Origin of the sequence: Leptospira kirschneri serovar Cynopteri str. 3522 CT, assembly GCF_000243695.2 — a bacterium.
GTDB classification, from domain to species: domain Bacteria; phylum Spirochaetota; class Leptospiria; order Leptospirales; family Leptospiraceae; genus Leptospira; species Leptospira kirschneri.
The window spans coordinates 1-461,373 of record NZ_AHMN02000004.1; the positions used below are offsets into that span (position 1 = coordinate 1).

At 35.4% G+C, this 461,373-nt stretch carries 355 protein-coding genes, 2 tRNA genes, 24 pseudogenes and 1 riboswitch; of the genes and pseudogenes, 244 read left to right on the forward strand and 137 right to left on the reverse strand.

Annotated elements, in window-relative coordinates; all coding sequences use genetic code 11:
- Nucleotides 1-554 precede the first annotated feature (554 nt).
- Nucleotides 555-1,601: an alpha/beta hydrolase family protein gene (locus tag LEP1GSC049_RS223850; protein ID WP_016560387.1), complete on the forward strand. Its 1,047-nt coding sequence runs from the start codon at nt 555-557 to the stop codon at nt 1,599-1,601.
- A gap of 298 nt (nt 1,602-1,899) precedes the next feature.
- Complete coding sequence (locus LEP1GSC049_RS223845) at nt 1,900-3,402, forward strand: DUF342 domain-containing protein (protein WP_004759415.1); 1,503 nt, start codon at nt 1,900-1,902, stop codon at nt 3,400-3,402.
- A gap of 1,182 nt (nt 3,403-4,584) precedes the next feature.
- Here the strand turns inward: LEP1GSC049_RS223845 and mtnA are convergent.
- On the reverse strand, nt 4,585-5,679 hold the full coding sequence (gene mtnA, locus LEP1GSC049_RS223840; RefSeq protein WP_004755340.1) for an S-methyl-5-thioribose-1-phosphate isomerase: 1,095 nt from the start codon (nt 5,677-5,679) through the stop codon (nt 4,585-4,587).
- 56 nt (nt 5,680-5,735) lie between these two features.
- Between mtnA and LEP1GSC049_RS223835 the strand changes: the two genes are divergently transcribed.
- The gene (locus LEP1GSC049_RS223835) at nt 5,736-6,809 is read left to right on the forward strand and encodes a rhomboid family intramembrane serine protease (RefSeq protein WP_004777311.1); all 1,074 of its coding nucleotides are present in this window, start codon (nt 5,736-5,738) and stop codon (nt 6,807-6,809) included.
- A gap of 311 nt (nt 6,810-7,120) precedes the next feature.
- Nucleotides 7,121-7,579: an LIC11177 family protein gene (locus LEP1GSC049_RS223830; RefSeq protein WP_025177813.1), complete on the forward strand. Its 459-nt coding sequence runs from the start codon at nt 7,121-7,123 to the stop codon at nt 7,577-7,579.
- Nucleotides 7,580-7,806: 227 nt separating this feature from the next.
- Here the strand turns inward: LEP1GSC049_RS223830 and LEP1GSC049_RS223825 are convergent, their stop codons facing one another.
- On the reverse strand, nt 7,807-8,727 hold the full coding sequence (locus tag LEP1GSC049_RS223825) for an SH3 domain-containing protein (RefSeq protein WP_016560418.1): 921 nt from the start codon (nt 8,725-8,727) through the stop codon (nt 7,807-7,809).
- A 1,839-nt stretch (nt 8,728-10,566) separates the two neighbouring features.
- On the opposite strand from LEP1GSC049_RS223825, the gene LEP1GSC049_RS223820 reads away from it, so the two are divergent.
- Together LEP1GSC049_RS223820 and LEP1GSC049_RS223815 are read left to right on the forward strand one after the other, a co-directional pair.
- The gene (locus tag LEP1GSC049_RS223820; protein ID WP_025183321.1) at nt 10,567-11,100 is read left to right on the forward strand and encodes a rhodanese-like domain-containing protein; all 534 of its coding nucleotides are present in this window, start codon (nt 10,567-10,569) and stop codon (nt 11,098-11,100) included.
- Nucleotides 11,097-11,963, forward strand: coding sequence for a leucine-rich repeat domain-containing protein (locus tag LEP1GSC049_RS223815; RefSeq protein ID WP_016560475.1), 867 nt, complete (start codon nt 11,097-11,099; stop codon nt 11,961-11,963). The genes LEP1GSC049_RS223820 and LEP1GSC049_RS223815 overlap by 4 nt, the downstream gene beginning before the upstream one ends.
- Before the next feature lie 629 nt (nt 11,964-12,592).
- On the opposite strand, the gene LEP1GSC049_RS223810 is transcribed toward LEP1GSC049_RS223815, so the two are convergent.
- Nucleotides 12,593-13,585, reverse strand: a complete 993-nt coding sequence (locus LEP1GSC049_RS223810; RefSeq protein ID WP_004754013.1) for an HpcH/HpaI aldolase/citrate lyase family protein — start codon at nt 13,583-13,585, stop codon at nt 12,593-12,595.
- Between the two features lie 140 nt (nt 13,586-13,725).
- The gene (locus tag LEP1GSC049_RS223805; protein WP_004755411.1) at nt 13,726-14,661 is read right to left on the reverse strand and encodes an ornithine carbamoyltransferase; all 936 of its coding nucleotides are present in this window, start codon (nt 14,659-14,661) and stop codon (nt 13,726-13,728) included.
- Between the two features lie 802 nt (nt 14,662-15,463).
- Between LEP1GSC049_RS223805 and LEP1GSC049_RS223795 the strand changes: the two genes are divergently transcribed.
- The 3 genes from LEP1GSC049_RS223795 to LEP1GSC049_RS223785 are packed head-to-tail and all read left to right on the forward strand — an operon-like array spanning nt 15,464 to nt 17,606.
- Nucleotides 15,464-15,931, forward strand: a complete 468-nt coding sequence (locus tag LEP1GSC049_RS223795) for a hypothetical protein (RefSeq protein WP_004753837.1) — start codon at nt 15,464-15,466, stop codon at nt 15,929-15,931.
- A complete protein-coding gene (locus LEP1GSC049_RS223790) occupies nt 15,928-16,332 on the forward strand; it encodes a pyridoxamine 5'-phosphate oxidase family protein (RefSeq protein WP_001974506.1) in 405 nt (134 codons plus the stop codon). The genes LEP1GSC049_RS223795 and LEP1GSC049_RS223790 overlap by 4 nt, the downstream gene beginning before the upstream one ends.
- Nucleotides 16,333-16,334: 2 nt before the next feature.
- Nucleotides 16,335-17,606 carry an adenylate/guanylate cyclase domain-containing protein gene (locus tag LEP1GSC049_RS223785; protein WP_004755058.1) on the forward strand — a complete coding sequence of 424 codons (1,272 nt, stop codon included), beginning with the start codon at nt 16,335-16,337 and terminating at the stop codon, nt 17,604-17,606.
- 44 nt (nt 17,607-17,650) lie between these two features.
- On the opposite strand, the gene LEP1GSC049_RS2000000227255 is transcribed toward LEP1GSC049_RS223785, so the two are convergent.
- From LEP1GSC049_RS2000000227255 to LEP1GSC049_RS223770, 3 genes are all read right to left on the reverse strand, one after another.
- Nucleotides 17,651-18,447, reverse strand: a protein-coding gene (locus tag LEP1GSC049_RS2000000227255; protein ID WP_162833666.1) for an IS5 family transposase whose coding sequence is annotated in 2 segments (ribosomal slippage) — nt 17,651-18,102 and nt 18,102-18,447 — 798 coding nt in all. Because the reading frame shifts where the segments join, the coding sequence is not laid out codon by codon here.
- A gap of 722 nt (nt 18,448-19,169) precedes the next feature.
- Nucleotides 19,170-19,253 (reverse strand) — tRNA-Leu (locus LEP1GSC049_RS223775).
- A gap of 21 nt (nt 19,254-19,274) precedes the next feature.
- Nucleotides 19,275-19,679, reverse strand: coding sequence for a PaaI family thioesterase (locus LEP1GSC049_RS223770; protein ID WP_000648186.1), 405 nt, complete (start codon nt 19,677-19,679; stop codon nt 19,275-19,277).
- Between the two features lie 129 nt (nt 19,680-19,808).
- Between LEP1GSC049_RS223770 and LEP1GSC049_RS223765 the strand changes: the two genes are divergently transcribed.
- Entirely contained in the window at nt 19,809-21,944 is a 2,136-nt protein-coding gene (locus LEP1GSC049_RS223765) for a hypothetical protein (protein ID WP_004762968.1), read from the forward strand.
- Nucleotides 21,945-23,074: 1,130 nt separating this feature from the next.
- Here the strand turns inward: LEP1GSC049_RS223765 and LEP1GSC049_RS223760 are convergent.
- The 5 genes and pseudogenes from LEP1GSC049_RS223760 to LEP1GSC049_RS2000000225360 form a co-directional block, all read right to left on the reverse strand.
- The gene (locus LEP1GSC049_RS223760) at nt 23,075-24,139 is read right to left on the reverse strand and encodes a DUF5777 family beta-barrel protein (protein WP_004754833.1); all 1,065 of its coding nucleotides are present in this window, start codon (nt 24,137-24,139) and stop codon (nt 23,075-23,077) included.
- A complete protein-coding gene (locus LEP1GSC049_RS223755) occupies nt 24,136-24,708 on the reverse strand; it encodes a YceI family protein (protein ID WP_016560496.1) in 573 nt (190 codons plus the stop codon). Before LEP1GSC049_RS223755 ends, LEP1GSC049_RS223760 begins: the two co-directional genes overlap by 4 nt.
- Complete coding sequence (locus LEP1GSC049_RS223750; protein ID WP_004761477.1) at nt 24,705-25,130, reverse strand: LIC11213 family lipoprotein; 426 nt, start codon at nt 25,128-25,130, stop codon at nt 24,705-24,707. Before LEP1GSC049_RS223750 ends, LEP1GSC049_RS223755 begins: the two co-directional genes overlap by 4 nt.
- A 529-nt stretch (nt 25,131-25,659) precedes the next feature.
- A complete protein-coding gene (locus LEP1GSC049_RS2000000228980; RefSeq protein WP_004755434.1) occupies nt 25,660-25,848 on the reverse strand; it encodes a hypothetical protein in 189 nt (62 codons plus the stop codon).
- 1,385 nt (nt 25,849-27,233) lie between these two features.
- Nucleotides 27,234-27,498: pseudogene (locus LEP1GSC049_RS2000000225360) on the reverse strand (hypothetical protein).
- Between the two features lie 108 nt (nt 27,499-27,606).
- On the opposite strand from LEP1GSC049_RS2000000225360, the gene LEP1GSC049_RS223740 reads away from it, so the two are divergent.
- The 12 genes and pseudogenes from LEP1GSC049_RS223740 (at nt 27,607) to LEP1GSC049_RS223685 (ending at nt 42,385) form a co-directional block, all read left to right on the forward strand.
- On the forward strand, nt 27,607-29,280 hold the full coding sequence (locus LEP1GSC049_RS223740) for a methyl-accepting chemotaxis protein (protein WP_016560472.1): 1,674 nt from the start codon (nt 27,607-27,609) through the stop codon (nt 29,278-29,280).
- Nucleotides 29,281-29,703: 423 nt separating this feature from the next.
- Nucleotides 29,704-30,597 (forward strand): leucine-rich repeat domain-containing protein, encoded by an 894-nt coding sequence (locus tag LEP1GSC049_RS223735; RefSeq protein WP_016560444.1) that lies wholly within the window; start codon nt 29,704-29,706, stop codon nt 30,595-30,597.
- A gap of 195 nt (nt 30,598-30,792) precedes the next feature.
- Nucleotides 30,793-31,340: pseudogene (locus LEP1GSC049_RS2000000225365) on the forward strand (leucine-rich repeat domain-containing protein).
- A gap of 307 nt (nt 31,341-31,647) precedes the next feature.
- Nucleotides 31,648-31,826: riboswitch (cobalamin riboswitch) on the forward strand.
- Nucleotides 31,827-31,930: 104 nt separating this feature from the next.
- A complete protein-coding gene (locus LEP1GSC049_RS223725; protein ID WP_016560514.1) occupies nt 31,931-34,054 on the forward strand; it encodes a TonB-dependent receptor plug domain-containing protein in 2,124 nt (707 codons plus the stop codon).
- Nucleotide 34,055: 1 nt separating this feature from the next.
- Nucleotides 34,056-35,219: a YncE family protein gene (locus LEP1GSC049_RS223720; RefSeq protein ID WP_004763015.1), complete on the forward strand. Its 1,164-nt coding sequence runs from the start codon at nt 34,056-34,058 to the stop codon at nt 35,217-35,219.
- A 660-nt stretch (nt 35,220-35,879) separates the two neighbouring features.
- On the forward strand, nt 35,880-36,536 hold the full coding sequence (locus tag LEP1GSC049_RS223715) for an ankyrin repeat domain-containing protein (protein ID WP_004759355.1): 657 nt from the start codon (nt 35,880-35,882) through the stop codon (nt 36,534-36,536).
- A gap of 138 nt (nt 36,537-36,674) precedes the next feature.
- Complete coding sequence (locus LEP1GSC049_RS223710; RefSeq protein ID WP_004755290.1) at nt 36,675-37,124, forward strand: SRPBCC domain-containing protein; 450 nt, start codon at nt 36,675-36,677, stop codon at nt 37,122-37,124.
- Between the two features lie 256 nt (nt 37,125-37,380).
- Complete coding sequence (locus LEP1GSC049_RS223705) at nt 37,381-37,896, forward strand: MepB family protein (RefSeq protein WP_004754184.1); 516 nt, start codon at nt 37,381-37,383, stop codon at nt 37,894-37,896.
- 167 nt (nt 37,897-38,063) lie between these two features.
- Nucleotides 38,064-39,257 carry an LCP family protein gene (locus tag LEP1GSC049_RS223700; RefSeq protein ID WP_004761661.1) on the forward strand — a complete coding sequence of 398 codons (1,194 nt, stop codon included), beginning with the start codon at nt 38,064-38,066 and terminating at the stop codon, nt 39,255-39,257.
- A gap of 6 nt (nt 39,258-39,263) precedes the next feature.
- Nucleotides 39,264-39,635 carry a ribosome silencing factor gene (gene rsfS / locus LEP1GSC049_RS223695; RefSeq protein WP_016560478.1) on the forward strand — a complete coding sequence of 124 codons (372 nt, stop codon included), beginning with the start codon at nt 39,264-39,266 and terminating at the stop codon, nt 39,633-39,635.
- A 34-nt stretch (nt 39,636-39,669) separates the two neighbouring features.
- Nucleotides 39,670-41,202 carry an MBOAT family O-acyltransferase gene (locus LEP1GSC049_RS223690; protein ID WP_016560512.1) on the forward strand — a complete coding sequence of 511 codons (1,533 nt, stop codon included), beginning with the start codon at nt 39,670-39,672 and terminating at the stop codon, nt 41,200-41,202.
- Nucleotides 41,180-42,385, forward strand: a complete 1,206-nt coding sequence (locus LEP1GSC049_RS223685; protein WP_004759443.1) for a hypothetical protein — start codon at nt 41,180-41,182, stop codon at nt 42,383-42,385. Before LEP1GSC049_RS223690 ends, LEP1GSC049_RS223685 begins: the two co-directional genes overlap by 23 nt.
- Before the next feature lie 525 nt (nt 42,386-42,910).
- Here the strand turns inward: LEP1GSC049_RS223685 and LEP1GSC049_RS223680 are convergent.
- Nucleotides 42,911-44,911, reverse strand: coding sequence for a DUF1566 domain-containing protein (locus LEP1GSC049_RS223680; protein WP_004762938.1), 2,001 nt, complete (start codon nt 44,909-44,911; stop codon nt 42,911-42,913).
- 219 nt (nt 44,912-45,130) lie between these two features.
- Between LEP1GSC049_RS223680 and LEP1GSC049_RS223675 the strand changes: the two genes are divergently transcribed.
- Nucleotides 45,131-45,658, forward strand: coding sequence for a TlpA family protein disulfide reductase (locus LEP1GSC049_RS223675; RefSeq protein WP_004759407.1), 528 nt, complete (start codon nt 45,131-45,133; stop codon nt 45,656-45,658).
- Between the two features lie 2 nt (nt 45,659-45,660).
- On the opposite strand, the gene LEP1GSC049_RS223670 is transcribed toward LEP1GSC049_RS223675, so the two are convergent.
- The gene (locus tag LEP1GSC049_RS223670; protein ID WP_004753522.1) at nt 45,661-46,302 is read right to left on the reverse strand and encodes a DNA-3-methyladenine glycosylase family protein; all 642 of its coding nucleotides are present in this window, start codon (nt 46,300-46,302) and stop codon (nt 45,661-45,663) included.
- A 202-nt stretch (nt 46,303-46,504) separates the two neighbouring features.
- Here LEP1GSC049_RS223670 and LEP1GSC049_RS223665 point away from each other — a divergent pair, with 202 nt between their 5' ends.
- A complete protein-coding gene (locus LEP1GSC049_RS223665) occupies nt 46,505-47,722 on the forward strand; it encodes a TCR/Tet family MFS transporter (protein WP_016750914.1) in 1,218 nt (405 codons plus the stop codon).
- 99 nt (nt 47,723-47,821) lie between these two features.
- Nucleotides 47,822-48,679, forward strand: coding sequence for a pirin family protein (locus LEP1GSC049_RS223660; RefSeq protein WP_004761625.1), 858 nt, complete (start codon nt 47,822-47,824; stop codon nt 48,677-48,679).
- A 373-nt stretch (nt 48,680-49,052) separates the two neighbouring features.
- On the opposite strand, the gene LEP1GSC049_RS223655 is transcribed toward LEP1GSC049_RS223660, so the two are convergent.
- Complete coding sequence (locus LEP1GSC049_RS223655) at nt 49,053-50,366, reverse strand: phosphatidylinositol-specific phospholipase C domain-containing protein (protein ID WP_016560499.1); 1,314 nt, start codon at nt 50,364-50,366, stop codon at nt 49,053-49,055.
- 1,346 nt (nt 50,367-51,712) lie between these two features.
- Between LEP1GSC049_RS223655 and typA the strand changes: the two genes are divergently transcribed.
- Both typA and LEP1GSC049_RS223645 read left to right on the forward strand, forming a co-directional pair.
- Nucleotides 51,713-53,533 (forward strand): translational GTPase TypA, encoded by a 1,821-nt coding sequence (typA, locus tag LEP1GSC049_RS223650; RefSeq protein ID WP_004755196.1) that lies wholly within the window; start codon nt 51,713-51,715, stop codon nt 53,531-53,533.
- Between the two features lie 984 nt (nt 53,534-54,517).
- The gene (locus LEP1GSC049_RS223645) at nt 54,518-55,732 is read left to right on the forward strand and encodes an acyltransferase family protein (protein ID WP_016560433.1); all 1,215 of its coding nucleotides are present in this window, start codon (nt 54,518-54,520) and stop codon (nt 55,730-55,732) included.
- A gap of 460 nt (nt 55,733-56,192) precedes the next feature.
- Here LEP1GSC049_RS223645 and LEP1GSC049_RS223640 read toward each other — a convergent pair whose 3' ends face one another.
- From LEP1GSC049_RS223640 to LEP1GSC049_RS223635, 3 genes are all read right to left on the reverse strand, one after another.
- On the reverse strand, nt 56,193-57,113 hold the full coding sequence (locus tag LEP1GSC049_RS223640; RefSeq protein ID WP_016560480.1) for an LIC12353 family lipoprotein: 921 nt from the start codon (nt 57,111-57,113) through the stop codon (nt 56,193-56,195).
- 271 nt (nt 57,114-57,384) lie between these two features.
- Nucleotides 57,385-57,441, reverse strand: a complete 57-nt coding sequence (locus tag LEP1GSC049_RS2000000229210; protein WP_366238277.1) for a hypothetical protein — start codon at nt 57,439-57,441, stop codon at nt 57,385-57,387.
- Between the two features lie 466 nt (nt 57,442-57,907).
- The gene (locus tag LEP1GSC049_RS223635) at nt 57,908-59,296 is read right to left on the reverse strand and encodes a glycine--tRNA ligase (protein WP_004755059.1); all 1,389 of its coding nucleotides are present in this window, start codon (nt 59,294-59,296) and stop codon (nt 57,908-57,910) included.
- Between the two features lie 64 nt (nt 59,297-59,360).
- Between LEP1GSC049_RS223635 and LEP1GSC049_RS223630 the strand changes: the two genes are divergently transcribed.
- Genes LEP1GSC049_RS223630 through LEP1GSC049_RS223615 form a run of 4 tightly spaced genes read left to right on the forward strand, consistent with a single transcriptional unit; the run spans nt 59,361 to nt 63,724 of the window.
- Nucleotides 59,361-61,085: an energy transducer TonB family protein gene (locus tag LEP1GSC049_RS223630; RefSeq protein WP_016748592.1), complete on the forward strand. Its 1,725-nt coding sequence runs from the start codon at nt 59,361-59,363 to the stop codon at nt 61,083-61,085.
- Nucleotides 61,082-61,834 (forward strand): PrsW family glutamic-type intramembrane protease, encoded by a 753-nt coding sequence (locus LEP1GSC049_RS223625; protein ID WP_004754962.1) that lies wholly within the window; start codon nt 61,082-61,084, stop codon nt 61,832-61,834. The genes LEP1GSC049_RS223630 and LEP1GSC049_RS223625 overlap by 4 nt, the downstream gene beginning before the upstream one ends.
- Nucleotides 61,831-62,733 (forward strand): 50S ribosomal protein L11 methyltransferase, encoded by a 903-nt coding sequence (locus tag LEP1GSC049_RS223620; RefSeq protein ID WP_016560431.1) that lies wholly within the window; start codon nt 61,831-61,833, stop codon nt 62,731-62,733. Before LEP1GSC049_RS223625 ends, LEP1GSC049_RS223620 begins: the two co-directional genes overlap by 4 nt.
- Before the next feature lie 4 nt (nt 62,734-62,737).
- On the forward strand, nt 62,738-63,724 hold the full coding sequence (locus LEP1GSC049_RS223615; protein ID WP_004753706.1) for an adenosine kinase: 987 nt from the start codon (nt 62,738-62,740) through the stop codon (nt 63,722-63,724).
- Nucleotides 63,725-64,410: 686 nt separating this feature from the next.
- Here LEP1GSC049_RS223615 and LEP1GSC049_RS223610 read toward each other — a convergent pair.
- Genes LEP1GSC049_RS223610 through LEP1GSC049_RS223600 form a run of 3 tightly spaced genes read right to left on the reverse strand, consistent with a single transcriptional unit; the run spans nt 64,411 to nt 68,596 of the window.
- Nucleotides 64,411-64,989: an MXAN_6521/LA_1396 family lipoprotein gene (locus LEP1GSC049_RS223610; protein ID WP_004768456.1), complete on the reverse strand. Its 579-nt coding sequence runs from the start codon at nt 64,987-64,989 to the stop codon at nt 64,411-64,413.
- Between the two features lie 13 nt (nt 64,990-65,002).
- Nucleotides 65,003-67,933: an efflux RND transporter permease subunit gene (locus LEP1GSC049_RS223605; protein ID WP_004759337.1), complete on the reverse strand. Its 2,931-nt coding sequence runs from the start codon at nt 67,931-67,933 to the stop codon at nt 65,003-65,005.
- A 6-nt stretch (nt 67,934-67,939) separates the two neighbouring features.
- Complete coding sequence (locus LEP1GSC049_RS223600) at nt 67,940-68,596, reverse strand: ABC transporter substrate-binding protein (protein ID WP_016748593.1); 657 nt, start codon at nt 68,594-68,596, stop codon at nt 67,940-67,942.
- Nucleotides 68,597-70,516: 1,920 nt separating this feature from the next.
- Here LEP1GSC049_RS223600 and LEP1GSC049_RS223595 point away from each other — a divergent pair.
- A complete protein-coding gene (locus LEP1GSC049_RS223595) occupies nt 70,517-72,400 on the forward strand; it encodes a DUF1561 domain-containing protein (RefSeq protein ID WP_004776691.1) in 1,884 nt (627 codons plus the stop codon).
- 146 nt (nt 72,401-72,546) lie between these two features.
- On the opposite strand, the gene LEP1GSC049_RS2000000228625 is transcribed toward LEP1GSC049_RS223595, so the two are convergent.
- The gene (locus LEP1GSC049_RS2000000228625) at nt 72,547-72,723 is read right to left on the reverse strand and encodes a hypothetical protein (RefSeq protein ID WP_004759342.1); all 177 of its coding nucleotides are present in this window, start codon (nt 72,721-72,723) and stop codon (nt 72,547-72,549) included.
- Nucleotides 72,724-73,404: 681 nt separating this feature from the next.
- On the opposite strand from LEP1GSC049_RS2000000228625, the pseudogene LEP1GSC049_RS02000000224395 reads away from it, so the two are divergent.
- The 3 genes and pseudogenes from LEP1GSC049_RS02000000224395 to LEP1GSC049_RS223585 all read left to right on the forward strand — a co-directional run bounded on the left by LEP1GSC049_RS02000000224395 (nt 73,405) and on the right by LEP1GSC049_RS223585 (nt 78,399).
- Nucleotides 73,405-75,332: pseudogene (locus tag LEP1GSC049_RS02000000224395) on the forward strand (DUF1561 domain-containing protein).
- 1,682 nt (nt 75,333-77,014) lie between these two features.
- Nucleotides 77,015-77,215 carry an LIC12338 family lipoprotein gene (locus LEP1GSC049_RS223590; protein ID WP_004754844.1) on the forward strand — a complete coding sequence of 67 codons (201 nt, stop codon included), beginning with the start codon at nt 77,015-77,017 and terminating at the stop codon, nt 77,213-77,215.
- An 11-nt stretch (nt 77,216-77,226) separates the two neighbouring features.
- Nucleotides 77,227-78,399, forward strand: coding sequence for an LIC_12337 family protein (locus LEP1GSC049_RS223585; RefSeq protein ID WP_004759361.1), 1,173 nt, complete (start codon nt 77,227-77,229; stop codon nt 78,397-78,399).
- Between the two features lie 1,475 nt (nt 78,400-79,874).
- On the opposite strand, the gene LEP1GSC049_RS223580 is transcribed toward LEP1GSC049_RS223585, so the two are convergent.
- From LEP1GSC049_RS223580 to LEP1GSC049_RS223565, 5 genes are all read right to left on the reverse strand, one after another.
- Entirely contained in the window at nt 79,875-81,203 is a 1,329-nt protein-coding gene (locus tag LEP1GSC049_RS223580) for a sterol desaturase family protein (RefSeq protein ID WP_004758366.1), read from the reverse strand.
- 778 nt (nt 81,204-81,981) lie between these two features.
- Complete coding sequence (locus LEP1GSC049_RS0204570; protein ID WP_016748597.1) at nt 81,982-82,323, reverse strand: hypothetical protein; 342 nt, start codon at nt 82,321-82,323, stop codon at nt 81,982-81,984.
- Nucleotides 82,324-82,523: 200 nt separating this feature from the next.
- Complete coding sequence (gene glyA, locus LEP1GSC049_RS223575; RefSeq protein ID WP_004758342.1) at nt 82,524-83,771, reverse strand: serine hydroxymethyltransferase; 1,248 nt, start codon at nt 83,769-83,771, stop codon at nt 82,524-82,526.
- Between the two features lie 39 nt (nt 83,772-83,810).
- A complete protein-coding gene (locus LEP1GSC049_RS223570) occupies nt 83,811-84,809 on the reverse strand; it encodes a lipoate--protein ligase family protein (protein WP_004761613.1) in 999 nt (332 codons plus the stop codon).
- A 294-nt stretch (nt 84,810-85,103) separates the two neighbouring features.
- The gene (locus LEP1GSC049_RS223565) at nt 85,104-86,120 is read right to left on the reverse strand and encodes a hypothetical protein (RefSeq protein WP_016748598.1); all 1,017 of its coding nucleotides are present in this window, start codon (nt 86,118-86,120) and stop codon (nt 85,104-85,106) included.
- Between the two features lie 130 nt (nt 86,121-86,250).
- Here LEP1GSC049_RS223565 and LEP1GSC049_RS223560 point away from each other — a divergent pair, with 130 nt between their 5' ends.
- Together LEP1GSC049_RS223560 and LEP1GSC049_RS223555 are read left to right on the forward strand one after the other, a co-directional pair.
- Nucleotides 86,251-87,339, forward strand: coding sequence for an endonuclease/exonuclease/phosphatase family protein (locus tag LEP1GSC049_RS223560; RefSeq protein WP_004761529.1), 1,089 nt, complete (start codon nt 86,251-86,253; stop codon nt 87,337-87,339).
- A gap of 297 nt (nt 87,340-87,636) precedes the next feature.
- Nucleotides 87,637-88,095, forward strand: coding sequence for a VOC family protein (locus LEP1GSC049_RS223555; protein WP_004774567.1), 459 nt, complete (start codon nt 87,637-87,639; stop codon nt 88,093-88,095).
- 1,203 nt (nt 88,096-89,298) lie between these two features.
- On the opposite strand, the gene LEP1GSC049_RS223550 is transcribed toward LEP1GSC049_RS223555, so the two are convergent.
- From LEP1GSC049_RS223550 to LEP1GSC049_RS223530, 6 genes are read right to left on the reverse strand one after another with little or no spacing between them, the layout of a single operon-like run.
- Nucleotides 89,299-90,759: an adenylate/guanylate cyclase domain-containing protein gene (locus LEP1GSC049_RS223550; RefSeq protein ID WP_004754863.1), complete on the reverse strand. Its 1,461-nt coding sequence runs from the start codon at nt 90,757-90,759 to the stop codon at nt 89,299-89,301.
- 25 nt (nt 90,760-90,784) lie between these two features.
- On the reverse strand, nt 90,785-91,159 hold the full coding sequence (locus tag LEP1GSC049_RS223545; RefSeq protein ID WP_004753666.1) for a DUF1987 domain-containing protein: 375 nt from the start codon (nt 91,157-91,159) through the stop codon (nt 90,785-90,787).
- 2 nt (nt 91,160-91,161) lie between these two features.
- Nucleotides 91,162-91,716, reverse strand: coding sequence for a SiaB family protein kinase (locus LEP1GSC049_RS0204580; protein WP_004774553.1), 555 nt, complete (start codon nt 91,714-91,716; stop codon nt 91,162-91,164).
- A 37-nt stretch (nt 91,717-91,753) separates the two neighbouring features.
- Nucleotides 91,754-97,096 (reverse strand): AAA family ATPase, encoded by a 5,343-nt coding sequence (locus tag LEP1GSC049_RS223540; RefSeq protein WP_016560412.1) that lies wholly within the window; start codon nt 97,094-97,096, stop codon nt 91,754-91,756.
- 24 nt (nt 97,097-97,120) lie between these two features.
- Entirely contained in the window at nt 97,121-98,089 is a 969-nt protein-coding gene (locus tag LEP1GSC049_RS223535) for a ketoacyl-ACP synthase III (RefSeq protein ID WP_004763008.1), read from the reverse strand.
- Nucleotides 98,090-98,122: 33 nt separating this feature from the next.
- A complete protein-coding gene (locus LEP1GSC049_RS223530; RefSeq protein ID WP_004755214.1) occupies nt 98,123-99,904 on the reverse strand; it encodes a CoA-transferase in 1,782 nt (593 codons plus the stop codon).
- 427 nt (nt 99,905-100,331) lie between these two features.
- On the opposite strand from LEP1GSC049_RS223530, the gene LEP1GSC049_RS223525 reads away from it, so the two are divergent.
- Nucleotides 100,332-101,186: an acyl-CoA thioesterase gene (locus LEP1GSC049_RS223525; protein ID WP_004758394.1), complete on the forward strand. Its 855-nt coding sequence runs from the start codon at nt 100,332-100,334 to the stop codon at nt 101,184-101,186.
- A gap of 117 nt (nt 101,187-101,303) precedes the next feature.
- On the opposite strand, the pseudogene LEP1GSC049_RS2000000227715 reads toward LEP1GSC049_RS223525, so the two are convergent.
- Nucleotides 101,304-101,492 (reverse strand): annotated as a pseudogene (locus LEP1GSC049_RS2000000227715) (hypothetical protein).
- A gap of 54 nt (nt 101,493-101,546) precedes the next feature.
- Between LEP1GSC049_RS2000000227715 and LEP1GSC049_RS223520 the strand changes: the two are divergent.
- Nucleotides 101,547-102,305, forward strand: coding sequence for an SDR family NAD(P)-dependent oxidoreductase (locus LEP1GSC049_RS223520; protein ID WP_004755393.1), 759 nt, complete (start codon nt 101,547-101,549; stop codon nt 102,303-102,305).
- A 381-nt stretch (nt 102,306-102,686) separates the two neighbouring features.
- Nucleotides 102,687-103,496 carry a PP2C family protein-serine/threonine phosphatase gene (locus LEP1GSC049_RS223515; protein WP_016560403.1) on the forward strand — a complete coding sequence of 270 codons (810 nt, stop codon included), beginning with the start codon at nt 102,687-102,689 and terminating at the stop codon, nt 103,494-103,496.
- Here the strand turns inward: LEP1GSC049_RS223515 and LEP1GSC049_RS223510 are convergent.
- The 9 genes from LEP1GSC049_RS223510 to LEP1GSC049_RS223470 form a co-directional block, all read right to left on the reverse strand.
- The gene (locus LEP1GSC049_RS223510) at nt 103,471-103,998 is read right to left on the reverse strand and encodes a SiaB family protein kinase (protein WP_004754631.1); all 528 of its coding nucleotides are present in this window, start codon (nt 103,996-103,998) and stop codon (nt 103,471-103,473) included. The genes LEP1GSC049_RS223515 and LEP1GSC049_RS223510 overlap by 26 nt on opposite strands.
- A 10-nt stretch (nt 103,999-104,008) precedes the next feature.
- A complete protein-coding gene (locus LEP1GSC049_RS223505; protein WP_000360484.1) occupies nt 104,009-105,298 on the reverse strand; it encodes a beta-ketoacyl-[acyl-carrier-protein] synthase family protein in 1,290 nt (429 codons plus the stop codon).
- Nucleotides 105,299-106,904: 1,606 nt separating this feature from the next.
- Complete coding sequence (locus LEP1GSC049_RS223500) at nt 106,905-107,315, reverse strand: response regulator (RefSeq protein WP_004754965.1); 411 nt, start codon at nt 107,313-107,315, stop codon at nt 106,905-106,907.
- Nucleotides 107,316-107,611: 296 nt separating this feature from the next.
- On the reverse strand, nt 107,612-108,931 hold the full coding sequence (gene lenD / locus LEP1GSC049_RS223495; protein WP_004769665.1) for an endostatin-like outer membrane lipoprotein LenD: 1,320 nt from the start codon (nt 108,929-108,931) through the stop codon (nt 107,612-107,614).
- Between the two features lie 834 nt (nt 108,932-109,765).
- Entirely contained in the window at nt 109,766-110,776 is a 1,011-nt protein-coding gene (locus tag LEP1GSC049_RS223490; protein WP_004758330.1) for a lysylphosphatidylglycerol synthase transmembrane domain-containing protein, read from the reverse strand.
- Nucleotides 110,777-110,792: 16 nt separating this feature from the next.
- Nucleotides 110,793-111,143 carry a histidine triad nucleotide-binding protein gene (locus LEP1GSC049_RS223485; RefSeq protein ID WP_004753774.1) on the reverse strand — a complete coding sequence of 117 codons (351 nt, stop codon included), beginning with the start codon at nt 111,141-111,143 and terminating at the stop codon, nt 110,793-110,795.
- Nucleotides 111,140-112,036, reverse strand: coding sequence for an ROK family protein (locus LEP1GSC049_RS223480; protein WP_004758428.1), 897 nt, complete (start codon nt 112,034-112,036; stop codon nt 111,140-111,142). The genes LEP1GSC049_RS223485 and LEP1GSC049_RS223480 overlap by 4 nt, the downstream gene beginning before the upstream one ends.
- On the reverse strand, nt 112,033-112,698 hold the full coding sequence (locus tag LEP1GSC049_RS223475) for an ABC transporter ATP-binding protein (protein WP_004753839.1): 666 nt from the start codon (nt 112,696-112,698) through the stop codon (nt 112,033-112,035). Before LEP1GSC049_RS223475 ends, LEP1GSC049_RS223480 begins: the two co-directional genes overlap by 4 nt.
- Entirely contained in the window at nt 112,695-113,219 is a 525-nt protein-coding gene (locus LEP1GSC049_RS223470) for a hypothetical protein (protein ID WP_000517498.1), read from the reverse strand. The genes LEP1GSC049_RS223475 and LEP1GSC049_RS223470 overlap by 4 nt, the downstream gene beginning before the upstream one ends.
- 113 nt (nt 113,220-113,332) lie before the next feature.
- Here LEP1GSC049_RS223470 and LEP1GSC049_RS223465 point away from each other — a divergent pair, with 113 nt between their 5' ends.
- The 9 genes from LEP1GSC049_RS223465 to pssA all read left to right on the forward strand — a co-directional run bounded on the left by LEP1GSC049_RS223465 (nt 113,333) and on the right by pssA (nt 122,976).
- The gene (locus LEP1GSC049_RS223465; RefSeq protein WP_004754946.1) at nt 113,333-114,892 is read left to right on the forward strand and encodes a tetratricopeptide repeat protein; all 1,560 of its coding nucleotides are present in this window, start codon (nt 113,333-113,335) and stop codon (nt 114,890-114,892) included.
- Between the two features lie 687 nt (nt 114,893-115,579).
- On the forward strand, nt 115,580-116,188 hold the full coding sequence (locus LEP1GSC049_RS223460; protein WP_017858951.1) for a hypothetical protein: 609 nt from the start codon (nt 115,580-115,582) through the stop codon (nt 116,186-116,188).
- Entirely contained in the window at nt 116,164-117,624 is a 1,461-nt protein-coding gene (locus tag LEP1GSC049_RS223455) for a TolC family protein (RefSeq protein WP_004767562.1), read from the forward strand. The genes LEP1GSC049_RS223460 and LEP1GSC049_RS223455 overlap by 25 nt, the downstream gene beginning before the upstream one ends.
- Before the next feature lie 17 nt (nt 117,625-117,641).
- Nucleotides 117,642-118,823: an efflux RND transporter periplasmic adaptor subunit gene (locus LEP1GSC049_RS223450; protein ID WP_004754711.1), complete on the forward strand. Its 1,182-nt coding sequence runs from the start codon at nt 117,642-117,644 to the stop codon at nt 118,821-118,823.
- A 52-nt stretch (nt 118,824-118,875) separates the two neighbouring features.
- Nucleotides 118,876-119,487 carry a transcriptional repressor LexA gene (lexA, locus tag LEP1GSC049_RS223445; RefSeq protein ID WP_004754684.1) on the forward strand — a complete coding sequence of 204 codons (612 nt, stop codon included), beginning with the start codon at nt 118,876-118,878 and terminating at the stop codon, nt 119,485-119,487.
- Between the two features lie 38 nt (nt 119,488-119,525).
- Nucleotides 119,526-119,816, forward strand: a complete 291-nt coding sequence (locus tag LEP1GSC049_RS223440; RefSeq protein ID WP_004755218.1) for an LA_1448 family UV-C exposure upregulated protein — start codon at nt 119,526-119,528, stop codon at nt 119,814-119,816.
- The gene (locus LEP1GSC049_RS223435; protein ID WP_004754139.1) at nt 119,806-121,194 is read left to right on the forward strand and encodes a S41 family peptidase; all 1,389 of its coding nucleotides are present in this window, start codon (nt 119,806-119,808) and stop codon (nt 121,192-121,194) included. The genes LEP1GSC049_RS223440 and LEP1GSC049_RS223435 overlap by 11 nt, the downstream gene beginning before the upstream one ends.
- 4 nt (nt 121,195-121,198) lie before the next feature.
- Nucleotides 121,199-122,215 carry a tRNA (adenosine(37)-N6)-threonylcarbamoyltransferase complex transferase subunit TsaD gene (gene tsaD / locus LEP1GSC049_RS223430; protein WP_004755206.1) on the forward strand — a complete coding sequence of 339 codons (1,017 nt, stop codon included), beginning with the start codon at nt 121,199-121,201 and terminating at the stop codon, nt 122,213-122,215.
- On the forward strand, nt 122,212-122,976 hold the full coding sequence (pssA, locus tag LEP1GSC049_RS223425; RefSeq protein ID WP_002178779.1) for a CDP-diacylglycerol--serine O-phosphatidyltransferase: 765 nt from the start codon (nt 122,212-122,214) through the stop codon (nt 122,974-122,976). Before tsaD ends, pssA begins: the two co-directional genes overlap by 4 nt.
- A gap of 112 nt (nt 122,977-123,088) precedes the next feature.
- Here the strand turns inward: pssA and LEP1GSC049_RS223420 are convergent, their stop codons facing one another.
- Nucleotides 123,089-124,957, reverse strand: a complete 1,869-nt coding sequence (locus LEP1GSC049_RS223420) for a hypothetical protein (RefSeq protein ID WP_004763028.1) — start codon at nt 124,955-124,957, stop codon at nt 123,089-123,091.
- Complete coding sequence (locus LEP1GSC049_RS223415; protein ID WP_016560497.1) at nt 124,954-126,033, reverse strand: hypothetical protein; 1,080 nt, start codon at nt 126,031-126,033, stop codon at nt 124,954-124,956. The genes LEP1GSC049_RS223420 and LEP1GSC049_RS223415 overlap by 4 nt, the downstream gene beginning before the upstream one ends.
- 286 nt (nt 126,034-126,319) lie before the next feature.
- On the opposite strand from LEP1GSC049_RS223415, the gene LEP1GSC049_RS223410 reads away from it, so the two are divergent.
- Genes LEP1GSC049_RS223410 through LEP1GSC049_RS223390 form a run of 5 tightly spaced genes read left to right on the forward strand, consistent with a single transcriptional unit; the run spans nt 126,320 to nt 130,642 of the window.
- Nucleotides 126,320-126,544: an LIC12298 family protein gene (locus tag LEP1GSC049_RS223410; RefSeq protein ID WP_004754705.1), complete on the forward strand. Its 225-nt coding sequence runs from the start codon at nt 126,320-126,322 to the stop codon at nt 126,542-126,544.
- The gene (locus tag LEP1GSC049_RS223405; RefSeq protein WP_004754984.1) at nt 126,541-127,239 is read left to right on the forward strand and encodes a JAB domain-containing protein; all 699 of its coding nucleotides are present in this window, start codon (nt 126,541-126,543) and stop codon (nt 127,237-127,239) included. The genes LEP1GSC049_RS223410 and LEP1GSC049_RS223405 overlap by 4 nt, the downstream gene beginning before the upstream one ends.
- A complete protein-coding gene (locus tag LEP1GSC049_RS223400; protein WP_004755128.1) occupies nt 127,233-127,988 on the forward strand; it encodes an ABC transporter permease in 756 nt (251 codons plus the stop codon). Before LEP1GSC049_RS223405 ends, LEP1GSC049_RS223400 begins: the two co-directional genes overlap by 7 nt.
- Nucleotides 127,985-129,283, forward strand: a complete 1,299-nt coding sequence (locus LEP1GSC049_RS223395; protein WP_004754862.1) for an ABC transporter ATP-binding protein — start codon at nt 127,985-127,987, stop codon at nt 129,281-129,283. The genes LEP1GSC049_RS223400 and LEP1GSC049_RS223395 overlap by 4 nt, the downstream gene beginning before the upstream one ends.
- Before the next feature lie 48 nt (nt 129,284-129,331).
- A complete protein-coding gene (locus tag LEP1GSC049_RS223390) occupies nt 129,332-130,642 on the forward strand; it encodes a UDP-glucose dehydrogenase family protein (protein ID WP_016560463.1) in 1,311 nt (436 codons plus the stop codon).
- Nucleotides 130,643-131,460: 818 nt separating this feature from the next.
- Here LEP1GSC049_RS223390 and LEP1GSC049_RS223385 read toward each other — a convergent pair.
- Genes LEP1GSC049_RS223385 through LEP1GSC049_RS223375 form a run of 3 tightly spaced genes read right to left on the reverse strand, consistent with a single transcriptional unit; the run spans nt 131,461 to nt 134,527 of the window.
- Entirely contained in the window at nt 131,461-132,576 is a 1,116-nt protein-coding gene (locus LEP1GSC049_RS223385) for a 5-(carboxyamino)imidazole ribonucleotide synthase (protein ID WP_004758376.1), read from the reverse strand.
- Between the two features lie 11 nt (nt 132,577-132,587).
- The gene (purE, locus tag LEP1GSC049_RS223380) at nt 132,588-133,076 is read right to left on the reverse strand and encodes a 5-(carboxyamino)imidazole ribonucleotide mutase (RefSeq protein ID WP_004758331.1); all 489 of its coding nucleotides are present in this window, start codon (nt 133,074-133,076) and stop codon (nt 132,588-132,590) included.
- A 50-nt stretch (nt 133,077-133,126) separates the two neighbouring features.
- The gene (locus LEP1GSC049_RS223375) at nt 133,127-134,527 is read right to left on the reverse strand and encodes a UDP-N-acetylmuramoyl-tripeptide--D-alanyl-D-alanine ligase (protein ID WP_004761684.1); all 1,401 of its coding nucleotides are present in this window, start codon (nt 134,525-134,527) and stop codon (nt 133,127-133,129) included.
- Between the two features lie 232 nt (nt 134,528-134,759).
- On the opposite strand from LEP1GSC049_RS223375, the gene LEP1GSC049_RS223370 reads away from it, so the two are divergent.
- The gene (locus LEP1GSC049_RS223370; RefSeq protein WP_004753511.1) at nt 134,760-136,439 is read left to right on the forward strand and encodes an alpha-glucosidase; all 1,680 of its coding nucleotides are present in this window, start codon (nt 134,760-134,762) and stop codon (nt 136,437-136,439) included.
- Here LEP1GSC049_RS223370 and LEP1GSC049_RS2000000228150 read toward each other — a convergent pair.
- The 5 genes and pseudogenes from LEP1GSC049_RS2000000228150 to LEP1GSC049_RS223350 form a co-directional block, all read right to left on the reverse strand.
- Nucleotides 136,436-136,655 (reverse strand): annotated as a pseudogene (locus tag LEP1GSC049_RS2000000228150) (hypothetical protein). The gene LEP1GSC049_RS223370 and the pseudogene LEP1GSC049_RS2000000228150 sit on opposite strands and share 4 nt — an antisense overlap.
- Nucleotides 136,656-137,522: 867 nt before the next feature.
- The gene (locus tag LEP1GSC049_RS223365) at nt 137,523-137,861 is read right to left on the reverse strand and encodes a TRL domain-containing protein (RefSeq protein ID WP_004762933.1); all 339 of its coding nucleotides are present in this window, start codon (nt 137,859-137,861) and stop codon (nt 137,523-137,525) included.
- Between the two features lie 5 nt (nt 137,862-137,866).
- A complete protein-coding gene (locus LEP1GSC049_RS223360) occupies nt 137,867-138,190 on the reverse strand; it encodes a TRL-like family protein (RefSeq protein WP_016748607.1) in 324 nt (107 codons plus the stop codon).
- Between the two features lie 22 nt (nt 138,191-138,212).
- Nucleotides 138,213-138,656, reverse strand: a complete 444-nt coding sequence (gene lsa14, locus LEP1GSC049_RS223355; protein WP_025178473.1) for an adhesin Lsa14 — start codon at nt 138,654-138,656, stop codon at nt 138,213-138,215.
- An 871-nt stretch (nt 138,657-139,527) separates the two neighbouring features.
- Nucleotides 139,528-140,712 (reverse strand): tetratricopeptide repeat protein, encoded by a 1,185-nt coding sequence (locus tag LEP1GSC049_RS223350; RefSeq protein WP_004758346.1) that lies wholly within the window; start codon nt 140,710-140,712, stop codon nt 139,528-139,530.
- A gap of 46 nt (nt 140,713-140,758) precedes the next feature.
- Between LEP1GSC049_RS223350 and LEP1GSC049_RS223345 the strand changes: the two genes are divergently transcribed.
- Nucleotides 140,759-142,873 carry a sodium-translocating pyrophosphatase gene (locus tag LEP1GSC049_RS223345; protein WP_016748609.1) on the forward strand — a complete coding sequence of 705 codons (2,115 nt, stop codon included), beginning with the start codon at nt 140,759-140,761 and terminating at the stop codon, nt 142,871-142,873.
- 375 nt (nt 142,874-143,248) lie between these two features.
- Here LEP1GSC049_RS223345 and LEP1GSC049_RS223340 read toward each other — a convergent pair whose 3' ends face one another.
- On the reverse strand, nt 143,249-143,785 hold the full coding sequence (locus LEP1GSC049_RS223340; protein WP_000365006.1) for a DUF1564 domain-containing protein: 537 nt from the start codon (nt 143,783-143,785) through the stop codon (nt 143,249-143,251).
- 211 nt (nt 143,786-143,996) lie between these two features.
- Here LEP1GSC049_RS223340 and LEP1GSC049_RS223335 point away from each other — a divergent pair, with 211 nt between their 5' ends.
- Entirely contained in the window at nt 143,997-144,983 is a 987-nt protein-coding gene (locus LEP1GSC049_RS223335; RefSeq protein WP_016750334.1) for an APC family permease, read from the forward strand.
- A gap of 78 nt (nt 144,984-145,061) precedes the next feature.
- On the opposite strand, the gene LEP1GSC049_RS223330 is transcribed toward LEP1GSC049_RS223335, so the two are convergent.
- Both LEP1GSC049_RS223330 and LEP1GSC049_RS223325 read right to left on the reverse strand, forming a co-directional pair.
- Nucleotides 145,062-146,021: a hypothetical protein gene (locus tag LEP1GSC049_RS223330; protein WP_004755154.1), complete on the reverse strand. Its 960-nt coding sequence runs from the start codon at nt 146,019-146,021 to the stop codon at nt 145,062-145,064.
- Between the two features lie 441 nt (nt 146,022-146,462).
- Nucleotides 146,463-147,719 carry a 3-deoxy-D-manno-octulosonic acid transferase gene (locus LEP1GSC049_RS223325; RefSeq protein WP_004758360.1) on the reverse strand — a complete coding sequence of 419 codons (1,257 nt, stop codon included), beginning with the start codon at nt 147,717-147,719 and terminating at the stop codon, nt 146,463-146,465.
- A gap of 6 nt (nt 147,720-147,725) precedes the next feature.
- Here LEP1GSC049_RS223325 and LEP1GSC049_RS223320 point away from each other — a divergent pair, with 6 nt between their 5' ends.
- Complete coding sequence (locus LEP1GSC049_RS223320; RefSeq protein WP_004754815.1) at nt 147,726-148,343, forward strand: HAD family hydrolase; 618 nt, start codon at nt 147,726-147,728, stop codon at nt 148,341-148,343.
- Here the strand turns inward: LEP1GSC049_RS223320 and LEP1GSC049_RS223315 are convergent.
- Nucleotides 148,315-149,058 carry a hypothetical protein gene (locus LEP1GSC049_RS223315; RefSeq protein WP_004753718.1) on the reverse strand — a complete coding sequence of 248 codons (744 nt, stop codon included), beginning with the start codon at nt 149,056-149,058 and terminating at the stop codon, nt 148,315-148,317. The genes LEP1GSC049_RS223320 and LEP1GSC049_RS223315 overlap by 29 nt on opposite strands.
- Nucleotides 149,059-149,136: 78 nt before the next feature.
- Here LEP1GSC049_RS223315 and LEP1GSC049_RS223310 point away from each other — a divergent pair, with 78 nt between their 5' ends.
- The 3 genes from LEP1GSC049_RS223310 to proC are packed head-to-tail and all read left to right on the forward strand — an operon-like array spanning nt 149,137 to nt 151,313.
- Nucleotides 149,137-149,868, forward strand: coding sequence for a hypothetical protein (locus tag LEP1GSC049_RS223310; RefSeq protein WP_004766810.1), 732 nt, complete (start codon nt 149,137-149,139; stop codon nt 149,866-149,868).
- A 1-nt stretch (nt 149,869) separates the two neighbouring features.
- Nucleotides 149,870-150,538: a YggS family pyridoxal phosphate-dependent enzyme gene (locus tag LEP1GSC049_RS223305; protein ID WP_004755313.1), complete on the forward strand. Its 669-nt coding sequence runs from the start codon at nt 149,870-149,872 to the stop codon at nt 150,536-150,538.
- Between the two features lies 1 nt (nt 150,539).
- Nucleotides 150,540-151,313, forward strand: a complete 774-nt coding sequence (gene proC / locus LEP1GSC049_RS223300) for a pyrroline-5-carboxylate reductase (protein WP_004754569.1) — start codon at nt 150,540-150,542, stop codon at nt 151,311-151,313.
- Between the two features lie 775 nt (nt 151,314-152,088).
- Here the strand turns inward: proC and LEP1GSC049_RS223295 are convergent.
- Nucleotides 152,089-152,161 (reverse strand) — tRNA-Met (locus LEP1GSC049_RS223295).
- A gap of 194 nt (nt 152,162-152,355) precedes the next feature.
- Here LEP1GSC049_RS223295 and LEP1GSC049_RS223290 point away from each other — a divergent pair.
- From LEP1GSC049_RS223290 to LEP1GSC049_RS223240, 11 genes are all read left to right on the forward strand, one after another.
- Nucleotides 152,356-153,414, forward strand: coding sequence for a sensor domain-containing diguanylate cyclase (locus LEP1GSC049_RS223290; RefSeq protein WP_004766797.1), 1,059 nt, complete (start codon nt 152,356-152,358; stop codon nt 153,412-153,414).
- 447 nt (nt 153,415-153,861) lie between these two features.
- Nucleotides 153,862-154,092, forward strand: coding sequence for a hypothetical protein (locus LEP1GSC049_RS223285; RefSeq protein ID WP_000414477.1), 231 nt, complete (start codon nt 153,862-153,864; stop codon nt 154,090-154,092).
- Nucleotides 154,071-155,009, forward strand: coding sequence for a pepsin/retropepsin-like aspartic protease family protein (locus tag LEP1GSC049_RS223280; RefSeq protein WP_004753991.1), 939 nt, complete (start codon nt 154,071-154,073; stop codon nt 155,007-155,009). The genes LEP1GSC049_RS223285 and LEP1GSC049_RS223280 overlap by 22 nt, the downstream gene beginning before the upstream one ends.
- On the forward strand, nt 155,006-156,133 hold the full coding sequence (gene mnmA, locus LEP1GSC049_RS223275) for a tRNA 2-thiouridine(34) synthase MnmA (protein WP_004755039.1): 1,128 nt from the start codon (nt 155,006-155,008) through the stop codon (nt 156,131-156,133). The genes LEP1GSC049_RS223280 and mnmA overlap by 4 nt, the downstream gene beginning before the upstream one ends.
- A gap of 16 nt (nt 156,134-156,149) precedes the next feature.
- Nucleotides 156,150-158,432 carry an alpha-hydroxy-acid oxidizing protein gene (locus LEP1GSC049_RS223270; protein WP_004754549.1) on the forward strand — a complete coding sequence of 761 codons (2,283 nt, stop codon included), beginning with the start codon at nt 156,150-156,152 and terminating at the stop codon, nt 158,430-158,432.
- Nucleotides 158,433-158,512: 80 nt separating this feature from the next.
- Nucleotides 158,513-159,586 (forward strand): PilZ domain-containing protein, encoded by a 1,074-nt coding sequence (locus LEP1GSC049_RS223265; RefSeq protein WP_004754867.1) that lies wholly within the window; start codon nt 158,513-158,515, stop codon nt 159,584-159,586.
- An 8-nt stretch (nt 159,587-159,594) separates the two neighbouring features.
- Nucleotides 159,595-160,698 carry a pseudouridine synthase gene (locus tag LEP1GSC049_RS223260; protein WP_016560443.1) on the forward strand — a complete coding sequence of 368 codons (1,104 nt, stop codon included), beginning with the start codon at nt 159,595-159,597 and terminating at the stop codon, nt 160,696-160,698.
- Nucleotides 160,695-162,095, forward strand: a complete 1,401-nt coding sequence (gene nhaC / locus LEP1GSC049_RS223255) for a Na+/H+ antiporter NhaC (RefSeq protein ID WP_004755408.1) — start codon at nt 160,695-160,697, stop codon at nt 162,093-162,095. Before LEP1GSC049_RS223260 ends, nhaC begins: the two co-directional genes overlap by 4 nt.
- 482 nt (nt 162,096-162,577) lie before the next feature.
- Nucleotides 162,578-163,099, forward strand: coding sequence for a M23 family metallopeptidase (locus LEP1GSC049_RS223250; RefSeq protein WP_004777114.1), 522 nt, complete (start codon nt 162,578-162,580; stop codon nt 163,097-163,099).
- Between the two features lie 441 nt (nt 163,100-163,540).
- Nucleotides 163,541-164,536: an adhesin OmpL37 family surface protein gene (locus LEP1GSC049_RS223245; protein WP_004761481.1), complete on the forward strand. Its 996-nt coding sequence runs from the start codon at nt 163,541-163,543 to the stop codon at nt 164,534-164,536.
- 29 nt (nt 164,537-164,565) lie between these two features.
- Complete coding sequence (locus LEP1GSC049_RS223240) at nt 164,566-165,174, forward strand: hypothetical protein (RefSeq protein WP_004753896.1); 609 nt, start codon at nt 164,566-164,568, stop codon at nt 165,172-165,174.
- Nucleotides 165,175-165,376: 202 nt separating this feature from the next.
- On the opposite strand, the gene LEP1GSC049_RS223235 is transcribed toward LEP1GSC049_RS223240, so the two are convergent.
- Nucleotides 165,377-169,066 carry an Ig-like domain-containing protein gene (locus LEP1GSC049_RS223235; protein ID WP_025178472.1) on the reverse strand — a complete coding sequence of 1,230 codons (3,690 nt, stop codon included), beginning with the start codon at nt 169,064-169,066 and terminating at the stop codon, nt 165,377-165,379.
- 738 nt (nt 169,067-169,804) lie between these two features.
- On the opposite strand from LEP1GSC049_RS223235, the gene omp85 (LEP1GSC049_RS223230) reads away from it, so the two are divergent.
- Nucleotides 169,805-171,250 carry an Omp85 family outer membrane protein gene (omp85, locus tag LEP1GSC049_RS223230; RefSeq protein WP_004758357.1) on the forward strand — a complete coding sequence of 482 codons (1,446 nt, stop codon included), beginning with the start codon at nt 169,805-169,807 and terminating at the stop codon, nt 171,248-171,250.
- Nucleotides 171,251-171,725: 475 nt separating this feature from the next.
- On the opposite strand, the pseudogene LEP1GSC049_RS2000000225420 reads toward omp85 (LEP1GSC049_RS223230), so the two are convergent.
- Nucleotides 171,726-171,842: pseudogene (locus LEP1GSC049_RS2000000225420) on the reverse strand (IS110 family transposase); the annotation flags it as partial.
- A 314-nt stretch (nt 171,843-172,156) separates the two neighbouring features.
- Nucleotides 172,157-172,669, reverse strand: a complete 513-nt coding sequence (locus LEP1GSC049_RS223225) for a GNAT family N-acetyltransferase (RefSeq protein ID WP_004754159.1) — start codon at nt 172,667-172,669, stop codon at nt 172,157-172,159.
- 443 nt (nt 172,670-173,112) lie between these two features.
- Between LEP1GSC049_RS223225 and LEP1GSC049_RS223220 the strand changes: the two genes are divergently transcribed.
- From LEP1GSC049_RS223220 to omp85 (LEP1GSC049_RS223205), 4 genes are all read left to right on the forward strand, one after another.
- Nucleotides 173,113-173,772, forward strand: a complete 660-nt coding sequence (locus tag LEP1GSC049_RS223220; RefSeq protein ID WP_004755447.1) for a M23 family metallopeptidase — start codon at nt 173,113-173,115, stop codon at nt 173,770-173,772.
- 1,367 nt (nt 173,773-175,139) lie between these two features.
- Complete coding sequence (omp85, locus tag LEP1GSC049_RS223215; RefSeq protein ID WP_016560517.1) at nt 175,140-176,678, forward strand: Omp85 family outer membrane protein; 1,539 nt, start codon at nt 175,140-175,142, stop codon at nt 176,676-176,678.
- A gap of 7 nt (nt 176,679-176,685) precedes the next feature.
- Nucleotides 176,686-177,369, forward strand: a complete 684-nt coding sequence (lsa25, locus tag LEP1GSC049_RS223210; RefSeq protein ID WP_004754691.1) for a surface adhesin Lsa25 — start codon at nt 176,686-176,688, stop codon at nt 177,367-177,369.
- A gap of 808 nt (nt 177,370-178,177) precedes the next feature.
- Nucleotides 178,178-179,782: an Omp85 family outer membrane protein gene (gene omp85 / locus LEP1GSC049_RS223205; RefSeq protein ID WP_016560526.1), complete on the forward strand. Its 1,605-nt coding sequence runs from the start codon at nt 178,178-178,180 to the stop codon at nt 179,780-179,782.
- A gap of 455 nt (nt 179,783-180,237) precedes the next feature.
- Here omp85 (LEP1GSC049_RS223205) and nadB read toward each other — a convergent pair whose 3' ends face one another.
- The gene (nadB, locus tag LEP1GSC049_RS223200; protein ID WP_004753820.1) at nt 180,238-181,836 is read right to left on the reverse strand and encodes an L-aspartate oxidase; all 1,599 of its coding nucleotides are present in this window, start codon (nt 181,834-181,836) and stop codon (nt 180,238-180,240) included.
- Between the two features lies 1 nt (nt 181,837).
- Nucleotides 181,838-183,661 (reverse strand): S41 family peptidase, encoded by a 1,824-nt coding sequence (locus tag LEP1GSC049_RS223195; protein WP_016748617.1) that lies wholly within the window; start codon nt 183,659-183,661, stop codon nt 181,838-181,840.
- Here LEP1GSC049_RS223195 and LEP1GSC049_RS223190 point away from each other — a divergent pair.
- Nucleotides 183,603-184,622, forward strand: a complete 1,020-nt coding sequence (locus LEP1GSC049_RS223190) for a tetratricopeptide repeat protein (RefSeq protein ID WP_004755444.1) — start codon at nt 183,603-183,605, stop codon at nt 184,620-184,622. The genes LEP1GSC049_RS223195 and LEP1GSC049_RS223190 overlap by 59 nt on opposite strands.
- On the opposite strand, the gene LEP1GSC049_RS223185 is transcribed toward LEP1GSC049_RS223190, so the two are convergent.
- Nucleotides 184,594-185,346 (reverse strand): pyridoxine 5'-phosphate synthase, encoded by a 753-nt coding sequence (locus LEP1GSC049_RS223185; protein ID WP_004755130.1) that lies wholly within the window; start codon nt 185,344-185,346, stop codon nt 184,594-184,596. The two genes, LEP1GSC049_RS223190 and LEP1GSC049_RS223185, sit on opposite strands and share 29 nt — an antisense overlap.
- Nucleotides 185,347-185,715: 369 nt before the next feature.
- Between LEP1GSC049_RS223185 and LEP1GSC049_RS223180 the strand changes: the two genes are divergently transcribed.
- From LEP1GSC049_RS223180 to LEP1GSC049_RS223145, 8 genes are all read left to right on the forward strand, one after another.
- Nucleotides 185,716-186,192: a TIGR02300 family protein gene (locus tag LEP1GSC049_RS223180; protein WP_004755284.1), complete on the forward strand. Its 477-nt coding sequence runs from the start codon at nt 185,716-185,718 to the stop codon at nt 186,190-186,192.
- A gap of 9 nt (nt 186,193-186,201) precedes the next feature.
- Entirely contained in the window at nt 186,202-187,095 is an 894-nt protein-coding gene (gene miaA, locus LEP1GSC049_RS223175) for a tRNA (adenosine(37)-N6)-dimethylallyltransferase MiaA (protein ID WP_004754207.1), read from the forward strand.
- A gap of 16 nt (nt 187,096-187,111) precedes the next feature.
- Nucleotides 187,112-187,369, forward strand: coding sequence for an RNA chaperone Hfq (gene hfq, locus LEP1GSC049_RS223170; RefSeq protein ID WP_001274793.1), 258 nt, complete (start codon nt 187,112-187,114; stop codon nt 187,367-187,369).
- The gene (locus tag LEP1GSC049_RS223165) at nt 187,369-188,244 is read left to right on the forward strand and encodes a hypothetical protein (protein WP_004755001.1); all 876 of its coding nucleotides are present in this window, start codon (nt 187,369-187,371) and stop codon (nt 188,242-188,244) included. The genes hfq and LEP1GSC049_RS223165 overlap by 1 nt, the downstream gene beginning before the upstream one ends.
- Nucleotides 188,241-189,302, forward strand: coding sequence for a mannose-1-phosphate guanylyltransferase (locus LEP1GSC049_RS223160; RefSeq protein WP_004753989.1), 1,062 nt, complete (start codon nt 188,241-188,243; stop codon nt 189,300-189,302). The genes LEP1GSC049_RS223165 and LEP1GSC049_RS223160 overlap by 4 nt, the downstream gene beginning before the upstream one ends.
- A gap of 224 nt (nt 189,303-189,526) precedes the next feature.
- On the forward strand, nt 189,527-190,264 hold the full coding sequence (locus LEP1GSC049_RS223155) for a hypothetical protein (RefSeq protein WP_004754773.1): 738 nt from the start codon (nt 189,527-189,529) through the stop codon (nt 190,262-190,264).
- An 8-nt stretch (nt 190,265-190,272) separates the two neighbouring features.
- Nucleotides 190,273-190,737 carry a chemotaxis protein CheW gene (locus LEP1GSC049_RS223150; RefSeq protein WP_004754541.1) on the forward strand — a complete coding sequence of 155 codons (465 nt, stop codon included), beginning with the start codon at nt 190,273-190,275 and terminating at the stop codon, nt 190,735-190,737.
- Nucleotides 190,727-192,694, forward strand: a complete 1,968-nt coding sequence (locus LEP1GSC049_RS223145; RefSeq protein ID WP_004755456.1) for a tetratricopeptide repeat protein — start codon at nt 190,727-190,729, stop codon at nt 192,692-192,694. The genes LEP1GSC049_RS223150 and LEP1GSC049_RS223145 overlap by 11 nt, the downstream gene beginning before the upstream one ends.
- 16 nt (nt 192,695-192,710) lie before the next feature.
- Here the strand turns inward: LEP1GSC049_RS223145 and LEP1GSC049_RS223140 are convergent, their stop codons facing one another.
- The 3 genes from LEP1GSC049_RS223140 to LEP1GSC049_RS223130 all read right to left on the reverse strand — a co-directional run bounded on the left by LEP1GSC049_RS223140 (nt 192,711) and on the right by LEP1GSC049_RS223130 (nt 194,047).
- Nucleotides 192,711-193,226, reverse strand: coding sequence for an LIC_12238 family plasminogen-binding lipoprotein (locus LEP1GSC049_RS223140; RefSeq protein ID WP_004754645.1), 516 nt, complete (start codon nt 193,224-193,226; stop codon nt 192,711-192,713).
- The gene (locus LEP1GSC049_RS223135) at nt 193,223-193,414 is read right to left on the reverse strand and encodes a hypothetical protein (RefSeq protein WP_004755267.1); all 192 of its coding nucleotides are present in this window, start codon (nt 193,412-193,414) and stop codon (nt 193,223-193,225) included. Before LEP1GSC049_RS223135 ends, LEP1GSC049_RS223140 begins: the two co-directional genes overlap by 4 nt.
- 192 nt (nt 193,415-193,606) lie before the next feature.
- Nucleotides 193,607-194,047: a CBS domain-containing protein gene (locus tag LEP1GSC049_RS223130; RefSeq protein WP_002153584.1), complete on the reverse strand. Its 441-nt coding sequence runs from the start codon at nt 194,045-194,047 to the stop codon at nt 193,607-193,609.
- Between the two features lie 384 nt (nt 194,048-194,431).
- On the opposite strand from LEP1GSC049_RS223130, the gene LEP1GSC049_RS223125 reads away from it, so the two are divergent.
- The 3 genes and pseudogenes from LEP1GSC049_RS223125 to LEP1GSC049_RS2000000228630 form a co-directional block, all read left to right on the forward strand.
- Nucleotides 194,432-195,886, forward strand: coding sequence for an ATP-binding response regulator (locus LEP1GSC049_RS223125; protein ID WP_016748619.1), 1,455 nt, complete (start codon nt 194,432-194,434; stop codon nt 195,884-195,886).
- 66 nt (nt 195,887-195,952) lie between these two features.
- Nucleotides 195,953-196,104, forward strand: a pseudogene (locus LEP1GSC049_RS2000000227275) (transposase); the annotation flags it as partial.
- Nucleotides 196,102-196,225, forward strand: a pseudogene (locus tag LEP1GSC049_RS2000000228630) (AraC family transcriptional regulator); the annotation flags it as partial. The pseudogenes LEP1GSC049_RS2000000227275 and LEP1GSC049_RS2000000228630, both read left to right, overlap by 3 nt.
- A gap of 223 nt (nt 196,226-196,448) precedes the next feature.
- On the opposite strand, the gene LEP1GSC049_RS223115 reads toward LEP1GSC049_RS2000000228630, so the two are convergent.
- Entirely contained in the window at nt 196,449-197,660 is a 1,212-nt protein-coding gene (locus LEP1GSC049_RS223115; protein WP_004753536.1) for a leucine-rich repeat domain-containing protein, read from the reverse strand.
- 951 nt (nt 197,661-198,611) lie between these two features.
- On the opposite strand from LEP1GSC049_RS223115, the gene LEP1GSC049_RS223110 reads away from it, so the two are divergent.
- Nucleotides 198,612-199,667 (forward strand): class I fructose-bisphosphate aldolase, encoded by a 1,056-nt coding sequence (locus LEP1GSC049_RS223110; RefSeq protein WP_004754540.1) that lies wholly within the window; start codon nt 198,612-198,614, stop codon nt 199,665-199,667.
- Between the two features lie 1,234 nt (nt 199,668-200,901).
- Here the strand turns inward: LEP1GSC049_RS223110 and LEP1GSC049_RS223105 are convergent.
- Both LEP1GSC049_RS223105 and LEP1GSC049_RS223100 read right to left on the reverse strand, forming a co-directional pair.
- A complete protein-coding gene (locus LEP1GSC049_RS223105; RefSeq protein WP_004769738.1) occupies nt 200,902-202,476 on the reverse strand; it encodes an FAD-dependent thymidylate synthase in 1,575 nt (524 codons plus the stop codon).
- Nucleotides 202,477-202,668: 192 nt separating this feature from the next.
- Entirely contained in the window at nt 202,669-205,965 is a 3,297-nt protein-coding gene (locus LEP1GSC049_RS223100) for an efflux RND transporter permease subunit (RefSeq protein ID WP_004754156.1), read from the reverse strand.
- A gap of 337 nt (nt 205,966-206,302) precedes the next feature.
- On the opposite strand from LEP1GSC049_RS223100, the gene LEP1GSC049_RS223095 reads away from it, so the two are divergent.
- Nucleotides 206,303-206,800: a DUF4395 domain-containing protein gene (locus LEP1GSC049_RS223095; RefSeq protein WP_004753613.1), complete on the forward strand. Its 498-nt coding sequence runs from the start codon at nt 206,303-206,305 to the stop codon at nt 206,798-206,800.
- 779 nt (nt 206,801-207,579) lie between these two features.
- Here LEP1GSC049_RS223095 and LEP1GSC049_RS223090 read toward each other — a convergent pair.
- The 5 genes from LEP1GSC049_RS223090 to LEP1GSC049_RS223070 all read right to left on the reverse strand — a co-directional run bounded on the left by LEP1GSC049_RS223090 (nt 207,580) and on the right by LEP1GSC049_RS223070 (nt 213,877).
- Entirely contained in the window at nt 207,580-208,674 is a 1,095-nt protein-coding gene (locus LEP1GSC049_RS223090; RefSeq protein WP_004753551.1) for a DNA-methyltransferase, read from the reverse strand.
- Nucleotides 208,675-208,806: 132 nt separating this feature from the next.
- Complete coding sequence (locus LEP1GSC049_RS223085) at nt 208,807-211,056, reverse strand: cation:proton antiporter (RefSeq protein WP_016748625.1); 2,250 nt, start codon at nt 211,054-211,056, stop codon at nt 208,807-208,809.
- 19 nt (nt 211,057-211,075) lie between these two features.
- Nucleotides 211,076-211,912, reverse strand: a complete 837-nt coding sequence (locus LEP1GSC049_RS223080; RefSeq protein WP_016560479.1) for a penicillin-binding transpeptidase domain-containing protein — start codon at nt 211,910-211,912, stop codon at nt 211,076-211,078.
- A gap of 15 nt (nt 211,913-211,927) precedes the next feature.
- A complete protein-coding gene (locus LEP1GSC049_RS223075; RefSeq protein WP_004758324.1) occupies nt 211,928-212,449 on the reverse strand; it encodes a hypothetical protein in 522 nt (173 codons plus the stop codon).
- Between the two features lie 168 nt (nt 212,450-212,617).
- Complete coding sequence (locus LEP1GSC049_RS223070; RefSeq protein ID WP_016560435.1) at nt 212,618-213,877, reverse strand: sensor histidine kinase; 1,260 nt, start codon at nt 213,875-213,877, stop codon at nt 212,618-212,620.
- Between LEP1GSC049_RS223070 and LEP1GSC049_RS2000000225435 the strand changes: the two are divergent.
- The 5 genes and pseudogenes from LEP1GSC049_RS2000000225435 (at nt 213,876) to LEP1GSC049_RS223050 (ending at nt 218,327) form a co-directional block, all read left to right on the forward strand.
- Nucleotides 213,876-214,063 (forward strand): annotated as a pseudogene (locus LEP1GSC049_RS2000000225435) (hypothetical protein). The gene LEP1GSC049_RS223070 and the pseudogene LEP1GSC049_RS2000000225435 overlap by 2 nt on opposite strands.
- 99 nt (nt 214,064-214,162) lie before the next feature.
- Complete coding sequence (locus tag LEP1GSC049_RS223065) at nt 214,163-216,184, forward strand: right-handed parallel beta-helix repeat-containing protein (protein WP_004758413.1); 2,022 nt, start codon at nt 214,163-214,165, stop codon at nt 216,182-216,184.
- A gap of 40 nt (nt 216,185-216,224) precedes the next feature.
- Nucleotides 216,225-216,539: a PLDc N-terminal domain-containing protein gene (locus LEP1GSC049_RS223060; RefSeq protein WP_004754572.1), complete on the forward strand. Its 315-nt coding sequence runs from the start codon at nt 216,225-216,227 to the stop codon at nt 216,537-216,539.
- Nucleotides 216,526-217,557, forward strand: coding sequence for a multicopper oxidase domain-containing protein (locus LEP1GSC049_RS223055; protein WP_004754674.1), 1,032 nt, complete (start codon nt 216,526-216,528; stop codon nt 217,555-217,557). The genes LEP1GSC049_RS223060 and LEP1GSC049_RS223055 overlap by 14 nt, the downstream gene beginning before the upstream one ends.
- Nucleotides 217,558-217,739: 182 nt before the next feature.
- Nucleotides 217,740-218,327: an SCO family protein gene (locus LEP1GSC049_RS223050; RefSeq protein WP_004758295.1), complete on the forward strand. Its 588-nt coding sequence runs from the start codon at nt 217,740-217,742 to the stop codon at nt 218,325-218,327.
- A 518-nt stretch (nt 218,328-218,845) separates the two neighbouring features.
- Here LEP1GSC049_RS223050 and LEP1GSC049_RS223045 read toward each other — a convergent pair.
- The 7 genes and pseudogenes from LEP1GSC049_RS223045 to LEP1GSC049_RS02000000224410 form a co-directional block, all read right to left on the reverse strand.
- Nucleotides 218,846-219,688: an LIC13305 family lipoprotein gene (locus LEP1GSC049_RS223045; protein ID WP_016560484.1), complete on the reverse strand. Its 843-nt coding sequence runs from the start codon at nt 219,686-219,688 to the stop codon at nt 218,846-218,848.
- A gap of 671 nt (nt 219,689-220,359) precedes the next feature.
- Nucleotides 220,360-220,707, reverse strand: coding sequence for a DMT family protein (locus LEP1GSC049_RS223040; protein ID WP_004753715.1), 348 nt, complete (start codon nt 220,705-220,707; stop codon nt 220,360-220,362).
- 376 nt (nt 220,708-221,083) lie between these two features.
- Nucleotides 221,084-221,488 (reverse strand): Hsp20/alpha crystallin family protein, encoded by a 405-nt coding sequence (locus LEP1GSC049_RS223035; protein WP_004753703.1) that lies wholly within the window; start codon nt 221,486-221,488, stop codon nt 221,084-221,086.
- 20 nt (nt 221,489-221,508) lie between these two features.
- The gene (locus LEP1GSC049_RS223030) at nt 221,509-221,925 is read right to left on the reverse strand and encodes an Hsp20/alpha crystallin family protein (protein ID WP_016560384.1); all 417 of its coding nucleotides are present in this window, start codon (nt 221,923-221,925) and stop codon (nt 221,509-221,511) included.
- A gap of 946 nt (nt 221,926-222,871) precedes the next feature.
- Nucleotides 222,872-224,287, reverse strand: a complete 1,416-nt coding sequence (locus tag LEP1GSC049_RS223025) for an SBBP repeat beta-propeller lipoprotein, LipL53 family (protein WP_016560377.1) — start codon at nt 224,285-224,287, stop codon at nt 222,872-222,874.
- Between the two features lie 432 nt (nt 224,288-224,719).
- A complete protein-coding gene (locus LEP1GSC049_RS223020) occupies nt 224,720-226,141 on the reverse strand; it encodes an SBBP repeat beta-propeller lipoprotein, LipL53 family (protein WP_016560362.1) in 1,422 nt (473 codons plus the stop codon).
- 966 nt (nt 226,142-227,107) lie between these two features.
- A pseudogene (locus tag LEP1GSC049_RS02000000224410) lies at nt 227,108-227,658 on the reverse strand (imm11 family protein).
- Between the two features lie 1,147 nt (nt 227,659-228,805).
- Here LEP1GSC049_RS02000000224410 and LEP1GSC049_RS223015 point away from each other — a divergent pair.
- From LEP1GSC049_RS223015 to LEP1GSC049_RS222940, 17 genes are all read left to right on the forward strand, one after another.
- Nucleotides 228,806-229,126: a MarR family EPS-associated transcriptional regulator gene (locus LEP1GSC049_RS223015; protein WP_004753574.1), complete on the forward strand. Its 321-nt coding sequence runs from the start codon at nt 228,806-228,808 to the stop codon at nt 229,124-229,126.
- Nucleotides 229,127-229,131: 5 nt separating this feature from the next.
- A complete protein-coding gene (locus LEP1GSC049_RS223010) occupies nt 229,132-230,076 on the forward strand; it encodes a GDP-L-fucose synthase family protein (RefSeq protein ID WP_004755091.1) in 945 nt (314 codons plus the stop codon).
- A 16-nt stretch (nt 230,077-230,092) separates the two neighbouring features.
- Nucleotides 230,093-231,190 carry an NAD(P)/FAD-dependent oxidoreductase gene (locus LEP1GSC049_RS0204670; protein WP_004777161.1) on the forward strand — a complete coding sequence of 366 codons (1,098 nt, stop codon included), beginning with the start codon at nt 230,093-230,095 and terminating at the stop codon, nt 231,188-231,190.
- A gap of 31 nt (nt 231,191-231,221) precedes the next feature.
- Nucleotides 231,222-231,779 (forward strand): SIS domain-containing protein, encoded by a 558-nt coding sequence (locus LEP1GSC049_RS223005; RefSeq protein WP_004766667.1) that lies wholly within the window; start codon nt 231,222-231,224, stop codon nt 231,777-231,779.
- A gap of 6 nt (nt 231,780-231,785) precedes the next feature.
- Nucleotides 231,786-232,775 (forward strand): SDR family oxidoreductase, encoded by a 990-nt coding sequence (locus LEP1GSC049_RS223000; protein WP_004755430.1) that lies wholly within the window; start codon nt 231,786-231,788, stop codon nt 232,773-232,775.
- Nucleotides 232,756-233,559 (forward strand): nucleotidyltransferase family protein, encoded by an 804-nt coding sequence (locus tag LEP1GSC049_RS222995; protein WP_004758405.1) that lies wholly within the window; start codon nt 232,756-232,758, stop codon nt 233,557-233,559. The genes LEP1GSC049_RS223000 and LEP1GSC049_RS222995 overlap by 20 nt, the downstream gene beginning before the upstream one ends.
- On the forward strand, nt 233,556-235,085 hold the full coding sequence (locus LEP1GSC049_RS222990) for a PfkB family carbohydrate kinase (protein WP_016748627.1): 1,530 nt from the start codon (nt 233,556-233,558) through the stop codon (nt 235,083-235,085). The genes LEP1GSC049_RS222995 and LEP1GSC049_RS222990 overlap by 4 nt, the downstream gene beginning before the upstream one ends.
- A 2-nt stretch (nt 235,086-235,087) precedes the next feature.
- Entirely contained in the window at nt 235,088-236,080 is a 993-nt protein-coding gene (locus LEP1GSC049_RS222985) for an NAD-dependent epimerase/dehydratase family protein (protein WP_004755319.1), read from the forward strand.
- A gap of 6 nt (nt 236,081-236,086) precedes the next feature.
- On the forward strand, nt 236,087-237,187 hold the full coding sequence (locus tag LEP1GSC049_RS222980) for a DegT/DnrJ/EryC1/StrS family aminotransferase (RefSeq protein WP_004754883.1): 1,101 nt from the start codon (nt 236,087-236,089) through the stop codon (nt 237,185-237,187).
- Between the two features lie 8 nt (nt 237,188-237,195).
- The gene (locus tag LEP1GSC049_RS222975) at nt 237,196-238,299 is read left to right on the forward strand and encodes a DegT/DnrJ/EryC1/StrS family aminotransferase (RefSeq protein WP_016560370.1); all 1,104 of its coding nucleotides are present in this window, start codon (nt 237,196-237,198) and stop codon (nt 238,297-238,299) included.
- Nucleotides 238,300-239,934, forward strand: a complete 1,635-nt coding sequence (locus LEP1GSC049_RS222970; protein WP_004755296.1) for a phosphotransferase — start codon at nt 238,300-238,302, stop codon at nt 239,932-239,934. It begins immediately after the preceding gene.
- A 6-nt stretch (nt 239,935-239,940) separates the two neighbouring features.
- A complete protein-coding gene (locus tag LEP1GSC049_RS222965) occupies nt 239,941-240,738 on the forward strand; it encodes a transketolase (RefSeq protein WP_002740998.1) in 798 nt (265 codons plus the stop codon).
- 19 nt (nt 240,739-240,757) lie between these two features.
- Nucleotides 240,758-241,690 (forward strand): transketolase family protein, encoded by a 933-nt coding sequence (locus tag LEP1GSC049_RS222960; protein WP_004777170.1) that lies wholly within the window; start codon nt 240,758-240,760, stop codon nt 241,688-241,690.
- Between the two features lie 572 nt (nt 241,691-242,262).
- The gene (locus LEP1GSC049_RS222955; RefSeq protein WP_004754589.1) at nt 242,263-243,057 is read left to right on the forward strand and encodes a sporadic carbohydrate cluster 2OG-Fe(II) oxygenase; all 795 of its coding nucleotides are present in this window, start codon (nt 242,263-242,265) and stop codon (nt 243,055-243,057) included.
- Nucleotides 243,054-243,446: an LIC12192 family sporadic carbohydrate cluster protein gene (locus LEP1GSC049_RS222950; protein ID WP_002733551.1), complete on the forward strand. Its 393-nt coding sequence runs from the start codon at nt 243,054-243,056 to the stop codon at nt 243,444-243,446. Before LEP1GSC049_RS222955 ends, LEP1GSC049_RS222950 begins: the two co-directional genes overlap by 4 nt.
- Nucleotides 243,447-243,449: 3 nt before the next feature.
- Nucleotides 243,450-243,884 carry an NUDIX hydrolase gene (locus LEP1GSC049_RS222945; protein ID WP_004777167.1) on the forward strand — a complete coding sequence of 145 codons (435 nt, stop codon included), beginning with the start codon at nt 243,450-243,452 and terminating at the stop codon, nt 243,882-243,884.
- Between the two features lie 6 nt (nt 243,885-243,890).
- Nucleotides 243,891-244,556: a class I SAM-dependent methyltransferase gene (locus LEP1GSC049_RS222940; RefSeq protein ID WP_004777149.1), complete on the forward strand. Its 666-nt coding sequence runs from the start codon at nt 243,891-243,893 to the stop codon at nt 244,554-244,556.
- A 662-nt stretch (nt 244,557-245,218) separates the two neighbouring features.
- On the opposite strand, the gene LEP1GSC049_RS2000000227285 is transcribed toward LEP1GSC049_RS222940, so the two are convergent.
- Nucleotides 245,219-246,015 (reverse strand): IS5 family transposase gene (locus LEP1GSC049_RS2000000227285; RefSeq protein WP_162833666.1). Its coding sequence is split into 2 segments (ribosomal slippage): nt 245,219-245,670 and nt 245,670-246,015, totalling 798 coding nucleotides; the frame shifts between segments, so codons are not numbered across the junction.
- 80 nt (nt 246,016-246,095) lie between these two features.
- Between LEP1GSC049_RS2000000227285 and LEP1GSC049_RS222930 the strand changes: the two genes are divergently transcribed.
- The 10 genes and pseudogenes from LEP1GSC049_RS222930 to LEP1GSC049_RS2000000229215 all read left to right on the forward strand — a co-directional run.
- A complete protein-coding gene (locus LEP1GSC049_RS222930; protein WP_016748629.1) occupies nt 246,096-248,144 on the forward strand; it encodes a B12-binding domain-containing radical SAM protein in 2,049 nt (682 codons plus the stop codon).
- Nucleotides 248,074-249,075: an alcohol dehydrogenase catalytic domain-containing protein gene (locus LEP1GSC049_RS15530; protein ID WP_016748630.1), complete on the forward strand. Its 1,002-nt coding sequence runs from the start codon at nt 248,074-248,076 to the stop codon at nt 249,073-249,075. Before LEP1GSC049_RS222930 ends, LEP1GSC049_RS15530 begins: the two co-directional genes overlap by 71 nt.
- A gap of 178 nt (nt 249,076-249,253) precedes the next feature.
- Nucleotides 249,254-250,432, forward strand: a complete 1,179-nt coding sequence (locus tag LEP1GSC049_RS222925; protein WP_016560406.1) for a class I SAM-dependent methyltransferase — start codon at nt 249,254-249,256, stop codon at nt 250,430-250,432.
- Complete coding sequence (locus tag LEP1GSC049_RS222920) at nt 250,425-250,949, forward strand: WbuC family cupin fold metalloprotein (RefSeq protein ID WP_016560441.1); 525 nt, start codon at nt 250,425-250,427, stop codon at nt 250,947-250,949. The genes LEP1GSC049_RS222925 and LEP1GSC049_RS222920 overlap by 8 nt, the downstream gene beginning before the upstream one ends.
- A gap of 3 nt (nt 250,950-250,952) precedes the next feature.
- Complete coding sequence (locus LEP1GSC049_RS222915) at nt 250,953-252,170, forward strand: class I SAM-dependent methyltransferase (RefSeq protein ID WP_016560449.1); 1,218 nt, start codon at nt 250,953-250,955, stop codon at nt 252,168-252,170.
- 34 nt (nt 252,171-252,204) lie between these two features.
- Nucleotides 252,205-253,293: a DegT/DnrJ/EryC1/StrS aminotransferase family protein gene (locus tag LEP1GSC049_RS222910; RefSeq protein WP_016560426.1), complete on the forward strand. Its 1,089-nt coding sequence runs from the start codon at nt 252,205-252,207 to the stop codon at nt 253,291-253,293.
- Complete coding sequence (locus tag LEP1GSC049_RS222905; RefSeq protein ID WP_016560417.1) at nt 253,286-254,212, forward strand: formyltransferase family protein; 927 nt, start codon at nt 253,286-253,288, stop codon at nt 254,210-254,212. The genes LEP1GSC049_RS222910 and LEP1GSC049_RS222905 overlap by 8 nt, the downstream gene beginning before the upstream one ends.
- 183 nt (nt 254,213-254,395) lie before the next feature.
- Nucleotides 254,396-255,167 (forward strand): IS5 family transposase gene (locus LEP1GSC049_RS2000000225475; RefSeq protein ID WP_099046747.1). Its coding sequence is split into 2 segments (ribosomal slippage): nt 254,396-254,695 and nt 254,697-255,167, totalling 771 coding nucleotides; the frame shifts between segments, so codons are not numbered across the junction.
- Between the two features lie 258 nt (nt 255,168-255,425).
- Nucleotides 255,426-255,563 (forward strand): transposase, encoded by a 138-nt coding sequence (locus LEP1GSC049_RS2000000229330; RefSeq protein WP_465781521.1) that lies wholly within the window; start codon nt 255,426-255,428, stop codon nt 255,561-255,563.
- Between the two features lie 8 nt (nt 255,564-255,571).
- Nucleotides 255,572-255,825 (forward strand): annotated as a pseudogene (locus LEP1GSC049_RS2000000229215) (IS5/IS1182 family transposase); the annotation flags it as partial.
- Nucleotides 255,826-255,911: 86 nt separating this feature from the next.
- Here the strand turns inward: LEP1GSC049_RS2000000229215 and LEP1GSC049_RS222890 are convergent.
- Nucleotides 255,912-256,199, reverse strand: a pseudogene (locus LEP1GSC049_RS222890) (IS110 family transposase); the annotation flags it as partial.
- A gap of 330 nt (nt 256,200-256,529) precedes the next feature.
- Here LEP1GSC049_RS222890 and LEP1GSC049_RS2000000227290 point away from each other — a divergent pair.
- The 32 genes and pseudogenes from LEP1GSC049_RS2000000227290 to LEP1GSC049_RS2000000227295 all read left to right on the forward strand — a co-directional run.
- A pseudogene (locus LEP1GSC049_RS2000000227290) lies at nt 256,530-256,876 on the forward strand (transposase); the annotation flags it as partial.
- A gap of 123 nt (nt 256,877-256,999) precedes the next feature.
- A complete protein-coding gene (locus LEP1GSC049_RS222885) occupies nt 257,000-258,241 on the forward strand; it encodes a TIGR04372 family glycosyltransferase (protein WP_016560398.1) in 1,242 nt (413 codons plus the stop codon).
- Nucleotides 258,242-258,436: 195 nt separating this feature from the next.
- A pseudogene (locus tag LEP1GSC049_RS2000000229220) lies at nt 258,437-258,583 on the forward strand (formyltransferase family protein); the annotation flags it as partial.
- Nucleotides 258,584-259,144: 561 nt separating this feature from the next.
- Nucleotides 259,145-260,257 (forward strand): FkbM family methyltransferase, encoded by a 1,113-nt coding sequence (locus LEP1GSC049_RS15480; protein WP_244266170.1) that lies wholly within the window; start codon nt 259,145-259,147, stop codon nt 260,255-260,257.
- Between the two features lie 7 nt (nt 260,258-260,264).
- Nucleotides 260,265-262,052: an ABC transporter ATP-binding protein gene (locus LEP1GSC049_RS222880; protein ID WP_016560501.1), complete on the forward strand. Its 1,788-nt coding sequence runs from the start codon at nt 260,265-260,267 to the stop codon at nt 262,050-262,052.
- 111 nt (nt 262,053-262,163) lie between these two features.
- Entirely contained in the window at nt 262,164-263,051 is an 888-nt protein-coding gene (locus tag LEP1GSC049_RS222875) for an SDR family oxidoreductase (RefSeq protein WP_004777131.1), read from the forward strand.
- The gene (gene pseC / locus LEP1GSC049_RS222870) at nt 263,048-264,226 is read left to right on the forward strand and encodes a UDP-4-amino-4,6-dideoxy-N-acetyl-beta-L-altrosamine transaminase (RefSeq protein ID WP_004754985.1); all 1,179 of its coding nucleotides are present in this window, start codon (nt 263,048-263,050) and stop codon (nt 264,224-264,226) included. Before LEP1GSC049_RS222875 ends, pseC begins: the two co-directional genes overlap by 4 nt.
- A 1,485-nt stretch (nt 264,227-265,711) precedes the next feature.
- Nucleotides 265,712-266,605, forward strand: a complete 894-nt coding sequence (locus tag LEP1GSC049_RS222865) for an aldo/keto reductase (protein ID WP_004777134.1) — start codon at nt 265,712-265,714, stop codon at nt 266,603-266,605.
- Between the two features lie 384 nt (nt 266,606-266,989).
- Nucleotides 266,990-267,985 carry an N-acetylneuraminate synthase family protein gene (locus tag LEP1GSC049_RS222860; protein WP_004755121.1) on the forward strand — a complete coding sequence of 332 codons (996 nt, stop codon included), beginning with the start codon at nt 266,990-266,992 and terminating at the stop codon, nt 267,983-267,985.
- Nucleotides 267,986-267,992: 7 nt separating this feature from the next.
- Nucleotides 267,993-268,745 carry a cytidylyltransferase domain-containing protein gene (locus tag LEP1GSC049_RS222855; protein ID WP_000440092.1) on the forward strand — a complete coding sequence of 251 codons (753 nt, stop codon included), beginning with the start codon at nt 267,993-267,995 and terminating at the stop codon, nt 268,743-268,745.
- A 45-nt stretch (nt 268,746-268,790) separates the two neighbouring features.
- Complete coding sequence (locus LEP1GSC049_RS222850; protein WP_004753708.1) at nt 268,791-270,119, forward strand: glutamate-1-semialdehyde 2,1-aminomutase; 1,329 nt, start codon at nt 268,791-268,793, stop codon at nt 270,117-270,119.
- A gap of 2 nt (nt 270,120-270,121) precedes the next feature.
- A complete protein-coding gene (locus LEP1GSC049_RS222845) occupies nt 270,122-270,907 on the forward strand; it encodes a nitrilase-related carbon-nitrogen hydrolase (protein WP_004777157.1) in 786 nt (261 codons plus the stop codon).
- A gap of 275 nt (nt 270,908-271,182) precedes the next feature.
- A complete protein-coding gene (gene pseG / locus LEP1GSC049_RS222840) occupies nt 271,183-272,178 on the forward strand; it encodes a UDP-2,4-diacetamido-2,4,6-trideoxy-beta-L-altropyranose hydrolase (RefSeq protein ID WP_004754565.1) in 996 nt (331 codons plus the stop codon).
- The gene (locus LEP1GSC049_RS222835; RefSeq protein WP_004758378.1) at nt 272,171-272,638 is read left to right on the forward strand and encodes a GNAT family N-acetyltransferase; all 468 of its coding nucleotides are present in this window, start codon (nt 272,171-272,173) and stop codon (nt 272,636-272,638) included. Before pseG ends, LEP1GSC049_RS222835 begins: the two co-directional genes overlap by 8 nt.
- A 6-nt stretch (nt 272,639-272,644) precedes the next feature.
- The gene (pseI, locus tag LEP1GSC049_RS222830; protein WP_004754396.1) at nt 272,645-273,697 is read left to right on the forward strand and encodes a pseudaminic acid synthase; all 1,053 of its coding nucleotides are present in this window, start codon (nt 272,645-272,647) and stop codon (nt 273,695-273,697) included.
- A 116-nt stretch (nt 273,698-273,813) separates the two neighbouring features.
- Nucleotides 273,814-275,640 (forward strand): polysaccharide biosynthesis PFTS motif protein, encoded by a 1,827-nt coding sequence (locus LEP1GSC049_RS222825; RefSeq protein WP_004777126.1) that lies wholly within the window; start codon nt 273,814-273,816, stop codon nt 275,638-275,640.
- A complete protein-coding gene (locus tag LEP1GSC049_RS222820; protein ID WP_004753843.1) occupies nt 275,640-276,365 on the forward strand; it encodes a methyltransferase domain-containing protein in 726 nt (241 codons plus the stop codon). Before LEP1GSC049_RS222825 ends, LEP1GSC049_RS222820 begins: the two co-directional genes overlap by 1 nt.
- Nucleotides 276,362-277,459 carry a putative sugar O-methyltransferase gene (locus LEP1GSC049_RS222815; protein WP_016560457.1) on the forward strand — a complete coding sequence of 366 codons (1,098 nt, stop codon included), beginning with the start codon at nt 276,362-276,364 and terminating at the stop codon, nt 277,457-277,459. Before LEP1GSC049_RS222820 ends, LEP1GSC049_RS222815 begins: the two co-directional genes overlap by 4 nt.
- 67 nt (nt 277,460-277,526) lie before the next feature.
- Nucleotides 277,527-278,405 (forward strand): 3-deoxy-8-phosphooctulonate synthase, encoded by an 879-nt coding sequence (gene kdsA / locus LEP1GSC049_RS222810; RefSeq protein ID WP_004754697.1) that lies wholly within the window; start codon nt 277,527-277,529, stop codon nt 278,403-278,405.
- Nucleotides 278,389-278,808: a CBS domain-containing protein gene (locus LEP1GSC049_RS222805; protein ID WP_004755403.1), complete on the forward strand. Its 420-nt coding sequence runs from the start codon at nt 278,389-278,391 to the stop codon at nt 278,806-278,808. The genes kdsA and LEP1GSC049_RS222805 overlap by 17 nt, the downstream gene beginning before the upstream one ends.
- Nucleotide 278,809: 1 nt before the next feature.
- Nucleotides 278,810-279,740 (forward strand): annotated as a pseudogene (locus LEP1GSC049_RS2000000225495) (sugar O-methyltransferase).
- Nucleotides 279,737-280,522 carry an HpcH/HpaI aldolase family protein gene (locus tag LEP1GSC049_RS222800; protein WP_004755081.1) on the forward strand — a complete coding sequence of 262 codons (786 nt, stop codon included), beginning with the start codon at nt 279,737-279,739 and terminating at the stop codon, nt 280,520-280,522. The pseudogene LEP1GSC049_RS2000000225495 and the gene LEP1GSC049_RS222800 overlap by 4 nt, the downstream one beginning before the upstream one ends.
- A complete protein-coding gene (locus LEP1GSC049_RS222795) occupies nt 280,522-281,316 on the forward strand; it encodes an SDR family oxidoreductase (protein WP_016560493.1) in 795 nt (264 codons plus the stop codon). The genes LEP1GSC049_RS222800 and LEP1GSC049_RS222795 overlap by 1 nt, the downstream gene beginning before the upstream one ends.
- Before the next feature lie 471 nt (nt 281,317-281,787).
- Nucleotides 281,788-282,373: pseudogene (locus LEP1GSC049_RS02000000224430) on the forward strand (acyltransferase).
- A 425-nt stretch (nt 282,374-282,798) separates the two neighbouring features.
- Nucleotides 282,799-283,725, forward strand: a complete 927-nt coding sequence (locus tag LEP1GSC049_RS222790; protein ID WP_004754038.1) for a class I SAM-dependent methyltransferase — start codon at nt 282,799-282,801, stop codon at nt 283,723-283,725.
- A gap of 35 nt (nt 283,726-283,760) precedes the next feature.
- On the forward strand, nt 283,761-284,717 hold the full coding sequence (locus LEP1GSC049_RS222785; RefSeq protein WP_016560468.1) for a phytanoyl-CoA dioxygenase family protein: 957 nt from the start codon (nt 283,761-283,763) through the stop codon (nt 284,715-284,717).
- Between the two features lie 91 nt (nt 284,718-284,808).
- A complete protein-coding gene (locus tag LEP1GSC049_RS222780; RefSeq protein WP_004755437.1) occupies nt 284,809-285,552 on the forward strand; it encodes an SDR family NAD(P)-dependent oxidoreductase in 744 nt (247 codons plus the stop codon).
- Entirely contained in the window at nt 285,549-286,325 is a 777-nt protein-coding gene (locus LEP1GSC049_RS222775; RefSeq protein ID WP_016560530.1) for a cytidylyltransferase domain-containing protein, read from the forward strand. The genes LEP1GSC049_RS222780 and LEP1GSC049_RS222775 overlap by 4 nt, the downstream gene beginning before the upstream one ends.
- Before the next feature lie 322 nt (nt 286,326-286,647).
- Entirely contained in the window at nt 286,648-288,234 is a 1,587-nt protein-coding gene (locus LEP1GSC049_RS222770; RefSeq protein ID WP_016560467.1) for a hypothetical protein, read from the forward strand.
- Nucleotides 288,235-288,237: 3 nt separating this feature from the next.
- A complete protein-coding gene (locus tag LEP1GSC049_RS222765) occupies nt 288,238-288,804 on the forward strand; it encodes a KdsC family phosphatase (protein ID WP_016748641.1) in 567 nt (188 codons plus the stop codon).
- 726 nt (nt 288,805-289,530) lie between these two features.
- Nucleotides 289,531-290,475, forward strand: coding sequence for a glycosyltransferase family 2 protein (locus tag LEP1GSC049_RS222760; protein ID WP_016750158.1), 945 nt, complete (start codon nt 289,531-289,533; stop codon nt 290,473-290,475).
- 273 nt (nt 290,476-290,748) lie between these two features.
- A protein-coding gene (locus LEP1GSC049_RS2000000227295) for an IS5 family transposase (protein ID WP_162833664.1) occupies nt 290,749-291,545 on the forward strand; the annotation gives its coding sequence in 2 pieces (ribosomal slippage) (nt 290,749-291,094 and nt 291,094-291,545; 798 coding nt in all).
- Between the two features lie 281 nt (nt 291,546-291,826).
- Here LEP1GSC049_RS2000000227295 and LEP1GSC049_RS2000000229335 read toward each other — a convergent pair.
- Nucleotides 291,827-291,907 (reverse strand): annotated as a pseudogene (locus tag LEP1GSC049_RS2000000229335) (Imm7 family immunity protein); the annotation flags it as partial.
- Nucleotides 291,908-292,270: 363 nt separating this feature from the next.
- Here LEP1GSC049_RS2000000229335 and LEP1GSC049_RS222750 point away from each other — a divergent pair.
- From LEP1GSC049_RS222750 to LEP1GSC049_RS222640, 26 genes and pseudogenes are all read left to right on the forward strand, one after another.
- Entirely contained in the window at nt 292,271-292,996 is a 726-nt protein-coding gene (locus LEP1GSC049_RS222750) for a class I SAM-dependent methyltransferase (RefSeq protein ID WP_016750902.1), read from the forward strand.
- Nucleotides 292,997-293,787: 791 nt separating this feature from the next.
- Nucleotides 293,788-294,261 (forward strand): hypothetical protein, encoded by a 474-nt coding sequence (locus tag LEP1GSC049_RS2000000228635; RefSeq protein ID WP_016560456.1) that lies wholly within the window; start codon nt 293,788-293,790, stop codon nt 294,259-294,261.
- Nucleotides 294,230-295,333 carry a hypothetical protein gene (locus LEP1GSC049_RS02000000224435; protein WP_244266172.1) on the forward strand — a complete coding sequence of 368 codons (1,104 nt, stop codon included), beginning with the start codon at nt 294,230-294,232 and terminating at the stop codon, nt 295,331-295,333. Before LEP1GSC049_RS2000000228635 ends, LEP1GSC049_RS02000000224435 begins: the two co-directional genes overlap by 32 nt.
- 227 nt (nt 295,334-295,560) lie before the next feature.
- Nucleotides 295,561-295,941: pseudogene (locus LEP1GSC049_RS222745) on the forward strand (hypothetical protein); the annotation flags it as partial.
- Between the two features lie 98 nt (nt 295,942-296,039).
- A complete protein-coding gene (locus LEP1GSC049_RS222740; RefSeq protein WP_004758273.1) occupies nt 296,040-297,170 on the forward strand; it encodes a glycosyltransferase family 4 protein in 1,131 nt (376 codons plus the stop codon).
- Nucleotides 297,171-297,195: 25 nt separating this feature from the next.
- Nucleotides 297,196-298,230 (forward strand): polysaccharide biosynthesis protein, encoded by a 1,035-nt coding sequence (locus LEP1GSC049_RS222735; RefSeq protein WP_002733698.1) that lies wholly within the window; start codon nt 297,196-297,198, stop codon nt 298,228-298,230.
- A 6-nt stretch (nt 298,231-298,236) separates the two neighbouring features.
- Entirely contained in the window at nt 298,237-299,343 is a 1,107-nt protein-coding gene (wbjC, locus tag LEP1GSC049_RS222730; RefSeq protein ID WP_004754203.1) for a UDP-2-acetamido-2,6-beta-L-arabino-hexul-4-ose reductase, read from the forward strand.
- Nucleotides 299,340-300,470, forward strand: coding sequence for a non-hydrolyzing UDP-N-acetylglucosamine 2-epimerase (wecB, locus tag LEP1GSC049_RS222725; RefSeq protein WP_016560372.1), 1,131 nt, complete (start codon nt 299,340-299,342; stop codon nt 300,468-300,470). Before wbjC ends, wecB begins: the two co-directional genes overlap by 4 nt.
- 9 nt (nt 300,471-300,479) lie before the next feature.
- On the forward strand, nt 300,480-301,667 hold the full coding sequence (locus tag LEP1GSC049_RS222720) for a glycosyltransferase family 4 protein (RefSeq protein WP_004755007.1): 1,188 nt from the start codon (nt 300,480-300,482) through the stop codon (nt 301,665-301,667).
- A gap of 3 nt (nt 301,668-301,670) precedes the next feature.
- Complete coding sequence (locus LEP1GSC049_RS222715) at nt 301,671-302,936, forward strand: sugar transferase (RefSeq protein WP_004754974.1); 1,266 nt, start codon at nt 301,671-301,673, stop codon at nt 302,934-302,936.
- Between the two features lie 71 nt (nt 302,937-303,007).
- Entirely contained in the window at nt 303,008-304,252 is a 1,245-nt protein-coding gene (locus LEP1GSC049_RS02000000224440) for a DUF1229 domain-containing protein (protein ID WP_016560442.1), read from the forward strand.
- A 131-nt stretch (nt 304,253-304,383) separates the two neighbouring features.
- Nucleotides 304,384-305,733 (forward strand): flippase, encoded by a 1,350-nt coding sequence (locus LEP1GSC049_RS222710; protein ID WP_002101570.1) that lies wholly within the window; start codon nt 304,384-304,386, stop codon nt 305,731-305,733.
- Nucleotides 305,734-305,736: 3 nt separating this feature from the next.
- Nucleotides 305,737-306,678: a glycosyltransferase family A protein gene (locus tag LEP1GSC049_RS222705; protein ID WP_004761788.1), complete on the forward strand. Its 942-nt coding sequence runs from the start codon at nt 305,737-305,739 to the stop codon at nt 306,676-306,678.
- A gap of 308 nt (nt 306,679-306,986) precedes the next feature.
- A complete protein-coding gene (locus LEP1GSC049_RS222700) occupies nt 306,987-307,874 on the forward strand; it encodes a TIGR04325 family methyltransferase (RefSeq protein WP_004753496.1) in 888 nt (295 codons plus the stop codon).
- A 500-nt stretch (nt 307,875-308,374) separates the two neighbouring features.
- Nucleotides 308,375-309,397, forward strand: coding sequence for a hypothetical protein (locus LEP1GSC049_RS222695; protein WP_004763622.1), 1,023 nt, complete (start codon nt 308,375-308,377; stop codon nt 309,395-309,397).
- Nucleotides 309,398-309,664: 267 nt separating this feature from the next.
- The gene (locus LEP1GSC049_RS222690; RefSeq protein ID WP_004755098.1) at nt 309,665-310,090 is read left to right on the forward strand and encodes a sugar 3,4-ketoisomerase; all 426 of its coding nucleotides are present in this window, start codon (nt 309,665-309,667) and stop codon (nt 310,088-310,090) included.
- A 2-nt stretch (nt 310,091-310,092) separates the two neighbouring features.
- Nucleotides 310,093-311,184: a DegT/DnrJ/EryC1/StrS family aminotransferase gene (locus tag LEP1GSC049_RS222685; protein ID WP_004753906.1), complete on the forward strand. Its 1,092-nt coding sequence runs from the start codon at nt 310,093-310,095 to the stop codon at nt 311,182-311,184.
- A gap of 178 nt (nt 311,185-311,362) precedes the next feature.
- Nucleotides 311,363-312,160 carry a glycosyltransferase family 2 protein gene (locus LEP1GSC049_RS222680; protein WP_004781756.1) on the forward strand — a complete coding sequence of 266 codons (798 nt, stop codon included), beginning with the start codon at nt 311,363-311,365 and terminating at the stop codon, nt 312,158-312,160.
- Between the two features lie 396 nt (nt 312,161-312,556).
- A complete protein-coding gene (locus LEP1GSC049_RS222675) occupies nt 312,557-313,378 on the forward strand; it encodes a glycosyltransferase family A protein (protein ID WP_004763653.1) in 822 nt (273 codons plus the stop codon).
- Between the two features lie 435 nt (nt 313,379-313,813).
- Entirely contained in the window at nt 313,814-315,577 is a 1,764-nt protein-coding gene (locus tag LEP1GSC049_RS222670) for a glycosyltransferase family 2 protein (RefSeq protein ID WP_004753611.1), read from the forward strand.
- A 179-nt stretch (nt 315,578-315,756) separates the two neighbouring features.
- Entirely contained in the window at nt 315,757-316,320 is a 564-nt protein-coding gene (rfbC, locus tag LEP1GSC049_RS222665) for a dTDP-4-dehydrorhamnose 3,5-epimerase (RefSeq protein WP_004754967.1), read from the forward strand.
- Between the two features lie 3 nt (nt 316,321-316,323).
- Entirely contained in the window at nt 316,324-317,244 is a 921-nt protein-coding gene (rfbD, locus tag LEP1GSC049_RS222660; RefSeq protein WP_016560382.1) for a dTDP-4-dehydrorhamnose reductase, read from the forward strand.
- Complete coding sequence (gene rfbB / locus LEP1GSC049_RS222655) at nt 317,241-318,290, forward strand: dTDP-glucose 4,6-dehydratase (protein ID WP_004755262.1); 1,050 nt, start codon at nt 317,241-317,243, stop codon at nt 318,288-318,290. Before rfbD ends, rfbB begins: the two co-directional genes overlap by 4 nt.
- On the forward strand, nt 318,291-319,175 hold the full coding sequence (gene rfbA, locus LEP1GSC049_RS222650; RefSeq protein ID WP_004754191.1) for a glucose-1-phosphate thymidylyltransferase RfbA: 885 nt from the start codon (nt 318,291-318,293) through the stop codon (nt 319,173-319,175).
- Nucleotides 319,176-319,358: 183 nt separating this feature from the next.
- Nucleotides 319,359-320,333 carry a glycosyltransferase family 2 protein gene (locus LEP1GSC049_RS222645; protein ID WP_004755250.1) on the forward strand — a complete coding sequence of 325 codons (975 nt, stop codon included), beginning with the start codon at nt 319,359-319,361 and terminating at the stop codon, nt 320,331-320,333.
- A gap of 4 nt (nt 320,334-320,337) precedes the next feature.
- Nucleotides 320,338-321,249 (forward strand): glycosyltransferase family 2 protein, encoded by a 912-nt coding sequence (locus LEP1GSC049_RS222640; RefSeq protein WP_016560498.1) that lies wholly within the window; start codon nt 320,338-320,340, stop codon nt 321,247-321,249.
- 154 nt (nt 321,250-321,403) lie between these two features.
- On the opposite strand, the gene LEP1GSC049_RS02000000224445 is transcribed toward LEP1GSC049_RS222640, so the two are convergent.
- On the reverse strand, nt 321,404-321,634 hold the full coding sequence (locus LEP1GSC049_RS02000000224445) for a hypothetical protein (RefSeq protein ID WP_016748654.1): 231 nt from the start codon (nt 321,632-321,634) through the stop codon (nt 321,404-321,406).
- A 42-nt stretch (nt 321,635-321,676) separates the two neighbouring features.
- Here LEP1GSC049_RS02000000224445 and LEP1GSC049_RS222635 point away from each other — a divergent pair, with 42 nt between their 5' ends.
- The 20 genes and pseudogenes from LEP1GSC049_RS222635 (at nt 321,677) to LEP1GSC049_RS222550 (ending at nt 341,768) form a co-directional block, all read left to right on the forward strand.
- Entirely contained in the window at nt 321,677-322,525 is an 849-nt protein-coding gene (locus LEP1GSC049_RS222635; protein ID WP_016560351.1) for a glycosyltransferase family 2 protein, read from the forward strand.
- 40 nt (nt 322,526-322,565) lie between these two features.
- The gene (locus LEP1GSC049_RS222630) at nt 322,566-323,960 is read left to right on the forward strand and encodes a DASS family sodium-coupled anion symporter (RefSeq protein ID WP_016560515.1); all 1,395 of its coding nucleotides are present in this window, start codon (nt 322,566-322,568) and stop codon (nt 323,958-323,960) included.
- Nucleotides 323,961-325,176: 1,216 nt separating this feature from the next.
- Nucleotides 325,177-325,419 (forward strand): antitoxin, encoded by a 243-nt coding sequence (locus LEP1GSC049_RS222625; RefSeq protein ID WP_230848389.1) that lies wholly within the window; start codon nt 325,177-325,179, stop codon nt 325,417-325,419.
- 1 nt (nt 325,420) lies between these two features.
- Entirely contained in the window at nt 325,421-325,855 is a 435-nt protein-coding gene (locus LEP1GSC049_RS222620) for a TA system VapC family ribonuclease toxin (protein ID WP_004768420.1), read from the forward strand.
- 572 nt (nt 325,856-326,427) lie between these two features.
- A complete protein-coding gene (locus tag LEP1GSC049_RS222615) occupies nt 326,428-327,627 on the forward strand; it encodes a CapA family protein (RefSeq protein ID WP_004754986.1) in 1,200 nt (399 codons plus the stop codon).
- Between the two features lie 57 nt (nt 327,628-327,684).
- The gene (gene rpsF, locus LEP1GSC049_RS222610) at nt 327,685-327,960 is read left to right on the forward strand and encodes a 30S ribosomal protein S6 (RefSeq protein ID WP_001246923.1); all 276 of its coding nucleotides are present in this window, start codon (nt 327,685-327,687) and stop codon (nt 327,958-327,960) included.
- Complete coding sequence (locus tag LEP1GSC049_RS222605) at nt 327,953-328,402, forward strand: single-stranded DNA-binding protein (RefSeq protein WP_016748656.1); 450 nt, start codon at nt 327,953-327,955, stop codon at nt 328,400-328,402. Before rpsF ends, LEP1GSC049_RS222605 begins: the two co-directional genes overlap by 8 nt.
- An 11-nt stretch (nt 328,403-328,413) precedes the next feature.
- Nucleotides 328,414-328,725 carry a 30S ribosomal protein S18 gene (gene rpsR, locus LEP1GSC049_RS222600; protein ID WP_002152786.1) on the forward strand — a complete coding sequence of 104 codons (312 nt, stop codon included), beginning with the start codon at nt 328,414-328,416 and terminating at the stop codon, nt 328,723-328,725.
- Between the two features lie 9 nt (nt 328,726-328,734).
- Complete coding sequence (rplI, locus tag LEP1GSC049_RS222595) at nt 328,735-329,184, forward strand: 50S ribosomal protein L9 (protein ID WP_004754449.1); 450 nt, start codon at nt 328,735-328,737, stop codon at nt 329,182-329,184.
- Between the two features lie 17 nt (nt 329,185-329,201).
- Nucleotides 329,202-330,530 carry a replicative DNA helicase gene (dnaB, locus tag LEP1GSC049_RS222590; RefSeq protein WP_004755413.1) on the forward strand — a complete coding sequence of 443 codons (1,329 nt, stop codon included), beginning with the start codon at nt 329,202-329,204 and terminating at the stop codon, nt 330,528-330,530.
- Between the two features lie 32 nt (nt 330,531-330,562).
- The gene (gene aspS / locus LEP1GSC049_RS222585; RefSeq protein WP_004781801.1) at nt 330,563-332,368 is read left to right on the forward strand and encodes an aspartate--tRNA ligase; all 1,806 of its coding nucleotides are present in this window, start codon (nt 330,563-330,565) and stop codon (nt 332,366-332,368) included.
- Nucleotides 332,369-332,477: 109 nt separating this feature from the next.
- Nucleotides 332,478-333,358: pseudogene (locus LEP1GSC049_RS15175) on the forward strand (PhoH family protein).
- A 5-nt stretch (nt 333,359-333,363) separates the two neighbouring features.
- Nucleotides 333,364-335,778, forward strand: a complete 2,415-nt coding sequence (locus LEP1GSC049_RS222580) for an HD family phosphohydrolase (protein WP_004755409.1) — start codon at nt 333,364-333,366, stop codon at nt 335,776-335,778.
- Nucleotides 335,779-335,840: 62 nt separating this feature from the next.
- The gene (gene ybeY, locus LEP1GSC049_RS222575; RefSeq protein WP_078131313.1) at nt 335,841-336,272 is read left to right on the forward strand and encodes an rRNA maturation RNase YbeY; all 432 of its coding nucleotides are present in this window, start codon (nt 335,841-335,843) and stop codon (nt 336,270-336,272) included.
- Nucleotides 336,245-337,027, forward strand: a complete 783-nt coding sequence (gene recO, locus LEP1GSC049_RS222570; protein WP_004755255.1) for a DNA repair protein RecO — start codon at nt 336,245-336,247, stop codon at nt 337,025-337,027. The genes ybeY and recO overlap by 28 nt, the downstream gene beginning before the upstream one ends.
- Nucleotides 337,011-337,286, forward strand: a complete 276-nt coding sequence (locus LEP1GSC049_RS222565; protein WP_004758329.1) for a hypothetical protein — start codon at nt 337,011-337,013, stop codon at nt 337,284-337,286. The genes recO and LEP1GSC049_RS222565 overlap by 17 nt, the downstream gene beginning before the upstream one ends.
- Before the next feature lie 36 nt (nt 337,287-337,322).
- Nucleotides 337,323-337,670: pseudogene (locus LEP1GSC049_RS2000000228990) on the forward strand (hypothetical protein); the annotation flags it as partial.
- Between the two features lie 5 nt (nt 337,671-337,675).
- On the forward strand, nt 337,676-339,436 hold the full coding sequence (gene argS, locus LEP1GSC049_RS222560) for an arginine--tRNA ligase (protein WP_016560399.1): 1,761 nt from the start codon (nt 337,676-337,678) through the stop codon (nt 339,434-339,436).
- Entirely contained in the window at nt 339,436-340,692 is a 1,257-nt protein-coding gene (locus LEP1GSC049_RS222555; protein ID WP_004758344.1) for a nicotinamide-nucleotide amidohydrolase family protein, read from the forward strand. Before argS ends, LEP1GSC049_RS222555 begins: the two co-directional genes overlap by 1 nt.
- Nucleotides 340,689-341,768, forward strand: a complete 1,080-nt coding sequence (locus LEP1GSC049_RS222550) for a hypothetical protein (RefSeq protein WP_004768711.1) — start codon at nt 340,689-340,691, stop codon at nt 341,766-341,768. Before LEP1GSC049_RS222555 ends, LEP1GSC049_RS222550 begins: the two co-directional genes overlap by 4 nt.
- 866 nt (nt 341,769-342,634) lie before the next feature.
- On the opposite strand, the gene LEP1GSC049_RS222545 is transcribed toward LEP1GSC049_RS222550, so the two are convergent.
- From LEP1GSC049_RS222545 to tpiA, 6 genes are all read right to left on the reverse strand, one after another.
- Nucleotides 342,635-344,056, reverse strand: a complete 1,422-nt coding sequence (locus LEP1GSC049_RS222545; protein ID WP_004763724.1) for an SBBP repeat beta-propeller lipoprotein, LipL53 family — start codon at nt 344,054-344,056, stop codon at nt 342,635-342,637.
- A 373-nt stretch (nt 344,057-344,429) separates the two neighbouring features.
- Nucleotides 344,430-345,422, reverse strand: a complete 993-nt coding sequence (locus LEP1GSC049_RS222540; protein ID WP_004761464.1) for a response regulator transcription factor — start codon at nt 345,420-345,422, stop codon at nt 344,430-344,432.
- Entirely contained in the window at nt 345,422-346,555 is a 1,134-nt protein-coding gene (locus LEP1GSC049_RS222535; RefSeq protein WP_004763698.1) for an LIC_12097 family sensor histidine kinase, read from the reverse strand. The genes LEP1GSC049_RS222540 and LEP1GSC049_RS222535 overlap by 1 nt, the downstream gene beginning before the upstream one ends.
- Before the next feature lie 6 nt (nt 346,556-346,561).
- The gene (gene lenA / locus LEP1GSC049_RS222530; protein ID WP_004753788.1) at nt 346,562-347,218 is read right to left on the reverse strand and encodes an endostatin-like outer membrane lipoprotein LenA; all 657 of its coding nucleotides are present in this window, start codon (nt 347,216-347,218) and stop codon (nt 346,562-346,564) included.
- A 67-nt stretch (nt 347,219-347,285) separates the two neighbouring features.
- Nucleotides 347,286-347,621: a preprotein translocase subunit SecG gene (gene secG, locus LEP1GSC049_RS222525; RefSeq protein ID WP_004767938.1), complete on the reverse strand. Its 336-nt coding sequence runs from the start codon at nt 347,619-347,621 to the stop codon at nt 347,286-347,288.
- An 88-nt stretch (nt 347,622-347,709) separates the two neighbouring features.
- Nucleotides 347,710-348,462 (reverse strand): triose-phosphate isomerase, encoded by a 753-nt coding sequence (tpiA, locus tag LEP1GSC049_RS222520; RefSeq protein WP_004755451.1) that lies wholly within the window; start codon nt 348,460-348,462, stop codon nt 347,710-347,712.
- A 598-nt stretch (nt 348,463-349,060) separates the two neighbouring features.
- On the opposite strand from tpiA, the gene LEP1GSC049_RS222515 reads away from it, so the two are divergent.
- On the forward strand, nt 349,061-349,873 hold the full coding sequence (locus LEP1GSC049_RS222515; protein ID WP_016560356.1) for a hypothetical protein: 813 nt from the start codon (nt 349,061-349,063) through the stop codon (nt 349,871-349,873).
- Nucleotides 349,874-350,731: 858 nt separating this feature from the next.
- On the opposite strand, the gene LEP1GSC049_RS222510 is transcribed toward LEP1GSC049_RS222515, so the two are convergent.
- The 6 genes from LEP1GSC049_RS222510 to lepB all read right to left on the reverse strand — a co-directional run bounded on the left by LEP1GSC049_RS222510 (nt 350,732) and on the right by lepB (nt 356,352).
- Entirely contained in the window at nt 350,732-350,914 is a 183-nt protein-coding gene (locus LEP1GSC049_RS222510) for a hypothetical protein (protein ID WP_004754655.1), read from the reverse strand.
- Between the two features lie 197 nt (nt 350,915-351,111).
- Nucleotides 351,112-352,302, reverse strand: a complete 1,191-nt coding sequence (locus LEP1GSC049_RS222505; RefSeq protein WP_016560487.1) for a phosphoglycerate kinase — start codon at nt 352,300-352,302, stop codon at nt 351,112-351,114.
- Between the two features lie 3 nt (nt 352,303-352,305).
- A complete protein-coding gene (gene gap, locus LEP1GSC049_RS222500) occupies nt 352,306-353,313 on the reverse strand; it encodes a type I glyceraldehyde-3-phosphate dehydrogenase (protein ID WP_004755115.1) in 1,008 nt (335 codons plus the stop codon).
- Between the two features lie 420 nt (nt 353,314-353,733).
- Entirely contained in the window at nt 353,734-354,165 is a 432-nt protein-coding gene (locus LEP1GSC049_RS222495) for a response regulator (RefSeq protein WP_004755064.1), read from the reverse strand.
- Between the two features lie 4 nt (nt 354,166-354,169).
- Nucleotides 354,170-355,588, reverse strand: coding sequence for a PAS domain-containing sensor histidine kinase (locus tag LEP1GSC049_RS222490; protein WP_016748658.1), 1,419 nt, complete (start codon nt 355,586-355,588; stop codon nt 354,170-354,172).
- A gap of 203 nt (nt 355,589-355,791) precedes the next feature.
- Nucleotides 355,792-356,352: a signal peptidase I gene (gene lepB, locus LEP1GSC049_RS222485; RefSeq protein WP_004754472.1), complete on the reverse strand. Its 561-nt coding sequence runs from the start codon at nt 356,350-356,352 to the stop codon at nt 355,792-355,794.
- Nucleotides 356,353-356,462: 110 nt separating this feature from the next.
- Between lepB and LEP1GSC049_RS222480 the strand changes: the two genes are divergently transcribed.
- From LEP1GSC049_RS222480 to topA, 4 genes are all read left to right on the forward strand, one after another.
- A complete protein-coding gene (locus tag LEP1GSC049_RS222480) occupies nt 356,463-357,005 on the forward strand; it encodes a gamma carbonic anhydrase family protein (RefSeq protein ID WP_004753596.1) in 543 nt (180 codons plus the stop codon).
- A 444-nt stretch (nt 357,006-357,449) separates the two neighbouring features.
- The gene (locus LEP1GSC049_RS222475) at nt 357,450-358,523 is read left to right on the forward strand and encodes a hypothetical protein (RefSeq protein WP_004755093.1); all 1,074 of its coding nucleotides are present in this window, start codon (nt 357,450-357,452) and stop codon (nt 358,521-358,523) included.
- Nucleotides 358,524-359,331: 808 nt separating this feature from the next.
- Nucleotides 359,332-360,261 (forward strand): cysteine synthase A, encoded by a 930-nt coding sequence (gene cysK / locus LEP1GSC049_RS222470; RefSeq protein WP_004754377.1) that lies wholly within the window; start codon nt 359,332-359,334, stop codon nt 360,259-360,261.
- 1,183 nt (nt 360,262-361,444) lie between these two features.
- Nucleotides 361,445-363,274: a type I DNA topoisomerase gene (topA, locus tag LEP1GSC049_RS222465; RefSeq protein WP_016560414.1), complete on the forward strand. Its 1,830-nt coding sequence runs from the start codon at nt 361,445-361,447 to the stop codon at nt 363,272-363,274.
- 1,057 nt (nt 363,275-364,331) lie between these two features.
- Here the strand turns inward: topA and LEP1GSC049_RS222460 are convergent.
- Both LEP1GSC049_RS222460 and LEP1GSC049_RS15045 read right to left on the reverse strand, forming a co-directional pair.
- On the reverse strand, nt 364,332-365,132 hold the full coding sequence (locus LEP1GSC049_RS222460) for an ABC transporter ATP-binding protein (RefSeq protein WP_004753756.1): 801 nt from the start codon (nt 365,130-365,132) through the stop codon (nt 364,332-364,334).
- A 9-nt stretch (nt 365,133-365,141) separates the two neighbouring features.
- Nucleotides 365,142-366,622, reverse strand: a pseudogene (locus tag LEP1GSC049_RS15045) (HDOD domain-containing protein).
- Between the two features lie 113 nt (nt 366,623-366,735).
- Here LEP1GSC049_RS15045 and LEP1GSC049_RS222455 point away from each other — a divergent pair.
- Together LEP1GSC049_RS222455 and LEP1GSC049_RS0204780 are read left to right on the forward strand one after the other, a co-directional pair.
- Nucleotides 366,736-366,993 carry an LIC12077 family protein gene (locus LEP1GSC049_RS222455; RefSeq protein ID WP_004758427.1) on the forward strand — a complete coding sequence of 86 codons (258 nt, stop codon included), beginning with the start codon at nt 366,736-366,738 and terminating at the stop codon, nt 366,991-366,993.
- On the forward strand, nt 366,977-367,261 hold the full coding sequence (locus LEP1GSC049_RS0204780) for a hypothetical protein (RefSeq protein ID WP_016748659.1): 285 nt from the start codon (nt 366,977-366,979) through the stop codon (nt 367,259-367,261). Before LEP1GSC049_RS222455 ends, LEP1GSC049_RS0204780 begins: the two co-directional genes overlap by 17 nt.
- 1,747 nt (nt 367,262-369,008) lie before the next feature.
- Here LEP1GSC049_RS0204780 and LEP1GSC049_RS222450 read toward each other — a convergent pair.
- The 3 genes from LEP1GSC049_RS222450 to LEP1GSC049_RS222440 all read right to left on the reverse strand — a co-directional run bounded on the left by LEP1GSC049_RS222450 (nt 369,009) and on the right by LEP1GSC049_RS222440 (nt 370,842).
- Nucleotides 369,009-369,857 (reverse strand): hypothetical protein, encoded by an 849-nt coding sequence (locus LEP1GSC049_RS222450; RefSeq protein ID WP_004753608.1) that lies wholly within the window; start codon nt 369,855-369,857, stop codon nt 369,009-369,011.
- 89 nt (nt 369,858-369,946) lie between these two features.
- Nucleotides 369,947-370,282 (reverse strand): aspartate 1-decarboxylase, encoded by a 336-nt coding sequence (gene panD / locus LEP1GSC049_RS222445; RefSeq protein WP_016748660.1) that lies wholly within the window; start codon nt 370,280-370,282, stop codon nt 369,947-369,949.
- A gap of 26 nt (nt 370,283-370,308) precedes the next feature.
- Nucleotides 370,309-370,842: a type II toxin-antitoxin system antitoxin SocA domain-containing protein gene (locus LEP1GSC049_RS222440; RefSeq protein ID WP_004755376.1), complete on the reverse strand. Its 534-nt coding sequence runs from the start codon at nt 370,840-370,842 to the stop codon at nt 370,309-370,311.
- A gap of 18 nt (nt 370,843-370,860) precedes the next feature.
- Here LEP1GSC049_RS222440 and lipB point away from each other — a divergent pair, with 18 nt between their 5' ends.
- The 6 genes and pseudogenes from lipB to LEP1GSC049_RS02000000224450 all read left to right on the forward strand — a co-directional run bounded on the left by lipB (nt 370,861) and on the right by LEP1GSC049_RS02000000224450 (nt 380,356).
- Nucleotides 370,861-371,505, forward strand: a complete 645-nt coding sequence (gene lipB, locus LEP1GSC049_RS222435) for a lipoyl(octanoyl) transferase LipB (protein WP_004754331.1) — start codon at nt 370,861-370,863, stop codon at nt 371,503-371,505.
- Nucleotides 371,506-371,803: 298 nt separating this feature from the next.
- Nucleotides 371,804-372,958 (forward strand): LIC_12071 family protein, encoded by a 1,155-nt coding sequence (locus LEP1GSC049_RS222430; protein WP_004763630.1) that lies wholly within the window; start codon nt 371,804-371,806, stop codon nt 372,956-372,958.
- A 6-nt stretch (nt 372,959-372,964) separates the two neighbouring features.
- Nucleotides 372,965-373,900, forward strand: coding sequence for an STAS domain-containing protein (locus LEP1GSC049_RS222425; protein ID WP_016560532.1), 936 nt, complete (start codon nt 372,965-372,967; stop codon nt 373,898-373,900).
- Between the two features lie 3 nt (nt 373,901-373,903).
- On the forward strand, nt 373,904-375,499 hold the full coding sequence (murJ, locus tag LEP1GSC049_RS222420) for a murein biosynthesis integral membrane protein MurJ (RefSeq protein ID WP_004758375.1): 1,596 nt from the start codon (nt 373,904-373,906) through the stop codon (nt 375,497-375,499).
- A gap of 9 nt (nt 375,500-375,508) precedes the next feature.
- Nucleotides 375,509-375,730 carry a DUF167 domain-containing protein gene (locus tag LEP1GSC049_RS222415; protein WP_004755096.1) on the forward strand — a complete coding sequence of 74 codons (222 nt, stop codon included), beginning with the start codon at nt 375,509-375,511 and terminating at the stop codon, nt 375,728-375,730.
- 10 nt (nt 375,731-375,740) lie between these two features.
- A pseudogene (locus LEP1GSC049_RS02000000224450) lies at nt 375,741-380,356 on the forward strand (LA_1737 family protein).
- Nucleotides 380,357-380,774: 418 nt separating this feature from the next.
- Here LEP1GSC049_RS02000000224450 and LEP1GSC049_RS222410 read toward each other — a convergent pair.
- Together LEP1GSC049_RS222410 and LEP1GSC049_RS222405 are read right to left on the reverse strand one after the other, a co-directional pair.
- A complete protein-coding gene (locus tag LEP1GSC049_RS222410) occupies nt 380,775-381,773 on the reverse strand; it encodes a patatin-like phospholipase family protein (protein WP_004754090.1) in 999 nt (332 codons plus the stop codon).
- Nucleotides 381,770-382,516, reverse strand: a complete 747-nt coding sequence (locus tag LEP1GSC049_RS222405; RefSeq protein ID WP_004754896.1) for a lysophospholipid acyltransferase family protein — start codon at nt 382,514-382,516, stop codon at nt 381,770-381,772. Before LEP1GSC049_RS222405 ends, LEP1GSC049_RS222410 begins: the two co-directional genes overlap by 4 nt.
- Before the next feature lie 724 nt (nt 382,517-383,240).
- On the opposite strand from LEP1GSC049_RS222405, the gene LEP1GSC049_RS222400 reads away from it, so the two are divergent.
- Genes LEP1GSC049_RS222400 through LEP1GSC049_RS222385 form a run of 4 tightly spaced genes read left to right on the forward strand, consistent with a single transcriptional unit; the run spans nt 383,241 to nt 389,509 of the window.
- Nucleotides 383,241-384,155 carry a CheR family methyltransferase gene (locus LEP1GSC049_RS222400; protein ID WP_004753853.1) on the forward strand — a complete coding sequence of 305 codons (915 nt, stop codon included), beginning with the start codon at nt 383,241-383,243 and terminating at the stop codon, nt 384,153-384,155.
- Nucleotides 384,156-384,178: 23 nt separating this feature from the next.
- On the forward strand, nt 384,179-384,754 hold the full coding sequence (locus tag LEP1GSC049_RS222395; protein ID WP_004754535.1) for a chemotaxis protein CheB: 576 nt from the start codon (nt 384,179-384,181) through the stop codon (nt 384,752-384,754).
- An 8-nt stretch (nt 384,755-384,762) separates the two neighbouring features.
- Nucleotides 384,763-388,380, forward strand: a complete 3,618-nt coding sequence (locus tag LEP1GSC049_RS222390) for a response regulator (RefSeq protein WP_016560363.1) — start codon at nt 384,763-384,765, stop codon at nt 388,378-388,380.
- A 13-nt stretch (nt 388,381-388,393) separates the two neighbouring features.
- On the forward strand, nt 388,394-389,509 hold the full coding sequence (locus tag LEP1GSC049_RS222385; RefSeq protein ID WP_004754174.1) for a sensor histidine kinase: 1,116 nt from the start codon (nt 388,394-388,396) through the stop codon (nt 389,507-389,509).
- Nucleotides 389,510-390,159: 650 nt separating this feature from the next.
- Here LEP1GSC049_RS222385 and LEP1GSC049_RS222380 read toward each other — a convergent pair.
- From LEP1GSC049_RS222380 to LEP1GSC049_RS222370, 3 genes are all read right to left on the reverse strand, one after another.
- Nucleotides 390,160-390,393, reverse strand: coding sequence for a hypothetical protein (locus LEP1GSC049_RS222380; RefSeq protein ID WP_004758335.1), 234 nt, complete (start codon nt 390,391-390,393; stop codon nt 390,160-390,162).
- On the reverse strand, nt 390,390-390,839 hold the full coding sequence (locus LEP1GSC049_RS222375; RefSeq protein WP_004758368.1) for an SUMF1/EgtB/PvdO family nonheme iron enzyme: 450 nt from the start codon (nt 390,837-390,839) through the stop codon (nt 390,390-390,392). The genes LEP1GSC049_RS222380 and LEP1GSC049_RS222375 overlap by 4 nt, the downstream gene beginning before the upstream one ends.
- A gap of 128 nt (nt 390,840-390,967) precedes the next feature.
- Nucleotides 390,968-391,615, reverse strand: coding sequence for a TetR/AcrR family transcriptional regulator (locus LEP1GSC049_RS222370; RefSeq protein WP_004763609.1), 648 nt, complete (start codon nt 391,613-391,615; stop codon nt 390,968-390,970).
- Nucleotides 391,616-391,700: 85 nt separating this feature from the next.
- Here LEP1GSC049_RS222370 and LEP1GSC049_RS222365 point away from each other — a divergent pair, with 85 nt between their 5' ends.
- Entirely contained in the window at nt 391,701-393,284 is a 1,584-nt protein-coding gene (locus tag LEP1GSC049_RS222365) for a phytoene desaturase family protein (protein WP_016560407.1), read from the forward strand.
- A 507-nt stretch (nt 393,285-393,791) separates the two neighbouring features.
- Here LEP1GSC049_RS222365 and LEP1GSC049_RS2000000228160 read toward each other — a convergent pair.
- From LEP1GSC049_RS2000000228160 to perRA, 5 genes are all read right to left on the reverse strand, one after another.
- Nucleotides 393,792-393,947 carry a hypothetical protein gene (locus LEP1GSC049_RS2000000228160; RefSeq protein WP_162129101.1) on the reverse strand — a complete coding sequence of 52 codons (156 nt, stop codon included), beginning with the start codon at nt 393,945-393,947 and terminating at the stop codon, nt 393,792-393,794.
- A 330-nt stretch (nt 393,948-394,277) separates the two neighbouring features.
- The gene (locus tag LEP1GSC049_RS222360; protein WP_016560527.1) at nt 394,278-395,666 is read right to left on the reverse strand and encodes a PDDEXK family nuclease; all 1,389 of its coding nucleotides are present in this window, start codon (nt 395,664-395,666) and stop codon (nt 394,278-394,280) included.
- Nucleotides 395,667-396,094: 428 nt separating this feature from the next.
- The gene (locus LEP1GSC049_RS0204790) at nt 396,095-396,415 is read right to left on the reverse strand and encodes a hypothetical protein (RefSeq protein WP_016748664.1); all 321 of its coding nucleotides are present in this window, start codon (nt 396,413-396,415) and stop codon (nt 396,095-396,097) included.
- 43 nt (nt 396,416-396,458) lie between these two features.
- Nucleotides 396,459-397,322, reverse strand: a complete 864-nt coding sequence (locus LEP1GSC049_RS222355; RefSeq protein ID WP_004753587.1) for a flagellar hook-basal body protein — start codon at nt 397,320-397,322, stop codon at nt 396,459-396,461.
- Nucleotides 397,323-398,426: 1,104 nt separating this feature from the next.
- Nucleotides 398,427-398,864, reverse strand: coding sequence for a peroxide-responsive transcriptional repressor PerRA (gene perRA / locus LEP1GSC049_RS222350; RefSeq protein WP_004754607.1), 438 nt, complete (start codon nt 398,862-398,864; stop codon nt 398,427-398,429).
- 509 nt (nt 398,865-399,373) lie between these two features.
- On the opposite strand from perRA, the gene LEP1GSC049_RS222345 reads away from it, so the two are divergent.
- From LEP1GSC049_RS222345 to LEP1GSC049_RS222335, 3 genes are all read left to right on the forward strand, one after another.
- Entirely contained in the window at nt 399,374-399,922 is a 549-nt protein-coding gene (locus LEP1GSC049_RS222345; protein ID WP_016560450.1) for an ankyrin repeat domain-containing protein, read from the forward strand.
- A complete protein-coding gene (locus LEP1GSC049_RS222340) occupies nt 399,919-401,364 on the forward strand; it encodes a catalase (RefSeq protein WP_004758390.1) in 1,446 nt (481 codons plus the stop codon). Before LEP1GSC049_RS222345 ends, LEP1GSC049_RS222340 begins: the two co-directional genes overlap by 4 nt.
- 618 nt (nt 401,365-401,982) lie before the next feature.
- Nucleotides 401,983-404,208: a PAS domain-containing protein gene (locus LEP1GSC049_RS222335; protein ID WP_016560491.1), complete on the forward strand. Its 2,226-nt coding sequence runs from the start codon at nt 401,983-401,985 to the stop codon at nt 404,206-404,208.
- A 104-nt stretch (nt 404,209-404,312) separates the two neighbouring features.
- On the opposite strand, the gene LEP1GSC049_RS222330 is transcribed toward LEP1GSC049_RS222335, so the two are convergent.
- The 5 genes from LEP1GSC049_RS222330 to folD all read right to left on the reverse strand — a co-directional run bounded on the left by LEP1GSC049_RS222330 (nt 404,313) and on the right by folD (nt 409,847).
- Nucleotides 404,313-405,440, reverse strand: a complete 1,128-nt coding sequence (locus LEP1GSC049_RS222330) for an esterase/lipase family protein (RefSeq protein ID WP_004763584.1) — start codon at nt 405,438-405,440, stop codon at nt 404,313-404,315.
- A gap of 407 nt (nt 405,441-405,847) precedes the next feature.
- The gene (rlmB, locus tag LEP1GSC049_RS222325; protein WP_078131377.1) at nt 405,848-406,615 is read right to left on the reverse strand and encodes a 23S rRNA (guanosine(2251)-2'-O)-methyltransferase RlmB; all 768 of its coding nucleotides are present in this window, start codon (nt 406,613-406,615) and stop codon (nt 405,848-405,850) included.
- Nucleotides 406,600-408,015, reverse strand: a complete 1,416-nt coding sequence (gene cysS / locus LEP1GSC049_RS222320; protein WP_016560379.1) for a cysteine--tRNA ligase — start codon at nt 408,013-408,015, stop codon at nt 406,600-406,602. Before cysS ends, rlmB begins: the two co-directional genes overlap by 16 nt.
- Nucleotides 408,012-408,977, reverse strand: a complete 966-nt coding sequence (locus LEP1GSC049_RS222315) for an acetylxylan esterase (protein WP_016560350.1) — start codon at nt 408,975-408,977, stop codon at nt 408,012-408,014. Before LEP1GSC049_RS222315 ends, cysS begins: the two co-directional genes overlap by 4 nt.
- Nucleotides 408,978-408,992: 15 nt before the next feature.
- On the reverse strand, nt 408,993-409,847 hold the full coding sequence (gene folD / locus LEP1GSC049_RS222310) for a bifunctional methylenetetrahydrofolate dehydrogenase/methenyltetrahydrofolate cyclohydrolase FolD (protein ID WP_004753878.1): 855 nt from the start codon (nt 409,845-409,847) through the stop codon (nt 408,993-408,995).
- A gap of 81 nt (nt 409,848-409,928) precedes the next feature.
- Here folD and asnS point away from each other — a divergent pair, with 81 nt between their 5' ends.
- From asnS to LEP1GSC049_RS222295, 3 genes are all read left to right on the forward strand, one after another.
- The gene (gene asnS / locus LEP1GSC049_RS222305) at nt 409,929-411,236 is read left to right on the forward strand and encodes an asparagine--tRNA ligase (RefSeq protein WP_004755053.1); all 1,308 of its coding nucleotides are present in this window, start codon (nt 409,929-409,931) and stop codon (nt 411,234-411,236) included.
- A gap of 502 nt (nt 411,237-411,738) precedes the next feature.
- On the forward strand, nt 411,739-412,530 hold the full coding sequence (locus LEP1GSC049_RS222300; protein ID WP_004753561.1) for a tetratricopeptide repeat protein: 792 nt from the start codon (nt 411,739-411,741) through the stop codon (nt 412,528-412,530).
- 429 nt (nt 412,531-412,959) lie between these two features.
- Nucleotides 412,960-413,739, forward strand: coding sequence for a DUF1176 domain-containing protein (locus LEP1GSC049_RS222295; RefSeq protein WP_004767931.1), 780 nt, complete (start codon nt 412,960-412,962; stop codon nt 413,737-413,739).
- 29 nt (nt 413,740-413,768) lie between these two features.
- Here the strand turns inward: LEP1GSC049_RS222295 and LEP1GSC049_RS222290 are convergent, their stop codons facing one another.
- The 4 genes from LEP1GSC049_RS222290 to LEP1GSC049_RS222275 form a co-directional block, all read right to left on the reverse strand.
- On the reverse strand, nt 413,769-414,302 hold the full coding sequence (locus LEP1GSC049_RS222290) for a DUF1564 domain-containing protein (RefSeq protein WP_016560455.1): 534 nt from the start codon (nt 414,300-414,302) through the stop codon (nt 413,769-413,771).
- Nucleotides 414,303-414,568: 266 nt separating this feature from the next.
- On the reverse strand, nt 414,569-415,432 hold the full coding sequence (locus LEP1GSC049_RS222285; RefSeq protein ID WP_016560383.1) for a hypothetical protein: 864 nt from the start codon (nt 415,430-415,432) through the stop codon (nt 414,569-414,571).
- A 38-nt stretch (nt 415,433-415,470) separates the two neighbouring features.
- Complete coding sequence (locus tag LEP1GSC049_RS222280; RefSeq protein WP_004756025.1) at nt 415,471-417,447, reverse strand: ATP-dependent DNA helicase; 1,977 nt, start codon at nt 417,445-417,447, stop codon at nt 415,471-415,473.
- A 118-nt stretch (nt 417,448-417,565) separates the two neighbouring features.
- Complete coding sequence (locus LEP1GSC049_RS222275; protein ID WP_004758847.1) at nt 417,566-419,158, reverse strand: sodium-dependent transporter; 1,593 nt, start codon at nt 419,156-419,158, stop codon at nt 417,566-417,568.
- Nucleotides 419,159-419,595: 437 nt separating this feature from the next.
- On the opposite strand from LEP1GSC049_RS222275, the gene clpB reads away from it, so the two are divergent.
- On the forward strand, nt 419,596-422,175 hold the full coding sequence (clpB, locus tag LEP1GSC049_RS222270; RefSeq protein WP_004756056.1) for an ATP-dependent chaperone ClpB: 2,580 nt from the start codon (nt 419,596-419,598) through the stop codon (nt 422,173-422,175).
- 143 nt (nt 422,176-422,318) lie between these two features.
- Here clpB and LEP1GSC049_RS222265 read toward each other — a convergent pair whose 3' ends face one another.
- The 4 genes from LEP1GSC049_RS222265 to LEP1GSC049_RS222250 form a co-directional block, all read right to left on the reverse strand.
- Complete coding sequence (locus LEP1GSC049_RS222265) at nt 422,319-422,726, reverse strand: helix-turn-helix domain-containing protein (protein ID WP_002153214.1); 408 nt, start codon at nt 422,724-422,726, stop codon at nt 422,319-422,321.
- Nucleotides 422,727-424,082: 1,356 nt separating this feature from the next.
- Nucleotides 424,083-425,600, reverse strand: coding sequence for an LIC12015 family putative lipoprotein (locus LEP1GSC049_RS222260; protein ID WP_004755945.1), 1,518 nt, complete (start codon nt 425,598-425,600; stop codon nt 424,083-424,085).
- A gap of 19 nt (nt 425,601-425,619) precedes the next feature.
- Entirely contained in the window at nt 425,620-425,973 is a 354-nt protein-coding gene (locus LEP1GSC049_RS222255) for a hypothetical protein (protein ID WP_004755947.1), read from the reverse strand.
- Nucleotides 425,970-426,590, reverse strand: coding sequence for a hypothetical protein (locus LEP1GSC049_RS222250; RefSeq protein ID WP_004758802.1), 621 nt, complete (start codon nt 426,588-426,590; stop codon nt 425,970-425,972). The genes LEP1GSC049_RS222255 and LEP1GSC049_RS222250 overlap by 4 nt, the downstream gene beginning before the upstream one ends.
- A 44-nt stretch (nt 426,591-426,634) precedes the next feature.
- Here LEP1GSC049_RS222250 and LEP1GSC049_RS222245 point away from each other — a divergent pair, with 44 nt between their 5' ends.
- The 5 genes from LEP1GSC049_RS222245 (at nt 426,635) to LEP1GSC049_RS222225 (ending at nt 432,701) form a co-directional block, all read left to right on the forward strand.
- Nucleotides 426,635-426,988, forward strand: a complete 354-nt coding sequence (locus LEP1GSC049_RS222245) for an STAS domain-containing protein (protein WP_004756087.1) — start codon at nt 426,635-426,637, stop codon at nt 426,986-426,988.
- A 7-nt stretch (nt 426,989-426,995) separates the two neighbouring features.
- Complete coding sequence (locus tag LEP1GSC049_RS222240; RefSeq protein WP_004758851.1) at nt 426,996-427,742, forward strand: diacylglycerol/polyprenol kinase family protein; 747 nt, start codon at nt 426,996-426,998, stop codon at nt 427,740-427,742.
- Nucleotides 427,743-427,880: 138 nt separating this feature from the next.
- Complete coding sequence (gene lepA, locus LEP1GSC049_RS222235) at nt 427,881-429,686, forward strand: translation elongation factor 4 (RefSeq protein ID WP_004755918.1); 1,806 nt, start codon at nt 427,881-427,883, stop codon at nt 429,684-429,686.
- A 401-nt stretch (nt 429,687-430,087) separates the two neighbouring features.
- Nucleotides 430,088-431,104: a hypothetical protein gene (locus LEP1GSC049_RS222230; RefSeq protein WP_004756010.1), complete on the forward strand. Its 1,017-nt coding sequence runs from the start codon at nt 430,088-430,090 to the stop codon at nt 431,102-431,104.
- An 871-nt stretch (nt 431,105-431,975) separates the two neighbouring features.
- A complete protein-coding gene (locus tag LEP1GSC049_RS222225; protein ID WP_016560459.1) occupies nt 431,976-432,701 on the forward strand; it encodes an acetyltransferase in 726 nt (241 codons plus the stop codon).
- Nucleotides 432,702-432,792: 91 nt separating this feature from the next.
- On the opposite strand, the gene LEP1GSC049_RS222220 is transcribed toward LEP1GSC049_RS222225, so the two are convergent.
- The 6 genes and pseudogenes from LEP1GSC049_RS222220 to LEP1GSC049_RS222195 form a co-directional block, all read right to left on the reverse strand.
- A complete protein-coding gene (locus LEP1GSC049_RS222220) occupies nt 432,793-433,056 on the reverse strand; it encodes a hypothetical protein (protein ID WP_000395358.1) in 264 nt (87 codons plus the stop codon).
- A 500-nt stretch (nt 433,057-433,556) separates the two neighbouring features.
- Complete coding sequence (locus tag LEP1GSC049_RS222215; RefSeq protein ID WP_016560476.1) at nt 433,557-434,291, reverse strand: hypothetical protein; 735 nt, start codon at nt 434,289-434,291, stop codon at nt 433,557-433,559.
- A 59-nt stretch (nt 434,292-434,350) separates the two neighbouring features.
- Nucleotides 434,351-434,908: pseudogene (locus LEP1GSC049_RS222210) on the reverse strand (hypothetical protein).
- 423 nt (nt 434,909-435,331) lie between these two features.
- On the reverse strand, nt 435,332-436,063 hold the full coding sequence (locus LEP1GSC049_RS222205; protein WP_004756031.1) for a succinate dehydrogenase/fumarate reductase iron-sulfur subunit: 732 nt from the start codon (nt 436,061-436,063) through the stop codon (nt 435,332-435,334).
- A complete protein-coding gene (locus LEP1GSC049_RS222200; protein WP_004756088.1) occupies nt 436,063-437,976 on the reverse strand; it encodes a fumarate reductase/succinate dehydrogenase flavoprotein subunit in 1,914 nt (637 codons plus the stop codon). The genes LEP1GSC049_RS222205 and LEP1GSC049_RS222200 overlap by 1 nt, the downstream gene beginning before the upstream one ends.
- 18 nt (nt 437,977-437,994) lie before the next feature.
- On the reverse strand, nt 437,995-438,675 hold the full coding sequence (locus tag LEP1GSC049_RS222195; protein ID WP_004766294.1) for a succinate dehydrogenase cytochrome B subunit, b558 family: 681 nt from the start codon (nt 438,673-438,675) through the stop codon (nt 437,995-437,997).
- A gap of 273 nt (nt 438,676-438,948) precedes the next feature.
- Between LEP1GSC049_RS222195 and LEP1GSC049_RS222190 the strand changes: the two genes are divergently transcribed.
- The 8 genes from LEP1GSC049_RS222190 to LEP1GSC049_RS222160 all read left to right on the forward strand — a co-directional run bounded on the left by LEP1GSC049_RS222190 (nt 438,949) and on the right by LEP1GSC049_RS222160 (nt 447,532).
- Nucleotides 438,949-440,475, forward strand: coding sequence for an aldo/keto reductase (locus LEP1GSC049_RS222190; protein ID WP_004777129.1), 1,527 nt, complete (start codon nt 438,949-438,951; stop codon nt 440,473-440,475).
- Nucleotides 440,465-440,929: a DUF309 domain-containing protein gene (locus tag LEP1GSC049_RS222185; RefSeq protein WP_004756016.1), complete on the forward strand. Its 465-nt coding sequence runs from the start codon at nt 440,465-440,467 to the stop codon at nt 440,927-440,929. Before LEP1GSC049_RS222190 ends, LEP1GSC049_RS222185 begins: the two co-directional genes overlap by 11 nt.
- A gap of 243 nt (nt 440,930-441,172) precedes the next feature.
- The gene (locus LEP1GSC049_RS222180) at nt 441,173-442,051 is read left to right on the forward strand and encodes an alpha/beta fold hydrolase (protein WP_004758910.1); all 879 of its coding nucleotides are present in this window, start codon (nt 441,173-441,175) and stop codon (nt 442,049-442,051) included.
- 622 nt (nt 442,052-442,673) lie between these two features.
- Nucleotides 442,674-443,756, forward strand: a complete 1,083-nt coding sequence (locus tag LEP1GSC049_RS222175) for a YncE family protein (protein ID WP_004768628.1) — start codon at nt 442,674-442,676, stop codon at nt 443,754-443,756.
- 251 nt (nt 443,757-444,007) lie between these two features.
- Nucleotides 444,008-444,841: an LA_0442/LA_0875 N-terminal domain-containing protein gene (locus LEP1GSC049_RS0204820; protein ID WP_004774400.1), complete on the forward strand. Its 834-nt coding sequence runs from the start codon at nt 444,008-444,010 to the stop codon at nt 444,839-444,841.
- Between the two features lie 10 nt (nt 444,842-444,851).
- A complete protein-coding gene (locus tag LEP1GSC049_RS222170; RefSeq protein WP_016560390.1) occupies nt 444,852-446,180 on the forward strand; it encodes an LIC11996 family lipoprotein in 1,329 nt (442 codons plus the stop codon).
- Nucleotides 446,181-446,264: 84 nt separating this feature from the next.
- Nucleotides 446,265-446,480 carry a hypothetical protein gene (locus LEP1GSC049_RS222165; RefSeq protein ID WP_002177752.1) on the forward strand — a complete coding sequence of 72 codons (216 nt, stop codon included), beginning with the start codon at nt 446,265-446,267 and terminating at the stop codon, nt 446,478-446,480.
- A 623-nt stretch (nt 446,481-447,103) separates the two neighbouring features.
- Complete coding sequence (locus LEP1GSC049_RS222160) at nt 447,104-447,532, forward strand: PaaI family thioesterase (RefSeq protein ID WP_004755929.1); 429 nt, start codon at nt 447,104-447,106, stop codon at nt 447,530-447,532.
- A 668-nt stretch (nt 447,533-448,200) separates the two neighbouring features.
- Here the strand turns inward: LEP1GSC049_RS222160 and LEP1GSC049_RS222155 are convergent.
- On the reverse strand, nt 448,201-448,506 hold the full coding sequence (locus LEP1GSC049_RS222155) for a hypothetical protein (RefSeq protein ID WP_016748674.1): 306 nt from the start codon (nt 448,504-448,506) through the stop codon (nt 448,201-448,203).
- Nucleotides 448,507-448,665: 159 nt separating this feature from the next.
- A complete protein-coding gene (serA, locus tag LEP1GSC049_RS222150; protein ID WP_004756071.1) occupies nt 448,666-449,889 on the reverse strand; it encodes a phosphoglycerate dehydrogenase in 1,224 nt (407 codons plus the stop codon).
- A 207-nt stretch (nt 449,890-450,096) separates the two neighbouring features.
- On the opposite strand from serA, the gene LEP1GSC049_RS0204825 reads away from it, so the two are divergent.
- Entirely contained in the window at nt 450,097-450,633 is a 537-nt protein-coding gene (locus LEP1GSC049_RS0204825; RefSeq protein ID WP_020766276.1) for a hypothetical protein, read from the forward strand.
- A 439-nt stretch (nt 450,634-451,072) separates the two neighbouring features.
- Here LEP1GSC049_RS0204825 and LEP1GSC049_RS222145 read toward each other — a convergent pair whose 3' ends face one another.
- A complete protein-coding gene (locus LEP1GSC049_RS222145) occupies nt 451,073-454,594 on the reverse strand; it encodes a tetratricopeptide repeat protein (protein WP_016560395.1) in 3,522 nt (1,173 codons plus the stop codon).
- 155 nt (nt 454,595-454,749) lie between these two features.
- Here LEP1GSC049_RS222145 and LEP1GSC049_RS222140 point away from each other — a divergent pair, with 155 nt between their 5' ends.
- The 3 genes from LEP1GSC049_RS222140 to LEP1GSC049_RS222130 all read left to right on the forward strand — a co-directional run bounded on the left by LEP1GSC049_RS222140 (nt 454,750) and on the right by LEP1GSC049_RS222130 (nt 456,934).
- Nucleotides 454,750-455,658 carry an early set domain-containing protein gene (locus LEP1GSC049_RS222140; protein WP_004756002.1) on the forward strand — a complete coding sequence of 303 codons (909 nt, stop codon included), beginning with the start codon at nt 454,750-454,752 and terminating at the stop codon, nt 455,656-455,658.
- Between the two features lie 46 nt (nt 455,659-455,704).
- Complete coding sequence (locus LEP1GSC049_RS222135; protein ID WP_004755954.1) at nt 455,705-456,433, forward strand: hypothetical protein; 729 nt, start codon at nt 455,705-455,707, stop codon at nt 456,431-456,433.
- A 231-nt stretch (nt 456,434-456,664) separates the two neighbouring features.
- Complete coding sequence (locus tag LEP1GSC049_RS222130) at nt 456,665-456,934, forward strand: hypothetical protein (RefSeq protein WP_004755989.1); 270 nt, start codon at nt 456,665-456,667, stop codon at nt 456,932-456,934.
- A gap of 302 nt (nt 456,935-457,236) precedes the next feature.
- Here LEP1GSC049_RS222130 and LEP1GSC049_RS222125 read toward each other — a convergent pair whose 3' ends face one another.
- Nucleotides 457,237-458,832, reverse strand: coding sequence for a BTAD domain-containing putative transcriptional regulator (locus tag LEP1GSC049_RS222125; RefSeq protein WP_004755951.1), 1,596 nt, complete (start codon nt 458,830-458,832; stop codon nt 457,237-457,239).
- A 1,608-nt stretch (nt 458,833-460,440) separates the two neighbouring features.
- A pseudogene (locus LEP1GSC049_RS2000000228645) lies at nt 460,441-460,696 on the reverse strand (hypothetical protein).
- 47 nt (nt 460,697-460,743) lie between these two features.
- On the opposite strand from LEP1GSC049_RS2000000228645, the gene LEP1GSC049_RS222120 reads away from it, so the two are divergent.
- A complete protein-coding gene (locus tag LEP1GSC049_RS222120) occupies nt 460,744-461,019 on the forward strand; it encodes an RNA recognition motif domain-containing protein (RefSeq protein WP_002152104.1) in 276 nt (91 codons plus the stop codon).
- The last annotated feature ends 354 nt before the right edge of the window (nt 461,020-461,373 follow it).

Sequence of the window (461,373 nt, forward strand, 5' to 3'; positions counted from 1 at the left end):
ACAAATGTCCGATTGGTATTTCGTTCTAATTCCTTCCCCTTACATAAAAGATAAAGTCTATAACTTAGGTTGGTTTCAGAAACAGGATCTAAAATTTACAGACGTAAAATAAATTGGTTCAAACTATAAATTTTATATTAAGATAAATTCGACAGTTGAAAATTTGGGCGAATCCCGCCAATGGTTTGTAAAAGAAAAATTAAACGGAACAGGCGGGACCGGGCTCTTTAGCTCTGGTCAATAAATTGCATACAGGAAACATAATACAACAATCGTCTTTAGATTCAATTTATTGACCCTAAAACGCTTTAATAAAAAGCGTTTTGCTGAGTTCAAACGCGACCCTGCAGAGCGACCCAGAAAACTCAGCGAATGCCTCTCTAAGGATCGGCATTCAGGGAGTGATGCATTGAGTTTCAGGAGAGCGTTTTACTTTAGTTCATTCATCGATCCCTTTCGCGTTACGCCCTGCTCACGTTATTTAAGAAAAACTTAGAAATTCTTTTAAATACTAAAAAATTTGTAGAGATTTTTACCAAAGACTAAAATCTGCAATGCCGATGAACTTTTTCAGCACAATTCGCGGACTCCCATTTTTGATCGATTATTCCGGATTAAAAATTCCAAAACAAACACAGATAACTGAAACTAGTTTGGATTTATCCGGTTCCGTTTCTTTGAGAACTAAGATTTTAGAAAATCCAGGAAACACAAAAAAACCAGTGATTTATCTACAACACGGAATGAGTTTTAAAGGAATCGATGACGTTCGAATTTTAGCTTTGGGAAACAATTTAGCCAATCGAGGATTTAGAGTTTATCTCCCGGAACTTACGGAAGTAAAAAATCTTTTAATCCGTTCGGAAACGATTTCAAACATACGAGCCTCATTTCTTAAAATTCATTCTTTGGAAAAATGTCCGGTCTCGTATCTTTCCGCAAGTTTTTCCGCTGGAATGGGATTTGTAGCCTTGGCAGATTCCGAATGCCAAAAAGTTTTAAATTCAGTGCTTTTGATCGGAAGTTATTCTGATTTCGTAAAAACGTTACCTTTCGTATTAAAAAATTATGAAATCGAAAGTTACGCCGTAAACGTGATGATGTATAACTACATTCATTTGATTCGTTCTGAGCCCGAAGGTTTAAAAAAATATTTTTTAGAATCCGCTTTGGACAATGGACTTTCTAGAGAAGATGACGAGTTGAAAGGGCCAAAAGTTTTTTTAGATTTGAATGAAGAAGATAAGAATTTCTTAAACAGATTTTTGGAAAGTTCCGATTTTAGAAATCAATTGGCGCTTGAAATTAAATCTATTGTTCCGGAAACATTTGCGAAAGAAACTTCTCCTGCATTTTTTACGGATCGTTTTTACAGGCCTTGTTTTTTACTACACGGAGACGATGATTCGGTGATTTCCCCTCAAGAATCCAAAGATCTTAGAAACTTACTTTTGAAGAATGGAAATCAAAAGATTTACTTTTTAGAAACGAGTCTGCTTACACACGGGGATCATAGACCGTTTTATTCGGGTTTAAATGAAATTTTACCTATGGCAAAGTTTTGGGGAGAGTATTTAAATTCGGTAGATCTTCTACTTTAAATGTGGATTTTTAGCCCGTTTTTCGTCTTAGCTTAGTTAGCTCCTATTTTAGATTCTTCTCTTTTTCCAGAATGTTTTCTGTTGGAAAAGTGATAAAATTTTAAGTATAAAATAGAAATGAAGTTTGTTGTTTCTTAGGTGGGTTTCTTTTTTTAGTATAAAATTTCAGTTTTGGGACGGATATATAAGTAAAAAATAAGTTTCATTTCAACGGAACAATATATATTACATTTGAGTTTCCGATTTCTCGAGAAATAAGAATAAGATACTTAGTTTATGACTGAAAGATTGAAATACAATGAATGCGAACGAGAAGCCTATGAATACACCTACGCCAGAATCTCAAATTTCTCCCGTTTCCATTGACTCTGCGATTACAATTGTGGTGTCTCAGGATAAACTTTCCGCAATAATTACCGTCAGACCTTACAATCTCAAAGGGGAAACCTTATCCAAAGAGAAACTTTGGAGTGTTATCGAAGATTGGGGAATCCATAGGGATCGGGTTTTAAACGATGAGATTCGAAAAATTTTAAATTTATTAGAAAGAGCGGCACAGAAGGGGGATTTTACTCCTATTAAAACGGAGATTGCAAAGGGTGTGGCTCCGGTTCCAGGAGAAAACGGTTGGGTTCGTTTTTATCATCCAATGTCTAAACGAGTCAAGTTGTTGGAAGATGGTAGGGCTGATTTTAGAAATATAGATCGTTATATCAATGTGAAAGTAGGCGAAAAACTCGCCACTAAATTTGAGGGGATTCCAGGGGTTCCAGGTTTTGACGTATTTGGAAATATCATTCCGGCGCCTTCGATTAAAAAACCGAAACTTGTAGTTGGAAATCATATCGAAGAGAGAAACGTTCTAGAAGAAGGTAAAAATCTTCAGGAATATTTCGCTACGAGTAACGGAGTTATCTTTGCAACGGAAGTATCTATCACCGTATCTCCTGAATTGCAGATTGCCGGAAATGTAGGACTTTCTACAGGAAACATTCAGTTTGATGGAAACGTAATCGTTCGGGGAGACGTCGAGCCCGGTTCCATTGTAGAATGTACCGGTTCGCTTATAGTTTATGGAAATTTAGAAAGTAATCAAATCAAGGTAGGACAGGATCTAATTGTTCATGGAGGAATTAAGGGTTCGGGTGGTACTGAAATCATTTTGGTTACTGGACAAATTCAGACTAAGTTTATAGAAAACGCTTATTTGGAAACGGAAGGAGATATAATTGTAGAAGGTGCGATTTTAAATTCTACGATCGATACCTTGGGTTCCATCATTTTGAACGGACAGAATGGGAATTTGGTTTCGAGTAAAATTAGAACCAACGAAGGTATTTCAGCCGTTTCTTTAGGTTCCGGCGCGGAATTGGATGTTATTGTGGAATTGGGTTTTCATTTTAAGAACGATCGTTCTTTTCAAGAAATCAGTAGAAAGATCCAAATGGGGGAAAAAGAAATGGAAAAAATTCTCCCTAAGATCCAACAGATCAAACACATGGTTCAACGTTTTAGAGGAAATCTTCCCGAAGATAAAAAAACCGCATTTAAAATTGTATTTGAAGACTATAACAAAAAATTAAAGATTTTGAATATGCTAAAATTCAAACAAGACAGTTTGAAAAGTTCTCGTTTTAATTCGGGTGCGGTAAGGCTTGCGGTTCAAAAAGGGGCGTATCCGGGCGCCGTAATTCATTACAGAAGACAGATAGAAAAGATCACTAAGTTTCAGTCTTCTTTTATGATGGTATTTGAACCAGGTCAGGAAAAAGCGGTTATGGTCGCTCTTCAAACGAAATAGTTTTCTAATTTGGTAAATTTAAGATCAACTACTCGGAACTATAAAATAAAGTGACTAGTATTTTACACTTCAATAATGTAGATTCAGTTTAAGAAAGATTGGACAAATCCAGAGTTGCCACGGATAAAGTTATACTGCGCTTTCAACTCCAGTCAATAAATTGCATAAAAGAAACGTAATATAATATTTCGTCTTGAATTATAATATAGAACGCGATCTGTTGAGCGCCATAACCAACCTCACAAGTATTTGGATCTCAATATTAAATCTGTGGGAATTACGACAAATCCTCTGTAAAACTGAGTTCCCACCCCACAACGCGATTCATAGAGAGCGTTGTGCTTTAGTTTTCCCTATTTTTGGGTGGCAACTCAATGAATTGCTTCCCATGGGTCGCAATTCAGGTGGAGAAGTTCGGAAAATTTTTCTCTATTAGAAAAACATACTTTTTGCAAGTAAAAAGACTCATTCTTGTCGGAGCACTTGAATAATGTGCGTTTTTTATCCTAAAACGCGACCCTTAGGAAAGCGTTTTGCTGAGTTCAATTTTGATTCTAAAATCTTCTTCAACTTGTGGGGTTGGTTATGATAGAGAGCGTTTACACCTCAATCGTTTTCGCATTGGATTTATATCTAAAACGTTTAGTTAATGTGAGCAGGGCGTAAGGAACTTTTCTAAAAAAGTTGTGATCTTGATTTCTGGAATGTGGGAACTACCACAAACCACGATTTTACGAACAAATTCTAAAAGTAAAAATTCCTACATTCATTTTTTATGGAAAAATCAGATTTTTATAAAACATTCTTAAATCGAGTTCACATTATCTATTGGATAAACCTTTCTAGAATCAAAAGAATTATCGTCCAAGCCGATTAAAGAATCAAATCACCGATTGGGAACAAATAACATCGAGTATGGCGACTTTCTAAAGGTAATATTGGTTTGCCGTTTTTAATTTTAAAGTTTTTGAATGTATTTGAAAAAGGTAATTTTACAGTCAAAAAAATCCATTGTCACGGTCTATTTTTGTAAGAAAACTGTGTGTTTGGTTTTATGCTTTAAAAAAATGAAATATTATAATATAAAAATTAACCGGTATTTCTTGCGGTAAAATTCTGAAAATTTCACAGTAAAATATAAGTTTGGTTTCGCAGAAACTTTATAAAAGAGTAATATAAAAATTAGATCGATTGAAAAAACTTCTTTAGATTTTCTTCTGTAACTGGAGAAACAATTCCTTTTTCTGTAATGATACCAGTGATGAGAGAAGCCGGGGTTACGTCAAAGGATGGATTGAGAGCCTTCATTCCTTTGGGAGCGATCACACCTTCATTTAAAAGTGGTTTTCCATCCGAGTCTTTTAAAAAACTGAACGAAGTGATTTCTTCTTCCTTTCTCATTTCGATCGGAATATAACTACCGTTTGGGATTTCAAAATCCATACTTTTAGCGGTAGCGGCTACGTAAAAAGGAACTCCGTGGTGTTTGGCTACGATTGCCAAAGGATAGGTTCCGATTTTGTTGGCCGTGTCGCCATTAGAAGCGATTCTATCCGCACCGACAATGACTGCGTCTATCTTTCTAGAAGACATGACCCAACCGGCCATATTGTCCGTGATCAGAAAAGATTGAATTTTTTCTTCTTGTAATTCCCAAGCAGTAAGACGGGCTCCTTGTAAATAAGGTCTGGTTTCGTCAGCAAAAACGGTAAGAGAGTGTCCCGCGTCTCTAAGAGATCGTATAACGCCTAACGCGGTTCCGTGTCCTGCAGTAGCCAGTGCTCCTGTATTACAGTGTGTGATTATGTTTAAGGAAGAAGGTTGTTTCGGAAAAAGAGAAAGGGCGTATTTAGAAAGTCTCAGATTGTTTTCTAAATCTTCTTGAAGCATAAATAACGCCAATTCTTCTGCGCCTTTTTGTATTTCTTCCAAACTAAAAAAAGAATAGTTGGATTCCGGAAAACGGGAAGAGAATTCCTCGATGGCCAGTCTTAAATTGACCGCGGTAGGTCTGGATTCTAAAAGTTCGGAAAGTTTTAATTTGAGTTCAGAGAAAGGCGGTTTTGAAATAAGACTATTCCAATACAAAGAGATACCAAAAGCACCTGTGATTGCAATTGCGGGAGCTCCTCTAACTACCATTTCTCGGATCGCAAAGATACAGTCTTCTAAGGTTTTTGCCGTAATGTATGAAGTGGTTCCCGGAAGAACTCTTTGATCTAAAAGTATAAGTTCTTTGTTTTTCCAAAGAATTGGTTTTAGTCCTGATTCCTGCATTTTTTTCTTTCCGACTCTAAAGGTTGAGGCACGATTTTTCGATTTAAAGAATGTGATTGAAAAATCATTCTCCTTCTCCCGGAGAATGTGGAAACCCGGGGCAAATTTGCCCCGGATTAGCCTTGCTTGACTCTCTGACCACAATTCGTATTCTATCCAATATGGCAAAAAGAAAATACCGAAACGGAATATCTCTTTTCGGTTATTCCATTTTTCATCCGATCAATTTAATTTTAATTATAAACGTTCTCGTTTATATCCTTCAACTTTTTGCTGGCGGGACCGGAATTATAGAATATTATTTTGCGTTAACTCCTTTTAGAGTATTTCACGGACATTATTGGCAGATTTTTTCATACGGATTTTTACACGAGGCATACGGAATTCCGTTTATACATCTATTTTTCAATATGTACGTCTTTGTGATGTTCGGCGGTTTGATTTGTAGATATGTTTCGGCGTGGAAGTTTACGGTTGTATATCTTACTGCTGTTTTGACCGGAGGAATTACGGTATTACTCGCGCCGGTTCTAAATGAAGCATTAGGAATCCATTATCCTATGGATCTATTTCAGACCACGACGTTAGGAGCGAGCGGCGGAGTGACTGGGATACTTGTTTTATTCGGAATCTTATTTCCTGAGACGGAAGTGTTTCTCGTTTTTTTTAGAATGAAGGCGCGTTATGCGGCTTGGATTTTTGTAGGCGGTGGTTTTGTGGCTGATTTCGTTGCGGTTTATTATTTCCATTCTCCTTTTGTAGTAAGCAATTCCTGTCATTTAGGAGGAGCGATCGGTGCGACTCTTGTGGCTCCATTGATTTTAAAAAACAATTCCGGAAAGATTTTTCCTAAAAAGAAAGATTTGGAGAATACTGTATCTAAATCTACTCGTTCTGTAAGCGAAGATTTGGATTTTCAGACTCAAAAAAATCTGAAATTGTTAGACGAACTTTCCAAAAAAACTTCTTATTCCGACCAGGAAGATATACTGATTCCATTACAACAAACGAATGTAAATTTATGTCCTCCCCCCACTTTTCAACCCGAAGATACTTTTTGTCTTCGTTGTGATTGGCTTCCTAATTGTGCTTTAAGAAAATTGAAAATAAATTCAGAGAAAATCCGCTAATCGACCATTTTCAAATTCTAATTTTTTTTATTAGAGTTGTTGAAAAATTAATTCTTGATCTGTTTGTATTGGATTGAAATGGACAATTGAAGCAATTTTACGAATCTTCACTATGGAATTTTTCAACAACTTTATTCCAATGGATCCTTGATTATAAATAAACACTTAAGAGATGAGAATCTTTTTTTGAATTGGAATGAAAAATGGTTTTTTCCCTGAAAATTCGTCTTATAAAATAATAGTAATCGTGGGTGTACTTATACCTTCCGATAAGAAAATTGAAAGATGAATTTAAAGATAGGGTTTTGATCGTGACTCAAAATAAGAAAAGCGCTTTATTCGATATTTTAAAACGTGAAAAATTGGAAAAGATGATGAAGAGGAATTCCTCTTCTGAACAATCACAGGAGAATGAAAAACCTCAGACTTCTGAGAATGTTCCTGAAAAATCTTCAACGGAAAAAAAGGAATCGCAGATTTCTAAAATTTATAAAGCCATAGAAGACGTTAAGTTAGACATTCGGTACTATTTTTTACAGGACGAATACGTTGAAAAATTGGCTTCGATTTATATTAAAAACGAGGGTCCTCTAGAAAAATTAGGAATCGATCCTAAAAAATATTTAGAATATGCAAGAGATAGTTTTGATCGATACAAACAACTCGATAAAAAAATGCCTTTAGAACCTATGAATAAAAAATCCTGGGATCACGTCGAAAAAAGTTTGAACGAGTTGATTACAAAACTACTGGAAAAATTCTCTAAATAAAATTTTTACACCAAACTTCCATTAGTTAAAGCTAAACAAAAAGAGATTCGTTTTGTAGTCTAATTTTCTGCAAAAAATTTTCTTATGTCGAAAGGTTAAAGACGGTAAACTGTAAGTTTTTCTGTTCTTCTTTGGAAAACGATTAAAGATTAATATTTTAGAGAATTATAATATTCTTGAATTTCTGTTTTTGGAAAATTTAGTTTTGTTATTTGCGTATTCGATATTTAACATCCCGTATTTCGATTGGCAGCGACTGGAACTATAAAAAAGTCGTTTATCTTTTCGGATGAAATGTATAAATATTCGTTGGAAACGTTATAGTGGTCTTTTAAGTCAAAGATAAAATCTAATTCTCCGTCTCCATCAATATCCCCTGCAAAAACTAAAATAGGTTTTTCGGTTCTGTAAACGAGTGAATCAATGATCATTTCTTTTTCGTTTTTACGAAGGATTAATTGATAGTCGTTTATTCCAGAGGATTGAACCGGTTTACCTTTTGAAGTAATCCTGTAACTGTCCTTTCTAAAAGTAAAATTATAGGACTTACCAAATTCTAATTCTAACGGAACTTTTTTAGAAATAGCTGGAAAATTACCTTTTTTGAAAGTAATTCCTTTGATGAGTATGATCGGATTGTCTATTGCATTGACCTTATAACCGGTTTTTATTTTTTCATTCTCGTCTACTACCGCATCGTATTCCCTTTTTAGATCGATTGAGATTTGTTTTCTAAGATAACCTTCTTGTTGTAAGTAAATTGCAATCCAATCGGTTGGATCCGATGGAGAAAATGGTAATTCTTTTTCGTGATAAGAAATTGGATGAGCAAAAAATATCTTGGGTATACATCTTATTAAACCGCCGAAGATCCATCCTTCGGATATTTTTACCCAATTGCTTTGAACTTTACGATTTCGTATTTTAGTTTCTTCTAAAGTAGAAGACCTTTCTAAAATTTCTAAAGGAGTGGATTGTTTGATGATGTGTACTTTTTTTCCGGATAGACTTGGAGAATCTCTTACTATCACTTCTGGGTAAGAAGTAAAACAGGATTTTGTTTCTTGGGAGCCTAAGCCACTTCCTATTAAAAATAATAGGAATCCGATGGAGGAAAAATAATATTTTATGTTTAAATTGAAAGTCATTTGAAATGATACTTAACTTAGAGATAAAAGGTCGTTATGTGGAATGTGCGTAGCTAAAATTTGCAATTTTATAAAGGTTCGTTTTTTACAAAAATGGAATGTAGCGCTCATACAAAAAATTTATAGCGGCGAAAAAGTAGTGAATCTCAATGATTTGTGGAAAATTTCATACTTTCATTTGAAACTTAGAATGTTCAATCTCACAAGTAATTGACAATTAAAAAATTAAACTGTTTTTACAAATCGGATATAAAAAATATTCCTGAGGGTTTGAGTTTAGAGCGTGATCTAACAAAGGCCTATCTATGAAACACTGAGTTCTCGCCTCAATTGTTTTTACATTGATTACATCGAATTCACGTTAAAGGAATGAATCATATTTCTTTTTTGTTTCTTTCTTTGTAAATAAAGGAAGAAACAGACCAACTAAATGCGTCAGCGCTGACGCATTTAGTTTCAATCCGCTTCCTTTACGAACAAAGGAAGAAACTTGGAATTACGAAAACAAGATCAAATTTCCCACGAGTTTCAATCCGCTTCCTTTGCGAACAAAGGAAGAAACAATGGTCCCGCGGCGCATTAATTTTTCCTCAATATGTTTCAATCCGCTTCCTTTGCGAACAAAGGAAGAAACAGCGGCTCAAAAGCCCCGCAAAGATGTATAAGAAAAAGGTTAATAGCATTTTCTAGACATAATAATTGCGAATCTGTATGTGCCATACTGAATAAACGTTAAGCGAAACCATTCAATCGCCAAACGACGTGTATACGTTTGGGTGCGAAAGTCCCCTGTAAAATCGGGAGAAACGGGTTCGCAAAAGCGTTTTATTATAGAATAATCGGATTTTAAAGGTCAATAATATAACAAAAATAAACTATTCTTAAATATCTAAAGAGACGTAATATTTGGTTTTGAATCATTGTAATATAACGTGAGTTTGGCGTAAGGAACTTATGATTCTAAAAAGTTGGAATTTGAACTTTACAGATCGATTCCTTAAATGTGGGAACTCTCACAAATCAAGATATTACAAACAATTCCTAAAATTGTAGGAACTCATACTTTTATGAAAATATTTACTCAGCCGAACTCACGTAATTTGTAAAAGATTGTTTTTATCCTTCATCTTGAAAAAATGGGAGTCTTACCATCCAGCAAACAAAAACGATGAGAACTTTGATTTTAAATAACGTGAGTTCGACGTAAGAAAATTGGGGCGAATAATAAACTCAGGTGCAACGAGGGTCGTCGTCGCAGCATAATAATCGCTTTCGCATTTGTTACGCCCTGCTCACGTTAAATAGTTTCTATAAAATTAATGTATTATAGGACATAAGAAAAACGAAAAGAAAGTCCAATCAATCTTGACGAAGAATGAATTCAGAAACGGCAAATAACGTCTGCGGATGGAGAAAGGATATTGAGAGAATGGAAAGATATTAAAAACGTATTTATTATATATTTTGAAAATGTTTCTATCCAATAAAACTGAGTATCATAAAACGCTGATTAAGCGAAAAATTAGGGTATGAATCTTTTTTAGAAAAGCTAATAAATTGGGATATATACTACTCGGACGTATGAAAAGAAAATTGTAATAAGTTTGTTTCAAAAATTAGAATGCAAAATCTTTTTCAAAAAAACAACAATTTTAGATTCGGCACAATTTTGTGAGGGCTTCTATGTCTTTGTAAAAATTGCCCGGGCACCATTGTCCGGATAATAATTTAGTAGTAGGAACGTTATGATAGTCTTTATTTGAATTCATGAAAAAACAATTGACGACTAAAAAAACAGATAGATTTTAATTGTCGATGTCGGAGAAGGAAAAAGTTCTTATGAAAATACTTTGTTTGTTATTATTGAATTTCTGTTTTTGTGTAACTATAATTGCAAAGGAAAAGGGCTTGGTAAGGACAAAACGAAATTCAATTCCAAACCGGCTTATCGATTACAGAAAATTTCAAAATATAGTCAATTCTTCTGCAGAAGAAAGAGAGGTAAAACGTCTCACGGAAGAGGATTTCTTAAAAATGATTCAAGATGAGGAAGTAGTTCTTTTAGATGCTCGAAGTGAGTCTCGTTACAAGTTGAGACATATTAAAGGTGCGATCAGTCTTCCATTTACGGAATTTACGAAGGAATCTCTTTCGAAAATAATTCCCAAGATGAATTCTAAAATTCTAATATACTGTAATAATAATTTTACAGGAAGTCCGGAAGCGTTCGCCTCTAAAGCGCCTGCGGCTTCTCTTAACTTATCCACGTTCATTTCTTTGAAAGCTTATGGATATAAAAATATTTATGAACTAGGTCCGTTGTTGAGCGTTGATTCTACAAAACTTACCTTTGAAGGAACTGAAGTTCAATGATTTTTAATGATTCGAAAAATGGTAGAAATTTGCAAAAGATTGTATATATCATTTTCATTTTATTAGGTTTTTTTTGTAAACTTCCATTGAAACCAGGAGAATATACCGATTTAGAAGAAGCATTTAAAAATCCTAAGGATGTGTTGGTTTTAAGATATAGAGATAACGAAGACAATCCACTGAAAACACTTCCAAAGGAAATTGGAAACTTAAAAAATTTAAAAGAATTATCTTTAAGCACAAACGAAATTACAACTCTACCTTCTGAAATAGGAAATTTAAAAAACTTACAGGTGTTGTCTTTAAATGTAAACAGACTTGAAACAATTCCTAAAGAAATAGGAAATTTAAAAAACCTAAAAGAACTGTCAATAGGATTGAACAAACTGAAAACACTTCCCAAAGAAATTGGAAATTTAAAAAATTTAAAAGAATTATATTTAAGCAGAAATCAACTCAAAGTATTACCGCAAGAAATCTGGAACTTAAAAAAACTACAGCGTATGCATTTAAGTACAAATGAACTCACAAAACTCCCACAAGAAATTAAAAACTTGGAAGGTTTAATAGAAATTTATTTATATGATAATCAGTTTACAACACTTCCCAAAGAGATAGGCAATTTGAAAAATTTAAAAGAATTATATTTAAGCAGAAATCAACTTATATCGCTACCATCTGAAATAGGAAATTTAAAAAATTTAAAAGAATTATATTTAGAAGAAAACCAACTTACTAAGTTACCAAAACAAATCGCAGCCTTAAAAAAACTCTCAAGACTTAGTTTAGAAGGAAACCAATTTCCCTCGGAAGAAAAAGAAAGAATCAAACGTCTTTTGCCTAAGTGTAACATTTCTTTTTAAATTTGGTTTTTCGAATTTTGTGCTGAGTGGTGTTCTTAGAACAAAATTTGTAATAGAGTTGTTGAAAAATTCCATAGTGGTGATTAACAAAACTGCTTCAATTGCCGATTTGCATAAAATAGAAACAGATGGAGAATTAATTTTTCAACAACTCTAATAGTAAAAATACATTAATGAGAATTAATAAAAATCCGTAATTTTTTTTAAAACGAATAAAAATATTGAATGGATTGTTACTGTTAATTTGAACTATGAGACGATCACAGCTTAAAAACCTGGATACTTATTTTAACGTGAGTTCGATATAACTCGAAAGGGATCGATGAATGAACTAAAGCACAACGCTTTCCTCAAACTCAAGTGCAACGGCTCCCTACGGATCGCAGCATAATAATCGCTTTCGCATTTGTTACGCTCTGCTCACATTATTTTATGGTAATTGATGTTTGTAGAAGATTTTTTCTGATTTATTTACATTAAATCCACTTTGTCTTAGTGATGAATCTATAAAATAGATATTTTATAGAAATTTAATATAATGAATCCGAATTTTCTGCCTAAAACTTTTTTCAATAAAAAAGCCGCAATTACTTGCGGCTTTTGTAATTTAGAAAATTCTAAAATTAGAATTAACTGAAAAATCTTTTATTTGCTTCTTCCGGAATGGAAATTCCGGTCAATTTGGCCTTTTGCAAAATTTCCCAAAAATATCTATAAGTCGCGCGATCGTGAAGATCTCCCGCGTATTGGATCGGTCCCCATTCTGCGTTTTGTGCTTGAATTAGAATTTCCGCAGAGGTTTGAACTTCGCTATAATCCGGAGCCATTGCATCTAAAATCGCCTGAATCTGAGTCGGATAAATAGACCACATCCTCAAAAAACCAAAATCGTCATGGGCGCGTTTTGCGTCTTTATACGTTTGGTATTGATTTTTAAGATCTAAAGTTACGTTATGAGCAGGAATCACTCCGTTTGCAAGAGCCGCCGCCACTAAGTTGGCTTTTCCTCTTCTTAAAAGTTCGTGTTCAAATTGTCCGGGACTTTTCATACAAGAAGCTGGAATGGCTCCGTGGTGACCCGAAATAAAATCCATCAAACCGAAATCAAGAACTTGTAACCAAGGAAGAGCGGCGATCTTTTCCACTTCTTGAAGCGCTCCGTTGGTTTCGATCAAAACGTGAATCGGAATTTCTCTTTTGATTCCTGCTTTTTGAACTGCTTTTTGAATATAGGTGATCATTTCTTCCACCTGAGCCGCGCGGGTAGGTTTTGGAATTGTGATATACGCTATTTTTTCTCCTGCACCTGGAACGATGATATCTACGTCTTGTTTCCAGAAGGAGTTTGTATAATCATGGATTCTTACTCCACTCATTTTATGTTTGTTGAGTTCACTGTTTTGGAGTCGAACGATTAATTCCGCGTGTTCTTTTTCTTTTCCGGTTTGTGCGCCGTCTTCACAGTCCATCGTGATGTCGAAAAGACCGCCTAGTTTGTTTTGAAGTTCGAGTGCTTTTGTAATTAACTTTTCGGAACCTGCAAAGTGTTCGCAGGCAGGAATGATCGGGAAGGGCTTTTCTCCTTCGAAGAGCGCTTCTCTTGGATGAGTCAATTTAGACATGGAAAGTACCTTTAATTCTGATTTGTTTCAACTTCACATCGCTCGGATGAAAACGTGTGAGCCCGCAAGCGAAGTTGCAAAGTATTTAACTAAATACAGATTTCGGAAATGCGGGACTATGTAAATCGATTTTCAGTAGGTCAAGCTTCGAGTAGTTTTAGAATGACTGCTTTCTGAGCGTCTAAACGATTTTCCGCCTGTTGAAAAATGATAGATCTAGGACCTAGTACAACTTCTCTTGTGATTTCGTAACCCGCATGGATGGGCATATCGTGCATGACTTTCGCGTTTGTTTTTTCTAACAAAGAAGAATTGATCTGGTAGGGCATCATAAGTTCCATTCTTTGTTTCTTTTTATCCGCATAGGAAGGATCATTAAAAAATTCCATATCCAACCAAGTGTCCGTATAGACGTAGTCTGCGTTTTGAATCGCTTTTTCTAGATTCTCTTCCCAAGAGAGAGTTCCTTTGGATTTAGCTCTTTCCACGGTTTGAGAATGAATATTTTCTTTTTCTGCAATGGGTGTAACTAGTGTAAGGTGAACTCCAAGCGCCGAAGTGATTCCGATGAGAGAATTGACTACGTTGTTATGAACTCCTACATAAGTCAGCCGGATTTGATTCAGAGGAATTTCCGGTTTATCAAGTGCGATCGTCATAATATCTGCGAGAGACTGGCAAGGATGAAACATATTGTCGCAGCCGTTGATCAATGGAACCTGAGAACCGTTTTTCATCGTAAGAAGGTCCTCGTGTTTTTTAAGACGGGCCATAATGACCGAAACGTTTCTAGAAAGGTATCTTGCTTCTAAATCAATATCGGAAAGTTGAAAGTTAGACGCCATCCAATCCAGATAAATTCCGTGACCTCCCATTTCTGTCATAGCCACTTCGAAAGAAACCCTGGTTCTTGTAGAAGTTTTTTGAAATAACATAGCCAAGGATCGTCCGCTCAGATGGCCCGCGTAGTTCACTCTATTTTTTTTTACGTGAATTGCAAAGTCTAGTAAATCCAGGATTTCTGAATCCGACCAATCTTCCCAGGAAATCAGATGTTTTACGTTGTTTTCGGACATAGGATCTAATGTACAGAAAACAGAATGGAAGTTGTTTCGTAAATGAAAAAGGAATGAAAAATACAGGACTTAACCAGTTCCATTTTTAGGGTTCTTATAATGAGTAAAGATCTATTGAGTAAACCACCTAAAAATTCCCTATTGAATTTTGATCGTTTTCATCCTATTTTTTGAAGGATTAGGACTTTTTTATTTTATAAAAGTGTTTTGTGTTTGGGTAAGTGACACTTTATATGAACTTGGGTCATTTCAGATGTTTTTACTCTAAGCCGATTTGTATTGTTGAAAAGAAAGTAAAAATATAAGTCCAAGTAAACGTATTTTTTGGAAATTATAAATAGAAATGTTTCTTCTAAAAGTAAATATCTTGGTTTGAAAATTGAATTGGTGTTTCAAAAGGAATCTTATTAGATCATAAAATCGATTTTTTGAATTTTTAGTTTTTGTTTTCAATTCAAACGGAAATGGATTTTCTAAAATAGTTTTTCTTGTAAAATTAGAGCGGGGGAAATCGATTGGATTCAAATATTATAAAAAGAAATTTCTAACGGATTCTTTTTAAGAATAAAATTTTACCAAAAAAAAGTGAATTCGATTTTATCCTAATTTACGAATCTATTTTCGAGTTCAGGATGGATTTGTTTGGTCCTAAAAACGAGTGAGTATATCGAAAATTTGTAATTCAAAATTCGAATCGGTTTTTTGTTGATCGTTTGTACGATTTTAAAAAATTTCATTCCCATCTTTTTAGAACCATTGAAACGAAATCTAAATTTGTTTTTTTATCGGAGGCTTAAAAAATATGAGTTTGACCCAAGAAGAAATGGGTGATCTGGTTGGACCCTTATCGATCAGTATTGCTACAAGAGACGCTGAATTAAAACCTCATTTTGCACGTGCATTTGGGGTTCGGATCAGTGAAGATCAAAAATTTATGACGGTAATGGTTCCGAAGGTAATCTTTGAGCCTTGTTTGAAGGATATAAACGATAATAAGCTCATTGCAGTTACTGTTGCCCACATGGCGAACTTTAAAACGCGCCAATATAAAGGAATCGTGCAGGAAATTAAGGATTGTACGGAAGCGGATTACGAATTGATGAAAAGTGTTCGGGAATCAGGAGCGGAAAATAGCGCTCTTTTTTTCGGTCCCAAAGCGGGAGAAGGTTGGAATCAGTATGTCATTCGTCCGTCGGTTGCTGTTAAGTTTGAATTATCAGAACTTTTCGATCAATCACCCGGAATTAAAGCAGGAGAAAAATTGAAATGATTCCAGAAGAATTACAACCTTGTTTACAAGGTATTGTTCCAAGTATCATGGTAACTTGTTCCAAAGAAGGAATTCCGAATGCCACAATCGTAAGTCAAGTGTATCAAGTAGATTCGGATCATTTGGCAATATCGAATCAATTTTTCGGTAAAACACATAAGAATGTTACGGAAAATAAATATGCGATTATCCAAGTTTTAAACCCAGAAAATCTAGAACCTTGGCTGATTGACATTTATTATAAAAGAACGGAAACTGAAGGTGAACTTTTCGATGCAATGGAGATGCAGTTAGAAGCGATTGCGTCTATGTCCGGTATGAGTGACGTATTTAAACTCAAAGCGGCAGATATTTTCGAAATACGTTCCGTTCGGAAATTTACGGAAGCTAAGGAGTCTTAATCGTGTCCGATAATCAAGATGTTGAGGATTTTAAGAAACAATTCGTAGAGAACCAGAAAGGAATCGAGGAACTCAATCAGAAACTTCATCGAAAGACAAGAGAAGTGGAGATCATTCAGTCCATTTCGGCCGAGATTCTCAATACTCTTGATTTGGGGGAAATTTTTGAACGAATCATGAAGGTGATGGATGAAGTTTTTGGCTTCAAACACGCTATGATTCTGATGGTGGAAGAAGGCACGGAAACTCTAAGTGTAAAGGCAAGCCGTGGATACGAACAAGGTGGTGTGGGAGCCAAAGTTGAATTCGGCCAAGGTGTAATCGGTGTGGTCGCTAAAAGAAAAAAAATCATGCGTATGGTCGGAATTACGACTCAGATGCGTTATGCGGGACAGATCGGTCAATCTATGGGAAGGGAAGAAAAACAAATCGAACTTCCCGGCTTGAAAGATGCAAAAAGTCAGATTGCAATTCCATTGCTTGTCAAAGACAAATTGCTCGGAGTTTTTGCAGTGGAAAGTGCAGAGATGAACGCTTTTAAACTTTTGGACGAAGTAATTTTAAGCGTAGTGGGAAATCAAATTGCGGTAGCTATTGAAAACGCAGCGGCGTATTACACTCAACAACAATTGTCGGAAGCTTACAGCCGATTTGTACCTAAGGAACTTCTTTCTCTTCTTAGTAAAAAATCGATTTTAGAAACTCAATTGGCCGATCAAACGGAAGGTTTGATGACTGTGATGTTTTCGGACATCCGTGGTTTTACTACAATTTCCGAAAAGATGACTCCGAGTGAAAACTTTCAGTTTATCAATAATTATTTGGGAATGATTGCTCCCGTAATTAAAGAACATAACGGTTTTATTGATAAGTTTATTGGAGATGCGATTATGGCTATCTTTCCCGCTCGTGCAGAAAACGCAGTAGAAGCGGCTTTAGCAATGATGAAAGCACTGAAACAATTCAATGAACTTAGACAGAAGGAAAATCAGGATCCGATTGATATTGGTATAGGAATTCATACGGGTCATTTGATGCTCGGAATCATAGGTCACGAAAATCGTATGGAAGGTACGGTGATCGGGGATAGTGTGAATCTTGCGTCTAGAATTGAAGGTCTTACAAAACAATTCAAATGTTCGATCATTGTGAGCGAGGTTACGATTGCTTCTTTGAGAGACCCAAGTCGTTTTACGCATTCCTTTTTAGATGAAGTTACTGTAAAAGGAAAGTCTCAACCGATTAAAGTCTATAAGATCGAAAATTCGGTATAACTTAAAACGATTTTTGCGATCCGAACTAAGAGCCGGTCTCAAAACTACCTATCAAAAAAGTTAAAAGCAATGATAGAGCTTGCGAGATAAAGAGATGCAAGATAATTTTCAGATTTTCTTTCCCAACGAATTAGGATAGCCCTGAATCGATTGTGCCAACTGTTAGTTCTTTCAACGACCCATCGTCTAGGTTTTCCTTTATATTTACCAATGAGAGGCTTCTCACCTTTTTTCCGAATATGAGATTGAATGTTTCTTCTTTTGATTAAAACTTCTATATCTTTGAAATCATATCCTTTATCTAAACAAAGATGTTTTGGTTTCTTTTTTCTTCTACCGGAAAAAATCAGGATTGAATTCAACGTATCTTTTACAGCGTGTTTATCATGAACATTGGCTCCACTCAATGTTATGGCCAAAGGAATTCCATTTCCATCTGTAAGAATATGCCGTTTAACCCCCAATTTGGCACGGTCTGTAGGGTTTTTCCCAGTTAAGCTCCCCCTTTGGGAGCTTTAACCATTGCCGAATCCATCGAAGCCCAGTCCCATGCTATCTGATTCTTTACATCATAATATTTTAAAATAGATTTATAAATCTTTTTGAATACTCCTGCTCGTTCCCATTCTTGAAATCTTCTGTGACAAGTTTGGCCAGATCCAAACTCATTCGGAATGGCACGCCACTGACAGCCTGTTTTCATTCGATAGATGATACCGGCCATTACTAATCGTGTTGGTACTCGATTGCGACCTCCTTTCGGATTTACCTTTTCTTTCGGGATCAATGGGGCTATTTGTTTCCAAAGTCCATCCGGTATCTCTGAATAATATTTGTCCATTTCACAAGTAAATAATTACGATTCAAAAGTACAACCAGTTTTGAGACCGGCTCTTAGTGAAAAAATTTTGAACTTAAAAAACGAACCGATTTTAAAAGGTAAATAAATAACGATTCGGTAAAATGAATTTATAAATGGAAATTATCTTTTTCGGAATTGATTCGTTTTTTAAGTAGATAAGGTTTGGCATTCAAAAAAAGTAATAGTTCTCACATTTCTAGGATTGAACTTTGAAAATTGTAGGAGCTACTACTATAAAATACAAAAAAATCATCGTCCGTCTAATCAGATTTTTGCACAAAACCGCTGTTTTACAGTCATCGTCAAAATTTAAATCCCATTGTAAGGTGAATTTTGACTGAGAAGGAATTTTCTAAAAGTATGAGTTCCTACAATTTTAGAATTTGTTCGTAAAATCGTGATTTGTGGTAGTTCCCACATAATTTTACAAACAAACCTAAGTTTTGTGGTAGTTCTCGCAATTGAATAAGACAGATTCAATTGTTATAAACTTCTATTTTATAAATTGTGAGAGTTCCCACATTTCAAGAATCGATCTATCAAGTTCAGATTCTAACTTTTTTCAGAATCATGATCCTTACGTCGTGCTCATGTTAAATTATTTGTCCTAGGAAGAAATCATTTCTTCACTCTTTACGAGAGCTCGAAATGCTTTACCAAAACCCGCTTCGAGTCCTGTGTTTTTATGTTATTTTAAATTTTGCCGATGGTCGGACTCGAACCGACACAGAGTTGCCTCCGGTGGATTTTGAATCCACTGCGTCTACCAGTTTCACCACATCGGCGGTTTGATTACAAGGGTGATTTTAATCGTCTACTTCGATGTATTTGCCTTTGCCACGAGCTACGATTTTTCCGATTTCGTTTTCAATTTCTGCTCTGTTTTCGATCACTTTCTTGTTCTTTTTAACAAACCATCCGCGTAGATGGAGAGGTTGATTGACGAATGCAGGTTGTAGAAAACGAATGGTAAGTTCGCCCGTAGTTGTTTTAAAATTCATGGCTTCGTTGATTTTTACCATGATTTCGTCTAAGATCGTAGATATAATTCCTGGATGAATTACATCCGGTTGACCTTGAAACTTTTCCGGACAAGTGAAATCACCGTATGCGGACTGTGTATCTTCGTCAAAGGTGATTTTCAATTGAAGTCCGTCCGGATTGTCTGGACTGGATCCAAAACTTAAGTTTGCCCGAACCGAAGCTTTCATAAGTCAGGAATATACTATACATCCATGACGTCAATTACAAAAAGAAGTTCGAGTGGGTTTAAGATTACTATCTGGTTTGGTCGATTTTTAGAACAGTAGCTTCTTCTCATGACAACACTTCTCTTATTCATGTTAGGTCTTTTATCCGCTGGAGCAGGGGCCTATACTTTATTCAAAGATAAACCTGCTCCGAAAGATTCTGATCCTGGGAAATCTTCTTCAAAAACATCAAGTGGTGAACCCCACACAGATTCCAATCTTAGAAACGATAGAGGAAAAGAAATTCCTGTAGATTCCCAGAGTGTTCAGGAACAACAACCTTTATCGGAAAGAGAATCTAAGCAGGAAGATCCCCAAAAACATAAAGAAGAATTTCCAGGACTTCGTAAAAAGCCTAAATTAAATCTGAAAAACAAAGTAGATGATATCATTCGGAATAATTCTAAATTTGCAAATCATCGTCGTCCTTTAATTAATGCGGAAGCTCTCGTTGATAAAGAAAGTTACAACGGTGCATTAGAAATTTATAAAAGAACTAAAACTCGTATTCCAGATGAAGAAATTCAAAATAAGATTCAGGAGAATATTGATCAGATTCAAGACCATCTTGAAAGCGACGAGGACGAAGTCTATCGTCCTGATCACTATGACGGACCTCCGATTCCTTTAGGTGATCTGGTTCGAGCAATTAAAGACATCAGTGAATCGTTAGGCGACACTATTGCCAAAGGATTTTCGAATCCAATTTCTATTCCTCTTTCTCCTTGGGATCCGGGGGCCATTCCGGGGCCTCCTACAACACCCGAAAAATTTCCTCCTGGTCCGGTCTCTTATCAAATTGTGAGCCCAGTTTCTCCGGAAGAACATATTCCTCTTCCTAGTCCGGGAACTCCTATCAATAGAGAAAGTTTTTCTTCAGGAGGTGGGGCAGGTGGTGCGGGAACTCCCACTTCTGGTGGAGCAGGGACTTCAGGAGGCGGGGCAGGTGGTGTGGGAACTCCCACTTCTGGTGGAGCAGGGACTTCAGGAGGCGGAGCAGGTGGTGCGGGAACTCCCACTTCTGGTGGAGCAGGGACTTCAGGAGGCGGAGCAGGTGGTGCGGGAACTCCCACTTCTGGTGGAGCAGGGACTTCAGGAGGCGGGGCAGGTGGTGCGGGAACTCCCACTTCTGGTGGAGCAGGGACTTCAGGAGGTGGGGATGGTACAGATCCACAATCTTATTCTGAACCAAATGCAATGGATCTTCCGGATGATACTTTCTTTTCGGAAGAGTGGGAAAAATTTAAGGATCTTCCCTTAGTTGATCGTAGAACGGGGGAGAATCGTAGATCTGGAACAGATAGACGTGCTGGTTCTAAGCGAAAGGATCGAAGACAAGGTGAAGACCGAAGAAAAGAAGATCTTTTCAAACTTAGAGATGAATATCTCAAACAAAAAGAGGAACAAAAAAAAAGAGAGAGGGAGGAAGCGGATTTTGAGGCGGAAGAGTCGGCTGACTTTGATTGGACGGAAGCCCCCGTTCGAGATGAACTACCTCCATTTTTAGCCCCGGTTCTTCCTAAAATCGAATTAGTACCAATCCGACTTCCGGATCCTCAGGATAAAACGATACGTCCTGAAGAAGAAAAAACTTCTCAAACTCCTAGTTCCACTCCGCCGTCGGAAGAAATTCGGCTAGAGGCTCCTACAACTTCAGAGACTCCGGAAAAAGCACCTACACCATTAGAACTTCCTAAAATAGGTCTTCCTGATCCAGAATATCAGAAGACGGGAGAAACAACTCCTGAAATTCCTCATCTTGCTCCAGCTTCTACTACTGCGGACGAGGAGACACCCGAGATAGAGGTCCTAGAAGGAGGACTGGAACCTCTGGGTGAAGACGCAAAGGAAGAAACTGGAGGAGACGAATCGACAGGAGGTTCTAAAGAAGAAGAACCTAGAATGATCCACGGGATATTGGAATTAAAACCTCCCGAAGTGGATGACGCTCCGTTTCTGACTCTTACTTACGATTTTGATAAAATTCCTCATGCATTTAAACTATCTAAGAATTATAGTATTATGGAATACTCATATTACAAATATAAGCCTATGCTTGTTAAGGCGCAGGAGTTTGCGAGAAGAAAGATGCTGAAAAATGCGTTAAACTATTATCGAGTTATTAAGTCTCAGAATATTCCTCCTGAACTCAGAAAGATGATCAATAGAAACATAAAGGATATTACGGAGTTTATGGAAAAATATCTAATGGCAAAAGGAGGATGATTTTTTTTCGACAATATTTGTTAAAAAAAACTAACAAAATGCCAAGAGATTATTCTAAAATTTTAAAAGAAAATAACCCCGTCATTATTCAAAACTATAGAATAACATACTAATCTAATCGTTTAGACTTCAATAATAGAGTTGTTAAAAAATGAATTCTCCATCTGTTTTGTTGCATTACTCATAACTATATAATAAAGCACCTAATATTTTGCATAAAATCAGTGTTTTGTGATAAAATTAACAGCACTCAATTTTATAGAGATTAGTAAAATGGACAATTGAAGCAGTTTTGCAAATTTTTACTTTCAACAACTCTAATATAGATCTGTCGGAATTACGACAAATCCTCTGTAAAACTGAGTTCCCGCCCTTATTTTTGGGTGGGGGTAACTCAATGAATTGCTTCCCATGGGTCGCAATTCAGGTGGAGAAATTCGGAAGACTTTTCTCTATCAGAAAAACATGCTTTTTGCAAGTAAAAAGACTCATTCTTGTCGGAACACTTGAAAAATGTGCGTTTTTGAGCCCACAACGCGATCCGTAGAGAGCGTTGTGTTGAGTTCAATTTTGATTCTAAAATCCTATTCAACTTGTGGGGTTGGTTACTACGTAAGGAAGCAAAGACGGCTTTAGTTTCACAAAAATGTGGGATCTCACACAAAAAAGCCAACGATTTCAAGTTAGATATAATTTTTTGAGAATTTCTGCGTCTTTGTAAAGTTCCTCATTCATTTTCTGATATTATTTTTATGCGTCCGAGTAGTAAAAGTATGAGTTCCCACATTGTAGAATCGATCTGCAAAGTTTAGATCTCAGTTTTTTTTAAAAATGGATTTTATACTAAATTCAAGTTAAATTAGTTTTGGACTTGTTTGTAAAAACTAAAAAAAAATAGCAAAGGATTTCAATTTTTAACAGTTAGAATGTATAAAAATGATACTTTGAAGTATGACCAAAAGTTAGATGTGTGGTTTTACCCAACAAAAGTCATCTATTACACGTTAGGTGAAATTTGTAAGAACTGAAGCATCTTTGTAAGATTGGCCGCTAATTTTCGGAACCATTTTTATACGTTCAAACATTAACAAGTCGTGAGAGTTACGATCTATAAAGTTTTTGAGGTTTTTCTAATTCGTTTTTGAATCCTGACTTTCCAAAGAAAAATAACGGTGTATATTAAATCCCAAGGTCCATTCTTTTTTATCGTAGTCATAGTCGGCTCCACGCAATAGCTGAGTGTGAGCGATGGATCTACTGTTCGTCACGAATAGTTGAAAAACATGGCCTCCGGTTTCGAAGTCGACTCCAAAACTCATAGGAACGGACATATATTCTACTGGTTTAGAAAGTAGAATATTGTTAATAATTACGTCTAACGTTCTTCCATTCGCAATTAGTTCGTTAGCTTCTGAAGTAGAATATTCCAAACCGTTGATTTTCGTTTTTCTATCTTCTGCCGTGTAAGAATCGCCTATATAATCTCTTTTAGGAGTCAGAATTGTTCCAAACGTAAAGTCCAGACGTTTAAAAACGTGGATTCTAAAAGAAACATCCAATCCGGTTCTGTCATTGGAAAGATGTTCTTTGACAAAATTTCTATGAACAAACATAGGAGAAAGCTGGAGAGAAAACACATCACCGAACCTTCTTGAAACTAAAAACGAAGCAAGGGAACTTTGTCTGTCTGAGTAAGACAGTTCGTAAGTATTCAACCTCTTTTCTAATTGAGAATCAAAACCCGGAAAACCGGTGGAGGCTTTAAGATAAGGACCGTAGAATTTAGATTGTTCTTCCGTTTCTTGACCGAAAACTCCGAAAAAACTTATGGTCACTGGAAAATTAGAATCTTGAGTTAAAAGGCGGATTTTACCTCTTGCTTCGTATGTTTTTTGAAACGAAGTTCTAGCAATGCCGATTGTAATTCGATCGGTAAGACCGTAATCTAAAGAAAGTTGAGTATTGGCACCGTTGTCTAAACCGAAAAAATCGTAAGAAGTGGATTTTGCATTTCCGAAACGGTGATTGAATCGGAAATCCAAACCGTTTTTACCAACGTCTTCGGTGCTAGGCATATGAATCAAACTACTTCCTAAAAACGTAGATTTTCTTTGTTCTTGCGCGGATAAAGAGAAAGATAAGAGGATCAATAAAGTAAAAGAAGAGACTAAGAGCGGATTTTTTTTAAAGATCATATTTTATATTGCCATAAAACGAATGTTTCGATTTTAATTTTTTCATTCAGTTTCAAAATTACTAATTTAGGAATTTCGATTTTAAAATCGCTCAGTAAAATTTCAAAATCGGAATGGATCAAAAGATCTTTTTCTTTTTCCTCAAAGTTACCTTGAACTCTAACGTTCTTTTTTGTAATTCCGTGTAAGGTAAAATCTCCTTCAACGATCACCGTTTTAGAAGTTAGGTCCCATTTCAAAATGTTTCCTTGAAACGTAGCGTATGGAAAATTTTCTGTTTCGAGATAATTTTCGTGCATATGCTGATTCATCAATCGATTGGGAACGTTAAGATCGTTAAGATTAATTTGAAAAGAAAATTTTTTTGATTTTAGATCCGCGTTTCCTTCCGCCTTTTGTAAGGTTCCCCGGATCGTTTCCTGGGGGGCCTCGCTTAAAAAACGGATGTCTGCTTCTTTAACGATCCATTCTTCTGAAAGTTTTTTTTCGCTTTGTAACGAAGAATGGAAAACAAATTGAAAAGTCAAAAAAATTAGAAAAATAGAATATATCAATCTTCTAAAAATCAAGGGTTGGCTCCTTTCAAAATCCAACAAAAAACCGCTTTATTGATCGAGTCGTTATTGTTGATTCTCATAGAACCTGTATTGATTTTTTGAAATAAAAGGCTGTTTTTAGGATCGTTTACGGTTACACGACTACGAACCGAATTGTAGGAAGTTACGTCAAATCCAGCGTTTAGGTTACTTGGATTGTGACAAGTCGCACAAGAGCTGGTTCCCGCTTGGTTTAACGTAGAAAATGCGGGAGCAGGATTGGTACAATCGGCGCTTGTGGGTTCTTGCAAAGGTGCGGTAGAATTCAAAAGAAAAGCCATAAGTTTTAAGGAATCTTCCTTATCCGAGCTTTTTTCATCCTGACAACTCCATAAAATGGAACAAATACAAAAGATCAAAATTCCAATTGAAAACGGTTTACAAATTTCTTTCATACAATTCTCCCTTAAAAAACGAATTTACAATAGGTGTGATACCTTTATTGAATTTCAATCTTATAATGAACTTAAATTCTAAATTTTATAAAAAAAATCTTTTTAAGAAAATTGGAATATTTTACTTACAAATCGCTTGTACTGCCCGATTGTTTTTTAGAAAAGATCAGATCTATAAAATTCTTAGAAACGTCTTATGATTTTGATTGTTGAATCGTTTCGTTTCAAAACTTTCTGGAAGCGTTTCTGAAAATTTTGCTTTGAAAAAATAGAAGGAATCAATTTGAGACGGTATTGGATATAATTTTTATCAATTCATAGATCTAACATTTTTAAAGAACAGTTTATGAATTTTGAGATGAATTCCGGTTTGGAGTTTGGATAACTATATAATAAAGTACCTAATCTTTTGTATGGAATCAGTGTTTTGTGATAAAATTAATGGTACTCAATTTTATAGAGATGAGTAAAACCTCAAAAGTTCTAAGCGGATAATACTTTATAAGTTTCTAATTAAGTACTGGAGTTTTTATAAAAACTGTGCATCCAGATGGTTTGCGAACTTTTGAGAGATTCTTGATTGTTCGGAAATATATAATAAAGCACTAATGCAATATCTTGACACACCAATCCAGTGAAGTTTTGCGTAAGAAAGATTGGATGAATTCGCCGCCGCCGGACCACGCTCTTTGGCTCTGGCCAATAAAATTGAATGCATAAAATATTAGAGTTGTTGAAAAATTAATTCTCCATCTGTTTCTATTTTATGCAAATCGACAATTGAAGCAGTTTTGTTAATCGCCACTATGGAATTTTTCAACAACTCTATTATATAATAATTATATTTAGTTTTAATATAAAATTCGACCCTTAGCAGAGTGTTTTGCTTTAGTTCTTGAACGAGATTTGTAGAGAGAGTTGTGTGAGTTTAATTCTGATTTTAAAATCTTCTTCAACTTGTGTGGTTGGTTATGATAGAGAACGTTCTGCTTTAGTTTCTCTACGCTTTCGCATGGATTATCCAGAACTAACGTTAATCGACGCCTTATCACAACATTTACGGGTATTTGTTACTCGGACACACGAAAGTAATACTTTGCAAACTTGTTTTAAAATTTAGAATCTCCTTTAAAAAGGAGACAAATCTAGGATAAACGTAATTTTTAAGAATTTCTACATCTTTGCGAAAATAGATTATTCATTTTTAGTACTATTTTTAGGCGTCCGGGTAGTAATTTATAGGGATAGGTAGTAGTTTCTAATTGTTAAACTTTATTAATATTCTAATTTTTAGATAGAGTCTGATATGGCGCTCGACTAGAAAGGCGAATATCTTTTTGCTCTGAGTTCGGCATAGGATCAATCTAATTGTGAGTAATTGTTTGTTTTTTGGGATAAATATATTTTAAGTATATTTTAAAATTATAATGTAACTAATTTCTATCAAAACAAAGCAGGTTATTGAATTGGTCCGATGGTAGATTGAAAGCTTTAATTTTTGGATTTTGATAAAAAAGAACGTGGATTTTTGGAATTAAAAATGTAAAAGGTTTAGGAAAACTGTGATTGTATTTGTATACGATTTCCTTTTAAAAAATTGAAACTGATTTTTTAATACGACAATTGATTAGAATCCTTTCCTTTTGAAGAAAGCGGCGGTAAATATACTACTACTCGGACGTATAAATAGAATACTTGGGTTAGATTGTTTCAAAAATTTGAATGTTTGGGTCCTGCTCTAAAATGCCTAATCCCAAATTCGGCCGTTAATAATTGGATACTATCTTCATGTGTCCGAGTAGTAAAAATGAGAACTCTGTTACATAATTAGCAGTGATTAAATTCTATATCCATAGATTTCTGAATTCTACGTCTAAACGAGGATTTGTTTTCAAAATAGTAGACTGATTTATAATGTAAGTTTTAGATTCAGGCTTAAAAACTGCTTCAAAGTTTAGTCTCAACCTTTCTAAGAGACTGAAAAGGTAAATCAATATAAACTCTATACAATGATCTATTAGATACTATCTTTTTGTTCGATTTTGAGATTTGTCTTTTAGAGTTTTAAGAAAAGGTTCCATTTAAAAAATGTAAAAGTCTTTCTCAAAAGTTCTTTTTTATAATTTTATTAGGTTTAAGATGTGTTGTATATTTTTGAAATAAATTATAAAAAAGAAAATGAATCATTTATGAATTTTATTTCGTCATAAAAAGATGAACGTTCTTTCAGTGAGTTCAAAAATAAACCTTTGTATATGCCGGAGCTAATCCTTATGTTTAGAGTCTTTCTAAAGTTTTGAAGATTTGACATCTCTCTAACTTCAAGTTTACTTACTTTATAAATTTGTACTCTTAAAAAGAGATTCAATTTTTAAAAAACTTGACTGAGTATATATCAAGGCAACCATGAAACGCTTTAAATTCTATGAAAACTATATATATATTCATGCAGAGACTGGGAATAAGAACAAAGCTAATGCTTCTATTTGGATCGGTACTAATACCGATTGCTATCTTAGTTGCACTGGCTTTAACGAACACTAAAGATAGGATTGAGGACATCGAAACAATTTACGAGGATCGTGTAATTCCTCTGAAACAATTGAAGAAGATATCCGATCTTTATGCGATTTTTATCGTAGACTGTGTTCATAAAGTAAGAAGTGGCACTTTCACACCGGAAGAAGGAGTCGTTAACCTCGATAAGGCGACTTCAGGGATTCAGGAGGAATGGACCGCCTATATGGGAACTCGTCTAGCTCCGGAAGAAGAAGCAATTATCCGAGATTTGACTCCTCTTTTTGATGCTTCTAACGCCGCCGTAACAGAAGCCAGAGAACTGATGGTTACCAAAAACTTTCAGGAATTAGGAGCGTTTGCGGACAATCGTTTGTATCCTAGAATTGATCCAGTGACGAATAAAATCGAAGAGCTGATTCAACTTCAACTTAAGATTACGGATACGATCTACATCAGAGCGGAAAAGGAATTCACCTATAGTTGGTTTTTGTTTATTCTTCTCTCTGGTATTACTTTGACCTATATTTTTTTGATCGCTGTGTTTTACTCAATTCGATTAGTCAAAGGATTAAATACGGTAAGTAATGCAGTCAAGAACGCGGATTTTTCTCATCCTGTAGAAGTAGAGGAAGACTCAAATAAAAAGGACGAACTTTATCTTTTACATCTGGCGTTTCGTTTGTTCCAGATCAAAGTTAGAGAAATGTTGAATACGATTTTGAACTTTTCCGAAAGTATTCTGGCTGCTTCTGAACAACTTTCTAAGTCTGCGGATCATCTTTCGGCTAACGCACAATCGGAATCGGCCTCGATCGAGGAAATATCGGCGTCTGTGGAAGAGATCAGTTCCGGAATGGAATATGTAAATCGAAACGCCGAATCCCAATACGCTTTGATTTCTTCGTTTAACGGAGAAATGCGAGAGCTGGAAGGAATGATTAACAAGGTAGGGGATGCGGTAAAAAATTCTTTGGAAAAAATTTCGGATATGTATCTGAAAACGGATTCCGGTAAAAAAACGATGGGGGATCTTTCCGATAGTATGGAAAAGATCGAAAGTAGTTCTGTCGAGATGCAATCCATTACTGCGATCATCAAAGAAATATCAGAAAAAGTGAATTTACTTGCACTGAATGCTGCGATCGAAGCGGCAAGGGCGGGAGAACACGGCAGAGGTTTTGCCGTAGTAGCGAGTGAAATTACAAGGTTAGCGGAACAAACGGATTCCAGTGCGATGACAATCGAAGAACTGATTAAAACGAGCAATGCGGAAATCGAAACGGGTAGAAAGATCGTAGAAAATTCTGTTCGTGTGTATGCTGAAATTTTAAGTGGTTTGGAGCATCTGAAAGAATCTTCTAATCAAATTGTAGCTACGATGGCGCTTCAGCAAGAGAAAAAGGATAAGATTCGTTCTGGAGTGGATCAGGTGTATGAGAAGTCGGAAGATATACGCAGTTCTGTTAAAGAACAAAAAATTGCAGTTTCGGAAACTGCAAACGCGGTTTCTAATATTTCCATTACGGTTCAAAACAGCGCTGCAAATTCGGAAGAAATCGCAGGAAGTGCAATTGGTCTTTTGCAGATTGCAAAAAAACTGCAAGATACAATGAATTTTCTGAAGAGTTGAAACCCTTTCTATTTTTTAAAAATAAGTTGTGAACTGGTAACTCTGTATCTACGAATTATCAATTGTTTTTACAGAGTTATCTTTCTTTTGAGTCTTAATCTTAACTATATAATAAAGTACTTAATATTTTACATAGAATCAGCATTTTGCGATAGAATTAACGGTACTCAATTTTATAGAGGTCAGTAATCTTATAGATTGAAAAAAAATCTTAGAACCTGTTCCAAAACTGGGACGGTTCTTGCAGCATACTCTTTTTGATAAAATACAATTAGATTTTAAGACGCGTTGTTGATGAAATTAGAGGATGATCCTATTCTTTAAATTTTCAATACAGAGTTCATTTTTGAGATTTTTATCTCAGATTTCCGATCTGAAAAATTTTACTGAATGAATTTTTAGAAGATAAAACTAAGAATCAATATGAAATTAACAATAGGATCTATTCACGTCGATTCTAACTCAGACACTAAGGTATTTCTTTCCGAAAAAGATAACTCTTCTCCCATTCGAATCTGGGAACTTTCCGATTTTTTGAATTCCATTAGATTTTATGAATGTAGGTTTGTTATTACGGAAGTCGTTGTTGGTTTTGTTTCGCTTTCCAATATTAATTTTTTAGAATACCTTCCATCGGTGCAGTCACTATGGATTTTGACTTCAAATATCAAAGATTTTTCTGCTCTTAGTCTAATAACCAATCTTAAAAAATTAAGAATAGATAGGGTTTCGGCCGGATTGGGAGATGTGTTATTACATTTGCAAAATCTTGAAGAGATTTTTTTAGACCATTGGGTACAAGGTGCAGAGAATATTTTTGAACTTAAAAAACTTAAAAATGTATCTTTACGTGGATGTGTCTTTGAAAATTTGAAAGGTATGATGAATTTGAAAGACTTGAAGCATTTATGGTTACACGGAGGAAAGATAAATAGTCTTACTGGCATACCTACTAATATCGAATCATTGAGATTGACAAGGATTCCAAATATTCGGTCTTTGGATGGACTTTCGCTTTGTTCTTCTCTTTTAGATTTGAGGGTTGATTCCTGTAAAAAGATAATCTCGTTGAATGGAATCGAAAATTGTATCGCGTTAAACATTTTATCTATGATTGGATTAAAACTGGAATCTCTGGAACCGGTTCGTCATTTGAAACGTCTAGAGTATGTTGTGTTTGCAGGAGTTACCCGTATATCAAATCGTGTTGATGTATTGTATAATCTTCCTATGTTAAAAGAATTAATCGTTCCCAAACATGCCCATTTGGATTTAAGTCAGTTTCCTGAAGGTTGTAATGTAAGAGTAGTTAATTAACGTGAGTTTTACGTAATAAAATTAGGGCGAATCCGGCTTGCCACAGGCAGCCGGACCAGGCTCTTTAGCTTCGGTCAAGTTATTGTGAAACTACAGAATCAGATTCAATTTTCATAAAATACCAATAACTTGATCCTAAAACGCGACCCTTAGGAGAAGAGAGCCGTTTTACTAAGTTCTATAAAAATAGTGTAAATGTCTTCTTATGGTTCGGCATTCAGAACTTGGAACAAAAAGCGCGATCGCTTAAAGTATTGCAAAATTACTTCCTTCATTGAAAAAAATATTTCGCTGAAACAACGCGTATCCTCTTTTGTTCATTGCAATAAAATTTTGATTTGGAAAATCCGTCGCATGAACTTTTTTACAACACAGATTCGTTTTAAAAAAATCGGAATGGTTCTTTTGATTTCTATCTTTTTTTTCTTCAACGAGGTCGAAGCGCAAGAGCAAATTGTGGAAGTAAAAGCTTACACAAATTTAATAGAGGCTTCCAAAATTCTTCGGATGTTCGTATTCTGCATTTGAACGGTCAAGGATTTAAAAATCTTCCGAGACAAATCGGAAATCTACAAAATTTAACAGAGTTGAATTTAGGGAGCAATTCACTTACGACAGTTCCTAAAGAAATCGGAGAACTACGGAATTTAAAAGAGTTGGATTTGAGTTCCAATTCTCTTTCGGTCAAAGAGAAAAAGAGAATTCGAAAGTTACTTCCAAAATGTTCTATCATCTATTTCTGAATAACGACTTATTATACGAACTTTCAAAAACATTTGGAAATTACGAATTCGCCCTCGGGATGTTTACGTTAATGTAATAAACGATGATCTTTGAATGTTACAAGTTGCTGTTAAACGCGCTGTTTTTAATTCTGTTTCAAAAGTAGAATTCAAAAATGGATTTTTATCATCCTTTGAAGTATCAAAACCTGGATTCAACAAAAGCATTTTTTTATCTACAAACATGTCCGATTCATTATAGTTTTCTCGCCGAATCTTTCCTCTTTTCTCAACAGATTTCTCTTGCTTGCGAAGTCCTATTTAGAAATCTTGGAACGGAAAACTTGTTTTATCCTCTAAAGAGGAAGGGAATCCGGTTCAAATCCGGAGCTGAACCCGCAGCTGTAATCGTCGAACAAGATTTCGCAAAAAAAGCCACTGCGTAAAATGCGGGAAGGCAGCGAAATTGACGAAAGCCAGAAGACCTAACGAGTTAAAATACAAACTGATGGGACTTTCGGGAGTTAAGGTCGGGTTTGAAAAATAGGCCTACGTTTACTATATTCCCAATGGGGAATTACCGATTTTTCGATCCCTTACCCCAAATAAAAATGGGATCAAATCGATACATTCAAATTTTAAAATATTCTGTAATTCTATTTTTCCCCGTATTGGGTAAAACTTTAAACTCACAGGATCATACTTCAAACGTGGTTTCCTCTCCAAAGACGGAAACCGTTCAAGTGATTGGAAAGGTTTCAAATTCCGGTCCCCAAAATTTCCGTTCCAATCCGAGCGGGTTTCAGACTGCAATTCAATTGGACGAAACCTCTGCGCGTTATACGTCATTGCCGGAGGTATTGGAAAGAGAGGCCGGTCTTAGGGTCCGGTCTTTCGGCGGATTGGGATCCTATTCTACACTTTCTATTCGTGGTACAAATCCGAATCAGTCTAGAATCTATTTGGACGGGATTCCGCTGAACAATTCACAAGGAGGAGAAGTAAATCTCGCGGATCTTCCTTTTGATAGTTTAGAAAGTGTGGAAGTATATAGATCCGGAAACCCGATCGGTTTTTCGGGATCTGCGATCGGGGGTTCTGTCAATCTGGTAACCAAAAAGGATTCCCAAAAGCCAAAAACCAGAATCAATTTAGGGGGAGGATCATTTAACACTGGAAAGGCGAGTGTTTCTCATACTGGTAACTACAAAGGAATAGGAACCAGCTTTTTAGTGTTAGGTGAAAAGTCCGATCAGAATTTTTCCTATAAAAACGATCACGGAACAGTCGTTTTAAACACGTTAGACGATACTATTGATAGAAGAAAAAATGCGGCCTTTGAAAGAGCGGCTCTTTTTGGATCTCTAAAATACCAGATCGGAAAAACGGAACTGAAGTTCTTAAATGATTTCAACCATAGAATTCACGGACTTCCCGGGCCTGGATCCAATCAGACAGATAGGGTTCATCGAAAATACGACAGAAATACGAGTTCTTTTGCTACAGACACTAAAGGGCTGTTTGTAGATTCCTTTCGGTTGGAAACCAGAAGTTTTTATACGGCGGCTAAAGATGATCTTTACGATCCTCTTTCTGAATTTTCTAAAGGAACTCCGAATTCCAGAGCGGAAATCAGGCAAGCCGGTTTTCAAATTATACCTACCTTATACTTAACCGACTATCATCAGATCTTGAGGGGATTTATGTCTTTGGAAAAAGAATCCTTCGATCGGGAGAGGTTGACTTCTTCTAATGTAGTAGGAAGGGTGGAACCTAAAAAAGAAAGAACTTATTCCTCCTTTCGTCTGGAAGACGAAATCCGTTTTTGGAATTCGAAAATACTTTTGATACCTTCTGTGACTTGGGATCACTATAAGGATCGTTTTCCTTCCGAGGAACCCTGGTATCGAAGACAGGATCCGCTTGCGAGTGATCTAAAAAAAACTACATTCACAAATCCTAAATTAGGTTTTGTTTGGAAGGTATTCGAAAAAGAAAGTTGGGATGTTCAGTTTCAAGCAAACGCGTCCAGACAATATAGGATTCCTTCTTTTTTAGAAATGTTTGGGGAGCAAGGAAGTATCGTCGCAAATCCCAACTTAAAACCGGAACAAAGCGAAAACGGAGACGCAGGTTTTATATATAAAACGAATCATTCATTCTTAAAAACAAAAACGAGTGTTTCTTGTTTTAAAAAAGACATGAGGGATATGATCTTGTTTTTGCCAAATTCCCAGTTTACGCTCAGGCCGGAAAATGTAGATTCCGCTAAAATTAGAGGATTAGAATTTTCTCATAGAGGAGATTGGAAATACGGAATTAAATTTTTATTCAACTATACGTATCAAGAAGCTATCAATACTTCTTCTTCTCCGTATTTACATGGAAAAACACTTCCTTTGAGACCCAGACACGAATTTTCTAGCACGTTTTCCTGGAAAGGAAAGAAACTGGAAACCGGAATAGAATTATTGTATATCGGAGCCGTGTTCAGGGATAGGACCAACGAATATATCAATTATATTCCGGAAAGACAGATCTGGAATTATTTTTTCACTTGGGTACTTGACTCTGAATCGAAAGATTCTGATTTAAACGGAAATTCGAAAGAGATAACGAGAGAGGTTCTTTTAACCTTTGAAGTCAAAAATTTTACAGATAAAAGAATATCCGATCTGATTGGCTATCCTTTACCTGGAAGAAGCTGGTACACAACTTTGAGTATGAGATTTTAAGATGAGGACAAAATTTAAGGTTTTTATTTTATTCTTTTTTTTGAATGTATTTTGTAGAGACATTGAAAGGCCTTCTTTTTTAAGTCTGCTTCTGATTCAAAATTTACCTGGAAACATAGGAGTGGTTACCACGGATTTCGGAGGAGGAGGTCGGTTTAAAGTAATCAATCCAACTCTTTTTTACACTTATCCCGGATTGACTCCGATCCATTCGGATGCGGTCGCCCGATTTGGAAACGGAAAAGTATATGTATTAAATCGATTGAATCGGGATAGTATTCAGGTATTGGACCCGAATTATGGATTTATCACCACTTCGGAACTTTCGCTCGGTTCTAAAGTCAATCCTGTGGATATGGAATTTGCAAGTGCATCCAAAGCTTACGTGAGTCTTTATGGGGCCAATCAATTGATGATCGTAGATCCGACCTATATGACGATCACTGGTTTTATTGATTTAGGAAGTTATGCGGAATCTTTTTCTCTTGGAGCTTCTCCGGACGGAATTCCGGAAATGAGCGGATTAAAAATAGTGGGGGATTCTCTCTTTGTATGTTTACAAAGATTAGATCGAAACGATCCTTCCGGATACTTTCCACCGAACACGAATTCTATTTTGTTGGAACTCAATATATCTACGGATCAAGTGGTCGGAACTTATACTTTCCCAAGTTCTAATCCGGTCGGAAAACCGCAACTCGTGGAACTTTTCGGAGAATCTCATCTTATCATTGCGACTCCCGCTAGAATGGGATTTCAAAGTCAGATCGATGGAGGAGTGAGCGCGTTTCGATTATCGACTCGAACTTTTGTTTCTAGATTTTTATATTCAGAGACGATTGCAGGAGGAGATATATTATCCGTTCAGATCAAATCCGACACGATGGGTTACGTAGCGGTATTGGATTCCGGATTTACTAAAACCTTACAGGTATTCAATCCGAGTACGGGAGAAAAAATTTCCACCTTACTTACAATTCCTACAAGTTACGACGCGAGTCTTTCCAGTGTTCTATTGGCATCGGATCAAATTTTATATGTGGGGAATACACAGTTTCAACAACCGGGAGTAACTATGTTTGACACCGAAAGAGGGAATCGATTGTTGACTCCCACTCCTATTTCGGTCGATCTTCAACCCTATGATATTATAGAATTAAAATAGATTGAAAATCTAAAGTAGTATAGTTTTAAAAAAATCTATGTCTATTAATTTATAAGAGATTTTTACTCATCTCTATAAAATTAACGTGAGCAGTACGTAAAAAAATTTTAGGTCAATTTTTTCGTAAAAAATAGATGTGGGAACTCATACAATTGATTGAGGATTCAAAAGTTACATTCGATAAAATATACTTTGAGTTGGATGGAACTGAAATAGAACTATTTTAATGTGAGTTCGATATAACGCGAAAGGGATCGATGAATGAACTAAAGCACAACGCTTTCCTGAACTCAGCGTCTCGCTTCTACGGTCGCTCGACAGGTTGCGTTTTAGGATCAAGTTATTGGTATTTTATGAAAATTGAATCTGATTCTGTAGTTTCACGATAACTTGACAGAAGCTAAAGAGCCTGGTCCGGCTGCCTGTGGCAAGCCGGATTCGCCCTAATTTTATTAAGTTGAACTCACGTTATTTTATTTTTTTCTCGAAAATTAAATTTTATAAAAACAAATTCGATCCTTTTGAAAAGGACCGTCGTAGAGAGTAGAAATAAATTTTTTCCACAGTTTTTTTAACCGGGTTGAATTAAGTTGTAAGAATTCACTTGAATTTTTTCCAAAAATTGGGTCTAATCCTCTTTCAAAAAAGAAAAGGTAATCTATGCAGGAAATTTTTCAGGCGATAGCGAGCGGTCAAAAGGCGAAAGTGATCGGACTATTAAAAAGAGATCCTAACCTTTTTCAGAGTTTAACCGAAGAAGGGATCACCCCCGTTTTATTTTCTCTTTATTACGGAAAATTAGATATTTCTAAAGAGATTTACGAAATCAGTCCCAGTAGAAACCTTTTCGAAGCCGTAGCTTTAGGAGATTTAGAAGAAACAAAAAGACTGATTTCTAAATCAATAGACTTGGTCAATTCTTTATCTACGGACGGTTGGTCCGCATTACATCTTGCCTCTTACTTCGGTCATTTAGAAATTGCAAAATTCCTAATATTCTCCGGAGCGGATCTTAGTCTTACCTCAAAAAGTAAGCTGTCTTACGGAAATACTGCGTTACATTCCGCGGTGGCGACCGGAAAAAAAGAAGTCGTGGAGCTACTTTTAGAAAAAGGAGCGGACCCGAACTCACTTCAAAATCCGGGAGGAATTACACCTTTGCACATCGCCGCAAGTCGATCCGGAAGCGGGGACATTATACGGTTACTTTTAAAAAAGGGAGCGGATAAAAAGTTGATCAGTTCCGAGGAACAAACTCCGTATACAATCGCATTTGAAAAAGGGAATATGGCAGAAGCGAAATTATTAGAGGTTTGAAAGCCAACTCTGAGAGCCTAACTATAAGATCTGAAAACAATGAAAGTTTTATATAAAAATTTGATTTTAAGATCGTCGGCTTTAAGTTTATAAAAGTCTTATGGATAATAAAAGATTGTTGAATTTATGGAGTAATGTATGGAAACAATTCGTTTTTCGATTTTAATCGACGCAGACGTAAAAACCGTTTGGCATAAAATGTTTGAAGATTCGAGTTATAGAATTTGGAGCCGAGAGTTTCATGAAGGTTCCTATTACGAAGGAAGTTGGGAAAAAGGAAGTGAAATTCGTTTTTTGGGTCCGCATGATGGAAAGTTACAAGGAATGTATTCTATAATTCGGGAAAACGTACCTTATAAATTTATTTCCATAGAACATATCGGTTTTATATCCGACGGTGTGATTGATACCGAAAGCGAGGAAGTAAAAAAGTGGACTCCCGCTTTTGAAAACTATACGTTTCAAGAAGAATCTGATAGAAAAACAAAGTTGATTATAGAAATGCAAACGATCGAAGAACATAAGACCATGTTCGAAGAAATGTGGCCTAAGGCTTTAAAGTCTCTTAAAGATTTGTGTGAAAGGTAGTTTATCAACACTCTATTTTTGATGTATAAATTTATTGATTGGATTCTTGATTCTATAGTTTCCAAGTAATTTTAGAAAGCTCAAACTTAGGTTCAATAGAATCTAAATAAAATTAGAATATTCGACTGAACCTGAATGGAACACTTTGAATTTAGGTGTAAATTAATTTCTATGAAAGGTATCCTTCCTAATTAAAAGTTTACTTTATCAAAATCAAACTATCTTGAGTTTTGTACATTCGTGGTTCAGAATAAAAATGAAACTTACTAGAACGGAACTCATCGAAATTTTAGACAACTTTCAAAAAAATGTATTAAAACCTTGCGACGTTTCAGTAGAAAGTCTGTTTTTTGAAAACGAAGGTTCCGATTATGGAGCCTGTAATTTTAAATTAAAAAAATGGAAGGTCACTTTCCGTGTCGCAAAAATCACACCTAAAAAAGTAGGACAGTTTGTGACTCTATGGAAGCGGAACGTTCAAGGCCAGATCCAGCCCTACGATATTCAAGACGGGATCGATTATTTTATCATATTCATATATGATAAAAATCATACAGGACAGTTTATATTTACGAAAGATGTTTTACTTCGACAAGGAATTCTAAATGGAAATAAGGAAGGGAAGTTAGGATTTAGGGTTTATCCTTCTTGGGATGTTCCTTACAATCAGCAGGCTAAAAAAACTCAGAAGTGGCAGTTGGAATATTTTTTAGAAAATCTTAAAAAGGATTCGAACAAAGCGGATCGTGTAAAACATTTTTTAAAACTGTGATTTTATCTTTAGAATTTTGAATAAGACTTCAAAAATCAGATCGATTGAATCACAATATTTAAAAAACAAGTTCGATTTTGAATAACCAATAGAATCGATTTTTTGGAATTTATAATTTTAATCGACGTGATGATTCTTGAAACGAAAGGAGAACTAAAAATAACCGTTTGACAGACTGGTTTTGCGGATTGGAATGGAATCGGAGTGTAGGTTTGGAATCTAAAGAATCTTCAAAAAAAAAATCGGGTTGGTTGCTTTATATCGCAGCCGGAATTCTATTATTTTCAGCTCTTATTTTTTTAATCGGTAAATTCAATCGAACCGGACTGGAAGAGAAAATTGCGGCCGGTAAACCGATCTATTTTTTATTTCACGCGATGGGCGATTCCGAGGAATACGAGTTCGGTCTTTTAGCGACTCTTTTTCCGTCTAACAACCGTTGTGCGTTATACTTCATTCATCCGATCACTTCGTTTGACGACCCGGACGATTCTTTAGATCTTCTCAAGTCCGGAGCCAAATCTTCGGTCAAAAGTGCGGTCACCGATTTGATCGACACAAAACCTCATTATACGATTTCCATTTCTTCTTCTCAATGGATTCGAATCGTGGATCTTTTAGGCGGTTTAGACGTTTATACCGACAATAAAACCGTTCGTAGTTCTTCGGAGTACAATCGAGAGCCCGGGGTTTATACTATGTCCGGACAAGATGTCTACGACTACACGAGTAAGATAGATAAAAAAGAAACTTTGGATTACTTAGAAAGAATCAGTCGTCAAGAAAGTGTGGTGCTGACTCTTTACGAAACTCTTTCTCAAAAAAAAGAATTCTTAACTACACCTCTTCTGATTTTTGCACACAGTCTGATCGAATCCGATCTTTCCAAAGAAGATTTTTTAAGTCTGATCAAGTTTGTCAATTCCAGAAGAATTCAATTTGGAATTTCGGAACTTCCAGGCGAACCGATGAACGATCCTAAAACGAAGAAACTCTATCTAAAAACAGATATTACAAGAGCAAGGGTCGCTTTTCGTAAGTTTTCAAAGGATATGAATTCTGACGTTTTTACGGACGCGGAGTTTGCAAGGACAGAAGTGTTAAACGGAACTGAAGTGGCTGGACTTGCAAAAGACGTTCGTGGAATTCTTTCGGATAAAAGAATTAAAGTTCTCGCGGCGGATAATGCTTGGAAAAAAGGATTTCCTAAAACTGTGGTGATCGATCGTTCCGGTAACACAGCGATCATGGATCGTATTTCAACCGTATTAGAAAAAGTTGAAGTTCATCACGTACTCAGAAAGGATCTGGGCTTAGATGCTACAGTTGTAGTAGGCTCTGATTACGAACCTAGAAAATAAAAATTCATGAATCCTACCCATAAACAAAACCCTACTACCGAAGAAATTCTTCGGATCATACGAGATATAATGACGGATAAAAAGTGCGAAGAAATAAGCATTTTAAATCTTGAAAGTGTAAACAGTTATCTGAGTTATTTTGTCATTTGTACAGTCAACTCTGCAGTTCAAGCCAACGCGGTTGCAAGAGAAGTTAGAAAAACATTAAAAGAATATAAACTTTCGCACAAAGAAGCGGATAAAACCGGAACGTCCACAACTTCCGGTTGGACTCTTTTAGATTTCGGAGAAATTATCGTTCATATCATGACTCCGGAAAAAAGAGAATATTATAATTTAGATAGGCTCTGGCGGGACGCCAAGAGAATCGAACTCTAAAAGGAGCGCCGTTTTTTAAATCGGTCTATCAAAGATGATTTTCAACTCGGCCGTTTTTATTTATTTCTTTTTAGTCGTATTAGCTTTTTGTTATTTTTTTGCCGTTAGAAAAACTTCCAGAACAATCCAGAATTTATTTTTACTCATCGCTTCCTACGTATTTTACGGATGGTGGGATTGGATCTTTTTGGTTCTAATCATATTTGTATCCGTTTCCAATTTTTACATCGCTCTTCTGATGGAGCAAAAAGAGTCGATCAGGGGTCGCCTTTTGTTTTTGGCTATTGTGATTGATATGGGGATGTTGGGTTTTTTCAAATATTATAATTTTTTTATAGAGAATCTAAGTGCGATTTTAAAAACCTCTGTTGCGTTTTTGGGTGCACAGGATTCTACACTTTTTAGGGATGATATATTTCTTCAAATTATACTTCCGGTGGGAATCAGTTTTTTTACGTTCCAAACCCTTTCCTACGTGATCGACGTATATTTTCGTAAACTCAAAGCAGAAACCAATCTGATGGACTTTTGTCTTTTTGTCTGTTTTTTCCCGCAACTAGTCGCGGGGCCGATCGAAAGGGCGGGAGATCTTCTTCCCCAAATTAAAAAGGATAGAAAGATAGATTTAGATCTTTTTTACAAGGGTTGTCTTTTGATTCTTGTGGGTTATTATATGAAAACCTACGTGGCGGATAATCTCGCGGAACTTGCGGATTTAGTGTTGCTCGAAAGTCCCGGACTTTATAAATCCAATCCGGAACTTGCGGGAGGACATTCCGCTATTCACACGGTTCTTGCGTTATGCGCGTTTATCTTTCAGATTTATTGCGACTTTGCCGGATATTCTTATATCGCAAGGGGTTGTGCTTTTCTTTTGGGATTTCATCTGAGCGAAAATTTCATCACTCCTGAGTTCAGCGTAAATTTTAGAGAACTTTTTCGCAGGTGGCACATTACTCTCAATCGTTGGTTTACAGACTACGTCTATATACCGTTAGGCGGAAGTAAAGTCAGTAAATTTTATAATTATAGAAATCTGTTTTTAATATTCGGGCTTTCCGGAATCTGGCACGGTGCGAGTTGGAATTTTGCACTTTGGGGACTTTGTTGCGGACTTTATATCGTACTTTATATGGTTTTTAGGGAACCTTTTGAAAAGCTTAAGATTTTCGTAAAATTCAAATTTACTTTTTTAAATCGTCCCTTTTTTACGAAGGGATTTTTCTTTTGGTCTTGTTTTTTTACCATGTTCATGTTTGCCATGTCTTCTATATTTTTTAGAAGTTACGATGGAAATCACGTAAAGATATTATTTACCAACATCGTGGAGAATTTTTTCATCCTCAAAGGACCAAACGATCAAATCGGTGTTTCCAATTATCTTACCGAGATATTAAAATTAATCGGACCTCTTTTGGTATGGGACTACTTTCATTATAAAAATAATTCAGCTTTTTTTATATTCGAAAAACCTATACTAGTAAGGGTACTTACGTATTTATTTTTCTTTTATTGTATAGTTTTAAAAGGTGTGTTTGGTAAAAATGTCATTTACTTCGCTTTTTAAAAATAAGGTAGTATTGATTTTGTTGATGGTTTTGGTTTCGGTAGAAATCATCGCCAAGTTTACAGAGATCTATTTTTACGAACACACTGAAGTTTTTTTAGTTAATAACGTACGAAAAAAGATGGAGTCCGGAGTTTTGGACTACAAAGGACTTGTATTTGGCGATTCCAGAAGTATGTCTCTGATACCTTCTCGAGAATCGAAAGTTTATAATTTTAGTCTACCCGCAATGGGAGCAAGATACTACTCCTATTATTTAAAGAAGTATCTAGACGCGGGAAATCAAAAGCCGGAATTTATACTTTTCGCTTCCAGCCCTGGATTGATTTCCGGAGGTTACGGGGATCCGATCGTAGATCCAAGTCTTGTAAAATACGTTCAACCAAATATGAGTCTTTTGGAATATTTGAAAAATAGATTTTTTGCCGGTTTAACATATAATAATTTTGTAATGGATGGAGTTTCGACAAATGCGCGAAAAACTGCATCCGAAATCAATTGGAAGTTTTTCTCTCATAGGATTCTTCATTTGTTTTCCATAGGAGAAATGTTCGAACAATATAAGGGCCCTGAGTTAGTTTACGTATTGTCCGCTTCGGTTCCGAATTTATTTTCCACGTATCGTTATCGTAAAGCGCTTTTGAATGTGTTTTCTTATGAAAATTATAAAAACGCCGAAGCGACTATGAAATTAAATTGTGGATGTGAGGAATTGTACATTCCCAGTTGTATGCCTCCTGAAAGTAATTTTAGGGACAATCGATGGATTGCGGAAAAGCTAAATTTTCAAAACGGAGGATTGAATATCTCCGATCGAATCAAACCTCAACACGCGATACTTTATCAGATGAGTCGGGAAAAACTGAAAGAGGAAACTCTCGCTCCTTACGGGACGGAGCCCGTTTTTGATTTTAGCGCGTTTGAGGATTTTCTGAAATACGCAGAAACTCAAAACATAGACGTTTATTATATCGTAATGCCTTTTCCGGAGTATATCGAACCGACTGGATATTTTTCGAAATTTTGGAACGCTTTTGAACCTCTTAAAACAAAATATCCTCATTTAAAAGTATTAAAGTTTGAAAAACAGTTTATGAAACCTGAATATTATTCGGATCAGATTCATCTCAATTGTCAGGGTGCAAAAGTAGTAAACGAGATGTTTCGTAAATTAGGTTATTAATTTAATGTGAGTTGCCGTAAGAAAAAATTTCCTAAAAGTAGTAGTTCTTACAATTTTAGAATTTGTTCGTAAAATCATGATTTATGAGAGTTCCCACATCATTTTACAGACGAACCTAAGTTTTGTGTGAGTTCCCACATTAAAAGAATCGATCTGTAAAGTTCAGATTTCAACTTTTTCAGAATCATGAGTTTCTTACGTAGAATTCACCTTAATTTAAATTCATATATTAGAGTTTTATAAATTTTAATTTAAGGGTTTGAGTTTGTAATAGCTTCCGCATTTTCAGGATTTTACAGTAAAATGTGAAATTTGTGAGAGTTCCCACAAATTAAGTCTCATTTGGAGTTCATTCTATTTTTTGAAAGTTCTTGTTTTGTAAAAAAGTAATAGTTCCTACATTCAAATTTTATATGAACGATTATGGAAATGTGGGAACTACCACGTGTTGTTGAATCTAAAAAAGTGAATTGGGATTTGCAAAAAAGAACAAGTTCAAAAAGAAATTTTTTGAAGAAATTGCAATTACTTCAAACAACGAACTCCGGCGTAATTGCTAAGATGATCCCAGCGGATTTCACCTTTAAATACATCCAAGTTATAGGCGCCGTTTTCACCGATAGAGATCGTGGAAGACCAATACCTTTTGTCGGAATCGTTTTCAATCCAGGATTCTGTTTCACCACTTTCATACGAATCTTCTAATTCTTCAATGCTCGGAAGTCTAAGATCTCTGGAGCTACAAATTTGGTTTGCTTGATACCAATTATAACTACCGTTAGAATGTTCCCAAAATTTTTCTTTTTGAGTGACGGATTTTTTGATCTTTTTTCTTTCAGAATTAAAATTTTGAATATTAGAAATTTCTTTTTTAGAATCTTTTAATTGAATCGTTTCGTTTTCGAAATGGATGGTGAAAAGTTTTTTAAGTTCTCTACTTGAATTTCCAACTTGAACCGTACTTTCTAAAATTTCCTTGAGTTTAGATTTAGCGGAACCCCAAAAAAGACCTGTTTTACTTTCCCAGTCCGCTCCGAGCAGATGGCTATTTACAATCTGAGTAGGATTTTTAGTTTCTAAACCTTCATGCAAAAGTGAATTCAATTGAACTTGAAAAGAAATGGGAATTTTCAGTTTTTGGTTTACTCGTTTGATTTCTTTTTTGATTCTATCGATTTGAATCAGACTTGAAAATTCAGATTTTGCGAGAGTTGCTATTCCTTCCCGAAACGTTTCATGAATCTTATTTTGATGAGATTCTTTTTCGTCTTCCGTATCTGCCAAAGCTTCCGCAGTAAATTCTCTTTCGATAATAAGATAGATCGTTTCCAAACGATTGGATAAATGGGAACGTCCCGTTTTTTCAGAAGTTTCCGCTTTTTTTTCGATCGTTTCTCGAAACGATTGATAAGACCCGTTTGTTTTTTCCGGAAACTCTTTAAGAATATTTGAATATAGTTTAGAAGAAAGAGAAAAATCGAACTGAGAATAGGCCTTATCTGCTTCTTTTTCCTTTAAAGAGAATAGGGCAAGTTCTACTTTTTCTTTTCTTTCTTGAATACTTTGTAGAATTTGGAGTTGTCTGTATTTTTCAGGGACCTGAGAGGAATATTCCTTTAAAAGAGAATGATAATCGGAAAGACGTTTTTCTAAATCTTCCGGGTTCGAATCGAAAAGATTACGATCTAGATTGTTTATCTTTTCCTTATATTCTAAACTATAATTATTTGTGATACTCGTTTGAATTTCCCGAACAAAAGGTTCTAATTTTTTCAGAGACTCTGACGAAAGGCGTTCGTTAAACGCGTTTAAGATCCGATTGTAGATCTCGGTGGATTCTGTATATTCTTTAGAATGACTGTGTTGGACCGCCTTATTCAGTTCTTCTTTGATTTCTTCTAAAACTCCAGTTAAAATTTTATCGGAGGTTTTAAATTCCATAGAATTAAGATTAGTTCCTGGAACCGGTTTGATTTTTAAAAATGTTACGCTAAGATTTCCGTTTGTAGAAGCGGGAACCTTGTGAGGATCGAGATTGTATTGAAGGTCTAAAAGTTTTTTACCTGATTCTCCGGCGTAGTAGTCTAAAAGAAATTCTGGAAATTCCATTTGAAACGTAGACTTGATAGAGTAGTTTAGATTTTTTGAATCTCTGATCTGATTTCGTAAAGACACATAGACAAGACCGTTTTGAGAAGAGATCGTACCGGAAATTACTTCGTTAGCGTCGATCGCGTCTGCGATCTGTTTCATACAAATTTCATCCGAACAATCCATCTTCTGAAGGGTTTCCACTTGTTTTAAAAGAATCGATAGGGAATCGTCATCTACGATTGTATATTTACCTTCGAAGTTTCTAAGAATAGAATTGATAATTCCATTTCGAAACCTGTTTTCCAAACCGTAGTTTAGATTACCCTCTGTCGACAGTTTATGGATGTAAATTTTAGAATGTTTGTTTTGTGCAAAAACTCTGATAGGAAACCAGAGTAAAAAAAGAAGAAGTAAAAGATAACCGAAGCGCATCGAAATGATCCTAAACGAATATATCTCAAAACAGTTATAAAACTTCGTTTGATTCCTTTTCAGAATTTTTTAATATTCAACAATTAAGAACTGAACTCAATCGAAAAGTAAACAATTATTTGAAGTCTTAAAAATAGTATTTACAATCTTTTTGAACGAAAACGATTAGAATTTCGGAAACTAAAACCAATGTATAAATACCCAAAAAAGAAGACGTCAATGGAATTTTTCGTGAAATTCTTTTATAAGAAGTATATTTTCTTAATTTTTATTTTGCCATTAGACGCAACCTTTTCAGAACCTTTAGACAATTTTGCGTTTTATAATCTTAAGGAAGAAAGGGTCGTTCTTTCCGATTTTTTAAAAAAGTTTTCTGCAAAAGACATTTTGATACTTAATTTTACTGGTTCTCGATGTAAACCTTGTAAAGAGCAAGTTCCGATTCTTTTAGATCTTGTAAAAAAGACAAACATAGAGATGGCCGGAAGGTGGAAGTTGTTTTTTTGGATCGTATTTGTAGGAGATGATTTTCAAACCGGAAAAGAATATTCAAATTTACTAAATCTATCAAATAACGCGGAAACGATGGTGGATCCGTTATCTTCTAGTTATAAACAAGTCAAAATTGTTGGTTTGCCCACCGTTTTCATTTTGAATTCGCAACGGGAGATTCTATTAAAAACGGAAGGATATAATCAATCCGGAATGAATGACTTGAAAAAATTTTTATCTTCTTGGGGAAAGTAGGATCAAATTTTAATATTATTTTCTCGAATGTAGGAATGCCAGAGCAACATGGTGGCGATCGAGCGGAACGGTTTCCAAGATTTAGAAAGAAACAGTATTTGATCCCTAGAAGTATTTGCAGGCAAATTTTTGATTTTTTTTAGGGATTGAACCGCCGCTAAATCTCCGAGTGGAAAAATATCCGCTCGGTGCAAAGCCATAATTAGAAAAATATCCACGGTCCAATTTCCGATTCCCTTTACGGCTATCAGATCCTTACGAATTTTCTGATCCGATTTAGAGATCAAATTGCCAAGTATGAGTCGTTTGGAAAAAACGAACTCCGCAAGATCTCTTACATAACCGGTTTTTTGTCTACTGAAATAACATTCTCTTAATTCTATGTCGCTTAACAAAAGTATCTTTGGAGCGGTTACGGAGCCAATTTTATTTTTCAGTTTTACCAATGCCGCCTTTGCGGAAGCAAGAGAAACTTGTTGTTCTAATATGATGTGAACTAAGGTTTCAAAATTTGGTTTACGACTCCAAAAAGGAGGATAACCGTATTTTAGAAGAATTGAATGTAAGTCCCGATCCTTTTGGCAAAGTAGATCGCAGATGGAATGAAATTCTTTCTTTTCGAATTTTAAGATTTTATCTTTCAAATTTAATATCTTCTTTTAGAAAACACTATAGGATTTGTCCTTGCGATCACAACACGATTAAAAAGATTTTTATCTGTAGTTTTTCGGAATATATCAAAATTTTAGCAGATCTGCGTTTCGTTTTTAATTTGGCGGTTGGATGGAATTGCTCAAGGAATAATTTTTTCGTTGTCAAAAGACTTAGAGTTCATTGGGTGGAGTTATGAATCATAGACGCCCCGCAGCCTTGGGTTTTATTTTTGTAACCATTTTAATCGATGTAATCGGATTTGGAATTATCATTCCAGTTTTACCAAAGCTCATTCAGGAATTGACTCATGGAACATTGAGCGAAGCCGCGTGGTATGGCGGACTTTTGATGTTTGCGTATTCGTTTGTACAATTTGTTTGTGCTCCGTTTGTAGGCGGATTGAGTGATCGATACGGAAGAAGACCGATACTACTCGCGTCTCTTTTCGGTTTTACGTTGGATTATTTATTCTTAGCTTTTGCACCTTCCATCTTTTGGTTGTTTGTCGGAAGAGTTCTAGCGGGAATCATGGGAGCGAGTTTTACGACTGGTTATGCCTATATCGCCGATATTAGTCCTCCTGAAAAAAGGGCGCAGAATTTTGGAATTTTAGGGGCGGCGTTTGGATTTGGATTTATTATAGGGCCGGTGATCGGAGGTGTTCTAGGGCAATACGGTTCCAGAGCTCCGTTTTTAGCCGCGGCTGCGCTTACTCTTATAAATTGTTTATTTGGTTTTTTTATTTTGCCTGAGTCTTTAACTCCGGAAAATAAAAGAAAATTTGAATGGCAAAAAGCAAATCCGATCGGATCTCTTATCAGTTTGAAACGTTATCCAATGATTATAGGATTAGTAGTTGCATTTTTTCTAATGAACGTAGCGGCTCACTCGGTACAGGGAACTTGGAACTATTATACAATGGAAAAATTTCAATGGAACGAGGCGATGGTGGGTTATTCTCTAGGAGTTGTAGGTCTCGTTTATGCGATCACACAAGGCGGATTGATCAGGATCATTCTTCCGGCGTTGGGACAGAATAAAAGTATTTATCTGGGGCTGGCGCTCAGTGGATTAGGATATGCGTTATTCGCTCTTGCAACACAAAGTTGGATGATGTTTGTATTTTTAGTACCTTATTGTTTGGGAGGAATTGCAATGCCGCCTCTTCAAGGAATCATGTCTTCCCAAGTTCCGCCAAACGAACAAGGAGAATTACAAGGAGCCCTTACTAGTTTGATGAGTGTAACCGCTATCCTGGGGCCGATTTTAATGACAGGACTGTTCTCCTATTTTACCGCAAAAGGAACTCCTGTTTATTCTCCAGAGGCACCTTTATGGATGGGAACTGTATTGACGGCTGCGAGTCTTTGGATTACGGTCGGATCTCTTAGAAAACATCATTCGGAATGATCTTAAGGCTTCCGATGGTTTTTCAAAAATAAATTCTAAACTACTTTTTCTATAGGATTTAATCTTTACAAAATTATTTTAGTTTTTTATAATAAACTTATGAAAGTGATTTCGGCGGTAATCAAAGATTTAGGTGAAAATTTTCGGGTTCGAAGAATACTCCCTTCTATAGAAGCGCGCCACGTAGGCCCGTTTGTATTTGTGGACCATATGGGACCAGTCTCCATTCAAACCGGAAAAGAACTAACGGTTCGTTCACATCCTCATATCGGATTGGCTACGATCACTTATCTTTATGATGGAGTCATACTTCATCGAGATAGTATTGGAACCGAAATGAAAATTCGTCCCTATGAAGTCAATTGGATGACGGCGGGTTCTGGAATTGCACATAGTGAACGATCTCAATTGGATCTACAATATCCTATCTTAGAAGGAATACAAACTTGGGTGGCGCTTCCTAAGGAGTCGGAAGAAGTAGAGCCCGAATTTTTTCATCTAGATAAAAATGAAATTCCTGTGATCTCTGAAAAGGATTGGGAGTTGAGATTGGCCGCAGGGGAATTTTTAGGTAAACGTTCTCCCGTAAAAGTATATTCGACTCTTTTTTATGCCGACTTAGAAGTACGGGCGGGAGGAGAAGGAAAATGGAATATACCTAACGATCAAGAGTCTGCATTGTATGTGGCGCGAGGAAGTTTAGAAGTTCAAGGCCAGAAAATTCAAATGGGAAATATGGCCGTATTTGATTTAGGAGAAACGGTTTCTTTTTATTCCGAGGAAGGAAGTCGTTCGATTCTTTTGGGAGGGGTTCCATTTCCAGAACGTAGACATCTTTGGTGGAATTTTGTATCCACTTCTTTAGAAAGAATTGAAAAAGCAAAACTGGAATGGAAACAGGAACGTTTTCCGGCGGTTCCTGGCGAAACGGAAAGGATTCCTTTACCTGAATTTTAAATTAGAATATGATAATATTTTTTTAAACTTTGATTCTGTCTTTACTGATTCTTATAAAAAAGAGTGTTTAGACAAAATGGCGCCCTTCTGGGCTTAAAAACCGTGGTAGTTCCTACATCATTTTACGGACAAACCTAAGTTTTGTGAGAGTTCCCACATTTAAGAAATCGATCTACAAACTTCAGATTTCAACTTTTTTCAGAATCATGGGTTCCTTACGTTGAACTCACATTAACATAAGAATCGCTTTCACATTGGATTCTATCTAACTTATGTGAAACGGCACTTTATAATAAAGTTTTGGAGTATTATATAACTCTAAAGTATAATAAGCCGTTTTTATATGAAATAAAACGGCTTATTTTCTTTGTTTTTAAGGAGCTGAAAAATATCCCTCTAACGTAGTATCCGGACCCCAATTATCTCCATCTTTTTTGGTCAGATCGATCCAGACGGTTTGGGAATTACCGCTCGATATTAGGGCGTCTTGTAGTTTTTTATTTTCATAAGGAGTTGTGGGGGCGGCAAATTGATAACGACCCAAATTTGATTGAGAGTAAAAAAGACATGCGCTGCTACCATCTCTCCAAGGTCCTTGGCGATTGGAAGTTACGATCCAATTTCCGGTATCTCTTTCTTTACAAGCAAATTTAAGATTCATATCACAGTGATGAGTGGACCATCTTCCGTTTGCAGCGATTCGCACGCAATGTTCTTGATCTTCTCGATTGAGAGGCTGATTAGTAGCGGGATCCCAGGACCAAACTGCTTGTTTTGCAAAATCGGCGTTAAATTGATCAAATCCAAATAAGTTAACTTCACAAGAGAGCATGGATTGAATATTACTATTTGTGAATGAACCACCTCTATCGCTCGCATTTCTTGCGATCGTATCGTTGTAAACTCGAACTAAAGTACTATTATAGGTTTCTCTCGAAAAGTTACAATCCGGGTATCCTTTAAAACCGCTTGGTTGGAAAGATACAAAAGGATCTTTTCTAAAGTAAAATCCCCATGAATCTGAAACTTCCTGGTTATAGCAGTTATTGCTTGTTAAAAAAATTCGTCTATTGACTTTTACCATATCTCCCAACTTTGGTATGACACTAGGAGATTGATTGAGGCAGTTTCTCGATTGATGACGATACAACAAAGATCCCAGTTTGCTAGAAATTTTACTCATAAATTCAGAAACGTGTCCGTCAAAACGATCTTTGAAATAAAGAATCAATACCTCATTTTGATTTTCAGGTTTTTGAATCCATTGGCTGATTTCATTCAATCCAGCCTCAAGGGTAAGATCATAGGTATAACAACCAGTATGATTGTTTGGATTACTACCTCGGCAGAGAAGAAGTTCTTTATCGCCGCTTCTACCGTTTGTCCAATGAACTTCTAATTCTAGATAACGAGCGCCTAAACGAAGTTGATCTGTAATCGTATAAGTTTGATTGGATGGATTTCTTCGATAAGCACTACTATTGTAAGAATCGTGAGTTCCGAAAAAAAGAGCCCGATTTAACGGAAGATTCATACTGACTTGAACCTTTCTTTGTGCAGTAAGAGCTTTATTTTCTGGAGATCTTTCCAAGACATCGATGGGGTTTTCTCTTACTGCTCCTCTATTTGCATAGAGATTTTCTCCGAGTAAGAGAAAACTGATAAAGATCGTTAGAATTGTTTTCATTACTTTCACCTATTATAATATTTTTTTGCTTTTCTCTCAAAAAATTGATAGAGAGTTTGAATGATAAGAGTGAAAGTTTAAAACTTACTGATTTTTGACTTATAAAAATGACAAAATTGGAAATATTTTGTAGGTGTAGGAACTTACTTACTCGTTGAACGGTGAAAAGACGATTTTTTATAAAAATTAGAGTTGTTGAAAAATTCTATATTTCAGATTACTCATAACTATAAAATAAAATACCTAATATTTTACATAGAATCAGCGTTTTGTGATAGAATTAACCGGTACTCAATTTTATAGGAATCAGTAACAAAACTGCTTTAATTGACTGTTTCTATAAAATAGAAATATATGGAGAATTCATTTTTCAACAACTCTTTTCATAAAAAAGGAAAATCTTAATATTCTAATTTTTTAAATAAACTCGATAGTGTTATTTTTTATACTTTTTACTGCTGAAAATTATAGAATAAATCAACTCGAATTTACTATTACTCATAATTGTATAATAAAGTACCTAATATTTTGCATGGAATCAGTGTTTTGTGATAGAATTAACTGTACTCAATTTTATAGAGATCAGTAGAACGTATTAAAATAGTACTAAAAGTTCCGGATCGATTTTACCAAAGATGTGACGTTTTCAAAAAATTACATTTAACTCCGACTTATTGGCTTTTTGAAGGAAATTCCACATTCTATTTTTGGAAACAAATTCATAGTATTATGTTCATGTGCCAGACTGATAAAACCTATCAACTTTTCTCAACGTTTCATATAAAATCTTTGTTTGATAATTAGAGATTCATTTTATAAAGATTTCCTAAAATTAGAATTTACAGTCAAAAAACTGAATGTGGGAATCATTGTAGAATACAGTTGTCTATTGAATAGATTTCTTTAACGGCAATCGTGTTCCGTCTGAGCCATTCTGATTTTCCATTCTGTATTCTCGGCGCCCGGAAACGGCCAAAATTGTTTCCATCTAGAAACGGTTAAACGATTTTGGAATCCATAACGTGCCAAAATGGTTAACTTAAGATTGGTAAAATGAAAAATAAATAGTTCTACATTTATAATGAATAGTTAAAAAAAGATAAATTCGAAGTATAGTGTGAGTTCCCACAACGGTAAAAATCGTAAAATCAAAAAGATCAGAGATTCTATAATAGAGCTGTTGAAAAATTCCATAGTGGATGATCGGCGAAACTACTTCAATTGTCCGTTTCAACGGAACAGAAAGAAATGGAGAATTGATTTTTCAATAACTCTATGAATGTCCTTGGATTCGATGATAAAATAAGTATTTACACCAGGAGGCTTCCGAAATTTTTGGTTTTAGAATGGAAATCCGCAATATAGCAATTATCGCCCACGTAGACCACGGTAAAACCACACTTCTGGACGGAATTCTCCGACAGACCGGCGCCGTCACAGCCAAAGAGGACGGAGAAAGGATCATGGATTCCAACGATTTGGAAAAAGAGAAAGGAATCACGATCAAAGCAAAAAACACAGCAGTGATTTATAAAGGGACTAGAATCAACGTAGTGGATACTCCCGGTCACGCGGATTTTGGCGGGGAAGTAGAACGTGTTCTTGCGACTGCGGATTCTTGCTTATTACTTGTAGATGCATTTGATGGACCCATGCCTCAGACTCGTTTTGTATTAGGAAAGTCTCTTCAACTTGGACATAGACCCATTTTAGTAATCAATAAAATAGACCGTCCAGGCGCGAGACCAGAAGCGGTTGTAGATATGGCATTTGATCTATTTTCCGATTTAGGAGCCACCGACGAGCAATTAGATTTTCCGATTGTATATGCGTCCGCAAAACAAGGATGGGCGGTTCATAATCTAAGCGATTCTCCGGGTACAAATTTAGATCCTCTTTTGGACACCGTTCTTAAACACGTTCCACCCGTTCAGGCAGATATAAACGCCCCACTTCAATTTCAAGTGACTTCCTTGGATTATAACGACTATGTAGGAAGAATTGCAGTCGGAAAAATTTATGCGGGAAAGATGGCGCTCGGAATGAACGTGATCCAACTTGCTGCAAAAAAAACAGAAATGGCTCCATCAGCGGATACTGCATTATTTAGAATTACAAAATTATACAATTTTGAAGGACTCAAAAGAAATGAGGTCAATGCGGCGGAAGCAGGAGACATCGTGGCGATTGCGGGTCTTCCGGATGTGTTTATCGGAGATACAATTTGTGAACCTGGAAAACCGGCTCCCAGACCAGCGATCGAGGTAGAAGAACCGACCGTATCTATGTTTTTTATGGTAAACAATTCTCCGTTTGCCGGAAAAGAAGGAAAGTTTGTAACCACTCGAAATATTCGAGAGCGTCTGGATCGAGAACTAGAAACCAACGTAGCGATGAGACTGGAAGAAACCGAAGATAAAGATCGTTTTAAGGTTTTAGGACGGGGAGAACTTCATTTGTCGATTCTTATCGAAACGATGAGAAGAGAAGGATTTGAAATCCAAGTTTCTCGTCCCGAAGTGATTTTAAAGACAAATGAGCAAGGCCAAAAACTGGAACCGTATGAGTATTTGGTAATGGACATTCCAGATCAGTTTACGGGAACGATCATCGCGGAGCTCAATCGTAGAAAAGGAGAACTACAATTGATGGACGCACATCCGTCCGGAATGACCCGAGTAGAATTTGTAATACCTACAAGGGGAATTATAGGGTTTAGAGGATTTTTTATTTCAGAAACCAGAGGAGAAGGAGTGATGTCTTCTCGTTTTCTTAGGTTCGATGTATATAAAGGAGAGATTCCTGGTCGTAAGAACGGCGCATTGATTTCAATGGACTCAGGAGAGTCAACGGCGTATGCACTGTGGAAGATTCAAGAAAGAGGGGAATTAGTAATCGGGCCGAATACCGCTGTTTATCCCGGAATGATCATCGGAATTCATTCTCGTGATAACGATCTAGAAGTAAATCCTGTAAAGGAAAAGAAACTGAGTAATGTTCGTTCTTCCGGAGCGGATGAGGCGATACGATTGGTTCCTCCTAGAAAATTTTCTTTAGAACAAAATATAGAATTTTTAGACGATGATGAACTTTTGGAAGTCACTCCCACGAGTTTACGTCTTCGTAAAAAGTTTCTAGACGCAAACATGCGTAAACGTAACAAATAAAATAAATATTAGAATTATTGAAAATACATTCTCCATCTGTTTATTTTATGGGGATGGTCGATTGAAGTAGTTTTGTTGATTGAACTATGAAATTTTTCAATAACTCTATTTAAGATTTTTATTATTTATTTTATTTAGTAACTTTACTTTTTGTTTTATAATTCTTTCAAACGTTTTCATCAAGCTGATTCCAAAGGTTTAAAAAATGAATTTTATTAAAAATCATTTTTTAAGTTTTAGATAGAAACAAATTCATAAAACGCAAAAGCTGCCACAGATTAGATCGTTTTGGATTTTAAAAAATTGTTGTAAGTTCTTACATTTTGAAAGTTTGAGAACCGAACCGTTTCGATTTTTACTATTGCTTTCTTTTTGGAAATATTTGTTCCTTCAAAACTCTCCGACACTACTCATAACTATATATAATAAAGTACCTAATATTTTGCATGGAATCAGTGTTTGTGATAAAATTAACGATACTCAATTTTATAAAAAATCAGTAATATTTTCATTTTTGGTTTTATTTCATAAGTTCGAAAAAAAACTTTAGATCTACTTCTTTTTTAAACTTATTTTACTATTTTTAATTTATCGATTTATAAATTCATAGGCTTAGGTTAAAAAAAAGGGAACCTTTGCGATCCTTGTTTTATCTCATCATTATATTCAAAAATTAAAATGTATTTTTGTATTTAAGTCGGTAGTCGTTAAATTGGGATAAGGTGATATAGACCTTTATGATTACGATATGTTATTTTATAAGAAAGCAGAAAATACGCAAATGAAACAGATTGTAGTCTGATAGATTCATTTCTATTTGGATATTTAAAATTATTTTGTAAATTTATGGAATTGGAGTTCCGGATTAAAAAGGAACCAATTGAAACAATTCGTGAATAATTTTGTTTCTTAAGATGTTAAAGATATTAAAACAACCGATGGTTTTACGGATGAAAAAAAATCTAATTAGAGATTCAAAAGGTCATGAAAGCTTTTATTAAAGGACTTTGGCATCATCGAGACGATGAAATTCAAGCTTTAAATGGTTTACGCGCCTTTGCGATTATTTTAGTCATTTTAAATCATTATGCGTTTGCCTGGAAAAAACCAGGCACGTTTCAATCCGATTCTCTTTTTTGGTCGGGAGTAGATTTGTCTTTTGTTCTCAGCGGTTTTTTAATATCAAAAAGTCTTTTGAGTGGTTGGACTCGAAACGGAACGATCGATTTTAAAGAATTCTATTTGAAACGTTCTCTTAGAATTTTCCCTGCTTATTATGTTTTTATTACGTTTAGTTGGATTGCTTCCAAACTTACTCTTAAAATCGCTGAGGCAAAAGGACTGGAAAAAGAGGCGTATTTTCTTTCTTTTAAACTGTCCGATGCGTGGGGAGATTTTGTATTTTTAGGAAATTATTTTCCTGGAATCAATATTCATACTTGGTCCTTGTCTATAGAAGAACAGTTCTATTTGATCTTTCCGTTTTTTTGTAGTTTGATCTTATTTAAGATGTATTCAAAATACAGACAACTTTTGCTTTGGAGTTTGCTCTTAGTTCCTACGATCAATCGTGTGATCGTTTATATGACGACTCCTTTACCTTTGACTCCTCAATATTTTAACGAGATTTATTTTCCTTTTCATACTCGATTTGATTCTTTGGTGATGGGTGTGATTGTTATGGATCTTTATATGAATCAAAAGGGTTTGATAGATCGATTAAAAACGAATCATATTTTGTATTCTCTTCTTTTATTTTTATTTTTTTCTTTTTTATATATTTCGCATTGGGCAAATATGAATACGGAAAGTTTTTTTACTCATACGTTTAAGTATAATCTTTTGAATATAGGATTTGCCGGAATTTTGTTATGTGTGGTTGTTCGTTCGGAAGGTTTTTTAGGGCGTTTTTTAAGTTTAAAACTTTTTGTTCCGATCGCTAGATTGAGTTTTACTATTTATCTCTGGCATTTGGTCTTGATTGCGGTTTCTGTATCGATTTTAAAAATTCGTACGGAGCCTAGTTCTATGTTTGAACTTTTATTTCAGTTTATTTTCGTGTTGGTTCTGATGATTATTCTTTCGGTTCCTTTTTATCTTTTATTTGAATACCCGTTTCAATATTTAAGAACAAAAATTCTTCTTAAAAGAAAATATCACGAACAATTACTTTCGGTTGTTCAACCCAAGTCTTTTTGATTTTATATATAGGGATGAATAATTGAACAGCAAAAATACGATTTATAAATTTATAAACTTCACAAAGAGATTTAATCTGTGGAAACCACCACAAATATTAAATTTTCACAATAAAACTTATAAAATCAGGTCATTCCCTGAAAGAGAAATCTGGTCTATAAAAATGAATAGAGTTGTTGAAAAAATTCCATAGTGAAGATTCGTAAAATTGCTTCAATTGTCCATTCAATCCAATACAAACAGATCAAGAATTAATTTTTCAACAACTCTAATGTAGTAAATTTCTGTTTTTTACTATTCGGACATATAAAAATAGTACCGAAAATTAACGGTCGATTTTACCAAAGATGTAGAAGTCCTCAAAAAATTACACCTAACTCAGAGTTGTTGGTTTTTTGTGGTATATCTCATATTCTAATTTTTAAAACAAATACTGTATCCGATAAGAGTATTTTAAAGTTTATCTTTCCCTTTTTAATTTTTCGATTTCTCGGATGAGTTCTTCCTTATTGACGTTTGGATCAGATTTTATTTTTTGAATGAGTTCATCGGCGGCGGCTCTTTTATTGATTGCTTTTTTATCTACGTTTCCTTTTAAAATTACTGGATCTCCAACGGATACTTGAAGATTTTTCTTGCCGTCGACAGGTTCTAAAATTCCGGATTGTTGAAAAATTTCCACAATTTTGCAAGGAATTTGATCTTTTCCCACAAAGAAAATCATTCCAGGTTTGATGCTCTCCGTTTTTGAAAAGATCGAAACGACACCTTCTTTCGTTTTATAAAATACAACTCCTGCAATTTCATTATCTATGGTTACGTTTTTTTGATTTATATTTGTTGTAATTCTTCCTTGAAATGAATCTCCTATTTTAGTAAATAGAATATTCGAAAAAATTAAAGTTCTTCCGTCGGGGGAAATCTCTCCTAATACGCTGCTACTCAAAGTAACGTTTCCAACTTCTCTTACCTTGGACGCGGCTCCCATCTCGTTCGGTTTCCAAAGTTTTGGATCAGATTCTCTGGTTCCTAAATGCGGTTGATGAAATTCTTGATAAAGAGATTCCTGTAATAGAATTTCGTTTTCTCCCGTTATGACTCCACCGGTTCTGATCCTCCATTCTTCTCTGTTTTCGCTTGCAATAAAGCTAAGTCTTACGATGGTTTTTCTTTCGAAATAAAGTTCTCCGTTTGATTTTGGAAAAATACTCAACACTTCGATTTTCATTTTATCGTCTTCGGCCCATCTTTGTGTTTCGGAAGAAATATAAAAACCGGCTAAATTTGGATTTGGAGGAACCGGTTTCCCTTTGAGATTTTTTCCGCAATCGATTGACACAATAGTATATAATAAAATAAGAATGTATTTAATTTTCTTCATTATTTAAGTCTCGTGTGATAGGATTTATTTTGTTTTATTCAGAACTATGTAAAAAAGTATCAATATTTTGCTTTGAAACAGGTTTTGCAATAAAAATTTAGAGTACTCAATTTTATAGAATTTAGTAGTGAATTAAAAATAATTTTTTGACATAACGAGTATATATCTATATTAGAATGATCGAATTTTATGTTTTAGGATTGGAATAATCTTTTTAACGTGAGTTCGGCGTAAAAAAAACATGATTCTGAAAAAAATTGAAATCTGAATTTTATAGATCGATTCTGTAGGAACTACTACAATTTATAAAATAAAAGTTTATAACAATTGAATCTGTCGTATTTAAGTGTGGGAAATCTTACAAAACTTAGGTTTGTCCGTAAAATGATGTGGGAACTATTGCAAACCACGATTTTACGAATAAATTCTAAAATTGTAGGAACTCATACTTTTAGAAAAGTCTTTCTCAGTTGAACTCACGTTAAAATGGGATTTAAATTTTGATGATGTTCGTAAAACAGCGGTTTTGTGCAAAAATCGATCGGACAATGATTCTTTTTGTATTTTATAGTAGTTCCTACATTTTCAAAGAAGATCTTAAACTTTGCAGTAGTTCCCACATTTTCAAAGAAGATCTTAAACTTTGCAGTAGTTCCCACATTTTCAAAGAAGATCTTAAACTTTGCAGTAGTTCCCACATTTTCAAAGAAGATCTTGAACTTTATAGTAGTTCCTACATTTCAAAGAAGATCTCGAAGAGCTTTATAAAGAAAAATTGTAGGAACTATTACAATTTACAGCCTTTCAAAAAGCCAGCTCTTAAGTTGACTGACAGAGATTCTTTCCTGAGACATACTGTCTCTTTCTCGAACCGTGACAGTGTCATCCTTTAGAGTATCATAATCTACTGTAATACAAAAAGGGGTTCCGATTTCGTCTTGTCTACGATAACGTTTGCCGATTGCTCCTCCGTCGTCGTATTCAATGTTTCCGAGTTTGGAAAGATCTGCAAAAATTTCTCTGGATTTTTCAGGAAGTCCGTCTTTTTTCATCAGAGGAAAAACGGCTGCTTTTACCGGAGCAATTTTAGGAGAAAAACGAAGAACCGTTCTAGTCTCACCGTCCGGAAGTTTTTCTTCTTCATAAGCGTCTGTAACAACCGCGAGAAAAAGTCGATTTACGCCTAACGCAGGTTCAACGACAAAAGGAACAAATTTTTTATTTTGAACTTGATCTTGGTATTTAAGATCTTCGCCTGAAAATTTTTGGTGTTGATTTAGATCGTAGTCGGTTCTAGAAGCGATTCCCCAGAGTTCACCCCAACCGAAATTATATTTAAATTCGATGTCAGAGGTTCCTTCGCTGTAAAAAGATAATTCTTCTTTTTCGTGTTCTCTGACTCTTAGATTTTCCTTTTTGATTCCAACCTGTTCGGTAAGCCAATTCATACAATAATTTACCCAGTGAGAGAACCATTCTTTTTGTGTTCCGGGTTCACAAAAGAATTCCATTTCCATCTGTTCAAATTCTCTGGTTCTAAATACGAACTGACGTGCCATGATTTCGTTACGAAATGATTTTCCAATTTGTGCGATTCCGAAAGGAATTTTTCTTCTGGTGGTGGAGACAACGTTTTTAAAATTCAAAAAGATACCTTGAGCGGTTTCCGGCCTAAGATAAATATCTAAAGAGTCGCTCGCTCCATGAGAAGTTTTGAACATAAGGTTGAAGTCTCTCGCTTCTGTGAATGTGCCTCTTTGTCCACAATTTGGACAGGCAAAATTACTTTCTTTAATAACTTGATTCATCTTTTCAAGAGTTAGTCCAGTTGCGAACCCTTCTCCCTTTTGATCTTCGAGGAACTTGTCTGCGCGGATTCGGGTTTTACAGTTTTTACAATCGATCAAAGGATCGTTGAAGTTGGAAACGTGACCGGATGCTTCCCAAACTTTCGGATTGAGAAGAATAGAGGAATCAAGACCTACCACGTCTTCCCGAAGGTGTACAAAATATTTCCACCAAAGTTGTTTTAGATTTTGGAGAAGTTCTACGCCGTAAGGACCATAGTCAAAGGTATTGGAAAGTCCCCCATAAATTTCAGAGCCTGGATAAACAAACCCTCTTCGTTTACAAACGGATACGATTTCCTTTAATGAAGAATCGAGACTTTCTTTTTTTTCCATGAGCCCAGGATTCTGTCCAGGACTGCGGAATAAAGTATTTTAATTCTGAACCGAGAAGGATTTCTTGTTTGCCTGTGTTCCTCGCTTAGGTCCAATGGTTGATAGAGATCCGCTTCTAAGGAGATCTTGTCTGAAAAAGAAATTAGTCATCTTCGGCGTCAATTTTTTGTCTTGGAGTTCCCCTTTTCTGGGGTTGGGAATTTTTTTCCCTCTCGGTGTACTCTTTGCCTTTCCTAAAGGTAGAGAAGTTCGTTCTTCTGCCTTTGGATCATTACTCTTTCAAATTACGTGTTGGGTAGTTCTTTATCCGTTGGAAGTTTCGGCGATTTTATTTCCTACCGTAGAGGCTTTTGTACGTGCCTTCGTTATGAATTTAAGAGAATGGCTGATCGGGTTTTACGTTCTTGTAGGATTTATAATCTTAATCTCTCATTCTTATTTTCTCAAAAAACAAAGAAAACGGTCGTCGAAACTGGGTCTTAGTGTTTTGATTCCGGAAGAGAAGATAGAAAGAATTCATTATAAGATTTTAGTACTTCTTATAGCTGGATATCTAACTTCTAAACTTGTATTCCAAGACCCTTATCGATTGGAATACGGACAGATCGGAATTTTAGAAGATAGTTTTCTTTATTTCTTTTCGGTTTTAATTGCTGGGGATACTCTTTTAAGTAGAGGAAAACAATTCTTTTTATTCAGAAGACCTTGGAAACTTTTTGAAAAACAGGCTCGGATCGCACGTTATTCGGGCTTTCAAGGAAAATGGGGACTTCTGAAACAGAAAAATTCAAAGCTGAGGGATTGGATTTTTCCGGGCTGGGGGCATATTTATATCGGAAATCTTTGGAAAGGTTTTTCGATTTTATTTTTATATCTTCTTCTTTTATTATTTCTTGCCACTTCTTTTTTCTCTTGGCTTGAACCTGCAAACGGAATCCGTTTTTTAATGTCGATGGGATTAAAACCGGGAATCCGGGATCAAACTTTTTTTAAAATCACTTCGAGCGTAATTCCGATTCTAATTTTTTTAGGGGGAATAGTAGGAATTCATATCGTTTCTAGATTTTTACTTGGTAGAACTTTTCGTTCAGAACCGGACGACACAACTCCTAAAAGTACATTTATTAGTAATTTATCATATAGTATTCTGCTACATCTGATATTGATGTCTTTGATTTTGATTATACCGGTAACTCTTCAGAGAAAGAGTAAACAAAAGGAATTGGAAAAACAGAGAACTCATTTTACTCCCGAAAATTTAGAATTCTATTTTATAGATCCTAATCTTCCAAACGAAGTGGAAGGTTTAAACGGAGGAGTTGTATCCGGAACAGAAACTCCTACTCAAAAAGAAGGGGAAAAAGTTCCGGAAGATAAGCCAGCGGAAGAAGGAAGGGTCAAGGGGGAAGTCAAACAGGTTCGAGGAAAAAAATTACCGGCCACTTATTCTAATTATATTTCCGCAAAGATGAGAGGTCCCGAATCTTTTATGGAATATTGGAGAAGGGCTCCTAAAAATTATTCTTCTGTTGTCGCTTATACGGTCACTCCGGATGGAGAAGTTGTAGATGTGGATCTTGTGGAAGCCTCAGGTTATCCGGAACAAGACCAAATGACTTTAGAGTTGATTGAAAGTCTTTCTCCTCTAATGCCTCCACCCGGAACCAAAGGTTATGTTCGAGTCACGGAACTTTTTTGGAACGGGAGTATCGATCCGGATGCAATGCCAACCCCGCTTCAAAAAGAACTGGTTACTATGTATGACGGACGTTATATGGAGGAGTTATGAGTTTCGATGTTGCGTTACTCGGCTTTCTTTCCGTTCTTCCTTGGGGATTTTTTTTGATTCTACTTTTTCCTGGAAGAAATACTCCACAAAGAATTTTGCTCATTCTATTGGCGCTTTTTTTAGGTTACTTATCTACGGAGATCGTTTTAAAATTACATCCTATCTTTTGGCCGGACGTAAAACTTCCAAAAAGAAGCGGTCATATACTTACACAGACGGCGCATATCGCGTTCATTCAAGCGGGTATGATGGAGGAATTTTGCAAAGGAATTTTGATTCTTTTATCAGGGTTACTTTTTGCGTTTGATTGGAAGACTTATACGTTCAAAAAAGAAATGGTTTTGATCGGAGGATTTGTAGCCTTAGGATTTGCTGGAATTGAAAATGCGAATTATATTTTTTCTGCAAAAGAAGAGGATAGAATTTCCATGTTTGTGGGAAGGACGATACGATCTTCAAATGCGCACTTTCTAATCAATTTATGTTTTGCTTTGGCATTTGTAAAATCCAATCAAAAAGAAACCAAAGATAGACCACTCGCGTTGTTTTTGGCTTTTTTACTCGCCGTATCTCAACACGGACTTTTCAATTTTTTTGTACTTCCTCAGTCTAGATTTGGGGCTTGGCTTTCTATGGCTCTTTTTATTGGGATCTGGGTTTGGATCGTAAAAGATTTTCGTACTTTCATACTTGAAAATGAAAACTTAAATGACGCGCCAGTGGATGCGGAAATTCTGGACGAGACTTGAGATATAGAGAAATCATATTAAGTATTCCTAAAGAGATTGCGGAAGAATTTACCTCTTTTTTGGATGAAGCAGGCGTTGTAGGATATTATGAAATCCTGTTTGACAGGGAAGTTCCACGTGCTCCTGACGAAGAAATCATTTCAGACGATACTAAGTTCCGAGTCTATCTCGCAGAAGAAGATAAAGAGAACGAAACCAAAATTCTAATTTTTTTAAAAGCGAGCGCCGGAGAATCTTTATTTTTCGAATCAAGATGGATTGAAACGAAAGAATACGAAGAGGCTTATAAGGAATTTTATAAACCTTTTATCATAGGTTCTTATAGGGTGATTCCTACTTGGGAGAAAGATATTGCGTTAGGCACAACTCCGGAAGGAGTTCTTCCTTTGTTTGTCAATCCGGGACTTGCATTTGGAACCGGACATCACGAGACTACACGTCTTGTTTTGGGAAGAATGGGAGATTTAAATCTTTCCGGTAAAAAGATCGCTGACGTGGGTACCGGTTCCGGGATTTTAAGTCTTGCCGCCGCAAAGTCCGGTGCTTCTTTGATTTTAGCGGTGGACGTGGACTCGAACAGCGTGAGGTCTGCTTCTTTCAACCGGGACGAAAACGGAATTTCTTCAGAGGTTTTGGTCGTGGAAGAGGGCGGTTTCGATCATAAAAAAGTTCAAGAACAAACTTGGGATCTATTAATCTCTAATATCACGTTTGCAGTATTAAAAGCGAATATTCAAAAAATTGCATCTATTAAAACAGATCATTTTCTATTCAGCGGAGTAATCACCGAACGAAAGGAAGAGTTTTTGGAACTTCTGAAAAATACGGTGAGGGGAGAATGTGTATTCTTTAAAGAAGATACAGGCTGGGAATTGATCGAATGGAAAAGAAAAGGATAAATCGATGAAACACTATGACGTATTTGGAGTTGGAAACGCGCTCGTGGACATTTTAGTTCCGACCGAGGACGTATTTATCAAACGTTTGGGATTTGAAAAAGGTATTATGACCTTGGTAGATTCTGAAAAACAGGCTGAGGTTTTAACCGCTCTGGAAGGAAGTAAAAAGGAACTTCGTTCCGGAGGAAGTGCGGCGAACACTATGATTGCACTTGCAAATTCTGGAGGAACTGGAACCTATACCGGCAAAGTTTCTAAGGATACTTACGGAGAATTTTATAAGAAGGACATGGAGAATGCTGGAATTTTTTTCGAAGTGACTCCCGAAGATAAGGGTCATACAGGTACTTGTGTTGTATTGACTACGCCGGATGCGGAAAGAACGATGCTCACTCATTTAGGCATTTCAATTACATTACAAAAATCAGATGTAGATTTGGAAAAACTGAAATCCTCCAATATTTCTTATATCGAAGGTTATCTTTGGGACGGCCAAGGAACCAAAGAGGCTTCTCTTTTAACGATGGAAGAATCCAAAAAAAATGGCGTAAAGGTGGCTTATACTTATAGCGATCCATTTTGTGTAAATCGTTCCAGAGAAGACTTTATTCGTTTAACAAAAGAATATTTTGACATCGTTTTTTGTAACACGGAAGAGGCGAAAGCTCTTTCTCAAAGAGAAGATAAGTTGGAAGCTCTTAAGTTTATTTCTGATCTTTCTACTCTTGTGTTTATGACCGATTCTGCAAATGGAGCTTACTTTGCAGAGAATGGAAAAATTTCTCATGTAGACGGTTTTCCGGTGAAGCCGATCGATACAACGGGCGCTGGGGATTGTTTTGCGGCGGGTGTTCTTTATGGAATGACTCACGGTTTTAGTCTGGAGAAGTCTACTCGTTGGGGAAACTACGTCGCTTCTAGAATTGTACAAGAAGTTGGTCCTAGACTAGGAATTAAACTGATGGGACGCCAGGAAGAGATTTTAAAGTAACCTTTCAGTTTGACATTTTTCTAATGTAATGTAAGTCCGGCGTTGCCGGACCGCGTTTTCAGCTATAGTCAAGTTATTAGAGTTGTTGAAAAAATTCTATAGTAGATATTAGCTAACTGCTTCAATTATCTATTTTAACGTTAGTTCGATGTAAGAAAACCGGGGCGAATCCGGCTTGCCACAGGCAGCCGGCCGGGCTCTCAGCTCTGGTCAATAAATTGCATACAGGAAACATAATACAACAATCGTCTTTAGATTCAATTTATTGACCCCGCATCGATCCCTTTCGCGTTATTTAACGTTGGTTCGATGTAAGAAAATGAGAAAGAATTTTTTAAAAGTGGTAGTCCCACATCCATTTTTTCACGGTAAAACGAAATTTTAGGAAATAAATTCCTTATACCGAATTCACGTTATTTTAATACAACGAAAGCAGATGGCGAATTACTCTTTCAACAACTCTATTCTATATTTTAAAGTGTTTCTACAAAAGTGAGCTTGTTACTTGCAAAAAGTATGATTTTCTAATAAAGAAAAATCTCTCGAGTTTCTACTTAAACGCAGGAGGGTTTTTGGTATCACAGAGGATTGTAGTAATTTCGATAGGTTTATTTTCAGATTTGAACTTGTAGAAGTTTTCTTTGAGTCGCGGTAAGTTTAGAATACCTCTCTCTATGGATTCGTGGTTATCTGGCTTCTACTTCTATTTTTTCATCTTTTTCTTCTTCCGTTAAGATAGGACTATCTAATTTATCTAAAAGACTTTGAAGCAGAAAAAAATACGGATTTACCTTGGAGGCGATTTCTTTTCCGTAAAGTTGTGTATAAGTGTTGATTAGGGATTGATTTTCTTCTGTATTTTTAGAATAGGAACTTTCAGCCAATGCTTCCCATAGAACTTCACCTTTGGAACATTTTAGCATTTTGCCGAGGGCGCTTAGTTCTACTTTATCGGAGGTTTCTTTTTCACGGATTTTTAATTGAAAAATTGTCTGAACTTTTTTATCGGAACTACCACAAATTCCATTTCCGGAACGAAACGGATATATGATAAATTCCTTATGATGAGAAAGGTAATTTTCCGTAATTTTTGCGGCTAACTGTTTTTCCGAATTACCCGCCTCGCTTTCTGAGGGAACGGATACTACTATACGTTTGAACGTGTTTAGATCTTTTTCCCAAGTCGGACCAGCTTTTACGTATTTAACGGTACAATTCATAATTATAAAAATGATAGAAAAAAATAGTAAAGAATATCGTAACATTCGAATGTGATCCTTATTTCTTTTTTGGAATGGCTTTTTTGGAGGTGGCCGTTTTTTTCTTAACTGCTTTAGAATTTTCGATTGTTTCCATTTTTAAGTTTCCGGCCGCTTTTGTTTTAGACGCGAAAGGTAAGTTACCAGAAGAATTGGATTCTTCATCAAAACCTATAGGTTTTGATTCTTTTTCCTCTTCCTTTCTAGAACGATATACGATTTCAAGAACTGCTGGAACTAAAGTAAGCGCTATGATCAAGGACGAACCGATGCCGATACTCGCCACGATTCCGATTGATTTGAGCCCTTTTTGATCTGCGATTAAAAGAGAACTCCAACCTACAAGAGTGGTTAACGTAGAAGCAATGATCGCAGGGCCGACCATTGCCATGGCGCGAATTACGTCGTGGTCTTCTCTGAATCTATAGTAGATATAAATTCCGTTCTGAATTCCGTAACCTATAATTACAGGAAATACTAATACGTTCATAAAGTTCAGTTGGATTCTAAACGAAGCCATAATTCCTAAAGTGACGAAAATTCCAAGAACCAGAGGAATCAAAGAAATTAAGGCGGGGACAATTCCTCTGAAGAACAAAATCAACACGATGACTACAAGAACTAAGGTGCTAAGGAATGCAATCACACCTTCCCTTTGAACGATCTTGATAAGATTGGCAAAAAGAATTAAACTTCCTGCGGTATTAGAAATATATTTATGAGACCTTGCCTGTTCTAAACTGGAAAAAGGTCTGGTTTTTAAAATAAAAGAAATTGTACCATCTAAAAGCCCCAGACTTTTAAATTGAGAAGCAGAATACGTATTTAAGGTATTGACGATCAAACGTTTTTCGTTTTGATTCCATTTGTCTCGGATAGGATTTACGGTCATATGTCCGTTCGAATCGTAGAGTAGAGTATTTAATACCCTTCTGGATAGTTTAGGATAATGTAATTCTCCTACTGCGTCAAAAAACTTGAGAAGTTTTTGTCCGTGCCAAAGAGCTACTTTAGGATAAATGAATACAAGGTGTCCTTTTTCCTTGGAACCTTTTACTTCCGTAAATTGAGAACTGAAATAAATTGGAACTTCGGAAAGAGAATATTCTTTTACGTTGAGATATTTTTTTACTACGGGGAGATATTTTCTTTGTTCCGGTTTTAGAAAACTGGCTTTGACAGGTTTCATATCCGATTGAAGTTGTTTTAAAATTTTTAGATTTGCTCTTTGTTGTCCTTTCGGAGGAAGAAAGTTCCAAAGAGAAACCACCTGATCCACGGAGCCAGCGATTTCGTCGGGAACCGGAGTCATATAATCAAAAACGGCCTCTGATTCTTCCAAAGTGTCTACTACGATTACTTGTGGATCTGAACTAATATCGAATCTATCTCCAATCTCATCGTATAAATTGACCGAATCCAGATTATCTACCATTAGATCTCTTCCATTATAATTGAACTGAATTCCAGGGCTAAAGTTGAAAAATGAAATCATCAAAACGACTGCAATTACGACTAACGTTAAAAGTCCCGGCTTTTTGTAAAAACGATAGAGAAAAGGAGAAGTGGATTGTTCTTTAACCGAAAGAAGAAACTTACTTTTGATAGAAGGAAACAAACGAAAAAGAAGTGTAATTTGAAGGGCGGTCACTCCATACATCGAAATCGCTATGATTAAAATTCCGTATGTGGCAATGATTCCAAACTCGCTAAAACCTCTGAATTCGGAAAACGCAAGTACTACAAATGCGGAAGTAGTTGTCAGAGCAGAGATAAAGGATGCGATTCCGGTATGATAGATCGTGTCCTTGATGGAACGAAGAGTGTTTTGTTCTCTGGTAAATTCTTCTCGGAAACGATATAAAAACTGAATTCCGTAGTCGATTCCAAGTCCCATCAAAATGGAGGCGATGATACTGGTCACAGAATTTAGCTGACCGATTACGATCGTGGTGAGTCCAAAAGAGAATAAAATTCCGGAAAGAAGAGAAACGAGAAGAATGAGAATAAAAAGTGGATTTCTAAAAAAGAAAAGTAAAAGTAATGCGATACCGATAAAGGAAGTGATCGCGATCGGTTTTAAAGCCGCCATCAAAGTTTCGTAGTCGTCTAAATGAAGTCTATACGTTCCAGTATAACCGACTTGGATTCCATTTTTATCTAAGTCAAGATTGGCTACGATTTCCTTGATTTTTTTGTCTAACGCTATGTTAAATTCTATGTTGGTAAAAGAACCGGCCGGTTTGATCAAAAAGATCAACATTCCTTTGTCTGGAGAAATATTATATTCGTCGAATATATCTCTTTTTGCAAGTTTTTGATACTTGGAAAGAATGTCGTTAAAATCAGGATTGTATTCTTCGTTCGAAAGTTTGATAAAAAATGGATTAGCCCTTTCTACTTCTTCGTCGATTTTTCTTTTAACTCGTTTTCTTACTTCGACTAAGTCTTCGGTTTTTAGAAATAAAGGAAGTCTGTCCTGTAAAAAAGTTACATTGTAACGATAGGAAATGTATTGAACGAATTTTTTCTCTTTCAAAAGTTTTTCATTCAAAATATCCGAAGCCTTTTTGATCGCATTTTCTCTTTCTTTGTAATAAGAAACGTTTTGTTGTTTTATCTTTTCGGCTTCTTTCAGTTCTTTTTCGGCGACCTCTGGTTGTCCTTTTTTTCTTGCGGCAAAGGCTTTGACTAAATGATCCGTCATTCCCTTTTCGTCTTTAAATTTGATACTGAGGATGTAGAAGCCGTTTCCTCCGATCATTTCGATCACTTTTTGGGTTTTGACTACAGAAGGATTATCTCTTGGAAGAAGATCTAAGTTGTTACTATTGACTGTAAGTTTAGAAGCTTGCCAAAAAGAAAGAAGAAGTAAAACTACAAGTATGCTACAAGAACGAATCGGATTGAGTAAAATCGAATCTGTGATTCTGGAAAGGAATTGTTTCATTTCGGTTTAATTTTTTGCTTCTTTTTTGATCAGAGCGATGGTTTGTTTGATTCCGTTCTTTTTAATAGAAGGATCTATCGATTTGACTCGGTTCGTTTCGGAAGCGTATTTACCTTCGTTTAAGAAGTCAGTGACATACCAGTTTCCTTCTATCTTTGTGAGTATCCAAGAAAACGTAATTCTTTCCGAACCATTCCAAATGATAGAAGAAGCAAGAGTCGCGTTATCTCCTTTTAGAACCGGTTTTTCGTAGTTGATGTCTATTTTATCGAAATATTTATGAGCGATCGGAAAACTTCTGTGAATGATAAATTCGCTGATCGCTTCTTCAAATTCCTTACGGTCAGAATCAGAGATTTTACTCGAGGATTTTAAGAGCTGATTGCTGAATTGTTTTACGTGTATAAGGGCGATCGCTTTATCATTTTTTTTATAACGAATAAAACCGATGAGTTTTTTTACAGTGGAAACAATTTGTTCTTCATCAGAAGGAGCAGTTTCGGTTGTCGCAGGAACGTTCCCTGTTTCGGTCGAAGTAGAATTTTCCGTCGAAGTTTGCGCGATTAATGAGGAGATTAGTAAGGATAAAACGAAAAGAATAAGGATTATTTTTTTCACAATTGGTGCCTTTATAGATTGAAGTTTATGTCTTGAGGAATTCATACAATCTTTCGAATCAGTAAGTGGAAGTCAACGGAATAAAATCCCTCAAAGTAAAAGAGCAGCTTTTCTTTTAGAACAATAAGATCCATTTATTTCAATTTAAGTTAGTAGTTATCTTTGTAAGTCTTTCTAAAAACGTAGAATCAAATTCTAGGGTAGTATCGTTTTTTTGCTTATTTGTTTTTGAAACCTTTATAAATGAATTTTGAATTTGATTTTATGCGGTGGCTTATCGTTTTGATTTTATAAAGTCTATCTTTTTGAAAAGTGGAACGAGTAGTCTAACTTTAGACTGTCTTTGGAATCGCAACGACAAATTGAAGTTATACGAAGTGAAGTGCGCGCTACTATCTTGATTCGTTGTTATATAACAGAGTATCTATGAGCTTAAAAATATTTTAGAATAATCGTCTTTGAATTCCAAACAAAAAGTGTAGTTCCCACAATTTTTAAAGTTTAACTGATAAAATCCACGATTTGTGAGAGTTTCCACATTTTTAGTTTTGAAACAGACTCGGAATAAGATTATTTTTATGCGTCCGAGTAATAACACAAGTTCGATAGAATCTAATTTGCAAGAGGATTGTGAAGCGTAGGGAAACTAAAGAAGAACGTTCTCTTAAACTAAAGCCGTCTCGCTTCTGCGGGCGCTCGACAGATCGCGTTTGAAACTAAAGCAAAACGCTCTCTATGGATCGCGTTTTGTATTAAAACTAAAGAGGAATTGTCGTATTATATTTTTTTTATGTAACTGATAGGCTGTGGCTGAAATCGCGATCAGGCAAGGCCGAATTTATCCCAATTTTATTTTTCTGAATTTATATTAGAGTTATTTAAAAATTCCATAATAAGGTTTAATAAAACTGTTTCCATCGACCATTTTCATAAAACAAAGAAAGATGGAGTATTCATTTTTTAGCAACTCTATGATTGAAGTGTAAGCTATTGGATTGAGTTCTTTATTATATATTTATGAGTAATATTACTACTCGGATGCATAAATAGAATACTTGAAGTTAGATTGTTTCAAAAATCTGAATGTTTTGATCCTGCTCTAAAATGCCGTAAATCTCGGATTTGTGGTATTTTTTAGATACCACTATTTTTTCCGTAAATCCGGCCGTTGATAACTTGGTACTATTTTCATGTGTCCGAGTGGTAAATATTGAATATTCGTTTATTTGAATGCAACTAATGCAACGATTTTGTGTGAAAGTCTGATTCTATTGATCTCTATAAAACTGAGTAATTTGAGTTTTATTTCAAAACAAAATACCTGTTTATATAGCTTTCAATAAGATGATTCTTTTCGGGTTTCTGTTGAAAAACTTAGGTTTAAATGGAATCGGTTTTGAGGTTTCTATAAAATTCAAAAAGGATGAATGTCCAGTCAAGTTCCCGCTGCTTTACGATCTCTATAAAATCAATAATTCTAATTTATAAATACTTACTTTTTGTATTTTGTTTAATTGCTCTACTCGGGTAATTGATTTTTGTATATAATAGATTACTAAAGTTCTAATATGTATTTGTGGGAATTTGTATCGAATTAATTTTTTATTTGATGTCTAATCGATAGTACATAACGTGTTCATAGTTAATGATTCTTGATTTATTTTTATTAGAATATTCTAAATAATAGAAAATTTCTTATTAAGAATCAAAGAGCGATAAAAAATAAAATGACGTTGTGTGTCTTCTGTTTAATTAAGGGGATCCGACTGCTACTTGAACTATAGAGTAGAGTGATAGAGTTTTATCTCTAGAGGGAGACTTGTCTTAAAGTTTATTCTATAGAGATTAGTAGTGACACGTACTGAATAACTGGTCCGGACGGAGTTCGTTAGGAATGTCGTGTTTGTCCTATGTGTTTATAGTTACATACAACGTCTCATTTTTCAAAAGAGTGGAGGATATAAAATGGGTCGTTGGATCGTCCTAAGAATATTTTTATTAGTCTTGATTGGAATTGGTTTCGAGTATGGAATCAATCATACATCAGTAAATGCTTCATCAAAGAGTGATTACTCGATAGTTCAGAAGCCTACCGATCAACCAAAAGATAAGCCGGTCCAAGTTGTTGTGAGTGACGGAGGTAAGTTTTGTTATGGCCCTACTTTTAGCGGAGGTGAAAGTTACATCGTAATTGAACAGTGTTGGCAAATGCACGTTATGAGTGCAAGATACGACGTGTTTCAAAGGATTTCGTATAACATCAATAATACGTGGTTATGTATTACTGCACCGGAAAAAGTAGTGAGAGGGGAAGAAAATTGGGACTATGTTCATCTCAGACCTTGTACGATAAACGATCCTCTACAAAGATGGATCGTAAAAGAGAATTCCTTTTGGACTGCAGACGGACGTTATCGTTTAAAAGATACAAATTGGTACGGTTATATTTCTAGAAACTCTGGAGATAACTACAATCATACCTTAGATTCTTCCATGAATGATTGGGTTAAAACGGTAGCCACTCCTGGAAACATCAGTATCAAAACTTCCATAGCATGGGATTTGAGCAGTAGTTGGGGAAATGAACGTTATTTTGTTCGTTGGGGAGGTTCGGATAAAAATACTACACCTCTTTACTATAATCCTGAGAGTGGGCATCTTGCTCAGTATAATCCAATAAGTGGCTCACTCTATTGTATGTATTCTCAGGTAGATAGTTATAATTGGAACTGGGTGAAGTGGGTATCGTGTAGTGACGCACCTGTTAAAAGAGATAATCCAGCTTTTTGGAATGTATTTTTTGAAACAAACAAAGAAGGGACGATCACAGACTACAAAGGTAATGTGCTGAGAGTTACCACATCTGGACCCAATTGGGGAGTTGCCTATGCAGTCAAACCTTCTTATTTAGAAAAGGACACTACCAATAATCCTACTTCTTTGTTTGTTGTTGATAAAGATTTACTGGATTGGACACGTTATACGGCTTCTAATCTTGGTAAGACAGATCAGTATTGTCCAGCTGGTAATAAAGAAAGTCTTGGACGAAAAAGAGTCAAAAGGGACTTGACCTTACCTTCTGACTTTCAATTAACCAGGGAGTGGATTCAAAGGCTTTATGATATAGCTAGATCGAGTATAGCTGGTACGACTCCGATCCGTGGGGTATGTGGTGTTTGTATGCTTCATAGTTACCAAATGATAGCAGAGTTACTGCAATATCATTCTTGGGGACCTCTTACGAGGGGAGGATATTTTTTCGATACGGCCCCTAATAGGAATCCTTTTATCTCGTTTGGGCAACGTTATCCGCAATTGAACACATTGCTGACAAATGTACCCAATCAATCTACCAGGCATGGATTCGGATCTACTTTGGTCATGTTGCCTCAGTATGAATGGATGTCTTCTTACACAATCACTACTCGGTCTGGTAGATTATTACATGCTAGATCTCTAATCAATTCTCCTCCTGGAAGCATTTGGTTGGGATTATTGAGGGGAAGAGATGCGGACGGATCTACTTGGGGACATGCCGTTCCCATTCTGAGAACTTCTCAAGGGTTAGTGATAATTCCAACAAATGTGCCTACGATGTCGTTGAATACTTACATTCAAAATTTAGCACCTACTACAGATCCAAACGAGGTAATAAATAGGCTAGAAAATAGAAGTACTCTGACAGAGCTTATAACCATACAGCCGGTAAGACTTTACGATGTTTCTTTTAGTCTCACGGTTTCTAGTAGAGATTGCACTGGAGATGGGGAAGGTAGAAGGGGTTCAGGAAGATATCCAATCAGTTCATTGATAAATCAATGTTCGGGGGGTAGATGTATTCTGCAGTAAGCCAATGATAAAGAGAGAAGAATATACTCTCTCCATGTATTAACAAAAAAGCCGTTGGCGTAGATAACAATTTTATAAATAATAGATCTGCGCCAACGTTACAAGAAAACCTTTTATAAATAGAGTTGTTGAAAAAATTCCATAGCTCAGATCAACAAAATTGTTTCTATCGATCGTTTCCATGAAATAGAAACAGATGGATAAAATCGTTTTGTAAATATGAATTTTTTCACTAACTCTATTAAATTATCTAAATAACTCTTATATTCAAAAAGTAAATACACGTTAGTTTTATTTTCAGGTTTGAGAAGAATTTGAAACAATAGATCTGTTTGTTTGAGTTTTTCTGAAGTAAAACTGGATTCGGAAGTTCTAAATTTTCTAAATTAATAATTGGTGTGGTAGTGTACTTTTAAAAAATATGTCTGCTTTTTTTATTCTAAAAAGTTACTCGAATCAATTGATTGTTGAATCAAATTTCTGTATGAAATCTCTGCTTTGTGATCTCTATCAAATCAACAACTCTAATTTATAAAGACTTACTTTTAGTAATTTTTTTTTCTTTAATTCACTGCTTGAGTAGTTGAATCCTGTATATAAAAGATTACTAAAGTTCTAATGTGTTTCTATTAAACTTATGTCGAATTAATTTTTTATTTGATGTTTAATTAAGTAAGCATAACGTGTCATTAGTAAATGGTTTTTAATTTCTTTTTATTAGAATATTCTAAATAATAGAAGATTTCTTATTAAAAATCCTAAAAGAATAATAAAAGCTATAAATGACGTCGTATGCTTCCATTCAATTGAGATGATCATCCTGCCCTACTTAGGGCTATAGAGTTTTATCTCTAAAGTTAGGTTCGTCTTCAAATTGATTCTATGAAGATGACACGTGCAGAATAACTAGTTCGAACAGAATTTGTTAAGAATGTCGTGTTTGTCCTATATGTTTTATGGTTGTGTGACGACGTCTTAATTTTTCAAAAGAGTGGAGGTAAAAAATGGGTCGTTGGATCGCCCTAAAGGTAGTTTTGTTAGTCTTGATTGGAATTGGTTTTGAGTATGGGATCAATCATACATCAATAGATGCCTCATCAAAGAGTGGTTACTCGATAGCTCAAAAACCTACCGATCAGCCAAAAGATAAACCTATTAACATCGTTACGCATGATGGGAAAACGTATTGTTATTCTCCTGTTTTTACTAAAGGTGAAGGTTACGTTTGGATTGAAAAGTGTGGGGATAAGACTGCTAAAGCAAGATACGATGTGTTTCAAAGGATTTCGTATAACATCAATAATACGTGGTTATGTATTACTGCTCCAGAGACAGTAATTAAAGGAAATGCAAAATGAGATTATGTAAATCTTAGGCCTTGTGCTATCAATGATTCTTTGCAGAGATGGATCGTAAAAGATAAAGCCTTTTGGACTGCTGATGGAAAATATCGTTTGAAGAATGTGAATTGGTACGGTTATATTTCTAGAAACTCTGGAGATAACTACAATCATACCTTAGATTCTTCCATGGATGATTGGGTTAAAACAGTAGCTACTCCTGGAAACATCAGTATTCTGACTTCCATTTCTTGGAATTCAAGTTGGGGAGATGGGATTTGGGATACAAGTATGGCGCCTAGTGTTTACTTTATTCATTCCAAAGGTTCAAGTAGGAATATTACATCTCTCTATTACAATCCTGAAAGGGGACATATTGCACAGTATGATTCTTCAAGTGGTCTTCTCAGTTGTATGTATTCTAAAATGATAGATAAATATGATTGGAATTGGGTTAAATGGGGATCGTGTAGTGACGCACCTATTAAAAAAGAGAATCCAGCTTATTGGAACGTTTATTTTGTAGCAAATGCAGGAGGGATGATCACAGATTATAAGGGGAATATTTTAAGAGTTACTAAGGAAGGACCCAATTGGGGCGTTGCCTATACAGTTAAACCCGGTTATTTGGAAAAGGATACTACCAATAGTCCTACTTCTGTGTTTACTGTCGATGTAGATTTACTGAAATGGATACGTTATACTACTAGTAATCTTGGAAAGACGGATCAATATTGCCCAGCAGGCAAGAAAGAAAGTAATGCATATAAAAGAGTAAAAAGGAACTTACCATCTGATTTTCGATTAACAGGTGCTTGGATTCAAAGACTTTATGATATAGCTAGATCAGCCACGTTTCAATCTGCGAGTCCTGGTGCAATTCCGCAGAGACGTGGATCATGTGGTGTTTGTATGCTTCATAGTTTTCAAATGATAGCGGAACTAATGGAGTATCATTCTAGAGGGCCTCTTACGAGTGGAGGATACTTTTTCAACACAGCTTCTAATAGAGATCCCTTTCTTTCGTTTAGTCAACGTTATCCAGATTTGGACAGATTGTTGACAAACGTACCTGTCGATTATGCTAATAGAGGTAGAGTGCTCGCATTCGCATCTACTATGATTATGTTGCCTCAGTATGAATGGGAGTCCTCTTCTCCGCTTACTACTCGATCTGATATACAATCTCACATTAGATCGCTTATCAATTCTCCTCCTGGAAGCATTTGGTTGGGATTATTAAGAAGGCAACGTGCAAACGGATCTATTTCGGGGCATGCCGTTCCTATTTTGAGAACCTCTCAAGGGTTAGTAGTAATTCCAACAAATATGCCTACGGCATCGTTGAATACCTACATTCAAAATTTAGCACCTACTACAGATCCAAACGAGGTAATTGCTCGTATGGAAGAAGGAAGGACTTTGACATTACTTACAACCATACGGCCGGTAGGGACTTATGATGTTCCTTTTAGTCTCACGGTTTCTAGTAGAGATTGTACTGGAGATGGGACGACAGAAGGGGTTCAGGAAGATATCCAACCAGTTCATTGATAAATCAATGTTCGGGGGGAAGATGTATTCTGCAGTAAGCCAATAATGAAGAGAGAAGAATAAACTCTCTCCATGTCTTAACAAAAAGAGCCGTTGGCGTAGATAACAAAAATATAAATAATAAATCTACGTCAACGTTACAAAAAACCTTTTTCGCAAGTAAACTTTTTATAAATAGAGATGTTGAAAAAATTCCATAGTTCAGATCAACAAAATTGTTTTCATCGACCGTTTCCATGAAATAGAAACAGATGAAAAATTCATTTTTCAACAATTCTAATATAAAAAACCAATCTCTATAAAATCAAAAGATAAAAATTTTAAAAATTAAGTTTCTTCATAAAATCATAGTTAGGTGGTAAATTTCATTTTATAAATGAAAAAGATTTATAAAATAATGTAACTCGATATTCAAATAAAACTGAATCAGTTTTTGGAACTTAAAAAATATAAATTTAAACTGACCTATTTCTGAATTTAGAGTTATATAAATATGTAATGGTTTTAAATTTGGAGTATGTCAGAAGTTATTATATTAAATTTACATTATTTAGAATAATCTGATGTTTTTTAATTTATCTTTCAATTCTATTTCTTTTAGATAAAACAAGTCTATTTTAAAATTTCGGAGATAACGTCTTTTAAAATGTTACTCATTCCTATAAAATTAAGTACTTAAATATTATCACAAAATACCTTCAAGTAAGTTTGATAAATCTAATGTGCAAGAGATTGAAACGTAGGACAATACGCTTTCAAACTAAAGCTGTCTCGCTTCTTGAACTCAATGCATCGGGTCGCGTTGGAAACTAAAGCAGAATGCTTTCTATCATAACCAACCCCGCAAGTATTTGGATCTCAATATAAATCTGTTGGAATTACGACAAATCCTCTGTAAAAAGATCGCCCCCGCCCCACAACGCGATTCATAGAGAGCGTTGTGTTGAGTTTTCAACGCGATTCATAGAGAGCGTTGTGCTTTAGTTTCCCTATTTTTGGTGGCAACTCAATGAATTGCTTCCCATGGGTCGCAATTCAGGTGGGAAAATTTGAAAGATTTTTCTTTATCAGAAAAACATACTTTTTGCAAGTAAAAAGCCTCATTCTTGTCAGAACACTTGAAAAATGTGAGTTTTGGATTGCTCGAAGTAACTAAAGCGTAACTCAGTAAAACGCTCTCTACAGATCGCGTTTGAAACTAAAGACGAAATGTTGTATTACGTTTTAAAGAAAAATGATCTATTGTTTTGTAACAAATGTGGATGATTTTTAAAAGGTTTTAAATTCAAATTTATTATACAATAGAATCCTGATTGACTGTCGTTTCGGTTTAGGTAATTTTACCGGAATCTATTTTCCAAAGTAGAAATTGCGGGGATAAAACTTTTAAAAAAAACGATCTCAAAAATGAAACATTACTCGGAACCATAATAGTAAAGTTCCCAATATTTTGTATTGAAACGGTGTTTTACGATTAAAATTCACGGTGCTCAATTTTATAGGTAAAAAACTTTTTTAAGATTGTTTATAAAAAAATTTAAACTTTGTACAAACTTTCAATGAAACACTTGGAACTATAGAATAGAATGTACAAAAATCTGCGTGGAGCCAAAGGATTCGTCTCAAAATTTATGGCGATTTATTGTTATAGGTTTTAGCAAAACGAATGATCTATCGAAAGTTGAATTTGGAAAATACTCGAATTTTGAGGAAGGTATGTATGAAAGTTTTTCGTAATTTGTTTTCTGCGGGAATTCTTGCAGTTGTATTGATGAACTTTTTGTTTATCGGAGCTTGTAAGAAAAAGGAAGATGACGACGATCAGAATAACGCGATTCTTCTTTGGTTAGCGACCCGACCTTATGTGGAACAAAGTAAGACCGGTTTTTTTATTATCGTTCCGAAAGGGATCGCCGAGTGAGGGATATTCAAATGAAAAGATTACTTTTTATTTTTGCGTTAGTCGCCTTTTTAGGATTGGGACTTAGTTTTCGTACGGACAGAGTTCCTTTTTTTGTGAGAGAAGATTCTCCCAAGCCGTTTCCTGTACGTTTAGAGTTATTACAACCTTTGAAAGCGAATGCAGATAATTGGGGGTTTGTGCGCCAGTCTGCAACTTGGGCTAGAGGGAATTCTCTTTTTATGGACGAATTGATTGCTGGGATTCGAAAAAATTTTCCTGCGGGAAGTACTGCGAATATCACTTTAGCAAATCAGAATTTTAACGGACAATCTTATACTCTACGTTTGAAATTGAATTCGGGAAACGTATCGTATCAACCGAGTACCTTGGGAAGTACGGTTTCTTATACGAACTTTTTTGAACTTCGTTCCTCTTCTGATAATCAGCCGGCTCTTCAGCTTTTTTTTGATGATGATCCTAGAAGTGTTTCCGGAGATGGGGCCGTTCTTGTATATCAATTGAGTAGACTCGATCCGACTCAATGGGCGGGGGCGACTGCAATTATAGAGAGTTATGTGGTTCAGCCGGTCATCACTGGATTTTCAAATCAGGGTTTAATTCAAACCTACTCTTGGAAAGGACCTTTGGGTGCCGATGCACTTGGACAAGATGCGGACACGGGTAGGGTAATTTTAGAAGAGATGGATAATCGTACTGTGTTTTGTTTTAAATCTGTTGTAAGTTTTCATGGAACCACCGATTTAGTTCCGATCAATGCGGGAACACAAGCGCTTGGTTATGCACATAATCAAGGGCTTTGTCCGGGAGCGGGAAAAGAGTATTATAAACTTGCTTATAGCCAAAAACTTGATGGAAGTTTGAACGTGACTGCTAAAGCTGGATTGGAGCAAACCACGATTACTTCTGGACAAGCGATTACTTGTAATTCGACTGTAAGTCAATTTGTGAATTTTACTCCCGCCTATGGTCTTTTTAATTTTAACGGATTTATTTCGGAAGGGGTTGCGGCAAATGCGATTCCTTCGGACTTTATCCAAGCGACACGAGTGGATGGGTTGTATGATAGAGTTGGAACCGTAGGTAAATCCAGCGCGACTACAAGTCCTACCGCTTCTAGTTGGGATACTTTAACAAAAGCTTATATAGATTCGATTACGATTAACTTTGGAAACGTTCCTTAGTAGAATATAAATTTTGTTTTTAAAGCCTCTCATCGAGAGGCTTTTTTTAAAGAAGGAGGTTTAGGAACAATTTTTATTATTCGTACGGACGTATAAAATGATACTATAACTTGTTTTAAAACTTAGAATAGAGTTATTGAAAATTTCACAGCTAACGTGAGTTTGGCGCAAGAAAATGAGAAAGAATTTTCTAAAAGTAAAAGTTTCTACAATTTTAGAGTTTGAACTATAAAATAACGGTTTGTATTTGTAAAATTTCTTATAAAATAAATATTTTATAAACACCTTTAAAACGTAAACTGAGATTTTATTATTGAGTTTTTAATGCAGTTTTTATATTAGAGTTGTTGAAAAATTAATTCTTAATCTGTTTGTATTGGATTGAATGGACAATTGAAGCAATTTTACGAATTTTCACTATGGAATTTTTCAACAACTCTATTTAACTTTTTTACGGAAAAACTTAGTATTATAAAAAATTAATTTTTCTTTTAGTTCATTTAAAAATAAATTCTATATAATAAATTCATAAAATAACGTTAGTTCTGTATAACGCGAAGAAAGTGATCGATGCGAGAGAACTTTAGCAGAACGGCTCTTATCATAACCAACTCCACAAGTATTTGGATCTCAATATAAACCTGTCGGAATTACGACAAATCCTCTGTAAAAAGATCGGCCCCACAACGCGACCCATAGGAAAGCGTTGTGCTGAGTTTCCAACGCGACCCTGCAGAGCGACCCTTAGGGAGTGATGCATTGAGTTTCAGGAAAGCGTTGTGCTGAGTTTCCAACGCGACCCTGCAGAGCGACCCTTAGGGAGTGATGCATTGAGTTTCAGGAAAGTGTTGTGCTGAGTTTCCAACGCGACCTGCAGAGCGACCCAGGAAGCTCAGCGAATGCCTCTCTAAGGATCGGCATTCAGGGAGTGATGCATTGAGTTTCAGGAAAGCGTTGTGCTTTAGTTTCCCTATTTTTGGTGGCAACTCAATGAATTGCTTCCCATGGATCGCAATTCAGGTGGGAAAATTTGAAAGATTTTTCTTTATCAGAAAAACATACTTTTCGCAAGTAAAAAGCCTCATTCTTGTCGGAACACTTGAAAAATGTGAGTTCTTTAACGCGACCTGTCGAACGACCCATGGGGAGTGAGACGCTGAGTTTCCAGAGCGACTCAGGACGCTCCCTCTCTAAGGATCGGCATTCAGGGAACGTGCATTGAGTTTGAGAAAGCGTTTTGCTTTAGTTCAATTCTGATTCTAAAATTCTATTCAACTGTGTGGTTGGTTATGGGCTCTTATGGATCCGCGTTCTATATTGAAACTAAAGACAAAATATCGTATTAAGTTTCTTTTATGCAATTTATTGACTAGGGCTAAAGAACTCGGTCCGGCTGCCAATGGCAAGCCGGATTTGCTCAATCTTTCTTACACTACTCACGTTAAAATAAAACCTCTGTTTATTTCTCTGAAACTTTAAGCGGTTCTTCTAAGAATTTCACCTACTGGGTCGATTTCCTGAGAAAAAGCGAAATAGGTTCTATACGTAAAAAACCAAATTGTGGAAATCACACTTAGAGCGAGAGTACCTAACGTAATACTCATTTCCGCCGAAAGAGCGTAAGCGCCTCCGACTAAAACGACTAAACGGACCGGTTCTACAAAAAGAGCCCAACGTCTTTTTTCTAAGATTCCACCAATTGTCAAAAGAGAAATCAAAGAGACAAAACTAATGACACTTATATTGAACCAAGGAAGGGATTGAACTTTAACGAGCATTCCGAATGTAAGCACTACGGAAAGGATAAACCAAACGAGAGAATATAAACTTAAACCTTTAGGAAGGTCTATATCAAATTTATGGAATGTTTTTGTAGAAACTTCAGGAATCGGATACTGACCTCCGAGTTCTTTTGGTCTCCAGCCTGGAACTGCAAAAAAGACCTTAAACTTATCCGACCAGCGAGGACAATTCCAAGCGAGTTCGATCATTTCCCACCAATAGTGAAGATTAGCCCAAATCGGATTAAAACTACGCAGAGGTTTAACGGTTCCGTAAACAGGTTCTTCGGATTCAGGTTCAAAGGTTCCGAACCATTTGTCAAAAACGATCAAAGTTCCTCCATGGTTTCTATCGATATATTTGGGATTGATTCCGTGGTGAACCCTATGATGAGAAGGAGTATTAAAAATCGCTTCGAACCAACGAGGAAATTTATCGATCGCTTTAGTATGAATCCAGAATTGATAAATAAGATTGAGTTGTCCGTTTAAAAGCATCACTACCGGAGAAAAACCGATCAAAGCCAGAGGAAGATAGAAAATCCAAGTAAAAAAACCGTGAAAACTCGCCTGTCTGAGAGCGACTGTGAGATTGTATTCTTCACTTTGATGATGTACAACGTGCCCTGCCCAAAGAAAGTTGATCTCGTGACTCAAACGATGAGCCCAGTAATAGGCGAAGTCGTAACCGATAAAACAAAAAATCCAAACTGTTACTATAAGAATCCAAGCCCAAGTATAAGAGCTAAGTCCTAACATTCCATTTGGAAAAATGGAAATGGCTTCGCTTGGCCAAGAAGGAAGATTGAAAATCCTAAAATTTTGATAAATGTAAAAATAAGCTGCTAAAGTAACGGTTTTAGAAAAAACTCCCACGACCTGACTTGCGGTTCCTGCAGACAAATCGTTGATGGAATCGTTTAAACGATAGAGTTTACGTTTGTGATATGTGGAGAATCCAATTTCCAAAAAGATCAATAAAAAGAAAAACGGAATTGCGATCGTGACAAGATTGATTTCCATAGAGCCATCCCAGTAAGTTCTACTTTAAGTTTATTCTTCTAATTCGTTCGAGGTCAATTCAAAAACATTGTTTAGGAAGGATCGTTTTAATATCACGATCGTTATATGAAATACAAACATCCTAAATTAGAATGTCGTGTAACAAAGCTTAGTAGATTAACTTGAACACAGTGACTCTACATTTAGACCTGAAAATTTTCACCTAACGTGAGTAGGAAGTAAGAAAATCAGGACTCTTTAGTTTTTGTCAATACATTATATGCAGAAAACGTAATGTAATATTTCACCTTAAATTTCAATATAAAACGCGACGCTTTAGTTTGAGAGAGTTTTGCTTTAGTTTCCAGAGCATCGATCTCTTTCACGTTTATCGAACTCATGTCTTACTACTCGGGCACATGAAAATAATACTATGCTAATGTGATGAGAGTGTGAGAAAGAATTTTTTAAAAGTATGAGTTCCTACAATTTAAGAATTTATTCGTAAAATCGTGATTTTGTGGTAGTTCCCACATTTAAAGAATCGATCTATAAAGTTCAGATTTCAACTTTTTTCAGAATCTGGGTTTCTTACGTCCTGTTCACATTTATGCTATATAAAATCGAATACCGTTAAATCTTTATCGTAAAACACTGTTTCAGTGCAAAATATTGGGTATTTTATTCTATAGTTCTTGAGTAAGATTATTTCAAAATTTAGGATTGGTTTCAAAAAAATAAAAGTTCTAGATTAGATATAATTTTTTGAGAACTTCTAAGTCTTGGATAAAATCGACCGTTAATTTTTATTATCGTTTTTATATGTCCGGGTAGTAAGTCGATATTTTCTAAGATTCAATCTGTTTGTGATCGTGGCATTTGGATTATCTGTTTCAATGACTTCGCCTCGTAAAACCATCGGTGCTACCGCTTCAAGCACTATACCACGATTGTAAAACGAATCTTTAAGACCGATTCGTTTTACAAGTTCCGGTAACGTCAAAACACCTCTTGCAGTTTCAAGTTTTTGGCGAATTAGCGGCTCGAATTTTTTTCTGCGTCGATTCACTAGTCGATCCACCATCTTATGAATTACCAATTCCCAAATAAAATGAATTATTTTTATAGTGATTGGGTCCATGATGAATTTACGTTAAAATAGATTTTAATTTTTATGAGAATCGAAAAACCAAAAATCGACTGGACGCCTATTCTTTTAGGATTTTATAAAGTTCCCTTGGAATAAGCGTTTTATGGATGATCCGTGTTAGAAAGATTTTAGTTTTTAGAATCAGTTTTCATTCAAATTTACTTTAGTTCTAACGAACATAAAAAATTGAATCAATCTAAACGAAATTGATTCATAGGAAACTTTTGAGTCATTTCTTGGATGCCGCCTTTGACTTTCGTTCTATTCTTGTCATCGTTTGGATGATCTAAAAAGTCGCAGATTAAATTTCCCACGATTTCCATATCTGCAGGTTTGAGGCCTCGAGTTGTCAGTGCGGGAGTTCCTAGGCGAATTCCGGAAGCGACCGCGGGAGGATTTTTATCAAAAGGAATCGCATTTTTATTTACGGTAATTCCTACTTCGTCCAATCCGTCGGCCGCTTGTGCACCAGTAAGTCCTTTTACGGAAACGTCCAAAAGAACCAGGTGATTGTCCGTTCCACCGCTAACAACTCTGTAACCTCGTTTTACAAAAACTTCCGCTAAAGTTTTGGCGTTTGCAAGAACGGTTTCAATATATTTTTTATAGTCTGGTTGAAGGGCTTCTTGAAACGCCACTGCCTTGGCCGCGATCACATGCATCAAAGGTCCACCTTGAATTCCTGGAAAAACGCGAGAGTTTAGTACTTTCTCATTTTCTAATGTAGAAAGAATTAGCCCGCCTCTAGGACCTCTTAAGGTTTTGTGAGTGGTGGTAGTCACAAAATCAAACATACCAATCGGAGAAGGATGATAATCAGTAGCAACAAGACCCGAAATATGAGCGATGTCCGCCATTAACTTCGCGCCTACTTCTTTTGCAATCTCAGCAAACTTAGAAAAGTCGATCGTTCTCGCATAGGCGGAAGCTCCTGCAACGATTAGTTTTGGTTTATGTTCTCTTGCGAGTTTTGCAATTTCGTCGTAGTTGATAGTCTCGGTTTTGGGATCTACGCCATAGGGAATTGGTTTATAAATTTTTCCGCTTACGTTGACAGGAGAACCGTGAGTCAAATGACCTCCGTGAGCAAGATTCATTCCTAAAAAAGAATCTCCCGGTTCTAAACAGGCAAGAAAAACGGCCATGTTTGCTTGAGCGCCGGAGTGAGGTTGAACGTTTGCATATTGAGCGCCAAAAAGTTTTTTTGCTCTTTCGATGGCGAGTGTTTCCACTACGTCAGCGTTATGACAACCGTTGTAATATCTTTTGCCCGGATAACCTTCGGCGTATTTATTCGTGAGCGTGGATGTATAAGCTTCCAGAACGGCTCTGGAAACGAAATTTTCAGAGGCGATCATTTCCAGGTTATTTTCCTGTCTTTCGTCCTCTTTTTTTAATGCTGCAAATATCTCTGGGTCTGCTTTTGGAAGAAACTGCATCTGGGCCTTCTTTCTGATAGTTCCGAGTAAAAGTCCGATTTAGTCTCTGAAGATAAAATCCATCCTAGAATATTTGTTTTCGAAAAGCAGTTTTGCTTCTTGAAATACAACTTTCTGAAATCGGAGATCACTCTCTGAGCCCATTTTGGAAAGACCCAAGGATTCGGCAAATACATGAGATAGATCCTGACCAAATTTTACGGTAGAAAAATCTTCCGGAAGAGAGGTCACAAAATCGGTATGTTTTCTATTTTTTCTGTATTCCGGTTCTTCGGGTGGATGTTTGAGTAATTTGGAAACTCTTTCGATCAGAGAAGGTTTCAAAATTAAGGTTCCATGATGAACGACCGCACCTTTTTTTCGAAACTGAGCGTTTCCTGAAATTTTTTTTTCCAGACCATTTTCTAACACCGCGAGATCCGATTTTCCACGGAAAGAAGCGTCTAACGTTTGTCTTTTTAATGTTTCTAATACTAAACTTAGAAAATAATCGTAGGATTCTTTTACCTTGTAGAGTTCTGGTTTTACGTCTAAAGAAATGAAAAACGTAAAGTTCAGATTTTCTTGTGGATGATGAACTACGGTTCCGCCTCCGCTGGCCCTTCTTACGATTGCAGGAAATTCTTTTGTAAAACTGTTTTGATCTTCTATTTTAGAATCGGATTTGAAACTTTCTATTTTCGTTTTTTGATCGTTTTCGAAGATTTCCTGTTTCAAATTAGAGTGAAAATTTTTTGTCGGTTTTTGGAAAACGTTATCGTTTTGATTTTGAACTAAGTTCTGATTTTTTTCTGATTCTAAATCCTTCGACAAAATCTTTTTACTAAGTTCGGATTCTTGAAAGTGTTGAAGTATTTCCGGTAGTATTGTATCTTCCGCTTTTTCGGAAAGTCCGAGTACAATGGAAAATGAATTTTTCCAGATTCTAAGTCCCGCTCCATATCCTGAAGAAACAAGATGAAGCCCGATTGCTTCTTCGATTGCAAGGTTAAACGCCGCAGATCGGAGAGAATTTTGAACGAATGAAAAAGTACGCATCTAAACGGTTTCCATTTGCAAGTTATGGATTCTTAAGTTTTTACGCAATCGGAATGATTGTTTGGCTGTAGTTCCGACCTAAGTTTTACTATTAAATTCTTGTGATTTGTAATAGCTCCTACGTTTTTCAAATATGGCTGTAGTTCCGACCTAAGTTTTAGTATTAAATTCTTGTGATTTGTAATAGTTCCTACGTTTTTCAAATTTGAAGCTAAAGAGCCCGGTCCGGCAACGCCGGATTCACCCAAACTTTTTTACGTAAAATTTCACACTATTGAAGCGTAAACGATTGTGTTAGTTTATTATATAATTCTTTCTAAAAACAAAAATAAAAGAAAGAGTAAAAAGGAATCCTAATATAGCGACTAAACCCAAAAGAGAACGTTCTGTAGACCAGGTTCCGTTTTCTATCTTTCGATTCACTTTCTGTGTTTCCATATCAAGAATCGGCGCTCCACCAGAGACCGAAATAGAGACCTCAAATTTAGGAGAAGGATAACTTACCTTAAACGCTTTCATGTCGGAGGGCACGTCTTCCAGGATTCTTTCTTGTTTAGAAGCACCTATAAAGGAAATTTCCATATCCTGCGGTTTTGAAAAAATGGCTCTAAAACCTTCTTCTTTTTCGGTGAGCATTCTATCTTTGAACGTAACCGTGGAAAGATTACTTGCTGGAATCGTATAAGAAATTTGTAATTCAGAATTTCCAGGAAGAATTGCTCTATCCAATAATTTTCCGTTTGGCCCGTCTCGAAAGGAGAGGGGAATCGGCATTCTGGAATCCCCTTGAGTCAGTTGCCCCATCACTTCGGTCGCTTCGGATGGAACAAAAATTTCAAAAAGGTTTTGTTCATCCTGAAAACTTTTAGGGGGAATTGTATTATTAGATATTAGAAAAATCTTAAATACTCTTAGAAAGTCTCTCCCCCTGGAAATCTGCATGGCCGATCTGGTTCTTAAAAAAGATTTATCTTTGGTTTTTTCGTAGACTACTATTTCCTGAATTCCAGAGCGAAGAACAGGAACCGGAGGAACCATCTTGTTATAATTTACACCTTCGTATTTGGCTTGAAGAAGAATTGGAGTTTGATCCGGGACGGAAAGTTTTGGTATGACGAAAGAACCATTGGAAGGTCCAATTTCTTTAATTGGAATCATACCTTGTTGAAGTGCAATAACCTTAAGAGATTCTATGTTGCCTTCCTTGCCGGTTGTACCGTTTTTGATACGGATTTTAAGATCCAGTTCTTCCGAATCAGTTGGTGATTGGATTAAAAAAAGAAGGAATAAAATCTTAAAGAATGTCTTCATTTTAGGTTTTAGAACCAATTTAATTTTACCCTTTCAAAAAGAAAATCCTTTACACCCACTTTTCTTTTCCTTAGTTGTATTCTCTTTGAAATATGCATCTTCCGTTTAGAAATTTCTTAAGGAGATTCCAATGGGTTGGTTGAAAAAAATAACGGCGATATTAGGAATTCTTTTCGGAAGTCTTTTGATTTTGATTTATGTAATCACGTATCATCCGGATCAGGCGGAGCCTGCGGAGATTGTATGTAATGAGAACGCACCAATCTTAAAAGAGAATTCTAAGATCAAAGTATTGGTCTGGAATGTACAATATCTCGCCGGAAAAAAAAGGATTTTTTGGTATGATCTGCCTAAGGGAGATGGACCGGACACAGGACCTTCCAGAGAGGAAATCGAAGAAACACTTAAAAAAGTAACCGACTACGTTCGATCGGAAGATCCGGATGTGATACTTTTTCAAGAACTTCATGACGGAGCAGAAAATACGTTTCGTGAAGATCAGTTGGAAAGAATTCTTTCTAAGATCGGGTCCGCTTATGTTTGTAGAAGTGAGGCCTTTTACTGGAAATCTACTTTTGTTCCACATCCTAAAATTTTGGGAAGTGTGGGTATGAAACTGGCAACGATCAGTAAATATAAAATTTCTGATGGGATTAGACATTCTTTGCCTTTGATGCCTGCGGATCCTATCTCTACTCAGTTCAATTTGAAGAGGGCGATCCTTCAAAATGATTTACCGATTGAAGGTGGGGATAAATTTACGATATTAAATACTCATCTAGATGCGTTTTCACAAGGAACAGATACGATGCATCGGCAGGTGGAAACGATTACCGGTTTATTAAAAGAACTGGATCTTGCAGGGCATTATTGGGTTTTGGGAGGAGATTTTAATCTTCTTCCTCCTGGATTTGATCGAAAGTCCATGCATCCTAATGGAGCTTTTTTTTATTCGGATGAACAAGAAATCAAACCTCTTTTTGACAGATGGAATTCCGCCGTTCCATTCAAGATTTTGAATGGACCTGAGAAAGAAAAATATTACACATACTATCCGAATGATCCTGCGATTGGAAAGCCGGATAGAACCATCGATTATATATTTTATTCTTCTAATTTAAAACAGACAGGATATAAAGTGGATCAGAAAGATATTCTTTGGACCATTTCGGATCATTTTCCTCAGATAGGAATTTATCAAACGACTCAAACACAGTAGAATGATTTTACTAAAATCGTTTGATAAACGCGTTAGAGTTTTTGAAAAGTTAATTTTCTTTTGTTTCTTGTTCATTCAAATAAAATGGATACGCCGTTTGTTATTTGTCCCTAGTAAAATTGAGTATCCTTAAATGTTGTTGTAAAAAGTCGATTCACGTGAGTTCGGTATAACAAGAAAAGGGCTGATGCGGGAGAACTCAAGCAGAACATTTTTCTATAGATCATGTTCTAATTGCAAAACGGGGAGCGGGTAATTTTTTGGATAAAAGATCAAAAGAACTTGGAAAAAACGGATATGAGACCTTTTAAAATATTAGGAATTCAGCAGGTTGCGGTAGGCGGAGAAGACAAAAAAAAATTAGAAACGTTTTGGGTGGATATACTCGGACTTGAAAAAACAGGGACGTTTCGAAGTGAAAAAGAGAATGTTGACGAGGATATTCTCAGAATGGGTAAGGGCGCCTATGCTGTCGAAGTAGATATTATGCAGCCGATTGATGTAAATAAAAGTCCGAAAGTACACGAACCGAAACTCAATCATATAGGACTTTGGGTGGATGATATTCATAAGGCAGTGGAATGGCTGACCGTAAAAGGAGTTCGTTTTACTCCGGGTGGGATCCGTAAAGGCGCGGCAGGATACGACGTATGTTTTATTCATCCTAAAGGAAACGAAGAATTTCCGTATTCCTCTGAGGGGGTGCTCGTAGAACTTGTACAAGCCCCTGCAGATGTAATCAAGGCACTGAGCTAAAAATTTTTAACGCTGCCGAAATCGTCCGTTTGAAGTAATTCTAAGTTTCTGTTTTTGCGATTCTAAACGAATTGTCGTAATTGTTATTGTGGTTTTTGGAATATTTTAATTTTATAATATATTGATTTTTTTATAAATTTTTATAGATGAGCATTTTGTTTGGGTGGCCTGCGTGCACGAACGTCTATATTTTTTGTCTTAGACTTTGTAGAGAATCTAAAATAACGTGAGCAGGGCGTAAGAAAACCATAATTCTGAAAAAAGTTGAATCTGAACTTTGTAGATCGATTCTTTAAATGTAGGAACTACTGCGAAATTTTGTTCGGAAAAGTATGATTTAAAATCATATGAGTTCGATATAACGCGAAAGGGATCGATGAATGAACTAAAGCACAACGCTCTCTATCATGACCAACCTCACAAGTATTTAGATTTCAATATAGATCTGTCGGAATTACGACAAATCCTCTGTAAAAACTGAGTTCCCACCCTTATTTTTGGGTGGGGCAGAAGTTCGGAAGACTTTTCTCTATCAGAAAAACATACTTTTTGCAAGTAAAAAGACTCATTCTTGTCGGAACACTTGAATAATGTGCATTTTTATCCTTCTGATTCTAAAATCTTCTTTCAACTTGTGGGTAAGGTGATGGCTCTCTATGAATCGCGTTGTGGGGTCAAGTTATTGGTATTTTATGAAAATTGAATCTGATTCTAAAATTTCACAATAACTTGACCGAAGTTAAAGAGCCTGGTCCGGCTGCCTGTGGCAAGCCGGATTCGCCCTAATTTTATTACGTAGAACTCACGTTAAAATCGCAAAAAAGATAAAAAGAGACTTAATCTGTAGGAACTACCACAATTTAAAAAATAGAAGTTTATAACTGTCGTATTCAAGTGTGGGAACTCTCACAAATCCTAAAAATTCGTCTCAAAAACTTAGAATAAAATCATTTTTGAATCTTCAATAAAATGTGGTAGTTCCTACAAAAACCGCGATTTACCAATTTTTAGCATTCTTTTGTTATTAAAATTTCTATGTGAGTTCCCACAGTTTTACGAGATGAAAACGTTTCACTTCTATTGACGTTAGACAGTTTCTAAAACAAAGGCTATGGTCAAAACAAGTGGCGATTGAGACAAAATAGAAAGAAGTTTTTTAAAGATATTTTTAGAAACGAATCGAAGAAAAGTAGATTCAAAAAATCACTTTTTACTTAAAAGAAAAAAGGTTTTCATTGGGCCCTTACCCTTGACCGAAATTACACCTCTTTCTTCAAATAAAAATAAGTCTTTAAGAGATTCATAAACCGCTTCGGAGCAATGAATTTTGCCGGGTTCTCCGTGTGATTCCATTCTAGAAGCTGTGTTCACGGAATCTCCCCAAAGATCATAAACGAATTTATTCTTACCGATTACGCCAGCCACAACGTCTCCCGTATGAATACCGATTCGAATGTTAAATTCGTACTTCCAGGATTTCTGAAGATCTTTAAGCCCCTGAATCATATCAATTCCGGCTAACGCGATTTTTTCGGCGTGGTCTTCGGTTACGATCGGAATTCCGCCCGCCATCATATAACAGTCTCCTATGGTTTTAATTTTTTCGAGCTGATATTTACTGGCGATGTCATCGAAACAGGTGAAAATCTGATTTAAAATTTCTACAAGTTGATTGGGAGTAGGGATTTGTGTAGCAAGTTTGGAAAAACCTACAATGTCCGCGAATAAAACGGTGGACTTCTTAATATAGTCCGCGATTACAACTTCTCCCGCCTTGAGTCTTTCCGCAGTAGATTTAGGAAGAATGTTGAGCAAAAGACTTTCCGATTTTTGTCTTTCTTTTTCCAGACCTTTGTTTAGAATATTAATCTTTTCTAAAGAATCTTTAAGTTCTCTGTTTCTTTTGGAAAGGTTTTTATATGCGTCTGCGTTATCCACTCCTATAGCTACGTAGTTAGCCAGAGTCCTAAGGATGTTGAGTTTGTTTTCGTTAAATTCGTTTTTATTAAAACTCTGAATGGTCAGGATTCCGATAAACCTTTCTTCTACTTTTAAAGGAAGATAAACCACTGAATTTGTTTTTTCTCCAAAATGTTTTTGGATGACGGAAATATATCCAGGAAAATCCTTTTCTAGATCATTTGTGATTAGCTCTTGATTGTTATGATAACAAAAAGAAGAAGGATTGTCCTCGGTAAGAGAATCCACAGTAGGAGCGGGTGTATAACGACCTTCGATCAGACTGAACTTATATTTGATTTCGTTTTTTCCTTCTTCGATGATACCGAACGCTAAAACGTCCATAGAAAGCATCGATTTAGTATTTTCGTAAACGGAAGTCAAAATGATTTTAGGTTCCAAGCTGGCCGTTATCATCTGACCTATTTCACTCAACTGTTTTAGGTTTTGATAGGAAGAAACAAGTCTTTGATTGGAATCCTGAAGTTCCGTTTGGGTCTTGATCAAACGATTCTGGGTTGAATCTCCGATCTTCATAAGTTTAGAAGATTGTTTTAGAAGGGATTCGTATGCTTCTCCGATTTTTCTCAGTTCTTCTATAAGGTTTTCCTTATCTAGAGAATCGTTATTATCTAGGATTTCGTTGACTTCGTTTAACAATTGAAATTCATTTTCAAAAAAGGAATTGAAGTCTTTTTGTTCCATGTAATTTTCTAAAGCCACGTTATATTTAATTGTAGGACTTGAGTTCGAATGGAAGGGAAAGATCGGATGAAAATTCTTCACCGGTTTCTTGCATATCGTCGTCGTCCTCTTTATATAACCAGAGTACTCTTACCTTACCGTTTTGATCGTGGTATTTTTGAAGAGAATCCAGAATATCCATGATAACCTTAGACGAACTTGTATTGAAATAATCCAATTGGAATTTGACCTGAATTTTGGATTTAGAATTCATCGCAGCGTTCAGCCAATCGAAAACGGGTTTATAAAATGCGATCGCATTTTCAGGATAGGATTCTCCTATAATTTCAACAAAACCTTGTTCTGTATCTAAGATGACTTCTGGAGAAGTTTTTGTTTGTTGTATGTGTAATGATTCCATTCTTAATTTTCCTTTGTAAAATATGCAGAAAGCGTGAAGAACGAATGTTTATCGTCTATCGGGGATATGTTGAAAGAAAGAGGTCCGTCCGATTTTCTTGCAATGTCTATCAAACCCACTCCCGCACCCTTGCTATCCTCAGGTCTATTTGAACGTAACTGTTTTTGGTAATAAGTTTTTAACTCATCCCTAGACATAGAATTGATCTTCTCGCATTTCATTTTTAACGATTCTATTTTTTCGTTTAGTACAAGATTTCCCGCAGAAACGTTATAGCCAACTGATTTTTCATTGACCATAATGATACCTACGCCGGTTTCTCTTCCATCTTCGAGAGATTTTCTTTCCGCTGAATAGTGTAACATATTTTGAGCGAGTTCGATAAAAACCGCGAAGATTTTTTTAATTTTAGATTCAGCACTTAAGGAAGTCCGAATCATAGAACCGAACTCCGTTAGTACCTCTTGCGATAGACGACCTTTAAAGGAAACAATGAATTGATAATCGTAGGTGTCTCTATATTGTTTGAACAGATCTAGGGACTTGTTTTCCATCATTTCGTTTTATCATACTCCTATATTTTTATTCGCCTGGTTAGACTCTAAATCCGATTAAGGTTATATCGTCTCTTTGGGCTTCTCCTGCTTGGTATTCATCCAAAAAGGCCGCTAGTTGATTTTTTTGTTCGTATGCGGGCAAAGAGAGAACGTTTTGTAAACGAGCGATTAATCCTTTACTCGTAACTCTTTGTCTTTGTGGATTTGGTTGATCCATAAACCCGTCCGTCGTAAGATAGAACATGGCGGATTGTCCTTTTTCCAATTTCACTTCGTGGGTGGAATACGTTCTTGAAGCTTCTTTTTGTCTTCCACCAATAGAGTGTTTATCTCCTTTGATCTCTTCGATATGGTTACCTTTTGAGAAATAAAGAGGTCTTTTGGCTCCGGCGAATAGTACTTTGTCTTCATCAATTCGACAAAAACAAATATCCATTCCATCCGATGAATTGGCTCCTAAAGTATCTTGTTTTAAGGCTTGACGAACGTTTCTGTTTAAATGTTCTAAAACCTTTCCCGGATCTTTGATCCCCGCTTCATTTACGATTTGGTTGAGCAAAGTATTTCCTATCATTGACATTAACGCACCTGGAACTCCGTGTCCAGTACAATCGACTGCGGCAAGAAAAATTGACCCTTCTTTTTTACTGAACCAATAGAAGTCACCCGAAACGATGTCTTTAGGTCTAAATAAAACGAACTGATCTTTTAAATTTTTTGCAAGAATGTCGTCTGATGGAAGGATCGCTTGCTGAATATTTAAAGAATACGTAATACTATCCGTAATACGCTGGTTCTTAAGTTCAAGGTCCGCGTTAGCTTGAGCCAATTCTCTGGTTCTTTCTCTAACTTTCTCTTCCATATTCGAATAGAGTAATGCGTTGTCTATGGAGATCGCGGCTTGAGAAGAAAGAATGTTCATGATCTGAAGACGGTCGGAAGTAAACGCACCTTCCGAAAGGTTGTTTTCTAAATATAGAATTCCTGAAATTTCTCCTTGTTTAATAACCGGAGTGCAAAGAATCGATTTCGTTTTAAAGTTTTTAATATATTCGTCTTTATTAAACTTCTCGTCTTGGCTTGCGTTTCTTAAAACTAGATTCTCTTTGGTTCTTTCTACGTAATAGATGAGAGAAATTGGAAGATTTTTACTACTTCCGAGAGGAATTCCAGCTAATACTTCTACGTCGTCTTTGGAAATGGAACCTTCGGCTTCTACGTATAGTTTGCCTTCTTTTTTGAGAATGAGAACACCTCTTTGAGCTCCTGCATTTTCGATTACGATTTTCATCAATTTGTCTAAAAGGTTTTCCAGTTTGATTTCTCCCGAAATCGCCGTAGAACTTTTTAGAACCGATTGAAGATCCAGAGTTTGACCCGAATAAATTTCGGTCGCTGTAGAGGTTGTGCTGGAAATTGTTCTATGAGTTCGCAACAAACCAGTTCCTCTTTCTCGGATGAATTCTGGATATTTGGACTTGAGCATACTTTGTTTTAGATTGGCTCCCCAAAGACCGTAACGGTGGTAAGCTTCGTTGATAAATTCTCCCGCGATTTTTACGCTTCCTTTCGAAAGCCAGAATAGAGCCGCGTTTTCGCAGGCGAGGGCTTCGTCGTTTTGAAATTCATTTTTTCTAGCTTCTCGAATTGCTGCTTCGTAAGTTCTTGCTGCCTTCCAGTTTTTATATTCTAATCTTGCCAGTTCCGCTTCTACAAGAAGGTATTTATGATAAAAGTTTTCGGGACAACTTTCCGCCAAGATGAGCAGTTGTTTTTGATTCTCCCGAATTTTTTTAACCAATTCCTTTTTGCGATCTGGAGAAACTTTTTTATAGTTTGCGGCCAAGGCCAAAGAATACAAAAAGTTATATTCGAAAGGACCGTACTGACCTCCTAAATATAGAATCATACCATTGGTTTCTTCGGCTTCTTGAAGTGCTAGTTGGTATTCTCCATACATCAAAAGAGAACGAATCTTCATCACTTTAAAAGTGCAGATAGGCGCCAAACTTTGATGATCGTTGCACAGATCGATATATTCTTTTTCCAGATATTCCGTAGAAGAAAAATCAAGATGACTTCCGGTTTCTCCCCTTAGATTGGAAAGTATGAGTGTGGTTCCCAGGATTGTATCGATTGCAAGATTATTTTTCACTTTTCTGACGAACTTAAGTAGCTCGTTGATTTTAGGTTTTAGAATTTCCAGATTTTTTCCTTGAAATAAAACGTTGGAAGCGTCATTCATCGCGGCATAACTACCGTGTAAAAATTCTCCGGAATCTAAAGCGGATTGAACACATTTGATATTGATTTCTTCCGAAAACTTTAAGTGTTTAACAAAAGAAGAGGAATAGTTGGCGAGAATATTTGCCGCCTTGGTATATCCTCCTGAGTTTATATATTTCTCACTGAGTTTAACCGCAAGTTCGCAAAAATCATAGGCTCCTTTGTAGTCACCTTGGCCCACTAAAACCATACCGTAACAGGAATAACCGTAGGAATCGGAAAGGTTCCCGAATTTCAAAAGAAGATTTGCCATCTTCAAACAGATCACAGGAAAAAGAGCGGGCTCTTTATTGTAAGCCATCGGAATTGCACTGATCAAAAGATTGACTGCCCAGATATGGCTCGGGTCTGTCATCGTAGGAGCGTCTAACAACGATGTTATGTTTCTGTTTTTAAGATTTTTTTTGGCTTCTTCGAGTTCTTTTTTGACCACCTTATCAAAACCGGAAGTTGGAAGTTCTATACCCAGAGGTTTTAACGCTTTGATAACGGTGGGCATGGCTAGGTCGTATTTACCTTGTGCAGAATATTCAATCATCAGCAAGTTATACGCTTCTGCTTGTTCTACAGGAGTTTTTGCCTGTTTTAGAATATTCTGAATCGTTTCCTGAGATTCTTCAAAGTCTCCATTGAGATATAAAACTTCCGCGAGTTCCTTATGAACTGCATAGGAAAGATCGTATTCTTGATTCCAACAGTCCTTTTCGGATTTACAAATAGAGGACAGAAGTTCTTTTGCTTGAACACAATACAATTTGGAAGGTTTATAAGCCGCGGAAAGTTTTGCTTTTTGTGCGGCTTGAAGATTTAACTGAAGTAGTTTTCTTTTTTCGGAATTATCAACGATGAGAGTAGAACCTGTATTCAAATGGTTTACAACGTCGAAGATAGAATCTTCTAAGGTTTTTTCATTGAGGTTTTCGAGAAGAATCCTACCGATTTGAAGACGTAGGGATCGTTTTTGCTCATCGTTTAAAAGTTCATAACTCGCTTGTTGCACTCTATCGTGTTGAAAACGAAATTGAATCGACTTTGCGATTTGAAAATTCTTATCTTGATTTTTTTCGATTTCCACCATGGAATCCACAAGACGATAGTTGTCTCCTATAGGAACGATCAATTCCTCTTGCATAGTTTCCATAAGTGCTTCTGCGGTTTCCTTTAACGTGGCGCCTAAAATTTTGGCCTGGATCGCAAGATCAAAATTACTTCCAATACAAGAAGCGAGTTTCAGGGTTTCTTGGGTTCTAGGAGGAAGTTTTTTGATCCTATTGACGAGTAATTCTACAACGTTATCCGAAATATTTGTGTTTTTAATTTTTTCCAGATTCCAGACCCATCTTCCAGAGTCTGTAAGGTTTCCTTTTTGATAAGAGATGGTTTCTTCTTTGGAAAGTTGTTTTAATAATTCATTGATGAAAAAAGGATTTCCTCTCGTTTTAGAATAGACTATCTCCGCAAAACTCATGGTTTCTTCGGTCGGTCTACGTAAACTATCCGATAAAAGTTCATTTACGTTTTCCAGGCTTAAAGGTTTTAGAAGGATTTTATCTAAACGAAACCCTTCCTTTTCTAAACTGCTGATCAGAGCCGAAAAAGGATGTGTGGAATCTACTTCATTGTCTCTATATGCAAGTATTAGAAAAAGATAATTTACCGAAGCGTCTTCGATCAGGTTTTTGACGAGTTCAAGAGAGGGTGTGTCCGCCCATTGTAAATCGTCTAAAAAGATGGCGAGTGGATGATCTTGGTTCGCAAAGATCTTTATAAAATTCTGAAATACTAAATAAAAGCGGTTTGCGTTTTCCTGGGGACCCAACTCGGTAACTGGAGGTTGTTCTCCTATGATAAACTCGAGTTCCGGTAAAACGTCTGTGATCACTTTTCCGTTTGCACCTAGAGTGTCTCTGATTTTGTTTTTCCATTCTTCGATTCTTTCTGGAGATTCCGTAAGAATTTGTTCGATCAAATTGGAAAAAACTTGGATAATTGCACTAAAAGGAACATTACGATTGTATTGATCGAATTTTCCGGAAATAGAATATCCTTTTGATTCCGTAAGAGGTTTATTGATTTCTTTGACAAGAGAGGATTTACCAACTCCGGAATAACCCGCGATCAAAACGATACTAGGTCTACCAGTTTCTGTCATACGTTTGAATTCGTTTAACAACGCTTCAATGTAGCTTTCTCTACCGTAGAGTTTTTGAGGGATTTTAAATTCGTGAGAATAATCGGTGGAACCCAGCGGAAAAGCGGGGGCGTCTCCGGATTCCAACCATTTGTCTCGGATGATTTCTAAATCGTTTTTGAGTCCTTCGGAGGTCTGGTATCTTTCTTCTGCGGTTTTAGAAAGAAGTTTTAAAACAACGTGAGAAAGCGCTTCCGGAATTTCGCTTCGGATTTTACGGGGATCGACTGGGGATTTTGCAAGATGGAAGTGGACTAACTCCAAAAGGTCTTCGCTTTCAAAAGGAAGTTTTCCGGTAAGAAGTTCATAAAAAGTGACACCTAAGGAATAAAAGTCACTTCTATAATCCACGGAGCGATTCATTCTACCCGTTTGTTCAGGAGAAACGTAGTGAATACTACCTTCTAAACGGTTTGGATTGGACCAGGAACTTTCTTCTTTGGGAAGCCGTGTGGAAATTCCAAAGTCTACGATTCTTAAAACGTTTTCGTCCGGGTTGAATATGATGTTGTCCGGTTTTAGATCTTTATGTATTACCTTTTTATTATGTATTTCTCCGAGTTTTTCCGCGAGGTCGATCGCGATTTTGAAGAAGTCTTTTAGGTTTACAGGTCTTTTTTGAGAAAAATGTTTGAGGGATTGTCCGGGAACGAACTCTAAAATGAGTATAAAACCTTCCGGAATTTTTTCCATTCCGAATGCGCGAATCATTTTTTCAGAAGAAAGATGACTTAAAATTTCATATTCGTTTCTAAGGTTGACCACGGCAGGATGTAATTCGTCTAAAATTGGAATGTATTTGACTACAACCTCTGTTTTGTCCTTTGAACGGACGGCTTTGTAAACCTCCGTGGACGAATCCGTATTCATTCTATCTTTAATTTCGTAACCGTCTATTTTCATATATATTGATTTTCTTATATTCGTTTAAAGACGAAATAAGAGTCCTCCCCAGTAAAACCCGCCTCCGACTGCAGGAGTGAGGAATAAATCTCCTTTTTTGAATTTTCCTTTATAATAATATTCTGATAAAACGATAGGGATGGAAGCCGCAGAAGTGTTTCCCACTCTTTCAAAGTTCATTAGAATTTTCTCTTTTGGAAACCGAGTCCTTTTGAGAACGTCCTGCACTACCACGTCGGTTCCGGGATGAGGAACCACCCAGTCTACGTCGTCTATCGTTAGACCGTTTTTTTCCAAGAGTCTGTCCATGGCTTTAAGTGTAAGATCCGCCGCATTGGTGACTAATTCAGGATAACTTTTAACGTAACTATTGGGAGGAGGTCCGGTTACAATGATACCCGCCAGATCTCCTTCGTCTTGAAGAAAGGAATCTATGATTCCGGAATTACCGTTTTCGGTATGTTCTAAAAAAACTCCGGCAGCAGCGTCCCCTGCGGTAAATTCTCCATAACCTCCCATTCTGGTTCTGACGGAAAAACGTTCGCTTCCAATTACAAGTGCGTTCTTAAATTTACCGGATTCTAAAAAAGCACAAGCGGTTTGAACTCCGTGAACAAAACCAGTACAGGCGGTACTGACGTCAAAAGAGAGTGCATTTTTGGTTCCTGAAAGTTTAGAGGCTTGTGGGGCTAAGTCAGGAAGGTAATAACGATCGGTCCAGTTTGCTAAGATGTAAAGATCTACTTCTTCCGGTTTTTTTCCAGCGTCTTTTAAAGCCATCTCCGCCACTTTAGAAGCCATAAACATTGGAGTTTCTGATTCATTGGCCCTTCTTCTTTCGTTGACTCCAATGTTGCCTATCACCGCTTTTTCGGCTGGATGCATTTCTGGAAATTTCAAACGAGAGCGGATTTCTTCGTTGGTGACGATTTTTTCGGGAAGATAGTGACCGAATCCGGTGATTTGGATACCGCTCTGATTTTTTCCACTCATAAGGGGCCTCTAGTAAATTCGAATATCATTTTATTATGGAAGTCTTGTATATACCATAAATTGTTCTATGTAAATCTTTTCTGGATCTAATTCGCGTAAAACGGTTAGTTCCTCTGCCGTAACGGGAGGTTCGTGTTTGAGAGGAATATCCTCGTCAGGAGGAAGCCAGGAAGTATAGCGTAGAACTGCTTCTTCAGGTTCCATCTCTTCGTCGGAAGGAGGTGAGATCCAATGAGAGAATTCGAAAACGTGATCCGAGTTTGGGGTTCTTTGAAACCTTCCGAATTGACAGACCGCTTCCATAACTCTGTCTCCTACCGAGGTAATGTAGTTTACGTGTTTTACGAATCTTCCTCGGTTGGCCTTGGCGACTACAATACAATCTGCGACCGCGGCTATGTCGTTGGCTCCTCCCGAACCAACTAGAAATTTTCCTTTGGAAGTTTTAGTGGAGTTGATGTTGCCGAACCAATCCACTTCTGCTGCTCCCAACACTCCTAGGCAATGATCCGGGACTATCGTTCCTAAAATACTTGTAATGTCGGAAAGCATAGTACAGTCTTTTGCATGTAGTTGGCTAAAAAGAAAAACGTCTCCGGTATGTGGCTTCATAGAAAAAAAACCTAGTTCCGTGATAATCTTAACTTCAATCCCTTCTTTCTCTAAAAAACGGGCAGCGGTCCAAGCCGAAATATGAGCCGCACCGATACCAGCTAGAATCGTTTTATAACCATTAGATTTGACGTATTCTTGAATCGCTCTTGCAGCTAAAATGATCATTTGTTCAGAATCGTTTACGGTTTTTGGATCCTCTAATTTAGTTACTTTGTTTTCTTTGGGAATATGCTTTAGTCTTTTAAGACGAGAAATTCCTACACGTTCTAAATATTCTGCGTGACCACCCTTTAAGTTTACAAAATCTGAATACCATTTTTCTGCACGGGAAGGGGCGTTTGCGGCTTCGTTGGCTTCTATCTGAAATTCGTAATCGTCTAAATACGTAGAAAGTTCGGCAAAAGCTGGAATTCCGGGAAGGTTATAGACTCTAAGAGATTGAGGATGGGCTCCGAATTCAGCGATGGACATTGCTTTGACTCTATTTCCTGGAATCGAAACAAGCTCCGGAGGAATGGAACCTTTAGGAACGATCTTTTCCACAGTAGCGACTACACCTTGTTTGGCGGAAAGCGCTCCCCAGTAACCTTCACCGCTGGGAGGACAAAGAACTAGATTCCCTTCTTCGTCTCCAACCACAGCGTGTAAAAGTGTAAGATCCGGGTTTAAAGGGAGAATATAAACTAAATCCACTCCTTTTTTACCTCTATAATTTGAAGAATGGGAGCCGTTGATACCTTGGTGTTTTGGATCCGGAAGTAAAAAAGCCGTTTTGCCTAACTTATCTAAAATTAGATCACTACCTAAAAGAGAATTTGTGATAAAACCTGGAAGTCGCATCGCTCCGGCCATCAATCTTTGAACGATACTGAGTAGGGACCAGAGTTCTAGTTCGAACGGTTTCCCTTCCAATAAATTAGAGTATAATGAATTAGGAGCAGGTTTAGGATAATTGTCTCCCGCAAAACCGGTGATCATCTTTTTTACTACTTTAGAAATTGTAAGAGCGTGTGCGCTGGAATGAATTCCTGCCATACTAATCACAAATTCAGGATTTGAATTTTGAAAACAACGAGCGAGAGAATAGATGAGAGCATTCGGTCTGGACATGGTCGCGGAAAGGTGCAGATACATTTTAGGTTGCACCGTTTCACGGATCATCTCGTCAGGATTTTGAAAGATCTTCGTGTTTTTTTCCAATGAATTCTATACTTCCCAATCAGTGTGAAGATGATTCGTTTAAAATTTCCGATTAGGAGCGAACCTCCCATACTTCGCCTAAAAGAAAAAAGTAATATTCTATTACAAAAAAAGATATTCTTTTGTAAATCTTGAATACTTTACAGCGAATCTTTTTTTACAAATGTCGAATGGGTTTAAAACAAGTTACAACGGTAGAAAGATTTTACTTTTAAGAATTCTATAGCAAGAACTTTTTTATAAATTGCAACAAAACTCTGAATCGATTTAAGGAGAGTATTCTAAGAACCGAAATTATAATTAGGAAAGTCGTATATATTTACACTTAGTTTTGATAGAAAATTGATTTCAAAATTGTAAAGTAATAATGACTCAAATAACGTGAAGTAATTTATGTCCCTCACACGTTAGCCGATAAGTGATAACAATGACAGATATGCAGATAGAATTTCCGGGAAAGTATCATTTTTCTACGGAGTTATTCATAAGAAAAACGGATCTCGCTTTAGATATTCACGTATCTTTTGCGTCCATTTTAGATTTAGTCATGGAAGCACATCTGCAGTTCTTTCAGTATCTAGGATTTTCTGTCACGGATATTTATGGAAAAAGTATCATTTTTGCGAACGCTAGGATTTTATATCAGGGAGAATTACTCTATAAAGATCAAGTTAAGATAGACGTAGTTTTAGATAATTTAGGGGAGAAATCTTTTGATCTGACCTTTCGTCTTTCCAAAGATCAAAGGAAAGAGAAAGTAGCTCTCATAAAAATTAGGGTTTTATTTTTCGATTATTCCATCCGTAAAGTAGTGTCTGTTCCGGAAGGTTTTAGAAAAATTTTTACGGAAGAAAAAATTCCAGTTTATACTTCTTCTCAGATTGAAATGGTTCAGGAGACAAGTTCTGTTCGAAGTAAAAGTTTTGATAAACTGGAGGTTTTGCGTTTTGCACATGGTCTTACTCTTAAATTATACAGGATTGGAAATAAAGCTGAAGTGATCAAAGAACATGGCTCTCTTCTGGAACATATCCGTTCTGTTTCTATTCTTTTGCCGGTTCGAATTTCGGGAGCCTGGGGGAGTAGGATTCTTTCGGAAAAAATCAAAAACATTCTAAAAGCGAAAGTACATTTGGAAGAACTCAGATACCTTTTGATTTTACTACAGGATCTAAAAATCGATTCGATTGAAAGCGAGTTATCTGATTTAGAAATGATAGACAAACATCTGAAAAAATATCTTATCCGGGTTCGGAATGGAAAAACTAGAAAACTAAATTGAGAGCCCACCCAAAATCTTAGAATCAATCATTTTTGAATTTTCAATAAAATATGTGAGTTCCCACAAAAACTATCTGTAATTTGATTATTTAGGAGAACTTCCATAAAAAATGAATTTCTAATTTAAACGAGATGGTTCAATCGTCGATTTTCGTCCACAAATTGAATTCTGATCGAAAATGATAAAGCAGGTTTCCGAATCTAAACGTTAGATTTGTGCGAAGGTTTGCAAGTCTGTATTTAATAGGGTCTCTTTGAGTTTATGGAAATTTTTTGAAGTAGATTCTATAAAAGCTAAAATTTCAATTTTAAAGCTTTATCAGTAAGTTATAATATTAAAATATAAAATTTGGAGAATATCATGAAGGATAAAGTTGCCATTGTGACCGGAGGAAGTACTGGAATTGGAAAAGCGGTCGTAAAGGAATTTGTCTCCAAGGGTGTTAAAGTTGTTTTTTGTGGTCGTAGATTGGAAGAGGGAAAAAAATTGGAATCCGAAGTGCGTGCCGAAGGTGGAGACGTATATTTCGTAACCTGTGACGTAACTTCTGGAGAACAGGTAAAAAAGGTAGTGGATACCGCCTTGGAAAAATTTGGAAGATTGGATTTCGGAATCAACAACGCTGGGATTATGGGCCTCAACCATCCTTTACACGAATATCCGGAAGACGTTTGGGATAAAGTGGTGAACGTAAATCTCAAAGGAACTTGGTTATCGATGAAATATCAAATTCCGGAAATGATCAAAATAGGAGGAGGGGCTGTGGTAAATGTTTCTTCTATATCTGGAATCAACGGAGTTGTTGGAATCAATCCTTATGCGGCCGCAAAACATGGTGTTGTAGGACTTACAAAAAGCGCCGCACTAGAATACGCGAAAAAAAATATTCGAGTCAATGCGATTTGTCCGGGAGCTGTAAAGACTGAAATTTTAGACGAACTTTTTCATCTCGCAAAAGATCCCGTAGAAGCGGAAAGACAGTTGGTAAAATTACATCCTATTCATAGAATTGCTTCCCCTGAAGAAATTTCTAAAACCGTACTTTGGCTTTGTAGCGAAGATTCTTCTTTTATTACCGGGACCGCGATTCCTGTGGACGGTGGATATTCCGCGAAATAAAAGTTGGAAATTAAAAAACGTAATCTGTGGGAACTATCACACAAGTTTTGATGAAGAAAAAGTGCGAGTTACGAAGAAACGTAATCTGTGGGAACTACTACGTTTGCCAAAACGGTTCCAAGTGATATACTGATAAAAGTAGCTATCAATTTAGTTCTATTTGGATTGTCTAAGTGAAATTCTCATCAACCTGTAATATGATTGGAAATTTTATAGAAACGATTCTGGTTTAAGGAGTGTTATTTTTAGAACTAAATCGTACTAATTGGGTTATAGCTTATTCAAAAAAAAGAATGTACTAAAGATTTGTTCTTGAATTTCATAAATGACACATATTTATAATATAATTTTAGAAAGTATTTTAATTTTCAGTGTTTCTCCATGATTGTTAATTATTTTGGAATTACAGAAAAAGGAAATTTTCGTTCCCATAACGAGGACTCGATGTATGTATCCGGTGAAATTGTAGCCGGAACGGTTTCAGGGTCTTTTTCTTCTTCGGGAATGAGAGAGGCCCCTTTGATTCTTGCGCTTGCTGATGGAATGGGCGGACATATTTCCGGAGAAATTGCAAGTAGAATGACACTTGAAAAACTCGCCTGGACGGAAAGGGCGGTTCAACCTTTGGATGAATTATCTCGTGTAGGTTGGCAGAGTTTATTCAGCATCATCAATCACGAAATCAACGATTATGCTAAAGAAACCGGAAAGCTGGGAATGGGTGCCACGTTAGTCGGTATTTTGTTCGGAAAAAGAAAGGTTTTGGTCTTTAATATGGGAGATAGTAGGGCCTATCATTTTTCTTCCCAAGGGATTCAAAAGATAACGGTCGATCATTCTTTTGCGGGTCCGGTCAAAGAAAACCAGGTTTCCAGAAGTTACATTACTAGTTGTATTGGAGGAGGTACTACCGATCTTCAGATGGATCTTTTCGATATTACAAATTCTTTAAACGTAGGAGATCGTATTCTTCTTTGTACGGATGGATTAACGGACGTAATTAAGATAGACGATTTAGAGGAAATTTTAAAAAACTCATCCAACGCAAAAGAAGCTTGTTATCATCTTTTAGAAGAAGCAAATCTAAGAATGACTAAGGATAATACTTCCGTGATCGTAATCGAGGTTCAAGAAATTATACTTCCCAATTCCAGAACTTGGAAATTTACTCCAAACGAAAAAAAACTGTAAGAGTAAAAAAGAAATTTCCGCTTGGTGTTTTTTCAAAAGAGGAACGAAATGGAAAATCAGATTTTCTTAATATTTCCAAAAAACCAAGCCCCGCTCCTTTACTGGATTTAGGCCTTTCACCTTTAATTTTTTGTAGATATAATTCTTTTACTTCTGCTTCCGAAAGAGATAAAAAATGATCCAGTTTTTTTTCTAAAGTTGATGCAGTCTCTTCGCTAAGAAGATTTGCGGTAGAAAGTTTAAGTATATGATTTTTTTCTTTTACTAAAATTAGACCAACTCCATAATCTCCTTCTTTTTCCAAAGAGTAGTGGCTTACATTCTGGACCATTTCTATAAATACGTTTAGGATTTTGTTTTTCCCTTTTTGATTTGTAATTCTATCTTTTAGAATTTCGGTGAGGTTTCCTAAAATTTCATGAGTTACTGCACCTTGGTAATAGAGAACCGATTTTAATTTTTTCAAATAATCGTATTGTCTATACAGTTTGTCGAATTCCATCCTACTTTCCTTAAAGAAGATCTGGTGCGGTAAGACTTACGAAAGAAGATTGACTTCCGATCGCAAAGGCCATTGAAATTGCGTTTCTAAGTCGAACCTTTCTGGCACCATCCGTGATATGATCATGATCGCATTCTGGGTCCACGTCTTTTAGATTGATCGTAGGACAGAGAATTTGTTTTTCAAGCATGAGGGCCGTTGCCGCAACGTTGATAATTCCTGCCGCTCCGAAGGTATGACCAAAAATCGGTTTGATAGAACCGAGAGGAGCCCATTTATTCCGAGCAAGCCCGTTATATAAAATTTTGAGAGCCCTACTTTCTGCCATGTCGTTGTTGATCGTTGCGGTTCCATGTCCGCAGAAATAATCAATGTCTCCTAGATTGAGTCCGCTGATTTTTAAAAGTCGGTTTAAACCGTTCGCAGCTTTTTTGCCGGTAAGGTCCATTCTCATTGCGTGATCCGCTTCGTTGTAGCTGAAGGTTCCTAAAACTTCCGCATAAATTCTAGCACCTCTTGCGATGGCGTGATCCATTCTTTCCATACAAAGAACGGCGGCGCCTTCTCCTAAAATAAAACCGTCTCGATTTCGATCATAAGGTTTGATTGCGGATTTAGGATTATCTTTTTCAGAGGACATAACGGAACTTACCGGATCGGAATACATCATCATGAGAGGTTTGATCAAAGGAAATTCGTGACCTCCTGCATACATTACTTCTGCTCTTCCTTTTCGGATCGCCTGGTAGCAAAGACTGATTGCATGATGTCCTCCTACACAGGCGGCTGTGATTGTGGTTACAAAACCTTGTACGTTCGCGTAAATTGCGGTAAGATTTGTAGGATTGGAAGCCATAGAAGTAAGAACCGAATAACGATCAAAAACGTTTGGATCCTTTTCTTCGTGATAAAGTTTCCAAGCATGTTCCCACCAAGCGAGAGAAGCTCTAGAGGAAGAATCTATAAAACCTACTTTGGACGGATCAACGGAATCCTTTTCTAATTTAGCGTCCCTTCGTGCTTCTTCCATCGCGGACATAATTGCGAAAGTTTCCCGATTATAATGTTTTGAATGTTTTTCGTCTAAATCGGGTAAGAACTTTTTCCAGTCGAAGTCGTTCATTTCTGCTGCAACTTTTACAGGCATATCGTCGGTTGGAAATCTGGTAATCGTATCTATTTGGGAATTCCCTTCGGAAAGATTTTTCCAAAAAGTGTCCACGGAATACGTATTCGGAAGGATAACTCCTATTCCGGTAATAGCAACTCTTGAATTGTGATTGGTTTTTGGTTTGTCCATGCTCATCTGATTTTGCCGCTTGTCCTAAGAGTAATCAAAAACTTTGTATTTTAGAACGTTAAGTTTTATGTTTTTTTGAAATCAATAACGCATAACGCGTATTTGATTTTTTATTTCCCTTAAACCAAATCTTAATTTAATTACGGATTTACTTTTCATTCTTTTTATAAATCGTCCACCGAAAAAAATTTATGTCCGTATATTCTGTATTTTAAGAGAATCGACTTTTTACAAAAATCGAAAAAACGGTTCGCTTAAAATTCAAAGTTTATAATAAACTCCGAATTCTATTTTAGATTTGATTTAGGAAATGATTTAAATATAACATTAGACGATATAAATCAAAGCAAAAAAATAAGAAGGATCGTTTTTAGGGAACAACCTTTATATAACATCTATTACCATTCGGACATATGAAAATAATACTATCATGAACTTGTTTCAAAAGTTAGAATATACAACCTACTTTAAAAACGACCAACAATTCCAGATTAGATACAATTATTGAGAACTTCTATATTTTTATAAAATCGACAGTTAATTTGTACCATTTTTATACGTCAGAGTAGTTAAAAGTAAGAATCCAAGAATATTCTAAAATTCAATTCTTTTGTAAAATTACGTCTCTCTAGTAATAATTACTTCGGAGTAATATAATAAAATACCACAAATTTTGATCTCAAATGTCTGTTTACTGCTCGGACAGAATACTTGGGTTAGATTGTTTCAAAAATTTGAATATTTTGGTCCTGCTTTAAAATGCAGTAAATCCCGAATTTGCGGTATTTTTTAAATACTGCTATTTTTTTCGTAAGTTCGGCCGTTAATAACTTGGTACTATTTTCATGCGCCCGGGTAGTAAATATAAATATTAGGTTTTGCTATAGTTGTTACTGATCTCTATAAAATTGAGTACCATTAATTTTATCACAAAACACTGGTTTCATGCAAAATATTAGGTACTTTATTATATAGTTTATGAGTAATACGAAAACATTAGAGTTGTTGAAAAATTAATTCTTGATCTGTTTGTATTGGATTGAATGGACAATTGAAGCAATTTTACGAATTTTCACTATGGAATTTTTCAACAACTCTATTGAATACTTTATTAATTTGTTGAAAAATGAATTTTCCATCTGTTTCTATAAAAAATTGTAAGTAATAGAAAATTACTCAGGAACTATAGAATAAAATTATTTAAAATTCTATCTGATAGACTTCGAAATTTATGTATTTAATTGTATAGGAATCAAGTAGTATGATTTGTATAAACTCTGAGTTAGCTGGTCTGAACTTTGCAGATCGATTCCTAAAATGTGGAAACTACTAACAATTTTAAAATTTGTTTATAAAATCGTGGTATCCCTACTTTTATAGGTTAGAACTTTATACTATTCTAAAATTTTAAATAACGTGAATTCGGTATAATGCGAAAGGGATCGATGCGGAGTCAAGTTATTGAAATTAAAGAAGTTGAATGTATAACTATAATACACAATAACTTGACTATAGCTAAAGAGCCCGGTCCCGCCTGTTTGGTTTAATTTTTCTTTTTCAAACCATTGGCGGGATTTGCCCCGTCTAACTCACGTTAATTTAAAACTTACTTTGTATCGTAGCAGAGTTTTCGGACGACTTTTAATAATTCTTCTGAGTTCCAAGGTTTTGGAATGATCATACAAGTTCCCGCTTCTTGTTGAACCTTTTTAAAAATTCCTTCTTCAATATGTCCTGTTACTAAAATGGAAGGAATTTCTGGATATTTTTTATGTACTTGAATTAAAAACTCGTCTCCATTTGTAATCGGCATCAACCAATCGGAAACGATCAGTACTATTTTGGTTCCTTTCGAAACTAAATCGTCTATTACCTCTAAGGCTTCGGTGGCGTCTTGAGCCGTTTCAAAAATAAATTGGTGTCCGAGTTTCCTTTTTAACTCTTGCACTAAAGAAATCAAAATGATCGGTTCGTCATCCACGCAAAGAATTGCGTTCGGCTCATTTTTTAAATTCAATTTGATCTCCAACTTCTAATTCACAGTTTCCGGTACGTTTTTTCGAAGAATGAAAAATCGCACTGGGAAAAGTATTTCGCTTTGAGTTGATTCGGCCTTAACTGTTCTAAGGCGGCTCATTTTTTGGAAAATACAAGCCGATTTTAGGTATTCGCATTAATTTTTAACGGTAATAAAAGAAAACTCTCATCTCCAACCGAGTTTTATACTCGTTCGAAAGTTGAGAGTTGAATGGAAATATAGGATTAACAGAGCTATTAGAAAATCAAAATGGAAGATTTTCTAATAGAAATAATTTATTGTTCTACACAAACGATTCGGATCGGTTCGGAACTATTTGTGGTCTGATTGCACGGTCTATTGGTATAAGATAGTGCGACAGACTTTACATTAGTATTCGCACTTCCGATTCTACCTAAATAATTGGATGCGCTACTTTTCCAATTGTTACAGTTGTTTCCGGTTGCGGTAGTAAAATCAGAGTTGAGTCCAGTCCAAATAAAACCATTTCCTTCGGATTCTTCTCCGAATTCGTTAGTCATGCTGGAAAATAAACCATTTGCATCGGTGGTAAATAAGGGTGCTCCGTCGAGTCTTTTATAAGAGGTATTTGGTCTTAAAACCCAGTTAACAGGGTTAGGAGTAGCACGTCTTGTGGCTGGAGTAGAAGGAATGGTTATAGCTTGATCCACTGCCATTGCTTTGTAAGTACCTTTTCCAAGTAACTCTATCGGTTTCATTGTATCATTATTGCAGATGGAGTCCATTCCTGCAATTCCACCGTAGTTTCCATTATGACCAATTGGCGAAAGAGGAGCCAAATAAATATATTTGAAAAAGCGTAGCGGAGGTGCTAGTTGTTCCACACAATATAACTTGCCTCCAGTACTGCATGTTGCGAGTCCTGGTACAATTAGGGCAGAATTGAAAATTGCATCGGAAGTAATCGAGTTATAATTTCCGATCGTTCCAGCATTGATGTCGGCTCCGTCTGTCCAGTTATTACAATTGTAAGGTGCAGTGGTCCAATTTGGATTGAGGCCTGTCCAAGTTACGCCACCCAAATCGGTGATACTGTCAGGACGAATTTTATTTGTTAAAGGGAAGGTGAATAACTTTTTACTATTTGTAGTTCCAATCGTAGGTGTACCTGTTGTGGCTTGACTATAAACGGTATTTGCTTGTAGTACCCAGTTGATTTGGCCATCTCCTGCGTTGCCGGCAACACTGGCTCTTCGATTGATACCATCCGCCAGTAGTGCTTTGTAGGAATAGTAAGGGCTCCCTTTCAAATCTGCAGGGACCTTACGCATACACCATTCGTCTGCTCCGTAGATTCCTCCTAACCCTCCATGATGTGCCGGTGCAAGAAATATATACGTCGGGCTAGACGGTAATAAATTTTCACTATCTGTATTCGTTGCATCTGAAGGATCTTCCTCTAAAGCCAAATCGCTGTAATGAAAACCCTTTTTGTTATTCGGTTGAATTTCTTTTTTTTCCAAGAGGGACAAAAGTGTAGAAAACATATTGTCCTTTTCGTTTTGGGTTTCGCTACAAGACACAAAGAATAAAATCCCTGCGAGTAGTGCGACTAACTTGTATTTGTAATTCATCAATAAACTCCTTTTGAATTTGTAACTTTTTTCATTTCTCTTTTGGGAATAGGTTCGAAATGATTTGAAAGTAGAAAGTTAAGAGATTTGAAGATGTAAAATTTCTCCATCTTTTTTCACATATATGGAATTAAAATTTCTTATTTTATATAAAAAAATATTTAACATAAGTTAGTTGCAATATGAAAAAAATATTTCTAAAATGGAATTTTTATTTTTTATGGTAAATATTAAAGGTGAGTGACGGTAGCTGAGTTTTCGGTTAGAGATTTGATTGGAATGTAGGCAAGTAGTGCGAATGTAAAGTGTTACTTACGGGGCGAATGGTTTATCATAAAAGGAAATTAGAAAAAGCAATAATTAACAAAGTTCGATATCGAAAAAGTGAATTTATGGGTTCTTACATTTTCAGAATGGATTTATAAAACCCAGATTTGCAAAGCTCCACAGATACATATAGTATAAGATGAATCGGTAGTAATATTCCTACATTCTTTTTATGAAATATTCAGCGCTATAATTTAACTTGAATTCGACCATAATTCATTTTCTGAAAAAAGTTGGAATCTGAACTTTATAGATCGATTCCTAAAATCTGGAAACACTAACAATTTTAAAATTTGTTCGTAGTATCGTTGTTTTCACGTTTGGGCGGTACTATTCTAAAATCGGAAATAAAGTCTTTCAAAACTTTTGTTTTTTGATTTGTTAAAACGAACTGATTTCAGAATCGATTTCATAGTTTTTTGTTCTTTTTCACCATGATAAAAAACAAAGGGAATTATGACGGAAATAGATTTACCGCTTTATGTTGGTTTCTATAAATTTCTGTTTTTATTTACTACTTTCTACTTCGATCACTTCCGATTCTTTCAAAGAAAATTCGGCCTTACCAAGACCTCTTTTTCTTCTGTCCACGATCCAGTAGAGATAAAGAACAATGGCAAAAACACTCTGAAGTATAAACTGTGCTAAGTGAACCGTGGTCGCATAAAACAAACCTTCGGAAGCATTTCGATTCATCAAAACGAATGCAGACGTTACCGAAGCGTGAAACACTCCCGCGCCCGAGGGGGCGGATGGAACCATCACACCAACCGCACCAGCAAACATGATGAGTACGATACCGGCGTAATTCATCGGAATTCCGACTAGTTTCAGAAGAACTGCATAACTGAAAGCATAACCAATCAACCAAGTAAGAGCGGTTAGAAAAGATGGAAAAATGAATTTTTTAAAAACTAAAAAATTTCCTAGATCCCGAATGTAATGCGCAAGTTTATGTAGAAACCAATCTTTTTTTCCAAAAAGACCCGCGATCCAAGCGAGAATTTTAATGATCGTTTCGTTTAAAAAACGAATCGCTATTAAACCTAAAAAAATTCCTAAGATTACCAAAGAAGAAATGATAAAAAAAGAATTACTGCTTTCGTCTTTGATTTCTAAGAACATCAAAGCACAAATACCTGCGGAAAATATAAAAGAAAAATCTAATACTTTTTCGATAAAAAGTGCGGTTACTAACGTCGGATATGGAAGAGAAGATTCTTTTTTACAAAAGTATAGGCGAAAAATATCTCCTCCTCTTGCGGGAAGAAACATATTTGCACCTACTCCGATAAAGGAAGAAAGCAGAGCATAACGGAAACCGACTTGTTTTCCCATTAGTAGATACCATCTCCAAGAGAATAGAACGATCCCCCAAGCGGAAGAGATTATAAAAGGAATCAGATAGATAGGTTCCCAATGTTCCTGAATTTTAGAAAATTCACTCAGATCCAATTTAGAAAATAAAAAACCGAGCGCGAATACGCTGACTAAGCTGCCAAATAGAATTCGTTTCAATGTTAAGTTCCTTTGTTTAACCCGGAGGCCAGTGCAATTGTCGTTCTGCTAAAAGATGAAAGTGAATGTGAAATACAGTTTGTCCTCCGTTTTTTCCTGTGTTATTTACTACTCTATAGCCGTTTTCTGCAAATCCAAGATTTTTTGCAATATCACGGATTTGTAATAAAATATTTCCGAGCAGATTGGAATCTTCGTTTTCGATTTCAGAAAGAGAGGAAATATGTTTTTTAGGAATAAAAACTATGTGAACCGGGGCTTGGGGAGAAATATCATAAAAAGCTAATGTCTCTTCGTTTTCAAAAACGATTTTGGAAGGAATTTCCTTACGGACGATTTTACAAAAAATACAATTTGGATCTGTCATTCTTGATTCTCCATACAAAGCGCCGCGGCGCCTAAGGTTCCGGATACGTTTCCTCCGGGAAGGATTTGGGTATACGTTTTAAAAATTGGAAAAATCAATTCCCGGATCCTATTTTGTAGAGAATTACCGAACAAATCCCAGGAATTTACAAGTCCTCCCGTAAAAACGATTTTCTCCGGGTTGATTGTATGAATTAGATTTCTACAAAGTTGTGCAAGAGCTTCAATTCCTTCGTTTAACAAAATCAATGCGGTTTTGTCCCCCTTTCTACTTTTTTCAAAAAATTCCTCCGCAGAATTTAAAACTTCTCCTGTTTTTTCTTTGTATCGATTTAAAAATCCGCTGGCGCTAAAATAGGCTTCGGTGCAACCTCTTTGACCACAACCGCATAGGGAGCCGTTTGGAAGATACGTAACGTGTCCCGCTTCCATTCCACTTCCTTTATAACCGTTGAAAAGTTTTCCTTGATATATCCAACCACCTCCTAATCCGGTTCCTAAGGTTAGGATTATCAAATTAGGTGATCCTTTTCCTAAACCGAAATGGTATTCTCCCAGAGCGGCAAGGTTTGCGTCATTATTATAATATACTGGAATAGAAAACTTTTCTTTTAAATGAGAGACTAACGCCACATTTTTTAAAAGCGGAAGATTGGCAGACTCGATCAAAATTCCATTTTCAGAATCGATCGGTCCGGGACTTCCTATACCCACCGCCATCAAGGAGGAAGTTTTCATTTCCGATACGATGTCACAAATAGAATCTAGGAATTGTTTTTCGTTTGTTTCCACTCCGGTTTTGCGGAAAGAACTTTTTAACACGTTTCCGTTGGAATCGATGAGACTTGCTTTGATACTTCCGGCGCCTATATCGATTCCGAGAAAGGATTTCATTTTACCACCCGGGTAAATTCTCCCTCTCTCATTTCATAGATTGTTTTAGCGTCAAAGGCTAAATTCATATCATGAGTTACTAATAGAATCGTAAGACCTCTGGAGTTGAAATCGTAGAGAAGATCTCGTACTAATTCGCTGTTTTCTGGATCTAAGTCTCCCGAAGGTTCGTCCGCAAGAAGAAGTTCCGGTTCGTTGATTAGGGATCTGGCGATGGCGGTCATCTGAATCTGACCGCCAGAAAGTTTACTGGGATAACTTTTACGGATCGATTCTAAATGAAGACTACGAATCAAGTATTCGCATTTTTCTAAATATTCTTTCGGACTGAATTTACCTACAAGCAAAGCGGGAAGAAGGATATTTTCTTCCACGTCTAGATGGGGAAGAAGTTCGGAAAATTGGAAGATAAGTCCTATGTTTTTTGCTCTGAAGTTTCCAAGTTCGCCGTTACTCATATCGCTTACTTTAGTAGTATCAAAGTAAACTTCTCCGGAAGTGCTCGAAAGCATTCCAGTAATCATAGAAAGAAGTGTGGTTTTCCCGGAACCGGAAGGACCTACGATGGCAACGTAGTCGGACTGATTCATATCGAAGGAAACTCCGTTAACCGCCTTCGATTTTCCATACTCTCGAGAGAGGTTGTTGATGCGAAGAATCATTTTCCCCTCCGAATCGATCGATAAGGATCTAAAAATGTCAGAATCAAAGAAAGAATCGATCCAATTCCGGAAATGAGAAAAATACAGATGAAAAAGGCTTTTCCATAATCGAATAAACTAGAACCTTCTGCCACCCAAGGTGGAAAAAATATGGTGGTAAGAATACCTAGAAAAAATCCGGTTCCATGTAAGATCCAAAGTTCCGACACTAAAAGCCGAACCGTTCCAATTCGATTTCCTCCGACTGCCATCATAATTCCTGCATCGGAGGTTCTGAGAAGGGTTCTTGTAATCGCCATAAAGACTAATCCGGAAGAACTGAGTAATAAAACCAACTGAGGATAATTCCGGAAGAGTTCGATACTAGAAGAGTTGGAAGGGGTTCTGTCCATTCTGAGTAGAAAGATCCCGAAAATTAGAAAAAAACAAAATAGGGAAGAAAATCCAATATGAAGAATACTGATTGTAATATCCCGTTTTACAATAGAATACGCGAATCTGAAATAGGTAAGTTTTCCCATTGGTCTTTGTTTCTATAAAAATGATCGATTTTATCCTAAAATCGGATAAAGCCCGGATTTATTTCCTGGATTTTATCCATTTACCAACCGGAACCTGAAAGAAAAACAAAAAAATGATCTTCATCATTCTAGTCGCCATTGGAATCATTCTGATTGTTGCGTCTGGATCGTTTCTGATTCAGACCAAAAAAGACGCTTTTGAAAAGGCTCTGGCGCTTGCGGCGATGGGAAACTACGTAGACGCACGTGTGATCATTCGGGACATTTTAGATAATTCTCCTTCCAACGTAAGAGCTCATTACGTGATCGCAAAAATTTACGCGATGGAAGGGGATACGGTCAACGAAGCCCGCCATCTAGAAAAAATCAAAAAGATAGGAAACTACGAAAAAGGAATCAACCAGGTCGCCGTCTCTAACCGAATCGCGGATATTTACTATCAACAGGATTTATTTGAAGAAGCCCTATTTCACTATTTAGATACGATAGCGATCGATCCGGAAAATCCAGAAGCAAACGTTCGAATCGGATTTATGGCTTTGGGACAAAAAGAATTTATGATCGCGGATCGTTTCTTAGGTAAAATTTCGAATGATAAGATCAAAATTCCTTCTCTTTTTATCGGAAAAGGTGTGGTCTCTGCGATTCTTAGAAAAGGGAATCCGGTAGAATTTTTTGCAAAAGCCTACGACCTTGATTCTGCTTCTCCGGTTGGTGGTTTTTTATACGCTCTTAGTTTGACTCGGGACGGAAAATACGACGAGGCGATTCGGATCGCAAATTCCGTTGCGGATTCAATCGAAGACGACTACGTGCGTTATACGATTTTCCAGTTTTTAATGTGTTGTTTTATTCTTCAAAAGAATTTAGGAGAAGCTCTCAAACACGCAAGACTTTGTATGGAGATGGCGAGGACCAACGGTTGGAAACAAGAGATGATCGATTCCGACGTTTATTTTTCTCTTTTAGCGATAAAACTGGGAAAACTAGAAGAAGCCAGTGAATATCTCATTGAGGCTGAGTCGGAAAGAATAGACGACCAAAGAATTTTGGAACTGGCGAATTATAAATTTCAACTGGAGACTAAAAAAACCGACACAGCGAAGAACGGAAATTTTTCTTTGGACGATGAGATTGCTAGAATCTTTGGAGAACTTTTTCCAGTAGAACGTTTTTATGAACTTTCCGGACTTAAATCTTCTAAATCTTTTCATATCAAAGGAATTTTAGACGATCAAGGGAATAAGGTTCTTTCGGACGTTTCTAAAATTGGAATCGGGGTACTGGATCATTATCGCCAATTGAAAGGTGTGGATTTCAAAAATCTTTGTGTTCGAATTGTAATGGCTTTGAATTATACGGTCAGTAGAGAAGTTCCTAATAAGGAAGGTGATGGTCTCAATCTTGCCGGTTTGAACAAGGCGGATAAGGAAACTCGTTCTTTATTTAAATTTCGTAAATGGAAGGACGCGAAGATTTCGGATATATTTTTAAGAGATACGATTGCTCAGTTGAGCGAATTGAGTTTGGATAAGGCGTTTATCGTTGGAGACGCTGAGTTTACGGAAGGAGCTAAACGATTTCTTTCTGAAAATTCTTCTTTGTTGAATGTAATCAGCGGTAAGGATTTAGAAGAACTTCTGAAAAAGGCTCTTCGACAAGAAGTAAAGTGAAATAGTTAAAATCGAACTCTGTTTCGTTTTTGAATTTCATCCATACAATTACGATTTGTAAAACTTCTGCAATTTTACAAATTCAACAGTTACTACTTAGTCGTATGAAAATAATACCAGAAAATGAATGATTGATTTTACAAAAAGTTTGTTCCGAAACCTCAAAGAATTTTACTCAAGAATTCTTTAGAAATTTCTAATAAAATGCAGTAGTTCCCACAAAAATTAGATCGCACAATTTGCGAATTTTCGAGCAGTTCCAAAGTTGTTCAATTTTCATAGTAGTTTCCACATTTTCAAAATGTATCCGTAAAATTGTGATTTGTGGTAGTTCCTACAGAAATCTAATATTGATGATTTTACAGTTTTTTAAACATTCATTTTTTGTGATTCAGTTCGCAGTAGTTCCCACGGATTTAGATTCATTCTGTTTTTTTAAAATTTTTCGGTCACTAAGGTTTATATTTATAAATATGCAGAGAGTTTGAGTGGGGTAGTTCGATTCTTTTGTGAAAAAAGGAATTTTTATGCAATAGTTCCTTATAACAAATTCACGTTATTTTAAATTTTACGGTACTGGTTTTTAAATTTCAGAAATTCAAATTCATAAAAACAAAAATTTTACTTAGACTTTCAGATTGATTTCCAGAGACCGGATACGTTTCTTTGAAAAACTTGGAAATCAGAATGAATTTTCTTACAAAACAAAAACTTCCTACTAAGAAAAGTAGGATCTCCCACGTTTTATGGCTCGGTCTGATTTTGACTTTTTACTGCAGTTTTGCATTGGAAAGAGAAACATTTTTTGCCGAAACGAATTTAAAAGTGCCGGAAATTCGGGCCGGAAAGATATTTCTTGCAGGTCATACAGTAGATCACAAAAAAGATACTTCTGAAATTCTACGTTTGATCCAAACACTTGTAGAAGATACGGTTGCAAAAGATTATTCAAAACTACCGGATCAGATTTCTCCAAAAGAAGGATTATTGTTGGATCTAAAAGGGAATTGGACCCGAGAAGAAATCAAAAAGGAACTTTCGAAAAAAGGAAATTATTTCGAGACTTATTTTTTCGATCGGGAATTACTGAAAAAACAAAAGAACTCCGAAAACGTAAGAACGGTCCGGGATTTATTTTTACTTTCGGGAGGGATAGAAATAGAGTTCTATTATGAAAGTATGACAGAATGCGAATTAAAATTTAGATTTAAAGAAAACACGGAATGGGAGAAAGAACTTATCAATCCATATTTCAAAAAAGTGCAGGGAAAATGGTATCTTCACAGAATGTTTTAGTGGTTTTGGCTTTTGGTATTTTTCTCGGACTGAACCCGTTTTCTCAAATTGACTCGGAGGTGATCCCTCTTGAATTTCCGTTTACTACGGAAGAAGAAAGAAAAAAAAACGGATTGGGGGCCGAAACAACTACAGACCCCAATAAGTCTCCCAATTTACAGGAAATACAAACCCAGACACAAGACTCTGCTAATTCGGTTTCTTTTGCCGGAAAGATAGTAGACTGGGACGTAGAAAAATTAACCGAATACGCGGTCGCAAATAACCCTCTTTATCTCGCAGAAAAACAAAATATGGGAATTGAAAGAGGAAGGGTAATCACTGCTTCTCTTTATCGAAATCCTGTCATACAATATCAACAACAGTTTATAGGAATGCCCGGAGGAGGATCTTCTGGACCACAGATTTTAGGGGCCAATGGATCTCAAGGGGGGAATACAGAAGTTGCCCCCGCGCTTTATCAGGATTTGGACGTATACGGAATCATTTCGCTTAGATCTAAGGTAGCCAAAAAATCTTTCGAAGCGGTTTTAGGAGAATTCGATAACTTTGATAGACTTTTTAGACTTAGACTCAGACAAAACTACTGGGCTTATTTATTTCTTACTAATTTAGTAGATTATAATAAAGAATTTTACGAAAATTACAGTGATCTTTTGGAACTGACTAAGTTTCGAGTCGAAAAGGGGGACATTTCTCCTCTTGAATATGAAAGACTTGAATTGGAAAGAATTCAGGTGGAGAAATTTTATCGAGACGCGCTCGTTCGAAGACAATTTGTGGAAAAAGAACTCAGAATCCTTTCTGGAATTCGTGAATCGGAAGGAGTTTTCGCGTTTAAAACGGAAATGAAATTCAAATCTTTGGAAGACCTAGGACTTAAATTGAAGGATTCTTCGGTTGCGTCCGTAAACCGTCCTGACATAGCTGCACTTGAAGAAAGGGTAAAAGAGAAAAAACTAAATATAGATCTTCAAAGAAGAGAGGCCCTAGGTTATCTGCAGGTAGGAGGAGAATGGAGAATCAAAGGTAATGAACACTACGCAGGAGTTTTTGCTACGATCCCGCTTCCCTTAAACGATAGAGGACAAGGAAAGGTTTTTTCCGCAAAAGAAGAACATAGAAAATTTGAACTTGCACTCGAAGCAAAAAAAAGGGAAGTGAACGAAGAAATCGAGGCATCTAAAAAGGAATTACTCGCAAGGGAAGATCTTCTCGCAAAGTACGAAAGAATCAATCTATTACAAAAAAATAAACAACTGGAACAAAAATCTAGGATCGCTTACGTAAGAGGAGCATCCGATCAGGTGACCTTCTTACAGGCCGAAAAAAATTATCTTACCGTATTAAGAGATTATTATGAAGTGTTGTATCTATACTACAACGCGGTTGAGATTTATAAAGCTGCAGTCGGAAAAAAAATGGAGAGGGACTAAAAAACTTCGGAGATTCTATGATCCAAATCATAAAAAGATATAAATTCATTCTGGTTCTTCTCGCGGTTTTAAGTACGGGATATTTAGGATATAAAAAATTTTTCCCGAAAAAAGCTGAAGAAAAGAAACAATCGACTGTAGATAAAAACAAATTCACCGTATCCGAAGAGATATTAAAAAGACATCCTATTACGTTAGTCTCTCTTAAGGAGATCTCTGCAATTGACGAAGTGGCTCTTCCTGGAAGGATTTCTTACGACCCGGAAAGTATGGCCAGAGCGGGTTCCACGGTAGAAGCCAGAATCAAAAAAGTTTTAGTGAGAGAAGGGGATCGAGTCAGTCAGGGTTCTCCACTTGCGATTCTTTCTTCGGTAATGCTCGGGGAAGTGGAAGCTTCTTACGTAAAAGCAAGGGCCAGTCTTGAGGCCTTAAAGTTGCAAGCTGATCGTGCAAAAGAACTTTTTGATATGAAAGTGACTTCCGCAAAAGATTACGAATTTGCAAATATGCAATATAAAACCGCTAAAACCGAGGTGGAAACGACTCGAATCAAATTAGAAAACTACGGATTGACTCCCGCGGAAATCGCTGGAATTGAAAGAGGGGTTTATGTTTCTTCTAATCTAGTTCTAAGAAGTCCTATTCATGGAGAAGTTACAGAAAGAAAGGCGGTTCAAGGACAACAAGTGACTAGAAACGAAGACCTATTTACCATCGCCAATTTAACCAATCTGATGGTTTTATTAGAAGTTTATGAAAAAGATCTAGGTATGATTTCTGAAGGAGCAGAAGCTCAGATTTATCCATTAGGAGATGAAAAGTCTCCCGGAATTCGGGGAGAAGTCGCGTATGTGGGAAGCGTTTTAGATAGTATCAAAAGAACCGCGAAACTTAGAATCATGGTTTCCAATCGAAACGGAAAACTAAAACCGGGTCAATCCGTAACCGCAAAAGTAAAAGGAATGGTGGCTAATTCTGGTTCTGAACCAAGAAGAACAGTTCCTCTGGAAGCAGTTCATGAAATCGAAGGAAAGTCTATTGTGTTTCTTCAGAACGAAGACGGAAGTTTTGAAGCTACTGAAGTAATTACAGGAGACACGGTGGGAGATGAAGTGGTCATCAAATCTGGTATCAAAGATGGAGCGGAGGTTGTTTCTAAAGGATCTTTCATTCTTAAAAGTGAATATTTAAAGCTTTGATTTTACTATTTTTGTGTTGACTTAGCATTTATTCACTACTAAGTTGTTTAGTATGAAGGACCTGACAGACAAACAACAGGCTGTTCTTGCATTTATCACAGCAATCATCAAAGAGCGCGGTTTTCCGCCTACGATTCGAGAAATCGGAGACGAGTTTGGAATTACGGCAAAGGGCGCCTACGATCATCTCAAAGCAATTGAGAAAAAGGGGTATCTCAAGACCGCAAAGAACCAATCCAGGGCTATCGAACTCATTCGTCAAAGTCCTATGGAATCGCTTCCCGTTCAGGCCACAAGTATTCCTGTCATCGGCCAAGTAGCGGCTGGGCTTCCTATTTTTGCGGAAGAAAATATAGAATCCTATATTCCGATTCCAGACGAGATGGCTAAAGGAAATGTTCCTATGTATGCGCTTCGTGTTCAGGGAGATTCCATGATTGAAGCAGGAATCAATAATGGAGACATCGCAATCATAGAAAAGAGAGACATCGCTCGAAATGGAGAGATTGTAGTTGCACTGATCGAAGACGAGGCTACTTTGAAAGTATATTATAAAGAACAAGATCAGATTCGTTTAGAAGCTAGAAATCCGAAATACAAACCGATTAAAACTAAGAAAGCGACCATCATGGGAAAGCTGATCGGTTTATATCGAATTTACTGATTGACAGAGTGAGAAACTCAACTGAGACTTCGGACAGAGTGTATTCACGAAAATTTTTCTTCTTTGTACTTCTTCTTTTTGTATTTCAATGCAGTCCCCCTAAAAAAGAAATCACAGAAAGTGATTTAAAAAGGGTTTTAGAAAGAGTAAGCATTGCAAGAATCAATGCTAATCTCAAGACCTCTTCCGAAAAATCTCCGTCCGGAGATTTAACCTTTTTTTTGGAAGCTTGTTCTGTATATCGATTGGATCCAGATAGTGTACTCAGGAGTCTGAAACAAAAAAATCCCGCTCTACACGAAGCGTTGATCAAAGAATATGAAAAATAAAGAAAGAATGATCTGGATTGGAATTGTTTCCTTTCTCAGCTTTGCACTGATCTTTCCGATAGAAACCGTAAAAGGAATTTCTAAAACCGGAGAATCTTATCTACAAATTTTCCACGAAGTATTGTCCACTATTCATTCCGACTATGTAGAATCCGTAGACGAGGAAAAACTTTATCAAGGAGCCATCCGAGGACTTCTTTCTTCTTTGGGAGATCCACATTCTCGTTTTATGGACAAGGATGATTTTTCACAACTTCAAGAGGAAACCAGGGGTAGTTTTGGCGGATTGGGAATGGAGGTTTCTTTTGCGGATGGTGCGATTGTAGTCATTTCTCCTATTGAAGACACACCCGCGATGAAGGCTGGAATTTTACCTCAGGATAGAATTATAGAAATAGACGGGAAAAACACACATGACCTTTCTCTTTCCGATTCTATCAAACTGATGCGTGGTAAGGTAGGCACTTCCGTTTCTATCAAACTGGAAAGAAAGAACCAAAAGGAACCTATGGTTCTCACCTTAGTCAGAGAGATGATCAAAATTCGTTATGTAAGATCTTCTTTTTTGGAAAAAGAAAAACTAGGTTATATCAAACTCAATCAGTTTATGGGAAAGGAGAATACACTTTCCGAATTTAAAAGGGAATTAAATTCGCTCAAAGAAAAAGGAGCCGAAGGATTGATTTTAGATCTGAGAATGAACCCAGGCGGACTTTTAGATCTTGCGATTGCACTTTCGGACTTATTCTTAAAACCGGATTTAGACATCGTGTCCGTAAAAGGAAGAGGGGGAGAACTTGTTCGGGTTTTCCGTTCCACTGCGGCAAATGATAAGTTCACCAATTTACCGTTAGTTGTACTGATCAACGAAGGGTCTGCTAGCGCCTCCGAAATTTTTGCAGGAGCGATGCAGGATCACGGGAGAGGAAAAATTTTAGGAACGGTTTCTTTCGGAAAAGGTTCGGTTCAAAATATCTATTCACTATCGCATAACACTGGTATTGCGCTCACGATACAAAAATATTATACTCCGAGCGGAAAGTCGATTCACGGAAAAGGAATTCAACCGGACGTGATTGTAAGGCCAATCGAACCCACCGAAGACGATCGTTTTTATATTCGTAAGATGGCCGAAAAGAAAATGTTAGAGACATTCCTTTTAAAAAATCCGAATTATTCCGAATCCAACTTTGTCCTTTTTGAAAAATATCTTTCTGAAAAAGGAATCAAACTTTCCGCGGACGTAGCCAGATTTTTATATAAAAGTAAAACTCGTCAAGAAGGGGAAAATTCGATTTTGGATTTGGAGCTGGATCCACAACTTCGTAAGGCGATCGAAATTTTAAGTCTTAACAAAGACGGAGAAAAAAAATCTTAAACCCATGATCGGAATGGGAATCGAGACCAGTTGCGATGAAACATCGATTGGGATTGTGCGTGATGGTAAGGATTTACTAAGTCTTAAAATTTTCAGTCAGATCGATTTGCATAAACCCTACGGAGGAATTGTTCCGGAAATCGCTTCTAGGGCTCATTTAGAAAAAATCAATTTTTTACTCGAAGAAGCGATGGAAGAATCCGGGATTCAATTTGAAGATCTTTCATACGTCGCTGTGACTTCTTCTCCTGGTTTGACAGGTTCTTTGATGGTAGGAGCCCAGATGGCTCGTTGTATTCATATGGTATACGGAATTCCGATCCTACCTGTATGCCATCTTCAGTCTCATTTTGCTGTATTACATTTGGAGGGAGTTCCCACAAAATTTCCGGTTTTAGGACTTTTACTTTCCGGAGGGAATTCGGCCATTTACATCTTACATGAGTTTGGTAGAATGGAACTGGTAGGAGATACGATGGACGACGCCCTTGGAGAAGCCTTTGATAAGGTGGCAGGCCTTTTAGAACTTCCTTATCCGGGTGGACCTCATATAGAAGTGAAAGCGAAAGAATACGAACCATCTTCAAATGAAAAACCGGTTCTTCCGCCACTTTTACGGAATCTTCCACAAGAAGAGGTATCTTTTTCTTTTAGCGGACTTAAAACCGCGGTGATGGTATTGTTGGAAAAACAAAAAGAACTTTCAAAGGAAAGAATTTGTTGGAATTTTCAGAATTCTGCATTTGATCTCGTGGAAAGAAATCTTAAACGGGCGGTTGCAAAAACCGGGATCAAACGTATTTTTGCCGCTGGGGGGGTACTTGCAAATTCCACTCTTCAGAATCGGTTGTATGCCTGGGCCGAAAAAAATTCTGTGGAACTTTTTGCTCCCAAGAAAAAAATTTATTGTACTGATAACGGTGCAATGGTAGCGTCGTTGGGATACTATTTGTTTCAAAAAGGTTATCAAAGAGATATTGATTTTACGGTCAGTCCATCCAGACAGGAGATTTTTTCATGAAACTCAAACTTAGTTGGGTTCCTAATACTCTTACGCTCGGAAATCTCACGATGGGATTCAGTGCGATGCTCGTAGCGTCGGAAGCAGGGTCCAGAAACGGAAACGAATTGCAGGCCTATACACTTGCAGGATTTTTTATATTACTCGCTGCGCTCTGCGATGGATTAGATGGAATGGCTGCCAGGGCCCTCCATGCGACTTCGGAAATAGGAGCCGACCTGGACAGTCTTGCGGATTTAACCGCGTTCGGAATTGCTCCCGGCTATTTGATGTATCAAATGGTCTTATGCGAATACAAAATAGACGTCTTCGGAAAGGAAGACCTTTTTCCGATCGGAATGTTAATCGCGGCAGTTTTTCCGATTTGTGCGGCATATCGACTCGCAAGATTCAACGTGGCTCACGATCCTAAGTCTTTTACGGGATTACCTTCTCCCGTTGCTGGGGTGACCGTGGGATTTTTTCCTATCTTTTTGAATGCGAACTCCGCACCTCATTGGATCACGATCGCGGCGTTTGTACTCATTGCAGTATTGATGGTCTCTAACATACGTTATTCGAAACCTCAAGTAGCGATTCGATCCAAACTCAGTCCTACTCGTTTGTTTTTACTGATTGCTGGAATTGGTATTTTACTCGCATTGATTGGACTCAAACGTTGGCCTTGGTTGATCTATGGATTGATTTTCTTTTATATTTTTTCCGGAATTATGACCTTTCTCATACATTTAATCCAAGAATTTAGAGTTAAGTTGGATTGATTGAAAGACGTTTCGTAAATCTTAAACGAACGCGCGTAAGTGTTGTATTAGAAATGGGTAAACTTGTCTCTTTTTAGTTTTTCTTATAATAAAACTTATATTTTAAGAAAAACTAAAAAGGAAATTGTATTTGTAGATTGATCCAGATTCCGTCGTTTTTGTTTTCTTTTCTTCTAGAATGGCTGACCGTAAAAGCGATGTAAGGCGATAGTAATCTAAGACGAAAAGAAGAGGGACGATCCGTAAAAATAAAACTCGTTTCGTCTCTTGCGGTTCTTGCTTCAAAAAGAGAATCCGTTTTGTTGTCTTCTTTCTGAAATAAAAAAGCACCTTCTAAATTCCAAAATTCGTTCAGGCGAAAAGACCATTTTCCTTCGGTGATACAATCACCGTTCATTCTCCATTCTTGACCGGCTTCGATCGTAAAATTTTTTCGAACGAGACCGTAATAAATTCCGCGACCAATGGTTTCGTTTGAATAATTTCTGAGACTCAAAAGAATTCCTCCCCAAAAAAGATCGTAGAAGATAGGAGCCTTACCAGCGATAATCTCCCAACGTTTTGAAGAAGGATCTAAATCCTTTCGAAATTCTTTTTCCGATTCTAACAATTGTAGAATGTCGCTAGGAAAAAAATTGGATCGTTTCAAATCGAATTCTAAAGGACGGTTCCAAGCGCGAATCCATTCTAAACTAAAATAAGAATTGGAAACGATTCCCAGACGTGCGAGTTGTGCCTTACCTTTGAGTTCATTTCGATCCGGATCCAGAGCAAACAAATCTTCGCTTTTTCCCCGATAACCGGTGAGTTTGAATTCTAACTTTTCAGAAGAAACGGAAGAATAAAACGTACCGTCAATTTCCTTTTTTTGACCAAAGGTTTGAATCCTAGAAACAATTTTAGGACCGGTAAAACCGAATCGATCCGAATGAAAGTTTACGGAAGCGTAATGTTTTTTCATTTCAGGTGAATACGCAAACTCGAAAAATTTCCATGGAGAAATAAAATAAATTCCAGGTTTATGTTTAGCTTCTTGTTCGGAGTAATACGTTCCTATGGACCAATTTTTCCATTTAAAACCTAAAAATCCAGCTTTGTGAATCGGTTGATCGATTCCGGGTAACGCTGTATAAAAGTTATTATCCCTCAGAAAATAAAAATTTTCCAAAGGACGGAATCTGTGGCCGAAACTTGCTCTGAAAAATTTCTGGTCGATTTGGCCGGAAACAAAAGGACTTCCGTTTCTAGATTCCACAAAACCTGTAAAACAATTTGAAAGGGGAAAAAAATTTTTTGAATTTCGTAAAGCAATACCTCGCCTAACACCGAAAGAATCCGTTTGGTGTTTATCGTTTAAATTTATCCGAATCGATTCATTATTGATTGTACAATTCGAGGTTTTAAAAAACCAATTTTCTTTAGTATAATGAGAATATCTAGATTCATAGGTTTCAAACGTAACTCCGATTCTGGATTCAACCGCAAAAAGATCGGTTATCCAAAATAAAAAAGTAACAGTTAAAAAAATAAAAAATCGTTTCAAAAACCAAATTGATTTTTTTATCTCTTTGTTTTGAAGTTTTGAAAAAAAATTAAAATCAAAGAAACGAAGGTCGTTTTTTTGAAACGTAAGTCTGTTTTTATATCTAAAACTATCTTTTGAATTTCGGAAAGTTACAAATTTAAAAATAAACTTTAGAATATATTTAGAAAAAACATTTTTATATATATTTTGGGCTAAAATAAAAAATTTTAGTTTTAATAGAAAGATTTTAAATTTTAAAGATAAGGAATATTCGGAAAATAGAATTCGTTTTTTTGAATAAAAAATTAAATTTTTTATAAATTGAATTTGTTTTAAAGAAGTAAAAACTAAATTTTCCCCAGATTTAATTTTTGGTTTTGAAAATGGAAAATAAGGAATCAATCGGAGAGAACACGTTTTTAAAATTGTAAGTGAACGTTTTAATAGAAAAATCATCTTCTATCTTTGGAGAGAATTGAGTTTCTGAAAATGTGTTTCGGATTTTTCTTTTTCAAAAGAACGAAAATTTTGGTTTGTTCTTTTGCCGAAAGAGAATGAAACAACTTTAAAAATTCTTCTTTAGAACTGGAACTCGCCTTGGAAATTTTCAAAGCGGAGGAAAGAATAAAACCGGCGGACAATAATTCCTGAACGGAAACAGAAATTATCGTATAACTACGAATAGACGAACTTATGTAGGAGTGATTTGTTTTTTCTTTTTCTAAAAGAGAGGTTTCGATCGATTTTGATTTTGTATTTCTAGGATCTAAATTTTTGGATTTTAAAATTGAATTAGACCCAAGTTCGTCTGTGGATTGAAAGAGAGTTTTAGATTTAAAGTCTTGTTGGGAAGTAGTGATTCCAAATTTTCCAGTTAAAAACGATTCTTCTTCCGGCGTTTGATTCCAGAAAAAGGAAGAGTAACTTTTTTCCCAAGAAATTCCGATTCCAAGAGTGAATTGATCTTCTGTATAAGATTTGTCCCAAGTTCTTGAAAATCCTAAAAATAATTGAATTCCTGTATCAAAGTTAGAATGAAGAAAGACAGAACCACTTTTAAAATCTTTTCCGATTTTTCCAAAAACTTGGACTGTTTGTTTGTCTGGAATCGTAAGATGGATTCCGAAAATTCCTAGATCCTTTTCTCCTCTTTCCCAACCCACAGAAACGCAAAGGCGTAAAACGTCGTTCTTTTCCGGAACAAAAGAATATTCAAGTCCTACGTAAGTTTGATGAACGACTGAAAAAGTTTTGTGATTCTTATAGAGAAAATGGGTTTTCCAAAAATGTTTACGTTCCCGTTTCCAAACCGGAAGTTCAAGCCAGGCTCCATAAGAAGTAAATTTTTTTCTGGTTTCGAACAAACCTCCTAAAGAAGGATTCAGGTTTTTATGAATTAAAAAAAACGTAGGATCTAAAATTGAGGATTTTTCTTCCGAGTTTAAGGAAACAAAACTCAAAAGAAAAAAACCGAATACAACTTGGAACTTTAAGAAAGAATTTTTCGGTCTGAACGAATTGTTTTTCCCCACTCTAAGAGCGGTTCGAGGAAATTATTTTAGGGAGCGGTTTCTTGAAAAAAAACGAAATTTTTTTAGAAAAAAAATCAGAACACAGACGGTTTTGTCCGGAGAAAGGGTTAAGATAACTCGCAGAAGACGAAAAGGATTTTTAGCCTAAACAATGATTCTTAAAAAGAAAGATTTTAGGTTGACATTTACTACTATTTTGATTAGTATGTAAATATCTGTTTAGTGGATTATCCTGTTATTTTATTTGTTTATGTCGTCTAATTTATTAGGAAATGGAGAGAAGACTATGATCATTCGATCTCTGCAAGAATCAGCAAATTATCAGAGAAAACGTAGCGGTCTCCCTGGAGCCGGGCCGAACTGGAAAGAACGGACTCGTGCGGGAGAATCGAACCTAAAATCCTTTGCGGATTATCTGGAAGAAGCGTTCGAAGGGGAACTCGTTCAAAAAGGGGCCTGGTTTTCAGATTCTCTTTCTGAACTGAGTAAAAACAATCTGAAGCGGATTTGAAGTCTGGTGGAAAACTCTCTGAAAAGTTGAGTCCTTTTCCTGATCCCAGAACAAGAATCGCATACGAAGCCGAATCCCTGGAAGACTGGGAGCTTTTAGCGGTACTTTTGGGGAGAGGGAATCGGGCCCAACCCATCGAAGAACTCAGTCGAGAAATTTTGCATCGAAGTAAAGGGTTCGCTGGGTTACTTCAGAAACAAGTCTCGGATCTTCGTAAAATTCCAGGAGTAGGAATTGCAAAGGCGACTACTTTACTTGCGGCCATAGAAATTGGAAGACGTCTTAAGTGGGAGGCTTTGAAAGGAAAACGTTATTCTTCTGAACAATTACTCAATTTTCTTGCCACCAGTTTAATTCCTAAAAACAGAGAATGTTTTGTTTTAATTACACTTTCTCCGGAAGGCGCCGTTTTAAGAGCTGAAGTTGTCGCTGTAGGTAGTTTAGAAGAAGTAGGAGTGCAGACCAGGGATCTTTTGAAGATCATTTTAAATGATGCTGCTTCTGCTGTAATTATCGCCCATAATCATCCTGAATCCAGTTCTAAACCGAGTAAAGAAGATCTTTGGATTTATAAAAATTTCGGAAGTTTGTTGGCTAATATAGGTTTGGAGCTTTTAGATCAATGGATTTTTGGAATTGACGGGATCTATTCCTGTAAGAAAGGTAAGGTTCTCCAGGCTCGAGCGAAGTGTTAAAAAATTTACCGATTCTTTGGGTTTTAGTAAGGAGGGATTACGCCTTACAATTTGCGGGAAGTGCTCTTGGGATTTCTTGGATGCTCGTTCAAAATATTTCTCTAATTTTGATTTACACAATCGTATTTTTATTCATTCATCTCAAAGGAAATCCGGAGTCTGCTTCCGATTTTATAGGATACTCTTTCAGCGGACTTTTGTTTTGGATTCCTCTGCAGGAATATATGATTCGAGGTACTTCGATTCTTACGGAAAATCGACAGTTGATAAAAAGATCTCCTTTGGGTCCGGAGATTTTTCTTTGGATTCCTTATATTCAAATGCTCATACATTTTACCGTGACAGCGATTCCAGTTCTAATCGTGTTGAGTATTTTAGGAGAATTGAATCTAGTTCTATTTCCTATTTCGATTTTTATAATGTTCGCAGTAGGATATTTACTTTCTTTTATCCAAGGATATTTGGCCAGGGCGAACGTGATTTTAAGGGATATTACTCCTCTCATTCGTCTTATTTCTCAGTTCTTTTTTTGGTCCTTGCCGATTTTGTATGTCTCTTCCGGTTTTTTATATTCGATCAACGTTTGGAATCCTCTTAATTTTCCGTTGGAGCTGTTTCGATTTTGTTTATTAAACGACTTTGTTTCGGTTTTTCATTGGAAAGAATTTATCCCTTCCTTGATTCTATTTCCTTTGATCGGAATTTTGAGTCGTTCTAAATTTCATTCTGTCATTTTGGACCATCTTTGAGTTTAAAAGTAGAAAATTTAAATAAGGTTTACTTTGGATTTAGCGGACCTTTTCAAAGAATTTTGAATGTTTTATCTCTTGGTTTTTTGGGAAATGACGTCAAATACGACGCCCTTAAAAACGTAAGTTTTGAGGTTTTTTCGGGTGAGATTGTTGGTTTGATCGGCAGAAATGGCGCTGGGAAATCCACACTTTTAAAAGTTCTTACCGGAGTTTCTTCCTATTCGTCCGGAAAAATTTTAAAAACCGGTTCTATTCGTTCTATCTTAGAATTGGGAGTTGGTTTTAACCCGGAACTTTCCGGAGAGGAAAATTTATACTACAACGGTCTTGTCTGGGGACTCAATCCGAACGAAATCCGGTCTTCTATGGACGAAATTTTTGAATTCTCCGGTCTAACAGAATTTAAGAATATTCCAATTAAACAATATTCTTCCGGAATGGTGATGCGTCTTGGTTTTGCACTTGCTACTTTTTCAAGGCCCGACATTCTCATAGTGGACGAGGCTTTGGCGGTAGGAGACGCAAGTTTTCAACAAAAATGTCTGAGACGTTTTCGTTCTTTCCAAGAACAAGGAACTATGACTTTAATCGTAAGTCATGATCTTGAACTTTTAAAATCGGTATGTTCTAGGGTTTTGATTTTAGAAAAAGGGAAATTGGTTTTTAACGGTGATCCTGTAAAAGGTTTTCGGGAATATATGCAAATTATTGCAAGTTCTGGAACCGAACAAGAAACGATTTTTCCGGTTCAAAAAGATTCGATTGTGGAAAGTCTTTCCGTGGATTTAGATCTTGTAGGACTTTATTTAAAAAATTCATCACCACAAGATATACAACAGGTTCCAGGCAGAATTAATCGAAGTGGTGCAGAAGAGGATTTAAAATACAAGGTTCGGGCGAATTCAAAAATTTTTCCGGTAGGTTGTGAGGTAGAGATTTCAATTCATGTAATATTCAAAAATGAGATTCCAGATCTTACGGTAGGTTTTCATATAGACGATTCCCGCGGAATTCGCGTTTTTGGAACAAACACGTTTCATCTCGGAAATTCTCTAAAAAACATCCGAGCTGGGGAATCCGTTACGGCGAAATTCCGACTTCCTTTGAATTTCTCTGCCGGTAAATATTCTTTGGGGATTGCGTTACACGAAGGTGATAATCACGTAGGAAATAATTATCTTTGGAAAGATGGAATTCTTTCCTTTGAGCTGGAGCGTTTAGATCTTCCTAAATTTGAAGGAGTCGTTTGGCTTCCAGTGGAAAGTAATCTTCAAAAAGACGCTTTTGATTGATTTATTTTTCTTTCTCAGTTCGGAAAGTTCGGAATCCTGGTTCTCAATATGAAAGTTTGTGTGATTGGAAGCGGTTATGTAGGTCTTGTCGCGGGTGCTTGTTTTGCGGAATATGGAAATCAAGTGATTTGTGTAGATAAGGACGAAACTAAAATTGTAAATCTTAAAAAAGGAATCATTCCTATTTATGAACCGGGACTTTCCGAACTCGTTTTGAACAACTGGAAAGAAAAAAGATTAGAGTTTACAGTTTCTCTCAAAGAAGGGGTGGAAAAGTCGGATATTATTTTTATCGCTGTGGGAACTCCCACTTTACTGGACGGTTCTTCTGACCTTTCTGCTGTTTTTGCAGTAGCGAAGGAAATCGGTAAGTCCATCAACGGATATAAGGTAATCGTTGATAAGTCTACGGTTCCGGTCGGAACTGCGGCCAAAGTCAAAGCCATCATTGCAAACGAAACTAAAGAAGAATTCGACGTGGTTTCCAATCCAGAATTTTTAAAGGAAGGCGCAGCGATTGAGGATTTCATGCGTCCTGAAAGAGTTGTGATCGGTTCTGAAACTCAAAAAGCGGGGGATTTAATCGCGCAACTGTACGCTCCTTTTGTCTTAAACGGAAATCCTATTTTGAGAATGGGAGTGGTTTCAGCTGAACTTACAAAATATGCGTGTAACGCGTTTCTTGCGACTAAAATTTCTTTTGCAAATGAAATCGCTAATCTTTGTGAAGTCGTAGGTGGAAATTACGAAGACGTTCGTAAGGGTATGGGAACCGATTCTAGAATTGGCAGACAGTTTTTATACGCAGGAATTGGATATGGAGGTTCTTGTTTCCCTAAAGACGTTCGTGCATTGATTAAAACTTCCGAAGATGAAGGCGCTCCCCTTCAGATCATTCGTAAAGTGGAAGAGGTCAACGAATCTCAGAAGCTTAGACTCTATGAGAAAATTATAAAGTTTTACGGAGAATCTGGGCTTTCTGGAAAGACGTTTGCGGTTTGGGGACTTTCTTTTAAACCGGGAACAGACGATATGAGGGAGGCTCCGTCAATTCCTCTACTTTTAAAATTACATGATAAAAACGTAAAGTTACAGGTTTATGATCCGGTTTCTAAAGAAACGTCTTCTATTTATTTTGAAGGAAAAGTTGAATATTTTGCGGACGCTTATTCTGCTTTGAAGGGTGCGGATGCTCTTTTACTTTTAACTGAATGGAGGGAATTTAGAGAGCCCGATTTTTCAAAGATCAAAGGTCTTTTAAAAAATAAGGTTATCTTTGACGGTAGAAATCAATATTCTCCAGAGCTGATGAAAAAAGAAGGTTTTCAATACTTCTCTATCGGTAAACCTAACGTTTGATTTTTTCGGGTGCCTTTATAAAATCCGAAGATAGTTGTCTTCAAGTTTACGAATTGTTCTGATTTCGGGTCTGTGGCTTTTTTGTTCAAGTCTGGAAACGAATTCTTTATTCAGTTAATATCCATTTGGGTTTTGAACAACGTAAATTCTATGTGAAAAAACTAGGAAAAAATTTTTTCTAAAAGGTTTCTACTTCAATTGAGATGATTAGATCTTATTTTTTTAGTTTTTAAAAACTAAAAAAATAAGAGAGTTTCCCCCATTTTATTTTTACAGAAAAATCAGGTTTAATAAAACGAATTTATTGCTAGAATTTGTGTTAATATTTCTTAATATTCGGTTTTGAGAATGATATGTTAATCCAAGTGAATTTAGTATAATGCGAAAGGAATCGATGCGAGAAAACTTTAGCAGAACGCTTTCTTCAAACTCAATGTATAGCTCCCTATCATAGTCGTCCCTATAAGTATTTGGATCTCAATATAAATCTGTCGGAATTACGACAGATTCTCTGTAAAAAGATCGGCCCCACCCCACAACCTGTCGAACGACCTAAAACGCTTTCGCAAAAAGCGTTTTGCTGAGTTCAGGGAGCGAGACGGCTTGAGTTTGAGAGAGCCGTTCAGCTTGAGTTCAATTCTGATTCTAAAATCCTATTCAACTTGTGAGGTTGGTTATGGATCGCATTTTAATTGAAACTAAAAACGATATATTGTATTACGTTTCTTTTATGCAATTTATTGACGAGAGCTAAAGAGCCGGGTCTAGCTGGCTGTGACAAGCCGGATTCGCCAAGATTTTCTTACATTCTGCTCACGTTAATCCCAGTTTAAAAAAGCTGATTCCGTGTCTGGGCCGGAATAATTCCAGTGCCCCATCTTTCTTCCGTTTTTAATTTCTGATTTGCCATAAAGATGAAGATGATAATAAGGATTTTCTAATGTTTGCTTCCAGAGATTAGATTCAGGTTTATAATCTTCTCCTAAAATATTCTTCATCGATACGGGATTGGCCGGAATTATTTCTGGAGAAGGTAAGTTACAAAGAGTTCTCAGCTGAAGAGAAAATTGAGAAATTGTACCAGAGTTTTGACTGAAATGCCCTGAGTTATGCGGTCTAGGTGCAAATTCGTTGCATAAAATTTCTTCCCCTTTGATGAAAAATTCTATCCCAAAAACCCCAACGTAGTTGATCGTTTCTGCCAATTTTTTTGCATAGTTTACAAGTTTAGTTTCTATGTTATCGGGGAAATTTCCGGGATAAAACGTAAGGTCCAAGATATGATTTTTATGAACATTTTTAGAAGGTCTAAAATTTAAGATTTTGCCGTCTTCAAATCTGGCCATGATGACGGAGGCTTCCGAAGTAAATTGAAAAAATTCTTCCACGATATGATCCAGTTTGTCGAGGTTGGAAAGTGCGGAAGATAGTTCTTGCTCGGTTTTACACCGAACCTGTCCTCTACCGTCGTAACCCATCGTATTCGTTTTTAAAATACAGGGAAAATTAGTTTTAGAAAGAACTGATTTTTTCTCTTCTTCCGTCAAAACCGGATAAAATTTCACAGTAGGAATTTCCGCTTTTTGAAAGTAGGTTTTTTCCTCCCAACGATTTTGTGAAATTCGAATGCAGTTCGGAGAAGGCCTGACTATCAGTCCGGTTCGTTTAGAAAAATTTTCTATCGTAGTAAGTGCAATTTCTGGAATATTCTCAAATTCGAATGTAAGTGCATCTATATTTTCCAAAAAAAAAGTCAGAGCTTTTTTGTCTTCGTAAGAGGATACGTATTCCTTAGCTCCTGCTCCGGCGGCTGGAGAATTTTTTTCGGGAGAATAAACGGAAACTTCGTAACCGAAAGAAACCGCTTCTAAACAAAACATTCTTGCGAGTTGCCCCGATCCCATCACTCCGAGCCTGGAGCCAGGAAGAAGCATTCGAGAGTTGTTCACAATAAATCCTTGTTTTTGGAAAGTGCGTCTTCTCGAATTTGATTACGATACCGTTCTAATTTTTCGGAAAGTATAGGATCTTGAAGTGCAAGAATTCTGACTGCTAACAGACCAGCGTTTTTGGCGCCTGCGGTTCCGATTGCAAGGGTTCCTACTGGAACTCCTCCTGGCATTTGAACGATGGATAATAGACTATCTAATCCGTTTAAAGTTTTACTTTGTACTGGAACTCCTAAAACTGGAAGAGTTGTCATCGATGCAACCATTCCAGGGAGATGAGCAGCACCTCCTGCTCCTGCGATGATTACGGAGTAACCTTTTTCCTTTGCAGATTTAGAAAATTCTAACATAAGTTCAGGAGATCTATGTGCAGAAACGATTTCTTTATGAATGGAAACGCCAAATTCTTTAAGAATGATCTCCGCTTCTTTCATCGTTTCCCAATCGGAATGGCTTCCCATAATGATTGCAACTTTTGTGTTCAAACATTTTCTCCTGTGGAAGATGTTTCTTTAGATTTACTTGTTTGCAAGTATTAAACCGGAAGCGCTTCTACGAAACGTTCCAATTGAATTCCTCGAGACGCTTTCGCTAATACGATAGAACCTTCCGGAATCGTTTGCAAAAATTTATGAATAAGTTTTGCAAGTCCTTCCTGTGTTCCTGAAAAATGTTCACAGAACCTGGGGGAAGAAGTTCGCTTAACAAACTCCTCTTGAATCCAAAAAGCATCCGTTCCAAAAGTATAAAGTCCCTTGAGGTTTTGAAACTCAGAGCATTTTTTTCCGAGTTTTTTATGAAACTCTTTGGAATATTCTCCTAATTCTTTCATATCACCTAACACCGCGTAAAATTCTTTTCCGTCGGCGAGTTGATCTGCGACTTCCAAAGAGGAAATCATGGATTCGTAATTCGCGTTATACGTATCGTTGATTACGGAATATTTGCCATTTTGTAAATCTAGTCTTTTATTGGAGGACTTGAAAGTATGGATCCCTTCTTGAATCCATTCTTGTGGAGTAGCGATTTCTTCCAAACATGTGATAGCAACAGAAAGGTTTTCTAAAAGTTTTTCACCTGGCAGATTCCATTGGATTTTTTTATCTTTGTATTCTAATAAGAATCCGGAAGATTTTTTTTGAAGAATAGAAAATATTTTGTCCGGTTTTGTAAGAACGAATTTATTTCCGTGTTTGCGAGTTTTGTTTTTTAGTATTTTAGAATATTCTCCTGTGCCTGGATAAAATAATTTTCCTCCCTTTTTTAAACCTTCCACGATTTCGCCTTTGGCTTTTGCTATGTTTTTTTGACTTCCTAAAAATTCTATATGGGCCGTTCCGATTGTAGTGATGATAGCATAGTCTGGTTTTGCAATTTGGCTGAGTCTTGCAATTTCCCCCTTATGATTCATTCCGAGTTCGCATATTACAATTCTGGTATGATCGGAAATTCTAAAAAGTGTAAACGGAAGCCCGATTTCATTATTATAATTTTTTTCGGTTACGACTAACGCTGGTTCTTCTAGATTTTTAAGACAATTTCCTAAGAATTCTTTCGTAGTCGTTTTTCCGCTGGAACCAGTGACCGCAATTACGATCGGATTAAAACGAGATCTATGAAAAGCCGCGAGTTTTCCGAGAGCGGTTAACGTGTTTCTTACGGGAATTGCTTTGGATTTCTCTTCTATGCTGAGGTTTTTATAAATCGGATGATTTTCTTCGACTAAAAAATGAGTAGCTCCTCTGGAAATTGCGTCTCTGATAAATTCGTGTCCGTCTCTGTTTCCTAAAAGAGGTACAAAAAGGGAATTTTCTTCAGCCTCTGTGGATGAGGTGGTGATTGTAGTAATGAGTGGTTCTTTGTGATACCAAGTTCCCGATGCCGATCCCAATATTCTGCGAATGGTTTCCGGATCGTAGTAGAAGTTCGATTTCATGGGTCCAAGTTGTAGGGGGAGAATGTTTTGAAAATTCTAAAATGAACTTTGACAGTATAAGAGTTTCTTTCAAATATCAGCCTGAGTTGGGATCTTTTTACAATATTAATTTTTTAACTCAAACTTTGGTCATAGATACTCGTTGGAGCTGAATCGACAGTTAGATTTGTCGGAATACAGCCTTGACAGTCTTCATTCTTATATTTTTGATTCCATTAAAGCTCGAGTAAATATGACTTCTAAAAAATCAACTTCCAAAAAAAAATCGCCCAATCAATTGGATAAGTGGTGGCAAAAAACCACGATTTACCAAATTTATCCCCGCTCTTTTGCGGATAGTAATCGGGATGGTATAGGAGACATTCCAGGGATCATTTCTAAGTTGGATTATCTTCAAGATCTTGGGTTTGAAACAATTTGGATATCTCCTTTGTATAAAAGCCCTCAAATGGATCACGGTTACGATGTAAGCGATTATTACTCGATCGCTTCGGAATACGGAACTATAAAAGATGCAGAAAAGCTAATAAAGGAAGTTCATAAGCGCGGGATGAAAATCGTTTTTGATATGGTGATGAATCATACTTCTATTGAACACGATTGGTTTATACAATCCCGTTCTAGCCGAGATAATCCCAAAAGAGACTGGTATATTTGGAAAGACGGGAGAGGAAAAAATAAACCTCCTAATAATTGGAGTTCGTTTGTGACACCTAAGGCGTGGCATTATGATTCCAATACGGATCAATGGTATCTTGCGAGTTTTTTAGATTTTCAACCCGATTTGAATTATTACAATCCAGAAGTCAAAAAGGCGATGTTCGACGTTTTGCGTTTTTGGCTTAAGAAGGGAGTGGATGGTTTTCGTCTGGATATTTTTCACGCAATTTATAAGGACAAATATTTTAGGGACAACCCATTTCGATTTAAATATATCGTTTCGGAAAATGATCACGACGGTTATTTTCAGAGTAGGGTTCATACTGTGAATCATCCGAATAACTTTGCTTTTGCGAAAGAACTTAGATCCGTTTTAGATGAGTTCGATGGAGACCGTTTTGCGGTAGGAGAAGTAGCCGGAGACGATCATATCATCAAACGCTACTTAGGCGAAAAAAAAGACGGTCTGAATCTAATCTTTCTATTTGAAACCTTGTTGTTAAAGTTCAAAACTAGTTTTTTTAAGGGAATTGTAAAGAAAATGGAACAAGTATATCCGTATCCGAACGTTCCCACATACGTTTTTGGAAACCATGACCAAAGACGTTATATGATGAAAATCAATAATAATCTTGAAAAAGGAAAGTTGGTCGCTCTATTCCAATTTACCGCGAGGGGAGTTCCGGTCACTTATTATGGGGAAGAAATAGGAATGACCAATGAGACGATTAAATTGACGGAGGCACAGGATCCTCTTGCAAGAATCTATCGCTGGTTAGGAGATTCACTTTCCGAATTGTTGGGACTTGCAGACGTTATCATTCGAGATCGAGCAAGGTCTCCGATGCAATGGGATGATTCACCAAACGCTGGTTTTACGATTCAAGGAGCAAAACCTTGGATTCGTGTTCACGGTAATTATAGAGAACGTAACGTTTTGATCGAATCGGAAGACTCGGATTCTCTTTTAAATACGTATAAAAACGTTCTTCATATTCGAAATGGAAGTTCTGCTCTTAAAGAAGGTTCTTTGAGATTGATCGAAGAAAACGTTCCAAAAGATATGTTGGTTTATTTAAGGGAATTTGGTAAGGAACGTAAATTAGTCGTTTTTAATTTTGGTAAAAAATCCAAATTTTTTTCCAATCCTACGGACTGTAGAAAATATTTCTTCTCTACAATTTCTTTCGATCATAACGAATTTGATCAATTTAAGATGCCTCCTTGTTCCGGAGTTATATTAGGTAATTAGTATATTTTAAAAAATGTGTATTCTACAAAAAAAGGATTTGCTTTGGACAAATCCATTGTTTGAAACAGAATTTTTGCGTCTTATAATATAGGCGAAGTGTTCAATGATCAGTGTATAATCAGTAAAATCTGTTTTGTCGGCATTATAAAATAATAATGTTTCTTCTGTATAACCAATGTAAAAGTGATTTATTATACTTGCAGAGTGACCAGCCATTGAAACTCAGCGAATATTTTTTTTCTATAGCTTGGTATTACTAAGTTTGAAGTGTGGTCGTTAGCTATTTTAAGCTATGAAATTCACGAGCAACACTACGATCTAAAACGCGATCCGTGACGAGCGTTTTGTTGAGTCCAAGGTTTAGTTTTTTATTCATCTAAATTTTCTTTTGCTGAATTTACATTAAAATAACGTGATTTCGGCGGTTGAAAAATTTTTCTAAAAGTATAAGTTCTTACAATTTTAGAATTTGTTTGTAAAATCGTGATTTGTAATAATTTTCATATTATTTTACAGACAAACCTAAGTTTTAAGATAGTTCCCGCACTTGAATACGACAGATTCAATTATTATAAACTTCTATTTTATAAATTGTGGTAGCTCCTACATTGAAAGGATCAGTCTGTAAAATTCAGATTCAGGATCATGGGTTCTTTATGTCGAACTTAGGTTAGAATCAAGTATTTTTTGGATTCTTATATGAACGTGTAAATTCAAGAAGTAATAGAATTGAACTACGAAATCTATGCGCTAAACTAGAATTTTGGAATTAATCCTTTTGAATATTCGGTAAAACGTGACGATTCCCATAGTTTTACCCATATTATAAATTTTTAAATATATTTTCCGTGATCCAATTTCTCGTATGAGGTTTTCACGCTTTTGAGAAATAGTTCTAAAAGATAAAAGGAGAAATTTGAAACCGTTGAGCATCATTATTTACTGAATAAGAAGATACTCAAACGATTTAAAAGATTGAATTCTACTTAAAAACTCATTGTCTTAAGTTGTAATACGTAGGAAATGAGTTTTTAAAAATTGATTTTTGTACTTATACGAAAATTAAAAAGTTAATTTTACTTTTTATTCTCCGTAAACCACTACACATTCTTTCGAGAAAATTGGTCCTAAGATTCCGAAAGTGCTCTTATCAACGGTAGCAACTTTCGTAATTTGACCGTCTTTCATTGCTTCTGCAATACTTCCTTCTCCGCCGGAGTAGAAATACCATGTCAAAAGCGAATAGTGGTTACATGACTTTCCACTCTTTACAATCTTTGTATCCGTAGGACCTCCGATAGGATTTCCGGATACGTGATAGCTGGAAGAGTTGAAAATCAACGCTGGAAAAATACTTGTTGCACAGTTGGAAACAACAAACGCCGCGAGAGAGATTACAATCAGACTGATAAATTTTTTCATTTTAATTATTCCCCACTTACGATGGTGCAATAGCTGCTATAAACAAGTCCGAGAACGGAAAAAGTAGAATGATCTACAGTTGCGATTCTCGAAATTTTATTGTCGAGTGCGATTTGGCCCGCGGAAGCATCTCCCCAGGTTACTAGATACAGAACGTTATGAGCACAACCTTCTGCTTTTTTAGCAGTAGGAACTTCGTTGGAACGATTGATTTCCCCTGGGAAGGTTGTAGATGTAACGAGCATTCCTTGTTGAGGACCAGTGGCACAATTCGATAAAAATACCGAAAAGCCGAGGGCGACTAAAGTCAGGATGATGATTTTTTTCATAAGATCCTTTTTTCCTTTTTCCTTATTTTTTCTTTCCGGTAGCAGATTTTGCATCTGTTTTCGTTTCTATAGCTGCGTTTGAACCGGTTACGACAGTACAAAATTTATGATAGATAGCACCGTACAAAACTCCAAGTTGTTCGTATTCAATGCTCGCTACTTTTGTAATTTTACCATCTGCCTTTGCAGCTTCGATGGAAGAATCACCAAAAGACACAAGCCATAGGATGTTTTTAGAACAAGCCTTTCCAATAGAAGTTTTTTCTGTATTGTCTCCGAGTTGACCTGGGATTACGCCATCATGTACAATCATTCCACCTTTAGAGATGATAGGATACATGAATCCATAGTCTTTGGTTGGGTTTGTATTGGGGCGAAGTCCGTAAACGTACATAGCATTGACTCCTGTACATTGAACTGCCCAGATCGTCATGAAAGAAATGAAAAGTAGTGATTTGAGTTTCATTTTTTCTCCTGGATTTCTTGTTTGATTATTCTCGGACGTTACTTGCAATTATTTCTAAAGTAATGTCCGGCGGGTCTATAATAACAAAAGTGATATTTTTGTAAATAGAGAATCACCTATAAGGAGTAGGTTTTGAAATTTTTTAACAAAAAAGTGTTTTTTGAAAAAGTTTTTAAATACAAAGTAAAGTAAAAATAAACCTTCTAAAATTTATTAGTGAGATGATTCGTTTTAATTTGTATGAATAGGATTGTATCTAAATGAAAATGTTAGTTCTTTAAGATGAAAACAAAAAAAGGTTCTGACGTTTTATATTATTTTCACTTTGTGTTTTAAATCTAATCAATTTGATTTTTATGACGAGAATATTTTGAAATTATAATTTAATGTGAGTTCAGTATGATTCACTTTTCTGAAAAAAGTTGGAATTTGAACTTTACAGATCGATTCTTAAAATATGGAAACTACCGCAATCATGAATTTCATGAACAAATCCTAAAATTGTAGGAACTCATACTCTTAGAAAATTTTTTCTTATGTCTGGCTCACGTTAATTTAAGATAGATTTTGAGACTTTAAATTACTTTTTGAATTTGTTTTAGTCTTTACTTTTAGAAGTAAGGTTTGTGCTTTCTCTGGTTATCTAAAATTTGCGGGTACTTTTACAAATCAGAATTTAACAGATTGGATTTAAAATTGTGGGAACTCTTACTTTTAGGAAAAGTTTTTCTAGTAACCAACTCATATTCAAAAGTAGAAAATGGGTACATTTTAAATCTAATAATTTTATTTCTCTCAAAGAGAAAGGTGAAACTAATTTTGGGGTAGGTCGATCACATTCGGTTTAAAAAAACACATCTTAAAGGTTGCGCTATCTTTCGAACAAAAAGGAAGATTCTTCAGAATCGTAAGTAAAAGGAGAAATGATTTTAGAAAGGTCTTCCTCTTCTTGTTTTTTTCTGATTTTTGCAAACTGTGATTTCCATTCTTGCGCTTTGTGGTCGGAACTACTTCCAAAATTTATTTGAAGATAAAACAATGAAAAAAGTAAAAGTTCTCGGTTAAACCCGGTTTGGTTGAGCTTAGAATCTAAAAATTCAGGGTCGATCTTCCGTCCACTTTCCACAATGTCCTGAAGAATTTCAATCGCCTGAATATCTGTAACAGAACCTTGATGCCTGTAAATTCTATGAAGAGGATAAAGGATTTCTTTATCTGGCTTTCCATTTTTTTTGAGACTTAAAAAAAAGGCTCGTCTGGACATAGCCAAAGAATCGTTGAACTTTCTATTTTGTAGGAATTCCAACGCGGACTCGTAGGCGAAGATAGGTTCAGATCGAAAAATAGAGGCACGATCTAAAAGAGCTTGGATCAAGTCGGAAGATTTTTTTTTCCTCAAAGATAAAAGAAGAATTTTATGAAGGAGTAAGTTATCAGGAAAAAAAGGAAGGAATTTTCTACACTTAGAAATTGTATCGTCGATTCTTCCGGATTCGTAAGAATTGTTTATTTCTGATTCGATTGCGGCTAAATCCTCTTTATAGGGATTATTCTTTCGGATCCAGTTTAAAGTCTCATCGTAATATTCTAAATTTCCAAGTCTTGAACTGAGAACAAGAACCTTGTATCTAAGAGGTGAGTTTTCAGGATTTTTAGAAAGACTGAGTCTTGCAAATTGGAATGCTTTTAGGGGTTTATTGAGTTCTTCATAACCGATAAAAATTTCGTTCATCAGAGAAGAATGATTTGGATCGAGTAAAATACTTTTTTCAAAACTTTTCAAAGCGGTAACTAAATCTCCTTTACCGATCCAGACCCTTCCTTCTAACTCATAGTAAAGCGCCGTATTTTTATTTCCAATTGAATCCGCGATTTCTAATTTTTGAAGGGCTTCGTCGTATCGGAGCCGGTTTAATTCTTCCTGTGCTTGTCTGAGTAGTTCCGAATAAGAAAAGGTTGAATTCCCGTAGACCGTTGAATAACTTGTGCAAAGTAAAAAAAAGAGCCAAGTGGATAGCAGTCTCCCAGCCAGTCTGTTCGGTAGAATTCTTCCCATCTTTTTAAACATCGGAACATTAAAAAAAAACAAGAGGTTTCACTGAATGAATTCAGTTACGATAATTATCGCCATGTCTATTTTGGCGATCGTCACTGCTGTGGTTTATACCCTAAAAGTCATTTCCATCAAAGTAGGTGCCTTAGGCGGTAACGAAAAAGAAACGAAAAAGCTTCTAGAAATTTCATCCGCTATCTCCGAAGGAGCTATGGCCTTTCTCGTAAGGGAATATAAAGTCATTTCCCTGTTTATTGCCTTTATGGCAGTATTGATCGTTCTATTGTTAGACAATCCTGGATCGGAAGGATTTAACGACGGAGTTCATACCGCAATTGCTTTTGTATCGGGAGCTTTGATTTCCTGTATTTCCGGTTTTATCGGAATGAAAATTGCAACTGCAGGAAACGTCAGAACCGCAGAAGCCGCTAAGACATCCATGTCTAAAGCGTTCCGTGTTGCGTTTGATTCCGGAGCCGTGATGGGATTCGGACTCGTAGGGCTGGCTATTTTAGGAATGATCGTACTTTTTCTTGTTTTTACTGGAATGCATCCAGATGTAGAAAAACATTTTCTCATGGAATCCTTAGCTGGTTTTGGATTAGGAGGTTCCGCTGTGGCGCTATTTGGAAGAGTAGGCGGCGGAATTTATACAAAGGCGGCAGACGTAGGAGCGGATTTAGTTGGAAAGGCGGAAAAAGGAATTCCAGAAGACGATCCAAGAAACCCGGCCACGATTGCGGATAACGTAGGAGATAACGTAGGAGATGTGGCTGGAATGGGAGCGGACTTATTCGGTTCGTGTGCGGAAGCTACTTGTGCGGCTCTTGTAATTGGTGCTACTGCCTCGGCTCTTTCCGGATCTGTAGACGCACTATTATATCCGCTTTTGATTTCCGCATTTGGAATTCCAGCTTCTATTTTAACCAGCTTTCTTGCAAGAGTCAAAGAAGGTGGAAATGTGGAATCCGCACTTAAAGTTCAACTTTGGGTTTCTACGCTTCTAGTCGCGGGAATCATGTATTTTGTAACAAAAACTTTCATGGTGGATTCTTTTGAAATTGCGGGAAAAACAATCACAAAATGGGACGTTTACATTTCGATGGTGGTTGGACTTTTTTCCGGAATGTTTATAGGGATCGTAACTGAATATTATACTTCACATTCTTATAAACCTGTAAGAGAAGTGGCGGAAGCGTCTAACACAGGAGCTGCGACCAACATCATTTACGGATTGTCTCTCGGATATCATTCATCCGTGATTCCCGTGATTCTTCTTGTGATTACGATTGTAACGGCGAACCTACTTGCTGGAATGTATGGAATAGCGATCGCTGCATTGGGAATGATATCTACGATCGCTATTGGTCTTACCATAGACGCCTATGGACCTGTGTCGGATAACGCGGGTGGAATCGCGGAAATGGCGGAACTTGGAAAAGAAGTTCGGGATAGAACCGATACACTCGATGCGGCTGGAAATACAACTGCGGCGATCGGAAAGGGATTTGCGATTGGAAGCGCCGCTTTGACTTCTCTTGCGCTATTTGCAGCCTTCATTACAAGAACTCATACTACAAGTCTTGAAGTTTTAAACGCGGAAGTGTTTGGAGGACTGATGTTTGGAGCGATGCTACCTTTCTTATTCACTGCTATGACGATGAAGTCGGTAGGAAAGGCCGCAGTAGATATGGTGGAGGAAGTTCGCAAACAATTCAAAGAAATCCCAGGGATTATGGAAGGGAAAAATAAACCGGACTACAAACGTTGTGTGGATATATCTACGAGCGCTGCTCTTCGAGAAATGATTCTTCCGGGGCTTCTCGTTTTGTTAACACCGATAGTGATAGGATATCTTTTTGGAGTGAAAACTCTTGCCGGAGTACTTGCGGGAGCATTGGTAGCGGGTGTTGTACTTGCAATTTCCGCCGCAAACTCTGGAGGAGGTTGGGATAACGCAAAGAAATACATTGAGAAAAAAGCGGGCGGAAAAGGATCGGATCAACACAAAGCCGCGGTTGTAGGTGATACCGTAGGAGATCCGTTTAAAGATACTTCCGGACCTTCTATCAATATTCTCATCAAATTGATGGCGATCACAAGCTTAGTTTTTGCGGAATTTTTCGTTCAACAAGGCGGGTTGATATTTAGGATATTTCATTAAAAAAATCTAAATTACAGTTTTATGAAATTAGAAAGCCCTTTTTGCAAAAAGCAGAAAGGGCTTTTTTTATGGATTTGTTTTGAAAGTTGAATTTTTTGAAATACCGGATCAGAACAGGGCGTGCCCTGTCGAGCAATTGGAGTTGATGAACCAGATAACGTCTTAAAGGTGGGATTCTTATTTTAAGAACGCTCGACAGGTCGCGCTCTCGATTACAATCTGCAAAGCACCATTTGATTTTGTCTAAAATCCAGAATCTTTGGATTTGCAACGTTGCATATAGATGATCAATGGTGCATTGCAGTATTTTCATCTCGATCGCTCACGCGTTTTGAAGTTCTATATTTTTTTCGTTTTAGTTTGATTGAGTGGTTTTTAAAAGTTTGGTTCTGGTAAAAAATAGGAATGTTCGCTTGCAATCGGGTTGGGTTCGAAGAATAACTCCCTGGAAATTTGATTTTTACGTAGATTTAAAGTCCAGATCATTTTGTAAGATTTATGGAACTGAGGAACTCCTCGGTTCATCGTGTCTACGATAGAATCTCCGACGCCTACTTCTTCTAACCAGAGAAGATAGTTAAAAAGAAAACACCTGGAAACTCCATGTGCAGCGGCCAATGCACCTAACACAGCCCAAACTCCAGTATTTACATGGATGGTCATTTTCTTCAACTCACCAACTCCCCAGTTGTATTTGATTTTTCCGGCTCTCCAATGCAGACGGTTTAAAGAAGAGATATATTTAGTATATTTCTCTAACAAAAAAGGAAGTTTTTTAGAAAGAGCTTTTTTCTGAATCGAATTCAATTGATTCCAATAGCTGAGAGGAATTAAAAGAGAGTCGGAGCCGACTTCTCCTTCATTTAAGGCGGATAAAATCTTTTTTTGAGAAGAAAGTAAAAGAAGGTCCATATCCAAAACGGTTCATTAAATTACAAATGAAGGACTTGATTCTAAAAAAAATTAAGAAAAAAATATAAGAAATTAATAATTTGAACTAAAACTGATAAACAAGATTGGGTTTCTTACATTGAAATCAGATTCGAGATGATTTTAGTTTTTGAAAAGTATCAAAACGTTTTTTTTAGCTGACTACTCAATTAGGAAAAGTCTATTGGTTGGTATGTTATATTTGTTATTACGACCTATTATAATTTTTCCTATTATTTCCGTCTTATATGCAATTTTTGTACAGTATATATTTCAAATTGAATCCCTGAAAAATCTAGGAATGACTATGACTTACGGCGGATTCTTTGTGATTCCTTTCTTAATTGGAGTTATTTCGGTGTATGGATTGGAAAAAGAAAAACCACAGCCGATTCCGTTTCGTATTTTTTATCCTTGGATACCTACTATTATTTCGATGTATTGTGCATTTCTGGTAAATTGGGAAGGCCTCATCTGTCTGGCAATGGGCGCTCCAGTTTATCTTGTTTTATCAAGTGCGGGTGGGATTGCAGTGGGAATTTGGTTCTATATTTTTCCGGGACATAGAATGAATTTACTTACTGTGTTCGGTATTTTAAGTTTTCCTTTTATAACTGGATACTTCGAAACTTATTGGGAATTACCGAACGAGATCAGATTCGTCGAAACGAAAATTACGATCGAATCGACACCCGAAAAAATTTGGAAGAACATCATCCGCATACCCGAGCTCGAAAAAACGGAAGCCGGCTTTTTTTACCGAATGGGATTTCCCAGACCGATTGAAGCTACTCTTTCTTATGAAGGAATCGGAGGAGTTAGAGAGGCGAGGTTCGAAAAAGGATTAGTATTTTATGAAACTATCACAGAGTGGAATCGAAATCGAAAATTGAAATTCGAAATCAAGGCCGATCCGAATCTGATTCCGTTAACAACATTAGACTCTCATGTAGTACCCGGAGGGAGATATTTCGACGCTTTACAAGGAGAATATGAATTAGAATATAAAGAAAATCTAAAAACGAATGAAACAGGAATTATAACTCTTCATCTTCGAAGTAAATACCGCTTATCGACTCACTTTAACTTTTACGCGTCTATTTGGGGAGATTTTTTGATGAGAGATATTCAAAATTCGATTTTGAGAATATTGAAAAAAAGGATAGAAGGGATGAGGTAGAACATGTTTAGTTTTATAAGCAAGCGTAAATGATTTGGGAACACGAATGCTGTATTGGAATATTAGAAAAATTTAAACTTAGAAAAAACCATCGAAATTCCGAAATGCATATGTAAAATACACTATTAAAATCGGGGTGGTCAAAACATCGATCACAATCGTAAATGGATACAGTAAATAACTCAATCCATAGGCGACCAGATTTGTAGGAGAGAATGCTTTAAAGGATGGATCAAAACTGATAAGGACGATCGGGGAAATCATTTGGGTAGGCGACAGCCAAATCGCATAATTTTTGTCCCGAGAGTGAGTGTAAGTCCAACCTCGCGTGGTGCTAAAGTAGGTAGGAGGAGACTTAGGAATTTTCGATAAAGAAAGTGATTCCGAATTCGGTTGTTGCGAACAGTCGAATTCGGCCATAATACAGACATTTAATATCTTAAAACGATCATATTTGTTTTGGTATTCGCGTTTTGAACAATCTAAAGCTGCAATTCTATTTTTTGAATCCGCGATACAAAGTTTAAAATCAAAATCACGCTGTTTTACCGTCCAAGCCTGCTTGACGTCCGAAATTTTTTTGCTTAGGTAAGGTCCGCGATAGATGGTTAGACTTGTGTCGTCGCTGTCCAACCAAGGAAGATCGTTGATCGCCGTACCAACATCGTAAAGAAACAATTTTCTTTCCGCTTTTTCTACCCGGATTGGCTGATTTGAATCTTCGTTTTTGAATTCACATGTTTGTTCGAATCTGCGAAATTGAACATCGTAAATATATATATCCTTTTTTTGATCGTTCCCTTGGGGAGAAGGTGCACAATAGTAACTGAATTTTTTTTCGTTTCCTCTTATATAAGATAGCTCTAATATTGGATAGTTCCTGTCTTGCAGAATTCGAATTCCCTCTAGAGTCGGGCGTTCATATTCGTAAAAGGACATTCTTTTTTGTTCTTCACGCAATGTTGCGGTGAGACAATTTGCAAAAGATAAAAGAAAAATAAAAAAACAAAAAAATCGAATTCGTTTATGAAGAAACATCGAGTTTAAGCATCCTGCATTTGAATATAAAACGACCTGAATTCACGTTGAATTTCCTATATTTATGAGAATTCGATACTAAAGGATACGATTTGTTGTTTGAAATATCAGTTCAGTTTATAAGATCACTTTAGGTTTGGCGAAGTTTTAGAATGTCAAGATCGATGTTCCGGTAAAATTTGTACGATTGGCTCCAAGATACAATGTGCCGTAAGCCACAAACGTTCACCGCCAGTTGTAAGAACTCGACAATTTTTCCATAAATAGGCGATGCCCCGCCCGAGGGTGGGCTTTGTAGGAAGTTTTCGGAGAAAACCCGATATCAGAGAAATTGCATAAAGTCAAACCAATTTTTGTTTGCACGTCCTGTAGGAACTCCCACAAAATTCGAAAAATAAGATAGGAATTGAGAACGAAAAAATTGAAGTCCGTTTAAATCAATTATAACTTCCGAATCTCTTCATATAACCTTTTCGCGGCTCCTCTGCCTTTTTGAACAAATTCTCGATTTCGATTTTGAATGTTCAAAAGTTCAGTTTCAGGAATATTCAAAACATTGAAAATATCTTGTGCATTGGAAACGACAAACAGACCACCCGATTTTTCCAAAATCATAGCCTCGGGAGAGTTGTAAATTTTAGGGCCGGTCATCAGAGGCAGGCCAAAAGTAGCTGGTTCCAAAACGTTATGGACTCTATTGTGAAGCGCACCCCCCACATAGGCAAAGTCTGCTGCTTGATACGCAAATGCTAATACTCCTAACACATCAAATACGATTGTCTGAGCCGTCATGTTTTCAAAAGGAGTGGAGGTCCAGGTTTGGTAAATTATATTTGTGTCTTGGAGTTTGTGTTCTATAGAAACAATTCTATCGGGAGAAGTTTTATGGGGAAAAATCCAAAACGCAAATTTGTCCAACAAAGCAGGATTTTTTGATCGAATGAGTTCATAAAGAGAAACGATTAAGTTTTCGCAGGGTTCGTAAGTAGATGCAAAAAGTATAATTTTAGAATACGGATAATTTTTAGGTTTATTAAAAATTTTAGGATTGTCTTCGATTTTTTTCAGAACAGAATCGAATCTAGTATCGCCTAACACCTTCACCGGAATTTTGTTCTGGACCAAAGAACGAAAAATTTCGTAAAAAGATTCGTGAGAAGGAAAAATTCCATCTAGATGTTTAAAAACGGATTTAGTCAATTTGCCCATAATCCCTTTTTTACGATTTCCGATCACCGCAGAACCTAACACTACTTTGGTGTTAAATCTATTTGCAGAAATTACTAAATTTGGCCAGGTATCCCAAGCCATCAAAACCAGAACCTTAGGATGAAAACGGGAGAAAATCCAGTTATAACTGAAAGGAAGATCGATCGGAAGATGAAAAGTCTCGTCTGCCGGAAATGCTTCTAATTGAGAATCTCGAACGCTGTCTGAAAAAACGGATTGAATTAAAAATGCAGACGGATCATTTTTTCTAAATTCAAGTGCAAGAGCCTTACACTGGTCCAACTCGCCTACCGAAGCCGCATGAAACCAAACAGTATATTTACCGGAAAGGTTCAACGGCTTGGAAAGAATTTTTTTCTTATCTGCAGAACGTTTTCTAAAAAAAAGTCTCACGGAAGGAAATAAGAAAGAAATCGGAACAACAAAAATCAGAAGAAGGATCGTCAGGATTTGATAAAGAAAAATCATAGTTCTATGAGCGGGGTTTTATTTGTATTCGATTTGATGGATACTTTAATTAAGGATCCTTTCCATTCTGCACTCTATAAAATGCTCCCAAACGAATCGAGAGAAAAATTTATCCAGGGAAGAGAAAGAAACGCGTTTATAGAATTTGAAAAAGGACAAATTGAAGAAGAAGAATTTTTAGAAAGGTTTTATTTGCCGGAATATAGAAACGGTGATTTACCGGATCCTAAGAAGATCAAAGAACTTATGTTTAGCAAAGTGCGATTGATACCGGAAACGGTAGGAATTGTAAAATTACTCAAGGCAAACGGAAATAAACTAGTACTGGCAAGTAATTATTCCGTCTGGTATAAAGAACTTCAAAAATTTACTGAAATGCAGGAAGTATTTTCTCAATTTGATCAGTTGTATTTTTCCTGTGAACTAGGTGTTAGAAAGCCGGCGGAGGAATATTTTCAATGGATTCAAACTGATTATCCAGGAATGCGTTATGTGTTGATAGACGACAATGCGACTAACGTAGAGGCGGCTGGTTATATGGGATGGGATACTTTTCAATTCGATCCGAAAAAAACTTCCCAACTCGGAGAATTTTTTAGAGACCAGTACCCCAATTATCTTTGATCTCCGCACCGGGATAACTTTCATCTCTTGTATCGATTAGAATACCCATACGATCCAGATAAAAAACAAATTCTCCTTTTTTCTGAAACGGACCGGGGATCAAACGAATTTCGGCAACTTCGAACGGATAACGTAGATTTCGATTCAGTTTTATGTTTTGAGCTGGGATCTCTAGTTTTTTCTCGATCCGTTTCCAACCTTCAAAACTCAAATCTACTAAATCGATTACTATTTCTTTAGATTTATACTGGTGGAGAACTAATTCTAATTTTGCGTTTTGGGAAGAGGCATACATCCAAAAAAAAATTCGAGTAGGAATTCCGATTGGTAATCTGATTTTTTCTTTCGGACGAATTTCTAAATGTGAGTGTTTCGGATTTTCGAAAAAGGTCTGAACCATCATAGAGCGATAGTCGTTTGTAGTAGAAAGAGTAGGATAAAATTCTCTTTCTTTAGAAAAGGCAGAATTCTCCGGGATCTGAGAGTTAAAACGAATTTCGTTTAAAAACGAAACACTTCTATAAATTTCCCAAGGCCTGGAACCTTCAAAGGAATCCACAAGAAAAAGATTGTATTGTTTCCAATCCGAGAGTATCTTTTCTAAAATCAAAACTCGGCTCATTTCATCTTCGTCTCTTTTTACTGGAGAAGAGGAAAGTTCTATCTGAGCAGATTCCAAAAAACAAAGGGCGAATAAGATTACCGAGAAAAACAATATTCTCACAAGATTCTATTCGGAGAAAATGAGACTTAAAAACAGACTAAAAACCGATATTAAAAAACAGGTATACCCATGAGAAGAGACCAGTTGAAAATTCTACTTTCCGGAATCTTAGTTTTACTCCTAGGATCGTTGATTGTTTATAGTTATCTTTTCCGGGAGGATATTTCTAAATTTTTAAAAAAGAAGGAAAGTGAGGAAGTTTCAAACAACTCGAAAATAGACAGAGTGATTTTAAATCCGGAGATGAATTCAGAGTCTCACAACGATTTAAATACTCTTCCGACGGAAAAGAAAGTTCCAGGAGAATTTTCCAATCATGAATCTGAAAGTCTACCACCTAACAAAGCGGTTCAAGAAGAATGGCCTGAAGAAACAAAACAAGGTGTGATTCCTGAAGAGCAGCTGAGGGAAGAAAACGATAAATATAAAAACGTAAATAAGGGAAGAGCTAAAGAAAAAACACCGAAAGTTTCGACTACACTATCCAAAGAGGAAACAAACGTCTACAAAGAGGAAGAACCAAAAAAGGAAAGGATGAAAGATTGGGAAGACAAACCTGAAAAAGTTGATCGGAAAACTGAAAGGCGTTCCCCTAAAAAATCTAAGATCAAAAAACATTCTACCTCTAAAATTGGAAAAAAAATTCGATCCTTAGAGAACAGGGTAGATCGTTTAGAAAGAAAATTAGGAATTTCTCATATAAAGAAAAAACATAAAACTCATAAAGTAGATCGAAGAAGTTTAGAAAAAAGGGTTCAAAAGTTAGAAAGGGAAATGGAGAGACTAAAAATAAAAGAATAATATGGGAATTTTAGAGAGTTATCAAAAAATTTACAAGGAACTTCAACAACTCAGACCAGAAAATCCTCCTACTCTCATAGCCGTTTCTAAGTTTCAACCGATCGAAAAAATCAAAGAAGCGATTGGATGTGGAGTCGTTCATTTCGGTGAAAATAGAATTCAAGAAGGAATCGAAAAATTTTCACAGTGGTTGGAAAATAAAAATAAGTCTCTGATTTTACATCATATCGGACCGGTTCAAAGTGGAACTTTGCGAAAGTTGTTTTCAGGATATTCATACGCGCACGGAGTGGGAAGTGCTGGGATCGTAAATGAACTTCTAACTAGAGCAATAAAAGAAGAAAAAAAGATCTTATACTTTTTACAAACGAACTTAACTGGAGAAAGTACAAAACACGGTTTCGAAAGAAAAGAACTGATCGAACTTTTAAAACAAAAAGAAAAATTGTCTAATACTTACTGCAAGTTAGAGGGACTCATGGTAATGGGGCCTTCGGATGGAGATCTTATTAAAACCAGGGAAGTTTTTCGGGAACTTTCTAAATTCAAAAAAGATTATATACCGGAAGCGAAACTTTCTATGGGAATGTCTGGAGATTATAAAATCGCTATCGAAGAAGGAAGCGACTTTGTCAGGATCGGAAGTGCGATTTTTGGAGAAAGAAACTGATATGAAATATACGATAGGAATCGCTGGTTGCGGAAATATGGGAGGAGCTATTTATTTCTCTCTTAAAGAACGTTATCCGACACAGTTATTGGGATACGATCCTTATATAACTTCCAATCAAAAAATAGAACTTATATCTTCCTGGGATGAATTTGTTTCTAAGTCCGATTTAATACTCGTTTGTGTAAAACCTGGAAAGGTGATCGAACTTTTAAAACAAATCAAGGTTCCTAAAAAAATTATATCTGTTGCCGCTGGAATCCATATCGATACGATTCTAAAAAATCTTCCGACGGGATCCAGGGTAGTAAGGGTAATGCCCAATTTACCTTTACTAGTTTCTGAAGGCGCGATCGGGTTTTTCGGAGACGAAGAGTTATACGAAACCGTTTCCGAGATTTTTCAGCCTTTAGGACATTCCGTGAAACTAAGCAACGAAATTCTCATGGATGCCGTTACTGGACTTTCCGGATCGGGGCCGGCTTATGTTTTTAAATTTATACAAGCCTTGGCAGAAGGTGGGGTTCTTTCCGGTTTGGGATATCAAGAGGCGTTGGATCTTAGCATACAAACAGTAATCGGTTCTGCACAGCTTCTTAGAAAGGAAAGAGAAAAAGATCCGACAACTCATCCAGAAGTGTGGAAAAATAAGGTAACTTCCCCAGGCGGAACTACCATTGCTGGACTTGTGGAATTAGAAAAAAACGGATTTAACAATGCGGTCTTAGAGGCGGTGAAAGCGGCAACGAATCGTTCTAAAGAACTAGGAATTTAAAATCTTTTAAACAAAAAATATATACTTGTTTCTAATTCATTTGGATCTGTTTTTCAATATATACTAAAATTTATAAAAATGTAGAAATTACTTTCAACAAGGGTTTCAAAACCCATAAATGAATTTAGAAAATTAGAAAGTATATTTTTAAAAGTATGAGTTCTTACAATTTTCAAAATTTATCTGTAAAACCCAAATTTGTGGTAGTTCCCACATCTAACTTTTTACGGAAAAATTCAGCTTTATAAAAGTTCATCGAATTACGTTAGTGAATTTCGTTCGTAGTATTATAAGTAGAAGAACTACTTTTAAATATAAGATCGTAACTTGTAAGAGTTCCCACATTTTAACAATGGATAATTCAAAACGATAAATTTACAGTTTTGTATGAGTTTTCATATAATTAACGTGAGTTTGACTTAAGAAAATGAGAAATAATTTTCTAAGTATGAGTTCTTACAATTTGTTCGTAAGATCCTAATTTGTGGTAGTTCCCACATTTTAGGAATTGATCTACAAAATTTAGATTTCAACTTTTTTCAGAAAAATGAATTCCTTACACGATACACGTTAATTGAGATTTAGTGATTTAGAAAAAATAGTGTTTTGTGACTAATTTTGTGAATCAAAAGATATAAAACGAAAATTTAGATTTTATTTTGATTCCAAAAATAAAAAAGAAAGCAAACTTTTTATAAAAAGCTGTTGTTATAGATGAAATTAACTCTTTGGATTAAAATTTATCTTGAAAAGTAAAGTGGAAGGATTAAAACACTAGCGCGGACAGGATTCGAACCTATGACCTTTGGGTTATGAGCCCAACGAGCTACCAGCTGCTCCACCGCGCGGTGTCTACGGGCAAGTATTGGTGGATGGGTCTTGAAAGCAAGAATAAATCGACAAAAAGAATTGATTTTTATGAAAAATTGGTCTGATAATCTTCGTAAAAAAGAAATCACAAGAATGAAAAAGATCGCCGGATATGTTCGGCGTAAAATTGGAAAATACTCCCTTAGTATCTAGAGACTGGAGAACCAACCGTTTGATCAGTAAAGAAAACGATCCCTTGATGATAGAATATCTGGAAAAGAAAATCTATGATCAAAAACAATTATTAGAAATTAGTAAAGCTTTAAATTCCACATTAGATTATAAATATCTAATGGATGCGATTTTAAATATCTGTCTTGCTCAGCTTCAGACTCTACAGGCTGCGATTTATGTCAGTCCGGAAGCGGATTCCGATTTTTTCGAGTTGGATCCAAGTTATAAAGGGTTTGATCTTTCCGAAAACGAAAAATCTTTTCGAATTAAAACAAATGCTGCTTTGATTCAATTTTTAGAAACTAGAATGAAAGCAATGACTGTAAATCAAATCGAAGAGAATATGGGTAGGGCTGTAAACGAGGTAGATTTTTTGAGAGGAATCGGAGCCGATCTGATCATTCCATTGAACGCAAAAGGAAAAGTGAATGGACTTTTGGTTCTAGGAGAGAAAATGACCATGAATGAGGTCCAAGAAGAGGATAGAGACTTTCTAACAACTCTTTCTACTCTTGCCGGAATTGCGGTGGAAAACTCAAGACTCTACGAACTCGCTACGGTAGATATGATGACCGGACTTAAAGTACATCATTATTTTCAGACAAAACTTAAAGAAGAAATGGATCGTTGCAGAAAGAAAAAATCCTATCTTACTCTTTTGTTCACAGACGTGGATAATTTTAAGAAGTTCAATGATACTCATGGACATCAGGCAGGAGATCAGGTTTTAATCGAAGTGGCTAAACAATTGATCCGTCAAGCAGGGAAACACGATATTCCAGCGAGATATGGAGGAGAGGAATTTTGTTTGGTAATGCCCGGTGCGGATCTGGAAAGAGGATACGAAATGGGGGAAACGATTCGCAAAGCGGTAGAATCCAGTTCTGTGAAAAATCCAAACGGAGGTCCCGATTTAAAGGTTACTCTTTCGGTTGGTGTATCTGAGTTTTGGCCTAAGGATAGAAATAACAGAGATTTGATTGAAAGAGCAGATAAGGCGCTTTATACGGCTAAACATTCCGGTAAAAATCGTACTGTTTGTTACAAAGAAAATTAGAGAAAACTACTATTGTTATAGAATAAATTTTGAATTCGATGACCATTTTTAAAACTAGGATTTAAACCAAACATTTAATCTTGGATTTCAATAGAAGTTTTTTGAATCTAATTTTAAAAGGATTTTTGTTTGTTAACGCAAAGGTTCCACTGAAAGAATTCGTTTCTTAAATCTTTGTTTTTATAGTAAAAAATAAAAATGAATGTAGGGGATTTTATTTTGTAGTTTATTTCTATATAATAGAATACTAATGAATTTAGAGCCGAATCCTCGTTTCGGCATTCTACTTTATAGTTCTGCAGTTAAACTTTGAAAGTGTAGGAACTATTACTTTTTCTGAATTTCCGGCCGACGTTTTTATTAGAGATCCTTCTGGTTTTAAAAAAAGTTTTTGAAATAAATTCTAGAAAAACTTTTCTTTTTGGAAAATATGCCGATCAGTACAGTATGGAAAAAAATCCTCTTCTGTACCAAATCCCCCTGACTCAGTTTGAAGAAAAAGAACTCACAAAACGAATCCAAGATAGGGCTCTCGGGAAAGAAAAATTTGATTTCTCTCCGTATTCTTGTTTTATAGAATATAAACCTGCGGACCCGATTACGGGAATCCAATATAGGGACTGCGTGATCGATTACACACGATGTTCCAATCAAAAATGTATCAAAAAGTTAACCTGAGGATATTTGTAGTTTTATCTTTTCTTTCTTGTTCTTTCATTCCTTCCAAAACGAAAGTGATTCCGATTTCGGGGGGAATGGAAATAACTCTTCCTTTTTATGTAAAAAGCGGATTTCGTTTTATTCAACTTTCTCTCTCACCGGATCAAAAACCTCTTCGTTTTTTGGTGGATACTGGTTCTAGATTTTCATTTTTGGATGAACGATACTTTACGGAATTGGATTCCAAAAAAAGGATTTCGGTTTCTTATCCGGGAGGTAAGGATGATTCCTACCGAAAAACCAAAACCATCCAATTGTTTCACAACGTATTTCCTATTTTTAAAGATATAACCGTGTATTCTCATAACTTTTCCGGCCATCTGGAATTGGACGGGATTATTGGTATTGATTCATTATATGATAAAATTATAATATTAGAATACCCGACTCAGATCCGTTTTCTGGAGATTTTGGACGGAAAACTTTCCTCAATCTCAAATTTATATGGACTAGAAAGAGATGCGGAACCACTACGTTTTGTTTCCGGTCTTCCCGTATTGGAAGTCAATTACGGTACTCAAGATAAATCTTTTCTAATTTTAGATACCGGAGCCGAGCCCAGCGTTTTGGAACTTCCTAATCCGTTACCCGGTATTGTAGAAGAGACTTTTTCGAGCAGATCGGTCTCGGTATTAAATTTTCAAGGAAAGGTTGTAAACATTCGAACTAAATTTGTTCGTAAACTTTGTTTGATTCCGACGTCTATTTGTGTTGAGGATCTGGAAATTCTTCCTTCTGGACTTCCGGTTGAACTTTCGAAGCCCTCCAGTGGGATTAGAATTCAAGGTGTTCTAGGTGTGAACTGGCTGAACAAACATAGAATTCTTTTGGACATGAAACGGAGTCTTATAGGTATAGTAGGGAAAGACCGATGAACAAAGGAAAAATCATAGTGGCGATGAGTGGGGGGGTAGATAGCGCGGTGACCGCCGGTTTGCTCATGGAAGATGGATACGAAGTGATCGGAGTTAATCTGAGAACTTGGGAATACGAAACTCCTGCCTGTGATACCACTAAAAAATCCTGCTGTTCTCCGGAGGATATTCGAGACGCTAGGGACGTTGGTATTTCCTTAAAAATTCCGTTTTACGTAATCAAGATGGAAAAGGTATTCCAAGAAAAAGTGATCGATCGTTTTATAGAAGACTATCAACACGGAAAAACTCCAAATCCTTGCGTGGAATGTAATACTTTTGTGAAGTTCGGAGCTCTTTTTGAAAAGGCCAAGGCGCTCGGAATCGATAAAATTGCAACCGGTCATTACGCCCGGATTGCGCGTAACGGAGAGCGTTACGCGATTGCCAATGGGATTGATACCGGAAAAAATCAGGCCTACTATTTGTACGGACTTTCTCAAGAAAATCTTAAAAACGTAATTTTTCCTCTCGGTGAAATGACAAAACCGGAAGTGAGGCAAATTGCAAGAAGGATGGGGCTTTCAGTCGCGGATAAATCAGAGTCTCAAGAAATTTGTTTTATTCCGGAGAACGATTACAGAAAATTTTTGGAAAAGAAAAACGTAGAGTTTACTCCCGGTTTTTTTAAACTGAAAGACGGTCGTATCGTAGGAAAACACAAGGGTCGTGAAAATTTTACGATCGGTCAGAGAAAGGGACTGGGAATCGCCTGGAAAAACCCTCTTTACGTAATTTCGATCGAAGATGACGGTTCCGTAATATTAGGAGAAGAGAATGAAACTTACAACGAATCTTTCTCCGTAATCGATCTAAACTTTCAAGGACTTGCTCCTTTGAACGAGGGAGAATCTCTAGAATGTAGGGTTCAGGTCCGTTACAGACATGTTCCGATCCGTTGTAATATTACAAAAATGAAAGAAGGACTTAGCGTTCATCCCCTAGAAGATGTAAGAGGAGTGACTCCTGGACAATCCGCGGTGTTTTATCCTTTGGACTCCGATTATTTACTGTTAGGTGGAATTATCTCCAAGGGAAGCATTCAAATGCGAATTACGGAACCTGCGATTTCTGTATTAAATTGAACGAGGATTTTCTTTTTTGTCTCTAAGTCATAAAATTACTGGAAAGACGATTTTGATCGTAGGAGGGGGGCTTTTACAGGTCCCCATCATTCAAACCGCTAAAATGATGAAACTTACCACCGTAGTCGCAGATATGAACGGTGAAGCTCCTGGTATGAAAATTTGCGACATTCCTATGGTGATGAGTACGAAAGATATTGAAGGAATGGTGAGAGAATCCAAAAAACTCGCCACTAAAATCAAAATCGACGGAGTGATTACCGCCGGAACCGATGCGAGTATGACCGTGGCTGCGGTTGCAAACGCTCTCGATCTTCCCGGAATTCGATACGTGGACGCGGAAGCCGCTTCTAACAAAGTAAAAATGCGGGAACGTTTGAAAAAAGCTGGAATTCCTCTCCCCGGTTTTGCTCCTGTATGGAGTCTTTCTGATACGAGAGACGCATTAGAATTTTTGAATTTTCCTCTCGTAATGAAACCCGCCGACAACATGGGTGCTCGAGGAGTTATCAAAGTAGAAAATAGGGAAGAGTTACAAGCCGCGTTTAAACACGCAAAAAAATATTCTCCTACGGGAGAGATGATTTTAGAAGAATATATGCCCGGTCCGGAAGTTTCCGTGGATGCTCTCACTTGGAACGGAAATTTTGTAATCACTGGAATTGCAGATAGAATTATCGAAAGAGAACCTTATTTTATAGAGATGGGGCATAACATGCCTTCCGCTTTGAGTCCTTCTATTTTAAAAGAAGTGGAAGAAGTAATGTTTCGAAGTATGAAGGCTCTTGGAATTACTCTTGGAGCCGGGAAGGGGGATATTAAAGTCACCCCGGACGGAGTTAAGGTAGGAGAAATCGCCGCGAGATTGTCAGGCGGTTTTATGTCCGCGTTTACCTTTCCTCTTTCTTCTGGAATTAACTTAAATCGGGCCGCCATCTTAATCGCGTTAGGTGAAGAACCGGACAATCTAACTCCTACCGCTAATAGAGTTTCCATAGAACGTTGTCTTTTGGCCCCTAGAGGAAAACTTATTTCCATCGATGGAATTGAGGAGACTCGTAAAATAGAAGGAGTCAACGATCTATTTTTTATGAATAAGATCGGTGATATTATCCAAGAACCTACGAATAACATTGAAAAGACGGGACACGTAATTATCAGTGCGGATACTTTAGATAAAGCCGAGGAGGTTTTTGAAAAAGTAAAAAACACGATTCGATTTACTTGTGACGAACTCTATTCTATTTCCGAAAAAGAAATTCAACAAAACGCCAGATTACGTTTTGGAAAAGAAGTATGCTGGGTTTGTAAAGTTTGTGACGGAACCGATTGTGCTTCTGGGGTTCCTGGAATGGGCGCTTTGGGAAAAATGCTTACTTTCCAGGATAATATCAACGCACTACGGGAATATTCGATTCTTCCTAAATACATTCGAGAACATACCCGGGCTTCGGCAGAAACTCACTTTCTTGGAAAAAAATTCAGAACCCCTGTAATGGCGGCTCCAATGACCGGAGCCGTTACGAATATGAACGGCGCTATGGATGAGTTTACGTTTGCGGCTACATTATTAGAAGGATGTCAGACTTCTGGAACCTTAGCATGGTTAGGTGATGGTGCCAGTCCGGAAAAATATTTGATTATGTTGGAAGCGATTCGTAAAACGAAAGCAGACGCGATTTTGATCTGTAAACCTAGAGAAGACGAGGTTCTTTTAAAGGAAAGATTTCAAGAATCCGAAAAATCTGGTCTTCTGGCGATCGGTATGGACGTAGACGCGGTCAATTTTAAGACGATGACTTTGAAAAATATTTCCTCGATTACCAGAAATGTTTCTAAACTTGCGAAAATTCGTTCTTTTACTAAGTTACCTTTTGTCGTCAAAGGTATCATGACCCCACAGGACGCGCTACTTGCAATCGATGCAGGTGCGGATTGTATAGTCGTATCCAATCACGGTGGAAGAGTTTTAGACGATATGCCTGGGACCGCTAGAGTTCTTTCTGGAATTAGAAATGTTATAGGTGATAAGATTCAGATTGTGGTGGATGGTGGAGTGAGAAGCGGCATGGACGTATTTAAGATGATCGCTTTGGGTGCGGATACGGTTCTAGTGGGAAGACCAATGGCGATTTTTGCGGTTGGGGGTGGAGTTGCCGGAGTTCGGTTTCTAATTTCACAATATACTGATAATCTTTTGCAGTCGATGAATGTTACTGGAACCGAAACTTTGAAAGATATTGGAATGGAGTTGCTCTTTCGGAAAAAAATTGACGAAGAAAATTCTCCGACTGAATGAGAAAATCGTTTTACTAACTTAAAATTTACGGTTTAATATTCGAACCGTAAATCTACGGGTCGTGTTCGGACGAAAGAATCATGGATAAGTTTATCAATGACGCAGAAGGAATTCATAAAATTCTTCAATCTCTTTTTACTAGACTTCCCGTAGTGATATTCGTAGACAATCGTCCACTTCCCGTAAGAGTAGCTGGTCTTAAAGATTCTTTTAGAATTGTAGTCACCCTTCCTCCTGGAATTCCTAACGAACAAAATCGAAAATTGTTTTTAGTTCATAATAATCATAGATTTGCGGCTTTTTGCACTGTCGAACTTCACAATCCTGCAAACAGTGTGGAACTTTTATTTACGAGTGTAATTCAAGTGACTATCGCTCAGAGAACTGAAAAAAGAGTTCATATAGATTCGGGATCTCAAATTACTCTTACGAATATCATCAATCAATATAAGGTTAGGAAAGCGATCGGATTTGCCGATAAAAAGATAGACGGAATCGTTAAGAAACACGCGAAACTTCTCAAGGAAACTTATCCTCTTTCCAGTATCTTTTTTTCGGACAAAATGGATAACAGACTCAGGTTGATGTACAATTTTGATAAGCCGATTTACGTTTTGGACCGTTATGCGAAATCAGATGGAAGTGCGGGTTTTCAATTTCTTACCTTTTCAGAATATCAAAAGTTGATTGCTGTAAATAACTTGGAATCAGGTATCGTTTCTGAAATTTCGATCATGATTCGATATAAAGGTTATACTCCATTGGGTTACGTTCAGATTCTTTCGGATAAGGAACTGAGTGCGAGCGATTTCAATACCGCTAATATTACCGCGAACTCGATTTCTAAAGAAATCATCGCTTCCGGTTTTTTTCAGGAATCCAAAGAGAAATGTAACGTGGACAATATATCCATGCAAGGAGTAGGTTTCTTTCATCATCAGTCTATTTTCTTTTCTAGAAGTTTTGCAGTAGGAGAAACCATTCTATTTGACATCAATTTTTCTGCGGAAAATAAGGGAACGTTTCGCGCGGTAATACGAAATATCACCAACACGGATAAAATGTTTCGAATCGGTTGCGAATTTTTTAACTTAAACGAAAGAGAAGAAAATATGATTCAAACTTATATCGATTCCAAGGAAAATCGAACCTGAGTTTTGTTTTGATCGATCCTATTATTTCCATCAAAGAAGAAGTGGGGACTTTATCTGAACGACTTCAGGTTCTAATTTCTAAAGAAGAATCCGGAACTAGACTCGATCATTTTCTTTCTAAAAAATTCACTTATCATTCTAGAACGGTTTGGCAAAAAGAAATTACCGAGGGGAGAATCCTTGTTTCTAGTAAAACGGTTAAACCGGGAGTTTCTCTTAAGGAAGGGGATTTAGTTTCTTATCATCCGATCCAAAAGGAAGAACCTCCGGTTAGAAACGATTATAAAATTCTTTATGAAGACGAGTTTTTTGTAGCGATTGATAAACCAGGTGATCTCCCGGTTCATCCCGCTGGAATCTATAGAAAAGGAAATCTTCTCACTTTTTTAAAGGAATCTGGCAAGTTTAAAGATTTATTTACGATACATCGGTTGGACAGGGAAACTTCGGGCGTGATATTGTTCGCTAAAAACTCGGAGATTGCTTCCAGTTTGTCTAAATCGTTTAGTTTAGGGAATATTCAAAAATATTATATTACAAAAGTATATGGAGATTTTCCCAAAAGAAAATCGGCGTATGGTATTTTAAAACCGGACCTTTCTTCTAAAATCAGGAAAAAGAGAACGTTTGTCCCTTTAAAATTTGATTTTTTAAAAAGAAATAAAAAATATCTATTTGATAATTCTATTATGGAGAAGCAGGAGGAGATTTCTTTGACTTACTTTCAAAAAGTTGAATTCGATAGGAGGCGCGAATCAAAATTCAAATTTTCTAAAATAGAGTTTCAATTTCAAAATACGAAGAATGAAAAAATGGGATCGGTTCTTTTAAACCAAGAGGATCATTCTATTTTATTATGCAGGCCGATTACGGGGCGTATGCATCAGATTAGAGCTACTTTGTTTAGTTTAGGTTTTCCGCTATTTGGAGATAAACTCTATGGAAAAGACGAAAAAGTTTTTTTAGAATTTATAGAAGGAAAAAATCCAGATCTGGTCGTTCGGTTGGGAATGAAAAGACAAGCGTTACATTCGTATGCAGTTTGTTTGAATCACCCGGTCACAAATAAAAAAATGAAAATTACGGCTCCTATTCCGGAGGATTTTTTGTGAATCCAGGATTGTTCGAATCTTTTATTCCTGTAATCGTTCTTGTGATGGGACTCGGTTATGCGGGAGTTGTGTTTGGAAATGGAACCGTGGATGGTCCCGCGCAGATGCTTTTGATTCTTTCCGGAACGGTTGCAAGTTTACTTGGAATTCGTCTTGGAGTAAAATGGGACGTTCTAGAAGAAAGAATTTTAGAATCTTTGAAAAATGTACTAAAACCTGTGCTCATTCTTCTATTGATCGGATCTCTAATAGGAGTTTGGATTTGGTCCGGAATTGTACCTTCTATGATTGTGTGGGGATTAAAAATTTTAAAACCTTCCTTCTTTTTGGTAACCGCTTGTGTTTTATCTTCCGTTGTTTCTTTAATTACTGGAAGTTCTTGGTCTACGGCGGGAACCGTAGGAGTTGCGTTGATGGGAATCGGAACCACGTTAGGCGTTCCTTCTGGAATCGCCGCGGGCGCCGTTGTATCGGGTGCATATTTTGGAGATAAACTTTCCCCGTTTTCGGAAACGACTAATCTGGCTTCTTCGATCGCTGGAACTCCACTTTTTACGCATATTCAACATATGTTATATACTACGATCCCCGCTTTTTGTATTGCGATTGTGTTTTTTACTTGGACTGGTTTGGATTATTCTGGTTCTGAAAGTGGGGATCAAAAGGTAAACGAGGTGATCGGTTTGCTCGAACAATCTTTTCGAATCCACCCCGCTTTGATGATTCCTCCTATTTTGACCTTTGTAATGATTTATTTTAAAATTCCGGCTATACCTTCAATTCTTGCGGGAATTCTTTCCGGAGTAGTATCCGGAGTTTTTTTACAACATTCCGAATTAGACTTTCCGGAAATTTACAAACAGATTTTAAACGCCGCTTCTAAAGGAAATTCGATTAAGAGTCAAAGCCCTCTTACGGATGCTTTACTTTCGAGAGGAGGAATGGCTTCTATGCTTCCTACGGTTTGGCTGATTTTTTCGGCTATGTTTTTTGCGGGAGCGATGGAAGGAGCCGGTTTGATTCAGGAAATCACAAAAGGTATATTAAAATATGCGAATACAGATCGATCTCTTTTGACGGGAACGATTTTTACTAGTATTTCTGCAAATTTAATTTCCTCGGATCAATACCTTTCGATTTTAGTGCCGGGTAAGATGTTTAAAAAATCCTACGAAGAGCATGGTCTTGATCCTAAAAATCTCTCTCGGGCTTTGGAGGATTCAGGTACGATGACTTCTGCGTTGGTTCCTTGGAATACATGTGGTTCTTTTATGGCAGCCGCGCTTGGAGTTCCTGTGGTTGTATTTTTTCCGTATGCTATTTTAAATTTATGTAGCCCTATCATTTCCCTTGCCTGCGCTTGGACCGGATGGACGATTCGGAAAAATAAAAATTGATTTCTAGAATTATAACTTAAGAATATTATAAATATTTGATATAATTTTTTTTTGAGAAAATTAAATAACGTGAGTTCGATGTAAGAAAATTGGGTCGAATCCCGCCAATGGTTTGTAAAAAGAAAGATAAAACGGGAACAGGCTCTTTAGAGCCGGTCAAGTTATTGTGTGCTATAGTTATACATTCAATTTCTTTAATTTCAATAACTTGACTCCACAACGCGACCCTTAGGAAAGCGTTGTGTTGAGTTTCCAACGCGACCTGTCGAACGATCCATGGAGAGTGAGACGCTGAGTTCAGGAAAGCGTTGTGCTTTAGTTCATTCATCGATCCCTTTCGCGTTATATCGAACTCACGTTAAATAAGTCGAACTGCTTTTTGAAAGTCTGCAACGAAATGTAGTGCTCGATTTTATAAAACATATCTAAATCACATTAAAATAGTATTGAATTTTTTATTCACAAATAATCTAAATTTTAAAATGACACAAAAGAATTCTCTTTTCTTACTTCTCATAACGATTGTATTTCTTGGATTTGTCTTTCCGCAAAATATTTCAATGCCGGTGGAGGGTGCAAATCGTTCTAGTTATCATCCTCAATCTTTTTGGTTTTATCCGTGGGGGCGGTCTGGGACTCACAAAGGTGTGGATATTTTTGCAAAACAAGGAAAGAAGATTTTTTCTGCAACCTCAGGTTTAGTTATTTTTTGTGGCGAGATTTCAATGGGTGGAAATGTAATTTTAATCCTCGGTCCTAAATGGAGGTTTCATTATTATGCGCATTTAAAGGAAATTAAAATTTCAACTTGGTCTTGGATCAATCGAGAAGAAGTCATTGGAATCGTTGGTAATACTGGAAACGCAATCGGTAAACCATTACATTTACATTATTCGATCATTACCCCCTTACCTTATGTCTGGCTTGTGGATCAGGATAGGGAGGGATGGAAAAAAATGTTTTATTTAAATCCGATTTCGTATTTTACAAATTCGAATCTATAAAATGAATTTTTAAATCTAAATGTGGTAGTTTATTTCCATAGATTGTGTGGTTTTCACGTTCAAATTCTTTTGTATGTTATACTGAACTCACGTTATATAGGTTTTTAGTTATCTCCTAGATTCAATTTCAAAATAGTAGTTCCCGTATTTATAAGACTCAACGGACGCCTTTTTATGGACTGGTCGAAGAGTTTTAGGTAGATTCTGAATAAAAATTTTCAAAAGTCTAAAGGATAATGAAATTTCGGGCAAAACGAAAATTAATAATTGATATACCAATTTTATTTTGTTTGTTGTGGATCCAAATGGCCGTTTTTATCCGTAAAAAATGAAAAGCTAAATCGGGTTACACGATAAAATTCTACTTTAAAGAGTGGTATTTTTTGTGATTTTTTCAGTGAAAAAAATCGAGTAGGCCGATATTGAAAGATAGAGAACACCATGCTTTCTAAAATTCAAACCATACTGATCGTAATTATATTAGTTTTCGGAGAACTGCTTTGGGCGGTTTCGCCGGATCAGATCAACTTAGGGATTTTAATTGGGGAAAATAAAACCAATCTTAAATTCATCAATATATGTGTGAGTAACCTGGCGCCAATTTTGGAGTCTGCAAATTCGGATTCAAGTCCGCCTAACAATACTAAGACGGAGGCGGGAAACACGACTACTGGAACCGGGGACAAAGTAGAATTATTTAAAAAGTTAGGTGCACTTCCTTCTTACAACAGTTTGAAAAAGGCAAATCAATTTGATTTTAATGGTAACATGCTGTATTTTCAGAGCAATTATAGTCTTTCCTTTAAAAACTTAAGAGGGGCGCAGGGTGAGATGAAAGATCTTTATCAAGCGACTCACGAACAATATCTTCAAAACTCTAGAATACTTTTGGAATACGCTTCTCCTTTAATCGTAAGAAGTAATGATAAGATTGCACAACATCTACTTCGTTTAGGTTTTAGGGATCTGAAAAGTTCTGAAGATCATTTTACGATCGCGTATAACTCCGCTCCTTATCAGTTTCGTTATAAACTTCTTTTACACGGGGAAGGGATCAAAATTGCTCGAAGAGCCAGAAAGTTTGCTCTTTTGGCTATGATTGCGTCCAAAACTCCAACCGAGGATAAACCAGAATATCAATTCGTAAATTTAGACGATATGAGAGCCGAAGTGGAAAAGGAAAGTATCACCGATTACGAAAAGGTGAGAAATACTTTGATCAATTATATTGATAACGATCTGCTCCAAAGAAAAATTGTACCTCCCGGAGAAGCCAAAGATAAACCGATCGATATTCTTGAAATACACGACGACAACTACGGTATTATCACTTCCGGAAGGATTTCTATGATGGATATGAGCAACGAAGAAATTAAAACAAGTGACGCGATTCAAAAAGAAACGTTACCGCCTATTCCTGCAAAAACACAAAATTAAGTATATTCTAAAATACGAATAGGATTGAAATGTTTTTGAAAAAAGTAAGATCTGTTTTTTCTTTATTGTTTGTATTGGTGTTGTTGCAGAATCATTTGGACTCGGGAACTCTTTCGTTTCGAGAAAAGAAAAAATCGATCGAAAAGAAAATTCGGATTTTAGAAGAATCTAGAAAATCGATTCCGTTTCAAAATCAGGAAGAAAACTGGAGCAGACTAACTTCTCTAAATAATCGTTTTCAAAATTCGGTGCATTCTGAATCTCTTCGGGAAAAAGAAAAGTCTATGTTACTTTTAGAAAGGGCGCTTTTTAGAACTGCTTCCGATTTCACCTTAGAAGGAAAAGTTTCAGCTAAAAATCTGATTCGATTTTATTCGGACGAATATTCAGAAAAGAAAAGAAGTCCTGGAATTTCAATGACTACGTTTCAGAAGGAAAGAGCGGCTACTTACTTTCGAATGGCTAAAGAAGAATTGGATCAGGCTGAAAAATTTGATCGAGACGGAAATAATTTTTACGCTCTGATTTTGTATGGAAGATCTATTCAATATTCTTTAAGTGCTTTTCAAACTATGAGTTTTGAAATCCCAAAAGAGTATATTAGAGTTTTGAAAAAGAAATCTATAAAGGCTTTATAATAAAAGTTTACTACATCTTAGGAATCGATCTGTAAAGTTTAGATCTTAATTTTTTTTTAGAAAAATGAATCATAGATTTCCTTATGGCCAACTTTTGTTTTTCATCGACCATGATCCATACGTTATTTTCCATTTAATTTTTCTGTTTGGAAAATCGTTTCGTTGTTGGTTTAAAAACGGATTCTAGAAACTAAAATTCCGATCAATAAACGCTACATCCAAAAAAACCATTGGCAAGCCCTGAACTGGTAATTGCTCCTGCGGCGGTGCCGGTAGTATTTGTCAACAAGCCGATTCCAGCCGTTGAAGAATGAAAAATAAAAATATTATCCGAACCTCCACCGACAAATAAATCTGGAAATCCGTCTCCATTGATGTCTCCGCCGGAAATAGGAGTTTTAGGTGCATTTGCGGAAACTCCAATTCCTGCAAGTAGGCTCGTGATTTGTGTAGTTGCGTTGCCTGTGGTTAGAAATCCACCAATCGGTCCGGCGCCCGGCATGTGAAAAACGAATACCCTATTGGGAACTATGGTTGCGGAAATTAAATCTGGTCTTCCGTCCAGGTTTAGATCCTGTGCAGTTAAAGAAACTCCGAATGCGTTTGCGCCTCCGGTTCCATTGATCATCAGTGGAGCATTTCCAATCGTAGACGTATTGATACCTGCACCTGCGGATGTAAATACGGAAACTCTTCCAAATCCACCTCCCAAACCAGGGCTTCCAATTGCAAGATCGGAATTTCCATCTCCGTTAAAATCGGCTGCAAATAAGCTGATACCAAATTCCCCTGCGTTTCCAGCGCTATCATTGGTAAGATTTGTGATTACTCCTCCTAGTCCACCAACTGCTCCGTGATGTATGTAGACCTTACCTTGGTTTACTACAAATCCTCCACCTACGCCAGCGCCATAACCAGGTGCTCCGATTGCAAGATCTGCAAAGTTATCTCCGTTCATATTTCCTACGCTTAGAGAATATCCGAAACGATCCGTTGCGTTTTCTCCTGTGAGGGTAGAATTTGCAGCAGCCAAGTTCGTTTGTGCAACTCCAGCGGCTCCAGCGGAATGAAATACATAAACTCTACCCTGAGAACCGTTAAAAATAGGTTCTCCTGATGCTATGTCCGAGTAACCGTCTCCGTTTATATCACCTGTAACAATACTATCTCCAAATCTAGCTCCCGCATTGGCTCCACTGATTGTTTTAGTGGCAAAACCGGAAAAGGAAATATTGACTCCAGCATTTCCGGAAGAATGAAATATATAGACCCTACCTTGGGCGCCATTCCAACCAGGAGCACCAGAGATTACGTCTGCAAATCCATCTCCGTTTAAATCTCCCATAGAAACAGTTCTTCCAAATTCTTCCGCTGCAACTCCTACAATGATCCTACTTGCGGATTGTGCGTTTGTAATTGCCATTCCTGCGTTTCCGGAAGAATAAAATATATAAAGTAAACCCTGTCCGTATTCTGCAGATACAAGGTCAACATATCCGTCTCCATTTATATCCTTATTGTTTCCTTTTCGAACCGAAATGGTTGCTGTGGTTGTACTATTATTGGCTAAGTCTTTGGCTCTTGCGATGATCGTATGTTGAGAGTTTTGTTTCCAAGTATTTACATCCGAAGGAAGTTGAAATTTCCAAGGATTGGTTCCGGTTGCGGGCACAAAAACCCCACCATCCAAAGAAATTTCTACAGAAGCGATCGTACCCGCATCTGTTGCCGTTCCGATTACGAAACCACTTTCTACGATAGAATTATTTCTAAGATTTTGAATCGTAATCGTAGGAGGAGTTACATCTGGTGCAGCTCCGGTCGTAAAATTCCAGCTGAACGCGGCACCGATCGGATTTCCTGAAATATCATTTACTGTTACGATTGTTGCCGTATAATTTGTGCTAGCATTCAGAGGAGTTCCTACATTAGGAACAAAGGTAGCAGAGGATCCTGAACAGTTCACAGTACCGTTGATTCCGTTATTAACCGTAAAATTTAAGGTGGAACAATTGATGGTTTCGTTAAATGCAACCGTAATGTTTGTATTTGTAGCAACCCCGGCTGCTCCCGGAACAGGGTTTACAAGAGAAACTTGAGGAGGGACAAGATCTGGTGCAACGCCTGTTGTAAAAGACCAAACGTAATTTCCACCATTCAATGCGTTATTATTGCTGTCCGTAACCGTATTTGCGATTTTCACCGTATAAGTAGTATTAAACGCAAGTGGAGGAATTGCCGGAGCAAAAGAGACGGTATTTCCGTTACAATTGATATTGATTGGAATCACAGTAGCCGGAGTCGTAGGATCATCATCTAAAGTGATACCTCCTAAAATACTTCCACAATTCATGGCTTCACTAAAAGCGATGCTCACACCTCCGTTGATCGGAACGCCTACAGCAGCGTTTACGGGAGTAACGACGGCGACACTGGGAGGAATTAGATCAGGTCCTGGACCTGTTGTAAAATCCCAGTTGGTTGCGACGAGAGGATTATTAGAAGTATCTAATGCTCCCTGATCGATTTCCACAGTATAAGTGGTATTAAAAGTGAATGGGTTTGCAGGAATTGGAGTCCAAGTAGCCGAAGTTCCAAAACAATTTACACTTCCTGTCAGATAAACACCAGTTGCCTGTCTTTTTAGTCGAAAGGACGCGGAGGTCACAGAACCACATAACATAGGTTCGCTGAAAACAACCATAGGATTGACATTGGTTCCTACGCCGTTCTCGTTAGCGGAGGGTACAGTAAAAGTAACCGTAGGTTGGATATTATCTGCAGCCGCAGCTGTCGTAAAAGTCCAGGTACTAGGTGTGAGTGGATTGTTTTGCAAATCCGTAACCGCGTTTGAGATGGTGACTGTGTAATTCGTATTCGGTGTCAGATTTCCTAAAGGAGTAAAAGATGCGGTTGTGCCTGTACAACCTGGAGTTCCATTTACAGTTCCGGGAATAAGTATATTGTCATCTAAGACGATATTTCCGGCGATCGTAGCACAATTGATAGGTTCACTAAAAGCGATACTGATCGTTTCGTTGATAGGAACATTTTGTGCGTTAGGAGCGGGGCTTGCAAAAGAGACGGTTGGAGCGGTTAAGTCTGGGGCCGAACCAGTCGTAAAAGTCCAGTTATATGCGTTTACAAGAGGATTATTAGCAAGATCTCTTGCCGTAGAAAGAATATCCACACGATAAACTGTATTAAAGGCAAGAGGGTTATTAGGAGTAAGAGTGGCAACGGATCCTAAACAAACTACATTACTAGGTTCTAATACGTTAGTAACGTTATTTCTTAATGTAAAATTTGCAATGTTGATGGAAGCACAATCCATTGTTTCGGTAAAGGCAATTTGAACGGAAGTATTGTTGGGAACTAAATTGGCGCCTATGTTAGGAGTTCTTAAAGATACGTCTGGTGCGACTAAATCAACAATTGTATTGGTAGTAAAACTCCAAGTATAGTCTTCTGAAAGAGAAGAACCATCCGTGGACTTTATATTTTTAGAAATGCTAACGGAATAGACCGTCGATGCGGCTAAAGAAGAAGTTGGATTGAATAAAAGAGTTTTTTCTGTAGAAGTGAGATTTCCTGGAATGATCGTATTTCCTTGTGTTAGTTGAATTGATTGAGGTTGAATACTGGAGGAATCTAATTTTTGACTAAAACCGACTTGGATCGATGTGTTTAAAGAAACTCCAGTGACGTTGGGTCCGGGAGAAATTTGCGAAACGTTAAAAGGAGAATCTGCGCTACGGTTGCTAAAGTCTAAATATGCAAAAAATGGCATTGAATTTCCATTTCCTTGGACGCAACCAATGCTTCCCAAGATCAAAATAGAAAAAGAAATCAATGTCTTTATATAAGAACTCACTGAAAAAGGCTCCAACAAACCTAGAGAAAAATTTATATCAAAACTAAGTAGAGAAAGGATTTTTTAGCTTGGTTAAGAATTCAATTTTTTTCGTCTGGAATATAAAAAAATCTTAACATACTTTTTCTATAAATACTGGTTATGTTATAACTTGGTGTCTGTTTCCCAATTAGGTCGGTTTTGAACTTTCATGGGAACAAATCTAAAACTCAAATTCGAAATCGACTTTGTATGGTTTTGTGTAAAGCTTTATGGCTAATTTCAATAGACTCAAAAGGCTAAAGGGTTGCGGAGTTCTTATAGATTTTTAAAATAGATGTTTTAGTTCACATTTGGAATCTCATTTTTTAGGAATTCTTCTCAATATAGAATTAATAGATTTGAGAGTGGTAGGCAAATGTTTTCGATTCTTAATAGAAGTTGGCTATAGATATCATCTTACAGTTATTAGGTGAATAAACTCAAAAGGAAATTATAGATATGACCTTGGATTTACAGCAGAATACACTCAAAGAGGTTTCTAATAGTAGAATAAATTAGAGTTGTTGAAAAATGAATTCTTCATCTATTTCTATTTTATGAAAACGGTCGATTAAAGCAGTTTTGCTAATTGAACTATGGAATTTTTCAACAACTCTATTCATTAAGTAATGAATTTTATTTTTTGTAAAAGAATTGGCCTTGCTCGTATAAAGAACTTCTACTTAGAAAAGAAAATGCTTTTCTCATTATTATAAATCGAACTCACGTTAAATTATGAATCGGATTTTTTGGAACTGGATTGGTTTGTGGATTTTTATTTGGAACTTGTTTCCGATTTTTGGAGAGGGGCTTAGAAATTTACCCGAAGCACGGATTCCTTTGGATGAAGGAAAAAAATTGGAACCCGGTGAACTTGCAGAAAAAAAAGAAGGTTGGTATGTAACAGCGATTCCACTATTGAGTTCGGATCCTGTAAGAGGACAAGGAGGTGGGATTCGAGCGAGTTTATTTTTTAACGGAAAAAAAACAGATCTATATTATGAGTATGAAGCATATCGAAGTAAACTTACTCTTCAATTGTTTCAAACTAATCAGGGAGTTAAAAATAATTTTATACAGTTTGATTCTCCTTATATCTTAAATACTGCGTTTCGATGGAAAAGTAGTCTTAGTTTGGATTACAATCCTAATTCTCAATATTTTGGAATTGGAGAATCCTCTCTTCAATCTCTGTCTTATAGTCCTAGAAATTTACCTGGGATTGGTCGGGTAGGGAATGCAAGTTTTGATGCCTACGAAACTTCTCAATCATACATTCGTCCTTCCCGCACTGGTTCGGAAATTACTCCAACGGTAAGCGATCAGGGTTATAACCAGTATTTGTTTAATTCTACTACTTTCTTTAATGGAATCGATTATACTTTTTGGAAGGCTTGGAAATGGGTGATTGCAAATGAAATTTCCAGAAATATGATCGGTCATTCCGACGGAATTTGGCATCCTTCTAAAGATCCATATTTTGCCGGAAGTATCTGGGAAACTCCGGTTCCAAATGGAGAGTCAAAACTTACCGAAGATTATAGAGCCGGAAAAATCCGAGGATACAACGGAGGAGATATAGTTTATTTTAGAGCGGGTATTGCCTATGATACTCGGGATTTTGAACCAGACCCGGATCGAGGTATATTAGCAGAATTGAATGTAGCGAACGTTTCTAAACGCACCGGTTCCGATTTTAACTACAATAAGATTTTTTTTCAGACAAAATATTTTTATAAGATTCTGCCAGATGTTTTTGAGGAATTGGTGTTCGCCACAAGAGTTGCGTTAGGTTACACTTCTTCCGGTGCCCCTTTTTCCGAAGTAAGATATATGTGGAGTTTAGACGGACCTATGACCGGAATCGGTGGTCTTCAAACGATGAGAGGTTATCGCCAAGATCGTTTTGTCGCTCCTGTGGTCGGTTTTGGGAGTGCTGAACTTCGTTGGAGATTTGCTACATTCAAAATTTTTGATGAACTTTTTACCTTGAGTTTAGTTCCGTTTTTTGACGTAGGTAGGGTTTGGGATTCCGAAAAAAGAATCAATTTACAAGGTTATAAACATTCTTGGGGAAGTGGGTTTAGGATTATCTGGAATCAAGCCACTGTAATTTTGATAGACTTTGCAAAATCAAAAGAGGACTCTCAAATGTTTGTGGATTTTAGTCACGCGTTTTGAAAATTACGAAAATCTTATTGAACGTAATTTCGACTGAGAAAAATTTTTTTACTACTCGAACGCATGAAAAGAATACTATATATACTTGTTTCAAAACTTAGAATGTAAAATCCTTTCCAAAAAACCAACAATTCTAGGTTTGGTGCAATTTTGCGAAGGTTACTGTATCTTTAAAAAAATTCCCGTTAATTTTTGGCATGTCCGAGTAATAAAATTCGTTATTCAATTTTACAGGCTCTAAATTATAATCAGCGAACGTTCGTCTTAAAACAATGTAAGTTAATCGTAAATAAATCTTGGCGAACAAAAAACTCAATATTGCTTCCATGGTTGCTACATAAATTAACGTGAGTTCGACGTAAGAAAAACTAAAAAGATTTTTCTAAAAGTAATAGTTCCTACATTCATTTATAGAAATGATTGATCTTAATTTTTAAAGACTAAAAACAATGGAGTTCCCACAGATTAAGTCGCATAATAAATTTTTAATGCCATTTTCCGTTGTGCTAAATTGGAGTGAGTTCTCCGAATTGATTTGAACAACCTCTATACCTTTCTTTCCGCAATCGACTCCTATAACTTGACTTTCCATTTCTTTTCTCCTGAAATGACAGAGACAGAAGAGCTTAACAAAGTCGGGTAATAACACCAGCATTTCTATACTCGGTCGACTTTGTTAAGTTACAACACTGGTGACCGATTTAGATTCATCTACGGGATCGCGTTCTATATTGAAACTAAAGACGATTATTATATAATGTTTCCTGAATGCACTTGATTAACCAGAGCAGGTAAGCCGGTTCGGCTTACCTGTGGCAAGCAACTGGATCGCCCAGATTTTTTTACGTTGAATTCACATTACGTTATTTAGATGTTTTGAATCTTTGAAAAAAGTGGATTGTTTTTTTAAGTAGAATTTACGTTAAACGATTTTCTAAATCGAATATAAAAAGGATCGTAACCCATTGCCTTCCAAAATGAAACTGCGTTTTCGTTTTCTATTATGGCTCTGAGTTCTATACTTTTGAATTCTTGGTCTTTTGCCCAAGATTCGCATGCTAAAACCAATGGTTTCATATAACCTGATTTTTGTTTTCCTCGTTTGGTTACAGCCAGATCGATGAATAGAGTTTTCTGTTCTTCTAAATAAGGTTTGTCTTCTGTCCTGGCTATCAAAAGAGAAACAAGTTCATCTCCTAAAAAACCTCCTAAAAGTAATACTTTTCCGGTGCCTTTTAGTTTAAGATAGACGTCTATCATCTTTGTGCCTGCACGAGGGCGAATTTTAAAGATTCCGTCTAACTGTAAAGAGTTGATTAGACGAAAGAATTGATTTACGAGTTCGATTGAGGCTTCTCTGTGTTCTGGAAGTAAATTAGCGATTTGAAATTTTTTTGAATTCGTTTTAGACTTAGGCATTTGGGTTTTGAATTGAACAAGAATATTTTTCTAAAGATTCAATTTGTCCGTAGATTTGCATCTCCTATTTTATGAATTCAATTTGAACCATATTTAGGAATTTTTCTGTAAAATTCTATTTAGAATAGAGTTGTTGAAAAATTAATTCTTGATCTGTTTGTATTGGATTGAATGGACAATTGAAGCAATTTTACGAATCTTCACTATGGAATTTTTCAACAACTCTAATTATCAAATAGAGCGCCCAATATTTTACGCTGAAACAGGGCTTTGCAATAAAAATTTACGATAGGTCAGTAGTAAGATTCTTACTAAGAGGACGTATGAAAATAGTACCAAAATTAACCCTCGATTTTGCAAAGATATAAAAGTTTTTAAACTCCGAATGGACTGCTTTTTTAGAATGTATTTTTTAGCCCTTTTTTTTAGAATACTCTAATAGAATGAAAAGTGATTTTACTGTGGCAAAAAAGATTCGAAAAAAATTTTTAGGACTTTGTGTAATTCTACAAAGCCTGATTTTTACTTTTATACTTTATTCAGAAAGTAAATTAGAAATCCCTAAAGTCTTTGAATCTCCTCGAGAAGAACTTGAACTTGACTCCATTGATAAATTTTTTTCTGAACATAAAGAATACGTTTCCGACGGTTTTGACTTTCCAGTTGGAAAACCGAACGCAAAGGGTTATATAGACAAACAACCTTTTGGAAAAAATTTTCATCTAGGTGAGGATTGGAATGCGGTCGGTAGAAACGACTATGGAGATCCGGTTTATGCTGTTTCACACGGAATCGTGAAATTTGTAGGTGACGAAGGGCCCGGTTGGGGAACCGTAATTATGATGACTCATCTACTTCCCAACGGAAAACGAATCAATTCTCTTTATGCACATCTTTCTAAGATAAATGTTTCTAAAGGAGATCGGATTCGAAAAGGCAAAGTGATCGGTAGGATCGGTGACGCCAATGGTCGTTATGGGCCACATCTGCATTTCGAAATGCGGGATGATTTTTTGCTTCCGACAGGCCCTGGTTATAGTAGAAATCCTTCTGGTTATCTCAATCCAAAAGTATTCATCCGTAAAAATCGAAAATTGAAATGATCGATAAAAATTTCTTTCTCTGTAAAAAGAACTTTTTGTGAAATGTCACGAATTCAGAAGCGATGTTCTGAATTCTTTCTCAGTGTTTTTCACGAAACTTTAGAATTGTGGGAACTCTCACAAATCGTGGATTTACCTGTTAACTTTGAAAATTGTGGGAACTACTATGAAATACAAAAAGACATCCTCCATTTGATTTTTGCACAAAACCGTTGTTTTGCGACTATTACGAAAATTTTAAAGTGAATCCGACTGAGAAAGAAATTTCTAAAAGTATGAGTTCCTACAATTTGAGAATTTGTTCGTAAAATCGTGGTTTGTGAGAGTTCCCACATTTTTAAAATAAAGAGAAAGTGAATTTGGTATTATCCAGCGCGAAGCGATTGAGACCACCCCACAAGTTGAATAGGGTTTTAGAATCAAAATTGAACTAAAGCACAACGCTTTCCTGAATGCCGATCCTTAGAGAGGCATTCGCTGAGTTTTCCGGGTCGCGTTGGAAACTAAAGCAAAACGCTTTTTACGAAAGCGTTAACTCAGCAAAACGCTTTCCTAAGGGTCGCGTTTTAGGTTGCTCGAAGTAACTCAAGCCGTCTCGCTTCTACGGTCGCTCGACAGGTCGCGTTGTGGAATCCAAAACGCACATTTTTCAAGTGTTCCGACAAGAATGAGACTTTTTACTTGCAAAAAGTATGTTTTTCTGATAGAGAAAAATCTTTCAAATTTTCCCACCACCACTCAAAACGCGGGCGGGGTCGATCTTTTTACAGAGGATTTATCGTAATTCCTACAGATTTATATTGAGATCCAAATACTTGTGGGACTCTCCATGGAACGTTCGACGGATCGCATTTTATAATCAATTTAAATCAGAAAAAGATTTTGTTTCCTCAATTTGTTGATCGGAGCTGAAAATGCGGTCCGGCAATACTCAAACTTTATTATATAGAATTTACATGATTAGAGTTGTTGATTCTCTATCTGTTTTATGAAAACGGTCGTTGGAGTATTTTGTGAATCTCTACTTTCAACAATTTTATTGAAGTGTAAACTATTGGATTGTGTACTCTGTTCTATAGTTTTGAGTAGGAATCGGTTCTCAAAATCTAAATTCTAATTTTTTTCAAAAAAATGAATCGTGGGGATGAATTTACATTCAAAGCAAGTATCCAAACTCAATATTCCCAGGTTTGTGATAAAAAGTTGCTTTCCTGTTGGATTTGGATTTTTGTAATCAATATCATACCAAGTGTTATGAATAAAAGAATGTCGATCGAATCTATTTCTGAGATTCTTTGAAAAATCAAATTGACAGTATATGCATGAACCGTTTCCGTTTGGTTCTGAAATATAGAAACAGGAAATCCATGAAGAAATTTCTGATATTCGTAAGTTTTGCAATCAGTCTGCTTTTTGTAGCGACCGGAGCCGCCTATGGACAACAAGAAGATTGTTCTAAGTTGGCATTTATGGACGATGTCCAACGGAAACCAAGAACGGATTTACCCTTTCCTATCTCTGAAATGAGACGTCTGAGACCGGAAGATATTTGTAAAAAGAAAGAAGGTTGGTTTCCCACCGGTCTTCCTCTTTTGAATTCCGATCCGAACGTAGGTGTTGGATACGGGGTCCGGGTATTTTTGATCAATAACGGTAAAAAATCCGATCCGTTTTTTGAATACGCTCCGTATCGATTTAGAATGTTCGCCCAGTATTTTAATACGACTAAAAATAGACAGTACCAAGATATCAGTTTTGATGCTCCTTATGTCTTTGATACCAAGTGGAGACTGAGAGGGGATTTGATCTACGATACAAATCCAAATACTTTATATTATGGAATAGGCGAGAAATCCTTAGAAAGTCTTTCCTACCAAGAACGCAATCAACCGGGAGGTGAAGTCGTAAGAAACGCAACTTACCACGAAAGAGAAAAAAATATCTATTTTACAAGACCTGGCGGTCCAGGGGATCCAGTCGATTTTCAAGGAACCAATTACTCTGGTTTTCCGAACAATGATGCGTTTCGGGTCACGGATCGAATGTATAACCGCTATGACATCCGTTCCCCACAAGCCAATCTCAGTGGAGAACATATCTTTTTCGGGGGATTGGTTAGAACGGTCGCTGGAGTTAGGGTTTCTCAGAACATAATCAAAACTTTCGACGGTCAATTTGTAAAAAGTACGGATCCTTTGACGGAAGGAACTCCTTTTAGTAATTCCGGTATGACTCCCAACGGAAAAACAAAAGTAACCGAAGATGCAGAAGCTAGAAAAATTATAGGAGCTAACGGCGGTAATGTGAATTCGGTTCGATTTGGATTGGTCTTAGACACTCGGGACTTGGAACCAGATCCGAACCGAGGAATGTTTGTGGAAGCGACTTATGAAAAAGTTGCTAAAGCCTTTGGATCTGATTTTCAATATTCCAAATATTTTACTCAGATTAAATTATTCTACAGTCCGTTTCCAAAAGTATTTGATAAACTAGTCATTGCGGGTAGAGGGGCGTTTGGTTTGACCGAAGGGGATGCACCATTTTTCGAATATAGAAATTTATGGTCTACAGAAGGTGGAATTACTGGTCTCGGAGGACTAAGAACTCTGAGAGGTTATAAACAAGATCGATTTACCGGTAAAGCAATGGGATGGGGAAACATAGAACTTCGTTGGAAGTTTTTCGATTTTAACATAGCCGGACAACATTTTGCTCTTAACCTGGTGCCTTTTATGGATTTTGGTAGAGTTTGGGACGACGAACATAACGTGGGGCTTAAGGATTATAAATATTCCAGAGGTTTGGGATTTAGAATCGCCTGGAATCAGAGTACGATCTTAATGTTGGACTACGCGGTTTCCAAAGAAGACAAACAAGTATTTATGAACTTTAACCACATTTTCTGAGGGAATCATGAAAAAATATCAGTATATTCTAATATTCTATATCTTATTTTCTTTTTTTGTAAATTGCGAGGAGAAACCGGACGATACTACTTTAGGTTTTATCAACGAGGACGAGAAAGTATTACTTGCAGGTATGTTATTTTTTAATCCTTATTCGGTGGATACTACTTCCGGAACGATTACCGATACAACGAGTAGGTTGATGTGGAAAATTTGTACACAGGGGCAGGCTCTTAGGGTAGGACAAAACGGCCAATACGATTGTGAAGGAATCAACGATGCTTCTACGATCATAGGAAGATACGGCGCTTCTCTTTTTCAATATTGTTCTCTCAATCTGAGCGACTGTAATACCATTTCTATCCCGCAGGTTTTAGTTGGACAAACTTCCGGATTTTCCGGAACGAGCGAAGCCTATGATACTTGTTCTCAGGATCGTACTGCAGGACATTCCGATTGGAGACTTCCCAACTTACCGGAGTTAAAGGCTTTGACCGCTTCCGGAAGTTTGAATTCTTTTCTTTTGAAATTTCCGAATACTGTAGAAGACCATTATTGGACTTCTTGGGCAAAGGAAGGAACTGTGGATACGGCTCATACAATTAGTTTTGAAGCTTCTCATTTTGGGGAAGAAATGGCTTTTGCAAAAACGAATCGAAATTTTGTCCGATGCGTTCGAAGTCTTCCTTAATTATTGAGAAGTCAAAAAATTTTTATGAGCGTATCTAAATAGAAGTAGAGTATGTTTCATCCAAAGATTGATAAAAAAAATTAGGAGAGTGCTTGTATGGGGAACTTTTTGCGTTCTGTCTAAACTTGAAATAGGTATGTTGTTTAGATTTTACTACTTAACGTGAATTAACACCGATGGTGGGGGAACTCAAGCAGAACGCTCTCTCAAACTCAAGCCGTTTCACTTCTTGAACTTAGCAAAACGTTTTCCTGAATGCCGATCCTTAGAGAGGCATTCGCTTTAGTTTTCCGGGTCGCTTGAAGTAATTAAAGCGTCTCGCTCGTTCGACAGATTGTGTTTGAAATTGAAACGAAACAGGGTTGGTGTATTATGTTTCCTGTATGCAATTTATTGACGAAAACTAAAGAACCCGGTTCGGGTTGTCCGTGGCAAGCCAGATTTGCCTCGGTTTTCTTACGTCGAACTCACGTTAAAATTGGACAGAATGTTAAATTTGGAAAGACTTGCCGTACTTCGTTATTGTTACGGCGAGAGAGATTTTTTAGCGGTTTTGTTTTGAGATAAGTTGTAGAAATTAATTCTTTTCACTTGTCTTAGAAAAGGTGTTTCGTATAACGGGATTTTAACTTTCTAAAATAGGATCTTAGAAGGATTTAGATCTATTTTAGAGGATAATTCATCACATTATCCGGGTTATAAAAAGGTTTTAAAGGCGACTTTAGGAAGTTTTTGAATACTTTACCGGAAATGAAAAGATTGTTAGATTGATTTTGATGAATAATTGTAAATTTTTGATTCTAAATAGATGAAAAACGATAATCAGATTTTAAAACTACAAAGATCTTTCATTCCTATTTTTTGCAAAAGTAGAAAGTGGAGTTTAAAAAATTTCTACAAATCCTTTTTTACAATTTTTGTAATTTCTGGATGTATTTTTATCTCTTCTTTAAAAATTTCTGCCCAAGAAAACTTTACGGGTTGTGACAAGCCAGAAGCAAGAAAGGATCTTCCTTTTTCGATCGATCGGGCCAAACAGATGTGTAAAAAAGATTTGGATAATAAAAAAGAAGGTTGGTATCCTACGGGACTTCCTTTGATCAATTCTGATCCGAACGAAGGGATCGGATACGGAGTCAGAGTTTACGGCTATAATAACGGAAAAAAAAGTGATCCGTTTTTTGAATATACTCCATATAGACTTCGTTTTTTCGCGCAGTATTTTAATACGACAAAAAATGCTCAATACCACCAGCTCAGTTTGGATATGCCTTATGTAGCGAATACACAGTGGAGGCTTCGTGCGGATGCTTTACTTACGATCACTCCTACTACTTTATATTTTGGTGTAGGAGAATCCACGTTAAAACCTCTGACATATCAAGAACGAAATCAACCAGGCGCTCCACAGGTTACGAACGGGCAGTATGGTTTACAGGAATCTACGTTTCAATACCAAAGACCGGGAGGTCCTGGAGATCCGATTGAACTTGGAGGCAGGATTTATTCAGGAATTCCCTCCGGTCCTGGGTTCAATGTGACAGATCGTATGTACAACCGTTATACGATCCAAACTCCTCAGTTGAACTTCAGTACAGAGCGGTCTTTTTTTCACGGAACCGTAAGGCTCGTGGCTGGTTTTAGACTTTCGAATAACATTGTACATGTGAACGACGGAAAATTTGTAAAGTCGGTGGACCCGATTTTTGAAGGAACTCCTTTGAGTAATTCGGGGCAGATCCCAAATGCTAAAACCAGACTTACCGAAGACGCCGAAGCCGGAAAAATTTTAGGCTATCACGGAGGATTTGTAAATACTGCTAAGATTGGTCTTGTGTATGATACGAGAGATTTTGAACCAGACCCGAACTCTGGTGTTTTTTTGGAAGGCACTTATGAGAAGGCTTCTAAAACCATTGGTTCTGATTTTGATTTTCAGAAGTATTTTGGACATGCGAAGTTCTTTTATAGTCCGTTTCCGAAGACGTTTGAAAAGTTGGTTTTGGCTTCCAGATTTGGTTTTGGGATTTCGGATGGGAATGTTCCATTTTTTGAATATAGAAATCTTTGGGGCACGGAAAACACTGTCTCCGGTTTGGGTGGACTTAGAACGCTTAGAGGTTATAAACAGGATCGATTTGTGGGACGTGCGATGGGTTTTGGTACGTTGGAAATTCGTTGGAAATTTTGGGCATTTTCAGTCGGGGGAGAATACTTCGCATTAAACTTAGTTCCTTTCTGGGATTTTGGCAGGGTTTGGAACGATGAACACAAGGCGGGTCTAACCGATTATAAATATTCTCAGGGTTTAGGTCTTAGAATTGCTTGGAATCAAGCCACGATCATTATGATGGACTATGCAGTTTCCAGAGAAGATAAACAACTCTTTGTCAATTTTAGTCACGCGTTCTGAAGATAGTGAGTGGACGCTATCGCCTTCCTTCGGAAAAAAATTCGGTAAAACCCGGATTTTGTAATAGTTCCCACAATTTCAGAGTTTAACTGTAAAACCCGGATTTTGTAATAGTTCCCACAATTTCAGAGTTTAACTGTAAAACCCGGATTTGTAATAGTTCCTACATTTTCAGAGTTTAACTGTAAAACCCGGATTTGTAATAGTTCCTACATTTTCAGAGTTTAACTGTAAAACCCGGATTTTGTAATAGTTCCCACAATTTCAGAGTTTAACTGTAAAACCCGGATTTTGTAATAGTTCCTACATTTTCAGAGTTTAACTGTAAAACCCGGATTTGTAATAGTTCCTACAATTTCAGAGTTTAACTGTAAAACCCGGATTTGTAATAGTTCCTACAATTTCAGAGTTTAACTGTAAAACCCGGATTTGTAATAGTTCCTACAATTTCCAAATTAAAGAAGAACTTTTTCGTTTCTGATTTCTGTGTCTATTCTAGAAGGGTTTCTATTTTCAGGATAATCTGTGGAAAAATGAAGACCTCTACTTTCTTTTCTGGCAAGTGCAGAACGAATGATCAGTTCTCCGACGATTACCAAATTGCGCAATTCGATGAGTGGATTTGTGATCACGGTTCGATTGTAGTAGTCCTTTACTTCGTCGTAGATCAGATCCATTCTACGTTTTGCCCTTTCCAATCTGAGATTCGAACGGACGATTCCAACGTAATTGCTCATCGTATTTTTAATTTCGTTTAGATCATGAGAAATCAAAACCCATTCTTCCGTGTTGACCATTCCTTCTTTGTTCCAAGAAGGAATTTCATCGTGTGCTTTAGTAAATTCCGGACTTTCTTTTGAAACTCTCTGAGCGATCCGATTAGAGAATACGAGACATTCTAAAAGACTATTAGAAGCAAGGCGGTTACCTCCGTGAACACCGGTACATGCGGTTTCTCCTGCTGTTGAAAGATTAGAAATCGTAGTTCTACCTTCTAAGTCCGAAGCTACACCTCCACATAAAAAATGAGCAACTGGAACGACCGGAATCCGATCGGTGGTGATGTCAATTCCCAGTTCCTTACATTTTTCGTAGATGGAAGGAAAAGATTCTTTGATCTGAGAAGAAGGAAGATGTGTGACGTCCAACCAAACATGAGTTTCCCCTCTTTTTTTCATCTCTGAATCTATGGCTCTTGCTACCACGTCCCTAGGAGCCAGATCACCCATAGGATGATAACGTTTCATAAACGTTTCACCGTCCCGATTGAGTAAAATTGCTCCTTTACCACGCACCGCTTCTGAGATCAAAAAAGAATTTCCGTCTTTGTGATAAAGTGCGGTGGGATGAAATTGATAGAATTCCATGTTTTTAATGAGAGCACCCGCTCTGTATGCAGAAGCGACACCGTCTCCGGTGGCGATTTTAGGATTGGTAGTATGGGAGTAAACCTGACCCGCACCGCCGGTGGCAAGAATTGTTTCTTTTGCCAAAATAGGAAACACTTCTCCCGTATGGTTGGAAAGGACATAGGCTCCGTAACAGATTAGACCTTTTCGTTTTAGATGATGTGGAGTAATTAAATCTACTAAAGTATGATATTCTAATATTTGAATGTTTGAATTTTGTTTGACCACGCTTAAAAGGGTTTTTTCGATTTCCCTTCCGGTTCTGTCGTGTGCATGTACAATCCTGTTTTTACCGTGTCCTCCTTCTCTGGAAAGATCAAATTTACCGGAAGGTTCTAAATTAAACGGAACTCCATAATTTAAAAGTTCTTTTACTAGAGGAGGGCCTTCTTCCACTAAAACTTGAACCGCCGCGGGATCACAAAGCCAGGCTCCCGCTTCTAAAGTGTCTCTTACGTGATCTTCTAGTTTGTCTCCTTCCGCAAATACGGAAGCGATTCCACCTTGTGCATAGTTTGTATTGGATTCGTAGTCCGATTTTTTTGTGATTATGATTACGGAGCCATAGGGAGCGAGTTTTAAGGCCGCAAAAAGACCTGTAATTCCGCTCCCTAGGACTAAAAAGTCCGTTTTGATACGGGGCATGTTATTTCTTTTTTTGTGTGGCGAGTAGGGCTTCTATATAATCCAAGGAACGGATCAATTGGTAGTCCGGTTTGATCGGATCGTTTTTATGGGACGCAATGAACTCAGGTGCCTTTCCGTTTTTTTGAACCCAGGCTTCTAACTTCTTCACGTCGAAGGAACTTTTTTCTTCAGCTTCTGGAGGAAGTTCGGAAAGATGGTTCCACATATTTTCTTCTCTAAATCGAAACGGAAATGAACCGTCTTCTTCGGAGGAAATGTCTATGTCTGGTTTGACTCCTACGACTTGAATCGTGTTTCCGGAAGGAGAATAATAACGAGCTTGTGTAAGTTTGATCAAATAGTCGTTCCCTAAAGGCATTAACTTTTGTACGGTAGCCTTTCCAAAGGTTCTTTCACCTAGTAAAATTCCTCTTCCATGGTGTTTGATCGCGCTGGCTACGATTTCAGAAGCGGAAGCGGATTTAGCGTTGATTAGAACGGCTAACGGTAAATTGGTGATGTCCTTGTTCTTTGCGTAAGCGTCTTCGGGGCTACGATTCGGGCTTTTGGTGGAAACGATCAGACCCTTTTCGATAAACATATCCGCAATGTCGATTGCAAGGTCTAAGTAACCGCCTGCGTTATTTCTAAGATCTAAAACCAACGCTTTGAGTCTGGTGCCTTTCGCTTGAGCTTCTTTATCTAGTTCTTTGTATTTTTCTACGATTTCTCTATCTACGGAAGGGCCTTCTTCCGACTTCACAAAACCGGTGAGTTTGATATAACCGATATGTTCATGACCTTCGATGAGTTTACTACTTAAGTTTTTGATTTCAATCGTATCTCTTACTACTTCAATGTGTAAGGTTCCTGGAACTCCTTTTCTTTGAATGGTAAGCGCTACTTTAGAACCTTTTTTACCTTTAATTTTTTCTACTACCTTGTCTAAAAGAATTCCTTTGATCGACTTTCCATCAACTGCAAGAATCACGTCTCCGGAACGGATTCCAGCGTTGACCGCGGGTCTTCCTTCCAGCGGATTTTCCACTACAACTTCTTTGTTGCCTCCGCCGGAAAGAATGGCACCGATTCCTTCAAAACTTCCGTCTTGAATTTTGGCCATGGATTCTTCCCAAGCGGATCTTAAGAAAACGTTACTATGGGGATCTAAAGAAGATAGATAACCGTTTGCCGCCGCAAGCATCACGTCGTTCATTGTAAACGGTTCTTTGGATTTTTCTTCAGATTCTCCAAAAGGATCTTTTAAAGGAGAATCCTTATACTTATCTAAATTGGTTTCTATAAATGCGAGTACTCTATCAAAATCTTTTTTACTAAAACCAGTTCGTTCCCATTTAGAAGCGAGAACGTTCTTACGGATCTTTTCTCTTTCTACGATCTTTTTAACTTCTTCGTCGCTAACCTTGGATTTATTTGCGTCTTCTTTGAGTTTACGATCTCGGATTTTTTCCACTTCCGCATAATCCGGATCAAAAAGAATGAAAGAATCGTCTGTGGAAATTTTAAACGTTTTACCTGGAAAAATTTCGTCTTTTTCTTCGTATTTATCTCTTTCTTTGAAATAACTTTCCGGATAAAGATAAATGGAATGAGGAAGAGATAAGAGAGCGTAGATCGCCGCTTCTCGGTAGGCTCGGTTTTTATCGATGTTTTTGTCGATATAATAACGGGAAACGTGACTCACGACGTTATCAAAATCTTTGAGTGTAAAGTCCGCCTTGACCGGGGACTTGCCGGATGTAGGCTCGCAGAATAGGATAAAAATGGCCAAAAGAGTGGAAAGTAACAACGAAAATACGGTAGATCCTTTTTTCAAACTCATGTCCTTTCAGAAAATTTTCAGTTCATTCTCTATTGAAATCTTAAAGTGTCAATCTCTTTGGAACGTAAGTTTTATCTTATTGATTTTCGGATTTTACTGTTCAACTGTTTCCATGCCCGGTTCCGGAAGGTTTGCCTTAGAGATGGTCCAAGAACAGGCGATTGTGGAATTTTACGGAACTCCAGAAGAAAGGGAAACTTCCATTAAGCTACTTAAGTCCAGTTGTAGATCTTTACATCCGGACCGGGCTTTGTCTTGTTACAATCTTTCCATACTTTTAGCCTCTTCAAAAAATTATTCCGAAGCATTGGAATACGCGCTTCGAGCCAGAAAAGCAGATCCGTCTGATAGCCTCTACAGAGATCAAGTATTTCAGATTGCGTATCATTTGGAGTTAGAACAGGGAGAAGCACTTTCCGTAGACGAAGTAGAGAAGAGATACTTCAGAGCGATTAAAAACTGTAAAGAAGGAAAAAAGAATGAGACACTTTCAGATTTGATCATACTGGCGGCTTTGAAAGAAATCGGAAAGGAATCCTTACAAAAAGGGATTTTTGCGGAATGTGTGGGAGAATCGGAATCTCTGGTTCACTTAAAACCGAGTGAAGTAAATTATATAAAAGAATATTATAAATTTCTAGAGAATTCACATCCGTATCGAGAAGTCTGGGATGTAAGTGGTGCTGTGCGTAGACAAACCTTAGAAAAGATGCAAATTCCCAATCAGGAAGTCACAAAAACTTGGAGGGAATTCAGACAATCCGTAAGATCCAAAAATAAAGTACAAGCCGTAGAACACTTGAAAAAGTTCAAAGAAAGTCTAGAAAAGGTTTCTCAAAAAAATCAACACTCTAAAAATTTGGCACTCAATCTCAAAAAAGCGGCCTTTTATTTGATTCAAGGAGATCCTGGTTTTGAAGGATTTAGACATCTTACGAAAGAGCTTGAAGATAATCCTTAACACTTTGATCGATTCCGGTTTCTAAGGCTCTAGAAATCAGTCTATGTCCGATGGACACTTCTTGAAGACCTGGAAGTTTGGAAAAAATTTTCAAGTTTTCATGATCCAGATCATGACCTGCGTTGATTCCCATCTTTTGGTTTAGAATTTCAGTGGCGGCAGGAACATACTCGGTTTCAAAACGTTTTTTTCCAATTTGAGGAGAATGATCGAATGCTTCTGCAAAAGGACCCGTATAAAACTCTACTCGATCCGCGCCAGAAAAAGAGGCGAGTTTCAGGTTTTTCAGGCCGGTTTCTACAAAAAGGGAAACTCGTATCTTATCTTTCTTTAGAATTTTAGAATATTCGGAAAGGATTTCCATGTCTTTTTCAAAATCGAATCCGTGATCCGAGGTGATTTCTCCTGGGGTTACTGGAACGAGAGTTGCCTGATCTGGTTTTGTTTTTAGAACCAAATCCAAAAAACGGTGAGAAGGTTCCCCTTCTAAATTATATTCGATTTTTGTATTATTCTTTCGATTGTAGGAATCAATGAATTCTTTTAGAACAAAAACGTCTTCTTTTCGAATATGTCTTTCGTCTTCTCTGGGGTGAACCGTAATTCCGTGCGCCCCCGCCTTCAAAACCAAATTTGCAAAATATAATAGATCTGGAATATTCCCCCCTCTTGAATTGCGTAGGGTTGCGATTTTGTTGATATTTACGCTGAGTTTGACTTTCAAAGTTGGATTCTCCCTTAAATACGGTTTAGAAACGTAAATTCGTTTTTACTAATCTTTTACGAAATAGAGTAATATAAATTTTGAGGCGATGAATTTCTGGACACTCGATTTATAGTTATAGAGTAGAGCTAACTCTATTTTTTAGATCGTATTTTAATACCTAAAAATATAAATACGTCAGCTCGGCTTTAAAAACTATCTTTTAAGAAAAAATTCTATTTTTAAAAATCGAAAAAAAGAAAAATCAAAAGATTCTTTCCTTGCGTTTTTTTCAAAAATCGGTTAAGGTTTCCGCCCGTCCTTCAAGTAAGAGGCTACAATTATTTCTGCTTGAATGTCGCTACCTCTCACATAACATGGTCAATTCCGATGGCAAATAACAAAAAGACTAAGCCCAAAAAAACTGCCACGGCCGCCGCTAAAAAAAAGGCGACTGCAAAAAAAGTTGCGCCCAAAAAAGGGAACGCATCGGCAAAAAAGAAAGTTGAGATCATCAAAAAGGCTCTATCGAGTCCTTCTACAAAATCTAAACCTGCAAGTACGAAAAAAGTTTCCGGGTCTAAGGTTGCTGCTTCCCTCAATCCTCTGGGAAAAAAATGGACCTGTCATACTTGTTCTACCAAATTTTACGATCTTAACAAAGAAGAAAAGATCTGTCCTAAATGTGGAGCGGATCAAAATAAACGTCCAGTTGCACGCACTCGTACTGTTCGTCCTAGAGTCGTCGAAGAAGAGGTCATAGAAGAAGATGCTTTAGTTGAAGACGACGAAATGGAGTTCACCGAAGAACCACTGGAAGAAGCTTTGGAGGAAGAAGAGGATGATGCGGAAGAACAGGAGGAGTAATCTTCTTCTTTGACTTTTCCGATTTTGATTCTTGCCGCTCCGACCGGAGCGGGTAAAACTTCTCTCATAACCGAACTGGATCCTACTCGGTTCGAGATTCTTTCTTTCGATTCCAGACAAATATATAGGGAAATGTCGATTGGAACTGCTGCTCCTACAAAAGAGCAGCAGTTAAAAATTCGTCATCATCTCGTGGAAGTTTTATCCCCTAAAGAAAGTATAGACGCCGGATTCTATAATAGAATGGCGGAAGAAGCTTTACAAAAGGTTTTAAATTCCGGTAAAATTCCTGTTTTTACTGCGGGCACTGGCTTTTATTTAAAAGCATTTTTGTTTGGAATGTTTCCAGTGCCGGAGATCAGTGTTTCCGTTCGAGAACGGGTTCTTTCTATGAATCTAGAAGAAAAAAAGACACTTTTGAATGACTTAGATCCGGAAGCTTTGGATAAAATATTTTCAGGGGACGATTATAGATTGGGTAGGGCTTTAGAAGTCAATTTGATGGGAGAGAAATGGTCTCGTTTGAAAATTGATCCGAATACTTCCGCGATTTATAAATACGATCTGGAAATTCGTCTGGGTATTTTTTTGGATCTGGATCGAAAAGAACTTTATGAAAGAATCAATCTAAGAGCCAAGCAGATGATTGATTTAGGAATGGCAGATGAGGCTTGGAAAATTAGAGAAAGATACGGAGAATCTTGTCCCGGACTCAAATCTTTAGGTTATAATTTTGCACTTGAAAATAAAAAAGGAAACTCCAATGTAGAAACATTCCTTGCGGATTTAAGCCAATCTCACAGGAATTATGCCAAAAGACAGATCACTTGGTTTCGAAAGGAAAACTACATCCAATCGATGGATCGGTCCGAGGCGCTGGAACGGATCAAACATATAAAATAAACGGAAATAAAAAAAGATGTCTGCTAAAAACAATATACAGGACCAACTCTTAAACACTGCCCGTAAGGATAAATTGGATCTTACGATTTATCTACTGAACGGGGTTCCCTTGAAAGGCAAGGTGGTAAGTTTCGATAATTTTACGATCGTACTCGAACAGGAAAATAAACAGAGTCTCGTTTATAAACACGCTATTTCCACGATCATTCCCGCCAAAATCATTAAGCTCTACACCGAGGAAGCAAAAGACAACAAAGATGCAGCTCAGGGATAATGCGATTTTGGATTAAGTTATTTTGGGTTCTCGTTTTTGGGACCTTCGCGGCTTTTTTTTATCTTTGTATTCATACTCTCAAAGAAAGAGAGTCGCTTCTTGTATTGGATAGTTCCGAAGAATTATTAGATTATACTTCTGGACCCGGTTATGTGTTCGAATGGAAAACGATTCTTCCCTGGAAGTATACAGTGGTTCGTTTTCCCATCTTTTCTAAAATTTCTAATGTAGTCTTGAACATAGATCTTTCTTCTGGAATGTTTCCCGAAAATTCTCCGGAAGGAAAAATCAGGATTTCTCTTGAAGTTAGATATTCTTTACATCCGAACAAGGCTTTTGAGTTTTTGGAAGCCGCGGGAATTGGACAAGAAAAGATAGATTCGTATATTAAAAAAATAGTATATTCTATAATCCGCAAAAAAGTGGAGGAATTTTTAGCGAATCCGAACACCCTCAAAATCAATTTAGACAATTATCTGAAGACAAATTTTTCTTCGGAACTACTTTCCGAGGAAAAAACATTCCAAAATTTGAATCTAAGAATTTTAGATTTACAGGTTCCGGAACCTGCGCTCATCACGGGCGTTTACAGAAATCAGAATCTGATTCTTCAAAAAAAATTGGATCTTGCAACCGCCTTAGGAAAAGCGGAGGCTCATAAGATCGAGGAAGACGCAAAAATTTCTTCGCTTCTTAGACGTTTGGAAAAAACCAAGGATTTTATAACTAAAAATCCGGATATGAAAGAGTTTCTTCTTTATGAAAGTTTATCCGACAACATAGAAGTGATTTTACTTCCTTCGGAGATGATTTTAGGAGAAGTTCCGTCCTCGAAAAAGAAAAAGAACTCTAAAAAACCCAAAGAGGTAGAATGAACCAGGACAAACCGGTAGTTTTGATTATGGCGGGGGGAAAGGGAGAACGTTTTTGGCCTCGTTCTAGAATTTCCACACCGAAACAACTTCAGAAAGTATATTCTAATAAAACACTTTTACGGGAAACTTTAGAACGAGCTCTTACAATTACTACAATAGATCGTATTTATATAGGAACTAACGCGAGTTTAAAAAAATCGATTTTGACTCAGGAAAAAAATTTCCCCGAAAAAAATTTTATTATAGAGCCCGAAGGAAAAAATACGGCTCCCATCATTGCACTTGCTTCCTTATATTTTCAGGAAAAATACGGTGATCCACTGCAGGTAGTGTTGTCTGCGGACGCTTGGATTCATCCGGTAAAGGAATTTACAAAAACAATTTCCAAGGCTTTAGAACATACAAAGGATCATCTGGTTTTACTAGGAATCAAACCCAATCGTCCTGAAATAGGATACGGTTATATAGAGGCTGGAAAATCGACTGACGGTTGTTTTGCGGTAAAATCTTTTTACGAAAAACCAGACGTAAAAACCGCACTCAAATATATTAAAAAGAAAACCTTCTATTGGAATCCAGGGATTTTTTTATGGAGAACTTCTATAATATTAGAAGAATTTAAAACACATTCTCCTAAAACTTTAGATCCTCTTAAAGAACGATTTCCTTTTAAAAAAGCGGGAGAACTTGCCGCGGCTTTTAAGATTGTTACTTCTGATCCTGTGGACATAGTGATTATGGAAAGAAGTTCTCGTATCAAAATGGTTGAGGCAAGTTTTGGTTGGGATGACGTAGGATCTTGGACTTCTTTAGAAAGGGTGATGCCAGGGGACGAGTCTGGAAACAGACATATGGGAAAGACGATTTTGTTTCACAAGTCTTCTGGAAATATCACTCAAACTCGCAAAGAATTTACAGCCGTTTTAGGTGTAAACGATTTGATCGTTGTAGAAGAGGAAGACGTTTTATTTATCAGTACAAAATCAGGAATAGGTGATATTAAAAACCTGGTCTCGGAGCTTCGTAAAAATAAAACTTTACAAAAGTACACAGAATAGTTTTTTGACAGGAAGGAAAATCTAAGGAGTTCTTTAATGCCTTCAGGTAAAAAAAGAAAGCGCAGAAAGATCGCTACTCATAAAAGAAAGAAAAAGAGAAGAGCGAACAGACATAAAAAGAAAAAGTAATCCGTAGATTTTTCTCCGGGATCAAAATCCCGGAATCAAACTAGAGAATATTTTAAGACCGTTAAGCCCATTTTTATTTTTACCGATAAATTGGTATGGGTTCATTTCAGGATTATTCAATTTTTCGCAAATGGTGGAAAAAAGAAACTCCACCTGCGAAAGGTTATACGAAATCGTATTCTGCCACAACTCCATCCGGAGATATACTCCAAGCAGACCTCAACTTTCACGATAAAAAAGTCCGTTTAACTCTCGAAATTGCAAGTGAAAACGGAAAGATCTATATTACCACCATTAAAGACGGAGAGGTAATTCAGGAGAAGGATCTTTCTAGCGGAAGAATGGTTCCTATCTATTCTAAACTCGCTCCGTTTCAGGAAGTGTTTTCCTGCTTACCAGATCCGGATCTTCTAAACACACTAGGTGGTTTGTATGGAATTTCTAAACAACCTTTAGGTCATGTAGAAGAACAAACTCACAGACCTTGGGAAAACTCAACTCGATACGACCATATTTTTGGAATCAATCGAGAAAAAACTTTATGGCAAAGGATTTTTTCTAGAAATCGGAAATACAAAGAACCTTGGATCATTCGTGTTAAAAAAAGATTTTGGAGCGAACTTCAAGACTTGATTCTAGGTGCTTGTTCCGCGCTCGGAATTTATTATGCATATACAGATTTCTATACGCTTGGATTTTCTCTTGCCGTTTTCGGTTTGCTTTTTGGTGGTTTAGACTGGATGCTGAGAAAAAGAAATCCGCTCTTTGTAAAAGTAATTCTATTTATGAGTCTTGGATCTTACTTTTACTACGTCGGATATACCCGGTATTGAGGTAAATCATGTCATCCGAAATAGACCACCAATACATTTTGTTCAGCTTGGGAGATGAAGAATATGCGATTCCTATTTCCTTAGTAGACGAGATCATTAAGATTCACAATTTAATCCGAATTCCAAAAGCAAAAACTTATTTTGCGGGGATTATGGATATACGTGGTAAGGTGGTCAAAATGGTAGATCTGGCGGTTAAACTTACGGTCCCTAGAGAGGGAGAAATGATTTATGATCGGGCAATCGTGGTCAAAGTAAACGGACAATCCGTAGGAATTATTGTAGACAAGGTAGCTAACGTGGTTCTATTTCCACCAGAATCCATCAATCCTCCTCCACCTTCTGTAAAAGGAATTTCGGGAAGATATATCACAGGTATCGGAAAGAAAGACGATCGATTTATTATCATCATAGACATAGAAAAGATTTTGGGAACGGAAGAATTAACCGAATTAGGAAACAATGTCGGATGAAAAAAACAATTTCCGAAATCGGAGTTGGTCCGATCGAGACGGTTTTGGGTTAAGTCTTTTTAGCTTTTTAAATTCAATTCAATCAACGATTTTTATTTTATTATACCTAGGAGTATTTTCTATTTTTGCGGACGAACAAGATAGAAGATACGATTCCAAAAATTTATATGATCCTCCTTCCGTAAAGATCACCGAACAAGACTTAAACGGTCTGCGTCAATCTATTCAAGATCCCTCCAAAGACTCAATTTCTGAAATTCAAAAGGTTTTGAGCCAATATTATTCCCAGTTTATAGATTCGAGAAGAATGGAAGAAGAAAAAAGACTCGGAAAAATTTTCGATGAAAATACAAACCGAAACACGATCCGACTTTTGATTCTAAATATGTTTTCTAAACTCACTCCTTCTGGAATGATGAGAGATTCACCGATTTTATTTGAACTACACATGCTTCTTTCTAAAGAATACGACAAAAAAAAACAAAATGCAAAAGCGATCGAATCCGCTCTTGCCGCGATTCGTTACAGGGATTTTAGTCATACCGAAGAAGAATATTTAGATGAAAGAAGGTTGGCTGAAATTTTCGATCCGACTGAAAAACAAGGTGCACTTTCTCATAAACGATCCATTGAAAATTTGGAAAAATCGAAAAAAGATCTCAAAAGTTCCAAAGATTTTTATCATCTGTTCGAGGCAAATCTTGCACGTGGAAAAGAAACTAAAATTACGGAACTAGGACAAAACGGAGAAAGTTACGAAAAAACGTTAACCGAAACAGATCTTTCTAATTATAGGGAAAAAATCAAACAATCCGAAATAGATCTTAAAATTAAACAAAAAGAATATAACGATTCTAAGTTGGGTTCCTACGAAGTTTTTAGAAGTAAAAAATCCAAAGAGGACGCGGAAGTAATTTATTATTTGGCCGGACTGGTAAAACAATCGGAAAACGAAAATAAAGAAAGGCTGAAAGTTGTAAATCGTTTAGGAATTGCCGGGAGCGGGATTTTCGTTTTGTTTGATTATAAACGGAACACTGATTTTTATGCGACTGCGGCGCTTTGGGAACTCGTTACTAAATTGGATCCTACAATGAAAGAGCCGGTTTTAGATCTTGCAAAGGAACTTAAATCTTCCGGTAAAAAAGCAAAGGCGATCGACTTTTATAAAAAGTATTTAGAACTTGCTCGAAACGAAAAGATAGAAGAATCCAAACTTGCGGAAATCTATTTTTCGATTGCTTCTCTTTATACGGAACTGAAACAGAATGTTTTGGCTTCTTCCTTTTATGAACTCTATTACAAGGCGGAAGCGAATTCTAAAAAGAGAATTCAATTTTCGTACGAACTTGGTTCTTTTTTTGAAAATAGAACCGGGGATTTAGAACGTGCCGCTTTTTATTATGGAATTTGGTTGAAGGAACGTACTAGTCCCGAAACTTCCGGTCTTACGTTTTCGGAGATGTGTGAACTTTATCGTCAGGAATTTCTCGCAAAATTAGGGATTTCTAAATTGTATTCGTATCGTAAAAAACCAAAGGAAGAAAAACTTTCTTTGAACTCGGCTATTCGTTCTTATGAACGTTTAAAAGAGATTTATAAAGTAGAAGAGAATAAAAATTCGGATCTTAAAAAAGAAATTCTTTCTATCAAAAGAAATCTTTTGGAAAAAACGGACGATTCTACTATGGCTCAGTATCGTTTGAAAGATTTGGATTTTCAGGAATCTACAAGTCGTCTTGGACTGATTCGAACTAAATTGAATTCTACTCCGGTTACTTTGGCGATGAAAAGATTATCGATTCTTTTAGAGGAAGAAAAAGATTTTCTGGCAGCAAGAAAAATCTACGAAAGTATCTTAAAGATAGGAAATCCGATCGAAATCAATCTTTCTTTAAAGAATATAGATAGGATCAATAAAATTTTAGAAGACGGTATCAAAAGAGAACCCCTTTAAAAGTAGTAGTTCCTACTTACTTCATCGCTTTTTCTATATCATCGACCGATGAGGGTGTGTCTTCAATGTAAGGGGTTCGTGTAGATCGGACTAAAAATTCTACCTCGTCGATCACATCTCCTTCATAGGCGACTTTGAGAAGATATTTTCCGGGACTGAGTCCTTGAAAAGAACCTTCGATCGTTTGAGAAATTGGATTTGGTCTTTTCCGAAGAACGTCCATTTCGTTATATCCGAGTTGAAATTTGCTTAAACTCACGTAGGTTTCCGTAGACTCGGAAACGGATCTGGAAAATCGATAGATATAACAGATCGTTTTGTCGTCCGGGAAAATCAGATTTTGTCTTGTAACCGTATATTCTTCTACGGTCATAATTTTTTTTTCGATGATATTGAATTTTTCCTCATCGAGTAACGCCCAACCAAATTCTCCGGTAGGTTTAAAACAAGCCCAGGTAATACTGAAAACCAAAGAGAAAAAAAAGATCTTAAAAGGGACAGTCAACTTTTGAAAAACGGGAACCGTTTTCATTTTTCTTTTAGAGACGTGGAATCGATTACACGAGCTTGGTTGGAAATGTCTTTTTCTTTTGGAGCTTGATGCATATTCGTGTAAAACGTTTTCCAATGAGAACTGGTTTGTTGTGTAGGAGATGTAAAAAAACGAGAAAGAAAACGATACACCAGATAGGTCATCAATAGAAAAAGAATGAATTTCATAACGTTACAATTTTTATAGTTCGAATTTTCTTTTTACAAAATTGAAAATTCAAGATTTTCTAATCTGTTTCTAATTTGACTCGGGTCTTGTTTATTGCAATCGGAAAAAAAGTAAAAATTTACAAGAGTCTCCCGTATTTTCGAAAAATTCTATTTTATGTGAGAAGGTTTTATTCTAAACTGGTCGCGATTTTAGATAAATCCGTTTTCACTGTACATATATTGTTTGAGATTTTTATTTTCTTCTTCTGTTTTTTCGATCTTCGCTTTGACTGCATCTCCGATAGAAATGATTCCGATCAAAATGTCGTTTTCTAAGATAGGCATGTGACGAATCCTTTTTTTGAGCATAATGGAAAGAAGTTCATCTACATCGTCTTCTGGAGTCATCGTTGTAATGGAAGTTGTCATTACTTCCGAAACCGATTTTTTAAAAAAATCAAGACCTAATTCCGCCGAAAGATGAAGTACATCTCTTTCCGTAAAAATTCCTTTGAGCTTTCCTTCTCCTAAAATGATCACCGATCCAATATCATATTTGGTCATAAATTTGACCGCATCCATTACCAAGGTTTCCGGTTCTACTGATAATACCTTTCTATCTTTTTTTGCTAGGATTTGTTTTATATACATTACTTTCTCCGTTTTGGTTATTATCATTCTATTTAGATTGTTTCTCAAGGAATGAAAACGAAATGCCTTGTAAAGAATTCATGTTTCTATTTTCTCATTTTATAAATTAAATTTATAAAATATCTATAAACTATCCATTTACTTGCTTTGTCCAAAACTAAAATTCGATTGGATCGTATTATTTCTTTGTTTTACAAAGAACCTTAGATCGAAATTTCTCGATCATAAGATATATCCTAATGGCTTTAGGAATAGGGTTCAAGAATTTTTCTAAACAAGAACTTAATATCTTTTGAATTCGAGGCCTGTTCGAGTAGAATTCTAAAATCTAGATGAAAAAAGGTTTTCAATTCAGATAGAATCTAATCTTTCTTGCCATTAAGAATGAATTTTATCAATCCCTCTATCCTAATCGTAGACGACGAATGGCTGATTGCTTTTAACCTTCAACTTTCTCTCCAAAAGTTAGGATATAAAATAGCCGGAACTGCAAGAACCGCAGACGAAGCTTTGGAAATGGCCGAACGAACAAATCCGGATTTAATTCTAATGGATATTCGTATTGAAGGTGAACTGGATGGAATTCAGGCCGCAGAAAAAATCCAAAAAAAAATGGACATTCCAGTTATATTTATGACTGCGTTTGCAGACGAAGAAACCTTCAATCGAGCTGTAAATAAAGCTTCTTTATTTGGATACATTTCGAAACCTTTTCAGCCTACGTCTCTTAAGAATTCTATCGAGATTGCACTCAAACAACAAAAGAGATTTGGAAAAGCTAAAGAAGAAGGAAAGGAATTTAAAGATGTAATTCAAAATATTGGTGAGGGTGCAATTTCTCTGGATAAAGAAGGAAAAATTTTATTTATGAATCGCACCGCGGAGTATCTTACCGGTTGGTCTCTTTCTGAAGTTCAGGGAGAGTATGGGGAAAAAGTTTTAAGATTTTCCACTAACAAAGGAGAAAATATTCGTGCGATGCAATCTGATCGTTTGAGATACATTCCGTCTTTATTGACTCGCAATGATGGAAGTAGGATTCAGGTAGCCTTTCGTGTTTCTGCGGTTAGAGATGAGAAGGGATTTATTGTAGGTTCTATCATTATGCTTTCTGAAATTACGGCTCTTTCTATTTCCGAAAAAGAAAAATCTGAAATGGAAAAAGTCATTCAATCCGAAAGAAGATTAGAATCCATCCAAAAACTTGCGGCAGGTTTAGCACATGAAATCAATAATCCTTTAATGGGAATTATTAATTACGGACACGTCATTCAAAATCATAAAGGTGGAGACGCTGAGACTAAAAATTATGCCCGGCTTATCATTGAACAAGGTGAAAGAATTGCTGCGATCATTCGTAACTTGGTCTTATTTTCCAAAAAAGATCCAGAACAACCGGTGCGGTGTAACGTAAAACAACTCGTTGATTCTGTGGAGGATATGATCGCCGAGATGTTAAAATTACAAGAAATTCGATTGGAAAAACAAATTCCAGAAAATTTGGAAATTTCAATTCGTCCGAATCAAATTCGTGAAGTTCTTTATAATATTCTGTATTACTATTCCGAAAATCAAAAAAAGGCTTTGATTCATTTGAAAGCCGCTTTGAATTCTGCGGACCCTTCTTATCTTAAAATTTTAATTTCCGGAAAACTAAATCTAGATTTGAATCTGAGCGAAGAAAGTAGATTTGAACCTTTTGAAAATTTTCGTTCAAATGATTCTCGAATTGGTATGGGACTTTCGGTCTGTTATGGAATTCTCCAAGCGAACCGAGGACAGTTACTTCTTAAAAAATCGGAATCTGGTTGGGATTTTATCGTTCAACTTCCAGTTTAAATTTAGCCAAAATGACCTCCTTTTGGGTTTCAAAAGCGTGGTTAGATCAAGCATTTACCACAAAAGTTGTTTTTACTTAGTGAAGTAAATGACTTCAAACGATTCAAAGCAGCCGGTGTTTTCATGAGTTTTCTTGGACTTGTTCCGAGAAAATTTCCAAAAGAAAACAAACTAGTATTACAAAAACGAGAAGCCAGAGGTTTCGGAGAACTTTGACAAATTTGGATATAAAACGCAAAAGAGCATTTAAAAGTAGATTATGAAATTTATCCAATTGATTTTTCGGAGACTATAGAAACTCAAATCCACCTTTTTCTTTCTGTTGTAGACTATAGGTAATTCCTATCAGTATTTTATTAATTTATAAAATACTTAACTATAAAATTTTAGATAAATTGAATTTTTGTTCCTGCAAATCCTGTCGAGTGACCTGATGCTGAGACAAGGATAGGTTTGTAATTCAAAATACTAAGTTTAGGAGTTGAAAAGAAATGAATGATTTTACTTTTCATATATATTTTTTTAATCAAGTATTGGATAACTAACTGATCTGATTTATTTTTTAAGGGGAAATTTCGATTCTTATTTTTTGATTCGGAAATAATTTTTTGATATTCTCCTCTGTTGTTTTTAAATTTGGATTATACCGTAAGTTTAGTAAACTAAGATTTCTTAACTGTCCTAATTCATTGGGAATAGAAATTAGTTTGTTATTGGACAAACTTAAGGTTACTAAGTTTTCTAACTGTCCTATTTCTTTAGGTAAGATCGTAAGTTGATTCGAATCTAATTTTAATATACTTAATTTTTTTAATTCCCCGATTTCTTCGGGTAAGTTTGAGAGATTATTTCCATTTAAATACAACACATCTAGATTTTTTAACTGCCCCATCTCATTAGGAAGTGAATTAAGCTTGTTAACTGATAGATGTAAGATAAATAAATTTTCTAACTGTCCTATTTCTTTAGGTAAGGTAGTAAGTTGATTATTACTTAGATTTAACACATTTAATTTTTTTAGCTTCCAAAATTCTTTCGGAAAAGTAGAGAATCGATTTCTAGAAATGTCTAAAATTTTTAGATTTTCTAATTCTCCAATTTCTTCAGGTAAAGTATTAAATTCGTTATCGAAAAGATGCAAAATTCCTAAATTTCCTAGTTGTCTGATTTCTTTGGGAAGAGAAATAAGTTTATTACCCGACAAATACAAAGATATTAAATTTTTCAACTGTCCCATCTCGTTAGGAAGAGAATTAAGATTGTTCCCTGATAAATACAAGGTTAATAAATTTTCTAACTGTCCTATTTCTTTAGGTAATGTAGTAAGTTGATTATCATTTAGATTTAACACGTTTAATCTATTTAATTCTCTGATTTCTTCGGGTAAGTATGAAAGTCTATTTCCATTTAAAAACAACACTTCTAAATTTTTTAACTTCCAAAATTCTTTTGGAAAAGTAGAGATTCTATTTCTTGTAATGTCCAAAGTTTTTAGATTTTCTAATTTCCCAATTTCTTCTGGTAAAGTGGTAAGTTCATTGTTTAGTAGATACAACCTCTCTAAGTTAACTAGTTGTCCTATTTCTTTGGGGAGTGTCGTTAGTCGATTACTGCTCAAATCAAGAATTCGTACTTCGTTAGGCGTTTTTAAAGCCTCGATTAGATTTAGATGAATTTTCGTTTTTTCGGGTTGTGATTGTAATTCGAAAATAAAACAAAAAAAGATTAAGATTAATTTGTTAAAAAAATGATGAGATAAAATTCTAAATTTCATATTGATTTTTGAAACAAAATTATAGAGTTAGAAACTTTTCAATACGATTTTAACAATTTAAAAAATAAGAATTACTACTTCTAAACCGAATAACGCAATAGAATAACTTTTAAAACGAAATTGAATGTGTTTTTCTATTTTAAAGGAAATATACCCCTAACACTGAAACAAGAGATATCCAAGAAAGTCTAAACCCGAAACGTAGGAAAATTGAGGGAAAACCGATCAAACCTAGGGAAAAATAATTTCTAAAAATTAAACTAAATTTCTTTTTTTTTAAAATACGATAGAGGGACTCTTGCGGAAAATATAAATTTAAAAAATTCGTGTAGAATCATTTTAGGTTTGAAAACTCTTGTGAAAGTATTTTTGACAAACTTATCTGTTTCCGTTGTATTACTGATCTCTATAAAATTGAGCACCTTTAATTCTATCACAAAACGCTGATTCTATGTAAAATATTAGGTACTTATTATATAGTTATGAGTAAAACGGTAATTGAAGCAGTTTTGCTAATTTTCACTTTCAACAATTCTATTATTGAAATGTAAATGATTAGATTGGATATATAGTATGAGTAGATACAAACGTATGACTGAGATAGATGATTTAATTGAAAACTTGTGTGATTTTAGAACTACTGATAACTAGATAATAAAGTATCTAAAATTTTGTTTCTGAAATAAAGGTTCTTTTCGAAAGTTATAGTACTCTAATATATTAAGATGAGTAATTCGATTTGGAGTGATTCTGCTTTTCAAGGTTTGATTTTGTTTATTGATTTTCATTTCATTTTTGTGGAAGAAAAAATCAAAGTATTTCAAACAGATACAAATTGAAAGCCCTGAAAATTGGATTGGGTTGATAAATGTACAACCAAAAATGATGGAAAAACTAGGTGGAGTAAAAAAACCTGTATCCAACATTTAAATCGAGCAAAGGAACTTAGGAATGATTGATAAAATCAAAACCGCCCTGGGTGCAGAAGCGGATTCTCTTTTAAACCATACTTGTAAAACGATTCCAAAGGAATCTTTAAGTCTTCCCGGAGTGAATTATGTAGACGAAGTTCTTTCTAAAAGTGATCGAAACAACAACGTTCTTAGAAATTACCAATCGATTCTTAATACCGGAAGACTTGCCGGAACCGGTTATACTTCTATTTTACCAGTGGATCAAGGGATTGAACACAGCGCCGGGGCCTCTTTTGCAAAAAATCCGGCCTATTTCGATCCGGAGAATATAGTAAAACTTGCAATCGAAGGTGGTTGTAACGCGGTCGCTTCTACACTCGGTGTTTTAGGTCTTGTTTCTAGAAAATACTCTCATAAGATTCCTTTCATTGTAAAAATCAATCACAACGAACTTCTTTCTTACCCAAATAAGTTTGATCAAATTTTGTTCGCAAATGTGGAGCAGGCGTTTGATATGGGTGCGGCTGCGGTCGGAGCTACGATTTATTTTGGTTCCGAAGAATCTTCTCGCCAAATTCAAGAAATTTCAGATGCATTTCACAGAGCGCATGAACTAGGACTCGTTACCATTCTTTGGGCTTATTTAAGAAATGATTCTTTTAAGCCAGATAAGATTGATTATCATCTGGCTACGGATCTTACAGGACAGGCGAATCATCTAGGTGCAACGATTCAAGCGGATATTGTAAAACAAAAACTACCTGAAGTTTTTGCCGGTGGTTTTAAGGATTTAAAATTCGGTAAAAAAGATGATAGAATGTACACCCAGTTATCAGCAGACAATCCGATTGATATGGCAAGGTATCAAGTGGCAAACTGTTATATGGGAAAAATTGGTTTGATCAATTCCGGAGGAGCGTCCGGAGAAAATGATCTTTCCGATGCGGTGAAAGCGGCGGTTGTCAATAAAAGAGCGGGTGGAATGGGTCTTATTTCCGGAAGAAAGGCTTTTCAGAAATCGATGAAAGATGGAGTTTCTCTTTTAAATGCGATTCAAGACGTTTATCTTTCCAAAGAAGTAACGATTGCTTAAATATCAAAATTGAATAAAAGCCTCTTTTATCTAAAGGGGCTTTTATTTTGTCTAAGTTTCCTATAAAAATAAGTATTTCAATTCACATTCATTAAAAAAACGAAAACTTTTTGTTTTCAATTTAGAACTCATATAGATTTGATTCTAAAATTTTAAAAATGTAGAAACTCTTACGTTTAGAGTTTATATTTACAGTGTGAAATCAATAATACGTTTTGTATAATATTCAAATAGGATTGATTTTAAAGTTTAGAGATAAGTATTCAAGTTGAATTTATGTTCTATTACTTTAAAAAATCGTAAACTTTTATAGAAAGGTTATTATTGGATAAAAAAGTGATTTTGTTCCTTAAAAAGTTTATTTGGATTATGAAATTTCTATATAATGAATTTTTAATTGAACGATGGCCGCAAAACGATGATTTCACGCACAAATCTGCTATTGTTCAGAATTATATAATAAAATACCCAATGATTCATTTAACATGAGTTTGGTGTAAGGAACTCATACTTTTAGAAAATTTTTTTCAGTCGAACTTACGCTAAAATGGGATTCAAATTTTGATGATGCCCGCAAAACAGCGCGTTCTGTGTAGAAATCGGATTGGACGATGGTTCTTTGTATTTTATAGTAGTTCCTACATTTTAGGATTTAGCTGGTAAATTCACGATTTGTGAGAGTTCCTACATTTTAGGATTTAGCTGGTAAACTTTGATTTGTGAGAGTTCCCACATTTTAGGATTTAGCTGGTAAATTCACGATTTGTGAGAGTTCCTACATTTTAGGATTTAACTGTAAAACTTTGATTTGTGAGAGTTCCCACATTTTAGGATTTAGCTGGTAAACTTTGATTTGTGAGAGTTCCTACATTTTAGGATTTAGCTGTAAAACTTTGATTTGTGAGAGTTCCTACATTTTAGGATTTAACTGGTAAACTTTGATTTGTGAGAGTTCCCACATTTTAGGATTTAACTGGTAAATTCACGATTTGTGAGAGTTCCTACATTTTAGGATTTAGCTGGTAAATTCACGATTTGTGAGAGTTCCTACATTGATTTTAATGGAAAAATCAGTTTTTTATAAAAAAAATCTCTTACGCCTAACTTGTGTTAATCGACGTTTTGTCGCAACATTTATAGGATGATTCTCTTTAAATTTGAATAAAAAATCAAACGCGGAAACTTTTGGAAAATAGAAATGAAAATTTAAAATCGAAACGTTGAATTGCTAATTCTAAATCACTCTGGAATATTCGGATAACTCTCGTTTCCAAACCTGAGTACCACAGTAGTGGTCTCCTTCTGGGCAATAAGGTTTGACTTCTCCTTGTAAACGGATCCAACAAGGTGCTTTGATCCATTTTGCTATCTGAGGGTGAACTTTCATTAGGTCCGTCAGCTCATCCACTGAGGCTTGAAAGATTTCTTCTTGAGCGTTATAACAGGTTCTAGATCTCCACTTATGATGAAGGTTGAGTAGGTCCCCACTTTCGTAGAAACGAATTGGAAAACTATTTGGCAAAAGATACGTTCCGTGTTCGGGAGAACCTCCCGCTTCTAAAAAACGATTTAGTTTTTCAAAAATTTCTTTATGAACTAAGTCGTATTTTTCTTTGAGTTCAGGATATTTTTGAACTACAAAAGGAGTTATATAATCAGGAACACCCGCATATTGAGACATGAGAACAGGTCTTCCTCCAGGAACCATTCTATGTCTTTGATCTTGGCTATCTGCGGTGTGTGAGATCCTTTTTTGGAAAGAATACTGAACGTTAAAAAGAGCCCTTGTGATCGGACTCATGGAACTTTCGTTTAGAGTAGAAGTAAGATGTCTGTTTTTTGCGGGATTTAAAACCAGATCGATGGCGTCTTGGTCATTAAGAAGTGATTTAGAAATTCCTAATATAGAACGAACCGATTGTGCCAAAATTTCCGGACCGTTGGAGGAATGAGAAACTAGTCTGGAATATCTTCCTACTAATTCCGAATCAAATTCTTTTACAAAAGTAGAAGCGGCTTCCGGATGAAATTCCCTTTTACCACTTCCGAACATCGACTCGAAATAACGATACTCTGTGGTTTCTTCGAGAGGAATTGGATCGTCCATTTCGTCCGCATATAAAGGATCGATTGTTCGAACTTGATTGATCATTTCAGTAATAACCGCTCTTTGTTCGTTTGGAACGTCGTAGGAATTCATCAATCTATAGTAACGATGTAGAGTAAGTCCATTAACGGAATGATATAGATATGTAAATGTTCCCAGAGGTAGCAGATAACGTGCTACTTCTAAACATTTCTTTTTGATTGGAGTTTGCCATTTGTCTGGATAATTAGCGCGAGCCTTATAGATTTGAAAGTATTCTTCTTGGATAAAAGGATGGAGCGTTTCCGTGTAAGAAAAGTAAGATTGACTTGCAAAATCTACGGCTTCTAAGTAGAGTTCCAAAAGTTTTCCGTCTAGTTCAGGGGGAACGTAGTAATTCTCTTTTTTTACTTCCACATATCTTTGAGAAACTTGTTCGGAATTATAAAATGGATGTGAATGTAGAAAAGACCAAACGAATTGTCTGGATACTTTGTCCAAAGTAAATATAAACTGAGGATGTTGACGAGTGGTTAGATGTCCCGCTTTTTTAGTGGATTTGGCGACTTTGTCTCGGATTTCTATCGACTTTTCGGAGATAGTCATATCGGAAGGAAGAAGGATACCTTTGGAAGAATAACAGGTTCTTGCAGTAGCTATAGATAAATTGAATGGATCTTTACTATGATCCAGAAGTGAAACGATCGGTTTTTGGGCTGGCATGGAAGTTTCCGACTAGGACAACTATGTCCTCTTTCGTCTATCTTGAGGGTGGAAAGTTCGTCGAAAACTCTTTTTTATATGAAGTAAGATTTCAAAAAATGCATATCCGTAAAAACTCAAATTGAGTTTGGGAAATGTATGTTTAAAAGTGTACACTAAAACGTTACATATTACCGGTGCTATTTTCTATTTTTATTTTTTTGTTCTTTTACCAGACTTTTTAGATTTGGATTTTTCTTTAACGTCTACTTCCGATGTATCTTCTTCCGTAACAATTTCTTGAGTTTCAGAATGAGTTTGTAACCACTCGCTGTTATCATGAGCAAACTGATGATGTCCAAAGGCGCGTTTTTCTAAAAGTCTACGTTTAGCGGACTTTCTTTTTTCTTGGTGTTCGTAAATGTTCAAAAGATATTCCATCACAATCGGCAGGAGTACCCTAGAAAAAACGGTCGCTACGATCACTCCAAAAATCACTACGGTTGCAAGAGGTCTTTGTACTTCTGCTCCAGCCATTGTGGAAATTGCCATCGGAATAAAACCGACCGCGGCGATCACTTCCGTAGTCATCACTGGACGGAGGGAATGAATTCCCGCGAGATAAACTGCGTCTGCAATCGACGCGCCTTTTTCTAATTCTTCCCGAAGAGTAGAAGCGTAGACGACTCCGTTTAAAACTGCGATTCCACTCACTGCAATAAAACCGACTCCCGCGGGAATACTAAACGGAAGACCTCGGATCACAAGACCGATGATACCACCCGAAACGGCGAGAGGAACCACGATAAAAACACCTAACGCGTAGTAGATGCTGCCAAATGCCGCCATAAGCATAAAGAAAATGATTGCGAGTGCGATTGGAACTACTAAGGCCAACCTTTCTTTGGCTCGAGTGAAATTTTCGAACTGACCGCCCCAATCGGTTCTATAACCGGCGGGAAGATTTTTTTCAATCTCTTCTGTGACCTTCTGGGCTTCGTTTACAAAACCAACTAGGTCTCTGCCTCGTATGTTTGTTTCTACCATAATTCTTCTTTTGAGAGATTCTCTATAAATGGCCGCCGGACCTTCCACAAGTTTAATCTCTGCAACCTGTCCTAGAGGAACGGTGGAACCGGAAGATGTGAAAACCGGAATGTTTTCTACTTGTTCCAGATCGGTAGCGTCTATTTTCAAACGGACTACAAGATCGAATCTTTTAAAACCTTCGAACACTTTTCCGGTTTGTCTGCCGAGTCGAAGCGCTTCTACGGTTGCTAAAATTTCTTCTGCTTGTACTCCATAACGCGCCATATTTTCCCGATCTACTTTGATTTCCACAAGAGGAAGACCTAAAACCCTTTGAACTCTTAGGTCTGCTACTCCGGGAACCGTTTTGAGTTTGTTTGCAAATTCTGCGGCGATGTCTTTGAGTTTGACCAGATCGTCTCCGTAGATTTTGATAACCACGTCCGCTTTGGATCCGGAGAGAAGAGAGTTGACTCTGTTTTCGATCGGTTGAGATAAACTGATCGTACTCGAAGGAATGAACTTAAGAATTTCATCTTTCATTTTAGTCATCAGTTCTTCTCTGTCCTTAGCGCTCGTCCATTCTTTACGAGGTTTCAATTTAACCATGGCTTCTCCTTCGTCGGTACCAACCGGTTCCGCCGCGGATTCTCCTCGACCCATTCTAGAAACAACTCCGACTACTTCTGGAAATTTTTTTAATACCGCCTCCATATCCGAGTTTGTGTCTCTGGAATAATTGATTGAAGTGGAAGGAAGTCGTTTGATGTCGATCGCGATTTCACCCTCGTCAATTCTAGGTAAAAATTCAGAACCCAAAGTGGAACCGAGTAACATCGCTAAGACGACTACTCCGATTCCTGCGTAACAAAATTCCTTTTTACGGGACATTCCGAAATTGAGTAGAAGTTTATATTTTTCCGTAATTATATCCCAATACTTACTATGATGAAATACAGGATTTTTAAAAAGAATACTTGCTGCGGCCGGAAACGTAATTAGAGAAAATAAAAGAGAGGCGCCTAACGCGAGTGCTACGGTGATCGCCATCGGTTTAAACATTCTTCCTTCTACACCTTCTAAACTCATCAGAGGTAGATATACAAGTAGAATGATCGCAACCGAAAACGCCGCCGCACGTCCAACCCGCACACATGCGTCCGTGATAATTTCTTCTGCGGCTAGTTCTCTATCTTCTAATTTGGTCTGCATTTCGTAGAAAGAACGTTTTAAAATGAATCCGTGTAAAATCGACTCCAACATCACGATTGTTCCATCAACTAACAGACCGAAGTCGAGCGCTCCTAACGACATCAGATTTCCAACGATTCCAAATGCGTTCATAAAGATGGTGGCCGTAAGCATAGGGATTGGAATCGCCAAAGCGACTAGTAACGCTCCTTTGACGGTTCCTAAAGCGATTATGAGTACGATGATCACTAAAATTGCCGCTTCCGCCAAATTGGTGAAGATGGTGCTTAATGTTCTTCCGATAAATTCGGAACGATCGTAAAAGGTTTCGATCCTCATTCCGGGAGGAAGTTTTGTTTTGATTTCTTCGATTCTTATTTTAACTCTTTTGACTACTTCAAGAGAGTTTTGACCCATGAGCATCATGGCGGTGGCTCCTACAACTTCTCCTTGAGAGTCTTTGGTGACTAAACCAAAACGAAGAGCCGGACCGATTTCTACTTCCGCGATTTGTCCGAGTAAAAGAGGAATCCCGTCTCCTGCGGTAGTGACCGCAGTGTTTTTTAAGTCTTCAATTGATTTGTACTGACTTTCTCCTCGAATTACGATTTGTTCCGAGTTTTTAGAAATATAACCTCCTCCCGTATTTTGATTCGCGGATTCTAATTTATCATAAATTTGGGAAAGAGTAAGGTTGTGAACCGCGAGTCTTCTAGGATCGATCTTAACTTGATACTGACGTACTTGACCGCCGATGATATTCACGTCTATGATTCCTTCTACGGACTTGACTTCACGAGACAATTCCCAATCCATATAAGTTCTTAATTCTTCCGGAGAATGTCTATCCGAGGTAAGTACAAATTCATAAATATCCCCTAAACCGGTTGCAATGGGAGAAAGTTCCGGTCTTCCATAATCGGGAGGAATGATTGCTTCTGCTTGTTTGATTCTTTCGTTTACGAGTTGTCTTGCAAAGTAGATGTCCGTTCCGTCTTTGAAAACTACCGTAACCGAACTGACTCCGGCTCTGGAGATAGAACGGATTTCGGTGACGTTAGGAAGACCCGTAAATTCCATCTCGATAGGATACGTAATGAACTGTTCTACTTCAAGAGGGGAAAGACCGGGAGAAGAGGTGACCGCTGAAACTTGAACGTTGGTCACGTCCGGAATCGCGTCAATGGAAAGATAAAATGCATTATAAATTCCTACGAGGGTTACCATAAAGGTCAGAACCAAAACCAGGGCTCTATTTTTAATCGAAGCGCGGATCAGTTTATCAATCATAACTTTGGCTTATCTCTTAAAAGACCAGGAAAGCCTTGTAAGCTTAGAGTTGAAAGATTTTTTTATTGAGTGTTACTTATATAGTTCTGTATTGATTGTTACATTGTAGAATGCAGAATGAACGTTTTGCGGAATTGAAATTTACACAGAAACGTGTAAATAGTATTTTTTGAAACCGTATAACACAATTGTAGGTCGTGAATTTTTATTGAATATAAAAAAAAATGAATATACTCGCCAAAAATTTAAGTAATTGCTAAAACTGGAAACGATGATTTATACAGTTATCAGGTCTAAATATTGAGGTTATAATTGTCTAAGAGCGAGGGGAACTTTTATGATTCAAATTGGGAATTTTCCGGATACGGTCAACGAATACGCAGCTAGATCGGTGGCAGGGCTTGTCGTGATTTTATCGGTTACAACTCTTTTCACACAATCGATTTGGTTGAATCTTGTTTTGTTGTATGGATTTACCGCGCGTGTTTTATACGGACCTAGATTTTCTATTTTTGCAAAACTTGCAATCCATTGGATCGTTCCAGGGTTTCAATTGGGAAACAAAATTGTAGCAGGACCGCCCAAACGATTTGCACAGGGAATCGGTTTTTTATTTAGTTTTACTTCTTTGATACTTCTTACCCAAGGACAGATTTTTGCGTTTCAGATCGTACTGGGAACTTTAGTCTTTTTTGCGGTTTTAGAATCTTGTATAGGTTTTTGTGCGGGTTGTTTTGTATTTGGCTATTTGATGAGATGGGGAATTGTTCCTGAAGAAGTCTGTGAAAAATGTAATCGGTTAACGTTTGTTTCCAAAAAAACGGATCTTCGTTAAATATATGTTAGGTGTCATTAAAATATTAGAGACGATGTACAATTATAAAAAATTTTCTAATTTTCAGTTAATGATTTTGAATCAAATTTCTACACTACAGTTTATATGTGCATAAAAGTTTTAGTGGGTTTTATGAAGATTTATTAATTTTTAAAGATCGAATATTGTTGGATAACTCTATTGATCAGCTAAATAATTTTTGTAAGAAAAAATAGATGTGGGAACTACTATAAAATACAAAAGAATCATCGTCCAATCCGATTTTTTACACAAAATCGCTGTTTTGCGGGTATCATCAAAATTTAAATCCCATTTTAGCTAAAATTCGGCTGAGAAAAAATTTCCTAAAAGTATGAGTTCCTACAATTTTAAGAATTGTTTGTAAAATCGTACTTTGTGAGAGTTCCCACATCATTTTACAGACAAACCTAAATTTTGTGTTAGTTCCCACAGATTACGTCTCTTTTTATCTTTTTTGCGATTTTACTACTCGGACGCATGAATAGAATACTTGGGTTAGATTGTTTCAAAAATTTGAATATTTTGGTCCTGCTTTAAAATCCAGTAAATCCCGAATTTGTGGTATTTTTTAAGTACTACTATTTTTTTCGTAAATTCGGCCGTTAATAACTTGGTACTATTTTCATGTGTCCGGGTAGTAAAATCATACTTTTCCGAATGAAATTTTGCAGTAGTTCCCACATTTAAAGAATCGATCTGTAAAGTTCAGATTCTAACTTTTTTCAGAATTATGGGTTTTTACGCCTAACTCACGTTAGCTATGGATGAACCGTAGGAATCGATTCGAGTTGTGGAAGTAGTTCTGTTTGGAGTAAGGGAAAATATTCCGCTTCAATTTCATTTTCCGAATTACGAAAAAGTTTGGCGATTCTTTCTAAATTTAAAAACTTTTCCTGTTTGGTCACTACGGGTGTTTGAAGATTCTGATTAAAATGAAGAAACGATTTTCCTTCGTTTTGTCTGTTTTGCACAAAAACGTCGTGATCGTTTTTTCTTTTTTCTATAATTCGATTCAATTTATCTTTAATAGAGTGTAGATTTTCAAGTTGAACCTTTGATAAACCCGGTTCTAAGTCGAACCCGATCGAATTTCTACAGTTGCCGATTGCGGCCAGAGTAGTGGTCCCTGTTCCTAAAAAAGGATCTAAAACAATGTCCCCTTTGAGAGAATACATGAGTATGATTCTATTGGCGAGTTCTAAAGGATATGCTGCACTTCTTTCTCTGCCAGCGAGAAGAGAACTTAAACCTTGTTTTTTTCCCTTAAAATCCCATACGTCTGTAAACCAAAAGTTACGTTCTTCCCAGAAAAAAGCGCTTTCCATACGGGATAGTCGTTCTGATTTTGTGGAAAATTTTCGTTTATTATTTTTTCTGAATATTAAAATATGCTCATGTTCTAAGGTTACGTACGCACCAGCAGGAAGTGTGCCTGAGCCCATAAATTTAGTAGGGGAGTTGGTTTGTTTTTTCCAAAGAATACCGGGAAGACTTTGAAATCCGATCGAATTACAACCTTGTAGAATCCTTGCGTGATTCATATAAATTCTAAAACCGAAAGCAGTATTTCGTGTGGCGTCTCCAATATTAATTACAAGAAAACCTCCGTTTTTTAAAACGCGAAACGATTCTTTCCAAACCTTATCCAGTTCGAAATGCATTTGTTCATAGGAAAGATTGGGATCGATAAGAAAATTCTTTTGAATTTCTCTAGAAAAACCGAAAAAAAGTTCATCCCACATTTCTATCATAGGATAAGGAGGAGATGTGAGGACCAAATCCACTGATTCCGAATCGAGAGGAAACTTTTCTCTAGAATCTCGAAAATGAATCCTATGAATCGTTCGTTTCATACCTATAAAAATTAGAATTTAATCTTTATTTTTTATGTCTACTCAAAACGTTTTTAAGAGTTCGACCCAGATTAAAAAACTAAACCTTAGGCAAATTATAAATTTGTAATGAATACCCCGATAAAATTAAAATTAAGCTTCGATTAGAAAACCATCCGTAGAACGGATTAAAAGAAGCCCTCCACCTTTTGGAAGTTCGTCGACTCTAAATTCGGAATGATTTTCCCATATATCCAAATCACAAAGAATCAAATCGAATTGTTTCCAATCTACTGGAGTTAGGATTTTTACTTTTTCTTTTTTGAGACTCTGTTTAACTTGGGGTTGGTTGATGGAACCGTTTAGATCCACGATCGACAATTTAGAATTGTAGTTTGCCGCTAGTCTTTTGGCGATCTGAAGAAGTTCTAAATCTTTTTCTCTACCGAATAAGATATGTATGTTTTTGATGTCTTGTAATTGAGAGGAAAATAAAATTCCGGTATTACAATTTGTTTCATTCAGTATAGTTCTAATTTTTCCACCTAAAATATCATCCGAAAAAAAAGAACGCGCCGCACCTATCAAAAGTAGTTTATAATTTCCTTCGTTTACGATTCGAACAATGTCCTTAGTAATATTCGTAGAGGTTTTATAAATCGTACTCAGATTTACATTTAAATCTTTTGAAAGTTCTTTTAGAGGAGTAAAACTCAAGGATTCGTATTTTTCCGCGTGGGATTCGGAAATATTAGAATCAGGAGATAAATGAACGGCTGTAACGTTTCTTTCTTTCTTTTTTTCTGGAAAAAGTCCATAAGCAATCTTTAATAGTTCTAAACCCCTCGTATGTTGGGCAAAGGAGATTAGAATTCCTGAATTTAAAGTTGGTTTTACAGTAATGTCTCGTTTTGTAAAACAGATCTCTATGAGTTTAAGTCCGGGACCGGTCATAACCGTTGTAGCAAGAGCCATAAGTACCATCATCGAGAAAATTTCTTCCGATAATACTCCTAAGTCGTAACCTATATTGAGTACGATTAGTTCCATAAGGCCTCTGGTATTCATAAGGATTCCGATTGAAAAAGAATCCATCCAACTTTTACCGGATAAACGAGAAGCTATGGCGCTTCCACCTAATTTCCCTAAGACGGCTACGAAAAGAATTAGGAAAAAAATGGGCCATAAACCGGAACTTGACAAAAGACCGAATTGAGTCCTCAGTCCGGTAAATGCGAAAAAAAGAGGAAGTAAAACGGTAAGGCTGAAGTCTTCAATTTTTTCCACCAGATTATTTCTGAGTTCTTTTTTATCCGGCATTACTACCCCGGCTAAAAATGCTCCGAAAAGTGCGTGGATTCCAATCGCTTCCGTGATCCAGGCAGAAATAAAAATGAATAAAAAGAAAAACGCAGTGATCGATTTTGTCATGGATTCTTTGGTAGTGTATACGTTTCCGGCTCTTTTCATCAAAGGAAGAATCCCTTTCCACATAACGAACATATACGTCAGGGACATTACGATCATCAAAATCCCGGAGGAAAAAGAACCTGCGTTGACGATCGTAACTACAATCGCTAATACACACCAAGCGGTCACGTCGTCTGCAGCGGCCGCGGTGAGTGCAAGACTGCCTAACGTGGTTTTAGTTAGACCTTTTTCTAAAATGATTCTGGCAAGAACCGGAAAGGCGGTGATACTCATACCGATTCCCATAAAAAGACAGAATGCAATAAAATCCACACCCTCGGGAGCCAATGGTACATAGATCAAATAGGCGAGTCCCGCACCTAAAAGAAACGGAAACATAATGCTTGAATGGGAAATTACAATTGCAGACTCGGCTTGGTTCCGTAGAATTTTTAGATCCAACTCCATTCCTACTACGAACATAAAAAGTAAAAGACCGAGTTGGCTTAGGATTTGAAGAGTGGAAAGGGATTCTTTGGGAAATAAAAGTTGGAACCCCTCCGGAAAAATCAAACCAAGTAAAGACGGTCCAAGAAGGATTCCGGCGAGTATTTCTCCGATTACAGAAGGTTGTCCTAAAATAGTAGCGAGTTTTCCGCAAAATCTGGCGCAAAGTATAATCACTATCAGTTGAAGTAGAAGTCTAGAAATTGGTTGTTTTAGATGTCCGGAAAAAATTTTTCCTATTGCTTCCAAATCTAAAAAGCCTGGTCTGGGAAAGGTTATCTTTGAAGATTTATCTGGTATGTTTAGATTCTTTTTGGATAATAGAACCTGGGAAGAATGAAAATTTTCCTTTTCCAGTTCCAGATTTTGTCCTGACTGTAGTATAAAACCTAAGGACAGAATGAATAAGAAAATTAGAAAAATATAAAATAGCGATATTTTTTTCATGTTCGGAGGCATTGTAGGAACGAATTCCTGTTTCGTCATTCAGATTTTTTAGGATCGTTTAAGGAATGATGGATTCGTCTTTGAGAATTTTAGAAACGAGTTCCGCCGCTTTCAAAGGACTTGTAACTTGTTCCGAAATTCGGACACGAGTAAGTAAGAGCCATCGAATATTAGACTTTTGAAAAGAAACCCAAAACCAGGAACTGGTTTCTTCTTGTGTATAATAAAACGCAGAATCAGATCTATAGTCTTCCACTCCATTCCAGTCTCCCGAAAGATCGTGGCTTCCGGTTGCATTAGAGAATGAGCCTGGAGTCCTTTTTAACAAATCCCAAACGGTGTGAATCGACTTTTTACGAATAGGTGGAGGAGTTTCCTGAAGTCGGATTAAAAAATCTACAAACTCGGAAGGTGAAATCGTATAAGAACCGTCCGACCAAAAAGAATTTCGTGTGTTCGGAATCTGAAAGATTCCTATTTTTTCTAAAAGTGGTTTTCCTTTTTCCGGTCCTACATCATTCCATAAATTTGTAAAATACCAATGTACGGAATATTCCAAAGCGGATTTTAGATTTTGATCTTTTTGCCAACGGATATAAGGGTATCTGGTTTTATCCCAGAAAAAAAGTGTTTGATTCTCTTTAAGATAACCTCCTTCTACGGAGATGAGAGCTAAGGCGGGATGAAACAAAGAGGAAGGTGGAGTTTTATAAAAACATTCATCTTTTTGAAAGTAAATTTTATTGTTTGTGGTTTGATTGATTAAGATCGCACAAAGGTTTTCGTTGAGATTTTTTTCGGAAAAAGATTTTGTACTTAGATTAGAATTAGAAGAATCAATCTTACAGGAAAGAAGCGAAAGAATAACTAAAAAGGATAGGAATCCGTTTTTCACTAAATCTAAAACCGATCACATTAAAATAGAAATACAAATTAGAACAAACGTAATCGGAATATAAATAAAGAAAAAATAAATTTTCCCCGCCTTTTTCCAGGGTTTCTGCATTTTAGGACGTATCATTTCTAAAAGTTCTTCTTCGTTGGCTTTGTAGAGTGCAGAGGAATCGTTCATTCCAAATAGGTTGGCCGCAAGACGCCTAAAAGTTTTTTCTCTATAAGTTTGTATATAATCCATGCTTAGAGCGACTAACGTTTTGTTCTCTGAGAATAGATTACGAAATACCATAGGGATTTCGTAAAATTTTCCGATCAATAGACTGGATACTCTGGTAAAAAGTCCGAGATAAAATAGGGAAGCGTATTTTACAGATTCTAATTTTAAGCCGAATACGATCACAAAACAAACCAGATAAGCGCCGTATCCCACGATCAAACCGGCTCTTTCTAAAAATCGGTTCCAATAGACTTCTCTTTCAAATTCAAGATCCAGGATTTCCAAGGATGATCGTGTCGTATCGTTGATTAGAGGCATTGGTAAATTCGAAAAAAAGAATGTTTATCCATACAAAATTTACCCAAAGAAATGACAAACCAAATCGTACGCCATTTTTTTAGAAAGAGACTTTTAAAACGATGCTACTTACATTTTTGGTTTTCGTAAACTTTCTAAGTTTATGGTTTTTTAAATTGAAATAGACGTTTAAGAAAAAAAACGAACTCGAACTAAAAATCCGTTTTCCTTTTCTATCTCTAGTTCCCCTCTTAATTGAAGGCAAAACGCTTGGATTAGACTCATCCCTGCCATAGACTTACTTTTTTCGGACTTTTCTCCAATGCCGTTATCCGCGATTTCTAAAATAAAATACCCGGAGTCCGATTTTTGAAACGATACCGTAATTTTACCCTTACGATTTTCTGGAAAAGCGTGTTTAAAAGAATTGATCATGAGTTCGTTTAAAATCAATCCGCAAGGAATCGCTTTGTCGACCGAAAGTAAGGCTTCTATTATATTAGAATTTACTTGAATACTTCCGTCGTTTGGGCCGTATGAAAGAAAAATATGATTTACTAATGCACCTAGATATTCTTGGGTTTGAACGACTTTGTATGAATCGTTTAAAAATAAATATTCCTGAACGATTTCCATGGATTGAATCCGATCGATTGCCGACTCGATTGCTTTTTTGGCGGGTTCTGATTCTGTTTTTTCTCGATCTAAATTCAACATTCCTAAAATCAAATGAATATTATTTTTCACTCTGTGTTGTATTTCTTTAAATAAAGTTTCTTTATAATTTAAAGATTCTATTAGTTTTGATTCTTTTTCCGCGTAAGTGAAAATTTTATTTTGAAGTTTTCTATTTGTATCTTTGTGGGTTAAAGATAAACGTTTTTGTTTTCGGATTCCATTTAAGATTTCTAATATTAAAAACGTAAGAATCCCGCATAAAAAAGTAAAGTTAGCTCCTATTACAAAAACTTGAAAGTAAGTAATGGATCCGGTCCAGATTTTATAATGAATAAAAAGAATTCCTGAAAAAACAAAAACGGATGTAAACACCCAACTCCAAAATGTAAAAACGCGGCCTAAAAAAATTCCGCAAAAAACGGGAACTAAAAATAACCAAAGAATTCCTGCTCCGCCTAAACCGATTTTAGTATAAAGTAAACAACCTAAGATAAAAATTAAGGATACTAAAAAGTAAGATTTAGGTTTGTAGAATCGATTTGGAAGTAGTAATAAAAACCATACTAAAAGAAGGGAGAGAGTGTCTAAGATGACTACTTCTCCTAGTCCTTGTTGCCAGGCTAAATATACACTCGGGATATAGATTAAAAAACCGAAACAAGAAACTAAAATCAAAATGATTTGTATGACGTTTCTTTTCCAAACGCTCAAGTGTGTAGAACGATGAGAGTGTAGTTTGAATAATTTTTCGAAATGAGAAAGAAGATTCATGTCGATCCGAACATTTACAACTTTCCGATTGCGAAATAACAAACGTTCCATTCGGTTCTGGAAAAATCTTTCTCATCTTATTTTTGTCTTGAGTTTTTTGAAATATGTGAGCTTGTGCTCATTATTCTGAAAACAATAGATTTTGAAGCCGTTGATAGTTTGAGAAGGTTTACTTTTACCGTATAACTTTATAACTTCTTGAGATCGAATGTAAATGTGCAGTCCTATTCAGAACAATCCTCAGATTCAGTATACAATAAAATTCCTTAAAGCCCAGGGGGGTTCATGAAAATACTAAATTTTGAAACTACAAAAGTTGTTTATTGGTTCGTTTTACTTTGGATTGGAATTTTATTCGGGATTTTAATTTCGGCTTGTTCCGGAGAAAAAAAAGATGAAATCAATGGTTTTGCACACGTATTGATGATTGATAATTCTTTTTCTCCTCCGATGCAGAAAATTCCAGTCGGTGGAATTGTGGAATTTATCAATTCCGGAAACAATCCGCATAACGCGATTGCGGTGGATAAAAATTGGTCTACGGAAAAGTCTTTTGGAAATATAGTCATGTCTCGAGGAACAAAAACGAAAGTTTCTTTTCCAAAAGAAGGTGTTTTTCCCTACTTCTGTTCCTTTCATGCAACTCCAGACGGTAAAAATGGAATGGTGGGAGATATTGTGGTAGGAAATGTTCCTTATAATCCCGCCGCAAAATCAGGTAAATTTTGGAAAAACGTTTCTCGATTTTCGGGAACGACTCGTAAGGTTCCTTCCTCCTATCCTACGATTCAAAATGCTGTCGATGCGGCAAATCCTGGCGATCTCGTTTTGATTAGCGAAGGTATTTATTGGGAGGAAGTGACTGTGACAACTCCTTCGATTACGATTCGAGGAGTGGATCGTAACAAAGTAATCATAGACGGTCAGTTTCAAAGAGGGAACGGGATCATGGTTGTCGCGGCGGATGGAGTTGTAATCGAAAATTTAACCGCTAGAAACGCTACGTTAAACGGCTTTTATTGGACGGGTGTAAAAGGATATAGAGGTTCTTATCTCACTGCACATAACAACGGTGACTACGGAATTTATGCGTTCGATTCCGTAAACGGAGTAATTGAACATTCTTATGCTTCCGGTTCTCCCGATTCTGGAATTTATATAGGACAGTGTTATCCGTGTAAGGCGATTATCTATGACGTTGTTTCGGAACACAACGCTTTGGGTTATTCCGGAACCAATGCGGGAGGAGAACTCTATCTGATCGGTTCCGTTTGGAAGAATAATATCGTAGGTCTTGCACCGAATACTTTAGATAGGGAATTACTTCCTCCTGAAAGAGAAACTACGATCTTAGGAAACTTAGTCTATAATAACAATAATCCTAAGGCTCCGATTGCAGCTTTAGAATATCCATCTTTTGGAAATGGTATTTTGATCGCGGGAGGTCTTTCTAATGTGATCCGAAAGAACGTAGTCGTCGAACATCAAAACAATGGAATTGTAATTCTTCCTAACTTAGATGAAAACTTTTGGCTTTCTCATAACAACGTAGTTCAAGACAATATAGTCTATAACTCAGGAAGAGCGGATATTACTTTGGTTGGTCCTATGAGTACCGGAAATTGTTTTTCCAATAACCAATATAGAACGGAACTTCCAGCGTTTTTAGAAAAATGGAACGGTTGTGGTTCTTGGATCCGGCTTCCGATGGGAGGGGATCTTTCTATGATGTTAGGTGCTCTTGGTTTGATGGTTCAGGCTTCCGGCGGAAGATTTCCTTCCGGGAATTACAAAGAACAGCCTATTCCAGGTCCTCAATTGAATTTGCCTTTAGGAAATGCGGCTCCTGTAAAACCTGCGTTAACCGCCTTTGAAGATTTTAATCTGGATTTAAATCAAGTGAAACTTCCTAAAGAAGCGGAAGAGATTTTAAAAACGGTTCCTAGAAAACCCGCACCTACTACCGGTGCAATTACACTTGTAAAACCGATTGGCCTTTTCCCGTTTTTTTATCATTGGTTGGGATTTTTACTTCCGTTTGCGATTTATGTTTGTTGGACTTCTATGTCTTTGTTGGATCTAAAAGATAGAACGGATTTGGAGTTAATCCGAAAAATCTATTGGATAATCACAATACTTTTCATTCCGATTCTAAGTCCTGCGGTTTATCTGATAATAGGTGGAAATAAATATCCAAACTGGTTTAGAAGAACCTTAGTTTGGGGCGGACTGGTTGTATTCTTTTTACTTTTGGCTTATACCGGAATTTCTTTGATGAACGGAGTAGGAACCAAAACAATCAGTTGAGTATTTTAAAATATTCAGAAATAATTATAGGAGAAAAATTATGGAACAAACTGTTATAGGCGGCCCTGGATTTTTTGCTTTATTATTCAATTTTTACGGGTATTACTTTCCGTTTATACTCTACACACTTCTTGCACCTTTGGCACTTTCGGATCTGGTAAAAAGAGAGGATGTAGATTCCAAAATCGGTTCTATCTGGACTGGTGCGATTCTTTTGGTTCCAATTTTAGGGGCGGGCGCCTATCTCATTGCGGGTGGATCTAAGATTCCTTCTTGGTTAAAAAACATACTCGTTTATGGAGGAGTTGGAATTTTAGCCCTGATCATTTTAGTCACTTCGGTTGCTAAATTTTAAAAAGAAGTTGAATCGTAAACAGTTTCTCAAGTGGATCGGAATCGGAGGCGCCGGTTTGGCCACCGGAGCAGGAATCAGTTCGATCGGAGACGAAAAGAGTGGTCTGCTTTGTAAGATACGACCTGGGATCGTAGGAGTTAATAAAGAAACTTCCGTTCCTGGAAATCCAGGGAATAATTCTTACGGGAGTATGGTGCATCCTCCTTTTCATATTGATCCCGCTTTTTTGAATCGGATGGAATTGAAGAATTTAGAAGTTTCTTCGGGACCGATCTTAAAACAACACATTAGCATTGTAGAAATGCCTTTGACGGTTGCACACAATACTGTAGTCAAAGCCTGGACTTTTAACGGAGTTGTTCCCGGTCCTGTGGTTCGAGCCCAACTGGGACAGAGGATGGAAATTACTCTTAGAAACGATTCCGAACATCCACATTCGATTCACTTTCATGGAAGTCATGATCCAAACGAAGACGGTTGGGATCCTGTAGTGATTGGGGGTGAAAAAACGTATTCACTGACTGCAGGTCCGATCGGATTTCATCCGTATCATTGTCACGTTCCTCCATTGGCTAGTCATATGGCAAAAGGTCTTTACGGTGGTTTGATCGTGGATCCACCCGGAGGACGTACAGCTGCACATGAATTTATGCTGATTCTTTCTGGATGGGATTTAGAAGACAAAGGGAGAAATGATCTTTTTTGTTGGAACGGAATGGCCGGTTTTTACGATCGATATCCAATTAAAGTTCCGGTTGGTCAAAAGGTGCGTCTTTATATTGCAAACATGTGCGAATACGAACCGGTCGCTTCTTTTCATTTACACGCACAGACATTTGACGTGTTTCGAACTGGAACCAGACTCGTTCCGGATGATCATACGGACGTAGTTACACTTGGGCAAACGGAAAGGGTGATATTAGAATTTACTCTTCCTAAAAGAGGAAGGTATATGTTTCATCCTCACCAAACAAAAATGGCAGAGAAGGGTGCGATGGGTTGGATCGTTGCAGTATGACATATAACGTGAGTGATTAATGAAAAAAACGGAAGAAAATTAATTTTTCAAGAATTCTAACGTGGATTTATATAGATTGTATTGATGTGTAAAGTTTTAGATCGAGAGTGATCGACCCTATTTTTATTTTTTACACGGATTCAAATGAATGAAATGACGTATAATGTATCTAGGTGAAAGTTTTGAAGGAAAGAATTCTTTTTGTAGTAGTTTTGTTTTTGGGAATCGGTCTAGGTTTTTTCGGTTGGAAAGTATGGAAATCTAGATTGGCTGGAATTCAAGAACCTGTTTTTGTGGAAGAATGGTCTAAGACTACTTTGAAGGATACTCAAAACTTGGAAATTCCTTTAAGCAAAATCCCAGGCAAACTCAAACTAGTCTATTTCGGATTTTCGCATTGTCCGGATATGTGTCCAAGAGCATTGATAGATATGTCTTTGGCCGTTAAGGAATTAGGAGACGAGGGAAAAAAACTGACTCCTGTATTTATCAGTGTAGATCCGGAAAGGGATTCACCGTCTCTACTTGCAAAATACGTAAAACAGTTTTCTGAAGAAAGGTTTGTCGCTTTAACGGGTGAAAAATCTAAACTAGATTCTTTGCAGAGTGCGTTTGGAGCCGTGTCTAAAAAAGTCAACACGCAAGGAGGGTATACTGTGGATCACACCGTTTTTATTTATGTTTTAGATGATCAAAATAGGATTTTAATGACTTTTCCGGGAGGAATGGACGGAAAAACTATCGCGAAAGAAATTAGACGTTTTTTTTGAGATTCGTATCGATTCCCTCATAAACCTGATTCCAAAAAAATAGATTTAGAATTTCAGAAAATTCTAAACTTGTAATCGTACAATGATCTACTGAACTTGAGTTCGGTTATGATTCATTTATCCGAAAAAAGTTGGATCCGAATTTTACGGATCAATTCCTACTCATAACTATATAATAAAATACCTAATACTTTGCACTGAAATAGAATAGTGTTTTGCGATAAAAATTTGAAGTAGGCATTGAGATCAGTAAAATGTGAAGACTACAGTAAATCACGATTTTACGAGCAAATTCTAAAATTGTATTCTTTTAGAAAATGGTTCTCGTTCTCTTACGTCGAACTCACGTTAATGTAGCTAGGTAAAAACACGATTAACATTTTTAAAAAATTTCAGAATCAGACTTTTCTATAAGCTAAGTATATTTGTTTTATTTAAATTATATTTTATGAATTTGATTGCATATTTCAAGATTTTAATGAATTATCAAAGATTCATTAAAATCTTTTGGAAAACATTTAGTCGCAGGTAGTTTCAGAATTGATTCTGGTCCAGTAGGTATCGTTACCTTTATAAGGCCAAAATTCATTTAAAATTGAAATTAACTTTTTGACTTTATTCGCAACGATAGGATCCACGGCACAGGTATTTTTTAAAATTGTGTTTTCATTTTCGGTTCCCATAAGAACTGCCATGAGTTCGGATCTATCTTCTTCCTGAGTCAAAGTAGAATAAAGATCGATAAAACCGGGGACTGGATTTGTAAGAGCAGCCCAAGGAATGCCGGGGTTTGCATAGGCTTCGGCACCTCCATTTCCATACTGAAAACTCGGTGTATTTAAACTGCTCCAATCTGATAGTATCTTTCGCATATCTCCATAATGAGCAAAGTCTACGTTATGATTCAATTCGTGATGTATTACGTGGATTAAATAGTCTCGTGTTGATGTTCCGGTTCCATTGATAGAAAGATATAAAACCTTTTGATATGCGTCTGGAACCGCTGCGATATTTTGTCCGTTTAGTTTTAAATTTTTTCCCAAAATTACTTTTTCCGCTCTTCCTTTAATCCAATATCCTCGGGGATACTTTTCAATTTCCAGGTCTAAAAAATTCCTATAATTTTGAATTTCATTTACGGGAGCGATTTCATATTGGATCTCGTTGAATGTGTCAGGTATGATTCGGTCGGAGATGATTTCCACATCTCGATTATAATCTTCAGCTTTATCTGCATTTGCTAATTGATTTATATGTAAAAGTAAAAATAAAATTACGTTTGAATTTTCTTTATTTTCTTTGCTATTACAAGCATTGAGAATGAGAAGGAGCAAACAAATAAGAATCGATTTTTTGATCATCTGTTTATAATACTCTTTTTTCGTGTTTTTTTCGTTTGGGATTATAATCTGAAAAAGTCTGTTTTTTAACAGAGGATCTAAATTTTGAAATAAGTACGAGATTTTTCTAAGTTAACGTGAGCAGGGCGTAACGCGAAAGGGATCGATGCGGTAAAACTAAAGTAGAACGTTTTCTACCATAACAACCCCACAAGTATTTGGATCTCAATATTAAATCTGTGGGAATTACGACAAATCCTCTGTAAAACTGAGCCCACCCTTATTTTTGGGTGGGGCAACTCAATGAATTGCTTCCCATGGGTCGCAATTCAGGTGGAGAAGTTCGGAAAATTTTTCTCTATCAGAAAAACATACTTTTTGCAAGTAAAAAGACTCATTCTTGTCGGAACATTTGAAAAATGTGCGTTTTAGGATCAAGTTATTGGTATTTTATGAAAATTGAATCTGGTTTGGAATTCACAATAACTTGACCGAAGAGGAGAAGCCCGGCCTGCGCTTTATACGATTTTCGTTTTATTTTACAAATGGATTCAAGCTTAGGAAGCACCCGAATTATTACTTTTTAGAAATTCTGAAATCAGTCATTTGGATTTGTAAAAGTTCCTAGATTTTTGAGATAACTGGTTTTGTAAGTAACGATCTTATAACCATTTTGGTTTGATAACAAGTGACTAAGAATGTGTTTTATCGTAAAAAGCAAATCCTACCGCGGCCAAGATCAAAAGAAAACTTACCGCGTGATTCCATTTGATTTTTTCCTTTAAAACTAAAGAAGCGAATAGTATAAATATGCTAATCGTAATGATCTCTTGCAGAATCTTGAGTTGAAACGTGCTGTAACCCTCTTCGTTGTATCCGATTCGATTTGCGGGAACCATCAGTATATATTCAAAAAGTGCAATTCCCCAACTTAGAAAAATTGTAAGAGGTAAACTCCAACCGTGAAAAAACTTTAAATGGCCGTACCAAGCAAAAGTCATAAAAAGATTGGAACATATAAGTAGAAAGAATGTTTTCATAAAAGAATATGAATTTGTGATTCCTTAGAAAGGCAATTCCGATTTAATTTTTATTATAGAGAATTGTTTGAGTGTAGAATATTGGTATTTTATTATATAGTTTTGAAATACTATAAACGGTTCCAATAGGGTCTTGCTCATGAAAATTTACATTTTATTTTTTACAAAAGAATATACTTAGAAAAGAAAGTTGGGTTCGCCTTAAAAAAATATATAAAAAAAGAACCCCAAACGATTTGGGGTTTTCAGTGTTAGGTTTTAGACTTCAGGTAGTATAATGTGTCTTTGTTAAACGTGATTTTAATCTCTTAAACAAATCTAGAAAAGTAAATCCGGCGGCGGAATTTTGGAAAATGAACACACCGCCGGATAAAGTTTATTCGGAACGAACCTCTATTTTTTTCGTAAGAGGTTTTCTCTTTGGAAGAGTCAGATTTAAGACTCCATTTTTATAAACCGCAGAGATACGATCCTCTTCTACAGATTCTGTAAGAGTGAAAACCCTTTTATATTCTCCTGTACGAAACTCAGAATATCTAAGTTCCCCCTGAATATCTTTACTTGAAATTTTTCCAGAGATGGTCAGTTGATCCTTTTCCAATTGGACTTGAACGTCTTTTTCTTCTACACCTGGAAGGTCTGCGAGTAGATAGATATTTTCCTCGTCGGAATAGATATCCACTCTGGGAGTGAGAATTCTTACTCTTTCTTTTTGTGTTTCTTCAGAAGTTTGATTCTCTTGGTCGGAATGATTTTTTTGATTCAAAACTGCACTGGTCATTGTATTTCTCCTAATCGCTGTTAGTTGGTTTGAATTTGGATCTTACGTGGTTTTACACTTTCCCGAATCGGTAGGGTGAGAGTCAAAACTCCGTTTTTAAATTCTGCATTTGTTTTTTCGGAATCCACTTCTGTCGGGAGTTCCAAGACCCTGCGAAATTTTCCATGGAATCTTTCTACTCGATTGGAATCTTGGGTCGTTTTTGGTTCCTTTGTAAAAGTTTCTCCGCTCAGATGGAGTTGATTTCCGCTTACGGTGATTTCCAGTTTTTCCGGATCGATTCCTGGAATCAGTGCCGTAATCGTCACGGAGTCGTTTCCTTTATATATGTTCAAAGCGGGGTAAGCGCTTCCACCATTGAGTAAAAACGGGTCCCAAAGACTGGAAAACTGATTCTGTAACTTATGAAGGTCTTCAAAGATTCTAAATTGGTTCATGATTGTTTATTCCTCTTTTTGGCAATCTAAAACTTAGAGTGCTAAAATGTAAAAAAAGTTCCAGCATTTTTTTAAAAAATTAGCAATCTTTTTTATTGAGTGCTAATTTTTTAAAAAAAGAAAAAATGAGATTTGGAGCCTTAGTAATATATGAGTTCGCTCATAATTTGTTTTTCTGAAAAAAGTTGGGATTAGAACTTTACGAATCGCTTTCTAAAACGTGGGAACTACCACAAATTAAGATTTTACGACCAAATTTTAAAATTGTGGGAACTTATACTTTTAGAAAATTTTTTCTTATCTTCTTGTGCTATCAACGTGAGGGTCTTAACTATTTGTAAGAGTTCCCATAAATTATGTCGTATTTACTATCAAGACTACGTTTTTTACGAATTCCTGTCTAAGGCAATTTTTGTTGGGGAGGCTAAAGTGGTAGTTCCCACATTTACAAAAAGATTTCTATTTTTAGATACAAGATCGAAAGAGTTTAGTATAACAAGATGTTCGTTACTTTTTAAAGTAATATGAGTTCGACGTAAGAAAACTAGGCGAATCCCTGGCTGTTAGGCAGTCTGACTGGGTTCTTTAGCCCCTGGTCAATAAATTGCATACAGGAAACAATCGTCTTTAGTTTCAATTTATTATAGAACAAGATCCATAGAGAGCGTTGTGCTTTAGTTCAATTCTGATTCTAAAATCTTCTTTCAACTTGTGGGACCTTCTATCGATTGCTCTTTGCAGATCTCAGCAAACGCCAATGTATTGCTTCCTTAAGCAGATCGTTAGAGAGGCTTCGCTTGAGTTCCTCTACAAGTGCAACATAATAATCACTTTCGTATTTTTATCTAACTCACCTTATAATGAAGATGTTTTAAACAAATCTACTTTGGGTCGAAAAACTGGATTTGAAAGTGATGATTCTTTTGAAGAAACTCCTAAAAAATGGTTATCTATATTTTATAAGAAACATATCATTTGTTCCATTGATTGGAGTTCCGTTGATTTCTCCGTTTGTATTTCCAATCGTGTAAAGATTTCCTTCTCGATCTTTTGCAATTTCGTTTCCAAATATTATTGCTCCTGGATTACCAATTTGTTCCATCCATTTGTTTTGTCCGAATGAATTGTGCTTTGTAAGAAAGGCGTCGCTATTTCCTAACGAGTTATTCCCTCCGTTCAAGATATTTCCATTGGTAGAACCAGTTGTAAAAATGTTTCCGCTTTTGTCGGTAATGATAGAACTGACCTGGGTCTCTTGCAAAAAGCCGCCGATAGGGCCGAATTGACGGACCCATTGTAACGTGCCGCGTGAATCGTATTTGATAATGGTTCCGAGTTTATTTGTTCCGCCTAACGTTGTTTCGAATCGGCCATTGCTGGATCCGCCTATCAATATGCTCCCAAATGGATCTACGGTTATAGAAGCCTCGTAAAATGATGTATCAGCAGAACCGAGTTGAGCGAAAAATCGGCCATTTCCATTGCTGTCGTATTTAAAAATAAAAATGTCCTCGTCTCCGATACTAGAGGGTGCATTTGTCTCATAGTTTATATTTCCGATACCGATTATATAAATATTACCTGTAATTTTATCGAAAGTGATTCCTTTAGAAGAACTTTGCGCTCTTTCGACTCCGATTTGACGGATCCAATCCTCGTCTCCGTTACTTTTGAACTTAATGATAAATCCGTTCCATCCGGTCAGAGGACCTCCCAAAGGTCCGTCTGAATTTCCGACTATATAAACATTTCCAAGAGCGTCTAACGTCATTTTTTGAGGTATAGTTTCATGCTTTGCAATACCTTTTTGTTTAGACCAAATTTGGTTTCCGTTGGAATCGAATTTTATTAAAAACAGATCTACCTTGCCCGTGAGAGCTCTCGGATAATTCCTGTTCGTATTGCCGGTTACATACACGTTATCGTTCGTATCGACTGCAATATCGGCTGCATGCAAAGTTGTACCTACGTTCCCAATTTGTTTCGTCCAAATCGGATTCATTTGAGAATCATACTTTCCAAGAATGAGATCCCGATTTCCAGAGGCCGCTGCCGAATTGTTATAAATACCTCTGTCCGTATCTCCCGTGATATAGATAAAATCTTTTTCGTCCACAGTTAGGCTTCTACCGTAAGTATTTGCGTTAGGAGCCCCAATAGACAGGGTCCGTTCTAATTCAAATGTTTTTGAATCTGAATAGATTGTTAGATCGAATAGATCGTCATTGTTCATGATTTCTTCAATTTTATCACGAATAAATAATTGAATCCAAAGATCGTTTGGTCCGGGATCTGATATACCTATTGCCTTAGCGGTGCACATTTGAAAAAATGTAAATAAAAGAATGTAAAATCTTCTCATAGTTTTCTTCCAACGCTGGTGTTATGACCTAAATTATTTATTATTTTTAGGAAAGAAATTTAATTCAAAGTAGGGTGGTTTGTCCTATTTTTATAGTAAAAGAATGTTTCAAAATTTTATTAGTGAATTCAAATATTCAAAAAAAAGAATTTAGATATAGAAATGAACTCAAGTCAAATATTTCTAAATTAGTGAAAAAGATAGAATTCGTTGCTGTACTTTGTTAAAAATAAACAAAATGATTTTACTCAGAATCGCAAAATAGAGTATTCAAAAATTTACTTTTTAACTGGGGATTTATCTCAAAATCTGCGATATTCTACTATATAACTCAAGTTATGTGATATTGAGGATGTTTTAAACAAATCTACTTTGGGTCGAAAAACTGGATTTGAAAGTAATGATTCCTTTGAAGAAACTTCTAAAAAATGGTTATCTATATTTTATAAGAAACATGTCATTCGCTCCAATGATAGGGGTTCCGTTGATTCCTCTGTTTGTATCTCCGATAACGTAGAGATTTCCTTGTGGATCAAGTCCAAGTCCATTTCCGGAAATGGTTGCACCGGGAATACCAATTTGTTGCATCCGTTGAATTTGTCCGGATGAATTGTGTTTTGTAATAAATGCGTCTTGAACTCCTAAAGAATTATCTCCTCCGTCTAAGATATTTCCATTTGTATGACCCGTAGTAAAAATATTTCCATATATATCGGTTATGATAGAACGGATCACCGCCTGTTTTGGAGGAGCGCTATCGGGACCGAATTGTTGAACCCATTGTAGAGAACCGAATGAATCATATTTTGCTATGGTTCCAAGCCAGCTCGTTCCAGTTAATTTATCTTTAAAACGACCGTTGCTCGTTCCACCTACAAAAACATTTCCGGATAAATCTACAGTTATGGATGGGTCCCCTAAGGATTTAGAGGCAGTACCGAGCTGGGCAAAAAATTGACGATTCCCTTGGGAATCATATTTGAAAATAAAAATGTCATTGTTTCCAATTGAGGGTATCTTGTTATTTTTAAAGTCTGCGCTAGTGATTCCGGCTACATAAATTGTATTTGTCGTTTTGTCGAAAGTGAGTCCTTTTGGAAAACTGGATGCTTGTGGAAATGCGATTTGATTTGCCCATTCTTGATTTCCGTTAACACTATTAAACTTGGCGATAAATCCGTTGGGTCCACTTAGAAGGCCGCCGAAAGGTCCGGATGATCTTCCGGTTATGTAAACATTTTCAAGCGAGTCTAACGTGATCTTTTCAGGAGAAATTGAAGCGTTTGCAATCCCTATTTGTATCCCCCAAAGTTCATTTCCATTGGAATCTAATTTGATTAGAAACATGTCATCCGTTCCAAAAAGTTGAGCGCCTCTGAAGTGATTTCTGGTATTGCCGGTAATAAACGTGTTTCCGTTCGAGTCGACTGCAATGTCTTGTACGTTTAAACTTATTCTTGCGCCTCCAATTTGCCGAGTACCGTTTACAATTGGGTTCATTTGAGAATCATATCTTCCGAAAATTAAGTCTCGAATTCCAACGGGTGCAGCATTATAAATCCCTCCGGTCGTTTCTCCTGCGATATAGATGGAACCTCTTTCGTCCACGATTAAATTTCTACCAATAGTGTTTGAATTAGGCGCTCCAAGTAGTAAAGTTTTTTTTAATATTAAGTTATTCGAATTTTCATAGGTTATTGTATCGAATAAATCTTCTTTATCCATGATTTCTTCGATCTTATCACGAATGAGTAGTTGCATCCAAAGATCGTTTGGTCCGGGATCAGGTAGGCCTACCACCTTAGTGGTGCACATTTGAAAGAATGTAAACAAAAGGAAGTAAAATCGTTTCATAGTTTTCTTTTCCGAACAGATATACGACTTAAATTATCTATTATCTTTAGAATAGAAATTTAATTCAAAGTAGGGTGTTTTATCCTACTTCTGTAAAAGAAGAATGTCTCAATATTTATTAAGGAATATAAATATTCAAAAAAAAAGAATTTAATTATAACGTGAGTTCGACGTAAGAAAATTGGGGCGAATAATAAACTCAAGTGCAACGACTCCCTATGGGTTGTCGTCGCAGTTCGCAAATTTCATAGTTAAAATGGCTCACGACCTAAAACGCGATCCATAGAGAGCGTTTTGCTGAGTTACTTCGAGCGACCGTAGAAGCGAGACGCTGAGTTAACGCTTTCGTAAAAAGCGTTTTACTGAGTTCTTTTCGCTCCAATTCCTTCGGAATTTTTCAAACTCAATGCTGCTCACTATGGATCGCAGCATAATAATCGCTTTCGCATTTGTTATGCCGAACTCACGTTAATTATAGAGAAGATCTCAAGTCAAATGTCTTTAAATTACTAAAAAAGACGGAATTGGTTATATTTGCCAAAAATGAGTCGAATCATTTTACTCAGGGTTATAAAAAAATTAGAGTTGTTGAAAAATTTCATAATGGAGATTGCTCATAACTATATAATAAAGTACCTTCTATTTTACATAGAATCAGCGTTTTTTGATAGAATTAACGGTACTCAATTTTATAGAGATCAGTAATATAGATCGTATGAATGTTTCAAACAATCTTTTGAGTGGTTCTAACAACATTAGAGTTATTGAAAATTTCATAGAAGCGATTCATGAAACTGCTTCCATAGATTATTTCATGAAACAGAAACAAGATTGAGAATTCATTTTTCAACAACTCTATTATATTTTTTTAAATTTAGTATCGTAAGTTTTATTATAAAACCTTGGCTAAATTCAAAGTTTTGAATGTTCTAAGGTATTAGTCTAAGTAGTGAAAGGATTTGATTTTTAAGAGCTCATGTATTCTTCCAATGGAATGAATGATACTCCGTTTAGTTGGGCATTTGTGAGTGTATCTTTTACTATAGAATCAATAATGATTAAACTGGGTTCTTCTCCTAAACGAAATAGTCTAAGTCCTAGTATTTTTGTGGAATCAATGATTGGGTTTTTTAGAATCAATCTTCCGGCGGGGCTTTTATTGATTCCACTTTTTAAACATTCTACACTTATCGGCAGAATACTCATATAGTAATTTGCTTTTGTTTCACCGGTTTGATTCTCAAAAAGTTCTACCGGATAATATTGAATGTTTTCTACTCCGATCCGGTCCAGAGAGTTCCGCATTTTTTCCGAGAACAATGGTAAATCCGCAGTCATCAATCTGGATATACGATTTCGTCTTCGTAATCTATTCTGATTGGAACTCGGATCGGAAGATTTAGAATTTCAATCTTTTTACCTGTCATTACATCAATCCTGTCTAGTTCTTCTGGTAAATCTCCGATATAAGGAACATTTAAATGATAGGTTACTTCTTCTAAAATATAGTAGTTCATTTTTTATTAAAAATTCTCCTAAAACCTATATATATTTTCGGATGTATGAAAGTAATGCTATCGTGAGCTTGTTTCAAAAGTTAGAATATACTACTCCTTTAAAAATAGCTAACAATTAGACTTAATTTTTAAGGACTTCCGTATTTTTGTAAAATCGACGGTTAATTTCGGGTACCATTTTCATGTTTTCGAGTAGTATATATAAGAGATAATACTTTATAAGTTCCTAATAAACTATCAAAGGTACCACAGATTACGTCTTATCTAAGCGATTGTAAACTTTTCGGTAATTTTTAAATTACTCGTTTTTAGTCTTAGAGTAATGATGTTCAGGTTTTGGAACAAGCTTTTAATTATTTTCCCTCAAATGATAGGCACAATTCATCAAGAGGTTTCTAATATAAAACTTCTATAAGGTTCTATTGATCCCTAGAGAATCGAGTATTTAAACGTTTATCCCAATGCGCCGTTTCTCGTAGGTTCGATAAAATCCAATGCGAAAGGGATCTCGTTTGAACTCAAGCAAAACACTTTCCTGAATGCCGATCCTTAGAGAGGCATTCGCTGAGTTTCTCGGGTCGCTCGAAGTAACTAAAGTGTCCGCTTCTACGGTCGCTCGAAGTAACTCAGTGTCTCGCTTCTACGGTCGCTCGAAGTAACTAAAGTGTCTCGCTTCTACGGTCGCTCGAAGTAACTCAGTGTCTCGCTTCTACGGTCGCTCGAAGTAACTCAGTGTCTCGCTTCTACGGTCGCTCGACAGGTCGCGTTTTATATTGAAACTAAAACAATATATTATATTAAGTTTCTTGCATACAATTTATTGACCAGAACTAAATGTCCGTCGGCAACGCCGGATTTACTTAGACTTTCTTACTCTGAATTCACAGGATTGAAGTGTGAACTATATTGGGACGGTATTTTGTTGTATCGTTTCTTACCAAAAGTTAGTTTTGAGGTTACTTCAATTTAGAAGGTGTTAAAAAAATGATCTGTTCAATTGTTGAACGAATTTTCTTGACAGAATGTCCCATTCATTTTTTGATGAACCCAGATTTCCCGACAACTGGGACTGACCCGGCGAAGCTATACTAAAAGCCTTTCTTTTAGCTTCTTTTCCAAATTCAATTCATTCTTTTTTAATGCTTTAATGGACGATGCGCTGAGACACAAACTTCTGAGAATTCTAGAAGAAAATCCGGAAGTAAATCAAAGAGAAATTTCCGAAATTTTAGGAATCAGTTTAGGAAAGGTGAACTATTGTCTAAAAGCATTGATAGATAAGGGATGGATCAAGGCAAAAAACTTCAAAAATAGTAAACATAAACTTGCTTACACGTATTTTTTAACTCCGACCGGAATCGAAGAAAAAGCTCGTGTTACCGTCCGTTATCTGAAATTGAAAATGCAAGAATACGAAGAGATTCAAAAAGAAATTGAGGAGTTGAAAAAGGAAATCGGAGAACAATAAAGGCGATGGAAAAGAAATCAAAGATTTATATCGCCGGTCATAAAGGACTTGTAGGTTCTGCGATTGAACGCGTTTTAAAAAAAGAAGGTTATGAAAACATTTTAGGTAAAACTCACGCGGAATTGGATCTTACGGAACAATCCAGAGTCAACGAGTTCTTTGAAACAAATCGTCCCGAATACGTTTTTTTAGCCGCTGCAAAGGTAGGCGGAATTCACGCTAATAATACGTATCCAGCTGAATTCATTTTTTCTAATATTCAAATTCAAAATAATATTATAGACGCGTGTTATCGATTTAAAACGAAAAAACTACTTTTTCTAGGTTCTTCCTGTATTTATCCTAAGTTTGCTAAACAACCAATGGATGAAGCCCAATTGTTAGATGGTAAACTAGAACCGACTAACGAACCTTATGCGGTTGCTAAAATTGCGGGGATCGTAATGTGTCAGAGTTATAATCGTCAATATGGCACAAATTTTATTTCCGTTATGCCGACCAATCTCTACGGTCCTGGGGATAATTATCATCCTGAAAATTCTCATGTTCTTCCCGCTTTAATCCGTCGTTTTTACGAAGCCAAAATTAAAAACTTTCCAGAAGTTGTAGTATGGGGAACCGGAAAACCCTTAAGAGAATTCTTATATTCAGACGATATGGCAAGTGCTTGTGTTTTTTTAATGAAGAATTATGACGTGACCGGAGATCCGAAAGGTGGAGAACACGTCAATGTCGGAAGTGGCATCGAAGTAAGTATTCGTGAACTTGCTGAAGTTGTTAAAGAAGTAGTGGGTTATCAGGGGCTTTTAACTTTCGATCTTACAAAGCCGGACGGTACTCCTCGTAAACTTTTAGACGTTTCTAAACTTCATAAAATGGGATGGAAACATCAAGTTGAATTGAAGGAAGGTATTCGGTTGGCTTTTGAGGATTATAAAACGGTAATATGAAGGATGTATTAACCATTTGATCTTAGTAATAGGTTCTGGCATCGTAGGGAGTTGGGTTGCTTATCAGCTTTCTAAAAACACCCGAGCAGATGTTTATTTATGTGATTTATCAGAAAATAGGGGCGACGGCATCAGTGGGAGAAATTCAGGGGTTTTACATTCAGGGATTTATTATGCCGAAAATTCTCAAAAACTAAAACACTGTCTTAGAGGTTACGAACTATCATTAGAGTTTTTTAATCAATTTAATGTCCCTTATAGTATTTGTGGTAAGATAATCACGACAGGAGTTAAAGAAGATTCTTCTATTGAGTTGCAAAAAAAAGAAAAGTTAGATGAACTTTATTATAAATCTGTAAAATATGATATTCGGGATACATATTATATAAAAAATCTTACCTCTAAATATCCTTTCCTTTTAGGGGAAAATGCAATTCACATTTCTAAAACTGGAGTAGTGGACGTTTCTCTTTATTTGAAAATACTTTGGAGGGAATGTGAAAATTCTGGAGTCACTTTTATTAAAGGCAAACGATTTCTTTTTCAAGAAGAGATTCCTTTTTTTTGCGATACACAGTCAGGCCGAATGGAAGAAATTGAGGCCGATTGTATTGTTAACGCCGGAGGGCTTCATTCAGATGAGCTCATAAGGCAGTTGAAAGAATTAAAATATGAAATTCGTCCGAATAAAGGTGAGTATTACCGTTTAAGAAGAGAACTTCCATTTAAAAAGTTAGTTTATCCTCTTCCGTCTTATTCAAGTACTGCATTAGGTGTTCATTATACGTTTCATCTTAATGGTGAGTCGTACGCAGGTCCAAATTCTAATTGGGCTGAATCTAAAACGGATTATAAATTTCAAACGTCTAGAGATGTTTTCTTTAATTCTTTAAAGAATATTACGAATTATTACACTGAAGAAGATTTAACCCAAGGTTACGTAGGACTAAGACCTAGATTATTTTTTGATAATAAACCAATTGCTGATTTTGTAATTAAAAAATATCCAGAAAATCGTCCTTGGATTCATTTACTTGGGATCGAAAGTCCTGGACTTACTTCTTCTCCTTCGATTGGCGAAGAAGTATCTCTATTAGTTAGATCACTGATTTAGTAATTTTTTCTTTATATCAGAGGAAAAGCAGATGTTAGACCATTACAATGCATATATTAACCGCCTTCAATCGGTTCTTGTTCCCGAAAGAGCATCCGAAATAGAGCGTCTTGCGTTTTCATTGAAAGATGCTTGGGAGACTAAAAAACAAGTTTTCCTTTGTGGAAACGGTGGAAGTGCCGGAAATGCAATTCACCTCGCAAATGATTTTAATTACGGTATCGATAAAAAAAATGGAATAGGACTTCGTGTGGAAGCTTTACCTGCGAATGCTGCCGTTATTACTTGTCTTGCCAATGACGAAGGATACGATACTATTTTTTCTCAACAATTAGAGGTAAAAGCGAATAAAGGTGATGTTCTAATCGTTCTTTCTGGAAGTGGCAATTCACCTAACGTAGTAAAGGCGCTCGAAGTAGGAAATAGGTTAGGAATGATTACATATGCGATTTTGGGGTTTTCGGGAGGTAAATGTAAGGAATTGGCAAAATATCCAATCCACTTTCCGATCAATGATATGCAAATATCTGAAGATTTACAAGTGATTGTAGGGCATATGTGTATGCAATGGTTGTGTGGAGTAAAGTAAATTAGAATGAAAGCGTTAGTTACTGGTGGGGCAGGGTTTATTGGAAGCCATCTTGTAGACCTTCTATTAGAAAATCAATTTGAGGTTACCGTTCTAGATAATTTCAGCACGGGAAGAGCTTTTAATTTAAATCACGTAAAAGGAAAAATTGATTTAGTTGAATGTGATTTATCTATCCAAGAAGACTGGATTAAAAAGTTTCAATCAGTTGATTATGTATTTCATCTTGCGGCGCTCGCGGATATCGTTCCTAGTATTCAAAATCCAGAGGGTTATTTTCAATCCAATGTAACTGGTACTCTAAATGTTCTTCAAGCAAGTAGACATTACGGAGTGAAGCGGTTTGTTTATGCCGCCTCTTCTTCGTGTTATGGAATTCCGGAGCTTTATCCAACTCCTGAAACTTCACCAATTCTACCTCAATATCCATATGCACTTACAAAAAGGATGGGGGAAGAATTGGTCATACACTGGGCGCAAGTTTATAAATTTCCCGCTTTATCATTAAGGTTTTTTAATGTTTACGGACCTAGATCTCGAACTTCCGGAACTTATGGTGCTGTATTTGGAGTTTTTTTAGCTCAAAAATTGGCTGGGAAACCTTTTACTGTAGTTGGGGATGGAAAACAAACTAGGGATTTTACTTATGTGAGAGACGTTGTGGAAGCGGTTTTTGCTGCTTCACAAAGTGATAAAGTAGGTGAAATTTATAACGTTGGAAGTGGTGCCACGATTTCAGTGAATCGAATTGTAGAACTTTTGAAAGGAGAAGTTACATACATTCCGAAACGACCTGGTGAACCGGATAGCACTTTTGCCGATATTACTAAGATTAAAAAAGATTTAAAATGGTCCCCTAAAATTTCAATAGAGACGGGGATTGGTGAATTATTAAAGAATATAGATTATTGGAGAGAAGCTCCAGTATGGACGCCTGACAAAATAGAAAAGGCTACATCCGATTGGTTTAAGTATCTTGGCGAAACCAATTCATAAAAACGAAATTAACGTTTTGATTCTGGCGGCCGGACTTGGAACTAGACTAAAACCTTTTACGGATTTTTGGCCCAAATGTTTAATGCCGATTTCGGGGAAACCTTTGCTTGAAATTTGGTTGGATCAAATCTCTCAATTAAAAATTTCTAAAGTATTGGTAAACCTTCATTATTTGAGTGAGGTTGTATCCTCTTTTTTAAAAAGACCAAAATACAAGGATTGGGTCAAATCTGTCTACGAACCGGAGTTATTAGGTACTGCGGGAACTCTTCAAAAAAACTATGATTTTTTTAAAGGGAAAACAATTCTTTTGGTTCACGGCGATAATCTTTGTTTATGCGATTTTGATTCTTTTGTTGAATTTCATTTTTTGAAAAGACCTGAGGGTTCTCTTATAACGATGATGACGTTTCGAACTGATTCTCCCAAAAGTTGCGGGATTGTGGAACTGGATGATGATGGAGTCGTTCAAAGGTTCCACGAAAAAGTGGAGAATCCTCCGGGGAATCTGGCAAATGCCGCCATCTACTTGATTGAACCGGAAGTTTTAGATTGGATTATAGAAAGAGAATATGTAAATGATTTTAGCAATCAGGTATTGCCTCAATTTTTAGGTAAAATCGCCACTTGGGAAAACAAAGGCATAATGCGTGATATTGGAAATTTAGAGGCTTTGGCGAAGGCTCAAAAGGAAGTTGTTTTCCCGGAAAACAATAATTTAGATGAATGGGAGACCGAATTTTTATCGAACTCGATTCATCAATCCATTCAGTCAATATTATGATTCCGAATTCTCATAAAATTATATCTCTTGGGGACGTTTCACAACTAAGTGAAAGCCCATTGGAAGAATCTTTAGTTCTTTGTTATGGACATTTTAACGTTATACATCCGGGACATATTCGATTTTTACAATATGCTAAAAGTCTTGGAAAAAAATTAAAAGTTGCGGTTCTAGGAGATCAAAGTATCGCGGAATCTCAAAGAAGCAAATACTTTCATCAAATGGAAAGAGCGGAAGGTGTGGCTTCTTTACATTTCGTTGACTTAGTTTACGTATTGGATAAGATTTCGCTCGAAGACTTATCACTCCATATCAAACCTTCTGTTTTAGTTTTGGGAAAAGAGCTTGAAAATACACATCGTGAAGATATTAAAGCTGCGGTTTATAGCATCGAAAAACAAAACGGGAAAGTTATTTTTCATGCTGGAGAAGTTCATTATGCAAGCGCTGATTTACTTCATGGCAGTCAACAAGATCTTGAATCGGAAAGAAAACATTTATTTCTTCAGGCAAACAAACGACAAGGAATCGATCTCGCGAAGCTCATAACTTACATTGGGAAATTTTCCAATTCTAAAATCCTTGTCATAGGAGATACTATAGTAGATCAGTATGTAGCTTGTGATGCCATTGGGATTAGCGCCGAAGCCCCGGTTCTTGTAGTTAAAGAATTAGAAACTAGGGAATTTGTTGGCGGAGCAGGTGTAGTTGCCGCACACGTAAAAGCTTTAGGTGCAGATTGTACTTTTTTATCCGTTGTAGGTGAAGATGAAAATGCAAATTTGGTAAGCAATAACTTACAAGAACAAGGTATCGACGTGCAATTGATCGGCGATGGTAGTCGTCCTACTACATTCAAAATTCGTTATATGGTTGAAAATCAAAAACTATTTCGAGTCAGCCGTCTTAAGGAACATTCTCTCTCAAAAAAAATTGAAGATCAACTCATTGAAAAATTGAAAAAAATTGCGCAAAACTACGACGGAATTCTAGTTTGTGACTTTGTATATGGAGTGATAACTAACAGAATCCTTACTGAAATTCGATCAATAGCAAGGGAAAACAACATTTTGCTCTTTGGGGATTTACAGTGTAGTAGTCAAGTTGGTAATATTGCTAAATTTGAAGATTTTAATTTATTATGCCCAACTGAAAGAGAAGCTAGAATTGCTTTAGGAAATCATGAAGACGGAGTAGAATGGATTGCAAATACTCTTTTGGAGAAAACGCGTTCCAAAAATTTACTAATTAAGCTGGGCGCAGAAGGATTTATTGCGTATTCGAACGATATTCCAGGCAATTTTAAGAAAAGAGAACACTTTCCTGCTTTAGTTTCCAACCCAGTAGATGTGGCTGGAGCGGGTGATTCATTATTGGCAGCTATTTCGGTTAGCATGTGTTCCGGTGCAAATTTGATGGAAGCTTCCGCGATTGGCGCTTGTATGGCGGCACTTGCTGTTCAAACAATTGGAAATATACCTGTTTCTCATCAGAAACTGGAAAACTATATTAAGAATTTGAGGTAAATGTGAATCAAGATATTAAAAGTATTTATATAACAGGCGGCGCCGGTTATGTCGGGGCCATGCTTGTGCCTCGCCTTCTTTCGGAAGGTTATAAAGTAACGGTGCTTGATCTTATGATCTATGGAGAAGATGTGCTTAAAGAACATCCTAACCTAACGAAGGTTAAAGGAGATATTCGAGATCAAAATCTCTTGAATCAAACGATTCCGGGCCATGATTCGGTTATTCATCTTGCATGTATTTCCAACGATCCAAGTTTTGAGTTAAATCCGAATTTAGGAAAATCAATCAACTTAGACGCATTTAGACCTCTTGTTGAAATTAGCAAAAAGCACGCCGTCAAAAGATTTATTTATGCTTCTTCTTCTTCCGTTTATGGAATTAAAGATGAACCGAATGTTACGGAAGATTTTTCGTTAGAACCTCTTACCGATTATTCCAAGTTCAAAGCAGACTGCGAAAAAATATTAAACGAATATCAGACGGATAATTTTACTACCGTTACGATTCGTCCTGCTACCGTCTGTGGATATTCTCCTAGACAAAGGTTGGATGTTGTAGTAAACATTTTGACTAATCTAGCATATCACAAACGTGAAATCTCCGTATTTGGAGGAGCGCAACTTCGCCCAAATATTCATATTGACGACATGGTCGATGCCTATTTGGTTTTATTACGCGCTCCAAAAGAAAAAATAGCCGGAGAAATATATAACGCCGGTTACTTGAACTTTACGGTTTCTGAAATTGCTAATATGGTTAAAGAAGTTGTCGGAGAAGATGTAAAGTTAGTTACAACTCCTACAAACGATAATCGATCCTACCATATTTCTTCCGATAAGATTTACAATCAATTGGGGTTTCGTGCAAATCGTTCTATTAAGTTGGCAGCAGAGGATTTAAAGAAAGCTTTTGATTCTGGTCTTCTCCCAAATTCTCTGACAGATGAAAAATATTTTAATATAAAACGTATGCAATCTATAAGTTTAAGGTAAGTTAAAATGCAAGTAAGATATTCATATTTAAAACAACAATTTGAAAATTGCGATGATCTTTGGGATGAATTAAAAAGGTTTGTTCCAACAGGAGATTTTACTTTAGGAAAACCTTTAATTGAATTTGAAAATCAATTTTCTAAATTAATTGGCGCAAAGTATGCTATAGGAGTGAATTCGGGTACGGATGCTATTAAACTCTCCTTAAAAGCTCTTGGTGTAGGATTTGGCGACGAAGTGATTACAACAGCAAATACATTTGTAGCAACAGTAGGGGCGATTGCTGAACTAGGAGCCATTCCAGTGTTCGTAGATTGCGATGATACTTTTTGTATGAATGTAGATTTATTGGAGAAAGCCATTAGTAAAAAAACGAAAGCTATAGTTCCTGTTCATTTCACGGGTTATATGACTGATATGAGAAAATTGATGCCGATTGCAAAAAAGTATAACCTTCCTGTAGTAGAAGATGCTTGTCAGTCTATTCTAGGGGCAATCGAGAACAAAAAAGCTGGGACTTGGGGAAGTGCGGGGGCTTTTTCCCTTCACCCTTTAAAAAATCTGAATGTTTGGTCGGATGGGGGTGTTATTGTTACGGATAACGAAGAACTTGCAAAAAATCTAAGATTACTTAGAAATCACGGTTTGATTGATCGTGATAACGTTGAAATTTTAGGATATAATTCCAGATTAGATACCATACAAGCCGTCGTTGGCAATTGGCTGATTCCTAATGCGGTGGTTATTTCAGATAAACGTATTGAAAATGCGAATTATTATGATGAGCATTTAAGAAGTATTCCTCAAATTACTCTTCCTCCAAGACCTAAAGATTTTAGAATTGTTTATCATTTATATATTGTTTTTGCAGAGAATCGGGATCATCTCTTGGATTATTGTGTAAAAAAAGGAATAGAGGCTAAGGTACATTATCCGATTCCAATTTATAGACAAAAGGCGTTAGCATCTTATGGATATAAAGAAGGTGATTTTCCAGTAACTGACGCACATACGAAAAAGATCATCACATTTCCTTGTGATCAACATCTTTCAAAGGAAGAAATTGATTACGTTGTTTCTACGGTAAAAGAGTTCTACTCTAAGTAAATGATCCGATGATAAACATTCCTTATATAAATTTAGTTGAACAGTGGAAAAACGAACGGGAAGAATTGCTTCCGATTCTTGATTCTGTTTTAGGCTCAGGTCAGTATGTTGGTGGGCAAGAAGTCGCAAAGTTTGAAGAGGATATTGCAAAATTCTGCGGAGTGAAATACGCTGTTGCTTTGAATAGTGGAACTGATGCGCTCGTATGTGGGCTTTTAGAACTTGGGATTCAACCGGGCGATGAAGTGATTACTCCTCCAAACTCTTTTATTGCTTCTACTGCTTCGATTGTTAATATAAAAGCGAAACCTGTATTCGTTGATGTCGGGGAGGATCAGAATTTAGATCCGGAGAAATTGGAAAAGGCTATCACATCTAAAACAAAAGCGATCATGCCTGTCCATTTAACTGGTCGAGTTGCCGCGATGAATGAAATTATGAGAATTGCAGATAAATATTCTATACCCGTAATTGAAGATGCAGCACAATCTATTGGTTCTAAATATGATGGTAAGTTTAGCGGCTCTATTGGTAAAGTTGGGTGTTTCTCCACTCATCCTTTAAAAAATTTAAATGCTTGCGGTGATGGTGGATTTTTGACAACAAACGATGAGAAAATTTATAATTCCGTGAGTAGGGTTAGAAATCATGGTTTAGTTGATAGGAATACTGTCGGTGAATTTGGTTTTGTAACGAGGATGGATACAGTTCAGGCGGCGATTTTAAACTTCCGTTTAATGCGTTTACCACAAGTTATTGAAAAGAGACGTCAGAATGCACAACTTTATAAAACCTTATTGGATAAAAAAAACGTTTTCATTCCAGAAGATAAACCTTTAGAGTTTAATACTTATCATACTTTCGTAATACAGGTCGAAAGAAGAGATGAATTAAAAGATCATTTATTTTCACAGGGAATCGAGACATCCATTCATTACCCGATCCCTATCCATCTTCAACCCGCTAGTCGAAACCTTGGATATAAACAGGGGGATTTTCCTGTAGCGGAAAAACAAGCGGGTCGAATTTTAACTTTGCCCATTCATCAATATTTGAAGGATGTTGATTTACATAAAATTGCCCAAGCGGTTAATCGTTTCTACGAATCGTAAATGAAGATAGGAATTGATTTAGATAATACGATTATATCCTACGATGAATCATTTGCCTTTGTGGGTAAAAAGATAGGTTTAATTCCAGAAAATTGGTTTGGGACTAAACTAGAAGTTAGAGAGTTTTTACGAGAATCTAAGGGCGGAGAAAATAAGTGGCAGCGATTACAAGGAAAGGTATATGGACGTTATATTCATTGTGCAGAGCTTTATCCTGGCGTTTATAGATTTTTATGGAGATGCAAAAAGAAAGGGATTCCAGTAGATATAGTCAGTCATAAAACAGAATACGGGCATTATGATGAAGAAAACATATCTTTAAGAGAAGCAGCTTTGAAATTTCTTATCGAAAAAGGGCTCTATCAAACTGATAAAACAGGTTTTGTGCAGAATGTTTATTTTCATGATGCAAAAGAAGAAAAAGTAAAAAGAATAGAAAGAGAAAATTATTCTTATTTTATCGATGATCTAAAAGAAATATTAATTCATCCTTTTCTAGCAAAAATTCAAAAGAAGTTTTTTTTTGATCCTCATCAAACTTCGTATGGTTTTGAAGAAGGAAATATTAACCAAGTAAATCATTGGAATGAAATAGAACACTCTATCTTAGGAAAATACAATCAAGAAGATTTGATTTATTTTAAAAATGAATTCAATTTACCTGAATTAAAAAATGCATATTGGTGTGAAGGACAGGGTAATTCTAGAATAGCTTATTTAGAAACGTTAGATTCAGCCAAATTTGCTCTAAAACTTTATCCGTCTGATTCTGAGCATAATAGACTGAATTCAGAATTTTTTGGGTTTAGACTTTTACATAAAAATTTGATCAAGAATGTTCCTGAGCCAATTTATTATAATGAGAAACTCAATTGTGGCGTATATAGTTGGGTTGAAGGCGAAAAAATTCTATCTTCATCTAAAACAGGGTTGGATGCAATGCTTGATATGATGAAGAATTTAAGTTTGATTGCAAAATCCGATTTACCTAATGAAATAAGCAAAGCTTCCGCTTCTTGTTTTTCTGGTCTAGATATAGAGAATCAGATTGAACGTAGATTGAAATTACTTTACCCTGCAACCGAATTATATAAAGATTTGAAATCTTTTTTAGAAATGGACTTAATACCTTTTAAAGATTTTTTAATTGAATGGGTAAAAAAGAAATGGGGTGGGGAAGAAAGTTATAGCTCACCGATACCTAAAGAATTTTTAATTTTAAGTCCTTCTGATTTTGGATTTCATAATATGCTAAAAAATAAAAATGGAGAATTTATTTTTTTAGATTTCGAATACTTCGGTTGGGATGATCCCGTTAAATTGATAGTAGATGTATCTTTTCATCCTGCTATGAATTTACAAGAGGATGAAAGAAACTATTGGAAAAACGGTATGTTCTCTATTTTTGGAGATTTTCTGGAGAAAAAATATGAAGTTACTTGGGCTATGTATTCATTGTGTTGGTGTTTGATTTTATTAAATGAATTTAGAAAAGATATATGGATAAGAAGAGTTTTAGCAAATAGTAATAAACAAAACCATAAAGTTGAAATTTTGGAAAAACAATTAGGTAAATCAATTCATTTATTTAAATATATTCAAAAAAAATTTTATACGCAGATTGAAAAAGGTTAAAAACATATGGACGGTCGTTCCAAACAATTAAGAAAATTTATAGTTGAAATGATGGAATCAGAAAAAAGAGGCCATATTGGTCCGGCCTTATCTTTAATTGAAATATTACGAGTTCTTTATGATGATATATTAAAATATGATCCTGAAAAACCGAATTGGGAAAATCGGGATCGATTAATTCTTAGCAAGGGTCATGGCTGTTTAGCTTTGTATTCTATTCTTGCGGATAAGGGATTTTTTCCACTCGATGTTTTAAGAACATTTGGCAAATCCGATTCTATACTTGGGGGACATCCTGAAAAAGGGAAAATTCCGGGGGTGGAGGCTTCGACAGGAGCTTTAGGGCATGGATTGTCGATTGGGGTTGGAATAGCGATTGCTGCAAAAATTAAAAAGAAAGATCATAAAATTTTTGTAATTACAGGAGATGGGGAAATTAACGAAGGAGCCGTGTGGGAAGCTGCTTTATGTGCTTCTAAACATTCTTTATCAAATTTAACGGTAATTATTGATTATAATAAATTACAGTCTTATGGGTTAACCAAAGAAGTTTTAGATCTTGAACCTTTAATGGATAAATGGAAGAGTTTTGGTTTCGCTATTGAAGAAGTGGATGGTCATAACATTAAAGAATTGAAAAGTTTATTTAGTAAATTGCCATTAAATAAAACGAAGCCGACTGCTATTATAGCGCATACTATAAAGGGAAAGGGGTTTTCTATGGCTGAAGGAAATCCGCAGTGGCATCATAAAAATAAAATAACTCCAGAAGAGTTCTCTGCAATGTATCAAAGTTTAAACTAAAAGGTTACAATATATTATTATGCGCAATACTAGCTTAAAAAGTGTTTATCAATTGGCATTGCAGGACCCAAGGGTTGTATATATAGGTTCTGATTTAGGTGCAGGCGTATTGGATGAAATGAAACAGAATATTCCTGATCGTTTTTATATGGAAGGAGTAAGTGAACAACATATCGTCGGTATGTCTGCAGGAATGGCGATGGAAGGTTATATTCCTTATGTGAATACGATTGCTACTTTTCTTACCAGAAGATGTTTCGAGCAAGTTGCGGTTGATTTATGTTTACATGACTTACCTGTTCGCTTAATTGCAAATGGAGGAGGAATCGTATATGCTCCTCTTGGACCTACCCATCTTGCTGTTGAGGACATCGCAATTCTTCGTGCTCTCCCAAATATGACTATTATTGCTCCTTGTGATGCTGAAGAAATGAAAAGGTTAATGCCTTTAACGTTAGATTGGCCTCATCCGATTTATATACGATTGGCAAAAGGTGGAGATAAGGTAATCAGTAAAGCAGAACTTGGCTTTGAAATTGGAAAAGCAATTGTAATGAAAGAAGGTAAGGATGGTTTATTTATAACTACTGGAGTTATGACTCAACTTGCTTTAGAAGCAGTTCAGCAATTGGAAACGGAAGGCCTAAATTGTGGAGTGATTCATATGCATACAGTAAAACCTTTAGATGGAGAAATTCTTAAAAAATGGATTCCGAAAGTTTCTGCTATTGTTACTGTAGAAGAGCACACTCGAATTGGTGGATTAGGAAGTGCGGTGCTTGAATTTTGCAATGATGAAATTCCGAACGAGACCGGAAAGATTCGTAGAATCGGTCTACCAGATCGATTCTCAGAAAGGTATGGGAGTCAGGAATCTTTACTAAATTATTTTGGAATTAACAAAGATAGTTTAGTTAAAACTATGAAAGATACGATCCGTATTAGAAAATAAAGTGTTCATTTTTGGTTTCAAATTATATTTTCAAAATTTGAAACCAATTTTTGTATTTAAAGTCCGTTTATAATAACATTTCTACTTTCTATTTATAATAGAGTTGTTGAAAAGTTAATTCTCATCTGTTTCCGTTTTGTTGAGATCAGCAATTGAAGCGGTTTTACTAATTTCAACAATTCTAATTAATTATGATTTTGCAAATTCGATTTGAAAGTATAGTCATGGCAACTTTTAAAGTTTTTTATTAAATTAAGTATAGATATTTAAAAATATTATAATTTATGGTTATTGAAATCTATATGACTTTTGTTCGTTGCTCAAGTATTTTAGTGAATTTTACATTTAATGTGAGTTTAGTGTAAAAAAAATCAGTAAATTGTTTGTAATTTTATGGTTTTAATTGTTAACAATCAAGTTTAAATTCGATGTTTTTTTGATAAATTAGGTTGTAAGGTTCTAATTCATTTAGAATTTTCTTTATAATCGTTTTCGCATTTATTAAATCGTTCTAGAATAAACAGGAATTATTTAGAAAATTTTAAATATATCGGTAAAATGAATTAAAAAATATGTTTTTATCTGAGTATGAACAGCAAATAACAGATGAGTATATTCGGAATGGTTATACCATTCAAAAGGCAGCTGATCTCAATTCGTTAGATTGGATCAAAGAAAGTATAGCGAATATAGTTAGAAATATTTTAGGTTTATCTAAAGAAGAATCGTCGGATATTCTTCTCAATCAAATTCATAAAAAGGTTTCCGTAAGTGATTTGAATTCTTTTCGTTTGAAAGTAATTCAATCTATGAATTCCTTAAAAGATTTTCGTTATCATTACTATAAAGTGGCTAAACCTTATTTAGAAACGTTAGTTGGTAATGAATTGTCCATGCAGCTAAGGGTAAATTTAAGTATTCAATTTCCAAAGGATGATAGTTCTCTTCTCCCAGTTCATTCGGATACATGGTCCGGAGATTCCCCTTATGAGATTGTGGTTTGGTTGCCTATTGTGGATTGTTATAAAACAAAATCTATGTATTTACTTCCACCTAATTCTTCTAAAAAATTAATTTCTGATTTTAAAAATCAGTCAGGAATAAGTAGTGAAGATTTATTTCAATCAATCTCCAAAGATGTTCAATGGCTGGAAGTTAAATACGGAGAAGTACTTTTATTTGATCAAGGTTATCCTCATGGGAATAGAGTGAACGAGGAATCGGATACAAGATGGTCTATGAACTGTAGATTTAAATCAGTCTTCACTCCTTATGGTGATAAAAAATTGGGAGAGTTTTTTGAACCGATTACGTTACGCGCTACTTCTAAAATTGGAATGGAATATCAGTTTCCAAAAGTAAAATGAAAAAGGTTAGGGGATACATTTTTAGTCGACCGTTTTTAGGAGAAAGAGTTCCACAGCACGTTCAAAATATCGTAATCAGAGATTTCTGCCAGAGAAATGATTTACATTATTTATTAAGCGCAACTGAGTATGCGATGGAAAACTGTCATTTGATTTTGGAACAAGTTTTAGACGAACTAGTAAACTTAGAGGGAATTATTTTATATAGTCTATTTCAGCTTCCTATCGATTTGGAAAATAGAAAACGTTTTTATGATCGTATTCTTTCATCTAACAAAATTTGCTATTTTGCAGTAGAAGGTTTAAAACTGAGTAACCAAGAAGAGATGGAGCGTATTGAAAATCTTTGGAAAATTAAACTTATATTACCTGATTGTTTGAATTATTGATTTATGAATTCTTCAATTGGCCATGCAGTGAAAGCTTTAATTTATAGAGATGATCAACGTATTTTATTGCAGCAACGTGATTATACTCCGGGAATCATATTTCAAGGTTATTGGACTTTTTTCGGCGGACAGGTTGAGTCCGGTGAAAATCTTAAAGATGCATTGTGTCGTGAGTTAGAAGAAGAACTTGGATGTCTTCCGGGAAGTATTGGAGAAGAGCTATTTCATTGGGAATGGAGAGGCGAACAAATTACGTGTAATCATTGTTTGCCAGTTTATTTTGAAGTGCAAGAAGACGTTCTTACTTTAAATGAAGGTCTTGCAATGAAATGGTTTTTATGGGAAGAATTGGATGAGAGACTTCCTTTAGTTCCAGGCGTTAGTGAAAATCTTTATAAAATTAAAAGTTTCTTAGATAAAATTTTTCTCAATAGATGATTAAAAATGGGAAAGCTTAAGAGTATAGTTACACCGCTTCACAAAGCGACTCAGAGAGATTATCTTGCTCGTATGCAAGATAATAAAATAGAATGTATGATCAAGGCGAAAGAATACGGCTTTGATTATTGGGATGGAGATCGTCGTTTTGGCTACGGTGGATACAAATATATTCCCGGCAGATGGAAGCCAGTTGCAGAAACTTTAATTCAAGACTACAACCTTAAACCTGGATCCAAGGTTTTAGATGTGGGATGTGGAAAAGGTTTTTTACTCTATGAAATGTTATTAATCGAACCTAGACTTGAGGTGATAGGTTTTGATTCTTCAGTTTATGGTCTTGAAAATGCAAAAGAAGAAGTAAAGCCTTACTTATTCCAGTATAAAGCTCAAGATCCTTATCCATTTGGAAATAATGAATTTGATTTAGTCATTTCATTGGGTACCTTCCATAACTTAAAGTTATTTGAACTTAAGTCTGCTTTGAAAGAAATGGAAAGAGTTGGTAAAGACGGTTATTTAATGTTAGAAAGTTATAGAAATGAAAAAGAACTTTTTAATCTAGAATGTTGGGCTTTAACCGCAGAATCTTTATTAGAAGTTTCCGAATGGATCTGGTTGTACCGTGAATTCGGTTATACTGGGGATTATGAGTTTATATTTTTTGAGTGAATCGTGGCATTTAAAGGAAATAATGAGAGAGCATTTATCTAAGTTAAATGAATATGAAACTGTAATAAGTCTTTATAGTGTATCAAATAATTAAAAATAAAAAAATTTTAAACAAAAGTTATGAAGTAGTGAAATTCATTCTATGATAATTTAGACAAATTAGTTGTTTTTTAGTGAATAAAAAACATTACGAGAGACTAAAATGTATGTCTACAATGAAATGGAAAACATTTTGATTAACTAAATTAGAGTTATTGAAAAATTCCATAGTGGAAATCAACAAAATTGCTTCAATTGTCCATTTCAATACAGCTGAAAACAGATCAAGAATTAATTTTTCAACAACTCTATTAATTAAAGATTGCATTTTTTACTAACGCATGGTAAAAAAATTAATAAATTTTAAATGGATAGAAATAATTTAAATTTATTTTGTTGTGTATAAGCTCATTATTATAAAGTCGTTTATCGTTTCTGATATCCTGTTTTATACCTAAATACTAATACGTTATCGTAAATATTTTTATGATAGTATTTTATCGATAAGTTTCATTCTTTTGTGGATAATTATTTTTAGTTTAGAATATAACAATGGATACCCATTTGAGAGGTTATAAAATATGCGTTCAAAAATACTGCTCTATTTAGAGCCGGTCTCAAAACTACCTATCAAAAAAGTTAAAAGCAATGATAGAGCTTGCGAGATAAAGAGATGCAAGATAATTTTCAGATTTTCTTTCCCAACGAATTAGGATAGCCCTGAATCGATTGTGCCAACTGTTAGTTCTTTCAACGACCCATCGTCTAGGTTTTCCTTTATATTTACCAATGAGAGGCTTCTCACCTTTTTTCCGAATATGAGATTGAATGTTTCTTCTTTTGATTAAAACTTCTATATCTTTGAAATCATATCCTTTATCTAAACAAAGATGTTTTGGTTTCTTTTTTCTTCTACCGGAAAAAATCAGGATTGAATTCAACGTATCTTTTACAGCGTGTTTATCATGAACATTGGCTCCACTCAATGTTATGGCCAAAGGAATTCCATTTCCATCTGTAAGAATATGCCGTTTAACCCCCAATTTGGCACGGTCTGTAGGGTTTTTCCCAGTTAAGCTCCCCCTTTGGGAGCTTTAACCATTGCCGAATCCATCGAAGCCCAGTCCCATGCTATCTGATTCTTTACATCATAATATTTTAAAATAGATTTATAAATCTTTTTGAATACTCCTGCTCGTTCCCATTCTTGAAATCTTCTGTGACAAGTTTGGCCAGATCCAAACTCATTCGGAATGGCACGCCACTGACAGCCTGTTTTCATTCGATAGATGATACCGGCCATTACTAATCGTGTTGGTACTCGATTGCGACCTCCTTTCGGATTTACCTTTTCTTTCGGGATCAATGGGGCTATTTGTTTCCAAAGTCCATCCGGTATCTCTGAATAATATTTGTCCATTTCACAAGTAAATAATTACGATTCAAAAGTACAACCAGTTTTGAGACCGGCTCTTAGTTGATTTAACACATACAGGTCCAGTGATTTCATCTGATGTTTTTCCATATGGAGTAGCAATGGTTGGAGCTTACCTAAAGGCACATCATGCTGATGAAGTTGAAATTGAGATATTTAAATTTCCAAATGATTTATCTGCTGCCCTGGAAAAACGGAGACCAGATATTATAGGTTTTTCAAATTATTCTTGGAATTTTTATCTATCATACGATTTTGCTGAGAGAATCAAAAAAAGGTTTCCGGAAATAGTAATTGTCTTTGGAGGCCCAAATTATGGATTAAGCTCGTTAGAAAAAGAAAGATTTTGGAAGGAATATAAGAAAATTGATTTCTATATTGTTGGAGAAGGAGAGGTTTCATTTACTAAACTTTTTCTTAAATTAAAAGAACATTCTTTCAATGTTTCAGCTTTGAAATCAGCCGGCGAAGTATTAGGAAGTTGTGATTATCTTTATGAGGATAAAATAATTTGTAATGAATTAACCCCTCGTGTAAAATCACTGACAGAACTTCCTTCTCCTTATCTTTTAGGATTAATGGATAAATTTTGGGATACAAGTTTGATTCCATTAATAGCAACAACTAGAGGTTGCCCATTTACCTGTGCTATGTGTTCAGAAGGGGCAAGTTATTATAATAAAGTAGTTCATAATGAACTTTTTTCTCAAGAACTTGCTTACATTGCTAATCATGTTAAAAATACAACGATATTAAATCTAAGCGATGCCAATTTTGGAATGTATAGGCAAGATATTGATAAGGCAAAGGTAATGGCTCAATTCCAGTTGAGTCATGGTTATCCGAAGAGCTTGTTAACTGCTACTGGTAAAAATCAGAAGGAAAAAGTAATTGAAGTTGCTTCTTTGCTTAATGGGGCTATGGTTGTATTTGCTTCTCTACAATCAACTGATGAAGAGGTTTTGGAAAATATCAAAAGAAGTAATATAAAAATTGAGTCTCTTAAAGGTGTTGCCGACGCAACTAAAATACAAGATTCGACTACCGTAACGGAATTGATTTTAGGGCTTCCAGGAGATACAATTGAAAAACATAAAAAAAGTTTGAAAGATACTGTTGATGCTGGGCTTGGAGTCGTCAGAATGTATCAACTAATTATGTTATTTCAGTCAGAGCTTAATACTCCTGAGAATAGGGAAAAATATAAAATGGAAACTCTTTACCGAATCATGCCACGATCATTCGGGAAATATGAATTATTTAACGAAGAGTTTATTAGTGTAGAATCGGAAGAAATTTGTATAGCTACTAAATCAATGCCTTATAAAGATCATTTGGATTGTCGTGAAATTGACTTAGTTGTTGAAATACTTCATAATGGTAGCCCATTTTTGGAGTATTGGTATATTTGTGATTGGCTAGGTTACTCTTGGTTTGATTTCTTAATGCAAATTTATGAGCAACGTAATAAATTTAGTCCAGAATTAAAAAAGTTATTTGATAGTTTCAGAGAAGACAACAAAACAGGGTACTGGAAATCATATCAAGAATTAAAAAAGCATGTTATTCTTGATTTTGATAAACTTATTAATAATTCAGATGGCACTAATGAAATGTCTAAGGCCAAGGCAAAAGCATTTTTTCTTTGTCGCGATGAGTTGCATTCTCTTATGAAAGAGCAAATGCAGATATTATTAAAGAAACGGAATGTTTGGGATCAAATATTTGAATTATTTTTGAATGAATTAGATGAATTTATCAGAATACGTAAAACGAATGTTCTCAATTATGAAGAAGTTTATAAAAAGGTTTTTAATTTTGATTTTGCTGCATTGATTAATATCAAAAAAGGAACAGATCCGAGAAAGTCTAAGTTATCTCAGCCTCTTGAATTTGAATTTTATTTTGATGAGAAACAGATAGAAATATATCAATCATATACCAGGATTTATGGTAAAGATTCAATAGATGCATTGGGTCGTCTTTTGATGCGAACTCGGATGACGGATATGTTTCGAAAGGTTAGAATCAGTGGACACGCCGATGGCAAAAAAAATGTTAAAGTTTCTGATTCCCCTGAAACCAATATGGAAACTTATTATAGTTATAGTTAACGATTTTATGCAAAGTCTTGTAATTATCGAGTCTGGTAAGCTTGAATTAAAAACTCAAAAACTAATTCCACTGAAAAATCATGAGGTACGGATTCGAGTTGCTGTATCTGCAGTATGTGGTTCTGATTTAAAAATAATCAATAAACCAATGCGACCTAAGATACAGATACCTGGACATGAATTTGCTGGTAAGATTATTGAGAGTTACAATAATAAAAGTATTGTAGGACAAAAAGTCACAGTGTTTCCAATGTTTGGATGTCTTCAGTGTGAGTTTTGCAAAAATCGTGATTATCGTGATTGTATTAGAAAAAAATCGCTGGGATATGATTTACAGGGATCTTTTGCAGAAGAGATCATTGTGGATGAACGATTTATAATTAAATTGCATGAAAAACTAAATTATGAGGAAGGTGCTTTGTTAGAACATCTTTGTTGTGGCTTTCGACTTGCTATAGAAGTTGAAAAATGGATTAATCCAGATGCTAATATTTTAATAGTGGGAGATGGTCCAATGGCGTTAGCAGATTTACGTTTTTTAATCCAGAAAGGTTATAGTCGGATTACTTTGATTGGAAAACATAAAGAGAGAATGGACTGTGCTAATAGCCTTGGTGCAAAGAGAATTTTAAAAAATGATGAATTTTTTAATCTCACTGATGAATTTAATAATTTTTTTGACATTATTATTTATACTATTAATAAAGAAGAAATTATAGAAAAACTATCATTTAGCTTTAATAAACGCAAGGTTATTATATTTCCTCAGTCAAGAATAAGTGAGGATATGATGAATACTCTGAGTCAAAAATATGGTGTTCAGTTTGGAAGAGCTTTTGCGTATCATTTTGATGATTTCTTTGCAGTCATGGAATTGATACAATCAGGTGAAATAAATGTCAGTGAGCTATTTCTGCAAGAATTAATATGATTGATGTGCCTGTCTCTCTACCTACTTTATTTGATAAATCTAAAATTAAAACATTGATATTAAATCAAAACTTTTAATTGCAATTAAATTCTTCGGAAGTTGCGATTTAAGTTTAAGCATGTTTAAATATACATTCAAAAAAATATAAAGTTATAGAAGTTTCAATGAAAGGAATATTATGAATTTATGTCGATTATGTAAAAAACCACATTTAAATACGTTAATCCATTTTGGCAAACATCCAATCGTGAATAATTTTTTGAAAGAAAAAGATGAAAGTTATTTGGAATTTCCTTTTGAACTGGTTTATTGCGAAGATTGTGGTTTTATGCAAATCATGGATCCTATTGATCCAAAGATTTTATATAAGAATTATTTTACAATTAGTAGCTGGAAAAATCAACCGCATGTTCCACGTTTGGTTGAAGTTATGGAAGCTATCTATAGTCTTGAAAAAAAAGAGAAGATATTAGAAATAGGGTGTAATGATGGTAGCTTTATCGATTTTTTGAAATTGCGAGGCTATAAAAATATTTATGGAATAGAGCCTACTCTAGATGCATCAACGATAGCTATAGATAAGGGACATAAAGTATATAATGTATTTTGGACATATCAATATGCTTTAAATTTTCTTTCTGGGAAAGAAAAGTTTGATGTTATCATTGCAAGGCAAGTCCTTGAACACATCACTGATTTGGAAGATTTCATTTCGGGGATAAATTATGTTCTTAAAGATGATGGTGCTTTAGTTGTTGAAATTCCTGATTCGGATTGGAATCTAGAATATTTGGATTACACTTTATGGGAAGAACACGTAAATTATTTTACCATAGAATCATTGATTAATCTTTTTTCTTTTTATGGATACAAATTAGTACATTATGAAGTTACTTTATTTTCAGGGAGGACGATTATTGCTTATTTCCAAAAAAGCGGAAAAATACTAAAGCAAACTAGTTTCACAAGAAAAGGTAAAGTTATTAGATATGGTAAAATGTTTAAGATATTTAAGGAAAAATTCTCTAAGTATATAAGTAAATATAAAAGAAGTGTAATGTATGGTTGTGGTGCAAGATCTGCAAATTTTGTAAATTTTATGGATATTAAAAATTATTTGTCCTATTTTATAGACGATCAAACTGAAAAGCAAAACCTTTATGTTCCAGGTTCCCGTCTTCAAATAATTAGTTCTGACAAACTCTCGGAAAAAATAGATCATGTTTTATTAGGTGTGAATACCGAAAATGAAAATCGAGTTTTAACAAAAAGACTTAATAAAGGAATCACTTATAATTCTATTCTTCCACCAAGTAGATTGTTGCCTGAATTTTGGGAAGAGATGATAAATGATTGATTTTACTCTACAAGAAAAATATAATGAGGAAGTCTATCATTCCTCGAGTTCTATTATTGATTTAAATAGAGAAGATATTAATCAGCTAATCTTGCTTGCCAATAGCGCAAAAAGAACTCGAGTGAGATTTTGCGCACATAGTAATTCTTCAGAAGCACTTCATGAAATGTTTATTGTTCATTCAAAGGATACGTATGTACGACCACATAAACATTTAAAAAAACCTGAATCAATGTTGGTTCTTGAAGGAAAAGCTCAGTATATTACTTTTTATGATGATGGACAGATTGAAAATTGTATTCAAATGGGAGCATTTCAGTCAGGTGATATTTTTTATCATTCAATAAGAGAATCCAAGTTTCATTCTTTATTGATTCAATCAAAATGGTTAGTGTTTTTGGAAATAACTAAGGGCCCCTTTTTTAAAACAGATACGCAGTATGCCCCTTGGAGTCCCGAGGAGTCGAATACGCTCGAGGTATCAAAGTTCATGAGAAAAGTGCAGGAGGAGCTATAAGAGATGGATTGTCACTATTTAAAAAAGGAATGCAGACTTTGCAAAAGCAGTCATTTAATCAAAGTGTTAGGTCTTACGCCAACAGGATTGTGTGATGCTTATGTAAAAGAAAAACGACAACAACAAACTTATCCCTTGGACTTATTTCAATGTGTAGATTGTAAATTTGTTCAAATTGAATGTGTTGTAGATCCGGAAATTATTTATCGTGATTACATTTATGTGACGACTAGCTCTTCAGGGCTTAGTTCTCATTTCGAGTCTTATGCCGATGAAGTAAGTCGAGATATAGGTTTAAAGAAAAATAGTTTTGTTATTGATATTGGGAGTAATGATGGAACTCTACTAAACTACTTTAAAATGAAAAATTGCCGTGTGTTAGGTATTGAACCATCTAATAAAACAGCGCAAGAAGCAACTGATAAGGGAATAAAAACTTTACCAGAATTTTTTACACCTGATCTTGCAGTATCTATAAAAAATAATTATGGGGAAGCTGATCTAATCACAATAAATAATCTATATGCAAATGTTGATGATTTGTATTTGTTTACGGAAGGGTTAATTTCTATGCTGGCTCTAGATGGAGTGCTTGTAATTGAGTCATCGTATCTCGTAGATATGGTGGAAAATATGGTTTTTGATTTTATTTATCATGAACATTTGTCATATTTTTCAATACTCCCCCTTGTAAAGTTTTTCTCAAAATTTAATATGAAGTTGATTCGCATTACTCATGTCCCAACAAAAGGTGGCTCTCTGCGATATTTCTGGGCACGAGAGAATTCAAGTTTTTCTATTGATGAAAGTGTAGCTATATTTACTGAAAAGGAAAAAAAGAAAAAAATAGATCGATTATTTTTTGAAGAATGGGAGAATCGAATTAATATAATTAAGATTCGATTACTGGAGACACTCAATAAATATAAAGATAAGACCATTACCGGATATGGTGCTTCTGCTACATCCACTACGCTTATTTATCATTTTGGCTTAGATAAATATTTAACTTACCTTATAGATGATAATCCAGGTAAAATTGGAACGTTTAGTCCGGGATTAAATATTCCTGTTGAAAGTTCCGAAAAATTAAAATTCGAATCTAACGATGTTGTATTAGTGCTGGCTTGGCGATATTTTGAACTAATAAAAATGAAATTAAAAGGAAAGAAAGTTAGATTGATATGTCCTTTGCCCGAAATTAAAGAGGTTATTTCTTAATTCACCATTTGTTTGAGGGATTAATTAATTACCTATGCTTGACTATAAAATTAACTGGTGGCGTACTTCGTTTGAAAAAGCAGAGATAGACAGGGTCGTAAATTCATTTAAAAATCAAAATATAAGTCAGGGGTCCGTTACTGCTCAATTTGAAAGGGATCTGTCTGAATACCTAGGAGTTGAATATGTGATTGCGACGTCAAGCGGAAGTACGGCAATTTTGTTAGCTCTATTAGCCGTTGGAATAAAGCCAGGTGATGAGGTAATTGTGCCTAATCGTACCTGGATTGCAACTGCTCATGCACCTTATTTACTTGGAGCAAAAGTTGTGCTTATTGATGTGGAGAGTGATAGGCCAATAATAGATGTAACAAAAGTAGAAGAAAGAATTACTCCTAGAACAAAAGCTATTATACCTGTTCATTTAAATGGTCGTTCTGCAGATATGAAAAAACTACAAGTGATTTGTAAAAAAAATAATATATGTTTAATTGAAGATGCGGCTCAAGCAATCGGATCTAAAAATAATAGGGGATTTCTTGGTACACAATCGGATATAGGATGCTTTTCTCTTTCTATTGCGAAAACGATTACTACTGGGCAAGGTGGTTTTGCAGTTACAAATAATTCGGATCTTGCTTTTAAACTTCGAGCTATTAGAACGCATGGAGTAGAGAATGTTAAAGATCCTAAAACATGGGCTATGCCAGGGTTTAATTTTAGATTTACTGACATACTTGCTTCTATTGGAATTGAGCAGCTTAAAATATTACCAGAACGTATAGAATATCTTAAGGAGATATACCAAGTTTATTTAGAAGGTTTAAAAGGTCTTCCAATCAACTGCATTCCTGTCAAAATTGAGGCTGGAGAAGTTCCAGTATATATTGAATATCTTGCAAATGATAGGGAAGATTTCATTCAAAATCTCTCTAAAGCCGAAATTGATTCGAGACCATTCTATCCTGATTTGGATAAAGCTTCTTATTTTCCACAGGGAAATAGAGATTTTCCAAATTCTAGGAAATATGGTCTTAAGGGAATTTACTTACCTAGTGGCCCATCCCAGAAAATTGATAATATAAAATTTGTTATTGAACAAATTAAAAAGATTTATGGATGAAAGATATATTGTTATTGGAGCTTCACAAGCTACTAGTGAATGTATTAAGGCACTTTTGGATTCTAGAAAAAGTATAGTAGGAGTATTTTCACTTCCTAAGGAAAAATTACCTAACAACTCTATAGATTTAAGTTATTGTCAGAAGGAATATGGTATTCCTTATTTTGAAGTTGAAGACTTAAATGCTACCTCATCTGAAGAAATCATTACTAAGTTAAATCCGGATTATATAATTTCTACTTGGCCAAAAATTATTTCTAAAAAAATTATTTCAATTCCAAAAAAATTGATTGGGACACATCCTACTCCTTTACCTTTCAATAAAGGACGTCATCCTTTGCACTGGATGATTGTTTTAAGTATTCCTAATTCGGTTGTTACTTTTTTTGAAATGAATGAGGGGGTCGATTCTGGAAAAATTTTACTCCAGATTCCATTTCAAATTGGATTAGAACGAATTCATGATCTTGTAATTAGAATGAATAAAGCTATTTATGATGGTGTAGTAAAATTAGCGAAAATATTGGAAACAAATCCTGATTTTCCAGGTTCTTTACAAAATCACAATGAAGGGAATTACTGGAGGACAAGAACGGAGGATGATATTATCTTAGATCCAAGAATGACTGCTTCTATGATAAAAAGAATTGTTCGTTCATTTTCTTCGCCGTACCCTAATGCAAATTTATACTGTAAACAAAACCTATGTATAAAAATTGAACACGCTGAAGAGATCGATGAAACTGAACTTCCTCCGAATTGGCAAAATTTAGAACATGGGCAAATTCTTAATGTAACCAACACTTTTTTAGATTTAAAAGTAGATGGTTCTGTAGTTCGGTTATTTTATATGAATCAGACTGAAGAAGTGTTAAAAGATGTCAAAAGAATACATCCTCCGACTTATTATTTGCGTTAATGAGAGATTTATAAATTTCTAATAAGTGTTTTTATTAATCTTTATACACTCTGTTGATTTATGGATTTTTGAAAGGTTTTTCACGATTGAAATCTGTAGTAGAAGCCATCTCAAAAACCGGCATTTGATAATTACTATTAATTTTTAATTGTACTTGAGGAGAAAATAAAATCCTTTGAAAGAATGAATTTGACCGACGAGCAATGTAATATATTAGAACCTCTCTTTATCGAACCTGCCCCACGTAAAGACGGTAAAGGTCGTCTTCGTTGTGATACTCGTTTAATTTTAAACGGCATTCTTTGGATATTACGAAGAGGGGCTCAATGGAATGATCTACCGGAACGTTATCCGTCCTATCAAACCTGTCATCGTCGTTTTCAAGAATGGAACCGAAATGGAACGATGCGAAATATCCTCCGTAGTTTGGCTCAGGATCTTAAAGAACGCGGAGAAATAGATATAGAAGAATCATTCATAGACGGGGACATTCGTTCCTGCAAAAAAAGGGGGCCAAAAGTTGGCAAAACAAAGCGTGGGAAGGATACAAAAGATCATGGCAATCGGAGACAGCCACGGTCTTCCTATCGCCTTTTGCACGGAAAATGCTTCGCCCCATGAAGTCACGTTGGTGGAACAGACGCTTGAGAATCTTTTTATAGATGAAAATCCGAAACGAATGATCGGTGATAAAGCCTATGATAGCGATCGTTTGGATGAAAACATTTTGAATAATTACGGAATAAAGGTTATTGCTCCGCATAGAAAGGGTAGAAAACAAACAACACACGATCGTCGTGAATTAAGACGTTACAAACGAAGATGGAAAATCGAGCGCCTTTTTGCATGGCTCCAAAACTTCAGAAGACTTGTTGTTCGCTATGAATATTATGATTTTAATTTCGACGGTTTTATCGCTCTTGGATGCGCGATTTTACTCCTAAGGTTTTTTTGAGATGGCTTCTAGTTTTGGGTTTAAGATTTTACGGTAAATTCTAAATAATAAAGTTACATTTAAATTCTTATTGTGTTAAGTGTAAAAAACTCTTCTAAAATAGTTGTTCCTGAAAAAAGTTTAAATAGCGAATAACGCGAATAAAATGCTATATGCAAGGAGAAAAACTTAAAAACAAAATCACCAGAAAGAATGAAAAAGATTTCAAAAACGCAGTGAAAATGAAATCAGAAGAAAGCTCAAAACAACAGAATTAAAGTGAATTATTTCGTAATAGATCAGATCTTCAATCATAGACATCCGTTGTATCAAATATCGAAGAAGATAGACTGGGAAAAATTTGAGAAAGAATTCGAAAAGTATTACGCCGATAAAAGCAGTCGACCTGAATTATGAATCTTGCAGAAAATCCTAATAGGCGACTTAAATCCCTCTTAGAAATCTCTGAACGAATCTTAACACAAAGTAAAAATAGCAAAAATAAAATCTATAGTATTCATGCTCCGGAAGTGAAATGTATTTCTAAAGGTAAATCTCATTGGATTGTTGGAGTTCAAGCCTTGCATGACAACCCGTATGACGGTCATACTTTGAAGACGCCATCAATCAGATGAAAAAGATTGTTGGTCTTCGTCCTAAGGAGGTTTATGTAGACGTCTCAAAATTTCGAAGACTCGGTTTGAATTTAAGTAAGGGTTCCCATAAAAATGTCCTTTTTTAACAGATCTAAACGTTTTTCGAAGGATCTTTATCGTTTGGAATCGGAACGACCGGCAATTCTTCTATTGGAAAACGTTGTATGAGTCTCGCAATCTTGAGAGAGTCTTCTTTATCTGTTCTTTTTAAAGATTGAGAACCTGCTTCTAAGCTTACTACATCATTTGGATTGAGCCAGTTTATCAATTTAGAAATTCCAATTTCTGTTGTTGAAAATTGTTGTCTTTGATGAAGAGAGTTGTTTCCGATTCGTATGACTTCTAAAGTTTTTTTTCCACAGTCGATTCCTACGTATTTGATTTCTTGACTTTCCATTTCTTTCTCCTAAAGTTTTAAGTGGAGTTCTTAACAAGCCCGAGTTGTGATACCCAAACTCCTATTGAGCATCTTCATAAAGAGCGAAGATGCTGAGTTTCCTTAGCGGTCGGCTTTGTTTAAGCCGCCACACTTTGGTTTGCGGTGACCGATTTTGATTCATCTATGGATCGGGGTCTAAGCCCTGCAGAGCGACCCATAGGAAGCCGATGCATTAGTTCAGAGAGCGATCAATCTGCCACCGGCCTTCTTTGACTCCGTCGATTCAAGAATATCACATTCGGAACTGTCTTACGTTCAAGAAACATACTAATCTATTGGCGCTCGACGGGTTACAAAGGAAAAGATCATCATCCGAAAGATGTTCAAGTTTATCCTTCCAATAAAAGCAGAAAGAAAATGACTCGTTGGGAAAGGATGTGGATGAATAGAAGATCTGCCATTGAACCGGTTATTTCTCATCTGAAACACGATCACAATATAATTCGAAATTTTCTCAAAGGTAAAGAAGGAGATCGTATCGATGCGATCTTATCCGCTGCTGGGTTTAATTTCTTTAAGCTCATTCAAGCTTTTTTTGTTATTTCGAAAATCTTATCTCTTCATTGTTTTTATTTTCAATTTGAATCTTGTTTCTTTTCGTCAAAAATCTCAATTTTTCAGGGACGACTGTATAAAACGTAGAAAGAATTTAATTGAAACATTTCGTAATTATCTTGCAAAACATTTGTACATACTCGTTTTCATATAAAAAATGACGGTAAAGCTCTATAATATTTCCTTAAAGTGAAAATATTTGTATGTTTGATATTAAAAGATTTATCCAAGTGTATTTTAAAGTAATAACAAAGAGTAGAATTAAGCGTTTGTTTGAAATATTATTTAATCCTTTTTATGTTATAGCGATTTTAACTATAATTTTAATAAGGATTATACGACCAATTATTACGGTTCGTTTCGGAACTTTGCATTCGGAAATATTTGGCGTGTTTGCAATTGCGCCGGAACTAATGATGGCATATAAAGAAGCGAGAATAAATCAACCAACATTCAAAACGTTTGATATTTGGTATTTGGGTGAATATATTACAAATAAGCAATTGGCTAAAATGTGGAAAAGAGTTTATTCAGTTTGGCCATATTGGATAGTGCGTCCTTTGTTGTTTGCGAATAAATGTATTCCTGGAGGTAGATATCATTTAATCCCGAAAAACAATGGACGCGATTTATATAACTTTATTGATCGCTATTCTGTACATATAAACTTTACTAGAGAGGAAGAGATATTTGGTGAAACTGAGTTGAGAAAAATGGGTTTACCTGAAGGTGCAAAATTTGTTACAATTTTAGCTAGGGATAACCTTTATACAAAGGAAAAAGATTCTAATCATGATTGGTCTTATCACAATTATCGAAATACTAATATCAATGCTTATGAAAAAGCAGTTAAGTTTTTAGTCGACTCGGGATATTATGTATTTCGAATGGGTTCGAAAGTAAAAGATAAATTTTGTTTTGAACATAAAAATGTTTTTGATTATGCAATAAACGGAATGCGAAGTGATTTTATGGATATTTATCTTGGTGCAAGATGTGAGTTCTGTTTAACTATGGGCTCGGGATGGGATTCTATACCTTTTATTTTTAGAAAGCCTATAGTATATGTGAATTTTGTGCCGATTGGATATATATACTCCTATTCTGAGCGTTATATCACTATTTCAAAAAAATATTTTTCAATTAATGAAAATAGAGAATTAACTTTAAAGGAAATCGTGTCAAGGAATGCGCATATTTTTTTTGATTCTTGTCAATATATTAATAATGAAATAAGGTTAATTGAAAATACATCTGAAGAAATTTATGATGCTGTTGTAGAAATGTTTGAGCGTTTAAAAGGAAGTTGGCAGGTTCAGCCTGAAGATGATGAATTACAGAAAAAATTTTGGACAATAATTCCTAAAGATAGCAAAATTCATGGAGAAATAAGAGGTCGATATGGGGCAGTTTATTTACGTAAAAACAAATGGTGGTTGAATTAATTTTTTTTACAATATAGTTATTGAAAAATTCTTATATTTATTTCTATGAATATAGGAGGTATAGTGACAATATTCACCTATCAGTTTTTACTAAAAAAATTAACTAATTTTCAAAAATTGCTTCTTGTCTTAGTATCCCTGGTTCCAGTGGAACTAACTTCTATATTGCTTGAATTTAATTGTTAAGTTATTTTTAAATATTGGCAAGTTCTTAATGTAATCAACGTTTTTTAGATTTAAAAGTAGATGGTTCTGTAGTTCGGTTATTTTATATGAATCAGGCTGAAGAAATGTTAAAAGATGTCAAAAAGAATACATTCTCCGACTTATTATTTGTGTTAATGAGATTTATAAATTTCTAATAAGTGTTTTTTATTAATCTTTATACACTCTGGTGATTTATGGATTTTTGAAAGGTTTCCACGATTGAAATCTGTAGTAGTTTTGGCGCTTAAGATTTTACGGTAAATTCTAAATAATAAAGTTACATTTAAATTCTTATTGTGTTAAGTGCAAAAAATTCTGGGTGGATAAATTCTTTAATGGAAATGATTTAGATAAGTGCTACTTTATTTTGCCAAGTTTTAGTACTTTTAAAATAAAAAAATATTTTTGAATTCGAATTCGAAAATTATATTGTTATATTTCTACTAAAAGCCTATCTCAAAATGATTGGAATCGGCGTTTTAAGCAAAGACAAAATATTTTTGAGATAACTTCTAGTATTCGCAACTATCTTCATTAAAATACTTTGTTAATAAGCTTTGTAAAGAATATTAGAGTTGTTGAAAAATGAATTCTCTATCCGTTTCTGCTGTATTAAAATGGGCGTTTGAAACGGTTTTGTTAATTTGAATTATGGAATTTTTCAACAACTCTATTAGTTTTCTGGAGGGATTTGTAATGGATAATTATGTAGTGAATTATCATCATATTGGAGGAAGAGGAGGGAAGTTTCCAATAAATATTCCTGAATGTTTACGTGATGGTGTACACTTGACAATGTATGATGCAGATAATAGCTGTATAGAAGAAGCAATAAATAGTGATTTTGTAAAAGGGTTTGATAAAGTTGAAGTCTTGCCATTTTGTATTTCAGATATCGATGGAACAGAAGAATTTATAATTACTAAACAACCACATGCATCTTCTCTTCTTAGAGCAAATAAAGAACTTTATAAATTCGTTAGAAATAGTCCGAAGTTTGGGGCAATGCGATTAAAAGAAATTTTAGAACCTAGAAAGAGATTTAAAATTGAATCGATGAAATTGTCTTCTGCCATTAAAAAAATGGATATTCCGTATCCTGAATTTATTTCTCTTGATACTCAAGGTACTGAATATGATATTATAAAATTCTCTAGTAATATTTTCCAAAATGCTATTTTTGTAAATACTGAAATATCATTTATGGAAATGTATAAAAGTCAGAAAAATTTTCCTGAACTACATAATTTGTTGATAAGTTTGGGGTTTGTACTTGTGGATCTAAAAATTTATGATCCACACCATTCTTGTCTAACCCCTATTGACTTTGAGGCTAAAGGCTTTTTGTTGGATGGCGAAGCTTTTTATCTTAAAAAACCCGAAATTTCAAAGTGGTCATTTGTTAGGCTGATCAAATATTGTTTTGCTGCTCTAATTTCAGAGCAGACTCATCTATGCATTCAGATATTTGAACAATTAAATAAGAAATATTCGACAGAGTTTAAAGATCTATCTGAAAGATTTGAATACATAAAATTGATTAAAGAACTTTGTGCTGAATATTTAGGTTCCTATAAGGCATATCTACCTTTATTTCATGAAAGTAATATTTATAAGAGTTACAGTCAACTCGGATCTGTTAAAGATTTAAGCAATAAAAGAAAATCTTTGAAAATAAACGGAAGGGCAATGAATAAGAATCGATATTCAAAAATTCTGACTAAATATGGGTTAAACACTTTTGCAGAAAACATTACGAATCATAAAAAATTAAATATACGTAACCTTGAAAAGATTTATAAGCAATAAATCTACGATGAATTATTCACAATCTTTGTTTTACTTAATATTTCGTATTTGGAATTATTTGTCTAGTCGAAGACATAAACAATTTGGAATACTGCTGGTCTTATTAGTTATTTCATCATTATCTGAAATGGTAAGTATAGGTGCAGTAATTCCATTTTTAGGCGTATTGACGACTCCTGAGAAAGTATTTGATATGCCATATATTCAGCCAATAAAAGAGTATTTGAGAATTTTCAATCCCCAAGAATTAATTCTACCTTTAACCTTAGGTTTTATCATTATTGCAATTTTTACAGGTTTAATTAGACTCCTCGTTTTATGGATGGGTAACCGTTTAAGTTTTGCTTCTGGGGCTGATCTAAGTCTTGATATTTATCGTAAAACATTGTACCAACCTTATCGAATTCATGTAATGCGAAATAGTAGTGAGATCATGGGTGGGATTTTAGAGAAGGCGAGTGGTTTAGTGCCAGCTTTAATTCTTCCGATAATTAATACTTTGGGGGGGATATTGATTATTGGTACGATTTTGATTGCTCTTATTTTATTTAATCCAGCTATTTCAATTTCAGTCTTTATTGGATTTGGAGTGATTTATGGGATCATTGGATATGTAACTAGAAAGAGATTGTCAATCATAGGTAAAATCAAGTCCGAAGAATACACCCGAGTAATTAAAATACTGCAAGAAGGACTTGGTGGGGTTAGAGATATTTTACTTGATGGAAATCAAGCAGTTTATTGCAAAATATTTGAAGAATCAGATCAGAAATTCAGACGTGCTAGTGCAGAAAGTGCATTTATTGGTGGATCACCTCGATTTTTAATAGAGTCTTTTGGAATGATTTTGCTAGCTATTTTTGCATATCTCCTTTCTCGTAGTGATTCTGGATTGGTGACAGTTTTACCTTTATTGGGTGCAATTGCGTTAGGAGCTCAGAGAATTTTACCTATTTTACAGCAAGTGTACCAATCTTGGGTAACTATTAAAGGTAATGAAAAAGCATTTTGGGATGTTTTGGAATTATTAGATCAAAACATCCCTGAATATATAGATCTTAATATTAAACCTCTAAAGTTCAGTGATTGTGTTCGTATCGAAGATCTTGCTTTTCGATACCATCCTGATCAATCTTGGGTAATCAAAGATCTAAGTTTTAATATTTATAATGGGGATCGAATCGGATTTATAGGAGTTACAGGTAGTGGGAAAAGTACTTTACTAGATATCGTTATGGCTCTATTAGAACCTTCTAAAGGGAAACTCGTTGTAGATAACCAAATTATAGATTCTAATACTATGAAGAGGGCATGGCAAGCAAACATTGCGCATGTGCCTCAAAGCATTTATTTGTCAGATTCTACAATAGCTGAAAACATAGCTTTCGGAATCAGTTTAGATCAGATTGATTTTGATAGGGTGCGCATGGCAGCTAAACAAGCGCAGATTGATTCACATATTATGAGTTTAAAAGATGGTTACAATACCTTTGTTGGGGAAAGGGGAATTCGTTTGTCAGGAGGACAAAGGCAAAGGATTGGTATAGCCAGAGCTTTGTATAAAGAGGCTTCAGTGATTATTTTTGATGAGGCTACAAGTGCACTTGATAACGAGACCGAAAAAGCAGTAATAGAGGCAATCGAAGGTTTGGGAAAGCATCTAACTGTTCTATTGGTTGCACATAGAGTAACAACTTTACGAAATTGTAATAAGATAATTGAACTAAAATCTGGAAAAATTTTTAGAACAGGGACTTATAATGAATTGTTTCCAGATTTGGTTGACAAAACATAAAATGATAGAATTAAAATTAATTTTCTTTGATTCTCAAAAATTGTTTTTACGAAAAGCTTTAAAGAATAAGAAAAAGTTACGTTTTAGTAGCTTATTTTTTAAAATAAGAATTTGGATTTAAATACAATTTTAATTACTGGCGCAAGTGGTTTGCTAGGCCATCATCTTTCAAGATTTTTTCTAAAGAATGGAAATAAAGTTATAGCTTTAAGAAAAGCTCATTCTTTGGGAATAGTCGGATTAGATGAAATTGAAATCGATCTTTTAGATTTCGATACGGTTAAGAATTTATTAACTAAGATTCGACCCAATTATATCATTCATTGTGCTGGACTTACGAATGTGGACGATTGCGAGAAAAATGAGTCTCTTGCAAAAAAAATTCATATAGATGTTAGCCATGTAATAGCTCAAACAGCATCACAGATAAATTCAAAGATGGTCCATATTTCAACAGATCATCTTTGGGATGGAACAATGCAGATGGTTACTGAAGATGTCCCAGTCTGTCCTGTGAATATATATGGAAAAACAAAAGCTGAATCAGAGCGTGCAGTGTTAGCTGTAAATTCGGAAGCGTTAATCCTCAGGACGAATTTTTTTGGACCTGGTTTACAATGGAGACAATCGTTATCAGATTGGATTATCAATTCACTTAATAGAAATGAAAAAATTAATGCATTTTATGATGTATTTTTCACTCCAATCTCCATATATCATTTGGCGAGAGTGATTTTATTATTTATACAAAAAAAAACGAAAGGAATTTATCATACAGTAGGGAGTGAAAGAATTTCAAAATATGACTTTGCAATATCAATAGCAAAGTCATTTAATAAATCAACTGAACTTATTCGTCCCATTTCGATTCAAGATATTCAATTAAATGCGCTTAGACCACTAGATATGAGTCTTTCGACTGATAAAGTTGTCGGTTTTTTAAATGTATCAATGCCTACTATTCAAGCAGGGATTGATAGTCTGAGTAAATCTATATGACATTAATTCCTTACGGGAAACAAGAAATTACACAAGCAGATATAGATCTTGTAAATGAAGTTCTACGTTCTGATTTTTTAACTCAAGGACCAATGGTCCCAAGGTTTGAATCGCTAGTCGCCAAAAAATGTAAAGCTAAATTTGCAGTGGCGGTGAATAGCGCCACATCAGCTTTACATATTGCCTGTATCGCATTAAATGTTGGGCCGGGTGATATCGTTTGGACGAGTCCTATTACGTTTGTCGCATCTGCAAATTGTGCATTATATTGTGGTGCATCTGTTGATTTTGTTGATATAGATCCGAAAACTTACAATATAAGCGTAGATCGTTTATCAGAGAAATTGGAACTTGCTGAAAAAATCGGTAAACTACCCAAAGTATTAATTCCTGTTCACCTTGCCGGACAATCTTGCCCAATGGATAAAATCTATATTTTATCAAAAAAATATGGATTTAAAATTATTGAAGATGCTTCCCATGCTATTGGCGGAACATATAAAAATGAGCCCATTGGAAATTGCAAATATAGTGATATAACGGTGTTTAGTTTTCATCCGGTTAAAATTATTACTACCGGAGAAGGTGGAATGGCTTTGACAAATGATACTGAACTTTATTCAAAAATGTACAGGCTAAGGAGTCATGGAATTACGAGAGACTTTTCGGAAATGACCCATTCCCCTGATGGTCCATGGTATTATCAGCAATTAGAATTAGGATACAATTATAGAATGACTGATATACAAGCGGGATTAGGTGTAAGTCAAATGTCACGACTTGATGAATTTATTAGAAAAAGGCATACAATAGCTGAGAAATATAATGCTTTATTAAGCGATAAGCCCGTAGTTACACCTTGGCAAAATCCTGAAAGTTATTCAGGATTTCATCTGTACATTATTCGCTTAAAATTAAAGGAATTTAATCTAAGCCATAAGCAAGTCTTTGAACAGTTTCGTAGTGCTGGAATCCTAGTAAATTTACATTATATCCCGGTTTATAGGCAACCTTATTATGAAAAAATGGGTTATAATAGATCGGATTTTCCGGAATCGGAGCAATATTATTCAGAAGCAATCAGCATACCTATGTATCCAAGTTTGACGGAAGAACAACAACAAGAAGTTGTACATAGACTAATCACTCCAATTGGGCATCAGACATTATTTTAGTGATTAATTCGAGGAAGTTACCCACTTAAAATCATAAATGTGAGTAAGTTTCTAAGTAATGGGAATAATGCATAAATAGAACTATTATGAATGAAAGGGTTATAAGGGGATAGCCTCTGTTCAGCGAAGAAGAAAATAGACTTAGATGGAAAAGGAGCAGATAGTAAAGGAATCGAGAATGAAGAGAACTTGGTTCCTGAATCAGAGTATAAAAAGCTCGAACAGCGAATTAAAAATTTAGAGTACTTTCTTGGAAGAAAGACAGAATAGAACGAGATTCTCAAAGAAGCGATCATCCTTGTTCGTAAAAAAACTGATCTCGCAAAAATCATTGGAAAGAAATCGAAGGCTTCAATGACAAGGAATCGCTTCCGCATTAGGTGTTTCTCGATCAATTTTTTACTATAAAAATTGCCTTCGCCGAACAAAACGTTTGACTAGCGAATTCAAAACATATCTTGCAAACGACTAAAGACATTTGCTATGATAGAACCTTACGGGTATCTAAGAATTACGGCGATCGTTAGATCAACCAAAGTAAGAACGAATCTATTGAATCATGAAGGAACAAAATCTACTTTTACAAAGGAATGTTCCGAGATTGAAACAGACTCATGAAGGGAAAAGTATCACATTAAAAAGTAGAACCTATTTCAAAAATCAACATTCTGATGAGTATTATCTCAGAGCCTCAAAACAAATCACCTGAACCCCAATAAAATGTGGTAGGTTCCCATTATATCGCTTTATAAACGAACGGGTTTCTCAATTAAGTTTTTTACATTTCAATTGTTAGTTCCCATATCTTTGAACAAACTAAAAGATCTCGCTTAGTATTTAAAGCCGCCGCTCTAAAATCACCAAACTATTTTGAGATAACTTCTAATACAAAATGGTATTCTAATATTTTAGGGATACGTTATTGGATGGTAGACTTATTTGGTTGGCTTTTGTCATGGACTGCCATGATAGAGAAATTATAAGTTATATTTCCTCAACCATTGATATTGATGGCCAGATAATTAGAAATACGCTTTTGAAGTAAAGATTTGATGATTCCAAATTTCCTTTGACTCAGTTTTTATCTGACAACGATTCTTAATATATAAATGCTTTTGCCATTATGACTTTTGTTGAAGCTCTGAGATTTGAAGTTTGTCGTACTCCTGCTTATTCTCTAGAGAGTAACGGAATAGGTGAAAAATGCATTCAAAAAAGATTATGTTTATGTGAATCACTTAAATAATGCTGAAGAGATTATGTTGAAAATATACAATTAGATTGATGACTATAATTTATCTCCACCTCATAAAAGATTGCAAATAATGTCCCCGAAAGAATTTATCCAAAAACTTATATTGGTTGTATGATTTTTGGGTAACTTCAGTGAGGATCTCTATAAATAGATCTTTTATTTAGTGAGTCATATTAAACTATTAGTTTCCATACAATAATCTAATTTTAAGATTATTGTCTTTTGATTTTATGAAAACTTTTTTAACTAAAAAACAAAAAGTAGAAAAGTTAAGCTTGGGGACCGCCCAATTTGGTTTTAATTATGGAATCGCAAATAAGAAAGGGAAGATTACTTTTGAAGAAGCAGAAGAAATCCTATCTTTTGCTAGAATTTCAGGAATCAAATATCTAGATACGGCTATCTTGTATGGAGAGAGCGAAAAGGTTCTGGGTGAAATAGGTGTTAACGATTTAAAAATTTGTACTAAGCTTCCTTCAGTTTCAACAAATAAAGCTGGTGATATAGAAAAATGGGTGGACGATTCAATATCAAGATCTATTAAGCTTTTAAAAATTAGTAATCTTGAAAGTTTACTTTTGCATCGTCCGAGAGAATTGTTAGGTGAAAATGGAGAAAGATTATATAAAGCATTAATTCGACTAAAAGAGTCAGGTTTAATACAAAAAATCGGTATTTCGATTTATGATCCTCTTGAGTTGGAGGATTTGATTAAAAATTTTAACTTTGATATAGTCCAAGCTCCTATGAATGTATTTGATCGGCGTTTGATAAATTCAGGATGGTTAGATAAATTAGATAAATGTGGAATTGAAATTCATATCCGTTCTGTTTTTTTGCAAGGGCTTCTTTTAATGAAAAAAGAAGAACTGCCTTATAAATTTAAAAAATGGGAAGATCTCTGGATAAAATGGCATACTTGGTTAAATGAAACCAATCAATCAGCTTTGCAGGTTTGTTTGGGTTATTTGGTTCAGATTCAGCCTATTAGTAAGATAATTGTTGGTGTAGATAATCTTAAACATCTTAAAGAAATTGTAATAGCAATAAAACAGGAAATAATAAAACTTCCAGACGAATTGTTTTCAAATGATGAAAATCTAATAGATCCATCAAAGTGGTAACGGTTTTAATTAAAGGTCTGTCTAAAACTTTAAAAGAAATAGTCTTTTGGACCATTTGGGAAGGAAGTCAATGTAGATGGCATTATTTCTCTTTTGTTAATTTACGGGTTTTAAAAAGACTCCCATTATTCAACCTTTTACATAAATTCTTATATTTTAAAAGATGTTTTAGATTTTACTGATTTAAGTTTAAAAATCTGTTTATAAAATAACTTAAATATTTTATAATAATTTAAAATATCTTTAGTGAAAAAAATCATTCTGTAAAAATTGATTTTTCAGGGAAAAAAATAAAATCCAATGTAAAAACTGGCACTTTAAGTTTTTTCGTGCGTATCAAACTAAATTCGCGTTAAAATAAGTTTTAAATATTTTAAGGATCCAATGAGTCTACAAATTATCGCAGAAGTTGCACAAGGGTTCGAAGGCAAAATCGATCAATCTCGTTTATTAATTAAAGCAGCGGCGACGGCCGGCGCAGATGCAGTAAAATTTCAATTGGTCTTTGCAGATGAATTAGCAACTCCTGATTATAAATATTATGATTTATTTCATTCTTTAGAAATGAGTGAAGAAACATGGCTTGGACTTTCAAATTATGCAAAAAATTTGGGAATTGAACTTTTTTTAGATATATTCGGTGAGAGGAGTCTTAGGTTATGCGAAAAAATGAATGTATCAACTATAAAGTTGCATGGCACAGATATTACCAACATAGGTTTGCTTGAACTTGTCTCGAAATCTACGGTTCCTAATATTCTACTAGGAGCTGGAGGAGCTTATCTGTCGGAAATTAGAAAAGCTTTATCTATACTATTTCAAAAAAGAGTGGTAGTGCTCCTAGGTTATCAAGGTTATCCTACACCAGATAGTTGTAACCAAATTGACAGAATAAGAATATTGAAAGATGTATTTTCGTTCGCAAATGTGTCAATTGGATTTGCAGATCATGCTGATCCATTTTCCGGACAAAAAAATACTATTCCAGCGGCTGCATTAGGGGCAGGAGCTATTGTAATCGAAAAGCATCTGACTTTGGGGAAAACGATGAAATTAGAAGATCATGAATCTGCTTTAAATCCAGATGAATTTCTTTATTTTGTAAAAACAATCAGAGCTTGTTCGGAAGCGATGGGAAAAGCACTTGAAGTAGATGATTTCGGGATGAGTGAATCTGAAAAAGAATATAGAAAGATGATAAGAAGGCATGTAGTTAGTAAAGTAGATTTAAAAAAAGGTGAAAAAATTGATTCCGATAAATTAGTGCTAAAAAGAAGTAAGATTGAAAACTATATTGATGATCTTGAATTCGTGTATCAAAAGATTGCGAAAAGAGATATCCGAGCAAATACTCCTATTACTAAAGAAGATATAACTTAAAGAGAATATGGAAAGAAAACTTGTTGCTGCTATTGCATGTCGAAATCAAGGTTCTCGTTTATACGCAAAACCAATTCAAAATTTAAATGTCCAAAATGGTATTCGAATTATAGATAATATTATCTCTTGCTTACGTACTTTGAAAAGCATAGACGAAATTGTATTAGGTATTTCTGAAGGTTTAGAAAATGAAATTTTCAAACGGATTGCAAATGAAAAGAATATTCGATTTATTACTGGTGATGAGAATGATGTCCTATCACGCCTGATTCAGGCAGGTGAGATCGTTGGTGCGACTGACATTTTTCGTATTACGAGCGAATCTCCCTTCCTCTTTTTTGAAAAAGTAGAAGAAGCTTGGGAAATACATAAATTGGAAAATTCGGATGCTACTTTTATGGACGGTATTATTGATGGATGTGGATTTGAAATTATTTCTTTACAAGCTTTAAGAGTTTCTCATGAAAAAGGAGAATCAAAGCATAGATCTGAACTTTGTACACTTTATATTAGAGAAAATCATTCTAAATTTAAAATTACCAAATTAAACCCACCTAAAGAATTAGTTAGAACTGATCTTAGATTAACCGTAGATAATCCAGAGGATTTATCACTCTGCAGAACTATTTATAGTCATTTTCAAGAATTAGTCCCACGAATACCTATCTCAGAAATTGTTAAATTTTTAGATACAAATCCGAAATTAAAAGAACTTGTATATCAGTTTACTGAAATTGGTTATTCTACTATGTATTTGTAGAAGTTGTCGAAATATAGAAGAGAGTATTTCATAAAAAATTCTGTAATGAATAAGATAACTACATTCAAAAAATCTCGTGAATTTTCTACAGAAATTCATAAATTAATTCCAGGTGGAAGTCATACCTATTCAAAGGGTGATGATCAATTTCCATTGAATGCTCCTAGCGTAATTGTTCGTGGTAAAGGAGCTCATGTATGGGATTTAGATGATAATGAATACATTGATTGTAGTATGGGATTAACATCGGTTTCAATAGGACATGGGTTTGAACCAGTGGCTCAAGCTGTAGCAGACGCAGCTTTTTTGGGAACGAATTTTCAGCGCCCTGCATTAATTGAACTAGAGGCAGCCAAATTATTTTTAGAAACAGTTCAATCAGGGGATATGGTGAAATTTGCTAAAAATGGTTCAACAGTTACAACAGCAGCTGTTAAATTATCTCGGGCGTTTACTGGCAAGAACCGAGTTGCGATTGCTAAAGAACATAACTTTTTTAGTTATGATGATTGGTTTATAGTAACAACTCCTTGCGATAAAGGTATTCCTTCTAAAGTTGCTGAAATGACTGCTTTATTTAGTTATAATAGTTTTGAATCTGTTGAGGCCTTATTCGCTGATAAGAATCATGATATTGCGTGCTTGATTATGGAGCCGATGAAATTTGATTTACCGGAGAATAATTTTCTACATAAAGTTGCAGCTTTATGCAAGGAAAAAGGTGTAATTTTTATTTTGGATGAAATGATCTCAGGATTTAAATGGGGTCTAACAGGTGCTCACAATTATTTCGGGGTAAAGGCAGATTTAGTTACATGGGGTAAAGGAATTGCAAATGGATTTTCTGCATGTGCACTAACAGGACGTGCAGAGATTATGGAATTAGGTGGAATAAAAAAGGAAGGCGAAGATAAGCTTTTTCTAATATCTACTACTCATGGCGCCGAAACAACTGGTCTTGCTGCTATGATTGCTACAATAAAGGCATTCAAAGAAAATAATATGATTGAAAATAATTGGAAAAGAGGAGAAGTCCTTAGGAAAAGTTTAGAATTAATTATTAAGAATCATCAGTTGGAACTTTATCTTGAACTTATGGGACTTCCTTGTCTATTTATTTTAGGATGTAAAAATTCATCTGGTTTTCCAGATAATCATTTTCGCACTTTATTTTTACAAGAGATGATTGCAAGAGGAGTTTTATTCCAAGGAATGTTTTATCCTACATGGTCACATCAACAAGCAGAAATTGATCATATTATTCAGGCTTTTGATGAATCTTGTAGCATTTACTTACAAGCTATAAAATCAGGATCTACGGATAATTTTTTAATCGGTCCTCCTATAAAACCAGTATTTCGAAAGAAAATTTAAAAATGAAAATTGCTTTAGTATCTTTAAATATCAAATGGGAAGATAAAGCATATAACTTAGAGCATTGTAAGAATTTAATATGCGAAGTTGTTAGATATGGTGTTGACTTAGTTATATTTCCTGAAATGACTCTAACAGGGTTTTCGATGAATACAGAAGTGATTGCGGAAGATCCTGGCGATTCTCCTTCTATTGATACATTCCAGAAACTTGCGAAAGAGAATTGTGTAGCAATCGTATTTGGTCTGGTTTTAAAAAAAGAAAATAAGGCGCTTAATACATTAGTTTTTATATCTAAAGATGGAATAGAAAGAATACGTTATGATAAAGTTCATCCTTTCTCTTTTGCAACAGAAAATAAGTATTTTGAGGGTGGAAGAAATTTATCAAAATTAACATTGTCAAATTTGACTTTTGGTTTTACTATCTGTTACGATCTGCGTTTTCCAGAGCTTTATTCTGCTCTTGCAAAAGATTGTGATGTTTTAGTGAACATTGCCAATTGGCCAGAATATAGAAAATCTCATTGGAGAATTTTATCGCAAGCGAGAGCTATTGAAAACCAGACTTATTTCATTGGTGTAAATCGTACTGGTATAGATGGCAATGATATAGAGTATGAAAAAAGTTCAATTGTAGTTGATGCAAATGGAGAGTTTATTTTTCCAGAAATTACCTCAAGTGAGATTGATATTTTCGAAATTAAAAAGGAACTATTGCTCAGTTTTAGGAATAAGTTTTTGACAAGACAAGATCGTATTCCTGAATTTTATAAAACAATTATTTAATTAATTACTTGTGTCTCAAAACCTTGGAATATATTATTTTGAATTTTAATAAAAATTGGTAATTTTCATATTATGATTTGTTTACAGATTTTTAGGAAAATTTTTGTTATAAACTATTTCAAAGAAATGATTTGGAATATTTCAAAATAATATTTGAAAGATATAATATACTATTTTTGTAATGATCTTGTGTAAGTTTTTGTAAATTCTTTTGCACTCGATAAGATCTTGAGATAGATTCTAAAACTTTTAAACTACGAATTTAAATCCTAATTTTGAAAGATAAAGTTTTTATTTTTACAGAATGTCTAACCTTTACAGGTCTTGGTCACTTAAGTCGATGTATTGCACTTGCAGAAATTCTTCAAGAATCTAAACGTAACGTGGAAATCGTTCTACATACGGATGGAACCGGGCTGGGAGGGCAAATAAATGTTCCAATTCGAGTTTTAGATTGGAAGAATCTGGAAATGCTTTTCTATTTTTTAAATCAAGAAAATCCTCAAATTGTTTTTGTAGATTCTTATCTGGCAGATATTCAGATTTATGAGACAATTAACAAAAAAACCCAGAAACTAATTTGTATAGACGATACGAATCGAATACCTTATCCAGAAAAATCTATAATTCTTAACCCAGGTCTTGGGGGACAATGCATAAATTATGATGGGACTAAAAATACGGTTCTAACCGGAATTGAATATGTCCTACTTAGAAAGCCTTACCGTGAAAACTTTATATTTCCTAATGTTCGTGAAAAAGTAGAGTCAATCTTGGTCACTCTCGGAGGGAGTGACCAGTTAAATCTAGTCCCGAAAATTTTAGAAGTTTTGATTAAAATAAAACCTGAATGGAAAAAAGAAATAGTTGTAGGTTCTTCTTTTCAGAATATTAAAGAAATCAAAAGTATAACGGATAGAAATACAAAGTTGCATTTGCGAGTGAGTGCAAGTGAAATGCGTGATTTGATGCTTTCTGTAGATTTAGCAGTAACAGCTGGAGGTCAAACCACTTATGAGTTGGCAAAGTGTGCAGTTCCTATGATAATAATTGAAACAGCTGAAAATCAAAAATTAAATGTTCAAACATGGTATAAATATTGCGGAATTCCAATTATTCTTTTTGAAAAGATAACTTCAAAAGGAGCGCTTGCATATCTATCGGAGTTAATTGAGAAAAATCAAGATAGAAAGATTCGAGAAGATTTAAATAAGAAATTAAAATCATTTTTCAAAAACTCATTGTTAAATGGAATCTTCAATAATGTCTGACAAAGAATTTACACTTAGAAAAGTGAAAATTGAAGATTTGGAAATTCTTTTTGATTGGGCAAATGATCCACTTGTAAGAACAAATTCGTTTTCAACTAAGTCGATAACGATTAATGAACATAAGACTTGGTTTCAGGAAAAACTTTTAACTTGTCCATTCTGGTATATTTTTGAATTCAATTCTCAACCTCTTGGAGTAATTAGATTTGATGAGGTCAATTCGAGCGAAATCCTTTTACTCAATTACTCACTAAAGTCTGAAGTTCGTGGAAAAGGTTTCGGAAGGAAAATTATCGAAATGGGTATGTATGAAATTAAAAAGTCCATTCAAAAACCTACTAAAGTGCTTGGTGTCGTTAAGAACGAAAATGTTGCATCAAGAAAAACGTTTTTAGCCTTGGGTTTTCAAGAAGCTATCAATGATCAAATTTCATATTCGTATGAAATTATTTTAAAATAAGTAATTATGAACGAAATAATCATCGGAAATCAAAAAATTGGAAATAATTTTAAACCCTACATCATTGCAGAAATGTCGGGAAACCACAATCAATCCTTAGAGAGAGCGTTGGAAATAGTAGATGCCGCTGCAGATGCAGGCGCACATGCAATTAAATTGCAAACTTATACGGCGGATACAATTACAATTGATAAAAAAGAAGGTGAGTTTTTTATATCAGATCCAAAAAGTTTGTGGAAAGGGGAATCTTTATACGATCTTTATAAAAAAGCATATACACCATGGGAATGGCATGAATCAATTTTTAAACGTGCCAAAGAAAAGGGAATTCTATGCTTTAGTTCTCCCTTTGATTTTACTGCAGTTGATTTTTTGGAATCTTTAAATGCCCCTGCTTATAAAATTGCTTCTTTTGAAAATATAGATCTTCCTTTGATCCGAAAAGTGGCTAATACTGGTAAGCCCATTATAATTTCCACTGGTATGGCAAACATTCAAGAAATTGCTGAAGCTGTGGATACGGTTCTAGCGACTGGAAATAATCAGTTGATTTTACTTAAATGTACTAGTACTTACCCGGCTACTCCTGATAACACTAATATCTTGACAATTCCTCATATGAGAGAACTTTTTCAGTGTGAGATTGGTTTATCGGATCATACTTTAGGAATTGGGGTTGCAGTTGCCAGTGTTGCGTTAGGCGCGACTGTGATTGAAAAGCATTTTACTCTAAATAGAGAAGAAGGTGGAGTTGATTCCGTATTTTCAATGGAACCAGATGAATTGAAATCACTTGTTGTTGAAACTGAGCGAGCATGGCAGTCTTTGGGCAAAGTTACTTATGGTCCTACAGAAAAAGAAAAAGCATCAATGATATTTAGAAGATCATTGTATGTTGTAGAAGATATGAATGTGGGCGATAAGATTACGGAACGAAATGTGAAAAGTATCCGACCAGGATACGGATTGCCACCGAAGTATTTGGATATAGTGGTTGGGAAGCGAGTATCTCAGAATGTCTTCAGAGGGACTCCAGTAAGTTGGAACTTGATAGAGTAACTTTTCTCAAATTAATAAAAATTCTGTTCTTCTTTATAGGCATTTATATAAAAACGGATAGCAGAAATTTATTAGACCAGAATCTGAATTAAGAGTCGAAAGTTAGTAAAGTAATTATGATTATTTTTTACCGAGTTAGTTTTGTAAATTTATTTTTAGTTTTACCTTTATCTTTCTTCTTTAAAATACAAATTGTGCGATTCTCAAATAAATGGATTAAGATGTACTGTCCATTTATAAAATTACTAGATTGGGGAGAGTATTATGACGAAGATTCAATTGAAACATTAAGAAATGAAGCAGCTGACTTTTACATGAATCATTTTCAAAAAAGATCTACAAAAGTCTTAAACTTGCTTTCGACAGATTTTCGTCCGAAGATGGACCAAGTTAATTGTCTATATTTTGAAGTACAATTTGTTTTATTTCATTTATCAAAAAAATTGCAAGATATTTGGTTTGTTGAAAATGTACATTCTAAGATTCTATTTAATTCTTTTCCTGAGGCACAAGAATTTATCATTAAACGAAGTTTTAGAATTTTAAATATTCTTAATATTTCTCTTGAATCAATTGAGTTGTACATAGTTAACTTGCTTAAAGTTTGTTCGATTTTAATGAATTTAATGATTCGATTTTTTCATGTACCACTTAAACATCAATTTAAGATCATTAATGATTCGATTAATCCAAATGAGCTAAATTTTGATTCGAATGATCGGAGTTTTCTATGGCTCATAAAACTTTACCCAAATTTAAAAGAAAGCATGTTGTTTATTTTACCTCATTTGACCGAACAACAACGAGTTTTTGTTAAACAATTTGGAATAAATTATATCAATCATAATTCTGATCTTTCCATTTTCCTCTCTAGATTTGATCGATTTCTATTGATTTGGAAATATGTGTTGAAATTTTTGTTGGACCTTAGTTTAATCTTTCGAAATTTGGAATTTGTTTTTATCAATTCAATTACCTCAGACCTGATTATTTGGGATCGCTTTATTCAGAAGCAAAATATCATATCGTATTTGACATCTATAAGTTCTATAGGTTCTGAGAAACCGTTAGTAGTTCTATTGAATAGTAAGAATGTTAAAACGATTATTTACGCTTATAGTGCGAACTCCTTTAATTACACTAAAAAGATGATCCATAAAGATTCATATGCTTATTTTTGTGAAATCATTTGTTCAGAATTTGTAGTTTGGCATGAAGAATTTAAACAATTTCTTTTATACCATAAATATAAGGGACAAGTGTATATATCAGGTCCCTTAATGCCGGGTTTAGAGCCGGAGGACAGTAATAAAAACCTACGAGAGAAGCATCTTCCTAAAAATATCCAGCGAAAATTTATAATTACAATATTTGATATTCCTCCTCTTAATTTAAAATCGAATACTCTCCTTTCATTTCCTTGGCCTGATTATAATACTGAGGAAAATTTATTCATTTTCTTAAGTGATTGTATACGATTACTTGAATTTTATGAAGAACTTGTTATGCTCTATAAACCAAAGCGAAATTTAAATATAAATAAATTTCAAGCAACTGAAAGAATAACGAAACTTTTGGAGTTTACTTTGAAATCAGGTCGTTTAATAACTTTTGATGATAAGATAAATCCTTGGTTTCCCATAGAGATTTGTGATTTGGCAATAGGTATGCCTTTCACTTCGCCGGTATTGATTGCTATGAATAAAGGAAAACATTTTATTTTTCATGATGCGGCCAATAAAGCTGTTTATCACCGTTATTTAAAATTGAATGACCATATAACTCATTCATTCGATCAACTAAAGGGAAAAATTTCAAAAATATTATTAAAGAAAGATAAAAATATATTTGATAGAAATAATGGTTTTTACGAATCAAAGCGTTCTAATCACACAGCTAAATTAGTGGAGATTTTAACAACCTCAACGAGGAGGAGCAATTAATGGCAGATAAGAGTGAATTCGTCGGAGATGGTATTTTAGCGAAGAATGCTTCTTGGACTTTTGGAGAAGGGGTCGCTAGAAACTTTTCATCCCATGTAAGACGTTCTGTACCATTCTATATGGAGGGGCACGATTTAATTTGCGGGATAAGTGATTTTTTTGTAAAGAACGATTCTGTTTGTTATGAATTGGGTACTTCTGTTGGAGAGCTAATTGCAAAACTTTCTTCTCATCATAGTAATAAAAAGAGTGTAGAATGGGTGGGAGTCGATATTGAGGAAGAAATGATTCAGAAAGCCAAGGAAAATAACTCTCATTTGAGCAATGTAAGTTTTGTTACTGATAATATTAAGACTTACCCATATAAAAAAGCAGATTTATTCATTTCTTATTATACGTTGCAATTTGTTCACCCTAAAGAACGTCAGGAAATTTTTGATACAATTTATAAATCCTTAAATTGGGGGGGGGCTTTATTGCTTTTTGAAAAAGTTAGGGCTTCGGATGCTCGTTTTCAAGATATGATGACCTCTCTTTACAACGATTATAAATTGGAGCAAGGCTTTTCAACAGATGAAGTTATTAGTAAAGCCAGAAGTTTAAAAGGGGTTTTAGAACCTTTCTCTACACAAGGAAATATAGACTTGATGAAAAGGGCAGGATTTGTAGATATTATGACTGTAATGAAATATATATGTTTTGAAGGTTTTTTAGCAATAAAATGACAATTCTTTTTAAAAGCAACATCAGTTATATGGATAAAAAAATTCAAGATTTAGCAAGGGATTTTATTGATAATTCAGATTATTTTTCACAGGAAACTATAGCTGATTTGGATATTAAACATAAAGATATCGTATCTTCCCATTACCAAAATTTCAATTTAAGTGCAAATTTTAATGAAAAAAATTTTAGAAACTGGAATAAACAAAGTGATTTGCCTGTTCCAATTCAATTATCTTTACGTAATTTATTATCGAAAAAAATTTTTTTCAATTTAGCTCGGTATATTTACGAAAATACAATTGATTTATATCAAACTAAGTTTCGAAAACAAGGTTTGATTGATGATTTACAAATAATAAAATCAATTGGAGCAGAGGGGATTCTCAAAGAAAACCCAGTTGATAAAACTCCTGGTGGCACGATTGCTTATTTAAAAGAAGGTTTCAGTTTTAATAGTCGTTGGCTTAGATATGTTTATTTGACTAAGAGAATTCTTAGTTTATTTGAAACAAATTCAAATTTTACTTGGTTAGATATTGGTTGTTATTATGGCGGTTTACAGGGTTTAGTAAAAAAATATAGACCGAATACAAAAATATTCTTAGTTGATTTTAATCATCAACTTTGTAGAAGTTATATTTATTTGAAATTATTATATTCGAATGCAAAACATATTCTTCCTAACCAAATAAGTTCTAATTTTAATCTTGATTTAGTACATGATGGATCCATAGTATATATACCAATTGAAAAATATTCTTTGATTAAAGATAAAAAATTTAATCTATCTACCAATTTTTTTTCTTTTGGAGAGATGAACACAGAAACTTTTTTGAATTATTTTAATTCGATTCCTTTTCAAAAGTCAGATTTAGTATTTTTAGTGAATCGTTTTGTTAGCGGTCCTTTTTTCAATCCTACCTATCCTAATAAGACTAATTTTTTTCATTATATAAACGAGGATCGAGAAATTAAGTATTTCGATATCTTTCCAATTCATTTTTCTCACATTAATGAAGGTAAATTATTTGAAACATTGGGACTTCGGCCAATTAGTTCACAATACTTTGAGATATTAACAAAACTTAGATAGCAAAGCTGTAGCTGTTTTCATTTTGATTCTAAAAAAATCTATTAAATAAAAAAAATCTAAAACTTATATGAAACCAAAAATCATCGAAATCGGATACGGAAAGGTATCCAAAGTAAAAATCGGCGAAACTTTACCACTTGTTTTTATTGGTGGTCCTTGTGCGATTGAATCCAAAGAACATACGTTTATGATGGCTAAAAGGATTCAAGAAATCTGCGATCGAGTTAAAATTCCTTGGATCTTAAAAGCTTGTTACGACAAAGATTGTCGTTCTGCTCCAGATAGTTTTCATGGTCTGGGATTAGATGATGGTTTGAAGATTCTTTCTGACGTTCGAGACGAATTCGGAATTCCTGTAACTTCGGATTTTTCCGATGCTTCTTGGGGCGCTGCTACTGGAGAAGTTTGTGATTTAGTCCAAGTTCCAGCTTATCTTTGTCGTCAAACATCGATTTTGCGAGCTGCGGCTCTCACAAAACGACCAGTTCATCTTAAGAAAGGACAATTTATGAGTCCTTGGAATATGAAGAATTCGGTCCGGAAAATTGAAGCAAATGGAAATCATCAAATTTTACTTACAGATCGTGGAACTTTTTTTGGATACAATATGTTGGTAAACGATTTTAAATGTTTTCCGATTATGGCTGAAACTGGTTATCCGGTATGTTTTGACGCTACACATTCCATTCAATTACCTACTTCGATGGGTAATATATCTGGAGGTCAAAGAGAATACATTCCCCATTTAGTGAGAGGAGCTGCTGCGGTTGGAATTAATGCTTTGTTTATGGAAGTTCATAACGATCCTCCAAATGCAAAATCGGACGCTAACACAGTGTTAGACATTCAATATCTTGAAAGAATTCTTTCTCAAGCAAAGTATATGCACGAGCAAAGATTGGAACTTTTAGAAAAATGGGGAGAAGATAATGTCCACAGAAATTAATCGTAACAAATTAGTTCGAGAAGTGATGTTGAGGCCAGATTCCTTTCCAGTATTAAAGGAAACAACGATTCTAAAAGAAGCACTGGAAACAATGGGTAAATTCAATTTAGGAATTGCTTGTATTGTGGATGATGATTCTAAATTACTTGGTCTTGTGACAGATGGAGATATTCGAAGAAAATTATTGAAAGTTCAGAAACCGTTTTCAGCTCTTTTTGTGGATGATGCTTTAGAACATTCTATAAAATCACCAATATGTATTAGCCCTGACGCTAAACTAATTGATGGTGTAAATTTAATGGGTGCAAAACATGTATGGGATTTGCCAGTTGTGGATTCAAATCATAGATTGATCGGATTATTACATTTACATCCTGCTATTAGCTCTATTTTAGGGGAATAAAGTGATATTTTTAGAAAATGAATCTAAAAAAATACTCATAAATAATCTGAAAAATGATGAAAATGTAACTTCTTCTCATTGGAAAAAATATCATAGAGATTTCAAAGTTAATTCTGATGGATCGATTCAAGGAGTAATTGGATTTGGTGGTTTTGAAAAAAAACTTTGATTCGATCTTTTCTTCATAAAAATTTTCAGAAACGTTTCAGAAAATTAGCCATTGAATATAATAATGAATTTAGAATTCTCGATTCAGTAATGAATAAAATCACTGATTTACAGAATAGAGCTTACGATTTAGATGCATTAAGGCAGACGTTAACATTATGCTTTTTAAAAAACAAATTGAAGAATTATGAAAACTTTAATATAACAATAGTGATTGGGGATGGATTTGCATGTATGTCATCACTTTTACTTGCAAGTAAATTTGTAAAAAAAGTTATCTTAATAAATCTATCAAAAACTTTATTAGTTGATATTGAATATTTTTCGAAAATTTCAAATTATTATGGTTTTAAATACTGTTTGGTGAATGAAGAAAAGGATTTAATTGATGCATTGAATAGCGAATTTAATTTGATTACGATTCAAGCTTCAAACCAAAGTTTTTTAAAACTCATTCCTACTGACTTGATTATTAATATTGCATCTATGCAGGAGATGAATAATGAAGTAATTCATCAATATTTTGAAGATATGAGAGAAATTTCCAAAAAGAAAGATGTATATTTTTATTGTTGTAACAGAGAGGAAAAGAAATTACCAGATGGAACCGTAGTATCGTTTAAAAAATATCCTTGGAAGGAGTATGATGAAGTTCTAATAGATGATTTATGCCCTTGGCATCAAGAATATTATGCCTTTAAGCCTCCCTTTTATAGAAGATATGATGGCCGGTCAGGCATAGATTAGTAAAATTAAATATATGAATCATAGAAAAGAAATTAAAAACAAATTTAAAAATAGAAAAAGGCTTTTTGGTGGATGGATATCTTATGCTCATCCTTCTATTACAGAGACGTTTGCAAAAGCAGGATTTGATTTTATCGCAATTGATATGGAGCACGCTACAATTTCTCTCGAACAGGCTCAGAGAATTATCGCTGCGAGTCAATCAGAAGGTAGTTTATGTTTGCCTCGTCCTGTTTCTCATTCCAATGATTGGACAAAACCTCTATTGGATTCGGGAGCAGATGGAATGTTGTATCCAATGGTGAATACTAAAGAAGAAGTTCGAAACTTAATCGATTTAAATAAATATCCGTCTATGGGCAAAAGAAGTTTTGGAGTGAATCGAGCCCAAGGTTATGGATTTATTTTTGATGAATATGTTCGAGAATGGAATTCTTCGTCGATTTTAATTCTCCAAATTGAATCGATCCAAGCTGTGGAAAACATAGAATCTTTATTATCTTTTGATGAAGTAGATGGAGTGATGATTGGGCCCTATGATATGTCTGGTTCTTTGGGAGTTCCAGGGCAGACAACACATCCTTCCGTTTTAGAAGCTTCTAAAAAAGTCATTCTTGCCTGCGAAAAATTTGGAAAAAGTTGCGGCTCGCAAATTGCTGACGTTACACAAGATGGATTAAAAAAACATTTTGATCAAGGTTATACTTATTCCATTTTAGGATCGGATTTATTTGTACTTTGGAAATGGGCGGAATCTATGAAAACGATGATGGATTCTTTTAAGAAATTGGGTGTGTAATGGAAAGATTAGAGAGTAATTATATAACAAAATTTTTTAACTTAGAGAATAAAGTCGCTGCAGTAATCGGTGGCGGTGGATATCTTTGTAGTGAAATGGCGAAGGGGTTTGCCAGAGCGGGTTGTAAAGTTGCAGTAATTGATTTGCGAAAAGAAAAAGCGGGTCGAGTGGCGGATGAAATTAAATTAGAAGGATATTCTCGACCTTTATCTCTTGCATTAGACGTTTCTAAAAAAGAAGAACATAAAGCTTGTTTGAAAGAGATTTTATCGGAGTTCGGTGATATAGACATCTTGATTAATGGCGCGGGTATTAATGGAACCAGTCCTTTTTTTGAAATATCTTTAGAGGAATGGAATTCGGTTTTGGATTCTCAAATAACTGGAACCTTTTTAGGGTGTCAGGTGTTCGGGGAGTATATGGTTGGTAAAGGTAAAGGTTCGATCATTAATATTTCTTCCGCTTCGGCAGGGCCGCCATTATCAAAAGTATTTACTTATTCTGTAGCCAAGGCGGGAATTAAAAATTTGACTCAAAATTTAGGAAGAGAATGGGGAATGAAAGGTGTAAGAGTCAATGCAATTCGACCAGGATTTTTTCCTACTGAGTGGAATCGAAAAAACGTTATTACTCCTGAGAGAGAAAAATCCATTTTGACTCATACGGCAATGGGAAGATTTGGTGAACCGAACGAACTATTAGGTGCTATCCTTTGGCTTGCTTCAGATGCTTCTAGATTTGTTACTGGTGCAGAAATTGCTGTGGATGGTGGCTTTTCTTGTATGACGATATAATTTTAAAGAGATGTTATTTTAATGTATAAATTATAAACATGTTGTTTGGGTTTAAAGTAGTAGTTAGAATAATATCCTATCGGTTTTAATTTTTATCAAAGTTAAAAAATTATTCAAATAAAAATAATTTTTATAGAAGTAACTTTGTTAAGCGTTGATTCTATAATTTTAAAAAAATATAAAACAGTTTCAAAGCAAATAAAATCAGATATTTCGCTTCAGAGAAAACTTTAAATCATATCAAGTATTTTCTATACTAAAAAGTAAAAATAAGCTGGAGTATTCTACTCTAAAATTATCAATCAAATGTCATTGTCAATATCGCAGTATATTTTCTAAAAGTTTGATTACTGATCTCTATAAAATTGTATATCTTAAATTTTTATCACAAAATACTGTCTCAATCCAAAATATTAGGTACTTTATTATATAACCCTGAGCGATACAGTAATTAAAGAGTATTTATGTTTTATGAAATTAATTGTTGAAGAGTTATTATCTTATCTTAATGGAATTATTAGTTGGATTCCTGGTAGATTAGGGAGTAAGCTTCGATATTTTTATTTTTCCAAAAGACTTAAAAAAATCGGAGATAATGTTCATTTTCATCATGGTGTTGAAATCGATTGTTTTGAAAATATTTCTATAGGTGAAAATTTGTGGGGTAGGTGCATTTGCATTTTTTTCGGCTTTTGGCGGTGAAATAAGAATCGGAAATGAAGTGTTTTTGAATCGAAATGTTCATATTAATGCGTCGATTGGTGGAATCATTGATATCGGTGATAGATGTTTAATTGGACCGAATGTGGTTTTTCGAACTGCGAATCATAATTTCGATTCAATTGAATTGCCGATTCAAAAACAAGGACATAAAATAGACAATATTATTTTAGAAACAGATGTCTGGGTTGCTTCTAATGTGGTTTTAGTGGGAGGAATTCGTATTGGTAAGGGTTCGGTTATAGCCGCAGGTTCTGTAGTGACCAAAGATATCCCATCATACTCAGTTGTTGGAGGGGTGCCTGCAAAGATCATCAAGAAAAGAAATGAAAAATAATTTTATAACATTATGTAATACATTATTGATTATGAATATTCTAAAAGCAACATATAGGTTTAGTAACAAGAAATTGATGCAAAGGTTCGTAAACTAACTGAACTGATATGTTGTATTTTATTGAGTTTTGTGAAATTTACCGATTGTTTTTGGGCAATTTATTTTAAAGAAACTTACTATAAAAAGCTAAAAATAGTGATCCTAAAATTAAATTTAAGAATAAAATCGATGTTGGCAGTAATATGATTAAATTAAAAATTTAATTTGTATAGATTCTTTGATTACTTTTTAATAATTTCTAAACAAGATGCAAGTTTGATATAAAAGAATTTCTTAAAATTAGGAATTTTAACATTGAATTTTGTTTTATATAGTACCTTCACATTTGTTTTTTCAAAATAATTAGATCCTAAGATATAAATAAAATGTCAGATTCCTGTCCAGTATGCAGTTCTATCTCTATAACTTTTGTTCGATCTTACAGAGGAGATTCTGAGTTATTTCGAAATTTAGAATTAAAAAAATGTAATAATTGTACCTTTGTTTTTGCAGATCCACTTCCCAAAGATGAGGAATTAGACAAATATAATTCTTCTTATTTTGTGAATGCACATGGAGGATTATCAACTCATCCGATGGCTACAGCTTATCAGGCTGCGATTAACAAGATCCGAGCCAATTATGTTATTGAAACGATTCAAAAGAGGCAAGATCTAAATCTTAAAATTTTAGAAATTGGACCAGGAGCTGGCGATTTCCTCAAATTCTGGTTACAACGATTTCCAAACTCTGAATATTCCATATTAGAATCTGATTTAATAAATAGAGAAAGATTCAAAGGTTTAGTAAGTTTTCAATATTCTTCTTTTAAGGAAATACCACCGAATTATTTCGATCTTATCGTTGTTTCTCATGTATTAGAACATACAAATGATCCAAAACGTTTTTTAAAGGAACTATCAAGTAGTTTAAAAAACGTAGGATTCATTTTTATAGAAGTACCTTGTCAGGATTATTTATTTAAAGATAAAGAGGAGCCACATCTTCTTTTTTTTAATAAGGAATCAATGAATCAGCTTTTTAATAGAATCGATATGCGCGTGATTAGCTTAGGATATTTTGGACCTAGTATAGTGCAGTCTTTTTCAAAAAAAATATTAAATCGAATATATTTGAGAATTGTCGGTTTATTCCTAAAACTTAGGGTAATACTTCCTATTTCTGTTTTTTTCCCAAAAATGCGAAGTTATTTATCAAGTCTTGAAATTCTGATGATTCTTCCATCAGAAGCTATTCGTGAAAAATCAAATCCGTCTTGGTGGCTAAGAGCAATTGTCTCTAAAAATAAATAGGCATTCGTAATATAGAACAAATTTGAGAGTAAAATATGAAAGCTCTAGTTTCTAAAACCAAAAACAAAATTCAATTTATTGGAAGATACATACGTAAATCGGATAAAACTCTTTCTCAAATTCAACAAAATCGTTTGGCTCAATTGAGGAAAGAAGGGTATGTCATAATAGAAAATGGGATTGAAAAATCTAGATTGAATACTCTTCAATCCATTTTTAGAAATCAAGTTGAAGTGGGATGTGAGTTTGAAACGCCGTGTTTGGCGCAGACTAAAATAGTAGAAAGTAAACACAAACCACTTATAGAGAGCTATTTCAAATATTCTCCTTCTCAGATGAAAGAGTTTGGAATTACATTCGATCAATCCGATATAAAAAGTTATAACCAAATTCTTAAGGAATTTGCACCTTCCAATTTAAAGGTATTTTTGCCTAAAGATCCAAATTTTATACAAACATGGTTAGATGATCAAATTCTAGAACTAATAGAACAATACATGGGAGTGAGACCTTATCTTGCAGAAGCTTATCTTCGTAGAAATTTTCTAGCGAAGTATAAGGTTATGAATCATTTTTGGCATAGAGATCAAAATCATCCAGATCATCTACTCAAAGCTTTCTTTTTTCTAACTGATTGTGAAATCGAAAATGGGCCGCACGAATACATAGCGGGTTCAGTAGTGGATCGGCAGCTTGATGGCAAGCCATATTTTTCCGATGAAGAAGTGGATACTATTTACCCTGAAGACAGTGGTAAAAGAATTAAATCGATTGTAAAGGCTGGAACTGTTATTTTAGAAGACACTAGAGGATTGCATCGGGCAAATTTACCGATAAAAGGTTTTAGAGATTTAGGATTTGCCGTTTTTATTCCTAAACCTTTTTATTCAAAATGGGAAAAGAAATATTATAATATTCCAAAATATACATTTAATCATTTATCCGATAGGCAAAAGGCATATATTCCGAAAGCTTTTATTCAAGAAGATTAAACTATATCTATTTAAAATAAATGCACTTTTACTTCATAAATTTAGGAAGAGATTCTTTGTGCATTTTTAAATCAATTTAAGTTAGGTAAAAATGAGAAAAACAGCAATTATCACGGGTGGAAGTAAAGGAATTGGTTTAGGAATTACTGATGCATTTTTTGAAGCGGGTTATCATGTAGTTGTGGGGGCCAGGCAAAAAATAGATTTTTCAAGATTTGGAGATCGAGTACGTTTTGTATCAACTAATGTGTGTAAAGAATCGGATCATGATAAACTTGTGAAAGAAGCTATTTCTTGGACTGGGCGCTTGGACGTTTATATTAACAATGCTGGATTTTCTGAATGGAGACCTATTGAAAATATCGATGAAGAATTTTTTGATTTGATGATCTCAACGAATTTAAAAGGAACATTTTGGGGATGTAAGGTTGCCTCCAAGTACTTAAAGGAAGGCGGTTCTATCATCAATATTTCGAGTTTAGCCGGTAAAAGGGGGAGCAGTAACAATTCACTCTATGTTGCTTCTAAATTTGGTATGAACGGATTGACTCAATCTCTCGCTAAAGAGCTTGGTCCGAAAGGAATTAGAGTTAATGGGGTTTGTCCGGTTTTAGTTTCTACAGATGGACTTTTACATGCGTTGAAACAACCTGATTCTCCTGCACAAGGGAATCCTGAAAAATTTTTATCTGATTTTACTAAATCTAATTCTGCTTTAGGAAGATTACCAAATGCTAAAGAAGTTGCATCGCTTTGTCTTTTTTTCGCTTCTGAAGACGCTTCGGCTATTACTGGTCAAAATGTTAATGTTGACTGTGGAGTATTTCCTCAATGAATAAAAAAATAGTAGCTATGATTCCTGCTCACCTTGCTTCGGTTCGTTTTCCTAAAAAGGTTTTATTTGAGATTCATGGTTTACCTATGATAGAACACGTTCGGAGAAGAGCAATTCTTTCAGGAGCTTTTTCGGATGTTATTGTTGCCACTTGCGATAGAGAGATTCAATCTTTGATCGAAGGTTTTGGTGGAAAAGTTATCGTAACTTCAAGTACACATAAAAACGGAACTACTCGGATAGCGGAAGCGATTGAAAAAGTGGACTGTACGCATGTCGTACTTTTACAAGCGGATGAACCTCTGTTACTTCCTGAAGATTTGATTTTGTTTGTAGACAAAGTTAAAGAAGATAATACAGATACGGTTACCTGGAATGCAACTGGGCCGATTGAACATATAGAGGAATTGGATCGTCATTCTTTTGTGAAGTGTTTTGTAAATTCTAATGGAAGAATTCAATTCTGCTTTAGGCGATCTCCTTGTTACGGAAAGTTTGAAGATACTAAAACAATGATTCGAAAAATTTTAGGAATTATTGCATATGAGAAAAATTTTTTATTAAAATTATCTAAAATGAAATCTTCCAATTTTGAAACATTTGAATTTATAGAACAAATGAGAATTATTGAAAATGAATATAAACTTATGTCTGTACCTTTCGATCATACTCTGCCTTCTATTAATGAACCTGGAGAAGTAGAGGAAGTGTTGGAAAAATTGAAAATATCTGAAATACAGAACACTTATTTAACTTCTATATTAAATCATTAATTGTATTTATAGTTTTTTCCAAAAATCTTATTAAATATAAGAACTACAACGTTTTTATAACAAAACTAAAACTTGTCCATAAAACGTAAATTTACAGTAGTTTTTATGGATTGCATCTTTTCTTATAAGTTTTTGAGCAATTCTTTTATCATTGAACTTTTTAGTAGAAGTTTTCAAGTCTTTTTATAAAACTTAAGCTTTTATGTTGAATTCACGTTTTCTCATCAAGTTGTAGTCAAAGCTAATTTAGGACCGTTTTGGGAATGGTTTATAAATTCAATTTAAATTCCTTAGGTATAGATCGAATTACATTCAAAAAAATATGGATTTTTATAAGATTGCTAAAGAAGAATATGATCAATATATTTATCTTTGTAATAAATCATTTGCAAAATCTTCTTCATGGTGGTTTGTTCCTTCTTCTTCAAGAGAAAGATTTGGAACTAACGTTCAGGAAAGATACATTGAATGGGTTCGAAAATTAAGCAATCCTAATGAATTAAATTCCCAAGAGAAATGGTTTAAAATTACCTTTAAAAGGATTTTAGTCTACAAAACGTTTCTTTATTTTATTAAAATATTGATGCTTTTGTTTTACCATGCACTAAAGAGTTTTTATAAAATTATAAGAAATACAAAAACCGATTTTGATGTAGTTTTCGTTAGGCCACTTCACCCCTTAAAAGTAGATTTTAATGAGAAAAATATTTTTGATCATTACTTTGGCGAATTGCCGAAATTGATGAATCAATTACGAAAAAAAGTCATAATTTTGGGTCCGGCAGATCCGGGTATAGAATGGGAATCTACTCTTTTTGAAAAAAAGGATTTAGAAATTTCTAATTTACTTAAATACTTTTCTTTTTTATCATTTTTGCAATGGCTTTTTGTAAGTATTCGTGAGTATTTTTTGAGATTAAAATTACCTGAACCTTCTTCTAATTATACGAAAATTTTATACGAGTTAGTTTCGGAAGAATTTAGAGAATCATATATAAGAAGGCTTTTAGGAGTTGCTTATTATTTTTCTTTTACAAATTTTCTTAAAAAGAATAAGAAATCTATAATATTTCATACTTATGAAAACAATCCATGGGAGAGGGCTATAGATAGGGCATGCCAAGAAAATTCTCATCTTGTACAAAAAAACTTTGGTTTTCTACATTGTTCGATTCTTGAATCTCATAGAAAATACAGGTTACTTTATGATGAATGGGACTTAAAGCCAAGCCCAGATACAATTTTAGTTACAGGCTTGAATGCAAAAGAAATTCTAATGAAGTTTGGTAGTTATAAAGAGGATCATATAACTATTGGTTATGACTTACGAGGGCCTAATCTTTTTAATATAAGAGATAAAAATAAGCTAAATGGAAAAATAAAAACGGTTTTAGTTTTATTAGAAGGACTGAATACAATGCCAAAACTACTTAAATTAGTTATGGATACAATTTTAAATATTCCTGGCAAAACAATTCTGGTAAGATGTCATCCTGTATATCCAATTTCAAATCCTGAATTTAATTTAATTAGAGAAAATCCTTTATTTCAGAAGGTTATCGTTTCAAGCAATGTATCTTTAGAAGAGGATTTGTTAAAGGCGGATCTAGCAATTTATAAAGGTTCAACTTCGGCTCTTTATGCTGCGTTTATGGGAATTCCGCTATTACGTTTTCAAGATACTTGGTGGTCTTCTGATGATCCATTAAAGTATTGTACTGCTTTGAAGAAAGAATTTAATGATTCAAAATCCTTGTTGGATGGAATTTCTTTTTTTGAGGATATGAATTTTCGAGAATATCTTTCAGAGAAAAAAATTGCGAAAGAATATATTTTAGAATATATGAAACCTTATAGAAAAAGTGATTTAGAAAAATTTGCAAAGGATATTGTTTTTTCTTCTAAATAAAAAATGAATTTTCTTTTTAAAACAGCCTTTTGCTTTTTGATGAAAAATAATTCCGTCCTTAAAAAACTAAAATTAATTGTCATCGATGTAGATGGAATTTTAACCGATGGAAAATTATATTATAATGAACATGGAGAATTTTTTAAGACATTTGACGTAAAAGATGGTCTTGGAATTAAACTTCTCTGCAAAGAATTAAATGTAGCGATATTGAGTGGAAATCCTTCCAACATCATTCATGTAAGAGCAAAATCTTTGGGAATTAAATATTGTATGGTTGGAATTGATGATAAAAAGGCGAGTTTACAGTCTTTAATGAATCAATTGGGAATTTCTTTGCAAGAGGTTGCTTATATTGGAGATGATATAAATGATTTACCGGTTCGTTCTATTACTCAACTGTTTATATGTCCTTCAGATGCTCATCCTTCAGTTAAAAAAGTCGCAGATTTAATTTTAAAATCTAGAGGGGGGAATGGTGCTGTAAGGGAATTTGCTGACTATGTTTTAAATGCAAAAGGAATTTTAGATAGTTATATCCTTCAAGGATTCTTTGAAAAGAATGTTTGAATAAGCTGCTCATAGCAGTTAAAAATTTAATTCGACTTACGACTGGATAAAATAAGTTAAAAAAATACAGACTTATTCATTTAATAATTTATATTTGAGAATTCAAAAAATGGAATGAACTTCTGTAAAATCGAAAAACGGTAATTTTCAAAGTCAAATTTTCGCACGAAGTTGGCTGTACAAGTTAAAAATTTATTTTATTAAGATTTCTTAAAAAATAAAAAATAGAATCTTTACGTTTTAGTGGAAACTTTTTAAACAAAAACAATCTCTTTTGCTTAAAATTAAACAATAGAGTTGTTGAAAAATTAATTCTTGATCTGTTTGTATTGGATTGAATGGACAAATTGTGAAGCAATTTTACTAATTTTCACTATGGAATTTTTCAACAACTCTAATAAAATATCCAAAATTCTGTTTCTAAACAAGAGTTTGTCTAAAAATTTATAATACCTCTTCATATAAAAATTGTAGTGAAGTAGTTTTCATTTAACTTTAAAAAATTAGATAATGAAACTTTTTAAATAAAAGCTATAGTTGCTAAAAATTTTTTACATTTGAAAGCTTATTTCGAAACTTTATATAATTTTATTTTTAATTAATTTGTAAATTTCTGCATTGCAAGTTTGAGACGAGTCTTTAGTCGCAAATATATAAATTTTTTTGCATTGAAATGTTTGATAATAATTTTTCAATAGTTCTACTTATTTTAATTTAAAAAAATCAATGAATAAATTCAAAAGTAAAGATATTTGCGTGCTTATTCCTACAAAGGATCGCCTTCATAAAATTAAAAATCTTTTAAATAGTCTTTCTATTCAAACACTTACAGTTGGTCGAATTATTGTGGTTGCAAGTGGAAGTGATATTCGAAAAGACATTTTGAAATTTAAAGATAAACTTCCGATAGAGTATTTTTTTTGTGATCCTCCTGGTCAAATTCGCCAAAGAAAAATGGGTGTTTCAAAGTTAACTAAAAAAACAAAACTTGTAGCCACTTTGGACGATGATATTATCTTAGAGCCCGATGCAATAGAGAAAATATTAAATTTTTGGAATCAAGTAGAGCCTGAAACTGCAGGAATTGGATTTAATATTACAAATATGGAAACTCATAGATCCAGTTTTTGGAAAATTTTATTTTATCTCAGTTCAAAACGACCAGGAGTTATTTTGAAAAGTGGTTTCCCAACTTCCGTTACAAATGTGAAAGAGAATATCAAAACGGAATGGTTAAATGGAGGGGCGACTACCTGGAGACAAGATATATTAATTGCAAATATTCATAAAAAAAGTATTGATGCTAAATGGGCACCTTGCGAGGACCTAATTTTCAGTTATCCAATTGGAAAGATGTATCCTATGTATGTTTGTGCTGAATCAAAAGTAATTCATGATGATGTACTAATAAGCCAGCTTACTTTTTCTCAACTTTGGTATCGAGGTGAGATTCTTTCAATTTGGATGATTTTTTTCGTTTCGCAATATTCAGATTTAAGCATTTTTAAATCTTCGATAGCTCTGTTTGCAATTGCATTAGTTAATATATTCAAATATTCTATTTTATTTAAGTTTAAATTGCTTGGTATGGAGTTTGGTAGAATTAAAGGGCTTTTTTTGGCTCTTGTCTCAGTTTTAAAAAAAAGGGAATTATCAGATATTTTGTCTTAGAAATCTTTAGGAGTTTGATTAGTTTTTTATAAGATTTTTGTTTATCTAGAGTTATGAAAAGTTGTAGATTAAATTGTAACTTAGATTATTCAAAGATAATTCTTATTATCCAAAGTTGTATAATAAAATACTTAAGCTTTCGTTTCTAAGCAAATAATTTGTCTGAAAGATTATTGTGTCCTATTGTATAAGAAGCAGTAAATATTTTATAATAGAGTTAGAGCCGGTCTCAAAGCTGGTTGTACTTTTGAATCGTAATTATTTACTTGTGAAATGGACAAATATTATTCAGAGATACCGGATGCACTTTGGAAACAAATAGCCCCATTGATCCCGAAAGAAAAGGTAAATCCGAAAGGAGGTCGTAATCGTGTACCAACACGATTAGTAATGGCCGGTATCATCTATCGAATGAAAACAGGCTGTCAGTGGCGTGCCATTCCCAATGAGTTTGGATCTGGCCAAACTTGTCACAGAAGATTTCAAGAATGGGAACGAGCAGGAGTATTCAAAAAGATTTATAAATCTATTTTAAAATATTATGATGTAAAGAATCAGATAGCATGGGACTGGGCTTCGATGGATTCAGCAATGGTTAAAGCTCCCAAAGGGGGAGCTTAACTGGGAAAAACCCTACAGACCGTGCCAAATTAGGGGTTAAACGGCATATTCTTACAGATGGAAATGGAATTCCTTTGGCAATTACATTGACTGGAGCTAATGTTCATGATAAACACGCTGTAAAAGATACGTTGAATTCAATCCTAATATTTTCCGGAAAAAGAAGAAAGAAACCAAAACATCTTTGTTTAGATAAAGGATATGACTTTAAAGATACAGAAAAATTAATTAGAAGAAGAAATATCCGGCCTCACATTCGAAGAAGAGGCGAGAAACCATTGATCGGTAAATATAAAGGAAAGCCTCGAAGATGGGTCGTTGAAAGAACTAACAGTTGGCACAATCGATTCAGGGCTATCCTAATTCGTTGGGAAAGAAAATCTGAAAATTATCTTGCATCTCTTTATCTCGCAAGCTCTATCATTGCTTTTAACTTTTTTGATAGGTAGTTTTGAGACCGGCTCTTAGTTGTTTAAGGTTTTATTTCTAAATGTTATCTTTGTATTCGAATTTGATAGTAATTGTCATGCAGAGAGCTATTGATTCCCATAACCTTACCCACAAGTTGAATAGGATTTTAGAATAAGAAGGCTCAAAAACGCACATTTTTCAAGTGTTCCGACAAGAATGAGTCTTTTTACTTGCAAAAAGCATGTTTTTCTGATAGAGAAAAGTCTTCCGAATTTCTCCACCTCCGCCCCCACCCAAAAATAAGGGCGGGAACTCAGTTTTACAGAGGATTTGTCGTAATTCCCACAGATTTAATATTGAAATCTAAATACTTGTGGGTAAGGTTATGATTGATTCCTGGTTACTATTCAAAGTTGTATAATAAAAAACCTAATATTTTGGATTCAAATGAGCTTTTGCAGTAAAGATCGATATTCTGTTATGTATTTATCAACAGTAAATCAAATTTCTACATAAAGTATTGTTTGGCGAGCAGAGACTGAAAAATTCATTTTATATTGATTCTCTTAATTTGTTTGTAGATGTTTTCTTAAAATCAGTTTTAATGAAAATGATTGTATAATCTTTTAATATATTCAATTTCTTGTAAGTATTTAAGTTTTTTTCATATTTTGAAAGTATGTTTAGTGGAATTTTTTCACTTATTGAATGTTCGAAATAATGAAGGTCATAAATTAGAGAGTTTAAAAGAATAAGAATAAGAATGATAATTGAAAAAAGATATACTGATGGATCCTATTTGCAAAAAAATCCAAATTGGGATAGAGAAGATTCTTCTTGGAAAGTAGAGCAAGTGAGTAAAATTCTTCGAAAGTTTGCTATGAAACCAAAAACAATATGTGAGATTGGTTGTGGGACTGGAGATAATTTGTTGTATATAGGGAATGAATTTGTTCTTTCTCAGTTATTTGGTTTTGATATTTCACCACAACTTGCCCCTTTTTGGAGAGAAAATATAAAAAATAATTCACTGAAAAATCGTTTAAAGTTTTATCTAGGTGATTTTCATTCATTGAATAAAAAAAAATATGATTTGATTTTGATGTTGGACGTCTTTGAACATGTGAGAGATCCATTTACTTTTCTTGAAAAGTCTTTAACGTTTGCGAAATATTTTGTTTTTCATATCCCTTTAGATTTAAGTGTTCTTGCAGTCTTAAGGAATACTCCTTTATTGAGTGTTCGTGAAAAAGTCGGTCACTTACATTATTATACTAAAGATTTAGCTTTGGAAACGCTTAAAGATTCTGGTTATGATATCTTGCATTGGGATTATACCCAGGCTTCATTATCTTCTCCAAATCGATCTTTAAAAACAAGAATGATGTCAGTTCCTAGGAAAATTTTCTATTGGTTTCATAAAGATTTAGGTGTTAGATTATTGGGAGGAGAGACACTGATAGTACTAGCAAAAGCGAAAAGTTCTTAATTTTCAATTTCATTTGGAAAGATAAATACCTATTAAGTTTTTAAGATCAAAGCTAAAGAAGAAAATAAATAGACCGTGTTATGATCTGTCAAATAAATGCAGTGGTTTGAGGGAATCAATCTTAAACTTTTTATTAAATTCGCTTTATTCATTCTTGTAAAAATGAGTAATCCGAATAAGAGCTCAAAAAAGATAGCTCTGTGAGATTTGAAAAAAACAAAATATACTCAAAGATTTAAAGAAAAAAGAAATCCGTTTACTTAAGAAAAACTTCATATTGCTATAAAATAACTAAAGAACTTGAAGTCAGTAAGCAATCAGTGATGAATTAGAGTGATCAATATGAGAAAAAAGGATAGAAGTGTCAAATAAAATAGGATTAGCAGCGGACCGTCTAAGTTAACGCTCAAGCAAAAGAAAGAATTAAAAAGAACATATTGAAAGATCTAACAAGTTAAGTTGTCCAAATGAACTCTAAAGAATTTGAGAGAAATATTGTTTAAAAAGACTGTTCACTTTTATGTGACTACTTTACTTTGGGAAAATTGAAATCAAATGCGAGTTTTTTCAAAAGTTATTGAGCAGGCTGATGTATTTAGATACTTTCTTTTATAGGATAGTAGCTATGTATGACATTACATCTAAGTTTGAATTGATTCTCACAGGAAGTATGTTCTTCCAATGTTCTATTTTATAGAAATTGCTTACTGATCTCTATAAAATTGAGTACTGTTAATTTTATCACAAAACACTGATTCCATGCAAAATATTAGGTACTTTATTATATAATTGTGAGTAATATTAAAAATTATAAAGAAATGAGAAATAGTTTTTTAGCAATGAAAGAATATAGTAAATTTTGGAATAATCTATATACACTAATATTGGAAAATCGAAATGTTTCCCTTATTGTGTTCATTCTTTGTTTTATATTTTGTATAGGATGTTATAGTTGCATTCAAACGGTTTGGCATTTAGGTGCAAATTTTAGTTTGTTGTCATATTTGAATTTCTTTTTAATTGTAGCTTTGGTCGGATATTTTTTTACACGGCTATTGAAGATAGATATAAATTTAACAATTCAAATTTTATCAATTTTTGCTATTTATTTTACAATCGTTACTGCTCTTTTTCTTTATTCTCATAAAGATAATTTTGCTACTACATTTCATTTACCGCCTGGTTTCGAATCAATTGACCCAGGTCCTGTAGAAGGAAAGCAATTTTTTTTTGATGGGCATGCTGACTTTTGGGCTTTATCGTGACGGGATAATGAACTACACGATGAATAGAGTAGGGATGGAGGAAAAAATAGCTTATCTCTATTCGGTCTTATATAGTTTAATGGGTGGAGATAATCAGTTTTATATAATTTCTTTTTTAATGTTCACAAAATTGTTTACAGTATTTATTGTAGTGCATTTTCTAAAAGAATATTTAAACCCTAAACATTTTTTTTGGCTTGTACTCATGATTTTTATCATGCCAGATGAACTTGTAGCAACTCACTTAGGACATAAAGATGTTATAGTAACGTTTTTGATATTTATGATTTTCTATTTAAATTTTAATGCTTTAAAGGAATTTAGAATTATTAAATTACTAATTTTACTATTGCCGTTAATTGTAATGGCATTTGTAAGAAGTGGTCTTGTTCTTGTAGTTGAATTTCTAATATTTTTTACTTTATTTCTTTGGCATAAAAAAAGGAGTAAAATAACGGCATCGTTTATACTTTTGCATTTTTGCGTCTTTATAATGTTTTTATTTTTTTCTGATTTTATGAGTGGGCATTTTCAAAAGAAAATATTTGAAAAATTTTTCGATAAAATAATAAGCGGAGATAACATTGGCCATGGTAGTCCTTCATATACACAAGATTACTTTATTTATAGAAATAATTCAATTACGAAAAAATACTTTTCTAATATTAATATATATAATATTTATTTATTACCTTTAAAATCATTTGCTTATTTCATTTCTCCTTTTCCTTTGCATAAATTTGAGTTCCGATGGAATTGGTTGATTAGTATAGGAACCTTAATAAATATATTTTCAATACCTTTTTTTGTTGTTGGCGTATTTTATGCTTTTAAAAGCAAAAATAGAATTTTTCTATTTTCGATTATTTATTTTATTTTTTTATCATTTGCAGTAGCAATGGCTGGTCCATTTATTCATGAAAGATATAGAATTATGATATTACCTTTATTTTATAGCATATCGATTTATGGAAGTTTCTTGTCTACTGTAAGGTATAGAGTTTATTTATTTGAAATTGGGGGCGCCCTATTGATTTTTCTTTATCTAGTTTATTACATTTTAAAAGCTTAGCGGTTCTTAGATAAATAAACATTTTTATTCTACTCAGAACTATAAAATAAAATACCGAGTATTTTGTGTTGAGACAAGGTTTTACAATAAAAATTTACGATACTCAATTTGATAGGAATCAGTAATACTGAATCTCCTAGCGATAAAAATTCGTGGCACTAAATTTATAATAACTTAGTAGAATGTTTGAGAATAATCTTTTAAATTGACGCTATCAAGAAGACTGTTTGGTGGACTTCATTGGAATGATTCCTTCTATAATATTTCCGGAAAAATTTAAATATATTCAGGCCGTAACTGAAATGGGAAAACCAATCAGTGTATTTCAAGGAACGACTCATAACTATGTAGAATTAATGGCAAACTTTGGATTGATTGGTTCTATGATTTTTATGTTTTTATTATCTTTAAGTTTGAATTTTCTAAAAAGAAACGAGAGTTTGTCCGGTATTTACATAGCGATTTGTTCTTTTCTTCCTTTTTTCTTTTTTAGAGATCTTCCAAATACTTTAATTAAATATATATTTGAATTCACGATCATTTTAAGTATTTTATTATATTATTCTAATTTTATAATTATCAAAATTAAAAATAAAATTATTTCTTGAAATAACGAGATTGGTTGATTTTGGTTTGAGTAATTTATAATTATTTCTTATGTTTAACAGTATTAGTTTATTTTTATAACTTAATTTAAATTTTCGCAATGATTTTGGGAATTGATGCTTCAAATATTTATAGTGGAGGAGGAGTGGCTCATCTAGTTGAAGTTTTAAGAGCGGCTGATCCGACTTATTACGGTTTTGAAAAAGTGATAGTATGGGGCGGAGAAAAAATCTTAAACAAATTAGAAAATCGAAATTGGTTAAAAAAAAGTCATGAGTCTTTTTTGGATAAATCCCTTCTTTGGAGGATTTATTGGCAGAAATTTATACTTAGAAAAAAAGCAAAGGACTGTGATTTATTATTTATACCCGGTGGATATTATTTAGGAAATTTTAGACCTTTTGTTACTATTAATCAAAATCTTCTACCTTTTGAATGGAAAGAGATGAAACGTTATGGGCTATCTTGGCAGTTTATTCGAAATGTAATTCTTTATTTTTTACAATCTGCAACTTTTCGAAAGGCGAATGGTATTATTTTTCTAACAAGATATGCAAAGGATTTAGTACAAAAAATCATTAAGAAATCTTTACATAGAACTGCAATTATACCTCATGGCATTCATTCCAGGTTTTCGAAAGAAACAAAAAAACAAAAAAAAGTAAATGAATACACGTTTTCGAAACCTCTTAAAATTTTATATGTTTCAACAGTTGATATGTATAAACATCAATGGAATGTTGCTGAAGCTGTTTCTATCTTACATGATTTAAAACTTCCCGTTTCAATTGAATTTATAGGTTCTGCTTATGAACCAAGTTTAAAACTATTGATCAACAAAATGAATCAATACGATCCCTTAGGAAAGTATATTTATTATACAGGTCAAATAGCACATGAAAAGCTTCAAAAAAAATATCATTCTGCTGACATTTTCGTTTTTGCTTCTTCTTGTGAAACTTTTGGACAAATCGTAACGGAAGCAATGGCAGCAGGTTTGCCAATTGCCTGTTCAAACATGTCTTCTATGAAGGAAATTTTGTTGGATAATGCTTTATATTTTAATCCTGAGGATCCAATTAGTATAGCTGATTCTTTGGGTAAATTGATCGAGTCACCTAATCTAAGAACGAAATTAGCTCGAAATGCATACAAAAGAAGTAAAATTTATAACTGGAAAAAGACTGCAGATTCCACTTTCAAATTTTTTTATGATGTTTTAAATAGATAACGAACAAGTAGCGGAGTTGAATTGAATGTTTAAAAATAAATCTCTTTTAATAACCGGTGGAACGGGCTCTTTTGGAAAAGCAGTTTTAGATCGATTTTTAAATAGTGATATTAGAGAAATTAGAATTTTTAGCAGAGACGAAAAGAAACAAGATGATTTAAGAAAGAAACACAATAATTCTAAACTAAAATTTTTTATCGGAGACGTTAGAGACTTGGATTCAGTTCGAAGTGCTTTTCGAGGAGTTGAGTATGTTTTTCATGCTGCTGCTCTAAAACAAGTTCCTTCTTGTGAATTTTTTCCTTTAGAAGCGGTTAAAACAAATGTATTAGGAACTGAAAACGTAATTGAAGCGGCTATTCAATGTAATGTCAAAAAAGTAGTTTGTTTGAGCACTGACAAAGCGGTTTACCCTATTAATGCAATGGGTATATCAAAAGCTATGATGGAAAAAGTTATGGTAGCTAAGTCTAGAAGTATCGAAAAATCAGATATGATAGTTTGTGGAACTCGTTACGGAAATGTGATGGCTTCTAGAGGATCTGTGATTCCTCTTTTTATAGAACAAGTTAAAAATGGAAAACCCATTACTATAACTGATCCGAATATGACACGGTTTATGATGTCTTTAGAAGATGCGGTGGAACTTGTATTGTATGCATTTCAAAATGGAAATAATGGAGATATTTTTGTACAAAAAGCTCCGGCGGCAACGATTGAGATTTTATCAAAAGCTTTATTAGAATTACTGAATAAGTCTCGTCACCCTGTTGAGATTATAGGGACTCGTCACGGTGAAAAACTTTATGAGACTCTTCTCAGTCGTGAAGAAATGGCCAGCGTAGAGGATCTAAAAGATTACTATAGAATTCCGCCCGATCTAAGAGATCTAAATTATGGAAAGTTTATTGATCAGGGGGAAAAAAGGATTTCTACATTAGAAGATTATAATTCTCATAATACTAAAAGATTAAATCTAGAAGAAATGAAGGATATGTTGTTAAAGTTACAATTCATTAGAAATGTGATAGAAGGAAAGCCAGCAGAAATAATTGATTAACTTATTATGAATATTTTAATAACGGGTGCAAATGGTTTTATTGGAAAAAATCTAACTCTTCAGCTAAAGGAGAGAAAGGAATTTAAAATATTTTCTTATGTCAAGGAATCTGCTGAAGAGGAATTGTCCCAATTTATTTCTGAGGTAGATTTTATTTTTCACCTGGCCGGAGTAAATCGCCCTAAAGAAACCCTGGAATTTAAAAAAGTAAACACGGATTTAACCGAATCTATTTGCAATTTATTAAAAGAAAAAAATAAAAAAATACCTATTCTTTTTTCGTCTTCGATTCAGGCGACACTGGGCAACGAATATGGTAAAAGTAAATTAGAAGCTGAAGGTATTTTAAACCGTTTACAATCTGAAAATGGAAATCCTGTTTTTATTTTCCGTTTACCGAACGTCTTTGGGAAATGGTGTTTGCCTAATTACAATTCTGTAATTGCTACGTTCTGTTATAATATTGTCAGAGATTTACCTGTAAAAATTAACGATCCGAATACAAATATAGTTTTAGCTTATATCGATGATGTAGTAGATAAGTTTATTAGTATTATAAAAAATCCCTCCCAAAATTTTAATCAGAATCTTATTACTTATAAAATAACTTTAGGTGAACTCTATAAAATATTACAATCTTTTAAACAAAGCCGTAAAGATTTAACAATTCCTAATGTAGGAACTGGTTTAATACGCGCTTTATACGCTACATTTACTAGTTATTTAAACACCGATTCCTTTTCATATTCCATTCCCCAGTATAAAGATCAAAGAGGCGTATTTGTAGAAATGCTTAAGACTCAAGACGCGGGACAATTTTCTTTTTTTACGGCTCACCCCGGTGTAACACGAGGGGAGCATTATCATCATAGTAAAATTGAGAAATTTCTTGTTATTACCGGAAAAGCAAAATTTCGTTTTAGGCATATTCTAACAAATGAATATTTTGAGACTTTTACGGAAGGAGATATTCCGCAGATTGTAGAATCTATACCGGGATGGACGCACGATATTACTAATGTCGGTCAGGAGAAAATGGTCGTAATGCTTTGGGCCAGTGAAATTTTCGATAAATCTAAACCCGACACATATTCCTGTAAAATTGATTTATGAAAAAATTAAAAGTTTCCACAATTATAGGCACAAGACCGGAAATCATTCGTCTATCTAGGGTCCTTGCGAAACTAGATCAATATTGTGATCATATCATGATTCATACCGGTCAAAATTATGATTATGAGCTTAATGAGATCTTTTTTAATGATTTGGAAATTAGAAAACCAGATCATTTTTTAAATGCCGCCGGTGCTTCGGGAGCGGCAACTATCGGGAACGTAATCATTAAAGTGGATGAGTTGCTTGCTCAAATTCAACCAGACGCTGTTTTGGTTTTAGGAGACACTAACAGTTGTATGGCGGTAATTCCCGCCAAAAGAAGAAAGATACCTATTTTTCACATGGAAGCTGGGAACCGCTGTTTCGACCAACGTGTTCCTGAGGAAATCAACAGACGAATCGTTGATCATACCGCCGATATTAATTTAACTTATAGTAGCATTGCTAGGGAATATCTTTTAAGAGAAGGTTTACCCTCCGATATGGTGATTAAGACTGGAAGTCCTATGTTTGAAGTTCTAAATTATTATTTGGAAGAAATTAATAAATCAGATATTTTAGAGAAATTGAAAGTTTCAGAAGGAAAGTATTTTGTCGTAAGTGCACATAGAGAAGAAAACATAGATTCGGATAAAAATTTTGCCAAGTTGGTAGATGTTATCAATACAATAGCTGAAGTATTTAAATTTCCGGTCATTATTTCTACTCATCCTAGAACTCAAAAAAAAATCAATATGTCGAATGCTTCCTTTAATCCGTTGGTTCAACTTTTAAAACCTTTAGGTTTTAAAGATTATAATAAACTACAGTTATCTGCCAAGGCGGTCCTTTCCGATAGCGGAACTATTACAGAAGAGTCTTCTATACTCAATTTCCCGGCTTTAAATATTCGAGAAGCGCATGAAAGGCCAGAAGGAATGGAAGAGGCAAGTGTAATGATGGTTGGTTTGGAAAAAGAAAGAATATTACAAGCTCTCCAAATTTTAGAAAAACAACCTAAAGGTGAAAGAAAACTTTTACGCAATGTTAGCGATTACAGTATGCCGAATGTTTCTGAAAAAGTCGTTCGGATCATTCATAGTTATACAGATTATGTGAATCGAGTTATCTGGAAAAAGTATTAGGATATTATTTTGAAAATTTGTATCATCGTCGACGATTACCTTCCTAAAAGTACAAAAGTCGCTGCTAAGATGATGCATGAATTGGCGGTGAAATTAAAGGAGAAAGAAAACGAGATAACAATTATTACGCCTGGAGTCGATTTAAAGCAAAATTATAAAAAAGATACTTTAGACGGAGTTACTATTTTACAATTTTCATCGGGTAAAATTAAAAATGTTTCAAAGCTGAAACGTCTTATCAACGAATTCATACTTTCCAGAAGGGCTTGGAAATATCTAAAAAAATATTTTATCCAAAACCATCATGATCTAATCATTTACTACTCTCCTTCTATTTTTTGGGGAAGTCTAGTTTTTCGCTTAAAAAATCTATGGAAAGCCCCTTCTTACCTGATTTTAAGAGATTTCTTTCCCCAATGGATTATTGACAATGGAATGATCCGTGAAAAGTCTTTGATCGCATGTTTTTTTAAATATTATGAAAAACTAAATTATAGAGCAGCAGATCAAATAGGGATACAATCTCCTGCAAATATAGAATGGTTTTCTAAGAAATTTCCTGAATTTAAAAATATTGAACTTCTATATAATTGGGCTACCGATTCTCCCGTTTTAAATAAGAACAACTTTTATCGCAAAAAGTTAAATTTAGAAGGGAAGACTGTTTTTTTCTATGGCGGAAATATAGGTAAAGCTCAAGATATGATGAATATAGTCCGTTTGGCTGAAAAAATGAAAACCTACACGGATGTTGTATTCTTGTTAGTTGGAGCAGGGGACGAAGTTGAATTAGTTAAAACGTCAATACAAGATTTACAATTGAATAATATGATTCTCTTGGATCCTGTATCTCAAGAGGAGTTTAAACTCATGTTAGCCGAGTTTGATATTGGGCTTTTTACTTTACACTTTGATCATAAAACGCATAATTTTCCAGGTAAAATTTTAGGATATATGGTTCAGGAAAAGCCGATTCTAGGTGCCGTAAATCCTGGAAATGATCTTAAGAATATATTAGAGGATTCTCAATCTGGTTTGGTCACGATTGCAGGTGATGTTGAAAAATTTTATAAAAATGCACTTGTATTGTTAGATGATAAGATTAGAAAACAAATGGGTAGAAATGCAAATTTACTTCTTAAGAGTAAATTTTCCGTTGATAATGCTGCGGAGACAGTTTTAAAAATTCTTTCCTAATTTATGTACGTTCGAAGGCATTCTAGAATTCATGAACAAATACTTTTAAGTACACTCTTTCAATTAACCGCTGGTAGTTTATTCGTTTCTTGTACTACTATAGTTCCGTTATGGGGGTTCGACTTTTGGGATCGTATAGATAAAAATAGCTTCAATTCGGCGATGGGAGTTTTAATCGCTTTTAATATTACTTTTATTTCCTTAAGAAGATTATTAAAATATCCTGGGGCTCAATCCTCTGCTTACATTTTACCAACGACAGCAATCGTATTCGGGATTCTAGTTGCATTCAATTTAATGAATCGAGCTGAATATAGTATTCAGGTAATTCTGTTCGGTTTTATTACTACATTAACTTGGTGTTATATAGGATATTTTATAGGACATCGGTACCGTTTGCAAAGATTTGCATTAGTTCCATTTGGAGAAGCTTTGGAGTTTAGAGAAACCCATGGAACTCAGTTTGTTTTTTTGCAAAAACCTGATTTGGGAAAAGAAAGATTTGATGCAGTAGTGGCGGATCTACGTGCAAAAAATTTGACTCCTGAATGGGAAAAGTTTTTAGCAAGATGTACTTTATCCAGAGTACCTGTTTATCATACTAAACAAATTATAGAATCATTAACCGGAAGGGTGAAAATTGCTTATCTTTCTGAAAACGAATTCGGTTCTTTATTACCTTCTAAATTTTATGAAACAGTAAAACGTTTTATAGATTTTATAGCTGCCTTGTTCGTTTTTCCAATTTTTTTTCCTTTTATGCTTTTAATAGCGATACTTATCCGTTTGGAAAGTAAAGGAAAGGTTATATTTTCTCAGAAAAGAATGGGGTATCGCGGAAGGATATTTACTCTTTATAAATTTAGAACGATGTATGTTGAAAAAAAAGGAAAAGGATTTACTCAAGGGGAAAATGATCTAAGAATTACTAAAATCGGGAAAGTATTGCGAAAATATCGACTTGATGAAACATTACAGATTTTTAATGTCCTAAAAGGAGATATGAGTTTTATAGGACCTAGGCCCGAGTCCATGGAACTTTCAGAATGGTATGAAAAGGATGTTCCTTTTTTTGCTTATCGACATGTTGTTAGACCTGGTATATCCGGTTGGGCGCAGGTAGAACAGGGTTACGCCGCTGAAGTGGACGGAATGAAAGTAAAGTTAGAATACGATTTTTATTATATAAAGAATTTTTCATTTTGGTTAGATATGTTGATTACTTTTAAAACCGTCAAAACGATCTTGACCGGCTTTGGGGCGCGATAAAAAATTTAACGCATGTTAAATCCATTCGATCTTAAAAAAGTATTCTACTTTATGAAATTGAGAAAAAATTTATGAGCGCTCGCTTCTCATTAAAAAGTGCATCAGTTATAGCAGATTATTTATTTAAATTTCGAGTTTTTTCTCTTCCAGTTATTTGCTGGATTTGTGCGATTTTAATAGGTTTTGGAACTATAAATGGGCGCCTTTCTTTGTTTGTTATAGGACTGTCTTTTATAATCAGTGTTTTATTATTAAAAAATACCAAGTGGAATTTCTCTTCAACTTTCTCTCTGTTATTAGTTGTTTCTTTCTTGTTAACGTATTACTTTTTTTATAAAACTCCAAACATGCCTCAACATTTGGATGGTAAGTTAAATCCTATACTTTACGTGTTTAAGGCGTTCCCAGCTCTATTTTCATTTTTTATTATTTTTGCACTTCCGAGTTTAAAACAAAAAAAGTTTTTTTTTATAGGAATTGCTTTAGGAATGTTTGTGTTTGCGATCATCAATTCCATCGCGACCTTAGTTTATTTGGAACCTCCTTATTATGGAAAAGCATACCACTTTTTTTATAAAATGGAATATAATTCGCCTGGGATTACCATCCTAGCCAGTATGCTCCCTATCGCTCTTTTTTGTCTGAACGGTTATCTTTTGGAAGTAGATAAAAAACTAAAATGGCAAAACGTTTTTTTTATATTCGTTTTTCTGATTAGTCTTTCTATTTCATTTCTATTTAGTGCACGAACCTTTTTTTTTCTGATCATTGCAAATATAATCGTATTGGTTTTGGTTCGATTGTGGAAAATTTATTCGATTCCTAACAGAAGTGTATATTATAAATTTATCATTGGATTTTTAATTCTGTTGGTTTCGGGTTCTTCTATTTATTTTTTCTTAAAAAAAACATATATCGGCCAGAGAATTATGACCGGAATTTATTCCGAAAAATTGAATCACCATGTTGATTATTGGAAAACGGTTAAAAAAGATTTTTTTATATATCCTAAGATTACAATTGGATCTGAATATACTTTTTGGTATCATAATGTCTTTTTCGATTCCCATAAAACTTCTGGTCCTGTCACCGCTTTGATATTGTATGTTTATTCTTTTTTTATTTTTATAATCGCATTAAAAAATTCTTTAAAAAAAGATCATAGATCGTTCCGGTATTTTCATTTCTATATTTGTTTTATTCCTTATTTAATGACTACAATACCTTGGGAATCCTCAGAATCTCAAATGATGGTATTGTTTACAGGTTTGGGAGCACTAATCACTACAGTAGATGATAAAGCTTCTAAAATTTAAAAATCTGTTTCAAAAACCATAAAATAAACTAAATTCTAAAAATAGAATGTAGTTTTCGTTTTTGCGAAAGTTTTACAACGAACTTTTCTATTAAATAAAAATGTTAATTTGAAAAAATAAAACCTAAGCTTGTGATTTTACTTAATAGACTTTACTCCCGTTATCCAAATTTGAAAGACATACTGCATAACAGCGGTTGGCTTTTTTTTGATAAAATTTTCAGAATGGGTATGGGAATGTTTTTAGGAGTTTGGATCGCTCGTTATCTAGGTCCTGATAGTTATGGAAAGTTAAATTATGTAATCGCCTATATTGCGTTAATCGGCAGTTTTACGAACTTAGGATTAGACGGTGTTGTTGTTAGGGAACTGATCAAAGAAAAAACTCAAAAACAAGAAATTATTTCTACTTCTTTTTTGTTACAATTGATCGCCGGAGTATTTGCATACGGAGGAGCGATTTTACTCATTCCAATTCTTAGACCAGATGAATCGGATCTATTTTGGATGGTATTTCTAGTCGGGTTGACTCTCATTTTCCGCGCGGTCGGAGTAATAAAATATTGGTATGAGGCTCAAGTTTTATCCAAATATTTTGTATGGCTTGAAAACGGATTGTTTTTCGTATTTTCGGGAATACGGATATTGTTGATTTTAAATAGTTTTGGTGTGTTCGCGTTTATATGGGTCGGATTGATCGAATCGTTTATTAGTTTATTCGGTTATTCTTTATTATATAAATATCATAATGGATCTTTGTCTGTGCTCCACGCAAATTGGAGAAGGGCGCGAACGTTATTGAGAGATAGTTGGATGTTGTTACTTTCGGGATTGGCTGTAATCGTGTATATGCGGATCGATCAAATTATGATAGGTCAGATGATGGGGGACGAAGCAGTTGGAGTATATACGGCGGCTGTCAAAATCAGCGAAGTCTGGTATTTTATTCCAATGACGATTGCATCATCGATATTTCCCGCCATATTAAAAGCAAAAGAATTTAGTCAAAAATTATATTTGGAAAGATTAAGCCTTCTACATTCTTTTATGTTTTTACTAGCTTTGATCATAGCGATACCGATGACGTTTTTGTCTGATCCGATCATTCGAATGTTTTTTGGAGAAAAATTTTCAGAAGCGGGTGCCGTATTGGCCATTCATATTTGGGCTGGAATTTTTGTTTTTTTAGGAGTGGCTAGTAGCCGTTATTATCTAACTGAAAATTTACCAAAAGGGGAATTGTATAAAAGTATATCCGGATGTTTGACGAACATAATTCTAAATTATTTTTTGATTCCATACTACGGAATTAAAGGGGCCGCCATAGCTACAGTCATTTCTCAATTTGTAGCGAGCACTTTATTCAATCTATTGTTCAAACGTACTCGCGAAATATTTTTTATACAATTAGAATCGATCTTTTTTTGGAGAATGTTCAGCCGTTTAAATCAACTTAGAAATCGATTGCTTAAGGATGGTTGAAAAATGGTATTAGCGCCGATTGCACTTTTTGTTTATAATAGACCGGAACATACAAGAAGAACGATCGATTCTTTATCAAACAACGATTATGCGGAACAGTCTGAATTATTTGTATTTTGTGATGGGCCTAAGCCTAATACAAATATGGACAAGATCAGAGAAGTCAGATCGATTGTCAAAAAAGCGGCTGGTTTTAAAAACGTTATCGTTTATGAAAAAGAAGTCAATGTAGGTTTAGCAAAATCCATTATATCTGGAGTGACTGAACTAGTAACAAAACATGGCAAAATTATCGTTTTAGAAGACGATATGGTAACCTCGAAATATTTTTTGACTTATTTAAATCATGGATTAGAATATTATAAGAATTTAAATCGAGTTGTTTCCATACACGCCTATCGGCTTCCGTTTACCGCAAAAACTCCCGAGACGTATTTTTTAAGAGGCGCCGATTGTTGGGGTTGGGCGACTTGGAAAAGGGGCTGGGATCTATTTGAAGTCGATGGACAAAAACTTCTAAATAAACTAGTTTCAGAAAAACTAATTTATCAATTTGATATGCAAGGATCTTATCCTTATACTCAAATGTTAAAAGATCAAATTGCGGGTAAAAACGATTCCTGGGCCATACGATGGTATGCTTCCACCTTTTTACAAAATAAATTAACGTTGTATCCTGCGAGATCCTTAGTGTTTAACATTGGATTGGATTCTTCCGGAACACATTGTGAGGTTACAGACGAGTATGACGTAGACTTGAGTTCAACACCGATTCGGATTGAAACGATTCAAATCGAAGAGAATGTTTTCGTTAGAAATTTATATAGAGATTATTTTCGTAAACTCAGTCGATCGGATTTGAAAACTCGAATTTTTGGTCGATTGAAACAACTTCTAAAACATATGAAAACAAGGATTTGGCCTAGAAAATCTAGTCTGCCGTAAGATTCAAATTGTTGAATTGAAAGATATGTTTTAAAGTTTATTTATAGAAATAATATATACAAAAATTAGAATGTATTTTGCTTTTATAAACGACAAAAAATTTTATATAAAGTCTAAAAAATAAATATAAAATTCTTTGTAAAATTACTGTATTGGTAATGTCATAAAAATTTGTAGGTCATTGTTTAGAAATTTTAAGAAAAACTTTAAAGATTTGTAAAGTTTAAAATTAGGATATAAAAAGATCCGATTTCTTAAGAAGTACATTCTGTTCTAAACAATACGAAAGTAAAGTTTCTATATCTACTATGAATTCAATTTTAAAAGTTTATATAAAGAAAATCGCATATAAATTTTTCCCCCCTGTTTTTTGGGATTTATTAAAGTTTGCTAAAAAGCAATTTAATAAATGGGTTAAATTCAAAAGACACGGCTGGCTTTTGTATGATGGTTTTAATGGAATTTATGAGACTTGGGAAGAGGCTTCTCAGTTCTGTGGTTCTTATGATTCTGATTTAATTTTAGAAAAGTGTAAACAATCCTTATTAAAGGTGAAGCGAGGAGAGGCCGTTTACGAAAGAGATTCAGTCGTTTTTGACAAAATTCAATATTCTTGGCCTTTGACGTCTGGGCTACTTTATGCAACAAATATGTCCAATTCAAAATTGAACGTATTGGATTTTGGAGGTTCTTTAGGAAGTACTTATTATCAAAATCGAAACTTTTTAAAAGGAATCAAACATTTCTCCTGGAGCATAGTGGAGCAGCCGAATTTTGTTCAAGTAGGTAAAAAATATTTTAAAGATGATGTTTTAAATTTTTATGATTCTATTGAATCCTGCATTAGTGATAAAAATCGGAAAATCAACGTATTTTTAGCTTCTAGTTCTTTTCCTTATATAAAAGATCCATTTGCTTTGATCAAAAGAATTATTCAATACGAATTTCCTTATATTATAATAGATAGAACTTATTTTATAGATTTACCTAAATCCGTTGTGTCGATTCAGAGAGTGCCTGCGGAAATTTATAAAGCCTCTTATCCGGCTTGGTTTTTTAATTTTGAAGAATTCATTTCTTTATTTCAGACAAAGTATGACTTGGTTACTGATTTTTATAGCTATTTACAAGCTACGAATAAACTAGAAGGTGTGTCAACTCGAGAAAAAGGAATGATTTTTGAACTTAGAAAATAGAGTTGTTAAAAAATTAATTTTCTTTTGTTAAAACAAATGGATAAACTCGTTTGTAGATATGGACTTTTTCAACAACTCTAATATTTATAAATAAATTCGAATATTTTGAATTAATAGGGATCAAAAATACAAAATTTTAAAATATTTTGATAAAAGTAAGTTTTTATTACTTACAAAAAGTATAATTTTCTAATAGAAAAGAATCTCTGGATCTTTTCACCCAAAAAATTAAGTTAAAATTAACTTTTTCAAAAAAAAATTGTTGTATTTCCAACAGATTTTATCTTCAGATCCAAGTAATTATGGATAATTATAGTGCTCTCTATGATCACGTTCAAACTTAAGTCACACTCTTTCAAACTCAGTGTCTCGTTTCTATTCCGCTCGACAGATCGTGTTTTTGAAACTCAACAAAAGAATCGTTTTCACATTGATTATACCGAATTTACATTAATATTTAATAAAATTCTTATATATATTTTGAGAACAAATAACAAACGATGAAGTATCTTTGCACTTTATTTGATTTTAATTACCTGCCTTTAGGACTATCTTTGTACGAATCTATTCAATTGCATTTTGGGGATTTTCATCTTTGGGTCCTTGCAATGGACGATAAAACGTATACTTTTTTCAAAGAAAATTCTTTCGATCATATCACAGTAGTTTCGTTAGGTGACATAGAGTCCGAAGATGTTTTAGTGGCAAGAGGGAACCGAACCTGGCAAGAATATTGTTGGACCCTTTCGCCGGTTTTACCTTCTTATGTGTTGGCTAAAAATCAAAATATAGATCATATAACTTATTTAGATTCAGACATATATTTTTTTTCCGATGTGGAGCCAATTTATAATGAAATCGGAAAACATTCTGTAATGATCATACCACATCGTTTTCCAGATCGTCTTAAACATCTCGAAGCCAATGGAATTTATAATGTTCAAATGGTATATTTTAAACGAGACGAGATAGGAATGAAATGTCTCAACCGTTGGAGAGAACAGTGTTTGGAATGGTGTTATAATCGATTGGAAGAAGGACGTCTAGGAGATCAAAAGTATTTGGACGTATGGCCACAAACTTATAAAAACGTATGTGTGTTAAAAAATGAGCAGGCAGGAGTCGCTCTTTGGAATGTAGAAAAATATAAAATCGGAATAAAAGGGGAAAGAGTTTTGATCGATGATAATCCTCTTGTATTTTACCATTTTCATATGTTTAAATTTTATGCGGGAAATTTTTATGGAACCGGGATTTCCGATTATGGATTGAACTATAAAACTTTAAAAGTTATTTATACAATTTATGTAGAACAATTGATCAAAGTGGTTTCTCGTTTTAATTTAAAATTAAGAAATTTGAATATTATGGAAATATGCAATATGATCGAAAAAAGGAATTTTTATTCATACTCCTTTTTAAAGAAGGTTTTTTGGAACGTTTTACTCTATGATTTTGTGGTTTTGAAGAAGATCTTGAAAATTGGTCGGAATTTTCTTTTAAAAATTTATCCAGAAATTTGAAAGAATAGAATTGAATTTTTAGATAAAATGTGATGGGTTCCATAAAAATAGTCGTATATTCTCACATTATGTGAAACTAAAGCGTTTCGCTTTTTGAACTCAGGAGGATTACTTCAAACTCAGCAAACGCTTTTTTATGGTCACTCTGGAAACTCAATGCATCGTTCGACAGATCGCGTTTTGAATAAAAATAAAACATATTATTTTAATGCGGATTAAAACATTCAATTCGGGTTTTATATCATTTGGAAAGGTATCACTGAGATTATGGATGAAATTTTAGTTAAGAATTCAGGTTATATAAACTTAAAAAAAGTTAGAGATGATAGAGATGGAAATTTAATCATATTAGAAGGTATAAAAGATGTGCCTTTCGAAATAAAACGAGTTTATTATATTAATAATTTAGAAAATTCTGTGAGTGTAAGAGGACAACACGCTCATAAAGAAATCGAACAAGCGATTTTTTGCGTTAGCGGAAGTTTTACATTGAAATTGGATGATGGAAAAACAAAACAGGAAATTTTAATGAACAGGGATAACGTCGGAGTTCTTTTGGGAAGGATGCTTTGGCATGCTATGGAGAATTTTTCTTCCGGCTGTATTCTTCTTGTTGTCGCTTCGGATTATTATAGAGAGGACGACTACATAAGAAATTATTCGGACTTTATCCGACTGGTTGAGAAAAGTTAAATATGATCGAATATGAAAACTTGCGTTTAACAAATATCCGCTTCTTTGAAGAGTATAAAACTAAAATTTTAGAAACTATAGAAAGTGGGTGGTATATATTAGGAAAAGAGGTTTCTAATTTTGAAAGTCAATTTGCAGAGTACAATGGAAATAGACATTGTATTGGAGTAGGAAACGGCCTAGATGCCCTGATACTCGCCTTAAAAGCGTTAGGCGTAGAAAAGAACTCAGAAATTATAGTTCCTTCAAATACTTATATAGCTTCTATATTAGCGATTTTACATGCGGGCTTAAAACCCGTTTTAGTCGAACCGGATATTCGAACTTATAACATCGATCCCAAAAAGATAGAGGAAAAGGTAAATTCTAAAACGAAAGGGATTTTGATTGTACATCTGTATGGTAAACCTTGCGAGATGGATTCTATTTTAAAGATAAAAGAAAAAAATAATCTGTTTCTAGTGGAGGATTGTGCACAGTCTCATGGGGCTTTGTATAAGGGTAAAAAAACGGGAACGTTTGGAGAAATGAGCGGATTCAGTTTTTATCCCACTAAAAATTTGGGAGCCATTGGGGATGCAGGTGCGGTTGTGACTGATAATGATTTATATCACAATGAGATACGGAAACTGAGAAATTACGGTTCTTCGATCAAATATAAAAATGATTTAGTTGGATATAATTCTCGTTTAGATGAATTACAAGCAACGATTTTAAGTATCAAGCTGAAATATTTAGATGCAATGAATGAACATAAAAGAAGTTTGGCAAAAATTTATTTAGAAAATTTAAAAGAAGATTTTATAAAACCAATAGTCGACGAAAAAGTTTATGACGTATATCATATCTTTAATATTCGTCATAAAAAACGTGACGAGTTGCGAGACTATCTATTAAAGAACGGTGTAAGAACAGAAATTCATTATCCAATTTCTCCTCATAAACAAGTAGCGATGAAAGACGTAATCTCATACGCAGAGGGAGAATTTGCAATCTCAGAAGAGATTCATAATACGACTCTCAGTCTTCCTGTTTCAACTTTTCACACAGAAGAAGATATTTATAAAGTTGTGGAAATTATGAATGGATTTTAAAAGACTTTTATGTTTATCGAAAATAAAAAACTTCTAAATATAAGTATTTCATAAAATATAAATGATCTAATAAAAGTAGAACGATTTGATTGTATAAAAGTTTTTACTCTGCTTTTTAGAAGAAAAATTATAGAAATTTAAAATCGAATTTTGAAGAACCTTAGATTAATTTTGATACATGATTCCCAAAGAACCAAAAATCTCGATAATCACTATCAATTTAAATAATCTGGAAGGATTACGTAAAACTTTAGAAAGTGTTCGTTTGCAAACTTATACAAATTTCGAATTGATAGTCGTAGACGGAGGTTCGACGGACGGAAGTTTTGAATATTTAAAATCAAATCTGAATTTAATCAAGAAGTTCATCTCCGAAAAAGATAAAGGAATTTATAATGCACAAAACAAAGGAATTTTGCTTTCTAAAGGAGAGTATCTCGTTTTTTTAAATGCGGGAGATGCTCTGTTGCAAAAAGATGTATTATCGGAAATTTCTAAATTTTTAGAACAAGATATTGATTTAGTATATGGAGATATACTAATAGACTCTAAAGATCATGGAATTATTGAAAGAAAATATCCGGATCGATTGAATTATTTTTATTGGTCGATAAAGTCTTTATGCCATCAGGCGACTTTTATCCGTAAAAATCTTTTCGATTTATACGGGTATTATAATGAAGAATATTTATTTGCTGCGGATTTTGAATTTTTTCACAGATTTTGGTTTAATAAAAATATAAAAATAAAACACGCGCCTGTATTTGTAATTTTATACGATTTTAATGGAGTAAGCGCTCAACCGAAAAATAGAAAACGAATCGCAGAAGAATATCGGAAAATTAAAAGAAAGTATTTTCCGATCTGGGCTTACGTAGTTTATAAGTTGAATAGCTATTTACTTGAAAAATTATCTAATACTTTTCTCTGGAAGATACTTTTTAAATTCTATAGATTTCTAAATCCAAAAAGATAAAATTTGATTCAAAACCTAAACGATATATGAAAATAATTACTCATCTTAGCTGAATGCGAAGACGCATAAAACTAACACCAAAAATCAATCTCAAAATATTAGACGTTCTTACAAATTGTATCTATTCCGAAATGTATGGTTTTTTTTGAGGAAAATTTTGAATTTTGAAGTAACTTCGTAGAATTATTTTTACGTGACAGAATATTATAAGTTTTGAAACCGACTTGTGTTTAAAAAGTAAAGTATTAAATATTTTAATATATGCTTTTGAGGCTACAAAAAATTATCTAAAAGTTTAAAACCGGTAGAAAATATATTTGATTTTAAAAATGACTACTTTTAAAAGTTTTTCAATTTTAATATTAAGTAATATTTCTATTTCTGAATATTTTAAAAATGAATAATACTCCTATCGTTTCCGTAATTATACCGTGTTATAACTACGGAAAATATATCGAACAAACAATTCAAAGTATACTCAAACAAAGTTATAAAAACTGGGAAATCATAGTCGTAGACGATGGATCTAACGATGAATATACGATCCAAAAACTAGAGGAGCTCAAAAAAAAATATACGGTCATTAAAATTGACAAATCCGGTCCGGCCGCGGCTAGAAACATAGGAATCGAAGCAGCCAAAGGAGAGTTCATCTTACCATTGGATTCGGACGACATGATTCATCCGGATTATCTTTTAGAAGCGATCTCTGCTTATGAAAAAAAATCGTCTTTAGGAATTGTATATTGCGAAGCAGAGTTTTTCGGATCTATAAAAGGAAAATGGAATTTACCGGAATATAATTTTCCGGAAATACTTTTAGATAATTGTATATTCGTATCCGCAGTATTTAGAAAATCGGATTGGAAAGACGTTGGCGGATTTAATGAAAACATGAAAGACGAATGGGAAGATTATGACTTTTGGCTTTCGTTGATTGAAAAAGGAAGAGAAGTCTATAGAATACCGCGGGTAATGTTTTATTATAGAAGAGGCCACGTATCTCGTTCCAGTCGGTCGATGGAAACGTATTTACCACTTTATTTACAATTATTTAAAAATCATAAACGTTTATATATTGAAAACGTAAAGGTTTTGTTTATGCGTCATTTAAAAGCAAGAGAATTAGAAGAACAATTCTTAATACTGACTAAAAATCCAATCATTTATGGAATTGTACAATTTTTAGTTCGTTGTCTTAAATTTTTTGCAAAGTGAAACCCATAAATAAAAAAAGTTTAGGCGTTCCTGCGTTATAAATTAGTACAACATAAAATTCTTATATAATGCCGCGCCCCAAGAATTCAATGCGAAAGAGATTGAAGCGTAGGGCAACTCAGCAGAACGCTCTCAAGCTCAAGTGTCTCGTATCTATAGGCGCTCGACAGATCGTGTTCTATAACAAATTGAAACTAAAAACGATATATCGTATTAAGTTTCTTTTATGCAGTTTATTGACTGAAGCTAAAGGAATAGTTCTACGTCGTCGGATTAGCCCCGGTTTTCTTACGCTGAATTTACGGGATTTAAATGTTAAGCTATCAGAGTTGCGCGGTTCTTTAAATGGCGTGGAATATCGGACGCTTGTTGTATGGTATCTGTAAAAATTAAAAATTAAAAATTTTAAAATTAAAATGTTCTAATATACTTAAAATGAAAATATTAATTTCAAAAATAGGTGAATTTTATAGAAAGCTGAAATATCTCTTGAGGCAGTATCAATATTATTTTGGAATATACGAGGAGCCTGAAATACCATCTGAGTTTGTATATTCTCCTTTGTTGAGCATTTTAGTTCCAGTGTACAATACTCGACTTGATCATTTAAAGGAAATGGTGGATTCGGTCGTTTCACAGAGTTACACGAATTGGGAATTAATACTTGTAGATGACGCTTCTCCGGACGAGAAACCGGGAAATTATCTGGAAGAAAGAAGTAAAGCGGATTCTAGAATTTTATATTTTCGTTCGGATAAAAATGGAGGAATCAGTTTAACAACTCAAAAAGCTTTTGAATGTTCCAAAGGAGAATACATAGCATTTTTAGATCACGATGATCGTTTGTCAAAAAACGCATTATCGATCGTCGTGAAAACCCTACAGGAAGAAAAAAATAGGCCTGAATTTCTTTATTCTGATGAGATTTTTCAATCAAAAATTCCAGGGATTTTTTCTCTTTCTGCAAAACCGGAGTTTTCACCTGAAAAATTAGTCTCTCATAATTATATCTGTCACTTTGTAGTAGTTTCAAAAAACTTAATTTACCGAATGGGTGGAATTCGAGAAGGGTATGATGGAAGTCAGGATCATGAATTCGCTCTTAGAGCGTCTAGATTTACTGATCGAATTAAAAGACTACCATATTTTTTATATATATGGCGTCTTCACGGAGGAAGTTTTTCTAGAAAAAAAGCGAAGATTTGCGAAGCCAGCTCACAGAAAGCTATTTTAGAATATTATAATGATAAAAAAGAAGAAGTTGAAAAAATTGTTCCAGGATATTATCCTTTTACCTATCACGTTCTTCGTAAAATAAAAAAAAGATATATAGTATCCGTGATAGTTTGGAATCGAGACGATTCCAATTTAGAGTTTTTTAGAGAGAATATTGGAAGTTTACTTTCTCTTCCTTTGGAGATTAAGATCGAACTTTGGCTTCCCGAACAAAATGTATTAAATCAGGTTCCGGAAAAGAAAAATGTAATTTTAAAATATTATAAATTATTAAATAGTTCTTTGGTTTCTAGTGAATTGAATCGAATGGTTGCAGACGTAAAAGGGGATTTTATTTTTTTTTGGAATTTAGGGCTTCAACCTAATAATCAAAATTGGCTCTACGAGTTATTACAACACGCGCAATTCTCCGAAATAGGAGCGGTTTCACCTATCGTTCTCAATCAAAAAAAGGAACTCGTTTATTCTTCGTTAATCCTCGGTAAATATGGATTTATCGGAAAGTCCGGAAATAATCTTACTGTATCCAAAACAAAAATATGGTCCGGAGAGTGGGTTGAAAAAAATGTTTCCGCAATATCCGGAAATTGTTTGTTGATTTCGAAAGAAAATTGGAAGTTGATGAACGGGTTGGATGAGTCTTTTCAAAAATACTATTGGGATATAGATTTATGTCTGAGACTTAGAAAGGTGGGTTTCAGGTTGGTAAGTAATCCGTTTTCAGAATTTGTTCAAACGATTTCTGATCATAACATTTTTAAAGAATTAGATCCGAAATATTTAGAAAGCGTAAATGATCGTAAAAGACTCATAACGAAATGGGGAGCTTTTTTGAATGTAGACGATTTTTATTCTTCGCATTCTGATCTAGTTGGAAGAGATATGATCCCGAAAGGATTAAATCATAGTTTCCTAGAATGGTATTGGAAAAAAAATGGTCTATCTAATGGAAAAATATTTTAAACATTAGAAATCAATAAAGTATATCAGTTTTAGTTCACTGGAAGTTTATTGCAAAACTTAAAAAACAAATTTAGGATAATAAACTGAAAAACTTTTATTCTTTGAAGTTTTATGAATCTTTTTTATTAGAAGAATTTAATTTTTAAAAAACCTTGTTGCCTGAAATAAGTTAAAGTATTATGCAGTTTAAAAAATTTCCTATAGAAGGTCCAGTTCTAATTGAGCCCAAGGTTTTTGGAGATGAAAGAGGCTTTTTTTTGGAGACCTTTAAAACATCTATCTTTGAAAAAGAAAACATACCTGCTCATTTTACTCAAGATAATCATTCTAGATCTTCTCGAGGAGTATTGAGGGGAATGCATCTACAGATTCCTCCTTACGAACAAGGAAAGTTAGTCCGAGTAGTGAGAGGTAAAGTGATAGACGTGGTGGTAGACGTTCGGGTGGGTTCTCCTAATTATGGAAAATGGCTTTCCGTGGAATTATCCGAGGAAAATAAAAATATATTTTGGGTTCCTCCTGGATTCGCTCACGGATTTTTAACCTTAGAAGATAAAACAGATTTTTTATATAAGGTGACTCAGGAATACAATCCTCAAAACGAGGTAGGAATTCGTTGGGATGATCCTGCGTTAGGCATTCCTTGGAAAACCTGGTTGTCTGATGATTCTGAGTTTATAGTTTCTCAAAGGGATCAAGAAACTCCTTTTCTTGTGAACTTTAAAAGTCCATTCGTATATTAGAATATGATTTATTATACTGGAAAAAATGGTCAGTTAGGTTGGGAATTGAACAAAAGATTCAAATCTTCGAATTTGGAATCTATAGGATTTAGTAAAGAAGAATGGGATCTTGCTGATCTTGATTCTGTAGAAAGAATTTTAAAAGATTCTCCTGAAATTTTAGTTCATTGTGGGGCCTATACTGCGGTGGATAAGGCAGAATCCGATTCGGAGAACGTTTACAAGATAAATTCCTTATCTGTAAAAAAAATTTCGGAGGAATGCTTCAAAAAAAAAATCCATCTGATTTATATATCCACTGATTTTGTGTTTGATGCAAATTCAGAAACGATCGGGGATACAATTCGTTTTTGGAAACCGGATTCTACACTTTCTCCAAAAGGAATTTATGGTTTATCGAAGGCAGAAGGAGAAAAGTGGATTCAAAATATATTTGCGGATTCTAAACAAGCAAATATAGTCCGAACAAGTTGGGTATATTCCTCCTATGGAAATAATTTTCCAAAAACAATTTTGAAACTTTTACAAGATCCTAATCGTACTGAATTAAAAGTAATCGAAGATCAATTAGGAAGACCTACTTGGGCGGGTAGGCTTGCCGACTTTATAATATTCTTAGTTTATGGAATTCTAAAAAGAGAATCTTATCCTAAGGTTCTGCATTTTTCGAACTCTGGGATCGCGAGTTGGTACGATTTTGCGCTTGCGGTTCGGGATATTTCATATTCGTTTTCTCTAATAGAGAATTTAAAACCTATTTTTCCGATTCCTACGGAAGTATACCCCACACCCGCTCCTAGACCTAGATATTCAATTTTAGATTTAGATGAAACTCGAAAAATTTTCGGCAGTATTTCAAATTGGAGGGAAGATCTAACCCTTTGTTTGAAAGAACTCGCCGAAATTTCCGGAAAAAAAGTATGAAAAAAATTTTAGTCACTGGTGGAGCCGGATTTATAGGTTCCAATTTTGTGAATCTCATTTTAAACGAAAGTAAAGAATATCAGATAGTCGTATTCGATAAACTGACTTATGCTGGAAATCTGAAAAGTTTGGAATCTTGGAAAAAAGATCCTAGATTTATTTTTGTAAAGGCGGACATCGCCGATAAAGAAGAAGTATCTTCGATTTTTCAAGAATATAACTTCGATTATGTGGCGCACTTTGCTGCGGAAAGCCACGTGGATCGTTCTATTTTGGGCCCGGAAGAATTCATCAAAACGAATGTACTCGGTACTTTTTATCTTTTAGATGCAGCTAGATTACAATGGAATGGATCTTATGAAGGAAAAAAATTCCTTCACGTATCCACAGATGAAGTATTCGGAACGTTAGGTGATACCGGATATTTCACTGAAGAAACTCCTTATGCGCCTAACTCTCCTTATTCGGCTTCTAAAGCCAGTTCGGATCATATTGTAAGATCCTATTATCATACTTATCATATGCCTGTAGTGACTACAAATTGCTCCAATAACTACGGGCCTTATCATTTTCCGGAAAAATTGATTCCTTTGATCATTTTAAATTGTCTACAAGGAAAACCTCTCCCAGTTTACGGAGACGGAAAGAATATTAGAGATTGGTTATATGTTAAGGATCACTGTGAGGCTCTACGTCTCGTTTTGTTTCAAGGTTTGCCGGGTGAAACCTATAACATAGGAACTAGAAATGAAAAAAAGAATATAGATATAGTAAATTCGATCTGTTCGATTATGGACGAGTTACATCCTTCGGGGGCTCCACATTCTAAATTGATTCAATATGTAAAGGACAGGCCGGGGCACGATTTTCGTTACGCAATTGATCCTTCTAAAATTGAAAAAGAACTGGGATGGAAACCCAAGTTTGCGTTTGAATCTGCTCTTAGAGAGACGGTTCGTTGGTATTTAGACAACAATTTTTGGTGGAAAGAAATTCTTTCCGGTCAATATAAAGAATATTATCAAAATCAGTACGAGAAACGTTAGATGAAATCTAGAAAAGGGATTATACTTGCTGGTGGTTCCGGAACGAGACTTTATCCGGTCACATACGTAGTTTCCAAACAACTTTTACCGGTTTATGATAAACCGATGATCTATTACCCTTTAACAACGCTTATGCTAGCAGGTATTAAAGAAATACTTTTAATTTCTACACCTCAAGCGACTCCTATGTATAAAGAACTGTTAGGAGATGGAAAACAATGGGGAATTTCCATAGAATACGCAATCCAACCTGAGCCAGGAGGATTGGCGCAAGCATATTGGATTGGAGAAAAATTCGTCAACGGACATCCGTCCGTATTGATTCTTGGAGATAATATTTATTTCGGTCATAATCTTGCTGTTCTTTTAGAGAACGCTTCTAAAAAAACTAACGGCTCTACCGTGTTCGCGTATCCTGTTCATGATCCGGAAAGATATGGAGTAGTGGAGTTTGATTCCGAAAGGCGTGCGGTTTCGATCGAAGAAAAACCCTCTAAGCCGAAGTCCAATTACGCAGTCACAGGATTATATTTTTATGATGAAGAAGTTGTGAGTATAGCCAAGTCCATTAAACCTTCTGCAAGAGGAGAATTGGAAATTACGGACGTAAATAAGATTTATTTAGAGAGAGAAATTTTAAACGTTCAAGTGATGGGACGAGGATACGCTTGGTTGGATACTGGGACTCACGAATCTCTTTTAGAAGCATCTGTATTTATAGAAACGATTGAAAAAAGACAAGGACTTAAAGTTGCTTGTCCGGAAGAAATTGCGTTTAGAAAAGGTTTTATAGATGGATCTCAATTAGAAAAATTGATAGCTCCTCTTAAAAAAACAGGTTATGGAGAATATCTTATGAAAGTACTTCACGAAAAGATTTACTAAATTCCATAGAAGTTTTACATTTTTAAACCGTTTGTTTTTGATTTTACTATCAGTATATCATTTTTTGGTTGTTGTATGATCGTATAACAAGTGTTTACTTTTTGAATATAGAGTATTTTGTTATATGTTGTGAGTAGATGAATTTTTAAACCATAATTTCGAAAAACGGTTTCGTTCTAATAAATGAAATATTATAATATTATAACAATTACATACAATTCTGGAAAATATATTTCTGCATTGGATCAATCCATAAAGTTGCCTTCCAATTGGACCTGGGTAATTTGGGACAATGATTCCAAGGATGGCACACAAGAACAACTCAAACTACTTTCTAAAAAAGATAGAAGATTGATTCATTTTAGTTCTAAAAATTTAGGTTTTGCGGGTGGAAACAACGAAGCAATCAAAGTAGCGCCTAAGTCGGATTGGACCTTACTGATCAATCCGGATTCTCGTTTAAGCGACAATTTCTTTTCCGAATGCGAGAAGACACTTGAGTCGAAAGGAAAGGAGTATTCTATCGTTTCTTTTTTAATGCTTAAAGACAATCAAGTGGAAAAGAAGTTAATAGATGGGGCAGGCGATATTTATCACGTTTCTGGGGCTGCGTGGAGAAGGGGATATAAAAGAGTTCTTTCTGAAGAATATTTGAGAGAATCTGAAATTTTCTCCGCGTGTGGTGGTGCAATGGCAATTCGAACCGAAGTATATGAAAGAATAGGCGGATTTGATTCCGATTTTTTTTGTTATATGGAAGATGTGGATTTAAGTTTTCGCGCCAGACTAACGGGAGAAAAAGTACTTTTTAGTCCAAATATTAAAGTTTATCATCACGGATTTGGATCTACCGAAGAAAAGAGCGCTTTTTCCCTTTATTATGGTCTGAGAAACGCGTTAGTCGTTTATTGGAAAAATATGCCGCTGTCTTATGCTTTGCGTTATATACTTCATCATATGCTTTTTTTCGGAGTAAGTATTTGTTTTCATACGATCTTTACGAGCCCTAAAATATTGGGGGTACCTTTCGATTTTTTAAGAATGTTGCCCGGGATCATCCGTAAAAGATTAGAGATTTGTAATGTTCAAAACTATCGGTCTGACGAAATCTTAATATGGATGAATCGAGGATGGTTTACCCCTTTTCGTAAAAAATAGGAATATGCCAGAAAAATTTTCTCCGTTAGCCGTCATTGTTACTTTCAATCCTGATATAACTTTAACTTACAAAAACGTTCAAAATCTAAATTCAAATTCAATTCCAGTTTTAATCGTAGATAACCGATCAAAGAACGTATCCGAAATCCGTTCTAAAATTGAAAAACAGAACTTTCTTCTGGAAAACGAATTGAATCTGGGTTTGGGATTTGCCTTAAATAAGGGAATTGAGTTCGCCCAGTCGAATTTGTATACACACGTTTGGTTATTTGATCAAGATAGTTTTTTGGAGACTTCGGCGATCCGAGTATTTCTTCAAAAAATTAGGGAATATGAGAATCAAAAATTTCCAAGTGAGAAAGTCGCTTCTTACGGTCCTAATATATTTGATACAATCAAAAATCTTAATATTTATGGAATTCTAAAAAACCAAACTGGAATTTTAAATGCAAAGTTTCTAATAACTTCTGGAAGTTTTTATTCATTAGAAGTTTTAAAAGAAGTAGGTTTGTTATATCAGGATTTCTTTATAGATTATTTGGATTACGAATGGTGTTTTCGGGCCAATAATAAAGGTTATATTCATAAAATCGTTTCTGATGTAGAAATGAAACATTCTATAGGAACCGATTCCAAAAGTATATTCGGAATTTTTAAAGTTGCAATTCACTCTCCCTTTAGGTGGTATTTCCTTTTTAGAAATGGAATGTATATCTGTAAAATGTCCCATATTCCATTTCGCTTTAAATTGGAAGTTGTTCTAAAAACATTCTTTCGATTTTTGATCTTACCTATTTTTTCTGATTCTAAATATCAAACGTATCTTCATATTCTTTGCGGGATTCGTGATGGGATTACCGGAAGAGAATCTTCTTTTTACAAACATCTTGTCGGTAGAACTTTTTCTACAACCTAGATCAAACCTAAATTTAAATACTTATTTATAAATTTTTAGAGAATTGAAAATAAAACGACGTGAGTTCGTCGTAAGAAAATGAGAAAGAATTTTTTAAAAGTGTGAGTTCCCACATTTTAAGTTCAACTGCCAAACCCGGAAATTGTGTGAGTTCCTACATTTTAAGTTCAAGTGCCAGACTCGGAAATTGTGTGAGTTCCCACATTCTAAGTTCAACTGCCAAACCCGGAAATTGTGTGAGTTCCCACATTCTAAGTTCAACTGCCAAACCCGGAAATTGTGTGAGTTCCCACATTCTAAGTTCAACTGCCAAACCCGGAAATTGTGTGAGTTCCCACATTCTAAGTTCAACTGCCAAACCCGGAAATTGTGTGAGTTCCCACATTTTAAAATATTAAACTGATAAAATTTACTTGAGGGCTAAATTTTGGAATTTGGAATTACCGTTTCAATTGTATTATATAAACCGAATGTATCAATTTTTAAAGAATCGTTTTTGTCTCTTTTGGATTCGATCACATATCAAATTTCTAATACTTCAAAATTTATTTTATATAAAATCGAAGTATTAGATAATACCCCACGATACGGAGAAGAAATAAAAAATATAATAAACGATTTAGAAAAGAAGTCTTCGTTTAAAGATAGAGTTAAATTTCAGTATTTTCATTTTCCTGAAAATCCTGGATACGGGGTGGCAAACAACCGGTCCATCTTAAAATCAAATACGGAGTTTCATTTAGTTCTCAATCCGGATATTAAAATGATCCCGGAAACATTGGATTTATGTGTTCGTTATTTGGAAAAACATCCAGGCTGTGACGCGGTGGTTCCTTCAGTTTGGGATTGGGAGAGTAGTTCTGATGGAAAATGTAATATACAATTTTTAGTAAAATCTTATCCCACCGTTTTTGTATTATTTTTGAGATCTTTTGCGCCGAATGTTTTAAAAAAAATATTTCGAAAATACTTAAATCAATACAACTTAAGAGAAAAGGATTGGAATCAAACTCAGGAAGATGTGCCTTTAGTTAGCGGTTGTTTTATTTTTGCAAGAACGAAATCTTTAAAACAAATAGGAGGATTTGACGAGAGATTCTTTTTGTATTTCGAAGATTTTGATCTCTCTATGCGTTTGAAACGAAAGGATTACTTCCCGGAAATTCAAATTTATCATAAAGGCGGAAATTCGTCTAAAAAAGGTTTTTTGCACGTAAGGCTTTTTGTCATTTCTGCGATCCGTTTTTTTATGAAATTTGGTTGGAAGCTAATTTAAAACATTATAAAATTCTACTTTTTATATTTAATATATTTGAATGAACCGTAATCTGATTTCGATAGTTTCGACTTTACTTTTGGTCGGAATTCTATTTTTTATTCAGGTTCGATTGAGGCTTCCTATAAATGTCGCCATTATGAATTGTATTTTCGTTTTGGCTGCGTTATTTTGGGTTCTTGAACCTATCCCTGGATACGCAACTTCGATCCTAGTAATTTTTTTAGAAATTATTTTTTTTGCAAATCCTATCGGTGTTTCCTATTTTGAATTTCCTCGAAGTAAAAATCCGTCAATTGCAATCTTTCTTTCTGCTTTGGCGGATTCTTCTATTGTATTATTTTTAGGAGGATTTGTATTAGCAAAAGCTTGTATAAAAACAGGTTTGGATCGTTTTTTTGCCAATAGAATCATTCGTAGATTTGGAGTTAAAAGTCATCAAGTGCTTCTAGGTTTTATGTTCACCACCGGATTTATATCAATGTGGATGAGTAATACGGCGACTACTTCAATGATGATCGCTCTTTCTTTTCCTATGTTGCAGATATTACCGGAGAAAGAACCCTTTCGAAAAGCTTTGATACTGGGGATTCCATTTGCGGCGAATATAGGTGGAGTAGGGACTCCGATTGGATCTCCTCCTAATATCATAGCGATGGGAATTTTAAGACAACAAGGTATTGTTGTTTCTTTTGGAACTTGGATGTTTTTTGCAGTTCCACTTGTGATTGTTTTAATTTTATTTGCTTGGTTACTTCTTATGAAGTTGTTTCCGCAAAAAGATTTTTTTGAATTAGTAGTGGAGTTTCAAGAACCGGAGGAAGGAACTAAATCTTTTTCATTTAGAGTAACTTCAGTAATTTTTTTGGGAACGGTTCTTCTTTGGTTTACAGAAAATTTACACGGAATTCCGGCTGGAGTGATCGCTCTTCTCCCTTTGATTTTATTTCCAGTATTTGGAATATTAAACGAGAAAGACATTAACTCGTTAGATTGGTCCGTTTTACTTTTGATAGCAGGTGGAATCGGAATTGGAGTGGGTTTTCAACAGAGTGGAATGGGTTTTTGGTTTTCTGAATTTTTAAAACCTATTACAAAACCAGAATATTCAGCAAGTGTGTTATTCTTGCTTTGTATATTGGCTCTTGTATTGAGCACATTTATGTCCAATACGGCAGCGACAAATCTTTTGGTTCCATTTGCGTTTCCGCTTTCCGCAATTCTTCTTCCAGGGTCAAACGCGTATCTTTTAGAAGTGTGTTTAGGAATTGCACTTTCTGCTTCTTTAGCAATGTCTCTTCCCGTAAGCACTCCTCCCAATGCAATTGCATATTCTGTTGGAGGATTTGAAATTAAAGATATGATTCAAGCTGGTTTGCCGATTGGGATTTTGGGATTGATTTTGGTCTTGGTAGGTTACTTTATACTTTTATAATTTTATTTTAAAAATTTATCTTAAAATCTTAGAATGAATTTTTGAATCTTTTACTGCGCGGGCGCGTAAAAATAGTACCCGAAATTAGCCGTTTATTTTATAAAAATAGAAGTGCTCAAAAATTACTTTTAATTTGGAATTGTTGGTCGTTTTTAAAGAAGTTTGTATATTCTAATTTTTGAAACAGCTTATGATCGTATGAGTTCCCACATTTTCAAAATTCATCTGCAATTGTATTAGTTCCTACAAATTAAGTATTTCGGAGCGGTGATTGATTTAAAAATTGTATGAGTTCCCACATTTTCAAAATTCATTCGTAAAAACGCAATGTGGTAGTTCCACAAATTAAAATCTCGGAGCGTGATTGACTTAAAAATTGTATGAGTTCCCACATTTTCAAAATTCATTCGTAAAAACGCAATGTGGTAGTTCCCACGTTTTTGTTAAACTATAACGTCGCGGTTAACAGTTCTTGGTACAAGCTTATAATATTTTGTATTTAAATGAGCATTTGCGATAAAAATTTACGCTACTTTATTATATAGTTCTTAAATAGAATTATAAATTCTTATAACTTAGTCTTTTAAAATCTGAGACAGATTTTTATTTCTGTCGTATCGTTTTTCAGATCAAATTGGTTCCTGCTAATTTTATTATTTTTCGCAACCAGAGCTAAAAAATAAAGTTTTTGAAAAATTAATTCTCCATAAATTTTTGTTTCATGGAAACATAGATTAAAGCAGTTTTGTTGATCTGAATTATAAATTTTTTCAATAACTCTGATAAGATATTTAAAATTCGATTTCGAAAATAGAGATCGTCTTCAAATTTATAACAACTCTATTATATAGAAATTACCAAGACTTTAAATTTGCACGTCAGTTTTTTAGATATGAGAATTTATGATACATTTTCAGTAGAAGTTATCTTAAAACGATTGGAATCGGCATTTTAAATAAAAATAAAGTATTTTCGAAATAGATTATAGTATCAATCTACTTAAAAGATTTTGAATAAGAACCTCTATAAAATTCCAAAAAAATCATTTCTACGGCAAATTTCTGCACGAAATCAATCTCTGTTTTGTGATCATCATTCATAAAATTCACTTTAAATTTTGAAAACGAATTTTAAAAAATCTCAAGAAGTTTTATAACTTCTTTTTTTTTCTTGCAATCTCCCATATTTATGGGACTGTAAAAATGTGAAAACTACACTGGAAATACCGGATTTACTGTATAAAAAAGCGAAAATAAAAGCCGCCGAAAGAGGAATTTCCATGCGTGCTTTTGTGGTCGAAGCTTTAGAGCACAATTTAAAAGTAGAAGAGGCTGTCAAAAAAGAAGAGACTGCATCTAAGTTTGTCACGAACTCTTATGGATGGCCCGTTCTTTCTAAAAAGAAAGGTGTTAAGGTAACCAACGAAGTTATCAATACAATCAAGGAAGAAGAAGGTTAAAATGAAATATCTTTTAGATGTAAATGTTTTGATTTCCTTATGTGACTCCAATCATGTTTTTCATGAAAAAGCCTGGAAATGGTTTGATCGAAAGGCAAGAAACGGTTGGGCTACTTGTCCGATTACTCAGAATGCTTTGGTTCGAATTATGAGTCATTCCTCTTATCCGGGAAGCCCCGGTGGAGTTGAGGTTGTTTCTGCCATTTTACATTCTCTTTTAAAAGTAAACGGGCATCGGTTTATTCCGGATAATATTTCCATCAATTCTCCTTTATTTTATCTGAATATAGTTTCTGTCAGTTCTAAACAGATTACGGACGTTTATTTATTGGCACTAAGCGTTTATCATAAAGTCAAGTTTGCCACTTTCGATTCTAAAATTCCTTATGACTCGGTTGATCGCGGAAAGGAACATTTAGAGTTGATTGCTGCCTAATTCTATACTTTAGTATATTCTATTTTTTGAATTAATAAAGATCTTTTAGAACAAATCTCAAAAAGAATTAGTGTTTGGAAATAATCTTTAAAAATAGAGTTGTTGAAATATTTCATGGTGGATTAACAAGACTATTTCAACCATCCATTTCAATAAAACAGACAAAGATAGGGAATTATTTTTCAACGATTCTAATTAATAACGAATTCCTGCGTAAAATTGGGGTTCTATGATCGTTATCAGGGATAAAAATTCATTTTACAGATCTTACACAAGATTGATTGTTTACTCTTAGTGTTTTTTAAATTTTAAAAATCCTACTACTCGGACACATCAAAATGAACGATCGATTTTGTTAAAATGTAGAAGTTTTTACAGATTGAATCTAACCCGGAAGTTTATGGCTTTTTTGGCAGGAAGCCTACATTCTAACTTTTAGAAAAGTCCATGGGATTGTCCGAGTAGTTAAGTTCAAAATCGAAAGGTAGGAAAATTGAATTTCTAATACGAGAATATACAAACAAAAAGTTTTCGATAAAGTATGTTCGTTTTTTGAATTCTACATTCAGGTTATGATAACAAAAAAAGTTTCTAAACGTACTTTAGGACCAATTTTTATCTTTTTCTTTTTGTCCTGTCTTCCTGGATTTTTAAAGGAGTCTAGTACCGAAAATTCTCAGGTCGATTCCTCGTCTACTTTTGAAATCCTTCAAGACAAGATTGATTCTGTTTTACATCCAGAACACAATCAGGATCCAGGACTTCTCAAGCTACTTGCTGGAGGAGACGTTATGTTCAATTGGGGGATCCGAGATACAATTCGTAAACATGGAGAAATTGCGCCGGTAGAAGGTCTTAGGGCACTTTTTAACGAAGCAGATTTTAGGATGATCAATTTGGAAACTCCGGTAGTTGCTTCTAAAACGGAAGAATCTAAAAAGGCTTATATATTTACAGCCCACGAAAAAGATCTAAATTCTCTCAAATATTTGGGAGTGGATATGGTATTTTTAGGAAACAATCATTCCTTTGATCATGGGCAGCAAGGAATGAGCGAAACCTTAGATATATTAAATAAAAATAATATTCTATTTGTAGGTGCGGGAAAAAAACTTCCTGAAGTTCTGGAACCTTTAAACCTAAATCTAAAAGGTTCGGATCTGCGAATCCATTCCGTGACCGCAATCGCCGAACAAACACACTATGCTACTACTACAAGATCTGGGGTGGCTCCTTTTTTATTTCCTTCTTTGAGAGCTACGTTTTTTGAAAAAAATATTTCCCCTAAAAATTATCCTACTCCGGTTCGTATCGTTTCTTTACATTGGGGTGTGGAATATTCTCCGTTTCCAACTTCAGATCAAAGAAAAATAGCAAGATCCTTGATCGATTCTGGCGTAAAGATAGTGATCGGTCATCATCCTCATATTCCTCAAGGTGTGGAAGTTTATAAAGGAGGGGTGATTTTGTATTCTTTAGGGAATTTGATTTTTGGAAGTAGAAATTCTTATCTAAATCACAATTTGATCGCTATTCTACATATTCGTAATAATCATTTAGAACGTGTTGAACTAGTTCCCATCTTCGGAAAATTCCAAAAAGAAGATCATAAGATCCGACCTGTAACGGGTTCAGAAGCACGGGAGTTCTTACATGAAATTTCAGTTCTTTCGGCTGAACTAGGAACAAAACTGAGAGTAGAAGGAGATAGAGCCTTTCTGGATCTTCCGACAAATTCCACCTTGACCCCCGTCTCTAAACGCAAAAGATAGGTTAAATCTTCTGCTCGTCGCAAATTGCAGATGGGCTTATAACCATAGGAGAAACTTTTGAGAAACTACGAACTCACCACAATTACACGTGTGAGCTCTCGGGAAGTTGCAAAGTCCGAAATTCAGGAAACTTTGAAAAAACATTCCGTGAGTGTCACAGCCGAAGAAGATTGGGGCCAAAGAAAACTCTGGCATCCGATTAAACATGAAGAGCAGGGAATCTTCCACCACTATAAATGTAGCGCAGATCCAAACGCCATTGAAAAAGTGGAAAAGGAATTCTTAATCAATCAAAACATTCTTCGTTCTATGGTCGTTCGCCTCCATGGCTAATGATATCAATAGAGTGACTTTGGTCGGGCGTTTCACGCGCGACCCAGAATTCAAATCGATCAACGGAACCTCTTTGGTAAACTTCTCTTTAGCAAATGGTAGAACCTATGTGTCTAACGGAGAAAAAAGGGAAGAGTCTCACTTTTTCGACTGTGAAGTCTGGGGTAAACCGGCTGATATTATTCAACAATACTGCAAAAAAGGAAAGCAGATTGCTATTGAAGGAAGATTGAAACAAGATACATGGGAAACTCCAGAAGGAAAAAAGGCGTCTCGAATTCGGATTGTTGTGGAGAATTTTCAACTCCTAGGTTCTAAAGACGATTCTTCGAGCGGGTCTTCTGTTTCCTCTTCTCCAGCATCTGCTGGAGGAAATTCCTATCCATCTTCTCCGGAATACTATAACGCCGCAGATGGTGGTGACGACGACATACCGTTTTAATGAGGTAATTTATGAGCGAGAACGAAATTAAAGAAGAACGTTCCGAAAGATCGGAACAAGGCGACATTTCCACAGAGATGGAAGGTAAGCCGCAAAGAAAACAAAACAAATACAAGAAAAAAGTCTGTCGTTTTACTGCAGATCCAGAACTTGCAAAACAAATCAATTATAAGAATATCGAACTTTTGGAAAGGTTTATTACCAATCGTGGTAAAATCATTCCTAGAAGAATTACCGGAACCAGCGCTCGTTATCAAAGGGTTCTTGCACGAGAAATTCGTAAAGCGAGAAGTATCGGTCTTCTACCTTACAAGGTAAATTGAGGTACGAATATGAGAGTGATCTTACAAAAAGACGTTATTAATTTAGGAGATGCTGGAGATCTAAAGGAAGTTGCAGACGGTTACGCTAGAAACTTTCTTTTTCCTAAAAGACTTGCAGTTCGTGCTAACGAAGGAAATACAAAAGCCGCTCTTCACCAAAAGAAGTTAGGTGAACTCAAAAGAGAAAAACGTAAAAAGGCCATGGAAGACGTAGGTGGCAGTCTGAACGGTAAAGAATACGAGATTCTGGTAAAAACCGGCGGAGGAGAAAAGTTATTCGGAGCCGTAACTCCGATCGACGTGGCTTCTATTCTGAAAAAAAATGGCTTCGAATTGGATAAAAGAAAAATCGAAATCGCTGAGCCAATCCGTAATCTAGGTTCCTATAAAATCAAGATTCGTCTTGCAGAAGGAATTCAACCTACGATTACTCTACACGTTAAAAAAGAAGAAGAGTGATTTTTATTTAAGGGACCATGCAGTCCGACTCCTTATATGAACCGGAATCCGAAAGAGCCTTTTTAGGATTCCTGCTTCTTAAAGGAGCAGATAATCTAATCGATGTTCCGGTTGCTCCAGAAGACTTTTATGTGGATCTACACAGAAGAGTTTATCGAGCAATTGGAGATCTTGTAGACAAACGGATTACCATCGACCCCGTTTCCGTTTTAAACTTTCTCAAAGAGAATTCTCTTCTCAAAGACGAAGAAAAAGAATTCAATTATATCTATTCTCTTTACAGAGACACTGTAGTTACTCAACCACTTACTTATTACGCGGTTAGGATCAAACGTTTTTCCGAAAGAAGAATGTATGCCAAGATTCTTCAAGAATCTCTGGAACTGATCCGTAAAGAGCCTGGAGACAACGAATCCGTTTTTAACACGGTTGAAAAAAACCTCACCGAAATTTCCAGAAACATAGACGCGAAGGGTCTTCTTCCTGTCTCCTCCGATAAGGCTGCTCTTTCCGATTACATCATGGAGATCATGAAAAATCGGGGACAGATCACCGGTCTTCGCACCAATTTCACTAAGTTAGACGAAGCCACTTCCGGTCTTAAAGAACATGAACTGATGATTTTAGCGGCCCGCCCCGGAAACGGTAAAACCACGTTTGCACTCAACATAGCGTCTAACGTGGCTTTGGTGTATAATCAACCTGTGGTTATATTTTCTTTAGAGATGAGTCGGATCGAACTTCTCCTCAAAATGGTTTGTGCCGATTCCCAAGTAGAATCGATGAAGTTGAAAAAATCAGAACTTACCAGAGCTGACGCTCCTAAACTTTTAGAATCTATCGTTCGTGTTACTGCTGCTCCGATCTACATAGACGATTCTGGTGGTTTGACGATAGACGATTTTAAAGGTAGAGTTCGTAAACTTTTGACCACCGAAAAGATCGGCCTGATCATCGTGGATTATCTACAACTTATGAGTGATCCTAAAAATAAAGACGGCGGTCGTCAGCAAGAAGTAGCTTCCATTTCTCGTTCTCTCAAACAAATGGCAAAAGAGGCCAGATGTCCTATCATCGCTCTTTCTCAGATGTCTCGCGCCGTAGAACAAAGATCCAAGGATCAAAAACCTCAACTTTCCGACTTACGGGAGTCAGGTGCAATCGAACAAGACGCGGACATAGTTTCTTTTATCTATCGAGAAGAAAAAGTAAAAGGGGAGGATGAAATCAGTCCGGAAATGAGAGGTAAGGCAGAGATCATCATCGCTAAAAATCGTTCCGGTCCTATCGGTTCTTTTCATCTTGCTTTTAGGCCCGAGCTTAGCAGATTTGATAATATAGATTAATTTTATAAGTTTTTGATAGGAAACGGAAATCATTGAAACATTGGATTCAGGAAAATTATAAAAATCGTTCTTGGGCTGGAGAATTAAACGAATCTCAAGAAGGTAAAAAGATCGTTCTCTACGGTTGGTCTTTTCGTTTTAGAGATCAAGGTGGTGTGATCTTTATAGATCTTAGAGATAGAACAGGTATTGTTCAAGTTGTGGCTCGTAAAGAACTTCTGGGAGATTCTTTTAGTCTTGCGGAAAAGGTTCGTTCCGAATACGTTTTGGCAGTCAGAGGTACTCTTAAAAAAAGGGATTCAGAATCCATCAATCCTAGAATGCAAACTGGAACGATCGAAATTGTTCTGGATCAATTAGAGATTTTGAATGTTGCTAAAACTCCTCCGTTTTCTTTAGATGAGTTTGACGATGTTTCTGAAGAACTAAAATTAAAGTATCGTTATTTGGATTTTAGAAGAGAAGAACTTAAAAACCGGATGATCAAAAGGCACGAGTTTATATTCGCAATTCGTAATTATCTTAACAAACGTAAGTTTGTAGAAATAGAAACTCCTATCTTAAACAAGTCTACTCCGGAAGGGGCTAGGGATTTTTTAGTTCCTTCTAGACTCAACCCAAATCAATTTTACGCCCTTCCTCAGTCTCCTCAGATTTTTAAACAAATTTTAATGGTAGGGGGAATGGAACGTTACTTCCAGATCGTAAAGTGTTTTAGAGACGAGGATTTACGCGCGGATAGACAACCTGAGTTTACTCAGTTAGATATGGAATTTTCGTTTGTAAGCCAGGAGGAAATTCTTTCCGAAATCGAGGGACTCGTTGCTACGATTTATAAAGAAGTTTTTAATATTCAATTGAATGTTCCATTTCCAAGAATGACTTATAAAACCGCTGTGGAAGAGTACGGTTCCGACAAGCCGGATCTTCGTTTTGGTATGAAACTCGTGGACGTTTCTGAAATTGTAAAAGATTGCGACTTCAATGTTTTTTCGGGCGCCGTAAAAAACGGTGGGACCGTTAAGGTTGTTTGTGTTCCAGGCGGATCTATCATTTCTAGAAAAGAAATCGAAGATTATACCGCGTGGTTAAATAGGGATTACAAAGCCAAAGGTCTTGCGTATATGAAACACGGAACCGAAGGTTTGGAATCCACCATTACAAAACGTTTTAAAAAAGAAGAATTAGAAGCTATCTCCAAAATATGTGGCTCTAAAGAAGGAGATATGCTTTTTTTTGGGGCGGACGAAAGAGAGATCGTCAATCATTCGTTAGGTGCTCTTCGTTTGAAACTTTCAGAACGTTTTGAAACTCCCAAAGAAAATGAAATCAACATTACTTGGATCGTGGACTTTCCTATGTTCGAATGGAATAAGGACCATAAACGTTGGGATGCACTTCATCATCCTTTTACTTCTCCTTCGGATGAGAGTATTCCATTTTTTGAATCTATGGAGACCTTGCAAAAAAACGCAGGAAATGCCACTGCAAAAGCGTATGATCTTGTGATGAACGGGGTTGAAATCGGAGGTGGTTCGATTAGGATTCATTCTAGAGAGATTCAAAATCAAGTGTTTCAGGTTCTGGGGATCAATGAAGAAGAAGCCAAGGAAAAATTTGGATTTTTACTCGAAGCTTTAGAATTCGGTGCTCCACCTCACGGAGGTTTGGCGTTTGGTATCGATCGTATGCTCATGCTTCTCACTCAAGGTAAATCGATCCGAGACGTGATCGCTTTTCCTAAAACTCAAAAGGGTCTTTGTCTGATGAGTGAATGTCCTTCTCCAGTTGAGGAAAGACAACTTCAGGAATTGAAGATCAAACTCGCAAAGGTATAAACTTATTTCCACGCGCAAAGAACAGTTTAACTTCGAGAATCAGGATCTGTATCGTAAGGTCTGTGGTATCAACGACGAAGGTGTCAAAATTCTCGAAAAACAACTCGAGATGGATATTATTCCGAGGGCAACGGGTTTCAGATCGAGGGTGAATCCGCAAAAGTGGAATTTGCATTAGATTTTTTTAAAAAACTAGAAGCCAATTATCTAGAACGTCCCGATCGGGATTTTATCGATTCATTCGATTTTGCTTATATTCTAAAAGATGCAGGTAAGGAACTTCGCAAAAAGAGAGCGAGGGAAACCGAACCCGAAAGAATTACTCCTTGGAAACCGAGCGATAAAATTCTTACTACATATCGAGGGAAACATATTTTTCCTAGGACTCGAAATCAGGAAATTTATTTCAGATCCTTTCAGGAAAATTTGATCACGTTTGCCTTAGGTCCTGCTGGAACTGGAAAAACGTTTCTTTCCGTTGCGACCGCTTGCCGTTTTTTACAAAGTGGTACTATCGATAAGATTATTCTGACTAGACCAGCGGTCGAGGCGGGTGAAAATTTAGGTTTTTTACCGGGAGATCTCAATCAAAAAGTGGATCCTTATTTACGTCCGGTTTATGACGCTTTGGGAGAATGTATCGGAGTAGAAAAAACCCAAGAGTATATTTCTTTAACTAAAATTGAAATTGCTCCGGTCGCATTTATGAGAGGTAGAACTCTTTCCAATGCATTTATCATTTTGGACGAGGCACAAAATTGTACTCTGGCTCAGCTTAAGATGATTATGACTCGTTTAGGAAGAAATTCTAGAATGTGCATTTCCGGTGATTCTACTCAGATTGATTTGGATCATGGACGTTCTGGGTTGGAAAAAGTAGTGACTTTATTTAAAAACACAGATCAAATTGGAATGGTCTTTTTTGGTAAAGAAGACATTACCAGACATCCTCTTGTGGAAGTGATCGTTCGTAAATTCGAGGAGTTGTGATCAGTATGTCCAGTCCGGGAGAACAGGTCGAGTCTGCTATGGCTTGGATTACGGATACCCTTACTAGGGTCCGTTCGATTTGGTTTGTACGAAGATTTCAAATCGTTTTAGTTCTTATTACTCTTTTGACCGTAACTTGGATGCTTGCCATTCCGTTTTTTGGTCAGGATAAGATGGATCTTTCTCCGGATGGATTGTATTCGGAAGGTAAAACTGCACCTGAAAAGATCATTTCCGGCAAAGAAATCGTCTATGAAGACGAGGACAAAACAAAAGCAAAAAAACTGACCGCTTATCAATCTGCTCCTTTCGTTTTTGATCGAGACTTTGGGGTTTTACAAGATCAGATCAATAATTTCATTCAAGAGGATATGGAGAACTTCCGCTCCTTCAAACCAAGCGCCGAAGGTAAGATTTATTCTGAACTTTTGGGAATTATTCCTAGATGGAAAAATCGTTCTAAAGAAGAGATTGAACTTTTATATAAAATTCCAGGTAAAGGAAAACTCAAGGATCTTATTCAACAATATTCTAATTTAGTATTTTCTTCTTTTTGTATATTGCGCGATTTGCCTCCGGATTACGCTGCTTTGAAAACCTCAGGTGCGAGAGTGCGCAATCAAGGAATCAAAGAGCAAATTTCTAATTTAGAAGGTGCTTATATTGTTCCTAGAGCATTTTTATATAGAGATCCGGATACGGTCCACATACTCAATCGTATGGCTGAGGAAAAACTTTCCCGTATGGACTCGGAAATCCTTCCGATCATTCAGAAAATTTCTTTAAGTTATATATATTCCAATCCTTCCTGTTCTTATAATTCGGAAGAAACTCTTTTTGCCAAACAATTTGCCGCAGATAAGGCGGAGCCGGTCAATTCTAGAATTTTGGCCGGAGAGGTGATTGTTAAATCAGGGGAAATTATTACTCCCGAAATATTCAAAAAATTGCAGATTGTGAACACTTATGCAACACGGGCAAACTTCGCTTCGATCGTTTCAATTTTACTCATTCAGACCGTCTTCGTAGTTATCATCTATATTTTTCTTAAAAAGTACAATCCAAAACGTTTGAACGACGTTTCGAGTAACGTGATCGTTTTTTCTCTGATCTGGGTTTTGGTGCTTAGTTGTACGGTTGCTTCTAAGATCTTTTTTAATTTTGAAACTAAATACGATTCCATTTTTTATTTTGCTCTATTCGTTCCTGTTGGAATGGTTTGTTTGATTATTAGTTTTATCTACGACGAACAACTTTCGATCGCCATCGGGTTTTATCTTTCCTTTTTCATTTTTATGGCCTCTCATTATAATCCTACTTCGTTTATGTTAGGGTTTGTTTCTTGTATCGTGTCCGCTAGTTACGGTAGAAATCTGAAAAAACGTATCGATTTTATCAAGGCGGGTTTATATATTTCGGGGGTTCAGATTATCATCGCGTCTAGCGGTTATCTTTTTGATTCCCGTAATTATTGGGTGGCGATTCCAAGTGGTTCTTGGATCAAGGATTTAATCGAATCGAATATATTCAAATTATATGTTCTTTGTCTGATCAACGGTTTTGCCTGTTCTACAGCCGCACAGTTTTTACTTCCGATCTATGAGTATTTATTCAATGTTCCTACTCGTTTTAAATTGATGGAATTGGCGGATACGGGACATCCGTTGTTGCAGGATTTACTTACGAAAGCTCCTTCTACATATACACATACGTTTATGGTCGCCGCTCTTTCGGAACGTGCCTGTCAGAATTTAGGTTTAGATTGGCTTTTGACTAGAGTAGGAGTGTATTTTCACGATATAGGTAAAATTCCAAACGCAGGTTTTTTTGTAGAGAATCAACACCTAATTCCCAAAAAAGAAAACATAGATAAAAATAATCCGGCGCTTGCTGCAAAAATTGTCATCGATCACGTGTTAGACGGAATTGAGATGGCAAAGAAGGCAAGGCTTCCGAGAGAGGTAATCGATTTTATTCCGGAACATCACGGAACTTCCACGATGGCGTTTTTTTATCACAAGGCTTTGTCTGAACTTTCGCCGACTCAAAAAAAGAAATTAAAAAAGCAGGATTTTCAATACCCAGGACCTAAGCCGCAGAGAAAAGAGACCGCTATCGTGATGATTGCGGATTCTCTTGAAGCGGCTTCCCGCTCTTTGGACGAAATCACTCCGGAATCTTTAGATAATCTGATCACTAAAATCATAGGAATCAAACTCGCTGAAAATCAGTTAGACGAATGTGGACTGACCCTCGGTGATCTCGAAGTGGTCAAGGCCTCGTTTAAGGAAGTGTTGTTGTCTAGTCTTCATTCCAGACCTAAATATCCTAGTATGGAATCTACCAAAGCATTAGAAAAAAAGAATGCAGTGGAGAACGGGCATAAACAGATCAAAAACGTTTCGGGGAAAGCAGGCTGATTTCTGATTTAGTCTCCATCTCCAATGACTATGGAGAAATTTCTTGGTGGAACGAGTCAGAAATACTTATCAATTGTAAAATTCTTTTTCGAAAGGAATTAAACGATTCTGAGTGCGAGCTGAGTCTTTTACTCGTTGGAGATTCCGATATGAGGGAAATCAACCGTTTACGTCGTGGAAAAGATAAAACTACGGATGTGCTTTCCTTTCCTTTGGAGTTTGATCTTTCTCCTTTGCAAAAGATACTTCCGAAAAATGCCGGTTCCGATCGGAAAAAGTCTCCGCCAATTGCGTTAGGAGAAATTGTGATTTCAATAGATACTCTTCAAAAACAGGCAAAAGAAATCGGCCATTCCGAAAAAGACGAGTTTTATCGATTGCTGGTTCACGGGTTTTTACATCTCTTAGGTTATGATCACGAGCGGGGAGAAGAAGAGGAAAACATTATGAAATTGAAGGAAGACGAATGTCTGGAAATTCTCCAGGGGCTCTGAAAAAAATCCGAGGAATTGTATTGGAATCTAAAACGATTCAGGAAGGAGATGCGGTGATTCGTTTACTTCCGGAAATTGGTTCTGTGGAAAATTTTCGCATTCGTGGAATTCGAAAAAGTAAAACTAGACCAATCGCTTCTGTGGAGCCGGGTTCACTTTCCGACGTAGATTATTATCATTCTAAAAATAAAGAGACGCATAACGTAAAAGAGATTTCTCTAATCAATCGATTTGACCGCGCTAAGTCCGGTTATTTAGGAACTGTATTCGTGTCTTATCTCGTGGAACTTGCGTCTTCGTTTACACCGGACGGAGCGGAACATCCGGGAGAGTTTCGTTTATTGTTTGGAGCTTTGGAAGAATTGGAAGAGAATGGCGTCTCCGTTTTAATTTTACCTTTTTTTAAATTACGTCTTCTTGTATCTGGAGGATTTATTTCCAAGGAACTGTTATGTCATTCTTGCGGAGCTGAGTTGAAGGAGATGACATTCGTTACATTACAAACTACTCCATTGGAATTGATCTGTGGAAATTGTCTTTACGGAGATAAAAACGATTTAGGTTGGGTGCAATGGATTCAAACTTTTTTGATGCTTAGATTTCGGGACTTAAAAGAAAGAGAAATATCCGTTGAAAACATTCTGGACTTAGACAGAATTTGCAATCAAATGCTCGAACCAATTTTAAGAAAGAAATTAAAATCTGCGTCGACCTTATACGAGGCGCTTGGAGAAAATCTTGGAAAGTTTTCTTAAGACGATACTTTTTATCTTTTATTTCTGCGTGCTTTTGTTCTTTACGATACTGGACATACGTTGGGATCAAAAAGTTCCGGTTCAAATTCCGGTTGTGGAAAAAAGAGAGGAACTTGGAAAAAGATCAATACTTGTTTCCACGATGGATCTGAAAAAAATGGTATTTAGAGAATTAGAAGTAAGTTGGGAAAATTTACGGAAGAAAAACGTTTTCTACGAAGGAAAATCAATTCAAGTCTTAAAAGACAAAACTCGATAAGACCGTTTTTATCGATAAAGTAATCAACGGATTTATATGAAAGAAATTAAAACAAAAAGATTTGATGGGGGAAGAGTCCCCCTCGCTTCAGACGCGTTATGCGTATCTCTCTGCAATCGACTTAAAATTTATTTATTAATCTCTAACTACTTGAAACGCGTCTTACGCTACCCCCTCGCCGGAAAATACTTCTGTGCACCCGGTTTAAGTGGTAGTTTTCACATTTTACAGTGGAATTTAAGTAAAGTGGTAGTTCCCACATTTTACGAAAGATCGCTCATCTCAGCTACGCAGAGAAACAACGTAAAAACTCAACCTCGCTTCTACGGTCGCTCGGTAACGCTCCCGCTGGCTTATGTTTGTCTCGCTCTCTATGGATCGCTCGACATATGAAAGAAAATGAAACACTTAAACAAATCGTATTCAAAACACTAGAAGAAGGTGTTAATATTTTAATCGGTTCATTTCCGGAAGTTGAAAAGGAAACTCTCAAAATCAAAATCGAATACTCTAGGGATGAAAAATTCGGAGATTATTCCACTTCATTTGCATTAGAAAATTCTAAATTAATAAAAAGGAATCCAATTCAAGTGTCTAAGGAATTGGTTGAGATACTACAAAAACGAACGGATCTGTTTGAGAAAGTGGATTTTACTCCGCCTGGTTTTGTAAATTTCAGGATTTCCACTTCGTTTCTTCTGAACTATATAGAAACTTCTGTTCTTTCCGGAAATTATTTTCCGAAAGTGGATCTTCCACTCAGGATCAATTTAGAGTTCGTTTCAGCAAATCCAACTGGTCCACTCAATATAGTATCTGCAAGAGCGGCCGCAAACGGGGATGCGATGGCTTCTCTTTTAAAAGCGATCGGTCACAAAGTAGATAAAGAATTTTATATCAATGATTATGGAAATCAGGTTTTTTTGTTAGGAGTTTCTACGTTAGTTCGAATTCGGGAATTAAAAGGGGAAGAGGGGACTCAGCAAGAAACTGCCGATGATACTCCGATCGAAATCATTCTAGAAAAAAATATATTACCCGCCGAAGGGTATCGGGGCGAATATATTAAAGATATTGCAAGTAATTTATTAAAAGATCCTGAAAAAAACGTAATAATTGAAAATTTATTAAAACAAAAAAAATACAAAGAACTCGCAGAACTATGCTCCGTTTGGACCGTAGAAAATAATCTCATTTGGCAAAAAAAGGATTTGGATGCGTTTGGAGTGGAGTTTGATCGTTATTTCAGCGAACGCACGTTACACGAAGCAAACAAAGTTCTTGCTGTAATGAAAGATTTGGAAAAGTCCGGAAAGATATTTCAAGAAGACGGAAAAAAAGTATTTCGTTCCACTGAATACGGCGACGACAAGGATAGAGTGGTCGTTCGGGATGATGGAAGGCCTACGTATCTACTCGCGGATATTGCTTATCATAAGGATAAGATCGAACGCGGATATAATAAAATTTATGATATATGGGGACCAGATCATCACGGATATATCGCCAGACTTTCCGGAGCGATACAATCTCTTGGATATAAAAAGGAAAATTTTAAAGTAATTATTTCTCAACAGGTTAATCTACTCGAGTCCGGACAAAAGTTAAAAATGAGTAAACGCGCCGGCTCTTTTCAAACGATGAGCGATCTTATCGGATTTTTAGGAAAACACGGCAAAGACGTAGGACGTTATTTTTTTGTGATGCGCTCTTTGGACGCTCCGCTTGATTTCGATCTGGATCTAGCTAAGGATGAATCGGATAAAAATCCTGTTTTTTATCTCCAATACGCTCACGCTAGAATCTGCTCCATCTTCAAAGAGGTAGGCAACGAAACTTCTAAAGAAGCAGCAGCTATATTAGAAATGTCTGAAGAGCGAAAGAGACTTTTATTTTGGATCGCAAAATTTCCGGAAGAAATATTCGATTCTGCGAATGCGATGGAGCCACATCGAATTACGAACTATCTACAAAATTTTGCAAAGGCATTTACAAGTTTTTATTTAGCAAAAGATAATAGACTTAAAGACGCACCAGAAGAGATACGTTTGGGATTGGCTAGGATATGTCTCGCTGCCAAGAACGTACTTGCGGAAGGACTAAAGTTGATTGGAGTTTCCGCACCGGAAAGGATGGAAAAAGAAAACTGATGTTTTCCCCTAAGATCATCGTACTATCCACCGGTTCTGAACTTACTTCTGGTAGAAGTCAGGATACAAATTCCTCTTGGATTGCGAACGAACTTTTTGGGATTGGATTTACGGTTTCCAAATTAGTCGTTTTACCCGATGATCCAGCAGCAATTTTAGAGGAGATAAGAACGTTAGTCTCTCTTTCGACAAAGGAGAATCCTGTTTTGTTGATTATGACCGGAGGATTGGGGCCGACGGAGGACGATTATACTTTAGAAGTGGTTTGTAAATTAAAGGGAGTTTCGCCCGTGGAAAGTGTCGTTGCAAGGCAAAGGATAGAGGCATTTTATAAACTACGCGGAAAAAATTTTCAAGAATCGATACAAACTGCGGTCCGCCAAATATCCGTACCGGAAGGTTCTACGATTTTAAACAACAATGTCGGAATTGCACCAGGTTTCATAGTATCACTTGGAGAAAACTCGCATTTAGGATGTATGCCCGGAGTACCTGGAGAAATGACCGAAATGTTTCGAGAGGAATTTTCTACTTGGATTTTAAAGAAATACTCCACACAGGAATTACACTCTGGTTTTCGGTTTATTTGGTGGATGAGCGAATCTCAGTTTCAGAAAGAATTTATATCTAAAGAAGAATCTGTGACGAGCGGAAAGGTTATATGGGGAGTCGCGGCCAAAAGGGGATATATCCGCGTGAGTTTTCAATCCGATAAACGGGTGTTAGTCGATTCTCTGCTCAAAAAGTTAGACGAGATATACGGACCTAAGTCTACACCAGATGTGTTTGAAGAACTTCCTAAATTGTTGATCGAAAAAAAAATCACCATAGGAACAGCAGAAAGTTGTACTGGAGGATTAATTTCCAAAACATTCACGGATAAATCCGGATCTTCAGCCTATTTTTATGGAGGTGTGATTTCCTATGATAACAGAGTGAAAGAAGGACTTTTAGGAGTTAAAAAAAATACTCTAAAAGAATTTGGGGCCGTAAGCGCGGAAACCGCAAAAGAAATGGCAGAAGGTGCGTTAGTCGCTCTTGGTGTTGATTATTCAATCAGTGTTACCGGAATCGCCGGACCAGGCGGAGGAACTCCACAAAAAAAAGTGGGACTTGTATATTTTGGGATCGGACAAAAAAACGGAGAAACGGAAATTCACGAACACTACTTTCCTTTTCCCAGGAGTTCTTTCCGAGAATTTGCGGCTCATACTGGAATTTATCTTTTATACAATCGTTTAAAGAGGTTGCTATGAAACTGTTATCTATAACTGGATTCGGTTTATTTTTTTTAGTATTGTTTTTTTATTTTCTCGGAAATCCTTACCATACCGCCATAGGAATACAAAAAGTATGGGCGTTTTCTAAATCGGCTCATGCGGGAATGGCTCCTGATCCAAGGTTTTTATGGAATCCGGAAGAAAAGATCAACGGATATAAATACGAAAATTCTTACTATCCTCTATCTTCTTCAAACGGGATTGTGTTTGATGATATAATAAAAATTGAATATCCCCTAAATACAAAAGGATATATAGAATACAAAAAAATAGGATCCGAGGTGAATTTTTATTCTCCCTCTAGAGAGATACTTTGGACCAAAGAATATAGAAGTTATCCTAGAGTATCACCTTCCGGGAATCTTGTGTTGCTCATTGCAGGAGATCATAACCAGGTCCTACTTTCTGACATCAATGGAAACAGCACTGGAGCGGGAAAAATAGATGGACGATTTTTGACAGACTATACGTTTGCGTCTGTCTCTCCGGTCACTGGGGTTTTATTTTCGGGAGGGGAATTGTTCGTTTTAGATTCTAAAGGTACAATTCAGATCAAAAAAAATCTAGGTTCCGAAAAAAATCCGGTATTTGCCAAGAGTATATCCTTGTCGCCGGACGGGAGTAAAATTGCGATTCATCTTTTGAATACAAACCGAGATAGTGTGATCGTTTTGGGAGAAAAGGGTGAAGAGATTTTTTCCTTTGATTTAGATACGATTTATCCTCATAAACTTAATTTAGCAATTTCTAATACGGGAGAAACACTCGTTTCGACTCCAAGTGGTATAGAATTCTACGACGTTTCTGGAAAAAAAATTCTGAATTTAAAACGAAATTACAATAACGGCGTATACCAAGCGGTATACCACAATGGAAATTGGTTTGCTGCAGAATTAAATCAAGAAATTCTTTTTATTGATGAAGTTGGGAAAATTCTAAAAAAAGAAAAGATCCGTGGTTCTGATTTTCCCGTACGTTTTTTTCCTTCCGGTAAAAACACCTCGGTAGTGCTGGAAACAAAAAAAGAATTATTTCTCTACCGAAATCTTTGATTTAGAAGTTATCTTAAGATTCATTTTGTAATTAATAAATGTAAGAATTCCCACAGATTAAGTTTCTTGTTAAGTTGTAAATTTTTGAACAGACTTTTCATTGTTTAAAATCTATTAAGACAGCTTGCATTTTACTCATATCTATAAAATTAAGTATTAAATGTTTATTATAAAGTACCGTTTCAATTAGGTTCGATAAAATCTAATGCGAAAGCGATTGAGGCGTAGAGAAACATAAACAGAACGCTTTCTACCATAACCAACCCACAAGTATTTAGATTTCAATATAGATCTGTCGGAATTACGACAAATCAATTGCTTCCCATGGGGCGCAATTCAGGTGGGAAAATTTGAAAGACTTTTCTCTATCAGAAAAACATGCTTTTTGCAAGTAAAAAGACTCATTCTTGTCGGAACACTTGAAAAATGTGCGTTTTTTATCCTAAAACGCGACCCTTAGGAAAGCGTTTTGCTGAGTTCTTGAACGCGACCTGTCGAACGACCCATGGGGAGTGAGACGCTGAGTTTCCAGAGCGACCCTTAGGGAGCGATGCATTGAGTTTTAGGAGAGCGTTGTGCTTTAGTTATTCTGATTCTAAAATCTTCTTTCAACTTGTGTGGGTTGGTTATGGCTCTCTATGGATCGCGTTTGAAATCGTAATTCAAAACGAAATATTACATTTCTTTTATATAATTTATTGACTGGAGCTAAAAAGCACGGTCCGGCGACGCCGGATTCGTCCGAATTTTCTTACCTGAATTCACAGGATGGAAGTCTAAACTTATCGGATTCGACACTTTATTATGTGGTTATATGGAATATAATTATTTTATTAATTACTAATATAAAAGAATCTAATAAGTAATCATTTATATTTGGCGATGAATATATCTATATCACGCATGGCGGCTTCTCCATGTATATGGTTTCCTACATAATATAAATTTCCATTTAAGTCATGTGTTATTCCATTACCAATTTTAAATCTATTAGGAGTACCTATTTGTCGTGACCAGATTAATTCTCCGGAAGGATTGTGTTTCGTAAAAAATAGATCTTGAATACCGGTAGGGCGTTCGTATACGTTTAATATATTTCCGTTTGTAGTGCCTATTGAATAGATATTTCCCTTATCGTCCGTATCTAGAGAAAAAATTGTAGTATGATAATTATTTTGAGGATCTTGGCTTTGTGCCGGGCCTAATTGTTGGATCCATTGAAGATGGCCTAAAGAATTGTATTTCACCAGGGTTGCAAGATGAGACGTTCCGTTAGCCCCAGATCTGAAATCAGCGTTGCTATTTCCACCTACAAAAACGTTTCCTAAAGTATCAACTGTTATAGTATTACTTTCAATTGATCTTGAAGGGAAAGTAAGTTGAGCGAAAAATTGTTTGTTTCCATTATCGTTATCATATTTGAAAATAAAAAGATTTTCCGCGCCGAAGTCATTTATCTCTGTATTCGTTTCAAAATTTGCGTCTCCTGAACCGGTTACATAAATATCTCTAACTCTGTCGAAGGCGACACCTCGTGTGGAGATTTGAATAAATCTAGCAATGAAAAGCTGTTTGACCCAAGTTTGATTTCCTTGAGGATCAAACTTAGATATAAATCCGTTCGCTCCTAATTCCGGACCTCCAAAAGGTCCGCTTGAATTTCCGACTACAAAAATATTCCCAGATGTATCTATAGAAATACTTGTCGGAGTTGTTCTAGATTCTTTTTCTTGTGGGCCGGCTTGTGTAATCCAACCTCTGGTTCCATCCGAGTTGAATTTAATTAGGAACATGTCTTCTGAACTACGAAGTTGATTTGAAAAAAATCCATCATTGCCCGTACTACCGGTAACGTAAACATTTCCGTTACGATCGACAACCATGGCACTAACATTCAATTCTACGTTAGGAGCCCCAATTTGTTGGGTCCAGATTGTATTTTTATGAGAATCATACTTTCCTAGAATGAGATCCTTCGTTCCGATTGGTCTCGGAATGTAAACACCTCCATTGGTTTGGCCGACTACGTAGATAAAACCGTTTTGATCTACGGCGATACCTTTACTTTCGGTTTGGGCATGTTCAGTTCCGATTAACAAGGTCCAATCTAATTCTGAATCAGATTGAGAATCTGTATGAAGAGGATCGTTATTTTGTAAAAGAAAATCCGGGATTTTCAATAGAGAATGAATCCAATAATCAATATTTTTTGGGGCCGCTATGCCAAGTACCTTGGTAGGTAAACAATTCCAAAATAAAATAAAAAGAAAAATTAAAAAATGGACCAAGATAATTTCTCCTAATGTTTTACAGTGACAAAATAGGTGTAGGCGAATTTTTTGGGTAGAAATTTAATTAGGAATAGGGTAGTTTAGACTATTTTAATATGCTTAAGTAAAAAAATAGGTTTGTATTTCTTAAGAAATGAGATGTTCATATTTTAAAAAGATAAACAATTAACGTTTGCACTTTAGTCATCGTTTATAATTGAATTGGCGAAAGATATTTATTGATCTCTATAAAATAACGTGAGTTAAGTGTAAAAAACTAAGAAAATTTTTCTAAAAGTAGCGGTTCCTACATTTTTAGGTTTTAAAACAATTTCTTTATAAAAGCTTAATTTTAAATATTAAATTCACATTATATGAATTTAAAAATTATTCAAACTTCGTAGATAGAAAGAGATTTATAACTTTTGTTTCCTTGTTTATCGAGTAAGGCGATGATTTCTGTTCTAGTGTCTTTTTCGATGTTAAAAATCAATTGATCAGAAATTTCCCTACAAATGTATAAACCTCTACCGTGGGAATCGGCAAGACCTGGAGGGAATCCAGTATTTTCGTCGACGGTTATATGACGATCTAAACGTTTTAGAATTTCCTTTTTATCTAAAGAACCGAAATGATCTCGAATTACGATGATAAAAGTGTTTTCGGCAATCCCGTAACCGATTTCGAAAAAATCAGACTCTGCGAGTTGAATGTTTTCCAGAGGGATAACAAGATCACGGGAAGGGAGTTCGTATTGATATTTATAATTTCCTTTAGAATCTCTTGGCGCTCGGATCATAGCATTGGAAGTTAGTTCTTCTAAAATCTGATTGATTGCGTTAGGCGCTCCTTTCTCAATCAAAAACTTGGCGATTCGATTGCAGATAAAATTTCTCTGTTCGTCCGAATAGATTCTTTTAAATACGATTCCGTTGGGACGAGGAACAGAAAAATCTTTATCTTCGGGTTCCGATTCTTGAATTACAAAATCGGTTCCGAAATATTTTTCTACTCCGAATATGTCCTTAGTAAGAAGTTTGTGAACCATTACGGAAATCAATTTAATATCTAAAAAGGAATATTTTGGAATGATGTTCCAAATGCCGTGTTTATATGCAAAGTTGATGTAATCGTTGATATTGTAAGCGGTCATCAGAGTGTAAAGAACGTGGGGAAATTCGTGTTGGATGGTTTTGATCAGATCCAATCCGGTTTTACCCGGCATACGAATGTCCGTGATGACTAAATGAATTTTTTCGCTTTTTAAAATGTCGATCGCTCCGTCGTAATTTTCAGCGTCAAAAATATTGTATTTAACGGAGAGTAAATCTTTGATCGCTTCTCGAATCGAATGGATGTCTTCAACGATCAATATATTATACATTAGGAAATGTACTCTTGATATTGTGTGAAAGGTAAAGAAACTCTAAACCTTGTTTTCTTTTCAAAAGATTTAACGGATAGTTCTCCTTTGTGTTCTCGAACGATAGAGTGACAGATGGAAAGTCCAAGTCCGGTTCCGATTCCGGTTTTATTTTTGGTAAAAAAAGGAGAAAATATCTTATCGATTAGATTGTCGGGAATTCCACCAGCGTTGTCTTCTACGATGATATGTACCATGTTTCTGGTCTTACGAACTTCCACCCGAATTTTTCCTTCTCCGTAGTCGAATGCCTGCAAAGAGTTCTTAAATAAATTGATAAAAAGTCTTTCTAATTTTACTGGATTAAATTGAAACGTGGTTCTCGGTTCACATAAAATTTCCCAAGAAATATTTTTAGAAAGTACTGGATAAACCCAGATCACATTTTCTCTTGCTTTTTGAATGGTTTCATAAATATCTGCGCTTGTAGTTACTAATCGATCCGGTTTTGCAAAACTGATAATATCGGTGACGATCATAGCGGCTCTTGTTAGATCCTCTTTCATCATATCCAAACGTTTACGAAAAAAATCAGGATCGATTGAAGTGAGATTATTCAAAAGACTTTGAAGAGTTAAACTCATACCCGTAAGAGGGTTGTTCAGTTCGTGTGCGACACCGGAAATAAAAATTCCCAAAGAAGCCAAATTTCGAATCCTTAGATTTTCTTCTTCTTTTTCTTTGATTCTAGTAATATTACTTACCTTTTCAAGAACGGAACCTATGTTACCTTCTTTTTCGATAGGATAGAAGTCCAGATAGAGAGTTTCTTTTTGGCCTTTGACGGAATGAAAAATTTCTCTGTTCACGTCCGATCTAGGATATTCAAAATATCTGTTGAAATTTTCTTCACTCGATTGCATTCCTTTCATCGGACAGTAAGGACATACGTCGCTACGATTGTATAAAACTTCGAAACATTTTTTACCTATGATGGATAAAAACGAAGATTGACCGGAAAATTCCAATGTGGACCGATTGACTCTGCGTATACGAAATCCTGGATCGATCAATACCAACGGTTCCGTAATTCCATCTAAGATGGCTTGAAGTTCACCGGTTTTTTCTAAGAGGTTTTCCTGCAATGAGGACATGAAGATTCAATATTGTAGAGAATCTTTAAAAGTTTGCAGTAACTTTTTTTTATTTTTTGCTGATTCTTGGCTTTGCATTTCTTGAAGTCTTAAGAGCTGAATCAGAAAGTCTTCCAGAAGTTTGATATAAAATTCTTGTTTGAACTCTGATCTTTCTCGATTGTCCGCAAGAAGTTGAATCGGGTAACGAACTTCTTTACCGTTTCTATCTGAGTGTAAAAGAATGTCGTCCACGTCCTGGTCCAGAGGAGTTTCATCCGTTAGGCGAATCAGTGTTATATCGGAACCGTCCATACTTTCTGATTTCACTTCGGTAATAACTTTAGAAAGAGTAGTTCCGGTAAATTCTAAGAGAATCGATTTACTTTCCGCTTTTTCGATTCCGTTCTTACCTTCTTGAATAGAATGTTTAGAAACCTTAATTCCCTTTCGATTTGGATAGGTTCCAAGAAACGTAACAAAGGTTCCGCTGGGAATCGATTCCATTTTTTCTAATTTCAACAATTCTCTGGCGATACCTAACTCTTCGTAGATTTTTAAAATTTTTCGATTTAAAATAGAAGCAGTATCGGAAGAAGATTTGTTTTTATGAAAATTTTCTTCTTTGTTTTGGGAATAGATAGAGCCGTTCAGTAATAAAAAACCTATAAGAAATAAAACCAATATTTGATTCCAAATAGGACTTCTCAGGTTAAAAAAAAGCCCGTATAGAATTGGTTTGGATTTTAAATTAAGGATTGGCCTTTGGAGGAGTAGAATCAGGATTCTGAGTATTCGTTTCACTTTTGGTTTCCTCTGGTGGCGCGGTTAGTGCGGGAACAGTTTCCGGCATCAGTTTGTCTTCTTTTTTGGCGAAGAGGAAGGAAAGAAGAAGAGAAAGTACAATGAATAAAATCGCTGTTACTCGAGTTGCCTTAGTAAGAACATCCGCAGTGGAAGAGCCAAATACAGATTGACTGGAGCCTCCTCCTAGAAGCCCTCCTCCCTTACCGGTCTGAATCATAACGAGTAAAACCAAAAAGAGAGAAACAAAAACAAAAAGGGTTAGAATGACTCCGTTTAACATATCAATACCTGAAAAATAATGAATCCTTTGCCAGATTATGAATCCTTCGGAGAGTGACAATTAAAATACGTGCGGGCTTTACTTAAGTTTAGAAAAGTCCAGCGAAGGAACTGATTTTCTGACTGGCCCCTCCGACTAGACCCCCGTCTATATCTTTTTCTTTTAATAGATCTTGAATGTTGTCCGGTTTTACAGAACCGCCGTAGAGAATGGAAATGGATTCTGAAATGGAAGAGGCGCCTACAAAAAGGCCAGAGATTTCTTTACGAATGAAAGAATGTACTTCTTGGGCCTGAGAAGGGGTGGCAACTTTTCCGGTTCCGATGGCCCAAACAGGTTCATAAGCCAGGATTAAATTGGAAAAAAATACACTATCGATTTCTTTTAAACCTTCTTTAATTTGAGAAGACAACACTTCCAATGTTTTACCGGATTCTCTTTCGGAAAGAGTTTCTCCAATACAATAAAGGGCGGTGAATTCGTTTTTTAAAAGGAAACGAATTTTATCGTTACATAAGAAGTTAGATTCTCCTAAAAATTGACGACGTTCCGAATGGCCGACCATCACGACTTTGACCCCGATTTCTTTCAGTTGATCGGGAGAGGTTTCACCTGTAAAAGCAGCAAGTCCGGAGTGGTAACAGTTTTGAGCTCCAACGATTACTCCGCTACCTTCTAAAATTTTGGAAACGTTTTCAAGATGAAGAGTGGAAGGAAATACCATGGAAACTTTATCTTTAGAGATGGATGGAATTTTTTCTCGAATCGAATGTGCTAGAGAAACGGCTTCTTTGAAAGATAAATTCATTTTCCAGTTTCCTGCAATAATTGTCTTACGCATAATTTCCTCGTTTAAAAGATGAGTCAATCGGACTGGGAAAAGTTTTTAGGAAAGGGAAATCCCTACAAGAATTTTTGAAACTTTTCGACCGAATTTGAAACTTGAGAAAGTAAAAAAATAGGCTTTCTAAAAATATATAGGGCGCATGGTCGGGCAAATTTCCAATTCAAAGAAAATTATTGTTTCAAACAGCCGACCACCAGGCTCTCAGCTACGGTCCATTCTAATCAAATGTAAAATTTGGAATTAGTATTTCAACCGAATGGACCCCGCTTCGATCCTTTGCGCGAGGATTTTTTCTGAAATCAAAAAATTAGACATTGTAAAACGAATCTTTTACATTGAACTCGCGTTAAATGATATTTAAGTCAGAAAGTTCAAGAGATTGTAAAAGATAAAAAATATTAGAATTGTTGAAAAATTCCATAGCTTAGATCAACTGCTTCAATTGATCCTTTCCATGAAATAGAAACTGATGGAGATTCATTTTTTAACAACTCTATTTTTGATTTAGGATCTTTATAGAATCGAGATTGTGTGATTCATATTATAATTTTTGAAATTTAGATAGAAAGAATTTAAGTGTTTGGTGAATAGAATGATTTATTTTTGGAAATTGATTTTTCGAAAGATTTGTATCCGATCTATAGTATTACTTACGGTTATTACATTACCGGTAAAATCCAATAGTAGAGCGCCAAAAGCGGTAGATGCTCTGCCTGGAAGTATTTTATACGCATATTCAAAAAACGTAAAATTGTTAGGAGAGAAATTAGAGATTACTTGCGAAAATCGATGTTTGATTCGGGCCAATTATAAAATCAATTCGATTCAAAAAGGAGGTTATCTTTTTGCGTTTGTATTACCTGCGTCAGCGGACTTGGAAATTTTTCAGGGTCAAAAAGTAATTTCAGTCAAATCTAAGCCGGATCTTTCTAGAAAGGAGCTTTCTGATTTCAGGACAGTACAATACAACGGGAGTAAAAGTTACGGTTTACCTCATGTTGCAGAGTTTCTGCTAAATTTAGAGGAAGGAATTCAAGAAATTGAAATTAGATACCAGATGCGTCCGGGCCAAAACGAGACTGGTTTTGGATATTTTTCTTTTGGAGATTCTGATTTTTGGGGAGTAGTAGAATATGATCTTTGGCCCGCAAAGGAATGGGTTTCCGAAAATTTTCAACTTACGTTTGAAATGAGTATTCCGGAAGAACAGAAATTTTTTATTTGGGGAAAACGTCGTAAACTTGCTTGTTTTGGATTACAAAAAAACGGTTACGAAATGAAGAACTTAGGACCTCAGGAATCGTTTTATCATTCAGGAAAAAAAGTTTTACGTTATCAGTTTGGATCTAATTTTCCAGATATTCTAAGATGTACTTATAAGTTAAAAGAACCTTTATATAGATAGAAAAAAGTAAACCGGCGATGATTTTAGGAAATAACATTTATAGAATTGAATATTCTAAATTCTGAAAGTTTTTTTTTTCTGTAGTATTTGAATTGAGCCATTCTTGGAACTATATAATAAAGTGCACTATATTTTGCGTTTGTCGATTCGTAATTGAAATATCTATAGAATCTAAAAAGAATAGAGTTGTTGAAAAATTAATTCTTGATCTGTTTGTATTGGATTGAATGGACAATTGAAGCAATTTTACGAATCTTCACTATAGAGTTTTTCAACAACTCTAATGATGTTGAAATTTGAACTTTATAAGATCAATTCCTTAAATGTGGTAACTCTTACAAATCACGATTTTATAAACAAATTCTAAAATTGTAGGAACTACTACTTTTAAAAAATTCTTTCTTACGTTGAACTCAAGTTAAACTGGGATTTAAATTTTGATGATGCCCGCAGAACAGCGGTTTTGTACAAAAATTGGATGGACGATGACTCTTTTGTATCTCGTAGTAGTTCCCACAATTTTCAAAGTTTAACTGTAAAACCACGACTTGTGAGAGTTCCCACAAATTAAGTCGCATTGCAAATTTTTAAACAACTCTATTTATTTTTTATGGAAAAATTAGATTTTTATAAAACGAATCTCTTACGGCCCTGCTCACATTATAATAAATTGAAATTAAAGACAATATTATATTACGTTTTTTTTATGTAATTGATTGACTAGGGCTGAAGGCGCGGTCCGGCAATACCGGATTCACCTTTATTTTTTTACGTCGAATTGGTGTTAAATGAACTGTAATGATTCAAGTAGTTTTAAATATTTGTTTCCCAATTTCAAGAGGAAGAAGATCCGGAGTTTTAGGGTTGAGTTAAATAGAGATTCCAGTCTGCAGGAGGAGACAAATCTTCGAGATAAAAAATTCTTTCATCGGTTTTCAGGTAACCAGACGTTGCAAAACCAAAACTCGCTTTCGCCTTGTCTCCATCCACTCCAGTATGGGGAACTCTTGGAATATACGATCCAAGGAGGTTGTATTTCAAATCGAGATCGTTTTTCGATCATACAGAACTTTGTATGGTTTAAAGCAACGCAAGTTCGACGGTTTCCATTCAAGACTTCGTGCTTCGCCTTCGCTCCACACGAGTCTTAATCTCGCATTCGGAGCAACACTGTTGCTCCTCGGTGCTGAGATTGGGCGAATGCCCGGCTTGTAAGTTTGATTGTAAAAACACTTTGATTACTTGGAATCTTTTTTGAGAAGTGCTTCTACGCCTGGGAGTTTTCTACCTTCCATAAATTCAAGGGATGCTCCTCCACCGGTTGAGATATGAGTGATTTTATCTGCAACACCAGCTTTGTTGATCGCAGCGATGGAGTCTCCTCCGCCTACGACTGTTTTAGCCTTGGACTTGGCTACTGCTTTTGCGATTGCCATTGTTCCACCCGCAAATTTATTCATTTCAAAAACACCCATTGGTCCGTTCCAGAAAATCGTTCCGGCGTTTTTGATGATCTTTTCGTAGTTGGAAACCGTTTTAGAACCGATATCCATTCCCATCCAACCGTCTAAAATTCCCATCTTATCTACGGATTTGGTTTTTGCCTTTTCGCTGAACTGATCTCCGATAATATGATCTACGGGAAGTTGTAAATCGATACCGGCGACACCCGCTTTTTCGATTAACTGAAAAGCTTGAACTTCAAATTCTTTTTCGACGAGTGAATTTCCAACCGGGACCGCTCTGGATTTTAAAAACGTATAAGCCATTCCACCACCGATAAGAAGATGATTTACTTTGTCGAATAGATTGGTGAGTACCTTGATCTTAGTGGAGACTTTGGAACCTCCTATGATCGCTACAAAAGGGCGAGCCGGTTTATGCAGAAGTGCGGAAAGTTCTGAGATCTCTTTGTGCATTAGAAGACCTGCATATGCAGGAAGTAGACGTGCGATTCCTTCGGTGGAGGAATGCGCTCTGTGAGCCGCGCCAAAAGCGTCGTTCACATAGATGTCGGCTAACGCAGAGAGTTTTTTGGAAAAACCAGAATCATTTTCCTCTTCTTCTTTATGAAAACGAACGTTTTCAATCACTAAAATTTCGCCGTCTTTGAGTTCTTTAGAAAGTTTGACCGCGTCTTCTCCGATTACGGTTTTAGAAAAATAAACCTTAGATTTTACAAGATCTTGGAAAGTTTCAACTACTGGCGCTAAGGAGAATTCGGGATTTACTTGTCCTTTGGGTCTTCCTAAGTGACTCGCAATGATGATTCTCGCCCCTTTTTTAATCAGAAGTTCGATTGTGGGAAGAGTTTTTTCAATTCTAGTTTTGTCTGTGACTTTTCCGTTTTCTATTGGAACGTTAAAATCTACTCTCAGGAAAACTCGTTTTCCTGAGAGATCTGCGTTTTCGAGTCTAGGTAATTCCATGAATTAACCTTTCTTCGCCATGTAGCGGATCAGATCTAAAACTCGGTTGGAGTAACCCATTTCGTTATCATACCAAGAGACTAATTTAAAAAATCTAGAATTGAGTTCTATACAAGCATCCATATCAAAGATAGAAGAGAGTGTGGAACTTACGAAGTCGTTAGAAACTACCATATCTTCGGTATAACCCAGAATACCTTTCATGGCGCCTTCGGAGGCTGCTTTCATCTTAGCGGAAATTTCTTTTAGAGAAGTTTCTTTTGTAGTTCTAACGGTTAAGTCTACCACGGAAACGTCTGGGGTTGGAATTCTAAAAGACATTCCAGTCAATTTACCATTAACTTCTGGAATACAAAGTCCAACTGCTTTGGCAGCGCCGGTGGACGCAGGAATGATGTTTTGCATCGCTCCTCTTCCTCCTCGGAAATCCTTTTTAGAAGGTCCGTCTACGGTAGGTTGAGTGGCAGTTGTAGCGTGAATTGTAGTCATCAGACCTTCTTCGATTCCCCAGTTGTCTAAAACTACTTTTACGATCGGTGCGAGACAGTTGGTTGTGCAAGATGCGTTAGATACAATGTGATCGGCTGAAGGATTGTATTTTTCGTTGTTCACACCCATGACGAAGGTAGGAATGTCTTTATCCTTTGCAGGAGCGGAGATCACTACTTTTTTAGCGCCAGCTTTGATGTGCTTTTCGGCACCGGCTCTATCTGTGAAAAGTCCAGTGGATTCGATTACATAATCTACTTTGAGATCTTTCCAAGGAAGTTTTTCAGGATCTCTTTCGGAAACGCATAGTATTTTTTTTCCGTCCACAATGAGTTCTTTTTCAGTGTGTTCAACGGTTCCTTGAAATCTTCCGTGAGTGGAATCGTATTTGAGTAAGTAGGCCAGGTTATCAGGAGTCACTAAATCATTGATGGCGACAAATTCTAGATTGGGGTCTTTGATTCCTGCACGGAAAACGAGTCTTCCAATTCTTCCAAATCCGTTGATGGCTATTCTGGTCATTTTTTTCCCTTTGTTATTTTAGATTTACGGCTTGTCCTAAAATTCAAATTTTCTTTTATAAAAGGTCCAAAGTCGCAAGATTTATTGTCCTTTGAGGACAAAGTTCTTATTTTAAGGTCTCCCGTAGGAGAATTTTTCTAAGATTTGGATACAGTATTTTCCGGACAATTCTCTTGAAAATCTGTTTTTTCTGGAGAATTCTAGAATGGATTCTCGATTTTTTACGGGAAATTTGTTTGTATCCTAGATGTTTTTCCTTTGATTTAGAGTATGTTCTCGCCTAACAATGTAGTTTTTACGTTCATTCAAAACTTGTAAGTTTAAAATTTTGTGGTAGTTTCCATATTTAAAAACCTCAAATGGGAATTGCACTGTAAAAAGAATGTGGGAACTCACACAAATTAGAATTTCAAGGTAGAACTAAGAGTCTGCAGAAACTGATTCAGAAAAATATTTTTCTAAAATTTCATCTATCATCGCATTGGTAAGAGGTTTGGTTTTAAAATCCGAAGTGGAACCAAATTGACTGAATTTATTTTTATCATCCGGGTTGTCCGAAGTAGTCAACATGATGATGAGTGTGCTGGTTTGAAGTTTTTGATCCAACTTTTTATATTCTTCTAAAAATTCCCAACCATTCATACCAGGCATATTAATATCCAGAAAGATGAGATCTGGAAACGGTTCTATATTATTGGATTTATTTTTTAAAAAAAGAAGAGCTTCCTGGCCGGATTGTTTTGTGATTACTGTTTCCGCATAATTTCCTTTATAGATAACTCTTTCATGAAAAAAATTATCGTCTTGGTTGTCATCGATCAGAAGAATACATTTTAACTTTTTGTTTTTCATAAGTTTAATTTAAATTAGGAATGATAAAGTGAAAAGTACTTCCTACTTCCGAATCGGATTCAACCCAGATACGACCGTTGTGTAATTCTATGATTTTTTTACAATGTGCTAATCCGATCCCATGATCTTCGTATTCTTCTTTAAGATGCAGTCTTTGGAATATAAAGAAAATTCTATCTACGTATTTGGAATCGATTCCGATTCCATTGTCTTGGACCGAAAAATGGCAGTAGTCTTCCTCTTTTACGCAACGAATTCGAATTTCAGGATCGATTCCTTTTTTAGAAAACTTGATCGCGTTGGAAATTAGATTTTGAAGAAGTTGTCTGAATTCTACTTCGTATACGTTCATATTTGGAAGTGGATCTGAGGTAATTTTTGCATTCGAATTGAGAATTAGATTTTCTAAATCGGAAAGAACTTCCGAAAGAATACGGTTTAAATCCGTAAATATTAACTTTTGATCTCTACCAATTCTTGCATACATAAGAAGAGCTTTTACTAAAACGCTCATTCGTTTGGTTGCCTGATCGATCGTTTTTAGATAACGGGTTGCGTTGGAATCGAATGTGTTGCCATAATCTTCTTCCAAAACTTGAATATAGTTAGATACAGTTCTTAAGGGTTCTTGTAGATCGTGAGACGCTAAAAATGCAAATTGTTCCAGTTCCTTGTTTTTGACTTCCAATTCGTTTTTTCGAATTAGAGTGGATTCTTGATTTTTTCTTTCCGTAATGTCAATGATCGAAGCAAGAACCATAATACCTTCGTCTGTGTCTATCGGATTGAGACCGATTTCTACTTGAACTTCGGAGCCGTTTTTTTTTCGGGCGAATAAATCTCTTCCCGCGCCCATAGATCGAACGGTAGGTGTTTTGAAAAATTGATTTCTACGATCTGGATGTGCTTCTCGAAAACGTTCCGGTAGTAATATTTCTAATTTTGTACCGATCAATTCTTCTCTTTCGTAGCCGAATAGTTTTTCCGTTTGCGTATTTACGAGAGAAATTGTTCCTTCCGAATTGACTAAAACCATTGCGTTTGGCGCCGATTCTACAACGAGACGAAATCTTTGTTCCGCTTTTTTTCTTTCTGTAATATCTATTATAGAAGCTAAAACGAGAGTACCGTCTGCGGTTACCACTGGATTTAAACCGATTTCGATCGGAAACTCTGTGCCGTCTTTTTTAAGACCGAAAAGATCTCTGCCAGCACCCATAGGTCGAACTTTAGGAGAAAGAAAAAAAGAATCTCTGAAAGCTGGATGATTTTTGCGATAACGATGAGGAAGAAGTTCTTCTACAACCTGTCCGATCAATTCAGTTCGTTCGTATTTGAATAATTTTTCAGCTTGATTGTTGATATAAACGATCTTACCGTCCCGGTTTAACAATAGAATTGCGTTTGGAACAGATTCTACCATCAATTGAAATGTAAGTTCCGAATGTTTTATCGTCACGGGATTTCACTCTTAAAGTAGGGAAAGAAAAATTGAATCCGATAAAAATATCACAATGGTAAAATTGTGTCAAATAGTAAATTAGAATATTTGAATTTATAATACTGGCACGAAAAATATGAAAATGAAAGTCGAAAAGTAAAAAACGAAAAATCTAAAATAAAAATTTAGAACGCCTTTCCTAATATGTTTTCTATGGGGATTGGACCAAAATCTCTAGAGTCGGAGCAGGAATCTCGATTGTCGCAGAGAAGAAAATAATCTCTGTCTTTAAGAATCAAAGGTTCTCCGTTGTCTCTGCCGGAAAAACTGGAAGGAAACGCTCCTCGTTTATCTTCGAACTGAAGTGTAAAACCACTTCCAACTCCAGAAATATCTTCCGGATGATTATTACGATACAAGATCTTATTTTTCATTTGAACCGTGTCTCCTGGTTTTCCGGAGATCCTAGAAAAAACCACCTTACCTTCTTGAGTTGGATGTTTGACTAAAACTAAATCTCCAAGATAGAGATTGGAACGATTCACAAATCGATGGAAATAAATTCTTTTTCCAGGAGAATAAGTAGGAAGCATATCTTTAGTTTCCAATGTAAATGGAAAAAAAAGAAAGGATCGAATCAAAATCGCAACGCCTAAACCGATCGAAAGTCCGATACCGGCTTGTTTGAGAATGGATTTTATTTTTTCCCTTTTTTCTTTTTCTTGGTTAGAAGAACTTCTACTCATGCGTGCATTCTTTTTCCAATTGAAATTGGGTCAAAAGAAAATCTTTTTTTTAGACTTGTTTTGAAGTCTCTAAAAGAAAGATCTGTAGAAAGAAAGAGAGGGGAGAACCGATGAAATCAAATGATCAAATTCTGGAATATATGGGAAAAAAACCTCAAATTCATGAGTCCGTTTTTTTGGCCCCAGGTTCTCAAGTTATAGGAGATGTGGTGATTGGAAAAAATTCATCCATTTGGTTTCAGACTTTAGTGAGAGGGGATGTCAATTATATTCGAATTGGGGAAAATGTAAACATTCAAGATCTTACGATCATTCACGTAGCAAGGGATGTGTATCCGGTGGAAATTGGAAATAACGTATCGATCGGACATAGGGCGACTCTACACGGATGTAAGTTGAAAGATAATTCTTTTGTAGGAATGTGTGCGACTTTGATGGATGACGTAGAAGTAGGAGAGTTCGCTTTTATAGGAGCGGGGGCTTTGATAACACCCGGAAAAAAAATTCCTCCCGGAGTTCTTGTTATGGGATCTCCTGGAAAGATCATTCGAGATATTACCGATAAGGAAAGAGAAATTATTATACGTACAACGAATAATTATATTAAATACAAGGAGAATTATCTGCAAGATCCGTTTTATAAAAGAAGTTAAAAATACTCATTTAGAAAAGTGTAAACTGATTTATCTCGTTTTATGAAAGATGGTTTCAAAAACCTACATTTGATAAATAAAAATTGAAGTAAAAAGATCTTTTACGCACATTTACATAGATGAACATATTTTTTGAATATTCTTTTTTGACACTATCTAATGTGAGTTAACGCGAAAGGATCGATGTGGGGAAACTAAAGCAGAACGCTCTCTATGAATCGCGTTTTAGATCGTGTTCTATGTTGAATCTAAAGATAATTGTTGTATAATGTTTTCTGTATGCAATTTATTGACCAGGGCTAAAGAGTCAGTCCGGTTGCCTATGGCAAGCTGGATTCGCCCGGTGTACTGCTCATGTTATCTACGATTTTTTGAGATTTTCTTCATTTTGGAAAATGTACATATCGATGACGATCGATTCTGAATAAAAACGAGGAATGATCTATGAAACTACAAAATAACCCTGGGGTATATATTCGAGGAGTTGGAGTGATCGGCTGGCCTCTTGCTTCTTTGTTGTTGTTGCTTCAGGGAAAACTAGAAAAATTTCAAGTTTATATAGAACCTTATCAGCTTAAAAAATCGGAAATTCCTGCCATTCTTTCTCTTATTGAAAAAGGAGGTATTGTAGTCGATACGGGAGATAATAGAGTAAAAGATTTTTTTCCGGAATTTTTATCTAAAAAGGAGGCAATGGAATCTTCCGTGGTTTTATGCGATTGTTCTCCTCCCGGAATTGCCGATTCTAGAATCGAAGAGTATAATACATTAGAATATTCTAAAATAAAAATGTTTATAGCTCAAGGAAGTGAACATAAATTTGGACCTCAGTTTTTATATCCGGATGTAAGATCATTTTTGGAAAAAGAAAAACTTCCTAAATTTTTACACGTTTCTACGTGTAATACACATACACTGGCGGGTTCGCTTCGTTTATTGATCGAAGAATCTCCTCAAGAATTGGAATCTATTTTGAAAGAAGCAGATTTTATAGTGATTCGAAGAGATGCAGATATGGCGAAGGATGATCCGCACGTAACGGGACCTTTGTTTGTAAAACCGGAGGCAGAATGGGGAACACATCATAGCCGATTGTTAAACGAACTCTATTCTCAAATTGGTATCAAATTGCCTCTGACTTCTTCTTCGGTTACGATCAATTCTCCTTATATGCATTTGGTTCGATTTCGTTTTCGACTCAAAAAAACGATTTCAAAGGAAATCGTTCTGAGAAGATTACAAAATGATCCGTATCTTTCTACGACGGAATTAATTTCTACTAATTCTATTTTTTCTTCTGGAAGGGATCGTGGAATTTATGGAAGGATTTTTTCTCACGCTGTGATTCCACTTGGTTCTCTGGAAGTTTTGGAAAATGAGATTCGAGGTTATGCGGCGACTCCCGGTGATTCGAACGTTCATATTTCTACGATTTATGCGGTTTTTCGTGGGCTTGGAATCGAATTTGGTCCGGTAGCTGAGTCTTTTTTACAGAGTATCGTTTTACAAGAAATTTAGATCTCTTTACGTCTTTATAACTTTTGATTTCAGCGATAGGGTCTTTTTTAGGAATAATATTTAAAAATTAGAATATTTGAATTTGTTAATATTTTGGGGATCTTATCGGTTTTGGTTGTGTCTTACGAACTTGGCTCTAACTTTAAATTTTGTGGGAACTCTCACAAAGTTATATTTAAAGTAGAATTCGAAACTTGTGGGAACTCTTACAAAGTTATATTTAAAGTAAAATTTGAAATTTGTGGGAACTCTTACAAAGTTATATTTAAAGTAAAATTTGAAATTTGTGGGAACTCTCACAAAGTTAGATTTAAGAGTAGAATTTGAAACTTGTGGGAACTCTCACAAAGTTAGATTTAAGAGTAGAATTTGAAACTTGTGGGAACTCTCACAAAGTTAGATTTAAGAGTAGAATTTGAAACTTGTGGGAACTCTCACAAAGTTAGATTTAAAGTAGAATTTGAAATTTGTGGGAACTCTCACAAAATTAGATTTAAAGTAGAATTCGAAACTTGTGGGAACTCTCACAAAGTTATATTTAAGAGTAGAATTCGAAACTTGTGGGAACTCTCACAAAATTATATTTAAGAGTAGAATTCGAAACTTGTGGGAACTCTTACAAAGTTATATTTAAGAGTAGAATTCGAAACTTGTGGGAACTCTTACAAAGTTATATTTAAAGTAGATTCTGTAAAAAAGAGCGTGGGAAAAAGGTTTTTTTCTTGAATTTATTTGTTATATTGAAATAAATGTCTAATATAACAACATAGAAACCAAAAGAACGCTTGTAAGAGGCAGGAAAACAGAAATGAAAGCTAAGAGCATTTTAGAAACGATCGGAAATACACCTCATGTAAAAATCAATCGCTTGTTTAATACGAAAAGCGAGGTTTATGCAAAATTAGAAAGATCCAATCCAGGCGGATCCATTAAGGATCGCATCGCGCTTTCCATGATCGAAGACGCGGAAAAAACAGGGAAACTAACTAAGGACAGCATTATTGTAGAACCAACTTCTGGAAATACTGGAATCGGTTTAGCGCTCGTTGCAGCGGTTAAAGGTTATAAATTACTTTTAGTCATGCCTGAATCTATGAGCATTGAAAGAAGAAGAATAATGGCGGCTTATGGAGCGGAATTTGAATTAACTCCAAGAGAAAAAGGAATGCCGGGCGCAATCGAAAAGGCAAAACAAATCGTTGCAGAAAATCCAAAGGCGTGGATGCCTCAACAGTTCGAAAATGAAGCGAACATTAAAATCCACGTAGAAACAACCGCTCAAGAAATTGTAAAAGATTTTCCAGACGGACTAGACTATGTAATTACAGGTGTTGGAACTGGAGGACATATCACGGGTGTGGCGCAAGTTCTAAAACAAAAATTTCCTAAATTGAAGGTGTTTGCCGTGGAACCAGAGGCATCTCCGGTAATCTCCGGCGGAAAACCGGGACCACATCCGATTCAAGGAATTGGTGCGGGATTTATTCCTAAAAATTTACATACAAATCTTTTAGACGGAACCATACAAATCAGTAAAGAAGAAGCATTTGAATATGCACAAAGAGCGGCAAAAGAAGAAGGACTTTTTATCGGAGTTTCATCCGGAGCGGCACTTGCGGCGGTTGCAAAAAAGTTGCCTGAGATTCCGGAAGGTTCAAAAATATTAACTTTTTCTTATGACACTGGAGAAAGGTATCTTTCTATCGAAGGACTTTTTCCTGTTCCATCTAACGCCTAACAAGATTTTTTGAATCTAAATTTTCTCTATTGGAAACCTTGGAATTTATAATTCCAAGGTTTCTTTTTTCTATTCGAATTTATAGATGTAACTTAATCCTTGTTTATGCTTTATAAAACAGTAAATTAGATTATTTATATATATGATTTATTTTACATGGTTTATTTAAAAATTTATCTTTTTACTGGCAACTAAATAACAAAGTGCTTAATATTTTGCACTCAGGCGGACTCTTGCAATAAAAATTTGAGGTCGATTTTGTAAAAATATAGAAGTTCTAAAAAATTGCGTCTAACTTGGAATTGTTGGTCTATTTTGAAGTAGGTCCTACCTTTAAGTTTTTAAACAAGTTTAGTATGGTGTTATTTTTATGTGTCCTAATGTGAGTTAGACGTAAGGAATTTGTTTCCTAAAATTTCGTTTTACCGTGAAAAAATGGATGTAGGAACTCTTACAAAACCTTGAAATTGCCGTAAAAAATAAAATTTGGGAACTACACATGTCTATGTTTTATGGTTAGATTTTGAAATGTAGGAGCTCATACAATTTTCGATCACGAAAAATAGATATTTAAAGGCCCGTAATGTGACTTAATCTGTGGGAACTCTCACAAATCGTGGATTTACCAGTAGTTCCCACATTTAAAGAATCGATTTACAAAGCTCAGATTCCAACTTTCTCAGAATTATGGTTTTCTTACATCGAACTCATTTTAAATAACGCGAGTTTTGCGTAAAAAAATCTGGGCGAATCTGGCTGCCTGTGGCAGCCGGACCGGGCTCTTTAGCTTCGGTCAAGTTATTGTGAAACTACAGAACCAGATTCAGTTTTTATAAAATACCAATAACTGACCCACACGCGATTCATAGAGAGCGTTGTGTTGAGTTTCCAACGCGCCTCATAGAGAGCGTTGTGCTTTAGTTCATTCATCGATCTCTTTCGCATTAGTTATATCGAACTCAGGTTAAATATAAGATTTGAAACTGTTTTCGAAAGAAAAAACGTTTTAAAAAGAATCCGTTATGTTATTCAGTTCTAAAATCAAAAAATCGGATTTAAGAAAAAGACATTTAGAAACTGTTTCAAAAATATCTTAGAAAAATCGTATTTTAAGTAAAGATAAAATATTTTTGAGATAGATTCTAGTTGAAAACCTGATAACAAACCAAAATTTAAGAATTCGGTGTCTTCGCTTATCATTGTAGAATCCCCATCCAAGGCAAAAACCATTGCAGGGTATTTAGGAAAAGAGTTTAGAATTCTTGCAACCCTAGGTCATGTCGCCGATCTTCCGAAAGCTACGCTCGGATTGGATTTAAAAAATCGTTTTGAACCGGAATACGTGATTCTTCCTGGAAAAAAAAAGATACTTTCTGAAATTATAAAAACTGCAAAACAATCTCAAAAAATTTTTCTGGCAACGGATCCGGATCGGGAAGGGGAATTTATCAGCGCTTATATAAGAGATCGTTTGCAAAAAAAATCAAATGTCTTTCGAATTCGTTTTACGGAAATTACAAAACGCGCGATTTTAGATTCGTTACAAAATCCAGATACGATCAATGAATCTTTAGTAGATGCACAAAAAACTAGAAGAATCGGAGATAGGTTGATAGGTTATTTTATCAGTCCGGTACTTTGGAAACAGATCGGTCCTGGATTATCCGCGGGAAGGGTGCAATCTGTCGCTTTAAAGTGGATCTGTGAAAGAGAAGAAGAAATTAGGAATTTTAAAGTAGAAATATATTATAATATACTATTATATGGAATAGATCAAAAAGGGATAGATGGGATTTTCAGTAGAACTGGCGATCGGATTTTTTCCAAAGAAAAAGCTGATCAAATCCAACAAAACGTTCAAAAAGAGAAGGAACTTTGTATCTCCGAAAAAAAAGAATCTCTAGGAAAAAGTTTTCCTCCACCTCCGTTTCAAACCGCGAGTCTACAACAAGAAGCATTTAGAAAATTACGATTTTCTTCTAAAAAAACGATGAGCCTTTCTCAGAAACTTTATGAAGGAGTGAATCTAGGAAACGGTCAAAGAAATGGATTGATCACTTATATGAGAACGGATTCAGTACGTTTAAGTTCTGATTTTGTTGAACGTGCAAAATCCTGGATTTCCTCTGAATTAGGTGAAACTTTTGCCAGTCCACTTGAACGTAAAGTCATAAGATCAACTAAAAAAATACAAGACGCTCATGAAGCGATCCGCGTTACGGATCCTTTTTTAACTCCAAAAGAAGTAAAAAAGTTTTTAGGAAAGGAAGAAGCGGCTCTTTACGATTTGATTTGGAAACGAACTATTTCGTCTTTACTTCCCGCCGAAGAATTTATGAAAACGGAATATTCCATTTTTGCCTCTGGGGAATGTTTTCAATTGGAAACCAAAAAAACTATTTTTCCAGGTTACAAAATATTAAACGAAATGGATATAAAAACGAATCCTAGTTGGGAAAAGGGAGAGTTATTTAACCTTCAAAAGGTGGAATGTGAAAAAAAACAGACGGAACCACCGTCTAGATATTCGGAAGGTACCCTAGTCGCAAAATTAGAAAAACAAGGAATTGGTCGGCCTTCCACTTACGCTACGGTTTCGGAAACTCTTTTGAAACGAAAATATGTTTATGAAGAAAAGAAATTTTTTTATCCATTTCCATTGGGAGAGAAGGTCAATTTCTTTTTACAGTCTGGCTTCGGAGAACTTTTTCGAGAAAAGTTTACAGCCGAATTAGAATCCGATTTGGATCGAATTGAAAAAAACGAAATCGATTCTGTTTCTATATTAAACCGACTTTGGTCGGACCTACAGACTCAGATTCAAAATAGTAAATTTATTTCGTGGGCTACGGTTTGGCAAAAGAGAAAAGAGGCCGGTTGGGGGATCTGTCCCGTTTGTAAAAATGGTATTCTTCAAAAGAAAAAAAGTTCTCGAAAGAAAGAATTTTATCAATGTAATCGTTTTCCAGACTGTGAATTTGTAAGTTACGAACTACCTAAAGCTTTAGAATAAAGCCACTCATAGTTATATAATAAAATATCCAGTATTTCGCGCTGAAGCAGAACAGCTCTTGCAATAAAAATTTACGCTACTTAATTTTGTAAGAATCGATAAGATGGTTGAGTAACTTTAATCTTTGTAAAAATCGAACTAAAAATAATATTAATTTTCTTTTATATATGTATTGCTTGGATTTATAAAATAGAGTAATTAAGGTTCTGCGTTAAGCAGCTGTTTTTTATAATTTGTGAGTAATAAGGATGAATAGTGAAAATCTGTTTTCGTATTTAAAAGTAAGTTATCTTGAAACTTTCAATCAAATGTGAATTTTATGTAAGAAATTAGGGAAAGTTTTTTTAAAAGTAGTAGTTGCTACATTGATTTTTAGGACCCAAGATTCTTTATCCTACTCATAACTATATAATAAAGTATCTAATATTTTGCATGGAATCAGTGTTTTGTGATAAAATTAACGGTACTCAATTTTATAGAGATCAGTAAGAATAGTTAAGTTTTACTGTAAAATCCTAGTTTGTGGTAGTTCCTACAAATTAAGTCACATTACGAATTTTTAAATATTCATTTTTCTTGTCTGGAATATGTATTTTTAAAATCTAATTGTAAAACTTAGATTTGCGAAAATGAGTTTCCCACGAATTAAATCTCTTAGAACAGATCTTTTATCGCTAAAATTTCTAGCGTTAGTTCTTACAAATTAAGTTAACATGAATTCAATGTAAGAAAATCGAATCCGGCTCGTCGCAGTTGGTTGGACTGGACTCTTTAGTTTTGATCAATAAATTGTATATGGAAAGCAGTATATAAAAATATTATTTAGTTTTAATATATAATGCGACCCGGAAAGCTCAGAGAATGCCTCTCTGGAGATGGGCATTCAGAAAAACGTTTGCTAAAGTTTCCAGAGCGCCTCTTAGGAAGCGATGCACCGAGTTTAGGAAGTAAGACGCTTTAGTTTAAAAGAGTGCTCTGATGGGTTTACGTTTTTTAGGTTAATAAAATCAAGTAGTTTATTAATAGATTTTGAATGTGTTTTTTTTATTACGATGGATTAAATGGTTCGTTTTTGTTTTGGTATCACTGACCAAATACCTTCGATTTTTTGAATTTGAAGTGGGATATCGTAAAGATATTCTAGATTTTTTTCCGTGAAACATTCTTCGATCGGACCGAAGTGGATTACTTTTCCTTCTTTCAGTAAAACCGCTTTGGAATAAAATTCTGGAATTTCTTCCGGTCTATGTGTGATATAAAGAGAGGTAAATTTTTTGTTAGAATGAAATTCTTTTAAAAATCTTAAAAAGTCTTCTCTTGCGGTTAAATCCAAAGAAGAACAAGGCTCGTCCATGATGAGAAAATCCGGTTCGTTGACTATACTTCGTAAAAATAAAATTTTCTTCTTTTCACCAGAAGAAAGAGTATTGTATAACTGGTCTTTTTTAGAAAGTAGGTTCGAGTCTTTTAAGATTTGTAACGTTTTGATTTCTTCTTCTGGAGAAGGATCTCTATAATAGCCTATTGTATGAAATAATCCAGTTTGTATCGTATCCTTTACGGTAAGTTTTCTTTGAATTGAATTTTCCTGTTGGGAAGAATCTAAAATGCCGATTCGTTTTCTCAAATCTTGTATTGATATTTCTCCATAGGTTTCTTGGAACAAACGGATCGTTCCGGAAGTCGCCCAGATCATACCGTAGATCAAATTTACAAGAGTACTTTTTCCGGCCCCGTTTCTTCCTAAAAGAACGCAGTGTTCGTTTGTTTTGATTTCAAAACTTACCGAATCTAAAATCGTTTTTCCGGTTGGTTTATAACCGATTTTTTCTAAGGATAATAAGGAATCGATTTTCAAACGATTTTTTTAATTCTCCATCCGAGCGATTTCATATAACTTTCTAAGTTTTTCGCAGGTTTCTTCGAAGATTTTTTTATCTGCGAGATCGTATTTATGTAGTATCGTTTCATCTATCGTAAAGAAAGAAGCCTTTTTATCGATACAATCCATCATCATATTGGCTAGATAGACCAATTCTACTAAATCGTGATAAACACTGCCCACGTTCATAAAGGTCTATGATGAAATTCTATCATTTGAACTAAGTCGGGAGGAAAATCCCATTTTTTAGCCAGAAGAGCGCCTAACGTTGGATGAGAGATTCCGATGGAAATCTCTTCTAAGATTGTAGAACTTCCGAAGTCCCTGTCTTTTTGATAGTTTGTCAGTTTTATAAATAATCTTTGATTGAGAGAAAGCAAAATGAATTTTCCCAAGTCATGTAGAAGTGCACCTGCCGCGGCAATGTCTGCGACTCTGGTCATTCCACCTCTACCTGCAATTTGTCGAATGAAAAAACTGCACATGTTGGAATGATTCCAAACTTCTTGCAATTTCGCATAACGTCCATCCATGATTTTTCTTACTCCGGAAACATAGAGAAGGTTTCTTACGTTTTTAAGACCTACTACTTTAACCGCTTGAACGATCGTATTTACTTTGTTTCTACTCGCAAATCCCGCTGAGTTGGAAAGTTTTAACAAGTCTACACTGAGGGCCGGGTTTTTTTCGATTTCACTCGCTATAATTCCTAAATCCGAATCTGGATTGTTACACAAAGAAATGATTCTAGTCAAAGTATTTGGAAGAGGTGGAAGTCCTTCTATTTCCATTAGAATTTTTTCTTTGAGTTTGGTGGTAATTTCTATGGGAACAATTTGTTGGGGTACAATTAAAGTCGCTCTAGTCAGTTTTCCATCCGTATCGATTTTGAATTTATCGGAACCGATTCCGGAATTTTTCAAAAGGAGTTGAATTAAAACCAAACCGAGTCCGGCGCTTTCTTGAGAATCGGAAATATCCATAAACGCATCGGAAAGATCGTTGTATTTTTTAGCGGATTCGATTCTTTTTTTAATACGATCTAGTTCCTGAGGTAGAAGTGCAGAATCGTTTTCCACTAAAATCGCCAAACTACTGTTAATCATTTTAGCTCGGAAATGAATTTTAAAACCGCTATTTTGTAAAATTTCTTTTTGGTCGTCCCAATGATGTGTAATTTCCTCTTGGAAGGTTCTCATTCCTTTCGAGTAGTGATCTGCGTTATGAATGTCTAAATTTTTTTTGAGAAAGAAAATTCTTTTCGCGTTCGCTTTGTTTGCGTTCATCAATATTTCTTTTAGGACGGTGGAAATTACTTCCGTTAAAAAGAGTCTGTCTATTTTTCCTAAAATATTAAGCAATAAATTATAGAGCTGTTGATGGTCTTCTTCGGAAACGAATTTGTATTCTACATCTATGTCTTTTCCGCTTAAAAGGGTATCTGTAAGTTCCGGTATGTTTAACATAAGTTTGTCCGTTTCGGGACAATTTTTTTCAAGTTTCCTAAATAAATCCAGTCTTTCCGAAAATCTTTGTCCGGGGTATTTTGTATTCTTTTCAAGTAATGTTGGAGGAATGTATGGTTTTAGTAAAAGAAACGGAGAATGAAATAGATCGTCAAATTCGTTATTTTTTAGAGGAGAAATTAGAGGGAATACTGGAAGAGGCGCATAAGGTAAAAAAAAGACGTCAAGAGGTACTTCATGGCAAAAAAAACGAAAAAGAAAAAAAGAGTTCCGAGTTCGAAAATATACCAGAAGAAACGCAACTGACGCTTTGGGCAGAAGATCAATGTGAACATAATAAAAAGATGGACAGTCTTGGAACCGGTTCTTAGAATAGAACCAATGGACAATAGCTTCTTTTCAGAAAGCGAAAACATCCAGAGTTTTCCGGTAAAACGGGATATTCTAGATATTATGGATTCATATCGGTATATGAATTCTTCTTATTTTTTTGATTTTCTTTCCGATGGTCGTTGGGACCACGCGATTGGTTGGATCGAAAAGAATATGAACGAATTGGATTGGTCGATGCGTTATGTTCCTGAAAGCATTGATCGTTATCGGAAACCGTTAGAATCATTCATTAAAAAGTTACAGTAAAAATTGATTTGTTTTTCGTTACTGGATTTTTTTTGGTTTTTAAAAATCTGTTCATCTGTTGTGCTTTAGTTTTTGAAATTGATTCTTTTTATTTTAAGAAAGATCAATCTTTAGCATTTCTACATTCCGCATAAAAAAATCGTTTTGAAAATTGTCTTTATAATTTAAAATGAGTTTAAGCGTTTTATAAAACTTTTTTCCGATATATTCAAAATAAAAACCATCTCAAAAATTTTCTATTTTATTTCCAAACGTCATTTTTAAATGCTCTGAATCATTTTTGGAGAACTCATACACGTACGGTTTAAAAAACAATCCATTTTCAAAGAATGCGGGAAGAGTTGACATGTTCTCAAACTGAGAGTAATTACAAAATTCTAATTAACGTGAGCAGGGCTAACGCGAAAGGGATCGATGAATGAACTAAAGCACAACGCTCTCTCTATCATAACCAACCCCACAAGTATTTAGATTTCAATATAGATCTGTCGGAATTACGACAAGTCCTCTGTAAAACTGAGTTCCCACCCCACAACGCGATTCATAGAGAGCGTTGTGTTGTGCTTTAGTTTTCCTATTTTTGGGTGGGGCAGAAGTTCGGAAGACTTTTCTCTATCAGAAAAACATACTTTTTGCAAGTAAAAAGATTCATTCTTGTCGGAACACTTGAATAATGTGCGTTTTTATCCTTCTGATTCTAAAATCTTCTTTCAACTTGTGTGGTTGGTTATGGCTTCCTATGAATCGCGTTGGAAACTAAAGCACAACGCTTTCCTGAAACTCAATGCATCGCTCCCTAAGGGTCGCTCTGCAGGGTCGCGTTGTGGGATCAAGTTATTGGTATTTTATGAAAATTGAATCTGATTCTGTAGTTTCACAATAACTTGACCGAAGCTAAAGAGCCTGGTCCGGCTGCCTGTGGCAAGCCGGATTCGCCCCAGCTTTCTTATGTCGAACTCACGTTAATTAGAAAAGAAACTTATTTTGAGATAAGTTCGGTATAAGAACCCATAATTCTGAAAAAAGTTGGAATCTGAACTTTATAGATCCATTCTTTAAATGTGGGAACTACTGCAAAATTTCGTTCTGAAAAGTATGGTTTAAAATCGCAAAAAGGATAAAAAGAGACGTAATTTGTGGGAACTACTACAATTTATAAAATAGAAGTTTATAACAATTGAACCTGGTCATATTTGATGTGTGGGCTCTTACAAAAGTTAGGTTTGTCTGTAAAATGATGTGGGAACTCTTACCAAACCACGATTTTTACGAACAAATTCTAAAATTGTAGGAACTACTACTTTTAGAAAATTTTTTCTCGCGCCGAACTCATGTTAAAATGGGATTTAAATTTTAATGATGGCCGCAAAACAGCGATTTTGTGCACAAATCCGATTGGACGATGATTCTTTTTGAATTTTATAGTAGTTCCCACAATTTTCAAAGTTTAAACTGGTGAATCCACGATTTGTGAGAGTTCCCACATTTATTTTTTACGAAAAAATTGACTTAAGATAAAATGGATTTCTTACTTCAGGTTCATGTTATTTTAAGATGAGTTCGGCGTAATAGAATTAGATTAGAAGAAAATACTAATTTTCATATTGATAATGAATTGTTAAAGTCTCTAAAGCCTAAGTTTTGTGGGAGTTTATACACGTTTTATAAGAGTTTAGATTTTTACGTCAAACTCAGGTTCAGTGGTTAAGATTAGGGCGAAAATTTTTTTCCGCCCTAATAAAAATTCTTAATTGAGAAGCTTGATTCCGGCGATGTCTATAAATCTTCTATAAACCAATTTATTCTTTTCTTTGAGAGGATTGAAGATCAAAACGACTACCTTATTATAAGTTAGGTAACCGGGTCTATATTCCGTATAGTGATGAGACATGAGGGTAGTTTTATATTTTGCGCTGTAGATCGTATAAGTATGTTTGCTCAAGGATTCGTGAGCTTGTTTTTTTCTTTCCTCTTCGGTTTGATCTACAAAGTTACTGATGAGCACCTGATCTTTTTTAGGTCCTTGTTCTCCGAAAATCGTAAATTCAAGTGCGTTTTCGGAATGATTGGTGAGATAGGTTATGGTTTCCGTCAAAGAAGGGTTTGACATCCTTACGATTTCACCTCGAGCGATACGATCATCATAATCTTTTTTTGCCTTGTTGTATTTTTCTTCTCCCCAAACCGCTTTGGGTTCTAATTGCTTAGGCATTAGATTTTGAAAATTGATTACAAAAGTGTTATTTTCTACGTCAAATCCTCTCCATTTTGGGAAAGGTACTAGATCCCTTTTTTCTGGATTGATCGAAGTCGTTTCGTTGATCGCTAAAATGTAAATGGAAAATTTTGCGGGATCAAAAGATCTATTTTCCATTTCCACCATTACATCCAGAAATTCCCCTTTACCGTTGTCGGAATGTCTGCGAAAGAAAGAAATGTTCTTAACGGAAAGACGTTCGTCGTAATAGGCAAGTGGATAGTATTCTGTTCCTCCGTCCTTTTTGTTTGGATCGGTTTTTTCTGCGTTCTGGCCAAAGGTAGTATGACCTACGAAAAGAAGTAGCAGGCAAACAGAGATTCTTAAAAAAGATTTCATAGTTATTCTGGTCCGATGGAATTCTTACTAATTTATATCGGCCTTTGAAAGCCGGAACTTAGGTAGGGGAAGTCGTTTTTTGGTAAAAATTAACGTTTTCGATTTTTTTCGTCAACATGGACTACTTTAGGGGCGTAGTCTGGAGGAAGTTCTTTTTCTTCTACTTGGGCGTAGGTGATTATGATGATCTTGTCGCCTTTCATCCCTAGTCTTGCAGCTGCTCCGTTCAAGCAGATTTCTCCGGAACCTCTTTTTCCCTCTATGATGTAGGTTTCAAAACGGGCTCCGTTGTTTACGTTTACTACGGAAACCTTTTCGTATACTCGCATTCCCGCAGCGTCTACAAGATTCATATCCACGGTCAGACTACCTTCATAGTTTAAGTCTGCGTCTGTTACCGTGGCCCGGTGGATTTTACCTTTCATTACGGTTATTTGCATTTTAGGCCCCGCTATTCGCTAAATAGTACCTTAAAAATTTTACCAGAGATATTTAAAAGCGTTTTCCTTTTAAAAAAGTGAATTTTGGTATTTAAAGTATCCATACTAAACGGAATTTCTGCAAACAGAGGTGAAATGATATAATTTTCGTATAAATTTGGATACACTCTATTTTCATCATAAACTGCATTTTTGAAATTTTCCAATACCTTACGAATGATTCTTTTTTCTTGTCGGTTGAGATCTACCGCTTCCTCTCCCGGTTCTCCCGTCCATACAATCTGAAATCCGGAAATACCTTTTTCCGTTAATCTAGGACGGATATCAATTAGACCGTTTTTTCTCAAGTGAAGCAAGGCGGATTGTAAATCCAGTGCACAAGGAGAATCTTCTAAATGGATATAGGTCTGGTTTGTAATTAGTTTTGCGTTTTTTTGAAAGTAAACTCCGTCCGAATAGTAAATCAGTTTAGAGAGAGATAAACGATCTCTTCCGTTGGGAGATTTTTGTAGGATAAAAGAGATGACTTCTAAAAGTTTTTCCATATAAAGAATCTTGTGAAAATGATCGAATTTCGAGAAAAAATTCCTTACCTCCGTTACTTGGAAATGCAGGATAAACTGCGAAAGTTTCGGAAGGAATGTATTCTATTTTTGGAACACGCTCCTACAATCACCGGCGGAATCAATTATAATCCTGAGAATCTTTTAGTTAAGCCGGAATTTCTGGAATCGATGGGTATTCAGATCCATTGGATCCAAAGAGGGGGAGATTTTACCGCTCATGAGCCCGGACAACTCGTTTTGTATTCTCATGTGGATTTAAAAAAGAGAAATCTTTCCATCCGTTTTTATTTAGAGAATTTACTTAGGTCCGTTATCGACTCGGTCAGGTCTACTTGGGATTTGCACTTGATTTCCGATTCTGATTCTCCTGGTTTATATCTGGAATCGAATCCCTCTCAAAAGATTTGTTCGATCGGAGTGAATTTTAAATCCTTTTTTACCAGTCACGGTATTGCATTTAATTTAAGTAATGATTTGAAAACGTTTCGTTGTATCAATCCTTGTGGTCGAAATTGGATGAATATGACGAGCGTAAAAGATTTAGGTCTCGATTTTGGTCTTCATAAAAGAGACGAATTGATTTCCTATTTGAAAAAGAATCTATGTTCTTTCCTAGAACCGATGAATGCAAGTTCGTCTTAGTTTCACGGATAAACCCTAAAATTGTGGGAACTCTTACTAATTAAGAAATTACGGATAAACCTCGAAACTGTGGGAACTCTCACAAATTAAGATTTTCACGGATAAACCCTGAATTGTGGGAACTCTTACTAATTAAGAAATTACGGATAAACCTCGAAATTGTGGGAACTCTTACAAATTAAGATTTTCACGGATAAACCTCGAACTTGTGGAAACTCTTACTAATTAAGATTTTCACGGATAAACTCCGAACTTGTGGGAACTCTTATCAAAATCATTCGTTTTCTATGAAAAGTGATTGGGAATTCTTTTTTATTCTCAAGAGAAAACCTATTTTCTTCCGATTGGATGGATAGTGAAGATTTTCAAAAGTATATTCTATTTTCTTTTGCTATTGATCGTTTGCGAATCGATAGCTCTTGGAATTGTCGCCTGGTCTTTTTTAGAATCTTCTTTGGCCTCATTTGAACTTTTGAAAATTGGCTCAGACAATCGAGCCAGGGACACATTAAGCGCTCTTGCTAAGGCCGCGGAAAATTCCGGAGTAAGCGGTTCTTACGAAGATATGAATTTCGTTTTTTCTAGGTTTGTCAAAGTCTCTGAAAAAGACGCAGATGGTTATACAATCAAGGAAATCTTTTTGACCAATGAGGAAGGTATCGTTTTAGCTCATTCCAATCCGGAATATCTTGTAGAAAACTTAAAAAAAAGAAAACCGATTTCTTTATATCAAGATCCACTTTACACCAGGGCTTTTCATCTTCGCAAGTGGCAGGTCAGTATTCCGGTTCTTTTGAGTCAAAAGAAAGATTTTATTTCTAAGAGTTTTTTCTTTTCTAAGTTCGAAAAATTTTTTCCTGAAATCAACGAACCGGAAATTCTTCTTTCAGCGGCAATCTATCATCCAATAAAATTAGAAAGAGTCGCCGCGATTCATATGATCTACGACAGGGGAAACTTTCGTAAGTTCGTTTTTCAGCAAACGGAACTTTTAGAATGGCTTCTTAGAAATGATTCTTTGATTGCTTTAGGCGCGGCTTTATTTTTAGAATTTGTATATTTACTTCTGACTTTGATGGGCTCTAAAAACGATCGTTCCAGACCTTTTGTAGAAAAAGTTTCTCATTCGCAAGAAGTTCATGTTCCGGTTCTTGCAAAACATTCTAGTCCTTTGAGTTCGGTCGTTTTTCCTGGAAGTTTGGGAAATTCCGAGCAGAACCCTGAATCGATACAAACAGAACCAGTTTTATCTTCATCCGATTTGCAGACCACGTCACAAACTCAATCTTTCGAACCAACTACAGTGGCAACCGAAGCGATTCAGAAAATAGAAACGACAGAGATTAAAACGGAAGCGAGTCTTTCTCAAGTCATAATGAAAACCGAACCAGCCGTTTCTAAAATCGATCTTACTTCCAAAGAAGAAGTTTTAGACGCGATTTATTTAGGATAAACAAAAGTGGAAATCAGATCCAGACTTTCCGAAAATATCCTAAAACTTAAATTAAAAGGACGTTTGGATTCTGCAAGTGCTGAGGATTTTTATTCGTATCTAAAATCGAAATGGGAAGAAGGAATCCGTAAATTTTTATTTTTTTGCGAGGAATTAGAATATATTGAATCCGAAGGGATCGAAGTTCTTGCTAGGTTCGAAAATTTTTTGAAAAACAGAGGCGCTTCTTCCGCCTACTGCGCGTTTAACGAAGAATGTAAAACTCTTTTGAGTTTTTTAGGTTTTGGAAGATCGATTTCTTTTTTTGACGATTCTAATCGTGCCGAGGAATTTCTTTCTTCGATCAAAATTTTAGATCAAAGAAGTTCCGTTTCTTCTACTTCTAAAATCCAAAGAAATTCTCCGGTTCAATTTTATTCTTCTCGTAAGAGTGAAACTTCACGCGATATTTTTATTCCGGAAATTAAAACCGTTCCCGAAGTTGGAAACGAATCTTTGAAATCGGAGTCTATAGGTTCTTTCGGACTTGCTAGTCAATCTCAGAGATTACAGGCCTTTTTAAACGAAGAAGAAGCTTCACAAAAAGAAAAAGAACTCTATAAAGTAGATACTTCTTCTTTGAAATCATCCTCTAAAATAGAGGAGAAAACTTCCTCCTTAAAATCGGATTCTTCTTCTTCTTCTCAGTTAGAAGAATCATCAGATATAAAAATCAAATCTATCTTAAACCCAACTTCCCAAGAGTATTCCGCAAAGTCGGCTTTGGAAAAAGCGATTCAGACGGAAAAAAATTTTCCAAAAAAAATCATTTATTGCGGAGCCTGTTCTTCTCGAATTCGGGTTTCTAAACCGGGAAGATACCAGTGTCCCGCTTGTCAGATTCAGTTTGACCTAAATAGCATGGACGGGGTTCGATACCTAGAAAAACTTCTAGGAACCTAATCTTTGTCCAACGCAGCTTCACGTAGTATCGCTCTTTCTTTTTATACGTTTTTATCTAGAATTTTAGGCCTTCTTCGAGATCATTTTATGGCCGTTTCCTTTGGAACCGGTATGGTGGCTTCGGCGTTTTCGGTGGCGTATCGTCTTCCTAATATGTTTCGTAATCTTTTGGCGGAAGGTACACTGTCTCAATCCTTTCTTCCTCTTTACGCAGAGTCCGGTAAAATAAGCGAAGAAGAAGCAAAAGTAATGAGCGGAGCGATTTTGTCTTTTTTATTTTTTATTTTATCTATTTTAGTGGGTATCGTATTTCTTTTCTCTCCTTTTTTTCTCCCTATTCTTGTAGGAGGAACAAAAGAATATTCTAATTTAGTAATAGAGCTTACTTATATTCTGTTTTTTTTAATCGTTACTGCTAGTCTTTCCGCTATCTTTATGGCGATTTCCAATTCTAAAAATCGTTTTTTTGTACCTTCTCTTTCTCCGATCATTCTGAATTTATGTTATCTATTCGTTTTTATTTGTTTGTTCCCGTTTGTGGAAGATTTACACGATAGAGTGATTGTACTTTGTTTTGCGATTGTTACCGGAGGTTTTTTACAACTGGCGGTTCAGGTCTGGTATGTTTGGAAAAATAAAGACACGCCTAAAATCAACTGGAACTGGAAACATCCATCCATTCAAAAAATTTTTAAACTGATGCTTCCAGCAGCATTAGGCGGAAGTTTTTATCAGTTGAGTTTACTCGTAGATATTTTTTTGGCTAACTGGGTACAAAATCAAAATCCAGGACTTGGTGCAGTCGTAAGTTTAGATTATTCTCAAAGATTGGTTCAGTTGCCCACTGGGATCATCGGGGTCGCACTTGCCACTACAATTTTGCCCGCTCTTTTGCAATCTCTTAAAAAAGAAGAATGGTCTTCTATACGTCAGGAACTTGCAGGCGCGCTTGAGTTCGCATTATTTTTGACAGTACCTGCTGCTCTTGGGATGGCGTTTCTTGCGGGTCCAATTTTAGATTCTATTTATTTCGGAGGAAAATGGGATCACATTGCCACTCGCACAGCGATTCAACCCTTGGTTTTTTATTCTATTGCGATTCCTTTTTTTAGTATTAATAAAATATTAATTTCTTCATATTATGCGTTTCAAGATACAAAAACTCCTCTTCGGATTCAGTCAATATCGTTTACGATCAACATCGTTTTGAATTTATCTTTGATTTGGTTTTTAAAACATTCTGCGATCGCCTTATCTTCTGCGATTTCTGCTATAGTCACTTTTTTACTTTTAGGAATCTTTTTGAAAAAACACAAAGTCGGATTCCCTTGGATCGAAATCTTTAAAAAAATTTCCAAAATGTCGATTCCGTTTTTGTTATTGGGAAGTTATCTTTTTTTTCATCAATTTTTCTTATATTCGACGATTCTAAATTATTTGAGATCGATTGGGATCGACTACGTACAATCTTCTAGAATTCATTTAAGTTTAGTGATATTTCCGTCAGTCTTAATTTTTTTCATTTCCAGTCTCATTTTTAAAGTGGACGGGATATATCTATTGACCCGAAAGTTTCGTCGAAAACAAGAAATCGCCTAAAACAAAAAGATGAAACTTACGGTTTACGTAAAGCCGAACTCTAAAAAGGTTTTCATTCGAAAGGAAGAAAACGGAGTTCTAACGATCGCGGTTCGAGAACCAGCCTTAGAAGGAAAAGCAAACGAAGCAGTGATTGAATCTATTTCCAAAGAAATGAAAGTTCCTAAAAGTAAGATTCGAATTTTATCCGGCCAAAAAAACAAAAAGAAAACAATCGAAATCGATCTTTAAAATCTTTTTTATGATAAAAAACCGAATCCTAATTACGATCTTACTTCTACTTCCTGGGATTCTTGCGGCACAAAATAGAAGTTATACGGAAGATCCTTTCGACGAATTGATTAGAGAAAAAAAAGAAATTTTCGGAAGTGAAAAAGAAGAAAAATATCCGGTTCGGATGCTTTTCGTAGACGTTGAAAAATGGCCAGGACATTTATCTTGGCACGCGTTTTGGTTTATTAGAAAAACCGATTATCCAAAATTTAAGCAATTTAGAATATTCCCATTTTATAATTCTATTGAAGCGAAGTCTGGAAAGGCAAGCCTGGATTCTGTTTTTCCACTTTTTAGTTATCGTAGAGTAGAAAGAAACGGATTTCAGGAGAAGACTTTTTTATCACCTCTTTTTTACAGTAATAACGTAGAGCCGATAGGCGGTGGAATTGGTTATAGGGAATCTTCTAAATTTTATTGGTTAGGTTACAATTCTAACTCTTCTGGTCCTGGGTTTGAAAAAAAATTTTCTATGTTTCCGGGTTTTTTACCTTTGTTGATTTTTGAATCCGATTTCAATAACGGAATCAGATCCAATTCTATGATGGTTCTTCCTTTATTTTATTTTCATAAAAATTCTTTGGAAGAATCAGACACTTGGTTTACTTTACTAAGATGGGGGCATGATACAGAAAAGAAATTTTTTAATTTTCTACCGTTTATATATTATACCAATTATAAAATCAAAGAAGATTATTCGTTTACTTTTTTTCCATTGTATCATCAATCCAGGTCGACTGGCTTAAACTCTCAAATGTTTTCTCATTATTCTCCTTTTTTATTTTGGGAAAAAGAAAAGTTTTTGGATTCGGAATGGGAATCTTCCTTTTTACCTTTATTTTTATTTTATAAATCAAAGTTACTCGTTTCCGGAAAAGAAACCACTCGTTTATTTTTTGCACCATTGGCTCTGTATCTTAAGGACAATGGAGAAAATTATAAAATTCGAAACTTTCTAGTGTTTCAATGGGGAAAAGAAAACGACTGGAGTTATTTTAGGATTCTTCCTTTTTTCTATTGGTCCAAAACGAAAGATCAGTCGGATAACGTTTTAACTTTTTTCCCTTTTTGGTTTTATAAAACAAATTCTTATTTCCATATTCCTTTATTAGGTTTTTTTCATACTTCTTTTGATGATCAAAGCGAAACGGTTGCCCCGTTTTTTTATAAGTATAGCACATCGTATGAAGAAGAATTCTTTCTTTTAGGTTACCATTCTCGTTACGTTAGACCTGGTTCTTCTGATTTTGACAGTTTTATTCGTTTTTATCCGTTTTATTATTCCTCCTACAAACAAGACGGTTCGTCCTTTTTAGGTCTGGCGGGTTTATTTTATCGTTGGAAAGATTCTAAAGACGAAACCGTTACTAGAACTATTTTACCCTTTCATTATTATCAAAAAATGAATATAATCTTTTGCTTCCTTTCTATTTTAGATTTGGAGGAGATGATATAGATTACGTTTCCTTTAGTCCGTTTCATTATAAACTTAGATCAAAAAACGTAGATACAGATTGGGTTTGGCTTTATTATTCTTCGGAAGATAGGAAAGAAAAAACGAGTTCGCTTTTTGTGGCGCCTTTTTACTTTGAGTGGAAAAGTCCTGAGTCTAGAGGAGATATTTTACTTCCCGCGTATCTCAAATATTATGAAAAGAACAAAAACTTAGAATTGTATTTTGGAGGTTTTTCCGTTTCTCAAACAGTTGGAAGGTTCGACGCTTCTTTCAAATCGAACGCTTTCGAAAAAGAATACTATATAGATTTAGATTATTCTTTTATTTATAATTTATTTAGCATTTCTTTGCGAAAAGAAGTTTCCAATCCACTTACTTTTTTTACGGATGAAAAAAAAGAAGAAGAGTTAGCTTTAGTACAAGTTCAAAACCCAAAAAGTAATGAAGTTAAAAAAAGTTTTAGCATCGAAAAGACGAGTGAGGAATCTAAGACACTTGCATCGAATGAAAATTCCAATTTCGCTTCTTATAAAAAATTGGCTAGGGAAACTTCTAAAAATTATTTCGGCTGGGAAGCTTTGTTTGGAATTGTCAGTTATCAATCCGGAGACTATAAAAAACATTTTCGAATTCTTCCCTTGACTTGGTTTACTTGGGGGACAAACAGCAAAGATTACATATTTTTTTGGCCTTTGCCGCCCGTTTTTTTTGGAAAGGTGGGAAACGAATCGTATCGGGTTGTGTTTCCTTTTTACGCAGAACAAAAGAAAGGAACAGACTTTGTTCTTTCTTTAGGAATTTTTCTATTTTTAATGGAAAAAGAAAAAGATCGTAGGGAATATTCCATTCTTTGGCCTTTAATACGTTATGCGAAATCTAGAGAAGAAATTTCGTATCGTTTTTTTCCTATTTTTACCCATCGTGAAACCGCAGAACGCTTAGAAACGAAAAGTATATTCTATTATCGTTATAAAGAAAAAACCGTAAGTTACGAAATTTCTTCTTTTCACGGAATTTTATTTCCTTTCTACCAGGCTTCCGAAGAAATTTTTACAAAAAAAGATTTTAGATCCGGTTCTGGTTATAATACTTTGATTCCTTTTTATTTCCGAAACTACTCGGATCATTTTGAAAGTGAAAAACAGATTTTTCAAGAAAGAAATTTATATTCTATTTTATTCTTATATTCTTATAAAGAGGATCTGCTTTTAAAAAGAAGAGAATCTTCTTTCCTAAGTCCGTTTTATTATTTTTCATATGAAGAATCAGATGTTTCGTCTATTTCCGACCTAAATTTGATTTTGCCGATTCCTTTTATCGTTTGGGGAAGGGACAAAAAGGGAGAGGATGGGGACAAACGATTTCATTTTATCTTAGGTTATTATACCTCTTCTTTTTTTCAGAGATCAGTGAACGCTACTTTACGAAAATCTTCTTGGAATTTTCTTTTATTTACGGGTGGAGAAAAATATATAGACGATTCTTATTCTTCTTTAGGAGCGCAGGAAACGACCCGTTTTTATTTATTTCCGTTCTATTTTGGAGAAGAAATCACGGAAGGCGGAAATTGGACGTATCGATCTCATAAAATTCCGATTTTATATTCCAGCCAAACAACTCCTAATTCTTATGATATTACAATTTTATTATTTTCTGGATTTAAATCTGATCCGGAATCGGGAATCAAACGTACAATGATTCTTCCTTTTTGGTATCAGAGTGAGAACATAGATAAGATCTCTGGAAATGATTATAAGAATTTTAAAACTTTCACCCCAGTTTTTTTTCAAACAGAAACTTCTGAAAATTGGGCAAACGGAGAAAATAGTTCCAAAATTTCTAGGTTCTATACAATTCTTCCACTTCCAATGTTTTATACGTTTGAATCTAAAATCAAACGTGGTCCGAATGCTTCTCGTGATTTAGTTGTAGAAGATGAATGGGGTTTTGATTGGTTGCTTTTTATCAATTATAAAAAGGAGAATAAAACTCTTTTTACAATTGAAACACAAACGGTTTCAGAAAATAAAACTCGAATTACAACTGAAACAGAATCAGTTTCACTCAAGACGTTATTTGCTCTTTATGGTTATGAAAAGAGTGAAAAATTTTCAAACCGTACCACAGTTTTAAAACGACAGATCAGTACTTACTTTTTTCCATTGTTTTTTTATAAAAGTACCGATTTGAAAGATGATTCATCTACTTATAGGTGGATGGTTCCGATTTTAGTTTATAGAAGTTTTCAAGGAAATCAGGACGGGACCGTGATTTCTCATACCAATTTACTTGGAATTTTATTTGATTATCAAAGAGATGACGTAATGAAAAAGAATAGTGTCTTTTTCTTTCCTTCGATTTACTATTCTAACGATCAAAAAAACAAAGATAAAACTTTTTTCTTTCTTCCTTTCTTTTATACTCGGTCGTATGGAGATTCAGAATCCAATTTTTTTATCCTAGGTTATTATCAACGTAATAGTGAATGGTCCAATCGTTATAACTTTTTATACTTATTCGATTTGGAATCCTACGTGTCCGATCAAAGAAAAGAGCTTAGTCTTTTTTTGGGAGTATTTAACGCGGAGTTTGAAAGGAACAGAACACGATGGGGTGTTTTCGGAGGGATTCTGTTAGGTTACGAATCTACTCCTCAGATGACTGATTGGAATTTTTTATGGATTCGGTATTTAAATTCTCCTCAGGAAAAAATCCAAAACTTTCTACCTATTTATAGATACGGCGAAACCCAAGAAGGTTATTCGTTTTTAGCGCCTCCGATTTTGACGTATCATTCAAAGGATTCTGAAGGTTCGATCACGTTAGGTGGCCTTGGTCTTATTTATTACCAGAATCGTTCCGAAATGGAGAAAGAAGAATCCACCAAAATTTTAGGAGGACTTTTGTACTTCTCCGAAAAAAAAGCGCTTAGAGGTTTTCAAAATTACGGAGTTTTAGGGGCACCTTTTATCGGAGGATTACTTTGGAATTACGAACTAGAAGAAGAGACCGGTTTCCAAAAAATGTCCTTTTTAAAATTTGTTTTTAGTAGGACTACTTATAAGGGTAAAACTTGGAACAGTTACTTTGGAATTTCTCCTTCTTTGTGGTTTGATGAAAATGATTAAGTTTCCGCAAAATAAAGTTGGAAAGATTTTATTATATTGTAAAGTAATAATACTCGGATGAGGATCCCTAACAAATTCGTACTATTTAGCATCCTTAGTACTTTCTAATATTAAAAAATTTTATTTTTATGTTTTATTCCATTTAAAATAATGTGAGCAGAACGTAAGAAAATCTAGGTGAATCTGGCTTGCCGGACCGAGCTTTTTAGCTTTGGTCAATAAATTGCAGGAAAGAAACCTAATGTTTTATTTTGTCTTTAGTTACAATTTATTATAGAACGCGTTTTGCTAAAGTTCCTCTCACATCGATCCATTTCGCGTTAATTTACGTTAAAATAAAATCGTTTATTATAATAAACTTAATCATTTATAAAGTTTTGGAGCATTTTTATCTTATGGAACCTTAAAAACAAAGACTTTATTTCAATTTTTTTCTCTTAGAAACGGATTTCTTTTTTGGAATGGAATTTCGAGTCTGTTTTGAAATCGATCCAGTGGTAGAATCCTTTTTTGAGTTTTGATTTTTAGTAAAAAGTTTTAATAGTAATTTTCCGATTTCTTCTCCTTTAGAAACTCCTAGGTTTACTGCTTCTTTTAGTTTGTTTGCATTTGTAGTAACTAAACTAACTGGAAGTGGATTTTCAGGAGAGATCGTATGAATTCGTACTCCTTTAGGAGGTTTTTGCGCGACAGCTCTTGCTAGGTTAAAATGATGATGATGCCATCTGTTCATTAACTTTGCCATTTTCCAGTCTTTTGGAAAAGACAGAATACTAGTTAACATATTAAACGGAGGAGAAATTCTTTCCACGGGTGAATTTAAAACTACCGTAATGTCTTTGTATCCTGCCTCTATCAAATCTTCGAGAGGAAGCGGATTGAGAACCGCTGCGTCGGTATATAATTTTCCGTCTACTTTATGTTTGCCTCTAGTTGCGATTGGAAGAGAGGTTGCTGCTTTCAAAAGATCGAATATATTGGAAGAAGTAGCGCGTACGTATTCGATCGTTCTGGTTTGTAAATTGCTGACTGCGATTCTAAATTCTGGTAAACCGAACTTTTCAAAATTTTCTGCGGGTAAAGGATACTTTTGCCCAAACAAGTCGTCTACAAGATACTCTTGATCTAAAAAAGTTTTTCCTAAAAAAGGATGAAAGGGAGATATGAGTTTTCTTCCTGCGAGTTCCATATACCAAATCGCTAAAGTTTTGAGACTTTTTTCCGGTTCTGGTTTTGGCATCGTAACGTAATACGCGGCGGAACAAGCGCCGGAGGATACCGCAACCACTAGATCGAAATGTTTTGGAGATACTATCGTATGCAGGGAATGTAATGCACCTCCCGCGAAAGCTCCTTTCATACCTCCACCTTCTACAAGAAGAGCTCGTTTACTACCTTTGGCTATTGGAATTTTCATACTACGGATTCTACCTCGGATTCTTCAAAATTTTCTAATTTAGATTTTTTGAATTCAAATGGATATATAAGATTTGTGAGACTTGCAATTTCGTGCATACATTCGTGTAAAAATTCTTCCGGGTCTTTGTCCGGGGTTAAGTATTTTAATTCTCCGATACGAATTGTAAGAGATGTTCTGCGTAAAAAACCTCTAGGACGATAGTCTAATCCTAAACATAAAACAGGGAGAGGAGACTGCGGTTTTCCTACGATAAAACGAAATGCCCCCGGTCTTCCTTTTCCCATTTTGTAGGGAACCGTGGTTTGTTCCGGAAAGATGACGAGCATATTACCATTGTATAATACTTCTCTTGCAAAAAGTAGATCCCTTTTACTTTTGCGCGGTTCCAATCGATTGAGAGGGATTCCTCCACATTTTAAAAAGAAGTTGAAAAACATAGGTGCTGCCATGGAGTCTTTCATGATCGCCCATATATCCCAGCGTACTTTATACAATCCTTTGGCAAGTCCGAGAGGAATGTCGTCGTTTCTCTGGTGTTTCACTAAAACTAAAACATTTCCTTTTGGGGGAACGTTTTCTAATCCAATCAATTCGGTTTTATAAAATAGACTTCCATAGATTTGTCCGAACCATCGTAAAATTTTTTTTATTCTAAGAGAACTGCCGGGATGTACTCCCGGTTCCGAGTTGTATTTTTTGTCAGATTGGTCTTGTTCTTTGGGTTTAGTTTTTGGATTCATACTGATTTGTCTGAGCCAAAATAAATGGAAGGGGTTGCAAAAAAAAGAACTTCTTTTTGCAGAATGACGAAAAGTTGCGAGAGTGTCAATCGTGTAGTTGAGTCTTAAATATTTCTCTATTTTGCACAAATAACTTGGGAAGATTCAAAATCGAAAGAAAGTAAACTTATGATCGTTTCTAAAAACATACACAATGATTTAGATAAAATCAGTGTAAGTGTTTAGATTTTGCGTTTAGAAGTGTATTTGTCTTATTCAATGTTCTCATAGTAGCCGTTTTTGATCGTATAAATTTTAGGACGAATTTTATTTTCTAGACTATCTGTTTTTTATAAAAAATGTCTAATTTACAATTTGAATTTTGAAAAAGGTTTTAAGATTTAGACCTAAAATTGAGTCTTTATTACTTTAAAGGTTAAGTTTTAGGATTCAAATTTATGAATATTATCTTACTGATCCCTATGTAATAGAAATACGATTCAATCTGAAATGAATCCATCATTGAAAGTAGAATTTGGATGATCTATTGTGTCGCACAAAGGACTATAGATGAGAAAATTATCATATAACCAATTGAGAATTTAATTTTATATTCTCAAAAATGAAACTTCTTAAAAATTAAATCGAATTGAAATAAATTGTTGATTAAAATACGTTTTGGCGATTCAATTAAGCGGTTTCTTTTTCGAGGAAGTTGGTTCAGTTTTTTGAAAGCGAAATTGTTATGTCAGAAGATACTCTTTTTACTAAAAAGAGAAATAAGTTCTATTCCGATTTAGAAAGTGATCAATCTTTCAAATTGAAAGAACCTTTTATGAAATTTAGGGATATTCAAGATATTGAAATTAATCTTCTTTTGGAGATGATCTTTGAAAAATACGGTTATGATTTCAGACAATATTCCGAGGCTCACATACGGAGAAGACTTATCAGTAGACTTACTCTTTCCGGTTTAAATAGTATTTCTGAAATGCATACACAGGTGTTACAAGATAAAATTTTTGCTTCTAAGTTATTACAAGACTTATCGATCACGGTTACGGAAATGTTTCGTGATCCAGATTTTTATATATGTTTGAGAAAGAAGGTGATTCCCATTTTAAAAACGTATCCGTTTGTTAAAATCTGGCACGCCGGTTGTTCTACGGGAGAAGAAGCGTATTCAATGGCGATTCTTTTAAAAGAAGAAGGATTGTATGAAAGATCGACTCTTTACGCCACAGACTTCAACGAACAAGCTTTGAAGGTGGCGAAGGAAGGAATTTTTAGAAATCGAAGTATGAAGGAATATACGACCAACTATCAGCTTTCCGGCGGGAATGGTTTTTTTTCGGATTATTATACTTCTGACGGCGAGTTAGTGATTATGAATCAAACGTTGAGAAAAAATATAGTATGGGCTCATCATAATTTAGTAACGGATGGAGTTTTTGCGGAAGTGAATTTGGTATTTTGTAGAAACGTTTTGATTTATTTTAAAAGAGAACTACAAAACAAAGTGCATCATCTTTTTTTGGAAAGCCTCGTCAAAGGAGGTATTCTTTGTTTAGGTTCTAAGGAGGGAATTTCTTACGGCGGGTTGGCTGAAAAATACGAATCTTTAGATTCTAAACAAAAAATATATAAGAAAAAATACTAGAATTTGTATATTATAAAATTCGTATGAAATACGGAGCGATCGTGATAGGAGTTTCAGCAGGAGGGTTAAATGCAATGAAAACCATATTGCCGACTTTACCTGCTCAATTTGGAATTCCTATCGTGGTAGTTCAACATATAGGAGCGCGTTCTGATGGGGAATGGTTCCGAATTTTAGAAAAATTATGCAATGTCAAAATCAAAGAAGCAGAGGAAAAAGAGGAAATAAAATCGGGTGTGGTATATGTAGCACCGCCTAACTACCATTTATTGATTGAAAGGGATAGGACATTTTCTTTTTCCATAGGGGAACGAGTGAACTTTTCAAGACCGTCCATCGATGTTTTATTTGAAACCGCCTCCGAAGTATATGGAGATAAACTAATCGGAGTTATATTGACGGGCGCAAATTCTGACGGCGCTCAGGGTTTAAAAAAAATTAAAGAAAGCGGCGGCTTGGCGGTTGTTCAAGACCCTTTAACCGCAGAGATTGCTTTGATGCCTCGGTCCGCTATCGAAGCCACGTCGGTGGATTATGTACTTTCTTTAGAAAAGATAGCTGAATTGTTCATAAGACTGGATCAAAATAACCTGGAGTAAAGATAAATATGACCATTCGAGGAAAGCTGATCATAGGATTTTCCATCATTCTAGGGATGTTGCTGATCAGTGTTTTATTTGTTTTAGATATGGTTTCCGATTCCAACGATAGATTAAAACGAATCGTAGATATATCCGCAAAAAAAGTGAATTTATCTCATGAAATTTTGATCGGCGTTTTAGAAGCTTCGCGCCACGAAAAAAATATCATTATAGAAAGGGACCCTATAAAGATGGTCTATTATAGAGATCGAATTTATAGAGCGGTGGATTCAGTAGATCAAAATACGATCGAATTACAAAGTTATACGGAAGCTCAAGGAGGGGAAACACTTCAAGACTTTATATCTTTATGGACGGCGTATAAATCGGATTTGGCTCAAATCGTTTCTCTTTCTTTGGAAAATAACAAAGGTAGGGCGTTTGAAATTTCTATTCGTAAAGGCCTTACGATACGAGACTCTATTATTAAAACGTTAAGTTATCTGATTAAAAAAAGTGAAGAGAACATGCAATCCGATAAAGAGGAAAACGAAAGAAAATATTATCTGACGTTTCTTTTTTTTATTATACTTGTTTTAGCAAGTTTGTTTATAGAAATTGCGGTTTCTTATTGGATCATCAGAACGATAGGTAATAGAATTCAATTTATTTCTCAAGAAGCCGAAAAAATTGCAAATAGGGAATTTTCGGACGTTCCGTTTGCGGGAGTCTATAAAGATGAACTTCAACCGATTTATCAATTCTTAAACAAAATTCGGGAAAGTTTTAAGGAAATAACGGATAACGCGAATAACGTGGCTTCTGGAAATTATTTCGTAGACTTTGTTCCTAAATCGGAGAAGGACGTTTTAGGAAATTCTCTACGTATGATGACTTCCTCTCTTAGAAAAAAAACTCAGGAAAATGAAAAACACAATTGGATGACAAACGGTCAAAACTTTCTCAACGAAAAATTAAGAGGGGATAAGACCGAATCATTACTTGCAAAAGACGTAATTACTTTTTTATCCAATTATCTAAATGCAAACGTAGGAGCTATTTATCTTTGTGACGATTCGGAATGTAGCCTATCTGTTTTCGGAAAATACGGTTTTATTTCTGAGGATCGTTCTTCCGAAAGATTTGCGCTTAACGAAGGTTTGATCGGACAGGTTGCAGCCGAACAAAAACGGATCTTTTTAACAAATGTAGAAGAAGAATCTATTCGCATCTTATCAGGAATACTGAATACAAAACCGAGACAAATATTAATAGTTCCTTTTGTATTCGAAGGAAAAACACAAGGTGTAATTGAATTGGGGAAGCTGGATTCTTTTTCCTCTTCTGAAATCGAATTTATAGAATCTTCCGTTCAAAGTATAGGAATCAGCTTTAATTCCGCCAGAGCCAGAAGAAAAATCCAAGAGCTTTTGGAACAAACACGTATACAGAGCGAGGAACTTCAGACTCAGCAGGAAGAATTGAGGCAGATGAACGAGGAGTTGGAAGAACAAACTCAGGTTTTGAGACAACAACAGGAAGAATTAAAAGTTTCTAATGAAGAGTTGGAAGAGCAAACACATATTTTAGAAATGAAAAATAAGGAAGTAGAATTAGCAAAAAGTGATATAGAACAAAAAACGAAACAATTGGAGCTTTCGGGTAAGTATAAATCCGAATTTTTGGCGAACATGTCTCATGAACTCAGGACTCCTTTGAATAGTCTTTTGATTCTTTCCAAGGACTTAGCAGACAATAAAAGAAAAAATCTTTCCGAAGATCAGGTAGAAAGTGCAAACATTATCTATAAAAGTGGGCACGATCTATTGATTTTAATCAACGATGTATTAGATTTATCCAAAATAGAATCCGGGAAAATGTCGGTTAACGTAGAAAGGGTGACTTTGAGAAAATTCGCAAAAGAATTAATAAGCGCATTTAAACTACAGGCCACGGAGAAAAAGTTAGATTTGGATTTGATTTTTGAAGACGATCTCCCGGAAGTAATTCGAACCGACTCTCATCGATTAAATCAAATTTTAAAAAATTTGATCTCTAACGCGTTAAAGTTTACGGAACGAGGAAAGGTTCAACTAGAGATCAAAAGACAAAACAAAAATAAAATCCTATTTTCGGTGATTGATTCCGGGATTGGAATTCCAGAAGAAAAACATTCAGCTATTTTTGAAGCGTTTCAACAAGCTGATGGAAGTACTAGTAGAAAATACGGTGGAACTGGACTCGGTCTATCTATTTCCAGAGAACTTACCAAACTACTAGGAGGAGAAATTTTTCTTAAAAGTAAAGTAAACCAAGGTTCTACGTTTTCCTTATCACTTCCGATCGAAATCAACGAAATTCCAATTTCGGAAAAAGAAAACGAAGTTGTTCATAACTCGGTTGATTCTATCCAAAACGAATTTATCAATTATCCAACTTTACAGGACGATAGAAATCAAATCGGAGAGAACGATAAGGTTCTTTTGGTTATCGAAGACGATTTAAAATTTGCTTCTATATTGATTAAACAGGCAAATGAAAAGGGATTCAAATGTATTTCCGCCGCGACTGGAGAAGACGGATTGATTCTTACTCGAAAATACAAACCTCACGCGATTATTCTTGATTTAGATCTGCCTGGAATAAAAGGACAAACCGTATTAAACGAATTAAAGACCGATCAATCCGTTAGACATATTCCGGTTCACATAATTTCCGCAAATGAATATTCTCTCGAACTCATTCGAGGAGGTGCGGTAGAACATATTAGAAAACCAATCCATAAAAAGGAGTTAGACGAAGCGTTTAATCGGATCGAAAATTTCATCAATAGAAAGATGAAAAATCTTTTAATCATAGAAGACGATTCAAATTCGAGAAAGATGATGCTCAAGTTGATAGGAAACGGAGACGTTAAATGTTTCGAAGCGGATTCTGGTAAGGAAGCTCTTAGAATTTACGCTGAAAATTATTTTGATTGTATCATTTTGGATATAGGACTTCCCGATATGAGTGGTTTTGATCTGATCCAAGAAATGGAAAAGATCAAGAAGGAACAGATACCTCCTATCGTCATCTATACGGGGAGGGAACTTACAAAAGAAGAAGATAAAGAACTTCAGAAATATTCTGAAAGTATCATTATCAAAGGTATCAAATCCGAAGAAAGATTATTGGACGAGACCGCGTTATTTCTTCATAGGATGATTAATAATCTTCCAGAATCAAAACAGAATATTATAAATAACTTATATGATAAGGATGCGGTTTTATTTCAAAAGAAAATACTTTTGGTTGACGACGACATGAGAAACGTTTTTGCTTTATCTAAAATACTCAGTGAAAAAGGAATGAACGTTTTAAAGGCGGAGGATGGGAACAGCGCTTTGGAATTACTTTCTAAAAACGAAGACGTAGACCTGGTTCTTATGGATATAATGATGCCTGAGATGGACGGTTACGAAACGATGAAAAAGATCCGAGAAATTTCGAAGTATAAAAATCTTACTATTATCGCTTTGACTGCGAAAGCGATGCAAAACGATCGACAGAAATGTATAGAGGCAGGTGCAAATGATTATATACCCAAGCCGGTTGACGTAGAACGTTTGTTTTCTTTGATGAGGGTTTGGTTAAGTAAATAGAAGGTTAAAGATCATGAAGTCAAAACCGAAAATACTAATCGTAGACGATAAGCCTGAAAATCTGATCGCCCTAGAAGTTGTGTTAAAGGATTTAGACGTGGAGTTAGTCAAGGCTTTGAGTGGAAATGAAGCTTTAAAGGCGATTTTACGTCATGAATTCGCTCTGGCGTTATTGGATATACAGATGCCGGAAATGGACGGATATGAATTAGCGGGAATTATACGTGAAGAAAACAAAACGGCGGAATTACCGTTTATTTTTATATCTGCGGTTTATACGGATAATTTAAACGTGTTTAAAGGATATGAAAAAGGAGCATTTAGCTTTATCACAAAACCGTTTCAACCGGAAATATTGATCAATAAGGTTCAGTTCTTTATAGACAAACATCTTCAAGATGCCGCATTACACGAATTAAATGAAAATCTAAGACAGAAAAATTTGGAATTGGAATATTCGAACAAAGAGTTAGACGCGTTTACTTATTCTGTATCTCATGATTTAAAAGCTCCTTTGAGGGCTATAAGAGGTTACACAAAGATATTAAAGGAAGATTATGAAGAAAAGTTAGATGAGGAGGGAAAAAGGGTTCTAGGTTTAATCATAGATAATTCTTTAAAGATGAGTAATTTAATCGATAGTCTTTTGCTTTTGTCTAAGTTAGGAAAAAAAGATATGAAGAAAAAGCCGATCGATATGGATCAATTAGTAAATACGATTCTACAAGAATTTCAAGAAGATTTGAAAAATGGAAAACCAAGTTTAGAAATAAAAAAACTTCCTTCGATTATGGGAGACGCTGAATTGCTCAAACAAGTACTGATTAATCTTATATCCAATGCGATTAAATATTCTTCTAAAAAGGAAAGTCCGAAGATAGAGATAGGTTCGTCTACAAATGAAAAAGAAATTACGTATTACGTAAAAGATAACGGTGCCGGTTTTAATATGCAGTATGTGAATAAGTTGTTTGGAGTATTTCAAAGATTGCATGAGAACAGTGAATTTGAAGGAATCGGAATCGGATTGGCGATCGTTCAGAGAATCGTTTTGCGTCACGGAGGAAGGGTTTGGGCCGAAGGGGAGTTAAACCGTGGTGCGACATTTTTTTTCTCTTTACCTATATAAAACTTAAAAAATTAACCTAACGCCTTTTAGGAGACTGACAAAATAGAGTCTTTACAGGCGAAGTCGTTCTCGTTTTTTTGCAAAAAGAGGCAGTGTGTTATTTATTTAGAGAATTTCAATATTCTTAATTCATAATTTTTTAAAATATTGTATGCGATTCTGTTTTTTATCTTAACGATTTAGATCATATCAATTCTTCGAAGAAAGAGTTGTAGCTTTTCTAAGATCCATTGTAACCCAAGACTTGGTATGAACGCAATCAACGATGTTATACTAAATTCAAAACTAAAATCAAAAATTCCATAATCTTTAGCTAATGGAGTGTTATGGAATACCGCCTTGCTGATCAAGGCTACATTCGTGAAATGAAAGAAATAAATTGAGATCTTTAGCTTTATATCTAACGTAGATTTTGAAATTCGCCTAAACCAATGATAATATGCGACTACGGTTAGAATGATCATTGCTATTGCGAGTAAAAATATGAAGCTATATGAATCAGATTGAATACCTAAATCTGCTTTTCTTCTTACTCCGCGCGAAATAACTCAGATTATACAAACAATTTCAGAGCCAGATAAGTGATCGATAGTAACGTTTTTAGCGGGGAACGGGTAACGCTCGCGGACAAGTATCGTTAATTCAAATATTTATTTACGAATGCATCGAATATGCGCGTTTCCATTCCATTGAGAAAATGCATAGGATCCGATGTCGGGAGTAAACAGATTGAATCCCTGAGTGGATGTTCCGCCGTAGGAAAGATTCTCGGATTGATATTCGCCGATCCACTCGTCAGTAATTCTTGCAAAATAAGCTTCACGAAAAGTCGGTAACCGCATTCCTAATTGATTGCATCGATCTTGAGCTGCCTGTTTTGTCATAGATAAGAACTCCAGTTTTCGATCGATTTTGAAGATGCAATTCTTCTTTCCATCGCCGAATCCTTTACACAGCGGACCAACTTCTTTGATTTTTTATCAGCCATCATTTGAAGATCGGTGTATTCAAAATAAATCGGGAAAAAACTCGCTTCCTTTACGACATCGTTCGAAACCCAGTATTCCGGTCTCGCAATTGAATCTTTATCATTTTTTTCTTTCCATTGACTCGTAATTCCGGATTTCTTAGCGGATTCCATTTCCTTGTATTCCGGCAAACGTTTTCCTTGATTTCTGCAGAATGCTTCCGCATCAAACCAATTCAAAATACTCTGCTGATCATCAAAGGTGATTGCAGTATCTTTCGCAGACAAATTATAAAAATTGAATAAACCGGCTAAGAAAAGGAATGATATAAATTTTACCGCATTGATAGGAATAGAGCTCATATAACCTTCTTTATTGCGAATACTTGTATTGTGTTGTAACCGAAAATCTTAAGAGGTTTCGCTTAACTTTAAATATACCAAAATTCTCTATTCTCGGTCACTCTTTTCAAAGAAATCGTTCGGCAAAATCAATACGAACGCTTCGAAGAAGTTTCATCCGACTTCATTCCGATGTAAAGATAATGGATCAGTTCTTTCGTGATTCTTCTTGCTTCCTTCAAATCGACGGACCGAAACATCACTTGTTTTCCCGCCAAAAGTACCGCAATGCCGTGAACCATGGTCCAAGCGGACGTCGCTGAACTTACCACGTCGTCGGTTCGGATAACGCCGGCCAATTGACAATCACGAATGATCTCGACGATGATCCGAAACGATTCATCCTCCGTTTTAACTAAGGATTTGTATTTGGAATGGCTTTCGATTTGATTCCCGTACATGATGCGGAAAAGATCGGGAAATTCTAAAGCGAACTCCACGTAACAAACGCCGGATTCGCGGAATAAGAGAAGAGGTTTTGTTCTGTATTTGACCTGAAGTTTTTTTTGACGTTCGGCGAGCATCCTAAAACCTTCTTCCGCGATATCCGCATATAAGGATTCCAAATCCTCATAGTGACGATAAGGAGCGGATTGACTTACGCCAGCGTACGTCGCGGCCTTTCGAAGACTCAAAGCCTTATAACCCTCGTCTTTCAAAATGCGGAGCGAAGCCTCTAATAAGGCTTTTTTCAGATCACCGTGATGATATGAATTTTTATCCGGAGATTTTTTCATGTTGACGATTATCACATTTACGGTTCTAATTGAATTGTCAATGTAATAACTGTTCACATTAAACCGATTCGGGAGGAATTCGTCAATGAATATCGATCAAATAGGAAACGAGTTCGATATAATATTTATAGGTTCAGGAATGGGAAGCCTCTGTGCCGCCAGTCTTTTAGCCCAATCTTACGGTAAAAAAATCCTGATGATAGAAAAACATTCCCAACCCGGCGGTTTCACGCACGAGTTTCAAAGAAAGCAGGGAAAGTATCATTGGGACGTGGGAATTCATTACGTTGGAGACATGCAAGACGAAGGTCTTTGCAGAAAAATTTCCGATAAGATCACTCGAAAAAAAGTTCAATGGAAACGAATGCCGGAACCTTTTGAAAAATTGATTTTCCCTTCCGTATCATTCGACATCTACGGCGATCCTGAAAAATTCAAATCTGATCTTGGAAATAAATTTCCAGAAGAAATAGAAGCGATCGATCGTTATTTCAAGGATATCAAAAAGACTTCGAATCTGTTCGGCAAATCGATCATGATGCGCTTAGCTCCTCCTTCCTTGGATTCAGTGGCTGGGCTTTTAGGAGAATCGAAAATTTTCACTCTCAAGGAATATTTAGACGCGAACTTTCGCAGTCAGGAATTGAAGGGAATTCTTGCGGCTCAATGGGGAGATTACGGCTTGCCTCCTTCCAAGGTGGCCTTTGCGATGCACGCTACTCTCGTGCAACACTATCTTCACGGCGGTTATTATCCGATCGGAGGCGCGGGAAAAATTTTCGATGCGATCGAACCGATTCTGGAAGAATTCGGAGGCGCCGTTCTATCCTCCGTAGAAGTTAAAGAAATTCTAATAAAGGATGGAAAGACCGTCGGAGTCAAAGCCAAGGCTCTTCGAGGAGAAGGATCCGAACGGGATTTTTCAGCGCCGATCGTAGTCTCTTGTGCGGGAGCTTACCCCACATATACGAAGTTGATTCCGGAGAATTATCCGATATCGTTTCGAAAAAGTCTAAAAGAATTTTATAATAAAGAAAAGATGACCACGAGCGTTTGTCTTTATCTCGGCCTATCCGAAAGTCCGGCAAAGTTCGGTTTCAAAGGAGAGAATTATTGGATCTTCTCATCAAGCGATCACGATCAAAACTTTTCGGAAAGAAACGATTGGATCGGATCGAACGGAGAAATTCCAAACCTCTATCTTTCTTTTCCGAGTTTGAAAAATCCCGAAGCAAAAAGTCATACGATGGATGTGATCACGTTTACGGATTACGATCATTTTTCTCCGTGGAAATCGGAACCTTGGAAACGAAGAGGAGAAGAATACAAACAACTTAAAGAGAAAATTACGGAACGAATTCTAACAACTTTGGAATCTCGTTTTCCCGGAATCAGAAAAATCGTGGAATACGCCGAACTTTCGACTCCGATCACAAACGAACATTTCACTTCCCATCCGGACGGAGCGATCTATGGTTTGGCCTGCGTTCCAGAACGATACAAAAAGGAAGAATGTCCTTGGTTCAACGTTCGAACTCCGATCGAAGGATTGTATCTTACGGGAGCGGACGCCGCTTCTCCGGGTGTGGCGGGAGCAATGATGGGTGGACTTGCATCGGCTCTTGCGATTACCGGAAGCGGTGAACTTCTGAAGGAACTGCGCAACTAAAACGGAACGATTCGCGTTTCATTTTTTGGAAAGAATGGAACGCGAATGAAATCGCCCCGTTCGATGTTCGAGGAGAACCAAGCAGAAGCGGAATTTTTAATTTTAGTAAATTATTATATTAGAATCTATGATATAATGGGACGCCATTCTCAGAGTTGAACACACATCCTTACGGACTACAACGAAACGGGTTTCGAGTTGCGGTCCACCGTAAACTACACGTCGTATTTGTGAAATTTTCCTTTGTCTTCGTGAAACTACAACGAAAGTTTATACTTTCCGGGTAAAAAGTAAAATTCAATCTCTTCAAAACGGGAAGGTTGAACGTGATACTGATATGAAAGAGTTCGTTTCTCCGAGCCGATATTTAAGGACAAAGGTTCCTGAAAATCCTTCCACGTAAAAGAAAAGCGGACCTTCGGAGAACCGTCCGCGGAGAGGCGTTTCGTTTTTTTATTTCATCGAGAACATTCTTCTAGTTCGATTTCCAATACGATTGAATCAGAGTCATCCCGGCGTCCGATTTGTTATATGTTTCCCGATCGATCTCGCTTGTACACTTTCTCCGCCTCGATCATAAATCGTTTCCTTTCTTGTTTCGATCCGATCAAAACAATTTTTCACCAACGATGCGTGTAAATCCAGAAGTAATTCAGGCTTCATCAACATTAGGTTATATGAGCCCTGAAGAATTTGAGAGAAATATTGCTTAAAAGACTGTCCACTTTTATGTGACTACTTTAGTTTCTCTTGCGGAACATTTTGTTTAACCAGCTAATGGTTGGTGCCTTAGGTTCCTTCCAATACCTAGTCACTATGCTTAGAAATATTTGCGGTCAATCTTCATATCTTTTTGATTTGAGGACGCGACACCTTTTTAACTTTCGTTTGCAAAGGTCTATGTAAAATAGAAAATCATAAAAAGACTTCAATCTTTTCGCAATAATCAGTTTCATAAATTCTATACATAAACAAAGATGAATCATTACATAATTATAATATTTGAATGTTTTGAAATAAAAATTTCAAAGCAAATTTATCTTTTTCATGCAAGAAAAAATAACCTAGAAGTTCTTCTCTAATTTGTTCACATACGTTAAGTGAAATAGAAATATTTTCTAATTTATTAGAAGCCAATTGTTCCAAGGTTTTAAGTATTTTAAGAGATTTTTGGATTATATTTTGGAGATCATTCAAATCAATAAGAAAACAATCCGGAAATCCGTAGGTCATCAATTCTTCTTTACGTTGACGATCAAGAGTCTTCGTATATATAAATAATCCTACATTACCTGCATAGTTTACCTTAGAATATTCTCTGATTAATTGACAAAATTGAATCCAGTCTGCTTTGTCTAGGTTAGCTTTTTTTTGTGGGTCATAAAATTTCGTTTGTACGAAAACCTGATAAGTCGCTCCATGATCAAACAAAATTCCATGCCGTTTTAAAAGTTCAAAATCAGGCTGTAATATTAAATCGATCCCTAAATCACCTGTCAACCTTGTCGGAATTAGACGATAACAAAAAATAAATTCAAGTAAAGTTCCTATATAATGTTCGAAAAGCTGGCCGTTTAAACGTTTGTCTATAAAAAACAATTCTTTCAAATAATCAGGGATTTTTCTTCGAGCATACCAATATTCAAAAAGAATATGCAATTGATAACTTTTTCGGTAAGTATGAAGGATATTCACGATCCAAAGCTTATCATCAAGCTCGGGTAAACGATCTCCATTTGAATCATGGGTTAGCTCCCAAATTTTATCCTTAATTAAATCTAGCTCCAGCAAATGAATATATGAAAAATCCTTACCCTTTGTATAAAGAAAGTCATCAAGGTATCGAAAGGGAAGTTCCTTAAGACTCGTATATCTTAAATAGTTTTGTTTGGAACCTTCTTCTCCATTTTCAAGGAGGCCCAGTTCTTGCAAGTGATTCTCGGCTAGTAGCATTTCTGATAAGACATCCGAAACACTTTCTTGTCCACAAATTAGTTTTTTCTCAAACAAAAAGATCGTATATGAATGCGTCGCAATTCCAATTCTCGGTAAAAACTCAAATGGATTTGCATCAGCTTTAGTTACAGCTTCTGTTAAAATCGCCAGCCGACTTTTTGCAGGTTGTCGAGTATAAGATTTCATTGCTTTTTCCAAATTAACCAAGCATCGCTCGATCATTTTTTCAGAAACCGCAAATGGATTATCAACCCAAAGGATAGTTTGATTTTCTAAAGTCGGAGGTAATGAATATTTGCTAAGAATATCTTGTTCAAAAAATATAATTTCTTCAAATAATAAGCCATGGCCTTCTGGTCCGCCAGCACTATGTAGCTCTCTACATAATTCATAATATTTCTGGAGCATTACACGAATTAATGTCATTGTTACCGCAATCTTGTTTTTTAACGATTAAAAAAATTTAGAATATTAGAGAATTACAATTCTGTTACATTATATTTATGCGTATCTTAAATTGTCAAGGCCGTTTGACTATTTATAGAATTTTTGTTTTATAGCCAAAATATAGCATTCCCATTCGTACAAACCAAATCGATATTTAAAAGAACAAATAATTATTCAAGACTATTCGCCTTATATGGATACGTGAAATTTCACGATCGCATATTCAAATTATAAAATGCATAATCAGAACGATAGAAATTCCGGCCTCTTTAATTCGTAATGAAATTTTAAAGTAAGATAATAAGACCAAACAATATCAATCTCTGAAATTTATACTTTTTTTCTTTTCAACTTCTGACTTCAGGAAATTCTCGGAAGTTGAATTTGCTCTATTCAAAAAAGTGAATCTATTTTCTCGTTGCCAGATATCCAATTGATAATATTAGGCCAATAAACACAAAAGTTTGCAGATCTTTTGATGCCTTTTCTTCATCGATTACAAATGAGGAAAAGTGCTGACAGTTATTTGAAATCGCATCGTATTTTTTATTTTCTATTATTGCTTTAACGATGTTATGCTGAATTTTTTGTAAAGGTATAGACGGCGCACGAAGATTGTAATCTCTATAGCCATTCAAGAAAGTTTCAAGCCTAGCAATGGCGATATTTGTCTCTGGATGATTGTGAATTACGAGTAGTTGCCCATATTCATTGAGTCCAATGATCACTCCAGTGTGATTTATACCAAGGCCGATTGGCGCGAAGGGATAATTACCTCAATACTTCGTTTATCAATTTTCCAAGTAAACTATCTTGTGTCTGAACCGTCTTTTGATTGGCTTCGTAAGAGCGGTTGACTTCGATCATTTCTACCATTTCAGTCACAACACTCACGTTAGACGCTTCTAGGTAACCTTGTAGAACCGAAGGTTCGTCCTTAAGATCAAAAGGAACTGGTTCCCCGGACTCTGGAGTATCGGCATAAAAAGAATCACCTTCTTTATCAAGATGGCGTGGATTTTCAACTGTACGAATTTTAATTTTATCCAATAATACCGGGGTTTCAAAACGATTCTTATCGATAGAGGTTCCATTAACTGGATCGTTACCGATTTCTCCGTTGATCCAGACCTCGCCGTTTTCTTTAATTAAGAAATTGCCTCTTGCAACTCGGATTAGACCATTTTCGCCTAACAAAGGAAAACCTTGCGGAGTGACAAGATAGCCGTTTGTGTCCAACACAAAAGCGCCGCTTCTAGAGAGACGTTCACCTCTGTTTGTCATAACGGAAAAGAATGCTGGATGTTCGTTACCGGGTTTATCTTGGAGCATCAAGTCAAAAGGATTTTCCGTTTTTTTAACGGCTCCTTGCTCGAAACGCGTATAGATCTCGTTTACTTCTCCGCCTAATCCTAGTTTGCCGACCACAGGCGCTGTGTCGAAGGAACCCATAGGCACCTTGCCGACTCCGTCTTCGTCGAAACGATGGAGTAGAAGTTCCGGAAATGTTTTAAATAAGGTCGTGTCTCTTTTAAAAGCAGTCTTATCCACATTGGCAAGATTATTGGAAATTACATCCATTCTAGTTTGCTGAATAATCATTCCATTGGCGCCTGTGTACATTCCTCTGAGCATATACTTTCTCCTGAACATTTTAAAGATCGGAAATTTTTCAAAATCCGATAACAATTTTGAAGACATAAATGAGGAAAATTAGGAAGAAATTACTGATTTCTACGGAATTATCCAAAAGTGATGTGGTTTGTGGGAACTCCTACATGGAGTAAAAAAAATAAAATTCAAAAATAATTAAATCTAGGATAGATCTTACTCAGGATTCTAACTAATAGTTTATACTTTAAGTTTATGAATTCAACGAAAGAAGATCGGGCGAATCCGGCTTTGCCGGACCGCGCTTTCAGCTCCAGTAAATAAATTGCATGAAAGAAACGTAATACGATATTTAGTCTTTAATTACAATTTATTAACTACGCTTCAATCGCTTTCGCATTGGATTCTATCGAACTTACGTAAAACGGCACTTTGGAATAAATATATAGGTAATTTTGTTACTCGGACGTCTGAAAATAGTACTAAAATAAATAACCTATTTTACAAAGATGTAGAAATTCTTAAAAATTGCGTTTAACTTAGATTATCTTTTTTTTAAAAGGAGAAACTACATTCTAAATTTTGAAACAAGCCTGAAAAGTATATCCGAGTAGTAATTTGATAGAAATGAATACTAGTCTTTCTACTGAAATTTTTGTAAGAGTTCCCACATTTTAGAGTTTAACCGTGAAATCGAGAATTGTGGTAGTTCCTACATCTATTTTTTTACGAAAAAATTGACTAAGGATACAACTGAGAGCCCACGTTAATAGAGTTGTTGAAAAATTCATAGTGACGATTAACAAAACTACTTCAATTGCCGATTTGCATAAAATAGAAACAGATGGAGAATTAATTTTTCAACAACTCTAATATAATTTTTAGTTTTTTGGAAATTTCAAATCAAATTGAAAGTGTCCTTATTCAGAGCTATAAAATAACGTGAGTTTGGTGTAAGGAAATTCATGATTTTGAACTTTACAAATAAATCCTAAAATGTGGGAACTCTTACTTTTAGAAAATTATTCTCATTTTTTGTACACCGAATTTCACGTTAAAATAGAATACCAAATTTTGGCTTCAAATCAAGGATTCGATTCAAAATTCAAGATATTCTAAAATTCACTCTTATGGAGTTATTTTACCTTTAAGTGTAATGGATAAATTACAGTTTTCTAAAGAAGTTCCGGTTTTCAGTTTAAAATCTTGTTTTAACTCTAGAAGAACTTTTTCTTGAAGTTTAGAATCCAGACTTATATCGTAGATTTCTCCCGTTTCTTCGTCAATTGCGTGATGATGATGGATTACGTTCGAATCATATAGAGTAATTCCGGATTTTAGTTCTAAAATATTTACGATACCTTTTTCTGCAAATAGTTTCAAATTATTGAATATAGTGGCACGAGAAGCATTTGGCATATGTTCATTGATTAGCTGGAAAACCTGGTCGGCAGTGAGGTGTTGAGGTTTAGAAAGCAATAGATTTGCCATTTGTAATCTTTGTACGGTGACGTTGATTCCTGCGTTCTCTAAAATTTTTTTGCTTCTTTCATAAGAATCCTTCATACGATCATTTTTTTATAGGGGTAAATTTTTGTCTATAATTTAGACTTATTCTAAAAGAAGACTTGAGCTAATTTGATTTAAATGTAGATTTAGTCTAAATTGAGAATAAATTTAATATTCAATGAAATAATATTAATTATAAATTAATATTGAAAATTATAGATTAATATTTCAAATGAATGGTGTTTATGAGATGGTTTTTTGATTTTTAGAAAATTTAAGGAATTTAAGTTCTTTTGTTAAGGCAGAATAGGGAAATGATTCTAAACTAAAAATAAAACGAGATAATTTTTGCTCAAGCCTACTCTGAAGAATGGACCATTTTACAAAACAATCCATTTCGGAGATAGGTTCGATTCATAAAAATTGGATAATCGAGTAAAACCTTCTCAAAACGTTTTTAATTTTCTTAAAAGAGAGTTTATAGAATCGGATCCTTTTGAAATGAAATTCTAGCGATTTAGAATGAAACTATTACTGGATTGGTATCTATCCCCAATGATGTATTTATGAATCAATCAACTGAAGCTCAAGGAAAGAATATTTCTGATAAAACGATTCCGGAATTTTCCAAAGCCTGGATCGAGTATCAAAAAAGTATGCAGCAAGAAAATCCATGTTTTGATTCCGCAAGACGTGGGGATGTAAATGCCCTCAAACGACAGATTGTTTCTTTGAAACACTTGGACGAAAAAAATCGAAAAGGTCACACCTTATTGATGTTAGCTGCTTATAACGGGTGGGAAGAGGTCAGTCAATTTTTAATTTCTCAAGGTGCAAACGTAAATTCTACGGATCAAGAAGGAAATTCTATATTAATGGGAGCTGCTTTTAAAGGTCACGTAAGGATTGTGGAAATTCTTTTAAACGCAGGGGCGAATAGAAACTATAAAAACTCAAAGGGGCAAGACGCATTTCAATTTTCTAATATGTTTGGTAGAGCGGAAGTAAGTAATCTTTTAAGCGGATCTAAATTGACTCGATTGAAAAGGTTTTTAATTTTTTTCAAATCTTGGATCTTATATATCGTTCAATTTACAAAAGGAGAAAAACAATGAGTAGAAAAACCCTTACTACGGCCGGAGGTCATCCGGTTTCACAAAATCAACATTCTTTAACCGCCGGCCCTCGAGGGCCGGTTCTTATTCAGGATACACATCTGATCGAAAAACTGGCTCACTTCAATCGAGAAAGAATTCCGGAAAGAGTAGTTCACGCAAAAGGTGCTGGGGCTTATGGAACTCTGACCATTACTCAGGATCTTACAAAATATTCTAGGGCTTCTATCTTTTCTAAAAAGGGAAAACAGACTTCTCTTTTTCTACGTTTTTCCACCGTAGCAGGGGAAAAAGGTTCCGCGGATACGGAAAGAGATCCGAGAGGTTTTGCGATTAAATTTTATACCGACGAAGGAATTTGGGATCTTGTAGGAAACAATACTCCTGTATTTTTCGCTAGAGATCCTTTGAAGTTTCCTGATTTTATACATTCACAAAAAAGAGATCCTGTCACCGGTTACAAAAACCCAATTCGTATGTGGGACTATTGGGCTGGGGCTCCCGAAGCGTTTCATCAAATCACCATTCTTTTTGGAGATAGGGGAATTCCGGACGGTTATCGTTTTATGAACGGCTATGGAAGTCATACTTTTGGACTTTGGAATTCTAAAGGAGAACGTTTTTGGACTAAGTTTCACTTTAAATCCATGCAAGGAATTAGGAATCTAAGTATGGAAAAAGCATCTGCGTTAGCCGGAACCGATCCGGATTACGCGACTAGGGATTTATTTGAGGCGATTGAAAGAAAGGAATTTCCAAAATGGAAGTTTTGTGTTCAGATCATGCCTGAAAAAGAAGCTACAAAATATAAATTCAATCCGTTCGATCTTACCAAGGTTTGGTCTCACAAAGATTATCCTTTGATAGAAGTAGGGGTTTTGGAATTGAACTCCAATCCTAAGAATTACTTTGAAGAAGTAGAACAGGCCGCATTTTCTCCTTCGAATATGCCTCCCGGAATTGGCGCTTCTCCAGACAAAATGTTACAAGGAAGATTGTTTGCATATCCAGACGCTCATCGGTATCGTTTAGGAATTCAATATCAGCAATTGCCCGTAAACAGACCTAAAAATTCTGTAAACGTTTATCATAGAGATGGTCGTACTCGATTTCAGTGTGATGGAAGTTATGATAATTATGAGCCGAACAGTTTTGAAGGACCTGTAGAGGATTCTTCTTATGCAGAACCTCCTTTGAGTATTTCTGGAGATATGGATCGTTATAATTCTCATATAGGAAACGACGATTATTCTCAAGCGGGAGATTTGTATAGACTGATGAGTGTTGAGGAAAGGGAAAGATTAACTTCTGCGATCGCTTCCACGATGCATAATCTTCCTAAACATTTACTAGAAGCCAATCTAAAACATTTCCATCTTTGTGATCCGGAATATGGAAATCAATTGGCTGCAAAAGTAGGACTTGCTCTGAGTCGAGTTTAAAAAAGTGGAATATAAAATTCGCTGATCATTTTTTTAAAATATAAACTGAATAAGTTTTATCTATTTAAAAAAGGGTTTTGGAATCTTCTGTTTCTTGTTTTAAAATCAGACGTAAATTAGAAACCCTTTTTGTTTTTTGAAATTTCGTCTACGAAAAGTTATTTAACGCGAAAGGAATCGATGCGAGGAAACTTTAGCAGAACGCTTTCTCAAACTAAAGCCGTCTCACTCTCCATGGATCGTTCGAAGTAACTCAAGCAAAACGCTCTCTATGGATCGCGTTTGAAACTAAAGGTGATTGTTATCCTGTTTCCTGGATACAATTTATTGACCAGAGCTAAAGAGGCTTGCTGTGGCAAGCGGGATTCGCTTAGATTTTCTTACGTTGAATTCACGTCATTTATCTTTCTGAAAAATAGATCGTTTAGTTTTTTAAGTTCAATTTAAATACATTCTTCTTTTTGAATCTTACCGTAGAAACCTTTTCAGCTTGACTGTTAATGGAAATTAATCAAGATATTATACTGATTTTCATTCTACTTGACCAAAAAGATCAAACCGGTAATTCAAAAGCCACGCTTTTGCGTTTTTTTAAAGATTCAAAATATTGTATAAACGATGATTCACATTCTTAAAGCGATTTTAGAACAGGCACACGCCGGATATTGGGAAAAAAATTTTTCTGAAAATAAAAGTTATTTAAGTCCCGGTTGGAAATCCATGTTGGGCTATCAAGAAGAAGAGTTGGGAGATTCTATATCAGCTTGGCAGTCTCATATTTTTCCCGAAGATCTAAATCCGATTCGTAACGAATTTGAGGATTATTTAAAGACGGACCTGAGTCAACCATACGAAGCGGATATTCGTTTCTTACATAAAAACGGAAACATCATTTGGTTTAAATGCACTTGTAAGGTAGTAGAAAAAGATTCATTAGGAAAACCGATTCTAATGATTGGAACTTACTTTGACGTTACAAAATCCAAAAAAATAGAATCCGAATTACAACACACAGTCGATCGACTTGCTCTTGCCACTCGAACGGCGAGGGTAGGAATTTGGGATCTGGATTTTACTTCCGGGAAAATATCTTGGGATGATACTATGTTCGAACTTTATGGAATTACTCGAGAGAAATTTTCAGGAACTGTATTAGACTGGGAGTCTAGTTTATATCCGGATGATTTGGAAAGATGTAGATCGGAATATGCAGAAGCTCTCTCTGGAGAAAAAGAATTCGACACTCAGTTTAGGGTAGTCTGGCCGGATGGTTCCATACATTTTATTAAGGCGATTGCAATCGTTCAAAGAATGACTTCTGGAAAACCTTTTCGGATGTTAGGAACGAATTGGGATATTACCAAACATAAAAACGCAGAAATCGCATTAAAAGAAAGTTATGAACTGACTAAGGTATTTATTGAAAACGCACCTTCTGCGATTGCTATGTTCGATACGAATATGAAATATATGGCCGCTTCCCAACAGTGGCTTGTTGATTATTATTTGGGCGGAATAGAAATTATCGGTCGTTCTCATTATGAAATTTTTCCTGAAATTGGAGACGAATGGAAATCGATTCACCAAGAATGTTTACGTGGAAGGGTAATTCGAAGAGAAGAGGAGGCTTTTACTCGTTTAGATGGAACGGTTCAGTGGATTATCTGGGAAGTAAGGCCTTGGTATGCTTCTCCCAATATAGTAGGTGGTATTTTGATGTATACCGCAGATATTACTACTCTGAAACGAAAGGAATTTGAAAGAAGTAAATTAGAAGAAATTCTGACTAGGACCAATGAAGCCGCGCAGATAGGATCTTGGGAATTGGATCTGGAAACGAATACAAGAGTTTGGAGTAAGGTGACAAAGGCGATTTTCGAATTGCCAGAAGATTATAAACCGGGTGGTAAGGAAGTAGGAAATTTTTTTAGGAATGAAGAGGATCGAAAAAGGTCTGCGGATCTCTTGGCGGAGTCGATTCAAACGGGCAAACCGTTTGACGTTGAAGTAGAAATTTTAACTGCAAAAGGAAATGTAGTATGGACTCGATCAATTGGAAAACCGGAATATAAGGATGGAAAATGTATTCGTGTTTCGGGTACGTTTCAGAATATCCAGGAACAAAAACTAAAAGAACTTGCTCTTCAGAGAACCTTAGATCTATTAAATAATCAGAATGAAAGATTATTAAATTTTGCTCATATAGTTTCCCACAATCTTCGTTCTCACTCCGGAAATATATCGATGCTTCTTAAAATTTTACAGGAATCCAAAAACGAATCCGAAAAAGAAAAAATGATACAATATATCGCAAAGGCTTCGGATAGTCTAATGGATACAGTTTGGAATTTGAACGAAGTAGTTTCTATTCAAACGAATAAGAATATTCAAAATGCTGAAATTAGTCTTAGAGATTATATTGAAAAGGCGACTCAGACGATCGGAGGAGAAATTCAGAAATATCAGGTTCAAATTCATAATTTGGTTTCGAATTCAATTCGAGTTCGTTGTAACGCATCTTATATGGAAAGTATCCTTCTGAATTTTCTTACAAATGCCGTAAAATATAGACATCCAGATAGGATTCCAGAGATCACTTTAAGCGCAGAACGTCAAGAGAATCGATTGATTCTTAGTATTACAGACAATGGTCTTGGAATCGATATGAAAAAATATGGAGATAAACTTTTCGGAATGTATAAAACCTTTCACAATAATAAGGATGCTAAAGGAATTGGATTATTTATGACTAAAAATCAAGTGGAAGCTATGGGCGGGAAAATCGAGGTGGAAAGCTGGTTGAATAACGGAACTACTTTTAGAATCATTTTTTTTGAATTGTAAATCCAATTATGTGAAACCTTGAATTTGTTTTACAAATTTTATAATAATTGAATTTACTAAAAATAATTTTTGTCGGTTAGAATTTTTCTGTTTTTGTTCTAATTTTACAAAGAGTTTATTATGGATAAAACTTCGTTGAAATACGAGTTTCTAGAAGTTGTATTTACGTGATTACGAAAAGAAAGCTGAGAGTGATCCAAATTCTTGGAAAATTGTCTGGTTCCCTGGAGTTTAGAAGACATCTTACCACTTGTAGAAGTCACAATTCCGTCGCTTTTGTTTGCAAAACTAGGACTTCCGTTGGATAAAAAATTACATCCGATGATATAAACTGACTCTGAACCGGGATGATTATTGCATACATTCATTTCTCCATAAAACGCAGTTATCCTTGAATCTTTAGAAGATTCTTCAAGAAGTCTTTCTAAATACGGATTGAATGCTCCGCCAATAAGTTCATTGATCGGAACCTGATAAAATGTGCCTAACGCATTTGTGTAAGCTAGATCCTTTCCTCCTTCTGTACCGGTTAAGAACGCCATAAGTTCGCCTAACGTTCCAAAATTTCCTTGATAACTAGTGGAAGCAAAAGGAGAACCTAGATAAGGAGTTCCTAAACTGATTATAAAATCAATGACGTCTTTTGTATTGTTTGAGTGATAAAGAGCAGATCTACTTACAAGACCTCCCATGGAATGAGAGAGTAGAATTACCTTGTCCTCGGAAGTAAAAACCGAATTGAGTTTATCGATAAGCCTTTTTCCGTTGTTCTCTATATAATCGGAGGTTCTATACGTAAACGTATAAAGTTCGTAGTTTTGAACTCCGGAAATATTTTGAGAATACATTTCTAATACATCATCCCAGGTTTCTCTAATATTGGCTACTTTCGCAAATTTATCTGTGGGGGGATCGGAGTTTTTTTCTTGAAAATCCCAGCCGTGAATTAAAACAATTTTTGGTTTATTTTCTTTGGATTCCGAAGTGGCCACTGCAAATTGGTCCGAGTTAAATTGACTTTTTAAAGTTACAAAAGGGATCGGAATGAATTTATAAAGTTCGTGATTGAATTCTCCCCAAAATAAGACAGTCAAAGTTTTTAATAACTCTTCTACTGTGTTTTTATTTTTAGAAGGTTTTAGTTTATCCCAAGAAGAGTTGTTACAATGTAAAAACAAACCCAGAAAAAGAAAGAGGATAAGGAAATGAAAGAAAATTCGGGATGATTTCATATCTTTTAGAAATATGCAAAAAATTAAAAAAAGCAAGAGATAATTTAGAAATTTATAAGAATCTTAAAGTTAACTGGCAATTCTAAGAAGAATTGAAGTAAATAAGTTTTGGAAAATCCTTTATCAGAGAATTATAAACTTTTCATGATTCAAAAATGTGTAAACGGATCTATAAATTTTTATCTACGCGTTAAAATAAATCCATAGAATCGGTTAGAAGTTTTATTTTTCGAACATACTTAAATTATAGGAATTCGTCTAAAAATTTTATGACAGATCAATAGAACTGGTAGTGATATAGAGGTTTTGCACCAAACCTAGGATTATGCTGACTTTTTTGAAGGATCTCATCACATTCTAAGTTTTGAAACAAGCGGTAGAGTAGTATAAGAAAATTTTTTCTTTTTTTATCCGGACTTACGATTTACGATTCTATCTAAAACAATTCCAGTGGCAACAGTCACATTCAAAGAAGAAAGATTACCGTGTATCGGAATTCTAAGCACGAAGTCTGATTTTTCCATAAGAATTCTTTTGATACCTTCTCCTTCGTTTCCCATCAGAATTGCTAGTTCATTTAGATCGGGTAGTTTGGACCAGTCTTCTGTTCCACGATCACTTGTAGAAACGATCCAATATCCGTTTTCTTTTAAAAGTTCTAAAGTGTTGGCAAGATTTTTAACTGTGAAAATTTTTAAAAATGAAAGCGCGCCTGACGCAACTTTTTCAACAACAGGAGTGATTCCCGCGGATTCCCTTTCGGGAAGAATGATGTTTGTAATTCCGAAACATTCAGCGGTTCTAAGTATGTTTCCTAAATTTCCAGGATCTTGAATTCGATCTAAAATCAAAAAGGCTCCCGGTTTTTCAGAAAGGAATTCTTCCAGATTTTTTTTGTCGAATGTAGTTTGTTTAGAAGGAACTTTTAGTGCTACAATCCCTTGATGATTTCTTCCGGGAACGAGAGAATCTAATTTAGAAACGTTTACTTTATGAACTTGAACAAAAGAAGGGATTTTGTTTAATATTTTTTCTATAATTTCTGTGCCTGGATTTTCCTTTACATACAACTGGATAAAAGGAAATGAATGTTCCTTTCCTAGGTTGGCCTCCGTAAGTTCAATCAGAGTCCTCTTTCCGAAAATGTATTCAGGCTTAGCTATTTTTTCCTCCAGCGGATTCCTTCTTTTGTATCCTCTATCAAAATTCCTTGTGCTAAAAGCTGATCCCGAATCGCGTCGGATCTTGCAAAATCCTTGTTTTTTCTGGCGATCTGTCTTTCTTCGATCAGAGAATCGATTTCAGAATCGAGCAAATCCTTTTTAGATTCAAAATTGAGAACTCCTAAAATACGATTATAATATGCAAGAATTTGAATGTATTCGATTCTTTGTTTGGAATCAGATTGGTTCGTATCCAAAAAGGAATTGATCTGTTTTACAGATTCGAAAACAACCGCCAAAGCTTTGGAAATGTTTAAGTCGTCTGCCAAAGATTCTTCAAATTCTTTTTTCCAAGTCTGCATAAGTGGGATCGAAAATGGAAAGTAAAAATCCGTTTTTATATCTGGTTCTAAATCTAAAAGACGATCTAAGCAGTTTTGGATTTTACGGATATTTGCGGAAGCTTCAGCGATTCTGTCGGTTGAAAAATTCAGCTTAGAACGATAATGTGTGGAGATCAAAAGAAAACGGATCGCCTTAGGATCTAAACCTTGTTGAATAAGATCGCGTAACGTGTAAAAGTTTCCTTTGCTCTTGGACATTTTTTGACCGTCCACGAGAAGGTGTTCCGAATGAAGCCAGGTTTTTACAAAAGATTCCTCCGGAAAAGCTCCTTCGGATTGGGCGATTTCGTTTTCATGATGAGGGAATAAAAGATCCACTCCGCCGGTGTGAATGTCCACTCCGCTTTCATATACTTTTCGAATCATGGCGGAACATTCTAAATGCCATCCTGGACGACCAGTTCCGACTAACGTGTTCCAAGAAGTTTCTCCTTCTAATTTAGGACTTTTCCAAAGAACGAAGTCTCTTACGTCTTCTTTTTCGTATTCGTCCGTATCATAACGAGTTCCTGTTTTCATTCCGGAGGTATCTATCTTACTGAGTTTTCCGTAGTTTGAAAACTTCTGAATCGAAAAATAAAGGTTTTCGTCTTTTTCATAGACGAATCCTTTTTTTTGTAGTTTTTGAATGATGTCCACCATCTCAGGAATAGAATCCGTTGCTTTGGGATAGTGTTCTAAAATTTCAGCGGAAACTGTTTTTAAATCTTCGAAGAATGCTTTTGTCCAAGGTGTGGTAAATTCTGAGATATTTTTTTTAGATGCAATTGAATCACGGATGATCTTGTCGTCTATATCCGTGATGTTCATGGTCATATCCACTCCATACCCTAATAATTTAAGGGATCTACGTAAAACATCTACAAAAAGAAAGGCTCGTAGATTTCCTATATGAGCGAAATTATAAACAGTTGGTCCACAGGAATATACGGTTACACGATTTGGATCGGAAGGGGAGAATTTTTCCTTTTTACCCGAAAGTGAATTGTAAAATTGGATTTCTATCATTCGGGAAAGAAAATTTCCCTCACAAATTCCAGGTTGGCGCCGTTTTGTTTTTCGTCTTTGAAACCTGCTTCGTTTCCTTCCGTAGGATAAACCTGCATTCTTTTATCGCAGTTTAGGTGGTTAAAAAAAGCAAAAATAGATTTAGGATGCGAAATTTTATCTTCCATTCCAACTGAAACCAGAGTAGGAACCTTGATTTTTTTGGAAAAGTTTATACTATCATAATATGCTAAACTTTTTTTCATCGCGTTTTTTTTGGTTTTAAAGCTGTTTAGCTGGATATTGATTTCTTTCATCCAACCTTTGTCTAGATTGAGCTGGTTGTCGTCTATATGACAAAAATTAGGAGTTTCTAATATGAGTCCTTTGATCCGATTGGTAAAGGAGGCACCGAAGGCGGCCAGAGACGCTCCCATTGATTTTCCGGCTAGAATAATTTTATCCCCGTCGATACCGTCCGTAAGTCTTAAAAATTCCACGGCTCGGATCACGTCTAAATACAATCCTTTCATATAAAAAGAATCTTTTCCGTCTAAACCCTTTGTAAAATAACCGGGGGTCCAATCCGGATCGGGGAGTTCTCCTTCTTTGAGTAAGGGGCGAATCAATTGAGAACCGTGACCTCTCAGATCTAAAATGAGTTGAGCGACTCCAGTTTCCGTAAGTCCTTTGATGATACCGGGTCTATCTTTTCCGTAGTCGTGAAAATAAACTACTACAGGGAGATCCCCTCTTTTTCGAGGAATGACTAAGGTTCCGGTAAGGATTGCATTTTCCCAAGATTGAAAGGAAACATCATAGATGGTTTCCTTAATAATCGAACCTTTGAGAAGTGCCTTAGATTGTTTTTTAATCGGAAAGTTTTTTAAATCTCGGATTGCTTCGGACCAAAATTCTTCTAGATCACTCGGACTATGAAGCTCCGGATAGGTTTGAAAACATTCGTCAAAACTGATCGCCATCTGGAAACATCGTTTTCACTTTACCGGTGGTGTAAAGTGTTCTTTTGCAGAATAAAGAGTCTGTAATAAAAGCACTGCAATTGTCATAGGGCCAACTCCACCTGGAACGGGAGTATAAAAAGAAGAACGATCTTTTGCTTTGGAAATTTCAATGTCTCCTATATTGCCTGGATTATAACCTGCGTCTAAAAGAATGGCGCCGTTAGAAATCCAATCCGCTTTGATAAATTCAGGTTTGCCTACTGCGCCTACGATGATGTCTGCGTTACGAACGATCTCCGGGAGATTCTGGGTTTTAGAATGACAGAGTGTGACAGTTGCATTCATTTCGGTAAGAAGCATTGCCATCGGTTTTCCTAAAATAGGAGAACGACCTACGACTACTGCGTTTTTTCCTACCACATCGATTCCATATTCTTTTAATAAAAGAACCATACCGTAAGGAGTACAAGGTAGATAGGTTTCCACTCCCATGGAAAGTTTTCCGAAAGAAAGAGTGGTCACTCCGTCCACGTCCTTATGAAGAGCAATCCGATCAAATGCAGCTCTTTCGTCGATTCCGGAAGGAGTAGGATGTTGAAGAAGAATTCCATCCACATTGGGATCTGAGTTGAGTTTATCTATAACATCTAACAACTCTTTGGTGGTGGTTTGTTCTCTAAGACGGATCATTTCCGAACCCATTCCTACAGAATGACAGGCTTTGACTTTCATGGAAACGTAGGTTTCGGAAGCTGGATTGTTTCCTACTAGAATTGTGGCCAGTTTTGGAATTCTAAGATTTTTAGTTTTTCGTTCTTCAATTGCAGAACGAATTTCTTCCTTAATTTTTTCGGAAAGTTTTTTTCCATCTAAAAGAACCGGATTCATACTTCTCAGGATTTAGAGACTGTCTTCTCTGTCAGGTAAAAAATATCCTTTCCGGTGGAATCAAAACCGTAAAATGGGTTTATGTCTGAAACTCCAATCGTAAGTAATCATGATTTAAAAAAACACGTAGATCAAAAGGTGGTCATCCAAGGTTGGGTGCACGGAATCCGAGGAAGCAACGCTAGACAGTTTCTTTCTCTTAGAAACAGTGGAAAAATTTTACAGGTGCTTGCGGAAAAGGAAATTCTAGGAGAAGAAATTTTTCAAACTGTAAAACATCTCCGTCAGGAAACTTCCGTAACCGTGACTGGAAAGTTGGTCAAAAATGAAAAGTCTCCGATCGGATTCGAACTAGTAATGGAATCGCTTCAAGTTGTAGGAGAGTCCGAAAATTATCCGATCACTCCGAAAGAACACGGAATTGATTTTTTAATTTCTCAAAGACATCTTTGGTTGCGCTCTTCGAAACAATTGGCGATTCTAAGAGTGAGGGACAATCTTTCTTTTGCGATTCGGAAATACTTTCATGAAAGAGATTTTTTACTGATAGATACTCCGATCCTTACCGGATCCGTGGGAGAGAGTGCGGGAACATTATTTTCTACGGAATACTTCGATTTAGGAAACGCTTATCTAGCACAAACAGGACAACTCTATTTGGAAACTGCAATTTTTGCGCATAACAAAGTATTTTGTTACGGCCCTACGTTTCGTGCGGAAAAGAGTAAAACTAGAAGACATTTGACTGAGTTTTGGATGGTGGAAGCCGAAGTGGCATTTGCAGTACATTCAGAAAACCTAAAGTTACAAGAGAACTTTGTAAAGACGGTCATTAAAGAAACGGTTCAAAATTCATTCCAAGATTTGAAGGTATTGGAAAGAGATCCGGCTCCATTACTTGCGTATTTAGAAAAAGATTTTCCAGTGATCGATTATACAAAGGCACTTGAGATTCTACAGTCCAAAGGAGAGGATATAGTTTGGGGGGACGATATTAATTCCGAGAGAGAACAAATGCTGACGACGGAATTTGGAGGTCCGGTTTTTATCCAAAAATACCCAAGAGAGGCAAAAGCATTTTATATGAAGGTCAACCCGGAAGATCCTAGGACTGTGTTAAACGCGGATCTAATCGCACCGGATGGGGTGGGGGAGATAATCGGTGGTTCTGAAAGAGAAGAAAATTACGAAAATATTGTACACAGGCTCAAAGAGGAAAAGCTACCTGTGGAATCTTATGACTGGTATTTGGATTTGAGAAAATACGGATCTGTTCCACATTCCGGTTTTGGTTTGGGTTCGGAAAGATTGATCGCATGGATCTGTGGACTGGCACATGTAAGGGAATGTATTCCATTTCCGAGGATGATGGAACGACTTTATCCTTAAAACGCGATCCATAGAGAGCGTTTTACTGAGTTCTACGCGATCCATAGAGAGCGTTTTACTGAGTTCTACGCGATCCATAGAGAGCGTTTTACTGAGTTCTACGCGATCCATAGAGAGCGTTTTACTGAGTTCTACGCGATCCATAGAGAGCGTTTTACTGAGTTCTACGCGATCCATAGAGAGCGTTTCATACAAAAGGTAGCAAACTCATAAATGCCTTCCTATTGTTGGCCTTCACGTAGCTGTTGTTTCTCAGCGTAGCTTAAGATGAGTTCCTAGGAGTTATTTTGGCGAATCGCTCGCAAATTGTATCGTTTCCAAGGCTCACGAACGCGCTTTCCGCTCCAGTCAATAAATTAGAGGAAAAAAATGTGAAACGATCTTTCGCCGTCGGTTTCAATTTATTGACTCCGCTGCAATCGCTTTCGCATTCGCGATCTCGATTCACTTTTTTTCAGGATTTTCTACTGATCCATCCGATAAGAAACATAGAGGTTATCCTATGGGTCAGAATTTAGCAGTATCCAATCCGTCTTCTATTGAAGAAACCGCTTGGGAATTATTTGAAACGGGTTCTTATGAAGAAGTGATCGAGATTGCAAAAAAAAATCCGAATCATGTTTTTTTAAATCATTTGAGTGGGATTGCAGGGTTTGAATCTGGCTCCAATTACGAAATCAACTATTTTCTAAAGGGTTCCTCAGTTTTAACCCCTCTTCTAGAAGCGTATCTTTTGAAAGAAGCCGGAAAGTCCAGGGAAGCGGCCAAAAAGTATCTAACGTATTTTAAATCTTCTTCGGTTCCAATTTCGTATTCGATTTTGAAAACGGGAATTTTAGTAAGCGAAGACGCTGTGGATTTCAAAACCGTTTTGGATCTGATCTCCGTTTACAAGATTCGTTTTTCGGACGATTCTTTTTGTAAGTCTGAATTTTTTTCCAACTATCATCTTAGAAATTATAAAGAGGCCATTCAAGTTTTTGCGGAGAATGTAAAACGCCTTTCGGAAGAAAGAGACGTTATGGGTGCATTGGGGCTTGCTTTTGTTTATATGGGAAAATTCGACGAAGCAAAATCGGTTCTCGAAAAAATCCCAGGTTATGAAGAACTTCCAACGTTTGACGAAAAGAAAAAAGAATTTTCAGAAAAAATTGCGAGTATTCCTAAAATGGAAGCGAAACGAAAGTCACTTTCGATGCAGGAATTGATCGATTTAGGTTTTGCTTATCTTTTTTCAGAAAATTTTAAAAAGGCAGAAGAAGTTTTTAGCGAGTTGGTTGCGGCTCATTCGTAAAAATTTTCGTTTTTAAAAGAAGTTTAAAATTGGCTCAAGTTAGATAGAATTGTGAAATACTATTTTGTAAAATCAAAAATTTAGTATATACTAATTCTCTAAAATATTGATATACTTTTATTTTTGGAATTAAAACGGGAGCGATTTTGTCAATTGCGATTTTCAAAATGGACTAATTTCTCGTTCGGAACTATATAATAAAATACCTAGTATTTTACACTTCAATAACATAAATTTAGAGTAAGAAAGTTCGGGTGAATCGGTGTTGTCGGACCGCGCTTTTTGTTCCAATCAATAAATTGCATGAAAGAAAAGTAATGTAATATTTCGTTTTAAGTTACAATTTATTATAGAAGCGAGACGCTGAGTTGAAATTTTAGTTTTAATATTTATGGTATCTTATTTATAGATTTCTAGGAAAAATCTAACGTGTATTCTCATATTTTAAAATCTAAACGATTTATTTTGATTCTTCTTTGTTGTGCGATTTTAATTTTCGTAGGAGTCAAAATTTTTATCAGTGAAAAAGAATGGATTACTCAAAAATCCGGATTTAAAAGAACTTCTATTCACTGGCCAAAGGACTGTGATTTTATTGCTCATATTCCAGAAGAAAGAAATAAGTATCCAGAATTAATTTGTGCGGATGCTCTGGATCAATTAAGGGCGCAACTTCCGAATGACTGTCAATACAATGAACTTGCATTAGATGAAGATGGTATTATGAGTTATCACCTATACGCAGATTTTCTACGTTATTCACCGATTCAATTTTTTCCGCTTTCCGAAGGTAAATTTTTAGTAGAGTTATTATGTTTATCTACAACTTACAATCGTTATAACGTTTATTTTATATACGATGAAAATTTCATTCCTGCAAAAACTAAAATCTTAACGTTTCAAACCTTTAACTTTGAAGAGAAAAATGGATTTGTTCGTAAGGAAAGTTTTGAAAGTCAAAGTATTGTAAGATTTTTTAAACCAGAGTCTAAGGAGTTTGTATCTTTTATAAAAATGAGAGGAATGGGTGATTGTGGAACGTATTTTCGTTACGGTCTTTCCGAAACTGAAAAGCCGATTCTTAAGGAGGTTCGCGTTAAATTAGAGTGTGATGGATTGTATTCTTATTCAGCGGATGATATTCCACTTAAGTGGACTGAAATTTCTGTAGAACCATCATTTTGGAACAGGCTTTTTGGGGTAAATTAGAGTTTTTCGATATTGAATCTAAGTGTTTTTTATTCTTTTAGATAGTATGGATATTTATTCGTCATTGGGTTTGGTTCAAATTGTAATTCTCTCGAAATGAGATTTTGTCTCCTGTCAATTTTCCAGATCATTTTGTAAGTCCAGTGAAAGCTAGGAACTCCTGGGTTTAAACTTTTCACAAAAAAATCCTCCTTTCCACCCAGGTCCTCCAACCAAAGCATATAATTAAAAAGATAACATCTCGAAACACCATGAGCCGCCGCTAAAACACCTAAAGTCGCCCAAACACCAGTATGAACCCGAATACTAAACTTTTTCATTTTACCAACGCACCGATTGTATTTGATTTTACCCGCCCGTATCATGAAGGACGTTTCATAGAAGCGATCTGCTTCGATATATTTCCTCAATAAAAAAGGAAGTTTACTCCGAAGAGCTTTTCTTTCTTGAAAATTCAAACGATTCCAATAAATATCTGGAACCAAAAGAGAATCCGTTCCAAACGAATCTTCTACCAAAGCAGATTCAATTTTTTGACCGTCATCCAATAAAAGAATATCCATACTAGAAAACGGTTTTTCGAACTTTCCAACCGGAACGATTTATAGAAAATTTTTGAAAAAAACAAAATAATCTAACATGAATTCAGGGAAAAAATCGGAAAGAATCTCTTGATGGAAAGTATTAAGGTTAGTACTGGCAATAGGTGTCGGGAATTCCGCTTCTAACCGGCGATTCGCGTGTAAATTCAAGGTGCTCTATTATGCAGTTTGCAGAATGGAATTGAAAAAAATCCGATTTGTGAGTTCCCACACCTACTACAAAAAAATCATTTATCTTTCAAAATGATTACCCTACAATTTTTAAGAGCAACTTTCGTTTTAGTAGAAGCAAGAATTTTTCTAGCGTCTTCACCGGCGATGACAGGATTTACGGGGTAGTGCCCTGTAACGCCTAACGCGGTAACAAAATAAGGTTTGTTTCCGGCAATTTGAGAACGAAACGCTTCTTCCGGGGTTTTCATATAACTCACATAACCATGATTAACCGCATTTTCTTTGGAAACGAAATAAGGAGAATAAAGACTATTTCCTTCTTCTGAAAGTATTTCTGGAAAAAGTGCGGCGTCTAGTTTAAGATGTCTGGCATCTACAATTAAGGAAGTAAATTCGGCGATCAGGGTAGGTGGAGGATATTCTGGAAAATTTTCGGATTCATAAGAAAGAAAAATGTAATTAAGAATACCACGTTTTCCTTTAAATTCAATGGTGCCCTTCGCGATTGCATGGTTTTCTACAAAGTTCACCGTCGTAAAAATTGGTTCAATTTCATAGATTTGATTGAAGATTTCTCGAAAAAAAGAATCTTCTTTAATTTTTTCACGAAGAGTAAAATCAGAATCTAATTTAAGGGTATCGATTTTTCTAAAAAGAAATTTCTTAAGTTCCACTTCTGCAGTAGAAGGCGCTTTTTTTCGGGCTTCGGTTAGATTTCTGGCAGTATTTTCTGCATCCCAATCCGTGTCTTCTACGGAGTAAGTCAGTTTTGGAAGTTTTAGAGAAAGAATCTTTTGGATTTCACCTTTTTTCCAATCGACCCAAGTATCCGTAAAATCTTTACTTTCAAAAGAGAATGAGTTATCAATCGGAATCCAAAAAAGAAGGATCAAAAAAAATCGAATTATGAAATTCATGAATCTGAGTGCTCTAAAAATAGAAATGTGTCTTCTATTTATTTCGGCAGATTATCAAATTCTCTTCTTAAATCTTCTCGATTCTGGATCAGTTTAGCGGGAGGAAGAGATTTTAAAAGATCTTTTCCATACGTTTTTGTGAACATTCTAGGATCTAAAATAGAAACAATACCAGTATCCGTTCCGGAACGAATCAAACGACCAAAACCTTGTTTGAGAACTGTACAGGCATAAGGGAGTTGTAGTTCTGCGAACGGATTTCCACCGGATTCTTTTAACTTTTCGCTTTTGGTTTCTAAAACAGGATCGTTTGGAACTTGAAACGGAAGTTTAGCGATGATGACCGATTTGAGTTTATCTCCTCGAATATCAATTCCCTGCCAGAAAGTGGAAACTCCAAACAGAACACTATCTGGAGTTTGTAGATACATTTGTTTTGCACCATCCGGCCCTAGGTCGGATTGAGAAAATAAAGGCAGATCCGTATGAGGACGAATGGCATCGTAAACCAGTTTTAAAGACTTAAAAGAAGTAAAAAGTACGAATGTATTTCCTTGAGTTAATTCAATGAGCCAGAGAATTTGTTTTGCCAAATCAGCGTGATAACCGTCTGGATCTGCAACCGGATCTCTGATTTCTTTCGGAACATATAAAAGAGCATTTTTTTGATACGGAAATGGAGAAGGAACGGAAAGATTGGAAGTATTGAGATTGCCAATTTTTTTCTGAAAGTATTTAAAATCGTTTCCGGAAGTGGAAAGGGTGGCAGAAGTAAAAACGATCGATTGCATTCTAGAAGCGAATTGATCTCGGATGATCTCATCCGGACTTAAAGGTTCCATACAAATTTTATAATAGATTTCTTTTGAATTTTGGTCAGGAGGTTCAATCCAATATACGAGATTTGTATCGTCAACTTGTCTAAAAGTTTCTAAACTGGAAGCTACTTCGTCTAATCTTCCAGCTAACATCTCTAAGACGAGTGCGGATTCTTTTTCGGTGAAGTCGTCGTTATCCTTGGACAACTTAGAAAGGTGTCTCTGCAGAATTTCTACGATTTCAAAAAGAATTCCAGCAAACTTGCCTCGATCTAATTTCAGAGGTCTTTTGATTCTTTGAGGACTGTAAAAATTAAGAGGAACTTCTCCAGAAAGAGAGTTGAAAAAGATGGTCAGAGCTTCCCCGGCCTGTGTGACTAAATCTTTAAGAGGGCTGGATTCGATGGAAACGGCAACACCGGAATTTTTATTCGGAAGCCAGATTTGTTGTAGAAGTTTTTGAATTTCTAAAGAACGAATTTCTCTTCGGAAAGAAGAACCAATAATATCCGGAAAGTTATGCGCTTCGTCTAAGATAATCCTACTGAATTCGGGAAGAATTTTAAAATCACTTGCGATATGAGCCGCTAAAAGATGATGATTGATAATTAGAATGTTGGAACGTTTCCATTTTTCTCTTTCTAAAAAATAAAAGGAATGAGAAAAGTTAGGACAATTTCTTCCTAAACAGTTGTCCGTTTCTCTTGTAATTTTATTCCAAAAATCGTAAGAAGCGGTACCATTAAATTCCTGTTTTCGACCGGACTCGGTGGTTTGAATCCATTGATTGAAAGAATTTAGATGAGGAATCATTTCCGGACCAAAGGTTCCATCTCTGAAAACGTGATTCATTTTACGTTTGCAAACGTAGTTAGAAGCGCCCATGGCTACTTCTGCTTTTAGATCGATTCCTAAAATTTTAGAAACCATAGGAATGTCTTTGGAAAGAAGTTGTTGTTGGAGGGATTTAGTCTCTGTGGAAATAACCACTGGTTCTTCTATTTCGATTGAAATGAGAGCGGCGGGAATCAAGTAAGCGAGTGATTTACCGACTCCGGTGCCAGCCTCTGCGATTAGATGGGTTCCGTTATAAAGGGAATCTTCAATTTTTTGAGAAAGTTGGATTTGTACTTTTCTAGGTTCAAAATCATCCCAAAGAGAAGAAAGTTTATCAAAATATTCTAAAGAACGGTTCAATGGTTTCTAGTTTTAAAGAGTTTGAAAATGCAGAACATAGAAAGACCGGTTACTAAAAACAGAGAAAGAGTCATGATAGAAATACCTTGCCAGTTTAAACCTTCCTGTGCTAAAAACATCATTTTAAATGAACTCTTTTTTCCTTATATTTCAAAGCATAGTGTACTAGAAGAACCAACAAACTAAAAACTAATAAAATACCGAAAAAAACGGATCTAGCGATTAAGGCCTTCATACGTGCGATTTCTAGGGAAGTTCCTTTAGAGATTGCCTGAGCTAACATAGAATCTATACTCATTCTTTCAAAATGACCGGGAAGATTTTGAATTAGGAAAGCTATGAATATGACGAGTAAAAACGTGGGAGTAATGTATTGAATTACAAACCAAAAGAATTTAGGTAGTTCTAAATGAGAACCTTCATTACCATCTTCTAAACCTTTTTTAGCGCCTATTTTCCAACCGAATAAGAAAATTTGAATACTTGCAAGTATAAAAATCAAAATGGTACCGATCCAAAAGTCAGCGAGTTCGAGGGCTTCAAAGTTTTGATTGAAATAAAGAATTGGAAAAGAAAGACTTGCGGTAAATAAAAATAGAATCAGACAAGAGGTTTTTCTTTTCAGACCGAAGGATTCTTCTAAAAAGATAATTCCTGGTTGTAACATGGTAACCGAAGAAGTGATCGCTGCTAGAAAAAGAACAAAAAACCAAATAGCACCGAACCATTGACCGCCTGGCATCAGAGAAAAAACGGATGGAAGAGCGATAAACCCCATACCGAACGTACCGAAATCGTTGATTGAAGATCCTAAAAATAAAAAGGCGACCGGAATCGTAATCATACCTCCAACGGCGACTTCCACGAATTCGTTCAAAGAAGCGGCGGAAATAGAGGAGAGTACCACGTCGTTATCTCGTTTGAGATAACTAGAAAAAACGAGAGCGATTCCAAAACCAGCGGATAAAGTAAAAAAAACCTGACCGGCTGCGGCGATCCAGACTTCCGATTTTAAAAGAGCGGACCAATCCGGGTTCCACATTTTTCCGAGACCTATATCAATGTCGTCTAACGTAATAACTCTAATAAGAATGATAATAGAGGAGACTAACATCAAAGGGACCGCGATTTTTGCGAAAGTTTCAATTCCTTTGGAAATTCCTCGAAAGACTAGAGCAAAATTTAGGATAAAACAAGTAATCGTAGCATAAAAGATTTTACCTGAAATTGCGTCTCCGTTGTGCCTGGCTCCGGTTAGGTCCAGATAATAGTTACCAGCGGCTTGGATGATTTGAGATTCCGGGACTTGACCGTTCAGATTAAATTGAATTTGTCCGGTTAAAAAATCGAAGGAGTAGGCCAGACACCAAGCCTCAATAAAAACGTAATATACATAAATGAGAATAGGAATTGTGATTCCAATGGCGCCCACGATTCTAAGTGGGAAACCGGAAAGGAAACTTTTAAATAAAAAAGGAGCGCTATGACCGGTGCGGCCTCCCATTCTACCCATAATCCATTCCGTAATACAAACTGGAATTCCAACGAGAATAAAGCTGATAATGTAAGGAACCATAAAGGCTCCGCCGCCATTAGCGACTGCTTGACCGGGAAAACGAATAAAATTTCCGAGTCCGATTGCACCACTTGCCACGGTAAGGATGAGTCCGGTTCTAGATTTCCAACTTTCTTTTGGAGCTTCCTTTTGCATGATGTTTACTTGCAAAACATACTTTCAACCCCTCACTGTCAAAGGAAAAGCAACGGAATTGAGTAAAAAACGAGACATAAATTTCCACACGAAGATTTAGATGGGCGGTTCCAGCATTGGGTTGGGACCATGCTGGACCGGGCTCTTCGTTTCAATCTGCAAAGCAACATGAAAGCCAGATTCTATCTGAAAAAATAAAAATTGAGAGCATGTTGCATTGCAGTATTTTCACTTCGATCCCTACCGCAGATTTTACACTGGACTAGTAGTTCCCACATTTTACCGAAGAATCTAAGTTTTGTGTGAGTTCTTACATTTTACAAAGAAAATCCTGGACTGGTAGAAAAAGAAAATGCCAATATGGCAGAAAAAAGAGAAATTTTAAGGATCAAAAAGTCTAAATTCTAAACTAAAAAAACAAAAGAAAGAGTCGGAAAATGAAATTAGATAAACTTACATCCAAACTAAACGAAGCATTATATAACGCACAAACTTCTGCCGAAAAATTGGGAAATCCGGAAATTAGCGAAGAACATATTTTAAAGGAAGTTCTATCGCAGCCGGACGGACTGGCGCCTCTTTTAATTTCTAAACTCAATCTGAGTCCAAAATCATTTTTGGAAAGTACAGAAAATATTTTGGAAAAACAACCGAAAGTGGGAGGAAACACTTCTGCGGACATAGGATTTTCACGTTCGGCGGTTTCACTTTTAAAAGCCGCGGATGAAATAAGAAAAGAATTAAAAGACGAGTATCTATCTACGGATCATATTTTACTCGGGCTCATGAAAAACGGAATCGGACCGTTAAAAACCGAATTTTTAAAATTAGGATTAGAATATCATAAATTACTTAAAATCACTTTGGAAAATAGAAAGGGAAAAACAATCATGGACGATTCGCCGGAAGGAAAAACGGACGCACTTGCAAAGTATGCAAAAAACCTAAATGAACTCGCCAAACAAGGAAAACTGGATCCTGTCATAGGAAGAGATGAGGAAATTAGAAGGACAATACAAGTTTTATCTAGAAGAACAAAAAACAATCCAGTGCTAATTGGAGAACCAGGAGTTGGTAAAACTGCAATCGTGGAAGGACTCGCCAACAAAATCGTTCAAGGAGAGGTTCCAGAGGGAATCAAAAATAAAACGCTTTATACATTGGATCTAGGTTCCATGATCGCAGGGGCCAAATATAGAGGAGAATTTGAAGACAGGCTCAAAGCGTTGTTAGACGAGGTCAAATCTTCGGACGGAGAAGTGATTTTATTCATAGACGAAATTCATACTCTAGTAGGCGCCGGAGCCACTGAAGGAGCATTAGACGCTTCTAATATGTTAAAACCTATGCTTGCCAGAGGGGAGCTACGTTGTATAGGTGCGACTACTCTAAAGGAATATCAGAAATATATAGAGAAAGACGCAGCTTTAGAAAGGAGGTTTCAACCTGTTTATGTCAAGGAGCCTTCCGTAGAGGAAACCGTAACGATTTTAAGAGGTCTTAAGGGACGTTACGAACTACATCATGGAATTAGAATATTAGATTCCGCTTTGATTGCGGCTGCTACACTTTCTAATCGTTATATATCGGATCGATTTCTTCCAGATAAGGCGGTGGACTTAATCGACGAGGCCTCTTCCAAGATGAGGATCGAGATAGATTCCATGCCAGAGGAACTCGATCGCGCGAACAAAAGGATTCAATCTCTAAAGATAGAAAGAGAAGCTCTAAAAAAAGAACAGGATACGGCTTCAAAAGAAAGATTAAAAACTCTCGAAAAGGATTTATCCGAACAAGAGCAAAATTTTCAAACCCTAAAGGCGAGATGGGATTTAGAAAAATCTAAAATTGGTCGTTTGAAACAAATTAAAGAAGAGATAGAAAAGTATAAAAATTTAGAAGCGGAGGCAGAAAGAAGAGGAGAGATCAATCGAGTGGCAGAGATCCGCTATGGAAAATTAGTGGATCTTCAAAAAGAATTCGAATCCGCAAACGAAGAGTTAAAAAAACAAGAAAGCGCTTCCAGGCTTTTAAAAGAAGAAGTCTCCGAAGAGGATATAGCGAATATAGTATCCCGTTGGACAGGAATTCCGGTTTCTAAAATGCTTCAAGGAGAAAGGGCAAAACTTCTTTTAATGGAAGACGCATTAAAAACCAAGGTGATCGGACAGGATCACGCTCTCAGACTCGTTTCGGAAGCGGTACAAAGATCTAGGGCCGGAATTGCGGATCCAAACCGTCCGATAGGAACGTTTTTATTTTTGGGGCCTACTGGAGTTGGAAAGACCGAAACCGCAAAGGCACTCGCCGAATTCTTGTTTGACGATGTAAACGCGATGAACCGGATCGATATGAGTGAATATATGGAAGCTCATTCCGTAGCCAGATTGATCGGTGCGCCTCCAGGTTATGTAGGATACGATGAAGGAGGACAACTTACAGAAGCGGTTCGAAGAAGACCTTATTCTTTGATACTTTTTGACGAGATTGAAAAAGCGAACCCAGAAGTATTTAACATTTTTCTTCAGATTTTAGATGAAGGAAGATTGACCGATGGAAAGGGGCGTAACGTTGATTTTAAAAATACAGTGATCATTCTTACTTCGAATATAGGATCGGACGTTTTAGGATCTTCCGAATACACTTCGGAAGAAAAGGAAAGATTGGTGGAACAAAGGTTAAAAAAACATTTTAAACCGGAATTTTTAAATCGAATTGACGAAGTGATTTTATTTCATTCGATCACGGATTCAGTAATTCATAAAATTGCGGAGATTCAATTAGAAGGTTTGAGACAAAAGGCGAAAGAAAACGGTTTGAATGTAAATTTTACGAACGAATTAAAAGACTATGTATCTAAAGCCGGTTTTGACGCGGAATACGGAGCCAGACCTCTCAAACGTTTGATTCAAAGGGAAGTAGGGAACGCGCTGAGTCGATATATTTTGGATGGCAAGTTTGCAAACGGACAAAATATAACCGTTGATCATAAATTGGGAAAAGTAGTTGTGGTTTAACGAATATTCAGTGATCGGAAAATCGATCTTAAAATGATTTTGGTGTGGATAACTTAGGTTACAAATACACTGGATCGGAACTTTTCAAATATATAAAAAAGGAAGCTTTATGCTTCCTTTTTTATTGAGTGTAATCTTATTTTTTAATATTCAACTTTTTGAAGAAACAATTCTTCCTTTTTCATTTTTAAAGCCTTGGACGCCATGTTTTTAAAGTCTTCCGGCGGTTCTAAAAGTCCTAATTCTACCTTGGAAAGAAAAGGCGTGGATACTTTTAGTTTTTTAGCCATATCATATTGTTTAATACCCAATTCTCTACGTTTTGCCCAGAGTCTGTTGGTGAGTCCTTCCGTAAATTCAGGATAAACATCCTCAACTGGTTGTTCGTTAAACAATTTTTCAAGAGTGGTTTTCAAATATTTTACGCAGGCTTGTTTGAATTTTTCGGTAGGATCCTGACTACCCGTTTCAATTTTTGAAAGGTAGCTTGGAGAAACCCCGAGCGCTCTCGCCATATCGTATTGTTTTATGCCTCGTTTTTTTCGAAGCATGTATATGTGGTTTTTCATTCAGTTCCCCTCTCGAACACAAAGGTATTTTGATGAAATGTAAGTTCAAGAAAAAATTTCCAATGGACTTAAACAAGATTACAATTTTATGATTTAGTAAGCCTAAAGGATTATGACAAATAAGTCAAATCAAGAGTAAAACACATGCAGAAAATAAAAAATAAATTTTAAGTTCAAAGTAATATAGATTAACGAATTATAAAATGACGTTTATTTATAAAATTATTTTTGTTAAAGTGAGTAAGACTCAATGAATTTATTTTTATACAATAAAGCTTATATAAAATTCAAAGATAATGATGAAACTTATAGTTAAATTTTTGTCTTATTGATTCTGTATTTGGTGTTTTTGTAATCAAATGGGTTTTTGTGATAAAAATTTGTGGTAATGTCTTGTGTGTCTTAAAATAAAATTATGATTAAAGGTTTTTTAAAAGATAAAAATATAAGAATATTCATAGTTTGTAATATTTTTGAAAATTATTTTGTTCGGAATTGTAAAATTAAACATCTTATTTTTTTTGCAAAACACTGTTTTAATGTAAAATATTGATACTTTATTATATAGATATAAGTAACGTGAGCAGGACGTAAGAAAATCCGTTTTATCTTAGGTCAATTTTTTTGTAAAAAAATAAATGTAGGAACTCTCACAAATCGTGGTTTTACCAGTTAAACTTTGAAAATTGTGGGAACTACTATGAGATACAAAAAGAATCATCGTCCAATCGGATTTCTACATAAAACCGCTGTTTCACGGCCATTATTAAAGTTTAAATCTCATTTTAACATGAATTCGGCTGAGGAAGACTTTCATAAAAGTATGAGTTCCTACTATTTTAGGATTTATTTATAAAATCTTGATTTGTGAGAGTTCCTACATCATTTTACAGACAAATCTAAGTTTTGTAATAGTTCCCACACTTGAATACAATAGATTCAATTGTTATAAACTTTTATTTTATAAATTGTGGTAGTTCCTACATTTTTAGAAATTGTTTGTAAAATTGTGATTTGTAATAGTTCCTACATTAAAAGAATCAATCTGTAAAGTCCAGATTCAACTTTTTTCAGAACCAAGATTCCTTGGACCGGACTCACGTTTAACGAATCAGTCTTGTAAAATAGAATATTCAAAATTCTGCATAAAACAATGAAATTGTCTTTAAATCCACTTTATAAAAATTCTCAAAGTAATCTATTTTAGATTTATTGAAAATGTTTATAGGCTTTTTAAAAAAGTGTGATAAGAATTTTGAAGAAACCGAACAAAAATGAAAATTGAATTTGAGGAAATGCAGACAATCCGGTTCAGAATAGAACCGGATTGTTAAAAATTTAGATTTGCCCAGCTTTTAAACTTTCCGATGAGATTTTAAATTCGTTTTCGGATTTTAATTTTGAGAGATAGTCTTGAAAAATAGACTGCTTTTTACTTTCGACTAACTCTTGTTTGATTCTTTCTCTTACTTTTCCGAAGTCTTCAGGAATCCTTTCGTTCGGATTTGTGGAAGAAGGTCTGGAATAGGCGTATAGTTTACCTGCCTCGTAAGTATCTCTGATTTCTTTTTCTGTGATATTTACTTCCGAATCGATGGAACGATTTCGGATTAGCATAAAAAGAACAGATCTTCCAAGTAATGGAAGTGTTTTCTTGAATTCTTTTGTGTCTTTGAGAGATTGGATTTCTTTAGATTCGGAAGAAATTCGAATCGGAAGATAAATTTGAGCATAGAATGAAAGTTGATCGTTTTTTTCCTCTTCAGGAGAACCTTTGCGTTTTTGAAGAATAGGAGCGATTTTATTAAACTCTACAATCAGATCTTTAAAAGAAAACTTGGATCCTTTTTGGTCTTCGAAAAGAATCGTCTCCGACTTTAAGTCTTTGATAAATTGGGGAGTTAAGTCTACGATTTTTAAACCACTCTTTGCCTTTAACGAATCCATTTCATTTTTCCAGGCTTCTCTTAAAAAACGGTTTCCGTAGTGTTCTGCGGTTTGGTTAGCTCTTTCGTTTACAACTAAGTCGGAATAAAATTTGGCAGAGTTTTTTTCCTCTTCCGTGATTCCTTCTTTAGAAACGTATTTTAACGCAAGGTTTTTTAACTTATCCAATTCGTTCTGAAAAAACTTATCGATCTTTTTAGGATAAATTTTTTCGATTCTTTCCACTTTGATAATATAATAATCTTTTGCAGTCTGTTTAGAGTTAGATGGGTCGGGATCAGAAGGTTGTTTTAAAATAAAGCTTCCTTTGGTTTGTGCCGCTTCCTTAAGAATTGAGGTAAACGGATCGTTTCCGCAGTTTATACAATGTGGCTCCAGTCTTCCTCCAATCGCTTTTCTTTGAATTTCGTCCGTATTTTTTGTGATAAATTCAGAGATTTCACGATCGGACTTGAGTTTTTGAATTTCCTGAAAAAGTGTTTTTGCCTTTTCTTCGCTAACTTGTGGTTTGTCTGGGTCCGCTTTTACGAAAAGAATTCTACCAAATGCAAATTCTAACATCCCAGAAGTAATCAATTTTTCGGAGAATTTTTTTCTATAGTCATTGAACACTACTTGAGGCTCTACAAAATTCATAATTCTATCATATTCATCTTTTGTAACTATGTTTGTGTTCTGGTTATTGGCTTCTGCAATTTTTTGAATTCCGATTTCTTCTACGATTTTGGCCTGAGTGGCGATCGAAGCGGTGTTTGGATCTGGTTCAATGCCACGTAGTTTATAATAAGCTCTCAATTCTTCCCGTGTTACGGTGCCAGATTTAAAGGAAGCGAGAACGTCCGAATCCCTGTTACAGTTGATTGCAAACAACAGAGAAAAAATGATTAGAAATAAAGTTTTTTGTTTCATGAAATTGTGTCTTTGAGTCTTAGTATTTGTGAATTGTCTTTCGAGTTGTCTGAGGTTTTGGATCTGGGATCTCTACTGAAATTTCCCGAGTTAAATTTTTTTCTCGGGAGCTGTATAGATTTTTCATCTCGGTTGGAGAAGATTTGACTGAATTTTTCAATAGTCCGATTTTACCGGATTCTTCTTTGATTTTTAAAGATAGAATTTCGGCCTTTCCTGATTCTAAACTTTTCATTTCTTTTTGAATCGAATCTTTTAGAATCTCGGAATAGTCTCGGTCCGAGGAAATTTTTTCCTGAATCTTTCCCAGTTCGAGTATGTCTCGGTCTACTTCTTCAATCTTTCGAAAAAGATGCGCTACCTTAACCTTCATACATTTATCCCAGCGTTGATCTTTTTGGATTCTATGTCGGTTTGCAAGAATGAAAAAAGATAAAAATAGGAAAAATTCAAAAGAGTAGGTTGTAAGAGTAAAATACTCAGCGAAAGTAACATACAACAAGAAGTAACTAGCTTCGTTTTCCGAGATCGTAAGTAAAGAAAACCTAAAATACAAACTAGAATTCCAGACTTAATCATGGATAGGAAGTTTAGCTTTTCCCAAAAGTAGATGTCTGATTGCCACCACATTCTAAATCCTGCGATCCATAAGAATAAAAATAGAATCCTTTCTTTTTTCTGAACGATCTCTTCTAAAAATCCTGTTTTTATGTCGAACTTAGTTTCTTCTGCTCCTCTTAAAAATAGAATTCCGGAACAATGAATACAAATTAAATCCAGTAGATCTACCGGTGTGGAGCCGTCTAACCCGCTAATTGCGAGAAGAATCAAAGTTAGAATGGAAAGTGGAAATATAGGCTCGTTATTCTGATACGAACCGGCTTTTTTATGATAGAACAATACGGAGAGACTTAAGATGACAACTCCTGGAAATAAAAAGGAATAGTATCTTAAAACCAAAAATAGAACGGATAAGAATAGAAAAACCATTTGTCTCAGGGACGAAATACTTATAGATTGACTTTCCAAGCATTATGATTTTGAACGAAATCATCATTTCTACGGAAAAAATCGACAACGTTCAGGTTATGAAACTTCAAGGTTCTATCAACTCATTTACTGAAAAAAAATTCAGAGAACAACTTTCGGTTTCAATTCGTTCCGGTCCGGTGATTTTGGATCTGGAGGAAGTGAGTTTGATTTCTTCCCGAGGAATTCAGGCATTGAAAGAGATGAATCAATTGAGTTTTACTTCTCGTAACAAATTGGTTTTGATCCATCCTACCGAATCGGCTCGGAACTCTATCAAAATGGCGGCGTTAAACGGGCTCTTTTTAATCGCCCCGGACGAAGAATCCGCTTTAAAAATGACGATGAAAAATAGGTAGGATATAAGTGAAAAATTCGATTCGATTTAACTACGCTCGTAAACTCTGGCATCTTCTTGGGCTGATTTTTCCGATCTGTTATTATCTGGATGTCTTTCAAGGTGCATTCGGACTTTTGAATGCTACCAGAGTGCTGGTTACGGTCGCTTTGGTATTTTGTCTTGGAGTTGTTTCTTTGTTTGAATATCTTAGATTTCGATTTTCCAGCTTTCAAAAATTCTTTTTATCGACCCTGGGAATTTTGATGAAAGAGGAAGAAAAGAATCGATTGAACGGAACTCTTCCTTATTTTTTTTCCTGTGCGTTTGTTGTCTTTCTATTTCCTCCGGAGATTTCCATTCTATCTATGCTTTTTCTTGTGATCGGAGATCCGACCGCCGCCTGGGTTGGAACTTTTTACGGTAAACGTAGATTTTCCAACGGAAAGTCCATAGAAGGGATCATCGCGTTTATAGTTGTTTGTACAATCGTGGGTTTTGTTTTTTTATATATTTCCCAAAATTCCAATAAACTGAACTTTTTGAGAGAAGAGGGTTTTGTACTTTATAATAGTTTGATTTTCTTAATTCCTGCGATTTTGGTTTCTGCTTTTACGGAACTCTATTGTGGTACTTATTGGAATGGTCTTGTGGACGATAATCTTTTGATTCCGGCAGTTTCTGCGCTGGTTTTGGGTTTTACCGCCTGGTTATTTTTAGGTGTGGAACCATCCTCCATTTTTTTGAATCCAACAAGTGCTATTTTTGAAAATTGAATCGGTTTTGTAATAGTTCCTACATTTTCTAAGTTTCACAGTGAAATTTTAAACTGTAATAGTTCCTACAAATTTTGCTACAAAAGTATTTTGCTTTTCAGACTAGGCCTGGACCGAAAATTATCAGATTGAACCCTCATGAGTGATAAACAACAATTCATCCGAAATTTTTCGATCATAGCCCATATCGACCATGGAAAGTCTACCTTGGCAGACAGACTTTTAGAAATCGGTCAAGTAACAAACGATCGTACTAAAAAAGACCAGATCCTGGACTCGATGGACATAGAGAGAGAAAGGGGAATTACGATCAAGGCCAACAATGCCACTTTCGATTATTTTGCGGAAGATGGAAATACATACATAATGAATCTTTTGGATACACCTGGTCACGTGGATTTTACCTACGAGGTTTCTCGTTCTTTAAAAGCATGTGAAGGTGTACTTTTAATTGTAGATGCAAGCCAGGGAGTAGAAGCACAAACATTGGCAAATCTCTATCTCGCAATGGAGCAAAACTTGGAGATCCTTCCGGTAATGAACAAGATCGATCTTCCAGCTGCAGATGTGGAAAAAACGAAAATACAAATCGAGGAAAGTTTGGGTTTGGATCCACAGAAGGCGGTTGCGATTTCTGCAAAAACGGGACTCAATGTAAAAGAAGTTTTAGAACAAATTACTAAACAAATTCCTCCACCTAAAGGAGATTCAAATGCACCTTTGAAGGCGCTTGTATATGATTCTTATTTTGATCCTTACATGGGAGTAGTAATTAAGATTCGAGTTTTTGACGGTAGAATTAAAAAGGGAGATCGGATTATGATGATGAGTACCGGAAAAGATTTTACGGTCAACGAAGTAGGAATCAATCGAATCAATCTAACTCCTAAAGAAAGTTTAGAAACCGGTGAAGTAGGTTATATCATCGCCGGAATTAAAAAAGTTTCGGATGCAAAAACCGGAGACACGGTCACGTTATTTTCCAATCCTACAAAGGAATCGGTGCCTGGTTATAAAGAAGCTAAACCGATGGTATTTGCGGGTTTATTTCCGATCAATGGAGAACAATTCGACGAACTCGTAGACGCGATCGAAAAACTCAAATTAAACGATGCAGCCCTCGTGTTCGAAAAGGAAAGTTCCGTTGCTCTCGGTTTCGGATTCCGCGTCGGTTATCTCGGACTTCTTCACATGGAAATTGTTCAGGAAAGATTGGAAAGAGAATTCAATCTGGACTTGATTACTACCGCACCTTCCGTAAAATATATAATTCGAAAAAAGAGCGGAGAAGTGGAAGAGATCGACAATCCTTCCAGTTTTCCGGAACCGATTACGATCGAATCCACGGAAGAGCCCTATGTCAAAGCAACCGTTATCACGCCGAACGAATACGTAGGAAATATCATGTCCCTTGCGATGGACAAAAGGGGAATCCAGTTGGATACTGTTTATATTACACAAGATAAGGTGCAGTTGACATATGAAATTCCTTTAGCCGAACTTATATTCGAATTTTATGATAAACTCAAGTCTTTTACGAGAGGTTACGCTTCTCTCGACTACGAACCCTCCGGTTATAAGGCTTCACAACTCGTCAAAATGGACATTCTCGTAAACGGAGAACCAGTAGACGCTCTTTCTATGATCGTACATAGAACCAAGGCAGAACAAAGAGGTCGTGAAATCATAGAAAAATTGAAAGACCTCATTCCAAGACATCAGTTTATGATTCCGATTCAGGCGGCGGTGGGAGGAAAAATCCTGGCGAGAGAAAGTATTTCCGCTCTTCGTAAAAACGTAACCGCGAAGTGTTATGGAGGAGACATCACTCGTAAGAAAAAACTATTAGAAAAACAAAAAGAGGGAAAGAAACGGATGAAGCAGATCGGAAACGTGGAAATTCCCCAGGAAGCATTTTTGGCGGTTCTGAAAACGGGGAACTAGAAGGTATATCAAAGAAATTTGGAAACTTGTAGAATACCGAGAAGTTTGAGTTAACGGTTTTATTCTTTTGATAAAGGCTATGGAGTTGAAATACAGAAGTATGGGTTCTATCGCCTAACAAGCTGTTGATGTTTTGCTTTACAAGCTGTAGAAAACTCAAAGAAATATTAATCTATCAACTACCATCTTTCTAAAGGGAAAATGGGTATCATAAATGTTGGTTTTATATGGTAGTAATGGAAACTGCGATGAGATATTTTACGATCAACAAAAAGAAAACAAGAAGTACGTTTTATATTGGAACAGGTCACATCTGAATTTTCAAAGTAAATTCAGAATAGACTCTATAATTTCTCGGTTAAATTTTTATTACTGTTGAACACTTGAGTAAATTCTAATTTTTGAATTCTTTACAAAAATTCCTTCTTTCTTCGGGAAACATTCAAATCGTTTCTCTCGAAACTCATACAAAACTTTCGATCTTACGAGACGATCGTTTGGCTCTCGGTATGGGGACAAAGTTTCGAAAGTTTTTTGGCATTCATTCCGCGTTGCAAGTTCAAAATGTCAAAAAAGTAGTTCTTCAAGGGGAATTACACAGTAATGCGTTAGCCGCGTTTTGTTTTTTGTTTCATAATTTCGGATACGAGGTTCGATCAATCGCCTATACCCGCGATCCAAAGAGGGTTAGTGCAAATTCTATTTTTGTAAAATGGAATTCTCACAAATTAGAAATTTTTCCTTCTCGTGGCGAATGGAAGAAAAAAATTCAAATTCTCTCTGAGTTTTTACCAGACTTGCAGTATACATTTTCGAAGACCGATGCTGCAACAAGTCAAAACGCCAGAACCGATTCCATTTTGAAACATGATCGTATACCTTTAAATATTCAGAAAATTATAGAAAAAGATATTATATTTGGATCTATTTTGATTCCGGAATATGGAATGAGTCTGGAAGCGGCGGAAGGTTTAAATTCTCTTTGGAGGCAGATTCAAGTTTCTGAATATGATCGTTTGGTCTTGGATCTTGGTTCTGGTCTTACTTTTCTTTCTGCAAAAAAGTATTTTGGAAATTCAATTCCGATTTATGGAGTAAATATTGGTCTTCCTAAAAAGAAGATGTTAAACTGGTTAGAGCGAAAAAGAAATTCATTAGGCTTCTCTAAAGTAGAGATCGAGGTAGAAGAAATTTTAGAAATTTCTAATTTGGGTGGTTTTGGATCTAAAAATAGTATTATTTTAAAATATTGTAATTCTTTTTATGAAAAATATAAAATTCCTTTGGAGCCTATTTATTCCGGTAGATCTTTATATACAATAGAATCTTTGATTCAAAACGGTTTATGGAAAGGACGTACACTTTATTTACATCAGGGAGGGCTTTGGAATTTTTTAGATCATTTTATAGATGCTTAATGTAAATTTTATATAACAAAATTAAAATTTTTTTAAAAGTATAAGTTCCTACAGTTTATTTTTAATGATAAATATGAAATTTTGTACTTTGATGTGATTAAGTAATCATAGATAAGTTTTAGAATGATTCTTTAGTAATTCATTGTTTAATTTTTTATATTTTAAATAGGTAGTGAGATTTTGTTTTACGTTAGTAGACTACCTATAATGTCTAATATGTTGTATTAACAAATATTTGATATTTGAACGTATCCATACATACTTTACTTAAAAATCTGATAGAGAACAGATATTATAACATGATAGTAAATTCTTTAGTTTTGTATGTTAAAGGATATGAATTTAGAAAGAGAAAAAACTTATTATGATAAGTGATAGGATAGAAAATGACCTATCCTAAAAATATTAAATATTCCTCAGATAATAAAATGAAAATTTTATTGACAATGATGAAATATACTCTAATAGGTAGGTTATATAAATTAGAATAAAATTGTTATTCGAGGAATAGAAATAAAAAAAATGTCTTTTTGTGTTAATTTATGTTTTTATCAGTATGTAGAACCAAGTAAATCCATTACTTTAGTAGACATATTAGACATTATCGGAAGTTACTTATCTTGTTCCAAAGAAATTATATTATTGAGCATGAAAATGGTCAGTGGTTCTGAAATACGACCTGCTCTAATTTATGCCTAAGAAAATAAAAATTGAAGAATTAAAAACGTCATTCACGGCGTTTACAAAAAGCATTGGTATCTTTAAAGCTGAAGGTTGGATATCGCAGAGAATTTTCCTATCTACAGGTTTTCTAAAAACCTCTCATAACCAAATTTCTTATTCTTACGAAGTTATTTTTCATTAAAATACTATGTCCTTTTTTTCATCTAAATTAGATTCTCAAAGTGAAAATCGAGTTGCTTTTGTGGGTTGGCATGAAGGTTCCGCTGGTCAGATTCATTCTTGGTTTGAAGAGGCAAATCTGGGAAAAATTGCTTTTTTTATTCATCCTGAGGATGATCCTCCGGAAATTAAAAAAATTAGTAGAGCAGTATCTCAATTTTCCTATCCAGAAAATGGAAAATTTAAGAATGTTCCCCTAATTTGTAAAAAAAATTGGCCTGAATTTTTAGTTCAAAATAAAGTAGATAAAGTATTAGTTACGATTTCTGATCCTGCTGAACGATGGGCGGAAATGAAAAAAGCATATGATTCCGGACTTGAGTTAATTAATGCAATTTATCCTTCGACTTTACTTTTAAAGGAATGTCTTTTAGGAAAAAACATTATCATACATCCTAGATCAACGATTGGTTATAGAGCCGAAATTGATGATGGAGTCATTGTTAATATCGGAACGCAGATCGATCATCATTGTAAAATCGAAAAGGCTGTTACAATTGATCCAGGAGTTACTCTTGCGGGGAATGTTTTAATAGAGAATTTTTGTACAATTCACACTCGTGCGGTTATCATCAATAGAATTAAAATAGGATCCAATTCAATTATTGGTGCGGGAACTGTCATTATACGAGATATAGAACCGAATTCTAAAGTTGTTGGAGTTCCCGGAAAAAAAATTAAAGCGGTTATTTAATAAATTAACGAGAAGTTTAATTTAAAAAATAAAAAAAGAATGAGCCTACTGAAATTAAACTAAGCCTTGCCATTATTAAATTTGCGTTTTGTTAGCGGCTGGCCGTCTTTATAATATTAACGTGTATGATGTTCTCTTTTGTCAGAAATGAAGTGAACCAAATATTTTTGAGTCCCTTAAGTTTTGTTGGTCTTTCTCCATCTTGAATTTCTTTCTCGAGTCTCTTTAGTTTGTTCAATGTTAGATGTTTGATTTCAAGTCTGTCCCTGGTCAAGATTTGAGTCCATGAATTTAAAGCTGTTTTCAAGTCTTTTGCTTTTACTTGAGAACAATAAGTCCCACCCATAAACTCCATTACAAAGGTATATGTTCCGAGTTTTTTTATTTGTTTCATCTTGTCCTAATAGTCCGACTATGCAGCGTGAGAATTTGGCCCTTATCTGTTTTAGAATGTAATAGTCGAAAGATTTTATTGTTTCACTATATATATCATGAAATTTTCAAAATGGTCTGTGGAAGAATTTTGGTCGATTGTTTGAATATTCAATTTATTGTATGTCTCAACGGAAAAATTTTTTAACTTAAAGTTCGGCGTAAGAAAATCAGGGTGAATAAAAAACTCAGGTGCTTGCTCTCTATGAATCGCAGCATAATAATTGCTTTCGCATTGGTAATACAGAAATTCACGTTTTTTAAATTCTTCTCGTTTTAGTATAAAATTTGAAAGTAGTTTTAAATATGGTCTTACTTTTTCGCTTTTTTATTTTAAGAATCTATTCTGTTAAATCCGTTTCCAATTTTTTTGAATATTCTCTGGAATAAATATTCTAAATTCCATTTTAAAAATAGATTTCGTTAGGTTTTATTTTTTTTTAGATGTGATAAATTAGAAACAATTTTAAGGAGTTTATCGGATTGAAATCTTGAAAAAATTTTTAAAATTTGTTCTTTAATTTCTTCAGAACTGGATTGAAGAATTCGAATCAAAGGTTCATAATCATTAATTTTAAAACCAAAACTAAGAAGATCGTCTATCGAATCTAAAATTGAAATCTTTTCGCCTTCATTTTGAGTCTGATTGAATTTAGAAATCAAAGAATAATATTTATTTTCTTTTAACTTGTTGTTAAAAGCAAGTCCTTTGGGTAAACAAGCAGGACAAAGACATCTAGGTTTAGAATGTGCCTCCGGAAAATAACGCCAACCGATTGTCTGAGGAAGATTTTTGATCTTTAGAATTTCTTTTTTAGTTACTTTTCTAGGAAGAACGATTTGAAAACCTAGTTTGTTTTCTGTAGATAATAAAAGTTGGGTGGATTCGATTGCGGAAGAAAGTATCAGTTTCGAAGTGTAATTTCCAGACCAGACCGGTTCCAAATCCGGTATTTTGAAATAAATTCCGATAACTGGTCCGTTCGAAAATCTCTTTATTTCCCTCAACCATTGGTGTGTAATCCAAAAATCAGGAATGACAGGCATACAAAAAACTCCTTTTCGAACGTTTTCATAATGGATCGAAGAAGTTTTGATACCCGATCTAAAAATCGAGTTTTTGTTTTGTAAAGAAGTGAGATGTAAAAACACGCTCATAAATATTTATAAGAACCGTTTTTTAAATTAAAGTTATTTTCTGAAAACATTTAAAAAATTTATATATTAAAATATTTTGATATATCTTGGTTAATCCAAAAATATCTTTTATTCTTTTTAAAAGGAATATTGCAATTTCTTTCATCGGATTTAATTTCCATTGTAAATAATCCATACGAGGTAAAATTTTTTCTAGAAGTGGATTGTATTCTGCAATCCAGTAGCGCCAGTTCCGAATTTCTTTTTCACCTTCGATGATCGATTTAAAATAGGGAATATACAAATTTAAAAGTTTTTTTCTTTGTGTTAAGTCAAATTGATTTAAATCTACAGGTACAATTGATTTTTTTACTTCAACGTCCCATCCTCCTACTTTAGAAAAATATTGATGAGCGTGTTTTTCAATTATATCATCGTTTGCACGCCAAGAATGAAGTGTATCTTTTTCAGGATCATGAAAAAAAAAGCTCATGACCTTCGATCGTTCTATCGCCAAATTCATAATTTCTTATATACGTATATGTTTCTCCTTTATGAAAATTATTGAATGTTTTTTTTGCTTTGTATTCCATTCCTTCTATAAATAATAGGATCGATCGATTGTTAAATAGTTTCATTGTAATGATGTAGCAGTAGTGGAGGGAATCCTGAAAAAGTTCATGAATAGACACGAAAATGTTGATTGATGAAGCTCGTAGGGTGATATACGAAATTTTGAATGTATCCAAGTGTGTTTGTTTTCAGAAAGTGTAAATTCTTTTTACTCTCGAAAATAATAGAGAATGTTTGAAAATAAAATAGAAACATTTTTGAGTGAAACTAAAAATGTATTTCAAGAAGATAGTTTCTATTAGATTTCCACCTTTTGGTAAAAAGGTAAAAGTTTGACCACGGAAAATATTTAGAACTTATCTCAAAATTTCAAAACGTGGAAACTCACACAACTTTTCGTGGTAGAAAGACCGGTATAGATCACTTCAAGCACGTAAATCTGTGGGAATTCCTACGTTTTGGTACAATTTTTGAATTTCTGATTACATTCAAGAAAGAATATAATCCAGATTCATCGTACGGATAAAATCCCTCTTAATCGATTTAGGACAAACCGCTTCACATTCGTATTGGTTTGTGCAGTTTCCGAAACCTTCCGCGTCCATTGCGTTGATCATCTTTTTCACGCGCTCTTTTTGTTCTACTTTTCCTTGAGGTAAAAGACCTAAATGGGTGATCTTTGCGGAAACGAACAACATCGCACTCGCGTTTTTACAAGAAGCTACACAAGCACCACAACCTATACAAGTAGCTGCGTCCATCGCAATATCCGCATCCACTTTAGGAATTGGGTTTGCGTTTGCGTCTGGTGCTCCACCCGTGTTTATGCTAATAAAACCTCCGGATTGGATGATTCGATCAAACGCGCTTCTATCTACTACGAGGTCTTTGAGAACGGGGAAAGCCTTGGCTCTCCATGGTTCCACATAAACGGTGTCCCCGTCTTTGAAAGAACGCATGTGTAACTGACAAGAAGTAACTCCTTGATGGGGTCCGTGTGCCTGTCCGTTGATCATCAGATTGCAGGAACCGCAGATTCCTTCTCTGCAATCGTGTTCGAATGCGATTGGGTCTTCTCCTTTCGTAATTAGTTCTTCGTTGACTACGTCGAGCATTTCTAAAAAGGACATGTTCGGAGAAATATCTTTCGCGTCGTAGTCTACGATTTTTCCTTTAGTTTCTCCACTTTTTTGTCTCCAGACTTTGAGTTTCAGATCCATTATTTATAACTCCTTGTAGCGAGATGAACGTTTTCGAATTCCAGTTTTTCCCTATGTTCGGTTGGTTTTTTACCGATTCCGTTGAATTCCCAAGCGGTAGCGTGACAGAACTTATCGTCGTTTCGTTTTGCTTCTCCTTCTTCTTGGTATTCTTCACGAAAGTGACCTCCGCAGGATTCTTCTCTGGTAAGAGCGTCGAGGCAAAGAAGTTCGCCGAATTCCAAGAAGTCTGCGACTCTTCCCGCTTTTTCGAGGGATTGGTTGAGTTCGGCACCGCTTCCAGGAACGTTTACGTTTTGCCAGAATTCTTCTCGGATCTTAGGAATTTCGGATAACGCTTCTTTCAGACCTTTGTCGTTACGCGCCATTCCACATTTGTCCCACATCAGTTTTCCGAGTTGTTTATGAAAAGAATCCACGGTTCTTTTTCCTTTGATGGAAAGAAGTTTTTTAGTAGTTTCTTCCGCGTCGGACAAAGACTTTTTTGCTTCTGGATGATCTTCTTTCGGATGAGAATTAAATCCAACCCCGGCAAGATAATTTCCGATCGTATAAGGAAGAATAAAATATCCGTCTGCAAGTCCTTGCATCAAAGCCGAAGCTCCTAGTCGGTTGGCACCGTGATCCGAAAAGTTTGCTTCTCCGATTACAAACAGACCGGGTAGGTTGCTCATTAGGTTGTAATCTACCCAAAGACCACCCATCGTGTAGTGAACCGCAGGGTAAATTCTCATCGGTTGTTTGTATGGATTTTCTCCTGTGATTTGTTCATACATTTGGAATAGGTTTTCGTAACGATCTCGAATTTTAGGTTCTCCGAGACGTTTGATCGAGTCTGCAAAATCTAAATAAACCCCCTGACCGGATTCTCCCACACCTAACCCCGCGTCACAGGCTTCTTTTGCCGCGCGGGATGCAATATCGCGTGGAGAAAGATTTCCGTAGCTTGGATATTTTCTTTCGAGATAATAGTCTCTTTCCGATTCAGGAATGTCCGCAGGATTGCGAGTATCGCCTTTCTTTTTTGGAACCCAGATTCTACCGTCGTTTCGGAGAGACTCGGACATCAAAGTCAGTTTAGATTGATGGTCTCCCGAAACAGGAATACAAGTAGGGTGAATTTGCGTATAACAAGGATTAGCAAAAAACGCCCCTTTTTTGTGCGCCTTCCAAGTGGCGGTTACGTTACAACCTTTCGCGTTTGTAGAAAGAAAGAATACGTTTCCATATCCCCCGGTTCCAAGAACTACCGCGTCTGCCATATGAGTGGAAAGTTTTCCGGTTACGAGATCCCGGACCACGATTCCTTTGGCGTGACCATCGATGACGATGAGTTCCAACATTTCGGTTCTAGGATACATTTGGACTGCACCCAGACCGATTTGCCGAGAAAGAGCAGAATAAGCACCTAACAGAAGTTGTTGTCCTGTTTGACCTTTTGCATAAAAGGTTCTAGAAACTTGCGCCCCACCGAAAGAACGGTTGGAAAGATGTCCTCCGTATTCTCTCGCAAATGGAACTCCTTGTGCTACACACTGATCGATGATGTTTACGGAAACTTCCGCCAAACGGTGAACATTCGCTTCTCTTGCGCGAAAGTCTCCACCTTTTACTGTGTCGTAGAACAGACGATAGACGGAATCACCATCGTTTTGATAATTTTTAGCTGCGTTGATACCACCTTGGGCCGCGATACTATGTGCACGACGAGGGCTGTCTTGAAAACAGAATGTTTTTACGTTATAACCTAGTTCGGCGAGCGTTGCCGATGCGGAAGCTCCCGCAAGACCGGAACCGACTACGATGATATTGAATTTTCTTTTGTTAGCCGGATTGACTAATTTAATATCAGCCTTATGGTTGGACCATTTTTTATCAATCGGGCCGTTTGGAATTTTAGAATCTAAACTCATAAAAGTTTCTCCAAAGAATTACGGATGAACGTATCCCAGCAAAATCGAAAGTGGGATAGAAGTGTTGCCTATAAAGATCAAAAGTGCGAATAAAATCGCTCCCGCTTTGATTTTACCGCTAAGGTAGGGAGTATTCAGTCCCAATGTTTGGAACACACTCGCCACCCCGTGACTGATGTGTGTAGCAAGTAATAACATCGCAAAGATGTAGGAACTTGCTACGATCGGATTTTGAAAACCTAAAACCACCATCGTATAAATGTCATGTCTTCCTTTTGCATCCGTCATCGCAAAATGATCCGGATTGGTAACTCCGAGAGTGAAGTGTAAAAGGTGATATACGATGAAGGAAAAAATTAAAAGTCCCGTTAAAGCCATGGTTCTAGAAGCGAGTGTCGCTTGCACCGTGTTCTTTTTAGAGTAGGGAACTGGGCGAGCCTGTCTATTTTCAATTGTAAGTTTTATCGCGTAGTAAACGTGAATGATAAAGCTAACAATCAAAATAATTCTAGCTACCCAAAGAAGGGGTTCGATGTCCCTAAGCGATTGACCATATGCGTTGATTTTTTCCTGTCCAAGGAAGATCTGAAGATTTCCTAACATATGAACAACCACAAAGCCGAAATAAACAAGTCCGGTCGCCGCCACGAGAGTTTTTCTCCCGATGGAAGACCGGAGATATCCAGCCTTAAAATCCATACCATTTTCTCCTATTTGATTGGTGGAAAGAATTCATCGAAAAATTTGAATGAACAAAAAAGATGGGTTTAAAATGAAAACAAACCCGTACTTTCTAAAATGAGAGTAAAAAAACGAGTTATAACGAAAAGCATTTTTATTCCGAAGAGAAAAAATTGAATTAGATCTAAAGTTATTAAGATTCTATCTCAATTAGAGATTCAGAAATTACAATTCAAATCCTAGAAGGATTTAGTGCGTCGCGTAACAAAACTTTTTCGAAGGATAAAAACAATGAGTCCTTTCCAGGAACTTTATCAAAAAAATAAACTCAAAGGTGCTTCCAATTCAAAGGCAACAAAAGAATACTCTGAAAATTCTTTTCTATTTAAAAAATATTCGGGTAAGAATGAATTTTTAAATCCATATTTTTCTTTTCGAGGAAGGATATTGTCTAAGATCGCCTTCGGAAGTTATAGAGTAGGACTTGAATCTACGGAACACGAAAAGTCGATCGAACTTTCCTTGTCAATGGGATTTAACGTAATCGATACTTCTTCCAATTATGGAAATGGAGAAAGTGAAAGTTTGATTGGAAAGGTTCTTCAACAGAAAATACAAAAAGGGGAACTCAAAAGAGAAAACGTTTTTATAGTCACCAAGGGGGGATATATCCAAGGGAAAAATTTAGAGATCGTAACTGAACTCGAAAATACTAATCGGGCATTTCCGGAGATCACTTACTATCAGGAAGGATGTTACCACTGCATTCATCCTTTTTTTTTGGAGGATCAACTCGAATATTCTCTCAAAAGACTGGGTCTTGAAACCGTGGATGTTTTTCTTTTACACAATCCGGAATACTTCCTCATGGACCGAGAGAAACATAACGTTCCCAAAGAAAAAGCGATCGAAGAATATTACAAAAGAATTAAGAACTCTTTCCGATTTCTGGAACAAAAAAGAAAAGAAGGTAAAATTTTATACTACGGTATTTCATCCAATACGTTTCCAGAAAACCCGGAAAAATATACTGCCACTTCGCTTATCAAAATTCTAAAAATCGCAAAAGAAATTCAAAGTGAACTAGGCTTAGAGGAATCCGGTTTTGCGGTCGTTCAATTTCCGGGTAATCTTTTAGAGAATGGATTTTTAGATCCTAAGTTCGAGGGAAAAAATTTAATTTCTATCATTCATGAAAACGGGCTTTTACCTCTGATCAATCGTCCCTTAAACTCAATATCAAACTCAGGAAACATTTATAGGCTTTCTTACGATCCAAAGAAAGAGAGTAAACATGTTCTCAAACTTCTGAAAGAAAAATTAGATACGATCTATAAAAAAGAGGAAGAGTTACTTGCCGTTTTGCCTCAGGGTTCTTACAAATATACCTTTCGAACCGTAACCGAACCTTATTTAAACCAATTTCAAAACCAAAATCATCTAAATCAATTTTTAGAAAGTACTGTAATTCCTATTCTACAACAACTGATTGCACAAATCGAAAAAAAAGGCGGGATAAAAGTTCAAACCGAATACATCGAAACCTTGAACGAGGCGCTTCCTGTTTTGGAACAATATGTGTTTCAAAAAAATATAGAAAGTAGAAAATTATTATATTCTAAGATTATAAATTTATATCCTAAATATTTGGATTGGAATTTATCCTCCGTCTCGTTACATCTGCTTTGTTCTTCTTTGGGAAAGGGCGTTGTTTTACTCGGGATGAGAAAAGAGGAATACGTAAAAGATGCAACGTTTTCTTTTGTCGCGCCTGGAACCGAAATTCAATATCAGGATTGGAAACAATTTGAAGTTTGATCCTGAAATTGTAGCTCTTTTAGAGCGTATCACTTCTATTTCTGATCCGGAAGAAACGATCGATTTTGCTTATTCCAATGCGGAAAGACTTTTTCGGGAAGGAAAGTATTTCGAGGCGCACGAGATACTAGAGTTTCAATGGAAGAAGGATTTAGGAATTAGAAAAATATTTCTTCAGGGAATTATTCAACTTTGTGTTTCCTTACATAAAATTTATGTAAAACCGAATGGACGCGGATCTAGGATGCAGGCGGAAAGGTCCAAAGAAAAATTGGAGATTGTTTTTAACTCGGGTGATTTGAGTGAAAAGGGAAAACAAATTGTATCTGATTTGCTCCAAAGTTTGGATCAGATTTTAAATCTTTACGAAGGAGACGAGTTGTTGTCTGAAAAAGTTTCTGCTTTCTGTATTCCAAGGATTCCAAAAGAATGGCGGGAGTTGTTCAGAAGCTAATGATAAAAGACTCACAGATGGGCTTTTTCTTGAGAAGCAGAAAATACGGTATTATATTAGAATTATATTATATTTTGTAATATGTAGATTTACAATTTTGTTCTTACTGATCTCTATAAAATTGAATACCGAAAATTTTCGCCATAAAGATCTATTTGAGTGCAAAATATCGTGTACTCTGTTATATAGATCTGAGTTGTATAGAATAAACAAAGTTCATCTGTCTTCTGAAAAGGAAATAATATGAGTGAAATTGAAAGTGATTTTTTTCAATCTGGGGGATACAATCTCTCCTATAAGATTCATAAAAACGGAAAGGAAAATTCGATTCTTTTGTTTCACGGATTTCAAGACGCATCAGATACGTTTCTCTATCAGTTTCCGTTTTTATCTAAACATTTTAATATATACCGATTTGATTATAGAGGTCACGGAGATTCAGAATGGATTCGAGAAGGAAACTATCATTTCATTCAAACCTTAGTAGACGTTAAAACTTTTGTTTCTAAGTTTCTTCCTGAAAAGTTTCATATCTTAGGACATTCTATGGGGGGAGGGATTGGAGCCAGGTTTGCCGGAATTTATCCGGAAAAAATTTTAAGTCTGGTATGTTTAGAAGGTTTTATGTCGATTCAAAATCCGGAATTAGAAAAAAAACGTCTGAAAGCTTGGCTCGATACTTTAGAGAACAACGAAGTCGGAGTTAAAGAAAGGAAAAATAAAACTTTTTCGAGTTTAGATGAATTAGCCCATCGTTTGAAACCTGTTTATCCAAGATTGGATTTAAAAAAAGTTCGGGATTTGGCGACTTATCTTTCTAAAAAGACGGACACAGGGTTTCAATGGAAAAATGATCCGCTTTATAAAAGGGGATTTCCGTTTGTTTTTTCTCCTTATCTAACTCGTCATCTCTGGGAATGTATTTCTTCTCCTACTTTGATCATTTATGGAAAGGAAACCCATTTGGTTCCGGAAAACCGAGAAGAGATTCTTTCGCATTTTAGATTTTTAGAATATATTGAAATGGAAGATGCGGGACACAATATGCATCACGATCAACCGGAAAAGTTAGAGAAATTATTGAATGAATTTTATCTAAAACATGGATTTATTACGGAGTAAAATGCTTAATATTTTATTTACAAAGGTTTGGGCGAATCGAGCCTGCCTTTGAACTTAATGTTTGATTTCGCTTCAATCTCTTTCGCATCGGCTAAACCGAACTCACGTTAAATAGAGTTGCTCGAAAATTAATTCCAATCTGTTTCCGGAATTGAGTCAAAACTCCTGTTGAAGATTTATTGGGAGATGAACCTTGCGGATGTATCTACTTTCAAGGTGATAAATTGAATACTTCCAAGAAGGTGCTCGAGCTTTCTTGGGACTTCTGCGAATCATCTCTTTCTAGGAAGATTGCTTCGTAAATTACTTCTCTATAAAAAAGGATAAAGACGAACAAGATTTATTTTTTTTACTATTGACTCGCCTCTAAGATTTTTTATCAGATAGTGAAAAGTTGATTGAAAAGACGTTCTTATGTTACTGCTCGTTTCACTACATTACTTTTCAAATAAGATGTCAAAAAATTTTGAAATTAAAAAGGAAATCAATGTTCTTTCATAGTATAAAATTGAAAATCGTTTTGGCTGTCTTTTATATTACATTTTCTGCAAACCATTGTTCGTCATTTGAATGTTCTCAGTGGGACCGATCGTGCAACCTGCAATCATACTTATTCGATAAAATGGTATCGAATAATGGAGATATCTCCGACGGAACGATTACTCCCGGTTCGTCTCCAGCCGTCATCGCCCCCAATCTTTTATACGCCACAAATGAAAATTCGAATACGGTGACTTATTTTAATGCCACGAACGGAAATTATATCAACGGCACGTTAGCAGCTTCCAGTTTTACTACAGGCGCAAATCCTTGGGGAGTCGCGGTCAATCCGTCCGCCAACATTTTATACGTTACGAATATCAACTCGAATACGGTAACTTATTTCAATGCAACGAATGGGAATTATATCAACGGCACTCTGGTTGCTTCTAGTTTTGTTACGGGAAACAACGTATTGTCGGTCGCAGTCAATCCATCCGCCAATATCTTATACGTCATAAATCGAATTTCGGACACGGTTACCTACTTCAACGCAACGAACGGGAATTATATCAACGGCACTCTGGCAGCTTCCAGTTTTGCCACGCAGTTAGGAGGAATGTCATGGGGTCTTGAAGTCAATCCAACTGCCAACATCTTATATGTTACGAACTTTAATAGTAATAATGTAACTTACTTTAATGCGACGAATGGGAATTATATGAACGGCACGTTGCCAGCCTCCAGTTTTGTTACGGGAGCAGGTCCGACCCGAGTTTTATACAATCCTTCCACCAACATTCTATACGTGATAAACTCCGGTAGTAATACGGTAACATACTTCAATGCGACAAACGGAAATTATATTAACGGCACGTTGGCTGCTTCCAGTTTTGTCACGGGTGCAGGTCCGTGGGGCGCCGCAGTCAACCCATCCGCCAACATTTTATACGTTACGAACAACACAGGTAACACGGTAACTTATTTCAATGCGACAAACGGAAATTATATCAACGGCACGTTGGCTGCTTCTAGTTTTGTTACGGGAAACAATCCAAAGTGGGTCGATTATAACCCTTCCGCGAACATCTTATATGTTGCAAACTATTTTAGTAATACGGTAACTTACTTCAATGCGACAAACGGAAATTATATCAATGGCACGCTGGCAGCTTCCAGTTTTACTACGGGAACAAATCCGAATTTGGTTAGAGTCAATCCTTGATTTTGATGGGTTGGAGTAGGAAAGAAAAAAACGGTGACCATTTCATTTACGATTCTATTTTCAGAATGGGAATGTCCGTGACTGCGAAAATTTTCAAAACTCAAACATCATATCACAAAACGAATACCACCCCGCACCTACAAAAAGTTATTGATAAGAACCTTTATGCTGCGTTAAGATTTTGGGAAAGGAATTTCCATTCTCTTTGTAAGAGGCGGGATTCTTTTCCCAAATTTTCCGCGGAGTTTTATTTGAAGAATTTAGCGTTCCGGTTCTTGTTGATCTTTGCAGTATTCATTTCTTTTCCTCTTTTGGGAGCGCAGACGATTCTTCTGAAAAATGGAACCTCTCTCAAAGGAGATGTGACCGGTCAAAACGAAAAGGTCATTACGGTTCGTACCGCGGACGGAGAAACGCAGACGATTTCCAAGAGAAGTATTTTGAAAGTCATCTATCGGGACGTGAACGAAGACGAAGCGAAACGAATCCGCCAAGAAGAAGAGATTAAAATTCAAGAAGCAAAATCGGTGGAAGATAAAAAGAAAATCGAGGATGAGGCGATTCGTAGTCCGTTCGAAACAAAAACTACCGGAAGCAGAAATCGTTGGAGTTTAGTTTGGAGGTCTGCGGTGTTTCCAGGTTGGGGACATTACAAATCCGATCGAAAAAAAATTGGAATTGTGTATGGTTCACTTTTTTGGTCCGGAGTGATTTTAACTTTGATTGTATCGGATCGAGTCGGAGAAAAAAAATCGGAGTATGAAAATTCTGCGCGTATCGGACAAATTAGCGACTACGCTTTAATCAGAGAAATGATCGTACATGAAAAACGTTCCGAATATAAAAAATCTATCGACGACTATCAAAATTTGACGATGGGAACCGTTCTCGTTTATTTGATTCAATTGACTCATTCTTATTTTACGGGTATCGATTGGGAAAAAGAGGAAATTGCGATTACACCACAGGGTTCGATTCTTAAAAAAGGAATCCAATTGGATTCTATGAAGGAAACCAATTTCTTAAACTCGGAATATAGGGCTTTCGATTGGAAAACGGAAGTTCGATATAGTTGGTTTTTTTAAGGAATTGATTATGAAAAAATATTATTTTATTCTAATGTTATTGTCATTTTTGAATTGTTATAAATTTGAAGAAAGTTTTTGGGATCCCAAAGGAACTTTCGGCTTACTTCGAATTTTAGCTTCTGCTTCCAACGGTTATACGAATTTTATGTTAAACAAATATTCTGCCTTTCGATCCGCAGGTACGGGTATGTATATTTCTTATGTTCGTAGGAATTTCGGTAGTTCGGACAATCCTAAAAATAGAATCGATCTGATCATCGCTTACGAAAATTCTACGGATATGATTCCCACCAATGTTCCGATGATAGGAGAACAGATTACGAGTATGATCGGATTTGGATTCAATCCGATGAACTCTAATAACTACTCAATTCTTTTCGAAGTCAAAACCGTAGATTCTTCAGGTTTTTCTACTTACGAATATTACTATTGGACTGGTTCTGCACTTCCACGGTCTGGATCTAGAATGACATTTACAAAAATAATCGCATCAGAAAAAATCGTAGGTTTTGGAACGTATAACGTAGGTGTAACGGAAAAAGCGGTATTTTGTGAAGAACCTGCTTCTGGAGGTGTAACCACTTGTTATAACGTAAATAACGATTTTACGAATCGGGTTACAATCGCGGGACCGATTGGCACAAAATGTACTTATATAATAAGAAATAACGCAGTGGGTTGGTGTGTTGATTCATTGGCTGGTCCAGGTTATTCGTTTTATTCTACAGACGGAACAATTAATGCATTTGGGGTGCAGCCGGTAGGTTTGGTTGCAAATTACAAAACTCTTCCTTTTGATTCTTTCACTGGAAGTTATAACTTCGATATACAATCCGATTTTACTCAATCGCATTACATTGAACATACGAACGACTTGGTTCGAATCACTACCACAGCAGGGGATTTGACTTCGTTAGGTGGCCCACTTACTTCTCCTGGAAATTCCAATCAGACGACCGTCTCTGCTTCTGGTATTTTAGTTACAGATGTAATCAATCCGGTTCGTTCCTTTAACGTCGGGGCTTCTACATTCTTGTCGTTTATTGCAATTCCAAATTCCTTAACGGCTCCTTCTGCTTATTTATATAGAACACTGAATACTGGTAATTCTTGGGAACGAATTAACCTTACCGATTTAGATTTACCCGCTCCGGAGTTTACGGAGGATCAGACGCCAAGTTATACTTCTGCGTTAGGTGTGTTTGGAACAAATTCTGGAACAGAAAAATTGCATGTGTTTATCAATAAAAAAGGATCTGGTTTGAAACGTTATGTTTCCACAAGTAGCGGAGTTAGTTGGACTTTGCAGGAAACAATTCAGGTGACTTCCGAATAAAAAAATCTATTTATTTAGAAAAAAAGCTTGTACTTTCATTGATATTTTTGGAACATTCTTTCAGCAATTTTTAAGGATGTTTTCATGCAAGAACAAGCTGCAAGATTTAAGAGCCAGTTGGAGAGATATATTAACTACCGCGGGATTGATATAGTATTACATCTCAAAGACGGTTCTCGTGTGGAATTGGATCGGAATCGTAAAATGGTAGGAGAACAAATCGTTTATTTTCCATCTAAAAATCTGACCAGTGCGGTTGAACTTGCAAATATCAGTCGTGCTGAATTTTTTGTAGCTTAATATATATATGAATTCGTAAAATAAACAAAACGTTTTCACATAACTTACGAAAAAATTATTTTACTGAAGTTAAGAAAAAATTCTTACAAAAGATGAAACACCTAAAAGACCCTTGGATTGAAATCTTTTAGGTAAAAAACTTTTGAAAGGGTGAAGTTTACTTTAGAACTATAAAATAAATTACTCAATCTTTTACATTTCAATAACGTAAATTCTGATATGAGTATTCGATTTTATAAGGGATTACTTAGAGTCATAAAATTGGATACCGTGAATTTTTATTACAAACCTGGTTTTAGTGTAAAACATTGAGTGTTCTGTTATATAGTTTTTGAGTAGGATCAGCGGCAAGCCGGATTTGCTCCGAGTCTAACTGACGTTAAACCATGTGAGCTGATGTAAAAGATTTGTATTATAAATAGAGTTGTTGAAAAATTCCATAGTGAAGATTCGTAAAATTGCTTCAATTGTCCATTTCAATCCAATACAAACAGATCAAGAATTAATTTTTCAACAACTCTAATATACAATGTGGGAACTACTACAAATTCATTGAACCCTTGTATGAATTGACAAAGAAGTTCTTATAAAAAATCTAATTCAATATGAATCCATTTTACTCAATGCCGGAAGCAAATACTCAAGAATTTGCAGAATATTTTCAGGAACAGGACCGCTTTGCTCATAAAATCGGTTATAAAATTCTTTCCGTTAGTCCAGGGAAGAGTGAGTACGAAATTTCAGTCGATGATACTTTTTTCAATCCAGTAAAGATCGTTCATGGAGGCGCGCTTTTTTCGGCAATGGATAGTTCCGCTGGAGCCGCTATGGCAGCTTGGATCCGATCTTCCGATTTAAAATATAAATTTATGGCAACTGCGTCCGCAGAAATCAAATACCGTAAAAGTGTCACAAAAGGAAAGATTAGAATTCAAAGTAAAATTACCGATCAAAAACGTTCAATCGTAAAATTGCACTCTCAAGCTTTCGATGAAGAGGAAAACTTAGTAGCGGAATTATTTTCCACCTGGGTAGTAAAATTAGAAAATTAAAAAGTTGTAAACTATTTGTAAAAGATCAAAAAATAGTTCTTATAATTAACGTGAGCAGGCGTAAGAGATTCGTTTTATAAAAACTTGATTTTTCCATAAAAAAATAAATGTTTAAAAAATCTGTAATGCGACTTAATCTGTGGGAACTCTCACAAATCGTGGATTTACCAGTTAAACTTTGAAAATTGTGGGAACTACTAGAAAATACAAAAAGAGCCCAATCAGACCTTTGTACAAAACTGCTATTTTGCGGACATCATCAAAATTTAAATCCCATTTTAACGTGAGCAGGCGTAAGAAAAAATTCTCTAAAAGTATGAGTTCCTACAATTTTAGAATTTGTTCGTAAAATCCAAATTTTGTGTGAATTCCCACGACAGATTCAATTATTATAAACTTCTATTTTATAAATTGTGGTAGTTCCTACATCATTTTACAGACAAACTTAAGTTTTGTAATAGTTCCTACATTTAAGGAATCAATCTATAAAATTCAGATTTCAACTTCTTTTAGAATCATGGGTTTCTACACGAATTCATTTTATTTAAGAAAAAATGGGAAATTTTTGAAATGAAAGTGAATGAAAAAAATGGGAAAATTATAATTTTCTAATTAAAAAATCGAAAAAAATGGCTCTGTTTCAATTCCATTTTTATAAAATAGGTTTCTTAAGAAAGATCTCGGATTAAATCTTCAATTTCTTGAATTTTGTTGAAGTCTCTTTCCGTATAATTTAGATACAGATCATATTCAGCCTCTGAAATTTTTTCGCAACGAATTACTTTTACTGGAATTTGGATTCCCCCGGAAAGGCTGATAGTACCTAGTTTGAGTTCTAAAACGGTACCTGGTTCAACTGGAAAATCCGTTCTATGAAGTAAACCTTTCAGAATATTTTCAGCAATTCGAAGGCTTTGATCCGCCAACTTGCTCCAATAAACGGTTACAGTATTTGGAATTCTGTTGTAGTGCATGGGGTAATTTTAAGTGTTTTCTATTAAAACGATCAAGCAAAATTCAGAAAATTTGTCTATAATAGATATTTTATATATTACATTTCTATTATGTTTTTGTTACAACAAATTGTTTTTTATAAAGGCAAGTTGCTTAAAGAAGGTTTTGAGAACAGACTTTTAGTAAAGAATTCTAGTTTTGATCGAAAAAGGATGTTTTTCGATTTTTTCTTTCAATTCGTCTCCTACAGATTTATCGATTACCATGGAAAGATAACCGATTTCTGCACTGGTTCCTAAATGTTGAGAACTGATATTGGCGCCGATTGCGGATACCATGGAGTTGATGTCTTTTAAAAACCCTGGTTGGTTTTTGTGGACGTTCAAAATTCTATATTGACCTGCGGGTAATGGAGTAATTTCCAAATTGGGAAAATTTACTGAAAATGTAGTGGAACCGTTGTTTATGAATTTCAAAAGTTTACTGGCAACTTCGGAACCAATGTTTCTTTGAGCTTCTTCGGTGCTACCACCTATATGAGGAGTCAAAATTACATTTGGAAGGTTTTGCATAGGAGTTAGGAATGGATCGTTGTTGGATTCGGGTTCCTCCGGAAAAACGTCTATTCCCGCTCCAGCAATACGACCCGATTGGATCGCTTTTGCAAGAGCTTCCAGATCCACAACCTTTCCTCTGGAAAGGTTGATCATATAAGCGCCTTTTTTAGTGACTTCGATTTCTTTTTTTCCATAAAGATTCATCGTTTGTGGAGTTTCGGGAACGTGAAAAGAAATAAAGTCTGAATTTTTTAAAAGCTCTTCATAACTGGAAACTGGAGTTGCATTTCCAAGAGGGAGAACCGTTTGAATATCGTAGTAGATCACTTTCATCCCCATCGCTTCTGCAAGGACTGAAACCTGACTTCCGATATGACCATAACCCACGATTCCGATCGTCTTACCTCGAACCTCAAAACAATTTTTGGAAATTTTATTCCAAATACCAGAGTGAGTGTTTCGAATATGATCTGGAACTCTTCTGGCCAACATGATGATTTCTGAAATTACTAATTCTGCTACAGAACGAGTATTAGAATAGGGGGCGTTAAAAACAGGAATTCCTTTTTTTTCTGCTCCGGCAAGATCCACTTGATTGGTTCCGATACAAAAACAACCGATTGTCAAAAGTCTTTTAGCTTTTTCTAAAATGACGGGAGTAATATTGGTTTTACTTCTAATTCCTAAAACGTGAATATTTTCGATTTCGTCTAAAAGTTCTTTTTCCGAAAAAGCAGCGGGAAGAAGGCGTACATTAAACCCGTCTTTTTGAAACATATCAAACGCGTCTTGGTGGACGTTTTCTAAAAGGAGAACTTGGATTTTATCTTTTGGAAATGAAATCATTCTACCTACCAAGGTTTCAAGAACGCGGTTCTCTGAAAATTGAATTTTTGTTTTAGTTTCCGCTCTCTTCGAATATATTCATTCTACGGTGATCGATTAAAAAAATTCAGTGAACCGATTCAAAACAATGTATGGATTCTAAGTGGAATTTTCTTTCAAATTCAAAGCATTTCCAAAAAACTGGGGAAAATTTTTAGAGGGAACTTTTTGAAGATTCAATTTTTATCTCTTCTTTTTAGTTTTGGTTTATTTGCAGGAATTGGTTGTTCCGGAGATTTAATTCGTCATACACCGGAACCTGCTCTAGAACAAGTAGTATTCCATTCTGAATCGGTTTGTTACGGATTTCATTTTTTTTGTTCCGAGGGAGACGCTAAGTCTCTAAATTTTAGAGGCATTTTTAAAAATCTAAGTTTCGAAAAGACGATTTTTTTAGACTATTACCTCAGTTCTTTCGAGGTCAGTTTTCCGATTGGAGTTTCTTTGAGATTGGACGGAACTTGGTTCAATCTTAGAAAAGTAGGAACCGAATATTCGGATTCTGTAAAGATTTCTTCTTCTATTTCTACGGAGGTCGCGGATAAGATCTTACAAGCAAAGGAAATCATATTCAGTTTTTCTTCTAGAGAAAAAACAACGAACCAAATTTTTTCTCGAGCAGAAACGGCAAAATTTCAACTTCTTTTAAAAACTCTTAAGGAACGATTGAATGCTCAATCAAAATTGAATATTTTAAATCCATAATATTTTTAGCTGAAATAAAAATTAATTTTTGAAATTGTAATTGGGTGATATGATTTTAGTTTGTAATAGCCCCCACATTTTTAGGGCTGATCTTTGATTTGAGTTTGTCATTGAAAGATATGTTTCCAATCTGTGAGAGTTACTATAATCAAGATTGTGTCTTTTGTCGATTCTTGAACAGTTCTCTACCATTAAAACTTCTGGTGTGAGTTCCCACATTTTATTTTTTTGCTGAAAAGTTAGGTTTTATAAGACGAATATCTTAAATTGTAAAATATCTTGTTTAACGATGAAAAGACGGTTTAAAAACCTATAAACTTATCAAAGGGACCTAAAATGTAGGAACTACTGCAAATTTTAAAGAATTTTAGAAAGGTGATTTTCAAAAGAAATCAGGACGGCTTGATCAATTTGATTTAGAGTTTATAAAAAATAAAACTCATTCTCTTGTTAATTTTTTAACGCTGTCTAACGTAGGAGACAGCCAATCTTCTAAAAGAGGATCTTGTCCGATGGCTTCTTTTTTGAACATAAGATCCTTGTTTGACATTGCAATTTCGGAGACTTCGTTAATTTTTCTTGCGGTTTCGATAGCTTTCCAATAGTGTTTTAGAGCTTCCGAAGTGTTTCCTTGTTTTTCATAAACGGCGCCGATGTTATTGTAAACGGCGACTAACGTTTGATATACTTCTTGATGATACGGATCGTCCGGTTTAGGAAGCCCCATATTCAAAAGTTTTTCTTCCATGTCGTCTTGAACTTTAAGGTAGTTTCCTAAACTCGCCTTGTATTGACCGGTATAAAAAAAGGCATTTGCTTTGCCCATGAGCAAAGTGGAATGATTGTATTCTTCTTCGTCTTCAAAACCAGACCATTCGTTTAAAGAAGCGGCAAAGTCACCACTCATGTAATCCACCCAACCTTTAAAATAACGAAGTTCTCTTTGAATTTCGGGCGGAAGAGGGGTTCTCCACCTGCGTATCAGAGTATATTCGTTTTCGTCGGTTTGAACCGATTCCGCTTTAGAAAAACCTTCCAAGGAATTTTTGAGTTCCATCGATCTGGTTTTAGCGGTCGTATCCATGGCGGCCCTTGCTCGGAACGGATAAATTTTACGGCCTGGAAATTCTGTGATCTTATCCTTTTCGTGGATTCCTGCTGCAGATAAATACTGGATTCTTGCTTTGTCGAAATAGATACGACCAACGTTTCCTTGAATCAAAGTTTCGTCTTCTTCTCTCGCACCGTAACTTTGTTTGAAGGTTTCAAAACGTTTGAGAGATTCATTTAATAATTTATCTGCTTCTCCAAAGTTTGCCAAACGAATTGCGTTTTCCCCAAGTTCCATAGAAGCTAAATAATGTGCTGGATCTAGTGTAGCCGCTTTTTCAAAAAATCGTCTAGCTTGAATCGACTCTTTGATCGAAGCAAAATATCTTCCTCTTTGATAGTATCCTTCCGCGTAATTAGAACCTTCGATTTCTGTTCCGGTGACAGGATCTTTTTCAGTTTTATGATAAATCAAATCCAAAATTTCAAGAGCGTTGTCGTTGACTTCCATTCCGGAAACCTGATCTATCGGATTGATATTATAACGAATTCTTAATTCTTTTTTGTTCAGATTTGTGTAAAAGGAAGCGAGTTTAGAAAGAACGTGAAGAGAAAGTTTTTTTTCTATCTCTAAATTATTTTTAATTTGTCTGTGATGATTGATCACAAATTGAGGATTTCCGTCTTCCTTCCACATCTCTATATAAGTGGAAAGTAAACCACCTTGTCCCATTGGACTCGATGGATCGATTTCTACAATTTTATTATAAAAGGATGCCGCTTTGCCGAATTCTCTACGGTTGTAATAAATTTTTGCGATTCCAGCCGTAGATTCTTCGTCATAAGGTTCGTTTCCGTCTGTATAAACCTGTTTATAAAAATTGATCGCTAACTGATCGTTTTTATACTTTCCACCACCTAACGAAGATTCGGTGAACGAAGGCATGATCGAAGAATGAAATCTTCCAAGATTTTTATAGGTAGGATTGTCGTGAGTTTGTTTTTCCAAACGCATTACGATATACGCGCCCGCTTTCAGAATTTTTCTTTGAATTTCGTCTTGGGCTACTAAAGTCATAAGATTTTCATTTACTACTTTACCGGCAATTGGAAGTTTACCGTTGTCCCAAATTTGGCCTTTGGAAAGTGTGATGATAGGTACTTTTTCTCTTTTATTCCAAGCGTTAGAAGAAGGCTCTTCTCCTCCCGCTCCAAAATCGGGACTTACCTTGCCGAATAGTTTTTCAAAAGCGCGATCGTATTCCTCAACTCGTGTGTATTCGATTCCATAGAGGTTCAGATATTTGAGATGATTAGGTAGAATGTTCTCGCCTCTCGCGAAAGATTCTTCTGCTTCGAAAAATTTTCTCTTTCTGGTTTCGCTGTTTTTAGGATAAGCGCCTGCTTCTCGAATCAGAGTTAAACCCTGGTCGTAGTATTGGGCCGCTTGGTTGGGAACGATAAAATTTCTATAAAATAAGGTTCCACCTACTACAATAAAGATGGCGGCGGCGATTCCTAAGATCGTTCTTCGTATTAATTTTTTCTGTCTTTGAAGTCCTTCTTTTGTATAAACAGGATCTGTAGAAATGATAGGGACTCCGTCTTTGGAAAATCCGCTCATTCTTTGGGAAACAGAAACGGGTTCTCCTAAAACACCAGAGAGGAAGTCTGCAATTTCTTGGGCCGAACTTTCGATCTTAATTAATTCTAAAAGACCTTTTTGATCCCTAGGAGTGAGTTTATCTTGAACGATTGAGTCTATCACCGCACGACGAAGTGTAGGAGGGTATCTTAGAATTTCTTTTTGAATGATCGCGAGTTCTTCGTCTTTGAGTCCTTTGTCTATTTCTTCTTTTTCTTCGCTTGCAAGTCCTTGTAGATCAGCTTCTAAACCGAAAGAACTTCCGGAATCGAAGTCTCCTCCTTCTGTATCCGATTCTAAATCAGGGCTGAAAGTGTCGAAGGACGTATCTGTGTTTGTAACGATGTCGGATAACGTGTCTTCTTCTGTGGAGGGAACAAAGTCTGCAAATGGATCTTCCGAAACGGTAGCAGAAAGATCTGAAAATGGATCTTGTGCCGGAGAACCTAAATCACCAAAGTCTGCAAAAGGATCGGTTTCCGCCGAAGAAGGTTCAGAGTCCATTGGTTGACTGAAAAAATCGTCATCGGCTGGAGACTTAACGTCATCTTCAGACTCTGATCCCGAAAGTCCAAAATCGTCTTCTCCTGAACTTGGAGTTTCCATGTCCGCAAATGGATCTCCCGACGTGTCCGGAGTAGAAGTGAACGTATCCAAGTCGGAGGATGAAGAGAAATCATCCATTGGTTCCGAACTAAAGTCGGTTCCACCCTCGGATGTCGATTCTGCTAAACCGGCAAAAGGATCGGACGTGTCTGCGGTCGGTTCTTCCCCAAAAGAAAAATCATCAGAGCCGCTTGTTGGAGAAGTTTCGGGGAATCCGAAATCATCACCCAATGAGTCGGAGGCAGGTTCGGAATCCATTCCAAAATTTGCAAATGGATCGCCTGAGTCTGCGTTAGGTTCTTCTTCAAAAGAAAAATCATCAGTCGATGGACTTGCTTCTGAGGCTTGTCCTGGTTCTGCTAAAAGTTCGTCTAGATCTATGTCGTCGTCTTCAAAAATTTTAGTGGGAGGTCTTTGAGGGCTTTCAGATTCAGCGAATTCTTCCTCCTCCAAGTCGGAGTTAGATTCTGTAGTTTCTGTTTCTTCTACTATGTCGTCGTGAGAAGACATCTGAGTTCCGTATCCCATTTTCTGACGGAATACGGAAAGCATCGGATTGAGTTCTTCCGAAATGTCCGGATTTTTGGATAGAGGCTGTAGAATAGAACGAACTTGCTCTAATTCAGCTTCGCTCAATGGGGTAGAATTCGCCTCGGCCATGATATTTCTGTTAGATTATATCGGTAGGCTTTTCAATTCTCCAAGGAAAAAACTATCTCTAAAAACGTATAAACTCGATTCGAATCAAAAAAATTTTTTTTATGTACGGTCTAGGTTATATTCGATTTCTTACGGACTGATTTCGGATTTGCCTTATGCTTTTTAGAAAATTGATCGAACTTCTATTCAGAATGAAATCGATCCCTAAAATAAAAATTTTATTAGTACTACTTCTAACGATTAGTGTAGCCATAGGCGCCGACGATGCGGGGAATTGGATCGGCTCTTTTTCATCGGAAGACTACGAGGATTTTTTAGAACCAATAGAAAAAGAAAAAATTTATTATTACTGGCAGATGGAAAAGTTGAAAAGGGCGGTGGCTCCTAGATACATTCGTTATATAGATTCTTCTTTAACATTAGAAACTGGAAAACTTCTCAACCGAGGGATTTTATTTACTTTTGAAGGAATTGAAAATGAAGAAGTTTCCGTTTGTGGAAACTTTTCTCTCTGGAGATGTATTCCTTTGAAAAAAAACGATCACGGAGTTTTTTATACAGTATTTGATCCGGAGAGTAGGGACACGATTCGCGAAGAACTCAAAATATTAGAATATAAATTTAGAGTGGACGGCTTATTTACCCATGATCCGTCTAACCCCGATTCGGTGGAAGACGGAGACGGTTCTTTGGTTTCTAGATTGATTGCGATTCCAGCCGGACCGAATAAATTGGTGACTACTCGGATTTTGGAAGATTCTCCTTATGAGGAACTAGAATATAGAACTGTGGAATTTAGAATTTACGCTCCGGATGCGGAGATGGTTACACTTGTGGGAGATTTCAATCACTGGGATCCGGAAGAAGATATTTTAAAAAAGGAAAAAGAAGTATTTACACTCATTAAAAAAATGAAGCCTGGAAATTATCTCTATAACTTTGTTCAGGATGGAAAGATCATTTTAGATACGTTCAACCAAAATACAAGACTTAGGGAAGATACTGGTGAAATTTCTTCTTATCTGATCGTCCCCGAACGCTCCTATGCTTTGGAGAGAAAATAGTCTATTTTTTCATTGACCTGATCTTTTCCCGGGCTTTTTTCTACTCATGGAAAAAATCCGACTAGGAGTTTACGCGTTCGGAATTGTAATAGTCGGAATTTTAGTTTTTACACTTTCTAAAAGTTGGTTCATTTTAGACAGAGGGGTTGAGTTAGTCGAACCTGGTTCTTCTAAAGAAGAACCTTTGACTCCTGCGGATAGAAGTGGAGATTTACTCAATCATTCCGTGGTTCTTTGGGAGCGTTATCTTTTTTATCCATTTGAACTTTCTAGAGAAACTGTAGCAGGTCATAGAAAAACTTTGAATCACGCGAGAAACTTGACCGTAGTCGATTTGGAATCCGGAAATCCGCGTAAATTATTTCATAGAAACGTTTATATTTGGGATTATTTTACTGGTGCGGATGTTGTAAGTAATATTGCAGAGGAATCAGAATTGGATTCCGTTTTGGCGTCCGGGATTTCCACCGGAAAAAATCTAATCTTGATTGGGATGACTGAGGATACAAATAAGGATGGATTTTTAAATCAAAAAGATAGAAAGCAGGTTTTTGTCTATAATCCTGTGAGTGCAAATCTTGTAGGTGTTCTACCTAAAAAATATTCTTTGGAAAAATTTCTCACATCTCCCGGAAAAGAAAGATTGGTGATGATTGTTTCTTTGGAAGAAGAATCTAAAAAGAAAAAATCTGCTACCACGGTGAAACTACCAGAAATCACATTCTATATTTATGATATTCGAAGAGGAAGAGGAACTCTTGTAGAACGTCCCTGAAAATTATTTTTACAAAATTACATTCATTAAAGTTGTTGAAAAATTTTATAATTGAGTTTAGTAAAACTGTCCATTTCAGTGTAACGAAAACAGATAGAGGATTAATTTTTCAACAAGTTTTATACTGAAAAAATCGGTTTTCAATTTGTAAAGAGTGAAAATAGGCTATAGGTAGTATATTATGAAAAAGGAATTTAACAAACACTAACCTCATTTTGGAGAAGTTAGTGTATGTATATCGATTTAGAAAATTTACGGTTTCCTTGGCGGACTAAATTCGGTTATCGTCTTCCTTATTTTCGAAAAGTTCAAACTACAAATGAACTCAGAAAAACATTTGATACCGATTGGGAATTAAAGGACGGATCTTGGATCAAAATTCAACCCAGAAAAAAACGGTCTTATCGGATGCTTCCAACTCATTGGGATGATCAAAGTTATTCAAGAGATCGAAATAAAAATTGGAAAGAATTTAGAAAAACTAAATGGAAAAATCGCTGAGTCAATTTCAATAGCGGGTTGAAATTGAGAGTTTGTCCTAAATAACGTGAGTTCGACTTAAGAAAATGAAAGAATTTTCTAAAAGTATGAGTTCCTACTTTAGAATTCATTCGTAAAATCGTGATTTATAGGAGTTCCTACATTTGAGAATCAATCTGCAAAGTTCAGATTCCAACTTTTCAGAAAAATAATCGATTCTTTACGCCGAATTCACGTTAAGCTACATTGGTTTTGTTTATCTAGTTTTCACAGTATGATTTCCACATTTTTAAGTTTTGGGCATTTGAACCTAGAAAGTATCATTAAACGCGGCTTACTTCTCCGGAACGGATTTTTTCGATCAAATTGAACGTTGCAGATTCCGGTTCGATGTCTAATTCTTTCTTCAAAGATTTTTTAAATTCTTTGTATTTACGCAGGGCTTCATTTTTGCGATTCAATTGGAAAAGGGCTTCGAAATGAAATCTCCAAGCTCTTTCATCCAAGTCGTCCAGATAAATCCAATTCGCGGAATCGTCTAAAAGTTTTTCGATTTCATTTTTCTCCGAATCTTTTTCACATAAAAATTGGAAGATTTCGATTAAACTTTTTCGAATATACTCTCTTCTAATTTCCGATTCCGGAAAATAAAGATCGAATTCAAAAAAAACACCTCTATAAAACTTTCTTGCACAACGAAATTCTTGAATTGCTGATTCAGTATCTCCTTGGCGTATAGATTTTGTTCCTATTTGGTAGTGTTTTTCGAAAAGTTGAAAGTCGGTTTGAACTAAATCTTGTCTGAAAAATAAACGGTCTTCTGAAAAAACGAGTGCTTCTGAATTTCCTATGATTTTTCTCAAACGAAAACAAAGAGCGTGCAAACTATTGAGCGCTTTTTTTTCAGACATTTCAGGCCAGAGTAGCTCGAGCAATTCTTCTCTATGAATTCCTTTTTCAAAACGAATGAGAAGTATTTTGACAAGTTTCAACATTTTCTTTTTAGTAGAGATTTCCTTTTGAGGAATTCTAATTCCTCTTCTTTCTAATTCTAGATTACCGAGAGTACGGATAAAAAAAAGATTCTTTTCGGAAGGTGGAGAATTGATTTCGATCTGATGAATTTTTTCTTTTTGATTTTCATATTCTATCGTTTTTACTTTAGGTAAAAACGAAAAGACGGTCAGTTTTTTAGATGGAGTCAAAATCTGTTTCAACTCTTCTTTAGATTTTCTTTCAAATGGATTCGACTTGAGAAATAAATCTACGGAGAACGAGAGAATTAAAAAACTAAAATGAGAAGTATAGGGAAATGAAACCAAATTGATTGCTACTAAAATGTCTAAGAGTACATTTGCACAAAACAATGTAAGTCCTATAAATAAAAATAAATTTTTGAATAGATTATGGATGAATTGGGTAATCACCTTAAATAAGATCCAAAAGATTGTCAAAATTCTAGAAAAATATAAATAATTAACTAAAATCGGTTGATCAGTTTCATAGATTATAATTCCGAGAGAAGGGAATTTTTTTTCGTGAAGAAGTCCGATGTGATACGAATTGAAATCGAATAAAATAGCCACGGATAATAACAAGTTGAGTAGTATATAAAAATATAAGAAGTCAGTGCTGAAAATTTTAAGATAGGAATTTACAAATAGGATTAAAAAAATTCCAAATATAGGAAGTACAATATCTTTTAATCTTTCCCAGATCAAGGCTTCTTCCGCATTTGCCGTGTTGATTGTTTGTGTAAAAAATAAAATATATAAACCATAAGCTATCTGTAGAAAAGCAAAATGTAATAAATGTATTTGGTTTCTGTTTTTATAATATACGAATAAATTATAAAACGCTTTAAAAATAAGTAAGGTAGCCACTAAGTAACAGAAGATTTGATAAAGTGTTATATCCATTGTTTTGCGATTCCTTTGATGTCTTGTAGCCTTTATGAATTCATTTTTGAATATAAGTAGATGAATTTTTATCAACGAAAATTCTTTTGTTGAATTTATCGTTTATAAATGTTGCAGAGTTTTTAAAAGAACGGATTGATAATAAAGAATATTTTGAAATTTAAAAAATATTCTAACTCGGTTTGAAATAGATGGGTTTACTTGAGGGATACTTAAGGACTTACTGCTTGGGCGAATGAAAATAGCACCAAAAGTTAACGATCGATTTTATCAAAGATGTGTAAGTTTTTAAAAAATTGTATTTAATCCGGATTTATTAGCTTTTTAAAAGATATTTCAGATTTTAAGTTTTAAAATGAGTTTAGCATAAGTATTTTTTTATATGTCCGAGTAGTAAGTATTCACCTAACAAGAATTACTGATTCTTGTAAAATTAGGTAATGTGAATTTTTTTGTAAAACATTGTTCGGTGCAAAAACTATAGCGCTACAAAATGATTGTTATGTAAATAACTTACAATATATTCAATCTATTGAACATAAAATTTAAATAAACTTTTAAACTAAAATATAAAACATTTCTATATTTGGAATTACTAACTTTTTTAAAATTAGAGTTGTTGAAAAATGAATTCTCCATCTGTTTTTATTTCATAGAAACGAGCAATTGAAATAGTTTTATTAAGCTGAACTACTTTAATTTTTCAACAACTCTATTAATTACTGTGAATTTTAACTAGGAATCTCTGTTTAACTGAAAATATTACTGATCTCTATAAAATTGAGTACCGTTAATTCTATCAAAAAACGCTGATTCTATGTAAAATATTAGGTATTTTATTATATAGTTATGAGTAACGTGAGTTAACGCGAAAGGGATCGATGTGGAGTCAAGTTATTGGTATTTTATAAAAATTGAATCTGATTATTTAGTTTCACAATAACTTGACCGAAGCAAGAGCTTGGTCCGGCTGCCTGTGGCAAGCCGGATTCGCCCCGGTTTTATCTTATGTCAATTTTTTCGTAAAAAAATAGATGTTTAAATATTTGTAATGTGGCTTAATCTGTGGGAACTACTATAAAAGAATCATCGTTCATCCGATTTTTACACAAAACCGCTGTTTTACGGTCAGCATCAAAATTTAAATCCCATTTTAACGTGGATTTGACTGAGAAAGAATTATGAGTTCCTACAATTTTAGAATTTGTTCTTAAAAACTTGATTTGTGGTAGTTCCCACATTTAAGGAATAGATCTGCAAAATTCAGATACCAACTTTTTTTCAGAAAAATGAATTATGGATTTTTTACGCCGAACACACGTTATTTTGAAAAAACAGTTTTCAATTTGGTCCTATTTTCTCTTTAAAAAATAAGTAGAGAGGTATTTTAAAGTTTCTGAGTAAAACTTTCGTAGTTTTTGATGTTGTTATAAACGATCGAAAGCCAGATTTTTGATTCTAGCGGGAATTTAAAAAATTGAGGACAATTCTTTGATTTTGTATCTTCGCGGGGGGTACTTTTCTAAATTTAGGAATAAAAATTAGAAAAATAAGGAAATTTAGTAAAAATCAAAATTCTAAGATTGATGAATCCGAAAATTCTTACGTTTAGAGGCATCTTGTATTCAAGTTATAACCCGATTTTACTGTGTTGATGAGGGGTAAAAATCTAAATCTGTTTTTCCTAAAGGCAATTCGTAAAATATGAGATTTTCTTGACAATTTTTTGACTATGATTACCGTAAGCGCGACTGGAATCTTAAGCTGCCTTTTCCCGGGTCAGTTGAGAACTTTTAAATAATAGAACACCAGGAAAGGTCATTTCTCTCCCGAATCCCGCTGATTGATTGGTCTCGCCTTGTATTCTATTAAAATTTAGGAGCCAGTAATTTTTAGTAAGGACCCTTTCTCATGAACATTTATATAGGCAACCTCGCCTATCAGGCAACCGAAGACGACCTCCGTAAAGCATTTGAGTCTTTTGGAGAAGTAACCTCTGTACGCATCATCACTGATAAACTTTCCGGCAAATCCCGGGGATTGGCATTTGTGGAAATGGCGAACAAAGACGAAGGAAATGCTGCAATTGACGGCTTAAACGGAACTCAAATCCGTGGAAGAGAAATTAAAGTTAATGAAGCGCTTCCCAAAAAGCCTTTTCCAGAAAAATCCAGATCTAGATATTGATCTTTTAAAGGGAGAAAAACGGTTGTTTTTCTCCCTTTTCTTGAGAGCAGGTTTACTGCTGAAACGGATTTAAGATTTTTACTTTCTATATTCCAATCATTTTACTTTTGCCTAATTATTCTTAAGTTCTAAAATACGAGTTATCGTTTAGAATAGGTTATTGATTATGAATGGAACTCTTACAAGTTTAAGATATTGCAGTTTAACCCTGAAAATGTGGGAACTCTCACTTTTAGCCGAAATGTATATTCGTTTAGGAACAAAATTTAGAAATTAGAATTCTAACTTAATGTGAATTCTGTATAAACCCCCAATGCGAAAGTGATTATTATGCTGCGATCCATAGAAGCAGCA

Bases quoted from the DNA above. Each gene is read 5' to 3' on its own strand.
- LEP1GSC049_RS222645 (WP_004755250.1), top strand. From the start codon at position 319,359: ATGAAATATTATAATATTATAACAATTACATACAATTCTGGAAAATAT.
- LEP1GSC049_RS223220 (WP_004755447.1), top strand. From the start codon at position 173,113: ATGAAAAGTGATTTTACTGTGGCAAAAAAGATTCGAAAAAAATTTTTA.
- LEP1GSC049_RS222815 (WP_016560457.1), top strand. From the start codon at position 276,362: ATGACAATTCTTTTTAAAAGCAACATCAGTTATATGGATAAAAAAATT.
- LEP1GSC049_RS15480 (WP_244266170.1), top strand. From the start codon at position 259,145: ATGGATAATTATGTAGTGAATTATCATCATATTGGAGGAAGAGGAGGG.
- LEP1GSC049_RS222480 (WP_004753596.1), top strand. From the start codon at position 356,463: ATGAAATCAAATGATCAAATTCTGGAATATATGGGAAAAAAACCTCAA.
- LEP1GSC049_RS223605 (WP_004759337.1), bottom strand. From the start codon at position 67,933: ATGAAACAATTCCTTTCCAGAATCACAGATTCGATTTTACTCAATCCG.
- LEP1GSC049_RS223510 (WP_004754631.1), bottom strand. From the start codon at position 103,998: ATGGAATTCGACAAACTGTATAGACAATACGATTATTTGAAAAAATTA.
- kdsA (WP_004754697.1), top strand. From the start codon at position 277,527: ATGAAACCAAAAATCATCGAAATCGGATACGGAAAGGTATCCAAAGTA.
- LEP1GSC049_RS222155 (WP_016748674.1), bottom strand. From the start codon at position 448,506: ATGCACTACAACAGAATTCCAAATACTGTAACCGTTTATTGGAGCAAG.
- LEP1GSC049_RS222850 (WP_004753708.1), top strand. From the start codon at position 268,791: ATGAATAAGATAACTACATTCAAAAAATCTCGTGAATTTTCTACAGAA.
- LEP1GSC049_RS223390 (WP_016560463.1), top strand. From the start codon at position 129,332: ATGAAAGTTTGTGTGATTGGAAGCGGTTATGTAGGTCTTGTCGCGGGT.
- lipB (WP_004754331.1), top strand. From the start codon at position 370,861: ATGATCGAATTTCGAGAAAAAATTCCTTACCTCCGTTACTTGGAAATG.
- LEP1GSC049_RS222905 (WP_016560417.1), top strand. From the start codon at position 253,286: ATGGATGAAAGATATATTGTTATTGGAGCTTCACAAGCTACTAGTGAA.
- LEP1GSC049_RS222490 (WP_016748658.1), bottom strand. From the start codon at position 355,588: ATGGTAGAATCTGTTCCAAACGCAATTCTATTGTTAAACCGGGACGGT.
- LEP1GSC049_RS223690 (WP_016560512.1), top strand. From the start codon at position 39,670: ATGATTTTCAACTCGGCCGTTTTTATTTATTTCTTTTTAGTCGTATTA.
- rfbA (WP_004754191.1), top strand. From the start codon at position 318,291: ATGAAATCTAGAAAAGGGATTATACTTGCTGGTGGTTCCGGAACGAGA.
- LEP1GSC049_RS223450 (WP_004754711.1), top strand. From the start codon at position 117,642: ATGATCCAAATCATAAAAAGATATAAATTCATTCTGGTTCTTCTCGCG.
- LEP1GSC049_RS222405 (WP_004754896.1), bottom strand. From the start codon at position 382,516: ATGAATCCAAAAACTAAACCCAAAGAACAAGACCAATCTGACAAAAAA.
- LEP1GSC049_RS222300 (WP_004753561.1), top strand. From the start codon at position 411,739: ATGGGTCAGAATTTAGCAGTATCCAATCCGTCTTCTATTGAAGAAACC.
- LEP1GSC049_RS223110 (WP_004754540.1), top strand. From the start codon at position 198,612: ATGATTGATAAAATCAAAACCGCCCTGGGTGCAGAAGCGGATTCTCTT.
- LEP1GSC049_RS223795 (WP_004753837.1), top strand. From the start codon at position 15,464: ATGAGTTTGACCCAAGAAGAAATGGGTGATCTGGTTGGACCCTTATCG.
- LEP1GSC049_RS223845 (WP_004759415.1), top strand. From the start codon at position 1,900: ATGAATGCGAACGAGAAGCCTATGAATACACCTACGCCAGAATCTCAA.
- LEP1GSC049_RS222910 (WP_016560426.1), top strand. From the start codon at position 252,205: ATGCTTGACTATAAAATTAACTGGTGGCGTACTTCGTTTGAAAAAGCA.
- LEP1GSC049_RS223480 (WP_004758428.1), bottom strand. From the start codon at position 112,036: ATGAAATCCTTTCTCGGAATCGATATAGGCGCCGGAAGTATCAAAGCA.
- LEP1GSC049_RS223455 (WP_004767562.1), top strand. From the start codon at position 116,164: ATGGTATCTTCACAGAATGTTTTAGTGGTTTTGGCTTTTGGTATTTTT.
- wbjC (WP_004754203.1), top strand. From the start codon at position 298,237: ATGAATATTTTAATAACGGGTGCAAATGGTTTTATTGGAAAAAATCTA.
- LEP1GSC049_RS222265 (WP_002153214.1), bottom strand. From the start codon at position 422,726: ATGCTTCGAAAAAAACGAGGCATAAAACAATACGATATGGCGAGAGCG.
- LEP1GSC049_RS223285 (WP_000414477.1), top strand. From the start codon at position 153,862: ATGGAAAAAAATCCTCTTCTGTACCAAATCCCCCTGACTCAGTTTGAA.
- LEP1GSC049_RS222715 (WP_004754974.1), top strand. From the start codon at position 301,671: ATGTACGTTCGAAGGCATTCTAGAATTCATGAACAAATACTTTTAAGT.
- perRA (WP_004754607.1), bottom strand. From the start codon at position 398,864: ATGAAGGATTCTTATGAAAGAAGCAAAAAAATTTTAGAGAACGCAGGA.
- LEP1GSC049_RS222205 (WP_004756031.1), bottom strand. From the start codon at position 436,063: ATGGATCTGAAACTCAAAGTCTGGAGACAAAAAAGTGGAGAAACTAAA.
- LEP1GSC049_RS223320 (WP_004754815.1), top strand. From the start codon at position 147,726: ATGAGCGGGGTTTTATTTGTATTCGATTTGATGGATACTTTAATTAAG.
- LEP1GSC049_RS222955 (WP_004754589.1), top strand. From the start codon at position 242,263: ATGTTTTTATCTGAGTATGAACAGCAAATAACAGATGAGTATATTCGG.
- LEP1GSC049_RS223145 (WP_004755456.1), top strand. From the start codon at position 190,727: ATGTCGGATGAAAAAAACAATTTCCGAAATCGGAGTTGGTCCGATCGA.
- LEP1GSC049_RS223340 (WP_000365006.1), bottom strand. From the start codon at position 143,785: ATGGACCTTCTTTTACTTTCTTCTCAAAAAAAGATTTTATCCGCCTTA.
- LEP1GSC049_RS223020 (WP_016560362.1), bottom strand. From the start codon at position 226,141: ATGAAACGATTTTACTTCCTTTTGTTTACATTCTTTCAAATGTGCACC.
- LEP1GSC049_RS223790 (WP_001974506.1), top strand. From the start codon at position 15,928: ATGATTCCAGAAGAATTACAACCTTGTTTACAAGGTATTGTTCCAAGT.
- lepB (WP_004754472.1), bottom strand. From the start codon at position 356,352: ATGAGTAGAAGTTCTTCTAACCAAGAAAAAGAAAAAAGGGAAAAAATA.
- LEP1GSC049_RS222980 (WP_004754883.1), top strand. From the start codon at position 236,087: ATGCAAGTAAGATATTCATATTTAAAACAACAATTTGAAAATTGCGAT.
- LEP1GSC049_RS222415 (WP_004755096.1), top strand. From the start codon at position 375,509: ATGAAACTTACGGTTTACGTAAAGCCGAACTCTAAAAAGGTTTTCATT.
- LEP1GSC049_RS223475 (WP_004753839.1), bottom strand. From the start codon at position 112,698: ATGATTCTTCGCATCAACAACCTCTCTCGAGAGTATGGAAAATCGAAG.
- LEP1GSC049_RS223805 (WP_004755411.1), bottom strand. From the start codon at position 14,661: ATGTCCGAAAACAACGTAAAACATCTGATTTCCTGGGAAGATTGGTCG.
- LEP1GSC049_RS223125 (WP_016748619.1), top strand. From the start codon at position 194,432: ATGAATTTTATCAATCCCTCTATCCTAATCGTAGACGACGAATGGCTG.
- LEP1GSC049_RS223825 (WP_016560418.1), bottom strand. From the start codon at position 8,727: ATGACTTTCAATTTAAACATAAAATATTATTTTTCCTCCATCGGATTC.
- LEP1GSC049_RS222945 (WP_004777167.1), top strand. From the start codon at position 243,450: ATGAATTCTTCAATTGGCCATGCAGTGAAAGCTTTAATTTATAGAGAT.
- LEP1GSC049_RS222990 (WP_016748627.1), top strand. From the start codon at position 233,556: ATGATTCCGAATTCTCATAAAATTATATCTCTTGGGGACGTTTCACAA.
- LEP1GSC049_RS222200 (WP_004756088.1), bottom strand. From the start codon at position 437,976: ATGAGTTTAGATTCTAAAATTCCAAACGGCCCGATTGATAAAAAATGG.
- LEP1GSC049_RS223725 (WP_016560514.1), top strand. From the start codon at position 31,931: ATGGGATCAAATCGATACATTCAAATTTTAAAATATTCTGTAATTCTA.
- LEP1GSC049_RS222180 (WP_004758910.1), top strand. From the start codon at position 441,173: ATGAGTGAAATTGAAAGTGATTTTTTTCAATCTGGGGGATACAATCTC.
- LEP1GSC049_RS223370 (WP_004753511.1), top strand. From the start codon at position 134,760: ATGACTTCTAAAAAATCAACTTCCAAAAAAAAATCGCCCAATCAATTG.
- LEP1GSC049_RS223705 (WP_004754184.1), top strand. From the start codon at position 37,381: ATGAAACTTACTAGAACGGAACTCATCGAAATTTTAGACAACTTTCAA.
- tsaD (WP_004755206.1), top strand. From the start codon at position 121,199: ATGATCGGAATGGGAATCGAGACCAGTTGCGATGAAACATCGATTGGG.
- LEP1GSC049_RS222245 (WP_004756087.1), top strand. From the start codon at position 426,635: ATGATTTTGAACGAAATCATCATTTCTACGGAAAAAATCGACAACGTT.
- LEP1GSC049_RS223410 (WP_004754705.1), top strand. From the start codon at position 126,320: ATGATCATTCGATCTCTGCAAGAATCAGCAAATTATCAGAGAAAACGT.
- LEP1GSC049_RS15530 (WP_016748630.1), top strand. From the start codon at position 248,074: ATGGCAAAAAAAATGTTAAAGTTTCTGATTCCCCTGAAACCAATATGG.
- LEP1GSC049_RS223595 (WP_004776691.1), top strand. From the start codon at position 70,517: ATGGGTCGTTGGATCGTCCTAAGAATATTTTTATTAGTCTTGATTGGA.
- LEP1GSC049_RS222825 (WP_004777126.1), top strand. From the start codon at position 273,814: ATGATTATTTTTTACCGAGTTAGTTTTGTAAATTTATTTTTAGTTTTA.
- LEP1GSC049_RS223065 (WP_004758413.1), top strand. From the start codon at position 214,163: ATGAAAATACTAAATTTTGAAACTACAAAAGTTGTTTATTGGTTCGTT.
- LEP1GSC049_RS223105 (WP_004769738.1), bottom strand. From the start codon at position 202,476: ATGCCAGCCCAAAAACCGATCGTTTCACTTCTGGATCATAGTAAAGAT.
- LEP1GSC049_RS222680 (WP_004781756.1), top strand. From the start codon at position 311,363: ATGATTCCCAAAGAACCAAAAATCTCGATAATCACTATCAATTTAAAT.
- LEP1GSC049_RS223250 (WP_004777114.1), top strand. From the start codon at position 162,578: ATGACACAAAAGAATTCTCTTTTCTTACTTCTCATAACGATTGTATTT.
- LEP1GSC049_RS222315 (WP_016560350.1), bottom strand. From the start codon at position 408,977: ATGGCGATCAGTTTTGACGAATGTTTTCAAACCTATCCGGAGCTTCAT.
- glyA (WP_004758342.1), bottom strand. From the start codon at position 83,771: ATGCAGTTTCTTCCAAAAGCAGACCCAGAGATATTTGCAGCATTAAAA.
- lsa14 (WP_025178473.1), bottom strand. From the start codon at position 138,656: ATGAAACTCAAATCACTACTTTTCATTTCTTTCATGACGATCTGGGCA.
- LEP1GSC049_RS222940 (WP_004777149.1), top strand. From the start codon at position 243,891: ATGGGAAAGCTTAAGAGTATAGTTACACCGCTTCACAAAGCGACTCAG.
- LEP1GSC049_RS223735 (WP_016560444.1), top strand. From the start codon at position 29,704: ATGAAATTAACAATAGGATCTATTCACGTCGATTCTAACTCAGACACT.
- LEP1GSC049_RS222495 (WP_004755064.1), bottom strand. From the start codon at position 354,165: ATGAAAAACAAAAAGTTAAAATGTATTCTTCTGATCGATGACAACCAA.
- LEP1GSC049_RS222915 (WP_016560449.1), top strand. From the start codon at position 250,953: ATGGATTGTCACTATTTAAAAAAGGAATGCAGACTTTGCAAAAGCAGT.
- LEP1GSC049_RS223095 (WP_004753613.1), top strand. From the start codon at position 206,303: ATGATTCAAATTGGGAATTTTCCGGATACGGTCAACGAATACGCAGCT.
- LEP1GSC049_RS223085 (WP_016748625.1), bottom strand. From the start codon at position 211,056: ATGACGAAACAGGAATTCGTTCCTACAATGCCTCCGAACATGAAAAAA.
- LEP1GSC049_RS222760 (WP_016750158.1), top strand. From the start codon at position 289,531: ATGAATAAATTCAAAAGTAAAGATATTTGCGTGCTTATTCCTACAAAG.
- LEP1GSC049_RS222290 (WP_016560455.1), bottom strand. From the start codon at position 414,302: ATGGATATTCTTTTATTGGATGACGGTCAAAAAATTGAATCTGCTTTG.
- LEP1GSC049_RS223090 (WP_004753551.1), bottom strand. From the start codon at position 208,674: ATGAAACGAACGATTCATAGGATTCATTTTCGAGATTCTAGAGAAAAG.
- LEP1GSC049_RS223310 (WP_004766810.1), top strand. From the start codon at position 149,137: ATGAGAAGAGACCAGTTGAAAATTCTACTTTCCGGAATCTTAGTTTTA.
- LEP1GSC049_RS222855 (WP_000440092.1), top strand. From the start codon at position 267,993: ATGGAAAGAAAACTTGTTGCTGCTATTGCATGTCGAAATCAAGGTTCT.
- nadB (WP_004753820.1), bottom strand. From the start codon at position 181,836: ATGCCCCGTATCAAAACGGACTTTTTAGTCCTAGGGAGCGGAATTACA.
- LEP1GSC049_RS222925 (WP_016560406.1), top strand. From the start codon at position 249,254: ATGAATTTATGTCGATTATGTAAAAAACCACATTTAAATACGTTAATC.
- LEP1GSC049_RS222335 (WP_016560491.1), top strand. From the start codon at position 401,983: ATGATTCACATTCTTAAAGCGATTTTAGAACAGGCACACGCCGGATAT.
- LEP1GSC049_RS222160 (WP_004755929.1), top strand. From the start codon at position 447,104: ATGCCGGAAGCAAATACTCAAGAATTTGCAGAATATTTTCAGGAACAG.
- LEP1GSC049_RS223325 (WP_004758360.1), bottom strand. From the start codon at position 147,719: ATGATTTTTCTTTATCAAATCCTGACGATCCTTCTTCTGATTTTTGTT.
- LEP1GSC049_RS223030 (WP_016560384.1), bottom strand. From the start codon at position 221,925: ATGAACCAATTTAGAATCTTTGAAGACCTTCATAAGTTACAGAATCAG.
- asnS (WP_004755053.1), top strand. From the start codon at position 409,929: ATGTCTGAAACTCCAATCGTAAGTAATCATGATTTAAAAAAACACGTA.
- LEP1GSC049_RS222440 (WP_004755376.1), bottom strand. From the start codon at position 370,842: ATGGAAAAACTTTTAGAAGTCATCTCTTTTATCCTACAAAAATCTCCC.
- LEP1GSC049_RS2000000228160 (WP_162129101.1), bottom strand. From the start codon at position 393,947: ATGAAGCCTGAATTACTTCTGGATTTACACGCATCGTTGGTGAAAAAT.
- LEP1GSC049_RS222455 (WP_004758427.1), top strand. From the start codon at position 366,736: ATGGTTTTAGTAAAAGAAACGGAGAATGAAATAGATCGTCAAATTCGT.
- LEP1GSC049_RS223850 (WP_016560387.1), top strand. From the start codon at position 555: ATGCCGATGAACTTTTTCAGCACAATTCGCGGACTCCCATTTTTGATC.
- LEP1GSC049_RS223245 (WP_004761481.1), top strand. From the start codon at position 163,541: ATGCTTTCTAAAATTCAAACCATACTGATCGTAATTATATTAGTTTTC.
- LEP1GSC049_RS223330 (WP_004755154.1), bottom strand. From the start codon at position 146,021: ATGTTTCTTCATAAACGAATTCGATTTTTTTGTTTTTTTATTTTTCTT.
- LEP1GSC049_RS223535 (WP_004763008.1), bottom strand. From the start codon at position 98,089: ATGAGTGGAAAAAATCAGAGCGGTATCCAAATCACCGGATTCGGTCAC.
- LEP1GSC049_RS222775 (WP_016560530.1), top strand. From the start codon at position 285,549: ATGAATAAAAAAATAGTAGCTATGATTCCTGCTCACCTTGCTTCGGTT.
- LEP1GSC049_RS222360 (WP_016560527.1), bottom strand. From the start codon at position 395,666: ATGACATTAATTCGTGTAATGCTCCAGAAATATTATGAATTATGTAGA.
- LEP1GSC049_RS223740 (WP_016560472.1), top strand. From the start codon at position 27,607: ATGCTTCTATTTGGATCGGTACTAATACCGATTGCTATCTTAGTTGCA.
- LEP1GSC049_RS0204580 (WP_004774553.1), bottom strand. From the start codon at position 91,716: ATGATGGAAAACAAGTCCCTAGATCTGTTCAAACAATATAGAGACACC.
- LEP1GSC049_RS222475 (WP_004755093.1), top strand. From the start codon at position 357,450: ATGAAACTACAAAATAACCCTGGGGTATATATTCGAGGAGTTGGAGTG.
- LEP1GSC049_RS222140 (WP_004756002.1), top strand. From the start codon at position 454,750: ATGCTTTTTAGAAAATTGATCGAACTTCTATTCAGAATGAAATCGATC.
- LEP1GSC049_RS223675 (WP_004759407.1), top strand. From the start codon at position 45,131: ATGGAATTTTTCGTGAAATTCTTTTATAAGAAGTATATTTTCTTAATT.
- LEP1GSC049_RS222795 (WP_016560493.1), top strand. From the start codon at position 280,522: ATGGAAAGATTAGAGAGTAATTATATAACAAAATTTTTTAACTTAGAG.
- LEP1GSC049_RS222960 (WP_004777170.1), top strand. From the start codon at position 240,758: ATGCGCAATACTAGCTTAAAAAGTGTTTATCAATTGGCATTGCAGGAC.
- LEP1GSC049_RS223045 (WP_016560484.1), bottom strand. From the start codon at position 219,688: ATGATCAAAAAATCGATTCTTATTTGTTTGCTCCTTCTCATTCTCAAT.
- LEP1GSC049_RS223035 (WP_004753703.1), bottom strand. From the start codon at position 221,488: ATGACCAGTGCAGTTTTGAATCAAAAAAATCATTCCGACCAAGAGAAT.
- LEP1GSC049_RS02000000224435 (WP_244266172.1), top strand. From the start codon at position 294,230: ATGGGCATGCTGACTTTTGGGCTTTATCGTGACGGGATAATGAACTAC.
- lsa25 (WP_004754691.1), top strand. From the start codon at position 176,686: ATGAAAAAATATCAGTATATTCTAATATTCTATATCTTATTTTCTTTT.
- LEP1GSC049_RS222950 (WP_002733551.1), top strand. From the start codon at position 243,054: ATGAAAAAGGTTAGGGGATACATTTTTAGTCGACCGTTTTTAGGAGAA.
- LEP1GSC049_RS223350 (WP_004758346.1), bottom strand. From the start codon at position 140,712: ATGGGAAGAATTCTACCGAACAGACTGGCTGGGAGACTGCTATCCACT.
- LEP1GSC049_RS222410 (WP_004754090.1), bottom strand. From the start codon at position 381,773: ATGAAAATTCCAATAGCCAAAGGTAGTAAACGAGCTCTTCTTGTAGAA.
- LEP1GSC049_RS223040 (WP_004753715.1), bottom strand. From the start codon at position 220,707: ATGAAAACATTCTTTCTACTTATATGTTCCAATCTTTTTATGACTTTT.
- LEP1GSC049_RS223550 (WP_004754863.1), bottom strand. From the start codon at position 90,759: ATGGAACAAAAAGACTTCAATTCCTTTTTTGAAAATGAATTTCAATTG.
- LEP1GSC049_RS222345 (WP_016560450.1), top strand. From the start codon at position 399,374: ATGAATCAATCAACTGAAGCTCAAGGAAAGAATATTTCTGATAAAACG.
- LEP1GSC049_RS223025 (WP_016560377.1), bottom strand. From the start codon at position 224,287: ATGAGAAGATTTTACATTCTTTTATTTACATTTTTTCAAATGTGCACC.
- LEP1GSC049_RS223155 (WP_004754773.1), top strand. From the start codon at position 189,527: ATGGGTTCATTTCAGGATTATTCAATTTTTCGCAAATGGTGGAAAAAA.
- LEP1GSC049_RS222780 (WP_004755437.1), top strand. From the start codon at position 284,809: ATGAGAAAAACAGCAATTATCACGGGTGGAAGTAAAGGAATTGGTTTA.
- LEP1GSC049_RS222275 (WP_004758847.1), bottom strand. From the start codon at position 419,158: ATGCAAAAGGAAGCTCCAAAAGAAAGTTGGAAATCTAGAACCGGACTC.
- clpB (WP_004756056.1), top strand. From the start codon at position 419,596: ATGAAATTAGATAAACTTACATCCAAACTAAACGAAGCATTATATAAC.
- LEP1GSC049_RS223485 (WP_004753774.1), bottom strand. From the start codon at position 111,143: ATGACAGATCCAAATTGTATTTTTTGTAAAATCGTCCGTAAGGAAATT.
- LEP1GSC049_RS222880 (WP_016560501.1), top strand. From the start codon at position 260,265: ATGAATTATTCACAATCTTTGTTTTACTTAATATTTCGTATTTGGAAT.
- pseI (WP_004754396.1), top strand. From the start codon at position 272,645: ATGAACGAAATAATCATCGGAAATCAAAAAATTGGAAATAATTTTAAA.
- LEP1GSC049_RS223540 (WP_016560412.1), bottom strand. From the start codon at position 97,096: ATGAAAATAGACGGTTACGAAATTAAAGATAGAATGAATACGGATTCG.
- LEP1GSC049_RS223645 (WP_016560433.1), top strand. From the start codon at position 54,518: ATGAAAGCTTTTATTAAAGGACTTTGGCATCATCGAGACGATGAAATT.
- folD (WP_004753878.1), bottom strand. From the start codon at position 409,847: ATGAATCCGGTTCTTTTAGATGGAAAAAAACTTTCCGAAAAAATTAAG.
- LEP1GSC049_RS222385 (WP_004754174.1), top strand. From the start codon at position 388,394: ATGAAGTCAAAACCGAAAATACTAATCGTAGACGATAAGCCTGAAAAT.
- LEP1GSC049_RS222750 (WP_016750902.1), top strand. From the start codon at position 292,271: ATGATAATTGAAAAAAGATATACTGATGGATCCTATTTGCAAAAAAAT.
- serA (WP_004756071.1), bottom strand. From the start codon at position 449,889: ATGATTTCATTTCCAAAAGATAAAATCCAAGTTCTCCTTTTAGAAAAC.
- LEP1GSC049_RS222250 (WP_004758802.1), bottom strand. From the start codon at position 426,590: ATGGTTTTTCTATTCTTATCCGTTCTATTTTTGGTTTTAAGATACTAT.
- dnaB (WP_004755413.1), top strand. From the start codon at position 329,202: ATGCAGTCCGACTCCTTATATGAACCGGAATCCGAAAGAGCCTTTTTA.
- LEP1GSC049_RS223375 (WP_004761684.1), bottom strand. From the start codon at position 134,527: ATGAAATCGAACTTCTACTACGATCCGGAAACCATTCGCAGAATATTG.
- LEP1GSC049_RS223225 (WP_004754159.1), bottom strand. From the start codon at position 172,669: ATGCCTAAGTCTAAAACGAATTCAAAAAAATTTCAAATCGCTAATTTA.
- LEP1GSC049_RS222260 (WP_004755945.1), bottom strand. From the start codon at position 425,600: ATGAAACAAAAAACTTTATTTCTAATCATTTTTTCTCTGTTGTTTGCA.
- LEP1GSC049_RS222390 (WP_016560363.1), top strand. From the start codon at position 384,763: ATGACCATTCGAGGAAAGCTGATCATAGGATTTTCCATCATTCTAGGG.
- LEP1GSC049_RS223060 (WP_004754572.1), top strand. From the start codon at position 216,225: ATGGAACAAACTGTTATAGGCGGCCCTGGATTTTTTGCTTTATTATTC.
- LEP1GSC049_RS223515 (WP_016560403.1), top strand. From the start codon at position 102,687: ATGATTGTTAATTATTTTGGAATTACAGAAAAAGGAAATTTTCGTTCC.
- LEP1GSC049_RS222705 (WP_004761788.1), top strand. From the start codon at position 305,737: ATGGTATTAGCGCCGATTGCACTTTTTGTTTATAATAGACCGGAACAT.
- LEP1GSC049_RS223075 (WP_004758324.1), bottom strand. From the start codon at position 212,449: ATGCCTCTAATCAACGATACGACACGATCATCCTTGGAAATCCTGGAT.
- rplI (WP_004754449.1), top strand. From the start codon at position 328,735: ATGAGAGTGATCTTACAAAAAGACGTTATTAATTTAGGAGATGCTGGA.
- LEP1GSC049_RS223140 (WP_004754645.1), bottom strand. From the start codon at position 193,226: ATGAAAACGGTTCCCGTTTTTCAAAAGTTGACTGTCCCTTTTAAGATC.
- LEP1GSC049_RS223010 (WP_004755091.1), top strand. From the start codon at position 229,132: ATGGAAAAGAAATCAAAGATTTATATCGCCGGTCATAAAGGACTTGTA.
- LEP1GSC049_RS223240 (WP_004753896.1), top strand. From the start codon at position 164,566: ATGTTTTTGAAAAAAGTAAGATCTGTTTTTTCTTTATTGTTTGTATTG.
- LEP1GSC049_RS222130 (WP_004755989.1), top strand. From the start codon at position 456,665: ATGTATATCGATTTAGAAAATTTACGGTTTCCTTGGCGGACTAAATTC.
- LEP1GSC049_RS222970 (WP_004755296.1), top strand. From the start codon at position 238,300: ATGAAGATAGGAATTGATTTAGATAATACGATTATATCCTACGATGAA.
- LEP1GSC049_RS223665 (WP_016750914.1), top strand. From the start codon at position 46,505: ATGAATCATAGACGCCCCGCAGCCTTGGGTTTTATTTTTGTAACCATT.
- gap (WP_004755115.1), bottom strand. From the start codon at position 353,313: ATGACCAGAATAGCCATCAACGGATTTGGAAGAATTGGAAGACTCGTT.
- LEP1GSC049_RS223750 (WP_004761477.1), bottom strand. From the start codon at position 25,130: ATGAAAGAAATTTGTAAACCGTTTTCAATTGGAATTTTGATCTTTTGT.
- recO (WP_004755255.1), top strand. From the start codon at position 336,245: ATGTCTGGAAATTCTCCAGGGGCTCTGAAAAAAATCCGAGGAATTGTA.
- LEP1GSC049_RS222125 (WP_004755951.1), bottom strand. From the start codon at position 458,832: ATGGATATAACACTTTATCAAATCTTCTGTTACTTAGTGGCTACCTTA.
- LEP1GSC049_RS223435 (WP_004754139.1), top strand. From the start codon at position 119,806: ATGAAAAATAAAGAAAGAATGATCTGGATTGGAATTGTTTCCTTTCTC.
- LEP1GSC049_RS222620 (WP_004768420.1), top strand. From the start codon at position 325,421: ATGAAATATCTTTTAGATGTAAATGTTTTGATTTCCTTATGTGACTCC.
- LEP1GSC049_RS222740 (WP_004758273.1), top strand. From the start codon at position 296,040: ATGATTTTGGGAATTGATGCTTCAAATATTTATAGTGGAGGAGGAGTG.
- lepA (WP_004755918.1), top strand. From the start codon at position 427,881: ATGAGTGATAAACAACAATTCATCCGAAATTTTTCGATCATAGCCCAT.
- LEP1GSC049_RS222690 (WP_004755098.1), top strand. From the start codon at position 309,665: ATGGATGAAATTTTAGTTAAGAATTCAGGTTATATAAACTTAAAAAAA.
- LEP1GSC049_RS222975 (WP_016560370.1), top strand. From the start codon at position 237,196: ATGATAAACATTCCTTATATAAATTTAGTTGAACAGTGGAAAAACGAA.
- lexA (WP_004754684.1), top strand. From the start codon at position 118,876: ATGAAGGACCTGACAGACAAACAACAGGCTGTTCTTGCATTTATCACA.
- LEP1GSC049_RS223555 (WP_004774567.1), top strand. From the start codon at position 87,637: ATGAGACCTTTTAAAATATTAGGAATTCAGCAGGTTGCGGTAGGCGGA.
- hfq (WP_001274793.1), top strand. From the start codon at position 187,112: ATGTCTGCTAAAAACAATATACAGGACCAACTCTTAAACACTGCCCGT.
- LEP1GSC049_RS222965 (WP_002740998.1), top strand. From the start codon at position 239,941: ATGGACGGTCGTTCCAAACAATTAAGAAAATTTATAGTTGAAATGATG.
- LEP1GSC049_RS223265 (WP_004754867.1), top strand. From the start codon at position 158,513: ATGGATAAGTTTATCAATGACGCAGAAGGAATTCATAAAATTCTTCAA.
- LEP1GSC049_RS223635 (WP_004755059.1), bottom strand. From the start codon at position 59,296: ATGGAAAAAAAAGAAAGTCTCGATTCTTCATTAAAGGAAATCGTATCC.
- LEP1GSC049_RS222630 (WP_016560515.1), top strand. From the start codon at position 322,566: ATGAACCGTAATCTGATTTCGATAGTTTCGACTTTACTTTTGGTCGGA.
- omp85 (WP_004758357.1), top strand. From the start codon at position 169,805: ATGAATCGGATTTTTTGGAACTGGATTGGTTTGTGGATTTTTATTTGG.
- LEP1GSC049_RS222135 (WP_004755954.1), top strand. From the start codon at position 455,705: ATGGAAAAAATCCGACTAGGAGTTTACGCGTTCGGAATTGTAATAGTC.
- LEP1GSC049_RS223385 (WP_004758376.1), bottom strand. From the start codon at position 132,576: ATGCTTCTTCCTGGCTCCAGGCTCGGAGTGATGGGATCGGGGCAACTC.
- LEP1GSC049_RS223545 (WP_004753666.1), bottom strand. From the start codon at position 91,159: ATGGAATCATTACACATACAACAAACAAAAACTTCTCCAGAAGTCATC.
- LEP1GSC049_RS222195 (WP_004766294.1), bottom strand. From the start codon at position 438,675: ATGGATTTTAAGGCTGGATATCTCCGGTCTTCCATCGGGAGAAAAACT.
- LEP1GSC049_RS223335 (WP_016750334.1), top strand. From the start codon at position 143,997: ATGTTATATTTGTTATTACGACCTATTATAATTTTTCCTATTATTTCC.
- LEP1GSC049_RS222685 (WP_004753906.1), top strand. From the start codon at position 310,093: ATGATCGAATATGAAAACTTGCGTTTAACAAATATCCGCTTCTTTGAA.
- LEP1GSC049_RS222820 (WP_004753843.1), top strand. From the start codon at position 275,640: ATGGCAGATAAGAGTGAATTCGTCGGAGATGGTATTTTAGCGAAGAAT.
- LEP1GSC049_RS223420 (WP_004763028.1), bottom strand. From the start codon at position 124,957: ATGATTTTTCTATTAAAACGTTCACTTACAATTTTAAAAACGTGTTCT.
- LEP1GSC049_RS02000000224440 (WP_016560442.1), top strand. From the start codon at position 303,008: ATGAGCGCTCGCTTCTCATTAAAAAGTGCATCAGTTATAGCAGATTAT.
- LEP1GSC049_RS222165 (WP_002177752.1), top strand. From the start codon at position 446,265: ATGCAAGAACAAGCTGCAAGATTTAAGAGCCAGTTGGAGAGATATATT.
- LEP1GSC049_RS222400 (WP_004753853.1), top strand. From the start codon at position 383,241: ATGTCAGAAGATACTCTTTTTACTAAAAAGAGAAATAAGTTCTATTCC.
- LEP1GSC049_RS223005 (WP_004766667.1), top strand. From the start codon at position 231,222: ATGTTAGACCATTACAATGCATATATTAACCGCCTTCAATCGGTTCTT.
- secG (WP_004767938.1), bottom strand. From the start codon at position 347,621: ATGTTAAACGGAGTCATTCTAACCCTTTTTGTTTTTGTTTCTCTCTTT.
- LEP1GSC049_RS223660 (WP_004761625.1), top strand. From the start codon at position 47,822: ATGAAAGTGATTTCGGCGGTAATCAAAGATTTAGGTGAAAATTTTCGG.
- LEP1GSC049_RS223520 (WP_004755393.1), top strand. From the start codon at position 101,547: ATGAAGGATAAAGTTGCCATTGTGACCGGAGGAAGTACTGGAATTGGA.
- LEP1GSC049_RS223770 (WP_000648186.1), bottom strand. From the start codon at position 19,679: ATGAAAGCTTCGGTTCGGGCAAACTTAAGTTTTGGATCCAGTCCAGAC.
- LEP1GSC049_RS222885 (WP_016560398.1), top strand. From the start codon at position 257,000: ATGTTTGATATTAAAAGATTTATCCAAGTGTATTTTAAAGTAATAACA.
- LEP1GSC049_RS223360 (WP_016748607.1), bottom strand. From the start codon at position 138,190: ATGAAAAAAATCATCATCCTGACTTTAGTCGCCCTCGGCTTTTCGGTA.
- LEP1GSC049_RS223720 (WP_004763015.1), top strand. From the start codon at position 34,056: ATGAGGACAAAATTTAAGGTTTTTATTTTATTCTTTTTTTTGAATGTA.
- LEP1GSC049_RS223165 (WP_004755001.1), top strand. From the start codon at position 187,369: ATGCGATTTTGGATTAAGTTATTTTGGGTTCTCGTTTTTGGGACCTTC.
- rfbD (WP_016560382.1), top strand. From the start codon at position 316,324: ATGATTTATTATACTGGAAAAAATGGTCAGTTAGGTTGGGAATTGAAC.
- LEP1GSC049_RS222175 (WP_004768628.1), top strand. From the start codon at position 442,674: ATGGTATCGAATAATGGAGATATCTCCGACGGAACGATTACTCCCGGT.
- LEP1GSC049_RS223015 (WP_004753574.1), top strand. From the start codon at position 228,806: ATGGACGATGCGCTGAGACACAAACTTCTGAGAATTCTAGAAGAAAAT.
- LEP1GSC049_RS222395 (WP_004754535.1), top strand. From the start codon at position 384,179: ATGAAATACGGAGCGATCGTGATAGGAGTTTCAGCAGGAGGGTTAAAT.
- LEP1GSC049_RS223765 (WP_004762968.1), top strand. From the start codon at position 19,809: ATGTTAGGTCTTTTATCCGCTGGAGCAGGGGCCTATACTTTATTCAAA.
- LEP1GSC049_RS222605 (WP_016748656.1), top strand. From the start codon at position 327,953: ATGGCTAATGATATCAATAGAGTGACTTTGGTCGGGCGTTTCACGCGC.
- LEP1GSC049_RS223590 (WP_004754844.1), top strand. From the start codon at position 77,015: ATGAAAGTTTTTCGTAATTTGTTTTCTGCGGGAATTCTTGCAGTTGTA.
- LEP1GSC049_RS223180 (WP_004755284.1), top strand. From the start codon at position 185,716: ATGGCAAATAACAAAAAGACTAAGCCCAAAAAAACTGCCACGGCCGCC.
- LEP1GSC049_RS222285 (WP_016560383.1), bottom strand. From the start codon at position 415,432: ATGAATTTCATAATTCGATTTTTTTTGATCCTTCTTTTTTGGATTCCG.
- pseC (WP_004754985.1), top strand. From the start codon at position 263,048: ATGACATTAATTCCTTACGGGAAACAAGAAATTACACAAGCAGATATA.
- LEP1GSC049_RS223190 (WP_004755444.1), top strand. From the start codon at position 183,603: ATGGCCAAAAGAGTGGAAAGTAACAACGAAAATACGGTAGATCCTTTT.
- proC (WP_004754569.1), top strand. From the start codon at position 150,540: ATGAAATATACGATAGGAATCGCTGGTTGCGGAAATATGGGAGGAGCT.
- LEP1GSC049_RS223655 (WP_016560499.1), bottom strand. From the start codon at position 50,366: ATGAAAACAATTCTAACGATCTTTATCAGTTTTCTCTTACTCGGAGAA.
- LEP1GSC049_RS223710 (WP_004755290.1), top strand. From the start codon at position 36,675: ATGGAAACAATTCGTTTTTCGATTTTAATCGACGCAGACGTAAAAACC.
- LEP1GSC049_RS222675 (WP_004763653.1), top strand. From the start codon at position 312,557: ATGAATAATACTCCTATCGTTTCCGTAATTATACCGTGTTATAACTAC.
- panD (WP_016748660.1), bottom strand. From the start codon at position 370,282: ATGAAAGGTAAAATCCACCGGGCCACGGTAACAGACGCAGACTTAAAC.
- LEP1GSC049_RS223150 (WP_004754541.1), top strand. From the start codon at position 190,273: ATGTCATCCGAAATAGACCACCAATACATTTTGTTCAGCTTGGGAGAT.
- LEP1GSC049_RS222860 (WP_004755121.1), top strand. From the start codon at position 266,990: ATGAGTCTACAAATTATCGCAGAAGTTGCACAAGGGTTCGAAGGCAAA.
- LEP1GSC049_RS223195 (WP_016748617.1), bottom strand. From the start codon at position 183,661: ATGAGTTTGAAAAAAGGATCTACCGTATTTTCGTTGTTACTTTCCACT.
- rsfS (WP_016560478.1), top strand. From the start codon at position 39,264: ATGAATCCTACCCATAAACAAAACCCTACTACCGAAGAAATTCTTCGG.
- LEP1GSC049_RS222190 (WP_004777129.1), top strand. From the start codon at position 438,949: ATGAGTCCTTTCCAGGAACTTTATCAAAAAAATAAACTCAAAGGTGCT.
- LEP1GSC049_RS222550 (WP_004768711.1), top strand. From the start codon at position 340,689: ATGAAACTGTTATCTATAACTGGATTCGGTTTATTTTTTTTAGTATTG.
- LEP1GSC049_RS223135 (WP_004755267.1), bottom strand. From the start codon at position 193,414: ATGAAATTCATTCTTTTTCTATTGATGACCTATCTGGTGTATCGTTTT.
- LEP1GSC049_RS02000000224445 (WP_016748654.1), bottom strand. From the start codon at position 321,634: ATGTGGGAACTCACACAATTTCCGGGTTTGGCAGTTGAACTTAGAATG.
- LEP1GSC049_RS223130 (WP_002153584.1), bottom strand. From the start codon at position 194,047: ATGTATATAAAACAAATCCTAGCAAAAAAAGATAGAAAGGTATTATCA.
- LEP1GSC049_RS222805 (WP_004755403.1), top strand. From the start codon at position 278,389: ATGTCCACAGAAATTAATCGTAACAAATTAGTTCGAGAAGTGATGTTG.
- LEP1GSC049_RS223160 (WP_004753989.1), top strand. From the start codon at position 188,241: ATGAACCAGGACAAACCGGTAGTTTTGATTATGGCGGGGGGAAAGGGA.
- LEP1GSC049_RS223115 (WP_004753536.1), bottom strand. From the start codon at position 197,660: ATGAAATTTAGAATTTTATCTCATCATTTTTTTAACAAATTAATCTTA.
- pssA (WP_002178779.1), top strand. From the start codon at position 122,212: ATGAAACTCAAACTTAGTTGGGTTCCTAATACTCTTACGCTCGGAAAT.
- LEP1GSC049_RS222505 (WP_016560487.1), bottom strand. From the start codon at position 352,302: ATGGAATTACCTAGACTCGAAAACGCAGATCTCTCAGGAAAACGAGTT.
- LEP1GSC049_RS222800 (WP_004755081.1), top strand. From the start codon at position 279,737: ATGAATCATAGAAAAGAAATTAAAAACAAATTTAAAAATAGAAAAAGG.
- LEP1GSC049_RS222365 (WP_016560407.1), top strand. From the start codon at position 391,701: ATGAATATCGATCAAATAGGAAACGAGTTCGATATAATATTTATAGGT.
- LEP1GSC049_RS222845 (WP_004777157.1), top strand. From the start codon at position 270,122: ATGAAAATTGCTTTAGTATCTTTAAATATCAAATGGGAAGATAAAGCA.
- tpiA (WP_004755451.1), bottom strand. From the start codon at position 348,462: ATGCGTAAGACAATTATTGCAGGAAACTGGAAAATGAATTTATCTTTC.
- LEP1GSC049_RS223305 (WP_004755313.1), top strand. From the start codon at position 149,870: ATGGGAATTTTAGAGAGTTATCAAAAAATTTACAAGGAACTTCAACAA.
- LEP1GSC049_RS223685 (WP_004759443.1), top strand. From the start codon at position 41,180: ATGTCATTTACTTCGCTTTTTAAAAATAAGGTAGTATTGATTTTGTTG.
- LEP1GSC049_RS223365 (WP_004762933.1), bottom strand. From the start codon at position 137,861: ATGAAAAAATTTATCAGTCTGATTGTAATCTCTCTCGCGGCGTTTGTT.
- LEP1GSC049_RS222515 (WP_016560356.1), top strand. From the start codon at position 349,061: ATGATTTATTTTTGGAAATTGATTTTTCGAAAGATTTGTATCCGATCT.
- LEP1GSC049_RS223465 (WP_004754946.1), top strand. From the start codon at position 113,333: ATGATCTTCATCATTCTAGTCGCCATTGGAATCATTCTGATTGTTGCG.
- rfbB (WP_004755262.1), top strand. From the start codon at position 317,241: ATGAAAAAAATTTTAGTCACTGGTGGAGCCGGATTTATAGGTTCCAAT.
- LEP1GSC049_RS222220 (WP_000395358.1), bottom strand. From the start codon at position 433,056: ATGGAGTTTATGGGTGGGACTTATTGTTCTCAAGTAAAAGCAAAAGAC.
- LEP1GSC049_RS223640 (WP_016560480.1), bottom strand. From the start codon at position 57,113: ATGAAGAAAATTAAATACATTCTTATTTTATTATATACTATTGTGTCA.
- LEP1GSC049_RS223715 (WP_004759355.1), top strand. From the start codon at position 35,880: ATGCAGGAAATTTTTCAGGCGATAGCGAGCGGTCAAAAGGCGAAAGTG.
- LEP1GSC049_RS222540 (WP_004761464.1), bottom strand. From the start codon at position 345,422: ATGTATAATATATTGATCGTTGAAGACATCCATTCGATTCGAGAAGCG.
- LEP1GSC049_RS222215 (WP_016560476.1), bottom strand. From the start codon at position 434,291: ATGAGCGTGTTTTTACATCTCACTTCTTTACAAAACAAAAACTCGATT.
- LEP1GSC049_RS222170 (WP_016560390.1), top strand. From the start codon at position 444,852: ATGAAAAAATATTATTTTATTCTAATGTTATTGTCATTTTTGAATTGT.
- LEP1GSC049_RS222765 (WP_016748641.1), top strand. From the start codon at position 288,238: ATGAATTTTCTTTTTAAAACAGCCTTTTGCTTTTTGATGAAAAATAAT.
- LEP1GSC049_RS222450 (WP_004753608.1), bottom strand. From the start codon at position 369,857: ATGAAATCTTTTTTAAGAATCTCTGTTTGCCTGCTACTTCTTTTCGTA.
- typA (WP_004755196.1), top strand. From the start codon at position 51,713: ATGGAAATCCGCAATATAGCAATTATCGCCCACGTAGACCACGGTAAA.
- mtnA (WP_004755340.1), bottom strand. From the start codon at position 5,679: ATGCAGGAATCAGGACTAAAACCAATTCTTTGGAAAAACAAAGAACTT.
- lenD (WP_004769665.1), bottom strand. From the start codon at position 108,931: ATGAATTACAAATACAAGTTAGTCGCACTACTCGCAGGGATTTTATTC.
- LEP1GSC049_RS222640 (WP_016560498.1), top strand. From the start codon at position 320,338: ATGCCAGAAAAATTTTCTCCGTTAGCCGTCATTGTTACTTTCAATCCT.
- LEP1GSC049_RS0204570 (WP_016748597.1), bottom strand. From the start codon at position 82,323: ATGGACCCAATCACTATAAAAATAATTCATTTTATTTGGGAATTGGTA.
- LEP1GSC049_RS223525 (WP_004758394.1), top strand. From the start codon at position 100,332: ATGACAGATATGCAGATAGAATTTCCGGGAAAGTATCATTTTTCTACG.
- LEP1GSC049_RS222375 (WP_004758368.1), bottom strand. From the start codon at position 390,839: ATGAGCTCTATTCCTATCAATGCGGTAAAATTTATATCATTCCTTTTC.
- LEP1GSC049_RS223100 (WP_004754156.1), bottom strand. From the start codon at position 205,965: ATGATTGATAAACTGATCCGCGCTTCGATTAAAAATAGAGCCCTGGTT.
- LEP1GSC049_RS222670 (WP_004753611.1), top strand. From the start codon at position 313,814: ATGAAAATATTAATTTCAAAAATAGGTGAATTTTATAGAAAGCTGAAA.
- LEP1GSC049_RS223585 (WP_004759361.1), top strand. From the start codon at position 77,227: ATGAAAAGATTACTTTTTATTTTTGCGTTAGTCGCCTTTTTAGGATTG.
- LEP1GSC049_RS222700 (WP_004753496.1), top strand. From the start codon at position 306,987: ATGAATTCAATTTTAAAAGTTTATATAAAGAAAATCGCATATAAATTT.
- LEP1GSC049_RS223565 (WP_016748598.1), bottom strand. From the start codon at position 86,120: ATGAAGACATTCTTTAAGATTTTATTCCTTCTTTTTTTAATCCAATCA.
- LEP1GSC049_RS223760 (WP_004754833.1), bottom strand. From the start codon at position 24,139: ATGATCTTTAAAAAAAATCCGCTCTTAGTCTCTTCTTTTACTTTATTG.
- LEP1GSC049_RS222380 (WP_004758335.1), bottom strand. From the start codon at position 390,393: ATGACAAAACAGGCAGCTCAAGATCGATGCAATCAATTAGGAATGCGG.
- LEP1GSC049_RS223000 (WP_004755430.1), top strand. From the start codon at position 231,786: ATGAAAGCGTTAGTTACTGGTGGGGCAGGGTTTATTGGAAGCCATCTT.
- LEP1GSC049_RS222330 (WP_004763584.1), bottom strand. From the start codon at position 405,440: ATGAAATCATCCCGAATTTTCTTTCATTTCCTTATCCTCTTTCTTTTT.
- LEP1GSC049_RS222695 (WP_004763622.1), top strand. From the start codon at position 308,375: ATGAAGTATCTTTGCACTTTATTTGATTTTAATTACCTGCCTTTAGGA.
- LEP1GSC049_RS222785 (WP_016560468.1), top strand. From the start codon at position 283,761: ATGAAAGCTCTAGTTTCTAAAACCAAAAACAAAATTCAATTTATTGGA.
- omp85 (WP_016560526.1), top strand. From the start codon at position 178,178: ATGAAAAACGATAATCAGATTTTAAAACTACAAAGATCTTTCATTCCT.
- rfbC (WP_004754967.1), top strand. From the start codon at position 315,757: ATGCAGTTTAAAAAATTTCCTATAGAAGGTCCAGTTCTAATTGAGCCC.
- argS (WP_016560399.1), top strand. From the start codon at position 337,676: ATGAAAGAAAATGAAACACTTAAACAAATCGTATTCAAAACACTAGAA.
- wecB (WP_016560372.1), top strand. From the start codon at position 299,340: ATGAAAAAATTAAAAGTTTCCACAATTATAGGCACAAGACCGGAAATC.
- LEP1GSC049_RS222615 (WP_004754986.1), top strand. From the start codon at position 326,428: ATGATAACAAAAAAAGTTTCTAAACGTACTTTAGGACCAATTTTTATC.
- LEP1GSC049_RS222340 (WP_004758390.1), top strand. From the start codon at position 399,919: ATGAGTAGAAAAACCCTTACTACGGCCGGAGGTCATCCGGTTTCACAA.
- LEP1GSC049_RS222735 (WP_002733698.1), top strand. From the start codon at position 297,196: ATGTTTAAAAATAAATCTCTTTTAATAACCGGTGGAACGGGCTCTTTT.
- LEP1GSC049_RS223820 (WP_025183321.1), top strand. From the start codon at position 10,567: ATGAAAATACTTTGTTTGTTATTATTGAATTTCTGTTTTTGTGTAACT.
- LEP1GSC049_RS223470 (WP_000517498.1), bottom strand. From the start codon at position 113,219: ATGGGAAAACTTACCTATTTCAGATTCGCGTATTCTATTGTAAAACGG.
- LEP1GSC049_RS223815 (WP_016560475.1), top strand. From the start codon at position 11,097: ATGATTTTTAATGATTCGAAAAATGGTAGAAATTTGCAAAAGATTGTA.
- LEP1GSC049_RS223680 (WP_004762938.1), bottom strand. From the start codon at position 44,911: ATGCGCTTCGGTTATCTTTTACTTCTTCTTTTTTTACTCTGGTTTCCT.
- LEP1GSC049_RS222535 (WP_004763698.1), bottom strand. From the start codon at position 346,555: ATGTCCTCATTGCAGGAAAACCTCTTAGAAAAAACCGGTGAACTTCAA.
- cysS (WP_016560379.1), bottom strand. From the start codon at position 408,015: ATGATAGAAATCCAATTTTACAATTCACTTTCGGGTAAAAAGGAAAAA.
- LEP1GSC049_RS222145 (WP_016560395.1), bottom strand. From the start codon at position 454,594: ATGGCCGAGGCGAATTCTACCCCATTGAGCGAAGCTGAATTAGAGCAA.
- LEP1GSC049_RS223580 (WP_004758366.1), bottom strand. From the start codon at position 81,203: ATGGAAATCAATCTTGTCACGATCGCAATTCCGTTTTTCTTTTTATTG.
- LEP1GSC049_RS222555 (WP_004758344.1), top strand. From the start codon at position 339,436: ATGTTTTCCCCTAAGATCATCGTACTATCCACCGGTTCTGAACTTACT.
- LEP1GSC049_RS223615 (WP_004753706.1), top strand. From the start codon at position 62,738: ATGAAACACTATGACGTATTTGGAGTTGGAAACGCGCTCGTGGACATT.
- LEP1GSC049_RS222580 (WP_004755409.1), top strand. From the start codon at position 333,364: ATGTCCAGTCCGGGAGAACAGGTCGAGTCTGCTATGGCTTGGATTACG.
- LEP1GSC049_RS222865 (WP_004777134.1), top strand. From the start codon at position 265,712: ATGAAAACTTTTTTAACTAAAAAACAAAAAGTAGAAAAGTTAAGCTTG.
- LEP1GSC049_RS223610 (WP_004768456.1), bottom strand. From the start codon at position 64,989: ATGTTACGATATTCTTTACTATTTTTTTCTATCATTTTTATAATTATG.
- LEP1GSC049_RS222255 (WP_004755947.1), bottom strand. From the start codon at position 425,973: ATGAAGGTTAAGGTAGCGCATCTTTTTCGAAAGATTGAAGAAGTAGAC.
- LEP1GSC049_RS223345 (WP_016748609.1), top strand. From the start codon at position 140,759: ATGAATTCAGTTACGATAATTATCGCCATGTCTATTTTGGCGATCGTC.
- cysK (WP_004754377.1), top strand. From the start codon at position 359,332: ATGAAAGCTAAGAGCATTTTAGAAACGATCGGAAATACACCTCATGTA.
- LEP1GSC049_RS222835 (WP_004758378.1), top strand. From the start codon at position 272,171: ATGTCTGACAAAGAATTTACACTTAGAAAAGTGAAAATTGAAGATTTG.
- LEP1GSC049_RS223810 (WP_004754013.1), bottom strand. From the start codon at position 13,585: ATGTCTAAATTGACTCATCCAAGAGAAGCGCTCTTCGAAGGAGAAAAG.
- LEP1GSC049_RS223460 (WP_017858951.1), top strand. From the start codon at position 115,580: ATGAATTTTCTTACAAAACAAAAACTTCCTACTAAGAAAAGTAGGATC.
- mnmA (WP_004755039.1), top strand. From the start codon at position 155,006: ATGAACAAAGGAAAAATCATAGTGGCGATGAGTGGGGGGGTAGATAGC.
- LEP1GSC049_RS222790 (WP_004754038.1), top strand. From the start codon at position 282,799: ATGTCAGATTCCTGTCCAGTATGCAGTTCTATCTCTATAACTTTTGTT.
- LEP1GSC049_RS222120 (WP_002152104.1), top strand. From the start codon at position 460,744: ATGAACATTTATATAGGCAACCTCGCCTATCAGGCAACCGAAGACGAC.
- LEP1GSC049_RS223505 (WP_000360484.1), bottom strand. From the start codon at position 105,298: ATGGACAAACCAAAAACCAATCACAATTCAAGAGTTGCTATTACCGGA.
- LEP1GSC049_RS223280 (WP_004753991.1), top strand. From the start codon at position 154,071: ATGTATCAAAAAGTTAACCTGAGGATATTTGTAGTTTTATCTTTTCTT.
- LEP1GSC049_RS223560 (WP_004761529.1), top strand. From the start codon at position 86,251: ATGGGTTGGTTGAAAAAAATAACGGCGATATTAGGAATTCTTTTCGGA.
- LEP1GSC049_RS223600 (WP_016748593.1), bottom strand. From the start codon at position 68,596: ATGAATTCCTCAAGACATAAACTTCAATCTATAAAGGCACCAATTGTG.
- LEP1GSC049_RS222355 (WP_004753587.1), bottom strand. From the start codon at position 397,322: ATGCTCAGAGGAATGTACACAGGCGCCAATGGAATGATTATTCAGCAA.
- LEP1GSC049_RS223570 (WP_004761613.1), bottom strand. From the start codon at position 84,809: ATGCGTACTTTTTCATTCGTTCAAAATTCTCTCCGATCTGCGGCGTTT.
- LEP1GSC049_RS222770 (WP_016560467.1), top strand. From the start codon at position 286,648: ATGGATTTTTATAAGATTGCTAAAGAAGAATATGATCAATATATTTAT.
- rpsR (WP_002152786.1), top strand. From the start codon at position 328,414: ATGAGCGAGAACGAAATTAAAGAAGAACGTTCCGAAAGATCGGAACAA.
- LEP1GSC049_RS222920 (WP_016560441.1), top strand. From the start codon at position 250,425: ATGATTGATTTTACTCTACAAGAAAAATATAATGAGGAAGTCTATCAT.
- LEP1GSC049_RS222370 (WP_004763609.1), bottom strand. From the start codon at position 391,615: ATGAAAAAATCTCCGGATAAAAATTCATATCATCACGGTGATCTGAAA.
- LEP1GSC049_RS2000000228980 (WP_004755434.1), bottom strand. From the start codon at position 25,848: ATGCATTCAATTTTATTGGCCAGAGCCAAAGAGCGTGGTCCGGCGGCG.
- LEP1GSC049_RS222225 (WP_016560459.1), top strand. From the start codon at position 431,976: ATGTCCTTTTTTTCATCTAAATTAGATTCTCAAAGTGAAAATCGAGTT.
- omp85 (WP_016560517.1), top strand. From the start codon at position 175,140: ATGAAGAAATTTCTGATATTCGTAAGTTTTGCAATCAGTCTGCTTTTT.
- LEP1GSC049_RS223070 (WP_016560435.1), bottom strand. From the start codon at position 213,877: ATGAATCTTCTTTCTCATTTCGAAAAATTATTCAAACTACACTCTCAT.
- LEP1GSC049_RS223625 (WP_004754962.1), top strand. From the start codon at position 61,082: ATGAGTTTCGATGTTGCGTTACTCGGCTTTCTTTCCGTTCTTCCTTGG.